427 protein-coding genes, 5 tRNA genes, 2 pseudogenes and 3 riboswitches (1 of these 437 only partly in view) are annotated in these 461373 nt (G+C 66.1%); of the genes and pseudogenes, 167 read left to right on the forward strand and 267 right to left on the reverse strand.

Translation table 11 applies throughout. From position 1 onward, the window contains the following. Positions 1–357 precede the first annotated feature (357 nt). Complete coding sequence (locus WDN01_07955) at positions 358–1320, reverse strand: HNH endonuclease (GenBank protein ID MEJ0025946.1); 963 nt, start codon at positions 1318–1320, stop codon at positions 358–360. A 236-nt stretch (positions 1321–1556) separates the two neighbouring features. Here WDN01_07955 and WDN01_07960 point away from each other — a divergent pair, with 236 nt between their 5' ends. Further along, positions 1557–2897, forward strand: coding sequence for a hypothetical protein (locus tag WDN01_07960; protein ID MEJ0025947.1), 1341 nt, complete (start codon positions 1557–1559; stop codon positions 2895–2897). 109 nt (positions 2898–3006) lie between these two features. Here the strand turns inward: WDN01_07960 and WDN01_07965 are convergent, their stop codons facing one another. Beyond that, positions 3007–3813, reverse strand: coding sequence for an RES family NAD+ phosphorylase (locus WDN01_07965; GenBank protein MEJ0025948.1), 807 nt, complete (start codon positions 3811–3813; stop codon positions 3007–3009). Between the two features lie 208 nt (positions 3814–4021). Between WDN01_07965 and WDN01_07970 the strand changes: the two genes are divergently transcribed. Both WDN01_07970 and WDN01_07975 read left to right on the forward strand, forming a co-directional pair. Then, a complete protein-coding gene (locus tag WDN01_07970; GenBank protein MEJ0025949.1) occupies positions 4022–6589 on the forward strand; it encodes a sensor histidine kinase in 2568 nt (855 codons plus the stop codon). A 6-nt stretch (positions 6590–6595) separates the two neighbouring features. Beyond that, entirely contained in the window at positions 6596–8434 is a 1839-nt protein-coding gene (locus WDN01_07975; GenBank protein MEJ0025950.1) for a hypothetical protein, read from the forward strand. A gap of 36 nt (positions 8435–8470) precedes the next feature. On the opposite strand, the gene WDN01_07980 is transcribed toward WDN01_07975, so the two are convergent. From WDN01_07980 to WDN01_07990, 3 genes are read right to left on the reverse strand one after another with little or no spacing between them, the layout of a single operon-like run. After that, positions 8471–9244: a hypothetical protein gene (locus tag WDN01_07980; protein ID MEJ0025951.1), complete on the reverse strand. Its 774-nt coding sequence runs from the start codon at positions 9242–9244 to the stop codon at positions 8471–8473. Next, complete coding sequence (locus tag WDN01_07985; protein ID MEJ0025952.1) at positions 9222–10505, reverse strand: DNA methyltransferase; 1284 nt, start codon at positions 10503–10505, stop codon at positions 9222–9224. Before WDN01_07985 ends, WDN01_07980 begins: the two co-directional genes overlap by 23 nt. Before the next feature lie 55 nt (positions 10506–10560). Further along, on the reverse strand, positions 10561–10758 hold the full coding sequence (locus tag WDN01_07990; GenBank protein ID MEJ0025953.1) for a hypothetical protein: 198 nt from the start codon (positions 10756–10758) through the stop codon (positions 10561–10563). Between the two features lie 427 nt (positions 10759–11185). On the opposite strand from WDN01_07990, the gene WDN01_07995 reads away from it, so the two are divergent. The 5 genes and pseudogenes from WDN01_07995 (at position 11186) to glp (ending at position 15546) form a co-directional block, all read left to right on the forward strand. Beyond that, the gene (locus WDN01_07995) at positions 11186–11770 is read left to right on the forward strand and encodes an aminodeoxychorismate/anthranilate synthase component II (protein MEJ0025954.1); all 585 of its coding nucleotides are present in this window, start codon (positions 11186–11188) and stop codon (positions 11768–11770) included. Further along, positions 11767–12777, forward strand: a complete 1011-nt coding sequence (trpD, locus tag WDN01_08000) for an anthranilate phosphoribosyltransferase (GenBank protein MEJ0025955.1) — start codon at positions 11767–11769, stop codon at positions 12775–12777. The genes WDN01_07995 and trpD overlap by 4 nt, the downstream gene beginning before the upstream one ends. Then, positions 12774–13574 (forward strand): indole-3-glycerol phosphate synthase TrpC, encoded by an 801-nt coding sequence (gene trpC, locus WDN01_08005; GenBank protein MEJ0025956.1) that lies wholly within the window; start codon positions 12774–12776, stop codon positions 13572–13574. Before trpD ends, trpC begins: the two co-directional genes overlap by 4 nt. Beyond that, a pseudogene (moaC, locus tag WDN01_08010) lies at positions 13571–14047 on the forward strand (cyclic pyranopterin monophosphate synthase MoaC). The gene trpC and the pseudogene moaC overlap by 4 nt, the downstream one beginning before the upstream one ends. Positions 14048–14355: 308 nt before the next feature. Next, entirely contained in the window at positions 14356–15546 is a 1191-nt protein-coding gene (glp, locus tag WDN01_08015) for a gephyrin-like molybdotransferase Glp (protein MEJ0025957.1), read from the forward strand. A gap of 36 nt (positions 15547–15582) precedes the next feature. Here glp and WDN01_08020 read toward each other — a convergent pair whose 3' ends face one another. The 3 genes from WDN01_08020 to WDN01_08030 all read right to left on the reverse strand — a co-directional run bounded on the left by WDN01_08020 (position 15583) and on the right by WDN01_08030 (position 16716). Further along, positions 15583–15912 (reverse strand): hypothetical protein, encoded by a 330-nt coding sequence (locus WDN01_08020; GenBank protein ID MEJ0025958.1) that lies wholly within the window; start codon positions 15910–15912, stop codon positions 15583–15585. A gap of 95 nt (positions 15913–16007) precedes the next feature. Continuing rightward, the gene (locus WDN01_08025) at positions 16008–16310 is read right to left on the reverse strand and encodes a hypothetical protein (GenBank protein ID MEJ0025959.1); all 303 of its coding nucleotides are present in this window, start codon (positions 16308–16310) and stop codon (positions 16008–16010) included. Positions 16311–16443: 133 nt separating this feature from the next. Further along, positions 16444–16716 (reverse strand): hypothetical protein, encoded by a 273-nt coding sequence (locus tag WDN01_08030; protein MEJ0025960.1) that lies wholly within the window; start codon positions 16714–16716, stop codon positions 16444–16446. Between the two features lie 195 nt (positions 16717–16911). Here WDN01_08030 and lexA point away from each other — a divergent pair, with 195 nt between their 5' ends. Then, a complete protein-coding gene (lexA, locus tag WDN01_08035; GenBank protein ID MEJ0025961.1) occupies positions 16912–17652 on the forward strand; it encodes a transcriptional repressor LexA in 741 nt (246 codons plus the stop codon). Here the strand turns inward: lexA and WDN01_08040 are convergent. Further along, positions 17616–19820 carry a ComEC/Rec2 family competence protein gene (locus WDN01_08040; protein MEJ0025962.1) on the reverse strand — a complete coding sequence of 735 codons (2205 nt, stop codon included), beginning with the start codon at positions 19818–19820 and terminating at the stop codon, positions 17616–17618. The two genes, lexA and WDN01_08040, sit on opposite strands and share 37 nt — an antisense overlap. Positions 19821–19881: 61 nt before the next feature. Between WDN01_08040 and gltX the strand changes: the two genes are divergently transcribed. Together gltX and gltA are read left to right on the forward strand one after the other, a co-directional pair. After that, positions 19882–21291, forward strand: a complete 1410-nt coding sequence (gene gltX / locus WDN01_08045) for a glutamate--tRNA ligase (GenBank protein ID MEJ0025963.1) — start codon at positions 19882–19884, stop codon at positions 21289–21291. A 119-nt stretch (positions 21292–21410) separates the two neighbouring features. After that, positions 21411–22718 carry a citrate synthase gene (gltA, locus tag WDN01_08050; protein MEJ0025964.1) on the forward strand — a complete coding sequence of 436 codons (1308 nt, stop codon included), beginning with the start codon at positions 21411–21413 and terminating at the stop codon, positions 22716–22718. Positions 22719–22734: 16 nt separating this feature from the next. Here gltA and lpxB read toward each other — a convergent pair whose 3' ends face one another. From lpxB to WDN01_08140, 18 genes are all read right to left on the reverse strand, one after another. Next, the gene (lpxB, locus tag WDN01_08055; protein MEJ0025965.1) at positions 22735–23937 is read right to left on the reverse strand and encodes a lipid-A-disaccharide synthase; all 1203 of its coding nucleotides are present in this window, start codon (positions 23935–23937) and stop codon (positions 22735–22737) included. Beyond that, entirely contained in the window at positions 23934–24743 is an 810-nt protein-coding gene (gene lpxI, locus WDN01_08060) for a UDP-2,3-diacylglucosamine diphosphatase LpxI (protein MEJ0025966.1), read from the reverse strand. The genes lpxB and lpxI overlap by 4 nt, the downstream gene beginning before the upstream one ends. Before the next feature lie 6 nt (positions 24744–24749). Then, a complete protein-coding gene (gene lpxA, locus WDN01_08065) occupies positions 24750–25553 on the reverse strand; it encodes an acyl-ACP--UDP-N-acetylglucosamine O-acyltransferase (GenBank protein ID MEJ0025967.1) in 804 nt (267 codons plus the stop codon). Positions 25554–25557: 4 nt separating this feature from the next. Next, the gene (fabZ, locus tag WDN01_08070; GenBank protein MEJ0025968.1) at positions 25558–26025 is read right to left on the reverse strand and encodes a 3-hydroxyacyl-ACP dehydratase FabZ; all 468 of its coding nucleotides are present in this window, start codon (positions 26023–26025) and stop codon (positions 25558–25560) included. Further along, positions 26018–27061, reverse strand: coding sequence for a UDP-3-O-(3-hydroxymyristoyl)glucosamine N-acyltransferase (gene lpxD / locus WDN01_08075; GenBank protein MEJ0025969.1), 1044 nt, complete (start codon positions 27059–27061; stop codon positions 26018–26020). The genes fabZ and lpxD overlap by 8 nt, the downstream gene beginning before the upstream one ends. A 15-nt stretch (positions 27062–27076) precedes the next feature. Continuing rightward, positions 27077–27685, reverse strand: a complete 609-nt coding sequence (locus tag WDN01_08080) for an OmpH family outer membrane protein (GenBank protein MEJ0025970.1) — start codon at positions 27683–27685, stop codon at positions 27077–27079. A gap of 4 nt (positions 27686–27689) precedes the next feature. Then, on the reverse strand, positions 27690–30077 hold the full coding sequence (gene bamA / locus WDN01_08085) for an outer membrane protein assembly factor BamA (GenBank protein ID MEJ0025971.1): 2388 nt from the start codon (positions 30075–30077) through the stop codon (positions 27690–27692). Positions 30078–30136: 59 nt separating this feature from the next. Next, positions 30137–31501, reverse strand: coding sequence for an RIP metalloprotease RseP (gene rseP / locus WDN01_08090; GenBank protein MEJ0025972.1), 1365 nt, complete (start codon positions 31499–31501; stop codon positions 30137–30139). 16 nt (positions 31502–31517) lie between these two features. Next, entirely contained in the window at positions 31518–32756 is a 1239-nt protein-coding gene (gene dxr / locus WDN01_08095; GenBank protein MEJ0025973.1) for a 1-deoxy-D-xylulose-5-phosphate reductoisomerase, read from the reverse strand. After that, positions 32753–33622: a phosphatidate cytidylyltransferase gene (locus tag WDN01_08100; protein MEJ0025974.1), complete on the reverse strand. Its 870-nt coding sequence runs from the start codon at positions 33620–33622 to the stop codon at positions 32753–32755. The genes dxr and WDN01_08100 overlap by 4 nt, the downstream gene beginning before the upstream one ends. Next, a complete protein-coding gene (locus WDN01_08105; GenBank protein ID MEJ0025975.1) occupies positions 33619–34356 on the reverse strand; it encodes an isoprenyl transferase in 738 nt (245 codons plus the stop codon). The genes WDN01_08100 and WDN01_08105 overlap by 4 nt, the downstream gene beginning before the upstream one ends. Before the next feature lie 23 nt (positions 34357–34379). Beyond that, on the reverse strand, positions 34380–34901 hold the full coding sequence (gene frr, locus WDN01_08110; protein MEJ0025976.1) for a ribosome recycling factor: 522 nt from the start codon (positions 34899–34901) through the stop codon (positions 34380–34382). A gap of 72 nt (positions 34902–34973) precedes the next feature. Further along, positions 34974–35699, reverse strand: coding sequence for a UMP kinase (pyrH, locus tag WDN01_08115; GenBank protein ID MEJ0025977.1), 726 nt, complete (start codon positions 35697–35699; stop codon positions 34974–34976). 69 nt (positions 35700–35768) lie between these two features. Further along, entirely contained in the window at positions 35769–36716 is a 948-nt protein-coding gene (gene tsf, locus WDN01_08120; protein MEJ0025978.1) for a translation elongation factor Ts, read from the reverse strand. Positions 36717–36763: 47 nt separating this feature from the next. Further along, positions 36764–37549 (reverse strand): 30S ribosomal protein S2, encoded by a 786-nt coding sequence (gene rpsB / locus WDN01_08125; GenBank protein ID MEJ0025979.1) that lies wholly within the window; start codon positions 37547–37549, stop codon positions 36764–36766. Between the two features lie 156 nt (positions 37550–37705). Beyond that, a complete protein-coding gene (locus tag WDN01_08130; GenBank protein MEJ0025980.1) occupies positions 37706–38764 on the reverse strand; it encodes a hypothetical protein in 1059 nt (352 codons plus the stop codon). Between the two features lie 100 nt (positions 38765–38864). After that, on the reverse strand, positions 38865–39125 hold the full coding sequence (locus WDN01_08135) for a GlsB/YeaQ/YmgE family stress response membrane protein (GenBank protein ID MEJ0025981.1): 261 nt from the start codon (positions 39123–39125) through the stop codon (positions 38865–38867). Positions 39126–39187: 62 nt separating this feature from the next. Then, the gene (locus WDN01_08140; GenBank protein MEJ0025982.1) at positions 39188–39667 is read right to left on the reverse strand and encodes a DUF992 domain-containing protein; all 480 of its coding nucleotides are present in this window, start codon (positions 39665–39667) and stop codon (positions 39188–39190) included. A gap of 197 nt (positions 39668–39864) precedes the next feature. Here WDN01_08140 and WDN01_08145 point away from each other — a divergent pair, with 197 nt between their 5' ends. Then, positions 39865–41055 (forward strand): pyridoxal phosphate-dependent aminotransferase, encoded by a 1191-nt coding sequence (locus tag WDN01_08145; GenBank protein ID MEJ0025983.1) that lies wholly within the window; start codon positions 39865–39867, stop codon positions 41053–41055. Positions 41056–41068: 13 nt separating this feature from the next. Here the strand turns inward: WDN01_08145 and dnaE are convergent, their stop codons facing one another. Next, positions 41069–44494: a DNA polymerase III subunit alpha gene (gene dnaE, locus WDN01_08150; GenBank protein MEJ0025984.1), complete on the reverse strand. Its 3426-nt coding sequence runs from the start codon at positions 44492–44494 to the stop codon at positions 41069–41071. 348 nt (positions 44495–44842) lie between these two features. Then, complete coding sequence (locus tag WDN01_08155; protein MEJ0025985.1) at positions 44843–45709, reverse strand: methyltransferase domain-containing protein; 867 nt, start codon at positions 45707–45709, stop codon at positions 44843–44845. Between the two features lie 95 nt (positions 45710–45804). On the opposite strand from WDN01_08155, the gene WDN01_08160 reads away from it, so the two are divergent. Beyond that, positions 45805–46281 (forward strand): type II toxin-antitoxin system HicB family antitoxin, encoded by a 477-nt coding sequence (locus WDN01_08160; protein ID MEJ0025986.1) that lies wholly within the window; start codon positions 45805–45807, stop codon positions 46279–46281. On the opposite strand, the gene WDN01_08165 is transcribed toward WDN01_08160, so the two are convergent. The 5 genes from WDN01_08165 to WDN01_08185 are packed head-to-tail and all read right to left on the reverse strand — an operon-like array spanning position 46278 to position 49892. Further along, positions 46278–47183, reverse strand: a complete 906-nt coding sequence (locus WDN01_08165; protein MEJ0025987.1) for a LysR substrate-binding domain-containing protein — start codon at positions 47181–47183, stop codon at positions 46278–46280. The two genes, WDN01_08160 and WDN01_08165, sit on opposite strands and share 4 nt — an antisense overlap. 49 nt (positions 47184–47232) lie before the next feature. Next, positions 47233–47937 carry an ABC transporter ATP-binding protein gene (locus WDN01_08170; GenBank protein ID MEJ0025988.1) on the reverse strand — a complete coding sequence of 235 codons (705 nt, stop codon included), beginning with the start codon at positions 47935–47937 and terminating at the stop codon, positions 47233–47235. Beyond that, positions 47930–49303, reverse strand: a complete 1374-nt coding sequence (locus WDN01_08175) for a lipoprotein-releasing ABC transporter permease subunit (protein ID MEJ0025989.1) — start codon at positions 49301–49303, stop codon at positions 47930–47932. The genes WDN01_08170 and WDN01_08175 overlap by 8 nt, the downstream gene beginning before the upstream one ends. Then, positions 49303–49596 carry an addiction module antidote protein gene (locus WDN01_08180; protein ID MEJ0025990.1) on the reverse strand — a complete coding sequence of 98 codons (294 nt, stop codon included), beginning with the start codon at positions 49594–49596 and terminating at the stop codon, positions 49303–49305. Before WDN01_08180 ends, WDN01_08175 begins: the two co-directional genes overlap by 1 nt. Beyond that, positions 49584–49892: a type II toxin-antitoxin system RelE/ParE family toxin gene (locus WDN01_08185; GenBank protein ID MEJ0025991.1), complete on the reverse strand. Its 309-nt coding sequence runs from the start codon at positions 49890–49892 to the stop codon at positions 49584–49586. The genes WDN01_08180 and WDN01_08185 overlap by 13 nt, the downstream gene beginning before the upstream one ends. 102 nt (positions 49893–49994) lie before the next feature. Here WDN01_08185 and WDN01_08190 point away from each other — a divergent pair, with 102 nt between their 5' ends. Continuing rightward, positions 49995–51551, forward strand: a complete 1557-nt coding sequence (locus tag WDN01_08190; protein ID MEJ0025992.1) for an aminoacyl--tRNA ligase-related protein — start codon at positions 49995–49997, stop codon at positions 51549–51551. Between the two features lie 162 nt (positions 51552–51713). On the opposite strand, the gene WDN01_08195 is transcribed toward WDN01_08190, so the two are convergent. Beyond that, the gene (locus WDN01_08195) at positions 51714–53348 is read right to left on the reverse strand and encodes a hypothetical protein (GenBank protein ID MEJ0025993.1); all 1635 of its coding nucleotides are present in this window, start codon (positions 53346–53348) and stop codon (positions 51714–51716) included. A gap of 357 nt (positions 53349–53705) precedes the next feature. Here WDN01_08195 and WDN01_08200 point away from each other — a divergent pair, with 357 nt between their 5' ends. Then, positions 53706–54998, forward strand: a complete 1293-nt coding sequence (locus WDN01_08200; GenBank protein MEJ0025994.1) for an NCS2 family permease — start codon at positions 53706–53708, stop codon at positions 54996–54998. On the opposite strand, the gene WDN01_08205 is transcribed toward WDN01_08200, so the two are convergent. Continuing rightward, on the reverse strand, positions 54999–55232 hold the full coding sequence (locus WDN01_08205) for a DUF1467 family protein (GenBank protein MEJ0025995.1): 234 nt from the start codon (positions 55230–55232) through the stop codon (positions 54999–55001). Continuing rightward, complete coding sequence (mce, locus tag WDN01_08210) at positions 55229–55633, reverse strand: methylmalonyl-CoA epimerase (GenBank protein ID MEJ0025996.1); 405 nt, start codon at positions 55631–55633, stop codon at positions 55229–55231. Before mce ends, WDN01_08205 begins: the two co-directional genes overlap by 4 nt. An 87-nt stretch (positions 55634–55720) precedes the next feature. Between mce and WDN01_08215 the strand changes: the two genes are divergently transcribed. After that, complete coding sequence (locus tag WDN01_08215; GenBank protein MEJ0025997.1) at positions 55721–56092, forward strand: hypothetical protein; 372 nt, start codon at positions 55721–55723, stop codon at positions 56090–56092. A 15-nt stretch (positions 56093–56107) separates the two neighbouring features. Here WDN01_08215 and WDN01_08220 read toward each other — a convergent pair whose 3' ends face one another. The 22 genes from WDN01_08220 to WDN01_08325 form a co-directional block, all read right to left on the reverse strand. Next, positions 56108–57769 carry a ribonuclease J gene (locus WDN01_08220; GenBank protein MEJ0025998.1) on the reverse strand — a complete coding sequence of 554 codons (1662 nt, stop codon included), beginning with the start codon at positions 57767–57769 and terminating at the stop codon, positions 56108–56110. Continuing rightward, the gene (locus tag WDN01_08225; GenBank protein MEJ0025999.1) at positions 57766–58563 is read right to left on the reverse strand and encodes a type III pantothenate kinase; all 798 of its coding nucleotides are present in this window, start codon (positions 58561–58563) and stop codon (positions 57766–57768) included. The genes WDN01_08220 and WDN01_08225 overlap by 4 nt, the downstream gene beginning before the upstream one ends. Positions 58564–58572: 9 nt before the next feature. Beyond that, positions 58573–59316, reverse strand: a complete 744-nt coding sequence (locus WDN01_08230; GenBank protein ID MEJ0026000.1) for a biotin--[acetyl-CoA-carboxylase] ligase — start codon at positions 59314–59316, stop codon at positions 58573–58575. Next, on the reverse strand, positions 59313–60749 hold the full coding sequence (nuoN, locus tag WDN01_08235; protein MEJ0026001.1) for an NADH-quinone oxidoreductase subunit NuoN: 1437 nt from the start codon (positions 60747–60749) through the stop codon (positions 59313–59315). The genes WDN01_08230 and nuoN overlap by 4 nt, the downstream gene beginning before the upstream one ends. Next, the gene (locus tag WDN01_08240) at positions 60746–62272 is read right to left on the reverse strand and encodes an NADH-quinone oxidoreductase subunit M (GenBank protein ID MEJ0026002.1); all 1527 of its coding nucleotides are present in this window, start codon (positions 62270–62272) and stop codon (positions 60746–60748) included. Before WDN01_08240 ends, nuoN begins: the two co-directional genes overlap by 4 nt. Further along, positions 62269–64290 (reverse strand): NADH-quinone oxidoreductase subunit L, encoded by a 2022-nt coding sequence (nuoL, locus tag WDN01_08245; protein ID MEJ0026003.1) that lies wholly within the window; start codon positions 64288–64290, stop codon positions 62269–62271. Before nuoL ends, WDN01_08240 begins: the two co-directional genes overlap by 4 nt. Position 64291: 1 nt before the next feature. Further along, positions 64292–64600 (reverse strand): NADH-quinone oxidoreductase subunit NuoK, encoded by a 309-nt coding sequence (nuoK, locus tag WDN01_08250; protein ID MEJ0026004.1) that lies wholly within the window; start codon positions 64598–64600, stop codon positions 64292–64294. Between the two features lie 2 nt (positions 64601–64602). Continuing rightward, a complete protein-coding gene (locus WDN01_08255) occupies positions 64603–65214 on the reverse strand; it encodes an NADH-quinone oxidoreductase subunit J (protein ID MEJ0026005.1) in 612 nt (203 codons plus the stop codon). Positions 65215–65366: 152 nt separating this feature from the next. Beyond that, complete coding sequence (gene nuoI, locus WDN01_08260) at positions 65367–65855, reverse strand: NADH-quinone oxidoreductase subunit NuoI (protein ID MEJ0026006.1); 489 nt, start codon at positions 65853–65855, stop codon at positions 65367–65369. A 7-nt stretch (positions 65856–65862) separates the two neighbouring features. Next, positions 65863–66915 carry an NADH-quinone oxidoreductase subunit NuoH gene (gene nuoH, locus WDN01_08265; GenBank protein ID MEJ0026007.1) on the reverse strand — a complete coding sequence of 351 codons (1053 nt, stop codon included), beginning with the start codon at positions 66913–66915 and terminating at the stop codon, positions 65863–65865. Positions 66916–66919: 4 nt separating this feature from the next. After that, positions 66920–69049 (reverse strand): NADH-quinone oxidoreductase subunit NuoG, encoded by a 2130-nt coding sequence (gene nuoG, locus WDN01_08270; protein MEJ0026008.1) that lies wholly within the window; start codon positions 69047–69049, stop codon positions 66920–66922. 149 nt (positions 69050–69198) lie between these two features. After that, on the reverse strand, positions 69199–70482 hold the full coding sequence (nuoF, locus tag WDN01_08275; GenBank protein MEJ0026009.1) for an NADH-quinone oxidoreductase subunit NuoF: 1284 nt from the start codon (positions 70480–70482) through the stop codon (positions 69199–69201). Next, on the reverse strand, positions 70482–71567 hold the full coding sequence (locus tag WDN01_08280; protein MEJ0026010.1) for an acyltransferase: 1086 nt from the start codon (positions 71565–71567) through the stop codon (positions 70482–70484). The genes nuoF and WDN01_08280 overlap by 1 nt, the downstream gene beginning before the upstream one ends. After that, entirely contained in the window at positions 71564–72301 is a 738-nt protein-coding gene (gene nuoE, locus WDN01_08285) for an NADH-quinone oxidoreductase subunit NuoE (GenBank protein MEJ0026011.1), read from the reverse strand. The genes WDN01_08280 and nuoE overlap by 4 nt, the downstream gene beginning before the upstream one ends. Beyond that, on the reverse strand, positions 72301–72519 hold the full coding sequence (locus WDN01_08290) for a hypothetical protein (protein MEJ0026012.1): 219 nt from the start codon (positions 72517–72519) through the stop codon (positions 72301–72303). Before WDN01_08290 ends, nuoE begins: the two co-directional genes overlap by 1 nt. Next, entirely contained in the window at positions 72516–73721 is a 1206-nt protein-coding gene (locus WDN01_08295; protein ID MEJ0026013.1) for an NADH-quinone oxidoreductase subunit D, read from the reverse strand. Before WDN01_08295 ends, WDN01_08290 begins: the two co-directional genes overlap by 4 nt. Beyond that, complete coding sequence (locus tag WDN01_08300; GenBank protein MEJ0026014.1) at positions 73718–74338, reverse strand: NADH-quinone oxidoreductase subunit C; 621 nt, start codon at positions 74336–74338, stop codon at positions 73718–73720. The genes WDN01_08295 and WDN01_08300 overlap by 4 nt, the downstream gene beginning before the upstream one ends. Then, on the reverse strand, positions 74339–74923 hold the full coding sequence (locus tag WDN01_08305; protein ID MEJ0026015.1) for an NADH-quinone oxidoreductase subunit B family protein: 585 nt from the start codon (positions 74921–74923) through the stop codon (positions 74339–74341). Then, the gene (locus WDN01_08310) at positions 74914–75279 is read right to left on the reverse strand and encodes an NADH-quinone oxidoreductase subunit A (protein MEJ0026016.1); all 366 of its coding nucleotides are present in this window, start codon (positions 75277–75279) and stop codon (positions 74914–74916) included. Before WDN01_08310 ends, WDN01_08305 begins: the two co-directional genes overlap by 10 nt. 236 nt (positions 75280–75515) lie before the next feature. After that, positions 75516–75592: transfer RNA gene (locus WDN01_08315), tRNA-Asp, on the reverse strand. 104 nt (positions 75593–75696) lie between these two features. Beyond that, on the reverse strand, positions 75697–76110 hold the full coding sequence (locus tag WDN01_08320; GenBank protein ID MEJ0026017.1) for a hypothetical protein: 414 nt from the start codon (positions 76108–76110) through the stop codon (positions 75697–75699). Positions 76111–76188: 78 nt separating this feature from the next. After that, positions 76189–76731, reverse strand: coding sequence for a hypothetical protein (locus WDN01_08325; GenBank protein ID MEJ0026018.1), 543 nt, complete (start codon positions 76729–76731; stop codon positions 76189–76191). 177 nt (positions 76732–76908) lie between these two features. Here WDN01_08325 and WDN01_08330 point away from each other — a divergent pair. Both WDN01_08330 and WDN01_08335 read left to right on the forward strand, forming a co-directional pair. After that, positions 76909–76984: transfer RNA gene (locus tag WDN01_08330), tRNA-Val, on the forward strand. A 117-nt stretch (positions 76985–77101) separates the two neighbouring features. After that, positions 77102–77632 (forward strand): hypothetical protein, encoded by a 531-nt coding sequence (locus WDN01_08335; GenBank protein MEJ0026019.1) that lies wholly within the window; start codon positions 77102–77104, stop codon positions 77630–77632. 12 nt (positions 77633–77644) lie between these two features. Here the strand turns inward: WDN01_08335 and WDN01_08340 are convergent, their stop codons facing one another. Further along, positions 77645–78013 (reverse strand): VOC family protein, encoded by a 369-nt coding sequence (locus WDN01_08340; GenBank protein ID MEJ0026020.1) that lies wholly within the window; start codon positions 78011–78013, stop codon positions 77645–77647. Positions 78014–78093: 80 nt separating this feature from the next. Here WDN01_08340 and WDN01_08345 point away from each other — a divergent pair, with 80 nt between their 5' ends. Together WDN01_08345 and WDN01_08350 are read left to right on the forward strand one after the other, a co-directional pair. Then, positions 78094–78390 (forward strand): helix-turn-helix domain-containing protein, encoded by a 297-nt coding sequence (locus tag WDN01_08345; protein ID MEJ0026021.1) that lies wholly within the window; start codon positions 78094–78096, stop codon positions 78388–78390. A 66-nt stretch (positions 78391–78456) separates the two neighbouring features. Next, on the forward strand, positions 78457–79398 hold the full coding sequence (locus WDN01_08350) for a ribose-phosphate pyrophosphokinase (protein MEJ0026022.1): 942 nt from the start codon (positions 78457–78459) through the stop codon (positions 79396–79398). Between the two features lie 17 nt (positions 79399–79415). Here the strand turns inward: WDN01_08350 and WDN01_08355 are convergent, their stop codons facing one another. From WDN01_08355 to WDN01_08430, 16 genes are all read right to left on the reverse strand, one after another. Next, positions 79416–79691 (reverse strand): HU family DNA-binding protein, encoded by a 276-nt coding sequence (locus WDN01_08355; GenBank protein MEJ0026023.1) that lies wholly within the window; start codon positions 79689–79691, stop codon positions 79416–79418. Between the two features lie 157 nt (positions 79692–79848). After that, positions 79849–82278 carry an endopeptidase La gene (gene lon / locus WDN01_08360; GenBank protein MEJ0026024.1) on the reverse strand — a complete coding sequence of 810 codons (2430 nt, stop codon included), beginning with the start codon at positions 82276–82278 and terminating at the stop codon, positions 79849–79851. Positions 82279–82537: 259 nt separating this feature from the next. Further along, positions 82538–83806, reverse strand: a complete 1269-nt coding sequence (gene clpX / locus WDN01_08365; protein ID MEJ0026025.1) for an ATP-dependent Clp protease ATP-binding subunit ClpX — start codon at positions 83804–83806, stop codon at positions 82538–82540. A gap of 182 nt (positions 83807–83988) precedes the next feature. Further along, on the reverse strand, positions 83989–84594 hold the full coding sequence (locus WDN01_08370; GenBank protein ID MEJ0026026.1) for an ATP-dependent Clp protease proteolytic subunit: 606 nt from the start codon (positions 84592–84594) through the stop codon (positions 83989–83991). A 195-nt stretch (positions 84595–84789) separates the two neighbouring features. Then, positions 84790–85176 carry a hypothetical protein gene (locus tag WDN01_08375; GenBank protein MEJ0026027.1) on the reverse strand — a complete coding sequence of 129 codons (387 nt, stop codon included), beginning with the start codon at positions 85174–85176 and terminating at the stop codon, positions 84790–84792. Further along, a complete protein-coding gene (locus WDN01_08380) occupies positions 85082–86083 on the reverse strand; it encodes a hypothetical protein (GenBank protein ID MEJ0026028.1) in 1002 nt (333 codons plus the stop codon). The genes WDN01_08375 and WDN01_08380 overlap by 95 nt, the downstream gene beginning before the upstream one ends. A gap of 34 nt (positions 86084–86117) precedes the next feature. Continuing rightward, the gene (tig, locus tag WDN01_08385) at positions 86118–87479 is read right to left on the reverse strand and encodes a trigger factor (protein ID MEJ0026029.1); all 1362 of its coding nucleotides are present in this window, start codon (positions 87477–87479) and stop codon (positions 86118–86120) included. A 34-nt stretch (positions 87480–87513) separates the two neighbouring features. After that, positions 87514–87598, reverse strand: a tRNA-Leu gene (locus WDN01_08390). Between the two features lie 103 nt (positions 87599–87701). Next, complete coding sequence (locus WDN01_08395; protein ID MEJ0026030.1) at positions 87702–89207, reverse strand: NAD(P)H-hydrate dehydratase; 1506 nt, start codon at positions 89205–89207, stop codon at positions 87702–87704. Then, entirely contained in the window at positions 89204–89965 is a 762-nt protein-coding gene (locus WDN01_08400) for a GNAT family N-acetyltransferase (GenBank protein MEJ0026031.1), read from the reverse strand. Before WDN01_08400 ends, WDN01_08395 begins: the two co-directional genes overlap by 4 nt. Positions 89966–90164: 199 nt before the next feature. Beyond that, complete coding sequence (locus WDN01_08405; protein MEJ0026032.1) at positions 90165–91571, reverse strand: amidase; 1407 nt, start codon at positions 91569–91571, stop codon at positions 90165–90167. Between the two features lie 92 nt (positions 91572–91663). Further along, positions 91664–92218, reverse strand: coding sequence for a histidine phosphatase family protein (locus WDN01_08410; protein MEJ0026033.1), 555 nt, complete (start codon positions 92216–92218; stop codon positions 91664–91666). Between the two features lie 197 nt (positions 92219–92415). Further along, positions 92416–93690, reverse strand: coding sequence for a hypothetical protein (locus WDN01_08415; protein ID MEJ0026034.1), 1275 nt, complete (start codon positions 93688–93690; stop codon positions 92416–92418). A 66-nt stretch (positions 93691–93756) separates the two neighbouring features. Then, positions 93757–94893: a serine hydrolase domain-containing protein gene (locus tag WDN01_08420; GenBank protein ID MEJ0026035.1), complete on the reverse strand. Its 1137-nt coding sequence runs from the start codon at positions 94891–94893 to the stop codon at positions 93757–93759. A gap of 69 nt (positions 94894–94962) precedes the next feature. After that, positions 94963–96519 carry an acetyl-CoA acetyltransferase gene (locus WDN01_08425; protein ID MEJ0026036.1) on the reverse strand — a complete coding sequence of 519 codons (1557 nt, stop codon included), beginning with the start codon at positions 96517–96519 and terminating at the stop codon, positions 94963–94965. Between the two features lie 110 nt (positions 96520–96629). Further along, complete coding sequence (locus tag WDN01_08430; GenBank protein ID MEJ0026037.1) at positions 96630–97820, reverse strand: aminotransferase; 1191 nt, start codon at positions 97818–97820, stop codon at positions 96630–96632. A 101-nt stretch (positions 97821–97921) separates the two neighbouring features. Here WDN01_08430 and WDN01_08435 point away from each other — a divergent pair, with 101 nt between their 5' ends. The 3 genes from WDN01_08435 (at position 97922) to glnA (ending at position 100142) form a co-directional block, all read left to right on the forward strand. After that, a complete protein-coding gene (locus tag WDN01_08435; GenBank protein ID MEJ0026038.1) occupies positions 97922–98164 on the forward strand; it encodes a hypothetical protein in 243 nt (80 codons plus the stop codon). A gap of 166 nt (positions 98165–98330) precedes the next feature. Continuing rightward, positions 98331–98669 carry a P-II family nitrogen regulator gene (locus WDN01_08440; GenBank protein MEJ0026039.1) on the forward strand — a complete coding sequence of 113 codons (339 nt, stop codon included), beginning with the start codon at positions 98331–98333 and terminating at the stop codon, positions 98667–98669. 60 nt (positions 98670–98729) lie between these two features. Next, positions 98730–100142 (forward strand): type I glutamate--ammonia ligase, encoded by a 1413-nt coding sequence (gene glnA, locus WDN01_08445; protein MEJ0026040.1) that lies wholly within the window; start codon positions 98730–98732, stop codon positions 100140–100142. 76 nt (positions 100143–100218) lie between these two features. Here the strand turns inward: glnA and WDN01_08450 are convergent, their stop codons facing one another. Both WDN01_08450 and WDN01_08455 read right to left on the reverse strand, forming a co-directional pair. Beyond that, positions 100219–101661 carry a HAMP domain-containing sensor histidine kinase gene (locus WDN01_08450; GenBank protein MEJ0026041.1) on the reverse strand — a complete coding sequence of 481 codons (1443 nt, stop codon included), beginning with the start codon at positions 101659–101661 and terminating at the stop codon, positions 100219–100221. A gap of 86 nt (positions 101662–101747) precedes the next feature. Then, positions 101748–103154 carry an ATP-binding protein gene (locus tag WDN01_08455; protein MEJ0026042.1) on the reverse strand — a complete coding sequence of 469 codons (1407 nt, stop codon included), beginning with the start codon at positions 103152–103154 and terminating at the stop codon, positions 101748–101750. Positions 103155–103326: 172 nt separating this feature from the next. On the opposite strand from WDN01_08455, the gene parE reads away from it, so the two are divergent. Beyond that, the gene (gene parE / locus WDN01_08460) at positions 103327–105309 is read left to right on the forward strand and encodes a DNA topoisomerase IV subunit B (protein ID MEJ0026043.1); all 1983 of its coding nucleotides are present in this window, start codon (positions 103327–103329) and stop codon (positions 105307–105309) included. 6 nt (positions 105310–105315) lie between these two features. Here the strand turns inward: parE and WDN01_08465 are convergent, their stop codons facing one another. Together WDN01_08465 and WDN01_08470 are read right to left on the reverse strand one after the other, a co-directional pair. Beyond that, positions 105316–107604 carry a M20/M25/M40 family metallo-hydrolase gene (locus WDN01_08465; protein MEJ0026044.1) on the reverse strand — a complete coding sequence of 763 codons (2289 nt, stop codon included), beginning with the start codon at positions 107602–107604 and terminating at the stop codon, positions 105316–105318. Positions 107605–107651: 47 nt separating this feature from the next. Then, positions 107652–108485, reverse strand: a complete 834-nt coding sequence (locus tag WDN01_08470) for a sterol desaturase family protein (protein ID MEJ0026045.1) — start codon at positions 108483–108485, stop codon at positions 107652–107654. 325 nt (positions 108486–108810) lie between these two features. On the opposite strand from WDN01_08470, the gene WDN01_08475 reads away from it, so the two are divergent. The 5 genes from WDN01_08475 to WDN01_08495 all read left to right on the forward strand — a co-directional run bounded on the left by WDN01_08475 (position 108811) and on the right by WDN01_08495 (position 113928). Beyond that, positions 108811–110325: a DEAD/DEAH box helicase gene (locus WDN01_08475; protein MEJ0026046.1), complete on the forward strand. Its 1515-nt coding sequence runs from the start codon at positions 108811–108813 to the stop codon at positions 110323–110325. A 6-nt stretch (positions 110326–110331) separates the two neighbouring features. Next, the gene (locus WDN01_08480) at positions 110332–111171 is read left to right on the forward strand and encodes an aminoglycoside phosphotransferase family protein (protein MEJ0026047.1); all 840 of its coding nucleotides are present in this window, start codon (positions 110332–110334) and stop codon (positions 111169–111171) included. A gap of 84 nt (positions 111172–111255) precedes the next feature. Then, positions 111256–112389, forward strand: a complete 1134-nt coding sequence (locus WDN01_08485; protein ID MEJ0026048.1) for a patatin-like phospholipase family protein — start codon at positions 111256–111258, stop codon at positions 112387–112389. Further along, positions 112386–113132: an acetoacetate decarboxylase gene (locus tag WDN01_08490; GenBank protein ID MEJ0026049.1), complete on the forward strand. Its 747-nt coding sequence runs from the start codon at positions 112386–112388 to the stop codon at positions 113130–113132. Before WDN01_08485 ends, WDN01_08490 begins: the two co-directional genes overlap by 4 nt. A 10-nt stretch (positions 113133–113142) precedes the next feature. Next, a complete protein-coding gene (locus WDN01_08495) occupies positions 113143–113928 on the forward strand; it encodes a 3-hydroxybutyrate dehydrogenase (GenBank protein MEJ0026050.1) in 786 nt (261 codons plus the stop codon). 59 nt (positions 113929–113987) lie between these two features. On the opposite strand, the gene WDN01_08500 is transcribed toward WDN01_08495, so the two are convergent. Beyond that, positions 113988–115433, reverse strand: a complete 1446-nt coding sequence (locus tag WDN01_08500; protein ID MEJ0026051.1) for a coniferyl aldehyde dehydrogenase — start codon at positions 115431–115433, stop codon at positions 113988–113990. A 150-nt stretch (positions 115434–115583) separates the two neighbouring features. Here WDN01_08500 and WDN01_08505 point away from each other — a divergent pair, with 150 nt between their 5' ends. From WDN01_08505 to WDN01_08525, 5 genes are all read left to right on the forward strand, one after another. Beyond that, the gene (locus tag WDN01_08505) at positions 115584–116633 is read left to right on the forward strand and encodes a GGDEF domain-containing protein (GenBank protein MEJ0026052.1); all 1050 of its coding nucleotides are present in this window, start codon (positions 115584–115586) and stop codon (positions 116631–116633) included. 105 nt (positions 116634–116738) lie between these two features. Then, complete coding sequence (locus tag WDN01_08510) at positions 116739–117524, forward strand: enoyl-CoA hydratase/isomerase (protein MEJ0026053.1); 786 nt, start codon at positions 116739–116741, stop codon at positions 117522–117524. A gap of 172 nt (positions 117525–117696) precedes the next feature. Further along, complete coding sequence (locus WDN01_08515; GenBank protein MEJ0026054.1) at positions 117697–119700, forward strand: M13 family metallopeptidase; 2004 nt, start codon at positions 117697–117699, stop codon at positions 119698–119700. Positions 119701–119763: 63 nt separating this feature from the next. Further along, complete coding sequence (locus WDN01_08520; GenBank protein MEJ0026055.1) at positions 119764–121794, forward strand: M13 family metallopeptidase; 2031 nt, start codon at positions 119764–119766, stop codon at positions 121792–121794. A 27-nt stretch (positions 121795–121821) separates the two neighbouring features. After that, positions 121822–123876 carry a M13 family metallopeptidase gene (locus tag WDN01_08525; GenBank protein ID MEJ0026056.1) on the forward strand — a complete coding sequence of 685 codons (2055 nt, stop codon included), beginning with the start codon at positions 121822–121824 and terminating at the stop codon, positions 123874–123876. A gap of 4 nt (positions 123877–123880) precedes the next feature. Here WDN01_08525 and WDN01_08530 read toward each other — a convergent pair whose 3' ends face one another. The 10 genes from WDN01_08530 to WDN01_08575 all read right to left on the reverse strand — a co-directional run bounded on the left by WDN01_08530 (position 123881) and on the right by WDN01_08575 (position 131970). Further along, complete coding sequence (locus tag WDN01_08530; GenBank protein MEJ0026057.1) at positions 123881–124258, reverse strand: TfoX/Sxy family protein; 378 nt, start codon at positions 124256–124258, stop codon at positions 123881–123883. Between the two features lie 146 nt (positions 124259–124404). After that, positions 124405–124806 carry an iron-sulfur cluster assembly accessory protein gene (locus WDN01_08535; GenBank protein MEJ0026058.1) on the reverse strand — a complete coding sequence of 134 codons (402 nt, stop codon included), beginning with the start codon at positions 124804–124806 and terminating at the stop codon, positions 124405–124407. Between the two features lie 2 nt (positions 124807–124808). Then, positions 124809–125171, reverse strand: a complete 363-nt coding sequence (locus WDN01_08540; GenBank protein MEJ0026059.1) for an SUF system Fe-S cluster assembly protein — start codon at positions 125169–125171, stop codon at positions 124809–124811. Beyond that, positions 125168–125623: an SUF system NifU family Fe-S cluster assembly protein gene (locus tag WDN01_08545; GenBank protein ID MEJ0026060.1), complete on the reverse strand. Its 456-nt coding sequence runs from the start codon at positions 125621–125623 to the stop codon at positions 125168–125170. The genes WDN01_08540 and WDN01_08545 overlap by 4 nt, the downstream gene beginning before the upstream one ends. Positions 125624–125626: 3 nt before the next feature. Beyond that, positions 125627–126871, reverse strand: coding sequence for a cysteine desulfurase (locus WDN01_08550; protein MEJ0026061.1), 1245 nt, complete (start codon positions 126869–126871; stop codon positions 125627–125629). After that, positions 126868–127986: a Fe-S cluster assembly protein SufD gene (gene sufD, locus WDN01_08555; protein MEJ0026062.1), complete on the reverse strand. Its 1119-nt coding sequence runs from the start codon at positions 127984–127986 to the stop codon at positions 126868–126870. Before sufD ends, WDN01_08550 begins: the two co-directional genes overlap by 4 nt. Further along, a complete protein-coding gene (gene sufC / locus WDN01_08560; protein ID MEJ0026063.1) occupies positions 127983–128732 on the reverse strand; it encodes a Fe-S cluster assembly ATPase SufC in 750 nt (249 codons plus the stop codon). Before sufC ends, sufD begins: the two co-directional genes overlap by 4 nt. 148 nt (positions 128733–128880) lie before the next feature. Then, positions 128881–130332, reverse strand: coding sequence for a Fe-S cluster assembly protein SufB (gene sufB, locus WDN01_08565; GenBank protein ID MEJ0026064.1), 1452 nt, complete (start codon positions 130330–130332; stop codon positions 128881–128883). Next, complete coding sequence (locus WDN01_08570) at positions 130332–131480, reverse strand: aminotransferase class V-fold PLP-dependent enzyme (GenBank protein ID MEJ0026065.1); 1149 nt, start codon at positions 131478–131480, stop codon at positions 130332–130334. Before WDN01_08570 ends, sufB begins: the two co-directional genes overlap by 1 nt. A gap of 10 nt (positions 131481–131490) precedes the next feature. Beyond that, positions 131491–131970: an Rrf2 family transcriptional regulator gene (locus WDN01_08575; protein MEJ0026066.1), complete on the reverse strand. Its 480-nt coding sequence runs from the start codon at positions 131968–131970 to the stop codon at positions 131491–131493. A gap of 166 nt (positions 131971–132136) precedes the next feature. Here WDN01_08575 and WDN01_08580 point away from each other — a divergent pair, with 166 nt between their 5' ends. After that, positions 132137–132871, forward strand: coding sequence for an alpha/beta hydrolase (locus WDN01_08580; GenBank protein MEJ0026067.1), 735 nt, complete (start codon positions 132137–132139; stop codon positions 132869–132871). 7 nt (positions 132872–132878) lie between these two features. After that, on the forward strand, positions 132879–133091 hold the full coding sequence (locus tag WDN01_08585) for a hypothetical protein (GenBank protein ID MEJ0026068.1): 213 nt from the start codon (positions 132879–132881) through the stop codon (positions 133089–133091). On the opposite strand, the gene WDN01_08590 is transcribed toward WDN01_08585, so the two are convergent. Further along, on the reverse strand, positions 133088–134197 hold the full coding sequence (locus WDN01_08590; protein ID MEJ0026069.1) for an anhydro-N-acetylmuramic acid kinase: 1110 nt from the start codon (positions 134195–134197) through the stop codon (positions 133088–133090). The two genes, WDN01_08585 and WDN01_08590, sit on opposite strands and share 4 nt — an antisense overlap. 150 nt (positions 134198–134347) lie before the next feature. Here WDN01_08590 and tyrS point away from each other — a divergent pair, with 150 nt between their 5' ends. Beyond that, the gene (gene tyrS, locus WDN01_08595) at positions 134348–135595 is read left to right on the forward strand and encodes a tyrosine--tRNA ligase (GenBank protein MEJ0026070.1); all 1248 of its coding nucleotides are present in this window, start codon (positions 134348–134350) and stop codon (positions 135593–135595) included. 94 nt (positions 135596–135689) lie between these two features. Here the strand turns inward: tyrS and WDN01_08600 are convergent, their stop codons facing one another. Then, entirely contained in the window at positions 135690–139154 is a 3465-nt protein-coding gene (locus WDN01_08600; protein ID MEJ0026071.1) for an AsmA-like C-terminal domain-containing protein, read from the reverse strand. A gap of 133 nt (positions 139155–139287) precedes the next feature. Here WDN01_08600 and WDN01_08605 point away from each other — a divergent pair, with 133 nt between their 5' ends. From WDN01_08605 to WDN01_08625, 5 genes are all read left to right on the forward strand, one after another. Further along, positions 139288–139755 carry a peroxiredoxin gene (locus WDN01_08605; GenBank protein MEJ0026072.1) on the forward strand — a complete coding sequence of 156 codons (468 nt, stop codon included), beginning with the start codon at positions 139288–139290 and terminating at the stop codon, positions 139753–139755. Next, positions 139752–141347, forward strand: coding sequence for a peptidoglycan DD-metalloendopeptidase family protein (locus WDN01_08610; GenBank protein MEJ0026073.1), 1596 nt, complete (start codon positions 139752–139754; stop codon positions 141345–141347). The genes WDN01_08605 and WDN01_08610 overlap by 4 nt, the downstream gene beginning before the upstream one ends. Before the next feature lie 34 nt (positions 141348–141381). Further along, on the forward strand, positions 141382–141882 hold the full coding sequence (locus WDN01_08615; protein MEJ0026074.1) for a polymer-forming cytoskeletal protein: 501 nt from the start codon (positions 141382–141384) through the stop codon (positions 141880–141882). Between the two features lie 282 nt (positions 141883–142164). Then, on the forward strand, positions 142165–143286 hold the full coding sequence (locus WDN01_08620) for a hypothetical protein (protein MEJ0026075.1): 1122 nt from the start codon (positions 142165–142167) through the stop codon (positions 143284–143286). Positions 143287–143480: 194 nt separating this feature from the next. After that, positions 143481–146234, forward strand: coding sequence for a winged helix-turn-helix domain-containing protein (locus WDN01_08625; protein ID MEJ0026076.1), 2754 nt, complete (start codon positions 143481–143483; stop codon positions 146232–146234). Positions 146235–146246: 12 nt separating this feature from the next. Here WDN01_08625 and prfB read toward each other — a convergent pair. The 3 genes from prfB to WDN01_08640 all read right to left on the reverse strand — a co-directional run bounded on the left by prfB (position 146247) and on the right by WDN01_08640 (position 151329). After that, positions 146247–147378 (reverse strand): peptide chain release factor 2 gene (gene prfB / locus WDN01_08630; protein ID MEJ0026077.1). Its coding sequence is split into 2 segments (ribosomal slippage): positions 146247–147308 and positions 147310–147378, totalling 1131 coding nucleotides; the frame shifts between segments, so codons are not numbered across the junction. A gap of 37 nt (positions 147379–147415) precedes the next feature. Beyond that, positions 147416–149821, reverse strand: a complete 2406-nt coding sequence (locus WDN01_08635) for a penicillin-binding protein 1A (protein ID MEJ0026078.1) — start codon at positions 149819–149821, stop codon at positions 147416–147418. Between the two features lie 158 nt (positions 149822–149979). Next, complete coding sequence (locus WDN01_08640; protein MEJ0026079.1) at positions 149980–151329, reverse strand: N-acetylmuramoyl-L-alanine amidase; 1350 nt, start codon at positions 151327–151329, stop codon at positions 149980–149982. Between the two features lie 426 nt (positions 151330–151755). Between WDN01_08640 and WDN01_08645 the strand changes: the two genes are divergently transcribed. Then, a complete protein-coding gene (locus tag WDN01_08645; GenBank protein MEJ0026080.1) occupies positions 151756–154650 on the forward strand; it encodes an Rne/Rng family ribonuclease in 2895 nt (964 codons plus the stop codon). A 460-nt stretch (positions 154651–155110) separates the two neighbouring features. Here WDN01_08645 and WDN01_08650 read toward each other — a convergent pair whose 3' ends face one another. After that, entirely contained in the window at positions 155111–156559 is a 1449-nt protein-coding gene (locus WDN01_08650; protein ID MEJ0026081.1) for a gamma-glutamyltransferase, read from the reverse strand. 187 nt (positions 156560–156746) lie between these two features. On the opposite strand from WDN01_08650, the gene WDN01_08655 reads away from it, so the two are divergent. Beyond that, positions 156747–158084, forward strand: coding sequence for a M48 family metalloprotease (locus WDN01_08655; GenBank protein MEJ0026082.1), 1338 nt, complete (start codon positions 156747–156749; stop codon positions 158082–158084). 34 nt (positions 158085–158118) lie between these two features. Beyond that, complete coding sequence (locus WDN01_08660) at positions 158119–158874, forward strand: thioredoxin domain-containing protein (protein MEJ0026083.1); 756 nt, start codon at positions 158119–158121, stop codon at positions 158872–158874. Between the two features lie 4 nt (positions 158875–158878). Here WDN01_08660 and thiS read toward each other — a convergent pair whose 3' ends face one another. Further along, positions 158879–159877: a sulfur carrier protein ThiS gene (gene thiS, locus WDN01_08665; GenBank protein MEJ0026084.1), complete on the reverse strand. Its 999-nt coding sequence runs from the start codon at positions 159875–159877 to the stop codon at positions 158879–158881. After that, positions 159870–159974, reverse strand: a riboswitch (TPP riboswitch). It overlaps the preceding gene by 8 nt. A 129-nt stretch (positions 159975–160103) precedes the next feature. Here thiS and aroQ point away from each other — a divergent pair. The 4 genes from aroQ to WDN01_08685 all read left to right on the forward strand — a co-directional run bounded on the left by aroQ (position 160104) and on the right by WDN01_08685 (position 163479). Next, positions 160104–160544, forward strand: coding sequence for a type II 3-dehydroquinate dehydratase (gene aroQ / locus WDN01_08670; protein ID MEJ0026085.1), 441 nt, complete (start codon positions 160104–160106; stop codon positions 160542–160544). Continuing rightward, positions 160541–161035, forward strand: coding sequence for an acetyl-CoA carboxylase biotin carboxyl carrier protein (gene accB, locus WDN01_08675; protein MEJ0026086.1), 495 nt, complete (start codon positions 160541–160543; stop codon positions 161033–161035). The genes aroQ and accB overlap by 4 nt, the downstream gene beginning before the upstream one ends. Before the next feature lie 144 nt (positions 161036–161179). Next, positions 161180–162526 (forward strand): acetyl-CoA carboxylase biotin carboxylase subunit, encoded by a 1347-nt coding sequence (accC, locus tag WDN01_08680; GenBank protein ID MEJ0026087.1) that lies wholly within the window; start codon positions 161180–161182, stop codon positions 162524–162526. After that, complete coding sequence (locus WDN01_08685) at positions 162499–163479, forward strand: alpha/beta hydrolase (protein ID MEJ0026088.1); 981 nt, start codon at positions 162499–162501, stop codon at positions 163477–163479. Before accC ends, WDN01_08685 begins: the two co-directional genes overlap by 28 nt. Positions 163480–163482: 3 nt before the next feature. On the opposite strand, the gene WDN01_08690 is transcribed toward WDN01_08685, so the two are convergent. Further along, positions 163483–164097 (reverse strand): hypothetical protein, encoded by a 615-nt coding sequence (locus WDN01_08690; GenBank protein ID MEJ0026089.1) that lies wholly within the window; start codon positions 164095–164097, stop codon positions 163483–163485. 46 nt (positions 164098–164143) lie between these two features. On the opposite strand from WDN01_08690, the gene WDN01_08695 reads away from it, so the two are divergent. Genes WDN01_08695 through aat form a run of 4 tightly spaced genes read left to right on the forward strand, consistent with a single transcriptional unit; the run spans position 164144 to position 167468 of the window. After that, on the forward strand, positions 164144–165529 hold the full coding sequence (locus WDN01_08695; GenBank protein MEJ0026090.1) for an ethanolamine ammonia-lyase subunit EutB: 1386 nt from the start codon (positions 164144–164146) through the stop codon (positions 165527–165529). Then, the gene (gene eutC, locus WDN01_08700) at positions 165526–166260 is read left to right on the forward strand and encodes an ethanolamine ammonia-lyase subunit EutC (protein MEJ0026091.1); all 735 of its coding nucleotides are present in this window, start codon (positions 165526–165528) and stop codon (positions 166258–166260) included. Before WDN01_08695 ends, eutC begins: the two co-directional genes overlap by 4 nt. A gap of 36 nt (positions 166261–166296) precedes the next feature. Beyond that, entirely contained in the window at positions 166297–166698 is a 402-nt protein-coding gene (locus tag WDN01_08705; GenBank protein MEJ0026092.1) for a DoxX family protein, read from the forward strand. 44 nt (positions 166699–166742) lie between these two features. Continuing rightward, positions 166743–167468 (forward strand): leucyl/phenylalanyl-tRNA--protein transferase, encoded by a 726-nt coding sequence (gene aat / locus WDN01_08710; GenBank protein MEJ0026093.1) that lies wholly within the window; start codon positions 166743–166745, stop codon positions 167466–167468. A gap of 35 nt (positions 167469–167503) precedes the next feature. Here aat and WDN01_08715 read toward each other — a convergent pair. The 3 genes and pseudogenes from WDN01_08715 to WDN01_08725 all read right to left on the reverse strand — a co-directional run bounded on the left by WDN01_08715 (position 167504) and on the right by WDN01_08725 (position 168746). Next, a pseudogene (locus tag WDN01_08715) lies at positions 167504–167926 on the reverse strand (DUF2155 domain-containing protein). Beyond that, positions 167868–168362: an outer membrane lipid asymmetry maintenance protein MlaD gene (gene mlaD / locus WDN01_08720; protein ID MEJ0026094.1), complete on the reverse strand. Its 495-nt coding sequence runs from the start codon at positions 168360–168362 to the stop codon at positions 167868–167870. The pseudogene WDN01_08715 and the gene mlaD overlap by 59 nt, the downstream one beginning before the upstream one ends. Before the next feature lie 3 nt (positions 168363–168365). Beyond that, positions 168366–168746, reverse strand: a complete 381-nt coding sequence (locus tag WDN01_08725) for an NADH:ubiquinone oxidoreductase subunit NDUFA12 (GenBank protein MEJ0026095.1) — start codon at positions 168744–168746, stop codon at positions 168366–168368. 529 nt (positions 168747–169275) lie between these two features. Between WDN01_08725 and WDN01_08730 the strand changes: the two genes are divergently transcribed. The 3 genes from WDN01_08730 to WDN01_08740 all read left to right on the forward strand — a co-directional run bounded on the left by WDN01_08730 (position 169276) and on the right by WDN01_08740 (position 174452). After that, positions 169276–173067 carry a vitamin B12-dependent ribonucleotide reductase gene (locus WDN01_08730; GenBank protein MEJ0026096.1) on the forward strand — a complete coding sequence of 1264 codons (3792 nt, stop codon included), beginning with the start codon at positions 169276–169278 and terminating at the stop codon, positions 173065–173067. A gap of 114 nt (positions 173068–173181) precedes the next feature. After that, entirely contained in the window at positions 173182–173367 is a 186-nt protein-coding gene (locus WDN01_08735) for a hypothetical protein (protein ID MEJ0026097.1), read from the forward strand. A 626-nt stretch (positions 173368–173993) separates the two neighbouring features. Further along, entirely contained in the window at positions 173994–174452 is a 459-nt protein-coding gene (locus WDN01_08740) for a pentapeptide repeat-containing protein (GenBank protein ID MEJ0026098.1), read from the forward strand. Positions 174453–174532: 80 nt separating this feature from the next. On the opposite strand, the gene gcvPB is transcribed toward WDN01_08740, so the two are convergent. The 6 genes from gcvPB to WDN01_08770 form a co-directional block, all read right to left on the reverse strand. Further along, positions 174533–176119 carry an aminomethyl-transferring glycine dehydrogenase subunit GcvPB gene (gene gcvPB, locus WDN01_08745; protein MEJ0026099.1) on the reverse strand — a complete coding sequence of 529 codons (1587 nt, stop codon included), beginning with the start codon at positions 176117–176119 and terminating at the stop codon, positions 174533–174535. Continuing rightward, complete coding sequence (gcvPA, locus tag WDN01_08750) at positions 176119–177462, reverse strand: aminomethyl-transferring glycine dehydrogenase subunit GcvPA (protein ID MEJ0026100.1); 1344 nt, start codon at positions 177460–177462, stop codon at positions 176119–176121. Before gcvPA ends, gcvPB begins: the two co-directional genes overlap by 1 nt. Positions 177463–177614: 152 nt before the next feature. Further along, a complete protein-coding gene (gene gcvH, locus WDN01_08755) occupies positions 177615–177989 on the reverse strand; it encodes a glycine cleavage system protein GcvH (GenBank protein MEJ0026101.1) in 375 nt (124 codons plus the stop codon). After that, entirely contained in the window at positions 177986–179107 is a 1122-nt protein-coding gene (gene gcvT / locus WDN01_08760; GenBank protein MEJ0026102.1) for a glycine cleavage system aminomethyltransferase GcvT, read from the reverse strand. The genes gcvH and gcvT overlap by 4 nt, the downstream gene beginning before the upstream one ends. Positions 179108–179275: 168 nt before the next feature. Continuing rightward, positions 179276–179395: riboswitch (glycine riboswitch) on the reverse strand. Positions 179396–179511: 116 nt separating this feature from the next. Continuing rightward, positions 179512–181275 carry an arginine--tRNA ligase gene (argS, locus tag WDN01_08765; protein MEJ0026103.1) on the reverse strand — a complete coding sequence of 588 codons (1764 nt, stop codon included), beginning with the start codon at positions 181273–181275 and terminating at the stop codon, positions 179512–179514. Continuing rightward, positions 181272–181805, reverse strand: coding sequence for a hypothetical protein (locus tag WDN01_08770; protein ID MEJ0026104.1), 534 nt, complete (start codon positions 181803–181805; stop codon positions 181272–181274). The genes argS and WDN01_08770 overlap by 4 nt, the downstream gene beginning before the upstream one ends. Positions 181806–182056: 251 nt before the next feature. Between WDN01_08770 and thrB the strand changes: the two genes are divergently transcribed. Next, on the forward strand, positions 182057–183016 hold the full coding sequence (gene thrB / locus WDN01_08775) for a homoserine kinase (protein MEJ0026105.1): 960 nt from the start codon (positions 182057–182059) through the stop codon (positions 183014–183016). Beyond that, complete coding sequence (gene rnhA / locus WDN01_08780) at positions 183013–183444, forward strand: ribonuclease HI (GenBank protein ID MEJ0026106.1); 432 nt, start codon at positions 183013–183015, stop codon at positions 183442–183444. The genes thrB and rnhA overlap by 4 nt, the downstream gene beginning before the upstream one ends. Positions 183445–183582: 138 nt before the next feature. Here rnhA and WDN01_08785 read toward each other — a convergent pair whose 3' ends face one another. Then, on the reverse strand, positions 183583–184065 hold the full coding sequence (locus WDN01_08785) for a peroxiredoxin (GenBank protein MEJ0026107.1): 483 nt from the start codon (positions 184063–184065) through the stop codon (positions 183583–183585). A 96-nt stretch (positions 184066–184161) separates the two neighbouring features. Between WDN01_08785 and WDN01_08790 the strand changes: the two genes are divergently transcribed. Next, positions 184162–184755: a YqgE/AlgH family protein gene (locus WDN01_08790; GenBank protein ID MEJ0026108.1), complete on the forward strand. Its 594-nt coding sequence runs from the start codon at positions 184162–184164 to the stop codon at positions 184753–184755. A gap of 125 nt (positions 184756–184880) precedes the next feature. On the opposite strand, the gene WDN01_08795 is transcribed toward WDN01_08790, so the two are convergent. The 11 genes from WDN01_08795 to coxB form a co-directional block, all read right to left on the reverse strand. After that, positions 184881–187751 carry an EAL domain-containing protein gene (locus WDN01_08795; GenBank protein MEJ0026109.1) on the reverse strand — a complete coding sequence of 957 codons (2871 nt, stop codon included), beginning with the start codon at positions 187749–187751 and terminating at the stop codon, positions 184881–184883. 217 nt (positions 187752–187968) lie between these two features. Continuing rightward, the gene (locus WDN01_08800; GenBank protein MEJ0026110.1) at positions 187969–188562 is read right to left on the reverse strand and encodes a GNAT family protein; all 594 of its coding nucleotides are present in this window, start codon (positions 188560–188562) and stop codon (positions 187969–187971) included. Between the two features lie 11 nt (positions 188563–188573). Then, positions 188574–189854 carry a pitrilysin family protein gene (locus tag WDN01_08805; protein ID MEJ0026111.1) on the reverse strand — a complete coding sequence of 427 codons (1281 nt, stop codon included), beginning with the start codon at positions 189852–189854 and terminating at the stop codon, positions 188574–188576. Continuing rightward, positions 189851–191248 (reverse strand): threonine synthase, encoded by a 1398-nt coding sequence (thrC, locus tag WDN01_08810; protein MEJ0026112.1) that lies wholly within the window; start codon positions 191246–191248, stop codon positions 189851–189853. Before thrC ends, WDN01_08805 begins: the two co-directional genes overlap by 4 nt. Next, positions 191245–191964: an SURF1 family protein gene (locus tag WDN01_08815; protein ID MEJ0026113.1), complete on the reverse strand. Its 720-nt coding sequence runs from the start codon at positions 191962–191964 to the stop codon at positions 191245–191247. Before WDN01_08815 ends, thrC begins: the two co-directional genes overlap by 4 nt. A 47-nt stretch (positions 191965–192011) precedes the next feature. Then, the gene (locus tag WDN01_08820) at positions 192012–192371 is read right to left on the reverse strand and encodes a DUF983 domain-containing protein (GenBank protein ID MEJ0026114.1); all 360 of its coding nucleotides are present in this window, start codon (positions 192369–192371) and stop codon (positions 192012–192014) included. Between the two features lie 4 nt (positions 192372–192375). After that, entirely contained in the window at positions 192376–193347 is a 972-nt protein-coding gene (locus tag WDN01_08825; protein ID MEJ0026115.1) for a cytochrome c oxidase subunit 3, read from the reverse strand. 14 nt (positions 193348–193361) lie between these two features. Then, on the reverse strand, positions 193362–193490 hold the full coding sequence (locus WDN01_08830; protein MEJ0026116.1) for a hypothetical protein: 129 nt from the start codon (positions 193488–193490) through the stop codon (positions 193362–193364). Beyond that, positions 193481–194404 (reverse strand): heme o synthase, encoded by a 924-nt coding sequence (locus WDN01_08835; protein MEJ0026117.1) that lies wholly within the window; start codon positions 194402–194404, stop codon positions 193481–193483. Before WDN01_08835 ends, WDN01_08830 begins: the two co-directional genes overlap by 10 nt. Before the next feature lie 166 nt (positions 194405–194570). Continuing rightward, positions 194571–196175 (reverse strand): cytochrome c oxidase subunit I, encoded by a 1605-nt coding sequence (gene ctaD / locus WDN01_08840; protein ID MEJ0026118.1) that lies wholly within the window; start codon positions 196173–196175, stop codon positions 194571–194573. A gap of 14 nt (positions 196176–196189) precedes the next feature. After that, complete coding sequence (gene coxB, locus WDN01_08845) at positions 196190–197026, reverse strand: cytochrome c oxidase subunit II (protein MEJ0026119.1); 837 nt, start codon at positions 197024–197026, stop codon at positions 196190–196192. A gap of 219 nt (positions 197027–197245) precedes the next feature. Between coxB and tldD the strand changes: the two genes are divergently transcribed. Genes tldD through WDN01_08905 form a run of 12 tightly spaced genes read left to right on the forward strand, consistent with a single transcriptional unit; the run spans position 197246 to position 206113 of the window. Beyond that, positions 197246–198670, forward strand: a complete 1425-nt coding sequence (tldD, locus tag WDN01_08850; GenBank protein MEJ0026120.1) for a metalloprotease TldD — start codon at positions 197246–197248, stop codon at positions 198668–198670. After that, positions 198670–199008 (forward strand): DUF952 domain-containing protein, encoded by a 339-nt coding sequence (locus WDN01_08855; protein ID MEJ0026121.1) that lies wholly within the window; start codon positions 198670–198672, stop codon positions 199006–199008. The genes tldD and WDN01_08855 overlap by 1 nt, the downstream gene beginning before the upstream one ends. Before the next feature lie 31 nt (positions 199009–199039). Then, a complete protein-coding gene (locus WDN01_08860; protein MEJ0026122.1) occupies positions 199040–199369 on the forward strand; it encodes a type II toxin-antitoxin system CcdA family antitoxin in 330 nt (109 codons plus the stop codon). Then, positions 199353–199667, forward strand: a complete 315-nt coding sequence (locus WDN01_08865) for a CcdB family protein (GenBank protein MEJ0026123.1) — start codon at positions 199353–199355, stop codon at positions 199665–199667. The genes WDN01_08860 and WDN01_08865 overlap by 17 nt, the downstream gene beginning before the upstream one ends. 6 nt (positions 199668–199673) lie before the next feature. Beyond that, a complete protein-coding gene (locus WDN01_08870; GenBank protein MEJ0026124.1) occupies positions 199674–200237 on the forward strand; it encodes a nucleotidyltransferase family protein in 564 nt (187 codons plus the stop codon). Between the two features lie 15 nt (positions 200238–200252). Next, positions 200253–201119, forward strand: coding sequence for a pirin family protein (locus WDN01_08875; GenBank protein ID MEJ0026125.1), 867 nt, complete (start codon positions 200253–200255; stop codon positions 201117–201119). 10 nt (positions 201120–201129) lie between these two features. Beyond that, a complete protein-coding gene (locus tag WDN01_08880; protein ID MEJ0026126.1) occupies positions 201130–201489 on the forward strand; it encodes a carboxymuconolactone decarboxylase family protein in 360 nt (119 codons plus the stop codon). Beyond that, positions 201486–202526, forward strand: a complete 1041-nt coding sequence (locus WDN01_08885; GenBank protein MEJ0026127.1) for an aldo/keto reductase — start codon at positions 201486–201488, stop codon at positions 202524–202526. The genes WDN01_08880 and WDN01_08885 overlap by 4 nt, the downstream gene beginning before the upstream one ends. A 28-nt stretch (positions 202527–202554) precedes the next feature. Beyond that, positions 202555–202746 carry a hypothetical protein gene (locus tag WDN01_08890; GenBank protein MEJ0026128.1) on the forward strand — a complete coding sequence of 64 codons (192 nt, stop codon included), beginning with the start codon at positions 202555–202557 and terminating at the stop codon, positions 202744–202746. 44 nt (positions 202747–202790) lie between these two features. Beyond that, the gene (locus WDN01_08895; GenBank protein MEJ0026129.1) at positions 202791–205511 is read left to right on the forward strand and encodes a YdbH domain-containing protein; all 2721 of its coding nucleotides are present in this window, start codon (positions 202791–202793) and stop codon (positions 205509–205511) included. Continuing rightward, positions 205508–205693 carry a YnbE family lipoprotein gene (locus WDN01_08900; GenBank protein MEJ0026130.1) on the forward strand — a complete coding sequence of 62 codons (186 nt, stop codon included), beginning with the start codon at positions 205508–205510 and terminating at the stop codon, positions 205691–205693. The genes WDN01_08895 and WDN01_08900 overlap by 4 nt, the downstream gene beginning before the upstream one ends. An 18-nt stretch (positions 205694–205711) precedes the next feature. Further along, positions 205712–206113, forward strand: coding sequence for a YdbL family protein (locus tag WDN01_08905; GenBank protein MEJ0026131.1), 402 nt, complete (start codon positions 205712–205714; stop codon positions 206111–206113). 4 nt (positions 206114–206117) lie between these two features. Here the strand turns inward: WDN01_08905 and WDN01_08910 are convergent, their stop codons facing one another. Then, positions 206118–207482 (reverse strand): glutamate--cysteine ligase, encoded by a 1365-nt coding sequence (locus WDN01_08910; protein ID MEJ0026132.1) that lies wholly within the window; start codon positions 207480–207482, stop codon positions 206118–206120. Positions 207483–207694: 212 nt separating this feature from the next. On the opposite strand from WDN01_08910, the gene WDN01_08915 reads away from it, so the two are divergent. The 3 genes from WDN01_08915 to WDN01_08925 all read left to right on the forward strand — a co-directional run bounded on the left by WDN01_08915 (position 207695) and on the right by WDN01_08925 (position 209677). Beyond that, a complete protein-coding gene (locus WDN01_08915; GenBank protein MEJ0026133.1) occupies positions 207695–208279 on the forward strand; it encodes a hypothetical protein in 585 nt (194 codons plus the stop codon). 82 nt (positions 208280–208361) lie between these two features. Next, complete coding sequence (locus tag WDN01_08920) at positions 208362–208661, forward strand: metalloregulator ArsR/SmtB family transcription factor (GenBank protein ID MEJ0026134.1); 300 nt, start codon at positions 208362–208364, stop codon at positions 208659–208661. Next, complete coding sequence (locus WDN01_08925; protein ID MEJ0026135.1) at positions 208658–209677, forward strand: SRPBCC family protein; 1020 nt, start codon at positions 208658–208660, stop codon at positions 209675–209677. Before WDN01_08920 ends, WDN01_08925 begins: the two co-directional genes overlap by 4 nt. A 131-nt stretch (positions 209678–209808) precedes the next feature. On the opposite strand, the gene WDN01_08930 is transcribed toward WDN01_08925, so the two are convergent. Next, positions 209809–210561, reverse strand: a complete 753-nt coding sequence (locus WDN01_08930; protein ID MEJ0026136.1) for a 16S rRNA (uracil(1498)-N(3))-methyltransferase — start codon at positions 210559–210561, stop codon at positions 209809–209811. 60 nt (positions 210562–210621) lie between these two features. Here WDN01_08930 and WDN01_08935 point away from each other — a divergent pair, with 60 nt between their 5' ends. From WDN01_08935 to WDN01_08965, 7 genes are all read left to right on the forward strand, one after another. After that, complete coding sequence (locus WDN01_08935; protein MEJ0026137.1) at positions 210622–210855, forward strand: AbrB/MazE/SpoVT family DNA-binding domain-containing protein; 234 nt, start codon at positions 210622–210624, stop codon at positions 210853–210855. Beyond that, positions 210845–211180: a type II toxin-antitoxin system PemK/MazF family toxin gene (locus WDN01_08940; GenBank protein MEJ0026138.1), complete on the forward strand. Its 336-nt coding sequence runs from the start codon at positions 210845–210847 to the stop codon at positions 211178–211180. The genes WDN01_08935 and WDN01_08940 overlap by 11 nt, the downstream gene beginning before the upstream one ends. Beyond that, a complete protein-coding gene (gene ubiA / locus WDN01_08945) occupies positions 211177–212112 on the forward strand; it encodes a 4-hydroxybenzoate octaprenyltransferase (protein ID MEJ0026139.1) in 936 nt (311 codons plus the stop codon). The genes WDN01_08940 and ubiA overlap by 4 nt, the downstream gene beginning before the upstream one ends. 15 nt (positions 212113–212127) lie before the next feature. Continuing rightward, entirely contained in the window at positions 212128–213084 is a 957-nt protein-coding gene (locus WDN01_08950) for a fatty acid desaturase family protein (protein MEJ0026140.1), read from the forward strand. 164 nt (positions 213085–213248) lie between these two features. Beyond that, the gene (locus tag WDN01_08955; GenBank protein MEJ0026141.1) at positions 213249–213704 is read left to right on the forward strand and encodes a 2OG-Fe(II) oxygenase; all 456 of its coding nucleotides are present in this window, start codon (positions 213249–213251) and stop codon (positions 213702–213704) included. A gap of 29 nt (positions 213705–213733) precedes the next feature. Continuing rightward, the gene (locus WDN01_08960) at positions 213734–214378 is read left to right on the forward strand and encodes a methyltransferase (protein MEJ0026142.1); all 645 of its coding nucleotides are present in this window, start codon (positions 213734–213736) and stop codon (positions 214376–214378) included. A gap of 146 nt (positions 214379–214524) precedes the next feature. Next, positions 214525–215001 (forward strand): hypothetical protein, encoded by a 477-nt coding sequence (locus WDN01_08965; protein ID MEJ0026143.1) that lies wholly within the window; start codon positions 214525–214527, stop codon positions 214999–215001. A gap of 1 nt (position 215002) precedes the next feature. Here WDN01_08965 and WDN01_08970 read toward each other — a convergent pair whose 3' ends face one another. Then, positions 215003–216214 (reverse strand): citrate synthase family protein, encoded by a 1212-nt coding sequence (locus WDN01_08970; protein ID MEJ0026144.1) that lies wholly within the window; start codon positions 216212–216214, stop codon positions 215003–215005. Positions 216215–216297: 83 nt separating this feature from the next. Between WDN01_08970 and WDN01_08975 the strand changes: the two genes are divergently transcribed. The 3 genes from WDN01_08975 (at position 216298) to WDN01_08985 (ending at position 219205) form a co-directional block, all read left to right on the forward strand. Beyond that, a complete protein-coding gene (locus tag WDN01_08975; protein ID MEJ0026145.1) occupies positions 216298–217389 on the forward strand; it encodes a citrate synthase/methylcitrate synthase in 1092 nt (363 codons plus the stop codon). Positions 217390–217789: 400 nt separating this feature from the next. Continuing rightward, positions 217790–218020, forward strand: coding sequence for a hypothetical protein (locus tag WDN01_08980; protein ID MEJ0026146.1), 231 nt, complete (start codon positions 217790–217792; stop codon positions 218018–218020). A 63-nt stretch (positions 218021–218083) separates the two neighbouring features. Further along, entirely contained in the window at positions 218084–219205 is a 1122-nt protein-coding gene (locus WDN01_08985) for an FUSC family protein (protein MEJ0026147.1), read from the forward strand. A gap of 258 nt (positions 219206–219463) precedes the next feature. Here the strand turns inward: WDN01_08985 and WDN01_08990 are convergent, their stop codons facing one another. Then, a complete protein-coding gene (locus WDN01_08990) occupies positions 219464–221125 on the reverse strand; it encodes an amino acid permease (protein ID MEJ0026148.1) in 1662 nt (553 codons plus the stop codon). Between the two features lie 300 nt (positions 221126–221425). Here WDN01_08990 and WDN01_08995 point away from each other — a divergent pair, with 300 nt between their 5' ends. The 10 genes from WDN01_08995 to WDN01_09040 all read left to right on the forward strand — a co-directional run bounded on the left by WDN01_08995 (position 221426) and on the right by WDN01_09040 (position 231798). After that, entirely contained in the window at positions 221426–222955 is a 1530-nt protein-coding gene (locus WDN01_08995; protein ID MEJ0026149.1) for a UbiD family decarboxylase, read from the forward strand. A gap of 111 nt (positions 222956–223066) precedes the next feature. Beyond that, the gene (locus WDN01_09000) at positions 223067–223480 is read left to right on the forward strand and encodes an MAPEG family protein (GenBank protein MEJ0026150.1); all 414 of its coding nucleotides are present in this window, start codon (positions 223067–223069) and stop codon (positions 223478–223480) included. Between the two features lie 4 nt (positions 223481–223484). Then, positions 223485–224825, forward strand: coding sequence for a metallopeptidase TldD-related protein (locus tag WDN01_09005; protein ID MEJ0026151.1), 1341 nt, complete (start codon positions 223485–223487; stop codon positions 224823–224825). Beyond that, on the forward strand, positions 224812–225621 hold the full coding sequence (locus WDN01_09010; protein ID MEJ0026152.1) for a 3'(2'),5'-bisphosphate nucleotidase CysQ: 810 nt from the start codon (positions 224812–224814) through the stop codon (positions 225619–225621). The genes WDN01_09005 and WDN01_09010 overlap by 14 nt, the downstream gene beginning before the upstream one ends. 8 nt (positions 225622–225629) lie before the next feature. Next, complete coding sequence (locus tag WDN01_09015; GenBank protein ID MEJ0026153.1) at positions 225630–225863, forward strand: DUF4170 domain-containing protein; 234 nt, start codon at positions 225630–225632, stop codon at positions 225861–225863. A gap of 61 nt (positions 225864–225924) precedes the next feature. After that, positions 225925–226743, forward strand: coding sequence for a methyltransferase domain-containing protein (locus WDN01_09020; protein ID MEJ0026154.1), 819 nt, complete (start codon positions 225925–225927; stop codon positions 226741–226743). A 43-nt stretch (positions 226744–226786) separates the two neighbouring features. Beyond that, on the forward strand, positions 226787–228580 hold the full coding sequence (locus WDN01_09025; protein ID MEJ0026155.1) for an ABC transporter ATP-binding protein: 1794 nt from the start codon (positions 226787–226789) through the stop codon (positions 228578–228580). 2 nt (positions 228581–228582) lie between these two features. Then, positions 228583–229854, forward strand: coding sequence for a 3-deoxy-D-manno-octulosonic acid transferase (locus WDN01_09030; protein MEJ0026156.1), 1272 nt, complete (start codon positions 228583–228585; stop codon positions 229852–229854). Next, positions 229841–230830: a tetraacyldisaccharide 4'-kinase gene (lpxK, locus tag WDN01_09035; GenBank protein MEJ0026157.1), complete on the forward strand. Its 990-nt coding sequence runs from the start codon at positions 229841–229843 to the stop codon at positions 230828–230830. The genes WDN01_09030 and lpxK overlap by 14 nt, the downstream gene beginning before the upstream one ends. Continuing rightward, on the forward strand, positions 230830–231798 hold the full coding sequence (locus tag WDN01_09040) for a lysophospholipid acyltransferase family protein (GenBank protein MEJ0026158.1): 969 nt from the start codon (positions 230830–230832) through the stop codon (positions 231796–231798). Before lpxK ends, WDN01_09040 begins: the two co-directional genes overlap by 1 nt. A 126-nt stretch (positions 231799–231924) precedes the next feature. Here WDN01_09040 and WDN01_09045 read toward each other — a convergent pair whose 3' ends face one another. From WDN01_09045 to WDN01_09065, 5 genes are all read right to left on the reverse strand, one after another. After that, positions 231925–232761 carry a M23 family metallopeptidase gene (locus WDN01_09045; GenBank protein MEJ0026159.1) on the reverse strand — a complete coding sequence of 279 codons (837 nt, stop codon included), beginning with the start codon at positions 232759–232761 and terminating at the stop codon, positions 231925–231927. Further along, on the reverse strand, positions 232758–232997 hold the full coding sequence (locus WDN01_09050) for a DUF2093 domain-containing protein (GenBank protein MEJ0026160.1): 240 nt from the start codon (positions 232995–232997) through the stop codon (positions 232758–232760). The genes WDN01_09045 and WDN01_09050 overlap by 4 nt, the downstream gene beginning before the upstream one ends. A gap of 192 nt (positions 232998–233189) precedes the next feature. Next, positions 233190–234605 carry an exodeoxyribonuclease VII large subunit gene (xseA, locus tag WDN01_09055; protein MEJ0026161.1) on the reverse strand — a complete coding sequence of 472 codons (1416 nt, stop codon included), beginning with the start codon at positions 234603–234605 and terminating at the stop codon, positions 233190–233192. Positions 234606–234634: 29 nt separating this feature from the next. Continuing rightward, positions 234635–235036 carry a PIN domain-containing protein gene (locus tag WDN01_09060; GenBank protein MEJ0026162.1) on the reverse strand — a complete coding sequence of 134 codons (402 nt, stop codon included), beginning with the start codon at positions 235034–235036 and terminating at the stop codon, positions 234635–234637. Next, positions 235033–235233 (reverse strand): type II toxin-antitoxin system VapB family antitoxin, encoded by a 201-nt coding sequence (locus WDN01_09065; protein MEJ0026163.1) that lies wholly within the window; start codon positions 235231–235233, stop codon positions 235033–235035. Before WDN01_09065 ends, WDN01_09060 begins: the two co-directional genes overlap by 4 nt. A gap of 52 nt (positions 235234–235285) precedes the next feature. Between WDN01_09065 and purD the strand changes: the two genes are divergently transcribed. From purD to WDN01_09085, 4 genes are all read left to right on the forward strand, one after another. Then, positions 235286–236569, forward strand: a complete 1284-nt coding sequence (gene purD, locus WDN01_09070; GenBank protein MEJ0026164.1) for a phosphoribosylamine--glycine ligase — start codon at positions 235286–235288, stop codon at positions 236567–236569. Next, entirely contained in the window at positions 236566–237183 is a 618-nt protein-coding gene (locus tag WDN01_09075; GenBank protein MEJ0026165.1) for an HAD family phosphatase, read from the forward strand. The genes purD and WDN01_09075 overlap by 4 nt, the downstream gene beginning before the upstream one ends. A gap of 91 nt (positions 237184–237274) precedes the next feature. Beyond that, entirely contained in the window at positions 237275–238363 is a 1089-nt protein-coding gene (locus tag WDN01_09080; GenBank protein MEJ0026166.1) for a phosphotransferase family protein, read from the forward strand. Positions 238364–238463: 100 nt separating this feature from the next. After that, positions 238464–240377: a PAS domain S-box protein gene (locus tag WDN01_09085; GenBank protein MEJ0026167.1), complete on the forward strand. Its 1914-nt coding sequence runs from the start codon at positions 238464–238466 to the stop codon at positions 240375–240377. Positions 240378–240748: 371 nt separating this feature from the next. Here WDN01_09085 and WDN01_09090 read toward each other — a convergent pair whose 3' ends face one another. Then, entirely contained in the window at positions 240749–241990 is a 1242-nt protein-coding gene (locus WDN01_09090) for an acyl-CoA dehydrogenase family protein (protein MEJ0026168.1), read from the reverse strand. A gap of 117 nt (positions 241991–242107) precedes the next feature. On the opposite strand from WDN01_09090, the gene WDN01_09095 reads away from it, so the two are divergent. From WDN01_09095 to WDN01_09105, 3 genes are read left to right on the forward strand one after another with little or no spacing between them, the layout of a single operon-like run. Next, positions 242108–242728, forward strand: coding sequence for a phosphatase PAP2 family protein (locus tag WDN01_09095; protein ID MEJ0026169.1), 621 nt, complete (start codon positions 242108–242110; stop codon positions 242726–242728). Between the two features lie 9 nt (positions 242729–242737). Then, the gene (locus WDN01_09100) at positions 242738–243469 is read left to right on the forward strand and encodes a TerC family protein (protein MEJ0026170.1); all 732 of its coding nucleotides are present in this window, start codon (positions 242738–242740) and stop codon (positions 243467–243469) included. After that, entirely contained in the window at positions 243469–244353 is an 885-nt protein-coding gene (locus WDN01_09105; GenBank protein MEJ0026171.1) for an FkbM family methyltransferase, read from the forward strand. The genes WDN01_09100 and WDN01_09105 overlap by 1 nt, the downstream gene beginning before the upstream one ends. 10 nt (positions 244354–244363) lie before the next feature. Here the strand turns inward: WDN01_09105 and WDN01_09110 are convergent, their stop codons facing one another. Then, positions 244364–245035: a glutathione S-transferase family protein gene (locus WDN01_09110; protein MEJ0026172.1), complete on the reverse strand. Its 672-nt coding sequence runs from the start codon at positions 245033–245035 to the stop codon at positions 244364–244366. Between the two features lie 55 nt (positions 245036–245090). Then, positions 245091–246674 (reverse strand): sulfatase-like hydrolase/transferase, encoded by a 1584-nt coding sequence (locus WDN01_09115; protein ID MEJ0026173.1) that lies wholly within the window; start codon positions 246672–246674, stop codon positions 245091–245093. Positions 246675–246760: 86 nt separating this feature from the next. Here WDN01_09115 and WDN01_09120 point away from each other — a divergent pair, with 86 nt between their 5' ends. Beyond that, positions 246761–247411: a 2-hydroxychromene-2-carboxylate isomerase gene (locus tag WDN01_09120; protein MEJ0026174.1), complete on the forward strand. Its 651-nt coding sequence runs from the start codon at positions 246761–246763 to the stop codon at positions 247409–247411. After that, on the forward strand, positions 247408–248487 hold the full coding sequence (locus tag WDN01_09125; protein MEJ0026175.1) for an MBL fold metallo-hydrolase: 1080 nt from the start codon (positions 247408–247410) through the stop codon (positions 248485–248487). The genes WDN01_09120 and WDN01_09125 overlap by 4 nt, the downstream gene beginning before the upstream one ends. A 23-nt stretch (positions 248488–248510) precedes the next feature. Here WDN01_09125 and WDN01_09130 read toward each other — a convergent pair whose 3' ends face one another. Continuing rightward, positions 248511–248963: a nucleoside deaminase gene (locus WDN01_09130; GenBank protein MEJ0026176.1), complete on the reverse strand. Its 453-nt coding sequence runs from the start codon at positions 248961–248963 to the stop codon at positions 248511–248513. 13 nt (positions 248964–248976) lie between these two features. Here WDN01_09130 and WDN01_09135 point away from each other — a divergent pair, with 13 nt between their 5' ends. Then, positions 248977–249783 (forward strand): pseudouridine synthase, encoded by an 807-nt coding sequence (locus WDN01_09135; GenBank protein MEJ0026177.1) that lies wholly within the window; start codon positions 248977–248979, stop codon positions 249781–249783. Between the two features lie 91 nt (positions 249784–249874). Next, positions 249875–250402, forward strand: a complete 528-nt coding sequence (locus tag WDN01_09140; GenBank protein ID MEJ0026178.1) for a hemerythrin domain-containing protein — start codon at positions 249875–249877, stop codon at positions 250400–250402. Between the two features lie 53 nt (positions 250403–250455). Here WDN01_09140 and WDN01_09145 read toward each other — a convergent pair whose 3' ends face one another. Next, positions 250456–250932, reverse strand: coding sequence for a hypothetical protein (locus tag WDN01_09145; protein ID MEJ0026179.1), 477 nt, complete (start codon positions 250930–250932; stop codon positions 250456–250458). Between the two features lie 208 nt (positions 250933–251140). Between WDN01_09145 and WDN01_09150 the strand changes: the two genes are divergently transcribed. After that, on the forward strand, positions 251141–252640 hold the full coding sequence (locus WDN01_09150; protein MEJ0026180.1) for an NAD(P)/FAD-dependent oxidoreductase: 1500 nt from the start codon (positions 251141–251143) through the stop codon (positions 252638–252640). Positions 252641–252646: 6 nt separating this feature from the next. Here the strand turns inward: WDN01_09150 and WDN01_09155 are convergent, their stop codons facing one another. Continuing rightward, positions 252647–253480 (reverse strand): polysaccharide deacetylase family protein, encoded by an 834-nt coding sequence (locus WDN01_09155; GenBank protein MEJ0026181.1) that lies wholly within the window; start codon positions 253478–253480, stop codon positions 252647–252649. 65 nt (positions 253481–253545) lie between these two features. Between WDN01_09155 and WDN01_09160 the strand changes: the two genes are divergently transcribed. The 3 genes from WDN01_09160 to WDN01_09170 all read left to right on the forward strand — a co-directional run bounded on the left by WDN01_09160 (position 253546) and on the right by WDN01_09170 (position 255871). Further along, positions 253546–254157 carry a GNAT family N-acetyltransferase gene (locus WDN01_09160; GenBank protein MEJ0026182.1) on the forward strand — a complete coding sequence of 204 codons (612 nt, stop codon included), beginning with the start codon at positions 253546–253548 and terminating at the stop codon, positions 254155–254157. Between the two features lie 35 nt (positions 254158–254192). Next, complete coding sequence (locus WDN01_09165; GenBank protein MEJ0026183.1) at positions 254193–254423, forward strand: hypothetical protein; 231 nt, start codon at positions 254193–254195, stop codon at positions 254421–254423. Between the two features lie 227 nt (positions 254424–254650). Continuing rightward, a complete protein-coding gene (locus WDN01_09170) occupies positions 254651–255871 on the forward strand; it encodes an MFS transporter (protein MEJ0026184.1) in 1221 nt (406 codons plus the stop codon). A 245-nt stretch (positions 255872–256116) separates the two neighbouring features. Here the strand turns inward: WDN01_09170 and WDN01_09175 are convergent, their stop codons facing one another. After that, positions 256117–256998 (reverse strand): SDR family oxidoreductase, encoded by an 882-nt coding sequence (locus tag WDN01_09175; protein ID MEJ0026185.1) that lies wholly within the window; start codon positions 256996–256998, stop codon positions 256117–256119. Between the two features lie 199 nt (positions 256999–257197). On the opposite strand from WDN01_09175, the gene WDN01_09180 reads away from it, so the two are divergent. The 3 genes from WDN01_09180 (at position 257198) to WDN01_09190 (ending at position 259832) form a co-directional block, all read left to right on the forward strand. Further along, positions 257198–258619, forward strand: coding sequence for a cation:proton antiporter (locus WDN01_09180; protein ID MEJ0026186.1), 1422 nt, complete (start codon positions 257198–257200; stop codon positions 258617–258619). A 131-nt stretch (positions 258620–258750) separates the two neighbouring features. Next, positions 258751–259218 carry a DUF2214 family protein gene (locus WDN01_09185; protein MEJ0026187.1) on the forward strand — a complete coding sequence of 156 codons (468 nt, stop codon included), beginning with the start codon at positions 258751–258753 and terminating at the stop codon, positions 259216–259218. Positions 259219–259295: 77 nt separating this feature from the next. Then, a complete protein-coding gene (locus tag WDN01_09190; protein ID MEJ0026188.1) occupies positions 259296–259832 on the forward strand; it encodes a hypothetical protein in 537 nt (178 codons plus the stop codon). Between the two features lie 25 nt (positions 259833–259857). Here WDN01_09190 and WDN01_09195 read toward each other — a convergent pair whose 3' ends face one another. Both WDN01_09195 and pdxH read right to left on the reverse strand, forming a co-directional pair. Beyond that, positions 259858–260757 (reverse strand): cation diffusion facilitator family transporter, encoded by a 900-nt coding sequence (locus WDN01_09195; protein ID MEJ0026189.1) that lies wholly within the window; start codon positions 260755–260757, stop codon positions 259858–259860. 5 nt (positions 260758–260762) lie between these two features. Further along, positions 260763–261386 carry a pyridoxamine 5'-phosphate oxidase gene (pdxH, locus tag WDN01_09200; GenBank protein ID MEJ0026190.1) on the reverse strand — a complete coding sequence of 208 codons (624 nt, stop codon included), beginning with the start codon at positions 261384–261386 and terminating at the stop codon, positions 260763–260765. A 58-nt stretch (positions 261387–261444) separates the two neighbouring features. Between pdxH and WDN01_09205 the strand changes: the two genes are divergently transcribed. Then, positions 261445–262020, forward strand: a complete 576-nt coding sequence (locus tag WDN01_09205) for a tetratricopeptide repeat protein (GenBank protein ID MEJ0026191.1) — start codon at positions 261445–261447, stop codon at positions 262018–262020. Between the two features lie 69 nt (positions 262021–262089). Continuing rightward, the gene (locus tag WDN01_09210; GenBank protein MEJ0026192.1) at positions 262090–263052 is read left to right on the forward strand and encodes a DnaJ C-terminal domain-containing protein; all 963 of its coding nucleotides are present in this window, start codon (positions 262090–262092) and stop codon (positions 263050–263052) included. Positions 263053–263092: 40 nt separating this feature from the next. Here the strand turns inward: WDN01_09210 and WDN01_09215 are convergent, their stop codons facing one another. The 4 genes from WDN01_09215 to WDN01_09230 all read right to left on the reverse strand — a co-directional run bounded on the left by WDN01_09215 (position 263093) and on the right by WDN01_09230 (position 266825). After that, positions 263093–263887, reverse strand: a complete 795-nt coding sequence (locus WDN01_09215; GenBank protein MEJ0026193.1) for an alpha/beta fold hydrolase — start codon at positions 263885–263887, stop codon at positions 263093–263095. Between the two features lie 110 nt (positions 263888–263997). Continuing rightward, positions 263998–264771 carry a GNAT family N-acetyltransferase gene (locus tag WDN01_09220; GenBank protein ID MEJ0026194.1) on the reverse strand — a complete coding sequence of 258 codons (774 nt, stop codon included), beginning with the start codon at positions 264769–264771 and terminating at the stop codon, positions 263998–264000. Between the two features lie 189 nt (positions 264772–264960). Continuing rightward, positions 264961–266415 (reverse strand): ATP-binding protein, encoded by a 1455-nt coding sequence (locus tag WDN01_09225; GenBank protein ID MEJ0026195.1) that lies wholly within the window; start codon positions 266413–266415, stop codon positions 264961–264963. Next, a complete protein-coding gene (locus tag WDN01_09230) occupies positions 266412–266825 on the reverse strand; it encodes a hypothetical protein (protein MEJ0026196.1) in 414 nt (137 codons plus the stop codon). Before WDN01_09230 ends, WDN01_09225 begins: the two co-directional genes overlap by 4 nt. 278 nt (positions 266826–267103) lie before the next feature. Continuing rightward, positions 267104–267185, forward strand: a riboswitch (ZMP/ZTP riboswitch). A 37-nt stretch (positions 267186–267222) separates the two neighbouring features. On the opposite strand from WDN01_09230, the gene glyA reads away from it, so the two are divergent. Continuing rightward, positions 267223–268479 carry a serine hydroxymethyltransferase gene (glyA, locus tag WDN01_09235; protein ID MEJ0026197.1) on the forward strand — a complete coding sequence of 419 codons (1257 nt, stop codon included), beginning with the start codon at positions 267223–267225 and terminating at the stop codon, positions 268477–268479. A 7-nt stretch (positions 268480–268486) separates the two neighbouring features. On the opposite strand, the gene WDN01_09240 is transcribed toward glyA, so the two are convergent. Then, complete coding sequence (locus tag WDN01_09240) at positions 268487–269296, reverse strand: SDR family oxidoreductase (GenBank protein MEJ0026198.1); 810 nt, start codon at positions 269294–269296, stop codon at positions 268487–268489. Between the two features lie 124 nt (positions 269297–269420). Between WDN01_09240 and WDN01_09245 the strand changes: the two genes are divergently transcribed. Continuing rightward, positions 269421–270596: an acetyl-CoA C-acyltransferase gene (locus tag WDN01_09245; protein MEJ0026199.1), complete on the forward strand. Its 1176-nt coding sequence runs from the start codon at positions 269421–269423 to the stop codon at positions 270594–270596. A gap of 69 nt (positions 270597–270665) precedes the next feature. Here the strand turns inward: WDN01_09245 and WDN01_09250 are convergent, their stop codons facing one another. From WDN01_09250 to WDN01_09285, 8 genes are all read right to left on the reverse strand, one after another. Next, positions 270666–271283: a glutathione S-transferase family protein gene (locus tag WDN01_09250; GenBank protein MEJ0026200.1), complete on the reverse strand. Its 618-nt coding sequence runs from the start codon at positions 271281–271283 to the stop codon at positions 270666–270668. Further along, positions 271280–271726, reverse strand: a complete 447-nt coding sequence (locus WDN01_09255; GenBank protein MEJ0026201.1) for an SRPBCC domain-containing protein — start codon at positions 271724–271726, stop codon at positions 271280–271282. Before WDN01_09255 ends, WDN01_09250 begins: the two co-directional genes overlap by 4 nt. Then, positions 271723–272073 carry a metalloregulator ArsR/SmtB family transcription factor gene (locus WDN01_09260; GenBank protein ID MEJ0026202.1) on the reverse strand — a complete coding sequence of 117 codons (351 nt, stop codon included), beginning with the start codon at positions 272071–272073 and terminating at the stop codon, positions 271723–271725. Before WDN01_09260 ends, WDN01_09255 begins: the two co-directional genes overlap by 4 nt. Next, on the reverse strand, positions 272070–272747 hold the full coding sequence (locus tag WDN01_09265) for a hypothetical protein (GenBank protein MEJ0026203.1): 678 nt from the start codon (positions 272745–272747) through the stop codon (positions 272070–272072). Before WDN01_09265 ends, WDN01_09260 begins: the two co-directional genes overlap by 4 nt. Positions 272748–272894: 147 nt before the next feature. Further along, positions 272895–274199 carry a hypothetical protein gene (locus WDN01_09270; GenBank protein ID MEJ0026204.1) on the reverse strand — a complete coding sequence of 435 codons (1305 nt, stop codon included), beginning with the start codon at positions 274197–274199 and terminating at the stop codon, positions 272895–272897. Positions 274200–274209: 10 nt separating this feature from the next. Further along, positions 274210–274446 carry a helix-turn-helix transcriptional regulator gene (locus tag WDN01_09275; protein ID MEJ0026205.1) on the reverse strand — a complete coding sequence of 79 codons (237 nt, stop codon included), beginning with the start codon at positions 274444–274446 and terminating at the stop codon, positions 274210–274212. Then, positions 274446–275051, reverse strand: a complete 606-nt coding sequence (locus tag WDN01_09280) for a DUF2975 domain-containing protein (GenBank protein MEJ0026206.1) — start codon at positions 275049–275051, stop codon at positions 274446–274448. Before WDN01_09280 ends, WDN01_09275 begins: the two co-directional genes overlap by 1 nt. Positions 275052–275133: 82 nt before the next feature. Next, entirely contained in the window at positions 275134–276390 is a 1257-nt protein-coding gene (locus WDN01_09285) for a serine hydrolase domain-containing protein (protein MEJ0026207.1), read from the reverse strand. 267 nt (positions 276391–276657) lie between these two features. On the opposite strand from WDN01_09285, the gene fabI reads away from it, so the two are divergent. Genes fabI through aroC form a run of 4 tightly spaced genes read left to right on the forward strand, consistent with a single transcriptional unit; the run spans position 276658 to position 279794 of the window. Further along, positions 276658–277482: an enoyl-ACP reductase FabI gene (fabI, locus tag WDN01_09290; GenBank protein MEJ0026208.1), complete on the forward strand. Its 825-nt coding sequence runs from the start codon at positions 276658–276660 to the stop codon at positions 277480–277482. Then, positions 277472–278095: a histidine phosphatase family protein gene (locus WDN01_09295; protein ID MEJ0026209.1), complete on the forward strand. Its 624-nt coding sequence runs from the start codon at positions 277472–277474 to the stop codon at positions 278093–278095. Before fabI ends, WDN01_09295 begins: the two co-directional genes overlap by 11 nt. Beyond that, complete coding sequence (locus WDN01_09300; GenBank protein ID MEJ0026210.1) at positions 278092–278691, forward strand: histidine phosphatase family protein; 600 nt, start codon at positions 278092–278094, stop codon at positions 278689–278691. Before WDN01_09295 ends, WDN01_09300 begins: the two co-directional genes overlap by 4 nt. A gap of 2 nt (positions 278692–278693) precedes the next feature. After that, a complete protein-coding gene (aroC, locus tag WDN01_09305) occupies positions 278694–279794 on the forward strand; it encodes a chorismate synthase (protein MEJ0026211.1) in 1101 nt (366 codons plus the stop codon). A 151-nt stretch (positions 279795–279945) separates the two neighbouring features. Here aroC and WDN01_09310 read toward each other — a convergent pair whose 3' ends face one another. From WDN01_09310 to WDN01_09335, 6 genes are all read right to left on the reverse strand, one after another. Further along, the gene (locus WDN01_09310; GenBank protein MEJ0026212.1) at positions 279946–280677 is read right to left on the reverse strand and encodes a C13 family peptidase; all 732 of its coding nucleotides are present in this window, start codon (positions 280675–280677) and stop codon (positions 279946–279948) included. Positions 280678–280691: 14 nt separating this feature from the next. Beyond that, positions 280692–281756 carry a hypothetical protein gene (locus WDN01_09315; GenBank protein MEJ0026213.1) on the reverse strand — a complete coding sequence of 355 codons (1065 nt, stop codon included), beginning with the start codon at positions 281754–281756 and terminating at the stop codon, positions 280692–280694. Next, positions 281753–282502 carry a TlyA family RNA methyltransferase gene (locus WDN01_09320; protein MEJ0026214.1) on the reverse strand — a complete coding sequence of 250 codons (750 nt, stop codon included), beginning with the start codon at positions 282500–282502 and terminating at the stop codon, positions 281753–281755. The genes WDN01_09315 and WDN01_09320 overlap by 4 nt, the downstream gene beginning before the upstream one ends. Before the next feature lie 163 nt (positions 282503–282665). Continuing rightward, positions 282666–284594 carry a 1-deoxy-D-xylulose-5-phosphate synthase gene (gene dxs, locus WDN01_09325; GenBank protein ID MEJ0026215.1) on the reverse strand — a complete coding sequence of 643 codons (1929 nt, stop codon included), beginning with the start codon at positions 284592–284594 and terminating at the stop codon, positions 282666–282668. A 71-nt stretch (positions 284595–284665) separates the two neighbouring features. Beyond that, a complete protein-coding gene (locus tag WDN01_09330; GenBank protein MEJ0026216.1) occupies positions 284666–284935 on the reverse strand; it encodes an exodeoxyribonuclease VII small subunit in 270 nt (89 codons plus the stop codon). Positions 284936–285027: 92 nt separating this feature from the next. Then, entirely contained in the window at positions 285028–285381 is a 354-nt protein-coding gene (locus WDN01_09335) for a hypothetical protein (protein MEJ0026217.1), read from the reverse strand. 108 nt (positions 285382–285489) lie between these two features. Here WDN01_09335 and WDN01_09340 point away from each other — a divergent pair, with 108 nt between their 5' ends. From WDN01_09340 to WDN01_09350, 3 genes are all read left to right on the forward strand, one after another. Then, a complete protein-coding gene (locus WDN01_09340) occupies positions 285490–287148 on the forward strand; it encodes a sulfotransferase (protein ID MEJ0026218.1) in 1659 nt (552 codons plus the stop codon). Positions 287149–287387: 239 nt separating this feature from the next. Next, on the forward strand, positions 287388–288125 hold the full coding sequence (locus WDN01_09345; protein MEJ0026219.1) for an outer membrane beta-barrel protein: 738 nt from the start codon (positions 287388–287390) through the stop codon (positions 288123–288125). 31 nt (positions 288126–288156) lie between these two features. Further along, positions 288157–291126, forward strand: a complete 2970-nt coding sequence (locus WDN01_09350; GenBank protein ID MEJ0026220.1) for a TonB-dependent receptor — start codon at positions 288157–288159, stop codon at positions 291124–291126. A gap of 246 nt (positions 291127–291372) precedes the next feature. Here the strand turns inward: WDN01_09350 and WDN01_09355 are convergent, their stop codons facing one another. From WDN01_09355 to WDN01_09365, 3 genes are all read right to left on the reverse strand, one after another. Next, positions 291373–292227: a Fe2+-dependent dioxygenase gene (locus WDN01_09355; protein ID MEJ0026221.1), complete on the reverse strand. Its 855-nt coding sequence runs from the start codon at positions 292225–292227 to the stop codon at positions 291373–291375. A gap of 90 nt (positions 292228–292317) precedes the next feature. Beyond that, on the reverse strand, positions 292318–294081 hold the full coding sequence (gene sppA, locus WDN01_09360; GenBank protein ID MEJ0026222.1) for a signal peptide peptidase SppA: 1764 nt from the start codon (positions 294079–294081) through the stop codon (positions 292318–292320). A 133-nt stretch (positions 294082–294214) separates the two neighbouring features. Further along, positions 294215–296146, reverse strand: a complete 1932-nt coding sequence (locus WDN01_09365) for a serine hydrolase domain-containing protein (protein MEJ0026223.1) — start codon at positions 296144–296146, stop codon at positions 294215–294217. A 241-nt stretch (positions 296147–296387) separates the two neighbouring features. Here WDN01_09365 and WDN01_09370 point away from each other — a divergent pair, with 241 nt between their 5' ends. After that, complete coding sequence (locus tag WDN01_09370) at positions 296388–298181, forward strand: ABC transporter ATP-binding protein (protein ID MEJ0026224.1); 1794 nt, start codon at positions 296388–296390, stop codon at positions 298179–298181. Then, positions 298178–300055 carry an ABC transporter ATP-binding protein gene (locus WDN01_09375; protein MEJ0026225.1) on the forward strand — a complete coding sequence of 626 codons (1878 nt, stop codon included), beginning with the start codon at positions 298178–298180 and terminating at the stop codon, positions 300053–300055. The genes WDN01_09370 and WDN01_09375 overlap by 4 nt, the downstream gene beginning before the upstream one ends. A gap of 51 nt (positions 300056–300106) precedes the next feature. Here WDN01_09375 and WDN01_09380 read toward each other — a convergent pair whose 3' ends face one another. Continuing rightward, on the reverse strand, positions 300107–300289 hold the full coding sequence (locus WDN01_09380) for a CsbD family protein (protein MEJ0026226.1): 183 nt from the start codon (positions 300287–300289) through the stop codon (positions 300107–300109). Between the two features lie 162 nt (positions 300290–300451). Between WDN01_09380 and msrB the strand changes: the two genes are divergently transcribed. From msrB to WDN01_09395, 3 genes are all read left to right on the forward strand, one after another. Next, positions 300452–300925 (forward strand): peptide-methionine (R)-S-oxide reductase MsrB, encoded by a 474-nt coding sequence (gene msrB / locus WDN01_09385; protein ID MEJ0026227.1) that lies wholly within the window; start codon positions 300452–300454, stop codon positions 300923–300925. A 100-nt stretch (positions 300926–301025) separates the two neighbouring features. Then, entirely contained in the window at positions 301026–301856 is an 831-nt protein-coding gene (locus tag WDN01_09390; protein MEJ0026228.1) for an alpha/beta fold hydrolase, read from the forward strand. Positions 301857–301875: 19 nt separating this feature from the next. Beyond that, the gene (locus WDN01_09395) at positions 301876–302697 is read left to right on the forward strand and encodes a thioesterase family protein (protein MEJ0026229.1); all 822 of its coding nucleotides are present in this window, start codon (positions 301876–301878) and stop codon (positions 302695–302697) included. On the opposite strand, the gene egtD is transcribed toward WDN01_09395, so the two are convergent. The 6 genes from egtD to WDN01_09425 all read right to left on the reverse strand — a co-directional run bounded on the left by egtD (position 302694) and on the right by WDN01_09425 (position 307441). Beyond that, the gene (egtD, locus tag WDN01_09400) at positions 302694–303647 is read right to left on the reverse strand and encodes an L-histidine N(alpha)-methyltransferase (GenBank protein MEJ0026230.1); all 954 of its coding nucleotides are present in this window, start codon (positions 303645–303647) and stop codon (positions 302694–302696) included. The two genes, WDN01_09395 and egtD, sit on opposite strands and share 4 nt — an antisense overlap. Beyond that, positions 303644–304834, reverse strand: a complete 1191-nt coding sequence (gene egtB / locus WDN01_09405; protein MEJ0026231.1) for an ergothioneine biosynthesis protein EgtB — start codon at positions 304832–304834, stop codon at positions 303644–303646. The genes egtD and egtB overlap by 4 nt, the downstream gene beginning before the upstream one ends. Before the next feature lie 71 nt (positions 304835–304905). Next, on the reverse strand, positions 304906–305601 hold the full coding sequence (msrA, locus tag WDN01_09410; protein MEJ0026232.1) for a peptide-methionine (S)-S-oxide reductase MsrA: 696 nt from the start codon (positions 305599–305601) through the stop codon (positions 304906–304908). A 65-nt stretch (positions 305602–305666) separates the two neighbouring features. Next, positions 305667–306311 (reverse strand): DUF1109 domain-containing protein, encoded by a 645-nt coding sequence (locus tag WDN01_09415; GenBank protein ID MEJ0026233.1) that lies wholly within the window; start codon positions 306309–306311, stop codon positions 305667–305669. Beyond that, positions 306308–306853, reverse strand: coding sequence for a sigma-70 family RNA polymerase sigma factor (locus WDN01_09420; protein MEJ0026234.1), 546 nt, complete (start codon positions 306851–306853; stop codon positions 306308–306310). Before WDN01_09420 ends, WDN01_09415 begins: the two co-directional genes overlap by 4 nt. A 303-nt stretch (positions 306854–307156) precedes the next feature. Then, on the reverse strand, positions 307157–307441 hold the full coding sequence (locus tag WDN01_09425) for a hypothetical protein (GenBank protein MEJ0026235.1): 285 nt from the start codon (positions 307439–307441) through the stop codon (positions 307157–307159). 419 nt (positions 307442–307860) lie between these two features. Here WDN01_09425 and WDN01_09430 point away from each other — a divergent pair, with 419 nt between their 5' ends. Further along, positions 307861–309306: a class I SAM-dependent methyltransferase gene (locus tag WDN01_09430; protein MEJ0026236.1), complete on the forward strand. Its 1446-nt coding sequence runs from the start codon at positions 307861–307863 to the stop codon at positions 309304–309306. Positions 309307–309314: 8 nt separating this feature from the next. Here the strand turns inward: WDN01_09430 and WDN01_09435 are convergent, their stop codons facing one another. After that, positions 309315–310748, reverse strand: coding sequence for an ATP-binding protein (locus WDN01_09435; GenBank protein ID MEJ0026237.1), 1434 nt, complete (start codon positions 310746–310748; stop codon positions 309315–309317). 162 nt (positions 310749–310910) lie between these two features. Between WDN01_09435 and WDN01_09440 the strand changes: the two genes are divergently transcribed. Next, a complete protein-coding gene (locus tag WDN01_09440; GenBank protein ID MEJ0026238.1) occupies positions 310911–312245 on the forward strand; it encodes an outer membrane protein transport protein in 1335 nt (444 codons plus the stop codon). Positions 312246–312524: 279 nt separating this feature from the next. Further along, a complete protein-coding gene (locus tag WDN01_09445; protein MEJ0026239.1) occupies positions 312525–312737 on the forward strand; it encodes a hypothetical protein in 213 nt (70 codons plus the stop codon). On the opposite strand, the gene WDN01_09450 is transcribed toward WDN01_09445, so the two are convergent. The 4 genes from WDN01_09450 to WDN01_09465 are packed head-to-tail and all read right to left on the reverse strand — an operon-like array spanning position 312730 to position 314718. Then, the gene (locus WDN01_09450; protein MEJ0026240.1) at positions 312730–313191 is read right to left on the reverse strand and encodes a GNAT family N-acetyltransferase; all 462 of its coding nucleotides are present in this window, start codon (positions 313189–313191) and stop codon (positions 312730–312732) included. The two genes, WDN01_09445 and WDN01_09450, sit on opposite strands and share 8 nt — an antisense overlap. Positions 313192–313240: 49 nt before the next feature. Beyond that, positions 313241–313786, reverse strand: a complete 546-nt coding sequence (locus WDN01_09455; GenBank protein ID MEJ0026241.1) for a tail fiber protein — start codon at positions 313784–313786, stop codon at positions 313241–313243. 44 nt (positions 313787–313830) lie between these two features. Beyond that, positions 313831–314364, reverse strand: a complete 534-nt coding sequence (locus tag WDN01_09460) for a tail fiber protein (GenBank protein ID MEJ0026242.1) — start codon at positions 314362–314364, stop codon at positions 313831–313833. A gap of 30 nt (positions 314365–314394) precedes the next feature. Continuing rightward, positions 314395–314718 (reverse strand): hypothetical protein, encoded by a 324-nt coding sequence (locus WDN01_09465; GenBank protein ID MEJ0026243.1) that lies wholly within the window; start codon positions 314716–314718, stop codon positions 314395–314397. Between the two features lie 709 nt (positions 314719–315427). Between WDN01_09465 and WDN01_09470 the strand changes: the two genes are divergently transcribed. Beyond that, positions 315428–316024, forward strand: coding sequence for a 2OG-Fe(II) oxygenase (locus tag WDN01_09470; GenBank protein ID MEJ0026244.1), 597 nt, complete (start codon positions 315428–315430; stop codon positions 316022–316024). A gap of 21 nt (positions 316025–316045) precedes the next feature. Here the strand turns inward: WDN01_09470 and WDN01_09475 are convergent, their stop codons facing one another. Genes WDN01_09475 through WDN01_09485 form a run of 3 tightly spaced genes read right to left on the reverse strand, consistent with a single transcriptional unit; the run spans position 316046 to position 318223 of the window. Next, complete coding sequence (locus WDN01_09475) at positions 316046–316342, reverse strand: PqqD family protein (protein MEJ0026245.1); 297 nt, start codon at positions 316340–316342, stop codon at positions 316046–316048. Beyond that, positions 316335–317294 carry a sulfotransferase domain-containing protein gene (locus WDN01_09480; GenBank protein ID MEJ0026246.1) on the reverse strand — a complete coding sequence of 320 codons (960 nt, stop codon included), beginning with the start codon at positions 317292–317294 and terminating at the stop codon, positions 316335–316337. Before WDN01_09480 ends, WDN01_09475 begins: the two co-directional genes overlap by 8 nt. Continuing rightward, a complete protein-coding gene (locus tag WDN01_09485) occupies positions 317291–318223 on the reverse strand; it encodes a hypothetical protein (protein MEJ0026247.1) in 933 nt (310 codons plus the stop codon). The genes WDN01_09480 and WDN01_09485 overlap by 4 nt, the downstream gene beginning before the upstream one ends. Positions 318224–318587: 364 nt before the next feature. Between WDN01_09485 and WDN01_09490 the strand changes: the two genes are divergently transcribed. Then, positions 318588–320510 (forward strand): asparagine synthase-related protein, encoded by a 1923-nt coding sequence (locus tag WDN01_09490; GenBank protein ID MEJ0026248.1) that lies wholly within the window; start codon positions 318588–318590, stop codon positions 320508–320510. A gap of 24 nt (positions 320511–320534) precedes the next feature. Here WDN01_09490 and WDN01_09495 read toward each other — a convergent pair whose 3' ends face one another. From WDN01_09495 to WDN01_09520, 6 genes are all read right to left on the reverse strand, one after another. Next, a complete protein-coding gene (locus WDN01_09495) occupies positions 320535–321284 on the reverse strand; it encodes a hypothetical protein (protein MEJ0026249.1) in 750 nt (249 codons plus the stop codon). 33 nt (positions 321285–321317) lie between these two features. Further along, a complete protein-coding gene (locus tag WDN01_09500) occupies positions 321318–322538 on the reverse strand; it encodes a hypothetical protein (protein ID MEJ0026250.1) in 1221 nt (406 codons plus the stop codon). A gap of 31 nt (positions 322539–322569) precedes the next feature. Further along, positions 322570–323223 (reverse strand): aspartyl/asparaginyl beta-hydroxylase domain-containing protein, encoded by a 654-nt coding sequence (locus WDN01_09505; protein MEJ0026251.1) that lies wholly within the window; start codon positions 323221–323223, stop codon positions 322570–322572. Between the two features lie 100 nt (positions 323224–323323). Continuing rightward, on the reverse strand, positions 323324–323800 hold the full coding sequence (locus WDN01_09510) for a lasso peptide biosynthesis B2 protein (protein MEJ0026252.1): 477 nt from the start codon (positions 323798–323800) through the stop codon (positions 323324–323326). Positions 323801–323975: 175 nt separating this feature from the next. Then, the gene (locus WDN01_09515) at positions 323976–325265 is read right to left on the reverse strand and encodes an MFS transporter (GenBank protein ID MEJ0026253.1); all 1290 of its coding nucleotides are present in this window, start codon (positions 325263–325265) and stop codon (positions 323976–323978) included. A gap of 4 nt (positions 325266–325269) precedes the next feature. Next, positions 325270–327666 (reverse strand): glycoside hydrolase family 3 N-terminal domain-containing protein, encoded by a 2397-nt coding sequence (locus tag WDN01_09520; protein ID MEJ0026254.1) that lies wholly within the window; start codon positions 327664–327666, stop codon positions 325270–325272. 314 nt (positions 327667–327980) lie between these two features. On the opposite strand from WDN01_09520, the gene WDN01_09525 reads away from it, so the two are divergent. The 6 genes from WDN01_09525 (at position 327981) to WDN01_09550 (ending at position 336087) form a co-directional block, all read left to right on the forward strand. Beyond that, on the forward strand, positions 327981–330833 hold the full coding sequence (locus WDN01_09525; GenBank protein ID MEJ0026255.1) for a glycosyl hydrolase 115 family protein: 2853 nt from the start codon (positions 327981–327983) through the stop codon (positions 330831–330833). Further along, a complete protein-coding gene (locus WDN01_09530; protein MEJ0026256.1) occupies positions 330830–332008 on the forward strand; it encodes an endo-1,4-beta-xylanase in 1179 nt (392 codons plus the stop codon). Before WDN01_09525 ends, WDN01_09530 begins: the two co-directional genes overlap by 4 nt. Next, a complete protein-coding gene (locus WDN01_09535) occupies positions 332005–332166 on the forward strand; it encodes a hypothetical protein (protein MEJ0026257.1) in 162 nt (53 codons plus the stop codon). The genes WDN01_09530 and WDN01_09535 overlap by 4 nt, the downstream gene beginning before the upstream one ends. Beyond that, positions 332163–333449, forward strand: a complete 1287-nt coding sequence (locus tag WDN01_09540; GenBank protein MEJ0026258.1) for a serine hydrolase domain-containing protein — start codon at positions 332163–332165, stop codon at positions 333447–333449. The genes WDN01_09535 and WDN01_09540 overlap by 4 nt, the downstream gene beginning before the upstream one ends. A gap of 10 nt (positions 333450–333459) precedes the next feature. After that, entirely contained in the window at positions 333460–335610 is a 2151-nt protein-coding gene (locus WDN01_09545; protein MEJ0026259.1) for an alpha-glucuronidase family glycosyl hydrolase, read from the forward strand. A gap of 123 nt (positions 335611–335733) precedes the next feature. After that, entirely contained in the window at positions 335734–336087 is a 354-nt protein-coding gene (locus WDN01_09550; GenBank protein MEJ0026260.1) for a hypothetical protein, read from the forward strand. On the opposite strand, the gene WDN01_09555 is transcribed toward WDN01_09550, so the two are convergent. From WDN01_09555 to WDN01_09610, 12 genes are all read right to left on the reverse strand, one after another. Beyond that, positions 336084–337532, reverse strand: coding sequence for a mannitol dehydrogenase family protein (locus tag WDN01_09555; protein MEJ0026261.1), 1449 nt, complete (start codon positions 337530–337532; stop codon positions 336084–336086). The genes WDN01_09550 and WDN01_09555 overlap by 4 nt on opposite strands. A gap of 237 nt (positions 337533–337769) precedes the next feature. Continuing rightward, positions 337770–341030: a TonB-dependent receptor gene (locus tag WDN01_09560; protein ID MEJ0026262.1), complete on the reverse strand. Its 3261-nt coding sequence runs from the start codon at positions 341028–341030 to the stop codon at positions 337770–337772. Positions 341031–341263: 233 nt separating this feature from the next. Beyond that, complete coding sequence (locus WDN01_09565) at positions 341264–342142, reverse strand: aldose 1-epimerase (protein MEJ0026263.1); 879 nt, start codon at positions 342140–342142, stop codon at positions 341264–341266. Beyond that, positions 342121–343587 carry a sugar porter family MFS transporter gene (locus tag WDN01_09570; protein ID MEJ0026264.1) on the reverse strand — a complete coding sequence of 489 codons (1467 nt, stop codon included), beginning with the start codon at positions 343585–343587 and terminating at the stop codon, positions 342121–342123. The genes WDN01_09565 and WDN01_09570 overlap by 22 nt, the downstream gene beginning before the upstream one ends. 117 nt (positions 343588–343704) lie before the next feature. Next, a complete protein-coding gene (locus WDN01_09575) occupies positions 343705–345483 on the reverse strand; it encodes an IlvD/Edd family dehydratase (protein ID MEJ0026265.1) in 1779 nt (592 codons plus the stop codon). A 12-nt stretch (positions 345484–345495) separates the two neighbouring features. Further along, positions 345496–346326: an SMP-30/gluconolactonase/LRE family protein gene (locus WDN01_09580; protein MEJ0026266.1), complete on the reverse strand. Its 831-nt coding sequence runs from the start codon at positions 346324–346326 to the stop codon at positions 345496–345498. After that, positions 346323–347069, reverse strand: a complete 747-nt coding sequence (locus tag WDN01_09585; protein MEJ0026267.1) for an SDR family oxidoreductase — start codon at positions 347067–347069, stop codon at positions 346323–346325. Before WDN01_09585 ends, WDN01_09580 begins: the two co-directional genes overlap by 4 nt. A gap of 8 nt (positions 347070–347077) precedes the next feature. Then, positions 347078–348514: an aldehyde dehydrogenase family protein gene (locus tag WDN01_09590; protein ID MEJ0026268.1), complete on the reverse strand. Its 1437-nt coding sequence runs from the start codon at positions 348512–348514 to the stop codon at positions 347078–347080. Further along, positions 348511–349638, reverse strand: coding sequence for a fumarylacetoacetate hydrolase family protein (locus tag WDN01_09595; protein ID MEJ0026269.1), 1128 nt, complete (start codon positions 349636–349638; stop codon positions 348511–348513). The genes WDN01_09590 and WDN01_09595 overlap by 4 nt, the downstream gene beginning before the upstream one ends. A gap of 125 nt (positions 349639–349763) precedes the next feature. Continuing rightward, positions 349764–350822 (reverse strand): LacI family DNA-binding transcriptional regulator, encoded by a 1059-nt coding sequence (locus WDN01_09600; GenBank protein ID MEJ0026270.1) that lies wholly within the window; start codon positions 350820–350822, stop codon positions 349764–349766. A 149-nt stretch (positions 350823–350971) separates the two neighbouring features. Then, the gene (locus WDN01_09605) at positions 350972–353572 is read right to left on the reverse strand and encodes a TonB-dependent receptor (protein MEJ0026271.1); all 2601 of its coding nucleotides are present in this window, start codon (positions 353570–353572) and stop codon (positions 350972–350974) included. 584 nt (positions 353573–354156) lie between these two features. After that, a complete protein-coding gene (locus WDN01_09610; GenBank protein MEJ0026272.1) occupies positions 354157–354978 on the reverse strand; it encodes a purine-nucleoside phosphorylase in 822 nt (273 codons plus the stop codon). Between the two features lie 94 nt (positions 354979–355072). On the opposite strand from WDN01_09610, the gene WDN01_09615 reads away from it, so the two are divergent. Continuing rightward, positions 355073–356281, forward strand: coding sequence for a phosphopentomutase (locus WDN01_09615; protein MEJ0026273.1), 1209 nt, complete (start codon positions 355073–355075; stop codon positions 356279–356281). After that, positions 356278–357732: an AMP nucleosidase gene (locus WDN01_09620; GenBank protein MEJ0026274.1), complete on the forward strand. Its 1455-nt coding sequence runs from the start codon at positions 356278–356280 to the stop codon at positions 357730–357732. The genes WDN01_09615 and WDN01_09620 overlap by 4 nt, the downstream gene beginning before the upstream one ends. Positions 357733–358091: 359 nt before the next feature. On the opposite strand, the gene WDN01_09625 is transcribed toward WDN01_09620, so the two are convergent. Continuing rightward, positions 358092–359108, reverse strand: coding sequence for an adenosine deaminase (locus WDN01_09625; GenBank protein ID MEJ0026275.1), 1017 nt, complete (start codon positions 359106–359108; stop codon positions 358092–358094). Positions 359109–359229: 121 nt separating this feature from the next. Between WDN01_09625 and WDN01_09630 the strand changes: the two genes are divergently transcribed. The 7 genes from WDN01_09630 to ureG are packed head-to-tail and all read left to right on the forward strand — an operon-like array spanning position 359230 to position 364238. Further along, entirely contained in the window at positions 359230–360117 is an 888-nt protein-coding gene (locus tag WDN01_09630) for an urease accessory protein UreD (GenBank protein ID MEJ0026276.1), read from the forward strand. Beyond that, the gene (locus WDN01_09635; protein MEJ0026277.1) at positions 360117–360419 is read left to right on the forward strand and encodes an urease subunit gamma; all 303 of its coding nucleotides are present in this window, start codon (positions 360117–360119) and stop codon (positions 360417–360419) included. Before WDN01_09630 ends, WDN01_09635 begins: the two co-directional genes overlap by 1 nt. Before the next feature lie 8 nt (positions 360420–360427). After that, the gene (locus tag WDN01_09640) at positions 360428–360733 is read left to right on the forward strand and encodes an urease subunit beta (protein MEJ0026278.1); all 306 of its coding nucleotides are present in this window, start codon (positions 360428–360430) and stop codon (positions 360731–360733) included. Beyond that, positions 360733–362463, forward strand: coding sequence for an urease subunit alpha (gene ureC, locus WDN01_09645; GenBank protein ID MEJ0026279.1), 1731 nt, complete (start codon positions 360733–360735; stop codon positions 362461–362463). Before WDN01_09640 ends, ureC begins: the two co-directional genes overlap by 1 nt. Positions 362464–362465: 2 nt before the next feature. Beyond that, entirely contained in the window at positions 362466–362942 is a 477-nt protein-coding gene (locus WDN01_09650; protein ID MEJ0026280.1) for an urease accessory protein UreE, read from the forward strand. After that, positions 362932–363624, forward strand: coding sequence for an urease accessory UreF family protein (locus WDN01_09655; GenBank protein MEJ0026281.1), 693 nt, complete (start codon positions 362932–362934; stop codon positions 363622–363624). The genes WDN01_09650 and WDN01_09655 overlap by 11 nt, the downstream gene beginning before the upstream one ends. Beyond that, on the forward strand, positions 363621–364238 hold the full coding sequence (gene ureG, locus WDN01_09660) for an urease accessory protein UreG (protein ID MEJ0026282.1): 618 nt from the start codon (positions 363621–363623) through the stop codon (positions 364236–364238). The genes WDN01_09655 and ureG overlap by 4 nt, the downstream gene beginning before the upstream one ends. Here ureG and guaD read toward each other — a convergent pair. The 7 genes from guaD to uraH are packed head-to-tail and all read right to left on the reverse strand — an operon-like array spanning position 364235 to position 372320. Continuing rightward, positions 364235–365527 (reverse strand): guanine deaminase, encoded by a 1293-nt coding sequence (gene guaD, locus WDN01_09665; protein ID MEJ0026283.1) that lies wholly within the window; start codon positions 365525–365527, stop codon positions 364235–364237. The two genes, ureG and guaD, sit on opposite strands and share 4 nt — an antisense overlap. Next, on the reverse strand, positions 365527–366024 hold the full coding sequence (locus WDN01_09670; GenBank protein MEJ0026284.1) for an ureidoglycolate lyase: 498 nt from the start codon (positions 366022–366024) through the stop codon (positions 365527–365529). Before WDN01_09670 ends, guaD begins: the two co-directional genes overlap by 1 nt. Beyond that, the gene (locus tag WDN01_09675) at positions 366021–367211 is read right to left on the reverse strand and encodes a urate hydroxylase PuuD (GenBank protein ID MEJ0026285.1); all 1191 of its coding nucleotides are present in this window, start codon (positions 367209–367211) and stop codon (positions 366021–366023) included. Before WDN01_09675 ends, WDN01_09670 begins: the two co-directional genes overlap by 4 nt. Beyond that, the gene (gene xdhC / locus WDN01_09680; protein ID MEJ0026286.1) at positions 367201–368226 is read right to left on the reverse strand and encodes a xanthine dehydrogenase accessory protein XdhC; all 1026 of its coding nucleotides are present in this window, start codon (positions 368224–368226) and stop codon (positions 367201–367203) included. Before xdhC ends, WDN01_09675 begins: the two co-directional genes overlap by 11 nt. Beyond that, positions 368223–370520, reverse strand: a complete 2298-nt coding sequence (gene xdhB / locus WDN01_09685) for a xanthine dehydrogenase molybdopterin binding subunit (GenBank protein MEJ0026287.1) — start codon at positions 370518–370520, stop codon at positions 368223–368225. Before xdhB ends, xdhC begins: the two co-directional genes overlap by 4 nt. Then, positions 370513–371946 carry a xanthine dehydrogenase small subunit gene (gene xdhA, locus WDN01_09690; GenBank protein MEJ0026288.1) on the reverse strand — a complete coding sequence of 478 codons (1434 nt, stop codon included), beginning with the start codon at positions 371944–371946 and terminating at the stop codon, positions 370513–370515. Before xdhA ends, xdhB begins: the two co-directional genes overlap by 8 nt. Positions 371947–371948: 2 nt before the next feature. Beyond that, positions 371949–372320, reverse strand: a complete 372-nt coding sequence (gene uraH, locus WDN01_09695; protein ID MEJ0026289.1) for a hydroxyisourate hydrolase — start codon at positions 372318–372320, stop codon at positions 371949–371951. A 71-nt stretch (positions 372321–372391) separates the two neighbouring features. On the opposite strand from uraH, the gene puuE reads away from it, so the two are divergent. The 3 genes from puuE to alc are packed head-to-tail and all read left to right on the forward strand — an operon-like array spanning position 372392 to position 374777. Then, positions 372392–373303, forward strand: coding sequence for an allantoinase PuuE (gene puuE, locus WDN01_09700; protein ID MEJ0026290.1), 912 nt, complete (start codon positions 372392–372394; stop codon positions 373301–373303). Continuing rightward, positions 373293–373802 (forward strand): 2-oxo-4-hydroxy-4-carboxy-5-ureidoimidazoline decarboxylase, encoded by a 510-nt coding sequence (uraD, locus tag WDN01_09705; protein MEJ0026291.1) that lies wholly within the window; start codon positions 373293–373295, stop codon positions 373800–373802. The genes puuE and uraD overlap by 11 nt, the downstream gene beginning before the upstream one ends. Before the next feature lie 9 nt (positions 373803–373811). After that, positions 373812–374777 carry an allantoicase gene (gene alc, locus WDN01_09710; protein ID MEJ0026292.1) on the forward strand — a complete coding sequence of 322 codons (966 nt, stop codon included), beginning with the start codon at positions 373812–373814 and terminating at the stop codon, positions 374775–374777. Between the two features lie 108 nt (positions 374778–374885). On the opposite strand, the gene deoA is transcribed toward alc, so the two are convergent. Genes deoA through upp form a run of 5 tightly spaced genes read right to left on the reverse strand, consistent with a single transcriptional unit; the run spans position 374886 to position 380742 of the window. Then, a complete protein-coding gene (deoA, locus tag WDN01_09715) occupies positions 374886–376202 on the reverse strand; it encodes a thymidine phosphorylase (GenBank protein MEJ0026293.1) in 1317 nt (438 codons plus the stop codon). 7 nt (positions 376203–376209) lie between these two features. Next, positions 376210–376701, reverse strand: a complete 492-nt coding sequence (locus WDN01_09720; protein ID MEJ0026294.1) for a cytidine deaminase — start codon at positions 376699–376701, stop codon at positions 376210–376212. Positions 376702–376712: 11 nt separating this feature from the next. Further along, positions 376713–379064 (reverse strand): aldehyde dehydrogenase family protein, encoded by a 2352-nt coding sequence (locus WDN01_09725; GenBank protein ID MEJ0026295.1) that lies wholly within the window; start codon positions 379062–379064, stop codon positions 376713–376715. Between the two features lie 4 nt (positions 379065–379068). Continuing rightward, on the reverse strand, positions 379069–380070 hold the full coding sequence (gene deoC / locus WDN01_09730; GenBank protein MEJ0026296.1) for a deoxyribose-phosphate aldolase: 1002 nt from the start codon (positions 380068–380070) through the stop codon (positions 379069–379071). A gap of 42 nt (positions 380071–380112) precedes the next feature. Next, complete coding sequence (gene upp, locus WDN01_09735) at positions 380113–380742, reverse strand: uracil phosphoribosyltransferase (GenBank protein ID MEJ0026297.1); 630 nt, start codon at positions 380740–380742, stop codon at positions 380113–380115. A 73-nt stretch (positions 380743–380815) separates the two neighbouring features. Between upp and WDN01_09740 the strand changes: the two genes are divergently transcribed. Continuing rightward, positions 380816–382141 carry an aspartate aminotransferase family protein gene (locus WDN01_09740; GenBank protein MEJ0026298.1) on the forward strand — a complete coding sequence of 442 codons (1326 nt, stop codon included), beginning with the start codon at positions 380816–380818 and terminating at the stop codon, positions 382139–382141. Positions 382142–382484: 343 nt separating this feature from the next. Here the strand turns inward: WDN01_09740 and WDN01_09745 are convergent, their stop codons facing one another. The 16 genes from WDN01_09745 to WDN01_09820 form a co-directional block, all read right to left on the reverse strand. Further along, on the reverse strand, positions 382485–383021 hold the full coding sequence (locus WDN01_09745) for a phosphoribosyltransferase family protein (protein MEJ0026299.1): 537 nt from the start codon (positions 383019–383021) through the stop codon (positions 382485–382487). Positions 383022–383100: 79 nt separating this feature from the next. After that, positions 383101–383793, reverse strand: coding sequence for a 6-phosphogluconolactonase (gene pgl / locus WDN01_09750; GenBank protein ID MEJ0026300.1), 693 nt, complete (start codon positions 383791–383793; stop codon positions 383101–383103). Continuing rightward, positions 383790–385361: a glucose-6-phosphate dehydrogenase gene (gene zwf / locus WDN01_09755; GenBank protein ID MEJ0026301.1), complete on the reverse strand. Its 1572-nt coding sequence runs from the start codon at positions 385359–385361 to the stop codon at positions 383790–383792. The genes pgl and zwf overlap by 4 nt, the downstream gene beginning before the upstream one ends. Before the next feature lie 2 nt (positions 385362–385363). Then, positions 385364–386416, reverse strand: a complete 1053-nt coding sequence (gnd, locus tag WDN01_09760) for a decarboxylating 6-phosphogluconate dehydrogenase (protein MEJ0026302.1) — start codon at positions 386414–386416, stop codon at positions 385364–385366. 104 nt (positions 386417–386520) lie between these two features. Then, a tRNA-Phe gene (locus tag WDN01_09765) sits at positions 386521–386596 on the reverse strand. 67 nt (positions 386597–386663) lie between these two features. After that, the gene (locus tag WDN01_09770; protein MEJ0026303.1) at positions 386664–387995 is read right to left on the reverse strand and encodes an OmpP1/FadL family transporter; all 1332 of its coding nucleotides are present in this window, start codon (positions 387993–387995) and stop codon (positions 386664–386666) included. A gap of 97 nt (positions 387996–388092) precedes the next feature. Next, complete coding sequence (yacG, locus tag WDN01_09775; GenBank protein ID MEJ0026304.1) at positions 388093–388287, reverse strand: DNA gyrase inhibitor YacG; 195 nt, start codon at positions 388285–388287, stop codon at positions 388093–388095. Next, positions 388271–389794, reverse strand: coding sequence for an Rne/Rng family ribonuclease (locus WDN01_09780; GenBank protein MEJ0026305.1), 1524 nt, complete (start codon positions 389792–389794; stop codon positions 388271–388273). Before WDN01_09780 ends, yacG begins: the two co-directional genes overlap by 17 nt. Positions 389795–389824: 30 nt before the next feature. Beyond that, a complete protein-coding gene (locus WDN01_09785) occupies positions 389825–390442 on the reverse strand; it encodes a Maf family nucleotide pyrophosphatase (protein MEJ0026306.1) in 618 nt (205 codons plus the stop codon). Continuing rightward, on the reverse strand, positions 390402–390620 hold the full coding sequence (gene infA, locus WDN01_09790) for a translation initiation factor IF-1 (protein ID MEJ0026307.1): 219 nt from the start codon (positions 390618–390620) through the stop codon (positions 390402–390404). Before infA ends, WDN01_09785 begins: the two co-directional genes overlap by 41 nt. 86 nt (positions 390621–390706) lie before the next feature. Further along, positions 390707–391168: a hypothetical protein gene (locus WDN01_09795; protein MEJ0026308.1), complete on the reverse strand. Its 462-nt coding sequence runs from the start codon at positions 391166–391168 to the stop codon at positions 390707–390709. 4 nt (positions 391169–391172) lie between these two features. Further along, a complete protein-coding gene (locus WDN01_09800; protein MEJ0026309.1) occupies positions 391173–391652 on the reverse strand; it encodes a UPF0262 family protein in 480 nt (159 codons plus the stop codon). A 3-nt stretch (positions 391653–391655) separates the two neighbouring features. Continuing rightward, positions 391656–392954: a histidinol dehydrogenase gene (gene hisD, locus WDN01_09805; GenBank protein MEJ0026310.1), complete on the reverse strand. Its 1299-nt coding sequence runs from the start codon at positions 392952–392954 to the stop codon at positions 391656–391658. A 1-nt stretch (position 392955) separates the two neighbouring features. Then, complete coding sequence (locus WDN01_09810) at positions 392956–393393, reverse strand: DUF2948 family protein (GenBank protein ID MEJ0026311.1); 438 nt, start codon at positions 393391–393393, stop codon at positions 392956–392958. After that, positions 393390–394670, reverse strand: a complete 1281-nt coding sequence (gene murA, locus WDN01_09815; protein ID MEJ0026312.1) for a UDP-N-acetylglucosamine 1-carboxyvinyltransferase — start codon at positions 394668–394670, stop codon at positions 393390–393392. Before murA ends, WDN01_09810 begins: the two co-directional genes overlap by 4 nt. Before the next feature lie 115 nt (positions 394671–394785). After that, positions 394786–395007 carry a hypothetical protein gene (locus tag WDN01_09820; GenBank protein ID MEJ0026313.1) on the reverse strand — a complete coding sequence of 74 codons (222 nt, stop codon included), beginning with the start codon at positions 395005–395007 and terminating at the stop codon, positions 394786–394788. Positions 395008–395084: 77 nt separating this feature from the next. Between WDN01_09820 and WDN01_09825 the strand changes: the two genes are divergently transcribed. Further along, positions 395085–395159, forward strand: a tRNA-Thr gene (locus WDN01_09825). A 207-nt stretch (positions 395160–395366) separates the two neighbouring features. On the opposite strand, the gene WDN01_09830 is transcribed toward WDN01_09825, so the two are convergent. From WDN01_09830 to WDN01_09885, 12 genes are all read right to left on the reverse strand, one after another. Continuing rightward, on the reverse strand, positions 395367–396164 hold the full coding sequence (locus tag WDN01_09830) for an enoyl-CoA hydratase-related protein (protein MEJ0026314.1): 798 nt from the start codon (positions 396162–396164) through the stop codon (positions 395367–395369). 70 nt (positions 396165–396234) lie between these two features. Beyond that, a complete protein-coding gene (locus tag WDN01_09835) occupies positions 396235–396543 on the reverse strand; it encodes a 2Fe-2S iron-sulfur cluster-binding protein (protein ID MEJ0026315.1) in 309 nt (102 codons plus the stop codon). A gap of 223 nt (positions 396544–396766) precedes the next feature. Continuing rightward, the gene (locus WDN01_09840) at positions 396767–397267 is read right to left on the reverse strand and encodes a nuclear transport factor 2 family protein (protein MEJ0026316.1); all 501 of its coding nucleotides are present in this window, start codon (positions 397265–397267) and stop codon (positions 396767–396769) included. Then, on the reverse strand, positions 397264–399159 hold the full coding sequence (locus tag WDN01_09845) for a biotin carboxylase N-terminal domain-containing protein (GenBank protein ID MEJ0026317.1): 1896 nt from the start codon (positions 399157–399159) through the stop codon (positions 397264–397266). The genes WDN01_09840 and WDN01_09845 overlap by 4 nt, the downstream gene beginning before the upstream one ends. 2 nt (positions 399160–399161) lie before the next feature. After that, positions 399162–400691: a carboxyl transferase domain-containing protein gene (locus WDN01_09850; GenBank protein ID MEJ0026318.1), complete on the reverse strand. Its 1530-nt coding sequence runs from the start codon at positions 400689–400691 to the stop codon at positions 399162–399164. Between the two features lie 106 nt (positions 400692–400797). After that, the gene (locus WDN01_09855; protein MEJ0026319.1) at positions 400798–402333 is read right to left on the reverse strand and encodes an acyl-CoA synthetase; all 1536 of its coding nucleotides are present in this window, start codon (positions 402331–402333) and stop codon (positions 400798–400800) included. Between the two features lie 19 nt (positions 402334–402352). After that, positions 402353–404590 carry a TonB-dependent receptor gene (locus WDN01_09860; GenBank protein MEJ0026320.1) on the reverse strand — a complete coding sequence of 746 codons (2238 nt, stop codon included), beginning with the start codon at positions 404588–404590 and terminating at the stop codon, positions 402353–402355. Between the two features lie 315 nt (positions 404591–404905). After that, on the reverse strand, positions 404906–405664 hold the full coding sequence (locus tag WDN01_09865; GenBank protein MEJ0026321.1) for a glucose 1-dehydrogenase: 759 nt from the start codon (positions 405662–405664) through the stop codon (positions 404906–404908). Between the two features lie 96 nt (positions 405665–405760). Further along, complete coding sequence (locus WDN01_09870) at positions 405761–407533, reverse strand: amidohydrolase family protein (protein MEJ0026322.1); 1773 nt, start codon at positions 407531–407533, stop codon at positions 405761–405763. Positions 407534–407876: 343 nt separating this feature from the next. Next, entirely contained in the window at positions 407877–409040 is a 1164-nt protein-coding gene (locus tag WDN01_09875) for an acyl-CoA dehydrogenase family protein (GenBank protein ID MEJ0026323.1), read from the reverse strand. Positions 409041–409080: 40 nt separating this feature from the next. Then, entirely contained in the window at positions 409081–409986 is a 906-nt protein-coding gene (locus tag WDN01_09880) for an SDR family NAD(P)-dependent oxidoreductase (protein ID MEJ0026324.1), read from the reverse strand. 50 nt (positions 409987–410036) lie between these two features. Beyond that, positions 410037–411122: a MaoC family dehydratase N-terminal domain-containing protein gene (locus WDN01_09885; GenBank protein MEJ0026325.1), complete on the reverse strand. Its 1086-nt coding sequence runs from the start codon at positions 411120–411122 to the stop codon at positions 410037–410039. Between the two features lie 195 nt (positions 411123–411317). Here WDN01_09885 and WDN01_09890 point away from each other — a divergent pair, with 195 nt between their 5' ends. Then, positions 411318–412166 (forward strand): MaoC/PaaZ C-terminal domain-containing protein, encoded by an 849-nt coding sequence (locus tag WDN01_09890; protein MEJ0026326.1) that lies wholly within the window; start codon positions 411318–411320, stop codon positions 412164–412166. A gap of 117 nt (positions 412167–412283) precedes the next feature. On the opposite strand, the gene WDN01_09895 is transcribed toward WDN01_09890, so the two are convergent. Both WDN01_09895 and WDN01_09900 read right to left on the reverse strand, forming a co-directional pair. Beyond that, positions 412284–413480: an acetyl-CoA acetyltransferase gene (locus WDN01_09895; protein MEJ0026327.1), complete on the reverse strand. Its 1197-nt coding sequence runs from the start codon at positions 413478–413480 to the stop codon at positions 412284–412286. A 9-nt stretch (positions 413481–413489) separates the two neighbouring features. Further along, on the reverse strand, positions 413490–414830 hold the full coding sequence (locus WDN01_09900) for a 3-oxoacyl-[acyl-carrier-protein] synthase III C-terminal domain-containing protein (protein MEJ0026328.1): 1341 nt from the start codon (positions 414828–414830) through the stop codon (positions 413490–413492). Positions 414831–415029: 199 nt separating this feature from the next. Between WDN01_09900 and WDN01_09905 the strand changes: the two genes are divergently transcribed. Together WDN01_09905 and WDN01_09910 are read left to right on the forward strand one after the other, a co-directional pair. Then, positions 415030–416133: an NAD(P)-dependent alcohol dehydrogenase gene (locus WDN01_09905; protein ID MEJ0026329.1), complete on the forward strand. Its 1104-nt coding sequence runs from the start codon at positions 415030–415032 to the stop codon at positions 416131–416133. 5 nt (positions 416134–416138) lie between these two features. Then, a complete protein-coding gene (locus WDN01_09910; protein MEJ0026330.1) occupies positions 416139–416417 on the forward strand; it encodes a hypothetical protein in 279 nt (92 codons plus the stop codon). Between the two features lie 31 nt (positions 416418–416448). Here WDN01_09910 and WDN01_09915 read toward each other — a convergent pair whose 3' ends face one another. After that, complete coding sequence (locus WDN01_09915; GenBank protein MEJ0026331.1) at positions 416449–417684, reverse strand: acyl-CoA dehydrogenase family protein; 1236 nt, start codon at positions 417682–417684, stop codon at positions 416449–416451. A gap of 70 nt (positions 417685–417754) precedes the next feature. After that, positions 417755–419347, reverse strand: a complete 1593-nt coding sequence (locus WDN01_09920) for an acyl-CoA synthetase (protein MEJ0026332.1) — start codon at positions 419345–419347, stop codon at positions 417755–417757. 137 nt (positions 419348–419484) lie between these two features. Here WDN01_09920 and WDN01_09925 point away from each other — a divergent pair, with 137 nt between their 5' ends. Beyond that, a complete protein-coding gene (locus WDN01_09925; GenBank protein ID MEJ0026333.1) occupies positions 419485–420288 on the forward strand; it encodes an IclR family transcriptional regulator in 804 nt (267 codons plus the stop codon). 79 nt (positions 420289–420367) lie between these two features. Here WDN01_09925 and WDN01_09930 read toward each other — a convergent pair whose 3' ends face one another. After that, positions 420368–421798 carry a coniferyl aldehyde dehydrogenase gene (locus WDN01_09930; GenBank protein MEJ0026334.1) on the reverse strand — a complete coding sequence of 477 codons (1431 nt, stop codon included), beginning with the start codon at positions 421796–421798 and terminating at the stop codon, positions 420368–420370. A gap of 30 nt (positions 421799–421828) precedes the next feature. Between WDN01_09930 and WDN01_09935 the strand changes: the two genes are divergently transcribed. After that, on the forward strand, positions 421829–422776 hold the full coding sequence (locus WDN01_09935; protein ID MEJ0026335.1) for an SDR family oxidoreductase: 948 nt from the start codon (positions 421829–421831) through the stop codon (positions 422774–422776). Here WDN01_09935 and WDN01_09940 read toward each other — a convergent pair. Genes WDN01_09940 through WDN01_09950 form a run of 3 tightly spaced genes read right to left on the reverse strand, consistent with a single transcriptional unit; the run spans position 422751 to position 426587 of the window. Further along, complete coding sequence (locus WDN01_09940) at positions 422751–424964, reverse strand: molybdopterin-dependent oxidoreductase (protein MEJ0026336.1); 2214 nt, start codon at positions 424962–424964, stop codon at positions 422751–422753. The two genes, WDN01_09935 and WDN01_09940, sit on opposite strands and share 26 nt — an antisense overlap. 2 nt (positions 424965–424966) lie before the next feature. Continuing rightward, positions 424967–426337, reverse strand: a complete 1371-nt coding sequence (locus WDN01_09945) for an FAD-dependent oxidoreductase (protein MEJ0026337.1) — start codon at positions 426335–426337, stop codon at positions 424967–424969. A 1-nt stretch (position 426338) separates the two neighbouring features. After that, on the reverse strand, positions 426339–426587 hold the full coding sequence (locus WDN01_09950; protein MEJ0026338.1) for a ferredoxin family protein: 249 nt from the start codon (positions 426585–426587) through the stop codon (positions 426339–426341). A gap of 452 nt (positions 426588–427039) precedes the next feature. Here WDN01_09950 and WDN01_09955 point away from each other — a divergent pair, with 452 nt between their 5' ends. After that, on the forward strand, positions 427040–427462 hold the full coding sequence (locus tag WDN01_09955) for a MucR family transcriptional regulator (protein ID MEJ0026339.1): 423 nt from the start codon (positions 427040–427042) through the stop codon (positions 427460–427462). 149 nt (positions 427463–427611) lie between these two features. On the opposite strand, the gene WDN01_09960 is transcribed toward WDN01_09955, so the two are convergent. From WDN01_09960 to WDN01_10005, 10 genes are all read right to left on the reverse strand, one after another. Continuing rightward, complete coding sequence (locus WDN01_09960) at positions 427612–428439, reverse strand: flagellin (protein ID MEJ0026340.1); 828 nt, start codon at positions 428437–428439, stop codon at positions 427612–427614. A gap of 329 nt (positions 428440–428768) precedes the next feature. Further along, entirely contained in the window at positions 428769–429476 is a 708-nt protein-coding gene (locus WDN01_09965) for a response regulator transcription factor (GenBank protein MEJ0026341.1), read from the reverse strand. Further along, the gene (locus tag WDN01_09970; GenBank protein MEJ0026342.1) at positions 429473–432148 is read right to left on the reverse strand and encodes a sensor histidine kinase KdpD; all 2676 of its coding nucleotides are present in this window, start codon (positions 432146–432148) and stop codon (positions 429473–429475) included. Before WDN01_09970 ends, WDN01_09965 begins: the two co-directional genes overlap by 4 nt. After that, the gene (locus tag WDN01_09975) at positions 432141–432509 is read right to left on the reverse strand and encodes a DUF5615 family PIN-like protein (GenBank protein MEJ0026343.1); all 369 of its coding nucleotides are present in this window, start codon (positions 432507–432509) and stop codon (positions 432141–432143) included. Before WDN01_09975 ends, WDN01_09970 begins: the two co-directional genes overlap by 8 nt. A 2-nt stretch (positions 432510–432511) precedes the next feature. Beyond that, positions 432512–432739, reverse strand: coding sequence for a DUF433 domain-containing protein (locus WDN01_09980; GenBank protein MEJ0026344.1), 228 nt, complete (start codon positions 432737–432739; stop codon positions 432512–432514). A 45-nt stretch (positions 432740–432784) separates the two neighbouring features. Further along, complete coding sequence (gene kdpC, locus WDN01_09985) at positions 432785–433354, reverse strand: potassium-transporting ATPase subunit KdpC (protein ID MEJ0026345.1); 570 nt, start codon at positions 433352–433354, stop codon at positions 432785–432787. A gap of 10 nt (positions 433355–433364) precedes the next feature. After that, positions 433365–435503, reverse strand: coding sequence for a potassium-transporting ATPase subunit KdpB (kdpB, locus tag WDN01_09990; protein ID MEJ0026346.1), 2139 nt, complete (start codon positions 435501–435503; stop codon positions 433365–433367). Positions 435504–435515: 12 nt separating this feature from the next. Next, positions 435516–437243 (reverse strand): potassium-transporting ATPase subunit KdpA, encoded by a 1728-nt coding sequence (gene kdpA, locus WDN01_09995; GenBank protein MEJ0026347.1) that lies wholly within the window; start codon positions 437241–437243, stop codon positions 435516–435518. 10 nt (positions 437244–437253) lie between these two features. Continuing rightward, complete coding sequence (locus WDN01_10000) at positions 437254–437343, reverse strand: K(+)-transporting ATPase subunit F (protein MEJ0026348.1); 90 nt, start codon at positions 437341–437343, stop codon at positions 437254–437256. 359 nt (positions 437344–437702) lie between these two features. Further along, on the reverse strand, positions 437703–437942 hold the full coding sequence (locus tag WDN01_10005; protein MEJ0026349.1) for a hypothetical protein: 240 nt from the start codon (positions 437940–437942) through the stop codon (positions 437703–437705). A 235-nt stretch (positions 437943–438177) separates the two neighbouring features. On the opposite strand from WDN01_10005, the gene hemE reads away from it, so the two are divergent. After that, positions 438178–439200 (forward strand): uroporphyrinogen decarboxylase, encoded by a 1023-nt coding sequence (gene hemE, locus WDN01_10010; GenBank protein MEJ0026350.1) that lies wholly within the window; start codon positions 438178–438180, stop codon positions 439198–439200. Here hemE and WDN01_10015 read toward each other — a convergent pair. The 5 genes from WDN01_10015 to WDN01_10035 all read right to left on the reverse strand — a co-directional run bounded on the left by WDN01_10015 (position 439197) and on the right by WDN01_10035 (position 443913). Beyond that, positions 439197–440111 carry a DUF2189 domain-containing protein gene (locus tag WDN01_10015; GenBank protein MEJ0026351.1) on the reverse strand — a complete coding sequence of 305 codons (915 nt, stop codon included), beginning with the start codon at positions 440109–440111 and terminating at the stop codon, positions 439197–439199. The genes hemE and WDN01_10015 overlap by 4 nt on opposite strands. A gap of 306 nt (positions 440112–440417) precedes the next feature. Next, on the reverse strand, positions 440418–441686 hold the full coding sequence (locus tag WDN01_10020; protein ID MEJ0026352.1) for a cytochrome P450: 1269 nt from the start codon (positions 441684–441686) through the stop codon (positions 440418–440420). A gap of 12 nt (positions 441687–441698) precedes the next feature. Beyond that, positions 441699–442019: a 2Fe-2S iron-sulfur cluster-binding protein gene (locus WDN01_10025; protein MEJ0026353.1), complete on the reverse strand. Its 321-nt coding sequence runs from the start codon at positions 442017–442019 to the stop codon at positions 441699–441701. Positions 442020–442175: 156 nt separating this feature from the next. Further along, complete coding sequence (locus tag WDN01_10030; protein MEJ0026354.1) at positions 442176–443306, reverse strand: ferritin-like domain-containing protein; 1131 nt, start codon at positions 443304–443306, stop codon at positions 442176–442178. A 22-nt stretch (positions 443307–443328) separates the two neighbouring features. Beyond that, a complete protein-coding gene (locus tag WDN01_10035; GenBank protein MEJ0026355.1) occupies positions 443329–443913 on the reverse strand; it encodes a TetR family transcriptional regulator in 585 nt (194 codons plus the stop codon). Positions 443914–444191: 278 nt separating this feature from the next. Between WDN01_10035 and WDN01_10040 the strand changes: the two genes are divergently transcribed. Then, positions 444192–444620, forward strand: a complete 429-nt coding sequence (locus WDN01_10040; GenBank protein MEJ0026356.1) for a nuclear transport factor 2 family protein — start codon at positions 444192–444194, stop codon at positions 444618–444620. Between the two features lie 111 nt (positions 444621–444731). On the opposite strand, the gene WDN01_10045 is transcribed toward WDN01_10040, so the two are convergent. Next, entirely contained in the window at positions 444732–445841 is a 1110-nt protein-coding gene (locus WDN01_10045) for an S-(hydroxymethyl)glutathione dehydrogenase/class III alcohol dehydrogenase (GenBank protein ID MEJ0026357.1), read from the reverse strand. 179 nt (positions 445842–446020) lie between these two features. Between WDN01_10045 and WDN01_10050 the strand changes: the two genes are divergently transcribed. Both WDN01_10050 and WDN01_10055 read left to right on the forward strand, forming a co-directional pair. Continuing rightward, positions 446021–446182 carry a DUF3096 domain-containing protein gene (locus WDN01_10050; protein MEJ0026358.1) on the forward strand — a complete coding sequence of 54 codons (162 nt, stop codon included), beginning with the start codon at positions 446021–446023 and terminating at the stop codon, positions 446180–446182. Positions 446183–446263: 81 nt separating this feature from the next. Further along, positions 446264–446521 (forward strand): hypothetical protein, encoded by a 258-nt coding sequence (locus tag WDN01_10055; protein MEJ0026359.1) that lies wholly within the window; start codon positions 446264–446266, stop codon positions 446519–446521. Between the two features lie 148 nt (positions 446522–446669). Here the strand turns inward: WDN01_10055 and WDN01_10060 are convergent, their stop codons facing one another. Continuing rightward, positions 446670–447734 carry a Glu/Leu/Phe/Val dehydrogenase dimerization domain-containing protein gene (locus WDN01_10060; protein MEJ0026360.1) on the reverse strand — a complete coding sequence of 355 codons (1065 nt, stop codon included), beginning with the start codon at positions 447732–447734 and terminating at the stop codon, positions 446670–446672. Positions 447735–447910: 176 nt separating this feature from the next. Here WDN01_10060 and phhA point away from each other — a divergent pair, with 176 nt between their 5' ends. Beyond that, on the forward strand, positions 447911–448780 hold the full coding sequence (gene phhA, locus WDN01_10065) for a phenylalanine 4-monooxygenase (GenBank protein ID MEJ0026361.1): 870 nt from the start codon (positions 447911–447913) through the stop codon (positions 448778–448780). Between the two features lie 12 nt (positions 448781–448792). On the opposite strand, the gene WDN01_10070 is transcribed toward phhA, so the two are convergent. Genes WDN01_10070 through WDN01_10080 form a run of 3 tightly spaced genes read right to left on the reverse strand, consistent with a single transcriptional unit; the run spans position 448793 to position 452344 of the window. Then, positions 448793–449506: a hypothetical protein gene (locus WDN01_10070; GenBank protein MEJ0026362.1), complete on the reverse strand. Its 714-nt coding sequence runs from the start codon at positions 449504–449506 to the stop codon at positions 448793–448795. A gap of 8 nt (positions 449507–449514) precedes the next feature. After that, a complete protein-coding gene (locus WDN01_10075; protein ID MEJ0026363.1) occupies positions 449515–450276 on the reverse strand; it encodes an N-acyl homoserine lactonase family protein in 762 nt (253 codons plus the stop codon). Between the two features lies 1 nt (position 450277). Continuing rightward, positions 450278–452344, reverse strand: a complete 2067-nt coding sequence (locus tag WDN01_10080; protein MEJ0026364.1) for a protein-disulfide reductase DsbD domain-containing protein — start codon at positions 452342–452344, stop codon at positions 450278–450280. A gap of 153 nt (positions 452345–452497) precedes the next feature. Here WDN01_10080 and WDN01_10085 point away from each other — a divergent pair, with 153 nt between their 5' ends. Then, the gene (locus WDN01_10085; GenBank protein ID MEJ0026365.1) at positions 452498–453499 is read left to right on the forward strand and encodes an NADP-dependent oxidoreductase; all 1002 of its coding nucleotides are present in this window, start codon (positions 452498–452500) and stop codon (positions 453497–453499) included. Further along, on the forward strand, positions 453500–454063 hold the full coding sequence (gene rsmD, locus WDN01_10090; protein MEJ0026366.1) for a 16S rRNA (guanine(966)-N(2))-methyltransferase RsmD: 564 nt from the start codon (positions 453500–453502) through the stop codon (positions 454061–454063). It abuts the gene before it with no gap. Here the strand turns inward: rsmD and WDN01_10095 are convergent. After that, on the reverse strand, positions 454042–455160 hold the full coding sequence (locus WDN01_10095) for an MFS transporter (protein MEJ0026367.1): 1119 nt from the start codon (positions 455158–455160) through the stop codon (positions 454042–454044). The genes rsmD and WDN01_10095 overlap by 22 nt on opposite strands. A gap of 403 nt (positions 455161–455563) precedes the next feature. Between WDN01_10095 and WDN01_10100 the strand changes: the two genes are divergently transcribed. Next, complete coding sequence (locus WDN01_10100; protein MEJ0026368.1) at positions 455564–456202, forward strand: GNAT family N-acetyltransferase; 639 nt, start codon at positions 455564–455566, stop codon at positions 456200–456202. A gap of 1 nt (position 456203) precedes the next feature. Here WDN01_10100 and WDN01_10105 read toward each other — a convergent pair whose 3' ends face one another. The 4 genes from WDN01_10105 to WDN01_10120 all read right to left on the reverse strand — a co-directional run. Beyond that, complete coding sequence (locus WDN01_10105) at positions 456204–457307, reverse strand: pentapeptide repeat-containing protein (GenBank protein MEJ0026369.1); 1104 nt, start codon at positions 457305–457307, stop codon at positions 456204–456206. Between the two features lie 139 nt (positions 457308–457446). Next, positions 457447–458559, reverse strand: a complete 1113-nt coding sequence (locus WDN01_10110; protein MEJ0026370.1) for a pentapeptide repeat-containing protein — start codon at positions 458557–458559, stop codon at positions 457447–457449. Between the two features lie 85 nt (positions 458560–458644). Further along, positions 458645–460423: a DNA mismatch repair endonuclease MutL gene (gene mutL, locus WDN01_10115; GenBank protein ID MEJ0026371.1), complete on the reverse strand. Its 1779-nt coding sequence runs from the start codon at positions 460421–460423 to the stop codon at positions 458645–458647. Between the two features lie 187 nt (positions 460424–460610). Further along, positions 460611–461373, reverse strand: the 3' portion of a protein-coding gene (locus tag WDN01_10120; protein MEJ0026372.1) for a hypothetical protein. 515 nt of this gene lie beyond the right edge of the window; 763 of the gene's 1278 nt are visible here — the last part of the coding sequence; its start codon lies off the right edge, out of view; it ends in the stop codon at positions 460611–460613.

Genomic DNA, 461373 nt, shown 5'->3' on the forward strand with positions numbered 1-461373 from the left:
GCTTTCTCAAATCTTGTTGGCCTTTTGCCTGACCGCTCCGCTCAGAGGATTAATGCCAGGCTCTAGACTGTTTTGCGATTGGTTCAAACGTCGAACCTGATCCTGTCAAATGAGGGCTGCAAAAGTTGCGACGCCGAAAGTGATACGTCGCGCCTTCGGAGTTGGTTCGGTTCAGAATAGTGCGGCACTGAAACATCGCGTAACAATCGATGGGCATACTCGAATCGAGACGACCGCAACTCATGCTGATGCGATTGGGAAAAAAAGAGCGCGCGCTCACCGTGCGTTCGTGGCGATCGCTTGAACTATGATTGACAGAGGCATCGTTTATCAATCAAAACCTAGCGTGGGCTGGGACTACCGCCATAGAGCGGGATCACATTTTATGCGCTGCCAGTGTTGAGCGATTGCCGATCCTGCTGGCACTATGCTGCTCAATTTAATTTTCTGTCCGTGCCCTCCTGCCAATAGAACGCTCAAATTGGACGAGCTATTTCGCACGTCTGGCTTTACCAACACCCGAAAATCGTTATCAAGGGTGAATATTCCAACTTCAAAAGCTTTGTCATGCATTAGACACAAACATAAGCCATTGCCGAGTTCGCCACGGATCATTTTGTTGTCTGTCCATCGTGCGATATGCGATGCGACAAGAAAACGGCCATCCGTGATCTGGCAGGATGGAAAGCAGCACGCATTTCCATAGAGCTCACGAACTTCCTTCGAAAAGGCGGCTTGACCCAAGCGCCGATGCACCAGAGCAAGCTGCTGCCCTGTCTTGACGGAGACAACGGGCAAAGCCGAATTGCTTGGCGAAGGAGCAAAATCAAACAGCGCCGAAAATAGCTCTTCATCAATTTCCGAGAGATATGCACCGTTCAAACACTGGAGTTGGCCACTTTGTCGCACGAAGAAAATATTGCGTCGTTTTGTTTTCTGCTTGTTTCCGTCGAAATAGGCATCCAGCGCAGCGCGCCGGCCGGCAAACACCTCGGTAAGCAAAATCGGGCGGTCGAATGGACTAAAGTCCGTCACGTCCGCGCGATAGAAACGCTTTGAGAAATCCCATTGGCCCGGCTGCGGAGGACGCGAAGCGGTTTCATATCCATCTTCAGCCGTGATCGAATAGCCTTCGAACGCCGCTTGCTTTCCAACACCGCGCAGATGGACGACGGTATCGCCTGTTCTTAGGTCGAGAATCTTTGACCAAAATGGCCACTTACCGCCGGTAGCCTTTTCGACCGGCGCCCAGACGCAAGTCCGGTATCCCCAGCCCTCGTCGCCGTGGACTTCGTCGCGTGACATTTCGAGGTAGATCATATCAATCGACTATGTAAGGCGGCCTCAATTTATCACGTCCGCGCGGTCCACCGTTGCAACGCTAGCAAACTTATCCCAACCGGAACATATTGTGAACACCCGCATGCACGCTATAATCTGGATTGTTGAATCAGGTGAGTCGATTTCTGATTCCACGACCGTGCAGGGAAATTTTTTGAAACCACCACCTTCTTAGTCCTTGTTGGTGTTACGAGCCGGGGCCGCCGTGTGACGGAATGCCGATTTTTTCCAATCGACAACTTCAAACTATGCTGGACCAGCTCGACCCGTGGCTCTCGAGTTCAAAGGCAAAAGATCTGCTACGCCGGCTCAGAAGCGAGAATCCCGATCAGAGCATACCAAGCGAATACGAGCTCGCCTTGACATGGGGCGTCTCAAGAGTCGCCGCGCTTGAAATCGAAAAGCCTGCTGGTGCCAAATTTCCTGACCTGTTTTCTGCCGATCTTTTCGGCAGCGGGCCCACCTTCGTCGAAGTAACTGCTCTTTCCGACGCGCCTCTTTCAGACGAAGTGGCGATGAAACGTGCTGCCAACATCATATCGAACTATTGCAATTCGATTCGCGGAGGATCCGGCCGGCATTTGGTCTTTCAGTTTCTAGAAAAGAGTGGCAACGAGACTGTCATACGGAAGGGTCGATCTTACTCGACCTTCGTCCGCCGGCGTCTCATCACCCGCAGTTTTGATCTCGATGATACGTTGCGCGAGCTGCTACGTCGTTGGCTTACCCAATCCGCGACACTGCCCGCGCTCACTCTCCGCAGCAAACATATCGGCGTTGTGATCACCTGGCAGGATCGGCCGCATGAACGTGTGAGGGCATTCTCGTTAATGCCTAGCGAAGCATACGATCTCCGCGACAATCCTCTTTATCGCGCGCTGAAGGACAAGGAGAGGTCGCAACTACGGAATGTGCCGCCCGGCGTGAGGCGAGGTATCTTCTTGGGAGACGCTGGATGTGCCCTGCTGCGCAACCTCAGACCAGGACGCAGCTGGTATGCGGTGCGCGGTGAGGACATCATTCGAACTTTTATGGCCGAGTCAGCTATCGACGTGGTCTGTGTGTTTTCACCAAAACGCCTAAACGAGAATTCACTGGACGCGCTTTCTGATCCACGCGTTTGGCACCTGCATGTCTTTGATCGTCGGTCCGCCGTCCCCTCTGGCGAGTACGATCGTGTTCTCAAACTTCAGGAGCAGCTGCCGCCACCTCGATTGCATGGCTATCAAGCCCGCTCTTGGGTGCAAAATCGTCTATTCGATAGCGCCTACCTTCCAACAAATCTTACTTCCAACCACAAGGGGTTAACTGTGAGAATATCAGCTAGAGGATTGCGGGATTTGCTTGCAGGTCACATTACGCATGACAAAATCATCGAGCGCCTCGTCGGAAACGGAGAGTTCTTCAACGAGGCCGTTCGGTCTAGAGAGGTCATCTCGGACGTTCGTCTTGAACGCGGTGCGGACGGTTCCGACGACGACTACATTGTCATCCAATTTTCTCCCGACGTGAGTGTTGGCGGCTTGCGAATGCCTGCAAAGACAACGCCACGCTAGTGGCGATGTTCGCCATGGTGGTGCGGTACATGGCTAGCCAAAAAGAAAGCGCCAACTTGAGCAGACCGGCCGTCCAGGCCATTTTTGGCAGGGCTCAAGCGCTGACACGCTACTTCGTAGATGCGAACCAGTCATTTCCGGATTGCTCAAATTCGACGGACAACTTGTTGATCGTGTAGGGCGCACAGCTACATATCTCGGCGTCGTGGACGTCGAATAGCACGATATTGTAGCCGGGATCTCCAAAGCTGCTCCGATAGACAATGCCTTCATAGCCCGTCTCTCGAAAGGCCTCAGCTAGAATTTGTGTCGGAACATAGTCATAGGTCTCTTCCGACCGAGATACAGGGCGCGAGAACGCGCTGTCGATGTCGGTCCACACTGCCCGCCGTTTGGTGTCGCGATCCACGGACGCCTCGCCCATGAGTTGCTCCATCGTAAGCAGCCCAAAGCCAAATTGCTCGTGCCCTTTGGTGAGGTCCAACGCTCTAACGTCTCGTCTCACTTCGAATTGCGCTACAGAAACGCCAGCTCCCAGCCACGGTCGCACTTCCGAGACAGCGGTTAACTTCTGTGACGCCAGATAAAGATAGGCGATCCCACTTGGATTCGCCCTGCCCGCTTGAACTTTCTCACTGTTGGGCATCATCCGGTCGAGGGCATGTCCAACAATCTCGATACGCTCAGCGCCGTCGTCATCCTGAAATACGCGCTCTTCGACGTCCAGTTGTGCCCGATAGAGAATCAAACCCTTGTTAATGGTGAGGTCGCGGACGGGCGCGGTCGCCAACACCGTCTGAATAAACGCCCTCGATGCCGGGTCGGTGGCGTAACGACGCTCCCGGCGCACGCGCCGCGCAAATTCCTGGTAGCTCTTCCAGGACGCAAATTCCGGCGTAGCGGGTTCATCCATCATGGTTCACATCCTCCTTGGTCGGGCCTGACGGCCAGATAACGGCAGGGCTGTGGCCACAGCAACCCAAGACCGGGCGCCCCGACTGCCCTCTTGGGAGCGGCCTTGGCAGGGAGGCGTTTCGCGACCGGTTCCGTGTATTATCCCCGGCAAATCAGTGGACCCTCCCAGGCCTAGCGATGGCCGAACACGAGCAAACGGATTTCTGGCAGTGACCACAGGCGAACAACATCTGCGAGTCGGCGCCCACGTGCTCGTGCAGCTCGGCAGCGAACTGGTGACCGATGCCGAGCAGGCAATTCTGGAGTGTGTTAAGAACTCATATGATGCCGACGCGCCGTGGTGTCGGATCGAGATTGATACCAGGGAATGCGGAAAAACCACCGAGACTGGGCCCGCCAGCCTACGTCAGTTCGCAGCGCCGTTTGAGACCGTAACAGTCGAATTCGTGAACGGCACGCCAGAGAGCACCGCCGGCGGCAAGACGGATGCGCAGGCTGTGACACGCCAGCTACACTATAAAGGGCGCGTTACCATCGAAGACAGCGGAGACGGATTGTCCGTCGACAGTATTCGCAACTCGTGGCTCGTCATCAGCCATTCAGACAAGCGCGCCGGCCGTGATGCACGAAAGCAGAAGACGAAACTCGGTCGCACACCTCTTGGTGATAAGGGCTTGGGTCGACTCGGCTCGATGAAACTGGGCGACATACTGCGGATTGAAACCAGCACCGGAGAAGACCAGCCCCTGGCGATCGCGCAGTTCAGATGGACCGACTGCGAGTCAGCGTCCATTGTCGAAGACATCCCTGTGTATACCGAAGTCCGCGAGAACACAGACAGATTCAAGGGTACGCGCGTTTCCGTTCTTGGCTTACGCGATCTGGACGACTGGCGCCGAAAGGATCGCATTCACGAAGTTACGCGAAGTTTGGCACGACTGATTTCGCCGTTCGAGGTGACATCGACGTTTCCCGTCGGCATTTCTCTGGACGGGGTCGACTATTCGCTTGTTACGATCACGGAGGAACTCCTCAACCGTGCGATGGCCGAATTTACGTTTGCTTGGACGCGCGATGCCACGTCCGGAGAGCCCCTGTTGGTCGCAGAGGCACGCATTCAGAAACAATTGCTTATGTCGCGACGCTCAAAGAATTTGAAGGCACGCACGGAAATCGTCTTCGACGTCGACGGCGGAGCCGGCTTCGCCGAATACCTTCCGACCTACAATCGCCTCAAGCCGTTCCAAATGGATCCCATTAGCCTTGAAGGCCGCTGGTTCGCCACGCTTAAGCGGACGTACCGCCTGTCGGAGATCACATCGGGACAGGGAGCGGCAATACAGGATCCTGGTCCGTTCTCCGGAGCCTTTTATTTCTTTCACCTCGATGCGTCGGATGAACCCGACGAGGGAGCGCCCGCGGGGATCCCCATCGACAAGACTCTAATAAAGAGTATGTCTGGCATCTCGATACTGCGAGATGGCTTTCGCGTTCGATCCCATGGCGACTGGCTCGAACTCTCTTCAGGCATGACGTCCGGTAGTACCTACAGCATGCGTCCAGAGAATACGGTTGGATATTTCGCGCTCACGGGCGAAAACAATTATCTTCTGACCGAAAAATCCGACCGCGAAGGCTTCGTGGAAGACGCGGCCTATCGCGGGTTCTATGTAGTGGCCACGACGTGTCGAGACTTCGCAAATGATGCGCTGGAGCAAGTGCGCCGTGCTCTCGATGACTACGCTCGGGCGAAAGTGGTGCCGAAGGGTGCGCCTATGGCAGCTACGCCCGAGGCGTCGTTTCAGGTGGTAGAGGAAAACCTTCGGTCAGCGCGCGAGGCTCGGACAGAAGCTGACGCCGTCGCTGCAACACTTCAGACAGAAATCGAGAAACTTGAGAAAGATGCTACGACGGATCGTTCCGGGGCCACGGCACGAGCGCTGAAGATGGCATCAAACGCCGCTCGCGCAATCGAAGTTGTGCGAACCAAGCTCACATCCGGGTCACTACCGCCCTACGACCTCTTGCGTTTGAAGCAGGAATTCGACATCCGAAGTGAACAAACACTTTCCCTGCTCGAGAGCGCAGCTGTGGGGCTTAGCGCGCGAGGACTCTCGCACGAACTTCGGACCCATTTGACCGAAATTCGGCAAAGCGTCTCGTCCATCGAGAAGACTGCAAAGAAGGGCAGCGCGCCCGCCAACGCAATCCTGCCATACCTGCGATCGATCCGCGCGTCTTGCGGCGCCATTTCAAACGCAGCCGCGCTCATCGACCCCATGCTACCGCGGACAAGGACGGCAAAGCAGATCATCGAACTCAAGCCGTTGGTCGAAGAGTATATAAAGACCCGAATTGGCACGCTGGATGGCGCCGGAATTAGGACCGTCATTGCCGGCGCGGGAAGAACCGTGCGCGCGAACCGCTCGCGCCTCATCCAGGTCATCGACAACCTCGTTCGTAACAGTGTCTATTGGCTTCGTCGCGCGGACGCCGCGGGCGAGCAGAGCCGGCCAAAGATCATCGGTTTCGATCTCACACGTGTCGGGTTCACGATCTGGGATAGTGGGCCCGGTGTGGACCCGCGGTACGAAGACTCGCTCTTCGAGATGTTTGTAACGGCGAAGCCGAAGCAAGATGGCCAGGGACTGGGTCTCTTCATCATTCGGCAGCTCCTCGTGAACGACGGTTGTGATGTCGTCTTGGCGAAGGATCGCAATGCTGACGGGCGCCGCTACAAATTCGCGGTGAACCTGTCACCTTACCTAAAAGAGTAGCGTGCCATGGATGTTGGCGATGCGCTCAAGATCCTTGGCTCCAAGACTGTCGTCTGGATCGACGACAAGTTCAACGACACATCCGACCAACTCGCAGGCTTGCTATTGCGCAATCGCGAGATTGCGTCCGGATTGGGCTTCCAAGAACTCGCGGAGACCTTCGCCCTGGCGCAGGTCGATGAGGATCGCGCCAATATTCAGATGGCCGATATCTTAGGAAGTCTCGATCTGGCGCGCCTAAAGGCGATTCGCAAGGCGTTCTTCGAGCAGGAAAACATCGCGGAGCAGTTTCCTACAAATGAACTCTCCGACGAGGCCGTAAGCCAGGTCTGTAAGGTTCTTCAGGTCCCGCCGGAAAATCGGTGGACATTTGACCGCGCCGCCGAAGAAATCCAGAAAGTGCAGGACGGTGACGACGACGGTACGACGTATATTGTCGATCTGAACGAAGCGGGCGGCTCCAGCACGCGTGGCTTGGAGATTCTTCAGCAGCTATGGACCCGAAAATCAAAGGGCAATCCCTTTATCCTGACCCATGAGGCCACGGTCGCTACAGAAGGACAACGAGAGGCTGAGCTCAGAGCAACATTAGCGCGAGATGGGGGTGATGCACTCGGACTCCCAATATGCGTGATCGCTAAGGAGCGGCTTTTCGATTTCGAGAATGCAGAGGCGCTCAACACGGCGCTCGTCACTGCGATCAAGCGCGCGGGCCTTCGCCGCTCGCTTTTCGAAGTCATCGACCGCGCACGCGGCAAGATTGATCAGTCGTTCCGTGACGCCGCTGACAAGTTGTTGAGCGTACCGCCGGAGCAACTGGAAGCATTCGTCTTCGAGCGCGGCTACAAGGAAGGTGTTTCAGAACTGCACGTCGTCGAGCGGATCATCACCGCGCAACTTGGCCAAGACATGCGGATGTTCTTCGGAACAGATGAAGCGGCTCTTCGAAGCGTCTATCGCCTACGTGACCTGCGCGAGATCCCTCTGCCCATAGAGAACGTCGTCCCGGATGAAAATCTAGCGCGATTTCGAAAGGCGGAGATCTGGGAAGACGAGGAGTTGATAAACCGCAGCTACTCACCTATTGCATGCGGGGATGTCTTTGAATATGACCGCGGAGAAAAGGAGACTGCGGCCAATCCACGGCGCTTCGTGGTCCTTGCTCAGCCTTGCGATATCGCGCTGAGGCCCAATGGGAAGAGGGCCCACGATTTAGCGTTCCTCGCGCAATTGAAGAAAGGTGACGCCGCACAAGCGACAGGGAAAGTGTATCCGCTCCCGTTCAAATTGGACGGCGAGCAATGGCTCTGCAGCTTTCATGATGTCACGGTCGTGAGACTATCTGTCCTCGACCTCGCGTCATTTCGCCATGACGGAAGAGTCCGCGTCGATGATGGTCACGGCGCGCCGCATGGTCTCCTCGCATCCCAACACAAGATCTATGGTCGCCGCACTGCACCAGCGACAAAAGTCCTTGCGGCCGCGACAGCAGTAAAGGGCGGTGGATTGCTTACCGATGGCCTCCAGCTATGCGTCTCCCAAGACAGTCCTTTCAAAAAGGTCTTCTGTCCGACATTCGAGCCCGTTCGCGATCCCAAGCCCGAGGACGATCCGTCGGACAATCTGAAACGCGTGACGTGGCGCCTGCGTCGCCGTGGCCGAATCCGTCACCCCTATGTCGCTGCGTTGCTGGATCAGTACTTAGAAGTCATTGGCCGGCATGCCTTTGATCTCGACTTCATGGATGTCGACATCGTTAATCCTGCAGAAAGCGAAGCGTCGGCAGTGGTTGAATCCTCGGCTGCGCCGATCGCCGCAGTGTCAGGCGGCGACCAAGCCCAATAGCGCCAGCCCAATACAACACGGCCAACGCCAGTCGACTCAGTGCTCCCGTTTTCGGAAACGCTGTTGTGATCTCGCGGACATTCTCGTCAGCGATGGGCCGATGGTGGAATCGCGAGCGGGATTCTGAGGGAAGTCTTCGAAGATCGTAACCAATTTCATGTCGTTGACGGCCAGCGTCTTCATCGCCGGGATCGGACCGCGGTTGTCCAGCTTCAAGTCGAATATCAGCCCGCAGACGATGAACCGCCAAAAGCGCAGTCGCTCTTCACGATAAGCAAAAGGCAGCGTCCCCATGTTGAGAAGAGCCCCGCTGCGATCCTGATACCCATGCCGTGAGATGAGCAACAAGGGGTCAAAGGCGCCACCTCGAAACAGCATCTCCTCCAATTTGGCGGCGTAAGGCCCAAGCAATTTGCCTGGATTACCTTGCGTACGGGACGCCGCAAAACGCCATACACAGGCGCTCGCAAACCCGACCAGTCGTTCCGGCTGGGGATTTTCGATCACCGCCCGAACTTTCCCCGCGCGCAGTTGGGTGAGAAACGCTTTGCAAAATACTGCGCCATATTCGTCATAGATCCCGAAGTCGGCCTCGTGCTCCGCGCACAATATTGACTTGTCCCAATGTCCCGACTGGAGGATTTGGTAACCGATGCCTGACGGCGCGTTGGCGATGATCGGCTTGTTGGGTCGCTTAGCAGCGTGGAAAAGACTGCGCGGAATGATGTGAGATTTTACGGTATTGCTGGCGCCGCAAATAACACAAATCATTGGGATTGACGGCTGCTCAATTGGCCCTTTGCTCAACAAGCGGTTCACTCTGTTGCATGCGGTCGTAAGTCATCGGACGTGCTTGTCCCTGCCGCCGCCTGTGGAACAGCACAACTTCTTGAGAGCCTGGCGTTACACCACGCTGGTCGCTGTACCACCGGCGACCAGGTACTTGACGCCAAAGCCGGCCATCATCACAACACGACAAGCTCTTCAAGAAGACCTCGGTTAACCCAGCTTCTTCCATTGTGGCGAGATAGCGATCCAACTGCCACTCCGGCTGAGAAAATGCCAACATCTGAACGATGACGGTATCCTCACCTGCCAACGCGGCGGTCGATGCAAATGTGGATCGCACGTTGTCAAAGTACGTCTTGAGTTCAGGATATTTTCGATCGCCCATTGTATAGAAACTGCTGCCGGCGCCATCCAGCTTGTTTGCGATCATGAAGGGCAGCGGTGCTTCTTTGCGTCCATCAACCTGCCAGCGATGGTACAGGACATGGACCCCCGGGTAGGGGGGCGAGGTCAGCACGAGTTTTGGCTGCGACCAGCCTTTCAGCCGATCATCATCTTCCATCCCAGCCGCCGACCGGTTGAGGACAGTTATCTTTGGCTGAGCCACGCCAGACACTGTCACCGCGACGATCAGAGCCTCGGCGCCGATGATCATCTCTGTCGCAGTCGCGGAGAGTACCGTCCGAAACTCCTCGATGGTGGGCAAGTGTTTCCGTCCATCCAACGCCCATTGCGCTGTCCGAAGGACAGCGCAGCGCGCGAAGGCAACGAGTGAGGCGGCACTCAGGCGATCTGCGCTGGCCAACGCTTGGTCGATCGCCTTGCTCAGCCGCCATCGGCTCGGGTGATCGAGATGCTTATAATACCCGAGCTCTTCGTAGGCGGCAGAGCGCGAGGACGATTTCCTGATATCGACCGCCGCTTTGACACGCGCGGTCCAAGCTTTCAGCCTCAAGATTTCAAGCGGACTGAACACCGTCGTCTTAGTGCTCGTGACAAACTCCGCAAGCGTGCTGATATCCACGCCAATTGCATTTCGGCCCAGCGCGAGCGCTTCGACGAGCGTCGTGCCACCGCCGACATGGGGATCGAGGCAAACATCTCCAACGTCCGTGAAGGCCTCGATCGCAGCCCGCACGAATTCGGGGCTGAACCGCGCGGGATATTTGTAGTAGCCATGCGTGAGGCCTTTGACGGGTGCCGCCGATCGCGCACCGGAGATAAGTGCGATTTCGGCATCGACCGACAAGTCGAGGTACATCCGCTTCGGTAGCCGCTTCATGCTTTTCCCCTGTCGTGAAGGCTAGCACACAAGACCTGTCGACCGGTTACCGCCATCACTTCGCCCTCCTCTGGCGGTTTCGCCCATTCAGGTAGTCGCGTACAGCCTGTTCGGTGATCAGATACGCAGGCCGCTCCTCATCCAAAGCCGCGATCTTCAGTCTTCGAATGACGTCTTGTGGCAGATAAACCAGAAACGACTTGCGCCCATCCGGTCGCGACCGCGTCACAGCATGGGCGGAGGCTTTCGTCATATCCCTATTTAGCTATCTAGCCTTCTAAGTGTCTAGATAGCTAGATGTCTTGTCAATCGCCGCTTCTAGACTGCGGTTGGCCAATAGGGATCTGTCCGCGATTGCCGGCTGCGGTTGACGTGGCCGCGCTAGCAAAGGGCGTGGACGGCGCTAGGCAGCATTGCCCGATGGGATGGTTGACCATTCTGGGTCCGGTGGAGAAAGAGGCTTCGCAAGCTGTCGCTTTCGGCAGGCACGCCGCCGCGGCCTTTCCTTCCGACGCGCATTTCGCGAAAATGCCTACGTTCCCGCCGTTGCGATTTGGCACCTGCGATGTAGTACGCCCGGTCGTGGGCATAGGTACCAGACGAAAAACCGGGTATCTGACCGGGTATCAGACGAAGAGGTCGGAAACTTATTGTAGTAATATCAATGAGATAGGTGCGACGTGCTTCTCCTGATCGATAATTATGACAGCTTCACCTACAACCTGTTCCACTATTTGGGGCAGCTGGGGGCGGAGGTCGTCGTCAAGCGGAACGACGAACTCACGGCGGCGCAGGCGCTGGCGCTGAAGCCGGAAGCCATCGTGCTGTCGCCGGGGCCGTGCACGCCGAACGAGGCGGGCATCTGTCTCGATCTCATCAAGCTTGCCAATGGGCGGTATCCGATCCTCGGCGTGTGCCTCGGCCACCAGGCGATCGGGCAGGTCTATGGCGGCACCATCGTGCGCGCGCCCGAGCCGATGCACGGCAAGCTGTCGACCATCCATCACACCGGCAAGAGCGTCTTCCGCGGCCTCAACAACGACTTCCAGGCGACGCGCTATCACTCGCTGACCATCGCGCCCGAAAGCATGCCCGCGAGCCTCGAGATCACCGCGACCAGCGAGGACGGCGTGATCCAGGGCGTGATGCACAAGACCCATCCGGTGCATGGGGTGCAGTTCCATCCCGAGAGCATCGCCTCCGAGAACGGCCACGCGCTGCTGAACAATTTCCTCAAATTGGCGAAAGAGACCGTGCCGGCATGAGCGGGTTCCTCACCCTGCTCAAATACGTGGCCGCCGGCGGAACGCTCACTGCCGACGAGGCCGCGCTCGCGTTCGGCGCCATCATGGCCGGCGAGGTCAGCGAGACGCGGATCGCGGCGCTGGCGACGGCGCTGGCGGTGCGCCGGCCGACCGTCGACGAGATCGTGGGCGCGGTGCGCGCGATGCGGGCCAAGATGACGTCGATCGAGGCCAATCCCTACGCCATCGATCTGTGCGGCACGGGCGGCGACGGGATCGGAACGCTCAACATCTCCACGGCCTGCGCTTTCGTGGTCGCGGCATGCGGCGTGCCGGTCGCCAAGCACGGCAATCGCAGCATGTCGTCAAAGAGCGGCACGGCGGACTGCCTGGAGGCGCTGGGCGTGAATATCGCGCTGTCGCCGGCCGCCGCGTCGCGCTGCCTGCGCGAGGCGGGGCTCTGCTTCCTGTTCGCGCAGGCCTATCACCCGGCGATGAAATACGCCGCGCCGGTGCGCAAGGAACTGGGCTTCCGCACCATCTTCAATCTCATCGGGCCGCTGTCCAATCCGGCGCGGGTGCGGCGGCAATTGGTCGGCGTCTACGACAAGGAATGGTGCGTGCCGCTCGCCGAAGTGCTGGGCAAGCTCGGCGCCGAGCGTGCCTGGGTGGTCAATGGCGACGGGCTGGACGAGCTGGCGATCTCGGGGCCGAGCCATGTCGCGATCCTGGAAGACGGCAAGGTGACGACGCGCGAGATCGGACCGGAGGACGCGGGGCTGTCCTGGGCGCCGCTCAAGGCCATCGCGGGCGGGACCGCCGCCGAGAACGCGGCGGCGCTCCGGCGGCTGTTCGACGGCGAGCCGAGCGCCTATCGCGACATCGTGCTGATCAACGCGGCGGCGGCGCTGATCGTGGCGGACAAGGCGAAGGATCTGCGGGAAGGCGCGAAGCTCGCCGCCCGGGCGCTCGACAGCGGCGCGGCGAAGGCCAAGCTCGAACAGCTCATCGCGGTATCGGCCGCATGACCATCCTGGACGACATCGCCGTCTATAAGCGCGAGGAGGTCGCGGCCGCGAAGGCGCGTGTATCGACCGCGGAGATCGAGACGGCGGCGCGCGCGGCGCCGCCGGTGCGCGGCTTCCGCGCGGCGCTCGAGCGAGCGCGAGCGGACGGACGTTATGGGCTGATCGCCGAGATCAAGAAGGCGAGCCCGTCGAAGGGGCTCATCCGCGCCGATTTCGATCCCCCTGCCCTGGCGCGGGCCTATGAACGCGGCGGCGCGGCGTGCCTGTCGGTCCTGACCGACAGGCCGTCTTTCCAGGGCGCGCCGGAATTCCTGATGCAGGCGCGGGCGGCGACGCACCTGCCGGTGCTGCGCAAGGATTTCATGCTCGATTCCTACCAGGTGGCGGAGGCGCGGGCCTGGGGCGCGGACTGCATCCTCGTCATCATGGCGATGGTGAACGACCTCACGGCGAAGACGCTGCTGATGGACGCGGTGCATTGGGGCATGGACGCGCTGGTCGAGGTGCATGACGAGGCGGAACTCGCCCGCGCCCTGGCGCTTGGCGCCAACCTCATCGGCATCAACAACCGCGACCTGCGCAGCTTCGTCACCGATCTCGGCGTGACGCTGCGGCTCCTGCCGCGCATCGCGAAGGACCGGCTGGTCGTCGCGGAAAGCGGACTGGGCACGCCGGACGACCTCAAGCGGCTTTCGGAGGCCGGGGTCACGACCTATCTGGTCGGCGAGAGCCTGATGCGGCAGAGCGACGTCGCGGCGGCGACAGCAAGACTGATCGGCGCTAAGCTGACGGCATGAACAAGCTTACCCATCTGGACGAGACCGGCGCGGCACGGATGGTCGACGTCTCGGCCAAGGACGCGACGGTGCGCGAGGCGACCGCCGAGGCGACGATCGTGCTGTCGGCGGAGGCCTTCGAGGCCGTGGTGAACGGCACCGCGAAGAAGGGCGATGTGCTGGCGACGGCGCGGATCGCCGGCATCATGGCGGCCAAGAAGACCAGCGAGCTGATCCCGCTCTGCCATCCCATCGCGCTGGCCAAGGCGAGCGTGGATTTCGAGCCGGACGCGGCGCGCCATGCGATCCGCATCCGGGCGAGCGCCAAGACGACCGGGCCGACCGGGGTCGAGATGGAGGCGCTGACGGCGGCCAGCATCGCGGCGCTCACGATCTACGACATGGTCAAGGCGGTGGACAAAGGCGCCGTCATCGAGGGCGTGAAGCTGCTCGCCAAGTCGGGCGGCAAGAGCGGCGATTTCGTCGCCGAGGCGCCGAGGCCGGCGAAACCGGCCTACCGCTCGGCAGGGATGATCGGGCGGGCGAAGCCCTCGGCCATCATGGGCGAAGTGGCGGCGCCCAGGCCCAACGCCGATAAGCAGCGCGAGACCGGTCAGCAGCGGGAGTCGTTCCGTGCCTTCATGACCTCCAATCGCCTGCGCGCGACGCAATGGGCGAAGGACGCGGATGTGCCGGTGTCGGAGATCTATGCCTTTCTGACGGGCAAGACGCGGGCGATGCCGAAGGACGTGGCCGAGAAGCTGGCGCGGGCCGCGCGGACGCGCACGGAAGACATGTTCCGATGATTTCGGTCGAGGACGCGGTCCAGCGGATCGTCGCGGCGTTCGCGCCGGTGGAGGCGGAAACGGTCGGCATCGACGCGGCGGCGGGACGTGTCCTGGCCGAGGACGCTATCGCGCGGATGAACCAGCCGCCCGATCCGGTGTCGTCGATGGACGGCTACGCGGTGCGCAGCGCGGACGCGACGGCGGCGGGCGTGATGCTGCGCGTGGTGGGCAGCGCGCCGGCGGGTCATCCTTTCGGCGGGACGCTGCGCGCCGGCGAGGCCGTCCGCATCTTCACCGGCGGCGTCGTGCCGGACGGCGCCGACAGCATCGTCATCCAGGAAGACGCGCAAGCAGACGACGGACGCGTGACGCTGGGCGTTCCCGCTATCCCGATGCGGCACATCCGCGTCGCGGGATTGGACTTCAAGACGGGAGACCCCATCGTCGAGGCGGGACGGCGGCTGACGGCGCGCGACGTCTCGCTGATCGCGGCAGGCGACATTCCGACGGTGCGGGTGCGCCGGCGCCCGCGCGTGGCGCTCGCGGCGACCGGCGACGAGCTTTCGCTGCCGGGCGCGCCGAAGAAGCCGGGCGGCATCGTCGCCTCGTCCGGCTATGCGCTGTCCGCGCTGATCGCGCGCTGGGGCGGCGAGACCATCGACCTGGGCATCATCCCCGACAAGGCGGAGGCGGTCGCGGCCATCGCCGACCGCGCGGCGGGCGCCGACCTGATCGTCACGCTGGGCGGCGCCTCGGTCGGCGACCACGACCTGGTGCAGAAGGCGCTGGGACCGCGCGGCTTCGAACTCGATTTCTGGAAGATCGCGATGCGGCCGGGAAAGCCGCTGATCTTTGGCCGGCTCGGCGGGACGCCGCTGCTGGGATTGCCGGGCAATCCGGTGTCGACGCTGGTCTGCGCGACGCTGTTCCTGAAACCCGCTATCGCCGCGATGCTGGGAGATGCCGCGAAGGCGGAAGCGCCGACGGCGCGGCTGGCGAGCGACATGAAGGCGAATGACGTGCGCCAGGACTATGTGCGGGCGCGGCTGGAAACGCGCGACGGCGAGCGCTTCGTCGCGCCGTTCGGCCTCCAGGATTCGTCAATGCTAAGCGTTTTGGCGCGGGCCGATGCCCTGATCGTGCGGCCGCCCCGCGCGCCGGCCGGCAAGGCCGGCGACATCGTGCCGATCGTGATGCTGGAATGAGAAAAGAGCGGGCACGAGGCCCGCTCTTCGCATCTGTCAGTGGTGGTGGCCGCCGCCATGGCCGCCACCGCCGTGTCCGCCGCCATGGCCGCCACCACCGTGGCCTCTGCCACCATGTCCGCCGCGATGACCGCCGCCATGACCGCCGCCGCCCCAATGACCGCCGCCATGCCTGTGGCCGCCGCCGCCGAAACCAAAGCCGAACGCTATGCCCGGCCCATAATAATGATGCCGATGGACGTGCCAGCAGTGATACCTGTTGCACACGACCCGCGCGCCGGCCGGGGCGGCGGTCGCCGCGAGCACCGCGCCGGCGACGCTGGCCGCGAGCGCGGCACGCACGACGATATTGCGAAAATTGGACATTGCGAACTCCTTGGTGCAGGCCCCCTGGTGGGAACTCCCGCGCACGCAATGTGTTGCGCAAAAAAGAGCGGGCCCGAGGCCCGCTCTTCCGTTTGTCAGTGGTGATGTCCGCCGCCGTGGAAGCCGCCGCCATGGAAGCCGCCGCCATGGAAGCCACCGCCGTGGCCGCCATGATAGTGACCGCCGCCGAAATTGAACCCGAAGGTCACGCCGGGGCCGTAGTAGCTGGGATAGTAGTATGGGTCGTAGTACGGATCGTAGTAGCCGTGCACATGCCAGCAGTGGTAGCGGTTGCACACGACACGCGCCGACGCCGGTGTCGCCGTGAGCGCCGCCGTACCGCCGAGTATCGCCGCGGCCAATGCCGTCCGTGTGAGGACCTGTCCGAGTTTCGTCATCGCAGCCTCCTTGGCTTTGCTCCTCCTGCCGACAAAACGTGCGGCGAAACCCGGCGTTCCGGTCATGACAAAATGCGACAAAAAAAGAGAGCGGGCCTTGCGGCCCGCTCTCTCCAGAAGCCGGTCAGAGCTTTCAGAACGTCACCCAGAGGCCGTTGCGCCAATAGCCGCGGCCTTCGTGATAGCCGCGCCAGCGATAACCGTGGCGATGGCGCAAGCGCCAATTGTCGCCGTAGAAGCGGACGCCGAGCGTCGCGGGATAGTTGTAGCGGTCCCTCACCTGCCAGCAATCGCCGAAGCGGTTGCAGGCGGTGCGCGCCTCGGCCGTCGTGGCGGTCGCGGCAAGCGCGCCGACGCCGAGCACTGCGGCCACGGCGCCTGTGGTCATGAGTTTGCGGATGGTCATGGGGTTCTGCTCCATGGTGGATGCGCCCTCTCCGGTCTTTTGAACGGGTCGGCCGGAGTCCCGTTCCGGGAACCGCTGGAGTTTCATAGATGTTGTACGTTGACGCTTGGAAAGAACTAAAGTAGAACGATTCTCCATGTTTCGGCTTTGTTCGCCCCTGCTTCGGGCGGCACCACACAAAGGGACGTGGAACCCATGCTTACCCGCAAGCAGTACGAACTCCTGATGTTCATCCATGAACGCATCCGGGAGTCCGGCGTGCCGCCGTCCTTCGACGAGATGAAGGATGCGCTCGACCTGAAGTCCAAATCGGGCATCCACCGGCTGATCACCGCCCTGGAAGAGCGCGGGTTCTTACGGCGCATGGAAAAGCGGGCGCGCGCGCTCGAGATCATGAAGCTGCCGGAAAACGTGTCGGATACGCTCCGGCCCGCGACGACGCGCAGCCAGTCGATGCGCGCGGCCAGCCCACGCCACGGCCGCAGCGAAAACCGGATATCGAACGATGCCCGCATGGCGGGCGGACCGCGCCGGTCGGTGGGCGACGGCGAGGCCGCCGTCAACGTGCCGCTGGTCGGGCGCATCGCGGCCGGCACGCCGATCGAGGCGCTGCAGAACAAGGTCGGCGACGTGCCGGTGCCGGGCGGCATGATCGGACGCGGCGACCACTACGCGCTCGAAGTGACGGGCGATTCGATGATCAATGCCGGCATCCTCGACGGCGATACGGTGATCATCCAGGAAGCCGACGCGGCGAACACCGGCGAGATCGTGGTGGCGCTGGTCGACAACCAGGAAGCCACGCTGAAGCGGCTGCGCCGGCGCGGCGATTCGATCGCGCTGGAGGCGGCGAACCCGGCCTATGAGACGCGGCTCTACGGCGCCGACCGGGTGCGGATTCAGGGCAAGCTGGTGGGCCTGATCCGGCGGTATTGAGGGCGGGGCTGGGCGCTCCAGGGGCGCACGCCCCTGTCCTGCTCCACGGTTTCCACGCGCAGCGGCGGACCGAGCCACACCGCATAGCCGTTGTTGCGTGCGATATCGAAGCGGTCGATCACGAGTTTGGGGCCGGTGCATCTGCGTCGCGTCGGCACGGCGCTGACGACGATGGCGGCCACGGCGCAATCCTCCGCCAGGGCATCGATGCGCGAGACGTCGGCGATCAAAAGACCGCTCGCGGTCCGCGCGATGCAGCCCAGCGCGTCGCAATGCACGCCGTCCGCGGGCGTGGCGATCGCGTCGCCGCTGTCGCGCTCGTCGCCGTCGCGCTTGAGCCATTCGGCGGCGGAGTAATTGTCCTTGGCCTTGCGGAAGAGCTTCAATGCTCCGTCGGGGCCGCGGACCGCGACGGTCAGGCCGTCGCGCGCGACCAGCAGGTCGGGCGGCGTCGCCGCATAGGCGAGACCGATGCCGAGGAGCAGCGGCGCGAAGCCGAACCAGCGCCACGATGTGCGCCATAGCCCGAGCCACAGGCCGCCCAGCGAAACGAGGACCAGCGCGCTCACCGGCCAGGCCGGCATGACCGAGACGGCGCCCGGCAGGCCAGAGACCCAGCGGCCCATCGCCAGCATGATCTCGATCCCGAAGCCGAGCACGCGCAGCGGCCAGGCATCGAGGCCGAGCGGCATCAAGAACACCGACAGCGCGGCCGCCGGCATGGCGATGAAGCCCATGATCGGCATGGCCAGGAGATTGCCCAGCACGGCGTAATGCGTGGCGCGGTCGAAATGATAGATGGCGTAAGGCACGGTCGCGATGCTGCCGACCAGGCTGGTCGTCGCGATGCCGCGCATGTAGCGGCGCACCGCCTTGAAACGCTTCGGCCCGAAGCTTTCGCTGCGCCGCCGCGCCTGCTCCCACTCCGCCACCGCGATGAGCCCCACGACGGCGGCGAAGGACATCTGGAAGCCCGGCTCGATCAGGCTTTCGGGACCGAGCCAGAGGATGATCGCGGCGGCGAGCGCCAGCGTGCGCATCGAGAGCGCGGGGCGGTCGACGAGGACGGCCGTCAGCATGCTCGCCAGCATGACGAAGGCGCGGGTCGAGGCCGAAGAGGCGCCGGAGATCATAAGATAGAACGTCGCCGCTCCGAGCGCCGCGACCGCGGCCCATTTCTTGATCGGATAGCGCAAGGCTATCGGGGGAAACGCCGCGAGCAGCGCGCGCAGGACCCAGAACAATCCGCCGCCGACCAGCGCCATGTGCAGGCCGGCGATGGCGAGGACATGGGCGAGGCCCGCATCGCGCAGGGCCTGCTCGTCGGCGTCGGAGATCGCGGCGCGGTCGCCGGTGATCAGCGCCGAGGCGATGCCGCCGGTGCTGCCGGGCAGTATCTCGTGGATGCGGGCCGTCATCCGTGTACGGAGCGTCTCGACGAAGAGATGCCAGCGGTCGCTCGAGGAAGGCTCGCCCAAGGGCGCGATGGGCTTGGGCCTGCCATAGGCATAGCCGACGCCGCCGAGCCGCAGGTAATAGGCGGCACGGCCGAAATCATAGGCGCCGGGCGCGGCCGGCGCCGGGGGCGGCATCAGAACGGCGGTGACATGCACCCAGGAGCCGGGCGGCGGCAGCGGCGTGTCGGCGCGCACCGATATCCGCACGCGGGCGGGCGTGCTGCCGGGCGCAAAGCGCTTGCCGCGGATGTCGCCGAGGACGAAGCGGATGCCCTTGCCGTGCAGCTCGGCGGACTCGACGCGGCCGTCCAAGCCCAGGGGACCGACCCGCTGCGCGAGAACCGGCGCGGCGACCATCTCGGTACGCAGCTTGGCCAACGCGAAACCGAAGGCGATCGCGGCCAGCGCGGCGAGGAGGACGCGTAGTGCAACGTTCTGCGTGCCCGATGCGCCGAAGATCGCCGCAACCGTGGCGAGCGCGGCGAGGCCGGCCCAGGCCAGGGACGGTTCGAACGGCAGCGCGAAATAGACGCCGATGCCGGTACCGAGACCGGCGGGCAGCCAGAGCGGCCAGCGGTCCCGCTCGGCCAGCGCCGCGCGGCCGAGCGCGGCCAAGGCGAGGCCCGGAAGCGCGGTCCAGCGCACCGGCGCGGGCCAGGCGCCGGAGGGCACGAAGCGGCGGAACGGGAGGAACCGACCTGCTGTTCCCACAAAGGGTACCGTTTGCTAGAAGCTCGCCGCAAACGCCGGCCACACCTCCAAGCGAAGCATAATGACCGAGAACAAGAAACCCGTCCTGCGCTTCGCGCCCTCGCCCACCGGCTACCTGCATATCGGCGGGGCCCGGACGGCGCTGTTCAACTGGCTCTATGCCAAGCACACCGGCGGGACCTTCGCGTTGCGCATCGAGGATACCGACCGCGAGCGCTCCACGCCGCAGGCGGTGGACGCGATCCTGAAGGGCATGGCGTGGCTGGGGCTCGATTGGGACGGCCAGACCGTCTACCAGTTCGCGCGCGCCGACCGGCACCGCGCTGTGGCCGAGCAATTGCTGGCCGAGGGCAAGGCCTATCGCTGTTTCGCGACGGCCGACGAGCTGACGGAGATGCGCGAGGCGCAAAAAGCGGCTGGCAAGCCGATGCGCTATGACGGGCGCTGGCGCGATCGCGACCCGGCCGAGGGCGGCGGCAAGCCGTTCGTGATCCGGCTGAAGGCACGGCAGACCGGCGAGACCGTGGTGCACGACAAGGTGCTGGGCGACGTCACCTTCCAGAACGACCAGCTAGACGACATGGTGCTGCTGCGCAGCGACGGCACGCCGACCTATATGCTGGCGGTGGTGGTCGACGACCGCGACATGGGCGTGACGCATGTGATCCGCGGCGCCGATCATCTGAACAACGCGGCGCGGCAGCTCCAGATCATCGAGCAAATGGGCTGGCCGGTGCCGGTCTATGCTCATGTGCCGCTGATCCACGGGCCGGACGGCGCCAAGCTGTCGAAGCGCCACGGCGCGCTGGCGGTCGATGCCTATCGCGACATGGGCTATCTGCCCGAGACGATGCGCAACTACCTGCTGCGGCTGGGCTGGAGCCATGGCGACGACGAGACGATCTCGACCGAGCAGGCGATCGAGTGGTTCAACCTGGAGAGCATCGGCAAGAGCCCGGCGCGGATGGACTTCAAGAAGCTCGACAATCTCAACGGCCATTACATCCGCCAGTCGAGCGACGCGGCGCTGACGGCGGAGGTCGTGGCGCTCCTGGACAACAAGGTGCCGCCGCAGCCGCTCAGCATGGAGGCCCGCGCGCGGCTGACCAAAGCGATGCCGGGGCTGAAGGAGCGGGCCAAGACCATCGTCGAGCTCGCGGCCGCCGCCGATTTTCTGTACACGGACGGTCCACGCGTGCTCGACGCCGCGGCCGAGAAATTGCTGACGCCGGAGGCGCGTGCCACGGTGGCCGGGATGCTGCCGGCCTTGGAGGCCGCCGACTGGTCGGGGCCGGCGCTGGAGGCGGCCGCGCGGATGTTTGCAGAGAGTGCAGGCCTCAAGCTCGGACAGGTGGCGCAGCCGCTGCGCGCGGCGATCACCGGCAAGGCATCGTCGCCGCCCCTGTTCGATACCATGGCCCTCTTGGGGCGGGAGGAATCCCTCACAAGGCTAAGGGCTTATGCCGGCTGATGCGCCGGTAGGCAGCGACAAAATCCGGGCAGGCAGGTGACGCGGTTAACCTGTCCGCCTATACTTGCTGCACTGCGATATAGCCCCCCGGCTCCGCGCCGGACCTCAAGGAGCCATCGATGAGAGAGAGCAAGATCAAGCCCGCCGGCTCGGCCACGCTGACCTACAGGAACAAGGACTATAAGCTGCCGACCTTCGCCGGCACCGAAGGCCCCGAGGTCATCGATATCCGCAAGCTCTACGGCGACGCGGACGTCTTCACCTACGACCCCGGCTTCACCTCCACGGCGAGCTGCGAGAGCGACATCACCTTCATCGACGGCGACAAGGGCATCCTGCTCTATCGCGGCTATTCCATCGACCAGCTCGCGGAGCATTCCGACTTCCTCGAGGTCTGCTATCTGCTGCTGCATGGGGAGTTGCCGGACAAGGCGGAGAAGACCAAGTTCGACCGCTCGATCACCATGCACACCATGGTCCACGAGCAGCTGGCGCAGTTCTTCCGCGGCTTCCGCCGCGACGCGCATCCGATGGCGGTGATGTGCGGCGTGGTCGGGGCGCTCAGCGCCTTCTATCACGACTCGACCGACATCAACGATCCCAAGCAGCGCGAGATCGCGAGCCACCGGCTGATCGCCAAGATGCCGACGCTGGCGGCAATGGCGTACAAGTACACGATGGGCCAGCCCTTCGTGTATCCGCGCAACGACCTGGGCTACACTGAGAACTTCCTGCGCATGACGTTCTCGGTGCCGGCCGAGGAGTACAAGGTGAACCCGGTGCTGGCCAAGGCGCTGGACACCATCTTCATCCTGCATGCCGACCACGAGCAGAACGCCTCGACCTCGACCGTCCGGCTCGCGGGCTCGTCCGGCGCCAATCCCTTCGCCTGCATCGCGGCGGGCATCGCCTGCCTGTGGGGCCCGGCGCATGGCGGCGCCAACGAGGCGGCGCTCAAGATGCTGGAGGAGATCGGCACGGTCGACCGCATTCCGGAGTTCATCCGGAAGGCGAAGGACCCGAACGACAATTTCCGCCTGTCGGGCTTCGGCCACCGCGTCTACAAGAACTACGATCCGCGCGCCAAGGCGATGCAGATCCAGTGCCACAAGGTGCTGGACGAGGTCGGCCATGGCGACGATCCGACGCTCAAGGTCGCGATGGAACTGGAACGCATCGCGCTGCAGGACGAGTACTTCGTCAGCCGCAAGCTCTATCCCAATATCGACTTCTATTCCGGCATCACGCTCAGGGCGCTGGGCTTTCCGACCAGCATGTTCACGGCGCTCTTTGCGCTCGCGAGAACCGTCGGCTGGATCGCGCAGTGGAAGGAGATGCTGGAGGACCCGCACCAGAAGATCGGCCGGCCGCGGCAGATCTACACCGGCAAGGGATTGCGGGACTACGTGCCGCTGACGAAGCGGTAAATAAAACGTCCCTCCCTCAAGGGGAGGGTAGGACGAGGCCAAGCTTCTTCGCCCTGACGAAATCCACGATGGCGTGCGCCGCGCGCAGGGACGGCGCTTCGCTGCCTTCGCCCAAGAGCCTGGCGACTTCGTCCAGGTCGGCGACCTGGCGGGCGGCGGCGGCTTTGTCGGTCAGGAGCGGCGTTACGGCGTCGGCTAGCGCCTGCGGCGTCGCCTTGTGCTGCAGCAGTTCCGGCACTGCCATGCGGTCGAGTAACAGATTCACCAGCGCGAAATACTTAAAGCGGAACAGCACCCGCGCCAGCGTGTAGGTCAGGCCGCCGACGCGATAGGCCACCACCATCGGCGTGCGGGCGAGCGCAAGCTCGGTGGTGACCGTGCCCGAGGCCGCGAGCGCGGCGTTCGCGGCCTTGAACGCCGCGTATTTGTCGGCGTCGCCCTCGATGATGTGCAGCGGCGCCGGCCAGTTCTCCGTGGCGGCTCGGACGCTCGCGGCGACATGCGGCACCGTCGGAAGCAGCGTGATCAGGCCTTGGACGCGCCTTGCGATCTCCGCCACTGCGCCGCGGAAGATCGGCAGGATGAAGCGGATCTCGCTGGTGCGGCTGCCGGGCAGGACGCAGAGCACCGGCGCGTCAGGGGCGATGCCGAGCCGCGCGCGCAGCTCGGGACCGCCTGTCATCAGCCGGGCGCGCTCGATCACGGGATGGCCGACGAAGACGGTGCGAAGACCGTATTTCTCGAAGAAGGGCGGCTCGAAAGGGAGCAGCGCCAGCAGCAGGTCGAAGTCGCGCGCCATGGCGCGGGCGCGGTACTGGCGCGAAGCCCAGACCTGCGGCGCGACATAGTTGATCGTGGGTATCTCCGGCGCGAGGCGCTTCAAGCGGCGCGCGATGCGGTGGTTGAAGTCGGGGCTGTCGATCAGGACGACCGCGTCCGGCTTGCGCGTCATCGCGACGCCGACGATGTCGCTAACGCGGCGCAGGATGACGGGGATTTTCGGCACCACCTCGCGCAGGCCCATCACGGCGGTATCCTTGAGCGGGAAGAGCGAGGTCAGGCCCTGGGCGGTCATGGCCGGCCCGCCCATGCCGTAGATCGTCACGCTGTCGCCGGCGACGGCCTTCAGCGCGGCCATCAACTGGCCGCCCAGCAGGTCGCCGGACGGCTCGCCCGCGACCAGCATCAGGGACAGCGGCTTGGCGGGGAGCGTGCTCATGATCCCGCCGGCACGCCGACGACGAAGAGGCCGAGCGCATCGGCGGCCTCGGTCACCGCGGCGCGGCCGAGCACCAGCGCGGTGTGCGCCTCGACGGCGATGCCGGCGAGGCCGCAGGCGGCGGCGTTCCGGACCGTCGCGACGCCGATGGTGGGAAGATCGGTCTTGCGGTCCTGGATGGGCTTCAGCGCCTTGGCGAGGACGCCGCGGCCGGGCGGCAGCGTGCCGAGGCGGGTCAGCATCGCGTCGGTGCCGTCCCTGCCTTCGATCGCGAGAATCCGGCCATCGCGCACGACGACCGCCTGGCCCACATCGCGCGTGCCCTGTGCGCGCGCCTTGGCCATGGCAAGGGCGATGTCCGTCTCGTCTTCCGGCTTCGGCGCGACGCGGCCGAGGGGGCCTTCGCCGATCTGGAGCCAGGGCGCGACGCTGTCGATGCTCTTGATCGAAAGCCCTTCGCGCTCGAACAGGCCGACCATGGCGTCGAGCAGTGTGTTGTCGCCCTTGCGCATCGCCCACAGCACGGGCGGAAACCAGGATAGGCCTTTCAGGTCGTAGCGGAGCTTGAAGAAGTTCGGGCGCGAGACATAGCCGGCGAAGACCACATCCTTGCAATCATGGGCGTGCAGCAGCCGCAGGGTCTTTCCGACGAGGCCCATCGAGCTGCGGTCGTGCGGAAAGCGGTTCACCCAGTCTCCGGCCCGTTCCAGCGCCACGACGAAGACGCCCCGCCCCGCCTCGCGCGCGCTCTCGGCGATGGCGCGCGGCAGCTCGCCGCCGCCCGCGATGATGCCGAGCGCGCTCACGGCCGCTCAGTCATCGGCGCCGCCGCGCCGGCGATAGAGCGCGAGCGGCTGCTTGGCGTCGGCGAGGATGAAATCGGCGATCTCGGCGACTTCGCGCACCTCCGGCCATTTCGCCTTCGCGTCGCGGGCGCGCTTTTCCACATCGCCGTCCGCGCCCTTGAAGATCAGCCGGAAGGCGGCGCGCAGGACGTTGATCGTCTCGCGCGAGAGGCCGCGGCGCTTCAGGCCGATCAGGTTGAGGCCCGCGAGCTCGATATGATCGCCGAAGGCCATGGCATAGGGAATGACGTCGCGGTTGACGCCGCTGATTCCGCCGACCATCGCGCCTTTGCCGACGCGGCAGAATTGCTGCACGGCGGAGAGCCCGCCCAGGATGACGCCCTGCCCGATCTCGGAATGACCGCCGAGAACAGCGCCGTTGGTGAAGGTCACGTCGTCGCCGACATGGCAGTCATGGCCGACATGGCTCATCGCCATGAAGTAGCCGTTGTTGCCGACCGTCGTGACGCCGCCGCCGCGGCGCCCGCCGCCGCTCATGGTGACGCCTTCGCGGATCACGCAATCCTGGCCGACGACCAGCCTGCCGTCGAAATCATTGCCGCGAATCTGGCCCTCGCCGCCGAGAACGGCCTGGGGATGGATCACGGTGCGCGCGCCGATCTCGGTCCTGCCCTTGACGATCGCGTGGGAAAGAAGCCGCACCCCGTCGCCCAGCACGGCGCCCTGGCCGACGAGGCAGAAGGGGCCGATCTCCACGCCCGCGCCGAGTTTCGCGCCGTCTTCGACGATCGCGGTCGGATGAACCGCCATGGGTTCAGCCCGAGACGTCGATGCGGATCATCGCGCTGAATTCGCCCTCGGCGCACAGCGCCTCGCCGACATAGGCTTTGCCCTCGAACTTCCAGACCGGGCCGCGATGCTGGAGCGCCTTGACGTGGAGGCGCAGCATGTCGCCGGGGACGACGGGCTTACGGAAGCGCGCCTTGTCGATGCCCATGAAGAACACGTTGGGGGTCTTTTCCAGACCCATCGAATGGGTCACGAGGGCGCCGGCGGTCTGGGCCAGGGCCTCGACGATGAGGACGCCCGGCATCACCGCGAATTGCGGAAAGTGTCCGGCGAAATGCGGTTCGTTGAAGCCGACCGCCTTGTAGCCGTTGGCGCTTTCGAAGGGCACGATGTCCGTCAGCCGCTCCACGAAGAGGAACGGCGCGCGGTGCGGAATGAGCTTTTTCAGCGCTTCCACATCCAGGACCAGACCCGACTGACCTTGCTCACCCATGGCTGTCAGATTTCGGCTTCTTTGCGAGTTTCGTCAATGCGTGCATTTCGCGAATCCATTCGCGGACGGGCCGGAGCGGCGCCCCGCCGTAATCCTGGCCCCCGGCATACTCGATTCCCGGCTGAGAGGCGGAGCGGGCCGCCACCCGCGCGCCGGAGCCGATCTTGACATGGTCCGCGATGCCGACCTGCGGCCCGATGATGACGAAATCGCCGAATTCGCAACTTCCGGCAATGCCGGACTGCGCGACGAGAATATTATGACGCCCGATATGGGTGTTGTGGCCGATCTGGATGAGGTTGTCGAGCTTGGTGCCCTCGCCGATCACGGTGTCGCCCAAGGCGCCGCGGTCGATGGCGGTACAGGCGCCGATCTCGACCCGGTCCTGCACGATGACGCGGCCGATCTGCGGAATCTTAATGTGACCGGACGCCCCGGAAGCAAAGCCGAAGCCCGGCTGGCCGATCTGGGCGCCGGGGAGGATGAGCACCTCGTCGCCGATATGGGCGTTGGAAATCGTGCAGTTGCTGCCGATCTCGCAGGACCGGCCGATCGTCACGCCGCGGCCGATGACGGCGTTCGGACCGATCCGCGTGCCGTCGCCGATCTCCGCCCCCGGGCCGATCACGACGCCGGGACCGAGCACGACGCGCTCGCCGATGGCGGCCGAGGGATCGACCGGGGTCTGCTGCGACCAGGCGACCAGGCTCGAATCCGGATAGAACATCCGCGCGGCGGCGGCGAAGGCGTGCTGCACCGAGGCGCAGGGAATGGCGATCGTCCCGGGGCGAACCGCGAGCGGCTTGGCGGTCTTCTCCGGCACGAAGCAGAAGCCGGCGGCGGTCTGGGCCAGATCGGCGCCGCGGCCGCCGCCCGCGAAAAAGCTCAGATGATCGGGACCGGCGCCGGCGAGGCTGGCGAGATCGCCGATCCGGGCACGGGCGTCCGCCGCCGCGGGCAGAGCCGCGCCGACGGCCTCGCACACTTCGCCGAGCGCGAACGGTCCGCGATTGTCGTAGAAGCGTGGATCGGCCATTCCGTCTTTCAGCCCCTATTGCTGCGGCGGTCCGGCGTTCTCCGGCATGGGCGTCGGAACGACCTTCACCGTCGACAGCACCTGGTTGAGGCGCTGGATCGCAAGACCCGTGATGTCGAAGGCCGGGAGCCATTCCAGCACGGCGTTGCGGTCGAACAGGAGATTGCCCCCGCGCTCGATCATGATCTTCTGCAGAATCGGCCGGAGCGCGTTCAGCGCCTGGCTGCGCGCGGCGAGCAGGCCGCCCTGGATCAGGCTCTGCTGCTTCTGCAGGTCCATCTGGAGCGCGGTGCGCTTGTCGTTGAAGGCCTTGATCTTGGCGTTCTTCACAGCCGGCGACAGGATGGCGATCTGCTGCTGCAGCGCCTGGCCTTCCTTCTGGAGCGCGATGTCGCGCGCCTTCAGGCTGTTCTGCGCCGAGGCGATCATGCCCTTGACCTGGTTCATGATGCTGATGCCGGCGGCGGACCGGCTCAGGACCTCCGCGCGGTCGACCAGGAGGATGCGCGGCATCGGCGCGCCTTGCGGCGGCGTGCCGGGAGGCGCCGCCAGGGCGGCCTGCGAAAGGCTTGCGAGGACGATGACCGCCGCGCCCAGGCGGACGATGTGCGATGTGAGTTTCATGGTTCTACAACCCCGTTCCTGCACTGAAGTAGATGATCTGCGCTCTGTCGTAACTTGTCTTGATGAAGGGCACGCCCAGATCGATCGTGATCGGGCCGAAGGGCGATTTCCACGCCACCGCGAGGCCGGCCGAGGCGCGCATCGCCAGATTGTCCCGGACGCAGGACGTCGTCGTGCACGGCCCGAGCGGCACGTCGAGATGGCCGAGCGTTCCGAAGTCGCTGAACAGCGCGGTCTGCACGCCGTAGCTGTCGGGCAGGAAGGACGGAAGCTTCAGCTGCGCCGTTCCGATGGCGTAGAAATTGCCGCCCACCGCGCTCGAATTGCTCGGCACGGCGATGTCGCGCGGACCGATACCGGCCTGCGCGAAGCCGCGGAAAGTATCGCCGCCCTTGAAGAAGCGTTCCTGGATCGGAATGTTCTGGCCGTCGAAGCCGGTGATGTAGCCGGTCTGCAGATTGAGCGATCCCACCAGCGCTTCGCTGAAGATCGGGCGGTAGAAGGCGAGCGACCCCTGGCTGCGCAGGTATTTGAGCGTGCCGCCGAGGCCGGCGAAATCCTGCGAGATCGAGAATACCATGCCGCGCGTCGGCTTAATGGGATCGTCCAGCGTGTTGTAGATGAAGTTGTAGGAGATTTCGGAGGTCTTGGTCTCGCCGGCCGCCGCGATCACCTGCTGCGGCGCGTTGCCGAACGGCGTGATGCGGTTGATCGCATAGGTGTAGCGCAGGCCGACGCTGCCATATTCCGAGGTCGGGAAGCCGAAGCGGAAGCCGGCCGCCGTGGTGTCGCCCTCATAGCCCGCCTGGGTGTAGTCGGTGACGATCTTGTAGAGATCGATGCCGGCGTTCAGCGGCTTGTCGAGGAAATGCGGCTCGGTGAAGCTGAGCTGGTACTGCTTGGAGATGGTCGAAAGCTGGATGCTGGCGCGCAGATACTGGCCGCGGCCGAACAGGTTGCGCTCGGTATAGCTGAACTCGCCGACGAAGGAGCTGGTCGAGGAATAGCCGGCGCCGAGCGACAGCTCGCCGGTCGACTGCTCGGTGACCGTGACCGTGAGGTTGGTGCGGTCGGGCTGGCTGCCGGGCGCGTTCTTGACCGAGACGTCCTTGAAGAAGCCCAGGCCGCGGATGCGGGTGCGCGAGCGGTCGACCAGGACGCGGTTGAAGGCATCGCCTTCCACCAGGCGGAATTCGCGGCGGATGACTTTGTCGAGCGTGCGGTTGTTGCCGACGATGTTGATCTTCTCGATATAGACGCGCGGGCCCTGGTCGATCTTCAGGATGACGTTGATGGTGTTGTGGTCGCGGTCGCGGGCGATGCGCGGATGGACCTCGGCGAAGGCATAGCCCTTGGTGCCGGCGGCGTTGGTGAGCGCGTCGATACCCTTCTGGATCAGATCGGCGTTGTAGATGTCGCCGGACTTGATCTTGATCAGCGGCCGCAAATCCCTGGCCGTCAACTCGCGGATGCTGGAATCGATGTCGACCTTGCCGAAGGTGTACTTGGCGCCCTCGTCGACCGTGAAGGTGATGTAGAACGATTTGCGGTCCGAGGTGAGCTCGGCGACCGCCGAGACGACGCGGAAATCGGCGTAGCCGTGGCTGACATACCAGCGCCGCAGCATTTCGCGGTCGAAGGTGAGCCGGTCGGGATCGTAATTGTCGTTGCTCGAGAGAAACTTGTACCAGTCGCTCTCTTCGGTCGCGACCTGGGACTTCAGCGTGGCGTCGTCGAAGACGTGGTTGCCGATGAAATTGATGCGCGCGACGCCGGTCGACGGACCTTCGCTGATCGAGAAGATCAGGTCGACGCGGTTCTGCGGGCGCTGGATGATCTGCGGATCGACCGACGCCGCGAACTTGCCGTTGCGGCGGTAGAGCTCGATGATGCGCTGGACGTCGGCCTGGACCTTGGAGCGCGTGAAGACGGTGCGCGGCTTGAGCTGGACCTCCTTCTCGAGGTCCTTCTGGCTGACCTTGCTCTGACCCTCGAAGTCGATCTGGTTGATGATCGGGTTCTCGACCACGTTGATCGTGAGGGTCGAGCCGTCGAAGCGGAGCTTCACGTCGGCGAACAGGCCGGTCTGATAGAGCGTCTTGAGCGCGAGGTCGACGGTCTGCTCGTTGAAGATGTCGCCTTCGCGGAGCGTGATGTAGGAGATCACCGTCGACGGCTCGATACGCTGCGTGCCGTTGACGACGATGTGCTGGATCAGGTGCGGCGCCTGGGCGGGCGCGGCCGGCGCGGATGCGGGCGGTGCGGTCGGCGCCGGAGAGGAAGCGGGACTGGCAGGCGTCTGGGCGAGCGCCGATGGCCCGACCACGGCAAGCCCCAGGGCCAGCGCCGGAGCCGCACGCACAAATCGGGCGAACAGGGTGATGTGGCTCATCCAGTCGTCTCTGGCACTCGCTAAAGGCCCGGCCGCTTCGTCGGCAGCCCGCCGAAGTTTCAGAAAAGATTCAGGAGGTCATTCCAGGTCGCCAGGAGGAATATTCCCGCCACGACAGCCAGCCCGAGCCTAAATCCAACGTCCTGGGCCCGCTCACCGAGCGGCCGCCCCAAAACACCTTCGCATGCATAGTACAGAAGATGGCCCCCGTCGAGCAGCGGAATCGGAAAAAGGTTTACCAAGCCGATGCTTACAGAAAGTAGAGCTATGAGATGAACCAGCGCAATGAAGCTCACGGCGGCGACTTGACCCGATAGTTTCAGAATGCCAACCGGCCCGGCGAGCTGGCTCGTGTTGCCCCTGAAGAGCTGGGTGCGGGCGCGGAACGTCACCGAGATGATGTCGCCGATTTCGCCGAAGGCGGCGCCGACCGAGGCGATGGGGCCGAGATGCGTCACGGTTCGGGGAACCGCGAAGGCAAGACCCAGAAGGCCCTTGCCGTCCTTGTTGCGGTAGGGGCTGCAGTCGATCGACACCAAGGCATCGCCGCGCTGGACCACGATGCGGAGATTCTTGCCGGGATTCGTGGAGACGAGGCGCTGGACCGCTTCCATGTTCGCGGTGGCATGGCCGTCGATGGACACGATGCGGTCCTGCGGACGGATGCCGGCGCGCTGCGCCGGTTTGCCCGGCAGCACGCTGTCGACGACGGGCGGCGCCAGCGGGGCGATGCCCAGATCGCCGATCCGCTGCCGATTGCCGAAATCGTCGGTGATCGCGGTGTCCTGGGGCGTGGCCAAGACCGTCAGCCGCCGGCCATCGCGATCGATGACGATCGGAAGGGTCTGGCCGGCGCTGAGCGCGACGATCTGAGCGAAATCGGAAAAGCTCTGAACATCCGCGCCGTCGATCGCGACGATGCGGTCGCCGCTTACGATGCCCGCGCGCGCGCCGGCGCCGTGCGGTGCGACGTCGCCCGCCACCGGCGGAATGACGACCTTGCCGTGGAACAGGAAGAGGCCGGTCAGGATCACGACCGCCAGGACGAAATTCGCCAGCGGGCCGGCGACGACGATCAGGGCGCGCTGCCAGAGCGGCTTGAAGGGGAAGGCCACGGCGCGGTCTTCCGGGCTCATGCGCGCCGCCGCTTCGCGGTCGGGCGTGCTGGCGCCGTCGGCGTCGCCGAAGAACTTCACGAAGCCGCCGAGCGGCAGCCAGGAGATCTTCCACTGCGTTCCTTTGCGGTCCTTCCAGGAGACGATCGGGCGGCCGAAACCGATGGAGAAAGTCTCGATCCGGACGTTGAACAGGCGCGCCACCGAGAAATGGCCGAGCTCGTGGAAGAATACCACGACGGTGATGAGGAAGAGGAAGGCCGGAATCCCGTAGACCGACCAGCTCAGAAGGGCTTGAAGCTCGCTCAACATCGCATGGATCCCGTCAGTTCACGACACGGCGGCAGATTTGACCGGCAAGCTCTCTCGCGCGCGCGTCGGCGGACAGGACGGCGTCCAGCGTGTCGCATGGCGCGTTCGCCTCCGGCGATTGCGCGAGCGTCGATTCGACGACCCGCGGAATGTCGAGGAAGCCGATGCGGCGGTTCAGGAAGGCTTCGACCGCGATCTCGTTCGCCGCGTTCAGGATGGTCGGCGCCAGCGCGCCGGCCCGCATCGCGTCCAGGGCGAGGCCGAGGCAACGGAAGCGGTCGTGATCGGGCTTGCGGAAATCGAGCCGGCCCACGGCCGCAAGATCGAGGCGGCGCGACGGCGAGGCGATGCGCCGCGGCCAGGCGAGCGCGTGCGCGATGGGCGTGCGCATGTCGGGAGCCGACAGATGCGCCAGCGTCGAGCCGTCCTCGTACGAAACCAGACAGTGGACGATCGATTGCGGGTGCACCAGAACGTCCAGCTTTTCGGGGGCAAGCGCGAAAAGGAAATGCGCCTCGATCAGCTCCAGGCCCTTGTTCATCAGCGTGGCGCTGTCGACCGATATCTTGGCGCCCATCGACCAGTTGGGATGGGCGACCGCCTGCTCCACGGTGCAGACCGCCATCTGCTCCAGCGTCCAGTCGCGGAACGGACCGCCCGAAGCGGTGAGCGTGACCTTTTCGACCTCGCGGGCGCCCTCCCCGTTCAGGACCTGGAAGACGGCATTGTGCTCGGAATCGACCGGGATCACGCAGGCCGTCGAATTGGCGAGGGCGCGGTGGAACACGCCGCCGGCGGCCACGATGCATTCCTTGTTGGCGAGCGCCACGGTCGCGCTCCGCGCGACGGCGGCGAGGGCGGGCTCGAGCGCGGCAGCGCCCATGATCGCGACCATCACCGTGTTCGACGGACGCGCCGCGGCTTCGATCACCGCGCCGCGGCCGGCCGCGGCCTCGATGCCGGTGCCGGCGAGGCCGTCCTTGAGCGCGCCGTAGAGCGTCTCGTCGCCGATCACCGCAATCCTGGGGTTCATCGCGCGCGCCTGCTTGATGAGATCGTCCACCCTGCCCTGCGCCGTGATCGCTTCGACCGGCATGACGTCGGCGCCGTAGACGGCACGGGCATGGGCGACGACGTCCAGCGTCGAGACGCCGATCGATCCGGTCGAGCCCAGGACGGTCACGCTGCGCGCGAGCACGGGCTCCAGCGCCTCGATCTCGAAGGAAGGGCGGGTTGCTGCCAGCGCGTTCACGGTTGGGCTCCAAACATCGGATTGAGTCCTGCGAGCAGGACGAAGGCGGCGACGACCGGCGCCGCCAGCAGCGTCGAATCGATGCGGTCGAGCATACCGCCATGACCGGGGATGATGCCGCCGGAATCCTTGCGCTGGAACACGCGTTTGACCCAGGACTCGAAGAGATCGCCGCAATGCGAGAGGACGCCGATGGCGGCGCCGTAGAGCCCGCCTTCGACGGCATGGCCGCCGAGAACGGCGACATAGATCGCCTCGACCACGGCCGCGACGGCAACAGCGCCCAAGGTGCCGGACCACGTCTTGTTCGGCGACAGCGACGGCCAGAGCCGTGGGCCGCCCACGAGATTGCCGACGATCAGCGCGCTGGTATCGGTGGCCCAGATGGCGAGGAATACGCCCACGACGATCCAGGCGCCGTGCGGCGCATCGCGCAGCATCATCAAGGCGAGCAGCGCGGTGCCGATATAGAGCGGGCCGAAGCCGTGCCAGGCGGGACGCAGCCCGGCGATGGCGGCGTAGAGCGCCGCCGCTATCGCACCGCTTGCCAATATCGCCCAGCCGGTTTCGCCATGCGGCCAGATCGCCTGGGCCGCCAAGGCCGCGACGATGAAAGCCGCCGCGACGAAGAAGGCGACGCCGAAGACGCGTTCGCCGACCATGCGATGCCATTCGCGCGCGGCGGCGATTCCCGCGATGGCGGCCAGGGAGGCGATATAGGGCGCGCCGCCGAAGATCGCGGCGGTGACGGCGGCGGCGAGCGCGATGCCGAACAGGGGTCGGGTGATCCAGTCGAGATTGAAGCGAACCGCGCGGTAACCGGGGGCCGGGCTCGCCGGCGCGGAGATGTGACCCGAGCGCGTCACGCGACCGCTTCCGAAATGCCGCCGAACTGGCGCTCGCGCTGGGCGAACTGCTCGAGCGCCTTCAGAAGCTCGTCGCGCCCGAAATCCGGCCACAGGGTGTCGACGAAGAGCAGCTCGGCATAGGAGGACTGCCAGAGCAGGAAATTGCTCAGGCGGTGCTCGCCGCCGGTGCGGATCAGAAGGTCCGGCTCGGGCAGGCCGCCGGTGAAGAGGCGGGTGGCGAAAAGCTCCGGTGTGATGGTCTCCGGATCGAGGCGGCCTTCCTTGGCGGCGCGCGCCAGCTCACGGGCGGCGTTGGCGATCTCCTCCTGTCCGCCATAGTCGAAGGCGAAGGTCAGGTTCAGGCCGGTATTGCCGACCGTGCGATGCTCGGCCTCCTCGATCATCTTGTTGATGTCGCCGGCGACGCGCTCGCGGCTGCCGATGATGCGGACGCGGACGCCCCGTGCATGCAGCTCGTCGAGATCGCTGCGGAAATAGCCGCGGAACAGACCCATCAGCGCGTTCACTTCGGGCCGCGGGCGCTTCCAGTTTTCGGAGGAGAAGGCGAAGAGCGTCAGATATTCGAGCTTGATGTCGGTGGCGGCGCGGACGACGGCCCGCACGGCGCTGACGCCCGCGACATGGCCGGCCTCGCGCGGCAGCATCCGCTTGCGCGCCCACCGCCCGTTGCGGTCCATGATGATCGCGACGTGGCGGGGAAGAACTGTCGGCGTCTTTGGCGCAAGCGCCATATATTACCTCACGGGCAGGCTCTTCAGACCTGCATTATTTCCTGCTCCTTGCCGTGCAGCGCGGAGTCGATTTCCTTTATGTGCGCGTCGGTGACCTTCTGCAATTCATCGCCATGCTTATGGTGTTCGTCCTGGCCGATCTTGTGGTCTTTTTCGAGGCGCTTGAGCAAATCCATCCCGTCGCGGCGCACGTTCCGGACCGCGACCCGGGCGGCTTCGGCGTATTTCGAGGCCAGTTTTGCCAGTTCCTTGCGCCTCTCCTGATTAAGTTCGGGTAATGGAATGCGCAGCAACTGGCCGTCCATCTGCGGGTTGAGGCCCAGATTGGCGTCCCGGATGGCCTTGTCCACCGCCTTGGCGAGGCCCTTGTCCCACACCTGAACCGTCAGCATGCGCGGCTCCGGCGTCGAGATGTTGCCGACCTGGTTAACGGGCACCAGGTTGCCATAGGCCTCGACCCGGACGGGATCGAGCAGCGCCGGGCTGGCGCGGCCGGTCCGCAGGCCGGAGAACTCCTTTTTCAGGGTCTCGATGGCGCCGTGCATGCGCCTTGTCAGTTCGTCCTTGCTGTAGCTCTCAGCCATGGGGTCCAGTCCTTGCGGGGTGCCCGACGGTCGTCAGGTCCTGTCTTCGATAATTGTCGACCGACCCTTGCCCTTCAGGACCTGGGCCAGCGATCCGCGATCATGGATCGAGAATACGATGATCGGAATCTTATTTTCGCGCGACAGCGAGATGGCCGATGCATCCATCACCTGAAGATCGCGCGATAACACCTCGTGGTAGCTCAGATAATCGTAGCGCTCGGCGTCCGGGACCTTCTTGGGGTCGGCGCTGTAGACACCGTCTACTTGCGTCGCCTTCATCATCGCGTTGCAGTTCATCTCGGCCGCCCGAAGGGCGGCGGCGGTGTCGGTGGTGAAGAAGGGATTGCCGGTGCCGGCGGCGAAGATCACGACCCGGCCCTTCTCCAGATGGCGGATGGCGCGGCGGCGGATATAGGGCTCGCAGACCGTGCTCATCGGAATGGCCGACTGGACCCTGGTGGGGATGTCGATCCGCTCCAGCGCGGCCTGCATGGCCAGCGCGTTCATGACGGTCGCCAGCATGCCCATATAGTCGGCGGTCGCGCGGTCGATGCCCTTGGCGGCGCCGGAAAGGCCGCGGAAGATGTTGCCGCCGCCGATCACCATGCAGACCTGGGTGCCGCCGCGGATCGCCTCTTCTACGTCGGACGCGATGCGGTCGACGGTCGCGACGTCGATGCCGAATTGCTGGTCGCCCATCAACGCCTCGCCGGAGATTTTCAGGAGCACCCGGCGGTATTTCGGCGTGATGGCCATGGACGATTCCGTTGTTTGAGACCCGCCATCCTACCCTCCCCTTGAGGGAGGGCCGATACGATCCCGAGCCTAGACGTCGACCTTGTCGCTGTCTTTTTTCGTGCCGCTCATCTTCGCCACTTCGTCGGCGAAGTCGGATTCGGTCTTCTCGATGCCCTCGCCCACCTGGAAGCGGACGAAGCCCTCGATGGTCACAGGAGCGCCCAGATCCTTGGAGGCCTTCTCCAGCACCTTCTCGATGCGGGTCTCGCCGTCGATGACGAACGTCTGCTGGAGCAGGACCGTCTCCTCGTAATATTTGCGCATGCGGCCTTCGAGCATCTTCTCGATGACGTTCTCGGGCTTGCCGGACTGGCGGGCCAGTTCGGCCTGGATGTCGCGTTCCTTGGCCACCAGGGCGGGGTCGAGATGGCCCGGCGTCAGCGCCAGCGGTGCGGCGGCGGCGATGTGCATCGCGATCTGCTTGCCGAGCGCGTTCAGCTTGTCCTTGTCGGCGGTCGACTTCAGCGCGACCAGAACGCCGATCCTGCCGAGCTCCGGCGAAGAAGCGTTGTGGACATAGGCCGAGACCACGCCGGGATCGACCGCGAGCATGATCGTGCGGCGCACGCTCATGTTCTCGCCGATCTTGGCGACGAGCTCGGTCAGGGTGTGCTGCACGCTGGCCTGGCCGATCTGGCGGGCGAGCAGCTTTTCCAGATCGCCCTCCTCTTCCAGAGCGATCCGGGCGGCGGTCTTCACGAAGTCCTTGAACTCGTCGTTGCGCGCGACGAAGTCGGTCTCGGCATTGACCTCGACCAGGGCACCGACATGGCCGCCCGTGGCGACCCCGACGAGACCCTCGGCGGCGGCGCGGCCGGCCTTCTTGGCAGCCTTGGTGATGCCCTTCTTGCGCAGCCAATCCATGGCGGCTTCCACCTCGCCATTGTTCTCTGCGAGCGCGGTCTTGCAGTCCATTATGCCCGCACCGGTCTTGTCGCGCAGGTCCTTCACCATCGATGGGGTGATGTTCACCATGGTCGGCTCCGTTCTATCGTGCTTTAAGCGGTCGCTTCCGCGTGTTTTTAAGCTGTCGCTTCCGCGACGGGGGGCGCCTCGGCGATGGGCGTGACGTCGGGCAGCACTTCGGCTTCGCCCGTGTCGACGCCAGACGCCGCCTGGCCCTGGCTGAGCCCGTCGATGATGGCGCGGGCGGCGAGATCGCAATAGAGCGCCAGCGCGCGGGCCGCGTCGTCATTGCCCGGGATCGGATAGGCGATGCCGTCCGGATCGCTGTTCGAATCCAGGATGGCGGTAACCGGGATGCCGAGCTTGCGGGCCTCGGAGATCGCGATCGCTTCCTTGTTGGTGTCGATCACGAACAGCATGTTGGGCAGGCCGCCCATCTCCTTGATGCCGCCGAGCGAGCGGTCGAGCTTGTCGCGCTCGCGCAGCATGCCGAGCAGCTCCTTCTTCTTGAGGCCCGAGGACTGGGCCGAGGTCAGCGTCTCCTCGATCTGGCGCATGCGCTTGATGGAGTTCGACACGGTCTGCCAGTTGGTCAGCGTGCCGCCGAGCCAGCGGTGATTCACGTAATACTGGGCGCAGCGCTTGGCGGCCGCGGCGAGCGGCTCCGAAGCCTGGCGCTTGGTGCCGACGAATAGGATGCGGCCGCCGCCGGCCGCGACGTCGCGCAGCGCGACGAGCGCGGTGTGCAGCAGGGGCACGGTCTGCGTCAGGTCGAGGATGTGGATGTCGTTGCGCGAGCCGTAGATGTAGGGCGCCATCTTCGGGTTCCAGCGCTGCTGGCGATGGCCGAAATGCGCGCCGGCTTCGAGCAGCTGACGCATGGAAAAATCTGGCAGAGCCATGGATTCGTCTCCTTTACCGGTTGGCCAGACGCGTGAGTTACCCCCGTTTGGGAGCACCGGACGGCGACGCAGGAACACCCTGCGAAAGCCACTCAGCGTGCGAGATGGCGCGGCTTATAGGGGCAGGACCGCCCGCAGGCAAGCCCTACCCGCCGTTCAGGGCTGAACGCCGCCCGGAAGCACTTGGGCGCTCAGGAGCCTGCCCCGCGAGGCCGAAAGGCCGGCGCTTCCCACTTTTTGAACCTGGGTCCCGATCAGAGCATAGAGGTCGACCTGGACGTCGGCGCCCTCGCGCCAGCCCACGCCCTGGCGGGCGGCGACGGCGAAATAGACCTTTCCGCCCAGGACCAGAGGACCATAGGACGGCTCGTGAAAGTCGAGGTCGACGGCGGTCCTGGCATCCGCCAATAGCCGATTCCAGCTCTCGCGCTGCGCCGCCGGAACCGGACTGAAGGCCACGTATTGTCCGGTTCCGAACTGGCCGGCGCGCGCCAGGGCGAGCGCGGCCGCTTCCAGCGCGCCCGAGGCGCTGCCCGGCGGCGCCGAGACGTCGCCAGCGGCATAAAGCGTTTGAAACTTCGCATCGACGCGGCAGCCTTCGCCCCAGCGGTCGCCCTCCAGCGGCACGACGCCGAGCTGGTATTCGAAATCGGTGATCCCGAAATACCGGTAGAGGAAGGCGGCATGGCCGTTCACGCGCGCAAGGCCGCCGGCTTCCTGCCAGCAGAAGGCGCCGTTGTTCTCGCCCCGCGCCAGTTCGGGAAGCATCCGGCTGGACGTTCCGGCCGTGAAGAAGATGAAGGTCTGACAGTGCATCGTGCCGCCGGTCGCGATCAGCGCATGCACCGGGCTTCCCGGCAGGGAGGCGAGTTGGGGATCCTCGGGGACGTAGTCGGCGAAGGCCCTTGCGAGTTTAGCATCAGGGTGGAAGCGGGAGGCGAGCGTGGCGCGATAGGCCGCCCAGTCGTCGGCGGAATCGCCAGCGGTCTCGGCCACCGGTTCGGGAGCCTCGATCCAGGGATGCGAGCCGGCGGTCGCGAAGGCGAAGGGATCGTCCGTCTTCCCGTCCGCGTGCGGCTGGCCGCGGATACGGGCGGCGACGCGGTCGCAAAGCGCCCTGTCGCCGGCGTCATCCGCGGTCGATGCGAATTCGGCGGCGCACGGCAAAACACCGGATAACAACAGCGTGGCGAGAAACGCGGCGGCGCGGCTCATGCATCCCCCGATGACCGACAACGGAGTCATCGCAGAGCTTTATGTCCAAATCAAAGCGGCACCTCCGCATTTGCAAGGTGCCGCACGCGCGCCGCGGCGTCTAGATGCGGCGGATCAGCCGGATGATCAGGAGCAGCACGACGGCGCCGATGGTGGCGCTGATAATGATGGCAACGATTCCGACGCCCAGATGCAGGCCCAGCCGGGGCAGGAGCCAGCCGCCGACGACGGCACCGACGATGCCGACGACGATGTCGCCGACCAGGCCGAACCCGCCGCCCTTGACGATCACGCCGGCGAGCCAGCCGGCAACGGCGCCGACGATGAGCCAGATCAGAATGACTTCAAGCGGAATGTTCACGGAAATTCTCCCCCTTATTTGGAAAACGGCTGCGCGGACCTCGCGGTCCGCGCAGTAGATGGTTATTCGGAATGACGAAGCGTGATCGAGCCGATGCCGGCCGCGACGTTCAGGCCCTTATTGCCGGAGACGCTGAGCGGCTGCAACGCGAAGGACTTGTCGAAACCGCCGACAAGCACGTTCGCGCCGACGCCGACGCCGACCGTTGCGCTGGCGCTGGCGCCGACATAGTCGCCGTCGAGCGCGCCCGAACGGACGTCCGAGCTGGGAGCCACGACGCCCCAGACCAGAACGCCGCCCTCGGTGTAGCCGATGTCGACGCCGAACTTCGAGATCGAGCCGGTGTAGTGGTCGGCGTGCCGGTTGTTCTGGCGGAAGGTGCAATGCAGGTCCTTGGAGGATCCGAAGACGAAGCCCCAGCCGCTCGCGACATTGCAGGTCAGCGTGCCGACATTGACGCCATGGGGGGCGGCCTGTGCGGGCGCGGCGACGGCGACGGCGGCGAGCGCGACGGCGCCGAGCAATCCGGTGGAAATCTTCATTGTGGCTTTCTTTCTGTTGGAAAAGCGCGCGGGTAAAACAGCGCCGGTCAGGGGGAGCGTCCAGGCGCTCGACCCATAGGGAACTCGCTCGTGCCACATTCGATCCCTTGCCGGCCCAAATGCTTTAGCGACGGTGCGCGGCAGGCATGCTCCAAACGGCTTGGTAGACCGGAAAAATTTCCGCTAAGACGGGGTCCATGACATCTCCCATCCGTCCCGCCATCGAGGCGCTCGAACCCAACGGCATCGGCCTGGTCGCCATGATGGGGCTGGGCGAACCCGACCTCATCCCGTTATGGTTCGGCGAAAGCGATCTCGTCACCCCCTCCTTCATCCGCGAGGCGGCGAAGGCCGCGCTGGACGACGGCAAGACCTTCTACACCCAGTCGCGGGGCATACCCGTGCTGCGCGAGGCGATCCGCGACTTCCACAGGCGCACGACCGGCGCCGACGTGGCGCTGGAGCGCATTTCGATGCCCGGCGCGGCGACGCTGGCGGTGGTCACCGCGCTCCAGATCCTGTGCGAGACCGGCGACAATGTCGTGATCGTCTCGCCGATCTGGCCGTCGATCTTCCAGGCGGCGCAGATGGTGGGCGCCGAGACGCGCTTCGCGCGGCTGGACGACGATTGGCGCGCCTCTCCTGCCCGCTGGCACCTGGATCTGGAGAAGATCTTCTCGCAATGCGACGCGCGGACCAAGGCGATCTTCATCGCCTCGCCCGGCAATCCGACGGGCTGGGTGATGCGCCGCGACGAGCAGCGCGCCGTGCTGGATTTCGCGCGACGGCGCGGCATCGCGATCATCAGCGACGAGGTCTACGGCACGCTGACCTTCGACGGTTCGGCGCATGCGCCGTCTTTTCTGGAGATCGCCGAGCCCGAGGACAATCTCTTCGTCATCAACAGCTTCTCCAAGGCTTGGGCGATGACGGGCTGGCGCATCGGCTGGCTGGTGCATCCCGAGCATCTGGGCAAGCAACTCGGCGTCATCACCATCGCCAACAACACCGGGCCCACGACCTTCGCGCAGTACGGCGCGCTGGCGGCGCTGTCGCCCCAAGGCGACGCCTTCCGCGAGGAAATGCGCGAACGCTGCCAGACCGGCCGCGAGGTCGTGCAGACATTCATCGACGCGCAGAACCGCATCCGCTGGATCAGGCCCGAGGGCGCGTTCTATGGCTTCCTGCACATGGACGGGCTGACGAATTCGCTTGCCTTCGCACGCGACCTCGTCAGGAAGGCGCGGGTCGGCGTGGCTCCGGGCTCGGCCTTCGGGCCGGCCGGCGACGGCCAGGCCGATTCGTTCGTCCGTATCTGTTTCGCGCAGGACAAGGCGCTGCTCGGCGAGGGCCTCGCCCGCATCGAAAAAGCGCTCGCCGGTTTGTGACCGCCCGGTCGCGCTATACCGACTCCACCTGCGCCACGCCGGGGAGCGACTTGATCGCGTTCTTCAGAGCCACTGTTACCTGATAGGGCTTGGGGAGCTTGATCTCGACCTCTTCGCCCGGGCCGCCGGGGACGACGAAGGTGACGATGCCCTTGCCGGCCTGCTTGAGCTGGGCGGCGATGGCGCCGAGCGGACTGGCATCCTGGAGATAGACCTTGAGCCCCTCCCCGGCATTGGCGGCGGCGGCGTCGAGGTCGGCGATAGCGGCGGCGCGCAATTTGAGCTCGTCCCCGTCCCACTCCGCGCTCGCGGTGATCAGGACCGACTTGCCGGCCTCCAGCAGCGGGCGCGAGGCAGCCAGCACTTCGGGGAACAGCATCACCTCGAACATGCCGGTGGGATCTGAGAAGGAGACGAAGGCATAGCTTTCATTGTTGCGGCTGCGCCGCTCATATTTGCGGATCATGGTGCCGGCAAGGATGGCCTTGAAGCCAGAGCGGCGGCGATCCTCGGTCAACGCGGCCAGGGTCGTGGCGCCAAGGCGCTTCAAGGGCGCCGCATAGGCGTCGAGCGGATGGCCCGACAGATAGAAACCCATAGCGGCGAATTCCTCGCTCAGCCGCTCATGCGAGGGCCAGTCGGAGACGGACGCGAGACGGATGTCGTCCTGCGCCGGGCCGCCGAACAGCGCGATCTGGCCGGATTCGCGCTCGCGGGCATTGCGCTGGGCGCTGCCCAGCAGGATGTCGGCGGATTCCACCACCTGGCGGCGGTTGCGGTTCAAGGCGTCGAAGGCACCGGCGCGGGCGAGGCTCTCGAAGGCGCGCTTGTTGACGAGCTTGGGATCGATGCGGCGGGCGAAATCGCCGAGGCCGCGGAAGGGGCCGTTGGCGCGGCGCTCCTCCACCACGTGATCCATCGCCTGGCGGCCGACGCCCTTCACGGCGGCGAGCGCGTAGAAGATCAGGTTCTTTTCGGCATCGCAGGTGAAGACGGATTCGGAGCGGTTGACGTCCGGCGCCAGGACCTTGATCTCCAGCCGCTGGGCTTCCTGCTTGAAGACGTTCAGCCGGTCGGTGTTGCCGATATCGAGCGTCATCGAGGCGGCGAGGAATTCGACGGGATAATTCGCCTTGAGATACGCCGTCTGGTAGGCGACCTGGGCATACGCCGCGGCATGGCCCTTGTTGAAGCCGTAGCCGGCGAATTTCGCGGCCTGCTCGAAGATCTGCGCCGCGACGCCCTTGGAAATCCCCTTCTCGACGGCGCCCTTGATGAAGCGTTCTTCGTGCACCGCCATTTCGGAAGCGATCTTCTTTCCCATGGCGCGGCGCAAGAGGTCGGCCTGACCGAGCGAATAGCCGGCGAGCTCGCGGGCGATGTTCATGACGTCTTCCTGATACGTCATGACGCCGAAGGTCTCTTTCAGGATCGGCTCGAGCAGCGGATGCAGATATTCCGGCGGCTCCTTGCCGTTCTTGACGGCGATGTATTTGGGGATGGAGTCCATCGGGCCGGGGCGATAGAGCGCCACGAGCGCGATGAGGTCGTGGACGCGGTCCGGCTTCATCTTGCGCAAGAGGTCGCGCATGCCCGCGCCTTCGAGCTGGAAGACGCCGACGCTGTCGCCCTTCGACAGCATCTCGTAGGTGCCCGCATCGTCGAAATCGATGTTCTGGGTGTCGAGGTCGATGCCGCGCTTCTTGAGCAGCTCCTCCGCCTTGGCGATGACGGTGAGCGTCTTGAGGCCGAGGAAGTCGAATTTCACCAGGCCTGCCTTCTCGGCGTCCTCATAGTCGAACTGCGTCACCGGCATTTCGGAGCGCGGATCGCGGTAGAGCGGCACGATCTCGTCCAGCGGCCTATCGCCGATCACCACGCCGGCGGGATGGGTGGAGGCGTGGCGATAAAGACCCTCGATCTTCTCGACGATGGAGAAGAGTTTCTGCGCCGTCGGTTCCTGCTCGGCGATCTGCTGCAGCCGCGGCTCAGAGGCGAAGGCGTCTTCCATCGAGACCGGCTTGCCGGGCGGGTTGGGCACCAGCTTGGCGATGCGGTCGACCAGGCCGAGCGGCATCTGCAGCACGCGGCCGGCGTCGCGCACCGCGGCGCGCGCCTGGAGCGATCCCAGCGCCATGATATGGGCGACGCGGTCGCGGCCGTATTTCTCGCGGACATAGCGCACGACTTCGTCGCGCCGCTCCTGGCAGAAATCGATATCGAAATCCGGCATCGAGACGCGCTCGGGATTGAGGAAGCGCTCGAACAGGAGGCCGAAACGGATCGGATCCAGATTGGTGATGTCGAGCGCCCAGGCGACCAGCGAGGTCGCGCCCGAGCCGCGCACGCCGACGGGGATGCCCTGCCCGCGCGTCCATTTCATGAAATCGGAGACGATCAGGAAATAGCCCGCGAAATTCATGCGCAGGATGACGTCGAGCTCGAACTCCAACCGGTCGAGATAGACCTGCAGATCGGCATGCAGGCCGTGCTGGGCGAGCTTGGCCTTGAGCCCGGCCGCCGCCTGCTCGCGCATCTCGTCTTCCGGCGAGCGGCCGGATTCGGGGACGAATTGCGGCAGGATCGGATCGCGCTTCTTGGGCCTAAAGGCGCAGCGGCGCGCGATCTCGATCGTATTCTCGATCGCCTCGGGCAGGTCGGCGAACTGCGCCGCCATCTCGGCGGACGACTTGAAGCGGTGCTCCCGCGTCAGGCGGCGGCGGTCTTCCTGGCTGACGAAGGCGGCATCGGCGATGCACAGGAGCGCATCGTGCGCCTCGTACATGTCGGCCTTGCCGAAATGCACGTCGTTGGTGGCGACCAGCGGAATGCGCCGCGCATAGGCAATGTCGATCAGCTTGTCCTCGGCGGCGCGCTCTTCCGCGAGGTTGTGACGCTGAAGCTCGATATAGAGCCGGTCGCCGAAGATCGCGTGCAGCCGGCCCACCAGGGCGTCGGCGGCCTGGAGCTGGTTTTCGAGGATCAGCTTGTTGACCGGCCCGCCGGGGCCGCCGGTAAGCGCGATCAGGCCCTCGGCATGATCGGCAAGCTGGGCCGCGGTGACATGCGGAAAGTCGCCCGGCTCGGCGCCGAGGAACGCGGTGCTCAGGAGCTTAGAGAGATTGCGGTAGCCGGTGTCGTTCTGGACCAGGAGCGCCATCGCCGGCGGCTTCTTGCGGGTGCCGAGGACCTGGATCGCCGGCGCCTCTTCCAGCTCGACCGAGACCAGGCAGCCGACGATCGGCTGCACGCCGGCCTTGGCCAGCGTGTCGGAAAGCTCATAGGTCCCGAAGAGGTTGTTGACGTCGGTGACCGCGACGGCGGGCATCGCGTTCTCGCGTGCCAGCGCGGCAAGCTCGCCAGGCCTGACCGCGCCTTCGAGGAGCGAGTAGGCGCTTTTCACCCTCAAATGGACGAATGCCGCCGGTTTGCGCTCCATGGCCGTCCCGATTCGCTTTGCTGTTCACAGGATCAGTATCGGATGCGGCGAGCGGCGGCACAGCAATCGCGCCGCCATCCACAGCTCCGAGCCTTGGCGGCGTCAAAAGGCCGAGAGCAGCGCCTGCGCCACCGGAACCAGCAGGTAGGACGACGCCACGAAGACCACCAAACTCACGCCCGCTGCCGCATCCTTGATCCACATGACCGTCCTCGCTCGTTTGAGGTGCCAATGTTCTCTTTGCGTTCCCGCCTGTCAAGAACAAAAGGTGATCGTTTGTGAGTCGGGAATGACGAAAACCGGTCCATAGGCCTCGCGTTTCACGAGTTCCATCAATGTTTTGTGCCGCTAACCCGCAAGGCACCAGACGTCGCCGTGGAGCCAGCAGGTCTCGGCGCGCGGATGCGGATCGCGGCGCAGACGGGAGACGTTCAAGAACGCGCCCTTCTCGAAGGCGCCGGCCAGAGCCCGCTCGGCCGCCGCGTGGCGGTTGCCCTCGCAGGGGAAGATCGCGACGGGCGAAATCCATTTCGCGTCATAGGCGTCGCCGTGGCGGGTCACCAGGAACACACCGCCATGGAACGCCATCTTGCGCGGGTCGACCTCGCCGAAGCCCTTGGTGGTGGTGAGCGGCAGAATCAGGCGGCCACTCTCCTTGAGCCGGTCGAGCCAGGCCGGCGCGGGCTGGGTCGCGCCGGCGTTGACGTAGACGACGTCGGCCGGATCGAACGGAACGGTCGCGCCGTCGCCGGCGAGGATTTCGACGTTCGGCCAGAGGGCGAAGTTCGCCTTCGCGCGCGCCGCCAGATCGGGATCGAACTCGATGCCGGTGACGCGGCCGCCGGGCCCGACCAGCTTCGCCATGATCGCGGTGTAGTAGCCGACCCCGGCGCCGACATGGACGACGTGCTCGCCGGGCCTCGGTGCCGCCTTGTGCAGCAGCCAGGCATGCAGCGAGGGCTGGCCGTTGTTCAGCCTGCGCTCCGCCACGATGCCGAACAGGCCGTCGGTGTAGAGGTAGACCGGATCGTCGGACGGCGTGTCGCAATAGCCGCGCGCGGCGCGCAGGGCGGCCCAGGGACCGGGCCCGAGAAAATTCTCGCGCCGGACGGCGGCGAAGGCGGCCTCCAGCGCCGCGTCGCGCACCTCGACCTCGGCCAGTATCTGCTTCGCATAGGCCGCCCGCACCACGGCGAGTTCCTGCTCGCGGTCCATTCCCACCTCCCGGCCGCCATGCGGCTCTGCTAGTGTGTGTCGATTAACACACGCATCGTTAGTGTGTGATATCACACACCGAACAGGAGCACCAGATGGCGTCCAGGCTCTACCCAGCGATCCTCGAAAAGGCGGAAAAGAAGACCTTCGCGGTCTGGCTGCCGGATTTTCCGGACTGTGTCGCGGTCGGCCGCACGCAGGACGAGGCGGTGGAAAAGGTGCATGGCATCGTCGCCACCTTCGCCGAGACGCTGGCGGAACAGGACCGCGAGCTGCCGCCGCCCACTCCGATCGCGGACATCGCGCGGCCCAGGAACTTCCTCGCCTTCGTGATGGTGAACGTGGCGCCGCCGGACCCGTCCGAACGCGTCAACGTCTATCTGCCCAGGCGCCTGATCGCCCGGGCCGACGCGCGGGCCGCCGAGCTGGGCATGAGCCGGTCGAGCTTTTTCGGCTTCGCGCTCAGCGTCGTGCTCGGCGTCGCGCTGGGGCCGGGCATGCTGCACGCCGACGCGGCGCTTGCGCGCGCGCTGAAGAACGCCCTGGTGCCGGCGGCGAAGCCGAAGCGCTAAGCCGCCGCGGCCTTACGGATTTCGCCCAAGAACCAGTCGACGCCGCTGTCAGAGCCTTCGCGACGCACGGCGTAGACCGGGATGCGGTCCTGGAGGAAAGGCGTGGTGATCACCTGAAGGCCGAGACGTTTCGCCTGGCTCTTCGCCAGACGGAGCGGGCAGGTCGCGATCGCGTCGCTGGCCGATACGACGATCAGCGCGGTCAGCCAGCGCTGCACCGAGGCGGTAGACGCGATGTTATCGACCGGCGGCGCCCGGTTCTCGACGCCCTCCTCCAGTTGCGTGTCGGCGAAGACGTGGCCGGTCTTGAGCCAGGCCGGGTAGGAGATGCGGCCCTTGATCGCCGGATGGCCGCGGCGCGCGACGACGCAATAGCGGTCCTCGAACAGAAGCTCGGTGGCGAGGCCGTAGGCGACGGAGGGATAGCGGCCGATGGCGATATCCAGTTCGCCCCGGCGCACCGCATCGAGCGGCGAGCGGCGGCCATGGAACTGGACGGCGAACGAGGCCTTGGGCGCCCGCCGGCGGAACGCCGTCACGAGCTTTGCGCCCATCAGCGCCGTGACGAATTCCGGCGCCGCGACGGCAAAGCGGCGCGCGCTGTGCGCGGGATCGAAGCCGGCCTCGCGTCCCAGCGTCTCGCCGGCCAGATCGATCAGCGCGTCGATGCGCGGCGAAAGCTCGAGCGCGCGGCGCGTGGGCTCCAGCCCATGCGGGCGGCGGATGAAGAGCGGGTCGTCGAACAGGTCGCGCAGCCGGGAGAGCGCATGGCTGACCGCCGATTGGCTGAGGCCGAGCTCGCGGCCGACGGCGGTGGTGCGGCGCTGGCGCAGGAGGCCGCGGAAGACGAGCAGCAGGCCGCCGTCGATCCGCCGGATATTGTTGATGTCGATATCGGCCATGGGTGAATTCAACCGCGCAAGCGGACCGAAGTCGACGGAATTCCGCGGCTCAGGCGGGCTGGCGCGCGCCGAGCTTGCCGCCATCGAGCAGCTTGCCCTCGTGCAGGATCAGGGCGCGGTCCATCCGGCCGGCGAGTTCGAGATTGTGCGTCGCGACCAGGGCGGCGAGGCCCTCGGAGCGCACCAGATCGACCAGCGCCTGGAAGACGCCGACGGCGGTGCGGGTGTCGAGATTGCCGGTCGGCTCGTCGGCCAGGAGGATCTTCGGCCGGTTGGCGAGGGCGCGGGCGATGGCGACGCGCTGCTGCTCGCCGCCGGACAGCTGCGAGGGGCGGTGCGTCAGCCGCTCGCCGAGGCCGAGATAGGTGAGGATGTGCTCGGCGTCGCGCTCGGCCTGCGCGCGCGGCCGTCCCGCGATGCGCTGGGGCATGACGACGTTCTCCAGCGCGCTGAATTCCGGGAGCAGATGATGCGCCTGATAGACGAAGCCGATCGTGTCGCGGCGGATGCGAGTGCGCTCGGCGTCGGGCAATGTCGAGGCCGCGACGCCGCCGATATAGACCTCGCCGCTGCTGGGCGCCTCGAGCAGGCCGGCCATGTGCAGCAGGGACGATTTGCCGGCGCCGGAGGGCCCGACCAGCGCGACCAGCTCGCCCTGGCGGAGCGTGCAATTCACGTCGCGGAACACTTCGAGCGTGGCGGGACCCTGGGTGTAGGTCCGCGTGACGTTTTCCAGGCGCAGCGCCTCACTCATAGCGCAGCACCTCCACCGGATCGAGGCGCGCGGCGCGCCACGCGGGATAGAGCGTGGCGAGGAACGACAGCCCCAGCGCCAGCACCACGGCGGCCGCGACATCGCCGATTTCGATCCGGGCCGGCATCCGTTCGAGGAAATAGATCGTCGGATCGAACAGCGTCGTGCCGGTGATGTGCGACAGGAGCTGGCGGATGCTCTCGATGTTGGCACAGAACAGCGTGCCGACAGCAAGTCCGGTCGCGGTTCCTGCGATGCCGATGCTGGCGCCGGCGATGAAGAAGATGCGCGTGACCGCGCCACGCGTCGCCCCCATGGTGCGCAAGATGGCGATGTCGCCGGACTTGTCCTTCACCAGCATGATGAGGGTGGAGACGATGTTGAAGGCCGCGACCAGGGTGATGATCGCCAGGATCAGGAACATGACATTGGCCTCGACCTCCAGCGCCTGGAACAGGCTGGAGCTGATCGCCTGCCAGCTCAGCACGCGCGCGCTGGGACCCACGACGTCGCTCAAGGGCTTGAGCATGCGGTTCACGTCGTCGGGATTGGACACCATGACTTCCAGGCCGGTCACGCTGTCGCCCAGGTTGAAATAGAGCTGCGCCTCGTCCAGCGGCATGAAGACGAAGGTGGAATCGTATTCGCTCATGCCGATGTTGAAGGTGCCGGCCACCGTATAGGTCTTGATGCGCGGGGTGACGCCGAAGGGCGTGACGTTGCCGCGCGGCGCGATCAGGGTGATCGACCCACCCGGCCCGGTGCCGAGCTTGGCCGCGAGCCGCGCGCCGATGATCACGCTGTCGCCGCCCTTGAACAGGGCGAGCGCATCGGGCGACAGCGAATTGGAGACCGCCGTCAGGCTCCTGAGGTCGCCGGCGCGGATGCCGCGCACGACGACGCCGGGCGAGGTGCCGGCGCCGGAGGCCAGCGCCTGGCCGTCGACGATCGGCGCGACGTCGACCACGCCCGGAACGGCGCGCACCCGGGCGGCGATGGCGTCGAAATTCGCAAGGTTGCCGCCATAGCCCTGGACGATGGCATGGCCCTGCAGGCCCAGGATGCGCGCGAGCAGGTCGTGCCGAAAGCCGTTCATCACCGACATCACGATGATGAGCGCGGCGACCGCCAGCGCGATCCCGGCGAGGGACAGGATCGAAATGAACGAGATGAACCCGTCCTTGCGCCGCGGGCGCAGGTAGCGGAACGCCACCATCCATTCGAAAGCCGCGAAGGGGTGGCCGGCCGCGGGACGCACCGCCGCTGCGCTTGGTGCCACGGCAAACGGTGGCAATTCGGTCGCCGCAAGTGCGGTGCCGGCGGCACGCGCCGCGCGCGGATCGAGCTCTGCGGGATGATCGACCATCAGGCGGCAAGCTTCAGCTTGTAGCCGAGCGCGTTGACCACTTTGAGCACCGTCAGGAAACCCGGATTGCCGTCTTTGGACAACGCCTTGTAAAGACTTTCGCGGCCCAAGCCGGTCTTCCTGGCGATCTTCGCCATGCCTTTCGAGCGTGCCACGACACCCAGTCCGTGGGCGATCAGCGCGGGATCGCCGTCTTCGAAAATGGCATCGAGATAGTTCGCAACGTCCTCTTCGGTCTTGAGGTAGGCGGCGGAGTCATAGGGGCTGAGCTTCACTCTTGTCACTTTGGCCATGTCGCCTTCACCGCTTCCATGAGTTCAAACGCCGTCACGATGTCCCGTTCCTGCGTTTTCTTGTCACCGCCGGCCAGAAGCACGACGACTTCCTGCGCATGGCGAAAATAATAGGCACGATAGCCCGGACCGTGGTCGATCCGCATTTCGAACAGACCCTTGCCGAGCGCCTTCACGTCTCCCGGATTTCCCAAGGCCAACCGGTCGAGCCGCTTGTTGATCCTGGTTCGCGCGACACTGTCGCGCAAACCGCCCAGCCACCTGGAAAACGTGTCTGTTTGAAGCAGACGGAGCATTTGTATTCCGTAGGATACAACCGGTCAAGCCCGGCTTCGGTTGCAAATCGCCCCGATCCTTCTTACGAAACCCCGGTTAACAGAGCAATTCGCGAGAAATTCATGGCACAGCGCGCCCTCAGCGTGTCCCGGACGACCGGCAACCGGTCGACCTTCGCCCAATGGTACCAGGCCGTGGTGCGCGAGGCCGACATGGCGGAGCCGTCGCCGGTGCGCGGCGCCATGGTCATCAAGCCCTGGGGCTTCGGCACCTGGGAGGAGATGCAGCGCGATCTCGACCGCCGGATCAAGGAAACCGGACACGAGAACGCCTATTTCCCGCTGTTCATCCCGCTCTCCTTCATCGCCAAGGAGGCCGAGCATGTCGAAGGCTTCGCCAAGGAGATGGCGGTCGTCACCCATCACCGGCTCAAGAATATCGACGGCAAGCTGGTTCCCGATCCGGAGGCGAAGCTCGAAGAGCCCTATATCGTGCGGCCGACCTCGGAGACCATCATCGGCGATGCCTTCTCACGCTGGGTCAAGAGCCATCGCGACCTGCCCCTGCTGATCAATCAGTGGGCCAATGTGGTGCGCTGGGAGCTGCGCCCGCGCCTGTTCCTGCGCACGACCGAATTCCTCTGGCAGGAGGGCCATACCGCGCACGCCAACCAGGCGGAGGCGGTCGAGGAGACCATGCGGATGCTCGAAGTCTATCGCGCCTTCTCCGAGGAGACGCTGGCGGTGCCGGTGATCTCGGGCGAGAAGCCGGAGAACGAGCGCTTCCCGGGCGCGGTCGCGACCTATTCCATCGAGGCGATGATGCAGGACGGCAAAGCCCTGCAGGCCGGCACCTCGCACTATCTCGGCACGCATTTCGCCGAGGCGCAGAATATCCGCTTCCAGAACGACGCGGGCGAGCTTTCCTTCTGCCACACGACGAGCTGGGGGCTTTCGACCCGCATGGTCGGCGGGGTGATCATGACCCATGGCGACGACGACGGATTGCGCCTGCCGCCGGCGATCGCGCCGCGCCAGGTCGTGATCGTGCCGATGCTGCGCGACAAGCCGGAAGACGCCCAGGTGCTGGAATTCGCCGAAGGCCTGGCGACCGCGCTGAAGGCCGAGCGCGCCTTCGACGAGCGGCTGCGCGTTCTCGTGGACAAGCGGGCGACCAAGTCGGCCGACAAACGCTGGAACTGGGTGCGCCGCGGGGCGCCGGTCATCGTGGAGATCGGCGCGCGCGACGCGGCGAGCGGAACGGTGACGTTCATGCGCCGGGACGCCTTGCGGGACGGTGACAAGGTCAAAAGCCACGCCCTGCCGCGCGACGAATTCGTGGCGATGGTTCCGGTCCTGCTGGCCGAGATCCAGGCGACGCTCTTCAAGGAAGCCAAGGCGCGGCTGGACGCGAACATCAAGACCGACATCGGGACCTGGGACGAGCTTGCGGCCTATTTCGGCGCGGCCGGCGAGGACGACAATGACGAGTTCAAGGGCTGGGTACGGGCGCCGTGGTGCAAGGCGAGCGGCGCGGAGCTGGAGGCGATCGACGCCAAGCTGAAGACGCTGAAGCTCACCCTGCGCAACGCGCCGATGGATCAGCCGGCGACGTTCGGGCCGTGCATCTTCACGGGCAGGCCGGGCGTGGAAGAGGTGTTGATCGCGCGGGCGTACTAAACCCGATTGTCACGGCCCGCGAATGCGGGCCATCCAGTTGGGTTCGCGAGCAGGTTCGCGAGATCGCATCGCGCGCAAGTCCGAAGAGCGTACCGCTATCACCCGGGTGGCCCGCATTCGCGGGCCATGACAATGTTTTTTTGTTATTTGCCCACTGTTTCGCTACCGCCCCACCGGAACCATCGCAGCCATGGGCGTGCGGTCGGGCATGGCGTCGATCAGCGCTTCGATGTCCACCGGCGGCGCATGGTCGATGCCGCTGCCTCTCGCATGCGCGTTCAGCTCGGCGATGCTGAAGCCCATCTGCAGATCGTAGGTCCGGTCGGACTGGTTGCGCAGGCGCTGCTCGGCCTCGTACCAGCGCTGCTTCGCCTTGCCGTCGGTGCAGCTCTGGCGCTCGTCGCCGTCGGCGCCCCAGCGCAGCTCGACGCAGTGATAGGGATCGAAGGAGAGCGCGAAGAGGCGCTTGGCCATGTCGTCGAAGGTCATCGCCACCGGCCGTTTCGACGAGTTGAGATAGGTGATGGTGCAGGCCTGGCTCTGCTGCGCATAGGCGCGCCGCAGGTCGTCTTTGAGGAAATTGCCGTCATAGACGATGCGCGGGTCGCGCTTGACCCACAGGTCGATCATCTGGGCCATGTCCTTGTAGAACTGGACGAAGGCGGCCTTGATGCGCGCGTCGCGCGAGGGCGTGGAATAGGTCTCCCATTCCAGGTTCTCCGAGCCGTAGATGTTGTCCGGCAGGCGTTCGGGATGCGGCTTGACCGCGATGCCGTCCTTGAGGTCGAGGTCCACATACTGCGCGCGGTCGTTCAGGTCGTTGCACAAGGTCTTCATCGTCGCCTTGAGCTCATAGACCGGATTGAAATCCATGCGCCCGCCCGAAACCGCGACGCGGACATATTCATAAAATCCCAGTTCCTCGCCATTGTAGAGGAACCGCGCTTTCTTCACGTCCATCTTCGGGTTGGGCTCGGTGCCGGTATACTGGACGAGCGAGAAGTCGCCGATCTGGTCGTTCTCGGCATAGGCGAGACGGCCGCCGATCAGATGGCCGGCGGGATCGCGATGGGCGCCGACCAGCATGAACGGCCGCCAGTTCTTCAGCCCGCCGCCGAGCCGCACCGGGCTCTGGCCGAACTGCGCGCCATAGACGCTGCGGGTGATGGTGAAATCGGGGTGCGCGTCCATGTAGTAGATGCGGCCGTCGTCGTCGACCTTCCAGACGATGCCGACATGGCCGTTCACGTCGTAGACCACGGAACCGGGGTGGATCGAGCCGGGCTGCAAGGCCGGCGAATAGAAGTCCGACAGCACGCCGCGGCGCTCGGCGGCATCGGTCCGGTAGGTGCCGGAGAACACTGTGTCGATCATCTGGCGCAGGGCGGCGGGGCCGTCGATGCCCTGCCCGCGGTCGACGATGTCGTGACGTCCCGTGGCCCGGTTGGCGGCCTTGGTGTAGCGCAGGTCCCCGCCCTCCCCGCTGACGCCGTCGACATAGCCGAAGGGCAGGCCGTTCTTCCAGGCGTAGTAGCCGCGCAGGAGATAGGGAAGCTTGGCGCAGTCGACGTCGATGTCGATGAAGCGCTGGTCGGTCTTGCGGTAGGGATTGGCCTCGTCGCGCAGGCAGCTCTCCGAGGAGCTGCAATTGCTGGCGCCCAGGGCCGCCACGAACCTGCCGAATCCCGCCTCGTCCTCCGCCGTCCAATGGTCGCGGACGATGCGCCATTGGCCGGCCGCCTCGGCACCGCCGGCACCCAGCCACAGCACAATCATCGCAAGCAAAACCGCGCGCATAGCCCCTCGACCCTTATCCGCCACCACGCTCCCGGCGCAGCCCAGCCCTGTCAAGGCAACGCCGCAAACGGGGGCGAAGGTCCGCCCGCGGCGCGCTCAACCTCGGCATTCGCGGAAGTTGGTGTGGCTGACATTTTCTTGCGCAGATTTCTTGTCAGTTTGCGAGATATTTCGTGACAGGCAGCGCGAATTCCAGTATGAACCTGCACCACGACGAACAAAAAAGCGCTTTTTAGAGCGGCCAAGTTCGGGGAGCATAACCGCGAAGGCGGATGAAAGGCCGGGCGACCGGCCTTTCGCATTTTCAGAACATCCGGCAACGATGGACCCAGCGACTCTCTCGCTGGGGGCTTTGGGATGTTCGAACGGGTGTTCGCGCTGCATGCGCATGGCACGACGGCGCGCCGCGAACTTGTCGCTGGGGCAACGACCTTCCTGACCATGGCCTATATCATGTTCGTGAACCCGCAGATCCTGGCGCGGGCGGGCATGGATCCGGGCGCGGTGTTCATGGCGACCTGCGTCGCCTCCGCCGCCACGACGCTTCTGATGGGCCTCTACGCGAACCTGCCGGTGGCGCTGGCGCCGGGGATGGGGCTGAACGCCTATTTCGCCTTCACCGTCGTACCGGCGCTGGGCGGCGACTGGCGCCTGGCGCTTGGCTGCGTGTTCCTGTCGGGCATCCTGTTCGTGATCGTCTCGATCACGCCCGCGCGCGAATGGCTGATCAATGCGATCCCGCAAAACCTCAAGCTCGCCATCGCGGCGGGAATCGGATTCTTCCTGGCGCTCATCGGATTCGAGAACGCCGGAATCGCGGTGGCGAGCCCCGCGACGCTGCTCCAGCAGGGCGTGCTGACCGATCCCAAGGTGCTGATCGCGGCCGCCGCCTTCGTGCTGATGTTCGCGCTGGCGGCGGGACGGATCGTGGGCGCGGTGCTGATCGCCATCGTGGCGGCGACGCTGGCGGCGGTGCTGCTGCATCTGGAGCCGGTGCCGTCGATCCTGGCCCTGCCGCCGTCGCCGGCGCCGACCCTGTTTCAGATGACGTTCAGCGGCGTGTCGGGCGGCGCGATCGCGACCGCGGTGTTCGCCTTCCTGCTGATCGACATGCTGGACACGTCGGGCACGCTGGCGGCGGTGGCGCAGCAGGCGAGGCTGCTGGAGCCGGACGGGCGGCTGAAGAATGCGCGGCGGGCGCTGACCGCGGACGCCGTCGGCACCATGATCGGCGCCGCCCTCGGCACCTCGCCGGTCACGGCCTATATCGAGAGCGCGGCGGGGGTGCAGGCGGGCGGGCGCACCGGCCTGACCGCCGCGGTGGTGGCGGTGCTGTTCCTGCTGAGCCTGTTCTTCGCGCCGCTGGCGGGCGCGGTGCCCGCCTATGCGACGGCGCCGGCGCTGGTCTTCGTGGCCGCGCTGATGGCCAGGGGCCTGAAGGAGATCGACTGGGACGACATGACGGAAGCGGCCCCTGCCCTCGTCACCGCGCTCGCCATTCCCTTCACCTATTCGATCGCCGGCGGTATGGGAATCGGCTTCATCGCCTATGCGGCGATCAAGATCGTGTCGGGGCGCTGGCGCGACGTGAACGCGGCGGTGGCGATCATCGCCGTCGCGTTCGCGGCGAAAATCGCGCTGGCCGGCTGACTACAGGTCGAGCACCTTGAACGCGATCAGCAGGTAGAACACGACCCAGAGCACCGCCGCGATGCCGGTGGCCAGCAGAGCCTTGCGGCCGAGCATGGGGGTCAGCGGGGCGCCGGATTCGGGGTCGGTCTCGGCGCCGAGGCCGACCGGCAGGAGGCAGAACAGCGACAGGAACCAGAGGATCGCATACGTGGCGAACAGCACCACACCATGGATGAACGAGACGATGGTCACGCCTGTTCAAGCTCGACCAGCGTGCCGACGAAATCCTTCGGATGCAGGAAGAGGACCGGCTTGCCATGGGCGCCGATGCGCGGCTCGCCCGTGCCGGTGATGGTGGCACCTTCCGCCTTCATCTTGTCGCGCGCGGCGTAGATGTCCTCGACCTCGTAGCAGACATGGTGCATGCCGCCGTTCGGGTTCTTCTTGAGGAAGTTCGCGATCGGCGAGTTCTCGCCCAGGGGCTCGAGCAGCTCGATCTTGGTGTTGCCGAGATCGACGAAGACCGTGGTCACGCCGTGGTCGGGCTGCGCCACTTCCTCCGAGACCTTGCCGCCGAGGACGTCCCGGTAGATGGCGGCGGCTTTCTTGATGTCGCCGGTGGCGATGGCGACGTGGTTGAGGCGTCCGATCATGAGGCTTTCCAAGCTGATGACTTCGAAGCGCCAAACTATCATGCTAACGACGGCCGCAACAAATGCGACCGATTTACGGAGGGGCAAGTGGGCAAGCGCGTGACCGTGGCGGGACTGGAACCACCGCTCGTCGACTTCGCCAGGACCAGTCCGTCGCTCAATCCGCAGACGCTGGTCGCGGCGCTGAACGAACAGGTGATGGCACTGGCGGCCGCGGGCTATGAGGCGAGCGTCCTCTATCTCGACACCGGCGCAACGGCCGAGACAGTGCTGGCCGATGCGCTCGAAAAGCAGAAGCCGGATTGCGTCTGTATCGGCGCCGGCGTGCGCAACAACCCGGCCTTTCTGCTTCTGTTCGAGAAGCTGGTGAACGTGATCCACGCCAACGCACCGGGGGCGAAGCTGTGCTTCAACACCGGGCCGCACGACACGATGGACGCGATCCGGCGCTGGATCTGACGGCGGGCCGCTTGCCTATATCTGGACCACTTCCACCCGCGTCACCGGCTTCTTGCCCCAGGCGTTCTCGGCGGCCCGGCGGGCGGCGCGCCGGACGCTCTCTTTCAGGCTGTGGCCGTCGAGGTCGCGCTTGGGATTGTGGCGCTTGAGCGGCTCTTCCAGCGCGGCGCGGATCGCCTCGTGCACCGGCTCCGGGATGCCCTCAATGATGACGGCGGGATCGGCGGCGGGGCGGCCCTTGCCGTCCAGCACCAGGGTGATCGCGATCATGCCGGCGAAGGCGAGTGCCCGGCGGTGGCGGGAAAGACCCGCGCCCTCCCCGATCAGCACGCGCCCGTCCATGTAGACGCGGCCGGACGGCACTTCGTCGATCACCCCGGCGCGACCGGGGGCGAGGCGGATAAGCTGGCCGTTCTCCGGCACGATGGCCTGCGGCACCTGGAGCGAGAGCGCGAGGCGCGCATGCTCGGCCTGGTGGCGCGGCTCGCCATGGACCGGGATGGCGATCTGCGGCCGGGTCCAGCGGTACATCTCGGCCAGCTCGTCGCGGCAGGGATGGCCGGAGACGTGGACGAAATGGTCGTCGGCGGACAGGACCTCGACGCCCAGGAGCGAGAGCTTGTTGTGCAGCTCGTGTATGGCGATGTCGTTTCCGGGGATGACGCGGGACGAGAAGATCACGGCGTCGCCCTTGCCGAGGCTGACATTGGGATGGTTGCCCTCGGCGATGCGGGCCAGCGCGGCACGCGGCTCGCCCTGGCTGCCGGTGCAGAGATAGAGCACGCGGTTGGGGGGAAGCTGGGCGGCCTCGGCCTCGTCGATGATCGCGGGAAAGCCTTTCAGATAGCCGGTCTCGCGCGCGGCATCGGTGATCTTGTGCATGGCGCGGCCGACGAGGGCGACCTGGCGGCCATGGGCCTTGGCGGCGCGGGCGATGGTGTCGAGCCGGGCGACGTTCGAGGCGAAGGAGGTGACCGCGACACGGCCCTTCAGCGTGCCGATCAGGGTGGTCAGCGCCTCGCGCACCCGGGCCTCGGAGCCGGACTCGCCGGCGACCAGCGCGTTGGTGGAGTCGCAAACGGTGGCGAGCACGCCCTCGTCGCCCAGCGCCTTCAGCGCGGCGATGTCGGTGACTTCGCCGACCTGCGGCTCGGGATCGATCTTCCAGTCGCCGGTGTGGACGATGAGGCCGAGCGGCGTGCGGATGGCGAGCGCGTTGGGCTCAGGAATGGAATGGGTGATGGAGATGAACTCGATCGCGAAGGGGCCGAGCTCTATCTTGCCGGAGAGCGGCACGCGCCTGGGATGCACCTTTGCCGAAAGACCGGCCTCCTCCAGCTTGCCCTCGATCAGCACCGCGGTGAATGGCGTGGCGTAGATCGGACAGCGCAGCGTCGGCCACAGATGCGGGATGGCGCCGATGTGATCCTCATGCGCATGGGTGGCGACGATGGCGAGCACGTTCTCGCGCTGCTCGGCGAGGAAGCGGATGTCCGGCATGATGAGGTCGACGCCGGGCGTGGTGGTCTCGCGCCCGAACAAGACGCCGCAATCGACCACGATCCATTTGCGGTCGTCGGGCGGGCCATAACCATAGGCGTTGAAGTTCATGCCGATCTCGCCCGAGCCCCCCAGGGCCAAGAAGACGAGTTCGTCGTCGCGTTCGGGATGGTTCATGCGGGCGCGGGCTTCGCCTTGGCGCGTTCGGCGTTGCGCGCGTGAATCTGGATGAGGCCGCGGATGGTGAGGTCGGGATCGAGATGCTCGATCGCCGCGGTCTGGCGGTGGAACAGGTTGGCGAGGCCGCCCGTGCCGATGACGGTCATCGGCTTGCCGTACTCCTCCTTGATGCGCGCCACAATGCCTTCGATCAGGCTGACATAGCCCCAATAGAGCCCGGACTGCATGGCGGGCACGGTGTCCTTGCCGATCACGCTCTGGGTGCGCACCACCGCGACGCGCGGCAGCATGGCGGCCGCCCCATGCAGCGCCTCGGCCGACAGGTTGGCGCCCGGCGCGATGACGCCGCCTTCGTAGTCGCCGGCCTCCGACACCACGTCGAAGGTCGTGGCAGTGCCGAAATCGACCACGATCAGGGCGCCCTTGTAGCGCTCATGCGCCGCCACGGTGTTGACCAGGCGGTCGGCGCCGACGGCCTCGGGGTGGTCGACGTTTATCTTGATGCCGAGGTCGAGATCGGCGTCGCCGATCACCAGCGGCTCGCATTTGAGGTAGCGGCGGCAGAGCTGGCGCAGGTCGAACAGCGCCGAGGGCACCACGGTCGCGATGATCGCCGCGTCGATGTCGGCGAAGCTGATGCCCTGGAGCTGGAGCAGCGGCTGGAGCAGGACGGCATATTCGTCGGCGGTGCGGCGGGTTTCGGTCACGGCGCGCCATTCGGCGCGGATCTCCCCACCTTCGCTGACCGCGAAGACGATGTTGGTGTTGCCGGCGTCGATGGCGAGAAGCATGGGACGACCTTACGCGAAAAACACTTCGCCCGCAGCGATGTGGCGGACGGTTCCGGCGCTCTCCCGCAGGATCAGGGCGCCGGTGTTGTCGATGCCCTCGAATACCCCTGCGGTCTCGCCGATCGCCAGCCGGGCGCGGATGCGGGTGCCGAGGCCGGCGGCGCGGGCGAGCCAGGCATCGCGGATGGGCGCGAAACCCTCGGCCTGCCAGCGCCCGTACCATCGGGCGAAATGGGCGGCGAGGTGCAGCAGGGCGTCATCGGCCGTCGGGACAGCGGCGCCCTCCGCCTTGAGCGAGGTGGCGGGGAATTCCGTGCCGCCCGGATGCGACGCGAGGTTGATGCCGATGCCGATGGCGAGCCAGGCGGGAACCTCGCCCGCCGGACCGGAGGATTCGAGCAGGATGCCGGCGATCTTGGCGCCGCCCGCCAGAACGTCGTTCGGCCATTTGACGCGGACGTCCGAAACCTGCGCGAAGTCACGCAGTGCATCGCAGGCCGCTATCGCCGCGGCAAAGGAAAGCTGGGCGCAATCCTGGGCGGGCTTGCCGGGACGCAGCATCAGGGTGGCGGCGAGATTGCCGGTGGGGGATTCCCAGACGCGGCCGCGCCGTCCCCTGCCCGCGGTCTGGCGCGCCGCCGAAATCCAGATCGGGCCGGCCTCGCCGCGGCCGGCGAGGCGCTTGGCTTCCTCGTTCGTCGAGTCGATGACGTCGAACGTCTTCAATGCGTAGCCTTGCGGCCAGGACGTCACGGGAAAAGCGCGTGCGCCGCGCTGCCGGCAATGGCGATCGTGGGCGCCGGGACGACGACGAAGAACAGCGAGACGGCGCTGGTGCCCCACATGATCGCCTGCGTGCCGCCGCCGACGCCGCGGTCGAAGCCGCGCACCGGCTCGTCGAAATACATGATCTGGAGGATGCGCAGATAGTAGAACGCGCCCGCCACGCTGGCGACGATGTTGATGATGGCCGGCACGTAGAGATGGGCCTGGATCGCGGCGCCGAAGACGTAGAGCTTGGCGAAGATGCCGGCGAGCGGCGGCAGGCCGGCAAGGCTCAGCGTCAGCGCCGCCATGGCGAAGGCGAACCAGGGCTGGGTGCGCGACAGGCCGGCAAGCTGGCGGATGTCCTCCACCGGCTCGCCGTCGCGGCGCATGGCGGAGACGCAGGCGAACATGCCCAGATTGGTGAGCAGGTAATAGGCCAGATAGACCAGCATGCCCTGGATGCCGAGCTGCGTGCCGGCGGCGAGGCCGAGCAGTGCGTAACCGACATGGCCGATGGAGCTGTAGGCGAGCAGGCGCTTGATGTTGGTCTGGCCGATGGCGGCGACCGAGCCGAGCACGACGGACAGCACCGAGACCACCACGACGATCTGCTGCCACTGGTGGATCAGGCCCGGGAACGGCGCGACCACGGCGCGGATGAAGAGCGCGAAGGCGGCGACCTTGGCGGCGGTGACGAAGAAGGCGGTAACGGGAGTCGGCGAGCCCTCGTACACGTCCGGCGTCCACATATGGAACGGCACAGCGCCGACCTTGAAGGCGAGGCCCGCGACCAGGAAGACGAGACCGAAGATCAGGCCGAGATTGGCGCCGCCACCGGCGGTGGCCTTGGCGATGATCGCGAACTCGGTCGAGCCGGTGAAGCCGTAGATCAGCGAGATGCCGTAGAGCAGCATGCCGGACGACAGCGCACCAAGGACGAAATATTTAAGACCTGCTTCGGTCGAGCGCAGCGAATCCCGGTTGAAGGCGGCCAGCACGTAGAGCGCGAGGCTCTGCAGCTCCAGGCCCATATAGAGCGCGATGAAGCTGGAGGCCGAGACCATCAGCATCATGCCGAGCGTCGCCAGGAGCATCAGCACCGGCAATTCGAAGCGCCTTGTCTTTTCCAGGCCGAAGAATTCGTCCGCCATCAGGATGGAGAGCGCCGAGCCGGCGAGGATGAGGATCTTGCTGAACCGCGCGAAGCCGTCGACCACGAAGGCGCCGCCAAAGGCCGAGGCCGGCCGGGCGTGCGAAAACACCAGCCAGCCGGCGACGGCCAGGAGCGCGATCGCGAGCCAGGACACGATGCCGGCGGCGCGATCGCCCGCGGTGACGCCGCCGATCAGGAGCGCCATCGCGCCGATCGCGAGCAGAAGCTCCGGCAGGAGGACGAGAAGGTCGGCTTGCAGGGTCATGGGCGAAGTCCCCGCGCCGCGAGCTTGGGCGCATGGTCGATGGCGAGCGCGGTCTGGTGCTCGGCGATCAGGTTGGCGACGGACGCCGAGGTCACGTCGAACACGGGCTTGGGGTAGATGCCCATCGCGATGGTGAGGACGACCAGCGGCGCCAGGATGGCGATCTCGCGCAGCGAAAGATCCTGGATGGTCTTCAGCGCCGGCTTGACCAGCTCGCCGAACACGACGCGGCGGTAGAGATAGAGCGCATAGGCGGCCGAGAGGATCACGCCGGTGGCGGCGAAGATCGCGACCCAGGTGTTGGCCATGAAGGCGCCCAGCATGGTCATGAACTCGCCCACGAAGCCGCCGGTGCCCGGCAGGCCGATATTGGCGAGCGTGAACACCATGAAACAGGCCGCATAGATCGGCATGCGATTGACGAGACCGCCATAGGCCGCGATCTCGCGCGTGTGCATGCGGTCGTATATCACCCCGACGCAGAGGAAGAGCGCGCCCGAGACCACGCCGTGGCTCAGCATCTGGAAGATGCCGCCGTCCAGGCCCTGCTGGGTGAGCGTGAAAAGGCCCATGGTGACGAAACCCATATGGGCGATGGAGGAATAGGCGATGAGCTTTTTCATGTCCTCCTGCGCCAGCGCCACCAGCGAGGTGTAGATGATGGCGATGACGGAGAGCGCGAAGACCAGCGGCGTGAAGGTGACCGAGGCGCTGGCGAACATCGGCAGCGAGAAGCGCAGGAAGCCGTAGCCGCCCATCTTCAGGAGGATGCCGGCCAGGATGACGGAGCCGGCCGTCGGCGCCTCGACATGCGCGTCGGGCAGCCAGGTATGGACCGGCCACATCGGCATCTTGACCGCGAAGCTCGCGAAGAAGGCGAGCCAGAGGAAGGTCTGGAGCCTGGGATCGAAATGGTAATGCAGCAGCGTCGCGATGTCGGTGGTGCCGGCGGTATAGTACATCGCCAGGATCGCGAGCAGCATCAGGAGCGAGCCGAGCAGCGTGTAGAGGAAGAACTTGAAGCTGGCATAGACGCGGCGCTTGCCGCCCCACACGCCGATGATGATGAACATCGGGATCAGGCCGGCCTCGAAGAAGACGTAGAACAGCACCAGATCGAGCGAGGTGAAGACGCCGATCATCATGGTTTCGAGCGCGAGGAACGCGATCATGTATTCGGCGACGCGGTCCTCGATCGATTCCCAGCTCGCCAGGATGCAGAACGGCATCAGGCCGGCGGTCAGCACGACGAACAGCATCGAAATGCCGTCGACGCCCAGATGATAGCCGATGCCGGGCGCGAGCCAGGCCGCGGTCTCCTCGAACTGGAAGGCGGCAGTGTGGCCGTCGAACTTCGCCCAGATGACGAGCGAGACCGCGAACTCGACGATGGTCGTGATCAGGGCGATCCAGCGGGCGTTGCTGGCAATGGTCGCCGCCGAACCGCGCGCGAGCAGGATGATGGCGGCCGCGCCGATTAGGGGCAGGAAGGTGACGATGCTGAGAATGGGCCAGCCGCTCATGGGTGCGCTCCCGCGAGCATGAACCAGGTGGCAAGGGCGACCACGCCGATCAGCATCGCGAAGGCGTAGTGGTAAACATAGCCGGACTGGAGCCGCACCGCGCCGCGCGTCGCGTCGAGCACGCGGGCCGCAACGCCGTCGGGGCCGAGCCCGTCGATCACCGTGCCGTCGCCGCGCTTCCACAGGAAGCGGCCGAGCTTCAAGGCCGGCTGGACGAACAGGAAATCGTATAGCTCGTCGAAATACCACTTGTTGTAGAGGAAGAGGTAGAGAAGCCCGCGCTTCGCCGCCATCCGGCGCGGCAGGTCCGGGTGCAGGATGTAATAGTAGTAGGCGACGCCGAAGCCCAGCACCGTCAGCACGAAGGGCGCCAGCTCGACCCATTCGGGGAATTCCTCGACCTGCGGCTTCAGGCCGTCGCCGGCGATCGCGGCGAGCGTGCCGTGCCAGAAGCCGGCCGAGTCGTGGCCGATGAAGAAATGGTCGAAGGCGATGCCGGCGAACACCGCGCCCAGCGCGAGCACGCCGAGCGGGATCAGCATCACATAGGGCGACTCATGGACCTCGGACAGCGCCGGCGCGTGATGGTGATCGTCATCCGCGTCATCGGTATGGCTGTGGTCGTCGGAATGCGAGAGTTGGACGTGGTCCTGCCCGCGATAGCGGCCGTGGAAGGTCATCAGGAACTGGCGCCAGGAATAGAACGAGGTCATGCCGGCGGCGACCAGGGTGAGGATGAAGGCATAGGCCGCCATGCCGTGCTGCGAGAGATAGGCCGCGTCGATAATCGAGTCCTTGGAGTAGAAGCCGGCGAATCCGACATGGACGTTCGGGATGCCGACGCCGGTCAGCGCCAGATTGCCGATCAGCATCATCGCCCAGGTGAAGGGGATCGCCTTGGCGAGGCCGCCCATCTTCCGCATGTCCTGCTCGTGATGCATCGCGTGGATCACCGAACCGGCGGAAAGGAACAGCAGCGCCTTGAAGAAAGCGTGCGTGAAGAGATGGAACATCGCCGCGCCATAGGCGCTGACGCCGGCGGCGACGAACATATAGCCGAGCTGCGAGCAGGTCGAATAGGCGATGACGCGCTTGATGTCGTTCTGGAAGAGGCCGACCGAGGCGGCGAAGAACGCCGTGGTGGCGCCGATGAAGGTGACGAATTCAAGCGCCCGGGGGCTGAGCTCGAACAGGGGCGAGCAGCGGCAGACCAGGAACACGCCGGCCGTCACCATGGTGGCGGCATGGATCAGGGCGGAGACCGGCGTGGGGCCTTCCATCGCGTCCGGCAGCCAGGTGTGCAGGCCGAGCTGGGCGGACTTGCCCATCGCGCCGACGAACAGCAGCAGGCAGAGCGTGGTCAGGACGTCGACGTCCCAGCTTCCGAAATGGAAGGTGTGGCCGACCTGGGCCGGCGCGGCGGCGAACACCGCGTCGAAATCCAGCGTCTTGAAGATGTAGAAGATGCCGAAGATGCCGAGCGCGAAGCCGAAATCGCCGACACGGTTGACGACGAAGGCCTTGATCGCCGCGGCATTGGCCTCCGGCTTCTTGTACCAGAAGCCGATCAAGAGATAGGAGGCGACGCCGACGCCCTCCCAGCCGAAGAACATCTGGACGAAATTGTTCGCTGTCACCAGCATCAGCATGGCGAAGGTGAAGAACGACAGATAGGCGAAGAAGCGCGGGCGGCTATCGTCGTCGGCCATGTAGCCGATGGAATAAAGATGGACGAGCGAGGAGACGCCGGTGACGACCACGAGCATCACGCCGGTCAGCGCGTCGACCCGGATCGCCCAGTCGACCTTGAGGTCGCCGGAATAGATCCAGGGCACGATCTGGATGATGTGCGAATGGCCGAGCATCGTGGTGTCGTAGAAGGCGACGATCGACAGCGCGGCGGAGATGAAGAGCGCGCCGGTGGTCACGATCTCCGAGGCGCGCGCGCCGATCACGCGGCCGAACAGGCCCGCTATGGCGGAGGCGATGATGGGAAGGAAGACGATCGCGGCGTACATCTCAGCCCTTCATCAGGTTGACGTCTTCCACGGCGATCGTGCCGCGGTTGCGGAAATAGACGACGAGGATGGCGAGCCCGATGGCGGATTCCGCGGCCGCCACCGTCAGGATGAAGAGCGCGAAGACCTGCCCCACCAGATCGTGCAGGAAGGACGAGAACGCCACGAAGTTGATGTTGACGCTGAGCAGGATCAGCTCGATCGACATCAGGATGACGATGACGTTCTTGCGGTTCAGGAAGATGCCGAACACGCCGATGGTGAAGAGCACCGCCGCGACGAAGAGATATTGTCCAAGACCGATGGCCATGTTCAGGCTCCCTGCCCCGGCTTGACGTCGACGACCGTCATCGCCTCGCCCACCACGCGCGCGTTCTGCTTGCCGATGTTCTGGCGGCGCACACCGGGCCGGTGGCGCAGCGTCAGCACGATGGCGCCGATCATGGCGACCAGCAGCACGAGCCCGGCGATCTGGAAGTAGTAGACATAGTCCGTATAGAGGATGCGCCCGATCGCTTCGGTGTTGGTGAGCGTCGTGGGCGTCGGATGCGCCAGCGCCGATGGCGACGCGGCCCCGAGATTCCACTTCGTCGCCACGAAGAAGACGAGCTCAAACAGGAGCAGCAGGCCGACGCCCGCGCCGACCAGGATGTATTGCTGCACGCCGCTTTTCAGCTCCGCGAAATCGACGTCGAGCATCATCACCACGAACAGGAAAAGCACGGCGACCGCGCCGACATAGACGATGATGAGTATCATCGCCAGGAACTCGGCGCCGAGCAGCACGAAGAGGCCCGCGGCGTTGAAGAAGGCGAGGATCAGGAAGAACACCGAATGCACGGGATTGCGCGCCACGATCACCATGAACGCGGCCGCGAGCATGATCGCGGAGAAGACGTAGAAGGCGATGGCCTGCAGCAGCATCTATGCCTCCCTCCGGCCGGCGCGCCAAGGCGTGCCGGAGACGGTTTCACGCGGAGACGCGGAGGCGCGGAGGATCGAGTTCCACTCCGCGACTCCGCGGCTCCGCGTGAAACCGTTTGCGCGCTCACGCGCGCGAGGGATGAGGTTCTCGGTCATCTGTACGGCGCGTCGAGTTCGAGGTTGCGCGCGATCTCGCGCTCCCAGCGGTCGCCGTTCGCGAGCAGCCGCTCCTTGTTGTAGTAGAGCTCCTCGCGCGTTTCGGTCGCGAACTCGAAGTTCGGGCCTTCCACGATGGCGTCCACCGGGCAGGCTTCCTGGCAGAGGCCGCAATAGATGCACTTCACCATGTCGATGTCGTAGCGCGTGGTGCGGCGGGAACCGTCGTCGCGCGGCTCTGCCTCGATGGTGATGGCCTGGGCCGGGCAGATCGCCTCGCACAGCTTGCACGCGATACAGCGTTCCTCGCCGTTGGGATAGCGGCGCAGTGCGTGCTCGCCGCGGAAGCGGGGACTGAGCGGGCCCTTCTCGAAGGGATAGTTGATCGTCGTCTTGGACGCGAAGAAGTATCGCATCGCGAGGAAGAAGCTCGTGATGAACTCCCAGAAGAAGAGCTGGCGGGCGGTGCGGTCGAGTGTAGCCATGGCGGCCTCACGCATGGTGGTGGAAGACGAGCACATAGCCCGCCGTGACCACCACCCAGATCAGCGACGTCGGCAGGAAGACCTTCCAGCCGAGCCGCATCAGTTGATCGTAGCGATAGCGCGGCACTATGGCCTTCACCATCGAGAAGAGGAAGAAGAAGAACAGCATCTTCAGCGCGAGCCAGATCACGCCCGGCACGAACGTGAACGGCACGACGTTCAGCGGCGGCAGCCAGCCGCCGAAGAACAAGACCGAGCACAGCGCACACATCAGAAGGACGCTGATGTACTCGCCGAGGAAGAACAGCAGGAACGGCGTCGCCGAATATTCGACGAAGAAGCCGGCGACCAGTTCGGACTCGGCCTCCACCAGGTCGAAGGGCGGGCGATTGGTCTCGGCCAGCGCCGAGACGAAGAAGATCGGCAGCATGGGGAAAAGGATCGAGAACACATTCCAGCCGGCGAAGGCGAAGACGCTGGAGGTCTCCTGGGCGCGCACGATGGCGGAGAGGTTCAGCGAGCCGGCGAACAAGAGCACGGTGATGATCACAAAGCCGATCGAGACCTCGTAGGACACCATCTGGGCCGCGGCGCGCAGCGCGGAGAGGAAGGGGTATTTCGAGTTCGAGGCCCAGCCCGCCATGATGATGCCGTAGACGCCGAGCGAGGACATGGCGAAGAGATAGAGGACGCCGACATTGATGTCGGCGGCGACCCAGCCGTCGTCCAGCGGCACCACGGCCCAGCCGGCGAAGGCGAGCGTCGCCGTGACGAGCGGCGCCAGGATGAAGATCACCTTGTTGGCGCCGGCGGGAATGATGACTTCCTTGAGCAGGAATTTGAAGGCGTCGGCGAAGGTCTGCAGCACGCCGAAGGGGCCGACCACGTTCGGGCCGCGGCGGAGCTGCACCGCCGCCCAGATCTTGCGATCGAGCAGGATGACGACGGCGACCATCAGTAGCATGAGGAATTCGAGCACGCCGAGAACCAGGACCTGGCTCAAGGTCCAGGCCCAGCCGTAAGGAAGCCCCAGCGCGTTGAAGTAGTGCGTCAGCAGCATCGCCCTACTCCGCCGCCATCTGGGTGGCACCGGTGACGAATTCGCGGCTGCACTCGGCCATGGTGGCGCTGGCGCGCGCGATCGGGTTCGTCAGATAGTAATCCGCCATCGTGCTGCCGAGCGGCAGCGACGGGTCGAGCGGCAGGTCGGCGCCAACCGTCGTCCAGTCGGTCGCGCCGGCGCCGCCATGCGGCACCAACTCGTGATGATCGGCGAAATGTGGCGCGTCGGCGACCATCGCGGCGCGCAGCGCCTCAAGCGTGTCGTAGGGCAGCTTCTTGGCCAGCACGTCGGACAGCGCGCGGACGATCGCCCAATCTTCCTTCGCCTCGCCGGGCGGGAAGACGGCGCGGTGGCCGGGCTGCACCCGGCCCTCGAAATTGAGGTACAGGCCTTCCTTCTCGGTATAGGCGGCGCCGGGCAGGATGACGTCGGCATTGTGGGCGCCGGCATCGCCATGGCTGCCCTGATAGACGACGAAGGCGCGGCCGAGATGGGCGACGTCGCACTCGTCGGCGCCCAGCAGATATATGAAGTCGATCTCGCCCTTCTGCGCGCCGTCGACGATGCCGGCGACGTCACGCCCGCCCTCGCCGGGCACGAAGCCGAGATCGAGCGCGGCGACGCGGCTGGCGGCGGTGTGCAGCACGTTGAAGCCGTTCCAGCCGCTTTCGGCCACGCCGCCGGCGGGGCCGATCATGCCGGTGTCGGCGGCGATCTTCGCGGCAAGCTTCAGGATCGCCGCGCCGTCGGCGCGCGCCACGGCACTTGCGCCGAGGATGAGCATGGGCCGCTTGGCGTCGCGCAGGACCTGCGCAAAGGCGTGGCCGCCATTGGCGATCTGTTCGAGCACGTCGACGCCGGCGCCGAGATCGGCGACCGGATAGGTCTGGTTCATCGTCACGCCGATGCCCGCGATCTTGACGTTGCCGTTCGACCAGGCTTTGCGGATACGCGCGTTCAGCACCGGGGCTTCCCAGCGCGGATTGGCGCCGACCAGGAGGATCGCATCGGCCGCTTCGACGCCGGCGATGGTCGTGTTGAAGAGATAGGACTGGCGGGCACCGCCGAGCTTGGCGCCGTCCTGGCGGCAGTCGATGTTCTTGACGCCGAGCACGGACATGAGGTCCTTCAGCGCCTTGATCTCCTCCGCCGCGGCGAGATCGCCAACGATGGCGGCCATCTTCTCGGGCGTGGTCCGCGCCACGCGCGCGGCGATGGCAGCGAAGGCCTCGCCCCAGGTGGCGGGCTGGAGCTTGCCGGACTTGCGGACATAAGGCCGATCGAGGCGCTGGCGCACCAGGCCGTCGCAGGCGTGGCGCGCCTTGTCGGATATCCACTCCTCGTTCACGTCCTCGTTCAGGCGCGGCAGCACGCGCATGACCTGCGGCCCGCGCGCGTCGACGACAATGTTGCAGCCCTGCGCGTCCATCACGTCGACGGAGTCGGTGTGGCGCAGCTCCCAGGGGCGCGCGGTGAACGTGTAAGGCTTGGAGGTCAGCGCGCCGACCGGGCAGAGATCGACGACATTGCCGGAGAGCTCCGACGCAAAGGCCTTTTCGAGATAGGTCGTGATCTCCATGTCCTCTCCGCGGCCGGTGGCGCCGAGGTCGGGAACGCCGGCGACTTCGGTGGCGAAGCGGACGCAGCGGGTGCACTGGATGCAGCGTGTCATCACCGTCTTGACCAGCGGGCCCATATATTTGTCTTCGACGGCGCGCTTGTTCTCGTGGAAGCGGTTGAAGGCGGCGCGGCCATAGCCCATCGCCTGATCCTGCAGGTCGCATTCGCCGCCCTGGTCGCAGATCGGGCAATCGAGCGGATGGTTGATCAAGAGAAATTCCATCACGCCTTCGCGGGCGCGGCGCGCGATGTCGGAATTGGTGTTGATTTTGGCCGGCGTGCCGTCGCGGTTCGGCATGATGTCCTTGATCTGGAGCGCGCAGGAAGCCTGCGGCTTGGGCGCGCCGACCCATTCGACCAGGCACATGCGGCAATTGCCGGCGACGGAGAGCCGCTCGTGATAGCAGAAGCGCGGAATCTCGGCGCCGGTCTGCTCGCAGACCTGCAGCAGCGTGGCGTTGTCGTCAGCCTCGATTTCCTTGCCGTCGATGATCAATTTACGCGACGCCATCACACCGTCCCCGTGTCATGGCCCGCCACAGCGGGCCATCCAGGTGAAGTCCCGCCCAGTCCTGCGACGACGCGCAAGATGTCAACTGGATGGCCCGCATTCGCGGGCCATGACCGAGAGGGTCGATGATGGGCTTGTGAGGGCATCGGCTACTCCGCCGCCATCGGTTGCTCGGCGCGCGCGGCGATGCGCCGTTCGAGCTCGGGACGGAAATGGCGGATCAGGCCCTGGATCGGCCAGGGCGCAGCGTCGCCGAGGCCGCAGATCGTGTGGCCCTCGCACTGCTTGCCGACTTCCCAGAGTTGGTCGATCTCCTCGACCCGGGCGTCTCCGGTTTCCAGCCGCTTCATCACCCGCCACATCCAGCCGGTGCCCTCGCGGCAGGGCGTGCACTGGCCGCAGCTCTCGTGCTTATAGAAATAGGCATAGCGCGCGATGGTCTTCACCAGGTCCGTCGACTTGTCCATCACGATCACCGCGGCGGTGCCGAGCGAGGAGCTCGCCGCCTTCAGCGCGTCGAAATCCATCAACACGTCGTCGCACACCGATTTCGGGATCATCGGGCAGGAGGCGCCGCCCGGGATCACCGCGAGGAGATTATCCCAGCCGCCGCGGACGCCGCCGGCATATTTCTCGATCAATTCGCGCATCGGGATGCCGAGGCTCTCCTCGACCACGCAGGGCGTGTTCACATGGCCGCTGATCTGGAACAGCTTGGTGCCGGTGTTGTTGGGTCGGCCGAAGCTCGCGAACCATTCGGGGCCGCGGCGCATGATGGTCGGCACCACCGCGATGCTCTCGACATTGTTCACCGTCGTCGGGCAGCCATAGATGCCCATATTCGCCGGGAAGGGGGGCTTCATGCGCGGCAAACCCTTCTTGCCCTCGAAGCTTTCGAGCAGCGCGGTCTCCTCGCCGCAGATATAGGCGCCGGCGCCGTGATGGACGTAGCAGTCGAAGTCCCAGCCATGGACATTGTCCTTGCCGATCAGCCGGGCGGCATAGCACGCGTCGATCGCGGCCTGGAGCGCCTCGCGCTCGCGCACGAACTCGCCGCGCACATAGATGTAGGCGACATGCGAGCGCATGGCACGGCAGGCGATCAGGCAGCCTTCGATGAGGTGATGCGGATCGTTGCGCATGATCTCCCGGTCCTTGCAGGTGCCGGGCTCGGATTCGTCCGCGTTGACGACGAGATAGTGCGGACGGTCCTTCACCTCCTTGGGCATGAAGGTCCATTTGAGACCGGTGGCGAAGCCGGCGCCGCCGCGGCCGCGCAGGCCGGATTTCTTGACGACGTCGCAGATGCCTTCCGATCCGAGCTCGAGGATTTTCTTGGTGCCGTCCCACAATCCGCGCGACTGCACGCCCTTCAGGCCCTTGTCCTGAAGGCCGTAAATGTTGGTGAAGATGCGGTCCTTGTCGGCGAGCATCAGGCGACCCTCGGGATCAAGTTGTTGCCGCCGTGCTTGAAAGCCAGCGCCGGCTTTTCGATGAAATGCCAGGACAGCATCGCCAGCGCCAGCACCGCCGGCAGCGAAACGAACGTCACGGTCCAGAAGCCGGCGGACGGTCCGAGCCACAGATAGGCGAGCTGCTGAATGGGAAAGGCGAAGAGATAGAAGCCGTAGGAGAAGTCGCCGGCCAGGATTCCGCGGCGGATGGCGGGAAAGGCGAGCAGCCTGCTGTTCCCCAGGACGACGACCAGATAGGCGCCGACGAAGGGAAAGAGAACGAAAAAGGCCGGGCTCGCAAGCGCGGCGGCGAGGCCCGCCAGCGCTGCGACGATCCATGCCGTTCCGACCGGAATTTTGGCGGCAAAGAGCGACAGGCTGGCGCCGCCGAAGAAATAACCCGTGACCGTCAGGCCATGATAGGCCTGCACCATGACGAAGCCCGTGCCGGGGTTGTGGCCGGCCACGAGCAACGTTTCCATGGCGAGGCCGCAACCGAGCGCGATTGCGATCGCGATCCAGGGCCGCGCGAGAAACAGCGAGCCGAACAGCGCCACGGCCAGGTAGCAGACGATCTCGAAGCGGATCGTCCAGAGGCTGCCGTTGATGATGTCTTGCGGGTTCGTCTCGAACACGCCCGGCAGCGCGTTGTTGAACGGGATTACCGCGTTCAGCAGATACAGGCCGGTCGCCTTGCCGGAGAAGTAGGCGGAGAGCGGCAGCGTCGTGACCAGCGGCCCCAGCACGAAGACGGTGAGCAGCACCAGAACGATCAGCGCCGGATAGATGCGCAACGCCCGCTTGCGCAGAAAGGCGGCGGGCCGGCCGTCGCGCTTGACGCTTTCCGTGATCACAAAACCGCTCAGCACGAAGAAGACGGCGACGGCGACCGCGCCCAGCGAAACGACGCTGTGCGTGAAATTCGGAATGAGGCGGCCGGTGATGACCGCGCTGTGCGAGACCAGCACCAGGACGGCGGCGAACAGCCGGATTATGTCGAAGCTCGGGCCGAACCGGCCATTGGCTTCGAACAGCGTCGCGATGGTCTTGCCGCCGGCCGTCATGTCGCGGCTCCCGGCGGCTTTTGAACCGGCGCTTCGCGATCGGACGCGGCCTCGGTCGGCATCTTGGCTTCGGCGTCGGGCGAATCCGTGCCGCCCTCCGTCGCGGACGGCTTGGCGTGACCGTCATAGAGCGCCGGATCGATGAGGGTGGCGGGGCCGCCGGCAGGCTCGGAGCCCGTGCGGCCGGCCTGTGGGCCGGCCGCCGGATTCTCGCCGCGCCGGAATGCCTCGATCAGCTTCGCCGTCGTTTCGGCGGTGAGGTCTTCGTAGAAATCCTTGTAGACCTGGAACACCGGCGCGTTGGTGCAGGCGCCGAGGCATTCGACCTCGGTCCAGGAGAGCATGCCGTCCGCCGTCGGCGTCATCTGCGCCGGGCCGATCAGCTTCTTGCAGACGGCCATCACGTCGTCGGAACCGCGCAGCGTGCAGGGCGGCGTGGTGCAGACCTGCAGATGGAATTTGCCGACCGGCGCGAGGTTGAACATCGTGTAGAAGGTCGCGACCTCCAGCACGCGGATGAACGGCATGTCGAGGCGCCGGCCGATGGTTTCGATCATCGGATGGGTGACCCAGCCTTCCTGCTCCTGGCCGATCCAGAGCGCCGAAATCACCGCCGAGGCCTGGCGGCCCGGCGGATATTTCGCGATCTCCTTTTCGACGCGCGCCAGGTTCTCGAGGTTGAACGCGAAGGAGGCAGGCTGAAGCTCGGGCGGGGCGAGACGGCGGAGAGACACTACGCGGCCTCCGTCAGGATGTTGATGGAGGTGACCGCGATGCTGTCGCCGGAATGGGCGGCCCAACACACGGCGAGGTCGCTGTCCTTCTGCAACAGCAGATAAAATCCGTCGGTCTCAGGACCGTCGGTCTCGGCGCTCATCGCGGTGGTCTGCTGGAAGCCGGCGACCTTCCAGCCCTGCGCCAGCATGTCCTTGAGCTGCGATGCGGCGCTCATCGGTCGACCTCGCCGAACACGATATCGAGCGAGCCGAGCACGGCGGAGACGTCGGCGAGCATGTGGCCCTTGTTCATGTAGTCCATCGCCTGCAGATGCACATAGGAGGGCGCGCGGATCTTGCAGCGATAGGGCTTGTTCGAGCCGTCCGACACCAGATAGACGCCGAACTCGCCCTTGGGCGCCTCGACCGCGGCATAGGCCTCGCCTTCCGGCACATGGAAGCCCTCGGTGTAGAGCTTGAAGTGATGGATCAGCGCTTCCATCGACGATTTCATCTCGGCGCGCTTGGGCGGCACGACCTTGTGGTCGGTCGAGGAAACGGGACCATCGGGCATCTTCTCGATGCATTGCTTTATAATCTTCACCGACTGGCGCATCTCTTCCATGCGCATGACGTAGCGGTCGTAGCAGTCGCCGTTGCGGCCGATGGGAATCTGGAAGTCGAGTTCGTTGTAGCACTCGTAAGGCTGGGCGCGGCGCAGGTCCCAGGCGACGCCGGCGGAGCGCAGCATCACGCCGGAGAAACCCCACATCTCGGCTTCGGCGCGATTGATGACGCCGATGTCGACATTGCGCTGCTTGAAGATGCGGTTCTCGATCAGGAGGCTGTCGATGTCGTCCAGCACCTTCAGATAGCCGTCGCAGAATTTGTAGATGTCGTCGGCCAAACCGGGCGGCAGATCCTGGTGCACGCCGCCGGGGCGGAAATATTTCGCATGCATGCGGCTGCCCGAGACGCGCTCGTAGAACGACAGCATCGTCTCGCGGCTTTCCATGCCCCAGAGCGGCGGGGTCAGCGCGCCGACGTCTAGCGCCTGGAAGGTGACGTTGAGGATGTGGTTCATCAGCCGGCCGATTTCGGAGAACAGCACGCGCACATACTGGCCGCGCTTGGGCACTTCGAGGCCAATCAGCTTCTCGATGGCGAGCACGAAGGCGTGTTCCTGGTTCATCGGCGCGACATAGTCCAGCCGGTCGAAATAGCCGATGTTCTGCAGATAGGTTTTGTGCTCGATCAGCTTCTCGGTGCCGCGATGCAAGAGGCCGATATGCGGATCGACGCGGGTTACGATCTCGCCGTCGAGGTCGAGGACGAGGCGCAGCACGCCGTGCGCGGCCGGGTGCTGTGGGCCGAAGTTCAGCGTGATCTGCGCTTCCTCGTTGCCGGTATCTTTCTTGACGTCGGGGAACGCGCTCATGCCTTCTTCCCCGGATTGCCGGACGCGGCCTTGTCGCCGGATGGCAGGATGTGCGGCGCGCCTTCCCACGGGCTCATGAAATCGAAGTCGCGAAATTCCTGCACCAGCTGCACCGGCTGGTAGACGACACGCTTGAGCTCGTCGTCATAGCGCACCTCGACATAACCGGTGAGCGGGAAGTCCTTGCGCAGCGGATGGCCGGAGAAGCCGTAGTCGGTGAGGATGCGGCGCAAATCCGGATGATCGGCGAAGGCGATGCCGTACATGTCGAAGGTCTCGCGCTCGAACCAGTTGGCGGCGGGATAGACGGCGACGACCGAGGGAACCGCCTCGTCTTCCGCGACATGCACATGCACGCGCAGGCGCAAATTCTTGGTCAGCGACAGGAGGTGATAGACGACATCGAAGCGCTTGGCGCGCTCGGGCCAGTCGACGCCACAGATGTCGACCAGGATCTTGAACTCGCAGGCCGGATCGTCGCGCAGGAAGCCCATGACGCGCACGATCTCGCCGACGGCGACGTCGATCGAGAGTTCGCCGACGTTCAGCCGGTGGGCGGAGACCGCCCCGGGAAGCGCTTCGCTCAAATGTGCGGCGAGAGTGGAAAGATCGGCCATCTAGCGCTCAATGGTTCCGGTACGGCGGATCTTCCGCTGCAAAAGCATGATTCCGTAGATGAGCGCTTCCGCGGTCGGCGGACAACCGGGCACGTAGATGTCGACCGGCACGATGCGGTCGCAGCCGCGCACCACGGCGTAGGAATAGTGATAGTAGCCGCCGCCATTGGCGCAGGAGCCCATGGAGATCACATAGCGCGGCTCCGGCATCTGGTCGTAGACCTTGCGCAGGGCCGGCGCCATCTTGTTGGTCAGCGTGCCGGCGACGATCATCACGTCGGACTGGCGCGGGCTGCCGCGCGGCGCGGCGCCGAAGCGCTCCAGGTCGTAGCGCGGCATGTTCGCCTGCATCATCTCGACGGCGCAGCAGGCAAGCCCGAAGGTCATCCACATCAGGGAACCGGTGCGGGCCCAGTTCACCAGCGCCTCGGCGGAGGTCACGAGAAAGCCCTTGTCGGCCATCTCCTGCTGCATCGCCTTGAAATAAGGTTCGTCGTCGCGCGCGGCGCGGCCGCCCTCGACGCCGCCGCGGGCGGCGGTTCCATAGGGCAAGGGCGATGTCGGGCCGGCCGGGATCACTCCCATTCGAGCGCTCCCTTCTTCCATTCGTAGATGAAGCCGACGGTCAGGACACCGAGGAACGTCACCATCGACCAGAAGGCGAAGACGCCAGTGGCGCCCAGCGTGATCGCCCAGGGAAACAGGAACGCCACTTCCAGATCGAAGATGATGAAGAGGATGGAGACGAGATAGAAGCGCACGTCGAATTTCATGCGCGCGTCGCCGAAGGCGTTGAAGCCGCATTCATAGGCCGAGAGTTTCTCGGGATCGGGCTTGGACGGCGCGAGGATGACGGGAGCAAGGACCAGGGCGGTGGCGATGACGCCCGCAATGCCGATGAAGAGCAGGATGGGGAGATATTCCAGGAGCTGCTTTTCCATTCCCGAGCCTTTTCATCCGGCCCTGGCGCGGGCGCGCTCAAGGAACAGGCCGGACTCTGGTATTTCGCGGGTGCAGTATAAGAGCCGGCCACCCGCGAGCAACGCGGGTGTAGACCAAGATTCGACCGGAAAAAACAGGATTTTTGCGGGTAGTTGCGAACGATTCCCAACAGGGAAATTGACCTGTGAATCAGGCCCTTTCGGGGAGCCATTTCGCACCGCGTTCGGGATGGAAATGGCGGGAGCGACGGGGCTCGAACCCGCGACCTTCGGCGTGACAGGCCGACACTCTAACCAACTGAGCTACGCCCCCGCATCGGGGCCCGATGGCCCGTTCCGCGAAAGGGGGCCGGTGTAGGGCGCCCGCTCCGTCGCTGTCAAGCTGAGCCGGCGATTTCCGCAGGAAAATGCGCGCCGTCAGGGCGGAGCGCGGCGAAACTCGTCGATCGTCACCTTGCCGTCGCCGTCGAGGTCCAGCAGCTCGAACTGGGATCGCACGCCGCCGGCGAATTCGCGGAAGTCCACAGTGCCGTCATGGTTCCAGTCGATCAGCGGAATGGCGGCCGTCCCGTCCTTCTGGATGCGGCGCTGATTGGCCGCGGCCACTTCGTCGGGATCGAGCGTTCCGTCGCGGTTGGTGTCGGCCTGCATGAAATATTGCCGCAAGCCCGATTCCAGCTCTTCGCGCGTGACCGTGCCGTCATTGTCCGTGTCGTAATTGGCGATCATCATCCGGCCGGAATGCCATTCCTCGGAACGCGGCGTCACGAAGGGCGACCAGCGCGGCTTGTGCGACGTCGAGCACGCCGCGGCCAAAAGCGATGCCGCCAATAGTATGAGTCGACGCCCCCGCATCGGCGGAGTTCGGCATTGTCGGCGACATGCCGTCAAGCGGCAGATGGGCGTGGGTTACTGGCCGGGCGGCATTCCGCCGCCTCCTCCGCCATGACGACGGCCATGGCCGCCGCGGCCGCCCTGGCCGGTGCCGCCCTGCCCCGCGCCCGCTGGGCGCGCCGCGCCGCCCAGTTCCTGCGCCGTGAGCTGGCCGTCGCTGTTGACGTCCAGCGTGTCGAACAGCGACAGCGCGGCGCCGGAGAATTCGCTGAAGTCGATGCAATTGTCCTGGTTCCAGTCGACCAGCGGCGAGGCCTGCGAACCGTCCTGCTGCACGCGGAGCTGGTTGATGGCGCGGACCTGCTCCTGGCCGAGGCAGTTCTTGTGCTCGACGTCGTAGGTGTTGAACTCGGCATGGAGGCCCGCGACCAGCTCAGCGCGGGTCAGAACGCCGTCATGGTTCGCGTCGTAGCGCAGCAGCGCGGCGGCCGGCGAATGCCAGTTCTCGTCGCGCGGCACGGCATTCGGATTCCAGCGGCCTGGACGTGGCGGTGTCGAGCTGCAGGCGGCCACCAGCACCAGGACGAGCGGGATGACGGCGAGCGCGGTTTTGTTCATGCCGTCACCCTAGACCGCCGCGGGAGCAACCGCGAACTGCGTTGTGTCGCAAAGCGTCGCTGGATTGCGGTTCCGCAATCGTCGATAGAGACCGGACTTGGCCCTTCAAGGCATCGACCGCGGCACGACCAGGGAAGGCTGCCAAGGGCCGAAGATGCTGCTATAAGCCCGCCGAATGGGCGGTTAGCTCAGCTGGTAGAGCATATCGTTTACACCGATAGGGTCGGCGGTTCGAGCCCGTCACCGCCCACCATCCTGCGCGGCAGCAGTGGATGGTGTGTCCTTCCGAAGCTCCGGCCGAGAAGGACCGCCTGACGCCGCGCGGCTTCGGATGGCAGGCCGGGTTTCGGTTCGCTGCATGGGGGATCGCATGTCTGCTTTGAGCGAATGGGACAGCTTCTACATCATCGTCGGATCGGCCGCGGGTGCGCTGATCGGTCTGCAATTCGTGGTCATGACCCTGATCGCGGAGCGCCCGCAGCCGGGCCTGTCGGAAGCCGGACGCGCCTTCGCCACGCCGACCGTGGTGCATTTCGCCGCCTGCCTGCTGTTGTCCGCGCTGGTGCGGGTGCCGTGGCCCGCGGCGGTCCATGCCGCCTGGGCCGGCGGCGCAATGGGCGTTTGCGGCCTGCTCTATATGGCGCTGCCCGTGCAGCGCATGCGGCACCAGCGCGCCTATCAAATGGATATGGAGGACCGGGTTTTCCACGTCCTGCTGCCTTTCGCGGCATACGGCCTGCTGGTGCTGTCCGGCCTTCTGGCGCTGGCGCATCTGGAGCCGGCACTGTTCGGCATCGGCGCCGCGGCGCTGCTCCTGCTGTTCGTCGGCATCCACAATGCCTGGGACGCCGTCGCCTACCAGGTCTATGTCCTGCGCAACCAGCCGGAGGAGAAATCCTGACGGTCGCGATGCTCAGTCCGAGCCCAGCACGAAGCGATTGCCCTCCGAGTCCTTCATGATCACGAAGCTGCCCCAGGCCTGCTTCCTGGGCGGCCCCTCGAATTCGACGCCGCGTTCGCCGAGCTGCCGGTAGGTCGTCTCGACGTCGTCGCAGGAGAGCGAGCAGTTCATCCGCGTGCCGACCCGGCCCTCCTCGCCCTCCATGGTGAAGAGCACGAAGCGGGTTTCGGCCTTGCCGATGCGCAGCTCGATCCAGCGCTGACCGCCCGGGCCCATCTCCTGGTCGGTGGCGATCCGGAAACCGAGCTTCTCGGTGTAGAATTTCAGGGCGCGCTGCTGGTCCTTGACCGGGATCGAGATGAACTTGACCTGCGTGATCATGGGGTGACGTCCGACGGTGGCGCGCAAAAGCTAGAATCGGGCGGCTTGCCCGGACAAGCGCCCCGGCGAATACTATAGCAATGGTTCGTAGAGTGCCGCCGGACGACTACGTCGTCGAAACCCTGATGCCCGACCTCGTGGCGCACGACCGGTCGCCGTCGGCTTTCATCGTATATGCCAAGCTTTGGCACGCCTGCGGCGGACCCGGCCGCGGCGTCCAGATCAGCCTGTCCACGCTGGCGGTCGAGACCGGGCTTTCCAAATCCTCGGTCCAGGCGGCGCTGCGGCATTTGAGGAAGCGCGGCTTTCTGGCCACACGGCGCGCCGCGCCGACGGCAGTCCCCACGCATGCGGTGCTGGCGCCGTGGCGGCGCTGAGCCGCATGGGCGAGGGCCCCCAAACCATGGATAAGGCGCGCGCGATCGGGCGCGGAGGCGACTGCCTTGAAAGAGATCACCGTCTTCAGCGGGAGCGCCCATCCCGAACTCGCGGCCGAGATCTGCCAGCATCTCGGCGTGCCGCTGCACCCCTCCAAGCTCGTGCGTTTCGCCAATGACTGCCTGGAGGTCCAGCTCCAGTCCAATTGCCGCGAGCGCGACGTGTTCATCATCCAGCCGCTGGTGGCGCCGGTGCAGGAGCACCTGGTCGAAGCGCTTCTGATGCTGGATGCGGCGCGCGGCGCCTCGGCGTCGCGCATCACGCTGGTGATGCCGTTCTATGCCTATTCCCGCTCCGACAAGAAGGACGCGCCGCGCATCTCGATCGGCGGACGGCTGGTCGCCGACCTCATGGTGACGGCGGGGGCCAACCGCGTGCTCGCGATGCAGATGCACTCGCCGCAGGTGCACGGCTTCTTCTCGATCCCGGTCGACCACCTGCACGCGCTGCACGAGATCGCGGACCATTTCCGGCAATACGACCTGTCGAACGCGGTCGCGGTGTCGCCGGACCTGGGCAACGCCAAGGATACCGCAGTCTTCGCGCGACTCCTGAAGATTCCGATGGCGGTCGCCACCAAGCAGCGCATCTCCGATCACGAGGTCCGCATCGGACCGATCATCGGCGACGTCGAAGGCAAGGACGTGATCGTGCTCGACGACGAGATCGCGCGCGGCACGACGACGATGGAGCTGCTGCAGCGGCTGCGCGAGGACAAGGCGGCGTCGATCCGGATCGCCTGCACCCACGGCCTGTTCGCGGCGGGCGCCGCTCAGCGGCTGAGCGACCAGCTGGATGTGGTCGAGATCGTCTGCACGAACACCGTGCCGATTCCGCCGGAAACGCGGGGGACGAAACTGACGGTGCTCTCAATCGCCCGGCCCTTCGCCGAGGCGATCCGGCGCATCCATGACGGCCAATCCGTCAGTGCGCTGTTCCACGCCTGACGGATCGGCCGGCGCCGCTAGGTGTTCAGCGAATCCTTGAGCTGCTTGCCGGGGCGGAACCGGGGCTGTTTGGACGGCTTGATGACGATCTCTTCGCCGGTCTGCGGGTTGCGGCCCTTGCCGCCGGCGCGGGTCGCGACGACGAAGACGCCGAAGCCGGTCAGGCGGACTTCTTCTCCCGCCTTGAGCGTGGCCGCGATCAAATCGAACACACCATCCACGGCCTTGGCCGAGGTATTCTTGTCCAGTCCGGTCTGCTCGGACAGTTTCTGGATGAGATCGTTCTTGTTCACGGCGACGGCTCCTTTGCGCGATTCGCTCCGACACGCCGACTTTATGGCCAGTTGGCGCGCGGTCAAACCGAAAAACCCAAGATTTCAGCGGAAAAAGGTAGGAAAAAGGCCCCGGCCGGTTAACCCGCCGGGGCCTTCTTTTTAGGCTAACGCCTTGTCAATGCGTGACGATGGCGTCGTTTTCGGGTGCGACCGGGGGTGGCGTGACCACATCCGTCTCGCTCCAGTCGATCGGCTCGGGCTGGCGCACGAGCGCGACCTTCAGGACCTCGCCGACATTGGCGACCGGGACAATGGTCATGCCGGACTTCACATTGTCCGGGACTTCGGCCAGGTCCTTCTCGTTCTCCTGCGGGATGATCACCGTCTTGATGCCGGCGCGCAGGGCCGCGAGCAGCTTCTCCTTCAGGCCGCCGATCGGCAGCGCCCTGCCCCGCAAGGTGACCTCGCCGGTCATCGCCACGTCGCGGCGCACCGGGATGCCGGTGATCACCGAGATGATGGAGGTGGCCATAGCGAGACCCGCCGACGGACCGTCCTTGGGCGTCGCGCCTTCCGGCACGTGCACATGGATGTCGATCTTGTCGAACAGCGGCGGCTTGATGCCGAAGCTGGTCGCCTTGGAGCGGACATAGGACCGCGCCGCGTCGATGGACTCCTTCATCACATCGCCGAGCTTGCCGGTGGTCTGCATGCGGCCCTTGCCGGGCAGCATGACGGACTCGATCTGCAGCGTGTCGCCGCCGACCTCGGTCCAGGCCAGACCGGTGACGACACCGACCTGATCCTCGCCCTCGACCTCGCCGTAGCGGAACTTCCGCACGCCGGCATAGGTGTCGACATTGGACTCGTCGACCACGACACTGGTCGCCTTGTGGCTGACGATCTCCTTCACCGCCTTGCGGGCGAGATTGGCGATCTCGCGCTCCAGGCTGCGCACGCCCGCTTCACGGGTGTGATAGCGGATCAGGTCGCGCAGGCCCGCATCGGTGATCTTCCACTCGTCGTCCTTCAGGCCGTGCGCCTTCATCTCCTTGGCGATGAGGTGGCGCTTGGCGATCTCGACCTTCTCGTCCTCGGTGTAGCCGGGGATGCGGATGATCTCCATGCGGTCCATCAGCGGGCCCGGCATGCGCAGGGAGTTCGCCGTGGTGATGAACATCACGTCCGAGAGGTCGAAATCGACCTCCAGATAGTGGTCGTTGAAGGTGTGGTTCTGCTCCGGGTCCAGCACTTCGAGCAGCGCGGACGACGGGTCGCCGCGCCAGTCGGCGCCGAGCTTGTCGATCTCGTCCAGCAGGAAGAGCGGATTGGCCGTCTTCGCCTTCTTCATCGACTGGATGACCTTGCCGGGCATCGAGCCGATATAGGTGCGGCGGTGACCGCGGATCTCCGCTTCGTCCCGGACGCCGCCGAGCGACATGCGGACATACTCACGGCCGGTCGCCTTGGCGATCGACTTGGCGAGCGAGGTCTTGCCGACACCGGGCGGGCCGACGAGGCACAGGATCGGGCCCTTCATCTTGCCCGAACGCTGCTGCACCGCGAGATATTCGAGGATGCGTTCCTTGACCTTTTCCAGACCGAAATGGTCCTCGTTCAACACGCGCTCGGCCTCGACGATGTCGCGCTTGACCTTGGAGCGCTTGCCCCAGGGCAGCGAGAGGATCCAGTCCAGATAGTTGCGCACCACCGTGGCCTCGGCCGACATCGGTGACATCGATCGGAGCTTCTTCACCTCGGCCTGCACCTTGTCGCGGGCCTCCTTGGAGAGCTTGGTCTTGCGGATGCGCTCTTCCAGCTCGTTCATCTCGTCGCGGCCGTCGTCGCCTTCGCCGAGCTCCTTCTGGATCGCCTTGAGCTGTTCGTTGAGGTAGTACTCGCGCTGGGTCTTCTCCATCTGGCGCTTCACTCTGGAGCGGATCTTCCGCTCGACCTGAAGCACGCCGATCTCGGATTCGATCAGCGAGAGGACCTTCTCCAGCCGCTGGACGGTGCCCAGCGTCTCGAGCAAGGCCTGGCGGTCGGCGATCTTCACCGACAGATGCGAGGCGACGGTGTCGGCGAGCTTCGCCGGCTCGTCGATCTGCGCGACCATGGCGAGCTGCTCGGCCGGGACCTTCTTGTTCAGCTTGATGTACTGCTCGAAGTTGGTCTTCACGGTGCGGACCAGCGCCTCGACTTCCTTGGCGTCGCTGACGCCGTCCGGAATGCGCTCGATGGTCGCCTGGAAGAAGTCGGTACGGGCCACGAAGCCGGTGACGCGGGCGCGGCTCTTGCCTTCGACGAGGACGCGCACGGTCTGGTCGGGCAGCTTCAGGAGCTGAAGCACCGTCGCCAGCGTGCCGATCTGGTGCAGGCCGTCGGCGCCCGGATCGTCATCGTCCTTGTTCTTCTGGGTGAGCAGCAGAATCTGCTTTTCGTCGTTCATCACCTCTTCGAGGGCGCGCACGGACTTCTCGCGGCCGACGAAGAGCGGAACGATCATGTGGGGAAACACGACAATGTCGCGGAGCGGAAGAACCGGCGCCAGAAGGCCGCCATTCTCGCTTTTTGGGGTACTGGGAATGCCTTCGAAATCGGACATTTTGTTCTCCTCGCCGCCCCACTATCCGTGGAACGGGTGCTGATCGGTGCCAGCCCCTTGCGATGGGCACCGGTACCGGGGTGATGGAGCCTCCCGATGGACGACTCCTTGGAAAGGTAAAGTGGCCCCCCGGTGGGGCGGTTTCAAGATATTGATGCTAGCCGCATTTTTCCGAGCCCGAACCCTAGAGGATCAAGGTTTCCGCACTATTGCTTAGCGACATGTTGTCCGCCGATGACTCGGCGTCACGCAAAAAGGCTCAACTCGCCTTGTTTTCGCGGGCCTCGGCCTTGTCCGAGTAGGTGTACAGCGGACGCGCCTTGCCTTCGACGACGTCCGACGTGATCACCACTTCCTGCACGCCGTTGAGCGTCGGCAGTTCGAACATGGTCTCCAGCAGGAAGCCTTCCATGATCGAACGCAGGCCACGGGCGCCGGTACGGCGCGCGATCGCCTTGCGCGCGATCGAATGCATCGCCTCTTCCTGGAAGCGCAGCTTGACGCCTTCCATCTCGAACATGCGCTGATACTGCTTGGCCAGCGCGTTCTTCGGACGCGTCAGAATCTCGATCAGCGCCGGTTCCGACAGATCGCCCAGCGTCGCCAAAATGGGTAGGCGGCCGATGAATTCCGGGATCAGGCCGAACTTCAGCAAATCTTCGGGTTCCACCTCGCGCAGAACCTCGCCGGTACCGCGCTCGTCGGGGGCGCGGACATTGGCGCCGAAGCCCATCGAGGAACCGTGGGTGCGCGACGAGATGATCTTGTCGAGACCGGCGAACGCGCCGCCGACGATGAAGAGGATGTTCGTCGTGTCGACCTGCAGGAACTCCTGCTGCGGATGCTTGCGGCCGCCCTGCGGCGGAACCGACGCGACCGTGCCTTCCATGATCTTGAGCAGGGCCTGCTGCACGCCCTCGCCCGAGACGTCGCGGGTGATCGAGGGGTTGTCCGACTTGCGGCTGATCTTGTCGACTTCGTCGATATAGACGATGCCGCGCTGCGCCCGCTCGACATTGTAGTCGGCGTTCTGGAGCAGCTTGAGGATGATGTTCTCGACGTCCTCGCCGACGTAACCGGCTTCGGTCAGCGTCGTGGCGTCGGCCATGGTGAAGGGAACGTCGAGGATGCGGGCGAGCGTCTGCGCGAGCAGAGTCTTGCCGCAGCCGGTCGGGCCGATCAGCATGATGTTGGACTTCGCCAACTCGACGTCGCCGTTCTTGCCGGACGAATTGATGCGCTTGTAGTGGTTGTGGACCGCGACGCTCAGGACCTTCTTGGCGTGCTGCTGGCCGACCACATAGTCGTCGAGGACCTTGTAGATCTCCTGGGGCGTGGGGACGCCCTCCTTCGACTTCATGAAGGAGGTCTTGTTCTCCTCGCGGATGATCTCCATGCACAATTCGACGCATTCATCGCAGATGAAGACGGTCGGTCCGGCAATGAGCTTGCGGACCTCGTGCTGGCTCTTGCCGCAAAAGGAACAGTACAGCGTATTCTTGGATTCGCCGCCGCTCGCTTTACTCATTGTTTCTCCAAGGCTTTTTGCCCCGTTCGATTCCGATGTGACCCTTGCGGGCCGACACATTCCACGTTTCGCGCCATTCGAAGCGGCACCGACATCCGTTCATTCGACCACGTTAGCGCCGGGCGGATCAAGAATTGTTTAATCGGGGTCAATTCCTTGAGAATCCGGCGCTTTTTGGAACTTCAGCCGCCGTCCGGGCCTTCCGGGCGCCGCGCCATGATATGATCGATCAGGCCGAAGGCCTTCGCCTCCTCTGCCGTCATATATGTATCGCGATCGAGCGCTCTTTCAATCTCCGCCACCGTGCGGCCTGTGTGCCGGGCGTAAATCTCGTTGAGACGGTGCTTCAGCTTGACCACTTCCTCGGCATGGCGGGCGATGTCCGCCGCCTGGCCATAATAAGAGGCGCTCGGCTGGTGCACCAGGACGCGGCTGTTGGGCAGCGCGAAACGCTCGCCCTTCTTGCCCGCCATGAGCAGCAGCGAGGCGGCGCTCGCCGCCTGCCCAACGCAGAAGGTCTGGATCGGCGGACGGATGAGCTGCATCGTGTCGTAGATCGCAAGTCCCGCCGTCACCACCCCGCCCGGCGAGTTGATGTACATGTGGACTTCCTTCTTCGGGTTCTCGGCTTCGAGAAACAGAAGCTGCGCGGTGATGAGGCTGGCGCCGTAATCCTCGATCGGGCCGGTGATGAAGATCACGCGCTCCTTCAGGAGGCGCGAATAGATGTCGTAGGCGCGCTCGCCGCGGGCGGTCTGCTCGACCACCATCGGTACCAGCGTATTCATATGGACGTCGCGCGGGTCTGCCATCGCTTCCAGCCTTTCGAATCAGCGTTCCGAGAGTCTTACGCACCCGGTGACGCGTCAATGACACATATATAGCGCCGCAGAGGCAGATGCGACCCCGCGGTTCAAATGGTTATTGCCGCACGAATTGGGGCATTTCGCCGGCCCTTCCCGAGGCGAAGGCCGCTCGATCCGTCAGCAATGCGCAACTTTCGCGGCATCGCGCGCCAGCATGTTCGCAGCTGCGCGGTTCAAATGCGTACCATCGGACGTCACCCGGTTTTCGCGTGGCAGTTCGATCCAGCGGAATCGCGGCGCGGGAAATTCCGCCTGCAGCAGGTTCCGCGTCATGCGTGCGCGAACGGACCCGTCCAGCACAGGCTCGCGCGGGATGTCCATCAACGGGACGCAGCTGCCGTTTCGCACCAATGTCGCGAGATCGGCCCTGACGTCCGCCGCCGCCGTCTTCAAGGCGCGCACCTCGTCGTCAGACAACGGCTTCGCCTCCACGGCCGCGATGGCGCGAATTTGCCGATCGCGCAGCGACGCGACGATGAACTCGACGCGGACGTGATGCGTCACGGCCTCGGCGACCCGGATCGCGACGTCGATCGGTTTGTACTCCGTCTTGAACATCGGCAGCGCCCGACGCAGTCCCCTGCTCCAGGGATTGAATACCGAACCGAGGAGATCGGCGTCTTTCTCGCGCGCTATCACTCCGTTTATCTCGACCACGACCACGCGGCTGGGCCGATGGGAAGCCTGGATCGCCGCCAGGCCCGTCCTGACGCTGCCGCCCGACATGCCGAGGTTCTGAGCGCCCGGCACGGCCGTCTCCCAGGGAATATTTGCGGTGAGCGAGCTGCCGACGGCGACCAAAGGTACCGGGGCCGCATCGTCGGCCGATCTGGGGAAAGAAGGACTGCGCCTTCAGGACCGGGCCCGCGATCAGGTGCGGAAAGAACGCGATGAACAGCGCGGTGTCGCGTAGATGATCGAGAAATCGCCCCTCCCGCACGACATAGGAGGTGACGGGTTTTGCGTTGTCGGGATCGCGGCCTCGGAAAACGTCGACCACGAGACTGATGCCCTCGAACGTATAGAACGAGATGCCGATCGGCAGCGGTAGAGCCGCCAGCGCAGCGACGCCGCTCGATGCGTTCCCCGCCCCGATCAGCCTTCGCGCCAGGTCCATGATGAGCACGTCGTATTTGAACAGGCCGAGCAGGAGGAGGTTGAACACGACGCCCCCGACCGCCCAGGCCCGCATCGCACCGGCGTCGCGGGATTTGGCGACGCGAAAACTGACGACAGCGTTGGTCAGGATCGAAAGCAGGAGCAGCGCCAGGAGCGCGGGCACGTTCCAGGCGTAGAATACGAAGCTTGCGCCGATCAGCAGCAGGACCTGCGCCCCTCCGCTCGGCAGAGCGTGGAACCCGACAAAGGTCGCCAGGTAGAGGACGACAAATTCGACGCTGGTGAAAAGCATCGGCGCCCCCCGTGCTTTCGCCGAATGCGGCCGGTCAGCCGGCCTTCAGCTTCTCGACCGCCTCGTCGGGGTCCATGAATAGCGTGTCGCGGTCGACCTTGCGGTCGGTCACGTCCGCGAGCTCAGCGATGAAATCGACGACCTTGTCCTCGAAGATCGGGGCGCGCAGTTCGGCGGCGGCTTGCGCGTTCTGGGCGTAGAATTGCAGCACCTGCTGCTCCTGCCCGGGAAACTGGCGCGCCCGCGCCGCGGCGGCGCGCTGGACCTCTTCGGGGGCGACGGTGATGCCGTTCTGCTCGCCCAGACGCGCCAGCACCAGGCCGAGGCGCACGCGGCGCTCGGCGATTTCGCGGTATTCCTTCTTCAGCTCGTCCTCGGACTTGCCTTCGTCCTCGGCGGTCTTGCCCTCGCGCTTGAGTTCGGCCTCGACCTGTTTCCAGATGCCGTCGAACTCGCTGTTCACCATGCCCTGCGGCAGGGCGAAGGAATGGGTCTCGTCGAGCGCATCGAGGATACGGCGCTTCATGTGCAGACGGCTGGCGCGGGCGAAATCGGACTTGATCTGGTCGCGCACGCGATCCTTGAGCGTGGCGAGGTCTTCCATGCCGAGCTTCTTCGCAAGCTCGCCGTCGATGGCGACGGGGTCGGGCTTCTTGACCTCCTTCACCGTGACCTCGAACACCGCGTCCTTGCCCGCCAGCGTGGCTTCCGGATAGTCGGCGGGGAACGTCACCTTCACCTCGCGCGTCTCTTCCGGCTTGGCGCCGACGATCTGGTCCTCGAAGCCGGGGATGAGCTGGCCGGTGCCCAGGCCGAGATTGAAGTTCTCCGCCTTGCCGCCCGGGAATTCGACGCCGTCGATCTTGCCGACGAAATCGATCACCACCGTGTCGCCGCTCTCAGCCGGTTCGCCCGGCTCGCGCGGCGAGAAGGTCTTGGCCTGCTCGGCCAGGCGCCCCAGCGCCTCGTCGACATCCGCATCGCCGACGTCGCCGACCAGACGCTCTATCTTGAGCTTGGACACGTCGGTCAGCTCGAAATCCGGCATCAGGTCGACCTGGACGGTGAATTCCAGATCGCTCTTGCCGTCGACCACCTGCTCGAACTGGCTGACGAGATCGACCTTGGGCGGCGCGGCCGGCTTCAGCGCGTTGTCGCTGACGGCCTTCTGGCTCGACTCGTTGACGGCGGCCTCGACGATCTCGCCCATCAGCGACTTGCCGAAGCTCTTCTTGAGGAACGAGACCGGCGCCTTGCCCGGGCGGAAGCCCTTGAGGTTCACGCGCGGCTTCATCTCTTCAAGACGGCCGGTGAGGCGCGAATCGAGATCGCTCTGCGCGATGACGACCTTGTATTCCCGGCGCAGGCCTTCGGAGACGGTCTCGGTGATTTGCATCGTTCTGCTTCCCTGAAAATACGCGTTCCCGAAGTGGTGCGGGCGGAGGGACTTGAACCCCCATGACTTTCGCCGCTGGTACCTAAAACCAGTGCGTCTACCAGTTCCGCCACGCCCGCGCCGGGGCCTTGCCGAAAGCCCGGGTTTTCAAGCCCGACCCGTCGGAAGGCGGGCCGTATAGCAGGGGTTTGGGGGGGTGGCTAGGGCCTTGCCGGAACGCCGTCAGGCGGGCGCCGCGCGCCCGCCAACGGCCGAATTTCCGGCCGATCCCTCCAAAGCCTTCAGCACCGCCGGAAGATGTTCGGGCAGGTCTTCCGCGATCAGTCCCACGCCGTGGAGGCTCGCCGCTTCGCCGTGCAACCAGACGGCGCAGGCCGCCGCGTCGAAGGACGACAACCCCTGCGCCATCAGGCCGCCGATAAAGCCGGCGAGGACATCGCCGGAGCCGGCGGTCGCCAAGCTCGGCGGCGCGTTGGCGTTGACGACGGCGCGTCCGTCCGGCGCGGCCACGACGGTGTCCGCGCCCTTGAGCAGCACGGTGCATTTCGCGCGCGCGGCGGCGGTGCGTGCGGCTTCGATCCGGCTCTTCGACGACGCGAGAAGGCCGGGGAACAGGCGCTCGAATTCGCCTTCGTGCGGCGTCAGGACGGCCGGCTCGCGCAGCATGGCGAAGAGAACCTTCGGCTCCGCGCGAAAGGAGGTGAGCGCGTCGGCGTCGAGCACCGTCGCCGCGTTGCTGCGGAGCACGGCCACCACGAGTTGCTGCGTCTCAGGCCCGACGCCGCAGCCGGGACCGATCACCACCGCGTTGAAGCGGGCGTCCTTCAGAAGGCCGGCAAGCCCGGACGCGCCGTCGAACGGCTTGACCATGATGGCGGTGAGCGCCGCAGCGTTGACCGCGACGGCGGACGACGGGCTGGCAACGCTGAGCAGGCCGGCACCGATGCGCAGCGCGCCCCGCGCCGCCAGCCGCGCCGCGCCGGTGGCGTGCGCGGGGCCGCTGACCACGATGCAATGGCCGCGGGCGTATTTGTGGCCCTGGGCCTTGGGCCAGGGATAGGTCCAGAGCGCCGGACCGTTCTCGAACAGCTTGGGCGCGATCGCGTCGATGGCGGCTTCCGGGATGCCGATATCGGCGACGACGACCTCGCCGCAGCGTTCGCGGCCCGTCAGCAGAAGATGCGCCGGCTTCTTGCGGAAGAACGTAACGGTCAGGCCGGCGTCGAAGGCGATATCGCCCAGCGGCTTGCCGGTGTCGCCATGGACGCCGCTCGGAACGTCGATGGCGATGACGCGGTCCTTGTATTGCGGCGAGGCCAGCGCGAGGCGCTTCGCCTCGCCCTCCAGCGGCCGCGACAGGCCGGCGCCGAACAACGCATCGACGAACAGGTCGGCCATGCGGTTGCTCTCGGCGATGGCGATGGTCTCGCCGGTCCAGCGCCGGGCCATCTCGGCGGCATCGCCCTTGAGGGTCCTTGGATCGACAAGGCTCTCCACCCAGACGTCCCAGCCGCGTTCGTTCAGATGGCGCGCCGCGACGAAGCCGTCGCCGCCATTGTTGCCGGGGCCGCAGAACACGACGATGGGGCGCGGCGTCCAGCGCTTGGCGATCGCATCGGCGACGGCGCGGCCGGCTTGTTCCATGAGTTCCAGCGTCGCCACGCCATGCGCCGCCGCGTAGCGATCGGCGGCGTAGCATTCCTCGACGGTCAGGACTTCAGAGGTCATCGTACCCGATAGTGATAGCGGTAGAGCTCGTGGTTGAAGCCTAAACGCTCATAGAGGCGAATGGCAGCGTAATTGTTCGCCACCACCTGCAGGCAGGCGCCGGTGGCGCCGGCTTCCAGGCCGCGACGGAGCAGCGCGGAAAGCGCGGCGCGCGACAGGCCCTTGCGGCGCTGCGCCGGGTCGGTGACGACCCATTGCAGGCAGACCAGCTTGTCGTGGATCGCGCCGAACCCCACGGAGGCGATCTCGCCATCGTCGTCGCGGGCCTCGGCGAAGAAGGCCGGCACCGAAAGCTTGTCGAGCACATCGCGCCGGCCTTGCGCCTCGGCGTCCGTGCAGCGGGAATGCCGCTGATAAGCGGCGAGCCATTGGCGGGTGGGACGGCCTTCGAGGATGTCGACGGCGGCACCTTTGTTCGGCACCGGCGGACGGTGCTTGCGGAAATTCATGTAGAGCGTCCTGGTTTCGTCCTCCTTGGCATAGCCGCGCGCCGCCAGCGCCGCGTCGAGATCGGGCGGCGCGGTCGACAGGATGCGGAAATAGGTCGCCTGCGCATGGGCGCGGTAGACGCTTTCGCAATAAGCGATCTTGTCGCCGAGCGGCCGGCGGCCCGGCCCGATGACATTGACGGAGTTGGTGCGGCGCGTGGCGCCGTTGGCGAGACGGATCAGCCAGCCGTCGTAAAAGACCTCTTTCAAGGCCGGCCAGGCGTTCATGCAGGTCTCTTCGACCTGTGCGTGAAGGTTGGGCATGTCCATGGCGTTCTCCGGTCGAGGCCGGGACGCGAAGGGTGAGAAAACGAAAAAGCCCCGCGCGTTTCCGGCGGGGCTGTTTGAGATAACTCGCGGCTCAGGCGCGCGTGCTCATCCACCCCATCGGAGGGAGATACGGCGTCGCGAACGGGCAAGCATCGAGTTCATGGGCGGGCACGATACGGAAAATGCTCGCCGGCGCAAGTCAAAATCCCTTCGGCGTCTTGTCGAAATGCGGGTCGGTCATTTCGTAAGCATAAGACGCGGCGAGCACGCCGGCGTCGTCGAACATGCGGCCGACGACCTGCAAGCCGACCGGCAAGCCGTCGCGCGTGAAGCCGCAGGGCACCGACGCGGCGGGCTGCTGGGTCAGGTTGAACGGTACGGTGAAGGGCGTCCACGCCATCCAGGCATTGCCGTCATCGTCCAGCGGCGAGAGCTTGCCGACGTCGAAAGCGGCCGTCGCAAGCTGCGGCGTCAGGAGGAAATCGTAGGTCTCCATGAACCGGCGCATCGCGCTGCCATAGGCGCCGCGTGCCAGCGCGGCGTTCATGTAGTCCTTCTTGGAGATCGCCATCCCCTCCTCCGCCATGCGGCGCAGGCCGGGATCGAGCTTGGCCATCTGTTCCGGCGTGTAGTCGCCGAGCAGGCTGCCGGCGCCGGACCACCATAGGGTGCGGAAGGTCGGGCCCGGATCGCCGCCGGGCGGATCCACCTGCTCGACATGCGCGCCAAGCTGTTCGAAACGCTTCGCGGCGGCCGCCACCAGCGTCTCGATCTCCGGCAGGATGCGGGTGGCGAAGCCCATGCGCGGGCTGAAGGCGATGCGCTTGCCGGCGAGCGGGGATTCGATCTCGGCGGCGTAGTCGGTCGGGAAATACGGCAGAGAATACCAGTCGCGCGCATCGGGCCGCGCGATCACGTTCATCAGCATGGCGCTGTCGAGCACGGTGCGGCTCATCGGGCCGACATGGGCGAGCGTGCCGAACGGCGAGAGCGGATAGGCGGGGACGCGGCCGAAACTGGGTTTGAGGCCGTAGGTGTTGGTGAAGCTCGCCGGGATGCGGATCGAGCCGCCGCCATCGGTGCCGAGCGCGAGCGGACAGAACCGCGCGGCCAGCGCGGCGGACGAGCCGCCGGAAGAGCCCCCGGGCGTCTTGGCCTTGTTCCACGGATTGCGCGTGATGCCGGTGAGCGGGCTGTCGGTCGAACCCTTCCAGCCGAATTCCGGCGTGGTGGTCTTGCCGATCAGCACGGCGCCGGCTTCGCGCAGGCGTGCGACGGTCGGGGCATCGGTGTCGATATAGGCGGATGGCTCGACGGTGTAGGAACCGCGCCGGGTCGGCCAGCCCTTGGTGACCAGCAAGTCCTTCACGGCCACCGGAACACCGTCCAGCGGCGACAGCGGCTCGCCGGCCAGCCAGCGCGCTTCCGACGCTTCGGCCATGGTCTGGCTGGCATGCGGATCGGAAAAGCAGAAAGCGTTGATCTCGGCATCGAGCGCCTCGATGCGGGTGAGGCAGGCTTCCGTCACCTCGACCGGCGATAGTTCGCGCGACGCGAACAGCGCGGACATTTCCGAGGCGGTGAGTTCATGGGGTTCTTTGGACATGGTAACTCTCGGCGAGTAGCGAGTAGCGAGTAGCGAGTAGCGAGTAGCGAGTAGTTTAGCCCCCCATTCGCTATTCGCTACTCCCCATTCGCTCAATTCACCTTCGTCAACGCCGCCTCGCTCCCCTTCTCCAACAATCGCAGCTTCGAGCCCGCGTTGTCGAACACCGTGACGGAGCAGTTCTCCGGCGAGAAGACGACGACGCGGTCGTCCGCGACCGCTGAGCCCATCAGCACGTTGATCGCGACATAGTGCGAGAACACCACCGCGTCCTGCTTCAGTGCGGCGACCGCCGCCACGCAGGCCTCGCGCCATCGCGCCAGGTCCGGCGGCACGTCGCGCCAAGACCCGGCCATCAGCGCGCGCAGCCAGACGACGCGCTCTTCCAGGCTCATGCCTTTCGGCGAGGGAATCTCCGCGACGGCGGATTCGATGACGGGCGTCGCGTTCCAGACCTTCGCGAGCGGCGCTGCGGTCTCCCGGGTGCGTCGGAGGGGACTGGACAGTATGAGACACGGGCCGATGTCCTTCAGCCGGTCGGCGACGGCCTCGGCCTGACCGCGACCCAGATCGTCGAGGCCGGGGTCCATGTCCTCGCCGAAGCCGGCGGCGGCGCGGCCGTGGCGGACCATATAGATGCGTGGCATGGGCTGGATCCGTGATGTATGGCGGCCTTTCGTTTGTCATCCGGCGCCGGCGGCCGCCACCTCATTTTCTTGATTTCTCGACTTCGATTTCCTGGAATCTTCCTAAGCTATTGGGAATAAAAGAGAATATTGAAAAACCGGGAGGCCAGCCCGGTGGTTCGGCACCGCGGCTGTCGGTTCGAAGGGCCGGAAGGAGGTCAGGCCCCCGCCGGCTTGACGAGCTTGGGAAGGTCGTCGTCCTGCTTTTCGGTGGTCTCGAAGAAGGCCGAGGCCTTCTCGTTCAGCCATTGCAGAGCCCTTTCGGCCGCCACGCCCGCGAACACCCCCAGCGATGCCAGAGCCGGCGCGGAGAGGCTGTTCACCGCGTCGGTGGCGGAAGCGGCGCCTGGCTGAACCAGGAAGGCGGCCCCCGCCGAAACCACGAAGAACACCATGAACCCCGCCATCGCGCCCAGAACCGGGCGCACGCCATAGGATATCCAGGCGCCGACGACGTCGATGCTGATGGTCTTGTTGATCGCCTGCTGGAGCAGGGAAAACACGCAGGCACCGATGGAGCCCATCAACGCGGTGAAGAATGCGACGACGACGCCGGGCGGCAGGCGAAACAGGAACTCGAAGAACCACATCGACTGCATGTTGTTGTAGGACGTGGCTACCGAGCCGATGCTGTCGGTCGGCGTCGGGGCCTCGGACGCCTTGGCCGCCGTGGCCGGCGCCTGTGCGGCGGATTGGGAGCCTGGTGCCGTCGGTGCGGCGGAAACGTCGGACCGGTCGTCCAGGATGGTCGGATTGACGGCGATCACGACGGTGGTTCCGGTCACGCCGACCAGCGCGCGGTAGGCCGACGCGGCCGCCGCATAGTCCTGCTTGGCGGAGCGCGCGGCCGCGCCGGCGACGTAGAGCTCGCCCGCATATTGCTCGAACAGGGACATGTCCTTGAGCAGGGGCGCGAGCAGATTGTTGACGAGCGCGCCATGCGCCGTCTCTTCCTTGCTGGCATCCAAGGCCACGCCCTTCTGCGTGATGGGCGCCGCCAGGCTGAGAAGCCTGCGGCCGCAATTGAGGACCGCATCGCGGTCGTAGCTCCCGTCGCCGGTCTGGCAGGTCTTGCTGTTGAACGTGGTGTCGGGAATGGCGGCGGCCAGGAACGTCTCGTCGTCGACGAATTTCTCCTGCAGCGCCGTCCATTTGGCGAAGAGCAGATCGTAGCTGTTCTGCGCCGCGCGGGCCGTCTTCGCGAAGCCCTCCAGCGTCGTGCCCATAGGGGCGATCTGCTTCGCCCGCGTGATGACGATGTAGGTCGCCAGCTTCGTGTTGCTGCCCGTCGCGGCCCTGGCCGCAGATTGCAGTTCGAGCACCGAATAGAGCAGCATGAAGAAATAAGGTACGACCACGAGCCAGAGCAAAAACAGCGGAAGATATTCGCCGATCACTTTTGCGCGCGAATAGAGCGATTTCAGGAAATCCATGCCGCACCCCCGAGCTCGACATGCGAATACTATCTCCTCGGGGCAGGCTGTACAATAAATGTTCTTTCAGTCCTTTATGGCCCGCCACATCGCGAAAGCGAGGCCAATGCCTCGCAAATCGCCGGTCGTGGTGCCCAGCATGCGGTTCATCGCGTAGCCGATGCTCATCTTGGCATCCATGTCGATGATGGCGAGCGAGCCGCCATAGCCGCCCCAGAACATCGCGTTGGGGTTGGGCAGCGGCATCAACCCGCCGGGCAGCCCGAAGCCGAGGCCGAACTTCGCCGGCACGTTCATGATCAGGTCGGTGCCTTCGATCTGCGGCTCGAGCGCCTTGCGGGTGCCTTCCTGCGAGAGGAACCGTTTGCCCTGGGCGACGCCGTCATTGGCGAGGATGGCGTGGATCCGCGCGATGGAACGGGCGTTGCCGGTGCCGCCGGCGGCCGGGATTTCGGCACCGCGCCAGGCGCGCGTCCTGGTCTCCGCCACGTCGATGCCGGGATTGGTCGCCATGTTCGCCATGAGCTCGCTCATCGCCGGGCCGTCCGCCACGGCCTCGCCTTGCGGCGGCGCGAGCAGTTCGGCGACCCGATCGTCTTCCGAGGCCGGAAGGCCGATCCAGAAATCGGCGTCCAGCGGCTGGGCGATCTCCTCGCGGAAGACGGTGCCGACCGTCTTGCCGGTGATGCGGCGGATGACTTCGCCGACGAGATAGCCTTGCGTCAGCGCGTGATAGCCGGGCGCGGTGCCGGGCTCCCAGAAGGGCGCCTGGGCGGCAAGCAGCGCGGTCGCCTTCTCCCAATCGTAGATATCGGATTTGGAGACTTTCTCCTTCCAGCCCGAGAGGCCCGCGGAATGGCTCATCAGATGGCTGACCTTGATGTCGGCTTTGCCGTTGGCAGCGAATTCCGGCCAATAGCGCGCGACCGGCGCGTCGAAATCGAGGAGGCCGCGATCCGCCAGCAGCAGCGCGGTCAATGCCGTCATCGTCTTGGTCGTGGAATAGACGTTGACGATGGTGTCCTTCTCCCACGGCCGCGTCTTCGCCGGATCGGCATAGCCGCCCCAGAGATCGACCACGGTCTCGCCGTTCACGGTGGCCGAGAACGACGCGCCGATATCGGCGCCGCTGGCGATGTTCTCTTCGAACATCTTCTTGACCTCGGCGAACTTGTCGTGCGCGAAACCGTGGACTTCGGACATGGTGTTTCCTCGCTCTTCCCTGTCATCCGCCGCATGCGCGGCGGGATGGCTTTTCTTGTCGATGGCACGTCATGTGAATCTGAAAAGATTCGTCGGATTGCCCGCCGTCACCGTGCCGGGCTTGCCCAAGACTTCCTCGCGCATCATCCAGTCGAGCGTCGCGTCGTTGTCCGGCGTGTGGGCGAGGAAACGGCCGCCATCGGCGAGGCGGCCGACGACGATCCCGAAACGCTTGCCGCGGCGATCGAGGACGACCGTGTAAGTCTCGACGGTGGCCGGGCCCTCCGGCTTCTCGACGACGGCGGGATGCGCCATGGCATCGATGTCTTTCTGATAGGACTTCGGATCCTCGCGCCGCCATTTTCCGCGGGTCGGCTTCGTCGAATAGATGCCGGCGGAGTGCTTGGTCACGTACCAGCCATTGCCGGTAACGAGACCGAACTTGCCGGCGCTGCCCCGCAGCTTGTCGGCCATCTGCGCGATGGAATGCATGACGTAGTTATTGCCCGGACCGCCGAAATACGGAAGCCCGCCGGTGATGGTGAGGCCGCGCGGATCGTCCGTCGCGATGCCGAGCTCGAGGCAGCCGATCTCCACCGCGCTCGGGAAGCAGGAATACAGATCGATGAACGAGACGCCGCCGACGTCGAGGTCGGCCATGGCGAAAGCTTTCTTGCCGATGGTCCGGATCGCCGGCGAGGAATGGAAATTCACGCGCTCGGAGACGTTCCAGATGTCGGCGGCGTCGCCGCAGCCATGGAGGAAGACCCATTTGGATTCGGGGATGCCGAGTTCGCGCGCCTTGGCGACGGAGGTCATCACCACGGCGGCCGCCATGTCGACCTCGATCACGGCGTTGAGATACTTCGTGTAAGGAAAGCCCACGAAGCGGTTCTTTTCGGTCGGCGTCGAGATTTCCGCCGGCGAGCGGTAGGTGGGAAACCAGGAATGGGGATTCTCCGCCGCGACCTTGGTGAGGGGCGAGAAGAATTCGCCGAGCCATTTCAGATGCTCCGCCGGCGCGCGGCGCTTCATGCCGCGCAGGCCGTTCTCGAACAGGGGATAGACGTTGACCGGAAAGGCGAGGCCGTGGCGGCGCTCATAGTCCGTCGTGCCAGAGCGCATGTCGCCGATCTCTTCGGGGTCGGCGCCCGGATCGGCATCGGGGCCGTTCGCCCAGCCGAGATCGACGCCCTGCTTCATCGCGCCGAGCAGCGAGGCGATGTATTCCGCACCGGCCAGCAGCGCGACGTCGCATTCGCCGCCGGCTATCTCTTCCGCCGTGCGGTTGACCAGCCATTGCGGCGTGTTGCCTCCCGTCGCGGTGTAGAAGGCGCGGCGCGGCTTCGCGCCGATGCGGTTCGCAAGACTCAGCGGCGGATTGCGGAACATGCGCTTGGGCAGACGGCCCTGGTCGCCGGGCGAGTCGGCGGTGAAGCGGACGACGGAAACGGTGTCGACCGCGGAAGCGAGGTCGCGCGCGCCGGTATCGGCGAGCGCCTCCGCCGAGACCTTCGCGAGCATCTCGATCGGGCTGAGACTGGCGCGGATGTCGCCCTTGGCCGTGCGCTGGGTGAGCTGCGCGCCGCCGACGAGGATGGGCGTGCGCGGATCGATGTCTGTCATGCTTCGTGCCCGGTGTTGTCGAGCGCGATGACAGCACGGCAACGCATCAATTTCAAAGCAATGACCTTCCGTTGCGGAAGAAGACTCGCGCGGAGTCGCGGAGAGGCCGGTTACACTCTGCGGCTCCGCGGCTCCGCGTGAAAATACTTCGCCAGCCGCGCCAGCGCGTCGTCGATCACCGCGTGCTTCTTGCAGAAGGCGAAGCGCACCATGTGGTCGGGCTTGCCGTCGTCGAAGAAGACGCTGAGCGGGATCAGCGCCACGCCGGCTTCTTTCGCCAGCCGCTCGCAGAAGGCACGGTCGGGCTCGTTGGTGAGGTCGCGAATACCGGCTGTGAGGAAATAGGTGCCTTCGCAGGGCAGCACGTCGAAGCCCAATGTCGCGATGCCGGCGGCGAGCTTGTCGCGTTTGCCCTGAAGGTCCTTCGTCAGGTTCAAGGTGAAATCGATCTCGTTCTCGATGCCATGAGCGACGCCGAGCTGAAGCGCGGTCGGCGTGGTAAAGGTGATGAACTGGTGCGCCTTGGTCACGACCTCGACCAGCGGGCGGGGACCGGCGACCCAGCCGACCTTCCAGCCCGTCAGCGAGAACATCTTGCCGGCCGAACCGATGCGCACGCAGCGCTCGCCCATGCCGGGGAGCGCGATCAGCGGCGGAACGGTCTTGCCGTCGAAGACGAGATGCTCATAAACCTCGTCGCAGATCGCCACGGCTTCGGTGTCCTTCACCACGCGCGCCAGCGTTTCGAGTTCCTCGCGGTCGAAGACGCGGCCGACCGGGTTGAGCGGGGTGTTGATCAGGATGGCGCGGGTCCTGGGCCCGACGACGGCGCGCAGGTCCTGTTCGGTGAGGCGGAAGCGCGGCGGCGACAGCTTCACGCTTTTCACCGTGGCACCGACGGCCAGCGCGATGGGGCGATAGGAATCGTAGGACGGCTCGATCAGCACGATCTCGTCGCCCTGCCCCACCAGGCCCATGATCGAGGCGGTCAGCGCCTCGGTGGCGCCGGAGGTGATCAGCACCTGCGTCTCGGGATCGAAGTCCAGGCCGTGGAAGCGTTTGGCGTGGGCGGCGACGGCGCGGCGCAGCTCCACTCTGCCCTTCATCGGCGGATACTGGTTGGGGCCCTCGATCAGCGCGCGCGCCGCGGCCTCGCGGACGGCGAGCGGGCCGTCCTCGTCCGGGAAGCCCTGGCCGAGATTGATCGCGCCATGCTCGACCGCCAGCGCCGACATGTGGGTGAAGATGGTGGTGGGGAGGGACGAGAAGACCGGGTTGAAGCGCATGTCGGCAGGATGCACCAAAACGCGGCCTCCGTAGAACCCCTGATATGGGATTGGATTCAGGGTCCGTTGGCCGGCGCCCGACTAGTGACGCCTGAATTCTACATGGAAAATTTGAAATGTATTTGAGCGAGGAAGAGGCCAAGGAGCGCTGGTGCCCGTTCGCACGGGTGGAAGGCAGCAATCGGATGTTCAACACCCTCAGCGACGGCTTCAAAGACTCGCCCGCGCCCTATCACTGCATCGCCGGCGAGTGCTTGGCGTGGCGCGAAGTTCATGTGACCTATTTGAAGGTCGGCACCGGTAAGGCGATGGCCAATCACGGCTATTACGGCTTGGCCGAGCGCCCCGAATTCGGTTGATTTGGTCTGGCTGTTTTTCAGGCCAATTGCCTAATTTTCGGTCTTTCTTATTTGCGCCCATCGCCGGCGCGCCGCTAAGCCATTGATTTTACAGATGGGACGGCTTGGCACAGACCCTGCTTCTTCGTTAACGACGCGGTGTATCCAAGCCGCACGGGAGAGATAAATGAAGAAGATCGAAGCGATCATAAAGCCGTTCAAACTCGATGAAGTGAAGGAGGCGCTGCAGGAAGTCGGCGTCCAGGGCATCACGGTGACGGAAGCCAAGGGCTTCGGCCGCCAGAAGGGCCATACCGAACTGTACCGCGGCGCCGAATACGTCGTGGATTTCCTGCCCAAGGTGAAGATCGAAATCGTGGTCGACGAGGGCCGGGTCGAGGCCTCGGTCGAGGCGATCCAGAAGGCTGCGCGCACGGGCCGCATCGGCGACGGCAAGATATTCGTCCTCAATGTCGAGGAAGCCATCCGCATCCGCACCGGCGAGACCGGCGCGGACGCCATCTGAAGAGTCTCAAGAGTCTCGCGTTGGGTAAATTCAACTTCTTGAAGGGGAAGACGTACGACCATGGCAAATAGTCCGGCAAGCATTCTGGCGATGATCAAGGCCAAGGAGGTCAAGTTCGTCGACGTGCGGTTCACCGATCCGCGCGGCAAGTGGCAACACGTGACCTTCGACCTTTCCATGGTCGACGAGGACTTCCTGACGAACGGAACGATGTTCGACGGGTCGTCCATCGCCGGATGGAAGGCGATCAACGAGTCGGACATGACGCTGGTGCCCGACCTCGACACGGCGGTGATCGATCCGTTCTTCGCGCAGACCACGCTCGTCATCATCTGCGACGTGGTCGAGCCGACCACGGGCCAGCGCTATGGCCGCTGCCCGCGCTCGATCGCCAAGGCGGCGGAGAAATACGTCAACGCGTCGGGCGTCGGCGACACCACCTATTTCGGCCCGGAAGCGGAGTTCTTCATCTTCGACGACGTGCGTTTCGAAGTGGGCATGAACAAGGGCTATTATTATCTCGACGCCATGGAAGGCGCCTACAACACCGGCACGGAATACGAGCAGGGCAATCTCGGCCACCGTCCCGGCGTCAAGGGCGGCTATTTTCCGGTCCCGCCGGTGGATTCGGCCCAGGACATGCGCGGCGAGATGCTCGCCATCATGGGCGATATGGGCATCCAGCCGGAAAAGCACCATCACGAAGTCGCGACCGCGCAGCATGAGCTTGGCTTCAAGTTCAACACGCTGACCAAGTGCGGCGACTACATGCAGATCTATAAGTACGTGATCCACCAGGTCGCCGCCGCCTATGGCAAGTCGGCGACCTTCATGCCCAAGCCGATCTACGGCGACAACGGTTCGGGCATGCACGTGCACCAGTCGATCTGGAAGGGCGGCAAGCCGCTCTTCGCCGGCTCGGGCTATGCCGATCTGTCGGACACCTGCCTCTACTATATCGGCGGCATCATCAAGCATGCGAAAGCGATCAACGCCTTCACCAACCCGCTGACCAACTCCTACAAGCGCCTGATCCCGGGCTTCGAGGCGCCGGTGCTGCTCGCCTATTCGTCGCGCAACCGCTCGGCGTCGTGCCGCATCCCGTTCAGCGCCTCGCCGAACGGCAAGCGCGTCGAAGTTCGCTTCCCCGATCCGGGCGCCAATCCCTATCTCGCCTATGCATCGATGCTGATGGCGGGCCTGGACGGCATCGAAAACAAGATCCACCCGGGCGACCCGATGGACAAGGATCTCTACGCCCTGCCGCCCGAGGAACTGAAGCTGGTGCCGACGGTTTGCGGCAGCCTGCGCGAAGCGCTGGAGAATCTCGACAAGGACCGCGGCTTCCTCAAGAAGGGCGGCGTGTTCAGCGACGACTTCATCGACGCCTATATCGAGCTGAAGATGGGCGACGTCTACGCCTTCGAGCACACGCCGCATCCGGTCGAGTTCAAGATGTACTACTCGGTCTGAACGGACCGAAACCCGGAATGGAAAAAGGGCGCGCCGGTGGCGCGCCCTTTGTCTTTTCGACACGTTGCGGGTCTCGCTACGCGGCGACGACTTCGCCGTCCTGCTTGGCGTCGGGCTGGACCGCGGGGAGCACGACATAGGCGCAGCAGCCCTTGCCCGGCTCGCTCTCGAGCCAGGCGCGGCCGCCATGCAGCTCGGCGAGGCCGCGCACCAGCGCAAGACCGAGGCCCGTGCCGCCGGCCTGGCGGTCGTAGCGGTTGTCGACCTGGCTGAACGGCGTGAAGATCTTGTCGAGCTTCTCGCGCGGGATGCCGGGGCCGTTGTCCTGCACGGAGATCTGGAAGCCGCCGCAGCGCGCGAGCTCGGCGCGCACCGTGATGCGACCGCCTTCGGGCGTGAACTTGACCGCGTTGGAGCAGAGGTTGATCAGGATCTGCTTGAGGGCGCGCTCGTCGGCGTAGAGCGGCGGGGCTGCGGGATCGACCTCGATGGCGAGCGTCTGCTGGCGCTCGCGCGCCTTGGCGCCGATCAGCTTGAGTGCGATGTCGAAGGTGCGGCGCGCGTCCAAGGGATGCGGCGCGATCTCCATCTTGCCGGCCTCGATCTTGGCGACGTCGAGCAGGTCGTTGATCAGGCTGAGCAGATGCGCGCCGGACGAATGGATGTCGCCGGCATATTCCTTGTAGCGCTGCGAGCCGACGGGCCCGAAGCATTCCTGCGCGATGATCTCCGAAAAGCCGAGGATGGCGTTCAGCGGCGTGCGCAGTTCATGGCTCATATTGGCGAGGAAAGCGGTCTTGGAGGCATTCGCGGTCTCGGCCTCGAAGCGCTTGCGCAGGGCCTCGTCGCGGGTCTCCTCCAGCTCGCGCGCCAGATCCTCGACCTGGAAGCGCAGGCGGGCGTCCTCGTCGACGCGGCGCGCGAGGCGACGGCCGTCGAAGAAGAGCTGCGCCGCGAAGGCCGGGATGACCAGCGCGGTGCCGTAGTCGAGCATCGAATCGCCGAACGCGAAGCGCAGCGCCGCCACCGCCGAGATCGGCGCGAGGCAGGCGAGGAACATGTCCATGTGCGTGGCGCGGCTGACGATCAGCGTGGAGAGCATCGCGAGCGTGGCGCCGGCGAGGAAGATGTGGTTGAGCTGGCTCGCCGGGTCCCACAGGAGCCAGGGCACCAGGCCCCAAATCGTGCTGATGACGACCTGAAGCACGGTCATGCGCGCGAACCACGGGCGCACCGCCTCGTAGTCGGTCTGGCCGGCCGTCGTCATCTGGTAGAACGAGACGATGTTGGAGGCGAGGAACATCGTGATCGACACGATGATGGGCAGGAGGATCGCCTGTTCGAACGGGCGGCTGCCGAGATAGCCGAAGCCGTCGGAGCCGAGCCAGGCCAGCGCCAGCGCCCAGAGCGGCGAGGTGAAGCGCGTCGTGCGCATTGCGCCGGCGACAAGATCGAGCTGCGCGTTCAGGACGCGCACATCGGCGCTGCGTCTGACCCTCAGCTGCTGTCCGAAACCCACTGGGCCACCCCTGCCTTATGCCCCGACATGCGAGGCAGCGAAGATCGTACGCATGGGTTCTTAAAATTCTCTGAGACGCATAAAGGTTAGCCGCTCGCGACGGCGCGACCGCGCTCGTCTTCGATCGCTAACGGAAAGTAAACGAAAACCATCGTGCCGCGGCCGAGCGCGCTCTCGATCCAGCAGCGCCCGCCATGCAGGGCCGCGAGCCCTTTCACCAGGGCGAGGCCGAGGCCTGTGCCGCCGGCCTGCCGCCCATAGCGATTGTCGATCTGGTTGAACGGCTTGAAGAGGCTTTCGAGCTTCTCCGGCGGAATGCCCGGGCCGCTATCTTCCACCTTGAGCAGTGTTCCGCCCTCCGCCGCGCGGCGGAACGCGACCGTGATACGGCCGCGCTCGGGCGTGAACTTGACGGCATTGGAGAGCAGATTGAGCACGATCTGCTTGAAGGCGCGCTCGTCGGCGAGGACGTGCGGCAGCCCGCTATCGACGTCGTAGCCGATCGTCTGGCCGCGCGCGGCAGCACGCGGCGCCATCAGGCGCTTGATCTCCGAGAAGACCCGCGCGGCTTCGAGCGGCTGCGGATCGATCTCCATCTTGCCCGCCTCGATCTTGGCGACGTCGAGCAGGTCGTTGATCAGACAGAGCAGATGCGTGCCGGACGCGTTGATATCGGCGGCGTAGTCGGAATAGCGCGCCATCTCTCCCGGTCCGAGCGCCTGGCGCGCGATGATGTCGGAGAAGCCGAGGATGGCGTTCAGCGGCGTGCGCAGTTCGTGGCTCATATTGGCGAGAAAGACGGTCTTTGCCGCGTTCGCGGTCTCCGCCTCGAAACGCTTGCGTTCGGCCTCGTTGTTGCTCTCGCGCAGGGCCAGAGTGAGGTCTTCCTTCGCGAAGCTCGTCCGGAAGGCCGCGTCGACGCGGACGCGCCCGCTGATGCCCAGCATCACGATATAGGTCGCCCAGATCGGCAGGAGCTGGGCCAGCACATAGGAGACGGAATCCGCCGCGGTCAGGGCGCGGACCCAGAACGCTACGACCATCGGCAAGACACCTGCGAGGAAGATCGGCGTGTGCGACATGCGCGTGAAGAGGACGTTCCACACCACCGTCACCATGATGAGCGCGACATAGAGGTGATTGACCGGCGAGACGGGGTCCCAGAACAGCCAGATCGTCGCGCCCCAGGCGGAGCTGACGGCGAATTGCAGCACGATAAGCTGCTGTTCGAGACGGCTTGAATCGGCGATCGCGCCGCGATTGCGACTATACAGACCGAACGCCCACAATGCCCCGACGATCTGAAGAGCCAAGGCAAAGACCAGATGGCTCCAGGGCAGACGGCCGAAGAGCGCCTGGGATTCGAGAAAGGGAATAAAGGCAACCGCCGTGCCGATCGGATTGAGACCGGTCGACAGCGGCAGCGCGGCCAGTATCGTGCGCAGGCGCGCCTGCGTAAAGCGCGCTCCCTTCAGACCGAATGCGGAGTCCATGTGCATATCATCGTGCCCGCGCGGCGATGATCTTCCGCGCGGCTTGCATTCACTGTAGGGAATGCAGCGTTAAAAAATGCTCAGCGGATACAGTACTTTCCTGGGAACTTAAGCTGGTATCATAAGCTCCCTCGCGAATCGCGAAGTTCCACAACCCCTCGTCAGCGCAGTCATGGCCAAACCACCCGATCTTTTCGACTCCGACGCCCCCCAGGGCAGAAGCTATACCGCCAAGGACATCGAGGTCCTGGAGGGCCTGGAACCCGTGCGCCGGCGGCCCGGCATGTATATCGGCGGCACCGACGAGCGGGCGCTGCACCATCTGGCGGCCGAAATCCTGGACAATGCGATGGACGAGGCGGTGGCCGGTTTCGCCAACCGGATCGAGGTGGAGCTCGAGGCCGGCGACGTCCTGACGATCCGCGACAACGGCCGCGGCATCCCGACCGATCCCCATCCCAAGTTCAAAGCCAAGTCGGCGCTCGAAGTGATCATGACGACTCTGCACGCGGGCGGAAAGTTCGGCGGCAAGGTCTACGACACCTCGGGCGGATTGCACGGCGTCGGGGCTTCGGTCGTGAACGCGCTGTCGGAGTGGATGGAAGTCGACGTCGCCCGCGACAAGCACAGCCGCAAGATGCGGTTCGAGCGCGGCCACGCGGTCGGCAAGCTCAAAGACATGGGGCCGGTCAACCGTCGCGGCACGATCGTCTCCTTCCATCCCGATCCGCAGATATTCGGCAAGGACTGTCACTTCTCGCCGGCGACCCTCTACCGGATGGTGAAGTCGAAGGCCTATCTGTTCCGCGGCGTCGAGATCCGCTGGAAATGCGATCCCGCGCTGATCAAGGGCGACACGCCGGCCGAGGACACGCTGAAATTCCCCGGCGGCCTGCTCGATTTCCTCAAGAGCGAGGTTGGCTCCAGCAATACGGTCACCCAGCGCGAATTCTTCGGCCGCACCGAGAACAAGGACGGTGGTCAAAAGGGAATTGGGGGTGCCGTGGAATGGGCGGCGGTGTGGACGCCGCAGATCGATCCCTTCGTGCACTCCTATTGCAACACGATCCCGACCAGCCAAGGCGGCACGCACGAACAGGGCCTGCGCAACGCGCTCACGCGGGCGCTGCGCAGCCATGGCGAGCGGGTCAACCACCGCAAGACGGCGCTGGTGACGGCCGACGACGTGATGAGCGCGTGTTGCGCCGTGCTTTCGGTCTTCATCCGCGAGCCGGAATTCCAGGGCCAGACCAAGGACAAGCTGTCCTCACCCGACGCGCAGCGCCTGGTCGAGACGGTGATGCGCGATCACTTCGACCATTGGCTGGCGGAGAGCCCGGCGGAAGCCGACAAGCTGCTCGATTTCGTCATCGAGCAGGCGGAAGACCGGCTGAAGAAGCGCCAGGAAAAGGAGACGCAGCGCAAATCGGCGACGCGCAAGCTCCGGCTGCCCGGCAAACTCGCCGACTGCACCCGCGACGGTCGCGGCGGCACGGAGATCTTCCTGGTCGAGGGCGACAGCGCCGGCGGCTCGGCCAAACAGGCGCGCGACCGCGCCACCCAGGCGGTGCTGCCGCTGCGCGGCAAGATCCTCAACGTGGCGAGCGCCGCGGCCGGCAAGCTGGCGCAGAACCAGGAGCTGAGCGATCTGGTGCAGGCGCTGGGCTGCGGCACGGGCGCGAAATACCGCGAGGGCGATCTGCGCTACGACCGCGTGATCGTGATGACCGACGCCGACGTCGACGGCGCCCATATCGCCTCGCTGCTGTTGACCTTCTTCTATCGGGAAATCCCGCAGCTCGTGCGCGAGGGTCATCTCTATCTCGCCATGCCGCCGCTCTACCGCCTGACGCAAGGCGCCAAGACGGAATATGCGCGCGACGAGAAGCATCGCGACCAATTGCTCAAGACGGTGTTCAAAGCCAATGCCAAGGTCGAGGTCGGCCGCTTCAAGGGCCTGGGCGAGATGATGCCGGCGCAGCTCAAGGAAACCACCATGAAGCCGGGCGCGCGCTCGCTGTTGCAGGTCGAGATCGCCGAGGACAATCGCAAGGACACGGAGAGCATCGTCGAGCGGCTGATGGGCAAGAAGCCCGAGCTGCGCTTCCAATACATCCAGGAGAACGCCCAGTTCGCGACCGGCGTGGATGTTTGACGATCGCTAACGCATCAGCAGCCTGGTGAACACGATGGTCGTGTCGCCGCTCTGCGAGGCGACCGCCTCGGGCGGGCGGGCCGCCTGGAATTTTGCGCCGTCCGCCGGCAGGCCGAAATGCTGTTCGCCCAGGACGAGGTGCTTGGGGCCAGGGCGCCAGAAGACGAGCTTGACCGACTTGTCGCGGCAGTCCGCCGTCACACAGGCGATGATCGTGCCGACGGGGTTGAGGCTGCGCGCCGCCGGCAGGAAGACGTGGCCGTCGATCTCGGCGCGCAGGAGGCCTTCCTCCTTTGGCACCACCAGCACCATGCGATCTGCCAGCGGCGAGCCGTGGAACGTCAGCGTCATGGAGCGGCCGCCGGCGACGGGCTCCGCCGTCACGGCGACGCTCGGCTCGGGATAGCGCAGAGCCCCGGCGGGCGCGACATAGGATTTCTGAAAGGCTATCGGCGTCGCCGTGACCGCCTTGGTGCCGAAGGGCGCGACGGCCCGCAGCGCCTTGGGCAAGGGCGCGCCGGCATCGGCGGCCCAGAGCGCCCTGCCCGTTTCGTGATCGTCGACGAAATCGATGTTCAGCCGCTGCGGTGCGTAGGCGCTGTAGGCAGGAACCAGGCCGGCGACGATCGCGAAGGCCAATGCGCCGCCGGCGAGCGCCGCCACGACGGCGTTTCTATCGAGCCGCCGAAGCGGACGCGCGGCCAGCAGCGGGAGCAGCGGCAGGACGCCAAACGCCACGGAGACCGTGAACAGCGGATGCAGCGCGAGGCCTTGCACGGTCTCTGCCGTGCTCGCTAGCGAAAGCCAGACCACCATCATCGGGAGCGCGGCAATAAAGAGGGCGATCTCGCCGGCCGGCCCGGACCAGGCGCCGGTCAGGCGCGTCCGGGCGAGCAGGATGACCGCGCCGATCACGCCGGGAAAAAGGAAATACGGACTGATGCCGGGCAGCAGAATGGCCGTGAGAAGGCCCAGCCCGCCGATCCAGGTCCAGATGGACAGCGCCGTCATGCGCACGCTTGCCCAGCGCGAGAGCGGAAGCGTCACCGCGGCGATGCCCAGCGCGAGCGCGATGCGCAGCCAGATCGGATAGGCGTAGGACGGATCGGGCCCGCCCGAGACCGTCGCCGCGACGACATGCAGGAGCCAGCCGAGGACGGCACTGCCTACGATGGCTACCAGCGGGATGGAAAACGCCGCGAACCGCCGGCCGAGACCCAGCACCTCGCCGCGCGACGCCCAGGCCGCAGCAAAAAGAATCGCCAGCACCAGGATCGCGAGCGGCACCGCCCAGGACGCCGGAAGGCGGGGCAGAAGATGGCCGAACACGGTGAGATAGATATCGTCGCCGCCCTTGAGCGCGGCGAAATCGGTCTGCATCAGACCGCTGGCGACGCCGAGCACGTTGTCGCCATGGCTCTGCAGCGTCGCCCGGCCGAGATTGGCGCGCCGGTCCTGCGCGGTGTGATAGTCGGCGACGTGGCCGAGGAAAGAAAAATTGTAGCCCGGCAAACCGTGGTCGAGGAACACCGTCAGATCGGTGTCGTTGGGCAGCATCTTGTAGACCACCGGGAACAGCGAACCGGTCGCATAGGCCGGAACGTGCTTCGCGTAGAGATCGATCAGCCGTCCGTCGCCCGGACTGGTCTGGAAAAGAAGGCTCGGCCCCCGATTGCCCCGCCCCTCGACATTGATCGCGATGCCGACGCGGGCGCGGAAAGCGGGATTATCGAGGAACGCATGCGCGCCGAGCAGTCCGGCCTCTTCGCCATCGGTGATCAACGCGACGACCGGGTGTTTCGTCTTCATCCCGCGCGCCTTCAGGGCGCGGACGGTCTCCAGGATCGTCGCGACGCCGGCTTGGTCGTCGCCGGCGCCGGGGCCTGCCGGAACGGAGTCGTAGTGCGCCACCAGGACGATGGCCTTGCCCTCGCCCGGCGCCACCTCGGCGATGATGTCCTCGGCCGTGCCGCAGGCGAAGAAGCCGTAATCCGCCCGGCTGGCGCAGCCCAAGGCGCGATAGAGGCTGGTCTTGACGCCGAGCGCGGCGAACTCGGCACGGATGCGGCCCTGCACCGCCTTGTTGGCGGGCGAGGAGACGGGATGCGGCACTTCGGGGCCGAGCAGCCGGCCGAGGGTCGCGTCGGCGCGCGCGGCGGAGAATTCCGCCACCGGGGCATCGGGGCCGAGCGGGCGCGGCAGCCCGTCGAAGGTGGCGCCGCAGAACCAGATCGCGACCGCGACCAGCGCGAGCACAACGAGGCGCAGGCCTGCGCCGGACGATCTCGATTCCATGGAACACCCTCCCGCTGCCGCGACTGTATCGCGGAAACGCGGGCACGTCAGGCCGCGGGCTCGGCGCCGAGCGCCGCAGCGGCGCGCCGACGGAAGGGCTGGAGCATCTGGCCGAAGAAACCCCCGGGCATCGGATCGGCGATGCCGAACGCAGTCGGCTGGCGGCGCGGCATGTAATAGGTGCCGAAGAGAATGTCCCAGACGGGAAAGGCCCCGGCGAAGTTCTTGTCCAGTCCCTCATCGGCCTTGGTGTGGTGCCAGCGATGGAAGGCAGGGCTGACGAAGACGGCGCGGAACGGGCCGAGGTCCCAGTTCAGATTGGCGTGGACCATGATGGCATAGAAGGTGGCGACCGGTGCGTAGAGCGCGACCGTCGTCAGGTTGAAGCCGAGCGCGACCAGCGGCACCGCCTGGATCAGCTTGGCACCGATATCGTTGACCGGATGCAGGCGGACGGAGGACAGCCAATCCAACTCGGTGGAGGAATGGTGGACGGCATGAAACGGCCATAGCCGCGCCTGATGGAACAGCCGGTGCTGCCAATAGCCGAAGAAATCGCCGATCAGGAAAATCTCGCCGGCCTGGAGCCAGAGCGGCTGGCGGCTGACCACGCCATGGCCCTGCGCCAGCGTCTGATAGTGAAGCCCGAAGAGCAGGACGAGCGGAAATACGACGATGCCGATGGCGAGCGGCGTGACGGCCTTGGTGATGATCGGCGTCCACAGCCAGTAGACGCAGTCGGTCCAAAAGCCTTTGCGGAAGACCTTTTGCCCCGGCACCGACGGCCACAGCCTTGCCAAGCCCCAGTAGAGGACCGTTAGCACACCGAAGGCGATGATGAGGCCGACGATTTGGCGAAGCAGTTCCTTGTCATGGCCCACGCCGGAGGTTCCCGTTCTCGACGACGGTCAAACGCACCCGCCGGCGGCGGTCCGTCGACGGAACTCCCCGCGAAATCGACACGAGTTGAAAAGTAAGAAAATTACGCTTATATCCAATCCCACACACGAGTCGGGCCGATACGGGCCGGCGACTTCGGGCGCTCGAAATGCGCCCCATCAGGAGCGTAAGACGAGCATCGAGACGACCGCCGGCGCGGAAGCCGGCATTGCAGAAGTACTTGAATCCCCTGTTTCTTCTGTCGAGCCTAGCCCCCCTGCCCCCGCCGAAGCGAACGGCTTCGAGAGCCTTGGCCTGTCGGCCGACGTGCTGAAGGCGGTCGCGGCGAGCGGCTATACCGTTCCCACCCCGATCCAGGCGCAGGGCATCCCCCATGTGCTGCAGCGGCGCGACATCATCGGCATCGCCCAGACCGGCACCGGCAAGACGGCGTCGTTCACCCTGCCGATGATCGAGATGCTGGCGCGCGGCCGCGCCAAGGCGCGCATGCCGCGCTCGCTGATCCTGGAGCCGACCCGCGAGCTCGCGGCGCAGGTCGCCGAGAGCTTCGAGAAATACGGCAAGTACAACAAGCTTTCGATGGCGCTTCTGATCGGCGGCACCTCGTTCGACGACCAGGAGAAGAAGCTGGATCGCGGCGTTGACGTCCTGATCGCCACGCCCGGCCGCCTGCTCGATCATTTCGAGCGCGGCAAGCTGATGCTGAGCCAGGTGCAGATCCTCGTCATCGACGAGGCGGACCGCATGCTCGACATGGGCTTCATCCCGGACGTCGAGCGCATCTGCAAGCTCATCCCCTTCACGCGCCAGACCCTGTTCTATTCGGCGACCATGCCGCCGGAGATCCAGCGGCTGACCGACCAGTTCCTGCACAATCCGGTGCGCGTCGAAGTCGCCCGCCCGGCGACCGCGGCGTCGAACATCACGCAGGAAATCGTCAACATCCCGGCGAACGACTGGGCCAAGCGCGAGGCGCTGCGCCGCCTGATCCGCGAGGCGGAGCCGACGCTCAACAACGCCATCGTGTTCTGCAACAGGAAGCGCGACGTCGATGTGGTGTCCAAGTCGCTGGTCAAACACGGCTTCGACGCGGCGCCCCTGCACGGCGATCTCGACCAGTCGCTGCGCACCAAGACGCTGGATCGCTTCCGTGCCGGGGATCTCAAGATCCTCGTTGCCAGCGACGTCGCGGCACGCGGCCTCGACATCCCGGCCGTCAGCCACGTATTCAATTTCGACGTGCCGTTCCATCCCGACGACTATGTCCATCGCATCGGCCGCACCGGCCGCGCCGGGCGTAGCGGAGCGGCCTATATGCTCGCGACGCCGCGCGACGAACGCCAGGTCGAGGCCATCGAGAAGCTCACCAAGACCACGATCCCGCGCAAGACGATGGAGAACATCGAAGTGCGCGAGGACCGCAAGCCGCGCCGCGACGAAGAGCGCCGCGGCGGGCAAAAAGGCGGCGGACGGGGACGCGGCGATCGCCGCGACCGGTTCCGTCCCGATAAATTCCACGACCATGTGGCGCCGATGGAGCCGGCGCCCGCGGTCGAGGCCCAGCCCGTTCCGGCGCCGGTCGAGCAGCCCGCGGCGCGGGCGCCCGAACCGCCGCGTGCGCCGCGGCCCGAGAAGAAGCATGAGCCGCGCCGCGAGCATCGCGAACCGCAGGCGCAAGCACCCGCGCAGCCCAAGCGCGAGCGGCCGCACAAGGCGCATCAGGACCGCAAGAACGACGCGGCGCCGGTGAAGCCGGAGAAGCACGAATTGCCGGCCTTCCTGCTGCGGCCCGTGAACCTGCCGAAAAAGGCCGACGCGTAGGGTTTCGTGGCGCCGTTGCCCGACCCTCCTCTGCGCGAGCACATTGAGCGATGGGGCCTGGCGCCGGACGGCGCGCCGTTCGAGACGCATTCGTCGTGGCTCGTTTTCGTAACGCGTGGGCGCGAACGCGCGGTTCTCAAAGTATTCAAGCCGGACAGCGATGAGGCGCCGAGCGCGCGCTATCTCGCGCTGCATAACGGGCATGGCACGGCGCGGGTGCTCGAAAGCGGCGACCGCGCCATCCTGGTTGAACGCATCGTGCCGGGCATGATGCTCAAGACCTGTCCGCTGGCGGGCCGCGACGACGAGGCAACGCACATCGTCTGCGACACGATCGAAAAGCTGCAAAGCGCCAAGGCCGATCCGGCAGCCTGGCCCGGGCATGACGAGCAGAAAGCCGAATACGCCCGCCACGTCGAACATCCGCCGCTGACCAGGAGTATCGTCGATCGCGCCCGGGCGCTGTTCTTCGAGCTTGATGCCTCGCAGCAGGCGCCCGTGCTGCTCCATGGCGATCTGCATCACGAGAACATCCTGTTCGACGAAGCGCGCGGCTGGCTGGCGATCGATCCGAAAGGCACTCGCGGCGAACTGGCCTTCGAGCTCGCCGCGCCGCTGCGCAATCCGCTGGAGCGGCCCGACATCTTCGCGTCGAAAACGCAGATGGACCGCCGGGTGCGGATCTATTGCGAGCGGCTGGGGCTGGACCGCCAGCGGGTGCTGGGCTGGTGCTTTGCGCGCAATTGCATCGCCGCGCTGTGGAACGCCCGGCACCGGCCGCAATCCGCCGGCGGCGCGGCCTGGGCGGCCGCGACGCTGACCGCGCTGGAACTTCTCGGCGGCTGAAACCGAACAAAAGTTTCACCTTGGACTGGTGTACTTCCGGGGCGGCAGCCTATATTTGCTGCGGTGCAATATAAGGCGCGCGGGATGGATTCGGTCACGACCCAGGCTCCCCGAACCGGCGACGGGGCGCGGCGCGTCCTGGTGCTCCAGGGCGGCGGGGCGCTGGGCTCCTACCAGGCCGGCGTCTATGAGGGTCTCGCGGAGGCCGATTTCCGGCCCGAATGGATCGCGGGCATCTCCATCGGCGCGATCAATGCGGCGCTCATCGCCGGCAACAAGCGCGAGGACCGCCTGCCCCGCCTGCGTGCGTTCTGGGAGACATCGAGCGTCGGCGTGCCGTTTGCCGCCGACGTTTCCAACGCCACGGCCCGTTCGTTCCTGAATGAGGCCGCGGCCGCCTGGACGGCAGCGGCGGGCGTCGCGGGCTTCTTCCGTCCGCGCATGCCGCCCGCCATGTTCTATCCGCCCGGCGCGCCAGAGGCGCTCAGCTATTACGATACCGGGCCGCTGCGCGAGACGCTGAGCCGGCTCGTCGATTTCGACCGCATCAACGCCAAGGAGATGCGCCTCAGCCTTGGCGCGGTGAACGTGCGCACCGGGCAGCTCGTCTATTTCGACAACACCGAGCGCAAGATCGGGCCGGAGCACGTGATGGCGTCGGGTGCGCTGCCGCCGGGCTTTCCACCGATCGAGATCGACGGCGAGCATTATTGGGACGGCGGCGTCGTCTCCAACACGCCGCTGCAATACGTCATGCAGACTGTGACGAAGGACGATCTGATCATCCTCCAGGTCGATCTGTTCAACGCCTTCGGCCGGCTGCCGCGGACCCTGCTGGAGGTCGCCGAGCGGGAGAAGGACATCCGCTATGCGAGCCGCACGGCGCACAACCTCGAACTCGGGCTGAAGGTCCACGAGGCCAAGGTCGCGCTGCGGGCGCTGCTGGATTCGCTGCCGCCCGAGCTGCGCAGCACGCCGAACGCCGAGATGCTCGGCGATCTGACCTACGAGAACGCGGTGACCGTGGTGAAGCTGATCTACCGCCGCAAGCCCTATGAGGGCCCGTCCAAGGACTTCGAATTCTCGCGCCAGACCATGCTGGAGCATTGGGCGGCCGGCCTCGCGGACCTGCGCAAGGCGATGGAGAAGCGCGGCGAGATGGTGTGCGAGCGCCGCAAGGCCACGACGAGGCTGATCGAAATGGAGCCCATCAAGTGACCCGCGACGACATCCTGGCGGCCTCCTCGATGCCGCTGTTCAGCCCCAGCTATCCTCCGGGTCCGTTCCGCTTCGTGCGGCGGGAATATCTGATCATCACCTACCGGACCGACCCGGCCGCGATCCGCGCCGCCCTGCCCGAGCCGCTGGCGCCTGCCGGCGGCGATCTCGTCTATTACGAGTGGATGAAGATGCCAGACGCCTCGGGCTTCGGCGACTACGAAGAGAGCGGCACCGGCATCTTCGCCACCTATAACGGCGAGCCGTGCAATTTCTCGGTGCAGATGTATCTGGACGACGAGCCGCCGATCACCGGCGGGCGCGAGATCTGGGGCTTTCCCAAGAAATACGGCGTGCCGCGGCTGAAGGTCATCAAGGACACGCTGACCGGCACGCTGCACTACGACGAGGAGCGCGTGGCGTTCGGCACGATGAGCTACAAGCCCGTCAGCCTCGCCGGCAAGCTCGACCAGGTGAAGGCCGGCATCGCCAAGCTGAACGTCAACCTCAAATGGATTCCCGACGTCGACGGCAAGCCGAAGATCGCCCAGCTCGTCGGCTACAATCTCGAAGACATCGTGGTGCATGAGGCGTGGGATGGGCCGGCGCGGCTGCACCTGATTCCGCATGTCAATTGCCGCGTCGCCGACTTGCCGGTGCTGGAGATCGTCGGCGGTCGGCACCAGATCGTGGACTTCGTGTTGCCTTACGGTCGTGTGCTGCACGACTACCTCGCCCCATAAGGAGATCGCCATGTCGCTCAAGGGAAAATCCGCCGTCGTCACCGGTTCCACCAGCGGCATCGGCCTCGCCTATGCCCGCGCCTTCGCCAAGGAAGGCGCCAATATCACGCTGAACGGCTTCGGCGCCGCCGCCGACATCGAGAGGGAGCGCGCGAGCATCGAAGCCGATTTCGGCGTCAAGGCGATCTACTCGCCGGCCGACATGACCAAGCCCGACGAGGTCTCGGCCATGGTCGCGCTGGCGGAGACGACCTTCGGCGCCTGCGACGTGCTGGTGTGCAATGCCGGCATCCAGTTCGTGGCGCCGGTCGAGGAGTTTCCGGTCGACAAATGGCAGCAGATCATCGCCATCAATCTGGTCTCGGCGTTCCTGTGCATGCGCGCGGCGGTGCCGGGCATGAAGAAGCGCGGCTGGGGACGCATCATCTCGACCGCGTCGGCGCATTCGCTGGTCGCCTCGCCGTTCAAGTCTGCCTATGTCGCGGCCAAGCACGGCATCGCCGGCCTGACCAAGACCATAGCGCTGGAGACCGCGACCCACGGCATCACGGTCAACTGCATCAGCCCCGGCTATGTGTGGACGCCGCTGGTGGAAAAGCAGATCCCCGACACGATGAAGGCACGCAACATGACCAAGGAGCAGGTCATCAACGATGTCTTGCTGGACGCCCAGCCGACCAAAGAGTTCGTGACGGTCGAGGAAGTCGCGGGGATCGCGGTGTTCCTGTGCTCCGACGCGGCAAAGAACATCACCGGGGCGAATATCTCGGTCGATGGTGGGTGGACGGCGGAGTAAATCCACGCGTCGTCATCGCCCGGCTTGTCCAGGCGATGACGTTTTTTTGGGGACGTGGCTTACGCCTTGATGCTTCCCGCCAGCATCTTGCGGATGCCGGGGCCATAGGGCGGGCGGAGCATCGCTGTCAGGTCGCGGCCGGTCTGCTGGAACACGGCCTTGGCGTGGCTGAAGGTCCGGAACCCGTCGATGCCGTGATAGGCGCCCATGCCCGACGGGCCGATACCGCCGAACGGCAGGTCCTCCATCGCGACATGCATCACCACGTCGTTGACCGACACGCCGCCGGAGGTCGTGCGCGCCAGCACCTTCTCCTGCTCGGCATTGTCGCTGCCGAAATAGTAGAGACCGAGCGGGCGGCTGTGCGCGTTGACGTAACCGATGGCCTCGTCGACCGCGCCATAGGTTTTCACCGGAAGCAGCGGGCCGAAGATCTCGTCCTGCATGATCTTCATGTCGTCGGTCGGGTTCAGCACCAGCGTCGGCGGAATCTTGTGATAGGGCTGCTGCCGGAAATCCTCCTTCGCCGGGTTGAGCTCGACGATCTCGGCGCCCTTGGCGCGGGCATCGTCCAGATAGCCCTGCAGCCGGTCATAGTGCCGCTGGTTGATCACCGAGGTGTAGTCGGAATTGTCCTTCAGGGTCGGGAACATGGCGCTGACGGCGTCGGCGGCCTGCTTCACGAACTCGCCCGACTTCGCCTTCGGCACCATCACATAGTCGGGCGCGAGACAGATCTGGCCGGCGTTCATCGTCTTGCCGAACATCACGCGCCTGGCGGCGAGCGTCATGTCGGCGCTGTCGCCAACGATCACCGGAGACTTGCCGCCGAGCTCCAGCGTGGTCGGCACGAGGTTTTCGGCCGCCGCCTTCATCACGTGATAGGCGATCGAGGTCGCGCCGGTGAACAGGAGGTGATCGAAGGCGAGCCGCGAGAAGGCCGCGCCGACATCCGCGCCGCCGGTGAAGACGGCGACCTCGCTCTCGTCGAAGGCGGAACGGAACATGCGCGCCATGAGCTCCGACGAACGCGGCGTGAACTCGGACGGCTTGATCATGGTGCGGTTGCCGGCGGCGAAGACGCCGGCCAGCGGCGTGAAGGTGAGGTTGAACGGGAAATTCCACGGGCTGATCACGCCCACCACGCCCTTGGGCTGATAGTCGATATGGGCCCTGGCGCCGAACAGGCCGAGGATCGAAGGCGTCACCTTGCGCTTCTCGCGCCTCATCCAGGTCTTCAGATGCGCTTTGGCGTGCTTCAGCGGGCCGATGGAGCCGGAGACGTCGGTGAAGAGCGAGGATTCGACCGAACGGTGGCCGAAATCCTCCCGGAGCGCGTCGGCGATGGCGTCCTTGTGGCCGACCAGGAGCGCGATGGCGCGGTCGATCCATTCGATGCGTTTTTCGGCGCTGGGGGCGCCGTCCTTGAGATGGGCCTTCTTTTGCAGCTCCAGGACGCGGCGCATCTCGGCGGCCGGATCGGGTCTCGCTTCAGCAGCGCTCATATCGTGTCTCTTTCCCTGGATTTTTCTGATATTTTGTCAATCTAGTCGCTGCGCCGCACCGCCTCAATGGCGCCCTTAAGAGTTTTTTACGAACCCTCGGCCACACTCGCCGGACGCTCGAATGGCGGGCCTCGGCGGTGGAGTGGGGAGTTGCGTAGCGAACGCGAACTGGCGCTGGCCAAGACGACGCTCGCCCTGATGGGCGAGTGCGATGTCTCGCCGACGCCCGACAATTACGAATTGTTCTACACCTATGCCGCCGGCGAATCGCCGGCGGTCGGCCGCATCATCGGCGACATGATCGCGGCGCGGCATGCCTTCACGCCGTCGCTGCTCAAGGAACTGCGCGAGCGTTGTTTCGCGCGCGACCGCGCCGAACGCGCGGTCGAGGCGATCGGCGAAACCGTGACCGTCTCGCTGGACGACGCCATCGCGAAAATGGAATCGGCGGCGAATTTCGCGGGCGAATACGGCAACGCGCTGTCGGCGGCGAGCGGCGAGCTCGGCGACGACCAGTCGCCGGAAGCCGTCCGCAAGCTGGTCGGGAGCCTGGTCGCCGCGACCAAGTCGATGGAGACGCGCACCCGCTCGCTCGAGCAGGAATTGCAGAAATCCTCCCATCAGGTCGGCGATCTGCGCGCGCAGCTCGAAAATGTGCGTCGCGAGAGCCTGACCGATCCCTTGACCGGCATCGCCAACCGCAAGGCCTTCGACAACGAGCTCGCCACCGCCATCGCGGAGGCGCGGCAGAGCGGCGAGCCGTTGGCGCTCTTCATGTGCGACATCGACCGGTTCAAGCTGTTCAACGACACCTGGGGCCACCAGACGGGCGATCACGTGCTCAAGCTCGTCGCGGCCTGCATCTCGGAGAACGTCAAGGGCCGCGACACCGCGGCGCGCTTCGGCGGCGAGGAGTTCGCGGTCATCGTGCGGAAGGCCGACCTCGCCTCGGCCAGGAAGCTTGCCGAGCAGATCCGCTCCAGCGTGCAGAACAAGAAGCTGGTCAAAAAGTCGACCGGCGACATCCTGGGCTCGATCACCGTTTCCATCGGCGTGGCCGAGCTTTCGAGCGGCGAGGACGGCACGATGCTGATCCAGCGTGCCGACATGTGCCTCTATCGCGCCAAGCACGCCGGCCGCAATCGTGTGATCGCCCAGGAAATTCCGCGGACCGCCGATCTCGAAATCGACGCTGCTTAGCCGAAATTGACGCGGCGTAGCCTTACGCACCGACACCCCCTTCAAGGGGAGTGATATTTCGCGCCGACACCGCTTATGCTTCGCGCGGCAAACAGGGAGAGCCGCATGCGGACGGAATTCGATCGGGCTTATGTGACGGCGCACGGCAAGGTCGCGGTGCTGACGCTGAACCACCCCGAGGCGATGAACGCCGCCGGCGTCAAGCTGGTGCGCGGCGCGGCGGCTGCGCTCAGCTTCGTCGAGAGCAAGGAGAACGGTTTCCGCGCCATGATCCTTACCGGCGAAGGCCGTGGCTTCTGCTCGGGCGCCAACCTCTCGGAGCGCGGCGGCGAGGATACCGGCGTGGGTCATGCGCTGGAGACCGTCTATCATCCCTTCCTGCGCCGGCTGCGCGACCTTTCCATTCCCTTCGTCACCGCGGTGAACGGCGCGGCGGCCGGTGTCGGGATGAGCCTCGCGCTGATGGGCGATCTCGTCGTTGCGGCGCGCTCGGCCTATTTCCTCCAGGCGTTCACGCGCATCGGCCTGGTGCCGGACGGCGGCTCGACCTGGCTGCTGCCGCGGCTCATCGGGCTGGCCCGCGCCAAGGAGCTATCGCTGCTGGCGGAGCGCCTGCCGGCGGAGAAGGCGCTGGAGTGGGGTCTGATCAATCGTGTTGTCGATGACAACGCGCTGATGGAAGAGGCGCTGCGGCTGGCGGGCCAGCTCGCGGACGGGCCGTCTTCGCTCGCCATCACGCGCAGCCTGTACTGGCAGAGCCCGCTCAACACTTACGAGGAGCAGCTCGACCTCGAACGCATAAGCCAGGAACGAGCCGGAAAGACACAAGATTTCGTCGAAGGCGTCTCGGCCTTTCTGCAAAAGCGCCCGGCGAAGTTCCAAGGGAAATAACCTGCCGCGTCGATTCCGGCGGTCAACTCGCGCGTCCGTGACTTGCGCGCGGCCGGTCAGTTCTGACCTATTGGTGACGGATTCCTGACAGGCCGGCGCTCCGCCGCGCCTCCTTCCCTTGGAGACATCGGCGATGCGACGCAGCCTTATCCTATTGGCCGGAGCCTTGAGCGTGAGCTGCGCACTCGCCGCCGACACCGCCGGAAAGCCCGAACTCGGGGCATGGGGCGTCGACCTCACGGCGATGGATACGACCGTCAAGCCCGGCGACGATTTCTTCGCCTATGCCAACGGTGCCTGGATCAAGAAGACCGAGATCCCGCCGGAGCGCAGCGGCATCGGCGCGTTCCAGAACCTGCGCATCCTGAGCGAAACGCGAATGAGGGACATCGTCGCCGAACTGCAGACCAAGCCCGCGCTGACGACGGAAGAGAAGAAGCTCGTCGATCTCTATGACGCCTTCGTCGACCAGAAGGCCATCGACGCCCAGGGGCTGGCGCCGGCCAAGGCCGACCTCGACCGCATCGCGGGCGCCAAGACGCTGGACGACGTAGCGCGACTGATGTCGTCGCCCAGGCTGGCCGCTTCCAGCGTGTTCAACATGTATATCGGCGTCGACGAGAAGGACCCCAAGGCCTATTCGATCGTGCTGAGCCAAGGCGGGCTGGGCATGCCGGACCGCGAATATTATCTGGGCACCGAAGCCGGCGAAGTCGCGGCACGCGAAGCCTACAAGAAATACCTCACCTCCATCCTGACGCTGGCCGGCTTCACCGACGCCGACAAGCGCGCCCAGGCAATCTACGATGTCGAGGCGAAGATCGCCCAGCTCCACTGGTCGCGCGCCGACAACCGCAACGAGGACAAGACCTACAATCCGATGCCGGTGTCCGAGCTTAAGAGCTTCGCGCCGGATTTCCGCTGGGACGCGTTCTTCGCCGAGCCCGGGGTGCCGATGACCGGACCCAAGGGCGAGCGCGTTGTCGTGGTGACGCAGAAGTCGGCCTTCCCGGGCCTGGCCAAGGTGTTCGCCGAGACCCCGGTTTCGGTGTGGCGCGACTATCTGACGGTGCATTACCTGCACGCCTTCTCGGCCTATCTGCCCAAGGCGTTCGACGACGTGGATTTCGCCTTCTACGGCACGGTGCTCGGCGGACAGCCGCAGCAGCTCGACCGCGCGACGCGCGGCGTGCACCTGCTCGACAACATCCTGGGCGACGCGCTGGGCAAGATCTATGTCGCGAAATATTTCCCGCCCATCGCCAAGGAGAAGGCAAAGGAACTCGTCGACAACCTGATGAAGACCTATGAGGCCGACATCCGCACTCTCACCTGGATGTCGGACGCGACCAAGCAGAAGGCGCTCGACAAGCTGCACAAGTTCACGCCCTATGTCGGCTACACCGACAAATGGCTCGATTATTCGACGTACAACATCGTTCCGGGCGCGCTTCTGGCGGACGTGCAGGCGGGCGCCGTCTTCGAATGGAATCGAGAGCTCAAGCGCCTCGACGATCCGGTCGACAAGGCCGAATGGGGCATGACCCCGCAAACGGTGAACGCCTATTACGATCCCTCGGCGAACAAGATCGTGTTCCCGGCGGCGATCCTGCAGCCGCCCTTCTTCGACCCTTACGCCGACGACGCGGTGAATTATGGCGGCATCGGTGCGGTGATCGGCCACGAGATGAGCCACGGCTATGACGACCAGGGCGCGAAATACGACGGCGACGGCGCCCTGCGCGACTGGTGGACGGCGGAGGACTTCAAGGACTTCAAGGCGCGTACCCAAGCGCTGTCCGACCAGTTCGACGCCTATGAAGCGCTGCCGGGCCTGCACGTGATCGGCCCCAACACGCTGGGCGAGGACATCGCCGATCTCGCCGGTATCACCATCGCGCTCAAGGCCTATCATCTGTCGCTCGACGGCAAGCCGGCGCCGTTGATCGGCGGCTATACCGGCGATCAGCGCTTCTTCCTGTCCTTCGCTCAGATCTGGCGTTCGAAGACGCGGGACGCGGCGCTGCGCACGCAGGTGCTGTCGAACGAGCATGCGCCGGCCAAGTTCCGCGCCATCAGCGCGACGCGCAACACCGACGCCTGGTACGACGCGTTCGGCGCCAAGCCGGGCGATAAGTACTACCTGCCGCCGGACCAGCGGGTTCATCTTTGGTAGCCGATATCGTGCCGCCGGGCCTCAGCCCGGCGGCATTTTTCTTGATTGGATGAGGACGGTCTCATGAAACGCAGTCTCGTTGTTCTGTGCGCGCTCGCCTTCGCCGGCACGGCCTTTGCCGCCGAGCCGCAGGTCAAGCCCTGGGGCGTCGATCTTTCCTATATCGACAAGACCGTGAAGCCGGGCGACGACTTTTTCGCCTATGCCAACGGCAACTGGATCAAACACGACACGATCCCGGCCGACCGCACCTATTCGGGCGTCAACCTGGAACTCGATCTCAACAATGAGGCGCGGCTGAAGGGCCTCGTCGCCGATCTTTCCAAGACGCCGGACGACAAGCTGACGCCCGAAGGGCGCAAGCTGCGCGACCTTTACAACGCCTATATGGACACAAAGCAGATCGAGGCCAACGGCCTTGCGCCCGCGAAGGCCGATCTCGCGGCGATCGCGCACTACACGTCACTCAAGGAGGTCGCCGGCGCCATCGGCGATCCGCGACTGGGCGTGGACGGACCCTTCGGGTTCTATATCGGCGTCGACGACAAGAATTCCGACGTCTATTCGATCAACCTCTACCAGTCCGGCCTCGGCATGCCGGACCGCGACTACTACCTGAAGACCGACAAGGAAATCCTCGACACACAGGCGGCGTACAAGAAATACCTCGCCGACATGCTGACCATCGCGGGCGCGACGGACGCGGCGGCGCGAGCGCAGAAGGTCTACGAGCTCGAAGCAGCCCTCGCGCAGGTGAGCTGGCCGGCCGCCGACCGCCGCGACGCGGACAAGATCTACAATCCGATGACGATCGCCGAGCTGAAGGCTCTGGCGCCGGGCTTCGACTGGGACGCGCTGTTCACGGCGGGCGGCATTCCGGAGAACGGCGGCGCGCGCAAGGTGATCGTGTCGGAGAAATCCGCCTTTCCGAAACTCGCCGAGGTGTTCGCCGCAACGCCGGTCGCGGTGTGGCGCGACTATCTGACGACGCGCTATCTGCACCGCTGGGCTGCCTATCTGCCGAAGACGGTCGACGATACCGATTTCGCGTTCTACGGCACGGCGCTGGCGGGCAAGAGCGCACAGCTCGAGCGGCCGACGCGCGGCATCCGCCTGCTCGACAACGCGATGGGCGAGGCGCTGGGCAAGCTCTATGTCGAGCGTTATTTCGGCGGCGACGCCAAGTCCAAGGCGCTCGACCTCGTGCACAACCTCATCAAGGCCTATGAGGCGGACATCCAGACACTGGCCTGGATGACGCCGGCGACTCGCGCCAAGGCGCTCGAGAAGCTGCACGCCACGGCGCTGAAGATCGGCTACCCCGACAAGTTCCGCGACTATACCGCGCTCGCGATCGACCGCGGCACGCTGCTCGCCGACGTACAGGCGGCCGGGGTGTTCGAGTGGAACCGCGAGCTCAAGCGGATCGACGATCCGGTCGACCGCACCGAATGGGGCATGACGCCGCCGACCAACAACGCCTACAACAATCCGAATCTCAACGAGGTGGTGTTCCCGGCCGGCATCCTGCAGCCGCCCTATTTCGATCCCAATGCCGACGACGCGGTGAACTATGGCGAGATCGGCGCCACGATCGGCCACGAGATCAGCCATTCCTTCGACGACCAGGGCGCCAAGTACGATGCGCGCGGCGTGCTGGAGAATTGGTTCACGCCCGACGATCTGAAGGCATTCCAGGCGCGGGGCGACGCCATCGCGGCGCAATACGACCTGTATGAGCCCCTGCCCGGCCTGCACATCAATGGCCGGCTAACGCTGGGCGAGAACATCGCCGACATCGCGGGACTGGCGATCGCGTTCAAGGCCTATCATATCTCGCTCGGCGGCAAGCCGGCGCCGGTGCTCGACGGGCTGACGGGCGACCAGCGCTTCTACATCGCCTATGCGCAGAGCTGGCGCGAGCGGCACCGCGACGCGGCGATCCGCAGCCAGGTGCTGTCCAACCCGCACAGCCCGTCGGAATTCCGCGTCAACGGCGTGGTGCGCAACATGGACGGCTGGTACGCCGCGTTCGACGTTCAGCCGGGCGACAAGCTCTATCTGCCGCCGGACAAGCGCGTGCCGGTATGGTGAGTTCGAATTGGTAACAAGGACATCGTCATGAAGAAGTTGGCTTTCGCTCTTGCCGGCCTGGCCGGCGTCGCCTGCATCGCTGTCGCCGCGACGCCACCGGCGCAGAAGCCGGAGTTCGGCGCCTGGGGCGTCGACCTCACCGGCATGGACAAGACCGTGAAGCCGGGCGACGATTTCTTCGACTACGCCAACGGCGCCTGGTTCAAGCGTACCGAAATCCCCGCCGACCGCACCAGCACCGGCTCGTTCCAGAACCTGCAGATTCTGAGCGAGAACCGCATGAAGGAGCTGATCGCGGGGCTGGAGGCGCGGGACTACGCCACGCTGTCGCCGGAAGAGAAACAGATCCGCGATCTCTACGACGCCTTCACCGACACGGCGGATATCGAAAAGCGGGGCCTGGATCCGGTGAAGCCCGATCTGGCGCGCATCGCGGCGCTTCAAACGCCGGAAGACATCGCCAAGCTGATGGGCGAGCGGGCGTTCCCTTCCTCGTCCGACGGCTACAGCATCGTCGCCGACGGCATCGCGCCGGATGCGAAGAATTCCAACGTCTATGTCGTGACCGTCGGACAGTCCGGCCTCGGCATGCCGAACCGGGACTATTATCTGAAGGACGACCCGGCGCTGGCCCAGACGCGCGACGCCTACAAGAAATATCTCGCGACGATGCTGACGCTGGCTGGCGAGACCAAGGACGTCGAGGCGCGCGCCGCCGCCGTCTATGCGCTGGAAAACGGCATCGCCACCGCGCAGTGGCCGGCGGCCGACCGGCGCAACGCCGAGAAGGTCTACAACCCGATGACGGTCGCGGACCTGGCGACCTTCGCGCCGGGCTTCGACTGGACGGATTTCTTCCAGGTCCAGGGCATCGCGCCGACGCGCAAGGTGATCGTGCGCGAGAACACGGCGTTCCCGGTGCTGGCGCAGACCTTTGCCAAGACGCCGGTCTCGGTGTGGCGCGACTATCTGACGGTCCACTACCTGCACGCGATGGCGCCATTCCTGCCCAAGGTGATCGACGATGCGGATTTCGACTTCAACGGCAAGGTGCTGGGCGGACAGACCCAGCAATTGCCGCGCGAAACGCGCGCTGTGCGCCTGATCGACCAGACGCTGCCGCATCCCTTCGGCAAGCTCTATGTCGCCAAATATTTCCCGCCGGCGACCAAGGCGAAGGCCGAGACGCTGGTCGCCAACCTGCTCAAGGCCTATGACGCCGACATCCGCAAGATCACGTGGATGACCGACGTGACCAGGCAGAAGGCGCTGGAGAAGCTGCACGCCTTCACGCCGCATATCGGCTATCCCGACAAGTGGCGCGATTTCTCGGGCCTCATCGTCAAGCGCGACGACCTGACTGGCGATGTCGCGCGCGCCAACGCGTTCGAGTGGCAGTATCGCCTCGCCCGCATCGACCAGCCGGTCGACCGCAACGAATGGAACATGACGCCGCCGACGATCAACGCCTACTACACGCAGCTCTTCAACTCGATCTTCTTCCCGGCGGCGATCCTGCAGCCGCCCTTCTTCGATCCGAACGCCGACGACGCGGTGAACTATGGCGGCATCGGGGCGGTGATCGGGCACGAGATCAGCCACGGCTTCGACGACCAGGGCAGCAAATACACCGGCGGCGGCATCCTGGAGAGCTGGTGGACCGACGACGACCGCAAGGCGTTCGAGGCCCGCGTCTCCATGCTCGGCTCGCAGTTCGATTCCTATGAGGGTCTGCCGGGCCTGCACGTCAACGGCAAGCTGACGATGGGCGAGAATATCGGCGACCTGTCGGGCATCACCATCGCGCTGCAGGCCTATCACGCTTCGCTCGGGGCCAAGAAGGCGCCGGTGCTCGGCGGCTATACCGGCGATCAGCGCTTCTTCCTCGCCTTCGCGCAGGTCTGGCGCGCCAAGTACCGCGACGGACAGATGCGCCAGCAGATCCTGTCCAACCCGCACAGCCCACCGCGTTTCCGCGTGATCGGGCCGCTGCGCAATGTGGATGGGTGGTACGCGGCGTTCGGCGTGAAGCCGGGCGACAAAATGTATCTGGCGCCCGATCAGCGCGTGAAGCTCTGGTAGTCTTTCAGCGCGTCTTGCGCGGGCGCGCGGGCCTGACGGCCTTGCGCGCCCTTTTCTTTGCCGTCGGCGAAACTTCGGCAACAGCGAGAGCTGCGCGGGCCCATCGTGCGAGTTCGTCCGGATCATCGTAGAGCCGGTCGGGAATGGCGAGCCAGGTCGTGGTCACCAGTTCCTTGCCCTTCATAAAGGTAAAGGGCTTGCACCCTTCCGCATCGAACGGCTTGCGGCTTTCCGCATCAGTCTTGAAATAGAGCGTGTCCCGGAAGATCGAGCCGATCATCGTCGCGCCGGCATAGATACCCTCGCCGCCGAAGAACCGGCGCAGCACGATGGGGCCGAATTCGGCGAAGAGATCGTCGTAGCGGTGCGGGTCGGTCGCCATAGCTAAGGCAAGAGGGTTGGTGGAGGTCTCAATTCCAGATTGTCATTCCCGCGTAGGCGCGAATCCAGTCTTGGCAATCCGCCCAGTCGCCGGATGCCCGCCTTCGCGGGCATGACATGACTGTTTTTCTCGATGACGATCATGCACTAATTGGCGGCATCCGCCGCGGGCGTGATCGAGACGCTTTCGCCGCAGCCGCAGGCCGCCGTCTGGTTCGGATTGTTGAACACGAAACGGGCGCCGAGCTTCTCGGTCACGAAATCCATTTCGGTTCCGATAAGAAACAGGATCGCCTTGGGCTCGATGAATATCTTGACGCCCTTGTCTTCGACCACCTCGTCGAGCGGCCTCACCTCTTCGGCATAGTCCATGGTGTAGCTCATGCCGGCGCAGCCGCCATTGGTCACGCCGACGCGCACGCCCTGATACTTGCCTTCGGCATCCGCCATGATGTCGCGAATGCGCGCGGCGGCGGAATCCGTCAGGCGGACAGCTTTGGGGCGTTCGCGACGCGGCTTCGAGGGTATCGACGTCTGGGGCGTGGTCATGGTCAGTACATGTTCAGTTCGAGTTTGGCTTCTTCGCTCATCCGCTCCGGCGTCCAGGGCGGATCGAAGGTCATGTTCACGGTGACTTCGCCGATGCCTTCGACGCCTTCCAGCGCCGACTTCACCATGCCCGGCATCTCGCCGGCGACGGGGCAGCCCGGCGCGGTCAGCGTCATGTCCACCGTCGTGTCCTTGTTGTCCGCGACATCAACCTTATAGATAAGCCCGAGTTCGTAGATGTCCACCGGGATCTCCGGATCGTAGACGGTCTTGAGCGCCGTCACGAGCTTCTCGGTGAAATCGGCCAGTTCCGTCTCGCTGAGCGCGGAAGAGGCGATATCGGCCTGGTTGGGTTGCGCGTTCATTCCGATTTGGCGGCCCCGCCGCCCTCCAGAGCTGATTTCATGGTGTGCCAGGCCAGGGTCGCGCATTTGACCCGCATGGGGAAGGCCGACACGCCGGCCATGACGTCGAGCCGCTCGCGATCGTCCTCGTCCAGACCCTCGACCTCTTCGCCCTTCACGAGGTTGAGGAAGCCGCCCATCAACTTTTCCGCTTCCGCGACGGTGCGTCCGACGATCATGTCCGTCATCAGCGAGGCGCTGGCCTGGGAGATCGCGCAGCCCTTGCCCTCGAACATGACGTCGGCGATGCGGTCGCTCGCATCGACCAGCAACTGCACCGTGACGCGGTCGCCGCAGAGCGGATTGTGGCCCTGAGCCGTGTTGGTCGCGCCTTCCAACTTGCCGAAATGGCGCGGATGCTTGGAGTGATCGAGGATCACGTCCTGGTAGAGCTCGCGGAGGGAATCGTCCATGGCCTAACTCAATATCTTCCGCGCCTTGGCGAGCGCTTCGATGAGCACGTCGACCTCGGAACGGGTGTTGTAGAGCGCAAAACTCGCGCGGGTGGTGGAGGCGACGCCGAAGCGCTCCATCAGCGGCTGGGCGCAGTGATGGCCGGCGCGCACCGCGACGCCTTCGCGGTCGAGGATGGTGGCGAGGTCGTGGGCATGCATGCCGTCGGCCTCGAAAGAGAGGATCGATGCCTTGCCCGGCGCGTCGCCGATCACGCGCAGCCAGTTGAACTGGCGCACGCCGTCGCGGGCATAGGTGAGCAGGTCGTGCTCATGCGCCTTCACCGCGACGCGATCGAAGGAATTCATGTAGTCGAGCGCGGCGGCGAGACCGACGCTTTCGATGATCGGGGGCGTGCCGGCTTCGAACCGCGCCGGCGGATCGGCATAGGTGACGATGTCGCGGGTGACCTCGCGGATCATCTCGCCGCCGCCGTTGAACGGGCGCATCTGCTTGAGCAGCGCCCGCTTGCCGTAAAGCGCGCCGATGCCGGTGGGGCCGTAGAGCTTGTGGCCGGTCAGCACGTAGAAATCGATATCGAGGTCGCGGACATCGACGATCTCGTGCACCGCACCCTGGCAGCCATCGGCCAGCACCGGCGCGCCCTTGGCGTGGGCGCGGGCGGCGATCTCCTTCAGCGGCGTCGTGGTGCCCAGCACGTTGGAGATGTGCGTCACGGCGACGAGCTTGGTCTTCGGACCGATGGCGGCGTCGAGCGCCTCGACATCGAGGCTGCCGTCGTCGCGCACGTCCACCCATTTGAGCACGGCGCCCTGGCGCTCGCGCAGGAAATGCCAGGGGACGATGTTGGAGTGATGCTCCATCACCGTCAGCACGATCTCGTCGCCCAGCTGGATGCGGGGCGCAAGATAGGAATAGGCGACAAGGTTGATCGCCTCGGTGCCGCCCTTGGTGAAGACGATCTCGTCTTCGTGGGCCGCGTTCAGGAATTTCTGCACCGTGCGGCGCGCGGCCTCGTAGGCATCGGTCGCCTTGGCGGAAAGATAGTGCACGCCGCGATGGACGTTGGCGTAGTCGCGGCTCGCGAAATCGCGCATGGCGTCAAGCACTTGGCGCGGCTTCTGGGCGCTGGCACCGTTGTCGAGATAGACCAGCGGCTTGCCGTAGATGGTTTTCGACAGGATCTCGAAATCGGCGCGGGCAGCGACCGGATCGAAGGCGGTGTCGATCTTGCCTTGCGCGGTCATGGCTGCATCGCTCCCGGGAGCGCGTCTTCCACCGCCTGCCAGACCGTCGCGCGGATGGCTTCGTCGGCGACCTCGTCGACGGCTTCCTCCAGGAAGGCGCGGACCAGCATGTTGCGGGCTTCGGCCTCGGGGATGCCGCGGGCGCGCAGGTAGAACAGCGAATTGGCGTCGAGATCGCCGACCGCGGCGCCATGGGCGCATTTCACATCGTCGGCGAAGATCTCGAGCTCGGGTTTGAGGTCGGCCTCGGCGCGTTCGCCCATGAGCAGCGCCTTGGCTGTCTGGCGGGAGTCCGACTTGTCGGCGCCCTGCTCCACCGTGATGCGGCCCTGATAGACCGCGCGGCTCTTGCCGCCGGCGATGTGCTTGAAGAGCTGGGTGCTCGTCGTCTGGCCGACGGCGTGCGTGATGTGGGTCGTGATGTCGGCATGGGCCGCGCCGCCCAGGACCGAGACGCCGGAAAGATGGGCGGCGGAGTTTGCGCCCGCGAGCGCGATCTGGAATTCGGCTCTGGCGAGCTTCGCGCCGCCGTTGAACAGATGCGCCCGGTAAACGCCGTCGCGGGCCACACGAACGGCGTATTCCTCAACCTGCACCGCATCGACCGCCTGCGGCGCCATGCGGATGTGGGTGAGCTGGGCATTGGCGCCGACGACGAATTCGAGGCCGAGATTGGAATAGCCGTCGGTATTCTGCGTCTCGCACAGGGTCAGCGCGGCGCCGTCTTCCAGCACGATCAGCGCGCGGACACTGCCGGCCTGCGCGAAGGCGACGTGCAGCGGCCCGGCCGCCTTGTTGCGCGGGACGCGAACCGCGAAGCCGGTGCGGGCATGAGCGAAGGAGGACGATGCCATGGCGTTCTGCGGCAGTGTGCCGAGATGGGTCTTGACCCAGTCGGGCGCGGCATCGGCGTTCGCGAGATCGAAGAGTTCGACGCCTTCGGGCAAAGCACCGACTGTCCATGCCGCAGCGGTATCGTCATTCGCGCCGTCGATCGCGGATTTCAGGTCGGAGTACTTCCAATCCTCGATCCGGCGATGCGGCACACCAAGCGCGGCGAAGCGGTTCGCGGCTTCGGCGCGGCGTTCGTCCAGCCAATGCGCGGTCACGTTCATGCCGCCTTGCCTATGATGTGCTCATAGCCCTTGGCTTCGAGCTCGTGCGCCAGCTCCTTGCCGCCCTCGGCGACGATGCGGCCGCCAGCCAGCACATGGATGCGGTCGGGCACGATGTAGTCCAGCAGGCGCTGGTAATGCGTGATGACCAGCATGGCGCGCTCAGGCGCGCGCAGCGCGTTGACGCCTTCTGCGACGAGCTTTAGCGCATCGATGTCGAGGCCGGAATCGGTCTCGTCGAGGATCGCCAGCTTGGGCTCGAACAGGGCCATCTGAAGAATTTCGAGGCGCTTTTTCTCCCCGCCGGAAAACCCGACATTGAGGGCGCGCTTGAGCATCTCTTCACTGACCTTCAGCGCCGCGGCGCGCTTGCGCACGGTCTTGAGCACCGTCATGGCGTCGACTTCCTTTTCGCCCCGGGCGCGGCGCTGCGCGTTCAGCGCGGTCTTGAGGAAGGTGAGTGTGGTGACGCCGGGAATCTCGACCGGATATTGCATGGCGAGGAACACACCCTTGGCGGCGCGCGCTTCAGGCGCAAGCGCATTGAGGTCTTCGTCGTTGTAGAGGATCGAGCCGGAGGTGATCTCGTAGCCGGCGCGGCCCGCCAGCACATAGGACAGCGTCGACTTGCCCGAGCCGTTCGGACCCATGATGGCATGCACCTGCCCCGCCGCGATGGAGAGCGTCAGCCCCTTGAGGATTTCTTTGCCGTCGACGGCAACGTGAAGGTCTTTGATCTCGAGCATGACTAACCGACGCTGCCTTCCAAACCCCAATTGTCATGGCCCGCGACTGCGGGCCATCCAGTTGGAGAGCCAAAACTGCAAATGACGACGCGGGGCGTCACCTGGGTGGCCCGCAGTCGCGGGCCATGACACGCGGGGAGTTGGCGGATCATCCCACACTCCCTTCCAGCGATATGCCGACGAGCTTCTGCGCTTCGACCGCGAACTCCATCGGGAGCTGCTGCAGGACTTCCTTGCAGAAGCCGTTGACGATCAGCGCCACCGCCTCTTCCTGCGGGATGCCGCGCTGCAGGCAGTAGAAAAGCTGGTCCTCGGCGATCTTCGACGTCGTCGCTTCGTGCTCGATGCGCGCGGTGGGGTTGCGGCTTTCGATATAGGGCACGGTGTGGGCGCCGCACTTGCCGCCGATCAGAAGCGAATCGCACTGCGTGTAGTTGCGCGCGTTCGACGCCTTGGGATGCACGCTGACGAGGCCGCGATAGGTATTCTGCGCCTTGCCCGCCGAAATGCCCTTGGAGATGATCCGCGAGCGTGTGTTCTTGCCCAGATGGATCATCTTGGTGCCGGTATCGGCCTGCTGGAAATTGTTGGCGATGGCGATGGAGTAGAATTCGCCCACCGTGTCGTCGCCGCGCAGGATGCAGCTTGGATATTTCCAGGTAATCGCCGAGCCGGTCTCGACCTGAGTCCAGGAGATCTTCGAGCGGTCGCCGCGGCAATCGCCGCGCTTGGTGACGAAGTTGAAGATGCCGCCCAGCCCGTTCTCGTCGCCGGGGTACCAGTTCTGCACCGTGGAGTATTTGATCTCGGCGCCTTCCAGCGCCACGAGCTCGACCACGGCGGCGTGAAGCTGGTTCTCGTCGCGCTTGGGCGCGGTGCAGCCTTCGAGATAGGAGACGTAGGAGCCTTCGTCGGCGACGATCAAGGTGCGCTCGAACTGGCCGGTCTCCGACGCATTGATGCGGAAATAGGTCGAGAGCTCCATCGGGCAGCGCACGCCCTTGGGCACATAGACGAAGGTGCCGTCGGAGAACACCGCCGAATTCAGCGTCGCGAAGAAATTGTCGGTCACCGGCACGACGGTGCCGAGGTACTTGCGCACCAGATCGGGATAATCGCGGATCGCTTCGGAGATCGGGCAGAAGATCACGCCCGCCTCGTTGAGCTTGGCCTTGAAGGTCGTGGCGACCGAGACGCTGTCGAACACCGCATCGACCGCAACGCCGGCCAGCGCCATCTGCTCGTGCAGCGGGATGCCGAGCTTCTTGTAGGTCTCCAGGAGCTTGGGATCGACCTCATCCAGGCTCTGCTTCAGCGGCGTGCTCTTGGGCGCCGCGTAGTAATAGGCGTTCTGGTAGTCGATCTTGAGATAGTGAACGCGCGCCCAGTTCGGCTCGCGCATTTCCTTCCAGCGCGCGAAGGCGGCCTGGCGCCATTCGAGCATCCATGCCGGCTCGGACTTCTTGGCCGAGATATAGCGCACCGTGTCTTCCGACAGGCCCTTGGGCGCGCGCTCCATCTCGATGTCGGTGACGAAGCCGTATTTGTACTTCTCGCCGATTTCGGCGACCTGTTTCCTGGTATCGGGCGCGGCGGACATCAGGCGACTCCTCCGGCCAGAGCCAGTTTGCGGCCGAGCAAGCCCTTCAACGCGGCTAGGAATTCGCTCGTCTCCTTGAGGCCCGTGTCGGGACCGAAGCTGACGCGCAGGGCGCAGCGCGCGAGGCTGTCCGGAACGCCCATCGCGGCCAGGACATGGGGGGACGCCACCGAGGCGATGCAGAAGCCGTCGCGGTCGAGCGCGGTCAGTGCGTTTTCCGCCTGCAATTGCGGGATGGCGAAAGAGGAAACGTTCTTCTGACGCAGCTCCTCGGAGGCGAAGATCACCGCATTGGGCGCCAGATGGCGCAGCGCGCGCTCGAAATTCTCGCGGATGGAGGCAACCGCCTCGCATTCGGAATCGAAATTGGCCTGGAGCGCGCGGGCGGCGGCGCCGAAACCGGCGATGCCGGGAATGTTCTGCGTGCCGCCGCGGCGCCCGCCTTCCTCGGCACCGTCGAACAGCGGCGCCAGCGGCACGCTCTCGCGCAGGATGAGCGCGCCGGCGCCCTGCGGACCGCCGATCTTGTGGGAGGCGAGCGACAGATAGTCCGCGCCCCAGGCGGAAAAGCGGATCGGGCTGTAGCCGCTAGACACCGCATCGATGTGCAGCAGCGAATCCGTTCCGCCCTCGGTGCGCAGGATCGCGGCGAGCGGCGCGATATCCTCGATCGTGCCGATTTCGTTGTTCGCGAACAGCAGCGAGACCAATGCCCGGCCCTTGCCGTTCATCAGAAGGGAGCGGAACTGTTCCGGTTCGATGCGGCCGTTCTCGTTGACGGGGATCTCGGTCAGCTTCAGGCCCGGCGTCGTCTCGGCGAGCGCGGCGGCTGTGGCGCGGACGCTGTCATGCGCGGTCGCCACGACGAAGAGCCGGATGATGCGCTCGCCCGACGCCAGAGCGCCGGCCGCCGCGCCGCGCAGCGCGAGCGCGTTGGCTTCGGTGCCGCCGCTGGTGAACACGACTTCGCTTGCCTTGGCGCCGGCGAAGGCCGCCACCTGCTCGCGCGCTTCCGTGACGAGGGCCGCCACGGCACGGCCGGCGGCATGGCCCGAGGAGGGGCTACCGCAAAGGTCGAGCGCCTTCAGCACCGAAGCCTTCGCTTCCGGACGCAGCGGCGACGTCGCGTTGTGATCCCAATAGAGCATGATGAAACGATCAGGCCGCTTCTTCGTGCGGCGGTTCGCTGTTCGCGGCCACGGTGCAAGGCTGGGTGCGCCCGAGCACGCGCTTCTCCACCACATCGGCGAGCGACACGGAGGAGAGGAAGACATGGATCTGGCGGCCAAGCTCTTCCCAGAGGTCGTGGGTCACGCAGCGGGCGCCCTGGCCGGTGCAGCCCTTGGCGCTGCCCGGCTTGCAGCGGGTGGCGGCGATCGGCTCGTCCACCGCGACGATGACGTCGGCGATGCGCAGCTCGCTGGCCGGCCGGGAGAGGCGGTAACCGCCGCCGGGGCCGCGCACGCTCTTCACCAGGCCGCCGCGGCGGAGCTTGGCGAACAATTGTTCCAGATAGGAGAGCGAAATCTCCTGCCGCTGGGCGATATCGGCCAGCGAAACCGGCTTGTTGGCCGCCTCGTGCTGGGCCAGATCGGCCATCGCCATCACGGCGTAACGTCCTTTGGTGCTGAGCCGCATGACGGTTCTCCTTTGTCGTCCAGCGCGATTTGCCTTGCTTTCGAGGGGCCTCACCGGTGTAAGAACAGGCCCGCCGCGCTGGAATCTTCCAGCCGGATATAGATATCCCCACTAGGACGGTCAAGTATTAGCGTGATCCTCTCGCCGCATAGCTGCATTTCGTTGGATTTCTGGCTGTTTCCCAGGCTTTCGCGGCGCGGCAAAGCCGAGTTATCCGCTACCAAATCGTCGCACGGAAAGCCCCATGCCTGATATCATCCTGCCCGGCCCCGCCGGCCGCATCGAAGCCCGGTACCAGCGCCAGAAGGCCCCCGGCGCCCCCATGGCCCTGGTCCTGCACTCCCATCCGCAGTTCGGCGGGACGATGAACAATCCGCTGGTCTATGACCTGTTCCACATGTTCCACAAGCTGGGCTGCACGGCGGTCCGGTTCAATTTCCGCGGCGTGGGGCGGAGCCAGGGGACCTTCGATTCCGGCGCGGGCGAGCTGTCGGATGCGGCCGCGGTGCTCGACTGGATGAACACGCTTTATCCGAACCCGACGAATGTGTGGGTGTGCGGCATCTCCTTCGGCGCCTGGATCGGCATGCAGCTTCTGATGCGCCGGCCGGAGATCACCGGCTTTGTCTCCATCGCCCCGCCGGCCTCGATGTACGACTTCGCGTTCCTGGCGCCCTGCCCGGCCTCGGGCCTGATCGTGCACGGCACCAAGGACCAGGTCGTACCGGAGCCCGATGTGCAGAAGCTGGTCGACCGGCTGACGGCGCAGAAGGGCATCAAGATTACCTACGATAAGATCGAAGGCGCCAACCACTTCTTCGACAAGAAGGAAGCCGAGGTCGTGGAAGCCGTCGAAACCTATGTCAAAGAGATGATGAGCAAGCCGCGCGAGGGGCGCTGAGACGGACATGTGGACTATCGCAATCGTGTTGGTCGGCATGCTGACGGGACCGCAGGTCTTCGTCGTGCCCGAGGCCGGAACGTTCAAGGACAAGGCGGCATGCCAGGCCGGCATCGCGGCCTCGGTCCCCGCCAAGCTGGAGCCCGGCGCCAAGAAGGAGTGGCAGGACGGCTATCGCCAATATGTCTGCGTGCGCGTCCACGGAGTCCCCGCCCACTAAGGGGCGCCGTGCAGCTTTCCACCCGTCATCGGCGCCTTCACGCCGGTCGTCGTGGGCAGGCTGAGCGGCAGTCCCTTCACGGAGCGCGCGGCGAGATAGGCGAAGGCTTCGGCCTCTATGAAATCGCCGTTCCAGCCGGCGTCTTCGGCGGCCAGCACCGGCGCGTTCACGCGGGCGCGCAGACTATCCATCAGCGTTCGGTTGTGACGGCCGCCGCCCATCACGATCCAGGCATTCGGCGTGTCGGCGAAATGTTCGCGCGCCTTGGCGATGGAGGCGGCGGTGAAGGCGGTGAGCGTCGCCGCGCCATCCTGGGGCGACAGGCCCTCGACGGCACCGGTCCCGAAATCGAGGCGGTCGAGCGATTTGGGGGGCACGGCGTCGAAGAACGTGTTCGCGAGCATCTTGTTCAGCGCGGCGGCGTCGACCTTGCCGGTGCGGGCGAAGTCGCCGTTCTCGTCGACCGGGCGGCCGGAGTGACGGTGCATCCAGTCGTCGATAGGCGCGTTGCCGGGGCCGGTGTCGAAGGCGAGCACGCCGTCCCTGCCGATATAGGTGACGTTGGCGACGCCGCCGATATTCACCAGGACGACGGGAAGGTCGTAGTGGCCGGCCTTGCGCACCAGGGCCGCATGGTACAGCGGCACCAGCGGTGCCCCCTGCCCGCCCGCCTTGACGTCGGCGGAGCGGAAATCGTTGACCACGTCGATGCCGGTCAGCCGCGCCAACAGCGCGCCGTCGCCGATCTGCCAAGTCCAGCGCTGCGCCGGGCGGTGCAGGATGGTCTGACCGTGGAAACCGATGAGCGCCACCTGGCGGGCGTGCAGGCCCGCCTTCGCGAGCAGCGCCTTGACCGCATCTGCATGAGCCTCGGTCAGGCGGCGCTCGGCGTCGCGAATGGAATACGGTACCGGCGCGCCGGCAGCGACGGTCTGCGCGTCGTCCAGCGCCTGGCGCAGCAGGGCGCGCATTTCGGGATCGTAGGGCAGGCCGAGCGCCGGGCCGGGGACGGCGATGTCCTCGCCGTCGGTCTCCACCAGCGCCGCATCGACGCCGTCGAGCGACGTTCCGCTCATGAGACCTATGATTTTCTGAACATCGGCCATTGTGCTACACACCCTGCCCTTCCAAGCCCGTCATCGCCCGGCTTGTCCGGGCGACCCATTTTTCCGGTAAGAAAATTGGGTCGCCCGCATAAAGCGGGCGATGACGAGATGGAGGAATAACACGACAACCCCCTGCATCGAGTAATTTCCATGCCGCCCGCGCCCGCGTTCCGCTCCGACTTCCTCCGCACCTTCGTGGAGCGCGGCGCCTATTACGACTGCTCGGCGCCGGAGGACCTCGACGCCCTGTTCCTGAAGGAGCGGGTCACCGCCTATATCGGCTTCGACTGCACCGCCAAGTCGATGCATATCGGCAACCTCGTGCAGCTCATGACCCTGCGGCGGCTGCAGCAGGCGGGGCACCGGCCGATCCTGTTGATGGGCGGCGGCACGACCAAGGCCGGCGATCCCTCCGGCAAGGACGAGACCCGGCTGATCCTGACGCCGGAGCAGATCGAGGAGAACAAGCAGAGCATGCTGTCGGGCGTGCGGCACCTGCTCAAATTCGGCGACGGCCCGAGCGACGCGATCATGGTCGACAATGCCGAATGGCTCGACAAGCTCGAATACATCCCGTTCCTGCGCGAGGTCGGCAGGCATTTCTCGGTCAACCGGATGCTGACCATGGACAGCGTGAAGCTGCGCCTCGACCGCGAGCAGCCGATGAGCTTCCTGGAATTCAACTACTCGATCATGCAGGCCTACGACTATGTCGAGCTCTACAAGCGCTTCGGCTGCCGGCTGCAGTCGAGCGGCTCGGACCAGTGGGGCAATGTCGTGTCGGGCATCGATCTCGGGCGGCGGATGGAGAACGTCCAGCTCTTCGGGCTGACGACGCCGCTGATCACCACCTCGTCGGGCGCAAAGATGGGCAAATCGGTGTCGGGCGCGGTGTGGCTGAACAAGGAGATGCTGAGCGTCTACGACTACTGGCAGTTCTGGCGCAACACCGAGGACGGCGATGTCGGCCGCTTCCTGCGCATCTTCACCGATATGCCGCTCGCCGAGATCGCGCGGCTGGAGGCGCTTCAGGGCGCGGAGCTGAACAACGCCAAGAAGATCCTGGCGACGGAAGCGACGGCGGTGCTGCACGGCCGCGCCGCCGCCGACGCGGCGGCGGCGACGGCGCGGCGGACTTTCGAGGAAGGCGCGCTGGCGGAGGGCTTGCCGACGGTCACGGCGAAACTGCCGGAGGGCATCTTGAACCTCGCGGTGGCGACGGGGCTGGCAGCGTCGAATTCCGAGGCGCGCAAGCTGATCGCGAACAACGGCCTTAAGCTGAACGACGTTGCGGTGAGCGATCCCAGGCTGATCGTCGAGCCGTCGGCGCTGACCGCGGACGGCGTGCTGAAGCTGTCGAGCGGCAAGAAGAAGCATGTGCTGGTGAGGCCGATCTAAATCGTCACCGCCGCCCTCGTGCCGGCGACCCATACGCACGATCGGCGGGCGTGTTAATGGGTGGCCGCCACAAGGGCGCCCATGACGATAGAAGTTAGTGCGGCGGCTTTTCCTGCGGCGGTGCCGGCGCCGCGTTCGACGGGGCGTTCGCGGCGCTGGGCATGTCGCCTTCGAAGATGCGACGGAAGAAGCCGGGCGTCACCATCGACAGGGGATTGATGCTGACCTGCGGCTCGTCGGCATTGCCCTCGACGCTGTAGACCATGCCGATGATGCCCTCGCCCGGCTTGGAGACCAGCAGATCGCCGAGCAGCGGGATGACGCCGAGTGCGCTGTTGATGCCGAACAGCGGCACCAGCGTACCCTTGAGCGCGATCTCGTTCTTGGGCCGGTCGATATAGCCTTCGGCGCTGACGCCGATCGCCGGGCCGGTGGCGCGCGCGTTGAGGATGCCCCAGACGCCGTTCCTGGCGGTGAACGGAACCTTCAGGTCGTCGACCTCGATGCCGCCGCCCTGCATCAAGTTGCCGAATCCGACGAGCGAGCCGGCGCTGAACAGCCGCGCCAGGAAGGGCTGGTTGAGCAGGCGGAAATCCTTGAGGCGCACCGTGCCCTCATAGTCGTTCGCAGGGTCGGTCGCCGTCGCCGGCGACGCCGCGGCGGGACCGTGCAACGTAGCCTGAAGGTCGAGCTTGCCGCCCTTGATGCTCGCGAAGCCGAACAGGCCGTGGGCCAGCGTGCCGAAATCGTTGGTCTGCAGCGTCAGCCGGCGGTCATTGCCGGACGGCGCGATGCTGCCGTTGAGCGTTCCGGTCTTTCCGATCCGGCCCGACAGCGTCATCGCCGCGGGACGCTCCGCCGTACCGCTGACGTCGAGCGCGAAAGGCGCGATGGCGACGCCGCTGCGCAGCGCGAGGCGGTCGAGCTTCGCATTGATGTGAAAAGGCTCGTCGAAGGTGGTCTTGGCGGCCGGCGATGCCGGATCCTTGGCGGCACCGCTGCCGCGGCGCGCGATCTGCGTGCCGTCCAGGGAGCGGCCATGGACAGCGATGTCGAGCCCGGCCAGGCCGCGGGCCAGGCCGAAGGCAAAGTCGTTGGCGGCACCCGATTTTATCGACGGCGCGTTTAGCGAGACCAGCCTTCCGTTGTCGTCGAAGGCGGCGGTCATCGCGGCCTGGAGGCTGGGGCCGGCGATGGTGACGTTCGCGCTGCGCAGCATGCTGCCCGCCCCGAAGGCCAGCAGCGCGTGCGCCGAAGCCGGAAAGCCCATGGGCTTGCTGATGCCCAGGAGATCGAGCGAGAGCGTCGAAGGCGTGAGATCGAGCGCGAGATCGCCGGCGACGAGCTGCCCGCGCTTGCCGGTCAGCGTGCCGGCGACGCCCACAGGGCCTTTCAGATAGTCGACAGCGTGGAAGCCCAGCGCGTCGCGGCCGGCCTGGTCGAGCAGGCCTTTGATGCCGACCACGGTGGTGACGGCACCGGCGGACTTGAAGTCTTCCACCCAGTCGATGGCGAGGCGCGACGTCGCGAGGCCGGCGCTGCCATAGGCGTGCAGGTGCGTGTTGTCGATATCGAAGGTCACCGCGCCGTCGCTCAGCCGCGTGTTCTTGCCGAGCGAAATGCCGAAGCCGGTCGAGACGGCTTTGATCCCGATTGCGATGTCGTCGATGCTCAGGTCCTTGCGCATCGGCAGATGGACCGTGAGGTCGATCGCGGCCTTGCCCTCCGTCGCGTCGGGGTCGATGCCGAAGCGCGTGGCGTAGTTCAGCGGCTTCAGGTCGGTCAGCTTGAGGATGTCGGTCATCGAGCCGTCGATATGGGCCGAGATGTCGCCGGGCGAGCCGGGGGCGCTGAGATCGGGAATGGCGGCGCGGCCTTTGGACAGCAGAAGCGGGCCGATGCGCGCGCGCAGGATGTCCGCGCCGAAGGAGTTTCCCGTCAGCTTCGCATTGGCGTTGACGCCCGTCATATGCGTCAGGCCCTGGACGTAGTTCAGCTCGGCATTGGTGATCGGAAAGGTCATCAGCAGCGCGCCGTCGGGAAGCACCGGAAGATCGAGCGCGCCGGCCGGCAGATGGGTCTCGAACACGACGGGACCGAGCGTTCCGGCGAAGATATTGCCCGCGATCCAGTCGCGGGCGCCGCCGCCGATGTCGAGGGGCCAGTAGTGCAGCATGTCGCGAATGGCGAGCGGTTCGATGCGGCCCTTCAGGTCCATCACAGGCGATTGCTTGTCCACCAGCGTGATCCGGCCCGACGCGGCGAGCACCAGCGCGCCGCCCGTCGTGCTCAACCGATCGATCAGGACATCGTGCGTCGCCGGGACATAGCTGCCCTTGATCTGCGCCAACGGCACGAAGACGGGCTGCGCGAAGGTCCCGGGTATCTGAAGCGCGGTCTTGTCGGCGGTGAGATCGACGCCGAGGCGCGAGATCGCGCCGCTCGAATCATAGATAAGGTCCATGCCGCCCACGAGATGGGCGCGCAGCCGGTCCGAGACGAGCGAGGCGTCGGCGAGCGAGAGACGCGCCGTGGAGCGGTCGTAGCGTCCGGACAGATGGAGCGAGGTCACGCGGACCGGTCCGCGCACACCGACCATCGAGGCGGTGCCCGAACCGTCGAGCGAGAAATCGGCGTTCAGCAGATGCGAGCCCGAAACGGCGAAGTCGGACGAGAAGTCGGCCGTCATCGCGACGCTGGAAAGGAAGGCGAACATCTTGGCGTTGCGCCCCAGCGCCGCGACGTCGAGATGATGCACTTCGATTCGGCCCCTGACCGGCCCGGTGCTCGGCGGCAGGCGCAGCTCGCCCGCGATATGCGCGGCGCGGCCCGAGACCTCGATATCGGCCTCGATCGAGGCGACCAGATCGGGCCCGGAATTCGCGATGCGGACGTCGGCCTTGGGCGCCACGAGGAAAAGCCCGGTGGTCTCGTCGAGGAAGGCAACGCGCGCGTCGCGCACCGCGAAGGATTCGAGCGAGGAGGCGCTGGAGCTGTTCTTGTTGATGGCGTCGGTGATGCGGCTGATGATGTCCTTCTGGCTGTCGTCATGGTCGACGCCGAGGCGCAGCGTGCCGTCGGCGTTGCGCACCATCGTGAGCTGCACGCCGACCAGCGTAATGCGTGTGACGACGACGTCGCCCTTCAGGAAGGGCTGGGCCGCGAGATCGATGTCAGCCTGCGGCGCCTGGGCGATGATGCGGCCCTTGGAGTCGAAGACCCGTGCACCCAGGACGACGAGATTGACCCGGCCCTGGTCGCGCGACCATTCGACGGCCGCCTGGTCGTATTTGACCGTGATGCCCGGCAGCGCGTGGGCCAGGGCGTCGGAAATCTGTCCCGAGAGCGGGCCGAGCGAGATCGGGCCGACCAGAAGGCGCAGCGCCGCACCCACCGCGAAGAACAGGACGGCAACACCCAGCGCCGACACGATCAGGGCCGTGCGGCTGATATGGTGCGACTTCACGTAGCGGCCGACAAAAGAGGCGTTCCAGGCCTCCGCCAGGGTCGCCCGGACGGCAGCACCACGATCAGCGCCAACGGGGTGGTCTTGGGTCAACGGACCTTCCTCTAACCCCCGGAAAATTGCGGATAAAGCAGGCCCTCGCTTGGCCCGCGATCTCAATTCAGGTATCAGCTTATGGCCCATAGTTAAGGGCCGGGTAAACGCCTCATCTCACCGACGAGACACCATGGACCTCAAACCCGGCGACAAGGCCCCGAAGTTCCGCCTTGCGGCCGACGCCGGCGGGGAAATATCGACCGCCAGTCTGAAAGGAAAGCCCTTCGTCCTTTACTTCTATCCCAAGGACGACACGGCGGGCTGCACCAAGGAGGCGATCGGGTTTTCCGAGAGTCTCAAGACGTTCGAAAAGCTGGGCGTTTCGGTGATCGGCGTGTCGAAGGACACGGTGGCCAGCCACGACCGGTTCAAGGCCAAATACAAGCTGAAAACCGCCCTGGCGTCCGATCCGGAGACCCAGACGGCCGCCGATTACGGGGTCTGGGTGGAGAAGAGCATGTACGGCCGTAAATACATGGGCATGGAACGGGCGACCTTCCTGGTCGACGCCAAGGGCGTCATCCGCCATATCTGGCGCAAGGTGAAGGTCGCGGGCCATGTCGCGGACGTGCTGGCGGAGGCGAAAAAGCTCGCATGAAACCGCACGAGCCGCGCCGGGGGATCGGCCCAAGGTTAACCTCAAGGTCGTTTTTCTGGGGTAAGAGCTTGATTCGACGCCGACACTTAAGTGAAATGCGCCCGGTCGGGTTTGGCGCAAAAGACGCAAGCAAGGGAAATGAAGGCATGGCGGGGACGCTCGTCGAGCGCGTCTGGGCTTGGCTCCATGAGACGTTTCCGGAGCGGCAGGTCTACATCCGCAGCGATGGGCGGGTGCAATTCTTCACCTTCGGGCCGACGCTTCAGGCCACGCTTGCCGGCCTCTCCCTGATCTTCCTTGGCTGGGTCGCATTCGCCACCGTCAACGTCATCTTCAAGGACCGGATCATCGCGGCGAAGGATCGTCGCGCCCAGCAGATGCAGCTGGCCTATGAGAATCGGCTGTCCGACCTCCAGCTTTCCTACGACGAGCTGAACGGCGCCGTGGTCGGCGCGGAGGATCGCTTCACCGCGGTCGCCAGCGAGCTGCAGACCAAGCAGAACACCATCATGAAGTTCCTCGACCGCCGCCGGCAGGTCGACGCCACGATCGCCAGCCTGAACGGCAACGGCGTGCGCATCGGGGCCGCCACGGCACCCCCCGCCGACGCCGGCGACAACGGCGCACCCAGCGACAGCATCGAAGGGATGCCGCCGCCGCCCGGCGCAGCGCCGATCGACGCCAGCGGCTCGTCCGAACTTTCCGTCATGCCGCAGCCGCCGGCGCCGCAGCCGCGCACCGCCAAGCCGACCAAGGCGAGCTTCCTGGATTTCGGCGGCGCCGTGGATCACATCAAGGGCCTTCTGTTCGGTTCCAGACCGTCATCACCGACGGCGCCTTCGTCGGCGACCTTCGCCCAGCACCCGGCCTTGCGCGTGCTCGCCGAGCAGACGACCCGCGTGGCGCAGATCGGCCTGGTCGAGACTCAGTTGATGGCGCGGACGCAGAACGAGGTCGCCGAGGGCGTCGCGCGCATTCAGAACGTCATCCGCCACACCGGCATCAATCCCGACGACTACACCCGCCGCCTGGCGGCCGTCGAAGGCGTCGGCGGACCGGAAATGCCGCTCTCCGACGTGCGCGTCGACGGAATTGCCGATCAGGCCTTCACCAATGCCTATCTGCGCGCCTCCGCCGTGCTCGACCAGATGAATTCGCTGCTGGGCGCGATGCGCCACATCCCCCTGACCACGCCGGTCGCCGGCCCGCAATTCGAGCGCACCAGCGGATTCGGCGCCCGCATCGATCCGTTTACCGGGCGTTATTCCTTCCATCCCGGCGTCGATTTCGCTGGCCCGTGGGGCTCGATCATCGAATCGACGGCGCCGGGCACCGTGGTGTTCGCGGGCGACCGCGGCGGATATGGAAACATGGTTGAAATTGACCATGGTTTCGGAATCCATACACGCTACGGCCATATGTCATCGATTCTTGTGCACGTAGGGTCTAAGGTCGCCAAAGGATCGCCCATCGGCAGACTCGGATCGACGGGGCGCAGTACCGGACCGCATGTTCACTACGAGGTCTGGTACGACAACGTGATGAGAAACCCGAGCACCTTTATCGAGGCAGGTCGCCATGTTTTCGAGTAAGAAGGACAAAGACGCCGCTCCCCCGCCCGTACCGATGAACGTTCCGCCCGCCAAGCGCGCGGCCCGTTCCTCGGCGCCGTCGATCATCAGCGCCGACCTGGTCGTGAACGGCACGCTGATCTCGACCGGCGACATCCAGATCGACGGCCGCGTCGAGGGCGATGTGCGCTCCGCCGGTCTCGTGATCGGCGACAAGGCCTTCATCCATGGCGAGATCCTCGCCGAGGAATTGACCGTCCGCGGCCGCGTGCAGGGCTCCATCCGCGCGCGCAAGGTCTTGCTCTGCGCCACCAGCCATGTCGAAGGCAACATCCTGCACGAGGCCTTCGCGGTCGAGACCGGCGCCTTTTTCGAGGGCAATTGCCGTCACGCCGACAATCCGCTGGCCGACGATGCCGTCAACAAGAAACCGACCGAATTCCGTTCCACGCCGGCCGCCGCGCCCGCGAGCGCGCCGTCCGCCGTCTCCTCGATGGTTTCGCGTCCGATGACCAACGCGCCGGCCGCCGCCGGATTGGCGACCGCGAAGCCGTAGTCGCCCGACATCACGGATTGGTTTTCAACCCCGCTTCGAGCGATCGCGGCGGGGTTTTCATTTGCGGACCGTCACGCGTGGCCGGTGATCAGCCACAAGATGATGATGATCGGAATCGGAATGCCGATCAGCCACAGCAGCAAGGAGCGCATGTAAATCCCCTGATAAACTCGGCGAGGTAATCCCCAACGTCCCCATGAGTTCCGCCTGCTCATTCGTGCGGCAGCGGCGGAACGGGTTCCTCGGCCGGACGTTGACGCGCTGCCACCAGCGGGGATCAGTATGTCCACCACCACCGTCGTCGACGAAGGCCCCGACCACACCACCATCGTCAGCGAGACCGCAGAGCCGCTTCGCTTTTCCTGGAGCGCGGCTTTCGCCGGCGCGTTCGTCGCCGCGGGCGTCACCTTTCTTCTCGTGACGCTCGGCTCCGGTGTCGGGCTCTCGCTCGTGACGGTGCGCCATGCGACGGCGGGCGGCACGACCACCTTTCTGACGCTGGGCGCTGTATATTTCCTTGCTGCGCAGGCCTTCGGTTTCGCCGCGGGTGGACACATCGTCGGCCGCCTGATCGGTCCGGCCGTCGAGACAAGCCGCGAAGAGGACTTCCGCGCCGGCACGCACGGCCTCGTCGCCTGGGCTATTGCCGTGGTCGCGACGGCAGCGGTCGTCGGACTGTCAGCACTGGTCGCCGGCACGGCGACCACGACCAGCGCCGTAAACGGCGCCCTGGCGACGGCCACGGCGAACGGCACGCGCGGCGACGCGGGCCAGCCCGCGGCCACGTCCTATTGGGTCGACAGGCTGTTCCGTCCCGCGACCGCGCAATCGGCGTCCTTGGCCGGACGGCAATATGCCCAGGCGGACACCGGCACGACGACGGATATGCCTCCCGCGGGCGAGCCGGTGCCGCTTTCGCCCAGCGACACGCAAATGACGCCCGACGCGACGCCGGTCCGCAACAACGGCAATCCCGTGTTTCTCGGCGACGGACCTTCAACCGCGCCAGTGACGCCGGTGACGACGGTATCGTTGCCGGCGTCACGGCCGCTCGGCGCCGACAAGGCGGAGGCGGGTCGCATCCTCACGGTCGGCATGGCCGATGGCGAACAATTGTCCGGCGAGGACCGGATGCGCCTTGCGATGCTGGTCGCCAGCGATACCGGCCTGACGGCCGGAGCGGCGGAGCGGCGCGTAGACGACGTGACGCGACGCATCCATGACGGCGAGGTGGCCGCCGCCGAGGCGGCACGCAAGACGGCGGCGATGGCGAGCCTGTGGACGGCGTTCGCGCTTCTGTTCGGCGCGGTGGTGGCAGTGTTTGCCGCCCTGTCGGCCCGCTGGGAAGACGACCGCGAAGCCGGTCTGCTTCCGGGAACCCGGGTGAGCGAGACGCGCTTTTGATTGTCTGGCGCCTCGTCTGAAAAAAAAACTGCCTATAAAATAGGCGGCTGACGCCGGCGAGATCGTGCTTTTCGCCTACAGGATTGGGAACAGTTGGTATAGTTCACTCCCGCCGCACTCCTGGAGCGTTGAGGCGAGAGTTGGCCGAGACTGCGTTAACCTTTGGACCGTTCCGGCTATTGCCGCAGAGCCGGTTGCTGCTGCAATCCGGCAAGTCGCTCCGGATCAGCAGCCGCGCGCTCGACATCCTGATCCTCCTGACCAGACGCGCCGGCGAAGTCGTTCCCAAGGACGAGATCATCGCCCACACCTGGCCGAGCGTATTCGTCGAGGAGTCCAACCTTCGCGTGCACATGGTCACGCTGCGCAAGGTCCTGAACGAGGGCAAGGACGCCATACGCTACATCGCCAACGTGCCCGGCCGAGGCTACAGCTTCGTGGCGCCGCTGGCGCATATCGAGGTGGAAGACGAACCGGTCGAGCACGCCGAGGGTCCGCCCGCTGCGTCCGACAACATTGTCGGTCGCGCGGAATTCATCGAGTCCGTCGTGCGCCAGTTGCCGAAGCGCCGGCTGGTGACCATCGTCGGACCGGGCGGAATCGGAAAGACCACCGTTGCCCGCGCCCTGGCCGGCCGGCTCGGCGGCGCTTACGGCGACGGCGCCGGCTTCGTCGATCTCTCCTCGCTCGATAAACCGGAATTCGTCGCGAACGCCGTCGCGTCGACCCTATCCTATCCCGTTGCGGACTACTCGACCGCGAGCCTCGTGCGCGTCCTGAAGGACCGCCACCTTCTGCTGGTGCTCGACAATTGCGAGCATCTCATCGATGCGGCCGCCCAGATCGTGGTCGCCATCATGAGAGGCGCACCGCGCGTGCATATCCTGGCGACCAGCCGCGAGCCGCTTCGGGTCGACGGCGAATGGCTCCGCCGCCTGCCGGGCCTGGAGACGGCGCCGCTCTCGGAGACGATGACGGCGTCCCAGGCCCTCGCCTATCCGGCCGTTCAGCTCTTCGTCGAGCGCGCGACCCAGACGATGGATTCCTTCGAATTCACCGATGCGGACGCGCCCTCCGTCGCGACCATATGCAAACGGCTGGACGGCATACCCCTTGCCATCGAGCTTGCGGCCGCGACGATCGAATCGCTCGGCGTGCGCGGTCTCGCCGCCCAGCTCGACAATCTTTTCGACGTGCTGACGCGGGGCCATCGCGGGGCTTTTCCCCGCCACCGCACCCTGCGAGCGGCGATCGACTGGAGCTACGGGCTTCTCACACCGCGCGAGGCCACGATCCTCAACCGCCTGTCCGTCTTCCGCTGGCGTTTCACGCTCGAGGCCGCGCAGTCCGTCGTCGCCGACGACGAGATCCGGCGCGCCAATGTCGTCGCCGGCCTGGCGGAGCTGACCTCCAAATCGCTGGTTGCGGCGGATATCAGCCAGAGCGTCGTGCAATACCGTCTGCTCGAGGTCACGCGTGCCTACGCGGCGGAAAAGCTGAAGGAGACGGACAGCGCCGCCGACGTGCAAAGGCGCCATGCGCAGTCCCTGCGCAAGCTCCTGGAAGCGGCCGAACGGGCGTGGACGGGCGAGAACGGGATCGTCTGGATCGCGGAATACGGCAAATGGGCCGACGACGTGAGTGCCGCCCTCGAATGGTGCTACGCGCCGTCGGGCGATGGCAATCTGGGCGCGGACCTCACCATCGCCTCCGTGCCGCTGTGGCTTCGCCTTTCGCGGATGCGCGAATGCCGCGAGCTTCTCGAGCGGGCGCTTGCGCGCGCGACGGAGGCCGGGCCGGTCGATCCGCGCCGGGAGATGGGCCTGCGTGCCGGCCTCGGCGCCGCGCTCATGTATACTGGCAGCGACAGCGCAAGGCCTTCCTTTGTCCGGACGCTGGAATTGGCACAGTCGCTGGACGACAGGGACTATCGCCTCCTCGGCCACTGGGGAATCACGATCAACAGCTATTATGGCGACGACCAACGCGCGGCGCATGAGCACGCCGAGGCCTTTTCGGATCTCGCGCTGCAGGGCCCAAACTCCGCCGAACACAGAGCGGCGCACCGGCTGATGTCGGCGGCGCATTTCATGGCCGGAGATCTGGCGCTGGCACGCTTTCACTCCGACGAGTCATTGAAGCGGCGCCCGGTCTCCACCGAGGGCGTCGGCGCGACGCGATTCCAGCTCGACCAGACCATGTCGGCGTATTTTGCCCGCGCGCGCCTGCTCTGGGTGCAAGGCTATCCCGAGCAGGCCATCGAGGCCGCACTGCGCAGCGTGAAATCGGCGGAACGGTCCGGACACGCGCTGACGCTTTGCTTTGCCCTCGCCGACGGGCTCGCGCAATTGGCCCTGCTGACGCGAAACGCCTCGCTCTTCGAACAGACGCTCGACCGCTTCTATACCGAGCTGGCCCCTTACGTCGCCCACTATCCGCGCCATCTGCGCGAGGGCCTGGAATCGGCGCTGGCCTTCGACCGCAACGACCGGGAGAGTGCGCCGGGCTTCGTGCTGACCGCCACGCCCGACGCGATCGGCGGAACCCTGCGGCGCTTCCCGGGGGTCGTGGGGCGCGTCGCGGAAACGATGGCGCGCGCCGGCCGCATCGCCGACGGGCTCAAGATCATCGACGACGGACTCCTCAAAGGCGAGGCATCGTGGTGCATTCCGGAATTGCTTCGCGCGAAAGGCGCTCTTGTCCTGTTACGCGAGCCCGATGCGGCCTCGGTCGCGGAAGACATTTGGCGCGACTCGCTGGCGCAGGCGCGCCACAGGGGAGCCGCCTCGTGGGAGTTGCGCACCGCGACGAGCGTTGCCCAGTTCTGGAGCGCCCGCAAACGCAAGGCGGAAGCGCAGGATCTCCTTGCGCCGGTCTATGCGAAATTCACCGAAGGCTTCGATACGGGCGACCTCAGGGCCGCGAAAGCCGTGCTCGACACGCTGTAAGGGCGTCGAATTCTATTCCAGGTCCTCGATCTTCTCTTTCGGCTTGCCGCCGACGGCCTGCGCCAGGGCGGCGGCCATGAAGGGATCGATGTCGCCATCGAGGACGTCGGAGGGCGTGCGGCTCTCGACGCCGGTGCGCAGGTCCTTCACGAGCTGATAGGGCTGCAGAACGTAAGAACGGATCTGGTGGCCCCAGCCGATATCGGATTTCTCGCCGATGAAGGCGCCGGTCTCGTCCTGCTTCTTCTTCAGCTCGATCTCGTAGAGCCGGGCGCGCAGCATGTCCCAGCAATTGGCGCGGTTCTGGTGTTGCGACCGCTCGGTCTGGCAGGCCACCGCGATACCGGTCGGGATATGCGTGATGCGCACCGCGCTTTCGGTCTTGTTGACGTGCTGGCCGCCGGCGCCGCTCGCGCGGTAGACGTCGATGCGCACGTCCTTCTCCGGGATGTCGATCTCGATCGACTGGTCGATCACCGGATAGACGGTGACCGAGGAAAAGCTGGTGTGGCGGCGCGCGTTGGAATCGAAGGGCGAGATGCGCACCAGCCGGTGCACGCCGGCCTCGCTCTTCAGCCAGCCATAGGCGTTCTCGCCCTTGATCATCAGCGTCGCCGATTTGATGCCGGCGCCCTCGCCTTCGCTCTCTTCCAAATATTCGACCTTGTAGCCGTGCTTCTCCGCCCAGCGCGTGTACATGCGCTCGAGCATCGAGGCCCAGTCCTGGCTTTCCGTTCCGCCGGCGCCGGCATGGATTTCAAGATAGGTGTCGTTGCCGTCCGCCTCGCCGGAGAGCATCGATTGCAGCCGCTGCTGCTCGGCGCGGGCGGCCAGGACCTGGATGGTCTTCTCGGCATCGGCGACCATGGCGGCGTCGTTTTCGCCTTCCGCCATCTCCATGAGGCCGAGCGCGTCGGCCAGCTCGTTGTCGAGCGCCCGCACCGCGCCGATCGACGCGTCCAGCTTCTGACGCTCGCGCATCATCTTCTGGGCGGCCTGGGGATTGTTCCAGATGGCGGAATCTTCGGCCTTGGCGTTCAGTTCGTCGAGGCGACGCAGCGCGTTATCCCAGTCAAAGATGCCTCCTCAGCAGGGCGATGGCCTGCTGGATGTCTTCGACGGTGCGTTCGATCTCGGGGCGCATGGGAATCTCCGGCGCGGGATATAGGGCGCGGGCCGCATCAGTACAACCCGCCGTTCCCCGGATCGACGGTCGGGGCGCCGGTTTCGCCGGGGGTGGTCGGCGGCGGAGAGGTGCCGGCGAAGGGCGAACTGCCGATCACGGCACCGGGGGCGTCTGGCTCGCCGGGGGCGGTATTGGGCTTGAAGACCTCCGGAATGCCCGAGGGCGACGGGACGCCGCTGTGGTAATCGACCTTGACGATCTCGACGCCCGGCGCGACGCGGAACGGGATGCCCGGCGTGTTCGACAGCGCGCCCTTCATGAAATCGCGGAAAATCGGCGCCGAGACGGTGGCGCCCTGTTCGTAACCGCCCAGCGTCCTGGGATTGTCGAAGCCGGCATAGACGCCGCAGACCAGATCGGGCGAGAAGCCGACGAACCAGACGTCCTTGGATTCGTTGGACGTGCCGGTCTTGCCGCCCAGAGGCTTGCCGACCGCGAGGACCGAACGGCCGGTGCCGCGCAGCACGACGCCCTCGAGCAGCGAGACGATCTGGTAGGCGGTCTGCGGATCGAGCACCTGTTCGCGCGTGTCGGGCAGGAGCGGCTCCTGCTGGCCGCGATAGTCGGCAAGGTTGCAGCCGTCGCAGGCGCGGCCGTCATGGCGCCAGATGGTCTTGCCGTTGCGGTCCTGGATGCGGTCGATCAGCGACGGCACGATCTTCTTGCCGCCATTCACGAACACCGCATAGCCGGTGACCTGCTTCAGAAGCGTGGTCTCGCCCGAGCCGATCGAGTTGGAGAGCAACGGCGCCAGACGGTCATAGGCGCCGAAGCGGATCGGGTACTGCACCACCTTGTCCATGCCCACGGCCTGGGCGAGGCGGATGGTCATCAGGTTGCGCGACAGCTCGATGCCGCGGCGCAGCGTGGTCATGCCGAGGTAGTGCTTCTCGAAATTCTTCGGCCGCCAAATCTTGCCCGAGCCGTCGTTCATCTCGAACGGCGCGTCGAGGATCTTGCTCACCGGCGTATAGCCGTTGTCGAGCGCGGCGGCGTAGACGTATGGCTTGAAGGACGAACCGGTCTGACGCATCGCCTGGAAGGCGCGGTCGAACTGGCTCGACGCATAGGAGAAACCGCCGGAGAGCGCGAGCACGCGCCCGGTATGGGGGTCCATCGCAACGATGCCGCCATTGATCTCCGGCACCTGGCGCAGACCGAACAGGCCCGGCTTGCCCTCCAGCGGTTCGGCATAGATGACGTCGCCGATCTTGAACACGTCGGACGGCCTCGTCGGCGCGGGACCGGCATAGGGCGAATTCTTCGGCTCGCGGCGCGCCCAGGTGAGCTCGCTCCAGGGAATCGTGCCCGTGGTGCCGTCGCCCAGGCCGATCTTCGCGTCCTTGCCGTCGAAATCGAGGACGACGGCGATGCGCCAGGTCTCGATGCCCGACTGGTTGGCCACCGCCTTCAGCGTGTCCCGCCAATTGCCCGAGACCGCGATGTTGCTGGCGGTGCCGCGCCAGCCGTGGCGGCGGTCGTAGCGCACCAGGCCCGCGCGCAACGCGTTCACCGCATAGTTCTGCAGCGCCGTGTCGAGGGTCGAACGGACCTGAAGGCCGCCGTCGTAGAGCGCCTGCTCGCCGTAGCGGGCATAGAGCTCGCGGCGGACTTCCTCGACGAAATAGTCGGCGTCCTCGGTCTGCGAGCCGGCGGCGCGGGGCTGGGTGACCAGCGGCTCGGCCTTGGCGGCACCCGCCTGCTCGGCGGTGATGTAGCCGTTTTCCTCCATCTGGCCGATGACCCAGTTGCGGCGGTCGAAAGCGGCCTTGTGGTTGCGCACCGGATCGAATTCCGACGGCGCCTTGGGCAGCGAGGCGAGGAAGGCGACCTCGGCGATGTCGAGCTGGTCGAGCGACTTGTCGAAATAGTTCAGCGCCGCGGCGGCGACGCCGTAGGAGTTCGCGCCGAGATAGATCTCGTTCAGATAAAGTTCGAGGATCTTGTCCTTGGAATAGGTCGCGTCGATCCGGATGGCGAGGATCGCCTCGCGGATCTTGCGGGAGAATTTCACGTCCGAATTGAGCAGGAAATTCTTGGCGACCTGCTGGGTGATGGTCGAGGCGCCTTCGAGGCGCTTGTGCTGGAAGACGTTGAACACGTCCTTCACCGCGGCGCGCGCGATGCCGGACGGATCGATGCCCGGATGGTTGTAGAAATTCTTGTCTTCGGCCGAGGTGAACGCCTCGGTGATCAGCTTGGGCACGAAGGCGATCGGCACGAAGATGCGGCGCTCGCGGGCATATTCGCGGATCAGCGTGCCGTCGCCGGCATAGACGCGGGTGGTGACCGGCGGCTGGTAGTCGCGCAAGGTCTCCACGCTCGGCATGTCGCGGGTGACGAGATAGACGGCGACGACGGCGGCGAGCACGCCGGCCGCAGCCAGGACCCCCAAGCCCAAGCCTGTGTATGCAAGTATCCGCCGGAACATGGCGCTGTTATAGCCCTCTTTACGGCCGCTTTCTTATCGGCGGATTGTGGCGGTGGGAAGGATTAACAAAGCTTCGCCAACGGCTATTTCTCCCCCTGCTGCGCCTCGTACGCGGTAGGCGCGGACCTTCAAGGAGCGGGCGATGCGGTTATCGCGGGTGCGAAGTACCCGTCCACCGCCTGGGCGATGGCCTTGGCGACGCCGTTGCGCCAGCGCACCGTGTTCATCTGCCCGGCATCGCCTTCGTTCGATAGATAACCGAGTTCGATCAGGACGGCGGGAACATCGGGCGCCTTGAGCACCACGAAACCCGCCGAGCGGTGCGGCTGACGCGGCAATATGTCCGTCGCGGCGGCCAGCGTGGCGACGGCGCCGGTCGCGAAGCGTGACGAACGGTTCATGGTGTCGCGCTGGGCGAGGTCGATCAGGATCGGAGCCACGGTGGAGTTGCCGCCGCCGAGATCGACGCCGGCGATGACGTCGGACTGATTCTCCTTGCGCGCCAGGGCGGCCGCTTCCTTGTCGGACCCCGATTCGGAGAGGGTGTAGATCGACAGGCCGTTGACGCCGGGATCGGGGTTCGAATCGGCATGCAGCGAAATGAACAGGTCCGCGTGCCAGGACCGCGCGATGGTCACGCGCTCCTTGAGCGGGATGAAAACATCGGTGTCGCGGGTCAGGTGGACGGTGTAGTTGGCGCGGCGGACCAGCTCGCGGCCGAGCCGGAGCGCCTCATCCAGCACGAGATCTTTCTCCTGCAAGCCATTGACGCCGCTGGTGCCGGAGTCGATCCCGCCATGGCCGGCGTCGATGACGACGATGCGCTTCTCGGGCGTCGGCGCGACCGCCTGCGCCGGGATCGAGGCGAGCTGCTCGGCCGCCGCCTCGCGGGCCTTCAGGTCGGCCGGCCAGCCGGAATTGTGCACGAACTGATCGGGCGAAACGGGGAACAGATCGATCACCACGCGGTAGCCATAGCCGCCGCTGGGCGGCAGGACGAGCGGATCGCTGACCTTCACCGGCCTGTTCAGGTCGATCACGAAGCGCGAATTGCCGGAGCGGAACAGGCCGTAGCGGTAGCTGCGGACGGCGCCGTTGCCGGTGGGGCGCGGCGGCCCGTCGAGGTGCCATTGTACCGCCGGCATATCGATCACCACCCGGTCGGGATTGGAGAGGGTGAAGACCCGCATTTTGACCGGATCGGACATCTCGACGACGAAACGGGTGCGGTCCTCGTGTTCCCCGATGCGGGCGCTCATCACGATGGGTTCCGGACCGGGCTTCGCGGCCGGCGCCGGGGGCGCCCCGGGTAGGGGTGTACCGGGCTGGGCCGGCGCCGGTTTCGGGGCGGGGGCGTCCTTCAGGATATGGGCGATCAGGTCGTCGGCGTCCCGGGACGGGTCGGACGCCGCCCAGGCGGCGCCGGCGAGCACGACGGCGGCCCCAAAGCCCAAGATCATGGCCAGACGGCGATTCATCCGCAGCGCCCCGAAGGTAGTGGAAACTGGCCGTAAACCATTGACGAATCCTTAGCACTTGCGGCCTTTACAATGAATTCGAGGGTTTCTCTTGCCGTTCCGCCAAGGGACCCCTACAACATGTACATGCTGCGCCGGCCGGTCACAGGGGTGACCGGATGAGACGGTGCGGTGGTCCGGAGATCGCGCCGGCTGGCTCTTCGAGCGCCCAGCGCAGGAATCCCTCCATTGCAGCAGCATCCCGCCGCCGGCCCGGCCGGCTGAAGATCAATTTTGCAATGACCGACATCGCGCGAGCCCTTTTCCCCGATCCTGCAGCGGCGCTGCGGGCGGCGGCGGCCCGGCGCCTGTCCCCAACAACGCGGCCCCTCCCCCTTCTCGCGCCAAGGCGCGCGGGTGCGCGAGCGCGGCCGCTCGGAGACTTAAATGCCCAAACGCATGCTCATCGACGCCAGCCACCCGGAGGAGACCCGGGTCGTCGTTCTCGACGGTAACAAGGTCGAGGAATTCGATTTCGAGGCCGCAACCAAGCGGCCTCTCAAGGGAAACATCTATCTCGCCAAGGTGACGCGCGTGGAGCCTTCGCTCCAGGCGGCGTTCGTAGAATATGGCGGCAACCGCCAGGGCTTCCTCGCCTTCTCGGAAATCCATCCCGACTATTACCAGATCCCGATCGCCGACCGGCAGGCGCTGATCGCCGAGCAGGAGGCCGAAGCCCGCCGCCGCTCCGAGGACGACATCGAGTCGTTCGAAATCTCCTCCGGTCCCAAGCCGTCCGTCGAGGAGGACGAGGAGGAGGAGGAAACCGCCGAAGCCTTCCCCGCGGCGCCAGCGACCGACACGGTCGATGTCGCGCCCGACGCGCTGCCGACCGAGGACGGCCCGGAACCGGAACGTCCGATCGAGACGGCCGCCGCGGACGATCACGACGACGTCTTCGAGCATCCCGGCGTCGCCAGCGCCGAGGACATCGACGAAGACGACGATGATGAAGAGGACGAAGACGAGCCGGTCGCCGCCGCGCCGCCCGACCATGTCCATCACAATCACGAAGACGACGAGATCGATGCCGTCGCCGAGGCCGAGCAGCGCGCCGGCGTGGTCGACGAACAGACCGTCGCGGCATCGGCCGCGCATGTGCCGGCCGAAGAGGGCTTCCACATCGACACGCCGGTGCCCGAAGTCACCGAGAACGTGCCCGACATCCAGACCGCGTCGGAGCAGCCCATCGAGGCGGCGCAGCCGCTCCAGGCGCAGAAGCCGTCGCAGCGCTGGGTCCGCCGGCGCCACTACAAGATCCAGGAAGTGATCAAGCGGCGCCAGATCATCCTGGTGCAGGTCGTCAAGGAAGAGCGCGGCAACAAGGGCGCGGCGCTCACCACCTATCTGTCGCTCGCCGGCCGTTACTGCGTCTTGATGCCGAACACGCCGCGCGGCGGCGGCATCAGCCGCAAGATCACCAACCTGGCCGACCGCAAGCGGCTCAAGAGCGCCGCCCAGGCGCTGGAACTGCCCGAGGGCATGGGCCTGATCATCCGCACCGCGGGCGAGAACCGCACCAAGGTCGAAATCCGGCGCGATTACGAATATCTCCTGCGCATGTGGGACACGATCCGCGAGACGACGCTGAACTCGATCGCGCCGGCCTGCGTCTATGAGGAAGGCGACATCATCAAGCGCGCCATCCGCGACCTCTACAACAAGGACGTCATCGAGATCACGGTCGAGGGCGAGGCGGGCTACCGCAACGCCAAGGACTTCATGCGGATGCTGATGCCGACGCATGCCAAGAACGTGAAGCCCTATGCCGAGCCGGTGCCGCTGTTCCAGCGCTATCACATCGAGGCGCAGCTCGACGCCATGTTCCAGCCGACGGTGACGCTCAAATCCGGCGGCTATATCGTCATCAACCAGACCGAGGCGCTGGTCTCCATCGACGTCAATTCGGGCCGCGCGACGCGCGAGCACTCCATCGAGGAGACGGCGCGCAAGACCAATCTCGAAGCGGCCGAGGAGATCGGCCGCCAGCTTCGCCTGCGCGACCTGGCGGGCCTCATCGTCATCGACTTCATCGACATGGAGGACGGCCGCAACGACCGCGACGTCGAAAAGCGCATCCGCGACGCGGTGAAGAACGACCGCGCCCGCATCCAGATCGGCAAGATCAGCCAGTTCGGCCTTCTTGAGATGTCGCGCCAGCGCCTGCGCGCCGGCGTCATCGCGGGCTCGACCGTGCCCTGCCCCCATTGCGGCGGCCAGGGCATCGTGCGCTCGGTCGAATCGACCTCGCTACGCGTGCTGCGCGGCCTCGAGGAAGAGGCGCAGAAGCAGCGGGCCGAGGGGCTGACCGTCAAGGTCGCGGCCGACGTCGCGATGTACACGCTGAACCAGAAGCGCCGCGAGCTGTCGCGGCTGGAAAGCGAATATTCCATCGTCATCAATTTCGAGCCCAAGCCCGAGCTGATGGCGGGCGCGTTCGAGATCGACCGCGTCGGCCATCGCAATCCGGAAGACTTCGTGCGCCCCGTGCATGCCGCGCCGGCGCCGATCGCCGAGGACGACGAGGACCTCGACGTCGTCGAGGAAGAGGAACTCGAAGCGGAAGACGAGGCGATCGAAGCGGTCGAGACGCCGGCCGAGCCGGAAGAGGAACAGCGCCCGCGCGAGGAGCAGGCCGAGAACGGCGACGGCCGCCGACGCCGGCGCCGCCGAGGCGGACGCAATCGCAGCGGACGCGGCCGCGACCAGCGCGACGGCGGCGCACCGCGCGAGACGCCGGCGCCGGTTGCGCCGGACGCCGCGCCCGAAACTCTGCTGGCCGGCGACGGCGAATTCGCCGCTGGGCCGGACGACATGGTCGAGGGCGGCGAGGCGTTCGCCAGCGAACATCAACCCCAGGCGAACGGTGCCGCCGGTCAGGATGCCGAAGGCCAGCGCCGCAAACGCCGCCGCCGCCGGGGCCGGCGGGGCGGCAACCGCGAGCGCTTCGCGCCGAATGGCGAGCGTATCGAACAGCCCGCGGAAGCGGCGGGCGAACAGGCCCTCGCGCCCCCGCCTCCTTCCGCGCCGGAGCTTCCGCCCGTGTCGCAGACCCCGGCGTCGTTCGGGGTGGGCCGCTTCGGCGAACCCGACGAGATCGACACCACGCCGCGCGACGACGCTCCGCGCGTGAGCCCGAACACGGCGTCGACGCCCTCCTGGTCGCTGAGCGACCCGGCGGAGATCGACACCACGCCGAAGGACGAGACCAAGCCGGCCGAGCCGGCCGAGCCGGCCGCACCGCCCAAGAAGGGCTGGTGGCAGCGGGCGTTCAAGACATAGGCATTCGCAACGCCGTCGTTCCCCTCGCCTTGCTTCGCAATGCGAGGGGATGACGGATGCTTGTGTGACCAAGACGGATTCGCGGCGCGAGCGATTGCGCGTGTTGCGAGGAGCGGTCCGTCGAGCGATGCATTTCCTTTCGATGCGACCACGCGCCCGCGCCGGAAAACCGGTGCGCCGTTTACGTCGATGCAGTTGCGGGGATGTGATGGATTTGGTGCGTAGACCGACTCGGTTCAAGGGGCGCGCGAAAATTTTCCGGCGACGCCATTGCCCGGCGGTTATCCGACAGGAGCTTCACGCGGAGCCGCGAAGAACGCGGAGGGTTTCGGTTTGCCGCGGGGATAAGTTTTTGTGCTGCGCTGCGGCGAACGATATTTTCTTGCCGGAAAAATAATTTTCCCGACGTCGCTACGCGCCGCTTCGAACTTTTTCGACCCGCCCTCACGGGAAGGCCGATTCAGCGCATGTCTCCGCTCGCGCCCAAGCCGTTCGAGGCGGGGTCGGGAAGCGCGACGCAGGTGCCGCTCTGGCAGACGATGGCGTTGATCGTGTCGTAAGGCGCCACGCCGGTGGAGCGCAGATCGGCGCGCCGGCTGACGGATTCGCCGCGCGACAGGCGCGCCAGCGCATAGCCCAGGGCGGCGGTGCCGTTGGGCCCGCCGGCGCTCGCGCCGGCCAGCGTGAGCGCACCGCCGCTGTCGGTCGCGATCAGCGGCGTCATGAAGGCGGCCGCTACGCCGGACGCGCCGCTCGACGGCGCGCGCGCCAGCGTCACGCCGGTGCCCAGCGCGTTGCGGCCCGAACCGAACGGGCCGTTCATCGTCACGGCGCAGGCGACCGCCTGTCCGCTCGCGTCGGTCGCGGCGAAGCCGGTCGCGCCGAGATCCTGCGGCAGGTCGGTGACGCGAAAGCGCGCAAGCGCCTGCTTCACCGCGACGACGACCGCGGCCTGCAGGTCGCCGGCGCCGGTGCTCGTATCCATCGCGCGCTGCAGGGTCTCGAACAGGGCGCCGGAGAAGGCGCCGGCACCGGTGCGCTGCGACGGCAGCAGGACATATTGATTGCCGAGCTGGATCGCCTGCGGCGCGGTGCGCGTCGCGCGGTAGCGCGCGAATTCCTGCACCGCGATGGCGCCGCCCTGCTGGCCGGAATAGGCCAGGATGCGCGCCCCGAGATTGCCGGTATAGAACGCATTCGGTCCGCCGGTGCGGATGACGGCCAGCGTCGTGGCGAGATCGGGATTGGAGACGATGGTGCCGGCCGGCTTGGCCTCGCCGGACTCGTCGAGGAATTCGGCGGCGAGCGCGGCATCGAGACGGATCACATCCTTCAAGGTCGCGATGCGGGCGGACAGCGCATGGCTGATCGGAAAGCCGGCCGAGGCATAGCCTTCGCCGGGCGCGACATCGCGCTGCCAGGGCAGCGCGCCGTAGATGCCCTGCATCAACGAAAAGCCCCGGACGTTGCCCGGCACCGCATAGGCGCCGCCGCCGCTGGAATCGCGCGCGAGGAAATCGAACTCCTCCGTGCGGCTGGTCACCGGATCGCGCACGATGCAGATGCCGCCGCCGCCCAGGCCCGCGGCGACGGGATAGGTCACCGCGAGCGCGAAATACATCGCGGTCGCGGCGTCGGCGGCCGAACCGCCCTGCTGGAGGATCGAGGCGCCGACCCTGACCGCATAGGGCTCGTCGCCGACCGCCAGCGCCCTGGCGCCGGCGCCGCTGCCGCCCAGGCCGATGAGGCTTGCGATGCCGCCGGAGCTGCTGCTCGGAGTGCTGGGCGTGCTGGTGGGAACGGCGCCGCCCGAGTCATCGCTGCCGCCCAGCGAGCCGAGACCGACGGAACAGCCGGACAGAAGCAGCAGGCTTGAAGCGCAAGCCAAAATCCGCGAACGAAGCCTCAATGTTACAAATCCTTGATGGTTAAGGACGCAGATATGGCGTCCGTTGACGCGGGTTCCTGGCCCACCTACGGTCCCGACCGGACGGGGGGCGCTTCGAACCGTTAGGAGAGTTCAAGCCTTGGCGTTTTGCAACCCTTCGACCCGTCTGACGCGCGTGAAAGCGGTCTTGTCGCGCCGCGCGAGAGCCTTGGCGTTCCTGGTCGGGTTTTTGGGAAGCCTCGGCGTGCTGGCAGGCCCCGCCGCGGCCCAGGGCATCCTCCTGCTGCGCGACACCGAGACCGAGCGCGCGCTGCGCTCCTACGAGGATCCGCTGCTGAAGGCCGGCGGCCTCGATCCGGCAGGCGTGCGTATCTACCTCGTCAACGATCCCACGGTGAATTCCTTCGTCGCCGAGGGCCAGAACATGTTCATTCAATCGGGAATGATCATGTTCGCCCACAATTCGCTCGAGCTCAAAGGCGTGATGGCGCACGAGACCGGGCACATCGTGGCCGGCCATCTGTCGCGCAGCTCCGCGGCGATCCAGAAGGCGACGATCCCGATGCTGCTCTCCATGGTCGTGGGCATCGCGGCGATCGCGGCCGGCGCCGGCCAGGCGGGCATGCTGATCCTGATGGGCGGCCAGGGCATCGCGCAGGACCAGTTCAACGCCTTCAGCCGCGTGCAGGAATCCACCGCCGACCAGATCGGCCTCAAGCTGCTCAACAAGACGCACCAGTCGCCGCGCGGCCTGCTGGCGACCTTCACCCGTCTCGCCGACGAAGAGGCCCGCGCCTATGACCGCATGGACCCTTACGCTTCGGATCATCCGATGGGGCGCGACCGCGTCGCCAATCTCGAGGCCGAGGTCGAGGCCTCGCCCTACAAGGACGTGCCGGAGGATCCGGCGGTCGAGCACGAATACGAGATGATCCAGGCCAAGCTCGCGGGCTATATCGAGCCGCTGCAGGTGGTGTTCAACCGCTATCCGCTGACCGACAAGAGCGAGACGGCGCGCTATGCCCGCGCCATGGCCTATTCGCGCAAGCCCGATCTGCCCAAGGCGCTGGAGGAGATCAACAGCCTGATCAAGGACGAGCCGAGCAATCCCTATTTCTACGAGGTGCTCGGCCAGATCTATGTGAGCATGGCCAAGCCCGAGCTCGGCGTCGTGGCCTATCAGAAGTCGGTCGACCTGATGCCGAGCGCGCCGCAGCTCCGCGTCGCGCTGGCCGCGGCGCAGCTCGCGACCGAACGGCCGGCGCTCGCCAAGCCGGCGCTCGAGAACCTCAAGGTCGCGCTGCAGCAGGAAGACGACGATCCCTTCGCCTGGTACGAGGCGGCGCAGGCCTACAGCCAGATGGGCAATGAGCCGATGGCCGATTTGGCGACGGCGGAGCGCTACTACTCGATCGGCGCCTATGCCCCGGCGGCGATGTTCGCCAACAAGGCGCGCCACGGCCTGGACCAGGGCTCGCCCGATTGGCAGCGCGCCAACGACATCGTCGCAATCTCCATGCCCGCTGCGCGCGCGCAGCAGCGCTAGGCGGCCGGACGAAAAGGCCTTCGGAAGGTACGCCATGACGACACAATGGAAGATCGCCGCGCTGAGCGCGCTGGGCGGAGCGGTGGTCGCGGTGGGCGTGGTGTTCGGCGCCGCGGCATTCGGCTATTTCCCGACCGCGCGCGTCGATACGCGGCAGGTCCATGCCTATCTGCTGAAAAATCCGCAGATCCTGGCCGAGATGCAGGAGCGCTATGCGGCGCTGCAGGAAAAGCGCGAGGACGTCGCCGAGCGGGCGCGGCAGATGGCGGTCGATACGGCGGGGCCCAAGGCGTTCTTCGATCCGGCCGTCGCCTATGTGACGGGGCCGGCGAACGCCAAGGTCTCGCTGGTCGAGTTCTTCGACTACAATTGCGTGCACTGCCGCAACACCTTTCCGACCGTCAAGGCGTTCTACGAGGCGCACAAGGACACGGCGCGCTTCGCCTTCGTCGATTTCCCGATCTTCGGGCAAATGTCGACGGCCGCGGCGCGGGCCGCGGTCGCGGCGCGGCGCCAGCCGGACAAGTACATCCCCTTCACCTTCGCACTGATGAGCGAGCCCGGCGCGATCGACCTCGACGTGCTGATGCGGGTGGCGCAGACCACCGGCCTCGACATCGCCAGGCTGACGGCGGACATGAAGGATCCGGCCACCGACAAGACCCTGGCGAAGGCGCGGGCGCTGGCGAAGCGGGTGAACGTCGACGGCACGCCGACCTTCATCGTCAACGGCAAGGTCCATTCCGGCGAGATCGACGAGGACACGCTGAAACAGATGACGGGGACGTGAGCGGCTAGATCAGCCCCGTCATCGGGCTCGACGGATCGCCGTAGTTCTTCTTCGGCATGCGCCCGGCGAGCCAGGCGAGGCGGCCGGCTTCGACCGCGAGCTTCATCGCCGCCGCCATCTTCACCGGATCCTTCGCGTGCGCGATGCCGGTGTTCGAGATCACCGCGTCGCAGCCGAGCTCCATCGCCACCGCCGCGTCCGAGGCCGTGCCGATGCCGGCGTCCACGATCACGGGGACTTTCGCGTCCTCGATGATGAGGCGGATGTTCACCGTGGACTGAATGCCCATGCCCGAGCCGATCGGCGAGGCGAGCGGCATGATCGCCACCGCGCCCAGGTCTTCCAGCCGCTTGGCCATCAGAGGATCGTCGCTGCAATAGACCATCACCTTGAAGCCGTCCTTGGTCAGCATCTCGGTGGCGCGCAGCGTTTCGAGCATGTCGGGATAGAGCAGCTTCTTCTCGCCCAGGACTTCGAGCTTCACGAGGTCCCAGCCGCCGGCCTCGCGCGCCAGGCGCAGGGTGCGCACCGCGTCCTCGCCGGTGAAGCAGCCGGCGGTGTTGGGCAGATAGGTGACTTTCTTCGGGTCGATGAAGTCGACCAGCTTGGGCTGGCTGGGATCGGTGAGGTTCACGCGGCGCACCGCGACGGTCACGATCTCGGCGCCGCTGGCTTCCAGCGCGCGGGCATTGTCGGCGTAAGTCCTGTACTTGCCGGTGCCGACGATGAGGCGGGACTTGTAAGTCTTGCCGGCGAGGACGAAGGGCTTGTCCTCCACCGGCGGGGTGACCGGCGCGTTGCCGCCGCCGATGAAATGCACGATCTCGTATTTGTCGCCGTCCTCGACCAGCACCGCGTCATAGGTCGAGCGCGGCACGATCTCCAGATTGCGTTCGACCGCGATCTTCCTGGGGTCCAGCCCGAGAACGGCCAGCAGGCCGTGCACGCTGAGGCTCGGCGGGACACGGCAAGGTTCGCCGTTGACGATGACGTTCAGGCTCATGGTTCTCCTCTCCCTACGCCGGTACGAGCCGGATCAGGTTCAAAGGGACTGGGCGGGATGCCCATCTCAGCCGCGAACGGCGCCCCTGGGACTGTCGCTCAACCATAGCCCCGGCCGCGGCGGCGATAAACCCCGTGTTTGCGGGACGCGCGCATGCGACTATAAGGGGCGAATCCGCCTCCTTTCCGGAGTTCCCTTGGCCAAATCCGGCAACCGAAACAAAGCCTTGCCGATCTACGTGCTGAACGGTCCGACGCTCAATCTGCTGGGCACGCGCGAGCCGGAGATCTATGGCACGACCACGCTGGCGCAGATCGCAAAGCTTTGCGCCGCACGGGTGAAGAGCCATGGGCTGAGCGTCGTGTTCCGCCAGTCGAACCACGAGGGCGAACTGATCGACTGGATCCAGGAGGCGCGGGAGAAGGGTTCGGGCGTGATCCTGAACGGCGCGGCTTACACCCACACCTCCATCGCGATCCACGACGCGCTGAAGGCGCTGGGCAAGCCGATCATCGAAGTGCATCTCTCCAATCCGCATGCGCGGGAACCATTCCGCCATCGCTCCTTTGTCAGCAAGGTGGCGACCGGCGTGATCTGCGGATTGAAGGAACAGGGTTATCTGGCCGCCATCGACGCGATGGCGGTCCTCATCGAAGGCACGTCATGAACATGAAGGATATGAAATCGATCGGCGCCAGGCTGTCCGCCGGCGGCAAGGCGAAGAACGGGCTGGTCGATGCCGGCGCGATCCGCGAACTGGCGGAGCTCCTCAAGGAGACGGGGCTGACCGAGATCGAGATCGAAGCGAACGGCGCGAGACTGCGCGTGTCCAAGCAGACGGGCGGCACCGTGATGGCGGCCGCGCCGGCCGCAGCCCCCGCGGCGGGCACCGCTGCGGCGCCCGCGAAGCCGGCAGGACCGCATCCCGGCGCGGTGCCTTCGCCGATGGTGGGCACGGTCTATCTGTCGCCCGAGCCCGGCGCCAAGGCGTTCGTCAGCGTCGGCCAGACCGTGAAGGAAGGCGACACGCTTTTCATCGTGGAAGCGATGAAGACGATGAACCCGATCACCGCGCCGCGTGGCGGCACGGTCAGCGAAGTCTGCGTCAACGACGCCCAGCCGGTCGAGTTCGGGCAGACGCTTTGCATCCTCAACTAGGCATGCTGGGTTCGATGGTCATGTGCCCGGGCAAGGCAAGGATTCACGCGGAGCCGCGGAGAGCGCGGAGCCTTGTCGAAATCTCCGCGTCTCCGCGGCTCCGCGTGAATCTTGCGCGCATGCGCGCGCGGGGGGCGGTCGCCCATGTTTGAAAAAGTCCTCATCGCCAATCGCGGCGAGATCGCGCTTCGCATCAACCGGGCGTGCAAGGAGATGGGCATCGCCACCGTGGCGGTGCATTCCACGGCCGACGCCGACGCGATGCATGTGCGGCTCGCCGACGAGAGCGTGTGCATCGGCCCGCCGCCCTCGGCGCAGAGCTACCGCAACATCCCCGCCATCATCGCCGCCTGCGAGATCACCGGCGCGGAGGCGATCCATCCCGGCTACGGATTCCTCTCGGAGAATGCGCGCTTCGCGGAGATCGTGCGCGAGCACGGCATCACCTTCATCGGGCCGACGCCGGAGCACATCCGCATGATGGGCGACAAGATCACCGCCATCCAAGCGGTGAAGGCGGTCGGCATTCCGACCGTGCCCGGCTCGGGCGGCGCGGTCGAGGACGCCGATGCGGCGCGCATCGCCGGCGAGATCGGCTATCCGGTCCTGATCAAGGCGACGGCGGGCGGCGGCGGCAAGGGCATGCGGGTGGCGCGGAGCGAGACGGAGCTTGCGATGGCGCTCTCGACCGCGCGCGCCGAGGCCAAGGGCGCGTTCGGCAACGACCAGGTCTATATGGAGAAATATCTCGAGAAGCCCCGGCACATCGAGATCCAGGTGCTGGCGGATGGCGTCGGCAACGTCATCCATCTGGGCGAGCGCGACTGCTCGCTGCAGCGGCGGCTGCAGAAGGTGTGGGAGGAAGCCGGTTCGCCTGCGCTCAACGCGACACAGCGCGACGAGATCGGCGCCGTCGTGACCAAGGCGCTCAAGCAGCTCGGCTATCTCGGCGCCGGCACCATCGAATTCCTGTTCGAGGACGGGCAGTTCTACTTCATCGAGATGAACACGCGGCTGCAGGTCGAGCATCCGGTGAGCGAGGCGCTGACCGGCATCGACATCGTGCGCGAGCAGATTCGTATCGCGGCCGGCGGCACCTTGGAGATGCGCCAGGAGGACGTGACGTTCAACGGCCACGCCATCGAATGCCGCATCAACGCGGAGAACCCTTTCACCTTCCAGGCCTCGCCCGGAAAGATCACCCAATTCCACACGCCGGGCGGTCTGGGCGTGCGCTTCGACAGCGCGATCTATTCCGGCTACAGCGTCCCGCCCTATTACGACAGTCTGGTCGGCAAGCTGATCGTGCATGCCAAGAACCGCAACGAGTGCCTCTTGCGGCTGCGCCGCGCGCTCGATGAATTGGTGGTGGGCGGCATCGACACGACGATCCCGCTGTTCCAGCTCCTGGTCCGCGACAAGGACATCATCGACGGCGAGTACAACATACACTGGCTGGAACAATGGCTGGCGAAGAACAAGCCGAAATAGCCGGGCTGGCGCCGCCGGTCGCGGCGATGCTGGAGCGGATGCACGCCAACATCGGCGCATCGATCGACGCGGCGCGGATCGCGGCCTTCCGGCCGATCTATTCGGCGAGCCAGAAGGATCGCACCGTCGCGCCAGGCGTCGGCGTGCGCGATATCGACATCGACGGTGTCATGGTGCGGCTCTACCGGCCCGAGAGCGACGCACCGCTACCGCTGCATCTCTACTGCCATGGTGGCGGCTTCGTGATCGGCTCGGCGCTGTCGGGCGAATTGGATGGGCCGCTGTCGCGGCGTGCCGCGGCGGCGGAGTGCGCGGTTGCGTCGGTCGAGTACGCGCTGGCGCCGGAACATCCTTTTCCGGCCGGGATCGAGGATTGCTATCGCGCCATGACCGGCCTCGCGGCACGGGCGGAGGAGCTCGGCCTTGCGGCGCAGGCGATCAGTGTCGGCGGCGCGTCGTCGGGCGGCAATTTCGCCGCGGTGCTGGCGCTGCTGGCGAAGGACCGCGGCGGGCCGAAGCTCATCCTGCAATTGCTGGAGATCGCGGGCGTCGACCTGACCAAGACCTCGCATGCCTGGCGCTACCCGCTGCCGGAGCACGACACGACGCGCGAGCGCGATCTCGCCATGCTCGATCTCTATATCGCGAAGAAGGACCGGGCAGCGCGCTACGGCTCGCCGCTCTTCGTGCCCGATCTCGAAGGGCTGCCGCCGGCTTACGTCATGAACGCGGAGTTCGACCCGCGCCGCGACGAATGCGAGGCCTATGTCGCGCGGCTGACCGATGCCGGGGTGGACGCGGTGGCGCGCAAGATGGAAGGCCATATCCACGGCTCCCTCATGCTGGCGGGCTGGGAGCCGGCGGAGCGCTGGCAGGCGGAAGCCAACGCCGTGCTGCGCGAGGCCAATCGCGCCGCGTTGGCGGGCGAGACGGTCGTTCTGCGCAGGCCTTGAAGGTCACTCGTAATAGGCGACTTTCGGCGCGACGCAGCGGTCGACCGGCGCGGGATGCAGCCCCTCATAGGCGCCCTGCCAGCATTCGTTGAACACCGAGCAATAGCAGGCGCGGGCGCGAAGGCGTCCGCCCGCCGCCGCGTCGCGCAGCGCCAGCCACGCCTTTCCGTTCGCCGCCGTCCGCGGCCAGTTGAAGAACACGCGATCCTCGCCGGCGCGCAGGATGGTGCCGCCGACATTGCCTTCGATCCAGGTTCCGATCTGCGGCGCGTGCTCGACGATGGGACGCGCCGTCCCCGGATCGAAGCCGCAGCATCTCGCGAGCATCTCGTTCGACGACGCCAGCGGCTTGCCGTCGAACGTGACTTCGAAATACTCGACCAGCGCCGGCCCGACCCCGGCATTGACGACGTCGAATTTCAGGATGTCGCGCCCTGCCCCGTCGCTGTCGCTGGTCGCGACCTGGAGAAACGGCCAGGACGCCGCCGCCACCATCTTGGTGTTGGCATCCTCGGTGCGGATCGCCACCCAGAGCGAAATCGCCGAGATCAGAAGGGCCGCGGCCGTGGCGACATACTCGATCCAGTGCCGCCGGGCACGGATGGGAAGCTCGCTCATGACGGATCCGTTTGTGCTTTGACCGCGTATCGCATTAGCTAAAGCCATGGCCTATGCGCAAGCCATCGGTTCGACCCGCTACGTCTTCGACGATCTGAAGATGCTCTTGGCGCGCGCCTCGCCGGCCCGGTCGGGGGACCGGCTGGCGGGCTTGGCGGCGCAGACGGCCGAGGAGCGGGTGGCGGCGCGGATGGCGCTGGCCGACCTGCCGCTGGGCGAATTCCTGAAGAGCGAGCTCGTGCCTTACGACAGCGACGAGGTCACGCGGCTGATCGCCGACAGCCACGACGCGGAGGCTTTCGCGCCCGTGAAGGCGATGACGGTCGGGGAATTCCGCGATCTCCTGCTGGCGCATGAGACGACGGCGGCGCGGCTGGCGGTGCTGGCGCCGGGGCTGACGCCGGAGATGGCGGCGGCGGTGTCCAAGCTGATGCGCAACCAGGACCTGATCGCGGCGGCGCGCAAGGTGTCGGTGGTCACGCGGTTCAACAATACGATCGGCTTGCCGGGGCGGCTGTCGGTGCGGCTGCAGCCCAACCATCCGACCGACGACGCCAGGGGCATCGCGGCCTCCATCGTCGACGGGCTGCTCTACGGCAGCGGCGACGCGGTGATCGGGATCAATCCGGCGAGCGACAATGTCGCCACCGTGACCGACCTGCTGCGCATGATCGACGGGATGCGGCGGCGCTGGGACGTCCCGACCCAGTCCTGCGTGCTCGCCCATGTTACGACGACGCTGGCGGCGATGGCGCAGGGCGCGCCGGTCGATCTGGTGTTCCAGTCGATCGCGGGCAGCGAGGCGGCGAACCGCAGCTTCGGCGTGGACCTCGCCCTGCTGCGCGAGGCGCGCGAGGCGGCGCTTTCGCTCAAGCGGGGCGCCGTCGGCGACAATGTGATGTATTTCGAGACCGGCCAGGGCGCGGCCTTGTCGGCGGGGGCGCATCACGGTGTCGACCAGCAGACCATGGAGACGCGCGCCTATGCGGTCGCCCGGCACTTCCAGCCGCTGTTGGTCAACAGCGTGGTCGGCTTCATCGGACCGGAATACCTGTTCGACGGGAAGGAAATCGTCCGCGCGGGGCTGGAGGATCATTTCTGCGGCAAGCTGCTCGGCCTGCCGATGGGCGTCGACGTCTGCTACACCAACCATGCCGACGCCGACCAGGACGACATGGACAATCTGCTGACGCTGCTCTGCGTCGCGGGCTGCACCTATGTGATGGGCGTGCCGGGCGCGGACGACGTGATGCTGTCCTATCAGAGCACCTCGTTCCACGACGCGCTCTATGCGCGCGAGGCGTTGAGCCTCAGGCCGGCGCCCGAGTTCGAGACCTGGCTGCTCAAGATGGGGATTCTGGACACGGACGGACGGATAAGGCCGAGGCTTGCCGGGAGCGCGGCGGCGCGGCTGCTCGACTTCGTGCCGTGAGCGACGCGGACGAGTGGCACGCCCTGGCCGCCTTCACGCCGGCGCGGGTGGCGCTGGGGCGGGCGGGCGCCGCGCTGCCGACGCGGCGGGTGCTGGAATTCCAGCTCGCCCATGCACGGGCGCGCGACGCGGTGAACGCGCCGTTCGATGCGGCGGCGCTGGCCGCAGCGCTGGACGCGATATGCCTGACGACGCCGGCGGCGGACCGCGCGAGCTATCTCGCCAATCCCGATCTCGGACGCGCGCTGAGCGAGGCGTCGCGCGCCCGGCTCGAACGCGGTGCCTATGACGCGGCGCTGGTGATCGCCGACGGGCTGTCGGCGACGGCGATCCGGATGCATGGCGCGGGCCTGGCGCGGGCGATCCGCGACAGCCTGCCGGAGCTTGCCTGGGCGCCGACCACGGTGGTGACGAACGGGCGGGTCGCCGTCGGGGACGAGATCGCGCAGGCGCTGGGCGCGACGCTGGCGGTGGTGGCGATCGGCGAGCGGCCCGGGCTGTCGGCGGCCGATTCGGTCGGGCTCTACCTGACCTGGCGGCCGCGGCCCGGCGTCACCCGGGACGCGGAGCGCAACTGCATCTCCAATGTGCGGCCGGACGGGCTCGCGCCGGACGAGGCGGCGCACCGGCTGGCTTGGCTGGCCCGGCAGGCATTGAAGCTGCGCGCGACCGGTGTCAGCCTGAAGGAGGACGCGCCCGAGCGGCTGACTGACGCCGGCGCACCGGACTGATAGACTTCCAAAGTCCATTTCCAAAGGTGAATTTCAATGGCGTGGCTGTCCAAATTTCAACTGCAATTGCTCAGCGTCCTGCGCATCGTGACGGGGCTCCTCTTCCTCGAACACGGCCTGCAGAAGACCTTCAACTTCCCGCCCATGGCGGCGGCGATGGCGGCGGGTCACGCCAAGGCCATGCCGATCATCGTGGTGGCGGGGCTCATCGAGCTGATCGGCGGAGCGCTGGTCACGATCGGGCTGTTCACGCGGCTCGCGGCCTTCATCTGCGCCGGCGAGATGGCGGTCGCCTATTGGATGGTGCATTTCGCGCGCGGCGGCTTCTTCCCGGCGAACAATGGCGGCGACGGGGCGATCCTGTTCTGCTTCGCGTTCCTCTATATCGCGGCGGCGGGACCGGGGCCCTGGGCGGTGAGCCGGTCCGAGAAGATCTGACGGCGCCGCTGTCGCAGCCCTCGGCGGGAGGGTAGAGTTCTTCGATGCACGGCACGCCGCAGCTGACGCCGGAACTGCTTCTTCGCGCCTATGCCGAAGGGCTGTTTCCCATGGCCGAGCGGCGCGACGACCCGGACCTCTACTGGGTGTCGCCGGAGAAGCGCGGCATCCTTCCGCTCGACCGCTTCCATGTCCCGCACCGGCTGGCGCGGACGGTGCGCGCCGACAAATACGAGATCGCCTTCGACCGGGCCTTCGTCGACGTCATGAGGGCCTGCGCCGCGACGCGCGACGAGACCTGGATCAATGCGGAGATCCTGCGGCTCTACACGGCGCTGCATGCGACCGGCTATGCCCATTCGGTGGAGTGCCGGCTGGACGGCGCGCTGGTGGGCGGACTCTACGGCGTCAGCCTGGGCGGCGCGTTCTTCGGCGAGAGCATGTTCTCCACGGCGCGCGACGCCAGCAAGGTCGCGCTGGTGCATCTGGCGGCGCAGCTCATCCGCGGCGGCTATGTGCTGCTGGACACGCAATTCCTCACCGCGCATCTGTCGCAGTTCGGCGCCGTCGAGATCGCGCGCGAGGCCTATCTCGCGCGGCTGAACGATGCCCTCAACCGGAGGGGCTATTGGCTGGCGTCCTCGGGCAGCGCGACGGCCTTTTCGGTGTCGGGCGCGTCGGGCGAGACGGGCTTGACCGGCTTCTCCGGGCCGACGACGACGGTCTCTCCGGGCGCGATGGCTTTGCAGGTCATCACCCAGGCGTCGTAGAGCGGATGCTCCACGCCGTTGAGGCCGGGGCTCGACGCATACATCCAGCCGGAGAAGATGCGCCGGGCGGGCTGGTCGGGACGGTGGTCGTCGACCTGGACGAAGGCGGCGGTCTCGGGCGTTTCGGTCGAGGGCGTCGAATAGCAGTAGCGCGCGGTGATGGTCAGCGTCGCGAAGTGGACCGATTTGCCGATCGGGATCAGCAGCGTCGTGGCGCGGCCGGTGATCTTGTCGAGCCCGCGCATCACCAGGGTGAGCGGACCTTGGGGCTTGGGCACCACCGGAGGGGCGGAAGGCGTCGTCGCCGGCTTCGCGGCCGGTTTCGCAGCGACGGGCGCCGGCTGCGCGAGCGCAGGCGCCGCGACGGCGATCAGCACCGCGCCGGCGATGACGAACGCCCTATGGATGCTCATTCGGGATGCCTGGCTGGGTCGCGGGCTTGGATTGGCCGCCGCCATTGCTGCCGCCGATGAAGCGGCCGAGCAGGCCCATCAAATCGATGGCGCCCTGCACGTTGGTGATCTGGCCGCCCGGCGCAAGCATCTTGTCGCTGCCACCCGGCGTGATCGAAAGATAGGAGCCGCCGAGCAGGCCCGACGAGGTGACCATCAGCGAGGAATCGTCGGGGATCGGGACATCCTTGCGGATGTCCATGTGCAGGGTGACGAGATAGGTTTTGGGATCGAGCGTCAGGGCGCTGATGGCGCCGACCTTGATGCCGGAGAGCCGTACATCGGTGCCGGTGGCGAGCCCGTCGACCCGCGGCATGCGGGCGGTGATCTCGTAGCCGCCGAGGCTGCCCGAATTCGTCGCCGTATAGGTGTACCAGAGGAAGACCGCGGCGATCGCGACCACGATCGCGCCGATGATCGTCTCGACAGTGTTGTTGCCCATCCCCTACTCCGGCTTCCAGGCCTGGTAGTCGCCCGTCGCGCGCGGGCGCACGCCCGAGGCGAGCAGGCTGCCGTCCGGGCGATAGGCGCCGGCGGTGCCGGTGAGATTGGGGATGTGATCCTTCTCCCACGGCTTGGTCTTGAAGGGGTCCGAGGTCGGCGGCTCGGCGAAGGTATGGTGCAGCCAGCCATGCCAGTCGGCCGGCACGCGGCTCGCCTCCACGAGGCCGGAATAGATCACCCAGCGGCGGTTGCCCTTCCTGGAACGGTAATAGCGATTGCCGTGGGAATCGGTGCCGACCAGCACGCCGGAGAACCAGGTCGTGGTCAGGGTTCCCAGCGTGGCGTTGTGCCACCAGCTATAGAGCATGCGGATGAAGGACATGAACCGGCCGAACCCCTGACGGAATCGTGCGGGACTATAGAAGGCGGCCGCCGGCGATGCCATTGCGACGATGGCGACATGGTGACGTTTTGATGCGGGCGGCGCAAAGCGGCCGCCACGCCAACCTGTTTGCCGGCCCGCTTTTGCCGTCGCGCGATTTTCGACAATCCACAATCGATCCAAAACGGTGGACGAAGTTCCGACTGTCATAAACGAGAAAAAAATTTCGGCACGTTTCTCGTTAACGGCTTGACACGCGACTTTCCCCAACAAAAACGCGCTGTCATCGACCTACCACATATGGTGGGTAAGATTTCGTTTACTACTTTTCGCTTGCGAGCGTTTTCGAACAGTGCCCATACTTAGGGCCTGTCGCTGCTCGCGACACCAAATCTGGCGGACGGAATTCAACTCCCCGCCGAGGGTCCTGCCACACAGGCGGCGATCCCGGCGCCGGAGAACCGTCCCTGAAATGGTGCCGAAACCGGCGATCACAACGGGCCTAACAGATATCTCGGGGATCATGTCCATGCGCATTCGCCGTCAGTTCACGGTTGAGGGTCGTTCGCCTTACGAAGGCATCGCGTTCCGGTCCGCCACCAGCGAGATCAAGAACCCCGACGGCTCGGTCGTCTTTTCCCAGTCCGACATCGACGTGCCGGAAAGCTGGAGCCAGGTCGCGTGCGACGTGCTCGCCCAGAAGTACTTCCGCAAGGCGGGCGTGCCGACGGCGCTGAAGCCCGTGCCGGAAGACGGCGTGCCGGAATTCCTGTGGCGCAAGACCGCCGACAGCGACAAGACCCGCGGCGAGAACTCGGCCAAGGAAGTGTTCGACCGCCTCGCCGGCACGTGGGCCTATTGGGGCTGGAAGGGCGGCTATTTCGACTCGGAAGCCGACGCGTCGGCCTTCAAGGACGAACTCTCCTACATGCTGGCGACGCAGATGGCGGCGCCGAACTCGCCGCAATGGTTCAACACCGGCCTGCACTGGGCTTATGGCATCGACGGCCCCAGCCAGGGCCACTACTACGTCGACCACAAGACCGGGCGGCTGACCAAGTCGGCATCGTCCTACGAGCATCCCCAGCCGCATGCCTGCTTCATCCAGTCGGTCGCCGACGACCTCGTCAACGAGGGCGGCATCATGGATCTTTGGACGCGCGAGGCGCGCCTCTTCAAATACGGCTCGGGCACCGGCACGAATTTCTCCTCGCTGCGCGGCGAGAACGAGCGGCTGTCGGGCGGCGGCAAGTCGAGCGGCCTGATGAGCTTCCTGAAGATCGGCGACCGCGCGGCGGGCGCGATCAAGTCGGGCGGCACGACGCGCCGCGCGGCGAAGATGGTGATCGTCGACGTCGATCATCCCGATATCGAGGCCTTCATCGACTGGAAGGTGATCGAGGAGCAGAAGGTCGCCGCCATGGTGGCGGGCTCCAAGCTCGCGGAGAAGCACCTGAAGCTCGTCATGAAGGCCTGCATCAACTGCCAGGGCTCGGGCGATGACTGCTTCGATCCGAAGAAGAACCCGGCGCTGCGCCGCGAGGTCAAGGCCGCGCGCAAGGCGATGATCCCGGACAATTATATCGAGCGCGTGATCTCCTTCGCCCGGCAGGGCTACAAGGAGATGGAATTCAAGTCCTACGACACCGACTGGGATTCGGAAGCCTATCTCACCGTGTCGGGCCAGAACTCGAACAATTCGGTGCGCGTGACGGACGAATTCCTCAACGCGGTGCTCGAAGACAAGCCGTGGAACCTGACCTATCGCGGCTCGAACAAGATCGCCAAGACGGTGCAGGCGCGCGAATTGTGGGAGAAGATCTCCTACTCCGCCTGGGCCTGCGCCGATCCGGGCATCCAGTTCCATTCGACCATCAACGACTGGCACACCTGCCCGGCCGGCGGCGCCATCCGCGCCTCCAATCCGTGCTCGGAATACATGTTCCTGGACGACACGGCGTGCAATCTGGCCTCGCTGAACCTGATGGCGTTCCGCAAGGAGGCCGGCGGCGGCGCCTCGGCCTCAAGAAGCGAAGCGGTAGGCCAAGGTAAAGTGTTCGACGTGGCGGCGTTCGAGCATGGCTGCCGGCTGTGGACCGTCGTGCTCGAAATCTCGGTGCTGATGGCGCAGTTCCCGTCCAAGGAGATCGCGCAGCTTTCCTACGACTACCGTACGCTGGGCCTCGGCTTCGCCAATATCGGCGGCCTCCTGATGGCGGCGGGCATCTCCTACGACAGCCGCGAGGGCCGCGCGATCGCCGGCGCGATCTCGGCGGTGATGACGGGCGTCTCCTACGCGACCTCGGCCGAGATGGCGGGCGAGCTCGGCCCGTTCCCGGAATACGCCAAGAACAAGGACGCGATGCTGCGCGTGATGCGCAACCACCGCCGCGCCGCGCATGGCGACAAGGACGGCTATGAGGGGCTTTCCACCCTGCCCGTGCCGCTCGACCTCGCGGCCGTGCTGAACAAGGACCTGGCCTATGCGGCGCAGCGGGCCTGGGACGATGCGGTCTCGCTCGGCGAGGGCTTCGGCTATCGCAATGCGCAGTCCACCGTGATCGCGCCGACGGGGACGATCGGCCTCGTCATGGACTGCGACACGACGGGCGTCGAGCCGGACTTCGCGCTGGTGAAGTTCAAGAAGCTGGCCGGCGGCGGCTATTTCAAGATCATCAACCGCTGCGTGCCCGAGGCGCTGGCGACCCTGCAATACACCCAGAGCCAGATCGACGACATCGTCGCCTATGCGGTCGGCCATGGCACGCTGGAGGGCTTCTCCGGCGCGCTGAACCACGACGCGCTGCGCGCCAAGGGCTTCGGCGAGGACCAGATCAACGCGGTGGAAGGCGCGCTGGAATCGGCGTTCGACATCCGCTTCGTGTTCAACAAGTGGACGCTGGGCGCGGCGTTCTGCACCGAAGTGCTCGGCGTCGACGCCGCTTCGCTGGAAGCGCCGGACTTCGACATGATGAAGCATCTGGGCTTCTCCCGAGCCGATGTCGACCTGGCGAACCTGCATGTCTGCGGGGCGATGACGCTGGAAGGCGCGCCGCATCTGCGGACGCAGCATCTGGCCGTGTTCGACTGCGCCAATCCTTGCGGCCGCATCGGCAAGCGCGCGCTGAGCGTGGAGAGCCACATCCTGATGATGGCGGCGGTGCAGCCCTTCATCTCGGGCGCGATCTCCAAGACCATCAACATGCCGAACAGCGCCACCGTCGAGGAATGCGGCAAGAGCTACATCCAGTCGTGGCGGCTCGGCCTCAAGGCCAACGCACTCTATCGCGACGGCTCCAAGCTCAGCCAGCCGCTGTCCAGCCAGGTTCTGCAGATCGACGACGAGGAGGAAGGCGAAGAGGTCAGCGCCGTGGCGCGCACCACCATCGTCACCGAGCGGATCGTGGAGCGCGTGATCGAGCGGGTGCGCGAGCGCGACCGCGAGAAACTGCCGCAGCGCCGCAAGGGCTATACCCAGAAGGCGATCGTCGGCGGGCACAAGGTTTACTTGCGCACCGGCGAGTACGAGGACGGCCGCATCGGCGAGATCTTCATCGACATGCACAAGGACGGGGCTGCGTTCCGCAGCCTGATGGACGCCTTCGCCATCGCGATCTCGATGGGCCTGCAATACGGCGTGCCGCTGGACGAGTTCGTCGACGCATTCACCTTCACGCGCTTCGAGCCGGCCGGCATGGTGATCGGCAACGATTCGATCAAGAACGCCACCTCGATCCTGGACTACATCTTCCGCGAGCTGGCGGTCTCCTATCTCGGCCGCAACGACCTCGCCCATGTCCAGCCGGAGGGCGACGAGGATGTCGGCGTCGGCACGGACGAAGGCAGCGACGGCGCGACGGAAGTTCGCCGCGTGGTCTCGCCGGGCTTCGTGCGCGGCCGCATCCCGCGCACCATCGCGGTCGTCCGCGGCGGCGCGGCCCGCAAGCTCGATCCCAATGCCGAGCACGCGCATCTGCATTCGCATCACACCCATCAGGTGGAAGAGGTCGAGGAATTCCTCACCGCCGACGATGTCGAAGTCAGCGATGCCCTGTCGGAGATCCGCGCCAGCGTGCTGGCGGAGGCTTCCAACCCGGTCGGCGATCTGGTCGATGCGCTGGGCACCAAGCTGCGCGAACGTGCCGACAGCGCGGCGGGCAAGGCCGGCAAGGCGCGCGAGCTCCAGGCCAAGCGCGCGGCGGAAGCGCGGATGAAGGGCTATGAGGGCGACGCCTGCGGCGGCTGCGGGAATTTTACTTTGGTAAGAAACGGCACCTGCATGAAGTGCAACACCTGCGGCTCGACGAGCGGCTGCAGCTGAAGAGACACCTCGCGATGGGTGGGAAGGGGTGGGTGGCTCGCGCTCCCGCCCCTTCCGCTTTTGGGGGGGAACGCGACTCAGGACGACAACGTTGAAGCGCGACGGAGAATTGAAATGGCGAAGCAGCTTGTCGAAGTGATCGATCGCAAGGGGCATGTCCTCGACCGCTATATGGTCGAGCTCGACGATGCGGATTGTCACGATGCGGAGTACGAGGAATTCGCGCTGATCCTTGCCGAGAAATCGGGCCGCATCGAAGCGGCGGAGCATGTCCGTCTGCGGGCGCGCTGCGTGAAATAAAGCTGCGTGCTTTCGCGCGCGCAGCAAGAACGCGCGGATGATTCGTTTCTGTGGACAAGTGATTCGCGGCGCTCGACTCAAAAACAAATCCGTCGCAATCTTTCCTCGCGCCTGGGGCACCCGCGCACACGGGAAAAGCCCAAGGCACCTGCAAAGGTGACCGGCGCACACCTTGCACCGGCCGAAGAGGGCGCCAGCCCGCGACGGACCGGAGTGCGGCAAGGGCCACCGAAAGCGTTCTAGAGCGCTGACGTGGACCGGGAATCCAGGGAACGGCGGGGAAACCGTTCGAACTGGGCGCGACGCGCGGAACCTAAGGCCGTGCAAGCGTGACGTGGAAGGCCCAACGAAAGGCGGGACGGAAGCGTCGAAAAAGATCGCACAGGATCTGTGACGAACCGCACTGCGAAGCGCGGGAAACGAGCAGGCAAACCAGTGTGCTGACCGTGGACGGGGGCCATCGCGAGGGGCCTCCGTTTGCGTTTGTGGGGTTTCAGTCGCGTCGCGGTGTCCGTGCCTCCCCATCGTCCCGCCAGATTCGCAGCCGGGCGCCCCATGGTGGACATGGGATCCCGGCACGGTGCTTGCGACGCAAGGGGCAGCCGTTTCACTTTGGGACAAGCCCCGTGTCCAGACTGACCGCTTTCGCCTTTGCCCTCCTGATGACCCTGGGATCGCCCGCTTTCGCAGGCCCGGCCTATGATGCCGCCGCCGTCGCGCGCATCCATGCCGCCATCGTCGACTGTCCCGGCTGCAATCTTGCCGGCGCCGACCTCACCAATACCTGCGTCAAGGCGCACGACCTGACCGGCGCGAATTTCGACGGCGCCACCGCCGTCCTGATGTGCATGTCGTATGCGAATTTCTCGAACGCCACCTTCCGCGGCACCGACCTGTCGGGCGCGAACCTGGCGCATGCCAGGCTCGACGGCGCCGACCTGAGCGGCGCGGTCCTGGACATCACCTCGATCAAGGGCACGGACCTGACGCGCACGCGCGGCCTGACCCAGAAGCAGCTCGACCAGGCCTGCGGCGACGCCGATACGCGCGTGCCGGCGGGCCTGAAGGTGCATCTCTGCACCTGACCGCTTTCGTCTCCTCCTTGGGACACCTCGACCCCGTCCGCGGATGTACCGGACGGGGTTCTTTTTTGCGCGGCGCGCGACTACTCCGCCGCCTGCGGCAGCTCCCGCTTCTTCCAGCGCAGCACCGGCTTGCGGGCGGCGGCGGTTTCGTCGAGGCGCCGGCGGGGAGCCAGGCGCGGGGCGCCGGCGAAGCGCTCGGTCTTCTTCGCCTTGGCCTCCAGCGCGAGTTCGCGCAGAACGTGGACGAAGCGGTCGAGGGATTCCTTGGACTCCGATTCCGTCGGCTCGATCAGCATCGCGCCGTGGACGACCAGCGGGAAATACATCGTCATCGGGTGGTAGCCCTCGTCGATCATCGCCTTGGCGAAATCGAGCGTGGTGACGCCGGTGCCGGCGAGGAAGCTGTCGTCGAACAGCGCCTCGTGCATGCAGGGGCCGTCGCCGAAGGGCGCGCTCATCACGTCCTTCAGGGAGGCGAGGATGTAGTTGGCGGAGAGCACGGCGTCTTCCGACGCCTGGCGCACACCGTCGCGGCCGTGGCTGAGCATGTAAGCGAGCGCGCGGACGAACATGCCCATCTGGCCGTGGAAGGCGCTCATGCGGCCGAAGGGCCGGGCGCCTTCGGGAAGGTCGTCGCGATCCTCGATCAGGCGGAAGCCCCTTTCGTCGTGGACGAGCAGCGGCAGCGGCGCGAAGGGCGCCAGCGCGGCGGAGAGCACCACCGGCCCTGCCCCCGGACCGCCGCCGCCATGCGGCGTCGAGAAGGTCTTGTGCAGGTTGATGTGCATGGCGTCGACGCCGAGATCGCCGGGCCTGACGCGGCCGGCGATGGCGTTGAAATTCGCGCCGTCGCAATAGAAATAGGCGCCGGCCTTGTGGGTGGCGTCGGCCATGTGGCGGATGTCGCGCTCGAACAGCCCGCAGGTGTTGGGATTGGTGAGCATGATGGCGGCGACGTCGGGGCCGAGCTTGCCTTCGAGCTCGACCATGTCGACGCGGCCGTCCGCGGTGCCCTTGACCTCGTCGATGGCGAAGCCGGCGAAGGCGGCGGTGGCGGGATTGGTGCCGTGGGCGGATTCAGGGACCAGGATGCGCCGCCGCGTCTCGCCGCGCGCGGCGATGGCGGCGCGGATCGCGAGCAGGCCGCAGAGCTCTCCATGGGCACCGGCCTTCGGGCTCATTGCCACCGCCGGCATGCCGGTCAGCGTGGTGAGCCAAGTCATCAATTCGGAGATCAGCGCCAGCGCGCCCTGCGTCGCCGATTGCGGGCTCAAGGGATGCAGGTCGCCGAAGCCGGGCAGGCGCGCCATCTTCTCGTTGAGACGCGGATTGTGCTTCATCGTGCAGGAGCCGAGCGGATAGAGGCCGGCATCGATGGCGTAGTTCTGGCGGCTGAGCCGCACATAGTGGCGGACGACTTCCGGCTCCGAGAGGCCGGGAAGGCCGATGGGGCCGCGGCGGCGCTGGCCGCCGAGACGGGCGTCGGAGAGCTGGACATCGGGGAGATCGACGCCAGTCATGCCGTCGCGGCCGATCTCGAAGATCAGCGGCTCTTCATGATCGAGTCCGCGGTCGCCGGAGATGGTCGGCAATTCGTTGGCCTCGATGGTGCCTGGCGCGACCATCTTATCAATCGAAGACGGGCGGCCCTGGTTGTTCATGGTCATCAGAGCACCTCGCTCAAGCCGGCGACGAGCGCGTCGGCATCTTCGTCGGTGGTGGTTTCGGTGACGGCGACGATCAGCAGATCGCGCAGCGCGGGATCGTGCGGCAACAGGCGCGACGCGGGCACGCCCGCGAGGATGCCCTTCGCGGCCAGCGCATCGACGATGGCGGCGGCCGGCTTCGGCAGCTTGATCGTGAACTCGTTGAAGAAGGTGGGTGTGACAAGGCTGACGCCGTTCACCCGCGCCAGCTTGTCGGCCAGCGCGCTCGCCTTGGCGTGGTTCAGGCGCGCGAGGCGGGTGAGCCCCTCTTCGCACAGGAGCGAGAGATGGATGGTGAAGGCGAGGCAGCACAGGCCGGAATTGGTGCAGATATTGCTCGTCGCCTTTTCGCGGCGGATATGCTGTTCGCGGGTGGAGAGCGTGAGGACATAGCCGCGCTTGCCGCTGGCATCGGCGGTCTCGCCGGTGAGGCGGCCGGGCATCTGGCGGAGGAATTTTTCGCGCGTGGCGAAGAGCCCGACATAGGGGCCGCCGAAATTGAGGCCGTTGCCGATCGACTGACCCTCGCAGGCGACGATGTCGGCGTCCTGGAAGCCGGGGCCTTCGAGCAGGCCGAGGGAAATCACCTCCGTCACCACCGCGATCAGCAGCGCGCCCTTGGCGTGGGCGGCGGCGGCGATGGGCTTGAGGTCGCGGATCAGGCCGAACACGTCGGGGCTCTGCACCACGACGCAGGCGGTGTCGGCGTCGATCAGCGCGGCGATGTCTTCCGCCTTGCCGGGCGTCGCGGGCGCGCGGGCGACAGTGCCCGACAGCGCGGCGACGGTTTCGACCGTCTCGGCATAATGCGGATGCAAGCCGCCGGAGAGGATCGCCTTGGAGCGGCGCGTCACGCGCATCGCCATCAGCACCGCTTCGGCGGTGGCGGTCGAGCCGTCGTAGAGCGAGGCGTTGGCGACTTCCATGCCGGTGAGCAGCGCCACCTGGGTCTGGAATTCGAACATGTATTGCAGCGTGCCCTGCGCGATCTCGGGCTGATAGGGCGTGTAGGAGGTGAGGAATTCGGAGCGCTGGATCAGGTGATCGACCGCGGCGGGGACATGATGCTTGTACGCGCCGGCGCCCAGGAAAGACGGGCCCGCGCCCGCGGCGGTGTTCTTCGCGGCCATGCGCGAGAGCTTGCGCTCGACCTCGATCTCGCCCTGCCCGTCCGGCAGGCCGAACGTGGACAGCGGCACGACAGCCGATTGCGGTACGTCCTTGAACAGCGTGTCGACCGAGGGGACGCCGATCTTCGCCAGCATAGCGGAACGGTCGGCGGCGGTTAGGGGATGGTATCTCACGCTCTCACTCCCAAACTTGTCATGGTCCGCGAATGCGGACCACCCAGGTGACACATGTGCCGACGTCGGCAGGTCTTCTTCACAACACCTCCCAGCAGCGTGCCTGTATCAGCTGAGTGGCCCGCATTCGCGGGCCATGACACCGTTCTGGGCTACTGCCCCTTCACGAACTCTTCGTACTGCGCCGCCGTCATCAGCTTCGCCACTTCCGACGGATCGGCGAGCTTCAGCTTGAAGAACCAGGAGGCGCCTTCCGGATCCTCATTGACCTTGGCGGGGTCTTCGACGAGCGCGACGTTGTTCGCGGTCACCTCGCCGCTGACGGGCGAATAGACGTCGCTCGCGGCCTTCACGCTTTCGACCACCGCGATCTCGCCGCCGGCGCCGACCTTGCGGCCGGCCTCGGGCAGTTCGACGAAGACCACGTCGCCGAGCTTCTCGGCGGCGAATTTGGTGATGCCGATGGTCGCCTCGTCGCCGTCGACGCGGACCCATTCGTGCTGATCGGTGAAACGGACTTCGCTCATAGGGCTCTCCGGTAGCGATGGGGGACGAAAGGCAGCGGCACGACACGCGCGGCCAAGGGCTTGCCGCGGACGATGAGGTCGAGTTCGGTGCCGTCGCCGGCAAAGGCGGTCTCGACATAGCCCATGGCGATGGGCGCGTTCAGCGAGGGGCCAAAGCCGCCGCTGGTGATCTTGCCGATGACGCGGCCGGATTTGTCGGCGATCTCGGCACCTTCGCGGGCGGGCGCCCGGCCGTCGGGACGGATCCCGACGCGCTTGCGCGGTGCGCCGTGGAACAGACGATCCATGATCGCCTCGGCGGCGGGAAAATCCTTCGCGATCTTGCGGCGCTTGGCGATGGACCAGACCAGATTGGCTTCGACCGGATCGGTGGTCTCGTCGATGTCGTGGCCGTAGAGGCAGAGGCCCGCTTCGAGGCGCAGGCTGTCGCGGGCGCCGAGACCGATGGGAAGCACTTCGGGTTCGCCGAGCAGCGCGTTGGCGACACGCTCGGCATGGATCGCGTCGATGGAGATCTCGAACCCGTCTTCGCCGGTGTAACCGGAACGGCTGACGATGGCCGGTGCGCCGGCCACCGTCGCACGCACGACCTTCATGAAGCTGAGCCGGTCGATGCCGGGCGCATGCCGCGCCAGCACCGCGGCGGCGGCGGGGCCTTGCAGCGCCAGCAGCGCACGGTCGGGGCGCGGTTCGAGCGTCGCGATGCCGTCCAACTGCTCCGCGATATAGGCGAAGTCGCCGTCCTTGGTGCCGGCGTTGACGACGAGATAGAGCGCGCTCTCGCCCAGAAGGCGCGAAAACATGAAATCGTCCCTGATCGTGCCGCGCTCGTTGAGCAGCAGGCCGTAGCGCTGGCGGCCCTCGTTCAGGCCGGCGACGTCGGCGGGCGTGAGGCGCTCGAGGGCACGGGCCGGATCGTCGCCCGAAAGGAACGCCTGGCCCATATGCGAGACGTCGAACAGGCCGGCCTTCTCGCGGGTGTGGAGGTGTTCCTTGAGCACGCCGGCGGGGTACTGCACCGGCATGTCGTAGCCGGCGAAGGGCACCATGCGGGCGCCGAGCGCGACATGCAGCGCATGCAGCGGCGTCTGCTTCAGGGTCTGATCTTGTTCGGCCACGGACAGTCCGTATACAGAGGTTTATCCGGCGCGCCCGCGTCGCCGCGGAGCTCGCGCCCCTCTGTCATTGGGACCTGAGAGATTTCCCCGCAGGTCTTCCGTGAAGACCGGCGGATTACCCCTTCGGTGAGGACGCCGAGATGCGGCGCCCTGCTTTCCAGAAGTTCATCACCTGTCGCGGTCCTTTTGCCTGAGAGTTTCCGGGGCGGTTGCTCCTTCGGCCTTCGCCTTCGGCTACGGCCGACAGGTCGGCTTTGCACGAAGTCAAACGTCTCCCGCGAGGGATCGATTGTATGGCCGAAACGGCGCGCCATCCGGCGGGCTGTCTCGTTGCAGAGCATCATAGGGGACACGCGCGCCAAGTCAACGAAAGGCGCACCGATACGCGTCAAAAAGCGAAACGCTCACATTCTTTGCGGGACTTCGATGCCCAGGAGCGACAGGACGCGGATCAACACGTCCAGCGTCAGCCGGCACAGGCCGAGGCGGGCGGCACGCAGCGCGGCGTCCGGCTCGGAGAGAATGTGATGCTCGCCGTAGAAGCGGCTGTAGAGCTGGGCCAGCGTGAAGACATAGTCGCACAGGATGTTGGGCGCGCGCGCCTTCTCGGCCGCCGCCATCGTATCGGACAGCGCGAGAAGCTGGAGGAACAGGGCGCGCTCCTCCGGCGAGCGGATCGCCGGATCGGCGGGGGCGAAGCCCTGATCCGCCGCGCGGCGCAGGATCGACTGGATGCGGACCGCCGCGTATTGCAGATAAGGACCGGTCTTGCCTTCGAACTTGGAAAAGCGCTCGAGATCGAAGACGTAGTCCGTCAGCCGCCAGTTCGACAGGTCGGCGAATTTGAGCGTGGCGATGCCGACCTTCCTGGCGATGTCGGCGCGCTCCTCGGCGGAATAGTCCGCGCCGATGCCCTGCTCGGCCAGACGCTTCTCGGCCTCGGCCGTCACCATCGCGATCAGGTCGAACAGCTTCATCACGCCGCCGGCCCGGGTCTTGAAGGGCTTGCCGTCGACGCCGTTCATCGTGCCGAAACCGGCATGTTCCAGCGTGGCTTTCCCCGCGATGCCGGCCTTTTCGGCGGCGCGGAACACTTGCTCGAAATGCAGGCTCTGGCGCTGATCGACGACGTAGACGATGAGATCCGGATTCTGCTCGGCGACGCGGTCGATGACGGTGGCGAGGTCGGTGGTGCCGTAGAGCACCGCGCCGTCCGACTTCACCAGGATCAGCGGCGGCATCTCCTTCTTGTCGGTGCCGCGCGCGACGGGCACGACCAGCGCGCCGTCGCTCTCCACTGCGATGCCGCGAGCCTTGAGGTCGGCGACCATCGGGGCGACGAGCGGATCGACGCTGGCCTCGCCCTTCCAAAGATCGAAATGGACGTCGAGGCTGCCATATTCGCGGTCGAGGCCGACCTTGGAGACGTCGAAGAAATGCTTCCAGAGCGCGCGGTAGCCGGGACGGCCGGCCTGCAGATCAGCAGTCGCCTGACGTGCCTCGGCGAGCCTTGCCTCGTCCGCTTTGCAGGCGGCGGCGGCGGCGGGATAGAGCTCTTCGAGGTCGTCCATCGTCACCGGCGACAGGGCGGGATAGGGACCTGTGAAACTTGCGTCGAAATAGACCGGCGCGATGCCGCGATGGCCGATCTCGGAAATGAGCTGGCCCATCTGAAGGCCCCAATCGCCCAGATGGATGTCGCTGGTCGCGGTCCAGCCATTGGCGCGGAACAGCCGCTGCAGGCAGTCGCCGATGATCGCCGAGCGCAGATGGCCGACATGCATCGGCTTGGCGATGTTGGCGCCGCCGAAATCGAGCACGACGGACTTGCCGGCGCCGGTGGCGGGCGCGCCGAGCGTCGCGTCCTTCGAAAGCGCCACGCCGCGCGCGGCGAGCGCCGCGTCGGTGACATCGAGATTGATGAAGCCGGGGCCGGCGATCTCGACCTTGGCGAACAAGGGATCGGCCTTCAGACGCGCCGCGACCTTTTCCGCGATGGCGCGCGGGTTCGTCTTGGCGGCTTTCGCAGCGGCGAGCGCGCCGTTGCACTGGAATTGCGCGAGATCGGGCCGGTCGGAGCGGCTCACCTGGCCGAAGGATTCGGACAGCCCCTCGGCCGCGAACGCGGCGCCCGCGATCGCGCCCAGGTCCGAAAGCAGCGACGTCATGGGCCGAGCGGTCCGTGCGTCTTGGCGAAGTCGAGCTGTTCGCGCGTCAACTGAAGGCCGGCGAGCAGGCCGTATTCGTAAGGCTTCTTGCCGTTGGCGAAATGGATGACGGTCGACGGCACTTCCGCGGTGAAGGTGGTCGTCGCCTCGCCGGGCTGGAAGGTGAAGACCGTCGCGTAGATGTGCTTGTCGATGATCGCGGCGCCGTTCAGCATGGTGGCCAGATAATAGGGCACGGTGTAGTTCGCCGCCTCGCCGCTGGGCGCGCGCCGCGCGCGGAAGCTGAGCACGACGTCGGAATCGGTCGTGCCCTCGTCCTTGTCGAAGCTGCAATGCAGGCTCACGCCGGTCAGCTCGACGGTGTAGATCTCGCCGGACGGATCGCCCTCCATGCCCTTCTTGAAGGCGGTGAGCGAGGCGGTGTTGGCGAGCACGTTCGAGGCGGGGCACATCGCCCTTTCCTTCGCCGACTGGCAGGCGGCAAGAAGCAGAATCGAAAGCACGGCGACGCTGCGAAGAATCGGGGTCATGGAGCCACTCTAAAGTGTGTTGTGCGCGCCGTCGCACCGGGGCGCGGCGAGGCCGCGGACGAACCGGACCGTCCCCTCGGCCGAAAACGGAGATTTCTGCGCCACAAACGGCTCAGACATGACGACGCCCTTCGCTTGACTTTTGCCGGGGCCCGGCCGACTTCTCGGCGCACGGGCCTTCGAAAACGCGGCCGGACAATAGCCAAGCGGACGCTTCAGGGGAAGCACGCCGGCGGGTGGATGAACGGGCCATGGCGGTCTACACCGACGTCTCCTTCGAGGAGCTGGAATCGCTGCTGCGCGACTACGATGTCGGCCAGCCGCTGAGCTTCAAGGGCATCGCGGAAGGCGTGGAGAATACCAATTTCTACCTCCAGACCGATCGCGGCGCCTATTTCCTGACGCTTTATGAAAAGCGCGTCAGCGAGGCCGATCTGCCGTTCTTCCTGGGGCTGATGGAGCATCTGGCAGCGCGCGGCATCGCCTGCCCGCAGCCGATCCGGCGGCGCGACGGGACGCAGTGGAGCACGCTCAACGGCCGGCCGGCGGCGCTGGTGACGTTCCTGAACGGATTGTCATTGAAGCGGCCGGATGTCGCGCATTGCGCCGCGGCCGGCGCGGCGCTCGCCAAGATGCATGCGGCGGGCGCCGGCTTTGCGATCGTGCGGCCGAACGCGCTGGGGCCGGAAGGCTGGGGCGAACTGGTCGAGAAGACGGCCGAGGGCGCCGACGGGATCGAGGCGGGGCTGCGGGCGCTGATCGCGGACAGCCATCGCGACATCCTCGCGCGCTGGCCGACGGGACTGCCGGGCGGCGTGATCCATGCCGACCTGTTCCCCGACAATGTGCTGTTCATGGCCGCCGAGGTTTCGGGGCTGATCGATTTCTATTTCGCCTGCAACGATGCCTATGCCTACGATCTGGCGGTGATGCTGAACGCGTGGTGCTTCGAGACAGATGGCGGGTTCAACGTCACCAAAAGCGCGAGCCTGATCGGCGCCTATGCCCGCGAGCGCGCCTTGTCGGATGCGGAGATCGCCGCCCTGCCCGTGCTCAGCGCGGGCGCGGCGCTGCGCTTTCTCCTGACGCGGCTCTACGACCGGCTGAACCACGATCCCAATGCGCTGGTGCGGCCGAAGGATCCGCGCGATTTCTCGCGCCGCCTGCGCTTCCATATCAAGGTCAGACACGCGACGGAGTACGGATTGTGAGCAAGCCTGAGGTCGAGATGTTCACCGACGGCGCGTGCTCGGGAAATCCGGGGCCGGGCGGATGGGGCGTCATCCTGCGCGCCAAGGGCGTGGAGAAGGAATTGTCCGGCGGCGACCGCGCCACGACCAACAACCGCATGGAGATGATGGCGGCGATCCAGGGCCTGGCGGCGCTGAAGACGCCGTCGGCGATCACGCTCTATACGGATTCGCGCTATGTGCTGGACGGCGCGACGAAGTGGCTGGCGAACTGGAAGAAGAACGGCTGGAAGACCGCCGACAAGAAGCCGGTGAAGAACGACGATCTGTGGCGGCTGCTCGAGGTCGAGATGGCGCGGCACGACATCCGCTGGCAATGGGTGCGCGGGCATGACGGGCATCCGGAGAACGAGCGCGCGGATGCGCTGGCCAGAGGGGCGATACCTTAGCGCCTTTCCTCCCCCGCTGTTGCGGGGGAGGTGCCGAGCGAAGCGAGGCGGAGGGGGCCTGCGGACAGACTTCGCCCAGTCGGGCCCCCTCCACCGCTTCGCGGTCCCCCTCCCCCGCAACAGCGGGGGAGGAAATTCTTACAGCTGCCCCAGAACGTGCTCCGCGCTCGAAACCGAGAACGCGCCCGGCTCCTCGACGTTGAGTTCCTTCACCACGCCGTTGTCGACGATCATCGCATAGCGCTGGCTGCGCTTGCCCATGCCGAACTTGCTGCCGTCCATCTCCAGGCCCATCGCCTTGGTGAAGTCGCCATTGCCGTCCGCCAGCATGTGGACCTTGCCGCCGGCGTTCTGGTCCTTGCCCCAGGCGCCCATCACGAAGGCGTCGTTGACGGAAACGCAGGCGATCTCGTCGACGCCCTTGGCCTTCAGCGCGTCGAAATTCTGCACATAGCCCGGGACGTGCTTGGCCGAGCAGGTCGGGGTGAAGGCGCCCGGCAGCGCGAACACGACCACCTTCTTGCCGGCGAAGAAATCGTCGGTCTTCACGGGCTTGGGGCCGCCGTCCTGCATCTCCATCAGGGTTGCGGAAGGAACCTTGTCGCCGACATGGATGGTCATGGGTGTCTCCTGGAGGGATTGGAAAGGCAGGATGCGGGTTTTAGCCCAGCGCGAAGCGGGTCGCAAAGCCTTCCCCAAGAATGGTAGCGTTGTCCCATGGCATCGGCGCTGCACGAGCAACCCCAGGAGAAACAAGGCTTTCTGCACGGAAAGCTGCTGATCGCCATGCCCGGCATGTCCGATCCGCGCTTCGAGCAGAGCGTGATCCTGATGATCTCCCACTCCGACAGCGGGGCGATGGGGCTGATCGTCAACAAGCCGATCCCGGCGCTGGGCTTCCGCGACCTGATGCAGAAGATGGACATCGCGGTGACCGATGCGACGTCGTCCAAGCCGGTCCTGTTCGGCGGGCCGTGCGAGACCGATCACGGCTATGTGCTGCACGGTCCGGAGCGCAGCAGCCGGCAATCGACCCTGCCGGTGTCGACGGACATCCTGCTGACGCCGACCGTGGACATGCTGCGCGCCATCGCCGACGGGCGCGGGCCGGAGCGCTGGCTGATGGCGCTCGGCTATGCCGGCTGGGGACCGGGGCAGGTCGAGAGCGAGATCGTCGCGAACGGATGGATCCATTGCGACCCCGATGCCGGCCTGGTGTTCGACGCCGAGGCCGACGACAAATGGCGGCTCGCCTTCGGCAAGCTGGGCGCGGGATTGTCGGGACTGTCGTCGGAAGCGGGACGGGCGTAGAGACCCGATCGCCGTCAATTGAAAAATTCCAGATTGTCATTCCCGCGAAGGCGGGAATCCAGTCTTGGCGGATCGCCGGTCCCCTGGATGCCCGCCTTCGCGGGCATGACATTTTTTGGGAATGCTTACGACGCCGCGTCGCGCGGCTGGCCGCCGAAATGGAGCGCGATGTATTGGAGGGCCTGGGGCGAGGGCAGCGGCTGCGAATAGTAGAACCCCTGGCCGAATTCGCAGCCCAGCGCCTCCAGCCATTGCGCGTCGCGCCCCGTCTCCACGCCCTCGACGACCACGGTGCGCTTGAGGCTTTGGGCCAGCGCGATGATCGATTTCAGGATGGTCTCGCCGTCGGCCGCCGCGTCGGCGCTGGCGTGGCGGGCGAGGAAGCTCTGGTCGATCTTGATGGTGTCGAAGGGCAGCGTCTTGAGCTGGCCGAGGCTCGACACGCCGGTGCCGAAATCGTCGATCGAGATGCCGGCGCCCAGCGCGCGGCAGCGCTCCAGCGCGGCGCGCACGTCCTGGTTGGCGGCGACCGTGCTCTCGGTCACTTCGAGCTTGAGCGTGCCGGGCGCGATGGTGCCGTTGTGCAAAAGGGCGCCCAGGAAGACGGCGAAATCCTCGTCGCGCAACTGACGGCGCGAGACATTGACGCTGACGAAGAGCGGCGGATCCAGCGGGAAGAAGCGCTGCCAATGCGCCATCTCATGCGCCGCGCGCTCCAGCGCGAAGCGTCCGAGCGCAACGATGGTGCCGGTCTCCTCCGAATGGGCGATGAAATCGGCCGGCGAGACCAGGCCGCGGGTCGGATGGTTCCAGCGCAGCAAAGCCTCGAAGCCGGCGACGGTGTTGTCGGACAGCCGGACGATGGGCTGATAGTAGAGGTCGAGCTGGTCGTCCTCGATGGCGCGGCGCAGATCGGTCTCCAGCGCCACGGCGTCGCCCGGTGCCAGTTCCTCCAGCTCGCGGGAATAGACCCGCATGCAGGTGCCGCCGGCGCGCTTGGCCTGCAGCAGCGCCAGTTCGGCATTCTTGAGCAGGTCGAGCGGATCGCGCGCGCCCTGCGCGACGCCGATGCTGGCCGGCGCGAAGACGTTGCGGCCGTCGCGGGCATAGGGCGCGGCGCAGACTTCGAGCAATTCGTTGCCGATCGAGGCCGGCTCGCCGGCCGCCTCGGCGAACAGGACCGCAAAGGCATCGCCGCCGACACGGAAAACCTCGGCCACGCCGTCGAAGCGCTTGGCGACGCGGTCGGCGACCTGGGTCAGGAGTTCGTCGCCGCCGGCATCGCCCAGGCTGGCGTGGATCTGCTTGAAGCGGTCGATGTCGAGCAGCGCGAAGGTGACGCCGGAGAGACGCGGGCCGAGCCGCTCCAGCTCCTCCATCAGCGCGACGCGGTTGCCGAGCCCGGTGAGCGGATCGCGCAGCGTGCGCTGCAGGAGATCGGCCTCGGTCTCCTTGCGGGTGGTGACGTCGGCCATGAGGCCGAGGCAGCGCTCCGACGGGCCCCGCTCGCCCTGCATCGTGGCGCGCAGTTCGAGCCAGGCGTAACGGCCGCTCTCGCTCTTGACGCGGAATTCTACGCGGAAGGCGATGCCGGGATGGCTGCGGTAATCGTCGAGCGCCTGGGCATAGGTCTCGCGATCGTCGGGATGGATGCGCTCCATCCAGTCGCCATGGGCGACGCGGGCGCTGGCCTGCGGCAGGCCGATCAGGATGGCGGCCTCGCGGCTGAGCTTCACGACCTCGCTGTCGAAATCGAGGTCGAACACGCCCTGATGCGAGGCGCCGATGGCCTGGAGCGCGGTGCTGGTGAAGCCGCCGCCGACGGGGGCCTCGCGCGGCGGGACTTCGGGATCGGCGTCGGGATGGGCGGCGACGGACTGGAAGGGCAATACGGCGATGCCCTCCCCCGCCGCGACGGCCAGCGCGAGCAGGAGCGCGCCGGCGGCGGCGAAACCGCCGGCGGCGGAGGTCGCCCAGGAATCGCCGGCATTGTTCATCGTGGCGACGGCGGAGGCGAACACGACGAGCGAGAAGACCAGCGCGCTGGGGGCCGCGACGCGCGCCGCCTGGGCGCCCAGTCTTCCGCGATAGACGAGATAGGCGGCGATGGCCGGCGTGCCGAGGACGACGAGCGTGTCGGCGAGCACCGCCGCGCCGGGAATGCCGAACCAGGCGAGGATGCCGATCAGGCAGACCGCGGCCAGGGTCAGGCGGAACCGGCGCACTTGGCGCGGCCACAGATCGTGCAGCGGCACGATGGCGTCGGCGAGCATGGCGCCGGCGGCGAGGGAGAATCCCGCCATCATCGCCATCAGGCCATAGGGCCCGCCGACCGCGGTGGCGAGGCTGGCGTCGAACAGACCGGTCTCGGAGAGGCGCTCGAGCAGGATCATGATGAGCGCGATGGCGGCCCAGCGCGCCGGGGCGTGGCCGAGGGTCACCGCGAGGCCGGCGACCAGCAACGCCGCGGCCGCGATCACCGCCCACACGGCGGTGGTGAAGATCGCAAGCTGGCGGTTGTGGCCGGCGAGCGCCGGCTCGGTCCAGGCGAGCAGCGCCGGCGGCTCGGCGGCGTTGGCGATCTCCACCGCGATGGCGACCGAAGTCGCGGGCGGGACGATGACGCGGAAGGCGCGGCGGCCATAGGCGCTCAGATGGCCGATATCGACCAGCGAATCCGAACTGGCGACGCCCAGGATGGCGGGGCGCGTCGGACGCGGCAGCAGGCGGAAGCTGACGCTCTGCGGCTGCGCGGCCTGGAGCACGCGCGCCGAGGGACGGATCGAGGAATTCGTGGCGGTGAAGATGTACCAGGCCGTTCCGCTCGGCTCGGCCTTGCCCGAGGGTGCGTGATAGGGGGCGAGCGCGTCGGAGACCTCGACCACGCCCTCGGGCCCGGCGAAATCGATCGACGGCCGCGCCGGCGCCGGCGGCGCGGCGGCGAGCGCCGCCGCGAGCACGGCCCACAGGGCGGCGATGAAGGCGAATCGTTTCATCGCCACGTTATTGTCATGGCCCACGAATACGGGCCACCCAGGTGACGCGAATTTCGATTCGCGCAGGACGAAATATCGAGCGTCTGAAAACAATTCCAGGCAGTCATTCTCGCGAAGGCAGGAATCCAGGTTTGGCGACCCGCCCAGTCACTGGATGCCCGTCCATACGCTGTCGCTATGGACCGCGGGCATGACAGAACGGATTGATCCAGATCCTTCACGCCGGCTTCATTTCGTCGGCGAGGAGGGCGAAGAGGACGTGGTCGCGCCATTCGCCGTTGATCTGCAGATAGCGCAGCGCCAGCCCCTCCTGCCGGAACCCGGCCTTGCTGAGGAGGTTGCGCGAGGGCTGGTTCGAAGGAAGACACGCCGCCTCGATCCGGTGCAGGCCGAGCGTGCCGAAGACGAAAGGCAGAAGGGCGCGCACCGCGTCGTACATGTAGCCCTGGCGCGCGAAGCGCTCGCCGACCCAGTAGCCCAGCGCGCAGCATTGCGTGACGCCGCGGCGGACATTCGACAGCGTGCAGCCGCCCATCAGCGCGTCGTCCTCGTGGCGGAAGACGAAGAAGGCGTAGGCGCCGTCCAGCCGCGCCTCCTTCTGGTAGCGCTTGATGCGGCGGCGGAAGGCGCCCTTGGTGAGCTCGTCGCTCGCCCAGACCGGCTCCCAGGGTTCGAGGAAGGCGCGGCTCTCGCCGCGCAGCCGCGCCCAGGCCGGAAAGTCGGCCATGCGCGGATAGCGCAGATAGACCGCGCCCGCCTTGATCACCGGCTGCTGGCCGCCCGGGAAGGTCAGGCCCCGCATGAACGCCATGGGGCCGGTATTCATTCCGCGGCACGAAGCGCGGTTCCGAAGCGTCGCGCGAAAGTGTCGTGGGATTCGAGCTTGCCGATCGGGCCGATGGCCGCGATCGCCGGATCGGCGGCCGCCATCACGCGCGCGCCGAAGCGGCGCACCGCGGCGGCGTCGACGGCGTCGAGCCTGGCAGTCAGTTCCTCGATCGAGAGCACGCGGCCATGGGAGAACATGTGGCCGGCGATCTGCTCGGCGCGCTGGCCGGGACGTTCGAGACCCATGAGCAGGCTCGATTTCATCTGCGCCTTGGCGCGGGAGACTTCGGCCTCGCTCGCGGTGGCGGCGAGGTTCTCCATCTCGCCGGCGATGACGGCGGAGATCTCGCCCGCCTCGGCCTCGCCGGTGCCGGTGTAGATGCCGATGGTGCCGGAATCCTTCGAAGCCTGGGCGAAGGCGGAGATCGCGTAGCACAGGCCGCGCTTCTCGCGCGCCTCCTGGAACAGGCGCGAGGACATGCCGCCGCCGAGCGCGGTGACATAGACCTGGGCGACGTAGAAATCCTCGTCCGTCACCGACACGCCGGGCAGCGCATAGGCGATGTGGGCCTGTTCGAGATCCTCTTCGACGCGGATATCGCCGCCGGCATAGCGCGCGGGCAGCGGCGGCGGCGTGGGGCCGGAGCGCAGCCCGGCGAATTTCTCCGCGACCAGCTTCACCATCTCATCGTGGTTGACGGCGCCCGAGGCGACGAAGGTCATCCCGCCGGCGCAATAGTTCGCGTTCGAATAGGTGCGCAGATGATCCTGCGTGAAGGCGCTGACGCTTTCGACCGAGCCCAGGATCGGCCAGCCGATCGGCTGGTCGGGATAAGTCACCGATTGCAGATGGTCGAAGATGATGTCGTCGGGCGTGTCGGCGGCCTGGCCGATCTCCTGCAGCACGACATGGCGCTCGCGCTCCAACTCGCCCGGCTCGAAGGTCGGGTTGATCAGGATGTCGGCGAGGAGGTCGATGCCGAGCGGCACGTCGGGCTTTAGCACGCGGGCGTGGAACGCGGTCTGCTCGCGGCTGGTATAGGCGTTGAGATAGCCGCCGACGGCTTCGATCTCTTCGGCGAGGTCGCGGGCGCTGCGCGTGGTCGTGCCCTTGAACGCCATATGCTCGAGCATATGGCTGACGCCCATGAGCGGGCGGGTCTCGTTGCGGCTTCCCGCATCGACCCAAACCCCCAGCATCGCGCTCTGAAGCTGCGGCATGGGGTCAGTCACAACGGTCAAGCCGTTGGAAAGTCTTGTGATTTCAGGTTTCATAGACCCAGCTTAGACTCGATATGAGCCCTAACCAAGGCCTTGACGTTGGGCAATATTTCGAAGCTTTCGGGGCGGTCGAGCAGGCCTTTGAGGCGCGCCGGGACCGGCGGCCGGGCGCCGGTGGCTTTGGCGACGGCGTCGGGGAATTTCGCGGGGTGGGCGGTCGAGAGGACGACGACGTCATGCTGTTTCGCCTCCCACCAGGGCAGCGCTGCGGCCAGGGCGACGGCGGTGTGGGGATCGAGGATCTCGCCGAAGTCGCGCCTGGCGCGCGCCATGGTCTCAAGCGTCAGCGCGTCGTCGCAGGCAAAGGCAGTATAGCGGGTGCGGAGCGCTGCGAGGACGTCCGGCCGAATGGCAAGTTGGCCGTCGCGCGCGAAAGCGGCCATCGCTTCGCGCAGCCATGCGGAGTCGCGGTTCGAGGCCTCGAACAGGGCGCGCTCGAAATTGCTGGCGACCTGGATGTCCATCGACGGGCTGAGCGAGGCGTGCACCGCGCCGCGGGCATAGACGCCGTCGTTCAGGGCGCGCGCGAGGATGTCGTTGGCGTTGGTGGCGATGACGAGCTTCTCGATGGGAAGGCCCATGCGCATCGCGGCCTCGCCGGCGAAGACGTCGCCGAAATTGCCGGTCGGCACGACGAAGACGCTAGCCCCGCCGATCCGCGAGGCGGTGAAGTAGTAGACCGCCTGCGCCGCGATGCGGGCGAAATTGATCGAATTGACGGCGGTGAGCGAGATCGCGTTCGCGAAATCGGTATCGGCGAACAGCGCCTTCACCAGGCTCTGCGCGTCGTCGAAAGTGCCTTCGAGCGCGATGTTGTGGATGTTGGCGTGGGACGCCGTGGTCATCTGGCGGCGCTGGACCTCGCTGACGCGGCCCAAAGGATGCAGGACGAAGACGTCGATGTTGGGAAGCCCGCCGAGCGCGGCGATGGCCGCCGAGCCGGTGTCGCCCGAGGTCGCGACGACGACGGTCGCCCTGCCCCCGCGCCGCTGCAGCGCCCGCGCGAAGAGCCGGCCGAGGACCTGGAGCGCCAGGTCCTTGAAGGCGAGCGTGGGGCCGTGGAACAGCTCGAGCAGGTGCAGGCCCGGCGCCAGCGTCTTGAGCGGCACAATGGCGGGATCGTCGAACTCCGCATAGGCGGCCGTCACGTCGGCGTGGATCTCGTCGCGGCGGAAGGAGCCGCCGGCGAAACGGAAGAGGATTTCGGTGGCGACCGCGATGTAGTCGGTGTTGCCGCGCAGGTCGGCGGTCTCGGCGGCGGATAGGCGTGGCCATGCTTCCGGCAGATAGAGCCCGCCATCCGGCGCCAGGCCGGCGAGCAGCACGTCGGCGAAGCTCGCGCCCGGGGCCTCTCCCCGCGTGCTGATGTAGTCGGGCGCGTCGCTCACGGCTTCTTTCCGAATGTCAGCCTTCCGGCCGAGACATGATAGGCGATGTAGACCGCCAGGAGTCCCGCCGCCATCAGGAACCAGGTGATGGCGTATTGCAGATGCTCGTTGCGGAAGGTCACGACGGTCTGGCCGCCCCGCGGCCAGCCGCCGGGATTGGGCGTCGCATCGGCCTCGATCAGCGCGGGGGCGGACAGCCTGACGCCGAGATTCCTGGCGATGGCGGCGGTGTCGCGGTCGAACCAGATGCGGGATTTGAGGTCGGGCTGGGGCGTGAAGGCGCCGCCGGTGTCGGGGGCGCGCCAGACGCCGACGAGCTTCGTCTCGCCCGCGACGACGCCGCGCGGGCGGGTCGCGGGATCGCGCAGGTCGCGCGGGACGATGCCGCGATCCACCAGGAGCTCGCGGCCGTCATCGGTCTGGAACGGCACGACGACGTGGAAGACCGGCGCGCCCTCGACGCCGATACCGAAGATGTAGGCCTCCTTCGCATTGTCGAAGCGCCCCGCGAGGGCGACGCGGCGGTATTCCGCCTTCGGGCCCAGAGCGAGGATGCGGTCCAGCGGCAGCGGCGGCGCGGTGAGGTTGCGATTCACCTGCTCGATCAGGGCGAGCTTCCATTGCAGCCGCTGAAGCTGCCAGACGCCCAGCCCGATCAGCAGCGCCAGCAGGATCGCGGCGGCGACGGTGATGCCGGGAAGCGGACGGAAACGCATTTTTCGACCTCTCCCGCAAGCGGGAGAGGTTGTCGGAGCGCGCCCGCTCACCCTTCCAGCCGCCCCTCGCCGGCCTTGTGGCGGTACTGCAGGACGAGGAGCGCGGATTTGGTGAGGCGCAGGAAGACGACCGTCAGGAGCGCGATCAAGGGCGCCCAGAGCACGGCATGGACCCAGAGCGGCGGCTGGAAGGTGAACTCGGTCCATAGCGCGAGGCCGCAGACGATGGCGCCGACCACCAGGATGACCAAGGCCGCCGCGCCGTCGCCGACGTCGAATTCCTTGAAATCCTGGCCGCAAACCGTGCAGGCCGGCGCGATGTTGAGATAGCCGTCGAACAGCTTGCCCTGGCCGCAGCGCGGACACCGGCCCAGCAGGCTCGCCCGCAGCGTGCTGGGTGCGGTCATGCCATCAGCCGGCAATGACCGGCCCGGCGCCCCAGACATAGATGCAGGCGAACAGGAACAGCCACACCACGTCGACGAAGTGCCAGTACCAGGCGGCCGCCTCGAACCCGAAATGCCGGGTCGTGGTGAACTGGCCCGCGATGGCGCGGAACAGGCACACGGCCAGGAAGATCGTGCCGATGATGACATGCAGGCCGTGGAAGCCCGTCGCCATGAAGAAGGTCGAGCCGTAGATCGCGCCGAGGTCGCCGCCGCCGGCGATCAGCGCCTTGGACGCCGGGGTGATCAGGTTGATCACCGGATTGAGGTTCGACGCCGCGAGGTTGATATGCGCCTGATCGGTGAAGGCCGTCAGCGCCGCGCCGTTGAAGCCGAAAGTGAAGGGCGCATGGGCGTATTCATAGGCCTGCACGCAGGTGAAGGAGGCGCCGAGCAGGACGGTGATGACGAGGCCCTGGATCGAACCCTTGCGGTCGCCGTGCTGGATGGCGTGATGCGCCCAGGTCACCGTGGTGCCCGAGGTCAGGAGGATCAGCGTGTTGAGCAGCGGAAAGTGCCAGGGATCGAGCGTCACGATGCCCGAAGGCGGCCAGGAACCGATCGAGACGTCGTTGAAGAAGATCGCCGAATTGAAATAGGCCCAGAACCAGGCGACGAAGAACATCACCTCGGAGGCGATGAACAGCAGCATGCCGTAGCGCAGGTTCAGCTTCACGATGGGCGTGTGCTGGTGGCGATAGACCGACTCCGCCACCACGTCGCGCCACCATCCCGCCATGGTGAAGAGCACCAGGAACAGGCCGATGGCGAAGATCCAGGGCGTGCCGTTCACCGGCAGGCCGAAGAAGCCGGTGTAGTCCGCGTTCATCCAGAACACGGCGCCGATCAGCATCGTGAAGGCGGCGATCGAGCCGACGATCGGCCAGGGACTCGGATCGACGAGATGGTAGTCGTGCTTGACCTCTGAATCGGCCATCTTGAAACCCTCTCCTACGGGTGAACCCGCACCAGCGTCATGACGTAGAACAAAACAACCAGCGCGCCCAGCGTCAGGGCCAGCGCGATGTTGCGCCGGCGCCTGGCCTTGTCGCCCTTCTCGTCCACCGCGGTCACAGCCATGACGCGAAGGCCGCGATATGCGCCAGGCGCTCGACGATCAGCGAGGCGAATAGCGCGAACATATAGATCAGCGAAACGCGGAACAGCCGGTGCGCGGCGGGTTCCTTGACCGCGTCGCGCTCGAAGAACACGGCGACGGCCTCGACCGCGAACCAGGCGCCGATGCCGGCGGCGGCGGCGAGATAGACCGGGCCGGCCGTGCCGATGGCGGCGGGCAGGAGGCCGAGCGGGACCAGGACGGCGGTGTAGGCGAGGATCTGGCGGCGGGTCGAGGTCTTGCCGCGCACCACGGGCATCATCGGCACGCCGGCGCGGGCGTAATCCTCGGAACGCCACAGCGACAGCGCCCAGAAATGCGGCGGCGTCCACAGGAAGATGATCGCGACGAGAAGGACCGGTGCCAGCGACAGATCGCCGGTCACCGCGGCCCAGCCGATGGCGGGCGGCAGCGCGCCGGCGAGGCCGCCGATCACGATGTTCTGCGGCGTGCGGCGCTTCAGCCAGAGCGTATAGATGCCGACATAGACGAAGATCGTGAAGGCCAGCAGGGCGCAGGCCGTGAAATTCACGAACAGGCCCATGAGCGTCACGGCGGCGACGCTGAGCGTCCAGCCGAAGCCGAGCGCCTCGCCCGGCGCGATGCGGCCCATCGGGATCGGCCGCGTCGCGGTGCGCGCCATCACGCGGTCGATATCGGCGTCATAGGCCATGTTCAGCGCGCCCGAGGCGCCCGCCGCGACCGCGATGCAGAGCAGCGCGACGAAGCCGGTCATCAGGTCGATATGCCCCGGCGCCGCGACCAGGCCGGCCAACCCTGTGAAGATCACGAGCGACATCACCCGCGGCTTCAGCAGCGCGAAATAGTCGCCGACGGTGGCGACGCGCATGGTGTCGTAGGTGGAGACGAGAGCCATCAGTGTCCCTTTCCTCCCCCGCTGTTGCGGGGGAGGTGCCGAGCGAGCACTTCGCGAGCGAAGCGGAGGGGGCCCGCCCAGTCGGACCCCCTCCACCGCTTCGCGGTCCCCCTCCCCCGCAACAGCGGGGGAGGAAATGAATCGTGCAGGCTCGACACAGAATTTCTCACGTGATCTTCGGCAGCTCGTTGAACTGGTGGAAGGGCGGCGGCGAGGGCAGCGTCCATTCCAGCGTGGTCGCGTAGGGACCCCACGGATTGTCGCCGGCGACACGCTTCTTGATGAAGGCCTCGGCCAGCATGGTCAGGAACACCAGCACGCCCAGGCCGGCGATGAAGGCGCCGATCGAGGAGACGTAGTTCCAGCCCGCGAAGGCCTCCGGATAGTCCGCATAGCGGCGCGGCATGCCGGCGAGGCCCAGGAAGTGCTGCGGGAAGAAGGCGATGTTCACGCCGACGAAGGTGATCCAGAAGTGCAGCTTGCCGAGCGTCTCGTTGTACATGTAGCCGCTCATCTTCGGGAACCAGAAGTAGAAGCCGGCGAAGATCGTGAACACGGCGCCGAGACTGAGCACGTAGTGGAAATGCGCCACGACGTAATAGGTGTCCTGCAGCACGACGTCGACGCCGGCATTGGCCAGCACCACGCCGGTCACGCCACCGACGGTGAAGAGGAACACGAAGCCCACCGCCCACAGCATCGGCGTCTTGAATTCGAGGCTGCCGCCCCACATCGTCGCGATCCAGGAGAATATCTTGATGCCGGTCGGCACCGCGATGACCATGGTCGCGAAGACGAAATAGGCCTTGGTGTCGACGGAGAGGCCCACCGTGTACATGTGGTGCGCCCAGACCAGGAAGCCGATGAAGCCGATCGCCACCATCGCATAAGCCATGCCGAGATAGCCGAACACCGGCTTCTTGGCGAAGGTCGAGATGATGTGGCTGATCATGCCGAAGCCGGGAAGGATCAGGATGTACACTTCCGGGTGGCCGAAGAACCAGAACAGATGCTGATAGAGGATCGGATCGCCGCCGCCGGCCGGATTGAAGAACGACGTGCCGAAATGGCGGTCGGTGAGCAGCATGGTGATCGCGCCGGCGAGGACGGGCAGCGACAGCAGCAGCAGGAACACCGTCACCAGGATCGACCACACGAACAGCGGCATCTTGTGCAGGGTCATGCCCGGCGCGCGCATGTTGAAGATGGTGGTGATGAAGTTGATGGCGCCGAGGATCGAGGAGGCGCCCGCGATGTGCAGCGAGAAGATCGCCAGATCCATCGCCGGCCCAGGCGAGCCATAGGTCGAGAGCGGGGCGTAGAGCGTCCAGCCGCCGCCGACGCCGGTGCCACCCGAGTCGCCTTCGACGAACATCGAGAGCACCAGGAGCGCGAAGGAGAACGGCAGCAGCCAGAACGAGATGTTGTTCATGCGCGGGAACGCCATGTCGGGCGCGCCGATCATGAGCGGCACCAGCCAGTTGCCGAAGCCGCCGATCATCGCCGGCATGATCATGAAGAACACCATGATCAGGCCGTGGCCGGTCACGAAGACATTGAAGGTGTGCGGGTCCTTGAAGATCTGAAGGCCCGGCTCCATCAGCTCGGCCCGCATGAACATCGACAGCGTGCCGCCGATGATCCCCGCGCAGATCGCGAAGATCAGGTACATCGTGCCGATGTCCTTGTGGTTCGTCGAATAGACGAAGCGGCGCCAGCCGGTCGGATGACCGTGGGCATGGTCGTCGGCAGCGTGGGCGAGATCAGCCATGGACTCTGTCCTTGTTACTTCGCCGCCAGACGCGCGGGTTCACCCGCGTCGGCGATCGGAGAATAGACCTTGGTGTTCTTCTTGGCGGCGGCGAGCCAGGCGGCGAAATCGGCGTCCGACACGACCTTGACCTCGATCGGCATGAAGTCGTGGTTGGGGCCGCAGAGCTCGGAGCACTCGCCGTAGAAGGTACCGGTCCGCGTCGCCAGGAACCAGGTGTGGTTCAGCCGGCCGGGGATGGCGTCCATCTTCACGCCGAACTGCGGCACCGCCCAGGAATGGATGACGTCGGCGCCCGTGGTCTCGACCTCGACGACCTTGTTGACCGGGACGACCAGGACGTTGTCGACGCCGAGCAGGCGCGGCTCGCCGGCCTTCTTGGCGGCGTCGTCGTTCAGGGGATTGGAGTCGTAGGTCAGGTTGCTGGCCGGGTACTGATAGGTCCAATACCACTGCTTGCCGATGGCGCGGATCTTGAGATCGGGCTTGGGAATGTCCGCCTCGAAATAGAGCAGCTTGAAGGACGGCACCGCGATGATCACCAGGATGATCACCGGCGCGATCGTCCAGACCACTTCGAGCAGCGAGTTGTGGTGCGTCTTGCTGGGGACCGGATTGGCCTTGGCGTTGTAGCGCAGGACGATCCAGACCAGGAGCGCCAGCACGAAAATGCAGATCGCCACGATGATGTAGACCAGCAGGGTGTGGAAGCTCTCGATCCGCTCCATCACCGGCGAGGCGGCCGGCTGCATGCCGAGCTGGTAGTTGTAGGGCAAAGCCAAGGCGGAACTGGCCCAGGCCAACGCCCCCGCGACGACGCCAGCGCCGATGCCGGTTTTTCTCAAGGACATGAGGCCTTCCTCACAAAATAAGCCGGCGGGGCGTCTGAAACCCCCGCTTTCAGATTCTTGGCGGCGATTTAGAGGCGCTAAGCCCCTAAAGTCATTGCGACCTTCTGGCACGGGGTGGGTCCGGAGGGGCCTGCGGCGGGGCGTCCCGATCCATGGGCAAGGCCCGGCAAAAGCACCTATATGTATAAGCCAGCGAAAACACGCGTTTTGGAGCCCGACATGACAGACGACCTCTTCTTCTCCCGCACCGGCATGGACCGCGACCGGGTGCTCGGCACCGTGGGCGAGGCGCTGAAGGGAGCCGATGACGGCGAGTTGTTCCTGGAATTCCGCCAAAGCGAATCGTTCTCCTTCGACGACGGGCGGCTGAAGGCGGCCTCGTTCGACACCACCCAGGGCTTCGGCCTGCGCGCCGTGGCCGGCGAGGCCACCGGCTATGCCCACGCCACCGACCTCTCCGAGGAGGCGATCAAGCGCGCCGCCGACACCGTCCGGGCGGTCGCCCGCGGCCATGGCGGCACGGTGGCGCTGGCCCCGGCACGCACCAATCGCAAGCTTTATACGGATATCGACCCGCTCGGCAGCGCCGGTTTCGAGACCAAGGTCAAGCTGCTGGAGGACATGAATGCCTACGCCCGCGACAAGGACAGCCGGGTGCGGCAGGTGTCCTGCCACCTCTCGGGTGAGTGGCAGCAGGTGGAGATCGTGCGGGCCGACGGCTCGATCTATCGCGACATCCGACCCCTGGTGCGGATCGACGTGTCGGTCGTGGCGGAACAGGACGGAAGGCAGGAGTCGGGGCATTTCGGCGGCGGCGGGCGCGGCGACTACGCGACCTATCTGACGGCGGACTACTGGCACGCGGCGGTGGACGAGGCGCTGCGCCAGGCGCTGGTCAACCTGGAATCGATCCCGGCGCCGGCCGGCGAGATGACCGTGGTGCTCGGCCCGGGCTGGCCCGGCATCCTGCTGCATGAGGCGATCGGCCACGGACTGGAAGGCGACTTCAACCGCAAGGGCACGAGCGCCTTCGCCGGCCTGCTCGGCGAACGCGTCGCGGCGCCGGGCGTGACGGTGGTGGACGACGGCACGATCGAGGGCCGGCGCGGCTCGCTGTCGATCGACGACGAGGGCACGCCGACCTCGCGCACCGTGCTGATCGAGGACGGCATCCTGAAAGGCTATATGCAGGACCGGCAGAACGCCCGGCTGATGGGCGTGGCGCCCACCGGCAACGGGCGGCGGCAATCCTATGCCAGCCAGGTCATGCCGCGCATGACCAACACCTACATGCTGGGCGGCAAGACCGATCCGGGCGAGATCCTGGCCAGCGTCAAGAAGGGCATCTATGCGCGCAATTTCGGCGGCGGGCAGGTCGACATCACCAACGGCAAATTCGTGTTCTCCTGCACCGAGGCCTATCTGGTCGAGGACGGCAAGCTCGGCGCGCCGATCAAGGGCGCGACGCTTATCGGCAGCGGGCCGGAGGCGCTGACGCGGGTGAAGATGGTCGGCAACGACATGAAACTCGACTCGGGCGTGGGCACTTGCGGCAAGAACGGCCAGAGCGTGCCGGTCGGCGTCGGCCAGCCGACCCTTAGGCTCGACGGGCTGACGGTCGGTGGGACGGCGCAGGCCGCGTGATGATCTTCAAGATCGCGACGGCGGCGGATTGGGCCGCCGCGGAGCGCGCCAGCCGGTTCGACGGTTCGGCGCACGACAAGGCGGACGGGTTCATCCATTTCTCGACCGCGTCGCAGCTCGCCGAGACGCTGCGGCTCTACTATGCGGGCGTGAATGACATCCTGCTCATCGCGGTGGACGAGGCGGCGCTGGGGCCGGCGCTGAAATGGGAGCACGCGCCGTCGCGCGGCGAGGACTTTCCGCATCTCTTCGGGCCGCTGCCGCTGACGGCGGTGCACTGGGCCCGACCGATCGGGCGGGACGCGCAGGGGACGGCGGTCATTCCCAGCCTTGCTTGAATGCGCAAGGGCCTGCGCATAGGCTGTGCGCATGGCTCGCAAGCAACTTCAGGATCCGCCGAAACGCTTTCGCCGCGAAACGGAAACGTCGCCTGCCCGCCAGCCCTTCGGTCGCAAGCCGGGACCGAAGAAACCGGTGAACGTGTCGGTCGACGCGGAGTTGCTGAAGGTCGCGAAGGAGATGGGGATCAACGTTTCCAATGCGACCGAGGACGCGCTGCGCCGCCTGACCGAGCCCGAACGCATCCGGCGCTTCCAGGAAGAGAACAAGGCATTCTTCGAATCCTACAATGCCTATATCGAGCGCAACGGTGTGTTCGGCGAAGAACTTCTCGATTTCGAAGATGACCCGCCAGTTTGACGTCTTCCGCAATCCGTTGCGCGCGGGTCGAGAGCAGCGGCCGTTTGTGATTGCAATGCAGCACGCATTCTTCGATCGCCTGCCGACACGCGTTGTCATGCCGCTCGTCGTCAAGACGGCGCTGGACTTTCAGCCGCGCCTCAATCCCGTTTTCAATATTCAAGGTCGGCAACTGCATCTGTCCCCGACCGAGCCATTTGCCCTGTCGATACGCTTCTTGCGCGATCCGATCGACAGCCTCGCGAGCGAACGCGACCGCATCGTTGCGGCGCTCGATCTCGTCTTCACCGGCATTTGACCGGCCATGGACAGGGACACCTTCACCGCAGCCGTCCTCGCCAATCCGTTCAATCGGGAAATCCTCGCGCGGCTGGCGGCCCTCGACGCGCCGGATTGCTGGCTGGTGTCGGGGGCGCTGTTCCAGACCGTGTGGAATGTCCGCACCGGAAGGCCGCCGACCCATGGCATCCTGGACTACGACGTCTTCTATTTCGATCCCGATCCGTCCTGGGAGGCGGAGGATGCGGTCATAAAGAAGGCAGGTGCCCTGTTCGCCGACCTCACCGTCGACGTCCAGGTACGCAATCAGGGCCGGGTCCACATCTGGTACCAGGAGAAGTTCGGGTCGCCCTACCCGCCGCTGGCGCGCACGACGGACGGGATCGACCGTTTCCTGTGCGATTGCGCCATGGTCGGCATGCGACCGGCGGGCGCGGGTTTCGAGATCTATGCCCCCAGGGGCTTCGCGGACATCGCGAGTACGACAATTCGCCCCAACCGCGCGCCGAATTTTCATCCCGACCGTTATGCGGAGAAGGCGGCGCGCTGGCGCGATGTGTGGCCGGAGATTACTATCCTGCCGGCCTGACTGCAGGACACACCCATGCGCGATCTCAAAGGCAAGGCACGCGAACTCGGCGACGGCTTCCGCGTGGCGCGGGTGCTGCCGCAAATCGGACAGCACACCGTCGGCCCCTTCGTGTTCTTCGACTATTTCGGACCGGTCGAATTCCCGCCCGGCAAAGGCCTCGACGTGCGGCCGCATCCCCATATCGGTCTCGCCACCATCACCTATCTGTTCGACGGATCGCAGGTGCATCGCGACACGCTGGGCAGCCATCAGGAGATCCTTCCCGGCGATGTGAACTGGATGACGGCGGGGCGCGGCATCGCGCATTCCGAGCGTACCGGCCCCGATGTGCGCGCCGCCGGACATCGGATGCACGGCATCCAGAGCTGGGTCGGCTTGCCGACGGCGAACGAGGAAGACCCGCCGAGCTTCCAGCATATCGCCAAGGCCGACCTGCCGGTGCGGGAGCGCGAAGGCGCGGTGCTGCGCGTCGTGACCGGCAAGGCCTACGGCCTGACCGCGCCGGTGCGGGTGCCGATGGAGATTTTCTACGTCGATGCCCAGATCAAGGCCGGCGCGACCGTCACCCTGCCCGACGAATACGAGGAACGCGGCGCCATGGTGGTGGGCGGGACGATCGAGGCCGGCGGCGGCGCCCATGGCGACGGCGACATGATCATCTTCGACAAGAACGAGCGCGCCGCGATCAAGGCGGCGAGCGATGCGCGCGTCATGCTGCTGGGCGGCGCGCCCTTGGACGGCCAGCGCCATGTCTGGTGGAATTTCGTCTCCAGCTCGAAAGAGCGGATCGGGCGCGCCAAGCAGGACTGGACGTCCGGCGTCTTCGGCAAAATCCCCGGCGACGACGTCGAATTCATCCCCCTGCCCGAGCAGCACTAGGACGAACGCCATGATCCGCGACTGGAAAGACTATCGGGGCCAGATCGGCGCCGCGGTGAAGGAAATGGGCGCGGCCAATCCCGACCTGGTGAAGGCCTATGCCGCGTTCCACCATGCCAATGCCGCCTCGAAACATCTGGACGCCAAGACACGCGAGCTGATCGCGCTCGGCGTCGCGGTGACGCTGCGCTGCGACGGCTGCATCAACGCGCATACCGAGGCGGCGGTCCGCGCCGGCGCCAGCAAGGAGGAGATCACCGACGCGCTGGGCGTGGCCATCATGGTCAATGCCGGCGCGACGATGGTCTATTCGGCGCATGTCATCGACGCCTTCCATACCTATGCACAACAGAACGAGGTCAAACCATGAAGTACAACCAGCTCGGCCATAGCGGCCTGTTCGTCTCCGAAATCTGCCTCGGCACCATGACCTTCGCGGGCGACGTCAAGAATGCCGGCATCTGGGCCGCGATCGGCGATGTCGGCCAGAAGGAGGCGACCGCGCTCGTCGCCAGGAGCCTCGAAGCCGGCGTGAACTTCCTCGACACCGCCGACGTCTATTCGCTGGGCAATTCGGAGAAGCTGACCGGACAGGCGCTCAAGGATATCGGCGTGAAGCGTTCCGACGTCGTGGTGGCGACCAAGTGCTACGGCCGCGTCGGGCCAGGACCGAACGACATCGGCGCCTCGCGCGGCCATATCATGGATTCCGTGGCGCGCAGCCTGGAACGGCTGCAGACCGATCACATCGACCTCTATCAGATCCACGCGACCGACGCGGTCACGCCGGTCGAGGAGACGATGCGGGCGCTCGACGATCTCGTGCGCCAGGGCATGGTGCGTTACGTCGGCTGCTCCAACTGGCAGGCCTGGCGGGTGATGAAGGCCAACGGCATCGCCGAGCATCGCGGCTTCGCGAAGCTGCAGACCATCCAGGCCTATTACTCGATCGCCGGGCGCGACCTGGAACGCGAGATCGTGCCGATGATGCAGGACCAGAAGGTCGGGCTGATGGTGTGGTCGCCGCTGGCCGGCGGCCTGCTCTCGGGCAAGTTCGGGCCGGGCAGCAACGGGCCGGAGGGCGCGCGCCGCGTCGCGTTCGACTTCCCGCCGGTGGACAAGGACAGGGCCTGGAAATGCGTCGACGCGATGCGCGAGATCGGCCAGGCGCACGGCGTGTCGGTGGCGCGCGTGGCGCTCGCCTATGTGCTGGCGAAGTCCTTCGTGACGAGCGTGATCATCGGCGCCAAGACGATGGAGCAGCTCGACGACAATCTCGAAGCGGCCAAGCTGACGCTCGGCGCGGACGATCTGAAGAAGCTCGACGAGGTCAGCGCCCTGCCGCAGGAATATCCGGGCTGGATGGTGTGGCGCCAGGGCGCCGAGCGCGTGCCGCAGCCGAAATAGCGGCACGTTTTTGGGGAGTGGGGACGCGATGCGCGGATTTTTTCGGACGCTTTTGTTCGTCGTCGGCATACTCGCCGCGCTCCTCGGCGTGTGGTGGGTATGCCAGGGAACCGGCCTGGTTCCCATCGGTTTCATGGCGAACCACATGCAATGGGCGTATCGCGGCGCGGTGCTCGCCGCGTTCGGACTGGTGCTGATCTTCGCATCGCGGCGGATCTGACGCGCGTGCTGGCCGGGCGCACCGGCGCAGGCTAGAACGGGGCCATGACATGGCTTCGCCGCGCCGCAATCGCCGTCGGCGGTTTCGTCGCGCTGATCATCGCCGTCTGGGTCGCGCGCGTGCCGCTGCTGCAGATGGCTGCCCGGCTGTACTTGGAGGCGCAAGGCGTCGTCTCCGACGTCGAGGTGCGGAACTTCGATTTCGGCGGCGCGACGCTGCGCCTGCGTCTGGGCGGCGCCGACGCGCCGGCGATCACGGCGGACGCGATCCGGGTGGTGCTGGAGGGCGGGCCGATGCCGCGGGTGAGCGCCGTCGTGGTGACGCGGCCGGTCATCCGCGCGCGCCTGGGCGCCGACGGAACCATCACCCTGCCCCAGCTCCAGGACTGGATCGAGCGGCTGAGGAACAGCGCCGGCGGACATTCGCGGTTCGTGAGCGACGATCTTGTCGTGACGCTGGAGGCGGCGCGCGTGCTGCTGGAGACGCCCTATGGCGCGGCGGAAATCGACGGCGATGCGCGGCTGGAGCACGGGCGGCCGGTGACGCTGGCAGGACGTCTCCTGCCCACGACGCTGCGGCTGAACGGACGGACAATACGGCTCGGCGGAGCGGTGTCGGCGCAGGCGCGCGCCGGCGGCTATGACGCGCGCGGCGAGTTCGCGGTGGACGACGACGCGGTCTCGCTGCGCGGCGGCGCGACCCTCGTCGGCCTGCATTGGACGAGCGGCAACGGCGTGACGGTGGCAGCGACGTCGGCGGAGATCGCCGTCTCGCAGGCCGCCATCCGGACGGCCGAGCTTGCGGCCACGGACGGAATGCTGCGGCTGTCGCTCAAGGCGCCGACGGCAGCGGCCGGCGCGGACGGCAAGCTCTCCGGGCAGACGGATGTCGTGATGCAGGCATCGGCGCAGGTGCCGGCGGACCGGACGCGCGCACTGCTGGCGCGCCTGCCCGGCGTGGACAAGGCGCTGCTCAACGCATTGATCGGCGCCGCGTCCGGGACGGTGTCGCTGACGATGGAGGCGCATGTCGCGGCGCGCGACGGGCTGTTCGGCGTGGCGCTGCAGCGGCCGGCGCGCGTCACGGGCGGCAACGGCGCGGTGCTGGACGTCGCGGCACTCGACGTCTCGGGCCTTCCGCAAGCCGCGACCGGATCGGTCGCGCTGACGCTGGCCGGGCCGGGACTGCCACGCGTCGCGGCGCAGTCCTCCCGCTTCCAATGGACGCCGGAGCGGTCGCAGGCCGATCTGGAACTGTCGCTGCAGGGCTCCTATGGGCCGTTGCGCGCGGCGGCGGTCGAGGCGGCGGCGCACGTCGCGGTGGCGGGCGAGACCATGCGGGTGTCGCTCACGCGGTGCGCGTCGCTGCGGGTCGCGCAGGTGACGGGCGGCGGGCGCGCCGCGGCGGCGAATGTGCGGGCGCGGCTGTGTCCCTCGGGCGCGCAGCCTTTGATCTTGCGCGATGGCGCGGGCTGGTCGGCCGCGGCGCGCGTGCAGGAGGCCGCGGCCGAGATCGCGTCGGCCAATGCGACGCTCGGCGGGGCATCCGGCATCGTCGCGCTGCGCGGCGGATCGCAGGCGCAAAGCGGCACGATCTCGTTCGCCGTGGCGCGCGTGACGGACCGCACCGGCAAGCGGTTCGCGGCGCTGAGCGCGACCGGAACGGCGGTCCTGACGCATGGCGTGGTGCGCGGACGGGCCATGGTGCGCGAGGCGCGCGGCGGCATCGCGATCGGCACGGCGGATTTCTCCCATTCGCTGGCAAGCGGCGCGGGCGCGGCGCAGCTCCATGTGGCGAAGCTCGCCTTCGCGGACGGCAAGCTCCAGCCCAAGGACCTGTCGCCGCTGCTTGCGCCGGTGCAGCGCGCGGACGGCGCGGTGGCGTTCGAAGGGACGGTCGCCTGGTCGCGCAAGGGGCTGAGCAGCCAGGGACGGCTGACGCTCCAGGACGTCGCGTTCCGCACGCCGCTGGGCATGGCGCATGGGGTGAACGGAACCATCGCGCTGAGCTCGCTGCTGCCGCCGCGCAGCCTGCCCGGCCAGACGCTCACGGCGGCGAAGGTCGACTGGACGCTGCCGCTGACCGCGTTGTCGGCGCGCTTCGCGGTCGGGCCGGACGCGGTGACGATCGAGGCGGCGCGGACCGCGATCGCGGGCGGCACGCTGGCGCTCGACGCCTTCACGCTGCCGCTCAGCGGATCGGCGGCGATCGGGACGACGGCGCGGCTCGACGGCATCGACCTGGCGGAACTCGTCACCGCCACCAATGTCGGCGAGAAGGTGAAGCTCACCGGGCGCGTCTCGGGCACCGTGCCGTTCGCCCTCGCGGACGGGAACTTCCGCATCGCCAAGGGGCATCTGCAGTCCGACGGCGCGGGCCGGCTGGAGGTGAACCGCACGGTGTGGACCAAGGGCACGGTCGCGAGCGGCGGTTCGATACAGGACTTCGCCTATCAGGCCCTGGAGCATCTGGCGTTCGATTCGCTGACGGCGGAACTCAACAGCGTCGCCAATGGCCGGCTGTCGGTGCTGTTCCACATCAAGGGCAAGAGCGACCCGCCGACCCATCAGGAGGCGCATATCGGCCTTTTCGACCTGATCAACGGCAATGCCTTCGCCAAGCCCATCGACCTGCCGAGCGGAACGGCGGTCGACCTGACGCTCGATACCTCCCTTAATTTTGACGAACTCCTCCGATCCTATAGGACTGCTTGGCCGGGCGGCGGAACGCCGTCCGCACCGGCGCAGCCAGGAGGCCTTAAATGACCGATCCGATCCGCGCCGTCCTGCTGGGCGTGCCGCTCGCGGCAGTCCTTTGCGCGTGCACCCCGACCATCAAGGTCGAAGTCGCGCCGATCAACATCTACGCCAAGCTGGACGCCGATGTGCGCGTGCGGCTGGACAAGGAAGTCCAGACCGCCATCCAGCAAAACCCCGACCTCTTCTGATCCGAAGGACCCTCTCCCATGAACGCGATGTTCGATACGCTGAAGAGCAAGAGCCGCGCGGCGGCGCTGGGTTTCGTGCTGGCGCTGGCGGCGGTGCCGGCGGCTTCCGTCCTGGGAGCGGTTCCCGCGCTGGCCGATCTCGCGAGCGACAAGGCGACCGTCGATGCCGCCAAGGCGGCCGGCACGGTGGGCGAGCAGGCCGACGGCTATCTCGGCTTCGTCAACGGCAGCGCCGACGCGGCGACCACCGCGGCGGTGTCGGAGATCAACGCGGCGCGCCGCGCCGTCTATGCCAATACCGCGGCCAAGTCGGGCGTGACGCCGGAGGCGGCGGCGCAGGCGACCGGCGCGCAGCTTCTGGGCAAAGTGCCGGCGGGGCAGTACTTCAAGCCGCTCGACGGCTCCTGGTCCAAGAAGTAGCCGCTCAGAGGAAATTGTATTCTTTGAACAGCGGGGTCAGGTCGCGGCCCCAGGCGCCGTAGTAGTTCTTCAGCAATTCCTCGGCGCGGGTGTGGCCGCGCGAGACGAGCTCGCGCAGCGGGTTGAGGAACCCGTCCTCGCTCATGCCGCCGCTGTCGAGTTCGGCACGGCGGCGCAGGCCCGCCGACGAAATCTCCAGCATGCGGTGCGCGATGGCGTGCACGGTGGTGTTGCGGAACGGCGTCTTGAAGGCCTGTTTGGGGACGGCATCGCGCATCGCCTGGCGCTCTTCGGCCGTCCAGTCCTTGACGAGATCCCAGGCGGCGTCGAGCGCGACCTGATCGTAGTAGATCCCGACCCACAGCGCCGGCATGCCGCAGATGCGCCGCCACTGGCCGCCGTCGGCGCCGCGCATCTCGAGGAATTTCTTGAGGCGGACTTCGGGGAAGATCGTCGTCAGGTGATCGGCCCAGTCCGACATCATCGGCTGGATGTCCTTCACCTCGGGAATCGTGTGGCTAAGGAAGTCGCGGAAGCTCTTGCCGGCGACGTCGATATATTTGCCGTCGCGGTAGACGAAGTACATCGGGACGTCGAGCGCGTAGTCGACATAGCGCTCGAACGACATGCCGCTCTCGAATACCCAGGGCAGCATGCCGGCGCGGGCGTTGTCGACGTCGGTCCAGACCTGGCTGCGATACGACAGAAACCCGTTGGGCTTGCCTTCGCGGAACGGCGAGTTCGCCAGGAGCGCGCTCGCGACGGGCTGGAGCGCGAGGCCGACGCGGAATTTCTTGACCATGTCGGCTTCGGAGGAGAAGTCGAGATTCACCTGCACGGTACAGGTGCGGAACATCATCTCGAGGCCGTAGCCGCCGACCTTCGGCATGTAGCGCCGCATGATCTGATAGCGGCCCTTGGGCATCATGTGGGTCTCGTCCATCGACCAGGTCGGCGCGAAGCCGAGGCCGATGACGCCAGCGCCGATCTCGCCCGCGACTTCGCGCGTCTGTTCGAGATGCAGGTTGGTCTCGGCGCAGGTCTCGTGCACGGTCCGGAGCGGCGCGCCGGAAAGCTCGAACTGGCCGCCAGGCTCCAGGCTGAGCGAAGCCTGGTTCTGCGTCAGCCCGATGATGTTGCCCTCTTCCAGGACCGGCTCCCAGCCGAAACGCTTCATGCCATCGAGGAGCTGGCGGATGCCGGGCGAGGTGTCGTAGGCGAGCGGCTTGTGGGTCTTCAGGTCGTAGACGAATTTCTCGTGCTCGGTGCCGATGCGCCATTCCGAACGCGGCTTGCAGCCGTCGGACAGATGGCGGACGAGATCGTCGCGCGACTCGATCGGGCCGCCGGCTGACTGTGGAATGGACATGCGCCTCGTTCCCCTGCGCGGGGATGCAAAGTCCCCACATCGTCACGTGAATATTGAATTGGCCGTTCAGCGATTCGCTATCTAGATAGCCCTTTACACAAGTGCAAGCGAATGCCTTGAGGGCCGCTTCAGCGTCACCGGAAATTCGCATGGCCGTCTTGCGCCGTTCCTTCTTTTGCGGCGTTTTTCGTAGCGGCGCGAGGGAGGGAAACGTGCGCTTTCGACGACTGCTGCTGGCTGCTCTGGCCCTTGGATTGACCGTCGCGCCGGCGGATGCCGCTGTCACCATCTCCTTCTATGCGCATCAGCTCGGCGGCAAAGGCCTCTGGGTCGAGTTTCCGCATGCCTATGTCACGCTGGTCGGCACGCCCGACGCGGGCGGCGCGGCGGTTAAGGCGAATTTCGGCTTCACGCCGCCGGTGGTGGGGCCGTCCATCCTGTTCGGCCGGGTCGACGGCGCGGTCGTGGCCGTCGACGACGACTATATCGCCAAGGACCGGCCCTACTTCTCGTTTCCGTTGACCGACGCGCAGTATGCGGCGGTGCTGGCGGTGGTCGAACGCTGGCGCAACGACAAGCAGCCTTCCTACGATCTCGACACCCATAACTGCGTGATCTTCGTGAAAGAGGTCGCGGCCGCGGTCGGCCTGACCACCAGTGCCGACGACCCGTTCGTGCGCGATCCGGCCAAGTTCATGGCCGATCTCAAGAGCCGCAACCAGACCTTCCTCGCCGGCATCGCCAGGCGGCTAGCCCACACGGCGCCAGCAGCCAAGACCAGCGTCGCCGCCCAATAGGTCCCGCCCAAATCGGCCGGGCATGTCATGCGGTACTTATTTTCGTATTGACTTAATTAAGTATATACTACATCTTTTGAACATGGAATCTCTCGCCGCCCTCGCCGATCCGACGCGTCAGCGTATTTTGGAAATGCTGGCGGGAGGCGCCCTGTCGTCCGGGGACATCGCCCGGCGGTTCGAGGTCAGCGCGCCGGCGATTTCGCAGCATCTGAAGACGCTGCGGGACGCCAAACTGGTGCGCGTGCGCCCCGAAAAACAAAAACGTTTTTACGAACTCGATCCGGAAGGGATCGGCGAGGTCGCGAACTGGATCGCCGGCCTTCGGAAATTCTGGACCGACAAGCTCGATGCACTCGAAGCGGAGCTGCGAAAGACATGAAGCTCGACGGGATACTGACACGGCGGAGCGACGGGAGTCACGCCCTGACATTCGAGCGGCGGATCGACCGGCCGGTGGCGAAAGTCTGGGCGGCGCTGACCGACGCGGCCGTCCTGAAGAAATGGCTGGGCGAGGTGGAGGTCGAGCTTCGCGTCGGCGGAAAATATCTCATCTATTTCCGCGGGCCCGCAGTGGTGGTGACGGGCGCGATCACCGCGCTGGAGCCGCTGCGGCTGCTCGAATATTCCTGGCTCGAGGATTACGGCATGCCGCAATCCTCGGCGCGCTGGGAACTGTCGCCGGACGGCGACGGCTGCCGGCTGCGGCTGACGCACAGCTTCCCGCCCGGATGCCGGATGCGCGAGATGGTGCCGTTCATGGGCGGCTGGGAGGCGTTCCTCGACATCTTCCCGCGCGGCGTGGACGAAGAATTCGTCCCCTATGCCGATCAGAACGAGGCCGAGATCGCCGCCGCCTATCGCGCCCGCCATGCGACGGAGCTTGGCGAGGAAGAGAAGGCCCGTGCGGCGCGCGTTGCCGCCGTGCGGTTCGAGCGTTTCCTGCCGGGGCCGATCGAGAAGGTGTGGGCTTTCCTGACCGACACCAAGCACCTGCCGCAATGGTTCGACGCGGACAGCACGATCGAACCGCGGGTCGGCGGCGCGGTGCGGCTGATGGGCGGACATATCCGCGGGACGGTGACGCAATGGGCGCCGCCGCGCCGGCTCAGCTACACCTGGAACGTGTTCGGGGCGGAGGACGGACCGGATGCGGTGTCGGCCTACCCGGAATCGTATCTGTCGTTCGCGCTGGAGACGCGCGGAAAGGAGGTTCTGCTGACGCTGGACCATTTGCCGATCCTGGACCGCTTCGAGACACAGAACGCGATGGGCTGGCACAGCTTCCTCGACATGCTGGGCGCGGGGTTGCGCGGCGAGGCGGTCGAGGAGCGAGACGTTTACATGAAGAAGAACGCGGCGGTGTATGGGGCGGATCTGGAGAAGCTGGAGCGGTAGAGGACTTCGCAGTTCCTGAACAAATTCCAGATGTCATTCCCGCGCAGGCGGGACTCCGGTCTTGGCGGACCGCCCAGTCACTGGATGCCCGCCGGCGCGGGCATGACAGTTTCGATTGCGGCGCAAGACGATCAGGCTTCGTGCCAATCGCCTTTCACCGCCTGCCATATCGACAGCGCCGCCAGCGCCGCCGTGTCGGCGCGCAGGATGCGGGGGCCCAGCGAGACCGGCGTCACGAAGGACAGCGCGCGCAAGGCTTCGCGCTCGGCGGGATCGAAGCCGCCTTCGGGGCCGGTGAAGATCGCGGCCGGGCCGTCCGCCAGAGCGCGCAAGGCATCGGCCATCGACGGCGCACCGCCCTCATCGCAGAAGATCAGGCGACGGTCCTTCGGCCACGCCGCCAGCAGCTTGTCGAAAGCGAGCGGCTCGCGCGTCTCGGGCACGCTGAGCCGGCCGGACTGCTCGGCGGCCTCGACGGCGTTGGCGCGCATGCGGTCGAGATTGACCCGGGTGACGATGGTGCGGCGGGTATAGACCGGCTGGAGGACGCGGACGCCCAATTCGGTCGCCTTCTGGACCACATAATCGGCCGGCGTCTTCTTGATCGGCGCGAAGCAAAGCCAGAGGTCGGGGACTTCCGTTTGCGGTTCGACGCGGCGTTCGCATTCCAGCACGCAGGACCGTTTGGAGACCTCCGCGATGCGCGCCAGCCATTCGCCGCCGGCGCCGTTGAACAGCAGGGCGCGATCGCCGGCCTTCGCCCGCATGACGTGCAGCAGGTAATGCACCTGCGCATCGTCGGGAACGACCCGCGCGCCCTGCCCCAGCGGCGCCTCGACAAAGAGACGCAGCTTGCCGCCGGGATAGGTGAGTTCTGGTGCCAAGAAGCCTCGACCGCACGCTGCGCAACTGGTATTACGTAATACGTATTACACGGATGGACCATGAACAAGCCGCTGATGACGCGTCTGACGTCCAAGGGACAGGCTACGATTCCGGTCGAGGTGCGCAAAGTCCTGCGGTTGAAGGAAGGCGATCGGGTTCTTTTCGAAGTGGAAAAGGGAAGGGTCACGCTGAGGCGGGTCGACGCGGTCGACCATGCGTTTCTGAAACTCTCCGAAGATGCATTCCAAGAATGGAACAGCGCCGAAGACGAAGCCGCGTTCCGTGACCTATAAGCGCTGGGACGTCGTCGCGGTGGCCTTTCCTTTCATCGAGGGCACGGATTCGAAACGCAGGCCGGCCCTGATCGTCTCTTCCGACAGACTTCGTGCCGAGCAAGGCGTCTACTGGATCGCGATGATAACAACCGCCAAGTCCGGAGTCAGGCGTGACGACGTGCAGATCTCCGATCGTGAAAACGTCGGCCTTCCCGAAGATTGCGTCATTCGTCTCGCGCGCCTGGCAACCGTGAGCGACTCGCTGATTGCAAGACGGATCGGCGAGCTGACGCCAAAGGATCGAAATGCCGTGGCGGCTCTGTGGAAACGATACGCACCATGACGGTCGATGCCGCCAAACCCGCCGACGCGATCCCCTCAAGCTGGGTCGATGGCATGCCGCCGGGCCTGCGGCCCTATCTGCGGCTGATGCGGCTGGACCGGCCGATCGGGACCTGGCTGCTCTATTGGCCCTGCGTGTTCGGGCTGGCGCTGGGCGCCATCGCGAGCGAGCGGCCCTTCGCGGCATGGCACGACGTCTACCTGCTCGTGCTGTTCGGCATCGGCGCGCTGGTGATGCGCGGGGCGGGCTGCACCTATAACGACATCGTCGACCGCGATATCGACGCGAAGGTGGCGCGGACGCGGGCGCGGCCCATCCCCTCCGGCGCGGTGACGGTGCGCCAGGCCTGGCTGTTCCTGGCGGCGCAATTGGCCGTGGGACTCGCCGTGCTCGTCCAGCTCAATCTCTCCGCCATCGAGATCGGCGCGGCATCGCTGCTGCTGGTCGCCGCCTATCCGTTCATGAAAAGGATCACCTGGTGGCCGCAGGCCTGGCTGGGGCTGACCTTCAACTGGGGGGCGCTCGTCGGCTTCGCGGCGCAGACCGGGACCGTCGATGCGGCCGATGCGATGCTCTATGCGGGGCTGTTCTTCTGGACGCTGGGCTACGACACGATCTACGCGCTCCAGGACAAGGAGGACGACGCGCTGATCGGCGTGAAATCGACCGCGATCCTGTTCGGCGCCCGGGCGCGCGACTGGGTGCTGGGATTCTACGCGGCGTCCTTCGCGCTGATCCTGGCGGCGGGGTTCGCGGAACATGCCGGCTGGCCCTTCGCCATCGTCATGTTCGCCGCCGGCGGGCATTTCCTCTGGCAGGTCCACACGCTGAAGATCGAGGATCCGGCGCGCTGCCTGACCTTGTTCCGCGCCAATCGTGACGCAGGGGCACTCATCGCGGCGGCCTTTGTGCTTTCGAGCTGGATTTGGTGAGCGTATAATTCCCTCATGAACGTGCAGCGCTTCGATCCGACCACCGTGTTCACGCCCGCGGAAATGGAGAGCGTCCGCGCGCGCTCCGACCTCACCGGCATGCTGTGCGTGATCCATGCCTGGGCGGTGATCGGCGCGGCGATGGCGGTCTATGCCCTGTGGCCCAATCCGCTGACCTTCCTCGCCGCGGTGATCGTGATCGGCAGCCGCCAGCTCGGTCTCGCCATCCTGATGCACGACGCGGCGCATGGCGTGCTGATGAAGACGCGCCGGCTGAACGAATGGGCCGGGCAGTGGCTGTGCGCCTATCCGACCATGGCCGACATGATCGGCTATCGGCACTATCACCTCGTGCACCACCGCCGCACGCAGCAGGCGGACGATCCCGATCTCGGCCTGTCGGCGAAATTCCCGATCACCCGCGACAGCTTTCGCCGCAAGATGATCCGCGACCTCACCGGGCAGACCGGCTACAAGCAGCGCAAGTCGCAGTTCCTGCGCTCGCTGGGCGCGCCGGGGCAGCCCTTCGCGGTGCGCGCGAAATTCTTCTGGGACCGGATCGGGCGGCAATATCTCGTGCAGCTCGTCCTCCTGGCGCTGATGACGGCGTTCGGCAAGCCGCATTATTTCCTGATGTTCTGGGTGCTGCCCAATCTCACCTGGCAGATGGCGATCACCCGGGTGCGCAATATCGCCGAGCACGCGGTGGTGCCCGACAACAACGACGCGTTCCGCAATGCGCGCACCACCTATGCCAACTGGTTCGTGCGGGCGCTGGTGGCACCCTATTGGGTGAACTACCACGTCGACCATCACCTCCTGTTCTACGTGCCCTGCTACAACCTGCCCAGGCTGCATGCGCTGCTGCTGGCCAAGGGCCTGGGGCCGAAGATGGAAATCCAGCCGGGTTATCTCGCGGTGCTGAAGATGGCGACCAGCAAGCCGGACGCGCCCGCCGTGCTGGCGGCCTGACGTGCATCTTCCCATGACGGGACACGGGACCGGCGTCGGAGGCGACGCCGCGGCCGATGCGCGGACCGCCGCGCACTTCGCCGAGCATCGCGTGCTCGAACTGCCGGACCTGTTCGCGCCCGATGTCCGGGCGGTGCTCACGCAGGCATTGGCCGGCAGCGTTCGTGCCCGACGACATCCATGTTCCCGGAAACCGGCTGCGCGAAGACCCGCCGCGCACCGGCCCGCTGCTGTGCTGGCTGCTGGGACGGCCGGCGTTGCGGCGCTGGGTCGAGACCGTCACCGCGACGGCGCCGCTGGCCGCGGTGGGCGGCGCGACCGCGCGTTTCGAGGCCGGCGGCGGCCAGCATCTTGATTGGCACAACGACCTGGTGCCGGGACACGCGCGGATGCTGGCGGTGACGGTCAATCTCGGAACCGAGCCTTACGAAGGCGGGCGCTTCGAGATGAAGCGGCGCGGCGCCGAAGCCGCGTTCTTCGCGCACGCGCATGTGCAGCCCTTCGGCGCGCTCATCTTCGCCATCGACAAGACGCTGATGCATCGCGTCACGCCGGTGACGGCGGGCGGGCCGCGCACCGTGTTCGGCGGCTGGTTCCTGTCCGAACCGCCGGCGATTTGATCCTTGGCCCAAACGCGATAAGAACGGGCGTGACCGATCCCAAAGACTTCATCCGCGCCAACACCGCCTTGGCCGCGCCGCCGCTGGTGCCCGAGATCGTGCTGCACCTGGCGACCGAGGTCGTGCCGCTGTGGCGGCTGACCGAGGAGGAGCTTCAGGCGCAGGGCGTGCCGCCGCCCTATTGGGCGTTCGCCTGGGCGGGCGGCCAGGCGCTGGCGCGCTATGTGCTCGATCATCCGGCCGAGGTGCGCGGCAAGGACATATTGGATTTCGGGTCGGGGTCGGGGCTCGTCGCCATCGCCGCGGCGATGGCGGGCGCGGAGCGCATCATGGCCGCGGACGTCGATCCCTTCGCCTATGCCGCGATCAAGCTCAACGCCATCGCCAACAGCGCGATCCTGGGCGCGACGACCAGCGACCTGATCGGATCGGACGGCAATTGGCGCGTCATCCTGGTCGGCGACATGTGCTATGAGCGGCCGCTGGCGGAACAGCTGTTGGCGTGGCTGACCGACCGCGCGGTACATGGCGCCAGCGTGCTGCTGGGCGATCCGGGGCGCAGCTATTTCCCGAAGGGCGGCGTCGAGAAGCTCGCGACCTATCGCGTGCAGACGACGCGCGACCTGGAAGACCGCGAGATCCGCGAGACCGGCGTCTACCGGCTGATCGCCTGAGCGTCACGACTTCGTAGCAAGTTCGTCACGCCAATTTCGCAAGAGCGCCTCGGAACGATATTGCGGCGCAGCAATTATTCCAATGCGTGTCGAAGCGGCTTTCGCGCACCCTGTGCGGCACGCCCACCAAGCGAAGGAGATCCGCAATGGACGCCAGAAACACCGTTCGTGACATGGAACGCAACACGATGGCCATGTTCGCGCCCTGGAACGAAGCCATGAACCAGTCCCGCGTGTATTTCGAGAAGAGCATGAGCGCGATGCGCGGCGAGACCATGGACATGCTCAACCGCCTGCACAGCCTCAACGGCGAAGTGCTGGCGCATTGCGCCAACCGCACCGATCTCGCCAGCCTGGCGGCGGCGCAGGAGAAGTGGTTCACCGAAGTCAGCCGCGACATGTACAGCCGGTCGCTGCGCCTGCACGAGACGGCGCGGCACTTCCTTGCCGACGGCATCGAGAGCGTCGGCCAGAGCATGCGCAACGGCGCCCAGGCCGCGACAGAAGCGGGCGAACACGCCGCCGACACGGCGCAGGCCGCCGCCAAGGACGCGCAAGACGAGGCCGAGCACGCCTGGCACGGCAACGGCTCCGAGCCGGCGCATCCCGAGCACAACGCTTAAGTCAGCGCTTGCGCAACGGCGTCGGCGCGGGACCGGTGTAGCGGGCGCGCGGGCGGATGAGCTTGCGGGTTTCGAGCTGTTCGCTCGCATGCGCGACCCAGCCGGCGAGGCGGGCCATCGCGAACAGCGTGGTCTCGCTGCCGGCGGGCATGTCGAGGGCGCGGCGCATCACGGCGAGGGCGTAGTCGCAATTGGCGAAGGCGCCGGTCGCTTCCTTGATGCGCTCGGGGATCTCGACCGCGAGGCGCTTGTCGATGCCGGTCTTAATCAGCGCGCCGAGCAGCGACACGGCGCGCGGATCGCCGCCCTGATAGACCATGTGGCCGAACCCGGGGAAGCGCTCGCCCAGCGCGACGCGCTCGCGCACGACGGCGGCGATGTCGCCCTCCAGGAGTGTATCGAGCAGCTTGGCCGCGAGCGGCCCGACGCCGCCATGGCGCGGACCCTTCAGCGCGACGAGGCCGGCGATGATCGCATCGTAAAGGCTGACGCCGGTCGAGGCGGCGCAGCGCACGGTGAAGGTCGAGGCGTTGAGCTCGTGGTCGGCCAGCAGGACCAGAGCGCGGCGGATCAAATCCTCCGCATGTTTGTGCTTGGGCGCCCAGGCGCGGGCGATCTGCTTGTGCAGCGGCTCGGCGGAGGGCTCGGCCTCGATCATCGCGGCGACGGCGAGGCGCAGGATACGGGCGCCGGTGGCGGCGCGGCCCTCGGCGACCGAATTGTAGGCGCGCGGATCGGCTTCGGCGGCCTGGGACAGCACCGCGACGGCGCGGTCGATCGGCGGCGCGCCGCGCGTCGCCGCCAGGATGGCGCGCATCGCGGGCGAGACCACCGGCAGGTTCGCTTTCGCGAAGGGGTCGGCGGATTTGGAATCCCACAGCAGCGTGGCGCATTGCTCGAAGGTCGCGCTCTCCGCCAGCGCGGTGGCGCGCACGCCGCGATAGATCGGGCCCTCCGCCGTGATGGTCGAGACGGCGCTGTCCATCACCGGCAGGTCGGCGGATTTGAGGCCCTGGGTCTCGACCAGGGGCGCACGGCGGTTCTTGAGGCCGCGGACGTCCTCGGCCCGGTAGCGGCGGCTGCGCGGGGTCTCGCCGGGCTCGGAGCGGATCAGGCCGCGGGAGACATAGGCGTAGAGCGTGGCCGGCGAGACGGCGAGCTCGGTGGCGGCGTCGCGGGCAGAGAGGTAGAGGGCGTCCTCGGAATTATTCATGTTGATCATGCTAATCAAGATTGATCAATACGTCCAGGCGGCCGATCTTTTGTGCAACGCAACAGAACACGGGACCGACGGCCATGACCCTGCAAAGCAGCAAATCTCCCATCGGGCTGGACGGCGTGGCGGCGGCGGAGACCGCGCTCAGCCATGTCGACGGACAGAAGGGCGAGCTGATCATCGCCGGCGAGCGGGTCGCGGACCTCGCGGCCAAATCGAGCTTCGAGGGCGTCACGGCGCGGCTGTGGACCGCGGCGACGGCCACGCCGATCAGCGAGGCGGAGGTCCGCGCGGCCCTGGGCGAGGCGCGGGTGCGGGCGTTCGGCCATGTCGGGCAGTTTCTCGCCGCGAGCGAAGGGCTTTCCATCGTCGACGGCATGCGGGCCGCGATCGCGACGCTGCGGGCCGAGCACGGGCTGACGCCGGACGCGACCATCGTCGGCGCCCTGCCCGTCATCATCGGCGCGCTGGTGCAGCGAAGCAAAGGCAAGCAGCCTTTCATCCCCAACGCCACGCTGAGCCATGCGGCGGACACGCTGTCGATGCTGCACGGCCGCGCGCCCAGCGCGGCGGAGGCGGCGGCGCTCGACGCCTATTTCGTCACCGTCAGCGATCACGGCATGAACGCCTCGACCTTCACCGCGCGGGTGATCGCCTCGACGCGGGCCGATCTCTTCTGCGCGGTCACCGGCGGCTATTGCGCGCTGACCGGCCCGTTGCACGGCGGCGCGCCGGAGCCGGTGCTGGAGATGCTCGATGCCATCGGCACGCGCGAGCGGATCAAGCCGTGGATCGACGGCGCGCTGGCGCATGGCGAGCGGCTGATGGGTTTCGGCCATCGCGTCTACAAGGTGCGCGACCCGCGCGCCGATGTGCTGAAGACGGCGATGGCGAAGCTGGCGAACAATGCCGTCGACCTGCCCTTCGCGGCCGAAGTGGAGGCCTATGCGCGCGAGGCGCTCCGGCGGAAGAAGCCGGATCATCCGCTCGACACCAATGTCGAGTTCTTCACCGCGATCCTGCTCGATGCCTTGCAGATTCCGCGGCAGGCGTTCACGCCGATCTTCGCGGCGGCGCGGGCGGCCGGCTGGACGGCGCATGCCCGCGAGCAGCAGCGGCGCGGGCGGCTGCTCCGGCCGAGCTCGGCCTATATCGGAGAGATGCCGGCGTAGCGCGATTGTCGCTGGCGCTCCAAAGGGTTGGCGCACTTTCGGCAATATAATTGTTTTCGAGGTTTTGCGCAGCTCACCCGCCGCCAACCTTTCCAAATCATGGCGGCGGGAGGGACTTATCCACGCAGCGGGGCGTGCGGATGCGCGAGCACGGCCGCTTGCGCTCGCACACGCGACCAAGCTTCGTGCCCGGATTTGCGGGCATTGATGAGTACGGCTCGATTTCATGCGACCATCCTACGGCCGGTGCGCGGGGTGTTGGATAAGCTGTTTTCCTCCCCCGCTGTTGCGGGGGAGGTGCCGAGCGAAGCGAGGCGGAGGGGGCCGCCCCGTCGTGCCCCCTCCACCGCTTCGCGGTCCCCCTCCCCCGCAACAGCGGGGGAGGAGAGGAGAGGCACCGATGTTCGTCGTCTCGCTTTGCAGCGCCTTCACTTTGGCCGCGCTGGTCATCGTATTGGCCCGCCATCGCGTCAGCCCGCGCGGTCGCATCGCCGCCGGAATATTTCTCTTGTTCATGATCGGCGTCGACGCCTGGGTCGTGCACGTCCTGCGGACGGATCCCGACGCCTGGATCCGCGAGACCTGCGGCTGGGTGGAAGGCAAGCGCGGCTGGCGCCAGGTTTGTCTCTGACGTCGAACGAAATGCCTTGCCATCGCGTATGGACGAAACGGGAACGGCGCGCGATACTGCGGCATGAAAACCCGCTTCCTCGCCGTCGCCCATTGGGCGCGCGCGCTGTTCCAGCAGCACCAGGACGGCCTGCTCATCGGAGGTCGGGTCGGGATATCGGCGGTGCTCGCCTATCTCATCGCCACGCTGCAGCACGTGCCGGAGACCTATTGGCCAGTGATGTCCGCCGTCATCGTCGCGCGCGGCGGCGCCCGGGGCGCGGGCGGGTCGGCGACGGATCGGCTGATCGGCACCCTGGCCGGCGCCGCCGTCGGGCTTGGCGCGTCGTTCCTGCACGGCTTCGGCTTGCCGCAATGGGCGCTGCTGTTCATCGCCATGGCGCCGATGGCGTTCCTGTCGGCGGACAATCCGGCGTTCCGCGCCGCGCCGATGGCGGCGATGATCGTGCTGTCGGCGACCGCAAGCGGCAAGACGGGCGTCTTCGGGCTCGGTGTCGCGGGCTTGCGCGTGCTGGATGTCGGCATGGGGACGCTGGTGGCGCTGTTCGTATCCTATGTCGTGCTGCCGTCGAACGCGATGAAGAACCTGCGCCGGAATGCGGCGGCGCTGATGATGCCGCTGGCCAATCTGCTGGCGCTCGGCATGCGGCCGGAGGATGCGGAGGCTTTGGACAAGTTCAAGCGGCTGAACGCCCGGACGCGGCGCGACATGCGCGAGCTGGTCATCGCGGCGCGGCAGATCAAGGCGAAGCGCGGTGGTCAAGATTCTGGGCGCGACCTGGCCGAGACGCAGCCCAACCAGTTCACCGGGGCGCTGTCACGCACCCATGGGACCATCGTATTCATCGCCCGCGCGCTCAGCGGCGCGCCCTTGCCGGATGGCGTTATGGACGCGCTCAGGCCGTTCCTGCGCGATGCGCGGGCGCGGCTGGGGGCGATTCATCATCTGCTGGCCGAGGGCACGCCGGCGGGTTCGGGCGCCGAACTGGCGGCCAGCGTCGATGCGGCGGCGGCGCGGATCGAGCGCGCGGCGATCGATCCGGCGGCGCATCTGGAGGCGTTGCCCTTCCTGATGCAGACGCTGCGGGACGATCTGAACGACCTGGCGGCGACGGCGGGCGCGATCGGCGGGCCGCCGAAAGCACGCGGCGCGGAAGCGGCGGCGGCGGTCGTCGCGGAAGGATAGAGAGATTTCGTGCACGCGGAGCCGCGGAGGCGTATCGCTTCTCCGCGTGAATTTCACCACGCTTCGCGCGAAATCAAAAAAATGTCATCCGCCGCGAATGCGGCGGACCCAGGTGATCCCGGATCAAGTCGCACAAATCGTGCGAGGCAACCGCCCGACACTCGCAACACCGCACAGAACCCAACTGGGTGGCCCGCATTCGCGGGCCATGACAACGTTTTGTTGCTGCGCGCGGCTCGCCGGGGATGACAGGGGTTGCTACTTCACCACCCGCGAATCCAGCGGGGGTTCGAGGGGCGGCGGCTCATGGCCGGTGGCGCCGCCGCCGTGGCGCAACAAGGAATGCCGATAGCCGTAGAAAATGTAGAGCAGCGCCCCGATGACGGCGTAGCCGACCAGGATATAGAGCGCGATCGGATCGTGCGGCGCATCGTAGCTCGGCTGCGGCGCTCCCGGCGGCAAGGGGCTCAGCAGGCCGAACAACCCGCCGATCAGGTCCTTGCCCATCGCCGCGCCGGTGATGTCGAGCAGGATCGGGCCCATCATGAACACGATGCAGAAGAAAACGCCCAGGATCGGCGTCCAGGGATAGAACGGCACCTTGAAGGGGCGCGGGATGTCGGGCTCGGCCCGGCGCAGATAGATCACCGTGGCGCAGACGATGGCGAAGGCGAGCGCGGTGCCGAGGCTGACCAGATTGCCCATCACGTCCAGCGGCAGCACGGCGGCCGCCACCGCGATCACGCCGCCGAGCAGGACGGTGCCGGCCGCCGGCGTCTTGAAGCGGGGATTGACGTGGCCGAACAGCCGCATCAGGAGGCCGTCCTTCGCCATCTGGTAGAAGACGCGGGTCTGCGCGTAGCACAGCACCAGCATCACCGAGCTGAGGCCGGTGAAGGCGCCGACCTTGATGATGAAGGAGAAGAGGTTGAGCTGGTGGTTCTCCGTCAGCGGCCAGGAAACGATCGCCCAGGACGGGTTCATCTTGTCCACCGCCACCGCGATGGGATCGGGGACATTGAGGGTGCGAAACGGCACCACGCCGGTCAGCACGGCGGCGACCGCCATGTAGATGATGGTGCAGATCACCAGCGAGCCCAGGATGCCCACGGGCAGGTCGCGCTGCGGGTTCTTCGCCTCGCCGGCCGCGGTCGAGACCGCCTCGAAGCCGACATAGGCGAAGAAGACATAGGACGCGGCGCGCAGGATGCCGGCCCAGCCGTAGTGGAAGCTGCCCTCGTTCTTCGGGATGAAGGGATGCCAGTTGGCGGGATCGAAATACTGGATGCCGATCAGGATGAAGGCGAGCAGCACCGTCACCTTGATCACCACGATGACATTGTTGATGCGCGCGGATTCGCGGATGCCGATGACGAGCAGCGCGGTCACGGCCAGGATGCCGATGGCGCCGACGATGTTGACCGCGCCGGTGACCTGCAGCGCGCCATGCGCCGCCGGGTTGTTCGCGTTGGGCACGATGTACTGCATGGTCGAATGCGAGACGGCATCGCCGATATGGATGCCGAAATCCTTGGCCAGGCTTACGACGTATCCCGTCCAGCCGGCGGCGACGGTCGAGGCCGAGATGCCGTATTCCAGCAGCAGGAGCCAGCCCATGGTCCAGGCGAAAACCTCGCCCAGCGTGACGTAGGAATAGGTGTAGGCGGAGCCGGAGACCGGCATGGTCGAGGCCAGCTCGGCATAGCAGAGGCCGGCGAAGGCGCAGGCGAGGCCGGAGATCACGAAGGCGTAGATGACGCTCGGGCCCGCCATGGTGGCCGCGGCGTGGCCGGTGAGCACGAAGATGCCGGCGCCGATGATGCAGCCGATGCCGAGGGTGACGAGGTTGAAGGGGCCGAGGGTGCGGCGGAGCTCGCCGGAGGAAAACTCGCTCACGACATGCGAAACAGGCTTTCGCATGAAAATGCCCGCCATTGCGCTGGTCCCCCTCAAGCACCGGATTCGCATTCGAGCCTAGTGGGGCTCCTTCCGCGCGGCAAGCGGCGCAGATGGCGAAAATGATGGCGGAACGGGCATTTGCGGTGCAAAAGGTGGCGCGTGCGCGCGAGATCTTCGTCCGATGGGATTCACGTTTCGATTGTCATTCCCGCGAAAGCGGGAATCCAGCCTTGGCAGAACGCCCCGTCGCTGGATGCCCGCCTTCGCGGGCATGACAGCCCTCCGTCCGCACGCTGAAGATCGCACGAGCGGGAAGCGGCCATGACCTATCGTTCCTTGCGCGACTTCATCGCCAAGCTCGAAGCCGAGGGCGAATTGGTGCGGGTGCGCGAGACGGTCTCGACCGTGCTCGAGATGACCGAGATCCAGACGCGGCTGATCGCCCAAGGCGGGCCGGCGGTGATCTTCGAAAAGCCGGTGAAGGCGGACGGCACGCCTTCGGACATGCCGGTGCTGGTCAACCTGTTCGGCACGGTGAAGCGCGTCGCGATGGGCGTGACGATGGGGGCCAAGGAGCGGCGCGATGCGCTGGCGCTGCGCGAGGTCGGCGAGGTGCTCGCCACGCTGCGCCAGCCGCAGCCGCCGCGGTCGTTCGGCGAAGCATTCGAGCTGTTGCCTCTGGCCAGGACCATTCTGGCGATGAAGCCCAAGAGCGTGTCGCGCGCGCCGGTGCAGGAGGTGGTGCTGCGCGGCGATGAGATCGATCTCGGGCGGCTGCCGGTGCAGACCTGCTGGCCGGGCGAGCCGGCGCCACTGATCACCTGGCCGCTGGTGGTGACCAAGGGACCGGGCGAGGCGCGCGAGGACAATTACAATCTCGGCATCTATCGCATGCAGGTTCTGAACAAGACCCAGACGATCATGCGCTGGCTGAAGCATCGCGGCGGGGCGCAGCATCATCAGCGCTGGGCGAAGGAGAAGGCCAAGCCCCTGCCCGCGGCCGTGGTGCTGGGCGCCGATCCGGGGACGATCCTGGCGGCGGTGACGCCGATCCCGGAGACGCTGTCGGAATATCAGTTCGCGGGGCTGCTGCGCGGCAGCCGCGTCGATCTCGTGGACTGCGTATCGCAGCCGCTGAAAGTGCCGGCGGAGGCGGAGATCGTGCTCGAAGGCGAGGTGTCGCTGACCGACTATCGCGACGAAGGGCCTTATGGCGATCACACCGGCTATTACAATTCGGTGGAGCAGTTCCCGGTCTTCACCGTCACCGCGATCACGATGCGGCGGCAGCCGATTTATCTCTCGACCTATACGGGCCGGCCGCCGGACGAGCCGAGCGTGCTGGGCGAGGCGCTGAACGAGGTCTTCGTGCCGCTGCTGAAACAGCAATTCCCCGAGATCGTCGATTTCTGGCTGCCGCCCGAAGGATGCTCCTATCGCATCGCCGTGGTGGCGATGAAAAAGGCTTATCCGGGACACGCCAAGCGCGTGATGATGGCGGTGTGGTCCTATCTGCGCCAGTTCATGTACACCAAATGGGTGATCGTGGTGGACGACGACATCGACGCGCGCGACTGGAAGGACGTGATGTGGGCGCTCTCGACCCGCATGGATCCGGCGCGCGACATCACGCTGGTCGAGCATACGCCGATCGACTATCTCGACTTCGCGTCGCCGCAGAGCGGGCTGGGCTCCAAGATCGGGCTCGACGCGACCAACAAGCTGCCGCCGGAAACCGCGCGGGAATGGGGGCGCAAGATCGCGATGGATGCGGACGTGATCGAAACCGTGTCGAAGAAATGGAAATCCCTGGGGCTGCCGGGCGACGGCAAGCCCATCTGGAAGGCGTAAGCCGAAACCGAACCTCGAAAATCGGACTTCCAGCGGTTCCCGCGTCCTCCGCTTGACCGCGTCTCCGAAGGCTCTACTTATGGCGCCGACACCCAGGACATCCCGCCCCCCATGGACGATCCCTTTTCCTCGCCCGTCGCGATGGTCGCGTTCTACGCCGCGATCAACGCGCTCATCATGCTGGTGCTGGGCATGCTGGTGACGCGGGCGCGGATGAAGACCCGCACCGAGATCGGCGACAGCGACGATCCGGCGCTCCTGGGGCCGCTTCGGGCACACGCCAACAACACCGAGACCGTGCCGATGGCGATCATCCTGCTGATCCTGCTGCTGGGGCTTCAGGCGAACATCTTCGTGATCCATGCGGTCGGGAGCACGCTGACGCTGGGGCGGCTGCTGCACGGCTACGGCCTGTCGCGGAATATCGGCGCCTCGACGCCGCGCCTCGCCGGCATGATCCTGACCTGGATATCCACCATCATCGCCATCGCCGTCACGCTGTGGCTCGCGCTGGCCGGGAGCTGACGCCATGGCGAAGATCGATCCGAAGGACATTCTGAGCGACCTGATCCGCGGCGCGAGGGCCGCCGGCGCCGACGCCGCCGACGCGATGATCGTGGAGAATGTCGCGGCGAGCGTGTCCTACCGGCTGGGCAAGCTGGAGGACGTGGAGCGCGCCGAAAGCCAGGACATGGGCCTGCGCGTCTTCGTCGGCCAGAAGGTCGCGTTCGTGTCGTCGACCGACTTCTCGAAGGATTCGCTGGCGCAGCTTCCCGGCCGCGCCGTTGCGATGGCCAGGCTCGCGCCGGAGGACAAATATGCAGGCCTGGCGCCCAAGGATCGGCTGGCCAAGGAATTCCCCGATCTCGACCTCGAGGACAAGACGGAGCCGCCGGCCGACACGCTGGTGGAATGGGCGCGCTCGGCCGAAGGCGCCGCGATGGCGGTGACGGGCGTCACCAACTCCGAAGGCGGCGGCGCCAGCTTCAGCCGCACCGGCATCGCGCTCGCCACCAGCGACGGGTTCTTCGGAAGCTATGCCGGCACCTCGTCCGGCGTCGGGGTCTCGGTCGTGGCCGGCGAAGGCACCAATATGGAGCGCGACTACGACCAGGCGAGCGCGCGCCATGCCGCCGACCTGACGGCGGCGGAAGAGATCGGCCGCAGCGCCGGCGAGCGAGCCGTCAAGCGCCTGGCGCCCCGCAAGGTGAAGTCGCAGGCGGTGCCGATCGTTTACGATCCCCGCGTGTCCGGCGGCCTGGTCGGCCATTTCGTGGGCGCGATCTCCGGCAGCTCGATCGCGCGCGGCGTGAGCTTCCTCAAGGAGATGATGGACAAACAGGTCTTCGCGCCGTCGATCAGCATCATCGACGATCCGCACCGCTTGCGCGGGCTGCGCTCCAAGCCGTTCGACGGCGAGGGCGTGGCGAACCGGCGCTGGGCGCTGGTCGAGAACGGCATCCTGAAAACCTGGCTGCTGGAGAGCGCGAGCGCGCGGCAGCTCGGCCTCCAGACGACCGGGCACGCGGCGCGCGGCACGGGTGGGCCGCCCGCGCCGTCGCCGACCAATCTCTACATGGAGGCCGGCACGCTGACGCCCGAGGCGCTGATGAGCGACATCAAAGAGGGCTTCTACGTCACCGAGCTGATCGGCATGGGCGTGAACGGCGTCACCGGCGACTACAGTCGCGGCGCGGCGGGTTTCTGGATCGAGAACGGCCGACTCGCGTTTCCGGTCTCGGAGATCACCATCGCCGGGAACCTGAAGGACATGTTCCGCGAACTGACGCCGGCCAACGACCTGGCGTTCAAGCACGGCACCAACGCGCCCACGGTGCGCATCGAAGGCATGACACTTGCGGGAGCCTGACGACCTTCTGAATCTCCTGGAGGCGAGCGTGCGCGACGCCGGCACGATCGCGCGGCGGTTCTTCGGCGGCGCGTTCAAGCGCTGGGACAAGAGCAAGGGCAATCCCGTCACCGAGGCCGATATCGAGATCGATACCTTCCTCAAACGGACGCTGCGCGCCGCACGGCCCGATTTCGGCTGGCTGTCGGAGGAGACCGAGGACGATAAGGCGCGGCTGGCCACGCGGTCGCAATTCGTGGTCGACCCGATCGACGGCACCATCGCCTTCATGAAGGGGCGGCCCTATTTCACGATCTGCGCCGGGATCGTGACGGACGGCGCCCCGGTCGCCGGCGCGGTCTACAATCCGATCTCCGAGGAATGTTTCACGGCGCGCAAGGGCGCCGGCGCCTTCCTGAACGGCGCGGCGATCCATGTCAGCGACCGCGCCGAGCTCGAGGGCTGCCGCATGCTGACCGACAAGGCGATGCTCGCCCATCCGGCTTGGGACAAGCCGCCCAACCGGCCCTGGCCGCCGATGCATGTCGAGACCCGCAATTCCATCGCCTATCGCATGGTGCTGGTCGCCGCCGGCCAGTTCGACGCCGCCCTGGCGCTGTCCAGCAAGCGCGACTGGGACCTGGCGGCGGCGCAGATCGTGGTTACCGAGGCCGGCGGCGTCGTGACCACACACACCGGCGCAAAGCTGGACTATAATCGCCAGAGCACGATTCACCCCTCGCTGGTGGTGGCGGGGCGGAAACTGCATGCGGAGCTGCTGGCGCGGGTGGCGCATCTGGAGCTGCCGCGCGGATAGGAGGACGAGTGACCGATCATGCGCCGACGCAATTGCTGCACCTGGTGTTCGGCGGCGAGCTGACCGCGCCGCACAGCATGGAGTTCAAGGACCTCTCCAAGCTCGACCTCGTCGGCATGTATCCGAACTATGCCGAGGCCTACAAAGCCTGGCGCGGCAAGGCGCAGGCCACGGTGGACAACGCCCAGATGCGATATTTCGTCGTGCACATCCACCGCCTGATGGAACCGGACGCGCCTTAACGCCGGATTTGTCGCTCCCGGTTCAGGATGGTAGACACCGCCATCCCGGTCAGAGAGACGCATGCAGAATACGAGCGCGGAGCGCATCCACAGGAACTGCCCGCTGTGCGGGACGCCGCCGCCCGGCGGCGCGCCCGTCCGCTATTCGCATCCCGACTGGCCGCTGAAGCAATGCCCCAGTTGCGAGCTCGTCTATCTCGAATACGCCCCGGCCTATGTGCGGCTGGAGGAGGAGCTGGGCTTCACCCAGCAATACGACAAGCAATGGGAGCGCCGGCTGAAGGAACAGCCCATCCTGGCGCGGCTCGACAAATGGACGATGTGGCGGCTGGGCATGTTCGGCGACCCGACGCCGGCCAGCGGCATGCGGAGCTGGGCCAAGCCCGGTCCCGTGCTCGACGTCGGTTGCGGCACGGGCGACGAATTCGCCAAGCTGCCGGACGGCTATATCCCCTACGGCATCGAGATCGAGAAGAGCGCGGCGGCTGAGGCGCGCGCGATCTTCGAGCCGCGCGGCGGCCAAGTCCTGAATGCGGACGGTGTCAGCGGGCTGGCGCAGCTGCCGGCCGACTATTTCACCGGTGCGGCGATGTGGGGCTATCTCGAACACGAATCGCAGCCGAAGGAAGCGCTGTCGGCCCTGCGCCGCGTGCTGAAGAAAGACGCCGTCGTCGTGGTCAAGGTGCCGAACTACGATTGCTGGAACCGCAGCATCCTGGGCGACAAATGGACCGGCTTCTGGCACCCCGACCACACGCAGTATTTCACGCCCGCAACCATGGCGCGCCTTGCGAAGGATTGCGGTTTCGCCGCCAAATTCCGGCTCTATGGCCGCATTCCGCTCAATGACTACATGTATGCCATTTTGACGCCGGCCTGAGCCGCCTCGCCCGGGTCGCGGCAGCCATGCTAGAGCTTGCCCCATGACAGTTCCCACAATGTCCAGTGCGCCGGCACCGGCGACGGACAGCATCACGATCATGACGCGGCTGGCGCGCGATTACATGCGGCGCCAATGGCGGACGCTGATCCTCGCCGTGCTCTGCATGATCGCGACGGCGGCGGCGACGGCGGGCCTCGCCTATCTGACCGATCCGGCGATCAAGTACCTGTTCATCGACAAGCGCAGCGACCTTCTGGTGCTGCTGCCGCTCTCGATCATGGGGGTGGTGACGCTGCGCGCGGTCACCCAATATGTGCAGCAATCGATGATGGACAGCGTCGGCGAGCGCGCCGTCGCCGCCACCCAGCGCGACATGCTGTGGAGCATCGTGCACCAGGACATCGGCTCGCTCGCCACCGTGCATTCGGCGCAGTTCGTGTCGAACTTCATCTATGACGCGACGCTGATGCGCGACGCGATCGTGCGCGGCGTCGCGGGGATCGGGCTCGAATTCATCTCGCTGATCGCGCTCGCGGCGGTGATGATCTACCAGGACTGGCGGCTGGCGGCGATCGCGGTGGTGGTGATGCCCTTCGTCGCCTGGGTGACGCAGATCATCGGCGCGTCGCTGCGCCGCTCCGCCTCGCGCGGCATGGAGAAGACGGCGGAGCTGTCCATCGCGCTGTCCGAGGCGCTGGACGGGCGGCGCATCATCAAGGCCTATGGGCTGGAGGGCCATATCTCCGGCAAGGCGAATGAGCGGCTGGCGCAGCGCCTGCGCTTCCTGCTGCGCGTGGTGCGCACCCGCGCCGCCGCGGTGCCGTCGACCGATCTCTTCGGCGGCGCGGTGATCGCGGCGACCATCGGCTATGCCGGCTACCAGGCGATCCACGGCCAGCTCGGCATCAACCATTTCGCGTCCTTCCTGACCGCGCTGCTCTTGGCGCTGCAGCCGGTGCGCAACCTGACGCAATTGTGGGCGACGGCCTCGTCGGGGATCTCGGCGGCGGACCGGATCTTCGCGGTGATAGACAAGAAGCCCAAGATCACCGACCGCGCCGACGCGAAGACCCTGTCGATCGAGCCGGCGCCGCATGGCGGGGCGATCGCCTTCGAGGACGTGCATTTCTCCTACGACTCGCGCACGCCGTCGATCCGCGGCGTGTCCTTCGCGGTGGCGCCGGGCGAGAAGGTCGCGCTGGTCGGGCCGTCCGGCGCGGGCAAGAGCACGGTGTTCAACCTGCTGCTGCGCTTCTACGACATCGAATCCGGGCGCATCGCGATCGACGGGCAGGACATCGGCGACGTGACCCTGGCCTCGCTGCGCGGCGCCATCGCGCTGGTGACGCAGGAATCCATCCTGTTCGACGAGACGGTGGCGGAGAATATCAGCCTCGGGCGGCTGGGCGCGTCGCGGGCCGATATCGAACGCGCGGCGCGCGACGCGGCGGCGCACGAATTCATCACGGCGTTGCCGGAGGGCTACGACACGCGGGTCGGCGAAGGCGGCCTCAAGCTTTCCGGCGGGCAGCGCCAGCGCATCGCCATCGCGCGCGCCATGCTGCGCGACGCGCCGATCCTCCTGCTCGACGAGGCGACGAGCGCGCTCGACACCGAGAGCGAGCGGCAGGTGCAGGAGGCGCTCACCCGCCTGATGAAGGACCGCACCACCATCGTCATCGCGCACCGGCTTTCCACGGTGCTCGACGCCGACTGCATCTATGTGCTGGACAAGGGCCGCGTGGTGGAGGCCGGCCGGCATGGCGAGCTGATCGCGCAGGGCGGGCTCTATGCGCGGCTCTACCAGCACGATTTCGTCGAAGACGCGGCGTGACCATGGCGCCGATCGGGATCGTCCTCTACCGGGCAGCGACGCTTCTGTTGGCGCCGGCGGCGCCGATGCTGCTGCGCCGGCGCGGGCGGCGCGGCAAGGAGCATCGCGACCGCGCGGCGGAGCGGCTGGGCCGGACCGACGCGGCGCGGCCGGCGGGAAAGCTCGTCTGGGTGCACGGCGCGAGCAACGGCGAGTGCCTGGCGGCCCTGCCGCTGATCGAGGCGCTGGCGGCCAAGGGCGTCGCCGTGGTGATGACCAGCGGCACCGTCACCTCCGCCGAGCTGATGCAGGCGCGTCTGCCGCCGGGCGCGATCCATCAATTCGTGCCGATCGACACGCCGGGCGCGACGCGGCGCTTCCTCGACCACTGGCGGCCGGACGCGGGACTGTTCGTCGATTCCGACCTGTGGCCGAACCTGATCCTGGGCGCCCATGCGCGCGGCGTGAAGCTGGCGCTGGTCAATGCGCGGATGTCGCGGCGCTCCTTCGAGGGCTGGCGCTGGGCCAGGAAGACCGTGGCCGCGATCCTGTCGGCGTTCGACGTCTGCCTGGCGCAGGACGAGGAGATCGCCGAGCGCTTCCGCAAGCTCGGCGCGCCGGACGTGCGCGTGGCGGGAAGCCTGAAGGAGGACGCGCCGCCCCTGCCCTTCGACGCGGCGAAGCTGGAAGACCTGACGACCGCGATCGGGACGCGGCCCATCCTGCTGGCGGCGCAGACCCATCCGGGCGAGGACGAGACGATCCTGCCGGCGCATGACGCGCTCCGGCGCACCCATGCCGATCTTCTGACCGTCATCGTGCCGCGCCATCCCCCGCGCGGCGCCGACATCGCGATGCTGTGCGATACGCGCAAATCGGCGCGGCGGGCGCTGGGCGAGCCGATCGAAGCCGACACCGAAGTCTATATCGCCGACACGCTGGGCGAGCTCGGGCTGTTCTACCGGCTGACGCCGTTCTGCTTCGTCGGCGGGACCCTGATACCGGCCGGCGGGCACAATCCGCTCGAGCCCGCGCGGCTGCATTGCGCCGTGATGGCGGGACCCCATACGGACAATTCGGCCTCCGCCTATGCCGCGATCTTCGCGAGCCAGGGACTGGGCCTGGTGCGCACCAGCGCCGAGATCGCGGCGCTGGCGGGACGGCTGCTGGATCGTCCGGAAGAGGCGAAGGCGCTGGGCGACGCGGCGGCGCGCGGCGCGGCCTCGCTCGGCGGCGCCGTGGCCAAGACCATCGCCGTCGTCGATTCTCTGCTGGGCGGCCATGCGACCGCCTGATTTCTGGACCCGCAAGGATTTGGTCTCGCAGCTCGCGGTGCGGCTGCTGACGCCGCTGGGCTGGCTCTATGGCTTCAGCGTGCGCTATCGCGCCCGTCATGCCACGCCCTACCAGTCCGCGGCGCGGGTGGTGTGCGTCGGCAATCTCACCGCGGGCGGCACGGGCAAGACGCCGATCGCGCTCGCCATCGCGCGCGAACTCATCGCGCGGGGCGCCCATCCGGTGTTCCTGACGCGCGGTTATGGCGGCAAGGTGAAGGGGCCGGCCTTCGTGGCCGCCGACGACCGCGCCACCCATGTCGGCGACGAGCCGCTGCTGCTGGCCTCGGTCGCGCCGGTGATCGTCTCGGCGGATCGCGCCGCCGGGGCGAAGCTGGCGGAGGACCACGGCTTCGACGTCATCATCATGGACGACGGCCACCAGAATTTTTCGCTGGCGAAGGACCTGTCGCTGATCGTCGTCGATGCGGAGGCCGGGTTCGGGAACAATCGCGTTCTGCCGGCCGGCCCCTTGCGCGAACCGGTGGCGCAGGGCCTGGCGCGCGCCGACGCGGTGATCGTGAGCGGCGCCGGCCAGCCGCCGCCGCTCGGCGATTTCGCGGGGCCCGTGGTCCGCGCGATGCTGGTGCAGGACAGGAGCGTTGTGGGGGCGGGAACGCGCGTCGTGGCGTTCGCCGGCATCGGCCGGCCGGCGAAATTCTTCGCCGCTCTGGAGGCGCTGGGCGTCGAGATCGTGGAGCAGCGGCCTTATGGCGACCACCATGTCTACACGCAATCGGAGATCGCGCGGATGCGGGCCCGGGCCCGCGCCGAGAACGCTTTGCTGGTTACAACCGAAAAGGACTATGTGCGGCTGACGCCGCCGGAGCGCGAGGGAATCGTCGCGGTTCCGGTACATTCGCAGTTCGACGACCCCGCCGCGCTGGGCGCCTTGCTTGACAGGCTCGCCGGGCGTGCGCTACCGCCCAAGGCCTGATGACCGACAGGCCAACCCTGCCGCTCGCGATGAGGCTGCGCTACGGCGCGGAAGCGGCGGCGTTCTTTGCGTATATCGGATTCTGCCGGATGCTCGGCCTTCGCGCCGCATCCGCGCTGGGCGGATTCATCGGCCGCAACGTCTTCTACCGTGTGCGCGGCATCATGAACCGGGCGCGCGAGAATTTGCGCGCGGCGTTTCCGGAGAAGAGCGACGCCGAGATTGAAACGATCGTGCTGGAGATGTGCGACAATCTGGGGCGCACGGTCGCCGAGTATGCGCATCTCGACAAGTTTTCCATGCACGGGCCGAACCCGAGGCTCGAGGTCGTCAACCGCGAGGCGGGCGCCGAGGCGATGGCGAGCGGCAAGGGCGTGATGTTCTTCTCCGGCCATTTCGCCAATTGGGAGATGATGCCGTTCGTCGCCCGCCAGCTCGGCTTCGAGGGCGGCGAGGTCTACCGGCCGCCGAACAATCCGATCATCGACCGCTGGCTGGTGGCGCAGCGCATCAGACACGGCCCCGCCGCGCAGATCGCCAAGGGCCCGGCCGGCACGCGCAAGATCTTCACGCTGCTCCGGCGCGGCAAGGCGATCTTCCTTCTGACCGACCAGAAGACCAATGAGGGCATCGCGGCGCCGTTCTTCGGGCGCGAGGCGATGACGACGCCGGCGCCGGCGATGCTGGCGCTGAAGCTGGGCTCGATCCTGCTGCCGGCCTCGAACGAGCGGCTGCCGGGCGCGCGCTTCCGCATGACGATCCATCCGCCGATCCGGTTCACCCCGACGGGCGACCAGGACCGCGACGTCCACACGCTGACCTGCCTGATCAACGACGCGGTGGAGGAGATGATCCGCTACCGGCCGTCGCAATGGCTGTGGATCCACCGCCGCTGGCCGACCGCGCGGGCGCAGGACCAGATCGGCGGGAAGCGGTCGGTCCAGGTGCTGAGGGACGAACCGGTCTAGGTTGCGGGTTGCAACAACTACGTTTGTCATTCGCCGCGAATGCGGCGAACCCAGGTGACACCTTGCGGTGAAGACGTCACCTGGGTCCGCCGCATTCGCGGCGGATGACATCGTTGTATATGCGGCTCACGCCTTCGGCGGCGCCGGCGTGCGCGTCGAGAGCGACGGGTCGAGCTTGACCTGGAACCAGTTCATGCCCCAATGCAGATGCGGCCCCGTGGCGCGGCCGGTCTTGCCGATGTGACCGATGATGTCGCCGCGCTTCACCATGTCGCCGACATTCGCCAGGCGCTTGCTCTGATGCATGTAGTGGGTGAACACGCCGTGGCCATGGTCGAGCAGCGTGAAGCCGCCTTCGAGATAGAAATCGTCGGTGAGCAGAACCACCGCGTCGGTGGGACTGCGGATCGGCGTGCCCTCGACATTGGCCATGTCGACGCCGAAATGCGGCGACATCGGCGTGCCGTTGTCGATCCGCTGGCTGCCGAACACGCCGCTCATGATGCCGGGCGCCGGCCAGTCGAACGGATCGGCGAACCAGACATGCTCGCTGTCGGTCTTGCGCGCCTCGGCGAGGCGGGCGTGCTCGGCCTTGATGCGCTCGACGACCTCGGCCGGCGGCGTGACGGTGTTCTGCGGCAGGCCGTTGACGTGCTGGACGTTGTATTGGCGCACGAGGGGCGTGACGTCGCGCGCCTCGGTCGCGCCGTCGTCGAATTGCGCCGAGAGATGCGCCGGGGCGGTCCGGTTCCAGTCGAGCCCGAAGGCGAAGATGCCGTCCGGCGAAACGTGAAGCGGCTGGCCGTCCAGCGCGGCGCGGCAGCCGGGCAGCGAGCGGCCGACGACGAGACCGCCCTGCTCCATCGAACCGGTCAGCGACAGGCGCTGCGGCGCGGCGCGGACGAGGGACGGCGCGAAGGCCGCGGCAAGGCCGGTCGCGAGCGCCAGACGGCGGGTGATCACTTATCGGTACCTTGGGGAGTCTTCCCGGCTTCCTGCATGCGCTTCAGGGCGACGACGGGATTGGCGTAGGGCTCCTGGAGATCGACGCTCCAATAGCGCAGCGCCTCGACCGGGATGTGCACGCCGGTGACGGCGCAGGGCACGAAGGAGCCGGCCTTCACGACGCGGAATTCGCCGTCGAGATATTCGAGAACGGCCTGGCCTTCGGGGCGGAGATCGCGGTCCATCTTGTTCATGGGGACACATTAGAGCCGTTTCCCGGTGGACGAAATCATAAATTGGGTGTCATGGCCCGCGAATTCGGGCCACCCAGGTCACGCCTTGAGAGGACTCGCAAGTTTTTGTGACCCGAAATCGTCGCGCACTGTGCCGAACCCAACTTGGTGGCCCGCATTCGCGGGCCATGACAGCTTGGAGGTGGGACGCGACTAGAACAAACTTCCCTGCCCGCCGGGCTTGGGTTTCGCTTTCGGTTTCGGCGGCGTGGTGCCGTCGGCGGTGGCGCTTTGCTCGCCGTCGGCGAAGGTCAGCGTCAGGCGCTCGCCCGGCGCGATGGATGCGGCGCGGCGGCGGACAGCACCGTCCTCGCCCCGGACCAGCGCGAAGCCGCGCTCCAGCGCCGAGCGGTAGGACGAGCTCTCCAGGACGCGACCGAGGGATTCCAGATGTTTGCGCCGTTCCGCAAGATGCGTGCGCTGGACCCGCGCCAGGCGCTGGCCCAGCGCGGCCGCGCGCTCGCCGCCGAGGCCGATCTGGCGGGCGATCCGGTTGGGACGCAGCACGGCGGCGGCCTCGGCGAGGGCGCGGCGGTGCTCCTGGAGATTGGTGCGCAGGGCCTTGCCGAGATTCTCGCCGGCATAGTCGAGGCGCTGGCGCGGCTGGGCAAAGAGCGTCTCGGCGCGCGGCAGCACACGGGCGAGCTGCGCCAGATGGCGGCGGCGGTCGTCCATGCCCTTGGTGAAGCAGCGCAAGAGGCGGCGGGTGAAATCCAGCGTCTGGCCGAGCAATTCGGTGCGCACCGGCACGGCGAGCTCGGCGGCGGCAGTCGGCGTGGGGGCGCGGACATCCGCGACGAAATCGATCAGCGTTGTATCGGTCTCGTGGCCGACGGCGGAGATCAGTGGGATCGTGCTCTCGAACACGGCGCGGACCACGGCTTCTTCGTTGAAGGCCATCAGGTCTTCGATCGAGCCGCCGCCGCGCGCGACGATCAGAAGATCGGGCCTCGGCAAGGCGCCGCCGGCCGCCAGTGCGTTGAAGCCGCGGATGGCGGCGGCGACCTCGGCGGCGGCGCGCTCGCCCTGCACCGCCACGGACCAGAGCAGGACGCGGCGCGGGAAACGCGCCTCCAGCCGGTGCATGATGTCGCGGATCACGGCCCCGGTCGGCGAAGTGATCACGCCGATCACCTCGGGGAGGAAGGGCAGCTTCTTCTTGTGCGCGGGGTCGAACAGGCCCTCGGCGGTGAGCTTCTTCTTGCGCTCCTCCAGCAGCGCCATGAGGGCGCCCAGCCCGGCGAGCTCGACCTGCTCGACCACGATCTGGTAGCGCGAGGAGCCGGCATAGGTGGTGAGGCGGCCGGTGCAGACGACCTCCAGGCCGGCCTGGGGCTTCACCTTCAGCCGCTGCGCCGTGCCGCGCCAGATCACGGCGTTGAGGACGGCCTTATCGTCCTTGAGGTCGAAATAGACATGGCCGGAGGAATGGAATTTCAGGCCCGAAATCTCGCCGCGCACCCGCACGAAGGCGAAGGCATCCTCCACCGTGCGCTTGAGCGCCGAGGATATCTCGCTGACGGAATATTCCGGCAGGTTGGCAAGGGGCTTGGCGGCGGGTTCGGACATGATTCACAGCATACAGGAAGGACGGGCACTCAGGGCTTCCAGATTTTCAAGGCGCAGTAGCGCGCCATGTGATGGAAGTCGCGATCCGCCGTCAGCATTGTCAGATCGTAGTGAAGGCAAAGCTGCGCGAAGAGCGTATCGACGGACTCGATTTGAATCCCCGCCCGGCGGCAGCGATTGAACAAATCGGCGGCCTTCAGATGGTCATTCCATTCGGGCTGCAGGAGAAACAGGGACGCGAATCGCGCGAGGATTTGATCGCGTTGGCGCGGGCCTGAAACGCCCTGCAGGATTTCCTGCAGCACGAGACCCGTGGTGACGATCTGGTCGCCGGCGTTGATGGCCCGGTTCAATTCCGCGACGAACGGACCGCCGGGCGCGTCGCGGCGAAGGGCCAAAGACCAGACGCTCGTATCGACGAAAAGGCTCAACGGCGTCTACGCGCCGCCTTGTAGTCGTAGGTCGGATCCCAGTCGATCTTTCCGAAAAGCTCAAGGATGCGCTTCTGCTCCCGGCGACTGACGAATTCCTCCAGCGCCTTCGTGACCGCGGCCTTCTTGGTCTTTTCGCCGCTGACTTTCAGCGCCCGATCGAGAAGATCGGGATCAATGGATAGATTCGTCGCCATGTGTAACTCCTCACACATAGCTTTACACACACACTTGTGATTTACAAATGCCATGAAAGTCCTTCTCGTCGGTTCCGGGGGCCGGGAGCATGCGCTGGCCTGGGCGATTTCGGCCAGTCCGCTGCTTACCAAGCTCTATTGCGCGCCGGGCAATGCCGGGATCGCGCAGGTCGCGGACTGCGTGCCGATCGCGGCGATGGATTTTCCGCGGCTGGTGGCCTTCGCCAGAGAGAACGCGATCGATTTCGCGGTGATCGGCGCCGACCCGCCGCTGGTCGGCGGGCTGTGGGACGCGTTCGAGGCGGCGGGCATCCGCGCCACCGGTCCGAGCAAGGCGGCGGCGGTGCTGGAAGGCTCCAAGGGCTTCGTGAAGGACCTCTGCGCGGAGCACGGCATTCCGACGGCAGCCTATCGGCGCTTCACCGAGGCCGCGGCGGCGAAGGCGTTCGCCGAGACGCTCGGCCTGCCGGTGGTGATCAAGGCGGACGGGCTGGCGGCGGGCAAGGGCGTGATCGTGGCGGAGACGCGGGCCGACGCGCACAAGGCCGTCGACGTCATGTTCGAGGGCGGTTTCGGCGACAGCGGCCACGCGATGGTGGTCGAGGAATTCATGGCGGGCGAGGAAGCGAGCTTCTTCGCGCTCAGCGACGGCGAGACCGTCATCCCGCTGGCGGGCGCGCAGGACCATAAGCGCGTGTTCGACGGCGACAAGGGACCGAACACCGGCGGCATGGGCGCCTATTCGCCCGCGCCGGTGCTCACCCCCCAGATGGAGGCGCTGGCGATGGAGCGCTTCATCAAGCCGACGGTGGCGGCGATGCGGGCCAAGGGCATCCCGTATGTCGGCGTGATGTATCTCGGGCTGATGTTCACGGCCGAGGGGCCGAAGCTGGTCGAATACAATTGCCGCTTCGGCGATCCGGAAACCCAGGTGCTGATGCCGCGTCTGAAGAGCGACCTTCTGACCGCGCTGATCGCGATGCGGGACGGCATGCTGAAGGACATCGACCTGCGCTGGAGCGACGAGGCGGCGCTGACCGTGGCGATGGCGTCGAAGGGCTATCCCGGAGCCTATGAGAAGGGCCAGGTCATCACGGGCCTTGAGGAGGCGGCAGGGCTGCCCGGCGTGCAGATCTTCCATGCCGGAACGGAGCGGCGCGACGGCCGCATCGTGGCGGCGGGCGGGCGCGTGCTGAGCGTCACCGCGACCGGCAAGACGGTGGCGGAGGCGCAGGCCCGCGCTTATGCGGCGGTCGACATGATCCACTGGGACGGCTGTTTCGCGCGGCGCGATATCGGCTGGCGGGCGATCGCGCGTGAGAAGGCTAGCCAATGAGCGAACCGGTCGAGGCGCTGCTGTTCGACCTGGGCGGCGTGGTCTTCGACGTCGATTTCGCGCGGGTGACGGCCCGCTGGGCCGAGCATGCCGGCTGCGATCCGGCGCTGGTCGCGGCGCGCTACAGCCACGACGAAGCCTATGAGAAGCACGAGCGCGGCGAGATCGACGCCGCGGCCTATTTCGCGGCACTGCGCAAATCGCTGGGCATCGACATTTCCGACGCGCAGTTTCTCGACGGCTGGAATGCGATCTTCGGCGGTCCGATTCCCGGCACCGAGACGTGGATCGGGGCCGCCTGCGCGCGCCTGCCTTGCTACGCGTTTTCGAACACCAACCGCGCCCATGCGGACCACTGGCAGCCGCTCTATGCGCAGACCATGAAGCCGTTCCGGCGCGTGTTCCTGTCGTCGGAGATCGGCCTGCGCAAGCCCGACCGCGCCGCGTTCGAGCATGTCGCGCGGGAGATCGACGTGCCGACGCCGCGCATCCTGTTTTTCGACGATGCGCTCGCCAATGTGGAAGGCGCACGCGCCGCGGGTCTGCAGGCCGTCCATGTGCGGTCCAATGCGGACGTAGCGGCAGCGCTGGCGCCGATTTTCGGCGGCGCATAACGCAGCGAAAGCCAATGGCTTTGCGCCTTGTGCGCTCGGCGCATCCGGTCAAAAATGCCGGCAACAAGAAATCCGCACGGGGAGTATGGCGATGAGCGAGCCCAGCCGGCAGGAGACCTTTTCCGGCACCAAGGACGTTGCCGACGCCCATGCCTTCGACGTCAAAAAGCTCGAAGCCTATCTCGCCGACCGCATCGAGGGCTTCCGGACGCCGCTCGAAGTGCGCCAGTTCAAGGGCGGGCAGTCCAACCCGACCTATCAGCTCGTCACGCCGAACCGCAAATACGTCATGCGGAGGAAGCCGCCGGGCAAGCTGCTTCCCAGCGCGCATGCGGTGGACCGCGAGTTCAAGGTGATCTCGGCGCTGCATCCGACCGGCTTTCCGGTCGCCAGGCCCTATCTGCTGTGCGAGGACGAAAGCATCGCGGGGACGATGTTCTACGTCATGGAATGCGTCGAGGGGCGCGTGTTGTGGGAGGCGCTGCTGCCCGGCATGGAGAAGAAGGAGCGCTGGGCGATCTACGACGCGATGAACGAGACGCTCGCGCGGCTGCACAATCTCGACTATCTCAAGATCGGGCTGGAGGACTTCGGCAAGCCCACCGCCTATGTGGCGCGCCAGATCGCGCGCTGGACCAAGCAATACCAGCTCTCCGCGACCGAGACGATCGAGGAGATGGACAAGCTGATCGACTGGCTGCCCAAGCACCTGCCGGCCGAGGGCCGCCCGTCGGTGGTGCATGGCGACTACCGCCTCGACAACATGATCCTGCATCCGACCGAACCCAGGGTGCTGGCGGTGATCGACTGGGAGCTCGCGACGATCGGCGATCCGCTGGCCGATTTCACCTATCACCTGATGCAGTGGCAGATGCAGCCGGGCGGAACCTCGGCCGGGACGCAGTCGCTCCTCTCGGCCGACCTGGATGCGCTGGGCATCCCGACCATGGACCAGTATGTGAAGATGTATTGCGAGCGCACCGGGCGCCGCGAGACGCCGAACATGGACTACTACGCGGCGTATAATTTCTTCCGCCTGACGGGCATCCTGCAGGGCATCGTCGGCCGGGTGCGCGACGGCACGGCGGCGAACGCCAACGCGGCGCAGAACGCCGCGGCGGTCCGGCCGCTGGCGATACGCGGCTGGCACTTCGCCCAGCGCGCGGGCGCCCAGGGTTAAGGCTTTCCTAAAGCGCAACCTGTGGACGCGCGGCAAGCGTTGCTTAACCCTGTCCGGCCTAGATTGCCCGTCCGCGGCAAGGGCCGCTCCCGGGGAAGACATGAGCGAAGAGGAAAAACGGCTGCATGCGATGCGCCTCAAGCGCATCCGCACGCATCTCGACCTCGCCGAGCGCGCGGCGCAGATCGGCCATTGGCGATTCGACCTGGCCGACAGCGCCTATTCCTGGTCTCCGGGCATGTACCGGCTCTTGGGGGAGAACCCCGACACGCGAAAGCCCGACGCCGAATGGCTGTTCGAGCAGATCACGCCGCAATCGCGCGTCGTGATCGAGGCGGCGCTGACCGAGGCGATCCGCACACGCTCGCCCTTCACCTACCGCACCTATGCGCGCGATCCCAAACGCGCGGTGCAGATCGTCGACACCCATGGCGAGGTGGAGATCGGCGAGGACGGCCGCGTCACCGCCGTGCTCGGCGTCAGCCATGACGTCACCGCCCAGGTCCGCGCCGAGGAAGAGCGCGAGAAGGCGCAGGCGATGTACCGCCTGATGACAGAGGAATCCGGCGACATCGTCATCCTGTATGCCAGGGACGGCAAGCTGGTCTTCGTGTCGAGCGCGCTCGAACGCATCACGGGACACACCGCGGACGAGATCCGCGACGGCGGTTACAAGCGCTTCATCCATCCCGACGACCAGGACGAAGCCGCCAAGATGATCACGCGGCCGGTGGACGCCGACACGACGGTCGCGACCTGGCGCATCCGGCACCGCGACGGCCATTACGTCTGGCTCGAAACGACGATCCGCACCGTGTTCGATCCGGCGACGGGCGAGCCGAAGAACGTGATCAGCGTGTCGCGCGACGTCAGCGCGCGGGTCGAGGCCGAGGAGGCGCGGCGCAAGGCCGACGAGATGTACCGCGTGATGACGACGGAGGCCTCCGACGTCATCCTGCTGTTCGCCCCGGACCGCAGCATCCTGTTCGCGTCCGAAGCGCTCGACCGCCTGATGGGCCGCACGGCGGCGGAGATCGAGAACGGCGGCTGGATGCGGTTCGTCCATCCCGACGACCTGGCGCAGCTGCGCAAGCTGGAGCTGCCGCCCAAGCGGACGGAGGAGTTCACCGTCGCCTATCGCCTGATGCGCCGCGACGGGACCTATGTCTGGCTGGAGGTGAAGACGCGGGCGCGCTGTGCGCCGGACGGCACCTATCTCGGCTATATCAGCGTGGCGCGCGACGTCACCGAGCGCAAGCAACGCGAGATCGAGGCCAAGGCGGCGCAGCAGCGCGCCGAGACCGCGAACAAGGCGAAATCGCAGTTCCTCGCCAATATGAGCCACGAGCTGCGCACGCCCCTGAACGCGATCATCGGCTTCGCCGATCTGATGAAGGCGCAGGCCTTCGGGCAGCTCGGCAATGCGCGCTATGAGAGCTATGCGACGCTGATCTACGATTCGGGCCAGCTCCTGCTCGACCTGATCACCGACATGCTGGACATGGCGAAGATCGAGGCCGGCAAGATGGAGCTCAATTTCGAGCAGGTCGATCTCGGCGAGACCATCGCCGACGTCGCGCGCCTGCTCGACGACCGGGCGCACACCGCCGGCGTGGCGCTGGATGTCGCGGTGGGCACGAAGCTGTCCCTGGTCGCCGACCGCCGCGCGGTGAAGCAGGTGGTGATCAACCTGCTCAGCAACGCGCTCAAATTCACGCCCAGGGGCGGCACGGTGGCGGTGCGCGCCGCGCAGGACGGCGATCTCATGCGGGTGAGCGTCCGCGACACCGGAATCGGGATCCCCGAGAGCGAGCTGGGGCGGCTCGGACGGCCGTTCGAGCAGGTCTGTGCCGATCCCAACCTCGCCAAGTCCGGCACCGGGCTGGGACTGGCGCTGGTGCGGTCCCTGACCGAGCGGCACGGCGGCGGGATGTGCATCGAGAGCGCCGAGGGCATCGGCACCGAGGTGACGGTGACCTTCGCGCTGAAGCCGGCGCAGCGGGCGGCGGCGTAGTTTTCATCAGAAGAAAAATCGTCATCGCCGGTCCCGTGCCGGCGACCCATAAACACGGACGGCGCACTGGAATATGGGTGGCCGGGACAAGCCCGGCCATGACGGTTGTTGGTTAGGAAACGGAACTGGCTTGAGCGGCCGTCCATCGTGCGAAGCGCATTTCAAAGGATTCACGCGGAGCCGCGGAGTCGCGGAGGCCAACGAAGAACTTCGCGGCTCCGCGTGAAAATTTGGGCGCGGACGCGCGCACCTGTTCCGAACGTGCAGACGTCAACTGGGTGGCCCGCATTCGCGGGCCATGACGCCGTTCTTGTTGCGGCAGACAAAAAGGGCGGCATCGCTGCCGCCCTTTCCTTCAATCTGAGCGAGCCCTATTCCGCCGCCTGACGCTTGGGCATTTCGGCGTGCTTGCCGAATTCCAGGCGCGCGATGGTGCGGCAGTGGACCTCGTCCGGGCCGTCGGCGAGGCGCAGCGTGCGCTGGCCGGCATACATCTTCGCCAGCCCCGGATCGGTCGTGACGCCGCCGCCGCCCCAGGCCTGGATCGCGTCGTCGATGATCTTCAGCGCCATGCGCGGCGCCGCCACCTTGATCTCCGCGATCTCGGTGCGCGCGACCTTGTTGCCGACCTTGTCCATCATGTCGGCCGCCTTCAGCGTCAGGAGACGGCACATGTCGATGTTGATGCGGGCCTCCGCGACGCGCTGCTCCCACACCGAATGCTCGGCGATCTTCTTGCCGAAGGCCTCGCGCGTCAGCAGGCGCTTGCACATGATCTCCAGCGCGCGCTCGGCGACGCCGATGGTGCGCATGCAGTGATGGATGCGGCCCGGCCCGAGACGGCCCTGCGCGATCTCGAAGCCGCGGCCCTCGCCGAGGATCATGTTCTCCACCGGCACCTTGACGTCCTTGAGCACGACCTCGCCATGGCCGTGCGGCGCGTCGTCATAGCCGAACACCGGCAGCATGCGCTTGACGGTGACGCCGGGCGTGTCGCGCTCGACGAAGATCTGCGACTGGGCGCTGTGGCGGCCGCCGTCCGGATTGGTCTTGCCCATCACGATCATGATCTTGCAGCGCGGATCGCCGACGCCCGAGGACCACCATTTGGTGCCGTTGATGACGTAGTGATCGCCGCGGCGCTCGATATGGGTCGCGATGTTGGTCGCGTCCGACGAGGCCACCGCCGGCTCGGTCATCAGGAAGGCGGAGCGGATCTCGCCCGCGAGCAGCGGCTTCAGCCATTTGTCCTGCTGGTACGGGCTGCCGTAGCGCTCCAACACCTCCATGTTGCCGGTATCGGGGGCGGAGCAGTTGAACACCTCCGAGGCGAAGCCGACGCGGCCCATGATCTCGGCCAGCGGGGCGTATTCCAGATTGCTGAGACCGGCGCCGTGCTCGCTCTCGTTCAAGAAGAAATTCCACAGGCCCTGCGCCCTGGCCTTCTTCTTGAGGTCTTCCACCACCGGCACGACGATCCAGGGATTGCCCTTGGCGCGGGCTTCCTCCATCTGCGCGGCATAGACCGGCTCGGCCGGGTAGACATGGGCGTGCATGAAATCGCCCACCTTGTTCATCCACTCGCGCTGGCGCGGCGAATAGTCGAAATCCATAGTTTCCTCCGTGAGATCGATATCGAGTGGGCGGGACTTTAGCCCGCTCGTCCCGGCCCGGCCAGACGACAAAGGAGCGGATTTGACAGGCGCCTCCCGCCACGGCAAGCAGCGTCCATGCTGCTTTGGGCGGGCGTTTTCCTCATTGTCCTGGGTTTCGGCTGCCTGCCCTTCGACCGGCGGGCGGCGCATATCCTCTACGACCAGGAGAGCGCCCGGTTCGAGCGGTTCCTGGAGGCCACCACCCATTGGGCCAAGGCGGCGCACTGGCTGGTCGCGGCGCTGGTCGCGCTGGCGGCGGCGCAGGCGGGGCTGGCGCTCTGGGGCGAGAACGAAAGCCTGCGCGAGGCGTCGAACGACGCCTGGGCGTTCATCGTCTGTCTCGGCGCGGGCAGCGCGATCCTGCACAGCATGAAGCTGGTGGTGGGACGGCGGCGGCCGCGCGACGACATGGAGATGGGCAAATACGAATTCGTCTGGTTCGAGTTCCGGCTGGACTACAACTCCTTTCCGTCGGGCCATGCGCTGACGATCACGACGGTCGCCACCATCGCGAGCTGCGCCTTCCCGCATCTGGCGGTCCTGTGGTTCGCGATCGCGCTGTGGCTGGGCGTGACGCGGGCGCTCTTGACCGCGCATTTCTTCAGCGACGTGTTCATCGGCGCCGGGATCGGGCTTCTCGCGAGCCGCGAGACCTTGCTATACGTCTTCCCCCAACTTCCGCCGCCCTGGTTCTGAGACGCTCCCATGTTCGCGCCCTTCTTCACGCTCGACGGATGGATATCGCTTCTGACGCTCGCCGTGCTCGAGATCGTGCTCGGCATCGACAATGTGATCTTCCTGGCGCTGGTGGCGAACCGCGTGGCGCCGGAACGGCGCAAGCTGGCGCGGCAGATCGGGCTCGGCCTGGCGCTGATCCTGCGCGTCGCGTTCCTCTCGAGCATCGCATGGATCATCCATCTGTCCCAGCCGGTCCTGTGGATCTGGGGCGAGGGATTTTCGTGGCGCGACCTGGTGTTCATCGCCGGCGGGCTGTTCCTGCTGACCAAGAGCACGCGGGAAATCCACGAGATGACCGAGGACTATGAGACGCACGCCCACAAGCCGGCCAGTTCGCTCGCCACGGCCGTCGTCCAGATCGCGCTGTTCGACATCGTGTTCTCGATCGATTCGGTCGTGACGGCGGTCGGGATGGCGGATCACCTGTCGGTGATGATCGCCGCCGTCGTGTTCGCGATGTTCGTGATGCTGGTGGCGGCGGGCGCGGTCGGCGAATTCGTCGAGCGGCATCCGACGGTCAAGATGCTGGCGCTGAGCTTCCTGCTCCTGATCGGCACGGCGCTGATCGCCGACGCGCTGCATTTCCACATTCCGCGCGGCTATCTCTACTTCGCGGTTGCGTTCTCCGGCCTGGTCGAGGCGCTCAACCAGTTCGTGGCGCACCGGCGGGGACGGCGGAAGAAGGAAAAGACGCGCTGATGGACCGACGCTGGGCGCGGAGCACCGTGAACGGCGGCCGGCGCTTCGGCGAGGGACACGACACCGTCTATCCGCTGCTCGCGCGGCTCGAGCCCGGTTTGATGATCGACGCGGGCGCCGCGATCGGCTTGAAGACCGCCAAAATGCTCAAGCACAGCCCCGGCTCGCATGTGATCGCCTATGAGCCCTTTCCGGGCAACCTGCCCTATCTCAACCGCTATGCCGAGCGGGAGCCGCGCGTCACGGTGCGGCCCGCGGCGCTCGCCGATCGCAAGGGACGCGAGACGCTGAACGTGGCCAGCGTCGTCTCGCCCGACGAGGCGAGGGCCGCAAAGCGTCTGCCGGGCTTCTCGGCGCTCGGGCATCTGGGCCGGTGGCGCCGCAAGCTGAGGGTCGAGGTCGACGTGGTCACGATCGACGACGAGGTCGCCGAACATGTCCGCTTCGTCAAGATCGACGTGCAGGGCGGCGAATTGCGGGTTCTGAAGGGCGCGGCGCGGACGATGGAGCGTTTCGGAATCGACCTCATCTTCGTCGAATTCACGGGCTCGCTTCGGGTGCTGCGCTTTCTCGAAGCCCGGGGCTACGTCATCTTCGACAATCTGAACCTGGCCTGGCCGACGCGGCGCTATTACCGCAACTGGTTCCGCTCCGCGCCGACCGAGATGCCGCGCTGGGACGGCCTCCGGCCGATCCGCAACACGATGGGAGGACGGTCCGCCGTCGTCTGGCTATCCCCGCCGTTCCGCGGCTTTCGCGCCTATTGCGCGTGGTTCTTGCTCACCTATGTCTTCCTCAGCGGAGTGCAGACGGACCTGCTCTGCGTGCATCGCAGCTATCTGGACCGCTTCTTCGACTCGATCGCCGACCCGCCGCCGGCCTAGTCCGGCGCCATCAGGCGGCGGCGCGGAAGCGCATGACGAGCGGCGTTTCTTCGTCGATCAGCGTCCGGAAGGACGGCCGCGCATGGAGCCGCGCGACATAGGCGGCGAGGCCGGGCCAGCGCGCCGGATCGACGCTCTCGCCGCTGTGGACGAAGTTGACGAACTGCGTGCCGACCGAGATGTCGGCGATCGAGAACGTCTCGCCGACGAGATAGTCCTTGTCCGCAACCTCGACCTCCAGGTGATCGAACAGCGGCGGCAGCTTCTCGGTCAGGGATTTCTGGCAGGCCGCCTCGTCGGTCTGGCCGCGCATCATGCGCTTGACGATGCGCTCGAAGAACAGGCCCGGCCCGACGGCGGCCGCCATCGCGGAATCGGCATATTCTTCGTACCACAGTGCCCTTGCGCGCTCGAACGGATCGGCGGGATAGAGCGCGGGCGCGGGATATTTGTGCTCGAGATAGTCGCAGATGATCGAGGAATCGGGGAGCGTGTTGGGCTCGGGACGGTCGGTATCGCGCAGCACGGGGATGCGCTTCAAGGGCGAGATGGCGAGGAAATGCGGCGGCGGATTGAACGGGCTGATCTGCTCGAGCTGGTAGTCGACGCCCTTCTCCGCGAGCACGACGCGCACCTTGCGCACGAAGGGCGATACCGCGCCGCCATAGACGATGAGGGCCATGCTTTCCTCCCGAATGTTTTTCCAACCTCTCCCGTAAACGGGAGAGGTTATCCAATCACGCCGGCGCCATCACTTCCAGCCTCGGCGAATGCTCTTCCGGCAGGTTGTCGAGGAGATCGGCGATCAGGTCGCTCTTCACGCCCTTCCAGGCCGGGTCGTTCCATAGATTCACGAATTGATGCGGATCGTTCTTGAGGTCGTAGAGCTCGCCTTCCGTACCGTCATATTCGATGTGAGTCTTGAAGCCGTTATAGGCGGGGAAATGCGTCTCCAGCCCGTTCGGCCGCCCGACCGTCGATTTCTCGTAGCGCGTCAGCATCACGCCGTCGCGGTAGATCGAGCGGAAATGCATGCCGTAGCCGGGAAACTGGCTGTCCCATTCGCAGAAGGCGCGCCGGCGCGTGCCGTCGTCGGTCGCGGGCAGCGCCGTGCCCTGCATCCAGTCCGGCCGTTCGATGCCGGCGATGGCGCAGGCGGTGGCGGCGATGTCGACCTGCTCGACCGGCTGGGTGACGGTCGCGGGCGCGATCTTCGCCGAGGGCGCCGGGCGCCAGATGAACGGCAGCCGCATCAGCGCGTCGACATGGAACGGGCCCTTGTACATCAGGCCGAAATCGCCCTGCATCTCGCCGTGGTCGGTGGTGAAGATCACGTCGGTGTCCTGGTCCCAGCCCCTGGCCGCGATCTTCGCCATGACCTGGCCGACCGCTTCGTCGATCAGCTCGTTCATCACATGGACCTTGGCGTTGATCTCGCGGATGTTGTCCGGCGTGAGCTGCTGGGGGCGGAAATTCTGCGGCCCGCCCTCGGCGTTGACGAAGCTGCCGTCGTAATAGGCCAGCCAATGCGCCGGCTTCATCGCCAGCACTTTGCGGATCTCCTCCGGCGAGCCGGGATAGCCGTCGGGCAGCGGCAGATCGCGCCAGTCGCAGCGGCGGTTCTCGTCGGCCGGCGGGCCCCAGGGGTGATGCGGATCGGGGAAGCTCAGCCACAGCATCCAGTCGTCGTCGGCGTCCAGCGTATCGAGCCAGCCGAGCGCGAGGTCGCGCAGCCAGTCGGTGTGATAGAGGCCGCGCGGGATGTGATGGTTGGTGGTCTCGGGCGCGCCGGTGTCGCCGCCCGGCGTGGCGTTGAGCAAAGGCGGCCAATTGTCGAACGCCGCCTTGTCCTTCTCGCGCAGCCAGCGGCCGTAATGGCCGACGGGACGGCCGGCGAAGCTCGCGATGTGCATGGCGTGGACGGCGTAGTCGAAGCCGCGCCAGGGACCGAGATTGCCCTCGCGCTGGCGGATGTTCTCGCGGAATTTGAACTGCGGGTCGAAGCCGGGCTCGAAATGCGCCTTGCCGATCAGTGCCGTCTTGTAGCCGGCCTTGTCCTTCAGATATTGCGCGAAGCTCGGCGCGTCTTCGGGCAGCGGCACGCCGTTGGAGAACACGCCATGGGTGCGGACATACTGCCCGGTCAGCATCGAGGAGCGCGCCGGCATGCAGACGGTGTTCTGGTTGTAGGCGCGCGCATAGTTGATGCCGCTCGCGGCCAGCGCGTCGATGTTCGGCGTGCGGCAGAATCTGTTGCCGTTGCAGCCGAGCGAATCCCAGCGCTGCTGATCGGTGGTGATGAAGAGAAGCTTGCGGCCCATATGTGTCAGCCTTTAGCATGGAATGCGAACTTGTATTCCGGTTTCAACTTAGGCAGTGTCGCCGCCGCCGTCAATGAGGGGTTCGCGTGACGCTGTCCATCGACGTCTTCTGGTCGTTCCGCAGTCCCTATTCCTATCTGGCGACGCCGCGCCTGTGCGAGATGGCAGCGGAATACGACCTGACCGTCAACGTCCGGCCGGTCTATCCGCTGGCGGTGCGCTCGGGCGAATTCTTCTCGCAGGTCAATCCGCTATGGGTGCCGTATCTGATGCGCGACACGATGCGGATCGCGCAAATGCTCGGCCTGCCCTATCAGTGGCCGAGGCCCGATCCGGTCGTGGTCGATTTCCAGACGCGCGCCGCGACGCCGGACCAGCCTTATATCCATCGCCTGACGCGGCTGGGATGCGCCGCCGCCGAGATCGGGCGCGGCCTGCCCTTCCTGAAAGAGGTCAGCCACACGATCTGGTCCGGGCAGCACAACGGCTGGAACGAAGGCACACATCTCGCCGAGGCGGCGGCGCGGGCGGGCTGCGATCTCGCGACGCTCGATGCGAAGATCGAAGCCGATCCGGACAAGTACGAGGCCGTCATCGTCGCCAACCAGGATGCGCACAAGGCGGCCGGCCATTGGGGCGTGCCGACCATGGCGTTCGAGGGCGAGCCCTTCTTCGGGCAGGACCGGCTCGACGTCCTGCTGTGGCGGCTGAAACAGAAGGGACTCCGGAAACGATGAGACGCATCCTGATCGGTGTCGTCGCCGCGATCGTGGTGATCGCCGCAGGCGGCGCGCTGGCCCTGCGCTCGACGGCCGTCGATGTGTGGCTGTTCCGGCATTTCGTGCGCGCGGCGGTCAGCGGCGGCGATGCGAAGCTGGCGCAGGACGGCGCGCTATCGGTGCTGCTGGTCGGGACCGGCACGCCGCTGCCCGACGTCAGCCGCGCCGGGCCGAGCACGATGATCGCGGCGGGATCGCATCTCTATCTGGTCGATGCCGGAGTCGATGCGGCGCGCAACCTGCAGCTCTGGAAAGTGCCGCTCGACCGGATCGACGGCGTGCTGATCACCCATCTGCATTCCGACCATATCGGCGGGCTGGCCGAGATAAGGCTGCAAACCTGGGTCGCGGGGCGCAAGGGACCGCTGAAGGTCTATGGCCCGCCGGGGATCGAGCGCGTGGTGGCGGGCTTCAACGAGGCCTATGCGCTCGACGACGGCTACCGCACCAAGCATCACGGCGCGGCGATGCTGCCGCCCGAGGCGGCTTTGCTGGTCGCCGTGCCGGTGATCATTCCGCCGGACGCCAAGACCGCGCCGGTGTTCGACGCGCTGGGGCTTAAGGTGACGGCGATCCGCGTGAAGCACGAGCCGGCCAATCCGGCCTATGGCTACCGCTTCGATTTCGGCGGGCGCAGCGTGACGGTGAGCGGCGACACGATCTATGACGAGGACCTGGCGCGCGCGGCGCACGACACCGACGTGCTGGTGCATGAGGGGCTGGCGCCGGAGCTGGTCGGGATCATGGAGAGCGAGATGCTGGCCGCGGGGCGGCCGCGCCCGGCGAAGATCATGCACGACATCCCAGGCTATCATACCGCGCCGGTCGACGCGGCGAGGATCGCCAACCTGGCGCATGCCAAGCTGCTGCTGTTCACCCATCTTCTGCCGATCCTGCCCAACGCGATCGCGGTGCGGGCGTTTTTGAAGGGCGTTAGCGACGTGCGGCCGGACGGCGTGACGGTGGGGCATGACGGGTTGATCGTGCGGCTGCCCGGACATTCGACGGATATCGATGTGGGGGATATGAATTAACCTCTCCCGCAAAGCGGGAGAGGTTATTTTCTCCGTGTACGGAAGAAATCCTTCAACACCGCCCCCGCTGCCTCGGCGTCGCCGGCTCTCGCCACAAGCGGGCGGTGGTGGCAGGTGGGTTGCTCGAAGAAGCGCGGCCCGTGCAGGACCGCCCCGCCCTTGGGGTCCTCCGCCGCGAAGACCAGCCGCGCCACGCGGGCGAGGCTGATCGCGCCGGCGCACATCGCGCAGGGCTCCAGCGACACGTAAAGCGCGGTGCCCAGCAGCCGCTCATTGCCCAGCGCCGCGGCGCCGGCGCGCAGGGCCAGGATCTCGGCATGGGCGGTCGGATCGCGGTTCTCCACGATGCGGTTGCCGTCTTTTGCCAGCAGTCTGCCCTCCGCCGACAGCAGGACGGCGCCGACCGGCACCTCGCCGCGGGCGGCGGCGGCTTGGGCTTCCGCTATCGCGAGTGCTATGGCTTCGTCATCAGTCACGGCGGATGTTAAATTGGCAAAACCGAGCAAAGGCAAGTGGACGCCCTCGACCGATGCCGAGCCGGTCGAGCGGTTCGCGGAGGAGACGGGCAAGACCGGAGAGCGCATCGCCAAGGCGATCGCGCGGGCCGGCATCTGCTCGCGCCGCGACGCCGAGAAGATGATCGCGGAAGGCCGCGTGGCGGTGGACGGCGAGACGCTGACCTCTCCGGCGCTGAACGTGACCGAGCTCAACGTCATCACGGTGGACGGCAAGCCGATCGCGGCCAAGGAGCAGACGCGGCTGTGGCGCTATCACAAGCCGTCGGGCCTCGTCACCACGCACAAGGACCCGCATGGGCGGCCGACCGTGTTCATGAGCCTGCCCAAGCAATTGCCGCGCGTCGTCTCGGTCGGGCGGCTCGATTTCAACTCCGAGGGGCTCCTGCTGCTGACCAATGACGGCGACATGGCGCGGCGGCTGGAACTGCCGGCGAGCGGCTGGACGCGGACCTATCGCGCGCGGCTGTTCGGCAAGGTGACCCAGGCCGATCTCGAAAAGCTCGCGACCGGCATCACGATCGACGGCGTGAAATACGGGCCGGTGGTCGCCGATCTCGAACGCTCCAAGGGGATGTATTCCTGGGCGAGCGTGCAGCTCAAAGAAGGCAAGAACCGCGAAGTGAAGCGGCTGATGGAACGGCTGGGCCTCAAAGTGGCGCGGCTGATCCGGGTGCAGTACGGCCCGTTCCATCTCGGCCATCTCGCCGAGGGCGCGGTCGAGGAAGTGCCGGCGAAGCTGTGGCGCGAGCATCTCGGCATCGGCCGCAAGAAGCGCTGAGCCGCGTCCGATAGCGTACGGCGAAACGCCGCGCGGAACCGAAGCGCGCCGCCTCGCGTTGGCCTGTGGCAACCCCACGAGGAATTCGATCATGGCCATTCTGGACGTCTTTTCGTCTTCCGACGCCAAACGCGCGAAGCGCGCCAACGGCGCGCGCGCCGAAGCCGACGAGGCGGACATCCTCGATACGCTCAAGCAGGAGCATGACGAGGTCAAGGAACTGCTCGGCAAGCTGGTCGACACCGAGAAGGCGGCGGAGCGCACCTCGCTGGTCAAGCAGATCAAGGCGGCGCTGATCCCGCATGTCCGTGCCGAGGAGAAGGTCGTCTATGACGCGATCATCGCGCAGCGCGACAAGGACGCGAAGGTCGACGGCAACGAAGGCTATATCGAGCACAAGCACGCAGACATCGCGCTCAAGCGGCTGGACACGATCCGGCCGGCCTCGTCGCCGGAATTCACCGCCGCGGCGAAGGTGCTCAAGGAACTGGTCGAGCATCACATCAAGGACGAGGAGAGCAATGTCTGGCGCGACGTGCGCAAGACATTCGACGGCGACCAGCGCATCGAGATGAACCGCAAATACGAGGCGACCAAGCAGAAGGTGAAGGTCGCCTGAAACAGCCGCCGCCCGCGCCGGACGGCGCGGGCGGCGTTTCGTCCCGCGCCGCGTCAGCTCGACGGCTTGGCCGGAGCGGCGGCGCCGGCCGGGCTGGCGACCGTGGTGGGCGGCGGCGCGTCGGCCGCGGGCGCCGCGACCACCGCGTCGGCCGGATCCAGCGTGACATCGACCTTTTCGGGATAATTGTAGTTCGCACCGGTCGCGGCATCGACGCCGATACCGATGATGCCGCCGGCTAGGACATTGCCGACCGTCGCGCCGTTGAAATGCGACGCCACGACGGTGTGAGCATCCTTGAAGCCGTCGAGCTTGCAGGTGACGTCCAGGTCGTTCTTCGTCTTGTGGACGATGGCGTTGCCCGGCGTGGTGACGTAGTAGGTGCCTTCCGAACTCGTCAGGACGCATTTGGCACCGTCCTTCGGTATCGTCGCGACCGCGACCGATTGCGTCGTGCCCTCGACGATCGAGGCGCAGCCGGACACGGCAACGCCCAACGCGGCGAATGCCGCGACAGTTGTCAATTTCATGAATTTCCCCTTCGCCTAGTAACGGGAAATCTAACACGCGCCCGTCATCTTGTCTTCGCCCTCCGCGATTTGGTAAATACAGGCTTCGCTGCACTGCACACGCGGCCGCCGCGCGTTGATCCCGATCAATCTCTCCCACTGCTATTTTGACTGACAATATGTCAGTGAAATGCGCTAGGGTTCTGGCGACAAACAGGGAGACGGGATCGTGACCGCAACGGACGTGCTTCAGCGGCCCAAGGCCGAACAGACGGCCGAGCATTTCGACGTGCTGATCGTGGGCGCGGGAATCTCCGGCGTCGGCGGGGCCTATCATCTCGCCAAGCAATGCCCGGATCGCAGCTTCGTGGTGCTGGAGTCGCTCGAGAGCTTCGGCGGCACCTGGCTGACGCACAAATATCCGGGCATCCGCTCGGACAGCGACCTCTACACGTTCGGCTATCGCTTCAAGCCGTGGGTCGGCGCGCCGATCGCGAGCGCGGCCGAAATCCTGAAATATATGGGCGAGGTGATCGACGAGAACGATCTCGCGCGGCATATCCGCTATCGCCACAAGATCCTGTCGGCGGCGTGGTCGGACGACGACAATCGCTGGACCGTCGAAGCGGAACTCGGCGACGGGTCGCGCAAGACCTTCACCGCGAATTTCCTCTGGATGGCGCAGGGCTATTACCGGCACGCGGAAGGCTACACGCCGCGCTGGAAGGGGATGGAGCGCTTCCAGGGCCGCATCGTGCATCCGCAGACCTGGCCCGAGGATCTCGACTACAAGGGCAAGCGCGTGGTGGTGATCGGCTCGGGCGCGACGGCGGCGACGCTGGTGCCGGCGATCGCCGGCGACTGCGAGCACGTCACCGTACTGCAGCGCTCGCCGACCTATTTCATCCCGGGGCGCAACGCCAACGACCTCGCCGACACGCTGCGCCAGCTTCAGATCGACGAAAGCTGGATCCACGAGATCGTGCGGCGCAAGATCAACTACGACATGGCGGCATTCACGAAGATGGCGTTCGACTATCCGGATGCGGTGAAGACCGAGCTGCTCAACGGCGTGCGCGCCCATCTCGGCGACGACTACGACATGACGCATTTCACGCCCAACTACCTGCCATGGCGCCAGCGCATCGCTTTCGTGCCGGAGGGCGATCTCTTCAAGGGGATCAAGGCCGGCAAGGCCTCGATGGTCACCGACGAGATCGAGACCTTCACCGAGGACGGAATCCTGACGCGCACCGGCACCGAGATCAAAGCCGACATCGTGATCACCGCGACGGGGTTCAATCTGAACGTGCTGGGCGACATCGCTTTTTCGATCGACGGGGCGCCGCTCGATTTCTCCAAGACGGTGACCTATCGCGGCATGATGTTCACCGGCGTGCCCAACCTCGTGTGGGTGTTCGGCTATTTCCGCGCGAGCTGGACGCTGCGCGCCGACCTGATCGGCGACTTCGTGTGCCGGCTGCTGAACCACATGAAGGAAAAGGGCGTGGCGCGGGTCGTGCCGGCGCTGCGCCCGGAGGACCAGGACATGACCCTGGGCCCGTGGATCGATCCGGAGAATTTCAATCCCGGCTATCTGATGCGCGGGATGCATCTGCTGCCGCAGCGCGGCGACAAACCGGAATGGCAGCACAGCCAGGATTATTGGACGGAGAAGGACGTATTTCCGACGATCGATCTGGACGACAAGGCGTTTGTGTACGGGTAGCCGTGGCTAACGGGACCGCATCGCATCGCGCAGTCCGCGGAAGCTGACGCGGCGGATGCCGGCGGCGTCGAGCTTGGCTTTCAGCGCCCGGTCCACGCCCGCCGCCGCGTCGTGTTCGCGGATCGCCTTTTCGGTCTTGTCGTAGGCATCGAGTTCTTCGCCCGGTTCGACGGGATGCAGAATCATCTCCGTCACGCCGGGGCGCGGGGCGGCGATGTAGGCGGCGAGTTGATCCGCCGTCGGCGTGCCCCATTGGAAGCGGAAATGATCCGGGTACGGAATGCCGGCCGCGTCGCACTGGGCGCGTCCGCCGAAGCCCAGCCGCGCATCGGCGGCCGCGCCCGCCATGCGCAGCGGCAGCTTGTATTCCCGCGCCAGCTTCACATAGATCGGGAACAGGTCCCGGCTCGCCTGCAGCGTGCCCATGTGGTTGTCGAGATGGGTGACGTCGACACCCCAGGCCAGCGCCTGGTCGATCTGGGCGCGGCACTCGTCCTCCACCTCGCCGGCGTCGGCCTGGGCCCATAGTTCGGCGGCGGTGCGCGGCAGATAGCCTTGGGCGTCGCGCAGGCTCGGCGCGCCGGTCAGGGCGCGCCAGCGATAAGTCGGGTATTCGCTCGTCAGCGTCAGGTGAATGCCGATATCGAGGCCGGCGAAACGCTCCACCGCCTCGCGCGCCCAGGGGCACGGCACCATCAGCGTCGCGGAAGTCGCGAGGCCTTCGCGCATCGCCCGCTCGCTCGCGACATTCGCGGCGTGAGAGGAGCCGATGTCGTCGCAATTGACGATCAGGAGGCGCGCGTCGGCGCCATAACCGAGGCGTTCGGCGAGGCTGGGCATGGGCGGGGTCCTGTTTTGACGAAGAATATAGAACGACTTTACCCTCCCTTGAGGGAGGGAACATCATGGCCGATATCGACATCCGCCCCTATCGCGCCACCGACCTCGACGCGCTCTACGACATCTGCCTGAAGACCGGCGATGCGGGCGCCGACGCCAGCGGGATGTATCGCGATCCGAAGATCCTCGGCCATGTCTATGCCGGGCCTTATGGCGTGCTCGAGCCGCAGAGCTGTTTCGTCGCCGAGGATGCGGAGGGCGTCGGCGCTTACATCATCGGAACCGCCGACACGTACCGCTTCGAGACCCGGCTGGAGGCCGAGTGGTGGCCGGCGCTGCGCGCGGCGATCGCCGACACGGGCGGGGACGATCCCGATGCGCGGATCGCGCGGCTGATCCACCGCCCACCGAAAACGCCACGGCGGATCAACGAGCCCTACCCCGCGCATCTGCATATCGACTGCCTGCCGCGCTTCCAGGGCATCGGGCTCGGCAAGCGGCTGATCGACACATGGCGCGGGGCGATGGCGGCGCGCGGCGTTGCGGCGGCGCATCTGGGCGTGGGACCGCGCAATGCGCGGGCGGTCCGGTTCTACCGCGCCTATGGCTTCCACCTGATCGAGCAATTGCCGGAACCCTGGAACACGATGTGGTTTGGCATTTCCTTGACGGGCTGATAGAAGCCGCGCGCGCTATTCCCGAAAGTACCCACATGAAAAAGAAGAAATACGAGACGCCGAAGCCCTATGCCGCCGAAACCAAGGATGCGCGCTTCGCCGGCACCTTCGAGGTGCTGATCCCGGTCGAGGGCCGCAACAAGCCGCTGCGCGCGCCGCGCCAGTTCGACACGCTGCAGGCGGCGGAAGCCTGGCTGCACAGCCCGGACGGCAAGGATTCGATCGCCGAGCTGATGGAAGAAGAAGCCAAGGTCCGGGCGAAGTAGGAAGAGCATTCGACCTCGCCCTTTGCGGGGAGGTCGAAAAATCGCGAAGCGCAGCGCAGCGATTTTTCGGGTGGGGGGCGGTGCCCGACGCCCCGCGCCGCCCCCCACCCGAAAAACATCTTCGCTTCGCTCGATGTTTTTCGACCTCCCCACAAGGGGGAGGTGATGAGAGCCATGCAGAAAAGCCTGTTGCCGATGCGCGGTCGCGCGGGCACGGTCCGCCGCCCATGACCGATACCGCCGCCGCGCACAGGCCCGCGCCCATCCAGGTCCATTCCACCGTGTTCGCGATCCTGTTCGCGGTCGGGTTCTGCCATGCGCTGAACGACATGATGCAGTCGCTGCTGCAGGCGATCTACCCGAACCTGCAGGCGACCTTCGATCTCGACTTCGCCCATATCGGCCTGGTGACCTTCGTGTTCCAGGTGACGGCGTCGCTGCTGCAGCCGCTGGTCGGGCTCTATACCGACCGCCGCGCCGTGCCCTGGGCGCTTCCCGGCGGCATGGTGTTCACCCTGATCGGCCTGGTCGGGCTGGCGCTGGCGCCGACCTATCCCCTGTTGCTCGCCGCCGCGGCGCTGGTGGGGATCGGCTCTTCGACCTTCCATCCGGAAAGCTCGCGCGTCGCCTATCTGGCGGCGGGGCCGAGGCGCGGGCTGGCGCAATCGATGTTCCAGGTCGGCGGATCGATCGGCGGCGCGCTCGGCCCGCTGCTCGCCGCGCTCGCCATCCGGCCCGGCCAGCGCGAGGGCGTGGCGTTCTTCTCGTTCGCGGCGCTGCTCGCGATCGTCATCCTGTGGCGGGTGGGCCGGTGGTATGCCCGCAACCGCACGACGCGCGCGGCGGCGCACGGCCATCTGCACCTGACCGAAGCGCTCTCGCCCCGCCGGGTGAAGGCGGCGCTCGCGATCCTGGTCGTGCTGATCTTTTCGAAATTCGTCTACATGGCGAGCATCGGCAGCTATTTCACCTTCTACCTGATCCACCGCTTTCATCTGAGCGTGCCGGCGGCGCAGCTTCACCTCTTCCTGTTCCAGGCGGCGGTGGCGGTCGGGACGATCTCCGGCGGGCCGCTGGGCGACCGCTTCGGGCGCAAATACCTGATCTGGTTCTCCATCCTGGGCGCCCTGCCCTTCGCGCTGGCGATGCCCTTCGCCAACCTGTTCTGGACCGGCGTGTTCAGCGTCGGCGCGGGGCTGGTGCTGTCGAGCGCCTTTCCGGCCATCGTGGTCTACGGCCAGGAGCTTCTGCCCGGGCGCGTCGGCATGGTGAGCGGCCTCTTCTTCGGCCTGTCCTTCGGCATGGGCGGATTGGGCGCGGCGGCGCTCGGCGTGCTGGCCGACGCGAAGGGCATCGAGTTCGTCTACCGCGTCTGCGCCTTCCTGCCGCTGATCGGATTGCTGGCCGCGTTCCTGCCCGACCTCAAGCCGCGCCCCGCCGCGTCATAGGATGCGGAAGCGGCGCAGCAGGACATAGGCCGCTGCGACCACGGCGCCGCACAGCCCGATGACCCACCAGAAGCCGTTGGGATCGGCCGCCCGGGGAATGCCGAGCAGGAGCGTTCATGGGCGCAAAGTGGCAGGCGGGGTGGCGGGGTCAAGATGGGGACGCGGTGGACCGTCCTATTTTGCAGATGACAACAAAATGACGATCAGGTCGTCCCCGTCACCCGCGTCGCTGTGACGAGGACCACTCACACATGCTGCCCGCCATTGATGTGCAGCTCCGCTCCCGTCACGTAGCTGGATTGCTCCGTGCACAGATAGTAGATCGCCTTGGCGACTTCCTCGGGCAGGCCCAGTCTCCGCAACGGGATCGTTTCGACCAGCTTGTCGGTGCCGGGGCTTAAGATCGCGGTGTCGATCTCGCCGGGAGCTATGGCGTTGACGCGCACGCCCAAGGGGCCGAAATCCGCCGCCATCTCGCGCGTCATCGCCGCCAGGGCCGCCTTCGAGACCGAATAGGCCGAACCGGCGAAGGGATGCACGCGGCTGCCCGCGATCGAGGTCACGTTGACGATGGCGCCATGCGCGGCCGCGAGCTCGTCGATCAGGCCGCGCGCCAGCCACAGCGTCGCGAACAGGTTCACCTCGAACACCTGGCGCCACACCGCGCGCGGGGTGTTGAGGGTGCTCAGGCGGACGGCGGAGGGGGATGCGGCGGCGGCCAGGCCCTCACCCGGAAAATCGCCGCGCGATTTTCCGGCCTCCTGCTCCGCTTCGCTCCGCGTCCGCGACGCTGTCGCCGCGGACCCCGCTTCGCGGGAGAGGTTGGCGCGGCCCTTCGGGCTGATGCCGGCGTTGTTCACCAGGGCGTGGAGCTTGCCGTCGGTCAGGCGCTCGCGCATCTCGGCGATGGCGCGGTCGGTGTCCTCGGGATCGGAGAGGTCGACCTGGATGTGGTCCTCCGGACCCGCCGCCCAGGGGCAGCTCTCCGGGAAGGCATGGCGCGAACAGGTGATCACGCGCCAGCCGGCGCTCGAAAAGCGCTTGACGGTGGCGTGGCCGATGCCGCGCGAGGCGCCGGTCAGGATCAGCGTGCGGGTCTCTTCGTTGGATGGCTTGGGAGCGGTCATGGGGGGGAGATTAGCAGGTCCGAAGAGGGTTTGGATCGGTCGAATTGACGGTGTCGCGGCCGCCGTGCCGGCGAAATTCGCACGCGGAGCCCCACGCCTTGCGGGCCTTGCGCAGGCGTCAACTGGGTGGCCCGCATTCGCGGGCCATGACACACTTGGCGAAATGACGTGCTTGGCCTGAAGCGGCCCGGAAAGGACCATGGACGATCTGACAGCCCTGGCTCTGGTGCTGGCGGCCGCGGTGGTGGCGGGGCTCGCGATGAACCGCGTGCGCCTGCCCGCCGCCTCCGGCTTCATCCTGGTCGGGCTGGTGCTGGGGCCGACCGGGTTCGGCATGATCGCGCACTCCGCCTCGGTCCAGACCCTCGCCGATCTCGGCGTGCTCATGCTGCTCTTCATCATCGGCATGGAGCTGCGGCTCGCGTCGTTCCGCAAGCTGCTGCCGCTCGCCATCGCCATCGCGGTCGCCGAGATCGTGCTGTTCACCGCCTTCGCCGCGGCGCTCGCCCAGCTCGCGACGGGCGAGACCGCGAGCGCGGTGGTGATCGGCTTCATGCTCGCGATCTCCTCCACCGCGCTCGCCTTCAAGATGATGGACGATGCGGACGAGGCGGCGACGCCGGCCGGACGGCTGACGGCCGCGATCCTGGTGGCGCAGGACCTGGCGGTGGTGCCGCTCCTGCTGCTCACCGGCGCGCTGGCGCCGCACGCTCCGGCCAACGCGCTGGCCTTCGCGGGCGTGAAGCTGGCGCTGGCGGTGGCGCTGCTCGCCGGCTTCATCCTGTTCCTGACGCGGATCAAGTCGTTCCGCTTTCCCGCCTCGTCCTTCCTGATGAAGGACGTCGATGTCGGTACGCTGGGCGTGCTCGCCGTGTGCTTCGTGGCGGCGGCGGCGTCCGGCCTGCTCGGCCTGTCGCCGGCGCTGGGCGCGTTCCTCGCCGGCCTCGCGGTCGGCCATTCGACGCTCCGGCGCACCGCGCGCGAGCTGGCGCAGCCGGTGCAGAGCATCCTGCTCTTCATCTTCTTCCTGTCGATCGGGCTTTTGATCGACCTCGACTATGTGGTGCATCACCTGTGGCTGATCGTGATCGTGCTGGCGGTGGTGACGGTGGGCAAGACGGCGCTGAACCTCGGCCTTCTCACCGTCGTCGGCCAGCCGGGCGAGGTGGCGTTTCCCGCCGCCCTGTTCCTGTCGCCGGTCGGCGAGTTCTCCTTCGTGCTGGCGAGCGCGGGCGTGAGCGCCGGCGCCCTGACGCCGGAGGGCCACAAGCTCGCCATCGCGGTGATCGCGCTGTCGCTGCTGGTCAGTCCGCTGTGGTTCGTGGGCGCCAGGCGGGCGCATGCGCTGGCGCTGCGCGGGATCACGGAGGCGGATTCGCTGTTCCAGGAATCCTATGCGCGCGAGCTGTTCTTCCTCAAGCATTGGGGCGAACGGGCGGCGAAGGCGGGCGCCCGCGCCGCGGCGGCGGCGGTGGCGGCGGGCAGCGAGGTGGTGCGGCAAAGCTCGCCCGAAACGCGGCGGATCGAGCCGAGCGTGCCGGACGCGGACGCCTATCACGAGCCGTTCGGCGACATTGCGGGCCCCGGGATACTGCCGACGAATCGGGACGAGAATCGGTAGGATCCGGTATTTTTCCCGGGCTGTTTTCTTATTGTCGTGGCGTGGCGGCCGGGCATTCCATCGCAGCGGATCGCCCCGTCGCCGGATGCCCGCCTGCGCCGGCACGACAATGTTGTTTTGGAGACCGCGCCATGGATTTCGCAAGCACCGACCTGGCCCTGGCCATCGGACACCATCTGCCGGTCTTCGCGCTGGCGGCGGTGCTCGCCTTCGAGGTCGGCGCGATCAAGAAGGGCATGTCGGGCGCGGACGCGGTGCGCGTGCAGCGCGTCGACCTGTGGTACGGCATCGTCGCGGCGCTCATCGTCATCGTCGGGCTCACGCGCGCGATCTATGCGGCGAAGGGCTGGGCGTATTATTCGCACAACTATTTCTTCTGGGCGAAGATCGCCGCCTTCGCGGTCGTCGGGCTCCTGTCGATCCCGCCGACCGTCCTGCTGGTGCGCTGGCGCGACGCCCATGCCAAGGATCCGTCCTTCGGACCCGGCGACGGCGCGGTCGCCGCCGCGCGGCGCTTCCTGTGGCTGGAGGTGTTCGTCTTCGCGTTCATCCCGGTCTTCGCCGCCGCCATGGCGCGGGGCTATGGCGCCGTCACCTGAGGCTGGGCCGTCCAGCCCGCTGACCGGCGCGCGCAATCCCGTCTAGGCTGGGCGCCTCGAGTCGGGGGGATTTTGGGATGACGCTCACGGATCTCGCATCCATCGGCAGCTTCGTCAGCGGCGTGGCCGTGATCGTGTCGCTGGTCTATCTCAGCCTGCAGATACGGCAGAACACCAAGCACTCGCAGGCCCTGATCCAGCAGGGCCGCGCCGCGCGCATCTCCGAAACCGCGCTGGCCCTCACCGAGCTCGCGGCCTCCGAAGGGATGGAGCGCTGCTTCGAAGGCTCGGCGGAGGTTTCCAGCAACGACGTGCGCCGCTTCCTGTTCCTGTGCCGCGCCATCTTCATCAGCGCCGAGGATTCGTTCTTCCAGAACCAGCAAGGCCTGCTCGACGGCGCGATGTTCGAGAGCTTCGAGAGCAGCATGCGCTCCGGGATGGGTTCGCCCGGCATCGCGGCGGCGTGGCGGATGACCCGCGACATGTACGAACCGCAATTCCGCGACTATGTCGACCGCACGATGGGCGATCTGACCGGACAGGCGGATGACGCGCGCAGTCTCGCCCGCTGGAAGTCCGTGATCGCCGCGCGGAAGACGCCGGCGGCGTCCTGACGGCGACGCCAAGCATGCGCGGCGTTCAGGTCGCCGCAAGCTCCGGCGGCATTTCCACGCCGGCGGGGTCCTGGTGGATGATCACTTCGGCGTTGGGGAAGGCCCGGCAGACGTCGCGCTCGACCTCGTCGCTGATCTCGTGGGCGCGGACGAGCGCGATCGCGGGATCGAGCTCGATGTGGAACTGGATGAACTGCCGCACCCCGGCGGCGCGGGTGCGCAGGTCGTGCAGGCTCCGCACGTCGGCATGGCCCCGCACGATGGCCTTGATCTTCTCGCGGTCGTCGTCCGGCAGCTCGCGGTCCATGAGCTGGTCGTAGCTCTGGCGGAAGACGTGCCAGGCGCTCCAGCCCAGGATCGCGGCCACCGCGATGCCGATGATCGGGTCGGCGATCAGGATGCCGAAGCGGGTGGCGGCGACGATGCCGACGATCACGCCGAGATTGGTCGCGATGTCGCCCAGATAGTGCATGCGGTCGGCGCCGACCGCGAGGGAGCCGGTCTTCGCCACCACGATGCGCTGGGCGACGACGAGGACGATGGTCGTGCCGATGGAGACCCCCATCACGACGAGGCCGATCAAGGGATGCTCGATCGGATGCGGCGCGACCAGGCGGCTGACGGATTCGATCACCAGGAAGGCGGCCGAGCCGGCGATGAAGGCGCCCTGCCCCAGCCCCGCCAGCGGCTCCGCCTTGCCGTGGCCGAAGCGGTGCTCGCGGTCGGCGGGCTGCAGCGCATGACGGATCGCGAGCAGGTTGACGGCGGAGGTCGCGACGTCGAGCGCGCTGTCGGCCAGCGAGGCCATCATCGCGATGGAATCCGTCACGATATAGGCGACGGCCTTCATCAAGACGAGAAGCGTCGCGACGCCGACCGCGGCGAAGGCGACGCGCATCATCATCCGGCCCTGCGTCGCCGGCATATCGCTCACGGGAACAGGCGCTCGGTACGCCAGGGCTCGCGGCCTTCGCGGCGATAGACCAGGCGGTCGTGCAGGCGGAAGGGACGGTCGCGCCAGAACTCGATCTCGAAGGGCGTGACGCGGAAGCCGCCCCAATGCGGCGGGCGCGGCACTTTGGCGAGCGCGTATTGCGCGGCGACCTTGGCGATCTCCTTCTCGAAGGCCCAGCGGCCCTGCATCGGGCGCGACTGCGCCGAGGCCCAGGCGCCGATCTGGCTGTCCTTCGGGCGGCTGGCGAAATAGGCGTCCGATTCGGCGGCGCTGGTCTTCTTCACGCTGCCGCGGATGCGCACCTGCTTGCCCAGGCTCTTCCAGTGGAAGCAGAGCGCGGCGAAGGGCTGGCCCACCAGCTCGACGCCCTTGGCGCTCTCGTAATTGGTATAGAAGACGAAGGTGCCGTTCTTCGCCTCCTTCAGCAGCACCATGCGGACATTGGGGCGGCCCTGGCCGTCCACCGAGGCGATCGACATCGCGTCGGGATTGTTCGGTTCCTTGTCCTTGGCTTCCGCCAGCCAGGCGTCGAACAGGGCGAAGGGATCGTCCTTCTGCGCCAGGCCGCCGTCGTCGATGGGTCCGCCGATGTCGCTCATGAGGGGGAGATAGCATCCGCGCCGCGACCACGGTAGCCTGAACGCCCCGGGAGGTGCCATGCGTTCACGGTTGCCGGCGGTTTTCGCCGCCTGTCTTTGCGTCGCGTTTGCAGGCGGCTGCGCCATGGTGCATGACGGCGACGAGCTGAAGACGATCTTCGACAAGGGCGTGGCCGCCTACGATGCCGGCCGCTATGAGGAGGCGTTCCAGCTTTTCCAGTCCATCGATTCCGAAGATGTGGCCGCGATGCGCAACGAAGGGCTGATGCTGCGCAAGGGCCTGGGCACGGCGAAGGACCCCAAGGCCGCCGAGGACATGCTGGGCCGCGCGGCAGAATCGGGCCTGCCGACGGCGCAGTACGACCTGGCGGAGATGCTGCTCAACGGCGAGGCCGGGCCGCCCGACCCGAAGGCGGCGCTGCCGCTCCTGACCCAGGCGGCGGCGGCGCATCACCCGATCGCCGAGTACCGGCTGGGCGTGTTCTACGAGGAGGGCACGCTGGTGGAGAAGAATCTCGGCTTCGCCCGCACCCTCTATACCGACGCGGCGGCGCGCGGTGTGCCGGAGGCCAAGGAAAGGCTGGCAAAACTGGGCGGACCGGCGCCGGCGACGCCGCCGGCCGGCAACCCTTAAACTTCGCCCGTCACGCTCTATATTGGGAGCGGCCCGCCGGCCGATTCCGTGCGGCGGGTGGGAGACGTCATGCGCGATCCGTACGAAGTCCTGGGCGTATCCAAGGGCGCCAGCGAGGCCGAGATCAAGAAGGCCTTCCGCTCGCTCGCCAAGAAGCATCACCCCGACAAGCATGCCGGGGACAAGGACGCGCAGAAGAAATTCCAGGAGATTTCCGGCGCCTACGACATCGTGGGCGACAAGGAGAAGCGCGCCAAATTCGATGCCGGCGAGATCGACGCGGCCGGCAATCCGCGCGGCTTCGATCCGCGCCAGGGCGGCGGGTTCCAGGGCGGCCCGTTCGGCGGCGGCGCCCGGCAGGGGCCCGGCGATTTCCACTTCACCTGGGACAATGCCGGGGCCGAGACCCAGGAAGGCTTTCGCGCCGAGGACCTGTTCTCCGACCTGTTCGGGGGGCTCGGCGGGCGCGGACGGCGCGCCGGCGGCGGCGCGCGGCAGCCGGCCAAGGGCGAGGACTTCTCCGTCGCGACCACGATCGCATTCGACGAGGCGATCAAGGGCGGCACGCGGCGCGTGATGATGCCGAACGGCGAGCAGATCGACGTCAAGATCCCGATCGGCGTTAAGGACGGCCAGCAGGTGCGCGTGAAGGGCCGTGGCGGCGCGGGCCGCAATGGTGGACCGCCGGGCGACATCCTGATCGACATCAAGGTGGCGCCGCATCCCGGGATGACGCGCGAAGGCAACGACATCCGCATGGACCTGCCCGTGACGCTGAAGGAGGCGGTGCTGGGCGCCAAGGTGCCGGTCGCGACGCCGAGCGGGACGGTGGCGATCACCGTGCCGCCGAATTCCAATTCGGGCACGGTGCTGAGGCTCAAGGGCAAGGGCGTGGCGCCGGCGGGCGCCGCCGCGGCGGGCGATTTCTACGTGAAGCTGGTGGTGACCCTGCCGGACCGCCCGGATGCGGAGCTGCAGAAATTCGTGGAAGGCTGGAAGACCGACTACGATCCCAGGGCGAAGGGGAAGTAGCCGACGTAATTTTCCTCCCCCGCTGTTGCGCGGGAAGAAATCATCCCGCCGCGAATTTCGCCGCGGCGCGGCCGACTTCGAGTTGGAAGAGAATCGCGTCGTGGCCGGCGCCGGGGCGCAGGAGCTCTTCGCTCGGCGGATGCGCGGCCAGTTCGGCCTTGAGATCGGACAGCGTCGCGATCGCGTCGGCGGGATCGTGGATGAGCAGCAGACGCCTGGGCAGATGCGCGGCAACGGCGCGGATCGACAGCGCGGCAAGCTTCGCATCCGTCGCGGCCTCGACGCCGGCGACGATATCCGCGATGTCGGCGTCGCTCGACGCGGCGGCGGCGGCGTAGGAATCGACGACCGTCGGCATGCCCGCGGCGCCGGCGATCATGACCAGCGATCCGGCCGTCAGCGGCGCGCCGCCGGCCCAGGGTCGCGGCCCCATGGCGAAGGACGCCGCCAACCCGCCGAAGGAATGCGCGATCACCGAGCGCCATTGCGGCACGCCCAGCGCGGCGGTCGCGGCGATCAGCGTCTCCACCCATTCGACCAGGGTCGAGGTCGGCTTGTGCGGATTGGCGTCGCGCGTCCGGCCGTGCGCCGGCATGTCGAAGGCGTACACCCGCAGGCCCTGACGGGCACAGGCGGACAGGAGCGGCAGGAAGAACTCGGCTTGCGCGTTCCAGCCATGCACGGCGAGGACCGGCGGGCCGTCCGCCGGGCCGGCGGCAAGGCCCATGAAACGGCCGAAGGAAAGCTCGAGCGCGATGCGCTCGAACTTCGCCGACGGCGCCTTGCGCCGCTCAAGCTGGACGGGCGTGCAGAAACGGTCGAATGCGGCACCCAAGCAAAAGCCCTCTTCGCTAATTGCGCGACGATAGCAGCTTCGCGAGGCCCCCTGCCGGGTTCGCTGTCGCTACGAAGCCCCCGCGACAGCGGGGGAGGAAAGAACCGCCGTCACCTCGAGATGTGCAGCGCCTCCGACACGGCCGCAAAGCCGGCGCGCGCATAGATGCGTTCGGCCTCGGCGCCGCCCGGTGTCAGCCAGAGCAGATCGAAGCCGCGCGCAAAGGCTTCGCGGGCGAGAAGCGCGGTGAGGGCGCCGGCGGCGCCGCGGCGGCGGAAACCGCTGTGGACGCCGATGCCCGCGATCTCGCCGATGCCGGCATGCGGGGGCATGGCGACGCCGCCGCCGATAACGGCGCCGGTCGCCATATCTCGCGCCCCGGCGACGAGGCCGCCGGCGCGCAGGGCGCGCTTGTGCCCGCCGGGCCCGCGCGGCGGCGCGCCATAGGCCTCGGCCTGCGCTTCGTCGACGGCGATCAGATCCGGCATCTCGGTTGCGAGGAAGACCGCGATGTCCTGCGTCGCCGGCGCATGGACCGCCATGTCCGGCGTGCAGTGCATCACCGGAACGCGCGCCTCCGCGATAAAGCCCGCGCCGAGCAGCGCCGCTTCGACCTTCGGCGCGGCGGCGGGGATGTATTCGAGGCGCGGCTTGCGGCCATAGGCCTCGAACAAGGCGATCAGGGCCGCCACGTCGTCCGGCGACGGATCGGCATCGTCGTCGGGCATCGCATAGTTCAGATAGATGTTGGGATCGGTGGCGAAGGTGGCGAGAAACGGGCCGGCGCGCCGCTTGAGCGGCCGCCGCTCCGCCGCGGCGCGCAGATAGGCCAGCAGCTTGCGGTTCAGGGCATGCAGGTCGTGTTCGTTCAGCGAAATGGTCATGGATTCTCCATCGCGCCCGCGCGAGGCGCGGGCGGCTTCCGTCGGTCGGGATCAGCGATGGGAGATCAGCCGGCGGCGCGCACGCCCGCCCATCGCGCAGATGCGCGACCCGCAGCGGTGAACATGGCGCCTCCATCGAACGGAACTGGAGAAGGTTAGCGCGGCGCGGCCGCCGCTTCCAGCGCCGTTTTACGCCGCTTCCCGCTCCTCCACCGTCGGCAGGGTGAAGCGGAAGAGCGTGCCGCCGCCGGGCGCGGGCTCGGCCCAGATCGCGCCGCCATGGTCGGTGACGATGCCGTGGCAGATCGAGAGGCCGACGCCCATGCCCTCCTTCTTGCTGGTGACGAAGGGCTGGAACAGGCGCTGCGCGATCTCCTTGGGCAGGCCGGGGCCGGTGTCCTGCAGGCTGATCTCGACCATGCGATCCGGCTTTCCGAGCACGCGCAGCACGAGCTCGCGCCGCGGGCTGCCCCGCATCGCCTCGATCGCGTTGCGCATCAGGTTGACCAGCACCTGCTGCAACTGGATGCGGTCGATGAGGACGGGGGGCACGGACGGCTCGACCAGGGTCTTGAGTTCGACCCCTTCCTCCAGCGTGCCCAGCAGCATCACCGCGTCGTCGATCAGGATGGCGGGACTTTCGACCGAGCGCTCGGTGTCGCGCTTGTCGATGAAGCTGCGCAGACGCTTGACGATGCCGCCGGCGCGCTGGATCTGCAGATGCGCCTTCTGGGCCGCGTCCTCCATGCGGGGCGCCATGGGCGCGGCCGAATTCATCGCGAGGCGGCGCAGCGCCGCCAGATAGTTGGACGCGGCGGCGAGCGGCTGGTTCAGCTCATGCGCCAGCATCGAGGCGGTCTGGCCCATCAGCGCGAGGCGCTGGGTGTGCATCAGCTCGGTGCGCATCTCGCGGATGCGGTGCTCGCCGCGCGCGCGCAGCAGCAGGTGAAAGCCCCAGATGCCGCAGCCGAGCGCGAACACGCCGGCCAGGATCGCGAAGAAGATCGAGCCCGTGGCGCGGCGGTCGGCCTCCTTCTGCCGGGCCGCGAGCAGCGCGAGCTCGGCGTTGCGCATGGCGTCGAAGCGGCCGCGGATCGTCGCCATGAGCTGTTCGTTCTCGCGCACGCGACCGGCGATGCGGGCAGCTTCCGCCGGATCGCGCGTCTGGATCGGCCTGGTCACGGGCGCCCGGGCGAGACGATCGAGGCGCGTCGCGACCAGCGGATGCAGCACCGCGAGGCGGTCGACCTGCGCCGGATTGTCGGCGACGAGCCGGGCGAGCGCCTGCATCCGGCTTGCGGCCTCGCCGCGCGCGTCCTGCATCGTGGCGAGCGCCGCCGGACCGCCGCCGAGGACATAGGCGCGGCCGGAGGCCTCGGCCTGGAGCAGCGCCTCGCGGACATGCTCGACCTGGAGCAGGACTTCCTCTGTGTGGCCGACCCAGCCGAAGCTCTTGCGCAATTGGGTGATGTTGACGCTGACGAACAGCGCGGCGAGGCAGACCAGGACGACGCCGGCGATCAGGATCGCGGTGCCGGCCGCCCAGCTCGACCATGGGCGCGCGGTGGCCGCGCCCAGCCGGTCGAGAGACTTGCGCGCCGCGCTCCAATGCCCGGCGGAACCGCTGGAAGTATTCCCGGTCATGGCGGTGCTTTGAGCGCGTCCCCCACATGCTGGAGCACGGCGAGGATCGTCCGCCGGTTCACGCGCAACACGACGACCGTCGCGACGGAGACCGCCGCCATCGGGAGATAGATGAGCAACACCGCCCACCACGGCCCCGTCTGCATGATGAAGAGCATGGCGAAATGCGAAGCGCCGCAAAGCGTGATGAAGCCGATGAACAGCAAGACGATCGTCGAGCTCGCCGCGAAGGGCAGTGTCTTGCGCCAGCCGCGCAATTCGTTCGGTATCGCGAAATAGGCGATGGCGGTCAGGAAGTTCGCGACGCACCAGAGTGTTGCGCGCACCCAATCGAGCGGTGTTTCGATCCGGTACCAGCTGTGACCGTTCAAGAGGACCTGCACGCTCTCATGCGCAGACGCCATTTCCATCGCGTCCCTCCGCTCGTGCCCGTGGAAGCAACGCAGGCTGTCTTCACAAATACGTAATTCATCCCCCGATGAAAGACAACCGAAATGGGTAGGGACGCGCGACGTGCTGCGATGCATCCGCGGTCATCGTAAACTCTCGCGTCGGTTGCAGCAGCGAGAGTTCCGGGTCGATGCGTGTACGGATGAATTTCGCGCCACGGCGCGCGATCGGGCACCCGTTCGCGCATGCGACGCCGCGAGCGCAGCGGTGGACGCGGCCCGCCGCGCCTGATATTTTCTGGCTGCCGCGCGACTGGCGAGAAAGATGGGTCACCATCGGGGAGCGCGGCCCTGGTCAAGCCGTTCGCCTGGGCAACCGACGGGATCGTCGGTTCATCCTTTCGACAAGGAGAAGCCCATGGACGCGCATCGCCGGCAACTGCATTCGTTCGATCCCGACATCGACGCCGCCATCGCGGGCGAGGAACGCCGCCAGGCCGACGGCGTGGAGATGATACCGTCGGAGAACTATACCTATCCCGAAGTGCTGGCGGCGCTGGGTTCGGTGCTGACCAACAAATATTCGGAAGGCTATCCGGGGCGGCGCTATTACGGCGGGCAGGAATTCACCGACCGGATCGAGAGCCTCGCGCGCGACCGGGCCTGCGCCCTCTTCCGCGCCGAGCACGCCAATGTGCAGCCGCTGTCCGGCTCGCCGATGAACCAGGCGGCGTATTTCGCCTTCCTCGAACCGGGCGACACGGTGCTGGCGATGGACCTCAGCCATGGCGGGCATCTCACCCATGGCGCGCCGGTCAGCCATATGGGCAAGGTGTTCAAATTCGAGCGCTACAAGACCGGCCCCGGCGGCGCCATCGATTTCGACGCGCTGATGCGCCGCGCGAAGGAGACGCGGCCCAAGCTGGTGCTGTGCGGCTATTCCTCCTATCCGCGCGACTACGATTATGCGCTGTTCAAGCGTGTGGCGGACGAAGTCGGCGCGCTGACCATGGCGGACATCTCCCATATCGGCGGGCTGGTCGCGGCGGATGCGATGCGCAATCCGTTCGACGCGGGCTTCGACGTGGTGACGACGACGACCCACAAATCGCTGCGCGGGCCGCGCGGCGGACTGATCCTGTGCAAGGCCGAGCACGCGAAGAAGATCGACGCGGCGGTGTTCCCGGGACTCCAGGGCGGGCCGCATATGAACAACGTCGCGGGCGCCGCGATCACCTTCAAGAAGGCGGCGGAGCCGGGGTTCAAGGACTATGCGCGGCAGATCCTCGCCAACGCCAAGGCGCTCGCGGACGCGCTGATCGCGGAAGGCGCGGTGCTGGTGACGGGCGGCACCGACAACCACCTCCTCGTCATCGATACCGTCGCGAGCTTCGGGATCGACGGGCGCGCGGCGGAGGAAGCGCTCGACCGCATCGGCATCACGACCAACAAGCAGGTGATCCCGGACGATCCGCGCCCGCCGCTGCGCCCCAGCGGCATCCGCCTGGGCACGCCGGCCTGCACCACGCGCGGCATGGACGCGGACGACATGCGCCGGATCGCCGGATGGATGGTGTCGGCGCTGCGCAGCCCCGACGATGCGGCCGCAACCGAGGGGACGCACGCCGCGGTGCGCGATTTCTGCCGGGGGTTTCCGGTGCCGGGAATCGCGTAGCGACGGCTCACGACCCCAGCGGCTTGCCTTCGCGCTGGGCCTTGGCCATCTGGCTGCGGACGATGGCGGGGAAGAAGCGCGTGATGAACGCCATCTGGCGGCCCCGCGCGCCGACGATGTGCTTGAGCTCCTTGGAGCCGACCGAATTCCAGATCACGGCGGCGCATTCCTCCACCGTGTAGACCGGCACGTTCGCCTCCTTGAGCGGGTCCGACATCTTCTCGTTGGAGTTCTTGGTGCCGGCGTCCAGGATCGGCGTGTCGACGAACCAGGGCATGATGCATTTCACGCCGACGCCGAAGCGGGCGAACTCGATGTCGAGCGCTTCCGACAGGCCGCGCACCGCGAATTTGGTCGCGGCATAGACCGAGAGCTTCGGCGCGCCGTAGAGCGAGGCGCAGGACGAGACGTTGATGAGCTGCGCGCCCGGCGTCTTCTTCAGATAAGGAAGCGCGGCGCGGGCGCCGGCGATCACGCCCCTGATATTCACGTCGAGCTGGCGCGCGATCTCCTCGTCGCTCTGCTCCTCGATATAGCCGTAGGAGGCGACGCCGGCATTGTTGAGAAGCACGTCGAGCCGTCCGCCGCTGGCGGCCGCGAAGACCGAGAGCGCGTCGGTCCAGGCGGCGGTGTCGCGCACGTCCATCAGATAGGTCGCGCCGTTCTCGCGCCCGATGGCGTCGAGCGCCGCCCTGAGGCCGGCGGCGTTGATGTCGGCAAGGCCGACGAACCAGCCTTCCCGCGCAAAGCGCAGGGCGGTTCCCAGGCCGATTCCCGAAGCGGCGCCCGTGATGAAAACTGCCTTGCGATCGGTCATGCGCCGTCCCTGCCCTTGCGTCAATCTGTACGTCGGGAACGCGGGATTGGACCACCCCTGGACCATGCGTACCGTGCCTTCTAATGTCCGCCGCCACAATTATCCACCGGGAAGGAAGTCCCTCATGAGCCGAGAAGCCGTCATCGTTTCCTATGCCCGCACGGGCCTCGCCAAGTCGGGCCGCGGCGGGTTCAACATCACGCCGACCATGTCGATGGCGGCGCACGCCGTGAAGCACGCCGTCGAGCGCGCCGGCGTGGACAAGGATTTCGTCGAGGACTGCTACATGGGCAATGTCGCCCATGGCGGCGGCAATGTCGGGCGCCTGGCGGCGCTGCTCGCCGGCCTGCCGCTGACGACGGCGGGCGCCACCATCAACCGCTTCTGCTCCTCGGGCCTGAATTCCATCGCGCTGGCAGCGAACTCGATCAAGGGCGACAACGCGCAGTGCATGGTCGCGGGCGGCGTGGAGTCGATCTCGATCCCCAATCCCGGCATGGGCGCGGGCAATATCGATCCCCAGATCACGCAGGACTATCCGGCGATCTTCATGCCGATGATCGACACCGCCGACATCGTGGCCAAGCGCTACAATATCAGCCGCGAATACCAGGACGAGTACTCGCTGGAGAGCCAGCGCCGCATGGCCGCGGCGCAGCAGTCCGGAAAGTTCAAGGACGAGATCGTCCCGATGAAGACCAAGATGAAGTCCGTCGACAAGGCGACGAAGGAAGAGAAGATCGTCGACTATGTCGTGGAGAAGGACGAGTGCAACCGTCCCGACACGACGCTCGAAGGTCTCGCCAAGCTCGAGCCGGTGCGGGGCGCGGGCAATTTCATCACCGCGGGCAACGCCAGCCAGCTCTCCGACGGCGCCGCCGCGGTGGTGCTGATGGAAGCCAAGGAGGCCGAGAAGCGCGGACTCCAAGCGATGGGCCGCTTCATGGGCTGGGCCGCCGCCGGCTGCGAGCCGGACGAGATGGGCATCGGCCCGGTCTTCGCGGTGCCGCGCCTTTTGCAGCGCTTCGGATTGAAGGTCGACGATATCGACCTGTGGGAGCTGAACGAGGCGTTCGCGTCGCAGTGCCTCTATTCGCGCGACACGCTGAAGATCGATCCGGCGAAGTACAATGTGAACGGCGGCTCGATCGCCATCGGCCATCCCTTCGGCATGACGGGCGCGCGGCTGACCGGCCATGTGCTGATGGAAGGCAAGCGGCGCGGCGCGAAATACGCGGTCGTGACGATGTGCATCGGCGGCGGCCAGGGCGGCGCGGGACTGTTCGAGGTGTATAACTGAGGACGGGGTCTGGCCGACTGAAATGCGAAAGGCCGGGGGCGAAGGCTTCCGGCCTTTCTGTTTGCGCGCCTACCGCGCCGGCCAGGGATCGCGCCAGGCTTCGAGTTCGCTCAGCCGGTCGTGCCAGCGGCAGACGGCGGGGAATTCGTTGAGCGGCATCTGCGCCTCCTCCGCATAGGGCAGCGTCACGGCGACGGAGAAATCGGCCACGGATAGCCGCTCGCCCAGCAGCCACTTGCGATCCCTGAGATGATCGTCCAGCACGGCGGCGAAACGGCGGAATTCGGCCTGCGCTTCGGCAACCACCGCCGGATCGGCGGGGCCGATGGCGAAGCGCGGCTTGATGATGTGCTCGAAATAGAGCGCGCCGCCGGCGCGGCCGAAATGATGCGCCGCCCAGCTGAACCAAGTGACGATGTCGACCTGCGCCGCGCGGTCCGCAGGCCACAGATCCGCGCCCGTGCGGTCGGAGAGATGGCAGAGGATCGCATCGGCCTCGCACACCACGCGGTCGCCGTCCGCGAGCGTCGGCACCTTTCCGCTGGGATTGAGCGCCAGCATGGCGGGCGTGCGGTGCTCGGCCCTGGGGAGATCAAGATAGACGTATTCGACCGGCGCGCCGAGATATTTCGCCACCGCGCAGGCCTTGCGCGGCGACAGGACGTCGGACCAGTACAGCCGCATCATGACATCGCCTCCGCTCCGTCTTCGAAAATCGCTTCGAGCTTGTCGAGCGCGCCGCTCCAGCCTTCGCCGTGGCTGCGCGCGCTTTCGTCGTCGGCGAGCCGCGCATGGGTGAAGGTGAGCTCGGTGCCGCCGGCAATCGGCCGCAGCACCATCTCGACGACGGATTCGCCGGGATCCGCCCCGCCGGCCGTCCAGCGCCAGGTCATCCTCACGCGCTCGGGGCGCACGACCTCCAGATATTCGCCGGTGCTTTCATGCTCGCTGCCGTCCAGCATGCGGAAGCGGACGCGGAACCGGCCGCCGACCCGCGCGTCCGCCTCGGCGACCAGGACCGGGCCGGCGTCGGGCCCCCACCATTGCGCGATGCCTTGCGCGGTGACGAGCGCGTCGAACACGATGGAGGGGCGCGCCTTGATGCGGCGGATCAATGTGAGGCTTGTCATTTCTTCTCCTTTCGCGCCTGCGCTTCCTGGGCTTCGGCATAGGCCGCAAGGCGATCCAGGCGCGGCGACCAGAAGCGCTCATAGCGGCGCAGCCAGTCCATCGCCTCGCGCATCGGCCTGGGCTGGAGGCGCACGGTCACCGTGCGGCCCGTCTTGGCGCGCGTGATCAGGCCGGCATCGGCGAGCACGTCGAGATGCTTCATGACGGCCGGCAGCTTGATCGCATAGGGCCGCGCCAGTTCGCTGACGCTCAAGGCCTCCTCGCGCTCGAGCCGCGAGAGCATGGCGCGGCGCGTGGAGTCCGACAGAACCGCAAAGGTGCGGTCGAGACGCTCGGCCCGGTTCATGGCTCGGCCATCTCCATCGCCGGGCTGCCGTCGGACCATTTCGGCACCAGGACCATGTAGGTGACGACGGGCTCGGGATCGCCCGCGCCGCCGATCACCGGCGAGCCGGGCTGGTTGGCGCCCCACGAGGCCGCGCCGGCGCCGGAGAGATAGAACATCAGATGCGGATGCCAGTGGCCGCCCGTGCTCGAGAGGTAGCCGTCCTTCGACATCATGAAGCACATCGCGCCCGGCGCGGGCGCGGCATGGGCGAGCGCGGAGGCACTGGCCCGTTCGCGCATCTGCGCCATGCCGAGGCCCGCCAGCACCCAATCGGTGCGCTCCTTGTGGGCCGGCCATACGGTCCTGGCCGCCTCGGCATTGAAGCAGAGCGGGCCGCGGAGCCGCGCGTTCCAGAAATCCGGATCGCCGAAGCCGGCTTCCCAGCCGCGCTCCACCAGGCAGGTGAAGCCGTTCGTGCCGCTCGCGGCGGTCTCATAGCCGTGCGGGCCCAGCACGAGGACGGTGGCATTCGCGGAAATCGAGGGCGGCGCCGCGCTGCGGGCCAGCGAAATCTCGGCGTCGCGCGGCATGAGATAATCGGCGAGCGGCGCCATCGCGGGCGGCAACGCGGCGGCGGCCGGTCCGGCGCACAGAAGCAGTCCGCATAGTCCCAGGGCGTTTCGTCCGATCATGCCGCCTCCAATACTTCACCACATGGCGAAGTATTTGCCGATGCGGTTTGTGTTGTCAATCGTGCGCGTTGGACCTCACGGATCGTTGAGCTTGGCGGTAAGGTCGAAGTGTGGGGAGACCTACCCTCCCTCAAGGGGAGGGTAGGTTCAGAATCCCGTCACGGGCGCGTCGACGGTGAATGGCCTGCCGTCGCGTTCCAGCGTCAGGTGCTTTGCCTCTCCCGGCGTGCCGTGCAGCGCGGCGAGGAGTTCGCCGCGAGTCATCGGACCGGTGTCGCGGCCGTCGATCTTCACAAGTCTGTCGCCGGGCGCCACGCCCGAGACGGTATCGGCGCCGTTCCTGCCCGCGATGCCGGCGACCGTCGTCATGCCCCTCGAGCGTGCGAGCGTCAGGCCGACCTGGTCGAGGTCATGCGTGTCGAGCGGCGCTTCCTGCCGCCAGTAGCTCATGCGGCCCGGATAATCGATCGTCAGGCGGAAGCTCTTGAGCACATTGCCGCCGAGCATGCCGTCGACGTCCTCGCCCGCCTTGGCGGAATAGATGTCGTCCCAGAACAGGTGCGCGGCAAGCGCGTTCAAAGGGCCGCCGCCGCCCATCTGGATGACACCGAGTTCGTCCAGCGTCAGCGGACCGAACGCGACGTTGCGCGCCTTCACCACCGGAACGCCGACCTCCGCGCCTTGCATGGTGAGATTGGCTTCGCCGACGCCGCCCATGGCGCGCAACCATTGGGGATGCGCCGCGATCAGCGGCGCGGCATCGCGCAGCCCACCATAGCTGCCGCCATTGTCGAGGACGAAGACATGGGCGGTGCCGTCGATGGTCGCGTCCATCATCGCGAAGCCGGTCTTCGGGTTGACGCGGATCGGAACGGCAATGCCGTCGGGCATCAGCGTGCCGGGCGCGGCGAGCGTCATCGTCCGGGCGCCGTAATCGAACACTACCTGGAAATGCTGCAGCAGGCCGGGCGGGATCACCGCCTCGACCGGCAAGGGCGCCGCGAAATCCGCCATCTCGCCGCCCCGGCCGTGCGCCGCCTCGGCCGGCGTCGGGCCATGGCCGAACGGGTCGAGGCCGATCGTCATATTGTTGGAAAGCGACTCCGGCAGGACCGCGGCGCCGTCAACGGCGATGTCCATCGTTCCGAACTTCATGTGCAGCGGCCGTCCGGGGCGCGGATCCAGTTCGCGGAACAGCGCGTTGGACAGCGTCAACCCGCCCTGTCCCGGGTTCACAAAGGCAAGCACCTTGCGCGCGCCGCCGTCCGGCCGGACGAACGACACTTCGACGAAGACGCGGTTGTCGTCGAGCGTGAACGGCACGGTCGCCGCGCGCGGCGAGGCCGCGTCGAGCGACACGCCCGCCGACATGTCCGCCACGGGCGGCAGATGGATGCATCCCGCCAGGGCGCAGACCAGCATCGCGCAAAGCGCGTCTTTCAGGCGTCGCATGAGGATCCTTTCAGCCGGCTTTCTTCAGCCGCGGTTGTCGCTCGTCCGGCACGTATTCGAGGAGGTCGCCCGGCTGGCACTCGAGATGGCGGCAGATCGCTTCCAGCGTCGAGAAGCGGAAGCCCCGCACCTTTCCCGACTTCAGCAGCGACAGGTTGGATTCGGTGATGCCGACGGCGCGGGCGAGCTCGTTGGAGCGCACCTGGCGCCGGGCGAGCATGACGTCGAGGCGGACGAGGATGGGCATCAGATGAACGAGTCCTTTTCTTCCTCGATCTCGCGGCCGAACTCCATCACCTGCGCGATGGCGAAGACGATGAGGCCGAGGACCAAGGAATCGAGGAAGATCGTCTGCGCCCAGGCCTTGTCGGCGCCGCCCGCAAGTTGAAACAGCATGTTGGCGACGAGCTTCGCGACCGGCCAGGTCACGAGCCAGACGCCGATATGTTTGAGGTGGCGCGCGTTCTCGCGCGCGAACACGACGCCCCGCGCATAGAGCCCGAACAGACCGCGCAGATTCCAGCAGACGAGGATCACGGGGATCATCCCGATCACGACGTCGATCAGGCCGGCGACGCGCGTGACGAAAGGCTGTGTCGAGAAGCGCACCATGCCCGGCATGTCCGCCGGCGGATGGGGAAACGCCACATTGCCGCCGCTCGCGCCCAAAAGGACGTGATCGGCGAAGAAGAAAATGACGACGAAGGCGGCCGCCAGCCAGAGCAGCGAGGCGCCCACGAAGACCGTGAACAGGATCGAGAGACCGCGGCTCAGCGGCTTCAGGCTGCGATAGGTGAGGAGGCTGGCACGCGTATCCGGCGCCACGACGGGGAGCTCGACGACGTTGGACATGGCCGCAGCCTCAGCGAGACGCGGATTCAGTATTACGGCAATAAGTTTCTGTCAAACAGAAATTCTTCTGCGGATTGAAGCGTTACGTCGACAGCGAATCATAGGTCAGGCGCTGGAACATCGGCAGGGCGAGGCGGCCGCCCATGCGCTGGCCGGCGGCGAGGTTGGCCATCGCGCCGGGCTCCAGCGGCATCGCATTCTGGATCAGATAGATCATGATCAGGTCGTTCGCGGGATCGGCCTGCCACCAGGTGCCGAAGGCGCCCGGCCAGCCGAAGGAACCCACGCCGCCCATGCCGAGGAAGCCGAGCTTCTCCGGCGCGTCGATCACGCTGACGCCGAGGCCGAAACCCATGCCCTCCCACATCGGGATCATGCCGAGGAAGGGAATGGCGCGCTGCGCCGATGTCAGCCGGTTGGTGCACATCAGCTCGACGGTCGCGGTTGAGACGAGGCGCGTGCCGTTCAGCTCGCCCTTGTTCAGCATCATCTTGGCGAATTGCAGATAGTCGTCCGCCGTGGAGATCAGCCCGCCGCCGCCGCCGCAGAAGGCGGGCGGGGCATCGAATTGCTTGAACGGCAGCGGCTCGAGCACGTTCTTCTGCGCGTTCAGGCGATAGACCACCGCGGCGCGCTCGCGCTTTTCCGGCGGCACGTAAAAATCCGTGTCGGTCATGCCGAGCGGCCCTAAGATGCGCCGCATCAGGAAATCGCGGAACGGCATGCCGGCGATGCGGCCGACCAGGAAGCCGAGCACGTCGGTCGAATGGCTGTAGTGGAAGCGCTCGCCCGGCTGGTAGAGCAGCGGCAGGGTCGACAGCGCCTTCATCCATTCATCCGGATCGCCCGCGTGGTTGAGCACGTCGCCCAGCACGCGCTGATATTCGTGCGCGATAGGGCCGAGCGAGGAGAAGCCATAGGCGAGACCCGAACGATGGGTGAAGAGATCGTCGAAGGTGATCTCGCGGGCCGCCGGCACGGTCTTGTCGAGCGGGCCCTGCGGGTCTTCCAGAACGCGCACGGTCTTGAACTCGGGCGCGTATTCGGTGATCGGGTCGGAAAGCGCGAACCGGCCCTCCTCCATCAGCATCAGCGCCGCGATGGAGGTGACCGGCTTGGTCATCGAGGCGATGCGGAACAGCGTGTCGCGCGCCATCGGCAGCTTCTTCTCGATGTCGCGGTGGCCGATGGTATTGAGCTGCGCGATCTCGCCATGGCGCCAGAGCAGCGTGACGATGCCCGACAGATCGCCCGCCTCGACGATCGGCGCCAGCGTCGGCACGATCTCGCCGAGGCCTTCGGCCGAGAAACCCTTCGGGTTGGTCACGATCTTGTCCATGGCATTGGCTCCCTCCAATGGCGCGACTCGAGAGGCCGCTCTCTTGATCCGGTATGCTGTCAAAAAATGCCGCAGGAGTCATCCAACCGACGCCCGCCCGAAAATTTCCGCCAGCCGCGGCCCGGCTTCGCACATGATGCGGGCGGCGGCGGGCAGCCCTCGGGAACAGGGGGATCGGCCCACGCCGGGCCAGCAATTGTCCTTGAAATCTCTGGCATTTCCCGCCACAGAGGGACGGCGCGAGCGCGCCCGAGGAGCGACAGGCACATGGCTTTCGAAGGACTCATGAAAGGCAAGCGCGGCCTCATCATGGGCGTTGCCAATAGCCATTCCATCGCCTGGGGCATCGCCCAGGCGCTGCACGACGCGGGCGCCGAACTGGCGTTCTCCTACCAGGGCGATCTGTTCCGCAAGCGGGTGGTCCCGCTGGTCGAACCCCTGAAGCCGGCGGCGCTGATCGACTGCGATGTGAGCAACCAGGGCTCGATCGATGCCGCCTTCGACGCGCTGCGGACGAGATGGGACAGCCTCGATTTCGTGGTGCACGCCATCGCCTTCTCCGACAAGGAGCAGCTCAAGGGCCGCTATGTCGACACGACGCCCGAGAATTTCCGCATGACGATGGACATATCCTGCTACTCGTTCACCGCCGTGGCGCAGCGCGCCGAGAAGATGATGACCAAGGGCGGCGCGATGGTGACGCTGACCTATTACGGCGCCGAGAAGGTCATGCCGCACTACAACGTCATGGGCGTCGCCAAGGCCGCCCTCGAGGCGAGCGTGCGCTACATGGCCGAGGACCTCGGCAAGAGGAACATCCGCGTCAACGCGATCTCGGCCGGGCCGATCAAGACGCTCGCCTTCGCGGGCATCGCGGATTCGCGCTACATCCTCAAATGGAACGAGCTGAACTCGCCGCTCCGCCGCACCGTGACGATCGACGAGGTCGGCAATACGGCGCTGTTCCTTCTGTCGGATCTCGGACGGGCGGTCACCGGCGAATGCCTGCATGTCGATGCCGGCTATCACGTCGTCGGCATGAAGGCGGAAGACGCTCCCGACATCGCCGTCGCGAAGTCCGATGGCGCTTGAGGTTCGCCCGGGCATCACGCTCTATTTCTGCCGCCACGGCGAGACCGAGGCGAATGTCGCCAAGCGCTTCCAGGGCCATACGGTCGACACGCCGCTGACGAAAAAGGGCCTGCAGCAGGCCTGCGACATCGCCGAGATCGTGCGCGCCGACGTGACGGATTTCGCGGCGCTCGACTATGTGTGCAGCCCGCTCAAGCGGGCGCAGACCACGATCGGGCTCATCCGCCGCGAACTGGGTCTGCCGCCCGACGGCTTCCGCACCGACGCGCGGCTGGTGGAGATCGATCTCGGCGCCTGGGACGGTCTGACCGACGCGGAAGCCGCGCACCGCTTCCCGAAGGAATATGCGGCACGCGCCGCCGACAAGTGGAATGTGTTCGTGCCGGGCGGCGGGGAGAATTACGCGGCGGTGGCCAAACGCGTGTCGGACTTCGTGACCGGATTGGAGCGCGACACCTTCGCGGTCAGCCATGGGGCGGCGACGCGCATCCTGCGCGGCCTGTTCGCCGGCCTGGACTGGCGGCGGATGTCGGCGCTGGACGAGCCGCAGGGCTGTCTCTTCCGCGTACGCGGCAGCGAGGTCGTGCGGCTGGATCTGCCGTCCGCACGATGACGGATTTCCGCGACCTCACGCTCTATGTGATCCGCCACGGCGAGTGCGAGCACAATGTCGCCGGTCGCGCCGCGTCGTGGGACGACTCGCCGCTCACGGTCCGGGGGCGCGGGCATGCGCGCGGCAATGGCGCCACGCTCAAGGAGGTCGCGGGCGATCTTTCCGGTTTCGACTTCTTCGCAAGTCCGCTGCACCGGACCTGCACCACGATGGAGCTGGTGCGCGAAGCGGCCGGCCTGCCGCCCACGGGATATCGCGCCGACCACCGCCTCATGGAGATCCATTTCGGCGACCACACCTGGATGACGCGCGAGGAGATCGCGGCGGTCGATCCCGAACTTCCCGGCCTCGACGACAAGGACGACTGGGATTATGTGCGCCCGCGCGGCGAAAGCTGGGCCGGGCTGCACGAACGGGTCGCCCGCTTCCTGCCCACGCTCGCGCGCGATGCCGTCATCGTCACCCATTACGGCCCGGCGCGGGCCATCCGCGCGCACTATCTCGGCCTTACGCCGGAGCAGACGAAACGCTACAAGCCACCGCATGCCGGAATCATGCGATTGTCGCAGGGTACGGAAGCCTTCTTCGGCGATTAGGGATGTCGTTCAACACCTTCGGTCACCTGTTCCGCGTCACGACCTTCGGCGAGAGCCACGGGCCGGCGATCGGCTGCGTGGTCGACGGCTGTCCGCCGGGCATCGCGCTCACGGAAGCCGACATCCAGGCCGATCTCGACCGGCGCCGGCCGGGGCAGAGCAAATTCGTCACCCAGCGCCAGGAACCGGACACGGTGAAAATCCTGTCGGGGGTGTTCCAGGACGAGCGCATGGCGGCGCAGGTGACGACGGGAACGCCCATCGCGCTCCTGATCGAGAATGTCGACCAGCGCTCGAAGGATTACAGGGACATCCGCGACAAGTTCAGGCCCGGCCATGCCGACTACACCTATTTCGCCAAATACGGCGTGCGCGACTATCGCGGCGGCGGGCGGCAGAGCGCGCGCGAGACCGCGACGCGCGTGGCGGCCGGCGCGGTGGCGCGCAAGGTGCTGGCCTCGCTCCATCCCGGCGCGAGCGTGCGCGGGGCACTGGTGCGGATGGGCACCAATACCATCGACCGGTCGCGCTGGGATTGGGCGGAGGTCGCCAACAATCCGTTCTTCTGCCCCGATCCGGGCGCGGTCGATCCGTGGACAGAATATCTCGAAGGCGTGCGCAAGGCCGGCTCCTCGGTCGGCGCTGTCATCGAGGTGGTGGCGGAGGGCGTTCCGGCGGGGCTGGGCGCGCCGATCTACGCCAAGCTCGATGGCGACCTCGCGGCGGCGATGATGAGCATCAACGCGGTCAAGGGCGTGGAGATCGGCGACGGCTTCGGCGCCGCGGCGCTGACCGGCGAGGAGAATGCCGACGAGATGCGCGCGGGAAACGACGGGCGCCCGCGCTTCCTCGCCAACCACGCCGGCGGCATCCTCGGCGGCATCTCGACCGGCCAGCCGATCGTCTGCCGCTTCGCGGTCAAGCCGACCTCGTCGATCCTCTCGCCGCGCCTGACGGTGGACGTGAACAATGCCGAGACCGAGATCGTCACCAAGGGCCGCCACGACCCCTGCGTCGGCATCCGCGCCGTGCCGGTCGGCGAGGCGATGATGGCTATCGTGCTCGCCGACCATGCGCTGCGCCAGCGGGCGCAGGTCGGCTAGCGGCCCGAGCCAGAAATTCGTTGCATTCAACAACGGGTGTCATACTCCGCGAATGCGGGGTACCCAGTTGACGCTTGCTCCGTCGATGCGGATTTCACCTGGGTCCGCCGCATTCGCGGCGGATGACACTGGATGATGTGAGCCCAGGACTCTACCGCCACCTCGGCATCGCGGCGGCGATCTGGGCGCCGATGGAGAGCTGCGGCTCGGACGGGAAGGCCTTGATCTCGGCTTCCTTGCGGCTGACGCAGGCGCGGATCGCATCGGCCAGGCCGCCGAAATCGCCGACGGTGCCGACCGTGTCGAGCCAGCAATTGTCGAAAAAGGTGTAGCGGTCGTTGTCGCCGCAGCCGAAGGACGGACGGTCGGGCCGCGCCGCCGTCATCACGAAGCGGTTGGGCCCCGCGAGCGCCGGCACGAACACCCCGGAAAAACAGGCCGCGATGAACACGACGGTCGGCCGGCTGCCGCAGGCATTGTCGATCATCGTCGCCATCGGCTGCGGCGCGAAGGTCGAATCGCCCAGCACGATGCCGTCGGGCGAGCCGTGACTCGTGAAATAGAGGAAGCAGCCGCCGGTGGTGCGGTTTGACAAATCCCAAAGCTGGTTGGCGACGTCCTGCTTGTCGGACGGCTCGGTGCCCGGATGGGTGTCGGTGCGGACGGAGAACTGGATCGTGTTGCCCGGCGCAAAGCCGAGTCGCGCGAGATCGGCGGCGACGTCGCGCCGGCCGTTGTCGAACACCTCGGACGGCGCGCCGGAATGCGAGTGCCAGTCGCCCGCGACGACGATCGCGGCCCAGTCCGCGAAGCCGGCGGCCGAAGCGGCGGAGACCGCCAAGACGGCGCCCAGGACGCCGAAGACAAACGCAAATGCTCTCATCGGCGTCCCCACGCTCACCGCTTCGCGCGCGCGAAAGCGGCCACCAGCTCAATATGCGACGACCACAGGAATTGGTCCACGGGGGTGACGGCACCGAGCCGGTAGCCGCCGTCAACCAGGATACGCGCATCGCGGGCGAAGCTCGCGGCATCGCAGGAGACATAGGCGATGCGCGGCACCTTGGAGCCGGCAAGCTGGCGCGCCTGGGCCTCGGCGCCGGCGCGGGGCGGATCGAGCACGACGGCGTCGTAGGGGCCGAGCTCGGCACCGCCCAGCGGAATCTTGAAGAGGTCGCGGCGCGCGGTCGTGACCGGCTTCAGACCGGGTGTCGCGCGGGCGGCGGCCGCGAGCGCGTCCAGCATCCCCTGCTCCCGCTCGACGGCATGGATGCGCGCGTCTTCGGCCAGCGGCAGCGAGAAGGTGCCGCAACCGGAAAAGAGATCGGCAATCGCCCTGGCGCCCTTCACGGCCGCGCGCACGCGCGCGACGAGCGCCGCTTCGCCTTCGCGGGTCGGCTGGAGGAAGGTGTCGGGCGGCAGCTTCACAGCAGCCTTGCCGAGCGTCACGGCGGGGGCGGCGCTCTCGAAGGCCAGCACGCCGTTCCAGGTGATGCGGATGGCTTTCAGCCCCGGCGCCGCCTTGGCCAGGGCCGCGATGCGGCCGGGCGTCAGCTTCGGCTGGGCGCGGAAGGCGATGTCGAGGCCGTTATCGGCCTGCGTGACGCGCGCCTCGGCGTCCTGGCCCTCGGCCAGCAGCGCCGGCATCGCGGCGCGCAACGCGCCCGCGACGGCGAACAGCGCCGGCGTCAGCACCAGGCATTCGTGCATGTCGACGATGTCGTGGGAGCGCAGCGGATGAAAGCCGACCTCGACCCGGCCGCCCCGCCGCGCGACGTTTAGCACGGCGCGGCGGCGGCTTTTCGGCGGACCCTCGACGATATCGCCGACCTCGGCATCGACGCCCTGTTTCGTCAGTTCACGGACGACCTCGTCGCGCTTGCGCGCGCGATACTCCGCCTGCGGCACGTCCTGGAGCGTGCAGCCGCCGCAGATCCCGAAATGGCGGCAGCGTTCGCTCACACTTTCTTCGCGGCGATCAGATATTCGCGGTTGCCGTCGCCGCCTTCGATCGGGCTTTCCATGCGGCCCGAGACCGTCCAGCCGGCCTGGTCGGCGATCCAGTCGGCGACGTCCTTCACCGCGGCGTCGCGCGCCTCGGCGTCCTTGACGATGCCGCCCTTGCCGATGGCGAAGCGGCCGACCTCGAATTGCGGCTTGACCAGCGCCACCAGCCAGGCGCCGGAGCCCGCGAGCGACAGCGCCGGCGGCAAAGCGAGCTTGAGGCCGATGAAGCTCACATCGATCGCGACCGCCATCGGCGTCTCCGTCACATGATCGCGGGTGAGCGCGCGCGCGTTGACGCCGTCGCAGGCGACCACGCGCTCGTCGCGGCGCACCTTGGGATGCATCTGGGCGTGGCCGACATCGACGGCGTAGACTTTCCTCGCGCCGCGCTCGAGCAGCACCTCGGTGAAGCCGCCGGTCGAGGCGCCGACGTCGAGGCAGACGAGGTCCTTGGGCGACAATTCGAACTGATCGAGCGCCGCGACGAGCTTGAGCGCGCCGCGCGAGACGTAAGGATGCGGCTTGACGTATTCGATCTGCGCGTCGGGATCGAGGGTGCGCGAGGGCTTGCTCACGATCTCGCCGTTGACCTTCAGGCGGCCGGAGCGGATCGCGGATTGCGCTTCGGTGCGGCTCTTGGCGTAGCCGTTCTTCACCAGGAACATGTCGGCGCGGAGATCGTCTGTGGATGGCGTGCTCATGGGCTCACTCGTTTAAACGGGCAAGGCCGCCATCCCTACGGCCGCGTCCGTCTCTGTTGTCGATTTGCGCCGGCGCTGAGGCCACGTCGCGCGAAAGGGAGAATGCATTATCGGCGGTGGGCGCGTCCATAAGATTTACCCTCCCTCAAAGGGAGGGTAGATTCTACGCGATCTTCCCCGCGCCTTCGGCTTCGCGTTCGCGGCCGAGCGCGTTCAGCGCCGTCGCGACGATGGCTTTCGCATCGAGACCCGCGGCTTCGTACATCCGGTCGGGCGTATCGTGGTCCTGGAAGCGGTCGGGCAGCACCATCGGACGCACCTTCAGCCCGCGGTCGAGCAGGCCTTCCCAGGCGAGGAACTGCATGACATGGGAACCGAAACCGCCGACCGCGCCCTCCTCGATCGTGATCAGCACCTCGTGCTCGCGCGCCAGGCGGCGGATCAGGCCGGTGTCGAGCGGTTTGGCGAAGCGGGCATCCGCCACCGTCGCCGATAGTCCGTAGCCGGACAGTTTCTCGGCCGCCAGCAGCGCCTCGTGCAGGCGCGTGCCGTAGGAGAGGATGGCGATGGAAGTGCCTTCCTTCCAGATCTTGCCCTTGCCGATTTCGAGCGGCACGCCTTCGAGCGGACGCTCGATGGTGCCCCAGCCTTCGCCGCGCGGATAGCGCAGCGCCGAGGGGCGGTCGTCGATCCGGGTCGTGGTCGCGACCATATGGACGAGCTCCGCCTCGTTGGCGGCGGCCATCAGCACGAAGTTGGGCAGCGTCCCGAGATAGGCGATGTCGAAGGAGCCGGCATGGGTCGCGCCGTCGGCGCCGACGAGGCCGGCGCGGTCCATCGCGAAGCGCACGGGCAGCGACTGGATCGCCACGTCGTGCACCACCTGGTCGTAGGCGCGCTGCAGGAAGGTCGAATAGATCGCGCAATAGGGCTTCATGCCGTCCGCCGCGAGGCCGGCGGCGAAGGTCACGGCATGCTGCTCGGCAATGCCGACATCGAAGCTGCGCGTGGGAAAGACCTGCTGGAAGAGATCGACGCCCGTGCCCGACGGCATCGCGGCGGTGATGGCGACGATGCGGCTGTCCTTCTTGGCCTCCATGATGAGGCTTTCGCCGAACACCTTCTGATAGGAGGGCGCCTTGGAGTTGGACTTCTTCTGCTCGCCGGTGATGACGTCGAATTTGGTGACGCCGTGATACTTGTCCGCGCTGGCCTCGGCGGGCGCGTAGCCCTTGCCCTTCTTGGTCACGACATGGACGAGCACCGGCCCGTTCTTCATGTCGCGGACGTTCTCCAGGACCGGGATCAGGTGATCCAGATTGTGCCCGTCGATCGGGCCGACATAGTAGAATCCCAGCTCCTCGAACAGCGTGCCGCCCGTGACCATGCCGCGGGCATATTCCTCGGCCCGCCCGGCGGCGACCTTCATCGGCCGCGGCAGCACGGAGGCGATCTTCTTGCCGAGATTGCGCAAGCCGCGATAGGGCCGGCTCGACACCAGGCGCGCGAGATAGGCGCTCATCGCGCCGACCGGCGGGGCGATCGACATGTCGTTGTCGTTGAGGATCACGATCAGCCGCGCGTCCATCCCGCCGGCATTGTTCATCGCCTCATAGGCCATGCCGGCGCTCATCGCGCCGTCGCCGATCACGGCGACGACGTTGTTGCCGGCGCCCTGGAGGTCGCGCGCCACCGCGAAGCCGAGACCGGCGGAGATCGAGGTCGAGGAATGCGCCGCGCCGAACGGATCGTATTCGCTCTCGCTGCGCTTGGTGAATCCCGACAGGCCGCCGCCCTGGCGCAGCGTGCGCATGCGGTCGCGCCGGCCAGTGACGATCTTGTGCGGATAGGCCTGGTGGCCGACGTCCCAGATGATCTTGTCCCTGGGGGTGTCGAACACGTAGTGCAGCGCCGTCGTCAGCTCGACCACGCCGAGGCCGGCGCCGAGATGGCCGCCGGTCACCGAGACGACGTCGATGGTCTCCTTGCGCAGCTCGTCGGCGAACTGGCGCAGGTCCTTCTTGTCGAGGGCGCGCAGCGCGGCCGGGTCGGCGACGCGGTCAAGGAGCGGTGTCTTGGTCGGCAGGGCCATGGAACGTCATTTCTCCGCGCGCAAGCGCGCTGATTGCATTGCAAAAAAGGTCGGCTTTTTTGGAACCCAAATCAAGACGATCCGAGATCCAATGGCTCCGAACCCGTTGCCGTTCCGCCACCATGGACGATCTTCTCCAGACGCGTCTCGGCGGATTTTAGCTTTTTTTCGCAGTGCGCCTTCAGCGCCTGGCCGCGTTCGTAGAGGGCGATGGAATCCTCCAGATCGACCTCGCCCTGCTCCAGGCGGGAGACGATCTGCTCGAGCTCCTTCAACGCCGCCTCGAAGGAAAGGGCGGCGACGTCGGCATCGGCGGCGCCACGGGGCTTATCTTTGGACATGCGGCCTCCATCGGCCCGGAATCTCGGGGGTCCGGCGGCGAGGCCATAGCCCAGTTCGGAAGATCAAGACAAGCAGCCGTCCGGCCGGCGGTTCACCCGCCCTGCCCGCCCGATCCTGCGTGGCCGGCGGATACGCCGGGCCCGACCAGCTTCACGACGCAGGGACCTTCGGAATTGGTCGAAAGCGCGCTGCCCGCGTCGACGCAGAGCGGCATGTAGTCCGGGTCGAGGACGAAATGCACGTTGACGTGCCGCGCGCCGCAAGCGTTAACGAATTGCAGGCGATATTGCAGACCGTTCTGATCCTTGACGACAGCCGACTTGTCGCCCGTCATCGTGATGGTCGAGATGCGATCCGACCGCAGGCAGGTCGGCGCCGCCGTCGCCGCGCTGCAACCGATCGCGCCGGCAACCAGGGCTGCCGCGGTCCTAACCATGAGCTTCATGTGCCGTACTCCATGCGTCTTGCCATCGCGCCTCCTCCTCGCGCATTTTACAGCCAGATTGCGGCCGATGCCATGTGCATGCCCGCGCCAGCGCCCTAGGAACCCAGCATGACCGAATCAAGCCACAGCCTCGAATCTCTTGCGCCGATCGCGCGCGGCGAGGGTTTTCCGGCGTTCAATCCGCTGGGGGCCTCGCCCGGCCAGTTGCAAAGCCTTCTGGAGCAAGGCATCGCGGCGCATCGCGCCGGCGACCGGGAACAGGCGGAGAAGTTCTATCGCCGGGTGCTCGACGCGGCGCCCAACCAGCCCGACGCGCTCAATCTTCTGGGCGTTCTGGCGGCGGATGCCGGCCTGTGGGAACTGGCCGTCGATCTCATGGGGCGGGCGCTGCTCACCCGCCCGAAAGACCCGAACATCCTCAACAATCGCGGCCACGCCCTGGCGGAAATGCGCCGGTGGGACGAGTCGCGCGACCTCTTGGAACGCGCGGTCGCCATCAAGCCCGATTTCGACGAGGCCAAGTACAATCTGGGCCGCGTCCTTCGCCAGCTCGGCCACACCGAAAAAGCGCTGGAGCTGTGGCGGGAAGTGTGGACCGCAGACGACCGCGTCTACGCCGCCCTCGTCGGCATCACGGGCGTCCTGTCGGACCAGGGAAAGTTCGATGAAGCGGAAAAGACGGCGCGCGAAGTCATCTCGCGGCTGCCGCACCGGCCGGCGGGCTATATCAGTCTTGCCCATACGGTGAAGTTCAAGACCGACGACGGCACCCTGGCGGAGATCGAAGCCCAGATCGAGGACGCGACCATCCCGGAGCAGGACAAGATCGCCCTGCACTACGCGGCCGGAAAGATCTGCGACGACCTGAAGTTCTTCGAGCGGGCCTTCCGGCACTTCGATACCGCCAATCGCATGACCTTCCAGGACTACGATCACAAGGAGACCGAAAACTATCGGCGGCAAAAAAAGACCATATTTTCCAAGCGTTTCTTTCGCGACCGCGCCGGCTTCGGCATCGATTCGGAATTGCCGGTCTTCATCGTCGGCATGCCGCGCTCGGGCACGACGCTCACCGAACAGATCCTGTCGGCGCATCCGGACGTCTATGGCGCCGGCGAAATCGAGAGCTTCGAAGCCATGGCGCGCCTGTCCCAGGAAATCTCGCCCGGACGCGACGAATTCCCGCTGAACATGCTCAAGCTTTCGAAGTTCGGCGCGCAGCTGATCGGGGAACGCTATATCGAAGATCTGCGGAGGCGTGCCGACCGACCGACACCGCGGATCACCAACAAGATGCCGCACAATTTCGAGCTGTTGGGGCTGATCGCGCTGATCTTTCCCAAGGCCAAGGTCATCCATTGCCGCCGCAGCCCGCTCGACACCTGCCTGTCGTGCTGGACGAAGAACTTCAACGACGCCCATGGCTATAATCGCTCGCTCACGGATATCGGGCGGTACTATCGCGGCTACCACGACCTCATGCAGCATTGGCGGGAGACGCTGCCCCTCACCATCCTGGACGTGGATTACGAGGACTACACGACCGATCTCGAGGGCACGGCGCGCAAGCTCGTCGACTTCGTGGGACTTCCCTGGGATCCGCGCGCGCTCGAGTTCTACAGCGTGGAGCGTTCCGTGCGGACCGCAAGCCAGTGGCAAGTCCGCCAGCCGATCTACAAAACTTCGGTCGCAAAGTGGCGCAATTATATGCCCTGGTTGCAGCCTCTGGTCGACGCTCTGGGCCCGCTCGCAGATGCAGCATCATAAAATTGCTATGTACTGCCGTAAACCTTTTTGAAAACGACCGGCACCGCGTGCTTTTTAGCAAAAGAGCTTATAGATCAAGTACTTTCGTGTCAGAATTATCACACCTTCTGTTCTAAATTCCGTCAATTATGTTTCGCGGTTGCCATGCAACACGGGCTGCGCCTATCTTTTTGTTAAGTTGGTATTGGACCAACACGCAATCTCGAATGCGGGGGACCATGAAAATCCGTAAACTTTTGATGATTTCGACGACCGTTGCTGCCCTAACGGCAGTTTCGACGGTGTCCGCCGATGCCGCGAGCTCCTATGCGAGCATCTTCGGTGGGGCGAGCTTCCTGCAGCAGCCCGGCTTGAGCGGCTCCTCGCATACGCACACCACCAGCTACAACTTCATCTCGCGCCAGTCGGTCGACACGTCGTTCAAGACCGGCTTCGTGGTGGGCGGCAATTACGGCATCGACTGGGGCACGTTCAGAACGGAACTCGAGCTGGCCTATCGCCAGAGCCATTCCGGCAAGACCGGCAGGGTCCACACCGCCTATTCGTACCAGTACATCGGCGGCGGCGCGCCGTTCCCGGCGCCGGTTCCCTACTCCAATAGCACCGCGGTCGTGCCGACATCGCTTCGGCTGTCCGCTTTCTCGCTGATGGCGAACGCCTGGTACGATTTCCACGGCCTCGAATCGACGCTGGGCATCACGCCCTATATCGGCGGCGGCGCCGGGCTCGCGCAGGTGAAGATCAACGGTGCCATCAACGGCTCGAAGATCAACGAGAAGAACGATCAGGTATTCGCCTGGCAGGTGGGCGCCGGCGCATCGCTGCCGCTGTCCGAGAGCACCAGCCTCTTCGTGGACTACCGCTACTTCGCGGCGGACTCCGCGGACCTGATCCTGGAGCCTGGCTTCCATGGCGGCGACGTGAAAGCGGACTTCGATGCGCACACGGTGCTGATCGGCTTCCGCTTCAATCTGTAATCGAATTCGCGAACTCTTAGGGGGTTTTCCAGTGTTCCACACGAAAATTACTTCAAAGGTGCTGCGCTCGTCGCTGCTCGCCGGTGCCGCGCTTGCCGCGCTCACGGCCACGGCAGCCGCGCAGTCCGAGCCGACCGTCGAAACCGTCATCGTCACCGGTTCGCGCCTGACGCAGACCGGCGCGGCCGCGACGACACCGACCGTCGCGATCGATGCGTCCGACATCGCCAAGACCGGCGAGACGAATATCGGCGCGGTCCTCGCGCAGATACCGCAGATCCAGATGACCGGATCCGACCTGACGCCGACCAACTCCAACTTCCTGACCTCGGGCTTCGGCGTCTGGAACGTCGACCTTCGCGGCCTCGGCCCGGGCCGCACCCTGGTGCTGGTGAACGGCCGCCGGCAGGTCACCGGTTCTCCGACCGGCCAGGCCGTCGACTTGAACACCATCCCGACCGAACTGATCGAGCGGGTGGAAGTGATCACCGGCGGCGCCTCGGCGGTTTACGGCTCGGATGCCGTGGCCGGCGTGGTCAACATCATCCTCAAGAGCGACTTCGAGGGTCTGACCGCCAACGCCCAGACCGGCCTCACCTCGCGCGGCGACGGCGCCGATACGAGCCTCTCCGCTACGGTCGGTTCCAACATCGCGGACGGCCGCGGCAATGTCACGCTCTCGGTCCTCTACGACCATTCCGGCGCGATCAGCTCCGGCAATCGCGACATCACCAGCACCGACGTGACCCAGTTTCCGGGCACCTTCCCGCTGATCGGCACGCACAGCACCCTCATCCTCGGACCGGCTGCGTTCAGCTCCTTCGGTCTCGCGGGCCGCTACCAGGTCGTCCCCGTGGGCGGCACGCTGGCGACCGGCACCAGCTTCAACCCGAACGGGACAGTCTTCAACACGGCCCTGAACGGTTTCGACCGCAACCCGAACCGTTACATCCAGGTTCCCGTGACGCGTAAGCTGATCAGCGCGACCAGCCATTACGACATCACCGACGACATCCGCTTCTTCCTGGAGGCGACCTACGCGCTGACGAGTTCGGCGCAGCAGCTGGAACCCTATCCGGGCGCCTCGACCGACGGTCTGTCGAAGCCGACCTCGACCACTGGCGGCATCGGCATCCTGATCCCGGCGAACAATCCGTTCATCCCCGCCGGCCTGCAGGCCCGCATTCCCGTCGGCAGCCCCGGCCTGTTCTTCTCCCGCCGCTTCGCCGATCTGGGCGACCGCACCGGCTCGGTGGACCGCGACATGGCGAAGATCACCTTCGGCTTCGAGGGCAATCTTCCGGTCAACGACTGGAAGTGGAACACGTATTACGAGTGGGGCCGCACGGCGGAGAGCCAGTTCAACGGCGGCTATTACGACAAGATCCGCCTGCAGGACGCGCTGAACGCCCATATCCCGACGCCGGCGGAAATCGCGGGCGGCATCACGCCGCCGCCCGGCGGCGGGGGTGCGGTCTGTAACGATCCGATCGCCCGCGCGGCCGGTTGCGTTCCGGTCAACCTCTTCGGCGCCGGCGCGATCACGCCGCAGGCTTCGCACTATGTGGGCTCGCTGATCACCCTGCAGGACCAGGCGGTCGAGCAGGTGGCGCAGGCGACCGTGCATGGCACGGTGTTCGATCTGCCGGCCGGCCCGTTGCAGTTGTCCCTGGGCGGCGAGTATCGCCGCGAATCCGCGGACTTCATCCCCGACCAGGGCAGCCAGGGCGGCACCGTTGCCGGCAACCAGCAGTCGGCCGTGCACGGCGCCTTCCAGGTGACGGAAGGCTTTGTCGAAGGTCTGGCTCCGATCCTGGCCGACCTGCCCTTCGCCAAGTACCTGGAGCTCAACGGCGCCTATCGCTACGCCCATTACAGCACGGCGGGCGGTGTCGACAGCTGGCGCTATGGCGGCAAGTACCAGCCGTTCGAGGAGCTCACCTTCCGCGCCACGGAGTCCTACGCGACGCGCGCGCCGAACATCGCCGAGCTGTTCACGCCGAGCGCTCAGACCTTCCCGAGTGTCCCGCTTGATCCTTGCGCGCATCCGGATCCGACGAAGCCCAATGTCGTGGCCAACTGCGCAACCCAGATCGCAGCCCTTGGTCCGTTGCAGCCTGGCGAACCGGCGGCGCCGAACTATAGCCTGCCGGGCGGCCAGGCCGCGCTGCAGGGCATCGGCGGCATCCAGTCGGGCAATCCGAACCTGAAACCGGAAACGGCGCACACCTTCACCGGTGGCTTCGCTTACCAGCCCGACTGGCTGCCCGGGTTCGTGGCGACGATCGACTACTACGACATCCGCCTGAACGGGGCGATCGGCAGCCTGTCGCCGAGCGACACCCTCAACGCCTGCTATCAGGCGAGCCCGGCGCTGTTCGCGACCAACATCTTCTGCCAGCAGATCACCCGGCAGCACGATGCGACGTTGGGCCCGATCCTCAAGCAGATCGACTTCCCGACCTTCAACCTCGGTTCGGAGAAGACCTCGGGTGTCGACGGCAGCTTCAAATACGCCTTCGACTTGGGCGATCTGGATCCCGGCCTGGCCAATTCCGGAAGCCTCTCGCTCGGTCTCGACCTGAACTATCTCAGCACCTTCTCGGTCGATCCGGGCGTGGCGGGAACGGACAAGATCATCGCCGCCGGCACCATCGAGGCGGAGCACTGGAAGGGCGTTCTGCGCACCACCTACGACAACGGTCCGCTGTCCATCACGACCACCATCCGCTATGTCGGTCCGGCCCTGGTCGACAAGACGGGCACGGTTCCGCTGGACGATCCGGACAACAAGGTGCACGCGTTCTGGTACCTCGACCTCCAGACCTCGTACGACCTGACCAAGGTGTTCCAGGTCTATGCCGGTGCCCACAACCTGTTCGACACCCGTCCGCCGGAGATTTTCCCGGGCGCGCTCGACACGACCGGCACGGGCACGGACGCCAATGTCTACGATCCGATCGGCCTGTATCTGTATGGCGGCGTGAACATAAAGCTCTGATCCGATATCGGATCGGTTTGAATGCGACAACGGCGGCCGAGAGGCCGCCGTTGTTGTTTCTGGGGTGCCCTTCCCTGGCGGGTTTCCTGCCGGCGGCGTCCGGGAACCGGCAATGCCTCTCCGCCATCGGCAAAGATCTGCGGACGATCGATTTTCCTTCGCGGCGAAATCGGATGGCCCCGCGGTCGGGCCGCCGGCGCGGGGCGGTGACCGTCTTTCGACGATTCGGTCCAGACCGATTCGGCCTTAAGAGCGCGACCAGCGGCGCAGGAGATTGTTCCGCACGACGTCGAGCCGCACCCGGCTGCGCCAGTCCATCTTGAGCCCTTCGAGCGCCGCGACCTCGCTCAGCTCGTAGAGATCGTTGCGCTGCTGCTCGTCCGGGATGAGGCTTTCGATGAAGGTGATCGCGACCAGCCGCGTGCCGGCGCGCACCGGACGCACCTCATGCAGCATGGTCGAGGGATAGACGATCACATCGCCCGGCGCGCCCTTGGCCACCACCGGATGGGTGCCGACATGCATGACGAGCTCGCCGCCCTGATAGGTCGCGGGATCGGCGATGAACACCGTGGCCGAGATGTCGGAACGCAGCGGCGCGTCCTCCACCATCAGATAGGCGGAATCGGCGTGGGCGCCGTATTTCATCCCGGCCTCGTAGCGGGCCAGCAGCGGCGGCGCGACGCGCTTGGGAAAGGCGAAATCGCGGAAGGGCTGCGAGCGGGCGAAGGCGTCGGCGACGATGCGGGTCGATTCGGCGGTGCGCGGATCGGACGCGTCGGCCTGCAGATTGTCCTTGGTCAGGTTGTTGGGATTGGAGATGCGGCCGTTGACGAAATGCAGCTCCTGCCCGAGCTGGGTGAGCCGGGCGATTTCGGGCGGCGTCAAAAAGCCCTTCAATTCCAAAATCATAGCGCTGCTGCCACCGACGAAGACGGGCGCGACGCTAGCAAAAGGGCCTGTGCGAAACAAACGGCGCGGGCGACGGCGCGGGCAGCCATGCCGACGTCTTTGGCGGATGCGGACCGGGCGGTCGAGCGGACATTCCGCGGCTGGAGATCCGCCCGGCGCCGCCGTTGCGCCGCAGCCACTGTCGGCCATCGCCGGCGTATGAATGGGACTCCCTTTGTGATCCGCACAGGCGGCTCTGGATGCCCACCTGCGGGCATGACAGGAGCACGCCTGCCGGTCCTATCGCGGCAGGTTGGTCGCGCGCAGCTCCACGCCGCCGCGCGGCAGCTCGTTGACCGTGCCGACCACCGCGCGCACCGGCGCCGCGTCCATCAGCGAGACGAAGCTCTCCACCGCCCGGACCGCCGTGGGCGTTCCGCCCAGGAGCGCGTCGAGCGCCTCGAACAAGCCCTTCTTGCGCGGATAGAGGCGGAACGGGACCGTCTCGTTCGGCGCGATGCCGGCGAGCTTCCGCGCGCTGTCGGCCGCGGTCCAGAAGCCGCCGAGCTCGTCGACCAGGCCGTTGCCCCGCGCGTCCGCGCCCGACCAGACGCGGCCCTTGGCGATGTCCTGCACCTTGGCGAGCGGCAGCTTGCGCCCGGTCGCGACCTTTTGCGTGAAGTCGGCATAGATCGTGTCGGCCTCGCGGTTGAGCGCGGCGAGCTGCTCGTCGGTATAGGGCTGGAACATCGAATTGTAGAGCGCGTTGTGGCCGATGCCGATGGTCTCGGTGCCGACGCCGGCGAGCGCGAGGCTGCGCTGGAACGAGATCTTGCCCGTCAGCACGCCGATCGAGCCGGTGATGGTTCCCGGCTCCGCCACGATGCGGTCGGCCGAGGCCGCGATGTAGTAGCCGCCCGAGGCCGCGACGCCGCCCATGCTGACGACGACCGGCTTGCCCGCCTTCTGCGCCTTCTTGACCGCATCGAGGATCTGGTCCGACGCCGTGACCGAGCCGCCGGGGGAGTCGACGCGCAGGATGATGGCGCGCACGTCCTTGTCCTGCGCCGCGGCGCGGATCGCTTTGGAAAGATCGTCGCCCGCGATGACGCCGCTATTGCCGCCGGCGCCGCCGTCGAAAATCTCGCCCGAGGCCTCGATCAGCGCGATGCGCGGCCCCGAACCGAGGCCGGCATTGTCGCGCTGGGCGCGGACGAAGGAGGCCAGCGGCACCAGCTTGGCGTCGCCGCCGGCGCGCGCCAGCGCGGCGTTCTGCGCGTCGTCGTCGAAGCCTATTCTGTCGATCAGGCCGCGAGCCTGCGCGTCCTCGGTGAATTGCGGGCTGGCCTCGAGCGCGGCCACGATCCGGTCATGCGTCAGATGGCGCGCCTGCGCGGCGCCGGTCGTCGCCGTGTCGTACCAGGACTGCAGCAGCCGCGTGGTCTGCTCGCGGTCGGCCGGCGTCATGGTCTTTTCCATGAACTGGTCGGCGGCGCTCTTGTAGTCGGAGCGCTTGACGATCTGCGGATCGGCGTTGAGCTTGTCGAGCAGGCCGCGCAGGAAAATCTGCGTGCCGCCCTCGCCCGCCGCGGTGAAGGGGGCGCGCGGCTGCATCCATATCTGGTCGGCATTGGCGGCGGTCAGATAGTCGCCGAGGCCGGCGGCATCGAAGCCCTGGGCATGGGCGATCACGAACTTGCCGCTGGCGCGGAATTTCTTGAGCGCCGTGCCGATCTCCTCGGCCTGCGCGATCGGAAGATTGGCGGTGCCGATGCGCATCACGATGCCCTTCACGCGCGGATCGCGCTCGGCGGCGTCCAGCGCCAGTATCGTATCCATCACCGTGACGGGATGGGTCTCGAAATCGAACGTGGTGTTCACCGAATCCGCCAGCGGCGCGCGCAGGTCGAGCGCCAGCACCATGTTTCCCGGCAAGCCGTCACCGCGGAAAAGCCCGACGACGATCAGCACGACGAAAAGCAGCACGATGAAGACGGCGACCTTGGCGATGCCGTTCAGGACGCCCAGCCCGATGGACCGGATCCAGCGCAAGAATGCGACCATGAGGAAACCTTCCCGTAGCGTGCCCGAGGGCCACTATATATGGGCGCGGAATTAAGGAACGCCAATGACAGTGCGGAAAATGCGACCGCGATGCGGTTAATCGACTGGAATCCCTGCCCGAACAGTCTTCCGCCTAATATCGCAAGCCGACGGTCAGCAGGTTCTGGCTGAAGGCGAACCAGACGGTGGCGAGCGCCGCCAGCGCGATCAGCAGGTCGGTCGCCTTGGTCCACCAGGGCCGCGCCGGGTCCCGGATGGCGACCCAGAACTCGGCCAGCGGAACTACGGTGCCCACGACGGCGAAGAGGCCCAGGACCTGGAGCCCGCGGAACAGCCAGTCGATACTGGGCGGCAGCGCCGCCAACTGCTCGGAGAAAGCCACGACGGCAAGCGGAAAGCCCGCGAGGAAGACCAGGTCGATCAGCGCCACGACACGGGTCAGCCGGTAGAGCAGCCGGGCCCGGCCCGACAGCGCCAGCGGGCGGTCGTAGCGCCAGCGCAGCACCGCCTTGACCGGCCAGAACAGGACGGTCAGCGACAACATGCCGAGCGTGAAGGCGAACAGATAGAACTCCCATGCCGCCGCGACGAGCCCGGCGGGCTGGAGCACCAGGATCGGTCCGACGTCGCCCATGCCGATCTGGTCGACGGCGCCGTCCTTCAGCTTGGCCTGGATCAGGCTCCTGCCGTTCACCTGCTGCCAGACGAAGGGCCGCACCTCGCGCCAGCGCTTGGGCGTGCCCGCGGCGTCGATCAGCGTGGAAACGACGAGCGTGTTGTCGGCGTTGCGCGAGATCGCGACCGGCTGGAACATGTTGAGGATGCGCGCGAAGGTCGCATCGCCCCGCCGGCTGGCGACATAGGCGCCGGCGAGTTTCTCACCATCGGCCCTGGCGGAGGCAAGGGTGGGAAGAGGCGCCGCGCTGGGCGCGGGGAAATAGCGGTTCATGAATTCGCGCATGAAACCGCCGCGGAGGATCGACACGGCGCGGCCCTGCCCCGCGCTGTTCAGCGACAGGAAGACGCCGGTGTCGGCGTCCAGGATAAGCTCCAGGTCGGAATGGAACACGCCGGTGTCGCCGCCATGCGCGACGATGGGATGGCCGTTCCGGTCGGCGTGATAGAAGCCATAGGCCATCGGCGGCAGGGCGGAGAACGGACGCGCGGCGACGCCGTGCATCCGGACCGCCGTCTCCGGCGACAGGATGCGGCCCGCGCCATAGGCGCCGCCCTGCAGATGCGCGATCATGAACCGCGCGAGGTCGCCGCCGCTGGCGGAGAGGCCGCCGGCCGGCGCCATGGAAATCATCTCGAACGGCGTCGCGGGGCCCGAGGCGCGCTGATAGCCCTTCGACATGTCGGCCTTGAGCGCGGCGGGCAGCGGCTGTTCGAAGGTCGCGTGCGTCATCCCGAGCGGCGCGAAGATGTGGCGTTGGATATAGTCTTCGAACGTCGCGCCCGAGACGCGCTGCACGATATAGCCCGCGAGCGTGGCGCCGTAGTTGGAATAAGCCGGGACCTCCCCGGGCGGGAAGATGCGCAGCGGCAGCGCCTCCCGGACCACGCGGTCGAGCGGCTCGACGGACTTGGGATCGCCGACCAGGAGCGGTCGGAAGCTGTCCTCGAAGCCCGGCGTATGCGTCATCAGGTTGCGCATCGTGATGGGCTTGCCGAAGGCCGGCGGAATCTTGAAATCGAGATAGGTGTTGACGTCCGCGTCGAGGTCGATCTTGCCGGCATCGGCGAGCTGCATCACCGCCGTCCAGACGAAAAGCTTGGAGACCGAGCCGGGGCGGAACAGCGTGCGCTCCGGATCGACCCGGGCCCGCGTCGCGGTGTCGGAGACGCCATAGCCCTTCTCGAACAGGACCTGGCCGTCCTTCACCACCACGACCACCGCGCCCGCGATGTCGCCCTGGGCGATGCCGAGCGGAACAAGGCCGTCCGAGAAGGCTTCGACATCGCTCCGGGTGAGCACCGCGCCGCCCGGGCCCGCCCCGTCCTGGGCGAAAGCCGGCGCCAGGGCGAGGCCGAGCGCCAGCGCCATCCACTGCATCGATCTCATCGTCAGTCCCCGCCGCCCGGCACCGTTGTCGCAACACCCTAGACGGGCTTTCGGCCCGGCGAAACCACTGGCAAGGGCTGGGCAAGGTCCGTAAAATCGAACGACTCAGACGAAAAACGAGCCGCCCCGCGCGGCCCCAGGGAAACGGCGCCGCCAGGCGCCGGATGTGCATTTGACCGCCGCCGATACACAGACACAGCCGCGAACGGCGCGGGGACCGCTCTGGCGACTGATCCCGCTCGTGAACAAACATGGCTGGGCTTTCTGGGGCGGGATGTTCTTCATCTGCCTCGGCCGCGTGTTCGAGGCGGGGATGCCCCTGTTCGTCCGCCTGGGCGTCAATCGCGTGACGGTCGGCGACGCGCGGCTGCTTTGGCCGGTCCTGGGCATTCTCGGGCTCGCGGTGGCGCGTTATGTGACGGTCGCCTATGGGCGGCAGCTCGTGCGGCTGGTCGGCGTGACCGTGACCTACGACATGCGCGAGCGGCTCTACTGGCATTTCGAATTGCAGGGGCCGCGCTTCTTCGCGCGCTTCCCCACCGGCGACCTGATGGCGCGCGCGATCAACGACCTCAATCTCGTGCGGCAATTGATCGGGGTCGGCAGCCGCACGCTGATCGTGCTCGGCTTTTCGGGCCTGGTCGCCTTCGCCTTCATGACGGTGCTGTCGCTGAAGCTGACGCTGTGGCTGCTGCCGATCATGCCGTTCATCGCCTTCATGGGCTATTTCCTGTCGCGGCGGATTTACCAGCAGTCGACGCTGGTGCAGGAGGGCTTCTCCTCGCTGTCGGAGTCGGTGCAGGAGAATTTGAACGGCATCCGCACCATCCAGACCCATGCGCAGGAGGATCGCGAGGTCGCGCGCTTCAAGGCGGTGTCGGGCGCCTATGCCGACAACTACTTCCGGCTGATGGTGCTGAACGCGGCGCTGAACGCCTGGATGGTGGTGTTCACGGGCCTCGCCGTGATGATCATCATGGGCTTCGGCGGCTGGCAGGTATTGCGCGGCGAGATGAGCGTCGGCACCTTCACCGCCTTCACGCTCTATCTCGCCATGGCGGTGGCGCCGATCCAGCAATCGGGCCAGATCGTCTCGATGTTCCAGCGCGGCTCGTCCGGCGCCGCGCGGCTGTTCGAGATCCTGGACTACGAGCCGGAGATCCGCGACGCGCCGGACGCCGAGCCGCTCGACAAGATCGGCGGCGACATCCGCTTGCAGCATCTGTCCTACACCTATCCGCGGCGCGCCTCGGCCAAGGATGCACGGGCGACGGACGCGAAGGCGGCGGCGACCGGCACGGCCGCGCTGAACGACATATCGCTGCATGTGAAGGCGGGCGAGACCATCGCGATCCTCGGCCGCGTCGGATCGGGCAAGTCGACCCTGCTGCGCTCCATCGTGCGGCTGCTCGATCCGCCGCCGGGCACGATCTATCTCGACGGGCGCGACATCCGCCTCCTGCCGATCGCGCAGGTGCGCGGGCAGATCGCGCTGGTGCCGCAGGACCCGTTCCTGTTCGCCGACGAACTCGGCCGCAACATTGCCTATGACAATCCGAACCGGCCGGCGGACGAGATCTGGGGCGCGGCCGAAGCGGCCGACCTGGAAGACACGATCGAGCGCTTTCCCGATCACCTGAAGACGCTGGTCGGCGAGCGCGGCGTGACGCTGTCGGGCGGGCAGAAGCAGCGCACCAGCCTGGCGCGCGGCCTGATCCGCGATACGCCGGTGCTGCTGCTCGACGACTGTTTCTCGAGCGTCGATACCGAGACCGAGGAACACATCCTGTCGCGGCTGAAGACGCTGCGCGCCGGGCGCACGACGCTGCTGGTGTCGCACCGCGTCTCCACCGCGCGGCACGCCGACCGCATCTTCGTGCTGGACGCGGGCCGCATCGCGGAAGCCGGAACGCATGCCGAGCTGATGGCGCTGGGCGGCATCTATGCCCGTTTCGCGGAAGCACAGGGGCGGCGCGAGGAACTGGTGCACGAACTCGAGCGCGAGACCGGCCATCCGATCGAGGCGGCGAAATGACCGACGCAACGGTGACGACCGCGCCGCGCCGGCCGAAGGGCGCCTTCGACGACGACGTCTACGGCAAGAGCCTCGACGTCGGGCAGGTGCGCCGGTTGCTGCACTGGATGAAGCCCTATCGGGCGCAGGCGATCGGATCGCTGGTGCTGGCGCTGCTCGCGGCCATCGCCGCGATCATGGCGCCGACGGTGATGAGCCGCGTCTTGGTCGACGGCATCGTGCTGAAGCATCAGGGACCGGAGCTCGCCGATCTCGGGCAGGAGGCGTTCAACCGCTGGATCGCGGCAAGCCTCGGCACGACGCCGCTGATCGCGGCCTGCATCCAGTACATGCTGTGGATCCTGCTCGCCGCCGGCCTGGGCCGCGGCTTCGGCATCCTGTTCGGACGGGCGACGCTGAACACGCTGCGCGATCTGCGCTGCGATCTGTTCGAGCATCTGGAGCATCTGCCGTCCAGTTTCTACGACCGCGTCGCGGTGGGCCGGGTGATGACGCGCGTCGCCAACGACGTCGAGACGCTGTTCGAGCTGTTCGCCGGCTTCGGCCAGCTCGCCGGGCAGTTCGTGCCGTTCTTCGTCGCCATCACCATCATGGTGACGCTGTCGCCGACGCTGACGCTCGAATTGCTGCCGGTCCTGCCGGTCGCCGGGTTCTTCACCTGGATGTTCCGGCGCATGTCGCGCCCGCTCTACCGGATCATCCGCATGACGGTATCGCGGCTGAACGAGAATTTGCAGGAGAACCTCTCCGGCATCGAGGTCGTGCAGCTTTATGGGCGCGAGAAGATCAACTTCCAGCGCTATTCGGCGATCAACAACGAGAACCGCGCCAGCGAGGGCAAGGCGCTGACAATCGAGAGCTTCTACGGCCCGTTCATCGACGGCATGAACTATATCGGCATCGCGGTCATCGTGTGGTTCGGCGGCCGTCTCGTGCTGCACCAGCAGATGACGGTCGGCACGCTGCTGCTGTTCACCCAGTTCCTCGACATGCTGTTCCGGCCCATCGTGGCGATGGGCGAGCAGTGGAACATCGTGTTCCGCGCCATGGCGAGCGGCGAGCGCATCTTCCAGGCGCTCGACTGGAACGAGGCGCTGAAGCAGCCGGAGCATCCCACGCCCCTGCCCCCCGACCTGCACGGCAAGGTCGAATTCCGCCACCTGACCTTCGGCTATGTGCCGGAGCATCCGATCCTGAAGGATGTCAGCTTCGACATAAGGCCCGGCGAGCGCATCGCCATCGTGGGGCCGACGGGCTCGGGCAAGACGTCGCTGATCCGCCTGCTCTGCCGGTTCTACGACGTGCCGGACGGCAGCATCTTCCTCGACGACATCGACATCATGCAGATCAAGCCGTCGGACATCCGCACGCGGATCGGCGTGGTGCTGCAGGATTTCCACATCTTCTCCGGCACGGTCTACGACAATATCGCGCTCAACGATCCCGCCATCACCCGCGACGTGGCGGAACGGGCGGCGAAGCTGGTCCATGCCGACCCTTTCATCCGCGCCCTGCCGCAGGGCTACGACACGCCGCTCAACGAGCGCGGACGCAACCTCTCCCACGGCCAGCGGCAATTGCTCGCCTTCGCACGCGTGCTGGCGATGAACCCGGAAGTGCTGGTGCTGGATGAAGCCACCGCCAGCATCGACACCGAGACGGAACTGGTGATCCAGGACGCGCTTCTGAAGCTGACCGAGGGTCGCACCTCGGTGATCATCGCGCACCGGCTGCAGACCATCAAGGACGCGCATCGCATAGTCGTGCTGACCGAAGGGCGAGTGCGCGAAATCGGCACGCACGCGGAGCTGATCGCCAGAGGCGGACTTTATCGAACGCTCTACGAGCTGCAGTTCCAGGAAGCGGCGCTATAAAAAAAGCCCGGCTTTCGCCGGGCTTTCCGATTTGCGCGAACGCAAGAACCGTTAGCTGTCGCGGAGATCGCGAACCGCGTCCTTCGCGCCGCCGACGGCGTTCTGGACCTTGCCCTTGAGCTTGTCGGTTGCGCCTTCGGCCTGGAGCTTGGAGTCGCCGGTGATCTTGCCGGCGGCTTCTTTTACGGCGCCCTTGGCCTGGTTGGCGGAACCCTCGATGCGATCCTTGTCCATTGTCGTTCTCCGTTTTTGGGAAATGCAGAGAGGAAACGTCCCCCCGGACGGCGGCGTTCCGGGAACCGTCTGCTTATATATTTTGCACTTACGGGAACGGAGCCGCGTAACCGAAATCCAGTCCGGCCGAATTGTCGTATACCGGACCAAACGGAGGCCGCCATGACATCGAGACGCAACATCCTGCAAGCCCTGCTGCTGGGCGGCGCCGGCGTCTCGCTGGGCGCGTGGCCGGCCCTGGCCAAGACCTATGCGGTGCAGCACACCGACGCCGAGTGGCGCAAGCTGCTGTCGCCCGAGGCTTACCATGTGCTGCGCGAGCAGGGCACGGAAGCGCCCTACACCAGCCCGCTCCTGAACGAGCACCGCAAAGGTACCTTCACCTGCGCCGGCTGCGCGATGCCCCTGTTCGCCTCGTCGACCAAGTTCGACAGCGGCACGGGCTGGCCGAGCTTCTGGGCGCCGCTGCCGCGTGCCGTCGAGACCACGTCGGACGACAGCTGGATCGAGAGCCGCACCGAGGTGCATTGCAGCCGCTGCGGCGGTCATCTGGGCCATGTGTTCGACGACGGCCCCAAGCCGACGGGCTTGCGCTATTGCATGGACGGCGTCGCGCTGGGCTTCAAGCCGGCTTGATGACAAGAAATCGTCATCGCCCGCTTCATGCGGGCGACGCAATTTGGCCGCGAGAAAAACGGGTTGCCCGGACAGGCCTAGCGACAGCGTGGGCCGGGCAATGACGCTTTGGGAGATTTACGACGATCCCGTTGCGCAATTCGAAGCTGTTGTCGACAATACCGTCATGGTGGCTTTCAAATCCCAGGGGCTGACGCTCGCTTATGACGACATCGGCGGCCCCGGCGAGGGCCGGCCGATGATCCTGGTCCACGGCTTCGCCTCCAATCGCGCGGAGAACTGGCGGCGGCTCGGCTGGTACGGCGCCTTCGAACGGCGGCGCATGCGCGTCGTGGCGCTCGACTGCCGAGGCCATGGCGAGAGCGCCAAGCCGCACGATCCGGCGCTCTACGGCCGCGAGAACATGGCCGGCGACATCCTGGCGCTGATGGACCATCTCGCCATCCCGCGCGCGCATGTTCTGGGATTCTCCATGGGTTCGCGGCTGGCGCTGGCGGCGGCGCTGAGAGCGCCGGAGCGCTTCGCGACGCTGACGCTGGGCGGCACGGGCGAAAAACTGTTCGAGCGCCGCGAATTGACCGGCAATCCGATGGCCGAGGCGATGGAGGCCGACGATGTCGAGAGCATCGCGGAGCCGCTGCTGAAAAGCTTCCGCCAGTTCGCCGACGACCAGAAGGAAGACCGCTTCGCGCTAGCGGCGCTGACGCGCGCCAAGGACGCGCCGTTCACGCGCGAAGAGGTCGCGGGGCTGTCCGTGCCGGTCCTGGCGGTGGCGGGGGCGCGCGACGAGCTCGCCGGCGATCCGGCGCCGCTCGCCAAGGCGTTTGCCGATGGCCGCGCCGTCGTCATTCCCGGCATGGACCATTTCTCGATCGTCGGCCACGCGCTGTTCAAGGCGACGGTGTTCGAGTTCCTGGACGGCGGGATCTAGTTTCGAAACGGGCGGGGGCATGGGCAAGCTTCAGGACAATACCGCATTGGTCGAACGCGACGGCAAGCTCTTCGCCACGCTGTCGCGCGACTGGGAGATCTGGGGACCGAACGGCGGCTATGTCGCCGCGATCGCTTTGCGCGCGGCGGGGGCGCGGGCGCCGGCGGGACACCGTCCGGCGACGATTTCGGTGCAGTATCTCTCGGCCGGAAAATTCGCGGAGGCGGAGGCGGTCGTCGAGCCGGCGCGGCAGGGCCGCTCGGCCTGGTGCTTCAACGTCGCACTGGTCCAGGACGGCAGGCGCTTCCTCCAGGCGCAGGTGTGGACCACCGACCGCAGCGTGGGGCCGAACACCAACGATCTCGCGATGCCGGACGTGCCCGGACCCGACGCGCTCAAATCCTATGGCGAGCTCGTGCCGCGCCGGAGCGACAAGTGGGAGTTCTTCGACAATTTCGAAGTACGGCCGCTGAAGCTGTTCACCCGCGAAGACCCGCATCCCGGCGGCGCGGTGGTCCAGGAGTGGTTCCGCTTTTCCGGCTTCGACAGCGGCGGAGGCGCATTCGTCGATTGCGCGCGGCCGCTGCTGCTGATCGACACGCTGCTATGGCCGGCGCATCATCGCGGCATCCGCAGCGGCTATCCCAATTACATCGCACCCAGCCTCGACGTGTCGGCGTGGTTTCACGACGATCCCCGCGGCGGCGAGTGGCTGCTGGTCGACGTGCATTCGCCGACCGCCGGCAATGGGCTGATCCACGGCACGGCGCGGGTGTGGTCGCAGGATGGGCGCCTGCTCGCCACCGGCTCCAGCCATATGCTGGTGACGCCGCGGGGTTAGGCCGCTTCCAGCCACTGCACGCTGAAGAGGCGCGCGGGATCGGTCCATACGCGGCGCTGGATGTAGCCGGCTTCGGCGGCGAGCGCGCGGAAGCCGTCCAGCGTGTATTTCTGCGAATCCTCGGTGTGGATCGCCTCGCCTTCGGCGAAGCTCGCGATCTCGCCGGCGACGCGCACGCGCTGTTCCGCCAGGCTGACCAGATACATCTCGACGCGCTGCTCGCGCGGATTGTAGCAGGCGTAGTGGGCGAAGCGGCCGGGATCGAATGCGGAATCGGCCTCGCGGTTGGCGCGGAAGAGAAGGTTCTTGTTGAAGGCTTCCGTCACGCCCTCGGCGTCGTTGTAGGCGGCGTGCAGGATCGCCGGGTCCTTCACCAGGTCGACGCCGATCAGGAGGCCGCCGCCGTTCAAGGTCTGGCGCGCCTGGCGCAGGAAGGCGACGGCCTCGGCGCGGCCGAGATTGCCGATCGTCGAGCCCGGGAAGAAGCCGGCGCGATGGCGCGCGCCGCCCGTCAGCGGCCCCAGCGCGACGGCGCGGGTGAAGTCGGCGATCACGGGCCGCACGCGCAGCCCCGGATAATCGTCCCGCAGCGTGGCCGCGACGTCCATCAGATAGTCGCCGGAGATATCGATCGGCAGATAGGCGCGCGGGCTCTTCAAGGCGTCAAGCAGGATGCGCACCTTGCGCAGCGAACCGGCGCCGAACTCGACCAGCTCGGCATCGGGGCCGATCAATGCCGCGATCTCGCGCACATTGCCGGTCAGGATCGCAAGCTCTGTGCGCGTCGGATAATATTCTTTGAGCGTGGTGATGCGTTCGAACAGGGCCGAGCCGACTTCGTCGTAGAAGAATTTCGCCGGAATGCTCTTGGGCGTGCCGAACAGGCCTTCGAGCAGCGCGTCGCGGAACGCGCAGTCGCGGGTCTTCGGATTGATCGCGGCGGCACTCATGCGTCACCTGCCAGGCGTATGCCGCTGAACTGCCAGCGCGCGGACGGTGGAAAGAAATTCCGGTAGGTCGGACGGATATGGCCGCGCGGCGTCGCGACCGATCCGCCGCGCAGGACCATCTGCCCGCTCATGAATTTGCCGTTGTACTCGGCGACCTCGCCTTCGAAGGGGCGATAGCCCGGATAGGGATCGTAGGAGGACCGCGTCCATTCCCACACCGCGCCCTGCCCCGGCGGCAAGGCCGCCTCCCATTCGAATTCGGTCGGCAAGCGCGCTCCCGCCCATGCGGCATAGGCCGCTGCTTCGTAGAAGCTGACATGGGCGACCGGAGCATGCTCTTCAAGCGCATGGGGGCCATGCAGCGAGAAGGCCCGCCAGCCGCCCGGCTCGCCCAGCCAATAAAGCGGCGCGTTGAGCGCCTCGCGCTGCACGAAGGCCCAGCCGTCGCTCAGCCAGAATTCGGGTCGGCGATAGCCGCCATCCGCGATGAAGGCGAGGAATTCGCCGTTGGTGACGGGGCGCGCGGCGATGCGGAAGGGACGCAGGAGCACGCGATGACGCGGCGTTTCGTTGTCGAAGGCGAACCCCGCGCCGGCATGGCCGACCTCGACGATGCCGCCGGGGTGGCCGATCCAGGACGGCGGCGCCGCCGGGCGCACGGCCTCGGCAAGCTGCGGCGCATAGGCCGGGAGCAGCGGATTGCAGGAGAAGGCGTGCAGGATGTCGGTGAGGATGAGCTCCTGATGCTGCTGTTCGTGATGCAGTCCGAGCGTGAGGAGCTCCGATACGTCCGTCGCGTGCTCCTCGATCAGCCGGGCGATCGCTTCGTCGACGTGGAGGCGGTATTCGAGAATCTCGTCGAGCGCGGGCCGGCTCAGCAGGCCGCGCTGCGGACGCGGATGGCGCGCCCCCAGCCCCTCATAATAGGAGTTGAAGAGATAGGCATAGGCAGGGTCGAACGGCCGATGGTCCGGCTGGAATTTGCCCAGGACGACCGCCTCGAAGAACCATGTCGTATGCGCCAGATGCCATTTGGTCGGACTGGCGTCCGGCATCGACTGGACGTTCTGGTCTTCGGCCGACAACGGCGCGGCAAGGGCTTCGGTGTGGCGGCGCACGGCCGCGTAGTCCGCGAGCAGAGACGATGCCGAATCGGTCTCGGCGGGAATTGTCGCCTCTCTCGCCATGACGGATAGCCCTCGCTGCGTCTGGTCAACGGGGACAATAGCAGGAAAGTTCCCCCTTTTATGTCAGCAGCTCACTTCTGCGCCAGCATGACCGGCTTCTCGCTGTAGAGCGCCGGCCAGACCCGCTTCAATGCCTCGATCTTGGGCATATCGTTGACGACGATGTAGGGATAAGTCGGGTTGCGGATCAGGAAGTCCTGATGATAGCCCTCGGCGGCGTAAAACCCCTTGAGCGGTTCGATCTTCGTCACGATCGGCGCGCCGAAGACCTGCGCGGCGCCAAGCTGCGCGACATAGGCGCGGGCGATCTTTTCCTGGAGCGGCGAGGCGAAGAATATCTCCGAGCGGTAGCTGGGGCCGCTGTCGGGACCCTGGAAGTTGAGCTCGGTCGGATCGTGCGCCACGGAGAAATAGACGCGCAGCAGATCGCCATAGGACACGAGGCGCGGATCGAAGGTGATCTCGACCGATTCGGCATGGCCGGTCGTCTCGGTGCCGACCAGTTCGTAGGCCGCCGTCTCCCTGGCGCCGCCGGAATAGCCGGCCACGACCTTGGTCACGCCCTTCACATGCTCGAACACGCCCTGCAGGCCCCAGAAACAGCCGCCGGCGAGAACCGCGGTCTCGCTCGCGGGCGCGCCGGTCTTGGCCTCGTCGACCTTCGCGGCGGGGATGGGCTTGTCGAGATCTCCGGCGCAGGCCGAAGACAGGCCGCAGACCGCAGCGATCCCGGCGGCCAGAACCGTGTTGCGAAGGGTGCGAAGCATAGGTCTCTCCCGTGTTCGAGCCTTAGTTCGTCAGGGCACCATTACGGTTACACGCGGCGCGCGGATCACTGCCAGCGCAGCAGGACGCGGCCGAAGATGGCGCCCAGAAGTCCGACCGCCGCGATGCCGAGCGTGTACCAGATCGCCACGAAGGGCGCCGCGCTCTCATCGCAGTGGAACGCGTAGATCAGGGTTCCGGCGGCGCCGGCGAGCGTGCCGGCCACCGCGCCGGCCAGCGTCAGCCGCGTCGGCGCGAGCGCTTTCAGGCTCCAGAACAGGCCGGCGGCGATGGGAATGGACAGCACCACGATGTTGACGGCGCAGACCTGGGACGATGCGCCCATGACGAGGGGCATGCGCCGATCGCCGGGCACCTGGGCCAGTTGATAGACCGCCAGCGCGACCATCACGCCGAGCGGCGCCAGGATGAGCGGCCCGAACACGCCGCCCTCGCCGTTCGGCCGCGCCAGCCGGTCGATCAGCCCGAAGCCCAGCGCCGCGACGCTGAGCGCATAGGCGAATTTCATCCAGAACGGGCCGGTCATCATCGCGGGCATGAGATCGGCGCGCACGCCCAGCCACAAAACCATCAGCGCCGCCGAAACCACGACGCCGAGCCCAAGGCCCAGCGTCAGGCGGCGCCCGACCGCGCGCGGCGGCGCCGGTTCGAGATCCGTGGACAGCGCGTCGATGAGATCGTCGGTCTTCATGGCTTGTCCCCGAGACCCAGCGATTTCAGCCCGCGATGCACGCCGACCTTCACGGCCGATTCCGACATGCCGTGGCGCGCCGCGGCCTCGGCGGTCGACAGGCCTTCGATCTTCACGTCGCGGATCAGCCGGCGCGTCTTCTCGGGCAGCCGGCCGAGCAGCCTTTCGACGTCGAGATGGGCCTCCGCAGCCTGCGCATCGGCCGACGAGAACAGCGTATCGGTATCGTCCAGCGGATCCTCGGCGCGGCGCTTGGTGCGGCGGAAATAGTCGATCAGCTTGTAGCGCGCGATGGCGTACACCCAGGCCGTGAACGGCCGGGAGGGATCGTAGGTCTGGCGGCGGGTGTGCATGGCAATCAGCGTTTCCTGGAGCAGATCCTCCGCCTCGGCCGCGCGTCCGACGCGGCGCGCATAATAGGCGCGCAGAAAGCCCTGCAGCTTGCGCAGCAGCTCGCGATAGGCCGCACCGTCGCCCGCAAGGGACCGGACCATCAGCGCCTTCAGCTCCGCTTCCGCTTCGACCAGCGCCTTACCTTTCACATTCGCGAGCGTGCGGGAAAGGTTACATCGCCGCCGATGCCCGCGCAAAATTCGCCGGAGCTGTAACCGCGGGGCGGTCCGGTTCGAATTGCGGTCGTAACGGCCATCGTCTTGGGCGGCTCGCACGAAGTCCCCCCCGCGATAACCGCCCCGGAAGTGGGCGGGGCGCCCTGCCCCTCCGGCGTCCCGCCCATCTTTCCTTCGGATACCGCGCGATTGGCCTACGGCTTCGCGGCGTCCGATCGGACCGCGCCCTGCCTATTCCACGGCGGGCAAAACGCCCTGCCGCATGGGGCGATGCATTCAGATGTGGATGAGTTCCGAACTCACGCGCGGCTTGGTGCGGCTCGGCCACATGTCGAGCATCGCGTTCAGTTGCGCCACCAGCTTTTTCAACTGCGCGCCGCCGATGAAATCGTCGAGCGCCAGATAGATGTCGAGCTTCGCGTCGCCGTCTTCGCCGACGACGCTCATCTCGCGGATCGGACATTGCGCGCGCAGGACCGGCTCGCTGCGCGCGAGATCGTTCTTCAGCGACAGCAGACGCGAGGCATCGAGTTCTTCGACCTTCACGCGATAGAGGAACATGCCCTCACCCTCCGTTCGACGCGGGCGAAGTCTGCGCGGGAACCCGCTAACGCCGGGCTAGACGGTTCCTACGCATTTTAACGAATAGGCACCGCGAAGACGCCATGGTTAACGTCCCGGTAACAACTTCAACCGGTGTGCGGATTGCATCGTTAACCGATTCAAATTGCAGAAGGATTTGAATCACTTGGCGCGTCGTTTACCAAGGTTAACGGTTAACCAAACCCATCCCCTCAAATGAGGGGACGGCATCCGATTGATTCGGCTCACTCTTTCGGCTATTAAGACATTGTTAACGATCTTTCTGCCGACCGGGCGACTCAACGACCGGCGCCGGGTTCTGGGAATAGCGTCCGCGAAGACGGGCGCGATGGGGTGCCTTCAGGAGGGAACCAGGTTGTTCTCACAGGGGTACCACGATGCTTGCGTATGAAGAGCTTAAAGGGTCTTCGGGCCGCCAAGTCCGCTTCCGTCCGCCGCGCTATGACGCCCGCCGGATGTTTCCTTCGCTGGCGCCGCGCGTGCGCGTGCGCGCCTCCGCCTACCGCCTCCACGACATCAGCCTGGGCGGGCTCTCCGCGCTGTCGAAGCAGAGCCATGACGACCTGCCGGAAGTCGGCGAGACGGTCGCGCTGAGCATCCAGCAATCGGGCCTGCCGATCTTCGAAAGCTCGGCCCGGGTCTGCCGCTCGGAAAGCACGGTGTTCGGCTCCAAGCTCGCCTTCACCTTCGTCGACCGCTATGTCGAGTTCGACAAGCTCCTGACGCGCAACACCCAGGCGCAGATCGCGGCGCGCTCCCCGGCCTTCGGCACGGACACGGTCAATCTGGTGCCGCACGAATACCGCGCCTTCTGCGCCGACGTGCTGCGCCTGCTGCGGTCCTACCGTTCGCTGCTCGAATCCAATTCGGCGGCGGCGAGCGAGTTCCGCCACGGCCTCGACCAGGTGGAAGCCTTCGAGACCTGCGAGCCCAGGCTGATCCAGCAATGGCGCGCGCTGTGGCGGGCCGGGAACGACCTGACCCACGGCATGATCGCCGACCGCGACATGCGCGAGGCGGCGAAGGAATACACCGAGCTGGTGCTGACGCCCGAATTGCGCAAAGGCGCGATCTGGGACCGTTCCTACGCCAAGCCGCTCGGCTATCCCGGCGATTTCGAGATCATGAACCAGGTCTATGACTGGGAACGCAAAGGCGCCGACGCCTATGAGATGCTGATGCACCGCATCGGCCTGGAGGTCGCCGAGTGCATTCGCACCCGCATGGAAGTCGTGCGCACGCATATCGCCGACGTCGTGCGCGAGCGCGGTGAGGGCCGGCCGGCGCGCATCACCAGCCTGGGCAGCGGGCCGGCCCGCGAAGTCGGCTCGTTCCTGTCCAGCCACGCGGCCGGCGGCAACCGGGTCGAATTCTCGCTGATCGACCAGGAAGAGGTCGCCCTGCTCTACGCGCACGAGTCGACCTATCCCTACGTGCTGAACTCCGAGGGCCGCATCAAGGTGCAGGGGCTGAACCTCTCCTTCACCGACATCCTGCGCGGCACCGACGGGCTCGCCGGCCTGCCGCCCCAGGATCTGGTCTATTCGGTCGGGCTCCTGGATTACCTGACGCACAATCGCGCCAAGGCGCTGGTCAAGCAGCTCTTCGACCTGCTGCAGCCCGGCGGCCTGCTCATCATCGGCAACATGAACGAATGCCCGCTGAGCAATTACTGGCCGATGGAGTACATCACCGACTGGACGCTGCACTACCGCAACGATGCCGACATGATCGACTGGGCGGCGGGGCTCAACGCGGCGCGCGCCTGGACGGAGACCGAGCGGACCGGGCGCGTGCGGATGCTGTTCATACGCAAGGGCTGAAAGCCTTGTCAGACGGCCTTCAGAAGCCGCTTGACGGGGGCGGCGCGCAGGCGCTCGGCCGGCAGCGAGATGATCACGGTGGTGCCGCGCCCCACCTGGCTCTCGATGTCGAGCCGGCCGCCATGCAACTCGGTCAGCTTGGCGGTGAGCGGCAGGCCGAGGCCGGTGCCGCCATGGCTGCGGGAGAGGACGTTCTCCACCTGCTCGAACGGGCGGATGACGCGCCCGATGTCGCCCGGCGAGATGCCGATGCCGGTGTCGGTCACGCGGATGACGATGCCGCGGTCCGGCTCGACGGCGACGGCAAGGCCGACATGCCCGCCCTCGCGGGTGAACTTGATCGCGTTGGTGAGCAGGTTGAGGACGATCTGGCGCAGGACGCGCTCGTCGACGCAGGCATAGATCTCCTTGTTCGCGTCCGCGAAGGTCATCTCGACGCCGCCGGCCGCGGCGCGGCCGCGGCACATGCGCACCGCGTCGTCGAGGCAGCGCACGATGTCGATGTCGTCTTCCTGCAGCGTCAGCTTGCCGGCCTCGGCCTTGGCGAGGTCCAGGATGTCGTTGATGATGGCGAGCAGGTGCAGGCCGCTGTCGTTGATGTCGCCGACATATTCGGCGTAGCGCTCGTTGCCGATCGAGCCGAACAGCTCCTTCTTCAGGATGTCGGAGAAGCCGATGATCGCGTTCAGCGGCGTACGCAGCTCGTGGCTCATATTGGCGAGGAATTCGCTCTTGGCGCGGTTGGCCTTGTCGGCCTCGAGCAGAAGCACGTTGGCGGCGGCGTTCTTGGCCTCGATCACCTTCTGCGCGCGGTAGCTGCGCCGGATATAGAGCTCCTGGATGTAGCCGGAGAACAGGCCGACGGCGGTCGCCATCACCAGGAAGAAATTGTTGTTGAGCCACAGCTTGAACGGGATCGGATTGATCTGCGTCGAGACGACCTGGTAGAGCGCCACCAGCGTCAGCGAGATCAGGAGCGAATTGACGAAGCGCAGACGCACCAGCGAGCTGCCGTAGATCACCACCATGATGAGACCGGCATAGTAGAAGCTGTTGAACGGCGCCGGCATGATCGCGGTCATCGCCACGATGCCCAGACCCGGCGTGATCATCGCGATCGAGACGACCGTCTGCGCGAACCGGGCGAAAGCCGGGACATAGGTCAGCAGCGCCGCGCCCACCAGGACCGGACAGACCACGCCATAGCGGATGAACCACAGGGCGCCCACCATCGGTCCGCCCACCTGGGCATCGAGCGCGCCGAAGGTCAGATAGAGCAGCGCGGCCGCGATCAGATAGGTGCGGATCAGCGAGCGGGATTCGTTGATGCTTTCGATGCGGTAGCGCGCCTCGACCGCGGAATCGCGGAAGCGAAGTCGCAGCTTATCGACTTCGTAACCGTGTTCGGCCGTTCCCGTACCGTCTTGGAGTGGCGCCTGCATCCTGTAACCAGAGGCCTTGATACGATATCCCACCCCATGATCCGCACCGCGAGTAAAGATTTGCATAGCGCTCTGGGTTAACGGGCCACATTCATCGTTCATTCAATTGAAAGGATTGGAACCGTCACCGCCATGTCCCATCGCAGCCAGGAGCCCGCTTGCATGCGCCGTGTTGCCCGTTTCGCCGCCCTCTGGCTCGCGCTGGGCGCGGCCCCCGCCGCGGCGGCCGGCTATGGCCTCAAGGAACACAGCGCCGATGCCATGGCGGCCGCCTATGCCGGCGCGGCCGCGAGCGACCGGGACGCCAGTACGATGGTGTACAATCCGGCGGCGGCAGCCGGCGTGGCCGATACGGACGTGTCGGTCAGCCTGGTCGCGATCCTGCCCGGATCGAGCGCCACCTATCCGACGGCCGCGACGTCGGCCGGCAATCCGACCGGCGGCGGCACGCACCCCAGCGGCTTCATCAGCGACGCGCTGGTGCCGGCGCTCGGCCTGCGCCACAGGCTGAGCGACCGGCTGACCGTGGGGCTTTCGATCTCCGCGCCCTGGGGACTTCGCACCGACTATCCGGCGGGCTGGACGGGACGTTACTACGCCGGAAAGTCCGAGCTTCTGACGGTCAATGCGACGCCGGTGATCGCCTATCGGCTCATGCCCGAAGTGACGCTCGGCGCCGGGCTGCAGATCGAATACGCCAAGGGCACGCTGACCAGCACCATCGATACCGGAACGCTGGGCGCGCTGAACGGCATTCCGGGCGCCGTGCCCGGCGGACAGGACAGCTTCGCACGGGTCAGCGGCACCAACTGGACCTTCGGCTACACGCTGGGCGCGATGCTGCGTCCTGCGCCCGGATTGACGCTCGGCATCGCCTACCGGTCGTCCTTGCAGCAGGATCTCAAGGGACCTTTGACGTTCACGCTGGACGGTGCCGGCGTCGGCGCGACGATCCGGGGCCTGACCGGGCTGTTCGCGGATACGCGGCAGACGACGCCGATCACCATGCCCGACATGATCACCTCGGGCGCGCGCATGGACTTCTCGGATCGCTGGTCGGGGATGGCGGAGCTCGATTGGACGCATTGGAGCCGCGCCCGCCAGCTCGTGGTCATCGCGGCCAATCCCGCGCAGCCGAAAGACGTCACCGATCTGAAATGGAAGGACACGCTGTTCGGATCGCTCGGCGTCGAATATCGCGCGAGCCCCGGCTGGGCGCTGCGCGCCGGCGTCGCCTATGACGAGAGCCCGGCGACCGACGCGACGCGCGAGCCGCGCATTCCCGATGCCGACCGCATCTGGCTGTCGGCGGGCGCGCGGGTGAAGCTGAACGACGACATGGACCTCAACGTCACGGCGTCGCGGCTGTTCAACCTGTCGACGCCGGTGGCGCTGAACCCGGTGGCGCCGGGGGCCGCCCTGCGCGGAACGCTTGCCGGCACGACGGAGTCCTACGTCGACGTGGCGGGGCTGGAGCTGAGCTGGCGGCCCAATTAGATAATCCATCAAGATGCAAGGCGTCGCGCTCGCGCATTCTTCAGCGCTTCTGCATTGCGGCAACCGTTATCTTTCGGCTCGGGCGATAAGTCCGGCCGGGCAGCGCCGGAACGACTGCGGAATTGCCGCTCGAACTTTACAAACTGCACCGCATAAGACAAAAATCCGCCGCGGCAGCGGGCGGTTCCTGAAACAATGATCGAAGCCTATCCTTACGAGCTATTTGCCGGACACTTGCACGAGATATTCTCGCTTTCCCTCGGCGAGTCCTCCCTGGATATGACATTGGTCGAGGCCCGGCGCCGGCCGCCGCGCGTCGTTGCCGGCCTGAGAGCGGAGCCCTTCACCCTCTACTTCAAGTGCCAGAACCCGGTCGTCCTGCCGCAGAAGACCTATCCCTTCAAGAATGCGGGGACCGGGACGGTCAACATCTTCATCGTGCCGATCGGTCGCGAGCGCGACGGCATAGTCTATGAGGCGGTGTTCAACTGACCGCAGGCCAGGCCATGGCAAGGTGCGTGCCGCCGTCTTCCCCTTCGACAAAGCCCAGCCGCGCGTAGAGCGCCCGGGCGGGATTGGCGTTCTCCACGCTCAGGCTGACGGTTTTTGCGCCGGCCGAGACCGCCTCCCGTTGCACGGCGCGCAACAGCGCCGTCCCCAGGCCTCGACCGCGCGACTGCGGCAGCAAGGAGATGTCCACGATACGCCAGTCGTCGGGGCGCCGGTCCAGGATCAGGCGGCCGACGGGCTTGCCCTCCCGCTCGACGATAAGAAAGTCGGCATGCTCGTATACCCGGCGATAATGCATGCTCTGAAAACGGAACTGGTCGTCCAGAAAAAGCTCGCGCTGCTGCGCCGGCCACGATGCCAGCACCTGCGCATCGGGGCGCGCCGAACCGAAAAGCGCGCGCAGGAACGGAACGTCGCCCGCCTCCGCGTCGCGCAAAACCGTTCCCTCGGGCGCCGCCGTCGGCACGGCGCCCGCGTTCGCCGGCCTAGTTGCGGGACGGAAATATTCCATAGAGCGCGATGCAGTAGTTCATCCCGAGATAGGGCTGTTCGTTGTTGTGCGGCAGCGAACCGCCGGTGACCGAAATCACCGACGGCGCGAAGGTCTGACCGGCGGCCGGATTCGGCGTGAACTGAAAGTCCGTCTTCGCCCCGCCTTCGCGCGAACCGACCCAATAACTCGTTTGCGGAACGAGCTCGAAAGCCGTCGGCTGAGCCGCGTTTTGCCCGTTGACCGCGTGGGAATGCAACGGAATCTGGTTTTGCGTCAGCGTCACCTCGGCGGAGCCCGAATGTTGACCGAGGACATAGTTCGAGAGGCCCGGGCCCTGCCCGATGTTCATCACCGTGCTGTCCTGGATGTTCGGCAGGCCGAACGTGTTGCGCCCGTCGCCGCCATAGGTCGTGCCGAGGATGGTGAACAGCGCCTCGTTCTGCGCGATCGGCACGAGCGCCCCGTTGCAGAACGACCAGTTCCGCGGCGCGAAATTGAAGGCGAAAATCGCAATCTGACCGACATAGGGTTCCGACATGTGGCGTGCTCCCGAAAGTGGTTCCCGTGGATCTCTGGAATGGATCAATTGCGGCTGGGGAAAACTCCCTGCAGCGCGATGATGAAGGAGATCGCAAGCGCCGGCATGCGGTTCTCGTGAGGCTGGTTTCCGCCGATCGGGAGAAGGCTGTTCGCATTCATCGGATCGTTTCCGGTGCCGTTCGCCGGCGAGACCCAGAGCCCGGTATAGGGCGCCTGAACGGCCGCGGGCTGGTTCCCCACCGGCGTGGCCGCGTTGGCGTTCGAGCCGGACACGATCATCATATGCGTATGCATCGGCGTCGTGTTGGTCGTGATGGTCACGCTCTCGGTACCGGTCTGCTCGCCGATCGTGTAGTTGCTCAGTCCGGGGCCCTGCCCCATGCTGACCGGTATGCGGCCGCGCAGGTCGGGCAAGGCGAAGGTCGTCTGCCCGTTGCCGCCGTAATAGGTCCCGAGCAAAGAGAACAATGCGGTGTTCTGCTGGATGCCCAATATCTGGCCGGAACAATAGGCATTGTTCCGTGGTGCGAAATTGCCGGCAAACATGCGGATTTCGCCGAGGTAAGGTTCGCTCATGGTTCGTGTCCTTAAATCGTTGCCGTTCGCCTAGTTCCGTGCGGGGTAATAGCCCGTCGTCGCGATGCAGAAGTTCACCGCGAGACAGGGCTGAATATTGCTGTGCGCCTGGTTGCCTCCGTACATCCCGATCGTGCCGGCGTTCAGCACGACCTGTCCGCCCGGCGCGATATAGGCCGGCAAGGGATTTGTCCCGTCGGTACCGGCCGCGAATACGCTATTGGCCGTGAGTTTCGCCGTCGCCGGGGCGTTGTTGACCGCCATGGCATGCGTGTGCGCTGGCATTTCCGTCGTCAACAGCGTCACGTTTTCGACGCCCGCCATTTCGCCCATGGACGTCTGCTGGCCGAACATGATCGGTGTCCGCGAACGAAGGTCGGGAAGGCCGAAGGTCGTTTGCCCATTGCCGCCATATGTCGTTCCGACCAGCGAATACAGCGCCGTATTCTGCGCGATGGGAAGAATCGATCCGGTGCACAAGGACCAACCCCGCGGCGCGAAATTGAACCCGTAAATACCGATCTGACCCAGATAAAAATCCATGGCAGCTCCTTAAGACCGAAGAGGTTTTCTTGGATGAAAACTTGGGACTTGGCGGAATCGCCGACAAAAGGAAGTTATCATCGAGTCTAGCACGCGTACAATAAGGCGTAAAACTGTTTTTTCCTGTCCATGACGCTGCGAAATCATTTTTCGATGACATTACAATAACATTACGTCGAATGAGGACTGTAACATAAATGAACGGCATGTTGCCATCCGAATACATCCGGACGATGTCTTGCTGTCTTCTTGACACCCTTGGGAAAGGCCTTTCCAATCGGGTCGTATAACATCGACACCGGCAGGGGCGACCGGTGCGCGGAACGCGTCGGATCGGATCGATTCGCAGCGCGCGCGATCCACAAACAATTTGATCTGCCGTTCGGGCCCTGACACAATTGCCGGTGTGACGAAGCCATCCCGTCGCCAGTCCTCCGGGCCGCGCAAAGAAGGCATGATGTCGCTAGAAAACGTCTTGCCCCCCTATCTGACCGTGCAAGGATTTCTGCGGGATCCGGCCGTGACCGAACTGCTTGAATATGCGTCGTCGATCGAACGCCGGTTCAAGCCCGCGATGGTCGGCGATCACAGGATCGATCCCAGGCGGCGCACCTGCCGGCGCGCCAAGATGACGGGTCCGCTGGGCTCCGAACTCGCGGAACGCATTCTCGCATCCGTGCCGTCGTTCCTGGACGCGCTGAGAGTAACGTCGTTTTCGATCGGCGAGGTCGAGCTGGAAGTCGTCGCCTATGAAGACGGCGCCCATCACGGAACGCATCTCGATACGGCTTACGGAAACGGCAATTCGCGCGAAGGCGACCGGCGGCTGACCGCGGTATATTATTTTTTCCGGCAGCCGAAGAAATTCGACGGCGGCAATCTGCGGCTTCATGCATTCGGCCGAGGGGCGGGACCCCGGGCCTCCGCGGACATCGAACCGATCTGCAATCAGCTCGTCGTATTTCCGTCCTGGGCGCCGCATGAGGTGCTTCCCGTCAGCGTGGCGTCCGGACAATTCGAGGATTCGAGATTCGCCATAAACTGCTGGGTCAGCGAGCGGACGGTGTCCGCCCGGACCGACGAAGCTCGCGCCGCTCCGACGCAATCCGGCCGCTGAGGCACGGAGGCGGCGCGTCCGTCACGGTCTCTCGACCGGCAGCATCGCGCCGCCTTCGATCATGACGGCCAGGAAGTCGCTTATCTCGCGGTATGCCGATGCACGGTCGATGTCGTATTCCTCGCATAGCCGATCGCAGAACTCCTCGATCGTCGTCGGATTCTCGGCCATCTCCCAGATGCGCCTGCCGGTCTCGTTGAGGTCGACATAGGTCCCGTTCGTCGCGTTCATCACGACCATCTGGTCTCCGATCCGCGCGCTGGGCCAGTTTCCCTTGCGCCGAAAGGCTTGCTGGCGCTCGTATTCCATTTCAGGCATGGCGATCTCCTTGCCGCAGGGGATGAGAAAAATATCGGTCGGCATTGCCGGGGCCGCCATCGGGCCGGTTCTGCGCAAAGTCGCCATAGCCCAGTCTCTGCATCGTCGGTCCGTGGGCGCGTTCGATCTTAGCGATCTGCTCCGCCGACAATTCGTCCCGCCAGCCTGCCGCGTCACCCCGCCGGAAAAACGGCGCCGTGGCGCGCCGCAGGCGCTCCCTGAAACCGGCCGCCCGCTCCTGCGCCTGGAGCAGGTTGAAGTCGGCGAACCCGGCCGCGCGCCTGGCGGCGTCCTCGTCGACGGCAATCCCCAGGAAGCTCATCGCGTCCCGCAGCGCCCTCGCCGCGTCCGCCCGCATATCTTCGTAGCGCAGCAGAAACACCGGCACGTCGGCCTGGTCGAGCCAGCTTTGCACATGACGGCTCCAGCTCAGCACCTGTTGCCGCAGTTGCGGCCCCGTCCGCTCCGCTCCCATGACGAAATCGTCCGAGGCGAGATGTTGCACGGCCGCATCCTTCGAATAGCCGAAATGACCGGCGAAAGACGGCACGATCGCGCGCGGGTCCCGCACGATGACGATCGCGGCTCCCCCCGCGCCGAACAGAGGCGTGCCGTCGGCGGAACGCGCATATGCGTCGTGCACTTTCATGAAGACGAGCGGCCGGCCGGAGCCGATCGGCGCCGGCCGGAAGATGTCGTCGAACCGCCCCTGCGCGACAAGGCGGTAGACGCCGCCGCGCAGGAATTCGACTTCGCCCGGCTGCAACAGATCGGTGTCCACCCCGGTGATGCTGTCGAACGCATCGCGGGCGCTCGACGCATGGGAAACGAGAGCGCTGAGCCGGTTGATATCCGCGGGTTTCTCGCTCTTCGAGACAAGGTTCTCGATCAGCAGGCGGAGCCAGGTGCTGCCGGACTTCGGGTAGGACGCCAGCCAAACGATATCGCTCACGCCGGGACCCGCAGCGACAATTCGCGCCAATGGTCTTCGAGATCGGAAATGGCGTCGTCCATCGTATCGAACGTCATCGGCCGGGTCAGATAATAGACCGCCGAGTGCTGCAACGCGGCGGCGGTTGCCGCGAAGAAGTTCTCGGACAGTCCCATAGCGCGCATGATATGCGCCCGAAAGGCATTTCGCCCCAGCTCGGCCACGGCGTCGGCGAGGCGAACCGGCCTGATGCCGGCGACGTCCGGCGGGGCGGGCTCCTGCAGCACATAGACCGGACCCAGCGGCAGCGAGCGCAGGGCCGGATCCGCGTCGAGCTCGACATAGTGCTTGTCGATTCCCGCGCGAACCGAAGGTCCCCTTCGCGAGGTGAGCTGAAGATAATTCGTCGCGTCGTTCCAGAGCTTCGACATTCTCCCGTCCGGGAGGATGAACGGCGGGTCGGAGGCGTCGGGGTCCAGGCAGCACATGTCGTCCGCGATCAGGGCATAGCCGCGGGCATTCAGCGCGGCGGCGGTCGTCGATTTTCCCGAACCCGACGGCCCGCAGAACAGAACGGCCTTCCCGCCGACGCACACCGCGCTGGCATGGAGGACGATCCGCCTGCGCTGGTAGAGCAGGATGCCGAGCGCGCTGCCGAGCAGGAAAATCGCGGCGTCGCCGGCATCGCCCTCCGGCTCCGTCTGCACCACGATCTCCTCGCCGTCCTTCATGAGGAAGCGGGCCACGCGGGGCACGCAAAGCAGAAACGTGCCGCCTCTTATCGACCAGTTGGGCCCTTCCGTTGTGGCGCCTTCAAGGGCTTCGGGCACGGCGCCGCGGCGGACGATCACATCGAAATCGCCGGCGTCCTCCATGCTCTGCATTGCGCCGGGCAGGGCGATTTCAGAAGACACGACAAGTCCGTAGATCCGATACTGTGCCAAGCGCATGTTCCGCCCTCACACGCCCCTTTTTTTAAAGCCGTGCCGTCGCGAAGCCAGTAATCGGCGGGAAATCATTGTGGATACCTTGCGGTTGTTTGGCGGCGATGATAATAGAAAACTCATATTCTAGCGAGCGCAGCGGGGGGTCTTTGGGATGTCTAAGACTGGAGAAAGGAACTCGGATAGGGCGTTGGATCGCGGGGAAGCCGGCCCTCGAAAACCTTGGGTGCGGCCGCAAGCCGAGTTCTCCGAGATCAGAGCCACAAACGTCTCAAGCCAGATAGGAACGGACAGCTCCTCGTTTCCCACGCACTCGTAAGATGGCTTTGATGCTTGCTTCATCCGCGTCTGCGTGAGTGGATTTTCCGGGTTGCTCTACACGGACGGCAGGGCCGTCCAGAATTTTCAACTGGACAGATGTGCACGCGCGCTGCCGGATTTCGGCGGCCAGCGTGCCGATATCTATCGTTCCGGTTCGTATGGCGCGGCCGTGCGGTTGTATCGCATCACGCCGGAAGACAGGTTCGAGCGCCAACCGCTCGTATCGCGAAACGGAAGATGGTGCATCGTCTTCGCCGGCCGCCTCGACAATCGCGAGGAATTGGCGCGCGCGCTCGCGATTCCAAGCTCCGTTCTCCGCCAAACGCCCGACAGCGCTTTGTGCCTTTCGGCGTTCGATGCCTGGGGCGAAACGGCTCCCGAACGTCTAGCCGGCGGCTTTTCGCTGGCGCTTTGGGACGAGCCGCAACGCCGGCTGTTCCTATGCCGCGACCGGATGGGAGAGCGTCCCCTCTTCTATCATCAGGCGTCCGGCTTCATCGCCTTCTCCACCTCGTTCAATGGCATCCTCGCCTTTCCGGAAGTGCCACGAGCGCTGGACGAGACAATTGTCGGCGACATGCTGGCACAGAACTTTTTCGAGCAGGACCGAACGCTCTACCGCGGCATTCACCGCGTGCGGAGCGCCTCCCTGGCCGTTTTCGCCGCCGGCAAGATCGCGGAGCGATCCTATTGGCGCCCGGCGCGACGGCCTCTCGGATTGGCCTCGCACGCGGATTACGTCGAAGCGGCCCGGCACGAACTCGAACGGGCCGTCGCCGTGCGATTGCGGAGCGCGCATCCGCCCGCGGCGCAGGCAAGCGGGGGGCTGGACTCCAGCGGCGTCGCGGCGACGGCCGCGTTGCTGCTCAAGCCCGCGGAGCTCGAAGTCTACACCCGGGTGCCGCCCCTGGGATTTGCGGGCACGGAAACGCCCAGACGATATTTCGACGAACGGTCCCGCGTTCGGGCGCTCGCCCGTCTCCACCCGAACATGCGCTTGAACCTCGTCGAAACGGCCGGGCTGCACCGGTTCGACCTCGACGCCGGGCGGCTGTTCGCGACGGCGGGCGTCTTCGTCCTCAACCCCGACAATCTGGGCTGGTTCGCGTCCCTTTACGACGCCGTCTCGGCCGGCGGGCACCGCGTGCTGCTGTCCGGAGACCTCGGAAATTTTTCACTGGGATGGCGCGGACGCAATTCGCTCGCCCTTCTCCTGAAGGCGGGCCGTTTCGCGCGCCTGGCGAAGGATGCGCGGACGCTGAGCCGCCTGACGTCCAGAAGCCTTCTGGGCATCTTGCGCGGCGATGTCCTGTCGGCATTCGAACCCGAGGCGTTGCGGCGCCTGCGGCGAAGGGCTTCGGGGAAAGGCGAAGGCCTTGAAGCGGGGGCGTTCGTCGATCCGGTCTTCATGCGCGACTACCGTTTGCGCGAACGCGTCCGCGATCTCGGCGGCTGGAACTCGAAATATCGCAAGGGCGATTCGTTCGAGCGGCGGACTCGCTGGCTTGTGGACGGGAACGAGATTTCACGGGACTTCATGGGGCAATTCGTGGGGTTGTTCGGATTCGAGAGCCGCGCACCCCTCGCCGATCCCCGCTTGATCGAGTTCTGCCTCAATATTCCCGAGGAGCACTTTCTCCATAGAGGGCGCCCGCGATCGTTGCAGCGCGATGTGATCGCGGATCGGGTTCCGCCGGACATTCACGAGAACTACAGGCTCGGCGACCAGAATCCCGAATGGTTCTCCCGGCTCGCGGCGCGGCATGCCGGCATCTTGCAGGACGTCGAACGAATTTCGCGTTCACCGCTCGCCTCGGCGATGATCGACATGAAGCGTTTGAAGCGGGCTTTCGAGAACTGGCCGTCGGATGCACAGGACCCCGAAGGCCACAGAACCGAATTGCTGTACGGCGCGATGCGAGCGGTCAACATAGGCCGTTTCATTCGCTGGTTCGAAGGCGGCAATGCGTGACCCGCGGCAGCGGGATTTGCACGGCTAGGGATCGTAGGTCACCTGCCTGGGGCGCAACCTTTCGCCGCCCGTGTAGTCCAGATAGGTGTCGTCACCTATGCGGAAGGCGACATCTATCCAATCCGCCAGGGGGATCGAGACGTCCCGTCTTGCGCTCCGGCTTCGGTATAGGGTGCGCAGATGGTCCTCCAACGCAGCCATTTCCGGCGCGAATTGATAGCGATCGGAAGGACCGAGCACCGCTTCGTATTCCGAGCAGCCGCGCTTGATCGTCATGACGATATCGGGCCCTAAGAAGGGGCGTGCGTCGATGATCTGGCGCACGGCCCTGTATGTCGCCCGCGCGGCATCCAGGCCATTCGTGTAGAAATAGCCCGCATAGACGTTTTGCGAAAAGCGGTTGTCGAGGTCCACGCCCCATTTGGACCGGCAGGGCAGTCCCTTGGCGACATCCAACGCGGCGATCAGCTCGCGCAAACTGCGCGGAACGACTTTCACCTTGTAGCAATTGCGGCAGCCATGCGGGACGGCGGACTGGGCATAGGCGCCGTAAAACAGGAAATCCATCAGGAAGTCGCATCCCAAAGGCGGCCCGTAGTCCACGACGACCCAATGCCTGTCGGGTAAGGGGGAGCCGGCGATCCGCAGCGTCCCGTCGCCTTGCCCGGTCAGATAGCCGGAGTTGAGAGAGCGCCGCAGATTCTCGCCAACGGTCGAACCGCCGACCCGAAACGCCAGCGGATCCTCCGGGGCCTCATCCGTCCGATCGCTCATCGCTTTCCCCGAGCCGGGCCGCCGATCAGCATGTTAGCCGATGCCCGCATAGACCGCCCCCGTTCGCAGCATTTCCAGCCGGCGATAGACATCTCCGAGGACATGGGCGGCCGTCGCCTGCACCTCCGGCGTCAAGGCCTGCCGCTTGGTCGGCGCGGGACCGGCATAGGGCATGTTGGGGGCCTTGGCGTCGAACGCGGCAGCTTCGGCCAGCCTGGCGCGATCTTCAGTGTCGACGTCGACCCCGAAATGCGGAAGCATCCGGGTCCACACCGCTTCGGGCAATTCGTCGTAGTTGACCAGCAATCCGCCGCCCCGCGCATAGGGGTCGATCGCGGCCTCGCAGGTCCGCCGCAGGACCCGCGCGCAATAGTCCGCGGGGTCCCGGTCGTCGGCGGCGGTCAGGCCGAACAGCTCGGGCGGCAGGATACCCGGCACCGTCTGGATGCCGCGCTCCGACATTTGCGACGCGAGCACGTCGGCGGGCCGGCGATACAGGAAAACCCAGGGCACGTCCGGAAAGACGAGGCGGAAGAGCGGCAACGCCAAGGTGTGCCAGCTGTCCAGCTTGATGAAATACCGCTCTTGCACCGCGCTGCGCCGCCGGCCGAGGGCGCGAACCATGGCGGACAGCAGCGGCGCGCGGGGCAAGCGGCCGAAATCGAGGCGCACGACGGCGTCGAGCGGGGCAGCCTCGGAGATCACGACGTTCCTCCGGTCCGAAGCCAGCATCTGCGCCGCCAGCGTCGAACCGCAACGGGACATGTGGAATATGAAACCGCTCGGCGGCAACGCGTCCTGGCGCTCGACGAGGCCCGCCAGCTCGGCAAGGGGCGTGCGATAGCGCGCAAGCCGGTTGATGGGGCGGCGCAAGGCGCGGCGCGCCGAATCCTCGAAGAACGGTTCGGCGAGCGGTCCTTCGCCGAAATAAGCCCAGTCGACGCAGATCTGGTTGTTCGCCGCCACGATGTTGACCGGAAGCCAGCCGGCCAGCGGGACGTCGCCGGTCGGCGGCGCATTGGACCAGCGCCTCAGACCCAGCGGATCGTCATGCAGCGCCGCCCGAAGCTCCGCTTCGGCGAGGCGAAACCCGCCCGCATCGGCGCGCTCGAGGGCCCTGGTGACGAACGGCTCCAGATCGTCGATGTCCTTCAGCGCATCCTGCAAGGCAGGATCGGCCAGCACGGATGCACGGAAGCGGCCGAGTTCGGCTGAAAAGCCCGCTCCGTCGATCATCGTGCCGGCCCGTTCCATCGCAAGCGTGCCCTTTTCTCCCGCGGCCGCGCTACGCCGATCCGCCGGCGAGTGCGTCCCCCAGCCACCGATCTGCGACCGCATCGATCACCAGATGAACGCGGTCGGTGGTGCCCGCATTCGCCACGCTATGAGGATCGGACAGCCGCAGATACCAGGCGCTGCCGGGCGCCAGCGTCACCGGCGTTTCGTTGAGCAGGAATTGGACGTCCGGGTTGGTCGTGATCGGAACATGGATGCGCGCGAACCCGGATTCGAAATCCAGGTCGCTATCGCGGTGCCGCTTGATCCGCGATCCGGCTTTGAGCCGCATCAGCCGAACGCATTGCAGGGGGCATTCGAAGCGCGCCAGCACCTGACGGAAATAATGGGTTTGCGCGAGCAGCGCGCCGTCTTCGAACGCCGTCGCCGCCGGATCCGGATAGATCATCATGACCGGGTGGCGGGCACCGGCAGGGCCGCGCAGCGGCAACACTTGCCAGTCTCCCTCGTAGTTCTGCTTGACGAAGTGCTCGATCCATTTGTCGCCCTCCACGCGGCGGAGATCGTTCAGCAACCGCTCGGGATCGAAGGAAAAAGGAAGCCGCACGCGGTCCGAAACCGTCCAATTCGGGGAACCCGTCACAACGCTCTGGATTGGGGCGTTTGCACTCATGCGCAGCTTCGATCCTTCGTCGAACCTCACCGGCGGCCCGGAAGCCGGGCCGGCCGCTCTCGCACGCAACGCACACGCAAAATATACCCATATTCGCGCCGCCGGCACGCGGAAAACGACCCCGCCGTCCTCACACGAAGCAGGCGATCTCGACGATATTCGGCGCGACGGGGTAACCCGTCACCTCGACATTGGCCGCGTCCAGCCAGGCATGGGCCTCGAGCGGACTATCGACTTTCTTGCCGGCGCCGAAGCGCATCACGCTGGTCACGCCGCGCCGCCGGAGCATGAACTGTGCGGCCATGGCTTGCGGCAGGCACACCGCGCGGAACGGCACATGCCGTGCGGCGCGGGTGACGGCCCAGCCCGTTTCCCGGGCGATCAGCGCGTCTCGCGGGAGAGCCTGCGCCGCCCCGTGCGACGCGCGCGGATCGGTCGGCGACACGAACGTGCCAAGCCGCCGCGCCAATCGCGGGAAGGGAACGAAGACCAGCGCCAACCGCGCCGCGAGCAGACACGTCGCGGCCTCCACGACGAGAAGGCGCCGGCGGCCATCGACTTGCACAAACCTGCGCAGCGGATGAGGGATCGAGGACAATCGCGCCATGCTCCACCAATTCGTCGCGCCCCGCGTGCACCTGGAACAGCGTATGGTCTGAGCGCCGCACACCCTGTCGCGACAGCGGCATGCGAACAGGCCTCGCCGTCGGGCCACAAATGCTGCCAGAGCGATCCCGCTTTGGCAACAAACAAGCCCCGCCGGCGCGGTGCGTTGCGGAGGCTCAGACCTCGGCGCCTCCGGTCCTTTCATAGCGCGGCACCAGCAGGTGCACCACGCCGAGCGCCACGAGATAGGCGCAGGCCGCCATGATGAAGATCGGCGTGTAATTCTTGTCCGTCGCCTGGAGGATATAGCCGTTGAACTTGGCGATCAGCATGCCGCCGGTGGCGCCCGCCGCGCCGCCGAGGCCGACCACCGAGCCCGCCGCCCAGCGCGGGAACAGGTCGGAGGGCAGCGCGTAGAGATTGGCCGAGAAGCCCTGATGGCCGGCACAGGCAAGGCCGAGCAGCCCGACCGCCAGCCAGATATTGCCGACATTCGCCGCGAAGGCGACGGGAACGACGACGAGGGCGCAGAGAAGCATCGCGGTCTTGCGCGACAGGTTCAGGTTCCAGCCGCGGCCGAGAAGCGTCGAGGAGCCCCAGCCGCCGGCGATGGAGCCGAGATCGGCCAGCACATAGATCGCCACCAAAGGCGGTCCATAGGATTTGAGGTTGAGGTGGTAACGGGAGTCGAAGAAATCGGGCAGCCAGAACAGGAAGGTCCACCAGATCGGATCGATCAGGAAGCGGCCGGCCATATAGGCCCAGGTCTGGCGCCGCCGCAGGAGCTGGATCCACGGCGTCGGCGCGTGGCTGTCCGGAGTGCGGTCGGATTCGATATGCGCCAGTTCCTGGGGCGAGACGCCGCGATGCTCGCGCGGGCGGCGATAGAACCTCAGCCAGACGACCAGCCAGACCACAGTCAGCAATCCCGTCAGGATGAACGCCATCTGCCAGCCGAAGGCGAGCGTGACGATGGGCACGATCAGGGGCGCCAGGATCGCGCCGATATTCGTGCCCGCGTTGAACAGGCCGATGGCGAGCGTGCGCTCCTTGGTCGGGAACCACTCCGCGATGGCCGCGAGCGACGCGGGAAACGCGCCCGCCTCGCCCAGGCCCAGCGGAATCCGCACGATGGAAAATCCGACGGACGACGTGACGAAGGCGTGCGCCATATGGCCGATCGTCCACAGCGACACCGCGATGGCATAGCCGGCGCGCGCGCCGATCTTGTCCACGATGCGGCCGAAGGCGAGATAGCCGACGGCATAGGCAAGCTGGAAATAGAAGACGACATTGCCGTAGCCGACAGGGGTCCAGTTATATTTCCGGGCCAGCGTGGGCTCGAGCACGCTCAAGACCTGCCGGTCGATATAGCTGAGCGCGAGCGCCGCGAAGAGCAGCGCGCAGACGATCCAGCGGGTGCCGCCGACGGGGGGTGCCGCCTGCTTTGCCGGCGCGGCGCTCATCGCCTCAGCCCGCGACCGTCAGGACGGCCGTCTTCAGATCCTGCGAATTGCCGCCGACCATCACGTCGAAGGCGCCGGGCTCGACCACCCGCTGCATGGCCTGGTTGTACATGCGCAGTTCGTGCGGGCCGAGGGTGAAGGTCAGGGTCTTGCTCTCGCCGGGCGCCAGCGTGACGCGCGCAAAGCGCTTGAGCTCCTTCACCGGCCGCGTGACGGAAGCGACCTGCTGATGAAGATAAAGCTGCACCACCGCGTCGCCGGCGACGGCGCCGGTGTTCTTCACGTCGACCGAGACGGTCGCGGACCCGTCGGGCTTGATCGTGGCCGCCGAGAGGCGCGGCGCGGAGATGTCGAAGGTCGTGTAGCTCAGCCCCCAGCCGAACGGGAACAACGGCGCGACGCTGTCGAACAGATAGCCGCGATGCGCCGAGGGCTTGTAGTCGTAGAACATCGGAAGCTGGCCGACCGAGCGCGGGATCGTCACCGGCAGGTGGCCGCCGGGATTGGCGTCGCCGAACAGGATATCGGCCATCGCGATGCCGGTGTTCTGGCCGAGATACCAGCCTTCGACCAGCGCGTTCGCCTTGGCGTTCGCGTTGACGACGGAGAGCGGTCGTCCGTTGATCAGCACGATCACCAGCGGTTTGCCCAGCGCGGCCATCGCGTCGATCAGCGCGTCCTGCTGGCCGACGAGGTCGAGGCTGTCGCGGTCGCCCAGATGGTTGTCGGCCCAGGCCTCGCGGCTGGTCTGCTCGGTGTCGCCGATCACCAGCACGATGGTGTCGGCCTTCCTCGCGACGTCCGCGGCGTCGGCGATGCGCTTGCGGTTCTCGGCCGGGTCCGCTAGCTTGACGTCGTCGGCGTTCCAGTCGCTGGACTCGGTGATGCGCACGCCTTCGGAATAAAGAACGTTCACCGCCGGACCGAGCTTCGCCTTGATGCCGTCGAGCACATCGACCGTGTGGCGCGGCACGCCGGCATAGCCGCCGAGATGGATCCCGGCGGCGTTGGGCCCGATCACCGCCAGCGTCTTGATGGACTTGCTCAGCGGCAGGGTGCCGTCGTTCTTGAGCAGCACGACCGCGCGGCGCGCCGCCTCGGTCGCCAGGGCGTCCGCATCGGCATTGCCGACCAGCGCATCGGCGGCGGCGACGTCGCGATAGGGATGCTCGAACAGCCCGGCCTCGAATTTCAAGGTGAGAAAGCGGCGGACGGCGGCGTCGATCTCTTTCTCGGCGATCTTGCCGGCCTTCACCGAGGCGACGAGCGTGCCGAACGAGGCGCCGTTGGGATTGTCGACGTCGACGCCCGCGCGCAGCGCGCGCACCGCGCCCGCCGCGTGGTCGGGCACGACGTGGTGGATGTCGGTCAGCTGCTCGATGGCGAAATAGTCGCTCACCACCGCGCCCTTGTAGCCCCATTCGCCGCGCAGCACGTCGCGCAGCAGCCAGGTGTTCACATGGCTCGGCACGCCGTCGATCTCGTTGTAGGACGCCATGACCGCGCCGATCTTGGTGCGGTGCACCGCTTCCTCGAAGGGCGGGAAGAAGAATTCGCGCAGCGTCCGCTCGCCGTAAGGCGCCGGGCCGACATTGGTGCCGCTTTCGGGCTGGCCGTGGCCGGTCATGTGCTTGAGGGTCGCGAACACCTTGTCGGAGCCGAGCGGCAGCGCATCGCCCTGCAGGCCCTCGATGGCGGCGACGCCCATCTCGCCGACCAGATAGGGATCCTCGCCGAAGGTTTCCTCGATGCGGCCCCAGCGCGGATCGCGCGCCACGTCGACCACCGGCGACAGCACTTCGCTGATGCCGCGCGCGGCGAGTTCGCGCCCCGTCACCGCGTTGGCGCGGCGCACGAGATCGGGGTCCCAGGTCGAGGCGAGCGCGATGGCCTGCGGGAAGCTCGTGCCGTCCACCACAACGGCGCCGTGCAGGCCCTCCTCGTGGAAGAAGACGGGGATGCCGAGCCGCGTCTGTTCGACCGCCCAGTGCTGGATGTCGTTGACCAGCGCGGTCGCCTCGCGCGTGTTGCGCGCCGCGCCGGTGCGCGTGGTGCCCTGGAGGTCGCCCGGCCGCGCGATCTGGCCGATGCCGTAGGGAAGCTGGGCGCTCGCCTTGGCGGGATCGAAGGTCCCGTCGGGCTTCAGGATGGTGTCCTTGTTGTTCCAGATCGTGCCGATCTGCGCGACCTTCTCTTCCAGCGTCATGCGCTTGAGCAGGTCTTCGACGCGCGCGGGGATCGGCGCGGCGGCATTCTTATAAAGCGGCGCCGTGCTGGCCGGCGGGGCGGCGGGCTTGTGCGGCTTGCCGTGATGCGCCGGCGCGGCGCCCGAAAGAGCGATCGCGGCCATGGCGGCGGCGACCACCGCGAGCGTGCCGGAAACCGCCCGTTGGAGCGTCATCGTCGTCCCCTCTCCTCGCGCCCGCCGGTCACGCGCCGCAGGCTGTTCTGGTAACGCTATCAGCGTAGGTATTGCTGGCGTTTTTGTAAAGCTCAGCCCGGGGAGTTTTGCCGTCTCAGCGCGCATCGCCGCCATCGACGCCCGGTCGCCGCGCTGGAATGTGAGCGAGAATGGGCGTCACGCGAAAGCTCTTTCGAAAGGGGTCGTGTGGTTGAGCGGCGCCGTGCATAGTGGTAACGCTACCTCCGACGGCGGCAAAGCGAAATATGCCAACGATTTCGCTGCGTTAGCGAACAAAATTGGTGCGGTGCAATATGAGGCTGGGGAGGCTCGTTTTTGCCGCGGCGGCGGTCGCTCTGGCGATCGCCCCCACGCGGGCCGCGACCTTCCATCTGTTCGACGGCAAGACGGTGGCCGGCATCGCCTATGACGGCGGCGAGCCCATACATAAAGTCGCCGCGATGCTCGCGAGCGATCTCGGCCATCTGACCGGCAAGACGGCCGCTGTCGCGCCGGCCGGCGCGGCGGCGGAGGGGCCGCTCGTCATCGTCGGCCCGATGGATTCGCCCGCCATCGCGGCGCTGCTCCAGGCGAACCGGATCGACACCGCGCCGCTCGCCGGCAAATGGGAAAGCTATGGCCGCGCCGTCGTCGCGATGCCGGACGAGCGGAAGGCACTCTTGATCTTCGGGTCGGATGTGCGCGGCACGATATATGGCGTGGTCGATCTCACCCGGGAGATGGGCGTGTCCCCATGGGAATGGTGGGCGGACGTGGCGCCGCGCCGCGTGTCCGTCCTCGCGGTCGATGCCGGCCTGCATTATTCTAAGGAGCCCAGCGTCAAATACCGCGCCATCTTCCTGAACGACGAGGATTTCGGGCTGAAGCCCTGGGCGGCGAAGACTTTCGAGCCGGAAGCCGGCACGATCGGGCCGAAGACCTATGCGCGCATCTTCGAGCTGATGTGGCGGCTGAAAGCCGACACGCTGTGGCCGGCGATGCACAAGGGCACGGTCGCGTTCGACGAGGAGCCGGGCAATGCCGAGATGGCGGATTCCTATGCCGTCATCCACGCGACCAGCCATGCCGAGCCGATGCTGCGCAACAACGACCGCGAATGGGATTCCGCGAAACGCGGGCCGTTCAACTGGCGGACCAACCGGGCGCAGCTTCTCGACTATTGGGACGGCGCGGTCGACAGCCACAAGCAGTTCGAGAACATCTACACACTCGGCCTGCGCGGCGTCGGCGACGTGCAGATGCAGGGCGCCGACGGCCCGGCGCAGATGCGCGATATCCTGACCGACGTCTTCGCGCAGCAGCGCGCGATCCTGGAACATCGCCTCGGCAAGCCGGCGAACCGGATACCGCAGGTCTTCACGCCCTATAAAGAAGTGCTGCCCGCCTACGACACCGGCCTGAACGTCCCCGACGACGTGACGCTGACCTGGCCGGACGACAATTTCGGCTATATCCGCAGGCTGTCCAACGCGGCGGAGCGGGCGCGCTCCGGCGGATCGGGCGTCTACTACCACATCTCCTATTGGGGCGGGCCGATGAGCTATCTGTGGCTCGCGAGCCAGCACCCGGCGCTGATATGGGAGGAGATGAACAAGGCCTATCGCTTCGGGGCGCGGCGCATCTGGGTGCTGAATGTCGGCGACATCAAGCCGGGCGAGTATCTGACGCAGCTCTTCCTCGACATGGCGTGGGACAATGGCGCCTTCCCCGACATCGCGCATGTCCGCGCCCATCTGCGCGACTTCGCGGCCAGGACGTTCGGCGCCGAGCACGCCGATGAAATCGCCGACCTGCAATGGCGCCATTACGACCTCGCCTTTTCGCGCAAGCCCGAATTCATGGGCTTCAACGCGCAATATCCGGTGACGACGGCGCCGCGCCGGACCGACTACAACATGGACGATTTCGGCGACGAGAATGCACGGCGGGCCGATGCCTATGGCGAGATCGCGGCGCGGGCGGAGCATCTGCGCCAGGCGCTGCCGCCCGACCGCCGGGACGCGTTCTTCGAGCTTGTCGCCTATCCGGTTCTCTCCGCCGCCGCCATCAACGAGCGCGCGCTGGATATCGACACGGCGATCGCCTTCGGCCTGCAGCGGCGCGCCAGCGCGACCGCCTATGCCGCCGAGGCGCTCGACGCGCATCGCCGGATCGTTGCGGCGGCGGACTATTACAACGGCGCGCTCGCGGGCGGAAAATGGCGCGGGATGATGGACATCGCGCCGGCGCGGCTGCCGCAATTCTCCGAGCCCGCCTATCCGGCCTGGGCCGGCGTCGAGGACGAGACCTGCGCCCTGCAAGCCGAGGGCGGCGCCTACGACGACATCGGTGGCGCGACGCCGGCGCTGCCCGTCTTCCAGCGCGAGGTGCCGCGCGAGCGCTACATCGATCTCTTCCTCAAATCGCCGGCCCAGGTCGCGTGGACGGCGACGCCGGACGCGCCCTGGATTCATCTGGACCGCGTGAAAGGCACCTTCGGCGGAAACGCGACGGAGCAGCGCCTGCACGTCTCCGTCGATTGGAAGACCGCGCCGGATGGCGGCCAAGGCTCCGTCGCGCTCGGATGCGAGGGCACGGCGACGAAATTCCAGGTCACTGTCCGCGTCGCGCCGCGCAATGCCGTGACGGACGTCTCGTTCCTAGAGAGCGAACGGATTGTTTCCATCTATGCAACCCATGCCGACGCGACGAGCGGCGCCTGGGAGACGCTCGATGGATTGGGCCATACCGGCGCAAGCCTGCGCAGCCGGCTGGAGAACAAGTCGGTGGACGATCCCGCCGCCGCGCCGAGCGCGACCTATCGCTTCGCCACGACGACGGGCGACGACAAGGCGAGCCTGCGCGTCGTCGCGCTGCCGACCTTGCCGATCACGTCGGAGAACGGGTTGCGCGTCGCCGCGTCCATCGACGGCGCGGCGCCGGCGATCCTCGACCTGAAGGCGCCGGAGTTCAGCGCCGCCTGGCGGCAGAACGTGCTGACCAACACCGCCGTCGGCGTCGTGAACAACCTCGTGCTCAAGCCGGGCGCGCATGTGCTGAAGGTCTGGGCGCTCGACCCGGGCGTGATCCTCGACCGCTACGAGATCGCTTTCGACGGCGCGCCCCGCGCCTATGACCCCGTTCCCGAAACACGGATCGTGAAATGAGCGAACTCTCCCGCCGCCACCTGCTCGCCCTGTCCGCCGCCGCTGCGGCACTTGCCCCCCTGCCCGCCTTCGCAGGCGACGCACCGGATTCGCTGAACGGGCTGGCCGGCGCCAAGGGCCTGCGCTTCGGAAGCTGCCTCGGCACCGGACCGAGCGGCGCGCCGCATGGCGCCAATTTCGATCCGCGCCGTTCGGCGTCCTATGACGATCCGCGGATGCGCGAGCTCTTCGTGCGCGAATGCGGCATCCTGGTGCCGGAGAACGAGCTCAAATGGTACGCGATCCGCCCGACGCCGGAGGTGTTCGATTTCTCGCGTGCCGACACGCTGATGGATTTCGCCGCCGCGAACGGGCTGTTGGTCCGTGGGCATACCCTTTTGTGGAACAGCCCGAAATGGTTTCCGAAGTGGTTCGAGACCTATGATTTCGGCAGCCGACCGGCGACCGAGGCCGAGCGGTTGCTGACCGAGCACATCAAGACGGTCTGCGCCCATTGCGGCAATCGGATCTTCGCCTGGGACGTCGTCAACGAGACGATCGACCACGACACCGGCCTGATGCGCGACACGCCGTTCACGAAATATCTCGGCCTTGAAACCATCGACATCGCCTTCCGCGCGGCGCGCGCGGCGGCGCCGAAAGCGCAGCTCGTCTATAATGATTACATGGCCTGGGGCGCGCACAACGCGGCGCATCGCGGCGGCGTGCTGAAACTGCTGGAGCGCCTGCGCAGGAACGGCGTCCCCATCGACGCCCTCGGCGTGCAGGCCCATATCGGCCCCGGCGCGCCGGAAGGCGATGCCGTCTTCACCGCCGACGACCAGAAAAGCTGGCGCGGCTTCATCGCGGACGCGACGGCGATGAACCTGGACGTCGTGATCACCGAACTGGACGTGAACGACCGCTATCTGCCGGCCGATATCGCTGCGCGCGATGCCGCGATCGCGGCGCTGGCGAAGGATTATCTCTCGCTCATGCTGGACGAAAAACGGCTGCGCTATGTGATGGCCTGGGGCCTGGTCGACAAATATTCCTGGCTGCAGGACAACACGCCACGCGCCGACGGACTGCCCAAGCGGCCGAGCCCCTATGACAACGACTACCAGCCGAAACCGCTGCGCGAAGCCATCGCCGCCGCGTTCCGCGCGGCGCCGCAAAGGAGCTGGCTCCTATGACTCCGAACCGGCGCGACGTGATGGGCGGCCTGGCCGCGATGGGAAGCGCGCTCGCCGGCCCGGCAGGCGCCGCCGCCAAGCCCTGGCGTGTCGGCGACGCGGGGGCGCAGAGCATGCCCGCCCGGCCCTATCGCGCGCCCTGGACGCATCCGGCATGAAACGACCGCTCCTCATCCTCGCCGCCGCCTTGGCGCTGTCCGCGTGCAGCACTTTCGCGACCGCGCCGCCGCCCGCGACCGCACCGGCCGCGCCGCCGGGCGCCGGCATTGTCGACGACATCGATCCGGCGAAGATCGACACGGTGCTGAAAGGCTTCGTCGACAGCCATGCGCTGGTCGGCGTCTCCGCCCTCGTCTTCCAGGACGACCGCGAGGTCTATTTCGGCGCCTTCGGCCAGGCGGACCGCGAGGCCAAGGTGCCGATGGCCCGCGACACGCTGGTGCAGATCTACTCCATGACCAAGCCGGTGTCCGGCGTCGCGCTGCTGCAGCTCTATGAGCGCGGGCTGTTCAGGCTGGACGACCCGGTGGCGAAATACATTCCCGAACTCGCCGACGTCAAAGTCCTCGCCGGGCTCGACAAGGACGGCAAGCCGATCCTGGAGACGCCGCACCGGCCGATGACGGTGCTGGACCTGATGCGCCATACCTCCGGCCTGGCGTCGAGCTATTCGACGGTCGACTACATCAAGAGCGAGGTCGCGCGGCTCGAACCGGGGGACAAGACGCACACGCTGGCCGAGGAGGCGCGCATCCTCGGGACCATCCCGCTCGCCTTCCATCCCGGCGAGCGCTGGCTTTACGGTCCGTCGGTCGACATGCAGGCGCTGCTGGTGGAGCGGCTGTCGGGCGAGCCGTTCGACAGATATCTGCAGGCGCACATCTTCGGCCCGCTGAAGATGGCGGACACCGGCTATTATGTCGGGCCGGAGCGGCGCGCGCGGCTGACGGCGCTCTACGATTGGCAGCCGGACGGATCGATGATGCGCGCGCCGGACGACCGCGCCTTCGCGTTCAACACCGCCCATTGGCCGCTGACGCCGGGCACCTTCGGCCTCGTCTCGACCCTAGACGACTACATGCGTTTCGCCCGGATGCTGGAGCATGAGGGCGAGCTCGACGGCGTGCGCATCCTGCGGCGCGAGACGGTGCGGCTGATGTCGACCAACCAGCTTCCGAACGCGATCACCGACCGCTCCTGGCTGCCGATCAAGGGCCGCGTCGGCTTCGGCCTCGACGTCGCGGTCCGGCTTGCGCAGCCGCAAGGCGACGAAGCCGCCGGCACGATCGGCGAGTTCTTCTGGGACGGCGCCGCCGACACGCTGTTCTGGGTCGATCCGGTCAACCGCATCGCGGCGGTGCTGTTCACGCAATACATGACGTTCGGCAAGGTGCCGCTGCATCCGGCGTTCCGCGGCGCGGTCTATGCCCATTCGCATTGAGGATTCCACCATGAAATCGCTGTCGCGTTGCCTGCTGTTGGCGCTCGCGCTGTTGCTTCCGCAAATCGCGCATGCAGAGGACGGCTACGATTTGTGGCTGCGCTATCGGCCGGTGGAACGGCAATGGCTGACGCCCTATCGCGCGAACGTCGCGGCGCTGATGCCGCGCGGCACCTCGCCGACCATCCAGGCCGCGACGGACGAGCTTTCGCGCGGGCTGTCCGGCCTGCTCGACAGGCCCGTCCCGGTCGTCGCCGATCTCGCGGCCGACGGCACCATCGTTTACGGCACGCCGGGGAATTCGTCCCTGATAAAGGCGCTGGCGCCGTCGCTCGCGAAGCTCGGCGACGAGGGTTATCTGATCCGGAGCCTCGACCGCGGCGGCCATAAGGTCACGGTCATCGCGGCCAACAGCGACGCGGGCGTGCTCTACGGCGCATTCGCCTATCTGCGGCTGCTGCAGACGCGCCAGACCGTCGACCAGCTCGACATTGTGTCCGCACCCCGGCTGAAGGTCCGCATCCTCGATCATTGGGACAATCTCGACCGCACCCAGGAGCGCGGCTATGCCGGCTTCTCGATCTGGGACTGGCACAAGATGCCGGACTATATGAGCCCGCGCTACACCGACTATGCCCGCGCCGACGCCTCGGTCGGCATCAACGGCGCGGTGCTCAACAACGTGGCGGCGAACGCGAATGTCCTCACGCCGCTCTATCTCGCCAAGGTCGCGGCGCTGGCCAATGTGCTGCGGCCCTATCACATCCGGGTCTATCTCGCCGCACGCTGGAGCGCGCCGATCGAGCTCGACCACCTGACGACCGCCGATCCGCTCGACCCCGAGGTCCAGGCGTGGTGGAAGGCCAAGGTCGACGAGATCTACAAATACGTGCCCGATTTCGGCGGCTTCCTGGTGAAGGCCAATTCGGAAGGCCAGCCCGGGCCCGGCGACTATCACCGCACCCATGCCGACGGCGCCAATGTGCTGGCCGACGCGCTGAAGCCCCATGGCGGCATCGTGATGTGGCGCGCCTTCGTCTATGCGGCGGAGAACCCGGAGGACCGCGCCAGGCAGGCCTATAACGAATTCGTGCCGCTGGACGGCAAGTTCCGGGACAATGTCGCGGTGCAGGCCAAGAACGGCGCGATCGACTTCCAGCCGCGCGAGCCGTTCCATCCGCTGTTCGGCGCCCTGCCGCACGGCAACCTGTTCCTGGAAGTGCAGCTCACCAAGGAATATCTCGGGCTCGCCACCAGCCTCACCTATCTGGCGCCGCTCTACGAGGAAGCGCTGAACAGCGACACCTATGCGAAGGGGCCGGGTTCGACGGTGGCGAAGGTCGTCGACGGCTCGCTGTTCGGCAATACGCTGACCGGCATGGCCGGCGTCTCCAATGTCGGCGACGACCGAAACTGGACCGGCTCCGAATTCAACCAGGCGAACTGGTATGCCTTCGGGCGCCTGGCGTGGGACCCGTCGCTCGCCGCGCGCGCCATCGCCGAGGAATGGACGAAGATGACCTTCACCGACGATCCGCGTTTCGTCGCGCCGGTGGTCGACATGATGATGGCCTCGCGCGAGGCGGTGGTCGACTACATGACGCCGCTGGGCCTGCATCACCTGATGGCGACCGGCCATCACTACGGCCCCGGCCCCTGGGTGGACGACCTGAAGCGTCCGGACTGGAATCCGGTCTACTATCACAAGGCCGACGCGGCGGGCCTCGGTTTCGACCGTACCTCGACCGGCAGCAACGCCGTGGCGCAATACGCGCCGCCCGTCGCCAAGGAATTCGAGAACATCGACACGACGCCGGAGAAATTCCTGCTCTGGTTTCACCATGTGCCGTGGGACCGCAAATTGGCTTCGGGGCGGACGCTGTGGGACGAGTTGGTCGTGCGCTACGACGAAGGCGTCGCGGCGACCGCGCGGGCCGGGGCGACCTGGGCGAAGATGAAGCCCTTCGTCGATGCCGAACGCTATGACGAGGAAGCCGCCTATCTCGCGATCGAGCACAAGGAGGCGCAGTGGTGGCGCGATGCCTGCCTCGCCTATTTCGAGACCTTCTCGAAGAGGCCGTTCCCGGCGGGCCATGCGGCGCCGCCGCACGACGTCGCCTATTACAAGGCGATCGACTTTCCGTTCGTGCCGGGGCATTGAGGAGCATTCATCGCGTGTTCAGCTTGCCCGCACCTATATTGAAGTATGAGCGCCACGCGTGAACGCCCGGCGCGCCGGCGCGTTCTTGCTGGCATTGCAGGTTCCCAGATGGAGGCCTCACCCATGAAATCCGCTTACGCCGTATTCGCGTGCCTGCTCGCCGTCGCGCCGGCGATCGCCGCGCCGCCGCCCAAGGGACCGATCTGCATCGATCCGAAGTGGGACTATCAGGCGCGCTGGCTCTCGGGCAACGTCATCGTGGCCAAGCAGACGCTCGGACACGATCATCGCGAGCTCAAGCTCTCGACCACCTGCATCGCCCTTCGGGAATACGACTATTTCCGGCTGGCGTCGGATTTCCACTGCGTCGGCATGGGCGACCATATCGTCGCGGACAAGGTCGGCGGCCGCAGCCAGAGCTGCCGGATCAGCCATGTCGAGCCTTACGTGCCGGCGCCCGCGGCGACGCGGAATTAGGCCGCCAGCGCCGCGTCGAGATCGCCATAGGCCGATATCAGCGCATCGTTGAACGCGGCATTCGCGGCCAAACCGCGCGGGAAGACCTCGCCGAGCGCCAGGAAGCGCGGCACGTCGTTGGCCGCCGAGCCGTTGCAGCCGGCAGCGGTCCGCATCAACAGGGGCGCGAGCGGATCGCCGAGCGGATCGCCGCGCCGGACGGCGTCGGCGACGAATCGCATCCATCCCGCCACGGCGGCGGCGGGCCGCGCCGCCGAACGGCCCTTTGCCAGGATGTCCGCGATCGGCTCCAGCAGGCGATAGGGCAGCTTCAACGAGCCGTCGGACGCGATCTGGATCAGGCGATGGGCGATCGCCGGATTGCGCAGCCGCTTCAGCAGCGCGCCGATATAGGGCTGTATCTCGAGGCCCTTCGCGGGCGCCAGCGTGGCGGCCATGTCCTCGCGCATCATCCGCTCGACGAAGGCGGCGAGCGGCGCATCCGCCATGGCCTCGCCCACCGTCGCGCGGCCGCGCAAGAGGCCGAGATAGGCGAGCGCCGAATGCGCGCCGTTCAACAGGCGCAGCTTCGCCTGCTCATAGGCGTGCACGTCGCGGGTCAATTGCGCGCCGGCGGCGGCGAGATCTGGCATGCCGGGCCCCAGGCAATCCTCGATCACCCATTGCACGAAGCTCTCGCGCTGCACCGGCGCGGCGTCGTCGAGCCCCGTCGTCCGCGCCACCAGCGCCAGCAACGCGTCGTCGCTGGCCGGCGTGATGCTGTCCACCATGGTGGCGGGAAAGCGGACGTCGCCGCCGATCCAGCGCGCCAGGTCGGACTTGCCGGCCGCCTCGGCGAACGCGATCGCGGCCCGGCGCAGCTTGGGGCCGTTCGACGCGACATTGTCGCAGCTCATCACGGTCGGCGCCGGCAGGGACTTGCCGCGCCGCCGCTCCAGCGCGGACACGATCCATCCGATGAGGCTCGCCGGCGCCGCGGCGCCCGCCACGTCATGCGCGATATCGGGATGGGCGAGATCGAGCTCCCCCTGCGCGTCGAGGCAATAGCCCTTCTCCGTCACCGTTATCGTGATCAGCCGGACGTCCGGATGTTCGAGATGCGCGAAGACCCGCGCCGGATCGGCCGGTGCGGCGCAGTAATCCTGGAGCGCGCCGACGATGCGGTAGCGCGGCGCCGCGTCAAGCTCGGCAAGCGTGTAGAGATGATCCTGCGCCGCCAGCGCGGCGGCGAGCGCACCGTGGCGCAGCGCGATTCCGACGATGCCCCAGCGGGGATCGGTCTTGAGCACCGTCTCGACATAGGACGCCTGATGCGCGCGATGGAAGGCGCCGGGCCCGAAATGGACGATGCCGGGACGCACGCGCGACCGATCGTAAGCGGGAACCGCGACGCCGGCGCGGCGGCGGGCGAGAGTCTCTTGCGACAGGCGGGGAAAGGAGGACATGGGCGGATGCTCATACGGCTTGGCCGCCGCCATCAACCGAAAAATGAGCGACCGTGCCCTTGCGAGGACGGCCGCCCAAGTGTTACCGGGGAATCCAACTCAAAACCGCCGCCGCATGAAGAAAAACGGCGGCGGCACTCACATCGCGGACCGCTCAGCCCGCGAATTCATCATCCGCCGACCCGTACCGTCCGCGATCCCCTGCGCCGGCGGCGAAGGGGATCGCGGAGATGACAATCAGAACGAACCGCGGAAGCCGATCAGGAACAGCGTGCCCGGGTTGTAGGAGTAGTTCAGCAGGTTGGGGAACTGCTTGTACGAGCGCCCGATCTTCGCGCGGGTGAGGTTCTGGATGTCGAAGGTGAACTCCGGATCGCTGGGCAGATCGCCGAAGACGTTCGCCAAGCGGAAGCTGGAGGAGAAGTCCAGCTGGCCGTAAGGCAGCGAATGCTCCTCCGTGAACGCGGAAAGGCTGCTGATCAGGCCGTACACGCTGGAGTTCGTGAGCGCCCCGCTCTGGTAGTTGTACGAGCCTCTCAACATCAGGCCGTCATGTTCGTAATAGGCCGTGACGTTGTAAGTCGTCGGCGAAACGCCGAGCACGACCGCCGGCGCCGCGCCGGACGACCTGGTCCGGACGAAAGTGCCGTTCGCCTGGAAGCCGAAGCCCGGAAAGCCGACCGGCTCGAGCAGGAAGTCGAGCGGCTGCACCCAGGTGAGTTCGACGCCGTTGATGGTCTCCAGACCCGTCGCGTTCCGCGCCTGAACGATATTGACGGTGGCGACGTTGGGACCGCCGGCCGCCGTGATCGCCTGCTGCTGCGTGGTCGACAACGTGTCGTAGGTGATGCCGAACTGGGCGAGATAGCTGAACGGCTGCTGCGTCGTGAAGTTGTTCTGGAAGCCGCTCATCATCTTGCGGAACACGCCGACGCCGATATAGCCCTCGCCGCCGGTATAGAGTTCGGCGCCGAAATCGATGTTGGTCGAGTAGTAGGGCCTTAGGTTCGGGTTGCCCAGGTTCCAAGTCGCCGCGTCCGAACCGCCGCCGGAGAGCTGCGGCAGCATGCTGGCCGGATTGGCCCTGGTCAGGGTACGCGATGCCGCCGCCCTTACCTGGAAATCCTCGGCGATTTCCCAGACGATGTTCGCGGACGGCAGGAAGGCCGAATACGAACCCTTGAGAGTCGCCGCCGTGATGGTGTTGGGATACCGCGCACCGTCGGGAGCGGCGATGCCCGAACGCGTCGTGCCGGTCGCGCAGCCCGCCGGCGTGAGCGCGATGTAAGGCGCCACGCCGCAGGTGATCGTCCACAGGTTGCGCGGATCCGCGACCGAGGTATAGCCGGTAAGCGTTTGATCGGTCGTGATGTAGCGGCCGCCGAAATTGTATCGGATATTCTGGCTGCCGCGGTGCAGGGTTCCGGAGAACTCGATATAGGTGCCGACCGTCGACTCGTCGATGACGCCCGAGCTGATGTTGGTGTTGGTGCCGATGCTGAAATTGGTGCGGCCGGGATCCTGCAGATTCGTCGCCGCGCCCGGAGACGGCATGGTGGCGAACGCGTTGTAGTTCGTCACCTTCTTCAGCAAGGCGTAGTTGGCCGCGACGAACCCGTTGGGACCGGCCATCAGATATTGCGGAATGGCCGAATTCGGGATCGTGGGCGCGCCCAGGGTCGGGAACGGCAGGCCCTGGGTATATCCAAAGCCGTTCAGATCCGTCATGCCCCAGCCGGGAAAGGCCGGAAGCGTCGGCGCCGAGACGCTGCAGCCCGGCGATGTGTTGGGCGTGGGCACATAGGTGCTCTCATTCGGGCCGCAATTGACTTCCTTGAAGTAGTTGCCGTTGTCGTAGCCGCGGATCAGGCGATAGGCATCGTCATAGGCCGCGCCGACGGCGACCTTGAACGCGTCGCCGCCATACTCGACGTCGGCGTGCGCGCCCTGGGTGTGCTGGTAGCGCCGCTCCTGCTGCAAGCGCAGATCGCCCTGGTTCCAGGTGAAGTTCGCCGGGTTCTGGAGGCCGCCGGAATTCGGCAGGCCGTCCATCGAGAACGTCGGCGACGAGCCGGTGTTGTCGTAATTGACGATGCCGTTCGGCGTACCGAACAGGAAGGAGGGAGAGTCGCGGAAAAAGTGCGCGCGGCTGTAGTTCAGCTGCGCCTTGACCCTCAGCAGATCCGAAACCTGCCATTCCATCCCGGGATTGACGCTGAAATAGTCGGATTTTTCCTTGTACGGACGCGCTTCCAGCGCCATGGCCGCGTTCGCGAAATTGCCTTTCACGACCACGTTGTTCGTATCGACCTGCTCGTTCATGGGAATGCTGTTGCCGTTGCGCGCAACCCAGAACATATCTTCGCGATCGAGGTTGTTGTCGATCACGCCCAGGATGCCGTCGAAGTAGAAGTGCAGGTCGTCCGTGGGACGGTATTCCAAGGAGAGGATGCCGTTGTACCGGCTGCGGTCGCCGCGTTCGAACATCGGCCGGCCGGTGCGGGGGACCAAGCCGTTGCTGATCTGGTTCATCGTCAGGCCCGGGTTCAGCGCCAGCAGGCGGTCGCCGGTGATCGTCTGTCCGACATAGGCCGCGGGCACGCCGGTGTTCGGGAATGTGGCCGGCAGGCTCCAATCCGTGGCGCCGCCCAAGGTGTTGCAGCTGTTTCCATTGTTGACGCCGGGAATCGCGGCGCAGGTCGGGGCGGGAACCGCCGCCAGCTGCGCGGCGGTGAAGTACTGCGTGGCGTTCAGGTTCGGCGTCGTCAGATTGTTGAAGGCGCCTTCATAGCCCGTCGTCATGGGATGGTTGACCTGGCCGGACAGGCCGAGCAGCACGCCGAACGCTCCGTCGGTGTAGCTGCCGATCACCGTTCCGCGATAGCCGGGATCGCCGCTCTTCGAGTAATCGGTTCCCTGGACGTTGTAGGAAAGATGCGTACCGGGATTGTCGAACGGGCGCAGGCTTCGCATCTCGATCGTGCCGGAAGCGCCGCCTTCGAGCATGCTCGCGGTCGAGGTCTTGGAGACCGTCAATTGCGAGAACAATTCGATCGGAAAGATGTTGAGATCGACTTCGCGGTTGGCGCCGCTCTGGTCCGTGCCGCCGGTCGAAGCCGTCGAGACGACGGCTCCGTTCAGCGTGATCTTGACGAAGTTCGTGTCGAGGCCGCGCAGCGCGATGCGCAGGCCCTCGCCGTCGTTCTCGCGCTGGATGGTGACGCCCGGGATGCGATTGAACGCCTCGGCGATGTTGGTGTCCGGGAACTTTCCGATGTCCTCGGCGAACAGCGTGTCCGTGAAATTGGTCGAAGCGCGCTTGGCGTCGGTCGATGCCGCCAAGCTCGCGCGGTAGCCCGTCACGACGACGGTTTCGACGGCGTCGTCGGCATGGGCCGGCGCTGTCGCGACGAACGCCGCGCCGATGCCGGCCAGCAATGTCGTGCCCCTCAGCACGGTCCTCGCACGATTGTTCAAGATGCGAAAATGCGCACGCATGCAAACCTCCCCTAGGCGTGTTCGTCTTCCCGCGGGATCGCTCCGCTTGCTCGGCGGCGCGTCCGTTTGTTAGCGGTAGCGAACTTGCGTTTCCTGTTAATCCCCTCGTTATGGTAGCGGTCCCATAACACTGCCTGTTTATTCCTCTGTCATGACGCCGTCAAGCGAAATGCACCTCGCTGCACTGCACGCGCTGAAATGTTATTCCAAAATGCAACACATCGACCGCACGGTCATCCGTATACGGCCAGTTCCATCCACACCGACATCGACCGGCCCGGCGCGATGACGCGAATGTCGCCGGCCGCGGTCGTGCGGTTGAAGGCATCGGGCATCGCGCTCACCGGCTCGGCGCAGAAGACCGCTTCGTCGCGCGGATTGAAGACGTGAAGATGGTGCAGTGCGGGGCTCGCGGTCATCTCGATGAACCCGCCGCCCGGCCGGGAAACGGTCGCCCGGCCCGACCATCCGAAGTGGCAGTGATCGACGAAGGGTGCATCCGCGAGCACGGCGCCCCGCGCCAGATCCACGAAATGGTCGGCGCCGGCCGCGACCGTGGGGATGCAGGTTTCATCGCTCAGCCAGACGCCGGCGACATTCGTGCGGAGCGTCGTGCCGGGGCCACGAAGGAAATAGGGATGAAAGCCGACGCTGGCCGGCATGTCCCTCGCGCCGCAGTTGGAGAGAATCAGTTCGAGCCGCAGGGCGCGCGGCGACAGAACGATCCTCTGCTCCGCCCGGTAGTGCCAGGGCCACGACTCAGGCTTGTGTTCGTAAGCGAGGACCGCGCGGTCTCCCGCGAGCGTCACCACGGTCCAAGGATTCTGCCAACCCTGGCCGTGCAGCGCATGCGGGTGGTCGCCGAAATTGCGCGGCAGCCGCACCCGCCGATTCTCGAAAAGAAATTCGCCGTTCGAAATACGATTGGCAAACGGCACCAGCGGGAAGCACGCCGTCTCGAGCGGTTCGCGCGTGCCCGGCACCGCCGGACGCAGCACGTCGATGCCGTCGACCGTGAAACGGCCGACGGCGCCGCCGACCTGCGGCAACAGATCGAGAACGGCGCCGCCGCTGGCCAGGCCCGGCATCGTCAGGCCGGCTTCTTGCCCCACATGCCTTCGATCGCCTCGAGGCTGCGCTGCTTGGTCTCCGGCACGAAGCGCAGCACGAACAGCCCCGCGAGGATGGCGCCGATGCCGTAGAGCCAATAGGCGAAGCCGTGATTGAACGCGGCGTTCAGCGCGGAGCTGCCGTCCAGCATCGGGAAGGTCTGCGAGACGACGAAATTCGCGATCCACTGCGCCGCGACCGCGATCGACATCGCCGTGCCCTTGATGGAATTGGGGAAGATTTCGGACAGCATGACCCAAGTCACCGGGCCCCAGGAGAAAGAGAAACCGATGATGTAGACCACGACCGCCGCGATCGCGACATAGGACGATCCCGTCGACGCCGCGGCGCCCTCGCCGGCCGTGGCGCTCACGGCGTGGATGTTGAACAGCGTGCCCAGCGTCAGCATCGCCGCCGCCATGATGAAGGCGCCCCACACCAGCAGCGGCTTGCGGCCGAGGCGGTCGACGGTGACCGTCGCCACCAGGGTGAACAGCGTCATCGTCACGCCGACGAACCAGGCCGATTCGAGATAAGCGTCGTTCTGCGAGGCGCCCATGTTCTGGAACATGTGCGGCGCGAAATAGAGCACCGCGTTGATGCCGACCACCTGCTGGAACACCGACAGCATGATGCCGACGATCAAGACCAGCCAGCCGAAGCTGAGCAGCGGCCTTGTGTGCTGCACCAGCGTCGCCTCGATCTCCTTGAGCGTGGTGTCGGGATCGCCGCCGCCCAGCCGCTTGAGCAGCGCCAGCGCCTCCGCGGCGCGGTCCTTGAGCACGAGATAGCGCGGCGTCTCGGGCACGATCAGCATGAAGACGATCAGCAGCGTCGCAGGGATCGCCGCCGAGGCCAGCATGTAGCGCCAGCCCAGATCGAGCAGGAAATTCCGGTCGCCCATCGACTGGACGAAATAGTTGACGAAATAGACGAGGTTGATGCCGACGACGATGGCGATCTGCTGGAACGTGACGAGAAGCCCGCGATGCGAGGGCGGCGCGATCTCCGCGATGTACATCGGCGCCAGCATCGAGGCCATGCCGATCGCGGTGCCGCCCATCAGGCGGTAGAAGATGAAGACCGGCAGCGCGTCCGGCCCGGTCAGGCCGAGCAGGCTGAAGCCGAATTCGGGAAAGCCCGCGCCGATCGACGACACGAAGAACAGCAGGCCCGCGATCAGCAGCCCGGTGCGGCGACCCCAGCGGGTGGAGATCGGACCGGCGATGGCCGCGCCGAGCACGCATCCGAGCAGCGCGCAGCCGATGGCGAAGCCCGAGAGGAAATTCGCCGTCGCTTCCGGCAGGTGGCGGGGCGTGACGAAATTGTAGGTGATGGCGTCGGTCGCGCCGGAGATCACCGCCGTGTCGTAGCCGAACAGAAGACCGCCGAGCGTCGCGGCGATCGTCAGCATGACGACAAGCGCATAGTTGGGCTTCGTGATCATGAATTCCCCTTCCCTGGCCTCGTCGGCCGCGTTTCCAGATCGCGCGCCGCTCTGATGGCGACGACGCGACCGTACCGTAATGATAGCGATACCAGTCCGCAAGCGTTGCGGAATATTCTAGTGATTGTGCCTCGGCGTCTTCCTGGCGATCCGACGGTACTTCAGCGCCGGCTCCATGACCGCACCCGAATCCATTTGCGTGACGGTCGCGCGGAAGATTTCCTGCCACACCGTCGCCGTCTCCGGCACCGGCGGCAGGCCGTCTTTCTTGCGGCGCGCGATCTCGTCGTCGGACACCAGCATGTCGCAGGTGCACGCATTGAGGTCGACGCGGATGCGGTCGCCGGTGCGCAGCCAGGCGAGTCCGCCGCCCGCCGCGCTCTCCGGCGCGGCGTTCAGGATCGAGGGGCTGTCGGAGGTGCCGGACTGCCGCCCGTCGCCCAGCGTCGGCAGGCTCCCGATACCCTGCTTCAGGAGCGCGTCCGGCGGCTGCATGTTCACGACCTCGGCCGAGCCGGGCCAGCCGAGCGGGCCGGCGCCGCGGATGACGAGGATCGTGTTCGCGTCGATGCCGAGCGACGGATCGTTGATCCGGTCGTGATAGTCGTCCGAGCCGTCGAACACCACCGCCCTACCCTCGAATATGTTTTCCTGTCCCGGGCGCGAGAGATAGCGCTTGCGGAAATCCTCCGAGATCACGCTGGTCTTCATGATGGCGAAGTCGAACAGATTGCCCTTCAGGACCAGGAAGCCGGCGCGCTCCATCAGCGGCGCGTCATAGGGATGGATCATCTCGCGGTCCTGCGTCTCGCGGCCCTCGATGTTCTTCGTCAGCGTCGCGCCGGTGCAGGTCGGCGCGCCGCCGTCGATGCGGCCGGCCTTCAGGAGTTCGCACAGGATCGCCGGCACGCCGCCGGCCCGGTGGAAGCGCTCGCCGAGATATTTTCCCGACGGCTGCATGTTGAGCAGCAGCGGGATGTCATGCGCATGGCTCCAATCCGCCGCATCCAGCTCCACGCCGGCATGGCGCGCCATCGCCACGATATGCGGCTGCGCATTGGTCGAGCCGCCGATGGCGGCGACCGTCGCGATGGCGTTCAGGAAAGAGGCGCGCGTCAGGATGTCGGATGGCTTGAGGTCCTCATAAGCCATGCCGACGATGCGCTTGCCGGTCTCATAGGCCATCTGGCCGCGCTCCCGGTACGGCGCGGGAATCGCCGAGCAGCCCGGCAGGGAGAGGCCGAGCGCCTCCGCCACCGCATTCATCGTCGAGGCCGTGCCCATCGTGTTGCAATGGCCGGCCGACGGCGCGCTGTCGCACGCCGCCTGCATGAACTCCTCTTCGGTGATCTCGCCCGCCGCAAGCTTGCGGCGGCTGCGCCAGATGACGGTCCCGGAGCCTACCAGCTCGCCGTCGTGCCAGCCGTCGAGCATCGGCCCGCCCGAGAGCACGATGGCCGGGATGTCGACCGCCGAGGCGGCCATGATCGCCGATGGCGTGGTCTTGTCGCAACCGGTGGTCAGCACCACCGCGTCGATGGGATAGCCGTAGAGCAGCTCGACCAGCGTCATATAGGCGAGGTTGCGGTCGATGGCCGCGGTCGGGCGGCGGCAATTCTCGAAGATCGGATGGGTGGGGAATTCGATGGGGATGCCGCCGGCGTCGCGGATGCCCGCGCGCACGCGCTTGGCGAGTTCGAGATGATGCCGGTTGCAGGGATTGAGATCGCTGCCCGATTGCGCGATGCCGACGATCGGCCGGCCGGAGAGCAATTCCTGCGGCGTCATGCCGTAATTCATGAACCGCTCGATATAGAGCGCCGCCATGTCCTCGCGGCCGGGCGCCGCGAACCAGTCCCGGGAGCGAAACCGCTTCGCGGGTTTGCGCTCTGTCATGGCGTGCACTCCTTATCCGGCGGCATCGCTCTCGAAGCGGAACAGCCCGCCGGCGAGCGGCTGTCCGGCGCGCGCCGCCGCGTCCAGCCCCTTCCACGCCGTTGTGGCGTAGACGGTGGTGGGGCCGGCGAAGGCGAGCTTGGTGATATTGGCACAGGCAAAGCGCACGGTGGAGATCAGCTTTCCGTCCGGAGAATAGCGGCGCGCCGCCCAGCCGCCGAACAGCCCGACCCAGAGGCAGCCTTCGGCATCTATGATCGAGCCGTCGGGATGGCCGGCGCCATCCTCGATCGTCGCGAAGACCCGCTTGTTCGACAGCGCGCCGTCGGCGCCGAGGTCGTAGGCGTAGATCGTCTTCTTCAGCGTATCGGTGTGATAGAACACCTTGCCGTCGGGGCTCGAGCACGGACCGTTGGTGATGCAGATGCCGGTCTCGACCGCCCTGGGCCCGTCGGCATCCAGGCGATAGAGCCCGCCGGTTTCGGCTTCCTCGGCATTATCCATGGTGCCGAACCACAGCCTTCCGGCCGCGTCGCGCGCGCCGTCGTTGATCCGGTTGCCGGGCTTGTCGACGTCGACGCGGTGCAGCAGCGCAAAGCTCCCGTCGCGCGGATCGAAGCGGTAGAGCCCGTCCCGGAGACCGACGATGAACCCGTCGCCCTCCGGCGCCAGGAAGCCGGGGCTCGACGGCGCGTCATAGGTCCGCCGCGCGCCGGTCGCCGGCGTGTAGCGGTGGATGTGGTTTTTCTTGATGTCGACGAACCACAGCGCCTGCTCGGCAGCGGACCATAGCGGTCCTTCGCCCAGCATCGCCGCGACGGGCCAAACGCATTCAGGAGTCATCGCCAGCCGGCATCGATCCAGTATTCGTGTCCCGTGCACATCTTGCCGTCGTCGGACGCCAGGAACAATACCAGCGAGGCGACATGCCCGGGCTCGACGCGCGCCTTCAGCGACTGCTGGTCGACGATCTCCTGCTCGCCTTCCGGCGTGTACCATTTCATCTGGCGCGGCGTCTTGACGTTGCCGGGCACCACCGCGGTGACGCGGATATTGTCGGGCCCAAGCTCGCGGGCGAGCGCCCGCGTCATGCCCTCGATGCCGGCCTTGGCGGTCTCGTAGATCACCAGATCGGGAAGGCCGAGGTGCCAGGAGATCGAGCCGAAATTGATGATCGCCCCGCCGCCGCGCTTCTTCATGCCGGGCGCCGCCTCCTTGGCGCAGAACAGCATATGGCGCAGATTGACCGCGATGCGCTCGTCCCAATAGTCGGGCGTGACGTCGGCGAGCTTGTGGCGGTCGTCGTTGCCGGCATTGTTCACCAGCACGTCGATCGGGCCGACGTCCTTGAAGAACGTGCCGACGGCCGCAAGGTCCTTCAGGTCGCAGCGCCGGAACACCGGGGCATGCTCGCAATCGGAGAGCGACTTGATGAGGGCCGCGCTTTCGTTCTCGAGGATGTCGATGAAGATGACCTTGGAGCCCTGCCGCGCGAACGCCGCGACAATGCCGGCCCCGATGCCGGATCCGCCCCCGGTCACGACGACGCGCTTGCCCTTGAGGCTCGGATAGACGGCTGACGACATGGCTCCCCTCAGGCCCAGGAATAGGCCGTTTTGGTCTGTGTGTAGAATTCGACCGCCGCGAAGCCCTGCTCGCGCGCGCCGTAGCTCGACTTGCGGCTGCCGCCGAAGGGCACGTGATAGTCGACGCCGGCGGTCGGCAGGTTCACCATCACCATGCCGGCGCGCACCGCGCGCTGGAAATGACGGGCATATTTGAGCGACGAGGTGCAGATGCCGGCCGACAGGCCGAACTCGCCGGCATTGGCGACGGCGAGCGCTTCGTCATAGTCCTTCACGCGCAGGATCGACGCGACGGGGCCGAACACCTCCTCGCCGTTGATGCGCATGCCTTGGCTGGTATCGGCGATCACCGCCGGGCTCATGTAATAGCCGGGCTTGGCGAGGCTGAGGCGCTGGCCGCCGCCGGTCAGCCGGCCGCCTTCCTTCACCGCGATATCGACATAAGAGAGGTTCTGCTCGAGCTGCTGCTGGCTGACCGCCGGACCCATCTTCGATGCCGGATCGAGCGCGTCGCCGACCGTGAGCGCCAGCGTCTTCTCGGTCAGGGCCTCGACGAATTTCTGGTAGATGCCGTCGGTCACGATGATGCGGCTGGACGCGGTGCAGCGCTGGCCGGTGGCGAAGAAGGCGCCATCCAGGGCGCACATCACGGCGCGGTCGAAATCGGCATCGTCGAGCACGACGAGCGGATTCTTGCCGCCCATTTCGAGCTGCACGCGGGCCTGATGCGACAGCGCCGATTGCGCCACCTGGGTGCCGACCGCCTGCGAGCCTGTGAACGACACGCCGTCGACGTCCGGATGCTTGGCGAGGGCGTCGCCGACGACGCCGCGGCCGATCACCATGTTGAACACGCCGGCCGGGGCGCCGGCCTCGAAGATGATGTCGGCCAATGCCGCCGCGGTCGCCGGCGTCGGGCCGGCGGGCTTGATCACCACCGTGTTGCCGAAAGCCAGCGCCGGCGCCGTCTTCCAGGCCGGGATCGCGATCGGAAAATTCCAGGGCGTGATCAGGCCGAATACACCTACGGCTTCACGGAACGTGTTGATCTCCACGCCGGGACGCACCGAGTCGAGATTCTGGCCGTGGCGGCGCACCGCCTCGCCGGCGAAATATTTGAAGATGCGGCCGGCGCGCGTCACCTCGCCGATGCCTTCGGGCAGCGTCTTGCCCTCTTCGCGCGACAGCAGCTTGCCGAGATCGGCGCGGCGCTGAAGGATCATCTCGCCGACCTTGTCGAGCACGTCGGCGCGCACTTCCGGCGAGGCGCCGGACCAGCCGGGGAACGCCTTGCGCGCGGCGCCGACCGCGGCGTCGACCTCGGCCTTGCCGCCGTCGGGAAAGCGCGCCACGACCTCGCGCGTGTCGGAGGGATTGAGACTCTCATGCGGCGTGTCGGCCTTGACGCGCTCGCCGGCGATGTAGTGGGTCAGGGTCAGGCTCATAGAAGTCCTCGCCGCGCCAGGTTGCGCATCAGATCCCCCACGCCGAAATTCCACGGCGGCGCTTCTTTGGAGGTCGTCACCTTGTTCTCGAGCACGCCGAGCCTGGGCGTGGAAACCCGCACGACGTCGCCGACCTTGTGCGTGAAGCCGCGACCGGGCGTATCGCGGTCCTGGGTCGGCGCGAACAGCGTGCCAAGAAATAGCGCGAAGCCGTCGGGATATTGATGCTCGCTCATCGCCTGGCGGCAGAGATCGAGCGGATCGCGGCTGATCTCGGCCATCGTGCTCCTGCCTTCCAGCCGGTAATTGTCTTCGCCCTGGATTTCGAGCTCCAGGACGGCATTGCGCACATCGTCCATCGTGAAGCGGTCGTCGAACAGGCGCAGGAACGGCCCGATGGCGCAGGAGGCATTGTTGTCCTTGGCCTTGCCGAGGAGGAGCGCGCTGCGCCCTTCGAAATCGCGCAGATTGACGTCGTTGCCGAGGCTGGCGCCGACCGCCTTGCCATTCCTGTCGCAGACGATGACGATTTCCGGCTCGGGATTGTTCCAGTCGGAGTCGGAGCGGATGCCGATATAATCGCCCCAGCCGACCGAGGCGAGCAGCGGGCCCTTGGTGAAGATCTCGGCGTCCGGACCGATCGCGACTTCGAGATATTGCGACCACAGTCCGTCGGCGATGAGCGCCGATTTGAGCTTGACCGCTTGCGGCGAGCCCGGCTTCACCGCGCGCAAATCCGAGCCGACGCGCTCCTTCAGGGCCTCGCGGATGGCGAGCGCCTTGCCGGCATCGCCGCGGGCGCGTTCCTCGATCACCCGCTCGACGGCGGAAACCGCGAAGGTCACGCCGGCCGCCTTGACGCATTGCAGGTCGATAGGGGCGAGAAGCTTGGCTTTGCTCTGGCCCTTCCAGGCCTCGGTCAGTCCGAGATCGGCGAATTCGCCCAGATCGCGGCCGCCGGCCGCGCCGGTCCAGCCGTCCAGCAGGGCCGCCATGGTCGGCGCCGCGCGGGAGACGTCCAGGACATGTCCATCGCGGACGAGCACCGGAGTCGGGCCCTCGCCGAAATCCAGGCGGCCGGCCAGCGTCGCTTCCCGCCAGTCGCGCGGCAGAAAATCAGTCATTTCCCGGACCTTGAACCATCCCGATCATCACAGCGTCCCAAGCGGCGCCCGGCCGGCGCTCTCGAAATTGGTTGCGCTACCAATAAGGGGCCGCAACGGCCTGTCAAGGGCGCTCACGCCCACGCTCAGGTCGACGAGGCGTCGGCCCGGCCGGTGGATTCGCGTGGGATGAGGGTGAATTCCAGCAGTTTCTGGACCGGTTCGGGCTCGGCCCCGGCGCGCTTGCGGCGAATCTGCTCCAGCAGGAGTTTGACCGCTTCGCGCGCCATGTCGGCGATCGGCTGGCGGACGGTGGTGAGCGCCGGCCACACCGTGGTGGCGAGCGGGGTGTCGTCGAACCCGGCGATGGTCACGTCGCGCGGCACGTCCAGTCCCATCCGGTGGGCAACCGCCACCGTGGCCGCCGCCATGTCGTCATTGCTCGCGAAGATCGCGGTCGGCCGCTTGGGCGCCCGCAGCAGCTTTTCCGCCGCTTCGAGCCCCGAGCGGTAGGTGAAATAGCCCTGCGTCACCAGGCGCGGGTCGGGTTTGAGGCCGGCCTCCTCCATGCCCGCGACGAAGCCCCTGTAGCGCTGCTCGCTGGCCGTCTGGTTGGGGTGGCCCATGATGAAGCCGATGCGGCTATGGCCGAGGCCGATCAGCCGCCGCGTCATCGAATGGGCCGCCTCGAAATCGTCGATGCTGACGGCCGAGAGGCCGGGCGCCGGACGACCGGTGGCGACCACCACGGCGGGAATTTCGACGTCGGCGACGGCGCGCAGCGCTTCCTCCGAATCGCAGAGCGGCGGCGGCAGGATCACGCCGTCGGCGCCGGTGCGCACCAGTTTCTCGATCGCCGCCCGCTCGGTGTTCGGGCCGTCGCATTTCTCGATCACGAGCTGGCAGCCGGAGAGGCTGGACTGCTCCAGGCTGCCGACCAGGAATTCGCTCAGATAGGCCGAGGATGGGTTCGAATAGAGCAGCCCGATCCGTACCGCATTGGCGCTGGCCAGGCTCCGCGCCGCCAGATTGGGCGAATAGTGCAGCGTCTTGATCGAGGCGGCGACCTTGGCGCGCGTCGATTCGCGCACATTGCTCTCGCCGTTGACCACCCGGCTCACCGTCATCGGCGACACGCCGGCATGGCGCGCCACTTCATGAATCGTCACGACATTGTTGCCGCGCCGGCCGCTCTTCTGGGCCAACTCGTCTCTCCGGTTGAGGCGGACCGTCCCCTACCAGACTATTGCGGTCAGGCAAAGCTCTCGGCGGCGCGCCACGGAGGCCGGGCCCAAAGAAAAGGCCGGCCGGGCTTTCGCCCGGCCGGCCCGATTTCGGCCAAGGATCGCAGCGGCTAGTAACGCGCCGTCAGCGAGACCTGGTAGATGCGCGGCGAACCCAGATAGGCGTAAGGGAAGCTGGTGCAGCCGCTGGTCGTCGGCGCGACCGGCGTCCAGCAGGTCTGGGTCCCGAGGCTGGTGAAGTAGTGCTTGTCGAGCACGTTGTCGACGTTGAAGCGGATGGAGGAATTGTCCATTCCGAGCGCGTCGAGATCGTAGGAAATGTCGGCGTTGATCGTGAAGTAGTCCGGAACGAAGGCGTTGTTGTCTTCGGTCTGGTTGCGGCTGCTGACATATTTGCCTTCGACGCCCAGCCGCAGGTCCGGCAACACCGCATACTGCGTGCGGCCCGAGAAGGTCCATTTCGGGGTCTCGGACAGCTGCTTGTTGAGCGTGTTCGCGAAGCCGCCGCCGACCGGGATGTTGGAGGTGATGCGGGCGCGGTCGAAGCCAGCATTGGCATAGAGGCTGAGCTGCTCGGTCGGGAACCAGTTGGCTTCCGCGTCGAAGCCCCAGAAGTTCACGCCCGGCACGTTGTGGTCGAAATAGGTGTTGGTGTTCAGGTCGAACGAACTGACGATGCGGTTCTTGACCTGCGAGTTCCAGTAGACCAGCGAGCCCTGCAGATCGCTCGTGAGATAGCGATAGCCGACCTGATAGGTCGTCGAGGTCTCCGGCTTGGTGCGCGCGAAGGTCATCCAGGCGGAGGCCGGATTGCTCGGGTCCGACAGGGCGCTGGTGTAGAGATTGTCGGTGCGCGGCGCCGCGATTTCCTGGGTGTAGGAGCCGAAGAACTGGTGCGTATCGCCGAACGGCAGATAGCTCAGTCCCAGATGCGGCAGGAAGCGGCTGTAGCGCTTCACCGTGCTTCCGCCCGGCACGTAATGCGTCGAGCTGCCCGCGAAGGTCACCGTGTTGTTGGCGAAGGTCGCGTTCGGCACCTGCGAGGTGCAGTAGGCGTTGCTGCTGCCGAGCGCCTCGTAGCAGTACTGGTTGAGGTCGCGCTCGAAGAACGGCATGCGGAAGCCGAGCGAGACGCGCACCGCGTTGTCGAAATACTTGCCTTCATAGTCGAACGAGGCCTGGTTCATGATCGCCTTGGACTTGCGATCGCGATAGCGCAGCGGCACGCCGTTGGCGTCGAGCACTTCGTGCGCCTTGTCCTTCAACCCGGCGAACGGATCGGCCGGGCCGTCGACCGGGTCGAAGAAGGTCGTCGTGCCCGTCTGACGGTGCAGGCCGTAATCCAGCGTGTAGGCGGCCTGGATCGTGTTGTCCTCGTCGAACTGGTAGATCACCGAGGTGTTGAAGCCCCAGCGGCGCGTGTTGGTCGTGCTGGGCTGGTAGAGGTCGACGGTGTCCATCACGTCGCCGTCGCCGTTCAGGTCGCAGCCCTGGCCGGGAATGCAATGATACGGCGTGGTGGACGTGCCGACGCCCGTGGTGCTGCCGATCAGCTGGGCGCTGTTCTCCTTGAACGAGAAGGCGCCGCCGCCATTGGCCAGAACATATTGAAGATTGGTATCGGCCGTGACCGTCAACGCGTCGGTCAGGTGCCACAGCGACTGCAGGCGGATATTGCCGGTGTCGGACGGGTTGATCTTCACCTTGTAGAAATTGCCGCAGGTCGTCATCGTGTTGTCGGCATGGCCGGCGACCGGCGTGGTGTAGGCGCAGGTGGTCTGGTAGTCGCGGTCCCAGCCCGTGCCGCTGAAATTGGCGCCGGTGGTGTTCGCGGGGTTGGCGATATAGCCGTCTGGCCCCTTGATCAGGTCGATGGTGCCGGCCAGCGTTCCGGAGAAGTTGGTCGTGTTCGGCGCATAGTCTTCGGCGTAGTAGGAATTGTTGCGGTTGCTGTTCCAATGGCCGGCGAGCGTGATCCAGCCCAGGTCGCCGAATTCCTGCAGGAACTTGACGTTGGCCTGCCACTTCTTCAGGTCGCCCGGACCCTTGAACTTGTCGTAGTCCTGCCAGGAGAGCGAGGCGAACGCCTTGGTGTCCCACGGCCCGAACGAACCGGAATCGACGCGGCCGAAATAGCGCTGGTCGCTGTACGAGCCGCCGGTGAGGACGGCCTCGGCGCCGAAATCGTCGTGCGGACGGTCGGAGATGATGGCGATGACGCCGCCGGTCGCCGCCGCGGTCGGGCTGTCGACGTCGGTCGAGCCCTGGTTGGCGCTGACGCGGTCGACCACTTCGGGGTCGAGCTGCTGGTTGGTGTAGATCGCGTAGTTGCCCGTGTCGTTGAGCGGCATGCCGTCGAGCGTCAGGGAGATATGGTTGCCGTCCTGTCCGTGCATGCGGATGTTGCCGCCGCTCGAGCCGTAAGGATCGTTGTTCGTGAAGTTCACGCCCGGCATGTAGTTGAGCGCCTGGAACACCGTCTGGCCGGCGGTCTGGGTCTGCAGGAATTCGCTGGTGATCGTCGAGCGCTCCTTGGAGATCGGCGCGGCGTTCATCAGTCCGTCGCTCTGGGTCCGCTCGGCGGTGACGACGACGGTTTCGACCTCTTGCGTGCCCGTCGATTGCGCGTGGGCGGCAACGGTCAGCAGCGGCGTCGCCAGCGTCAGCGCGGTCGCGCCCAGCATCAGCGATTTTAGATTACGCATGTTCATTTGGCATTCCCCTGATTTTTCATTCGACAAAACGGCTTCGACTGCGCGGCGCATTCGCGCCGACAGGTTTCGACCGCCAATTTTTCGATTCCCAACGTCGCGACGCGCCGTTTCACGGCGCACGCGCTCTCGCGCGTCCGAGCCGGGCAATCTACGCAGCGCCGTGATTTAGATTTGCGCGGAACGTTTCGCGGAGTTGCGATCCGGCGCGCGGAGGCGCGCAGTCCCGCCCGAAGGCGGCGACCTCACGTCAGACTTCTTCATGACTTCCCCTCATAAAACGGAATCTCGGAACGGTGCGCGTCACCATTGATGCGCCGCCGCCGGCACTCTTCGATCCCGGGCGTCCTGCCCTCGAATGCGCTTGCGCCGGTCTGACCCAACCGAGCGCCCGCATTTCTTATTCGCAATGTAAGTGTCGTCGTTTGCAGATTTGCGACTGCGTGCGTGTGCATTTTGCCACGTCGCGCTCGATCGCGAAGATCGGCGACATTTCATTCGCATGTCGCGCAAGTGAATTGCACGCACGCGTCGGATCGCGAAACTTTTCGCAATGCGTATTGCGACGAAAATAAAAAGTTTTTCTATTCCGACAGTGCGCCGAAAAAAGACAGCAGCAACTTCTCGACGCGGTCATAAGCCTTCGCGGCTTCCGCCAGCGTTTCCTGATGCGTCAGCGGAACCGTGCTGAAGCCGGCGGCGAGATTCGTGATTACCGACAGCGCCGCGACGCGAATGCCGCAATGAACCGCCGCGATGCATTCGGGAACTGTCGACATTCCCACCGCATCGGCGCCGAGGCTGGCGAACATCCGGATTTCCGCCGGCGTCTCGAAGCTCGGTCCAAGGACGTAGACATAGACGCCGCTTTCGAGCGTCACGCCGGACCGGCGCGCCGCCGCTTCGAACTGCGCGCGCAGGCCGGGATCGTAGGCATGCGACAGGTCCGGGAAGCGCGGGCCGAAGCTCTCGTCGTTCGGCCCCACCAGCGGATTCTGGCCCGAGAAATTGATGTGGTCTTCCACCAGCATCAGCGTGCCCGCGGGCAGATGCGGTTTCAGGCCGCCCGAGGCATTGGTGAGGATCAGCCGCTCCACGCCCAGGCGCCTCAGGATGCGGATCGGCACGGCGATGGCCTGGGCCGGATGGCCCTCATAGGCGTGCAGCCTGCCCTGCATGCAGGCGATCCCGTGGCCCGCCAGCGTGCCGATGCGCAGCCGGCCCTGGTGGCCGGCGACGGTCGGGACCGGAAAGCCCGGAATATCGCCATAGGGAATGTCGGTCGCGTCCGCGATCCTGTCCGCGAGCGGGCCGAGGCCGCTGCCGAGGATCAGCGCGGTTTTCGGGAACGCGCCGGCCATCGCAGCCTGGATGGCGGCGGCGCCGCGCTCGATCTGCTTTGCCATGCCCGTCTCCATCGGCTATGCCGCCCAAAGCAACTATATATTTCCGTGTCCGGCGACAATCTGTACGCTGGCCCAAAGAGACGGACCATTCGATTTGCGAGCCATTGTCGGCGTTCTGGATTCCTTCGGCCTGGGTGCCGCGCCCGACGCGGCGCGCTTCGGCGACACGGGCGCCAACACGTTCGGTCATATTGCGAAAGCCTGTGCCCAGGGCCTGAAGCGGCCTTCGGGCAAGAGCGGCCCGCTCGACATTCCGAACTTCCTCGCGCTCGGGCTCGGCGAAGCCGCGAAGGGCGCCGATCCCGAGGTTGCGATCCCGGCGCCGAAGCGGATCGTCGGCCGCTACGGCTATGCCGCGGAACTCGGCCGCGGCAAGGATACGCCGAGCGGCCATTGGGAGATGATGGGCCTGCCGGTCGACCACGACTGGGGCTATTTCCCCAGGACCGTGCCGACCTTTCCGGCGGCGCTGACGAAAGACTTCATCGCGAAGACCGGCGTCCCCGGCATCCTGGGGGACTGCCACGCCTCGGGCACCGTGATCATCGACAGGCTCGGCGCGGAGCACATCCGCACCGGCAAGCCGATCGTCTATACCAGCGCGGATTCGGTCTACCAGATCGCGGCGCATGAGACGCATTTCGGGCTCGAGCGGCTCTACGAGTGCTGCCATGTCGCGCGCAAGCTGGTCGATGCCTACAATATCGGCCGCGTCATCGCGCGGCCCTTCGTCGGCGAGGCGCCCGGCGCCTTCAAGCGCACCGGCAACCGCCACGACTACGCCATGCCGCCCACCGCGCCGACGCTGCTCGACCGCTACGCCGCCACCGGCCGGCAGGTCGTCGGCATCGGCAAGATCTCCGACATCTTCGCCGCCAAGGGGATCACGAAATACGTCAAGGCCTTCGGCAATGACGAGGTGTTCGACCGGATGCTGGACGAGGTGAAGGACGGTCCCGAAGACGCGATCATCTTCGCGAACTTCGTCGATTTCGATACGCTCTTCGGCCATCGCCGCGACGTCGCGGGCTATGCCGGCGCGCTCGAGGCGTTCGACGCGCGCATCCCGGAGCTGCGCGCGGCGCTGCGCAAGGACGATCTGGTGGTCTTCTCCGCCGATCACGGCTGCGATCCGACCTGGCCGGGCACCGACCACACCCGCGAATTCGTGCCCGTCATCGCCTTCGGGCCCGGCGTGACGCCGGGGCCGATCGGCCGGCGCGGCACCTTCGCCGATATCGGCCAGTCCTGCGCCCGCCATCTCGGCATCGCGCCGCTCTCCGTCGGGACGTCTTTCCTGTGACCCCGGGACCGAAATTCGGCAATTTCCCCGGCACCGAGCCCAGGCGCTGCGGCAGCGTCGATGCGGTCGTGGAGCGCCTGATCGAGCTCTATGACGACGCCATCGCGCAGATCGAGAAGAATTTCGAGGCCTTCGCCAAGGGCGACCGCAAGCCGATCAGGCATCCCGTCTATCCCTATCTCGGCATCGAGGTGGAGCAGGTGCCGCGTTCCACGCCGCTCGCCTTCGGCAAGGTGCCCAAGCCTGGCTTCTACGGCACCACGATCACCGCGCCGCGCCTGTTCAAGGGCTATCTCATCGAGCAGATCACGCTGCTGACGCAGAACTGCAAGGCGGAGATGTTCGTCGGCAAGAGCCGCACCCGGATCCCGCTGACCTTCGCGGTGGAGCGCGCCGCCGCCGCGATGTCGGCGGAGCAGCGCGCCGAGCTGGCGCAGCACTTCCCCCTGCCCCGCCTCGACGCGGCGCACGACACCATCGTCGACGGCGGCCGCTGGGACGGGGTCGAGGACGGGCCGCTGTCGCTGTTTCCGGCGGAGCGCGTCGACTATTCGCTGCACCGGCTCAGGCACTACACCGGGACCGCGCCCGAGACCTTCCAGAGCTTCGTCCTGTTCACGAACTACCAGCGCTATATCGACGAATTCGTCGGCTATGGCCTGGCCGAGATCGATGCGGGCCGCGCCCTGCGTTTCATCGAGCCGGGCATGCGCATCACCGAGAAGGGCAAGGAGCCGACGGCGCCGCCGCTCGCCAAGATGCCGCAAATGCCGGCCTATCACCTGGTGCAGCCGAACGGCGAAGGCATCACGCTGATCAATATCGGCGTCGGGCCCTCGAACGCCAAGACGGTGACGGATCACCTGGCCGTGCTGCGCCCGCATGTGTGGCTGATGGTCGGCCATTGCGGCGGCCTGCGCGCCAGCCAGCGGCTGGGCGATTACGTGCTCGCCAATGCCTATCTGCGCGACGATCATGTGCTGGACAGCGCGCTGCCGCTCGCCATTCCGGTGCCGACCATCGCGGAGGTGCAGCTTGCGCTCGCCCGCGCGGTGACGGCGGTGACCGGGCTGGCCGGCACGGTGCTGAAGGAGCGGCTGCGCACCGGCACGGTGGTGACGACCGACGACCGCAATTGGGAGCTTCGCTTCGCCGAGCTCGCCATGCGCTTCAACCAGTCGCGCGCCATCGCCATCGACATGGAATCGGCGACCATCGCCGCCAACGGCTACCGCTTCCGCGTGCCCTACGGCACGCTGCTCTGCGTCTCGGACCGGCCGCTGCACGGCGAGATCAAGCTGCCCGGCATGGCGGACGCCTTCTATGAGGAGCGCGTCGGCCAGCACCTGCAGATCGGCATCAAGGCGCTGGAATATATGCGCGAGGAAGCCCGCGCCGGCACGCTGCATTCGCGCAAGCTGCGCAGCTTCACCGAGCCGGCGTTCCGGTAACGACCGTCGCCCCGGCTGCGCATTGCGCGGCCATGCAAGCGATCGGGCCGGCATGAAATATTTCCGCGCAATAAAATATCGTTTGCCGCGACGCGCCCGAAAACTTGTCCCCGCCGCAATCGCGGAATCTCCGCGCCTCCCGCGGCTCCGCGCGAGGCCGGTGTCGGATAAGTCCGTCTACGGATTTATTTCGGCGCACGCCTTGAACCGAGTCGGTCCAAACGCCATCTGTCCCAAATCACGACCATTGCATCCAGGCCGCAGATGCGGCGGCATAGCGCGGCCGCCTATCCATGCACAAAGCCGAGGCGCGTCAACCGATTAGCTGACGTCCGCCGGATTCGAACCGCCTTTTCGGATCAAATGCCCTGCGCCGCATAGGCATCGACGGCCGCGACATGCCTCGCCTTGTCGGCGTCGTCCAGGAACGAGCCCAGGAAGCTGTTCTTCGCCAGCGTGACGATGTCGTCGCGCGTCAGCGCCAGCGCATCGGCGACCGCGTTGTAATTGTCGTTCAGATAGCCGCCGAAATAGGCCGGATCGTCGGAATTCACCGTCGCGCGCAGGCCGGCGTTCAACATTCGCTTCAGAGGATGCCGCTTCATGTCGTTCACGACGCAAAGCTTGAGATTCGACAGCGGACACACCGTCAGCGTCATCCGCTCGCGGACAAGGCGCGCCACCAGCGCGGGATCTTCGAGCGACCGATTGCCGTGGTCGAGCCGGTCGACATGCAGGAGATCGAGCGCCTCATGGACATATTCCGGCGGCCCCTCCTCGCCGGCATGGGCGACGCGCTTCAGGCCGCGCTCGCCCGCCGCCTGGAACACACGCGCGAATTTCGACGGCGGATGGCCGAGCTCGGAGGAATCGAGACCCACCGCGGCGATGCGGTCGAGAAAAGGCCCGGCCGATTTGAGCGTCGCCAGCGCGTCATCCTCGTCTAGATGGCGCAGGAAACAGAGGATGAGCTTGGACGTGATGCCGCGTTCGGCCTCCGCCGCGCGCAGCGCCCGCGACATGCCGCCGGCGACGACACCGAACGGGATGCCCCGCGCGGTATGGGTCTGCGGATCGAAGAACACTTCGACATGCCGCGCCCCGTCGGCCGCGACGCGCGCGAGATAGGCGGCGGCGAGGTCGAAGAAATCCTCCTCGGTGCGCAGCACGCCGGCGCCTTGGTAGTAGATGTCGAGGAAGTCCTGGAGGTTGGAGAAGGAATAAGCGGCCCGCACCTCTTCCACGCTCCGGAACGGGATCTCCACGCGATTGCGCCGCGCCAGCGCGAACATCAGCTCGGGCTCCAGGCTGCCTTCGAGGTGGAGATGGAGTTCGGCCTTCGGCAGGCCGGCGATGAATCGGCTCAGGTCTGTCATCGGGGTCTGTTAAGGCGCGGAAAGCCGCTTGTCGAGAGTGCGCAAAGTTCGGCCAGTCTGGACGATTCTTCGGCAAGGCCCGGCGTTGTAAGGCTGGGCGCCCTCCACTACCGTTGAGGAGATGCGCGCAAGCGAAAAACCGGCCAGCAACGTCGCCTACGGTCCGTGGACGAAGGCGGCGGCGCCGCGACGCGGCGGAGAAATCCGCCTCGAACTGAAGCGGGCAGCGGACGGCGCCACGGCGCTCGCCGATCTCTACCAGGCGCAGCCGCTGCGGGCCCTGTTCCCGCTGCCGGAACGCGGCGACGTCTTCCAGGCGGCCATCACCTGCGTCTCCGGCGGCCTCGTCGGCGGCGACCGGCTGGACATGGCGGTGCGGCTCGGCGACGGCGCACGCGCCCTGGTGATCGGCCAGGCGGCGGAGAAGGTCTATCGCTCGCTCGGACCCGATTGCGTCGTCGAGAGCGAGCTTCGCGCCGGGCGGGAAAGCTGGCTCGAATACCTGCCGCAGGAAACGATCCTGTTCGACGGGTCGAGGCTGCGCCGGCGCACGCAGATTCAACTCGACGATGGCGCGCGCTGCCTGACCGGCGGCATCCTCGTCTTCGGCCGCGCCGCGCGCGGCGAGACGCTGCGGCACGGCCTGGTGCATGACGTATGGGAGTTCCGCGATGCCGACGGGCGCCTGACGTGGAAAGACGCGCTGCATCTCGACGGCGACATCGAAACCCTGCTCGGCCGCGCCGCGACCTTCGGCGGCGCCGTGGCCTATGGTTCGCTGATCTATGCCGGCGACGATGCCGCGAAGCATCTGCAGACGGTGCGCGACATCGCGGTGGGCGGCGACGGCCTGCGCCTCGGCGCGACGTCATTCCGCGACCTGCTGATCGTGCGGCTTCTGAGTGCCAATGCGCTTGCACTGCGTGACGCCTTCGGAAAAATCTGGAAAACGTTGCGCGCGGAAGCCGGTGGATTGCCGCCCAGCCTACCGCGCCTCTGGGGCATCTGATGCATCTGACGCCGCGCGAGAAGGACAAGCTGCTGATCGCCATGGCCGCGATGGTCGCGCGCCGCCGCCGCGAGCGGAACGTCAAGCTCAACTATCCGGAGGCCATCGCGCTGATCGCCGATCACGTCGTGGAGGGCGCGCGCGACGGCAAGTCCGTGGCGGCGCTGATGCAGGAGGGCGCGACCGTCCTCACGAAGGCCGAGGTGATGGACGGCGTCGCCGAGATGATCGACGAGGTCCAGGTCGAGGCGACCTTTCCCGACGGGACCAAGCTGGTCACCGTCCACAACCCGATCCGATAGAGGCGCGCATGATCCCCGGCGAAATCCTGCCCGCACACGGCAGCATCGTTCTGAACGAGGGCCAGGCGACCTTGACGATCCGCGTCGCCAACAGCGGGGACCGCCCGATCCAGATCGGGTCCCACTACCATTTCTACGAGGTCAACGACGCGCTGGTGTTCGAGCGCGAGCGGACCAGGGGCTGGCGGCTCGACATCCCCGCCGGCACCGCGGTGCGCTTCGAACCGGGACTGGAGCGCGATGTGACCCTTGTGCCCTATCGCGGCGGACGCCTGGTCTACGGTTTCCGCAACAAGGTGAATGGACCCGTCTGATGCCTGTCACGATCGATCGCGCGGCCTATGCCCGCATGTACGGACCGACCAAGGGCGACCGGGTGCGCCTGGCGGACACCGATCTCGTCATCGAGGTCGAGGACGACAAGGCGGTCTATGGCGAGGAGGTTACGTTCGGCGGCGGCAAGGTGATCCGCGACGGCATGGGGCAGAGCCGTTACGGCGCCTCGGCCTGCGGGGCGGACACGGTCATCACCAACGCCCTGATCGTCGACCATATGGGCATCGTGAAAGCCGACGTCGCGATCCATGACGGGCGCATCGTGGGAATCGGCAAGGCGGGCAATCCCGATATTCAACCGGGCGTCACCATCCGGATCGGAGCCGGCACGGAGATCATCGCCGGAGAGCGCCGCATCCTGACCGCCGGCGGCATCGACAGCCATGTCCACTGGATCAGCCCGCAGCAGGCCGAGGATGCCATCGCCTCCGGCGTCACGACGATGCTGGGCGGCGGCACCGGCCCGGCCGAGGGCACGAACGCGACGACCTGCACGCCGGGCCCGTGGCACATCCGCCGGATGCTGCAGGCGGGCGAGCGGCTTCCCGTCAATGTGGGATTCTTCGGCAAGGGAAACGCGCAGCGCAGCGGCGGAATCCTCATCGAACAGATCCTGGCCGGCGCCTGCGGCCTCAAGCTGCACGAGGATTGGGGCTCCACCCCCTCGGCCATCGACCACTGCCTGACGGCGGCGGACGACTGCGACGTCGCCGTCGCGATCCATACCGATACGCTGAACGAATCCGGTTATATCGCGGACACCATCGCGGCGATCGCCGGGCGCACCATCCACGCCTTCCATACCGAGGGCGCGGGCGGCGGGCATGCGCCGGATGTGATCAAGCTCGTCGGCGAACTCAACGTCCTGCCGTCGAGCACCAACCCGACGCGGCCCTACACGGTGAACACCATCGACGAGCATCTCGACATGCTGATGGTCTGCCACCATCTCGACCGGCGGATCGCCGAGGACGTCGCCTTCGCCGAAAGCCGCATCCGCAGGGAAACCATCGCCGCCGAGGACATCCTGCACGACATCGGCGCGATCTCGATGATGTCCTCGGACAGCCAGGCGATGGGGCGGGTCGGCGAGGTCCTCATCCGCACCTGGCAGACCGCCGACAAGATGAAGAAGCAGCGCGGGCGCCTTCCGGAGGAGACCGGCGACAACGACAATCTGCGCGTCCGCCGCTACATCGCCAAATACACGATCAACCCGGCGATCACGCACGGCATCGCCGAGCATGTCGGTGCGGTCGCGGTGGGCAAGATCGCAGACCTCGTGCTGTGGCAGCCGAAATTCTTCGGCGTGAAGCCGGACCTCGTGCTCAAGGCGGGAAACATCGCCTATGCCGCCATGGGCGATCCCAATGCCTCGATCCCGACACCGCAGCCGGTGCACTATCGGCCGATGTTCGCGGCCTATGGCGGGCCCATCCCGAAAAACAGCTGGATGCCGTCGAGCAGCGTGACCTTCGTCTCCAAACTGGCGCTGGAGAGAGGAAGCCTCGACAAGCTGAACCTGCAGCACACGCTTCTCGCGGTGTCGGGCACGCGCGGGGTGAAAAAAACCGACATGGTGCTCAACGGCGCGACGCCGAAGATCGAGGTCGATCCCGAAACCTATGAGGTGCGCGCCGACGGCGTGCTCCTCACCTGCGAGCCGGCGAGCGTGTTGCCGATGGCGCAGCGCTATTTCCTGTTCTGACCATGCGGCGCGCGACAAAAATCCTTCCCGCCGGTTCCTGGCAAAAGAGCGTGGGCGTGGTGAAACTCGCCTTCGACGACCGCTATCGCCGCCGCATCACCCTGACCGACACGGCGGGCGAGGCCTTCCTGCTCGATCTCGACAAGCCGCGCACGCTCCAGCATGGCGAAGGCCTGGCGCTGGAAGGCGGCGGCGTGATCCAGGTCGTGGCGGCGGACGAGCCCGTCGCGGACATCCACACCCATTCGGTCGCCGAGGCCGCGCGCATCGCTTGGCATATCGGCAACCGCCATATCCCGGTGCAGGTGCTGAAAGACGGCTCCTTGCGCATCCGCGACGATCACGTGCTGGTCGAGATGATCGAGGGGCTGGGCGCCCATGTCCATCGCCACAGCGCGCCCTTCGCACCGGAGAGCGGCGCCTATAGCGTGGAGAGCACTGCGCATCACCATCATGACGGCCACGGCCATGACCACTGACGCCGACGCGCTCTACCGGCTGATGAGTTGGCTGTCGCCGGGCTTTCCGGTCGGCGCCTTCAGCTATTCGCACGGCATCGAATATGCCGTGGAGGCAGGATTGGTCCGCGACGAGGAAGGCTTGCGCGACTGGATCGACGCCGGCCTCGCGCACGAATTCGGCCCGGTCAATGGCTGGATGCTGCGCACGGCCTATGACGCCGTGCGGCGGTTCGACCGCGTGGGATTGGCGGCAGCCTTGGAAGAAGCGCGCGCCTTCGTGCCGACGCTGGAGTTCGAACTGGAACACCGCGCCCAGGGCCAAGCCTTCGTCACCGCGTTCCGCGCGGCCTGGCACAATGCCGAGGCGAGCGGCCATCTGGGGCGTATCCTGGATGCCGGTTGGGTACCCTATCCGTCCGCCATCGGCATCGCCGCGGCGTATGGCGCGATTCCACTCGAACAGGCCATGGTCGCATTCTTTCATTCGGTCGCGAGCAATATGGTATCCGCCGGTATCAGGCTCGTGCCCCTCGGCCAGACGAGCGGCCAGCGCATCATCGCGAGCCTTCAGCCCGCGGCGATCGCCACGGCGCGCGCCGCGCTGCGCCGTGATCCCGCCGACATCGGCACCGCCGCGCCTGTCGTCGAATGGGCCTCCATCGCCCACGAAACCCAGTACACGAGGCTGTTCCGCTCATGACCACCGCATTGCGCATCGGGGTAGGCGGGCCGGTCGGCTCGGGAAAGACGGCACTGATGGACAGGCTCTGCAAGGCGATGCGGGAGCGCTACAACATCGCCGCGATCACCAACGACATCTATACCCGCGAGGACGCCGAGTTCCTGACCCGGTCCGGCGCGCTGGCGCCCGAGCGCATCCTCGGCGTGGAGACCGGTGGCTGTCCGCACACCGCGATCCGCGAGGACGCCTCGATCAACCTCGCGGCGGTCGCCGACATGAGCGTGCGGTTTCCCGGCCTGGATGCGATCTTCATCGAGAGCGGCGGCGACAACCTCGCCGCCACCTTCTCCCCCGAACTGGCCGATATAACTCTCTATGTCATCGACGTCGCCGCCGGCGACAAGATTCCGCGCAAAGGCGGTCCAGGCATCACGCGGTCGGACCTCCTGATCATCAACAAGATCGACCTGGCGCCCTATGTGGGCGCGGACCTCTCGGTGATGGACCGTGACGCGAAGAGGATGCGCGGCGAGCGGCCTTTCGTGTTCACGAACCTGAAGACCGGCCAGGGGCTCGATACGGTGGTGAGCTTCATCCGCGAGCGCGGCGGGCTGGATGTGAAACGCGATTAGCGGCGATAGGCCCGCCTGCCCATCACATAGGTCTCGCGCACCGCACGGTCGTCACCCAACATCGCGAGGACGAACAGCGCCTCCGCCGGCGATCTCGCATGGCCAATCCGCCGCTCCAGCAGCGGCGCGGCGGCGGTGTCGAGCACCACGAAATCCGCTTCCTTGCCGGGCACGAAATTTCCGATCCTGTCGTCCATGCGCAGGGCCTTCGCGCCGCCCAGCGTGGCCAGATAGAAGAGCTGGAACGCGTCGAGCGATTGCCGCTGCATCTGGCCGACCTTGTAAGCCTCGTTCATGGTCTGGAGCTGCGACAGCGAAGTACCGGCGCCGATATCGGTGCCCAGGCCGACGGAGACACCCGCGCGCGCCGCTGCGGCAAGATCGAACAAGCCGCTGCCGAGGAACAGGTTCGATGTCGGACAGAACGCCGCAGCCGAGCCGTGCACCCCCATCCGCCGCCATTCGTCCGGCGAGAGATGGATGCAATGGGCGAAAACCGAGCGTTCCGTCGCCAGGCCGAACTCCTCGTAGACGTCCAGATAGTCGGTGCATCCGGGATAGGTGCGCAGGACAAGCGCGACCTCGTCGGTGTTCTCGGACAGATGCGTCTGCAACAGGACGCCCGGATTTTCGGCAACCAGCCGGGCCGACAGTTCGAGTTGTCGCTCGGTCGACGAGGCCGCGAAGCGGGGTGTCACCGCATAGGTCAGCCGGCCCTTGCCGTGATAGGCATGGATCAGCGCCGCGCTTTCCGCGTAGCCCGTTTCCGCCGTGTCGCACAGATCAGCCGGCACGTCGCGGTCCATCAAGACCTTGCCGGCGGCGAGGCGCATGTTGCGCGCGAGCGCCGCTTCGAACAGCGCTTCGACGGACCCTTTGTGCACTGTCGCGAAAACGAGCGCCGTCGTCGTACCGTTGCGTAAAAGCTGGTCGAGGAAGAACGACGCGGTATCGGCGGCGACCGCCTTGTCGGCAAACCGCTTTTCCGACGGGAATGTGTAGGCCTCAAGCCAGTCGAGGAGTCGGCCGCCGGGCGACGCGATCATGTCGATCTGCGGGTAGTGTACATGCGCATCGACGAACCCCGGCACGATCAGCGCGTTCTCGAAGCGCGTCACGGCGACACCGGCGTCCAGCGTCGGGCCGATATCGTTCCAGGCGCCGGCCTGGACGACACGACCGTCCTCGATGACCAGCGCGCCATCGGAAAAATAGGTCGCGAGCGGGTCGGTCGCCGACGGATCCCCGAGCAGGTGGAAGACGCACGCGCGATAGGCCTGCCGCGCCATCACGGCAGCTCCGGCGCGGCGAGCAGGATCGAGCCGTCGAGCGCGACCTCTTCGCAATTCTCGCCTAGGCCCTCGCGGTCGACGACGAGGAAATCGCTGACGCCGACGAGCGCGAGATTGAAATGGTGCCACACGCCGGGCGCAAGATTCACGCCCTGCCCCGGACCGGCGACGAAGGCGCGTATCGCCTCCGGATCGAACGGCCCCGGCGGCGCGACGACCACTAGATAGGGCCGGCCGGACAGCGGCATGAACAGCTGGCTGCCGAGCGGATGGTTCTCCATCACCCGCAGTGAGAAGGGAAAGACGGGCGTCGTCGAGCGATAGAGATGCACTGCGGCGCGGCCGCTATCACGCAGATCGATGTGTGCGAGATCGGCGAATTTCTGCGTCGCGCCATAGTTGATGGACTGTGGGGCACCCTCGGTCGAGACGATATCGCCGAAGGGCACGAAGGCTTCGGCCGTCAGCGGAACTGGATGTAGCGTGCGAGTCATCTTATATGTGCCCCTTGACGGATCCAGGCGCCGAGCGTGGCGCGCTCCGCATCCGTCATGCCGGTCTCGTTGCCGAGCGGCATGGCCTTGGTGGTGACAGCCTGCATGAGCACGCGCGCTGCGTTGTCGTGCAGGACAGCGTCGCGGGTGAAATCGAGACCGGCCGGGGCCGTGGAAATTCCGGCATGCGTCGGATGCGCGGCGTGGCACATGATGCAATTCCGATCGACGACGGCGCGGACCATGGCGAAGGGCATAGCGGCGGTCAGCGCCTGTCCGGCGCGGTGCTGCACGGCGATGGCTATCCCCGCGGCGAAAACGAACACAGCGGCGCTGGCGGCGGCGAGGCCGTAGCTGATCTGGCCCTTGTGCCGCAGGTTGAAGAAATGACGGATCATAATGCCGCAGACGCTGAGCGCGGCGAGCAGCAGCCAGTTGATCGGGCTGCCCGTCAGCATCGGAAAATGGACGCTGATCATCGCCAGCAGAACCGGCAGGGTCATGTAGTTGTTGTGCAGCGAGCGCTGCTTGGCCTGAAGACCCAGCCGCGCATCGGGCGTCTCGCCCGCCAGCATGGAGTCGACGACCTTCTTCTGGTTCGGGATGATCACAAAGAACACGTTGGCGACCATCGCGGTACCGACAACGGCGCCGATATGCAGGAAGGCGGCACGATCGCTGAAGATGCGGGTCAGCGCGCAGCCGGCTGCGGTCAGGATCAGAAACCAGACCGCGCCGAACAGCAAGCCGTTCCTGCCCAACGGCGAGCGGCACAATCCGTCATAGACGATCCAGCCGCCGGCCATGAAGGCGAGGGAAATGGCGATGGCCTCGGGCGCGGTGAGCGCCAGCTTGGCGCGGTCGATCAGGTAGATGTCGGCGCCGATATAGTAGATCACCGCCAGCAGCAGGAAGCCACTGATCCAGGTGAAATAGGCCTCGTATTTGAACCAGTGCAGATGCGGCGGAAGATGTTCGGGCGCCACGAGATATTTCTGATTGTGATAGAAGCCGCCGCCGTGAACGGCCCAAAGCTCACCGGCGACCAGCGGATTGCCGCCCTCCACCTTGCGGATGTTGCCGTCGAGCCAGACGAAATAGAACGAGGCGCCTATCCAGGCGATGCCCGTGACGATGTGCAGCCAGCGGATCGCCAGTTCGATCCAGGGAACGATATCAGCGAACATGGACGGCCTTGAGTGAACGCGCGACGGCCCGGGCTTCTATCGTGAACATGAGTTCGGCAGCAACCGCCACGGCGAGCACGGCGGGATCCTTCGAGGCAAGCCCGATATTGCCGATCGGACAAATCAGACGCGGCAGCATTGCGTGCGCGATGCCGTCGGCGAGCAGACGCTTCTCGAACCGCGCCCGCTTGGTTGCCGAGCCGATCAGGCCGCAATAGAGAAAATCGCCCCGCGCCAGGACGGCCCGGGTCAGATCGTAGTCGAGCGCGTGGCTCTGGGTGAAGACCAGGTACAGGGCGCCGGCCGGTGCGGCCGTCGCCTGCGCCACGAGATCGTCGGCGATGACGGGCTGGAGCGCGCCCTCGACGGCGCCGAATTCCAGCCGCGTGTCGTACCAGCGCGTGCGCAACGGCAGGCTGGCGGCGATGGGCGCCAGGCCGCGTCCGACATGGCCGGCGCCGAACATCAGGAGCAGTGGGCGCGGATCAATACGCTCGACGATGGAAAGGCCGTCAGTGGCGATTTTCGCGGCGGCGGGATCGACGCGCGCACCGTCGCGGGCGGTGAGCACGACGGCGTCCGCCGGCAACGCTCTCACATCGTTGCGGCCGAGGACTCGCTTCGCGACGCGGCCGGGTTCAAGCACCGAATGGACCGCATAGGCTTCGCCGCTGTCTTCGGCAGCGCCGATCTGTGCCAGCCAAGAGGTGGTGCCAGCGTCGATCCGCTCAAGCAGCATGCCGACGCGCCCGCCGCAGCATTGGCCGAGCAGCGGGCCGAGCGGATAGCTTTGGAAGCGATGCGCGGCCTCGCCCGCCAGCATCTTGCGCGCCTGGTCCAGGACGACATATTCGAGATTGCCGCCGCCGATCGTGCCGTGCTGGCCATCTCGCCAGACCAGCATCTTGGTTCCGGCTTCGCGCGGCGCCGAGCCCGCGACGGAACAGACGGTGACCAGCACGCTCGCCTCGCCGCGTGTGGCGTGCTCGCCTGCGATGATCCACCAACCGGTCATGCGCGCAGCTTCTCTATCGCCAGCAGGATGCGCTCCGGCGTCGCCGGTGCGTCCAGCTCGGGCAGGACGCGGTAATCGGCGACGCTCGCCACCGCGTCGGTCAGCGCCGAGAACACCGAGATCGCCAGCATCAGCGGCGGCTCACCCACCGCCTTGGAGCGATGCACCGTCTCCTCGCGGTTGTCGTGCGGCCACAATTCCATGTTGAACGCCGATGGCCGGTCGCTGCAGGCCGGTATCTTGTAGGTCGAGGGCGCGTGCGTGCGCAGGTGTCCCTCGGCATCGAACACCAGTTCCTCGGTCGTCAGCCAGCCCATGCCCTGCACGAATCCACCCTCGATCTGACCAAGATCGATCGCGGGATTGAGCGAGCGGCCGACATCGTGGATCAGATCGACGCGCAGGACGCGGTTCTCGCCCGTCAGCGTGTCGATTGCGACCTCCGACACGGCGGCGCCATAGGCGAAATAGAAGAACGGATGACCCTGATGGCGCGATCGGTCGTAGTGGATCTTCGGCGTCTTGTAGAAGCCCGTCGAAGACAACGACACGCGCCCGATCTGCGCCGCGCGCGTCAGCTCGGAGAAGCGCATGTGGAGCGTGCCGGCGGTGACATGGTTGTCGCGGAACACGACCTCCTCCGGTTTGCAGCCGAATTCGCCGGCGGCGAAGGCAACCAGCCGGTCCTTGATCGTGCGTGCCGCGGCCTGCGCCGCCATGCCGTTGAGGTCGGCCCCGGCCGAGGCCGCGGTGGCGGAGGTGTTGGGCACCTTGCCGGTCGTGGTCGCGGTGATCTTCACTTGCTCGACATCTATCTGGAATTCCTCGGCGACGATCTGGGCCACTTTGGTCATGAGGCCCTGGCCCATCTCGGTGCCGCCGTGGTTCATATGCACGCTGCCGTCGGCATAGACATGCACCAGCGCGCCCGCCTGGTTCAGATGGGTCGTGGTGAAGGAGATGCCGAACTTTACGGGTGTCAGCGCGAGTCCGCGCTTGAGCAGCTTGTTCGCTGCGTTGAACGCCTCGACCGCCTTGCGACGGGCGCGGTAGTTCGCCTTATTTTCCAATGCGTCCACGATCTCGGGGGCGACATTGTCCGACAGCGTCTGGTGATAAGGCGTGACGTTGCGCGGCGCGGCGCCGTAAAGATTGGCCTTGCGGACGTCGAGCGGGTCCTTGCCGAGGTTCCAGGCAATCGCGTCCATCGCGCGCTCGATCCCCATCATGCCCTGCGGACCCCCGAAACCGCGGAAGGCGGTGTTGGAGACGGTGTTGGTCCTGTAGCGGTGGGATTCGATGGTGACGTTGCTGAGGAAATAGGCGTTGTCGGCGTGGAACATGGCGCGGTCGCCGATGGCGAGCGAGAGGTCCGTGGAATAGCCGCAACGCGATTCCTGCACGAACGCAATGCCCTGGATGCGGCCTTCGTCGTCGAAGCCGACGTCATAGGCGATCTGGAAGTCGTGGCGCTTGCCGGTCAGCGTCATGTCGTCGTCGCGGTCGAGGCACAGCTTGGCCGGGCGGCGCAGCGTCGCCGCCGCGAGCGCAGCGACGGCGGCGGGCAGCGCGGCCTGCGTTTCCTTGCCGCCGAAGGCGCCGCCCATGCGCCGAACCTCGACCGTCACGGCGTTGCTCGGCACGTCCAGCATGCTCGCGATCAGGTGCTGAACCTCCGACGGATGCTGCGTCGAGGAATAGACAAGAACGTCGCGGTCCTCCTGCGGCACCGCGAGCGCGATCTGGCCTTCGAGGTAGAAGTGATCCTGCCCACCGATGACGATGCGGCCCGAGAGGCGGTTGCGCGCCTTGGCCAGACCCGCCGCGCCGTCGCCGAGCGCCATGCGCTGGGGCCGCTCGAGTTCGCTGCCGGCCGCGCGGGCCGCGTCGATGTCGAGGATCGCCGGCAGGTCTTCGTATTCGATCCTCGCAAGCCGCGCCGCGCGGCGCGCGAGCTCGACCGTTTCGGCGGCCACGGCGAACAGCGACTGGCCGGCATATTCGACCAGGCCGTCGGCAAAGATCGGATCGTCGTGCACCACGGGACCGACATCGTTCTTGCCCGGAATGTCCCGCGCCGTGAACACAGCGATCACGCCGGGCGCCGCGCGCACCGGGGAAAGATCGAGCGCCAGGATTTTAGCATGCGCCCGCGTGCTTTGGCCGATGGCGAGATGGACCAGGCCCCGCGGCTCCGGCATGTCGTCGATATAAATGGCGCTGCCGGCGACGTGTTTCTCGGCGCTGTCATGATGGCGGGCGGCCCCGGCCCGAATGCCGCCGCGTTCACCCACGGAGCGCTTCCAGCTCGAGGATGCGAGTCGCAGGGGCGCCCTCGATTTCGTGGAATGCCCGCAGAAGAAGATTCCGCGCGGCCGTCAGGCGATAAACCGCCGAGGCGCGCATATCGCCGATCGGCTGGAAGTCGTCGGCGAGGACGGCCATCGCATCGCGGATGGCGGCTTCGTTCCAGGGGCGGCCGACGAGTTCGGCCTCCGCGACGCGGGCACGCTTGGGCGTCGCCGCCATTCCACCGAAGGCGATGCGCACCGCGCGGATCGTGTCGCCGTCGCGGCGGAACAGGAATGCGCCGCAGACCGCCGAGATATCCTGGTCGAAACGCTTGGAGAGCTTGTAGACGCGGAACGTGTCCGACGCGGCAGGTTTGGGAACGATGACCCTCTCGACAAACTCGCCCGGCTCGCGATCTTGTTTGCCATAGGCGAGGAAGTAGTCTTCGAGCGGCAGGCGGCGCCGCTCATCGCCCTTGCGCAGAACAAGCGTCGCGCCCAGCGCGATCAACGGCGGCATGGAATCGCCGATGGGCGAGCCGTTGGCGATGTTGCCGCCGATGGTCCCCGCATTGCGCACCTGGACCGAGCCCAGCCGGCGCAGCAACTCGCCGAAATCCGGATGCAGGCGGGCCAGTGCGTCATAGGCTCCCGTATAGGTGACGCTGGCGCCGATCTCGATTGCGGTTTCGCTCTCGACCACTTGTGTCAAATCCGCGACCGAGGCGGTGGAAATGATCGTCGGCAAGCTCCGGTTCTGCTTGGTCACCCAGAGGCCGACATCAGTGGCGCCGGCGAGCAAGGTGGCATCGGGATGTTCGAGAAGCAGACTCGCGAGTTCGTCGACGCCGCGCGGCGCGAAGAACCGCCTGCGCGCGCCGACGCCGACATGGTCGATAGCGAGGCTTTCATCGGTTCGGGGCGGTGCCGCGTCCGTCGGCTCGACGCGCGGATACTCGCTCATCCGCTTCGCCGCCTCGACGATCGGGCCGTAGCCGGTGCAGCGGCAGAGATTGCCGGCGAGCACGTTGCGGATCGTGGGGGCATCGCAGGCACCGCGGTTGAGATAATGCGCGTAGAGCGACATCACGAAGCCGGGCGTGCAGAAGCCGCATTGCGAGGCGTTGGTGTCGACCATCGCCTGCTGTACGGGATGCGGCGCGCCGCCCGGCGGGCTGAGGCTCTCAACCGTGAACAGCGTTTTGCCGTCGAGCATGGGCAGGAAAAGGATGCAGGCGTTGACGGCCCGCCAGGCCTCGCCATCGCCGACGACCACGGTGCAGGCGCCGCAATCGCCCTCGCCGCAGCCTTCCTTGGTGCCGGTGCGCGCCGCGCGCGTGCGCAGCCAGCGCAGCACCGTCTCGGTCGGGTCGGGATTGCGGATCTCGTGCACCGTGCCGTCGAGCCGGAAGCGGACCGTGTCGCGCATCGCTAGCCGCCGCGATAGGTGGAGTAGCCGTAGGGCGAAATCAACAGCGGCACGTGATAATGCGCCGACGCGTCGGCGATGCCGAAGGCGACGCGCACGACATCCAGGAAGGCGGGCTCGGCCAGCACCGCGCCTTTACGGCGAAAATAATCGCCGGCCTCGAACGCCAGGACATAGCGTCCCGGCTTCATCGTGGGGCCTTCCAGGAGCGGCGCGTCGCAGCGGCCTTCGGCATTCGTCGTCGCCTCGGCTATGGGACCGAAGCCATCGTCCGTGTACAGACGCACGGCGATCCCCGCGCCGGGGCAGCCATGCGCCGTATCCAAGACATGCGTCGTCAACCGTCCCACGAAGCAACCTTTCGTCTCGTGCATGATGGTGCCGTGCTGCTTGGGCTGTAAAGCGCCTTGTGTATAGTGGGATTGCCAAGACGAGAGTGCCGCACGTGTCTGCCCAATATCCGCGCGATCTGATCGGTTACGGCGCAACTCCGCCCCATCCGCGCTGGCCGGGCGGCGCGCGGATCGCGGTGCAGGTGGTGCTGAACTACGAAGAGGGCGGCGAGAACTCGGTGCTGCATGGCGACGAGGGCGCCGAGACGTTCCTGTCCGAGATCATCAACGCCGCGCCTGTGCCGGGCGCGCGGCATATGAGCATGGAGTCGATCTACGAATATGGCTCCCGCGCGGGGGTATGGCGGCTGCTGCGGCTGTTCCGCAGATACGATCTGCCGGTCACGATCTTCGCCGTCGCCGCCGCGCTGGAGCGCTATCCGGCGATGGCGGAGGCATTCCTGAAGGACGGCCATGAGATTTGTTCGCATGGTTATCGCTGGATCAACTATCAATATGTCGACGAAGCGACCGAGCGGGCACATGTCGCCAAGGCGGTGCAGGTTCTGCGCGGTCTGACGGGCGAAGCGCCGCTCGGCTGGTACACGGGACGCACCAGCCCGAATACGCGCCGGCTGGTGGTCGAGCATGGCGGCTTCCTCTACGACGCCGACGACTACAACGACGACCTGCCCTTCTGGGTGAACGAAGGCGGCAAGCCGCATCTCGTCGTGCCTTATACGCTGGACGCCAACGACATGCGCTTCGCTGCTGCGCAGGGGTTCAATTCGGGCGATCAGTTCTTCGCCTATCTGAAGGACACGTTCGATGTGCTCTATGCCGAGGGCGAAACGGCGCCCAAGATGATGTCGGTCGGGCTGCACTGCCGGATCGCGGGGCGGCCGGGGCGGCTCGCCGCGCTGGAGCGCTTCCTGCGCTATGCGAAGGAACACAAGGACGTCTGGTTCTGTCGCCGCATCGACGTCGCACGGCACTGGCGCGAGCATCATCCCCATGCCGGCTGACCGTTTCCGCAGCCCCCCGAGCACGCTGAGCGAACACGAATTCGTGCGGATATATGGCGGCGTCTACGAGCATTCGCCCTGGTTCGCGGCGGAGGCGTGGCGGACCGAGCCTCACGACGCGCTCGACACGCTGGACGGCCTCGCGGCCGCGCTGCGACGCGCGGTGGAGAGCGCCGACGACAAGGCCAAGCTGGCGCTGATCGGCGTGCATCCCAGCCTGGCCGGGCGGGTGAAGATGTCGGCGGAATCGACTTCGGAGCAGGCCAGCGCCGGGCTCGACAATTGCTCGCGCGAGGAACTCGCGGAATTCCGCCGGCTCAATGAGGACTATGCGGCGCGGTTCGACTTTCCCTTCATCAAGGCGGTGCGCGGCTTCACGCGGCAGGAAATCCTCACCGAATTCCGCGCAAGGCTGAACAACGATCCGAAGACCGAGTTTCGCACCGCGCTCGACGAGATCCACAAGATCGCGCGGCTGCGCCTTGGCGACCTGACCTAGAGAGACGGCATGGAAGACTTCGCAAAGACCTGGGTGGATCTGGCGCAGCCGCGGCTGGGCGCCGAGGTCGTGTTCGCGACCGACGAATTCTTCGCCGCCAAGGAGCGGCTGATCGATCCCGCCGAGCCGGTGTTCATCCCGGGCAAGTACGATGCGAACGGCAAGTGGATGGACGGCTGGGAAAGCCGCCGCCGCCGCGATACCGGCCACGATGCCTGTATCGTACGGCTGGGCAGGCCCGGCGTCGTGCGCGGCATCGAGATCGACACGCGGAATTTCACCGGCAATTACCCGCCGGTGGCGTCCATCGAGTGGTGTCGCTCGGCCGAACGCATCCCATCGGGCGCGTGGGCAAACCTGGTGGCGGCGGTGCCGCTTAAGGGCAATGACCGCCTCTTCCTTCCCACTGCCGGTGCCGAGGTCGCGACCCATGTGCGGCTGAACATCTTTCCCGATGGCGGCGTGGCGCGGCTGCGCGTCTATGGCCAGGTCGTGCGCGACTGGACGGCGGGCGAGCGAGCCGATCTTGCGGCGATGGAGAACGGCGCGCTGCCGGTGGCGGCGAATGACGAGCATTTCGGCAAAGTCTCCAACCTGCTGGCGCCGGGCAAGGCGCGCGACATGGGCGACGGCTGGGAGACGCGGCGGCGGCGCGAGCCGGGGCATGACTGGTCCATCGTGAAGCTGGCGCGACCGGGTCGGATCGAGGAGATCGTCGTCGACACCGCGCATTTCAAGGGAAACTTTCCCGACCGCTGTTTCATCCAGGCCATCGGACCGAGTTCGCTTCCGAAAGAGTCGCTGATCGCGCAGTCGATATATTGGCCGATCCTGCTGCCCGAGCAGAAGCTGTCCGCCGACCGCGAGCATAGATTTTCGGCCGAGATCGCGAGCCATGAGCCGGTGCAGTTCGTACGCCTCAACATTGTCCCGGATGGTGGGGTGGCGCGGCTCCGCATGTGGGGAACGGTCTAACGGGCCGCAAAAGAAATATGCACGCGGAGCCGCGGAGATTCGATTTACCTCCGCGGCTCCGCGTGAAATTTGTCTTGCGCTTCGCGCGACGGTCGGAGCCCGCTCCCTTTATATCCGCGCCACCACGACAGGTCTTGCCGCGGGTTCGGGGTCGTCGATGTGGACGATGCGGCCGAGGACCGCAACCGCCGAATTCGCGGAGGCTTCGTCGGCGGCATGGACCAGCGCCAGGGTATCGCCCTTGGAGACTTTCGCACCAGCCTGAACGAATTGGGAGAAGCCGACGGCGAGGTCGATCTTATCGGACGTTCTGCGGCGGCCGCCGCCGAGGTCGATGAGTTCGATGCCGATCTGGCGCGTGTTCATGGGCTGGACGTAGCCCGTCCGCCTCGCGACCACGGACTTTACGACCGGAGCTTTCGGCAAATAAATGTCGGACCTCTCGACGAAATCGGCGGGACCGCCGAGAGCCGCAACCATGCGGGCGAACACCTCGACGGCGCGGCCAGAGTCGAGCGCCTGCTGCGCCTCGTCCCGGCCTTCTTCGAGATTGGGCACGAGCCTGCCGAGCAGCAGCATCTCCGCCGCCAGCACGATGGTGACTTCGTGCAGCCGCGCGTCGCGCGTGCCCTTGCCGGTGAGATAGTCGATGGCCTCGATCATCTCCAGCGCGTGGCCGGCGGTTGTTCCGAGGACAGAGTCCATGTCGGTGATGAGCGCGGCGATCGGAAGGCCGGCGCCCTGCCCGATCGAGACGAGCGCCTCGGCGAGCGCCCGGGCCTGTGCCGGTTCGGCCATGAATGCCCCGGAGCCCGTCTTGACATCCATCGCGAGGCCTTCGAGCCCGGCGGCCAGTTTCTTGGACAGGATCGAGGCGGAGATCAGCGGGATGGATTCGACTGTCGCGGTCACGTCGCGCACCGCGTAGAGCCGACGGTCGGCGGGGGCGAGATCGGCGGTCTGGCCGATGATCGCGCAGCCGATCTCGCGCGTCACGCGCTGAAAGGTCTCGATGTCGGGATCGCAAGCGTAGCCGGGGATGGCCCCCATCTTGTCGAGCGTGCCGCCGGTGTGGCCGAGGCCGCGGCCGGAGATCATCGGCACCACGCCGCCGCACGCCGCGACGATGGGCGCCAGCATGATCGAAACCTTGTCGCCGACGCCGCCGGTGGAATGCTTGTCGAGCACCGGGCCGCCCAGCGCGTGATCGTCCCAGGAAAGGACGCGACCCGAATGCGTCATCGCGCGGGTGAAGGCGACGCGCTCCGCCCCGGTCATGCCCTGGAAATAGACCGCCATGGCGAAGGCGGAGACTTGGGCCTCCGAGAATCCGCCATCGGCGATGCCTTTCACCGCGAAGGCGATCTCGTCGTCGTTCAGCGCGAGCCCGTCGCGCTTCTTGCGGATGATCTCCTGCGGCAGCACGGCGCCGCTATACCTTGCTGGGGTCGAAGTCGAAGGCGTCCGGCAGCAGGTCGGCGACGGTCTTCACCATCGCGTCGCCTGAGAGGTTCGTGCAGATCACCTGCGTCCCGCCGCCGAACTCGCCCAGCACCTGGCGGCACATGCCGCAAGGTGTGATCGGCTTGGGGAGGTCGGCGATGACGGCGATCGCCTTGAATTTCGTGTGGCCGGCCGCGACCGCCTGGAGCACCGCATTGCGCTCGGCGCAGATGGTTGCGCCGTAGGAGAGGTTCTCGACATTGCAGCCCTTGAAGACCGTTCCGTCTTCGGTCTCGAGCGCCGCGCCGACGTGGAATTTGGAATAAGGCGCATAGGCCTTGTCGCGCACCTGCCGCGCCGCGGCGACAAGCGCCTGCTGTGCCTGCGTGAGCGACATCGATCCTCCCCTGGCAGAATCCGCCGAAGCCGTGCCCGCGACGAGTGCGCCGCCTGCCAGCAAGACCGTGGTTCTGCGTGTCATATCCATCGCCATCATGCCCCGTAGGGAATCCAAATGTTCTTGACCTGGGTGGCGTGCGCCAAGAAGTGCCGGCCTTCGCCTTCGCGGCTGTCGAACCAGGGAATTGCGCCTTCGCACCAGGTGCGCTTGAGGTCGCCGGCCGAGGCGGCTTCGATCCTCGGCACAGCGCTGCCGCCGAAATACCACACCGCGTCGACATTGCCGTGCTCGGCGAGCACCAGGGCGAGGCTGTCGCGCGCGCCGGTGACGATGTTCACCACGCCGTCCGGCACGTCTGAGGTCTCTAGCACCTGGTAGAAATCCGTCGCGGCGAGCGGGTGACGCTCAGACGGAATCATCACCACGCGGTTGCCCATGGCGACGGCCGGCGCCATCAGCGAGACAAGGCCAAGCAGCGGCGCCTCATCCGGACAGGCGATCCCGATCACGCCGAGCGGCTCGTTCATCGCCAGCACCACGCCGCGCAAGGGCGGATCGTGGATCGCGCCGTCGAACTTGTCGGCCCAGGCGGCATAGGTGAAAAGGCGACGGATCGAGGCTTCCACCTCGCGCGCCGCGGCGGCGCTGGACACGGCGGTCATCTGGCGCAGGCGCGCGGCGAATTCGCCGGCACGGGCCGACAGGTTTTCGGCGCAGTAGTAGAGAATCTGCGCGCGAACGTGGCCGCTGGCGGAGGCCCAGCCTTCGGCCTTGGCCGCCGCCTCGACGGCGTTGCGGATGTCCTTGCGGTTGCCGTCGCCGACAAGCCCGATCTGCGCGCCCGAGGGCGAGCGCACGGCGCGGCTGTAGCCGCTGTCGGGGCGCGCCTGCCTGCCGCCGATCAAGAGCTTGGCGGTGCGGTCGATGGTGTCGACGGCCGGCGGAACGTCCGTATGCGGAGCGGCCGCCAAGGATTTCTCGGGTTTCCCGACGTGCTTGCGCTTGAGGTACTCGTACATACCCTCACGGCCGCCTTCGCGGCCGAAGCCGGATTCGCGGTAGCCGCCGAAACCCGACGAGGCGTCGAACTGGTTGGTGCAGTTCACCCACACCACGCCGGCCTTGACCTTCGGCGCAAGGTCGAGCGCGACGTTGATGTTCTCGCTCCAGATGCTGGCGGCGAGGCCGTAGCGCGTGTTGTTGGCAAGCTGGACGGCTTCCGCCGGGGTGCGGAACGTCATCGCGACGAGGACGGGTCCGAAGATCTCGACCTGCGTCACCATCGAGGACGATTCGACGCCGGTGAGAAGCGTCGGCGGATAGAAGCAGCCTTCGGGGCAGCCCTTGGTCTGGAAGAGCGTCGCGCCATCGGCGACGCCCTGCTTGACGAGACTATCGATCTGGGCCCGCTGCTTCGGCGAGACGATGGCGCCGATGTCGGTGTTCTTGTCGAGCGGATCGCCGACGCGCAGCGTTTCCATCCGAGCGCGGAGCTTGGCGTAGAGCGTCTCGGCAACGCTTTCCTGCACCAGGAGACGCGAGCCGGCGCAGCAGACCTGGCCCTGGTTGAACCAGATCGCGTCCACCGCACCTTCGACCGCGGCGTCGAGATCGGCATCCTCGAACACCACGAAAGGCGATTTGCCGCCGAGCTCCAGGGTGAGCTTCTTGCCTGTGCCGGCGGTGGCAATGCGGATGAGGCGGCCGACCTCGGTCGAACCGGTGAAGGCGATCTTATCGATGCCGGGATGCTCGACCACCGCTTTGCCGGTCTCGCCGGCGCCGGTGACGATGTTGACCACGCCTTTGGGCAGGCCGGCTTCTTCGCAAATCTCGGCGAACAGCAGCGCGGTGAGCGAGGTGTCCTCGGCGGGCTTCAGCACGACGGTGTTTCCGGCCGCCAGCGCGGGCGCGATCTTCCACGCCAGCATCAGCAGCGGGAAATTCCACGGGATCACCTGGCCGACGACGCCGAGCGGCTCGTGGTCGGCGAACTCGCTCTCGATAAGCTGGGCCCAGCCGGCGTGATGGTAGAAGTGCCGCGCCACCAGCGGGATATCGACGTCGCGGCTTTCGCGGATCGGCTTGCCGTTGTCCATCGTCTCGAGCACGGCGAAGAGACGCGCATGCTTCTGCACCAGCCGCGCCAGCGCATAGAGAAAGCGCGCGCGGCCATGGCCGCCGAGCTTCGCCCAGGCCGGTTGCGCGGCGCGCGCGGCCCGGACGGCGGCATCGACGTCCGCCGGCGCGCCGTCACCGATGGCGGCGAGCCTTTTGCCGGTCGCCGGGTTGACGCTGTCGAAATGCGACGCGGCCGGGACCCACTGGCCGTCGATGAAGAAACCGAACGTGCCGCCATGGCGCTTGAGCCAGGCCTCCGCCGGGCCGGCGCCTTCCGGGGCGACGCCGTAATCCATCGTCTGGAAGGCAGTCTGGACGTTCATGGGATCAACCCATCGGATGGCGGTGCGCGGCCGAATAGCGGCCGGTGACGAAATGCTCGAGCTGGCGCTCGATGTCGGTGAGCAGGCTGGAGGCGCCGATGCGGAAGAGGTCCGGCTGAAGCCAGGGCAGACCGAGTTCCTCCCTCATGACGATCTGGTAGTCCAGCACGTCCTTCGCCGTGGAGATGCCGCCGGCCGGCTTGAAGCCGATCCGCTGGCCGGTCATCTCATGATAGGCGCGGATCATGCGGGCCATGATAAGCGCGAAGGGCAGTGTGGCGTTGACCGGCTCCTTGCCCGTCGATGTCTTGATGAAATCCGCCCCCGCCATCATGCAGGCCATGGACGCGCGCGCGACATTGGTCAGCGTGCCCAGATCGCCGGCGCCGACGATCGCCTTCACATGCGCAGGGCCGCAGGCCTCGCGGAACAGCTTCATCTCGTCATAGACCGCCCGAGTGTTGCCGGTCAGGACATGGCCGCGGTCGATCACGATGTCGATCTCGCGCGCGCCGGCGGCGACGGAAGCCTCGATCTCCTTGATGCGCAGCGGCAGCGGCGAGAGGCCGGCCGGAAAGCCGGTGGAGACCGCGGCGACCGGGATGGCGGTGCCTTCGAGCGCCTTCACCGCGGTTTCGACCATATTGTGATAGACGCAGACCGCGCCGGTTGTGATGTTCGCCTCGCCCATGCCCATGGCATCGAGCAGGTCCTGGCGCACCGGGCGGCGCGCCTTGGCACAGAACCGCCGCACGCGGCCGGGCGTGTCGTCGCCGGAAAGCGTGGTCAGATCGATGCAGGTCACGGCCTTGAGCAGCCAGGCGGCCTGCCATTCCCTCTTCACGCTGCGGCGGCCGGGGAGCGACGCGACCCGCCGCTCCGCCGCGCTGCGGTTCACGCGGATGGAATCGATGACGTCGGCGGCGTAGGCGATGCCGGGATTGCGGGCGTGCGTCGCGGGTTCCATCTCGCGGGCGCGGGCAATGATAGGTTGGACATTGGACATGGTTCGAAGGTACCCCGCCGGAGCCTCTACCCGCAACGCCGGCTACTTCGTCCCGAACATACGGTCGCCGGCGTCGCCGAGGCCGGGGATGATGTAGCCGTGATCGTTCAGGTGGCTGTCGATCGCGGCCGTCCAGATGTGTACGTCGGGATGGGCTTTCACGAAGGTCTCGATGCCTTCGGGCGCCGAGAGCAAGGTCATCAGGCGGATGTTCCTGGCGCCATGCGCCTTCAGCCGCGTCACCGCGGCCGTGACCGAGTTCCCGGTCGCCAGCATCGGGTCCATCACGATCACCAGGCGCTCGGCGATGTCGTGCGGCGCCTTGAAATAATACTCGACCGATTGCAGCGTCTTAGGGTCCCGGTAGAGACCGATGTGGGCGACGCGGGCCGAGGGCACGAGATTCAGCATGCCTTCCAGAAAGCCGGTGCCCGCCCGAAGGATGGGCGCAAAGACCAGTTTCTTGCCGGCGATTGCCGGGGCTTTCATCGGCGCGACGGGCGTTTCGATGTCGATGAGCTCGAGCGGCAGGTCGCGCGTGACCTCGTAGCAGATCAGCATGCCGATCTCGTTGAGCAGCTCGCGGAAGTTCTTGGTGCTGCGGTTCTTGTCGCGCATCAGCGTCAGCTTGTGCTGGATCAGCGGATGATCGACCACGGTCACGCCCTGCATGCGCGTTTCTCCCCTGCGGCGACCACAAACCGGTGGCCAAGCTAGCCCGAGGCGCTTTATTGTGGCAACGGCGATGGACAAGCAACCCGACAAAAAGAACGACCTCGAAGCCTACTGGATGCCGTTCACGGCGCAGCGCCAGTTCAAGGCCAATCCGCGCCTGTTCGCCTCCGCCGACGGGATGTATTTCAAGACGACCGACGGCCGCGACGTGCTGGACGGCGTCTCGTCCATGTGGTGCTGCAACGCCGGGCACAACCGGCCGCGCATCGTGGAGGCGATCCGCGCCCAGGCGGGCGAACTCGACTATTCGCCGGCGTTCCAGATCGGCCATCACAAGGCGTTCGAGCTGGCGAACCGGCTGGTGGCGCTGATGCCGGGCACGCTGAACCATGTGTTCTTCACCAATTCCGGCTCGGAGTCGGTGGAGACGGCGCTCAAGATGGCGATCGCCTATCATCGGGTGCGCGGCGAGGGCAGCCGGGTGCGGCTGATCGGGCGCGAGAAGGGCTATCACGGCGTCAATTTCGGCGGCATGAGCGTCGGCGGCATGGTCGCCAACCGCAAGATGTTCGGCACGCTGGTCGCCGGCGTCGATCACCTGCGCCACACCCATGGCGATCCGCGCAATGCCTTCGCCAGGGGCGAGCCGGAATACGGCGTCGAACTGGCCGACGATCTGGAGCGGCTGGTGCAGCTGCACGATGCGTCCACCATCGCGGCGGTGATCGTGGAGCCGGTGCAGGGCTCGGCCGGCGTGATCGTGCCGCCCAGGGGTTATCTGAAGCGGCTGCGCGAAATCTGCGACAGGCATGGCATCCTCCTGATCTTCGACGAGGTCATCACCGGCTATGGCCGCCTCGGCACGCCGTTCGCGGTCGATTTCTTCGGCGTCGAGCCCGATCTCGTCACGACGGCCAAGGGCCTGACCAACGGCGTGATCCCGATGGGCGCGGTGTTCGCGCAGGCGAAGATCTATGAGGCCTTCCTGCAAGGGCCGCCGAACGCCATCGAGTTCTTCCACGGCTACACCTATTCGGGAAATCCGATAGCCTGCGCCGCGGCGCTCGGCACGCTCGATACGTATGGCGAAGAGGGCCTGCTGACGCGGGCCGCGACGCTGGCGCCCTATTGGGAGACCGCGCTGCATTCGCTCAAGGGCGCGCGCAATGTGATCGACATCCGCAATCTGGGATTCATGGGCGCCGTCGAGATGGCTCCGGCGCAGGGCGAGGCAGGCCGGCGCGGCTTCGCGGCCTTCCTCAAACTCTACGAAGCGGGCCTGCTCTGCCGCAGCACGGGCGACACCGTCGCCTTCGCGCCGCCGCTGATCGCCGAGCACAAGCATATCGACTTCCTGGTGGACACGCTCGGCAAGGTCATCGCGTCCATCGACTGACTTCCGGCCAGGCAAGCGCAGACGGCGGCGGAAACGCGGGGCTCGCCACGCGGTGAATTCCTTTCGGATGCAATTGTCGGGATATGAGGGATTTGGTGCGTAGACCGACTCGGTTCAAGAGGCGGGCGGAAATTTTTTACGCGGCGGTGTGGCAGGCGGTTATCCGACAGAGGATTCACGCGGGGCCGCGGATGACGCGGAGATTTTCAATTTGCTGCGAGGATAAGTTTTTTCGTTGCGATGCGGCGGACGATATTTTGTTGCCGGGAAATTTTCGAGAGGCCGCGAGCAGGCCCTCAACGTCGCTTTGCACCGTTCGACCTCTCACGCCGCGCGGGAGAGGTTATTCCTTCTCCGCGCCGCTGATCGGATCGACGATTTCGGGGTCGCCGTCGCGGGCGTCCCAGGGGAAGACGATCCAGGAATTCTGCGGCGCCTGGAGGAAGCGCATGTCGACCACGTCCTCGCCCTCGGGCTTGGAATAGATCGTCGTATAGAGCGCATTCGGCCAGATCTTGCGCAGCTCCCGGAAGGTACCGCCGGTGTCGACCAGATCGTCGAGGATGATCATGTTCTCGCCGCCGTTGCGGATCTTGGCCTTCACGTCGGGGTGGATGTCCTTGATGATCTTGGCGCCGGTCACCTGCCGCTCGCCGCGATAGGAGGAAACGCCGATGGTCTCGATGTTCTCGCGGATGTTGAGCTCGCGGGCGAGCACCGCGGCGAAAGGCAGGCCACCGCGCGACACGCCGACCACGATGTCGATCTTGCGGCCGTCGAGGATGAGGTCATGGACCCAGCCCGCCATCTCGCGCATCTGGCGGTGAATCTCGTTCCAGCTCACGCGCACATACAGGCGCCGCTTGTTTTCCAGCCGCATGACGTCCTCCGTTGGATCGACTATCGCCGCGATCGGCTGAGAATAAAACCGCGGGCGGCGCTTTGCCCACAGCGCAGGTTCACGGATTGGCCGCGCGGTCGACGAACCAGCGCAGCTCGCCCCGCGGCTTGAGCCGGGCGGCGGGCAGCGCGGCATCGCCTCCGAGCACGCGGGCCAGGATGTCGCGCTTGGCGGCGCCGTCGACCAGGAAGGCGACGTGGCGGCTGTTCTCCAGCGCGGGATAGGTGAGCGTGATGCGGGGCTCGGCGCCGGCGCCGGGCGCGACCCAGCGCTCGCGTTCTTCGAGCACCGCGCTGCCGGGAAAGAGCGATGCGGTATGGCCGTCGGGTCCCAGGCCCAAAAGCGTCACGTCGAACAGGGGCGAATCCGGATCGGCACGGTGGAAGCCGCGCAGGACGCGCTCATAGCGCTGCGCGGCATCGTCGGGCGACAGGCCTTGGGTCGGGATGGGCCGCACATTCGCGGCCGGAATGTCCACGCGCGACAGCAGGGCCTCGCGCACCATGCGGTAATTGCTGCGCGGATCGTCCGGCGGCACGAAGCGCTCGTCGCCCCAGAAGAGATGCGTGCGGGACCAGGGAAAGCTGTCGCGGAAGGGCGGCTCGCCCAGGAGCTCATAGAGGCGGCGCGGCGTCGCGCCGCCGGAGAGGCAGAGCGCGAAAGCGCCGTCCTTGGCGCGCACCAGATCGAACAGCCAGTCGGCGACATGGCGCGCGAGCGCCGCGGGATCCGGCAGCGTCTCGACGGTCACCGCGTCTTGCCCGCGGGCGACGAGACCGGCCGCCAGACGCGGTGCGGACCGGAGCCGATCAGATCGCCGGCCGCCTTGGGGCCGTCGCCGCCGGATTCATAGAGCGCCGGGGCGTTCGCCGAGGCGGCGTCGAGGACGGGCTGCACGACACGCCAGGCCTGCTCGACCATGTCGGCGCGCATGAAAAGCGTCGGATCGCCCAGGATGACGTCATGGATCAGCGTCTCGTATCCCACATTCGGCTCCTTCGCGAACCAGTCGTCGTAGCGGAAATCCATCTTCACCGGGGCAAGGTCGACCGCGGGACCGCGGCGCTTGACCTCGAATTGCAGCGAGATGCCTTCGTTGGGCTGGATGCGCAGCACCAGCCAGTTGGGGCGCAGGCTCTCGACCGGCGTGTGCTGGAAGGCGGTGTAGGGGGCAGGCTTGAAGCAGATCGCGATCTCGGTGTTGCGCGCCGACAGGTGCTTGCCGGTGCGTACGTAGAACGGCACGCCGGCCCAGCGCCAATTGTCGATCTCCAGCTTCATCGCGACATAGGTCTCCACCGTCGAGTCGGGCGAGACGTTGGGCTCGTCGCGATAGGCCTTCACCGGCTTGCCCGAGACGGCGCCGGCGCCGTACTGGCCGCGCACGACGTTCTTCGGATCGACCGGCGGCATGGCGGCGAAGACGTCGGCCTTCTTGGAACGGATCGAAGCCTCGTCGAAGCCGACCGGCGGCTCCATCGCCACCATCGAGACCAGCGCCAGGACGTGGTTGGGCACCATGTCGCGCAAAGCGCCGGTCTGTTCGTAGAACTCGCCGCGCGTCTCGACGCCGACGGTCTCGGCGACGGTGATCTGCACATGATCGATTCGGTCGCGGTTCCAGATCGGCTCGAACAGCCCGTTGGCGAAGCGGAACGCGGTGATGCTCTGCACCGAATCCTTGCCGAGGAAATGGTCGATGCGGAAGACCTGGTTCTCGCGCAGCGTGCGCAGGATGCGCTTGTCCAGCTCGCGCGCCGACTCGTAGCTGTGGCCGAACGGCTTCTCGACGACGACGCGGCGCCAATAATGCTTGCCGTCGACGCCCTCCTCCGTCAGCTTGGCGCGGCCGAGGCGGTCGACGATCGGTCCGAAGAACTTGTCGGCGACGGCGAGATAGAAGATCGCGTTGCCGGCGGTGCCGCGGTCGCGGGCCGCTTCATCGAGGACGTCGCGCAACCTGTCATAGAGCGCCGGATCGTTGGCGTCGCCGCGCACAAAGCACATCGCCTGGGCCAGCCTGGACCACACGGCCTCGTCGACCTGGCCGATCGACTGTCCGAGGAAGTCGTGCAGGTCGCGCCGCCAGGCTTCGGTCGTCAGATCGCCGCGCGCCACGCCGATCAGGACGAATTTCTCCGGCAGGCAGTTGGTGCGGCAGAGATTGTAGAGCGCCGGCACGAGGAGGCGCTTGGTCAGGTCGCCGCTCGCGCCGAAGATCACCATGGCGCAGGGCTCCACCGGATCGGGGCAGTGCGGCGCGGCCGCCATGTCGGTCTCGGCAGCGCTGGATATCCGGATGGGTTCTTCCTGGGGCATGGCTATTTCGACTTTCCGCCTTCGAGCGCGCCTTCGATATGGCCGCCGAAGCCGAAGCGCATGGCAGACAGCATCTTGTCGGCGAAGCTGTGCTCCTGACGCGAGCGGAATCGGGCATAGAGAGAAGAGGAGAGGACGGCGGCGGGCACCGCTTCCTCGATCGCCGCTTCCACGGTCCAGCGGCCTTCCCCGGAATCGTCGACGAAGCCCGAATAGCCGTCGAGGCCGGCATCCCTTGCCAGGGCGGCGGCGCTCAGGTCGAGCAGCCAGGACGAGATCACGCTGCCGCGGCGCCAGACCTCGGCAATGTCGGGAAGGTTCAGCTCGAAGCGCTCGTCCTGCGGCAGCGCCGCGTCGGCGCGGTGGCGCAGGATGTCGAAGCCTTCGGCATAGGCCTGCATCAGGCCGTATTCGATACCGTTGTGCACCATCTTGACGAAGCGGCCGGCGCCGGACGGACCGGCATAGATGTAGCCGCGCTCGGCGCGGCTGTCCGCGCCCTGCCGGCCGGGGGTGCGGGGGATATCACCGATGCCGGGGGACAAGGTCGCAAAGATCGGATCGAGATGATCGACCGCGTCCTTCGGCCCACCGATCATCATGCAATAGCCGCGCTCGAGGCCCCACACCCCGCCGGAGGTGCCGCAATCGATATAGCGGATGCCTTTCGTGGCCAGCGCCTTGGCGCGGCGGATATCGTCTTTGTAATACGCGTTGCCGCCGTCGATCAGGATGTCGTCCTTGCCGAGCAGGCCGGCCGTCTGGCTGACGGCGTCTTCGGTGATCTTTCCGGCCGGCAGCATCAGCCACACCGCGCGGGGCGCGCCGCCGAGCTTGCCGACCATCTCGGCGAGGGACTGCGCAGCGACGGCCCCGTCTTCCGCAAGCGCCTCGCCGGCCTTGGGGTTGACGTCGAACACCACGCAGGAATGACCGGCCTTCATCAGGCGCCGCGCGATGTTGCCACCCATGCGACCCAGTCCGACCACGCCGATCTGCATTCGCTGGGACTCCTCGCCTTGAAGCCGAATGTCCTTCTCGGCGTCGTTTGTCAAACGTGAAGGCTATCGAACCGTTCCTGCGGCGGGCTGACAGGAGGGCAAGCGGCAGGCCGCCGGCATTCGCGCGGTCGTCGGTCGCGACGACGCCGAGGGATTGATGGTGCCCGGGGACAGAATCGAACTGCCGACACGTGGATTTTCAATCCACTGCTCTACCGACTGAGCTACCCGGGCGACCGGCCGTGCCGGAAAAGGCCCGGCTTTCTAGAAGAGACCGGCCGCCCTGTCCAGCGGGCGATTTCTACCGCAGGACGAGCTGCAGACCGACCAGAGTCGCCTGGGAATCGGTCGTTCCGTCCAGGCTGCCGCGTGCGACATTGGCCGGATCGACCAGCGTCTGGTCGACATGGCTGTGGGGCGACAGCAGGTGCGAGACCGAGACGTTGACGTCAGTGTTGTCGTTCCAGCGATAGCCGACGCCGGCCGACACCCAGTAGCGGTCGGCGTCGGGGATGCGCGGCTCCAGCGTCGAGGGGGGCGCCGCCGCTTCGTCATAGGCGATGCCGCCGCGCAGCGTCCAGGTCTCGTCCGGGCGATATTCCGCGCCGAGCGACCCGAACCAGGTGTCCTTCCAGTTGAGGTGCGTCAGGCTCGGGCTGTTGAGCGGATTGTCCGACATCACCAGCAGCTGCTTGAGCGAACTCCAATTGGTGTATTCGACGGTGCCGAGCGCGGTCCACTGGTCCGAGACCGCCCAGCGCGCGCCGACATTGACGACGGCGGGCGTCGGCAGGTCCACCTTGCCGCCGGAATTGGTAAATGCGCCGCTGACCGCGTGCAGCGTGGCGCCGATGCCGGCGCTGTCGAAGGTGAACTGCTCCTGCCCGCTGAGCGCATGGGGAATCTCGGAGCGGTAGGACACGCCGATGTTGAGATCGGGAAGCGCCTGCCAGGCGAGGCCCGCGACATAGCCGACGCCCCAATCGTGACCGTGCAGACGGGCGCGGCCGTCGTCGGCGCCGGGCACCGCGCCCGGAATGCCGAATCCGGCACCGATGGTGCCGAAATCGATCGCCTGGGTGAGGTTGCCGCGCGTGTACTGGACCTGCGGGCCGGCGGCGAGCGTGAGCTCGGGCGTGATCTGATAGGACACCGTCGCGGTCGCGTTATAGGCCGTCAGGCCCGTCGTCTGCGCGTAGTAGCGCCCGGTCCAGTTTGCCGGATAATGCGTGGTTTCGCCCCAGGGCACGGTGAGGGAGAGGCCGACCGCCCATTGATCGTTCAGCCGATAGCGCAAGGCGCCCGAGGGCACGGCGGCGGAGCCGATGAAGGAACTGACCCGGCCCGCCCCACCCGTCGGCGTTCCCGCCGCGGTGCGGCCTTCGAAGGTTCCGCCCGATCCCGGCAGGATGCCGATCACATCGAGCGACAGATCATGGTCCACCACGCCGGCCGTAGCGGCAGGGTTGTAGAACATGTAGCTCGGGTCGCTGTTGGTCGCGGCGGCGCCGGCATAGGCGGTGCCCATGGCACCCGTGCTCGCTTCGCGGAGTGCGAAGCCCGACGCCTGCGCGGCGGTGTTGAAGATGACGAAAGGCGCAGTGACTGCAAGTGCAGCAAATTTAAAACGCATATCGGGCCTCTGGAAAACGGTGGCCCCCCCGACGCGCACATCCCGTGCGTGCGCCGGATATAAGTCGTTGCGCGGGCGATGCAAGGGCGGACGCCAACTAACCGGCGTCATCATCCTCATACGGATCGTTAATGTTTTCGTCGCTGGCCGGCGCGCCCGGTATCGTGTACTCGCCCTTAAGCCAGTGCATCAGATCGATATCGGCGCAACGTTTGGAACAAAACGGGCGGAATTGGACATCGCGCGGCCTGCCGCAGATCGGGCATTGTCCGCCGTCAAGCGGTCGAGACATCGAATCCCTCGCGGGCAAAGGCGTCGTTGGCCTCGAAGGCGACGCGCGCGGCGCCGCGGCGCGCGAGCGCGGCGCGCACTTCCTCGCCGTGATCGTCGAGCCATTTCACCACTTCGGCGGCGGCGCGCACGACGATCGGCTTGCCGGGCGCCAAGGCGGCGGTGCGCTCCACGCTGCGCAGCACTTCGAGCGCCACGCTGTCGCGCGTGCGCTTGCGGCCATGGCCGGAGCAGGAGCGGCAGCACTCGCTCATCAGCTTGACGAGCGGATCGCGGATGCGCTTGCGGGTGATCTCGACGAGGCCGAACTCGGACATCGGGGAAATCTGCGTCGGGGTATGATCCTTCGACAGGCTTTCCGCCAGCGTGTCGAGAACCTTCTCGATGTTCTTCGCGTCGCCCAGATGGATGAAGTCGACGACGATCAGACCGCCGATGCCGCGCAGGCGGACCTGGCGGCCGATCTCGTCGGCGGCTTCGAGATTGACGTGGTAGCTCGTCTCTTCGAGCCCGGTGGAGGCGGTAAAGCTTCCGGAATTGACATCGACCGCGGTCAGCGCCTCGGTGCCTTCGATGGTGATCCAGCCGCCGGAGGGCAGCGGGACTTTGGGCACGGTCAGCCGCGCGATCTCGTCCTCGATGTCGTAGGCGTCGAACAGCGCGCCCGGGCCTTTGAACAGCTCGACCTTGGATTCGGCTTCCGGCATGGCGCGGCGGCAATAGGCGCGCGCCGCTTCCGCCGCGGCGGCATCGTCGATCACGACCTTGGTCGTATAGCTGCGGACGGTGTCGCGCATGGTGCGCTCCACCGGATCGAGATCGTGATAGAGCGTCGCCGGCGCCCGGGCCAATTGGCGCTTGGCGAGAACCGGCCGCCACGCCTCTGCGAGGCGCTCGGCATCTTCCTTCAGGTCGGCGAGACTCGCTTCGCCGGCGGCGGTGCGCAGGATGTAGCCCGCGCCCGGAACGAGACGGTCGCCGCCTTCGGCGATCATCGCCTCGCCCAGCGCCAAGAGGCGCGCGCGTTCGCCCTCCTCCTCGATGCGGCGCGACAGCGCCACGCCGGGCGTGTTGGGCACCAGCACTGCGAGGCGGCCGGGAATGGTGATATTGGCGGAAAGCCGCGCGCCCTTCTCGCCGATCGGGTCCTTCACGACCTGGACCAGGATCTCCTGCCCTTCGTGGACGCATTCGCCGATCTTCGGCATGCGTTCTTCATCGAAGCCCGGCAAGTCCGCCAAGCAGCGCGCCTCGCGCGCGCCGAGAAAACCGGCGCGCTCCAGCCCGACATCGACGAAGGCCGCCTGCATGCCGGGCAGCACGCGCTGCACCCGGCCGAGGATGATATTGCCGATGAGGCTGTGGCCGGTGCGGCCGTCGCTCTTCCTGCGCGGGCCGTCCTCCAGGCCGAGCGTGCGCTCCAGCATGAGATCCTGCAGGCGCCCATCCTCGACGACGGCGACGCGAATCTCCCCGGCTCCTGCGTTGATCAGGACGTCCTTTTGCATGCTGTGCTCAGACAATAGCGACGCCGAACGCTAACACGGATAGTCGCAGCTTCGAAGCAGGGAGATTGTCTCGCGCAAGGGAAGCCCCACGACATTGGAATAGGAGCCGCCCAGGCGGCGGACGAAGGCCTCCGCGCGGCCCTGCACCGCGTAGCCGCCGGCCTTGCCGAGCCCTTCGCCGCAGCGCACATAGGATTCGACCGCCGGGCCGTCGAGCCGGTCGAAGATCAGCCGCGTCTCGACCGTCCGTGTGCGGATTTTCCCCATGATGGGCAGCACGGCGATGGCGGTCGTCACGCGGTGGGCGCGGCCGGAGAGCAGCGCGAGGCAGGCCCGCACCTCGTCGTCGGTTTCGGCCTTGGGCAGGATGCGGCGGCCGACCGAAACGGCGGTGTCGGCGGCGAGGAAAACGGCCGGCGCGCCGTCCCAGGCGTCCGCGACGGCGCGGGCTTTCGCCTCGGCCAGCCGGCGCGCATAGGGCGCGGGGAGTTCCTGCCTGTGGATGGATTCGTCGATGGCGGCAGCCCGGACGGCGTCGGGCACAAGTCCCGCCTGGGCGAGCAGCGCCAGGCGGCGCGGACTTTCGCTGGCGAGGACGAGGAGCGGCTTACTTGAAGCGATAGGTGATGCGCCCCTTGGTGAGATCATAAGGCGTCATCTCCACCATGACTTTATCCCCGGTCAGCACGCTGATCCGGTTCTTGCGCATCTTGCCCGCGGTGTGGGCGATGATCTCGTGGCCGTTCTGCAGCATGACGCGGAACGTCGCGTTGGGCAGGCGTTCCGACACGGTACCTTCGAATTCGAGCAGTTCTTCTTTCGCCATTCGTCCTCTGGGTGGCTGGCTGGGAGCGGGAAATGCCACTGAAACCGGCCAAAAGCAAGGTATTCCACCCCCGCCGCGGGGACGAGTCAGGTATCGGATGCCTGTTTTTCCGAGAAACGGTCCTTGATCCGCTTGAGGATGCCGTCGCGGACGGCGCGATAGGCCTCCAGGCGCTGGTCGCGGGTGCCCTCCACCATGGTCGGATCGAAGGTCGGCCAGTATTCGATCTCGATGGCGCTGGTATGCGCCAGATCGACGGCGCGGTGCTGCGCCTCGGGCGAGAGCGTGACGCAGAGGTCGAACATGGAACTGTCCTCCATGTCCTCGAAGGTCTTGGGATGGTATTTGCCGATTCCGATGCCGATCTCCTCCATCACCTCGATGGTCATGGGATCGAGTTCGCCGGCCTTCACCCCGGCGGCGTCGACATAGACGAACTTTCCGAACAGATGCTTCATGATGGCGTAGGCCATCACGCTGCGCACCGAATTCATCGTGCAGGCGAAGAGGATGGCGCCCGGCAGCTCCTCGCCATGCGGCCCCCGCATCGCTTCAGCCCTTCAGATGCAGGACGCAGATCAGGGTGAAGATGCGGCGCGCCGTGTCGTGGTCGATGTCGATCTTGCCCTTCAGCCGGTCCTGCAGGAGCGCCGAGCCTTCGTCGTGCAGACTGCGCCGGCCCATGTCGAGCGCCTCGATCTGCGACGGCGGCGCGGTACGGATCGCCTTGAAATAGCTGTCGCAGATCAGGAAATAGTCCTTGATCACGCGGCGGAACGGCGTCAGCGACAGCATGATCTTGCCGTGCGGCACCCCGTCCTCCAGGCTGATGTCGAAGGTGAGCCGGTTCTCCTCGACGCCGAGGACGAGATTGTAGGGCCCGCCATGCGAGCCCTCCGGGCGGAAGCTGTTGGCTTCCAGGAGGTCGTAGATCGCGATGTCGCGTTCCTGCTCGATCTCGCGGGTGCGGCGCACGATGCTGCGCTCGTCCAGCGTGATGGCGGCGAGGCGGTAGACCGACGCGTCCGCCATGCCTCAGCGGGCCTTGTTCAGGCGCGCCGCTATGGAGCGGGCATGGGCGTCGAGGCCTTCCGCCTCGGCGAGAACGATGGCGGCCGGACCGATCTCGGCAATCGTGCCGGGCTCGCAGGCGAGCAGCGTGGTACGCTTGAGGAAATCGAGCACCGAGAGGCCGGAGGAGAACCGCGCGGTGCGCGAGGTCGGCAGGACGTGGTTGGGGCCTGCGATGTAATCGCCCATCGCTTCGGGCGTGTAACGGCCGAGGAAGATCGCGCCGGCGTGGCGGACCTGCTTGAGGATGCGATCGGGATCGGCGGTGGCGATCTCCAGATGCTCGGGCGCGAGGCGATCGACCAGGGCGGCGGCATCGTCCAGCTTCGCGACGACGATCACCGCGCCGTAGTCGTTCCAGCTCGCGCGGGCGATCTTCTCGCGCGGCAGAAGCGCCAGGGCACGCTCGACCGCTGCTTCGACCTGCGTCGCAAAACCAGCGTCGTCGGTGATGAGGATGCTTTGGGAGGAGGCGTCGTGCTCGGCCTGGCTGAGCAGGTCGGCGGCGATCCAGTCCGGGTTGTTCGCGCCGTCGGCGACGACCAGGATTTCGGAGGGGCCGGCGACGGAATCGATGCCGATCTTGCCGAACACGTCGCGCTTGGCGGCAGCGACATAGGCGTTGCCGGGACCGACGATCTTGTCGACGGCTAAGATGGTGGCCGTGCCGAAGGCCAGCGCGGCGACGGCCTGGGCGCCACCGACGCGGTAGATCTCGCTCACCCCGGCGCGCTTGGCCGCGGCCAGCACCAGCGGATTGATCGCGCCGCCGCTGGCCGGCGTGACCATGACGACGCGGCCGACGCCCGCGACGCGCGCCGGCACCGCATTCATCAGGACGGAGCTGGGATAGGCGGCGGTGCCGCCGGGCACGTAGAGGCCGACGCTGTCGAGCGCCGTCCAGCGCCAGCCGAGCTTCGCGCCCGTCGCATCCTCGAACCATGCGTCCGTGGGGATCTGGCGGCAGTGATAATCCTCGATGCGCTTCGCCGCAACGCCGAGGGCATCCAGCGCCGGCCTGGCGCATTTGGCCTCCGCGGCGTCGATCTCGTCCTGTGTCAGGCGCAGGGTCGCGGCCGTCACGCCGGCATGATCGAATTTGTTCGTCAGTTCGATGAGCGCCGCGTCGCCACGCTTGCGGACATCGGCGATGATGCCGCGCACGGCGGCCGCCACGTCTTCCTCTTCTTCCCGCTTGGCGTTCAGCAGCGCGTCGAAGGCGCCGGCGAAATCGGGCGCGCTCGCGTCGAGACGGCGGGCCATGTCAGGTCTCTTCGTGCTCGGGCCGGCCGCGCGCCGCCCACACGCCGCTGACGTCGGAGAGACCAGCGTCGATGCATTCCACTTCGAGCTTCAGCGCGCCGCCACCCGCGAAGACGAGCTCCACCGTGCCGCCCGGATCCTCGCCGCCCTTGGGCGTGTAGGCGATGGCAAGCAGCGAGACGACCGCCTCGGGCGCGCCGCGCTTGAGCTTCTGCGACTTGACCGACAGCACGCCGTCGAAATGCAGGCCGGAGCGGACGCGCAGATCGCCCTTCTTCCGGTCCGCCTCCCACTGGAAGCGGTTGAACAGCGCCGCGAAGCGCCGCTTTTTCGGCAGATAGACGAGATCCTTCATCTGCGCCACCGCATCCTGCAGCCGCGCCGAGATCACTTCCAGATCGGCGGCATCTTCCGCCGCCAGTGTCGGTCCTGCCGTCATGCCGAAAGCCGCTCGATATCCGCGCCGACGCCCTGGAGCTTTTCCTCCAGCCGTTCGAACCCACGGTCGAGATGATAGACCCGGTTGACGACCGTGTCGCCCTCCGCGACCAGGCCCGCCAGCACCAGGCTGACCGAGGCGCGCAGGTCGGTCGCCATGACAGGCGCGCCCTTGAGGCGGTCGACACCTGTGACGGTGGCGGTATCGCCCTCGACCTTGATGTCGGCGCCCATGCGCGCGAGTTCCGGCACGTGCATGAAGCGGTTCTCAAACACCGTCTCGCGGATATGGCTGACGCCGCCCGAGACCGCCATCAGGGCCATGAACTGCGCCTGCAGATCGGTGGGGAAGGCCGGATAGACGTCGGTCGTCATGTCGACGGCGATGGGACGCACGCCGTTACGATGCACCGCGACGCCGCGATTGGTCTGCGTCACCTCCGTGCCGATGCCGCGCAGAAGATCGTAAAGCGCGATGTTCGAATCGGCGCGTGCCCCGACGAGTTCGACCTCGCCGCCCGCCATCGCGGTGGCGATGGCGTAGGTGCCGGTCTCAATGCGGTCGGGCATCACGGCATAGTCCACGCCGGATAATTTCTCGACGCCCTCGATCACGATTTCGCTCGTGCCCAGCCCGCCGATCTGCGCGCCCATCGCGATGAGGCAGCGGCCGAGATCCTGCGTCTCCGGCTCGCGCGCGGTGTTGCGCAGGACGGTGCGGCCCCTGGCCAGCGTCGCCGCCGTCATCAGCGTCTCGGTCGCGCCGACCGAGGCGCGCGGCACGGTGAAATCGGCGCCCTTGAGGCCGCCCTTGGCGCTGGCGACGACATAGCCGTCTTCCAGATCGATCCGGGCGCCCATCGCTTTCAGGCCCTGGATGTGGAAATCGACCGGCCGCGCGCCGATGGCGCAGCCGCCGGGCAGCGAGACCTTGGCCTCGCCATGGCGGGCGAGCAGCGGGCCCAGCACCTGGAAGCTCGCGCGGAACTTGCGCACGATGTCGTAGGGGGCCAGCGCCGACTCGATGGCGGGCGCGTGGAGCCTGAGCGTGTCGCCCTGCCCCAGCGCGGCGCCGCGCCGGATGTTGAGCGTGACGCCGAACTGCATCACGAGGTCGGCCATCGCGTCGACATCGGCCAGGCGCGGCACGTTGCGCAGCGTGACCGGCCGGTCGGTCAGGAGCGAGGCGGCCATGAGCTTCAGCGCCGAATTCTTGGCGCCGCCGATCGGAATTTCACCCTTGAGGCGGTTGCCGCCCCGTACGCGGATTCTGTCCATTGTCCCTCTTGCGCGGCGTGGGCCGCCTGCGGCGATCCTTGTAGCGTGGCCCCGTGCCGTCGAACAGGCGCACCGACAGCCGAAGTTAACCGGCCTTCATGTCCGCATTCGGGCGTCATTTTTGATGGCGGGCGGGCAAAGCAGCCGCCACGCCCACCCTGCTTTGCCCGCCCGCGCAGTTCTCCGTTCCGTCCTGCATGGCGTGCCGTGCCGGATCGCCGGCCGCCGGCTCCCCGGCCTTGGGCGGCGGCGCGGGCCGGGCGGCCTTGCGCCGTTTCAGGTTCTCGCGGAGGGCGGCGGCGAGGCGTTCTTCGCGGGTCTGGGGCTTCTTGGCCATGGCGGCGGCACGGGTCTTTCCCTTTGTCCCGGGGTTGGCTATAGCAGCCGTCCTTTCGCCCGTTTCGGGCCATGGATGCCGGAGTAGCGTAGTGGTAGCGCAACCCCTTGGTAAGGGGTAGGTCGAGAGTTCAATTCTCTCCTCCGGCACCAGTTTCATTAATGATATCAATGGCCTGTCTCGAACGGACCGAGGACCATCCGCGCGGAAAATCCATCGGGACGGAGCCAGGCGGCGCGCAAATTCATGCACCTCTTAGGTGGCGATCGCGCGCGAATGCAAGCGGACATCACGATCGGCGGCTTCGCGGCGCTAGCGAGCACCCATGGCGACGGCGCAATGTGCTTCGACGTCTCGCGTTATTTATTGTGATAGACGGGCTGCCGCTTTTCCATGAAGGCACGCAATCCCTCCTGAAAGTCCTCGGTCGCAGCACAGAGCAACTGGTTGCGATTCTCGATCGCCATCGCGGCTTCAAGGCAGGGCGCATCGACGGCGATGTTCAGCCCTTCCTTTGTAAGGCGCAGTCCCATCGGGGACGTCGCGAGCATCTCGGCGATATAGGGGCGCGCCGCGCTCTCCAGGGCCGCATCCGGCACGACTTCGGAAAACAGGCCGACCGCCAATGCGCGCGCCGCATGGATGAACCGTCCCGTCAGCATCAGCTCGGACGCGATGGAAAGACCGACCAGGCGCGGCAGGAAATAGCTCACGCCCATATCGCACGCGGACAGGCCCAGCCGGATGAAGGCCGCGTTCATCCGCGCGCTTTCCCCGCCAATCCGGATATCGGCCGCCAGCGCGAACGCGAAGCCACCGCCGCACGCCGCGCCTTGGACAAGCGCGATAATGGGCTGCGGACAGCGGCGCATCTTTTGGTACACGTCGGCGAGATAGCCCTGAAAACCGAAACCTCCGCCAAATGGCTTTGCCGCCGCTCCCTCTCGCGCCTTGATATCGAGACCCGCGCAGAAAGCGCGGCCCGCGCCGCGCATCACGACGATGCGGCAAGAGCGATCGTGATAGAGGCGCCCGAAATAGTCCGCCAGCTCGCCCGCCATGCGCGTGGTGATCGCATTGAGGGCCTCCGGCCGATTGAGCGTGAGCCAATGAACGTCGCCCTCGGCAGCGACCACTATGTCTTGATAGTCGTACATCTCTTCTCTCCTCCACCGATGCTTTTTGCAGCTCGCGCCGCGCTCTCGGACGGACCATCGGGGCGAGGGTCTAGGCCGGTGCGATCGTGAGCCTGATGCCGTCCAATTCGTCGACCCAGCCGATCTGGCAGGAAAGACGCGAGATCGACGCAACCGCCGGCGAGACGTCGAGCAAGCTGGCCTCCGCGTCGGACGGCGCGGCGAGCTTCTCGTACCAGCCGTCGGTCACATAAACATGGCAGGTGGCGCAGGAACAGCCGCCGCCGCATTCCGCCGCGATGGGAAGGCCCGCGTCGCGCAGGATTTCCATCATGGTCCGGCCAGCACGGCCTTCGATCTCGCGCGTTTCGCCGTTGCGGTCGGTGACTACGATCTTCATGCGCTCACACCCGATGGTTCAAGTTTGGAAGACATCGGCGCTTCGACGACGCCATCTCATCCATATTATAGCCAAATATTCTGCCAGAAGAATATATATTCTCTATATGAAACAGCAAAAAGTGGCCGCGCTCCAGACGGCAATCCGGCGAAGCACCTGCCAGTTGGAGGCACACCGTTAGCCGATGAACGCGTTTATCGACGCGCGTTGTTTGGGACGGCACTCATAGCGAGGAATTCGCGCGCGCCTGACGGAAACGCGCGAAGGCCGCGCCGGGCACTTCGCCGCCAAGCTGGTCGAGGACCGCGAGGCTGTCCATCGCCTCGAACACCTCCGTGATTCCGTGCGCGCCGGACCGCGCGAAGAGCGTATATTCATTTTCATAAGGGCCGCCGGTTTCCCGGAAGCGCGCGCGGTATATGAACCGGACCGCGCTCAGACCCTGATCTCCGACTTCGTCGAGGATGCGCATCGAGCAATCGGCGAAATAACTGACGCTCCATACCGCTCTGTTGAACGACACCACCGCATCCTTTCCGGCGATCGGACGGGGATAGGGCAGCGACGCAGGCAGAAACCACGCTATTTGCGGCGCATAGAGCGATTGCATTTTCTCGACGTCGCCAAAGGCGACGACGAGGCGACCGGCCGGCGTGCGAGGCTGCATGCAATTTGCTCCATTATTTCGTCGAATCGGGATGTGTGCTCCGGCGTTCAGCGTCATGCCGCCGCCTCGAACCTCACCACCACGGCGCCATCGCCCACTTGATCGCCCTGCGCGACCTCCACGCTCTTCACTTTCGCGTCGGCCGGAGCCGAAAGCGTATGCTCCATCTTCATCGCCTCCAGCACCGCCAGCGGCTGTCCCCGCTTCACGCTCTCGCCGGGCGTCACCAGAAGCTGGATGATCTTGCCCGGCATCGGCGTGACGATGCGATCCGTCGCCGCGCCGGCCGCATCCGCCGCGGCGAAAGGATCGAACGGGTGAAGCACAAAGGTCTCGCCGTTCTCCATGACCGCGACATCGCCGTTCGCCAGACGACGGATTTCCGCGTGTCCTGGAGAAATCCCGGGCAGATTCACCGTGATGCGTTCGCCGTCTTCCACGAATTCCGCGACTTGCGCCGCGCGACCGGCGAGCCGGAAACCGTCGCGACGGCTCCACGGATCGCTGTCGTCCGGGCCGCGCAGGAGATCGCCCGCCACCATCTCATAGATGCGGGCGGGCACCGTCGAAGACGGTATCAGGTCCGCCTCGCGACGCGCGATGAATCCCGTGTCGACTTCGCCGGCGATGAAATCGCCGTTCCGCAAGGCGCGGACCAGGAAGGCGTTGTTCGTGCGCAGGCCCGCGATGCACGTCCGAGACAGTGCCGAGGCCAGCGCGAGCGCCGCGGCTTGGCGCGTCTCGCCATGCGCGATCACCTTCGCGAGCATGGGATCGTAGAACGGCGTCACCCTGTCGCCTTCGCGCACGCCAGTATCGACGCGCACGCCATGCTGCGGCAGGGAGAAACACTCCAGTGTTCCGATGGACGGCAGGAAACCCTTTTGCGGGTCTTCCGCGTAGAGCCGTGCCTCGATCGCATGCCCGGTGGCGCGGATGTCCGCCTGCGCCGCGGGAAGAGCTTCGCCCGACGCCACGCGCAACTGCCATTCGACGAGATCGTAGCCCGTGATGGCCTCCGTCACCGGATGCTCGACCTGCAGGCGGGTGTTCATCTCCATGAACCAGATGCGATCGGGCCTCAGTCCATCGGACGAATCCGCGATGAACTCGATCGTGCCGGCACCGACATAGCCGACGGACTTTGCCGCCTTTACGGCAATCGCACCGATATGGGCGCGCATTTGCGCGCTCATGCCCGGCGCCGGCGCCTCCTCGATGACCTTTTGATGGCGGCGCTGCAGCGAGCAATCGCGCTCGAAAAGGTGGACGGCGCGGCCATGCCCGTCGGCGAAAACCTGTACCTCGATGTGGCGCGGCCGGGCGACATATTTCTCGATCAGGACCTTGTCGTCGCCGAAGGCGGACGCGGCCTCGCGCTTCGCGCCCGCCAACGCCGCCGGAAAATCCGCCGCCTCGTCGACGCGGCGCATGCCCTTGCCGCCGCCGCCCGCCACCGCCTTGATCAGCACGGGATAGCCGATCTTGCCGGCCTCTGTCGCCAGATGATCCGCCTCCTGATTGTCGCCAAGATAGCCCGGCACAACCGGAACGCCCGCCTGCTGCATCAGCGCCTTGGCGCGGTCCTTGAGACCCATGGCACGGATCGCGCCGGCGGGAGGGCCTACGAAGAGAACGCTCGCGGCCGCGCATGCCTCCGCGAATTCGGCGTTCTCGGACAGAAAGCCGTAGCCCGGATGGATCGCCTCGGCGCCCGTCCGCTGGGCGGCGGCTAGGATCGCATCGCCGCGCAGATAGCTGTCGCGGACGGGCGCCGGCCCGATCCGCACCGCTTCGTCCGCGGCCGCGACGTGGAGCGCGTTCGTGTCCGCGTCCGAGTAGACGGCCACTGTGCGGATGCCGAGCCGGCGGGCCGTTCGCATCACACGGACCGCGATCTCGCCGCGATTGGCGATCAGGAGGGTCTTGATCAGGGACGCGCGCCGCATGATCACATCCTGAACACGCCGAACGTCGTGTCCGGAATCGGTGCATTGAGGCATGCCGAGAGCGCCAGGCCGAGCACGCGGCGCGTATCGGACGGCGCGATGATGCCGTCGTCCCACAGCCGCGCCGTCGCGTAGTAGGGATTGCCCTCGTCCTCGTATTTCCGGCGGATCGGCGCCTTGAAGGCCTCCGCCTGTTCGGGAGACCATTTGTCGGCGTCGCGATGGACGGTGGCCAGAACGCTCGCCGCCTGCTCGCCGCCCATCACGGATATCCGGCTGTTCGGCCACGAGAACAGGAAGCGCGGCGAGAAGGCGCGGCCGCACATGCCGTAATTGCCCGCGCCGTAGGAGCCGCCGACGATCAGCGTGATCTTCGGCACATTCGCCGAAGCGACCGCGGCGACCATCTTGGCGCCGTCCTTGGCGATGCCCCCCGCCTCATACTTCCGCCCGACCATGAAGCCCGCAATGTTCTGCAGGAACAGGAGCGGGATTTTGCGCTGGCAGCACAGCTCGATGAAATGCGCCGCCTTCAGCGCGCTCTCGGAGAACAGGATGCCGTTGTTGGCGACGATGCCGACCGGCATACCCTCGATATGGGCGAAGCCGGTGACGATGGTCGTGCCGTAAAGCTTCTTGAACTCGTCGAACTGCGAGCCGTCGACCAGGCGTGCGACGATCTCGCGCGCGTCGTACTGCACCGCCAGCGAGAGCGGAACGATGCCGTCGAGTTCGGCGGTGTCGAAGGCCGGCGGGCGCGGATCGCGCATCGCCACGCCGGGCGTCTTTTCGCGGTTCAGGCCCGCAACGATGCGCCGCACGATCGCGAGCGCATGCGTGTCGTCGTTCGCCAGATGGTCGGCCACGCCGGACCGGCGGGCATGCACCTCGGCGCCGCCGAGGTCTTCCGCCGTGACGATCTCGCCGGTGGCGGCCTTCACGAGCGGCGGCCCGGCCAGGAAGATCGTGCCCTGCCCTTTGACGATTATCGTCTCGTCGCTCATCGCCGGCACATAGGCGCCGCCGGCGGTGCAGGAACCCATGACGCTCGCGATCTGCGGAATTCCGGCCGCGCTCATCGTCGCCTGATTGAAGAAGATGCGGCCGAAATGCTCGCGGTCCGGGAAGATCTCCGCCTGGTTCGGCAGGTTCGCGCCGCCGCTGTCGACCAGATAGATGCAAGGCAGCCGGTTCTCGCGCGCGATCTCCTGCGCCCGAAGATGCTTCTTGACGGTGACCGGATAGTAGGTGCCACCCTTGATGGTCGCGTCGTTGCAGACGACCACGCACTCCCGGCCCGAGACCCGGCCGATGCCGGTGATGATGCCGGCGCCATGGATGTCGCCTTCATACATGCCGAACGCCGCGAGCGGCGACAGCTCAAGGAACGGCGATCCGGGGTCGAGCAGACGCTCGACCCGGTCGCGGGGCAGGAGCTTGCCGCGTTCGGTGTGCCGCGTCCGCGCCCGCTCATCGCCGCCGAGCGCGGCGGCGCCGATGCGCGACTTCAGATCGGCGACGAGCTTCGCCATCGCCTCCGCATTGGATTTGCAGGCGTCAGTCGAGAGTGCGGGCGTCGACGAGCCGGTCGGTGCGGAAAGCCTCATCTATCCGGCGACAATCGCTGACGGACAACGCTCAACCGGCCCTTGCGTTCGACCAATACGCGTCCCGGATAAGCCGCTTGTACAGTTTGCCGTTCTCATGCCGTGGCAGCTCTTTTTGGAAGTCGACCTGGCGCGGAGCCTTGACGTGACTGAGATGGCCCCGGGCGTATTTCATAATTTCGGCGGCAAGCGCCTCGCCGCGATCTTCCCAGCGCATCGGCTGGACCACGGCGACGACCCGTTCGCCCATCTCCTCGTCGGGCGCACCGATGACCGCGACGTCCGCAATCTGAGGATGGGAAATGAGGCAGTTCTCGATCTCTTGCGGATAGATGTTCACGCCGCCGGAGATGATCATAAAGCTCTTCCGGTCGGTCAGGAAAAGATAGCCGTCCGCATCGAGATAGCCGACATCGCCGAGCGTCGCCCAGCCGGCCTTGTTGTACGAGCCGGCGGTTTTTTCCGGATCGTTGAGATACTCGAATGTCGCGCCCCCCGAAAAATAGACCATCCCCTCCATGCCATGAGGCAGCGGCTCGCCCGCGTCGTCGCAGACATGGACCTCGCCGAGGACGGGCCTTCCGACCGATCCCTTTTTCCGCAGCCATTCATCCGGCGCGATCGCGGTCATCCCCACGCCTTCGGTACCGGCATAGTACTCATGCAGGACCGGTCCCCACCAGGCCAACATCCCGTCCTTCACGGCGACCGGACAGGGCGCCGCGGCGTGGATCGCCATTTTGAGCGAGGACAGATCGAAGCCTTCGCGCTGCGCCTGCTCCAGCTTCAGGAGCCGCACGAAGTGCGTCGGAACCCACTGCGCGGCGCTGATCCGATAGCGCTCTATGGCTCGGAGCGCGGCCATCGCGTCGAATTTTTCCATCATGACCACCGTGCCGCCGAGACGGTGCACCGCCATGCACCATCTGAGCGGGGCGGCGTGATAGAGCGGCGCGGGCGACAGATAGATCGTATCGCTGTCGAAGCCAAATCTGAGCCGCGCCATGTCGGCGACTCGATTTGGCGCCCCTATCGGTTCGCCAGAGGGCACTTTCGCCTTGACGCCCTTCGGACGGCCCGTGGTGCCCGATGAGTAAAGCAGATCGATGCCGGCGCTCTCGTCGGGTATCGGCGTCGAAGGACGCTCGGCACGCAGCCTTTCGAAGTCCCGCCGCGCCGCGCCGACCTCGCCAGCGACCAAGACCTCGACGCCCGAACACTCGTTCGCGGCCGATCGGGCGACCTCCTCGAGAGCGGCCGAGCAGATCAGCAGCTTGGCGCCGCTATCCCGCAATATATAGGCGACATCCGCGGCGGTCGACCTGGTGGATATGCAGGTGAACACCAGACCGCTTCTCTGGGCGGCCCATGCCGCCTCGAGAAAGCGCGGGCCGTTGTTCATGAGCAGCGCGATGACGTCGCCGGTTCGCAATCCCACCGCGCGAAAAAGCTGAGCCCCTTGGTTGGAGAGCGCATCGAACTCCCCATATGTCAGGGCCTCGCCGGTTTCCGCCATGATGATGGCCGGCTTATCGGGCGTCGTCTTCGCGTGCTCGCTCGGGTGCATGAGGCTCCTCGCAACGTCTTCAGAAACTTACCCGAGCTTCGATTCCGAACGTTCTCGGCTCGCCCCGCGCCATGTAGTCCAGTCCGAACGTCTCGAGACCGCCCGAGCCATAGGGGAGGTAGAACGCGTCCGTGAGGTTCTTTCCCCACAGGGCGATCGAGTATCGATTGATCGTGTAGGTCAACCGCGCATCCAGCAGCCAATAGGGCTGCGATCCACCCGTGATGTTCGCTCCCTTGAATTCCGTCCCGTCGGTCGGATCGTAGAAATAGTGGCCCATATAGTTGCCGCTCGCGTTCAATGTGAGCGACTGATCGCCGTCGGACCATGCCTTCCAGTCGAACTGCGCCAACGCCGTGACATCCGGGGCCAGCGGGAATTTGAGGCCGCCGACGGGGACGTTATCGACGAATTGTCCGTTGTCGTATCGTGAGCGAATGACGCCGACATTTCCGGTCAGGGTCAGATTTTCGAAAGCCTGCCAGACGCCTTCCAGCTCGAATCCGTAGCTGTGGCCGTTGAGGCCCTCGAGCTGCGTCGTGACAACACCCGGGATGAGAGGTTGGGTGAGGACCTGCTGGCCGGTGAGATCGTTGTAGTAGAGCGCGGCGTTCAAGATGAAATTGTCAGCGATTTCGCCCTTGAGCCCGAGCTCATAGGTCCACACCTTTTCGGGGGGAACAAAGCTGATGTCGTCCGTCGAGAAGAATTGCGTGCCGTTGAACTGGCCGGCGCGGTAGCCATGGCTGACGCTCGCATAGGCCATGATGTTCGGATCGAACTGGTATTTCGCGATGGCGCGTCCGGTCAGACCGGAGGTCTGCCGATTCTGGGTCGGGTAGAAATTGGTGGGATCGAAAGGCCCAGGCCCCGGTATGATGTTGGCGATGCCGGGCCCCGCGAAGCTGCTGTCCAACGACGTCAGCAATTGATAGAGGCTGATATTGTCGATGGTGTACCGCAGACCGCCCGCCAAGCTGAATTCATCGGAGAACTTATAGGTGACCTCGCCGAAGATCGGAGCGAATGAGCGCCGCGCCTGGTTGTAGTTGTTCGAAATGAACGTCGTGGTGAAAGCCACCGACGAGACATAGTTCATATCGTCCCAGCCGAAATTCGTGCCGACCACGACATCGAGGTCGTCGGTCGAGTAGTTCAGGCGAAACTCCTGGTTCACCTGCCGTCCCCGGAGGTTGTATCGCGAATTCACCAGCGTGTTGGGGGTGCCGTCCACGTCGAATTGGAGAAATTGCTGTCCGTAGTCGAATGCCGTTATCGAGGTGAGCTGCACGGCTCCCAAATCCCACGTGACGTGAAGATCGGCGCCGGCGGTTTTCAGCTTTATGGGCGCGGGGAAATTGGTGCGGACCTGATCGTTTTGGAGCCCGGCCCGCGAATAGCCCAGGATGTCCACATTCCCCGGAAGCATCGGGAAGGTCATCGTGGGCACGATCCCCGAAGACTGCCCGCCGTAAAGCTTCAATTCGACGTCCAGCTTGTCCGTCGGAACGTAGTGAAACTGAACGCGCCCCTCGTCGGAATGATTGGAGCCCTCGTTCGGAGCCGTGCCCAGGTTCTTGATGTATCCGTCGTTCTGCACATGCTGATACGAGACGCGCATCGCCAGCTCGTCCGGTATCAGCGCTACCGTCCCGGCGCCCTCGGCTTTGACGGCGTTGTAATTGCCGTAGGAAAGATCGACGTATCCGTTCGTGGCGCCGTCCAACAAAGGCGACGCGCTGATGAAGTCGATGGCGCCGCCCGTCGTGTTGCGGCCGAACAGCGTTCCTTGCGGGCCGCGCAAAACCTCCACCCGGTCCAAATCGAATTGCTGGACTCCGGGGGCGGCGCGAAACGCCTGATAGATGTCGTCCATATAGACGCCCACCGGCGAGGCCGCGTTGGCGTTGAACTGATTCGCGAGGCCGATGCCGCGCAAGGTGACGGTTACCTGATTCGAACCGGCCTGCGACGAGACCTGGGCGGAGGGCACGACCTGAACGAGATCGCTTATGGTGTTGAGCCCGCGTTCCGAGAGTTCTTTTCCCGAAACCGCCGTGATCGCAAGCGGGACCGTCTCGACGTTTTCACTGCGACGCATGGCGGTCACGGTGATCGTTTCGATCATGGTGGCGCCATTGCCGCCAGGCGCTGCGCCGTCCGTCTGCGCCACGGCGCCGGTGAACAGACTTTGCGCGATGCCGATGCCGGACGCGAGCAACGCAAGCGAACGGATCCTGTTCAATTGAGTTTTCATGAGCCTTCCCCGGAACGTTGTTTTATTGTCCCTATAGGAAGCCCGTTTCTTATGTCGAATGTCAAGGTTCTTGGAACGACGCGGGCTCGCCTCGACCGTCTATTCAGAACGGCGTTGCAGCCGGGTAACGGCGAGAGGCGCGCGCATGCGTCGACGCGCGCAAGTCCCGCAACCGGCAGAAGACGAAAAGGCTCACGACAATCGCGCGATGGCATGTCAGTGCCGCTTGCTCGACGATTTGGTCGCGCCGACTGCGACGGCCGACTCGGACGCGACCGCCAACGCGCAATGCAGGATGGGCAGGCCGCTAGATCCCTAGTGCTGCGTCCATCCTCCGTCGACGGCAATCGTGATTCCGGTCGTAAAGGACGCCTGCTCCGAGCACAGCCAAAGAACCGCCGACGCCAACTCTTCGGGCCGGCCGATGCGTCCCATTTGCGTAAGGCTCGCGGCGAGATTCGAATTCTCGGGATTGTCGACGAAGCCTTTTTCCAACATGGGCGTCATGAAAATTCCGGGACAGACGGTGTTCACCCGTATCCCCTGCTTCGCATATTCCATGGACGCCGAACGCGTGAGGCCGAGCACGCCGTGCTTCGACGCGACATAGGGCGCGTGCAAAGGAAATCCGCGCACGCCCGCAATCGAGGAGACATTCACGATCGAGCCGGCGCCCTGCTTGAGCATCTGCTTGATCGAGTATTTCATGCAGAGCCAGACGCCCTTCAGATTGATGTCGATCGTTTCGTCCCATTCCTCTTCCGTCCAGTCGATGAACGGCCGCTGGGCTTCGATGGCGGCGTTATTGACGGTGCAATCGAGCCGTCCGTAACGATCCAGCGTGCTCGCGACGAGCCGCTCGACATCGGTCGCCTTTGCGACGTCCGCCTGGACGTAAACGCAATCACCGCCCGCCTTCTTGAGCGACTCGACCGCGACGCGGCCCTTTTCCGGGCTGCGCGAGACGAGAACGACTTTCGCGCCTTCCGCGACAAACCCCGCCGCGATCGCCAGCCCCAGGCCCTGGGTTGCGCCCGTGACCAGGGCAACCTTGTCTTTCAATCCGAGATCCATTCGGTACTCCCCGACTTCGCGCCATCCGCGGCGGCTTGAATTGTCCCGCCGGCGTCGCCCCGTCCATAAATTGAGCGTGCGCCGGCGACCGCCCGACTACTCGGCCGCCATTTCGGTAAATGGCCGGGCCGCCGGCAACGAACCGCCCACGCCGCGGAGCACCTTGCCCGGATGCGCGCCGGTCGTGACCGAATCTTCGTGCGTGATCTCGCCGTTGACGATCGTGAAGCGGATACCGCGAGGGATCACGGCTCGCGCCCAGTCGCCGCCGGGAAGGTCGACCAAACGACCATACTTTTCGTGATCGAAGCTCAGCTTCTCAAAGTCGTAGATGACGATGTCGGCGGCCTTGCCCTCCTGCAGAAGGCCGCGATCGCTGAGGCCGAACAGCCGCGCCGGCTTGGCCGCCAGCATGTGATGCGCTTCTTCGATCGTGAACCGCTTCTCGTCGCGCACCAGCCACGTCAGGAAGTCGGTCGGGAAATAGCCGCCGCAGAAGAATTTGGTATGGGCGCCGCCGTCCGATGCGCCGATGACCATGCGCGGATGACGGAAGATCTCTTCATAGTAGTCCGGGTTGGGATCGTTCGACTTGGGGCGAAACTCCGCCTCCAGGTTCGTCGCCGCCACGATGTCGAAAAACGTGTCGATGACGGTCTGGCCCGATTCGGCGGCGATCGCCCGCACCGTCTTTCCGACGTTGCGCTCGAGCTGCGGCGCCCCGGGCACCGCGATGAGACGCATGTCCTCCAGAGACCCCGCGGCCCAGCCCATCTCTTCTTCGTTGTAGACTTCCTTCATGCGGCGACGAAAGTCGGGATCCTTCGCAAGCCGGAGCTTGCCGTCCAAACCGGCCGATGAATACTCGCGGAAGATCGGCACGCTGTCCCAGGCGTTGTATTCGGCGACGCGCATCTGTATCCACGTCCGGATCGAAAACGCCTGCGAATAGACCTGCAGCCCCTTGGCCGCGCAGTCGTCGAGCCAGCGCATCACGCTGCGATGGAAAACCGGCCCCGCCGGATCGACGCTCGTCATATTGTGGATGATCGGCCGTTCCGCGCGGCGCGCGAGCTCCTCGAGGAATTCCCGTTCCTTGACCGATTTGGAAAGATCCATGCCTTGGATTTCGATCAGGGCTTGGACGCTTCCCTCGCCGCGCTCCCGCAAAACGTCCGCGAGGTTGTAGGCTTCCTCGAAGGCCATCACGTCCGCGGGCATCGCCGTGAAGTCGTAGTCGACATGCGAGTTGCCTTCCGCGCCGAGGTGCGAGAAGGAAAAGCCGCTGGCGCCCGCATCCATCGCTTCGTGAAGAATGTCGCGCATCTGCTTGCGCTCGGCGGCTGTCGCGGGGCGTCGCTTCGCCTCGTCCGCGCCCACCACGTAGGAGAGCAGCGGATTCATCGGCAGATAGGTGGCGATGTTGATGCCTTTGGGCAGGGACCGGAGATAATCCAGCCACTCGGGGAACGTCTCCCAGCTCCACGGCAGGGCTTTCTTCATCACCGCGTACGGCACCTGCTCGGTATTTTCCATCATCCGCATATAGCGCTCATGCGCCTCGTCGGTGCGCTTGCAGGGAGCAAAGCCGAAGCCGCAGATTCCGACGACGGACGAGGTCACGCCGTGCCAGCCGGAGCTGCGGCAGTAGGGATCCCACGCCAGTTGGGCGTCGTAATGCGAATGGATGTCGATCGATCCCGGCGCCACGATGAGCCCGGCGGCATCGATCCTTTTCGCAGCCGCCGCGCGCGAGAGATTTCCGATCTTGCCGATCCGGCCGTTCGCGATTCCGATATCGGCCGTGAACCTCGGCGCGCCGCTGCCGTCGACAACCGTGCCACCCTGGATGATGAGATCGAATTCCATGACTATCGCCTCCCAAAGGCTTTTTATCGGTGATTATATGAAATATACATTCTTCTGATAGAACGGTCAACCATCGCCGCACCATGCGATCGGCATCGTTCGCGACCTGACGACCGCTGCGGAGCCCGCCTTTCCGAGCTGCGAACAATCGGCGTGAACAGTGACATCGCCGACGCGGATTCGCGGCGTCCAACAAAAGGAAAGGCCGCCCAAGGGCGGCCCAAGTTAGGGAGCGTCTCGAAGCGCCTCGGCGATCGAAAATCCGCGAAGGCGGGCACAGGAGTGCGCAACTCCAAGACATGATGATTTCTACAAGGAGAATATATGTTTTACAAGTCGAATATCAGCCGACGTGCGACGAGAAGATCTCGCGGCTGATGATCTGTTTCATCACCTCGATCGCGCCGCCCGCGATTTTCGCAACTCGCGCGTCGACAAAAGCCCGCGCGATCGGCAGTTCGAAAACGTATCCGAACCCGCCAAAGAACTGCAGGCATTCGTCGGCGACGCGACATTGCAGATTGGCCGCCACCATCTTGACCTGCGCGGCATCGACCGCCGAAAGTTCGCCTGCCATGAATACGGCGACACAGCGATCGACGAAGGCCCGCGTGCACGACGTATCGGCGGTCAGCTCGGCCAGTTTGAACTGCGTGTTTTGAAAGTCCGCCAGCGTATGCCCGAACGCCTTGCGCTGCTTGGTGTAGTCGATCGTCCAATCGATGATCGCCTCGGCCGCGCGCACGCTCCGAATTGCCTGCACGAGACGCTCCTGAACGAGCTTGGACATCAGCATTCCAAAGCCCGCGCCTTCCCGGCCCAGCAAGTTGCGCGCCGGTGCTCTCACCGCGTCGAAAAACAGCTCGGACGTGTCCTGCGCGTGCAAGCCCAACTTTTCGAGCTTGCGCCCCCTTTTGAATCCCGGCTGATCGGTCTCCACCACGATCAGAGATACGCCCTTCGCGCCCTTGTCAGGATCCGTCTTGCACGCAACCACCACCAAATCGGCGTTGTGGCCGTTCGAGATATAGAGCTTTTGCCCGCTGATCTCGTACTCGTCATTCTTCTCAAGCCGGGCGCGCGTCTTGATCGACTTCAGATCGCTGCCGGCATCCGGTTCGGTGAGTGCGATCGCCCCGATCATCTCGCCGCTCACCATCCGGGGAAGATACAAGCGCTTCGCCGTCTCGGAGCCGAAATTCATCAGATAGGCCGCGGCCATCTCGGAGTGCACCATGAATCCGGAGCCCGGGCCCGACACGCCGGCCCTTGCCAGCTCCTCGATCACGACGACGTTGTGAAGCCAATCGGCGCCGGCGCCCCCATATTCTTCCGGGACGTTGCAGCAAAGCAGGCCATGCCCGCCGGCTTCGCGCCAGACGCTCCTTGGCACGATCCCGTCTCGCTCCCACTGGCGGTGATGCGGCACCAGGGACGTTTCGACGAAGCGACGCACGCTGGCGCGGAATATCTCATGGCTTTCGGAGAACAGCGTTCTGGGAATCAATTTCGGATCTCCAACAACCAGGACGGCGCCTTCGCCGCGCCTAGAACGGGTCCCAGGCAAAGACGTCGGAAGAACGGTCCAATTTGTACATCGACGGGCGCAGAGCCGGTAACGCCGTTTCGATGCAGGTCTCCGGGGTCCATCCGTCACTGGTCTGGGTTGTCCGGAGCGGACGCGGCTGCGTGAAGAGCACGATCTCGTTCTTTCGCACGCCAAAAATCTGGCCCGTCACGTCTTTCGCCGCGTCGGCCATCAGGCTGACGGCGAATGGCGCGATCTTTTCGGCCGACATCTGCTGAAGCACATTCAGACGCCGCCGGTTTTCCTCCGTGTCGGCCGGAATCGTGCCGGTCATCCGCGTGAAGGCGAAGGGCGCGATACAGTTCGACCGAACGTTGAAGCGGGACATGTCGAGCGCGATGCACTTGGAAAGGCCGGCGACGCCCATCTTTGCCGCGCCGTAATTGACCTGCCCGAAATTTCCGATCAGCCCGGATGTCGAGGTCATATGCACAAAGCAGCCGCTCGCCTGTTCCTTGAAGACGTTCGCGGCGGCCCGCGAAACGTAGAAATAGCCGGCCAGGTTGACGTCCACGACGGTCTGCCAATCGGACTCTTCCATCTTGTGAAACATTTTATCGCGCAGCACGCCGGCGTTGTTGACGACGACGTCGATTCGACCGAACGCCTTAATCGCATCGGCAACGATGCGCTGAGCCGTATCCCAGGAGGCGATGCTATAAAAACTCGCCACCGCCTCGCCGCCGTCCGCACGTATCTCGGCGACGACTTTTTCCGCCGGCGTGGTATCGGAGCCTTCGCCGAACGGCGATGCGCCCAGGTCGTTTACGACCACCTTCGCGCCTCTGCTCGCGGCCAACTTTGCGATGCCCGCGCCGATGCCCTGACCCGCTCCCGTCACCAGAACCACCTTGCCGGTCAGCAAATTGCCAGTCATGAACCCCTCGCCAATTAAAGCCGATGCCAATTCGACGTTCAGGCCGACCGCCGCGGCAGGCGCACTCTGCCGGCGCCCACCACCGACAACTCGCCGTCCTGATTGCGGGCCTCCTGCGACACCTCGACGATGGACTCTCCGCCGACGATGTTCTTTTTGGTGACGCGGCCGCTTATGAGAAGGGTGTCGCCCTCCGGATTGTGGCGACGGATCTGCGTCTTCGACGCGCGAACGAACCCGTCATCGCCGCACCAGTTGGTCAGATGATGCAGCATCCACGACGTTCTCTCGGGACCATAATCGTAGGCGCCCGGCGCACCGACTTCGAGCGCGAAATCGTTTTCCCAATGCACGCGCTCGGGGCAGTCGGGCACGCCGAATTTGTTCTTGATGCCGATTCCCGGATGCTTGTCGATGAGGCGCCAAGCCAGCTTGTTCGCCCGTATGTAGAGGCCGCCCCAGCCCTGCGCATAGGCGATGAACCCCGTGACGGTCATTGGACCTTTGACGACGGTCGGGAGTTCGTCTCCCACATTCACGTCTTCGAACCAACGCGGCCGTGGGCCCTGGACGTGCTCATTCTCGTACTTGCCGTAGATCTCCGCCAATTCGGCGTCCGAATAGACCTTGTGGCCCCTGCTCTTCACTTCCGAGTATTTTGTACCGCTTTCGCGCGCGGCATCGCGCTCGGTGCGGAAGACCCAACTGTCCGCCGCCGCCAGCTTCTCGCCGTTCTGGTTGGAGAATTCCACGTGATAGATCTGCTGGACCGCGCGGCCGGCAAATCGAGTCTGGTGCTCGATGAGATCCTTCAGATACGCCTCGGAATGGATGACATCGTTTCGGCGGATCGGACGAAACCACTCCCATTCCGCGCCCGCCCACATGGCGTGGACGCCGGGCAAGCCGCCGCAATAGCCGCTTACGATGCGATTGCATGCGAAGAGAAACGACGGCGGCGCGATGATGCCGCTGTGCTGCGTCTGCTCCGCGTATTCAGGATCGCACCAAAGCGGGTTGTCGTCGCCGATGCCGTGCGCGTAGTGGCGGATGTTGTCCCTCGTCGCCTCGTAGCACCAAGGCTCCACGGTGTCGGTGATCTTGGCGCCGATCCGGCGACGCAAATCGGCCAACCCTTCGTCGGTAATCTTCGGAAAAGTCCGTTGCTCCGCGGTCTGTGTCGCAATCGCCATTGAAAGTCCCGTCACAAGCTTGAATGCCTCGGCTACTAGCTGCTAAGGGTCCGTATCGGCGTTGTCAATATCGTATGAGCGTTCTATATAGGCAATATCGCGGCCGCCGGACGGGAAATCGGGAAGATGCATTTGGAACGCTTGACTCAAAAGGTCTTCCCCGACGTGCTTCAAGCCTATACCGCCAAGGACGTCATGCTGTACGCGGTAGGCGTGGGCGCCGGCGCCGATCCGACGGACCGAGGCGAGCTCAAATACGTCTACGAGCGCGACCTGGCGCCAATCCCCACGATCGCCTCCGTGCTCGCCTATCCGGGTTTTTGGCTTCAAGACCCGGCGCTGGAGATCGATTGGCTGAGGCTCCTTCACGGCGAGCAAAGCATCGAGGTTCATCGCCCCTTGAAGGCGGAGGGGAGCGTAAAGGGGCAATTTCGGGTCATCGGCGTCGAGGACAAGGGCAAGGATCGCGGCGCGACGATTTTCTTCGAGAAGCGGATCGTCGACGCCCAGACCGAACTGCCGATTTGCACCGTCCGGTCGACCTATTTCCTAAGATCGGATGGCGGCTGCGGCAGTTTTGGCGAGCGCCTGACGCCGCCCAGCGCACTCGGCGACGCGCTCGACAAAACGGTCGTTCTGCCGACGCTTCCGCGCCAGGCCATCCTATATCGTCTCAACGGCGACTATAATCCGATCCATATCGATCCGGCGGCGGCGGCGAAAGCCGGCTTCGATCGGCCCATTCTTCATGGGCTCTGCACCATGGGATTCGCCTGCCGGGGACTTATCAATGCCGTCTGCGATGGCGAGCCGTCGAGGGTCAGGTCGATGTTTGTCCGCTTCAGCCAGCCGGTCTTGCCGGGGGAAACGATCCAGCTCGAGTTCAGCGAGGCGCCCGGCGGGGTTCGTTTTCGTGCGCGAGTCCTGGAGCGGAATATCGTGTGCCTCGACCGTGGCGAATTTTCGTTCGCCTAAAGAGGTCGGTGCGGCTTAAGGCTTGCCGTTCGTCGACGGCCATCGCAAACCGCGAACCGTTTCTCCCCTATCCCACGGGTCGAAGCCGCGTGCGACCGAGTATGCGCTCTCTTATCGCTAGTGGAGGCCAAGCACCGACACGGCTGCTACGCCCAAATAAGGAACGCCTCCGAGATTGTGGGTGAGACCGAGGCTGACGTTTTTGAGTTGGCGCTCCCCGGCCCGGCCGAGCAATTGGTTGTAGACCTCGTACATCATCCGGATGCCGGAGGCGCCGATGGGATGTCCGAAGCATTTCAGACCGCCGTCGATCTGACATGGCAGGCTGCCGTCCCGGTCGAACTTTCCATCCAGTACATCCGCCACAGCGCGTCCCTCCTCGGAAAGGAAGAGATCTTCCATCGTGACCAGTTCGGTGATCGAGAAACAGTCGTGCACTTCGACCAGGCCAAGCTGCGCTTTGGGGTCGCGGATGCCCGCCTCTGCATAAGCCCGCCTCGCGGCATTCCTCGTGTTGCGCACATGGCTGCCGTCCCAGTCATTGGCGCTCGATTCCCTGCCGCTCGAAACCGACAGCTGCACTGCTTTCAGGGTAACCAGCTCCTTCTTGCCGAGACTGCGCGCGATCTCGGGAGTCGTGACGATGGCGGCGGCCGCGCCGTCCGAAACGCCGCAACAGTCGAACAAGCCCAGGGGCTCGGCGATCATCGGCGCATTCAAAATTGTGTCCATAGGGACCGCTTTTCGAAGATGGGCTTTCGGCGAGTGGACGCCGTTTTGGTGGCTCTTCCAGGAGACGTGCGCGAGTGCGCGTTTGAGGTCGTCCCTGGGGAAGCCGTATCTGGCCCGATACCCGCTTGCCAGTTGCGCGAACCCGGCCGGCGCCGAAGCCATCGGCAGCCACATATCGTTGAACGTCCCTTTTGTCTGGACGGGCAAACCGCCATAGCCGGTGTCCTTGAGCTTTTCGACGCCTACCGCGAGCGCGATATCCACCGCCCCCGAAGCGACCGCATAGGCGGCGCTCCGCACCGCTTCCGTTCCCGTCGCGCACATATTCTCCAGCCGGCTGACGGGAATGCCGTCGAGCCGAAGCGCGGTTGCCGCGGGGATCGCCGAGTTCCCCACATTTATCCGATCGAAACAGCAGCCATACCAGGCCGCCTCGATCTGGGCCCGTTCGACGCCGGCGTCTTGGAGCGCTTCGTCGAAGGCTTCCGCCATCAGGAGATCGCTGCCCGTATCCCAACGCTCGCCGAACACCGAGCATCCCATGCCCAGAATAGCGACCTTGTCCTTGATCCCCGTGGCCATCTTCATCTCCTAGGCGGTCGGCGCGGCTTTCCAGAAATACCGGATGTAGCCGCGCTGCTTGTCCCGCTCCTTTATTCGAAAGCGAAACGTCAGCGGCATCCCTACGGCCAACGTTTCCGGATTGACGTCGACGAACTCCATCAGCACGCGGGCGCCGTTGTCGAACTGGGCGAAGCCGACATAGAGCGGCGGCGACGGATGATAAGTGAGACTATCCGCGGTGTAGGTGAGGATTTTGGCCGCCTCATCCGCGAGCGGCACGGGCCGAAAGTCCTTCGAGGACGCGGCGCAATTCACGCAAAAAGCGAGTTGCGGGAATTGAACGGCCCCGCAGGAGCCACATTTGCCCGCCTCAAATCCATATATCTGTTCGGCGGAGCGATACTGCTCCGTGAGCGCCGTCTTGGTGTCGCGTTCGGCGCGCATGCCCCAGTCCGGATCGATCTCTTCATATGAGGACGCCATGCGAAGATAGGAACTGTCGACAACGCCGGCCTTCAGAGTGTCGGCGAGCGAACGCGGCGGACGCCCTTCGCCCAATCGTTCGGTCGCGCGCAGGATAACCACCTCCCCGCCTTCGGAAAAGCTTGCGACGACGAGAACGTCCCCGGGCGCCGCCTTGTCCAGGGCATCGGTCAGCATCAATAGCGGATGGGCAGCGCCCGTGAAGCCACAATTGTCGAACAACGGATCCGCTATCGCCTCCGGCGGAATCCCCAACGCCCGCGCCACCGGTGCGGCGGCCCCCGCGGACACAGTGGAAAAGACGAATTTCGCGACCTGAGAAGGCTTTACGTGCGCCTTGGCCAATGCCTCCCGTATGACGGCGACGCCAAGCTTCAGATAACCCTCATCGCGAACCCAACGCTCCTCCCAACCATAGTCATGATTGTTTTCGGTGGCGCGGAAGCGCTCAATGAAGAGCGCCGACCGGGATGCATAGCCGATGAATTCGGCGGCAATGTTCTTGTCCGAGACCAGGAAGGCGGCCGCGCCAGCGCCGTATTGCATTTCCTGTGCGCTGGCGGGCCTCGCGCGAAGTCTCTCGCTGGCAATGACGAGATTCTGTCGACCGGGAGAGCCGAAGGCATTGGCAAGACCCGCGAGCCCCGCCCGGTGGGAGCCGCCCAAATCCAACACCTCGAGCTCGGGTGCCAATCCCAACGCGATTGCCGACGTGATGGCGGCAGATACATCGGCAAACGACGATGTCGTGGTGCAGAAGGCGAGCCGCTCTGTTGACGCGCGCGTCCGGCTTCCCAGACAGAGACGCGCGGCTTCGACACCCATTGTCGTGGCATCTTCGTCCCAGTTGCAATAAGCGCGCTGGCCTTTCGCCAGCGATGCCAAGGACGACCCCATCCAAGCATGCGCATCTCTGATCGAGGTTCTTGCTAGTCTGCGGCGAGGTACATAGGCGCCCCACGCTGAAATGCCGACCGACATAGATGGCCCTTCGTTGCTGTCAGTCCCACTAGACGTCCGCCGCCGTTATTGTCAATATGAAAAAATTGATCTACTAAAGAAATGACACCATGACGTTGCCAGGATGATCGTTTCCGCCGCCGTAGCGCGCACACCAGACGGCGATTTTTCCATCGAACGCCTGGAGATCGATGCGCCCAGAGACGACGAGATCCTCGTTCGCGTGGCCGCGGTCGGTATTTGCCACACCGATATCGTCTTTAAAACACGCGAAGCGATCGCTTTGCCCGCGGTCTTCGGCCACGAAGCAGCGGGGACCATCATGGCGACCGGCTCGGCGGTCTCGGCCGCGTTCTCGGTTGGCGATCACGTCGCTCTCACATTTCGCTCGTGCGGCACGTGCGATCGATGCGTCGCTGGGAGCCCTGCTTATTGCCGTTCCATGCCGCAGCTGAACTACGCCGGCCGAAGGCCGGACGGCTCCATGGCCCTCCACGCCGCACAATCCGACGTGGCCAGCAATTTCTTCGGCCAATCGTCTTTCGCCACGCATTGCCTGGCCTATGAGAGAAATGTCGTAAAGATTCCGGCCGACTTGCCGTTGGAGCTCATGGGTCCGCTGGGATGCGGGGTTCAGACAGGCTTCGGCGCCGTACGGCGCTCTCTGGCGTGCCCCGCGGGTTCGTCGATCCTGATCCTAGGCTGCGGACCGGTCGGACTTAGCGCGGTGATGGCCGCAGCGATCCAAGGTTGCAGCCCCATCATCGTGCTGGAACCCTTTCGGCAAAGGCGCGAACTGGCCCTCGAACTGGGAGCGACCCATGCGCTGGGCCCGGCATATACGGACGATCTGGGGCGCGCGATCAAGGCGATCCACGGCACCGGCGTCGACTTCGTCCTGGACACGACAGGTTCGCCGTCGCTTATCGAGCGAGCCTTGCAGACACTTGGATCCCAAGCCACGCTCGGCCTGGTCGGCATCTTTCCGCGCGGAGCGACTCTGCCCGGCGAACTCAACAACCTCATAACCTTCGGACATAGCATCAAGGGAATCATTGAGGGCGACAGCGACCCGAGCATCTCCATCCCCGAAATGATCTCCTTCTATCGCGAGGGCAGACTGCCGATCGACAGGCTCGTCCGGACCTATCCGTTCAACGACATCAACCGTGCCGTTGCCGATCAGGCGCGCGGCGACTGCATCAAAGCAGTGCTATTGATGGACTAGCTAAAATGTCGGCCGACACCACCGAATTCCAAGCGCTCGCGGCATTCTGCAAATCCATCAGCCCGAAAGGCCGGGCAATGACCGCCCAGGACGTCACCGACGCCGCCGGCGCGCTCGTGATGCGATACGAGCAGCACGCCTATTGGATAGCGGTCAGCTGGGGAATGAGCCTGCTGCACGCCGACGACACGGATGGCTTTCACGACTGGCAGAAGGTCGCCCTGAACGTGGCAACGATGCAAATGCAATATTCTCAGGGGTGCGGCGACCTTAAATCGGGTTGACGCGAACCTGCCTTAAGGCGCCGGCCGCGCGTCAGAGGTCCAGCGCCGACTTCGCCAATATGTTCCGCTGTATTTCGGAAGAGCCGGCGTAGATCGTACCGGCCCGCTCGTTGAAATATCGGACGCCGGCTGTCCATGAATGTTCCGGGCCGACTGGAGCATTCGCGGCCAGCCCGGTGAGATATGGAAGAACCGGTCCACCCGGTCGCGTCGCGCAAGGCTGATGCGTAGCCGAATAGTATGCCATGACCGAAACCGTCAGCTCCGTCAGCACCTGCGCCAATTCGGTTCCCAGGAGCTTTTGCAGCGAAGACCCGTGTCCCGGCGACTGCCCCCGACTCAGCGCCGACATCACTCTCAGCTCGGTGAGTTCCAAAGCTTCGACCTCAACTTCCAATGCGGCAAGCCTTTGCGCAAACCAGGGTTCGTCCGAAAGCCTATGACCCGAGCCATCCGGCTCGGAGCCCGCAATGGCCTTGAGGGTCTTTAGCCGCGCCCGCAAACTTGGCCCAAACGTCGAGCCGCCTCGTTCGAACTCCAGGAGATATTTGGCCACCGTCCAACCGCCGTCGATCTCGCCAACCACGTTCGCTTTCGGCACGCGGACATTTGCGAAATGGACCCTATTTTGAATGTGTTCACCGGTCAGCGACCATATCGGTTCTACCGCGATCCCATCGGTATCCATGTCCACGAGAAGAAACGTGATTCCGTTCTGGACTTTCGGTCCGCGCGAGGTGCGCACCAGGCAAAACATCTTGTTTGCGTATTGCGCATGCGTCGTCCAAATTTTCTCGCCGGTGCAGATCAGCGAGTCGCCGTCCGGCTCCGCCTTCATCTGCAAACTCGCCAAGTCGGATCCGGCTCCGGGTTCGGAATACCCCTGACACCAAAAATCCTGCCCGGAAATAATCCGCGGAAGATTTGCGCTCTTCTGCTCGGCTGTGCCGAATCGAATGATCGCGGGCCCGCACATTTTGACTCCCATGGCGGAGATGGGAGGCGCGCCGGCCTGCGCCAGCTCAGCCGCAAAGATGTAGCGACGAACAACGGACCAGCCGCAGCCGCCATATTCCCGAGGCCAGGCCGGCGCCACCCATCCCCTTTCGTAGAGCCTTGCGTGCCAACTGCGCATGAGCTCGACGTCCGCATAGACGCTCGTCATCCGCGCCGTCTTGTCTCGAATTTCCCGGCTGAGATTTTGTTCCAGGAATTGACGCACCTCGTCCCGAAAGGCCTCATCCTCCTTCGAAAGCGCGAGATCCATCAAATTCCCCGGAGTTGTTGCGCGTTCGCGCGTGCCGTGGCCGGGCTGTGGCCGGCACGGCCTCGACCGCCTATGCCCCGATGGCGGCTCTTGCCAATTCGGAGGGGGGCGCAGCCGGCGAAGCCTTTTCCCGGTCGCGCAAGATCTTTCGATTGATCTTTCCTGCCGGCGTCTTCGGCAATTCGTCGGTTATCACGATCTGCCGAGGATATTCATGCTGGCTGAGATGCTTGCGGGTAAAATCCTGAAGCTCCTTTATGAATTCCGCGCTTGTGGCTCGCTTTGCCACGACGAACGCCTTCACGATCTGGCCTCTCGTGCTGTCCGGCACGCCGATGACGGCAGCTTCGCGCACATCGTCATGCTTCATCAGGACATTTTCGATTTCGGCGGCACTCATCGTCCAGCCGGCGGAGATTATGACGTCGTCCGCCCGGCCCGCGTGAAAGAAATATCCGTCGCTATCGACGGTCGAGAGATCCTTGGTCGAAAGCCACGTTCCGCGGCGCTCGAGGAAGAGTTCGCCGACCTCGTTGCAAGGCGACGGCGTACCCTGCGCCGTGCGGACCTCGAGCCGGATGCCCGGTACCGGCTTGCCCAACGATCCCCGTTTCACTTCGAAATCGTCGGCTCCGGGATAGTTCACCAGCACCACGCCGATTTCCGTCGTGCCATACATGCTGCACGCCAGGATGCCGAACGTGTTCTCCACGAAGTCCAATGTGGAGCTGTCTATGGGTTCGCCGGTATAGGAAATCTTTTCGAGGACGAATTCCGACGGATCGAGCGATCCGGCGAGCTTCATCATACGATAGTGTGTCGCGGCGGCCGAAAGATTGGTGACCCGAAATTCCTTCAGCGCGGACACCAGGTTGCTCGCGTCGAACTTTCCCGAAAGCGTGCCCGTTGTCACGCCCAAGGCGAGCGGCGCCAGCGTTCCATGCCAAAGGCCATGCCCCCACGCGGGCGATGACGGGCAGAAGAAGGCGTCGCCCGGCCGAATCCCGCTCCCGTACAGCGCCGCCGCCATCAGCACCACCAAGGAGCCGTGCGAATGCGCGACCGCCGCCGGCAATTCGCGCGTGGTGCCCGACGTGTATTGAAGAATGGCCGTATCTGCCGCCCTGGTGCCGCTATCGTAACTGGCAGGAAAACGGTCAAGCGAACGCAGAAACTCCGTATCGGCCTCCACGACTTCGACGTCGGTCGCTTCCCGCGCCATTTGGGCCTTCTCCGGCGCGACGATCAAAAGCCTCGGGCGGCAGTCGTCGACACGAAGCCGAAGCCCATCGGGACCGAAGAGCGTGAAGAGCGGAACGCCGATCGCACCTGCCCGCATCGTGCCAAAAAGGCTTATATAAAAGGCCTCGGACGGATCCAGCATGAAGGCCACCCGATCGCCCGCACGGATGCCTTTGTCCGCAAGCCAATGCGAAAATTGCGCGGACCGCGTCATCAACCGCGAATACGTCAAGTGGTCGCGCCTGCCGTCGCTGTACGCAATTCTCACGGCCACGCGCGAGTCATCGTTCGCGTGGCGGTCGATACATTCCTTTGTAATATTGAATGTTTCCTTGGTACCATCGAACAGTTTCCAGACGGCAGCCTTCGAGTAATACTTCTGGGCATCTGCGTAGCTTGTGAAATCGGTAAGCCGGGGCATTCGCTTCGTTCTCCAAACCAATGATACAGCCTAACATATGCGTTGCATAAGAGGAATAGTCATTTCATAAATAGAATTTGTCTTTCGATAGATAAAATGGCAAACCTTCGTGATCGGATCTGGACCAGGAGCTATGAATGGCCGGCACGGCTAAAGCCGATGTTGCTAACGCGCACGACGACGATCAGGCCGAAGGCAGCAACCGCGCCCCGGCCGTCTCTCGCGCGGCAAGCGTGTTGCGGTTGCTCGCAAGCCAGCGGACGGGCTTGGGCGTGAGCGAAATCGCGCGTCGCGTCGGCCTGGTGCCCAGCACATGTTTTCACGTCCTGCGGGCACTTGTCGACGAAGGGTTTATCTCCTTCGATTCTGAAAAGAAGACCTACCGGACCGGCGTGGGTCTTCTGACGCTGGTGCGCGACGCGATGGCCAGCAGCCAATATCCCCGGGTTGTTCAGCCGGCATTGGAGGAATTGTCCGCGAAGCACCGGGTCACGGCTGTTGCCGTCGAGCTGGATAGCCGCGAACGTATGGTCGTGGTTGGGATCGCCCGTTCGGACACATTCGTAAGCCTGCATGTGAATGTCGGAAGCCGCTTTCCTGCATTCATCAGCGCGACCGGACGCTGCGTGGCGGCTGCGTCCGGACTGTCGCGGGCAGAACTGAAAAAGCGATTTGACAGGCTGCACTGGGAACGCGCACCGAACTTCGAAGACTGGTACTCCGAGGTGGAGCGCGCCCGTCGCGAGGGCGTGGCCACCGATCGAAGCAACTACATTCGCGGCATCGTCATCATGTCGACATTGCTTCCGCAGGGTCCGGACAAAGCCGTGCGAGGAATTGCCATCATCGGCTTCGAGCACAATATGTCGGAAAAAATGCTGGCGCCCCTCCGAAAGGACCTTCTCGAAGCGGCACGGTCGACGGCCGCTCTCTTGCACTAGGACCTGCCCGGTTCGCATCCAACGCGCAACGGCGGCGAGTAGATCGCCGTCCACGGGCCGCCGCTGTTGCCGCCGTCCCTTATCGAACTATGTTCGCGGCCAACGTCCTATCGAGCACTTCTCCATAAGGCGGTCGCGTGCCGGCCATCCCCGCCAGGTCCTGCAATGTCTGCCGATACACGGTGCGTGCGTGGCTGAAGGTTCGAAAGCCGTCTTCGCCGTGGTAAACGCCCATGCCGGAAGGCCCGATCCCTCCAAAAGGCAGCTCTTCGTGTGCGACGTGCTGCAGGACGTCATTTATCGTGACGCCGCCCGACGTCGTATTTTGGAGCACCAATTCTTCTTCAGCCGCGTCGCCGCCAAAATAATATAGGCCGAGCGGCCGGGGCCTCTCATTGACATAGCTGATGGCCTCTTCGACGTTCCTATATGTGAGGATCGGCAGGATCGGTCCGAAAATCTCCTCCCGCATCACTCTCATCTCGTCGTTCACGTTGCAGAGCAACGTCAACGGTCGCTTGATGCCGGCAGTACGGTCCTGATTTCCGCCATTCACATCGATGACCTCGGCGCCTTTTGCGCGCGCGTCGGCAACCAGCCCGTCCAATCTCGCCCGATGGCGGTCATTGATGATCGCCGCGTAGTCCTTGTTGGCTTCGGCGGAAGGATACGTATTGGCGACGGAGACCTTTATCGCATCGACGATATCGTCCCGCGCCTCCTCCGAAACCAGCACATAGTCCGGCGCCAGACAGATCTGGCCGGCGTTGAGCATCTTGCCGAGGACGATCCGATCCGCCGCCTGGTGCAGATCCGCCGACCGGCCGATGATGACCGGAGACTTGCCTCCCAGCTCGAGCGTCACGGGAACCAGATTTTCGGCGGCGGCGCGCAGGACGTGCCGTCCTATTTCGGTCGCACCCGTGAAGAGCAGATGGTCGAACGGCAGTCCGGCGAACGCCCGGCCAACCTCGGGGCCGCCGGGAAATACCGCAAGTTCGTCCTTGTCGAACGCCGACGCCACAAGCTCGCGCAGCAGCTCCGACGTCGCGGGCGTGAACTCCGAGGGCTTTATCATCGCGCGATTGCCGGCGGCGAATATCCCGGCCAAGGGCGCGAGCGCCAGGCTGACGGGAAAATTCCACGGACTGATATTTCCCACGACACCTTTCGGCTGATGGCGGACATAACCCTTCGCGCCCAGGGCGGGGTACGGCGCGGAGAGATCCCTGACATCGTCGCGCATCCAGCGATCCAGATTTTCCCGCGCATGCTTAAGGGCCTTGAGCGCGGAGGCGATGTCGGCGAAGCGCGACATCGTTACAGGCCGGTATCCGAAATCGTCCGACATCGCATCGCAGAGGCGACGCTCGTGCGATACGAGCATGTCGATGACGCGCCGAATTCGATCCTTGCGCGTTGCGGCCGCGACCGGCCCTTCGGCCATAAAAGCCCGTCGCTGCGCGACAAGCACGTCTCGCATCTGTTCCACGGTTGCCTCTGCGATCACTTATGCCGCCCCGATATGTGTGTTGTTGCCATGCGCCGTAGCGCGCACGCTTCCAGCAGACCCCGTGTGCCGCCTCGAAAATTCGCGGCGCGTCGCCCGCCGTTATTGCAGTTATCGTATATCCATTCTACAGAACGAATGTCAATCGCCACGGCGCGAATCCGATTTCGCAGCTCCGCCGTGCCGGTTTGCAGTCACAAGGGAGGCAACGAAATGGACATCAATCTTCGCGACCGCGTCGCACTGGTCACCGGCGGCGGCCGCGGCATCGGGCGCGCTATCGCCTTGTCGTTGGCGAAAGCCGGTGCATCCGTGGCGGTCAACTATCGCCGCGACAAGGACTCGGCGGCGGAGGTCATTGCCGCGATCGCCAAGCTCGACCGGAAAGCGAAAAGCTACTGCGCTTCCGTCGAAGACCTCGCGGATGACGCCCGGATGGTCGCCGATGTCGTACGGGATTTTGGCCATATCGACATCCTTGTCAACAATGCCGGCATCGCCAGCCGCGGCCATACCGTCGCCGACACCGATCCGGAAGAAATGGAACGCGTGATCCGCGTTCATGCCATCGCGCCGTACTATTTGAGCAAGCTGGCACTGCCGCATATGCGCAAGCGGGCGCGCGGCGACATCGTCATGATCTCCAGCATCGCGACCTTGAAGAATTCGGCCAACGGCGCGCCCTATAACATGGCGAAGGCCGCCATGGAGGCGCTCGCACTGACGCTCGCCAAGGAGGAGCGCGGGCACAATATTCGCACCAATATCGTCGCGCCGAGCCTGACCGTGACGGAAATGGGTTCTCGCCTCGCAAAGGCGACAAGCGGGATATCCGACATCGCACAATTGAACGCCAAGTCCCCGTTCGGACGCGTAAGCGTCCCCGACGACGTCGCGTCGGTCGTTACCTTCCTGGTTTCCGAAGCGAGCGCGTATGTGAACGGGCAGAAGATCAATATCGACGGCGGCGGGACGTAGGCTCGGCCGGCTCTTCGTCCGCATCCTTTTGAGCGGACACGGGTGGGAGTTTTTCGACCTTGACGGGCACGCCGTTCAGCCAGGACATATAGCTGAGCGGCTCGAACGACCCCGCCCCGACCGGCACCAACGCGTTGTAGTTCGCGCCCGGATTTTCGAGCGCGACTTGCAATCCATACGACCTTTTGTTGCCGAATCCATGGCTCATGGCCACCACGCCCGGCCGCAAATCATCGTTGATGAAGATCTGCGTTTCGATTGAGCCGAATTCCGTGAAGACCCGAACGGGATCGCCATTGTGCAGCGCTCTCGCCGAAGCGTCGGACTCGCACATGTTCAAGGGGTTTTGCGCGTGCTTGCCGCGGCGAAACTTTTCGGAATTGGCGAACCACGAATTGTGCATATAGGGCGTCCGCAAGGACACCAGCTTGAGCGTGTCGGCCGGCTCCTGTTCCAATTCCGAAAAGATGGCATGGCATCGCTCGAAAAGCCCGACCGCTTCGAACGACGGGGGACAGCAATCGATTTTCCCGTCGGAATGCTGGAGACACCATTCGTAAACGATATCCCGACGTTCCTTGGGAAAGACGACCGTGTGCCGGTCCTGTTTGCGGAGTTTCTCGATCGACAATTCTCTTGCCGCCAGCAGGCTGTCGAGCAGTTTCGAGCTGTCGGGCTGGTCGTCGAGCGGCGATGGCACTCCGATGACCTGCGCGAGCCGTGCCAATATCCACCATTCGTTCCGGCGTCCCGCCGCCGGCGGCGTCATGGCATCGGTATATTGCACAAAGGGAATCGGCTGCATGCCGCTTCCCAGAAGATTGATGTCCGCGCGTTCGAGCCAATCCGTGGCCGGCAGAACGAAATCGGAAATTTCGGCCGTTGCGCTCCGGTAAATGTCCACGGTTATCATGGTGTCCAGAGTCTCGCAGGCGCGGCGCATGCGGTCTTCGCCGCCGACGGAGAGGAGCGGATTGCCGCCGACGGTTATGAGGGCGCGGATGTCCCCGTTCTCGATCAAATCCGCGAGCAGGACGGCCGGAAGAAGCGAGTAGCCCACGGGATCGGGCAGAAACAGAGGACCGAGCGAGGTCTCGATCGTTTGGAGCGCCGACGCCGGCGGAAAGTGATTGATCAGACCGGTCGGTTTATATGCGCCGCCGTCCCGACCCAGGTTCCCTGTCGTGAAATTCATCATTTCGGCGAGCCAATAGCTGAGCGTGCCTTGGCGGCTCTGGCTGACGCCCGTCGAGACGAAGGCCACCGCCGATTTCGCGGCCACGAACTCCGCGGCCACTTCCCGTATCTGCTCCGCCGCCAGTCCCGTGACCCGCGCCGCCTTCTCCGGCGGATATTTGGCGATGAAGCGTTTGAGCGCGTCGAGGTTTTTTCCGTATTTCGACAACACCCCGTCGTCGAACCCGTTCATCGCCTCGATCTCGTTCAAGACGGCCGCCAGGAAATAGACGTCCGTTCCGGGCTTGATGAGCAGCGTGGGACCGGTTTCGCAGGTCGATGACTCGACCTTCCGGGGATTGACGAACCTGACCTTGCCGCCGCGCGCGTGAATTTCCTTCACCACATCGTAGTTGTTCGGAGCGGACATGGTGGTCCAGCGAGAGACCTTGGGATTGGAGCCAAGGCACAGCAGATAATGCGTGTTGTAGAAATCCGGCGTCATCAGGCAGCTGGACGAGCCATATATCTCTTGAGTCGCGCTTACCTTGGACGCCGCGTCCTGCGTGTTGGCGCCAAAGCGCATCTTCGTATCGATTCGATCCTGGAATTCGCCGATCTGCGCCAGCCCCGCCGCGTTGAACGCCGCGGCGTTGCCGAAGTAGAACGCCACGCTGTTCGGCCCATATGTCTTCCTCAGCGCCTTCAACCGACGTCCGATTTCCGACAGAGCGCTGTCCCAGTCGGTTTCGACGAATTCACCTCTTGCCTCACGTCGCGGGTTCGTCCGTTTTTGCGGCCAATTGAGCCGATCCGGATCGTTGTGAATCTCGAGAAAGGACAGCCCCTTATGGCAAGCGACGCCGCCGCAAGGATGCCCAAGATCGGGGCTCAGATGAACCAGCGTCTCGTTATCGTCGAATTCGGCGACCAGCGGACAGGCGGGTTCGCAAATGCGGCAGAATGTGTATTTCTGATGAGCCACGGGAACTACCCTCTCTTCCGCACGCAAAGTCACGGTTCGGAAAATGCGCAGGCCAGTTGCATGTCGCGATCCGTTATCTTGCGGCGGGGGCGGCCCTGGGCTCGGCCGCTCTCCCGCTCCGCATGGTCGACGGCCAGCCAGCCGCCCAGATCGACCACCGATGCGCCTCGCGCCTCGATGCGCGAAAGGACGGCGTCCTTGGTCAGGCCTTTTTGGGTCAGGCGCCCGGCGTCCCAATCTTCGAAAAGATGCCCGATTGTCTCGGAGGCGCACTTCTTGTTGCTTCCGATGATTCCCCGGCAGCCCCGCTTTATCCAGCCTGTCACATAGACCCCGGCGCGCACGCCGCCGTCGTCCATGACGCGGCCCTCGCAATTGCGGATCACCCCGCGTCTGTCGTCGAACGGCAGTCCCGGAAAGGGCAGACCCCGATAACCGATCGCACGAAATATCAGGCCGGTATCCAGAAATTCCTCCCGCCCCGCCGCTTGGGCGTGAAGCCCGTCTCGCCCGCGTACCAGCGCATTGCGCATCGTCAGAAGCCGCTGGACCTTTTCCGTGCCCAGAATCTCCAACGGAGAGGTCAGAAAGCGAAGCACGATGCGTTTCGGGCGGTTGCCGGGAGGTCGCGAGCGGATCCGGTTCAATGTCTCTATTTTGCGCTGCGTCTGCCAGTCGAGATCGCGCAGAACGACTTCGGAACGATCGGGAGGTTCGCCACTCTCCACGACGATGTCGACCTCGTGAAGATGCTCGAGTTCCTCGAGTTCGGGATTGTTGAACGCCGCCTGGAATTGCCCCCGCCGGCCCAGCACCACGACCTCCTTGACGGCGCTGGCGCGCAAGGCATCCAGCGCATGGTCGGCGATATCGGTTTTTTCCAGGGTTCGGACCGGCGCGGTGAGAATGCGCGCGACGTCGAGCGCGACGTTTCCGTTGCCGACAACGACCGCGCGGTCGCACGACAGATCGAATTTGAGATGGGCGTAGTCGGGATGGCCATTGTAGAAGCCCACGAATTCGCGCGCCGACCAGCAGCCCGGCAGCTCCTCGCCCGGGATGCCCATGCGATTATCGCCGGTCGCGCCTACGGCATAGACGACGGCGCCGTACCATTCGACGATTTCGGCATGGGAGATCGCATGTCCGATCTCCACATTGCCGATGAACCGGACGCGGGCGTTTCTCAAATAGAAATCGAACTGGCGGTCTATGACGAGCTTCTTTTCCGGATGGTCCGGTGCCACGCCGGCTCTCACCAATCCCCACGGCGTGGCCAGCCGCTCGAAGAGATCAATCTCGATATTGAGGTCCCGGCGCTCCAGCAATTGCGCGGCGGCGTAGAGACCGGCCGGTCCGGCACCGACGATCGCAACCCGAAATGCCGGAGCGGTGCTCATCTCAACGCGCCTCGAAATATCGTCGATTGATTTTGGCGTAGTGCCTCCACTTTGCAGGCAGGCAGCCCTCCTCAAAAATCGCGAGCACGGGGCAGACGTCGACGCACGCGCCGCAATTTACGCAAACGTCAGGGTTGATGAACATCTGCTCGGCATCGTCGAAGCCTTCGTCGGTCGGCCCGGGGTGAATGCAATCCACGGGGCAGACCTCGACGCAGGAATAGTCCGCTATGCAAGGTGCCGCGATCACATACGCCAATTTACGCCTCTCAATTGCCTAGAGAGCCAGGGAGCTTACGTTGCGTTCTTGCCTTGGTCCGACCGGTCGCCTTCGGCGTCTCGCTCCATAGGCGCGCGTTTCCTGCGGCCGGAGGGGCTTCTTGTTTTTATAAAATAGATATTTCTCAGGCGCAATGGCGCCGCGGATCCCAATCCGAGCGCTCGTTTCGCCCCGTTCGGGTCCGGACAAGGCGGTCTATCCGTCCAACACGGTGGGAGATGTTTGCGCCGGTATCCGAACCCCTCTCGCGGACAATCGTCGGCAAGGACGAACCGAGGAAAGCCGCGGCCAACTTCAAGTTGAATCCGTCATTTACTTCGGATTTTCAAGTCGCCGAATTCTTTCGAGCGGGCTTCATTTCGAACTGTTTTGGAACAGCTTGTCTGCGATTGTCGAGGCGGCAGCCCGATCTGGAAGTCTCGGTGTCGCATTCCGATAGATCGCTCCGACTCGTCGCAAGGATCGTCGCGGCCTATGTCCGCAGCAATGCCCTTACGGCCGAGGACCTGGAGCCGCTGATAAAAAGCGTCCATGCCTCGCTGAGAGCGCTTGGCGCCCCGCCGAAATCCGATGCGACGGCCGACCAGGCGCGCGCGATCCTCATCCGGAAATCCGTCACCAAGGATTTCATCATCTGCCTGGAGGACGGCAAGAAGCTGCGAAGGCTCAAACGCTATCTGCGATCGCGGTATCAGCTCACGCCCGAGGCGTATCGCGCGAAATGGGGGCTGCCGCCGGACTATCCGATGGTCGCGCAGAGCTATGCCGCGCTTCGCTCGCAATACGCCAAGAAGGCCGGATTGGGACGCGTCGCCGAGCCGGCGCGGCGAAGGCGAAAGGCCTGACGGCGGACGCGGGACAACCGCCTGCGGCCGGCGGCGGCGTCTCGGCAGCCCGGCCGTATCTCAAAAAGAAGGATGCCGGCGAAAGTCGCAACGTCCGCCGGCATCCCAATAGTTCACCCACCAGAACCTTGTTCTATGTCCGATGGCGGTTAGCGGAACAGCGACAGGATCGTCTGCGGCGCCTGGTTGGCGATCGACAGAGCCTGGACGCCGAGCTGCTGCTTGACCTGCAAGGACTGCAGCAGGGCGCTTTCCTGCGCCATGTTCGCGTCGACGAGGTTGCCGATGCCGGTCGTCAGCGTGTCGGACAGCTTCTGCGCGAAGGTCGCCTGGATCGAGAACTTCTTCGCGCCGGCGGAGAGCTTGGCGAGAGCGGAGTTCACGTTGGTGAGCGACGCCTGGATGGTGGCGACCAGCGTCGAGGCCTTGGTCTGGGTCGAGATCGTGTTGGTCGACCGGAGCGTGACGATCGTGCCCGACAGCGCCATCTTCTGCGCCGAGGTCGTGATGCGGCGCGAACCGTCGGCCGAGGACAGTGCCGTGATCTGGGTCGTCGAGCCGTCGACCAGGTTGGTGCCGTTGAACGAGGCGTTCTTCACGATCGTGGTGATCTGATCGCGGAGCGCGACGAAGTCCTGGTTCAGGGCCTGGCGGCTGGCGGTATCCAGCGAGGAGTCCGCGGCGCTGAGCGCCTTGGCCTTGAGCTGGATCAGGAGGTCGGAGATCGACTGACCGGCGGACAGGGCGACATCGACCGCCGAGGTGGCGCGGTTGAGGCTGTCGGTCACCGCGGCGTAGCCGGCGACGGCGCCACGCTGGTTCTGCGCGATGGCGTAGGTCGAACCGTCGTCGCGGGCGGAGGCCACTTTGAGGCCGCTGTTGATGGCGCCTTGGGCGGTGTTCAACTGCGACTGCGTGGCGTTGAGGTATTGCAGGGCAACAAGGGCGCCTGTGTTCGTATTGACGCTGAAAGACATGACTTCCCCCTTTCTGGTTGGGACACGAGCGGATCGCTCGGGGCGTTTCGCCCGGATGAGCAATTGGCAAGCGTCGTGCCGCGGCGGAATTCAGAAATTCTTAGGATCATTTTACGAGGCGTTTTGTCGGCAATTCCGACGCCTAAAATTTTAGATATTTTTCATTCAATAGGCAGTTTCTGCCGCTTGCCCGGCAGGAATTGCCCAGCACCGGGAAAATTCTGCCGGGGGCCGGAGCAAATCTTGCCGCGTGCCGCGTCCAAGCAAGGCGGGATGACCGTTGCAGCAGCGCGCCCAGTCGCTGGATGCCCGCCTGCGCGGGCATGACATCAGGGATTTAACGCCGCCGGCAGGAGCTGGAGGCGGTAGCCGACGCCGGGCTCGGTGAGGAGAAGGTTCGGCAGGCTGTCGGGCTCCAGCTTCTGACGAAGCTGGCGCATCAGCACGCGCAGATATTGCACGTCCTCGACATGGGCGGGTCCCCAGACCTCGGTCAGGAGCTGGTGATGGGTCACCACCTTGCCGGCATGGGCGACGAGGAAGCGCAGCAGGCTGTATTCCTTGGGCGAGAGATGGATTTCGTCTTCGCCCAGCCAGACATGGCGCTTGACCAGATCGACCCTGAGCCGGCCGCTGTGGAACAGCGGCGCCTCGCCGGTCGTCTGCAAGCCGTGGCGCAGCGCCGCCCTCAGCCGCGCGAGCAGTTCGGCCATGTCGAACGGCTTGGTGACGAAATCGTCGGCGCCCATTTCCAGCGCCTTGACCTTGCCCTCCACGTCGCTGCGCGCCGACAGGACCACGATGGGGGTCAGCGCGGTGGCGCGGATCTTCTGGATGACGGCGAAACCGTCCTGGTCGGGGAGGCCGAGATCGAGGATGACGGCGTCGGGCTTCTCACCGGCGAAGCGCTTGACCGCCTCGGCGGCGGTCGCCGCCTCGATGCACTCGTAGCCGTGCGGCGGCAGGCCGGCGCGCAGGAAGCGCTGGATCTGCGGCTCGTCGTCGACGATGAGAATGCGGGGCAGTCTGTGAGTCATTGGGTTTCCGCTTTGGGCAGCGACAAGGTGAGCACCGCGCCGTGTCCATCGCCGCGATTGGCGGCCTCGAGCGCGCCGCCGAACGCCTCCACGAAGCCCCGCGCGACCGCGAGGCCGAGGCCGGTGCCGGCGACCCGGCGGTCGGCGGCCTTGGCGCGGTAGAACTTGTCGAAGATATGCGGCAGCGCCTCGGGCGGGATGCCGGGCCCCTCGTCTTCGACCGTGACGCGCACGCGGTCGCCGGCCGCCGCGGCGGCGACCCGGATGGCGGAGCCTTCGGAGGAATATTTCGCGGCATTGTCGAGCAGGTTCACCAGCGCCTGCTCCACCAGCAGGGGATCGACCAGGACCGCGGGCAGATCGCCCGGGATGTCGAGGACGAGGCGGTGCGCGCCGAGGCGCCGGGCGAGGCGTTTGCGCGCGACATCCACCAGCTCCTTCACGTCGGCGGTCTCGGGCTTGACGCCGAGGGCGCCGGCCTCGAGCCGCGACATGTCGAGGAGGTTGCCGACGAAGCGGTCCAGCCGCTCCGCCTCGTCGCGGATGGTGGAGAGAAGCTCGTGGGTCTGCGCCGCGTCGTACAGCTCGCGGTCGGTCAGCAGCGTGGTGGCCGCGCCCAGGATCGAGGCCAGCGGCGTGCGCAGATCGTGCGACAGCGAGGTCAGCATGGCGACACGCAGCTTGTCGGCCTCCAGATGCACCTGCGCCTCGTCGACCCGCTCGACCAATTCGGAGCGCTCGATGGCGAGCGCCGTCTGGTCGATCAGCGAGTCCAGGAGGCGGCGCTCCTCCGGCGCGAGCAGCGCCGCTTCGTCCGCCCGCTGCAGGCCGATGACGCCGACCAGCCCCTCCCCGGTGCGCATCGGCAGGAAGAGGCGCCTGGTGCCCGGCAGCGTCTCCGAATCGCGGCCGGCGGGCTTGCCGTGCTCCCACGACCAGGTCGCAGCCGCGAGGTCCTGGGCGTCGAGCTCGTCCTCCGGCGGATAGCCGACGCGGATCTCGAGACGCCGGGTTTTGCGGTGCGGCAGGAGGATCACGACGTTGGCTTTCAGCATGGACGAAATCTGATAGGCGCCGGCCCACAGGATGTCGTCCAGCCGCGCGATGGCCGCGAGCTTGCCGGTGAAGCGGTAAAGCTCGCTGGCGATGGCGGCGCGGGCCGAGGCGAGGTCGGCCTGGTCGCGCACCCGCGCGCCGAGATTGCCGGCGGTGACCGCCACCAGCAGGAGCACGGCGAAGGACAGGAAATTGTTGGGGTCGGCGATCGTGAACGTATAGAGCGGCGCGAGGAAGAAGAAATTGTAGGCGAGGCCGGAAACGAAGGCCGTGAAGAGCGCGGGGCGCAGGCCGAACGAGACGGCGCTCAACAGGACCGGGACGAGGAACAGAAGATCGATGCTGCCGAGCGCCTGCGGCAGGACCGCGATCAACCCCCAGGCGAAACCGGCGGTGATGCCGACGCCCAGGCTGCTCAGGCCGTAATCGCGCCAGGCGACGGGATCGGCGCGCGGCACCGTCCTGACGGATTTCGGCGCGACGAGGGCGCCGTCGGCGAGCACCGCGGTGATGCTGATCGCGCCGCTGTCGCGCATCAGGTCGCGCACCACCGAGCCGTGCAGCAGCTCGAACCAGCGCGAGCGTTCGGACTTGCCGATCAATATCTGGGTGACGTTGTTCTTGCGGGCGTAGTCGAGGACCGCCTGCGCGATGTCGCGGCCGGGCAGCGTCACAGCCGCGCCGCCGAGGCGCTGGACGAGGCGCAGCGTGTCGGCGATGCGGTCCTTCTCGACGTCCGTCAGGCCGAGATGGCGGGAGCTTTCGACATAGAGCGCTGTCCACGACGCCTTGAGATTGTCGGCGAGGCGGCGCGCCCGGCGCATCAATTCGGCGGCGGAAGGATGCTCGTTGACGCAGACCAGGATGTGCTCGCTGGCCGACCACGGCCCGGCGATGGCGTGGGCCTGCATGTAGTCGGTCATGTCGCGATCGACGCGCTGCGCGGTCTTGCGCAGGGCGAGCTCGCGCAGCGCCGTCAGATTGCCGGGCGAGAAGAAATGGCGCAGCGCCCGCTCGGCCTGCGCCTTGACGTAGACCTTGCCCTCCTTCAGGCGCTGGAGCAGGTCGTCGGCGGTGGTATCGACCAGCTCGATCTCGTCGGCCTCGTCGAGGACTTCGTCGGGCACCGTCTCGCGCACCCGGATGCGGGTGATCTGGGCGATGACGTCGTTCAGGCTCTCGATGTGCTGGATGTTGAACGTGGTGTAGACGTCGATGCCGGCGGCCAGCAATTCCTCGACGTCGAGATAGCGCTTGGGATGGCGGCTGCCTTCGGCATTCGTGTGCGCCAGCTCGTCCACCAGGACGAGTTTCGGCCGGCGTTGCAGGACGGCGTCGAGGTCCATCTCGAAGAGCACGCGGCCCTTGTAGAGCGAGCGTTTCTTGGGGACGGTCTCGAAGCCCTTGGTCAGCGCGTCGGTGTCGACGCGGCCATGGGTCTCGACCACGCCGATGACGACGTCGACGCCGTCGAGCCGGCGCCGGCGCGCCTGGGTGAGCATCTCGAAGGTCTTGCCGACGCCCGGCGCGGCGCCCAGGAAGATCTTGAGCTTGCCGCGGCCTTCCTTCTTCGCCTGCGTAAGGAGGAGGTCGGCAGAGGGGCGCGCGTCACTCACCGGCAATGGACCGCAGGCGCAAGGCATGCTCGCTCAGTACGACGAAGTTGCCGGACAGGCGATGCGCCTCTTGTTGCAGAAGCCAGCGAAAGCGTTGCGCGCGGGCAAGCCGTTTCCAGGGAGGAATCCGGATCAGGACAACACCCGGCACCCGCAACGAGTCCGCGAAAACGAGACGCCCGAAATCGGTGTCTTCGGTCACGACGATCTGATGGTCCTGGGCAGCCCGGGCCAGCGCACCGGCATCGGAAATCCCCTGCTCCAGATCGACGATAAACGCCGCATCGAAGCCTTCTTCCCGGGCCACGGCGCCCAGAGCGCGCGGGATGTTCTCATCGAATAGAAAGTGGAGCGCCGGCACGTCTAGTCGACGAAGATGTCTTCGTTCTTCACGACTTTCAGCGCATAGAGCTGCGCCGCCTTGATGTCATCGGCGGCGAGATGGGGAAAATCCTCGCGGATTTCGGCCTCGGTCATGCCGCCATACAGGCGTTCCAGGATCGCTTCCACGGTGATCCGCGTGCCGCGGATGACGGGCTTGCCGGTCATGACGCGCGGGTCGATGGCGATACGCGCAAGAAGATCGTTCATTCGGTGTTCCTCTCGGCGCAATATACCCCAAAGCGCAGGGAATGGCTATTTGCCGGCCAGCACATCAAGCGCCAGGTTGAGCTTCAGCACGTTGACATGCGGCTCGCCGATCAGGCCCAGCACGCGGCCCTCGATATGGTCGGCGACCAGCTTGCGCACGGCATCCTCGGAAAGGTGGCGCGCCCTGGCGATGCGCGGGACCTGGAAATAGGCGCCGGCGGGCGTGATGTCGGGATCGAGGCCGCTGGCCGAGGAGGTCACCAGATCGACCGGCACGGGGACGCCGGGATTCTCCTTCTGCAAGGTCGCGGCGTCGCCCGCCACGCGCTTGATCAGCGTCTTCGACGTGGGGCCGAGATTGGAGCCCGAGGAATTGGCGGCGTCATAGCCATTGCCGGCGACGGAGAGGCGGCCGTGGAAATATTTCGGCCCGGCGAAGGTCTGGCCGAGAAGCTCGGAGCCGACGACCTTGCCGCCCGCCACGACGAGGCTGCCATTCGCCTGGTGGGGAAAGAGGGCCTGGGCGAGGCCGGTCATGCCCAGGGGATAGGCGAGGCCGGTCAGGATCGTCATCAGGACGATCATCAGAATGGCGGGACGGATCTGGCGGACCATGGGGCGCTCCTTAGGCGAGGCCGGTGGAGGTGACGAGGATGTCGATCAGCTTGATGCCGGCGAAGGGCACGACGATGCCGCCGATGCCGTAGATCAGGAGGTTGCGGCGCAGGAGCGCCGCCGCGCCCACCGCGCGATAGGCGACGCCGCGCAGGGCGAGCGGGATCAGCGCGATGATGATCAGCGCGTTGAAGATGATCGCCGAGAGGATGGCGCTTTGCGGCGAATGCAGGCCCATGATGTTGAGCGCCTGGAGCTGCGGATAGAAGGCGACGAACATCGCCGGGATGATGGCGAAATATTTCGCCACGTCGTTGGCGATGGAAAAGGTCGTCAGCGCGCCGCGGGTGATCAGGAGCTGCTTGCCGATCTCCACGATCTCGATGAGCTTGGTCGGATCGCTGTCGAGGTCGACCATGTTGCCGGCCTCGCGCGCCGCCATGGTGCCGGTGTTCATCGCCGCACCGACATCGGCCTGGGCCAGCGCCGGCGCGTCATTGGTGCCGTCGCCGCACATCGCGACCAGCTTGCCCTGGGCCTGCTCGTCGCGGATGAGCTTGAGCTTGGTCTCCGGCGTCGCCTGGGCCATGAAATCGTCGACGCCCGACTCCGCCGCGATGGCGGCGGCGGTCAGGGGATTGTCGCCGGTGATCATCACCGTGCGGATGCCCATCTTGCGCAGCGCGGCGAAGCGCTCGCGGATGCCGCCTTTCACGATGTCCTTGAGGTGGATGACGCCGAGCAGCCGGCCGTCCCTGGCGACCGCCAAGGGCGTGCCGCCGGACTTGGCGATGCCTTCGGCGATGGTCATGAGCTGCTGCGCGGTCTCGGGGCCGATGGCCTGGAGCGCCGCGGCGGCGGCGCGCTCGGAGCCGGCGCCGGCCGGGATGCCCTTCCGGGCGCGGACATAATCGAGCACCGCGTCGACCGCGCCCTTGCGGATGGAGGAGCCTTCGACGTCGATGCCGCTGATGCGGGTCTGGGCGGTGAAGGGGATGAAGTGGGCGGCGAGGCCCGACATCTCGCGGCCGCGGATGCCGTATTTCTCCTTCGCCAGCACGACGATGGAGCGGCCCTCGGGCGTTTCATCCGACAGCGACGACAGCTGCGCCGCGTCGGCGAGGTCGCGCGCGTCGACGCCGGGGATCGGCAGGAACTCCGTCGCCTGGCGGTTGCCGAGCGTGATCGTGCCGGTCTTGTCGAGCAGCAGCGTGTCGACGTCGCCGGCGGCCTCGACGGCGCGGCCGGACATCGCGAGCACGTTGAAGCGCACGAGGCGGTCCATGCCGGCGATGCCGATGGCGCTTAGCAGCGCGCCGATGGTGGTGGGGATCAGGGTGACGAACAGCGCGACCAGCACCAGGACCGAGATCGAGCCGCCGGCATAGGCCGCGAAGCTCGGGATCGAAGCCACGGCGAAGACGAAGATGATCGTCAGGCCCGCGAGCAGGATGTTGAGCGCGATCTCGTTGGGCGTCTTCTGGCGCTCGGCGCCTTCGACCAGGGCGATCATGCGGTCGAGAAAGGTGTGGCCCTGGGCGGCGGTGATCCTGACCTTGATCCAGTCGGAGATGACCTGGGTGCCGCCGGTGACGGCCGAGCGGTCGCCGCCGCTCTCGCGGATGACGGGCGCGGATTCGCCGGTGATGGCGGCCTCGTTGACGGAGGCCACGCCCTCGACGACATCGCCGTCGCTGGGGATCAGGTCGCCGGCTTCCACCAGGACGATATCGCCCGGCTTGAGCTGGGTCGCGGGGACCATGCTCCACTTGGCGGAATCCCGGGCGAGGAGCTTGGCGGCGGCGTCCGTCTTGGTCTGGCGCAGCGCGGCGGCCTGGGCCTTGCCGCGGCCCTCGGCGACCGCCTCGGCGAAGTTTGCGAAGACGACGGTGAACCAGAGCCACAGATTGATCTGCAGCGCGAAGCCCAGATGCGGCGCGCCGATCGCGAGGTCGCGTATGAACAGGACGGTGGTCAGCGTGGCGACGATCTCGACCACGAACATGACGGGGTTCTTCGCCATGTGGCGCGGGTCGAGCTTCCGGAAGGAGGCCCAGATCGCCGGGATCACAATCTTCGGATCGGCGATGGTGGCGGCGGGCATGCGCCGGTTCAGCTTCTCGGTCGGCCTGTCGGATGTCATGCTCATGTGCGGTGGTCCTCAGTACGTATTGCCGGCGAGCATCGCGAAATGCTCGACAATCGGCCCCAGCGCGACGGCCGGGAAATAGATGAGGCCGCCGACGATCAGGATCACGCCGATCAAAAGGCCGACGAACAGGCCCTGGTCGGTCGGGAAGGTGCCGGCCGAGGGCGGCACGATCTTCTTGGCGGCGAGCGAGCCGGCGACGGCGAGCATCGGCACGATCATCAGGAAGCGGCCGATGAACATCGCGAGGCCCAGCGTCGTGTTGTAGAACAGCGTGTTGGCGGTGAGGCCGGCGAAGGCGCTGCCGTTGTTGCCGGTGGCGGAGGTGAAGGCATAGAGGATCTCGCTGAAGCCGTGCGGGCCGGCATTGAGCGGTCCGGCGAGGCCCACCGGCAGGACGGCGGCCAGCGCGGTGAAGCCCAGGATCGACATCGGCAGGACGAGGATGGCGAGCATCGCCATTTTCACGTCCTTGGATTCGATCTTCTTGCCGAGATATTCCGGCGTGCGCCCGACCATCAGCCCGGCGATGAACACCGCGAGCACGGCGAAGAGCAGCATGCCGTAGAGGCCCGAGCCGACGCCGCCGAAGATGATCTCGCCCAGCATGATGTTGAACATCGGCACCAGGCCGCCGAGCGGCAACAGGCTGTCATGCATGGTGTTGACCGCGCCGCAGGACGCGTCCGTCGTGACCGTGACGAAGAGCGCGGAATTGGCGATGCCGAAGCGGACGTCCTTGCCTTCCATATTGCCGCCGGCCTGCAGCGCGCTCGGTGCCTGGTCGACATGGAGCGCGGCGAAGGCGGGATTGCCCGGCGCCTCGGCGGCATAGACGATGGCGACGCCGGCAAGGAACAGGATGCCCATGACGGCGAAGATCGCCCAGCCCTGGCGCTCAGCTCCGACCATGCGGCCGAACAGGTTGGTGAGCGCCGCGCCGAGCGAGAAGATCAGCACGAGCTGGACGAGATTGGTGATCGCGTTCGGGTTCTCGAACGGATGCGCCGAGTTCGTGTTGAAGAAGCCGCCGCCATTCGTGCCGAGCATCTTGATGACTTCCTGCGAAGCCACCGGGCCTTGGGCGATGGTCTGCGCGGCGCCTTCCAGCGTGTGCGCGGCCGTGTAGGGCAGCAGATTCTGCGGCATGCCCTGCCAGACGAAGAACAGGCCGACGACGATGGAGATCGGCAGCAGGATGTAGAGCGTGCAGCGGGTCATATCGACCCAGAAATTGCCCACGCCTTGGGCCGAGCGGCGGGCGAAGCCGCGCACCAGGGCGACGGCGAGCGCGATGCCCGTGGCAGCCGAGACGAAGTTGTGGACGGTGAGACCCGCCATCTCGACGAGATAGCTCATCGTCGTTTCGGGGACGTAGGACTGCCAGTTGGTGTTGGTGACGAAACTGACGGACGTATTGAAGGCCAGATGCTCGCCCACCGCCGGAAGGTGCTGCGGATTGAACGGCAGTACGGCCTGGAGGCGCTGGAGCGCGTAGAGCACGACGAAGCCCGCCATGCTGAAGGCCAGCATGGCGATGGCGTAGACGGTCCAGTGCTGGTCTTCCTTCTCGTCGACGCCGGAGATCGCGTAGAAGACGCGCTCGATCGGGCGGAAGAGGACGGAGAGGAACGTCCGCTCGCCGTTGAACACGCGCGTGATGTAGCCGCCGAACGGGCGGGTGATCGCGATGACGATCGCGCAATAGAGGGCGATCTGGATCCAGCCGTTGACAGTCATGGGACGTTCCTCAGAACCGCTCGGGGCGGATCAGCGCGTAGACGAGATAGACGAGAATGCCGAGCGTGACGGCCGCTCCGAGCCAGTAGTCGAGCATCATGGGATCACCTCACAAGCGGTCGCAGGCGCGCACGTACAGCATCGCGCCGCCCAGGAAGGCGAGCCCGATGACGATGAAAAGGATATCGAGCATGGGAGCCTCTTCAGTTCTGGAAGACGGGCTGAGAACGAGGCGCGGCTGTCAGTCCCCACCGACGAGCGAACCGAGCTTCTGGTATCTGCTTGGGTCTTGTCATGATCTCAATCTATGCCGCGCTTGCGAGCGTCTAAGTAGGCTCGGCGAAATAAAGGTTCGAGAGTGAAGTTCCGGCGCCGATATAAGAATTCCATAAGTGTCGGCCGGTCCGGCGCGGCGATATTGGAGAAAGCCGCTTTGCTTCGTCGTTTATCGGACGACGATCAAAACGCCGGACCGGGAACGAGCCAGATCACCGCCCCGACGAGGAGGGCGGCGGCCGCCAGCACGGCAAACGCCTCGAACAGCACGCGGCCGGGCGAATTGGCGGGATCGGCGACGATCGGCGCGTCCGACGGATGGACGTCGAGCCAGAACTGGCCGATATCGTCGCCGCGCAGGACGGGACGCGGCCGCGGCTTGCGCGGAACCGCAACGTCATGGAAGCCGAGAACGCCGGACATGATGAGCACTCGCCGATCGAGGCGCAGGCCGCGACATCGCGGGAAGCGTGTGCGGCAGAGATAGGAAATCCGGCCGTTAAAAATCCATGCGGAAAGACCGGTGCCGCGATAAGGAAACGTCGCGGCGAGTACGCCCATGCGGCTCTTGTCACGCCCGTGCCTTTTCGGGACCTCTTGCCAAGAGCCGGGCCGGGCGTTCATGTCTCTCCGCGATCTATCGTCCAGGCAGACATCCTTGAAACCGCTTCTCCAAGTCCTCGCCGGCAGGCCCACGCCAAGGCCGCCCATCTGGCTGATGCGGCAGGCCGGGCGCTATCTGCCCGAATATCGCGCGCTGCGCGCCAACGCGAAGAACTTCATCGAATTCTGCCTGAACCCGGAACTCGCGGTCGAAGTGACGCTGCAGCCGGTGCGCCGCTTCGGCATGGATGCGGCCATCCTGTTCGCCGACATCCTGCTGGTGCCGCACGCGCTCGGCCAGACGGTCGGCTTTTTCGAGGGCGAAGGACCGCGGCTGGAGCCGATCCGCGATGCGGCGGGGCTGGCGCAGCTCTCGGATGCCCGGATCGCCGAGACGCTGGCGCCGGTGATGACGACGATCCGGAGCGTGCGCGCCGCCCTGCCCGCCGACGTGGCGCTGATCGGCTTCGCCGGCGCGCCCTGGACGGTCGCGACCTACATGATCGAGGGCCGCGGCAAGACGGATTACGAGAATTGCCGCCGCATGATGTGGAGCGAGCCGAAGCTGTTCGCGGCGCTGCTCGACAGGCTGGTGGATGCCACCGCGTCCTACCTGATCGCCCAGGCCGATGCCGGCGCCGAGGCGCTCAAGCTGTTCGACAGCTGGGCCGGTGCCGTGCCGGCGCCCTTGTTCGACATGGCGGTCATCGCGCCGACCGCGCGCATCGTGAAAGCCGTCAAGGCGCGGCATCCGAACGTCCCGATCATCGGCCTGCCCCGCGGCGCCGGATCGCATGTCGCGCGCTATGCGGCGCAGACCGGCGTCGACGCCGTGGGGATCGATCACATGACCGATATCGCGGCGGCGGCCGCGACGTTGCCGGCTCGCGTCGCCTCACAGGGCAATCTCGATCCCATGCTGCTCATGGTCGGCGGCGAGCCGATGGAGATCGAGGCGCGCCGCATCGTGGGCGCGATGGCCGGCCGGCCGCACATCTTCAACCTCGGCCATGGCGTCTTGCAGCACACGCCGCCGGAGCATGTGGCGCGCCTCGTGGATATCGTCAAAGGCGGCTAGTGGACGTCGTCGGGCGGATAGTGCCGCAAGGCGATCCGTGCCTCGCCGTCGCGCGGCACGAGCTTGCGATAGAGGTGCCAGGTGGCGTGGCCGAGCACCGGGATCGCCACGATCAGCCCGACGAACAGCGGCAGCGAACCGAGCACCAATCCGGCGGTCACAATAAGCCCCCAGGCCGCGATCGGCACCGGATTGGCGAGCACGGCGCGGACCGAGGTGCGGATCGCCGCGTCGAACCCGACATCGCGGTCGAGCAGGAGCGGAAACGACACCAGGCTGATCGCCATCGCGAAGAGCGCGAAGAGGAAGCCGATGCCGAAGCCGAGGATGATCATGTCGCGGCCGGCCGGCGTGTGGAAGATGTCGTGCTCGAACTGCGCCAGCGAGACGATGGGCGCCGGCCCGAACGTCGCTTCGTAGATCTGCCAGGCGACCGTCAGCCACAGAAGGAAGGTCACGATCAGGATCGCGCCCAGCAGGGCGATGCCGCCGATGGCCGGCGCCTTGAACACGTCGAAGGCGTTGGTCCAGCGCGCCTCATGGCCCAGCTCGCGCAGCCGGCTCATCTCGTAGAGGCCGATGGCGGCGAGCGGTCCGACGATGGCGAAGCCCGAGGCCAGCGGGAACAGCAGCGGGACCAGGTTCATGTTGAAGGCGACGCGCGCCAGCACGAGCCCGACCGCGGCATAGACGATGCCGACGAAGAGGACGTCGCTGCGATAGGCCTGGAAATCGGCAAAGCCCTTGGCGAGCGCCTCGCGCAGATCGGCGAGGCCGATCTTGCGCACGACGGGGACCGGCGAATGGACGGTGTCCTGCAGGTGCTGGAACGAGTGACCGGCGGAGCGCAGTGCATGCGCCGCCTCGACGAACTGCGCGCCGGTCCATTCGATGGGGTTCTTGATGGTCATGGCTGTCCTCCCGAACGTTTGTCGTTCGAGGGCTCGGAGCAGCGCGTGGCCAGGCGGCCGACCCATGCCGTCGGTCACGGGCGGTCCCGCAACCTTCGATGGGGGACTATACGCCGGTTCGCGGCGGAACCCTACTCGGATAACCTCTCCCGCTCGCGGGAGAGGTCGAAATTCGCGTCAGCGAATTTCGGGTGAGGGCCCCGCGCCAAGCTTCGCCCCCTCACCAGCGAAAACTAAGCATTTAGCTCCGCAAGAGCTCCGCTAAGTGCAAGTTTTCGCGTCCTCTCCCGTAAACGGGAGAGGAATTTAGAGCCGCTTGGGGATCACCACGTCCAGGCGCTCATAGCCCTTCACGAAGGTCGAGTAGACGCGCTGGGGCTCGCCGACCTGCTCGATCACCGGGAAGCGCTTGAAAATCTCCTCCCAGATGATCTGGAGCTGGAGCTCCGCCAGCCGGTTGCCGACGCAGCGGTGGATGCCGAAGCCGAAGGAGATATGCCGGCGCGGATTCTCGCGGTCGACGATGTAGTCGTTGGGCCGTTCGATCACGGTCTCGTCGCGGTTGCCCGAGACGTACCACATAACGACCTTGTCGCCCTTCCTGATCGTCTTGCCCTGGAATTCGATGTCCTCGGTCGCCGTGCGGCGCATATGGGCGAGCGGGGTCTGCCAGCGGATGGTCTCCGACACCATCGAGGCGATGAGATCGGGATTCTCGCGCAGCTTCTTGTACTGGTCCGGGTTCTGGTTCAGCGCCAGCACGCTGCCGGTGATCGTGTTGCGCGTCGTGTCGTTGCCGCCGACGGTGAGCAGCACGACATTGCCGAAATATTCGCGCGGCTCCATGTTCCGCGTCGCCGGATTGTGCGCCAGCATCGAGATCAGGTCGCCCTTGACCTCGGTCGCGTTGACACGCTCGTTCCACAGCCCGGTGAAATAGGCGTGATACTCGTGCAGCACCGCCATCTTCTGTTCGAGCGTGTCGATGAGGCCATGGCCCGGCACGGCCGTCACCACGTCGGACCAATAGGTCAGCTTGCGCCGCTCCTCGAACGGGAAATCGAACAGGGTGGCGAGCGTCATCGTCGTCAGCTCGATCGAGACCTTGTCGACCCAGTCGAAGGTCTCGCCGATGGGCAGCGAATCGAGAATCTTGCCGGCGCGCTCGCGGATGATCGGGCCCAGATATTGCAGGTTCGCCGGCGACACCACGGGCGTCACCACCTTGCGCTGGATGTCGTGGCGCGGCGGGTCCATCGCGATGAACATCGGCAGCGGCTCCTGGTTCGCGGCCCCGCCGCCGATGGTGATGCCGCCGAGCGAGAAGTCGGAGGAGAACACCTGGTGGTTCGTGTCCACCGCCATGATGTCGTTGTATTTGGTGATCGACCAGTACGGCCCGAACTCGCTGTCGGCGCAGTAATGCACCGGATCCTCGCGGCGCAGGCGCTCGAAATAGGGCCACATCGTATCGGTCTGGAACAGGATGCCCTGCGCGACATTGATCTTGTCGAGCGGCAGCGCATAGGCGGCGTCGCGGGCGTCTTTCTCGAGCGCTTTGACGGCGATGTTCATGGCTTGACCTCGCTAGTGCTGGCTGTGGGGCATGCGGACGATGAGGCCGTCCAGTTCCTTGGTGACCTTGATCTGGCAGGAGAGCCGGCTGTTGGGCTGAATCTCCGGCGCGAAATCGAGCATGGTCTCTTCCATGTCGGTCTTGGGCGGGATCTTCGCCGCGAACGCGGCGTCGACGAAGACGTGGCAGGTGGCGCAGGCGCAGGCGCCGCCGCAATCGGCATCGATGCCGGGGATGAGGTTCTTCACCGCGCCTTCCATGACGCTGTAGCCCTCGGGAACCTCGACCTCGTGTTCCTTGCCGTTGTGCTCGATATATTTGATCTTGGGCATGTAATCCGTCTTGTTCCCGTAAACGCGTTTGCACGCTGTCGCTACAAACCCTTCGAGGCTCGCCTTCGGCTCGCACCTCAGGGTGACGCTACTGCAAAACCGTCACCCTGAGGTGCTCCGCGCGTCTTCCGCGCGGAGCCTCGAAGTGTGCTTGCACTATTCCGCGGCGATCCGGATCGCGGCGGCGTTGCTGCGGTCCTTGAAGTTGATCTCCTGGAGATACCGGATGCCCTCCTCGGCGATGTCGTCGCCGACCATGCGGTCGCCCTCGCTCTTCAGCTCGTCCATGTCGACATACATCCCGTAGAACGCCTTGGTGCGGTCGGTGATCAGGCCCGCCTTGAGCAGCGTCTTGATCAGCACACGGAAGATGTTGGTGGATTCCTTCAGGCGCTCGCGCTGGCGGCCGTTCGAGCGCAGCTCGATCAGGCCGGCGATCACCTTCTCGGGGTCGAGGCCGAAATCCTGGTACATCTGCGCCTGCTGCTGGGGCGAGCCCATGTTCATGATCAGCGACTGGAAGCAGTGCGCCGCCCAATCCTCCACGACCTCGCGCTCGGTCTGGGACATGCGCGGGATGGTGCGGTCGGCCCAGATCTTCCCGAATTTGTGGTGGAACGCCTCGTCGGTCATCACGAGCTGGAACAGCTTCCGCGCAAGCGGGTCCTGGTTGTATTTGTAGCCGGTGGCGAAGGCGCCCATGGCGAGGCCCTCGACCAGCATCTGCATGCCGATGATCTTCTTGTAGACCTCGGGCGCGGCGATGATGTCGACCAGGAGCGCCTTCAGCACCGTGCCGCAGGGCCGCGGGCGGCCCCAGCGCGCCTTGACGTATTTCGCGAAGGCGGTGACGTGGCGGGCCTCCTCGCGGGTCTGGTTGGCGGCGTATTCCTGCGCCCCCTGGTCCTTCAGCACATGGCAGAGCGAGGCGGAGAGATTCAGCGCCCCCTGCTCGCCGTGCAGGATGGAGGAGAAGCCCCAGAGCTGCATCTCGTTGGCGAATTTGATCTTCTGGCCGGTCTTCTCCAGGTGCTCGCGGACATAGGGAATCTGGAGCTGGAAGACCTGGTCGTCCGGCATCATCTGCACGTTCTCGATGTCGAAGGGTTCGTCGAAATCGATGTATTTCTTGTCCAGCGGATCCCAGAAATGGTCGTGGGTCGCGCTGATGATCTTGTCGAAGGCGGTCGAGCGGTTCTCGTAGCGGTCGAGCTCGATCATCGATTCGAAATCGTCCGGCGCCACCGCTTCGTAGATGATGTCCTTGGTGATGTTCCCGTCGGCCATGGTCCTCTCCCGTGTCGTTGCTTTAGTGGTCCACCAGCGACTGCAACAAGGCCGCGGTGCGTTCGATGAAGACTTCGCGCTCGCGCCCTTCCAGCGGCTCGTCGCGGATCAGCCGCTCGACGAGCAGGCCGATGAAGACGGAGGCGAAGAGGCGGGCGCGCGCCTCGACGTCGGGGCCGCCGATCCATTCGCGGATCGGCCCCATGAAGCGCTCCTGCACCGCTTGGTTCAGCAGCGGCGCGGTGGTCGGGTTGGTCGCGGCCTGGAGCAGGAATTCGAAGGCGTGGGTGCGCTCGACATGCTGATGGGCGTGGCCGGCCATCATCCTGGCGACCTCTGCCGCGAAGGCGCTCCGGTCCCAGTGCGAGATCGCGTCGGGCGCGATGGAGTCCTTGAGGGCCGCCGCGAAGAGCCCGTCCTTGCCGCCGAAATAGCGGTTGATCAGCGCCGCGTCGGCGCCGGCCTCGGCCGCGATGTCGCGCAGGAAGGCGCCGTCATAGCCGGATTTGGCGAAATGCTTCTTGGCGGCGGCGAGGATGGCGGCGCGAGTCGCCTCGGCATCGCGCTTGCGCGCGCGTTCCGGAGCGAGGGCGGCGGCGTTTGTCATTCTGGGATGACACGGTGGCGAGGCCGACGACCGATGTCAACGGGGAATGACATCCTTCTGCCGAGTCAGGCAGGCACGCAGCATACTAAATGTTGTAGGTCACCACGGCGGCACCACATCGTACTGTTTTCGAGGTCGCGACGAGGGCCCCGGGGGCCACGGAAGGACCGCCGCCTTTTGAAATGGTGTCCAGCGCCCGCCGCATCAAGAGGCTCGCCACGACGCGCCGGCCCGCGAATCTGGAATAATGTCGGGCTTGGAAAACAAAGGCCCGAAGCATGGACGATCTCGAGCAGCGGCGCCTGCAGGTGGTGCGCGACCACATGCATCTGGAAACCGTGCATGACTGGGACGGCGTGCTCGCGACGTTCGAGCATCCGCATTACGACATCAATGACGGCGGGGCCGTGTTCATCGGCGAGGCTGCCGTGCGGCGCTATTTCCAGAATTCGCGGACGCCGTTTCCCGACCAGGGCAACGAGATCATCGCCATCGCGGCGGCGGGCGACACCGTGCTGGTCGAGTTCTGGCTGACGGGCACGCATCTGGGGCCCTTGCGCCGCGGCGACCGCACCATCGCGCCGACCGGCCGCGCCTTCCGCGTCCGCATGGCCGCGACGTTCGCGTTCAAGCCGGGCTCGGACAAGATCGTCTGCGAGCGGCCCTATATCGACCCGGGCGCGGTCGACCGGGCGTTGGGGATTTAAGCTTCTCTGTCATGCCCGCGTAGGCGGGCATCCAGATGACGCGTCCCCGGTACTTGCAGCAGTTTCCGCGGTTCAACTGGATGGTCCGCATTCGCGGGCCATGACAGAGCGCTAATACACCACCACGCTGCGGATCGACTTGCCTTCTTCCATCAGGTGGAACGCGTCGTTGATCTTTTCCAGCGGCAGGACATGCGTGATCATCGGGTCGATCTGGATCAGGCCCTTCATGTACCAGTCGACGATCCTGGGCGTGTCGGTGCGGCCGCGCGCGCCGCCGAAGGCCGAGCCGCGCCACACCCGGCCCGTCACGAGCTGGAACGGCCGCGTCGAAATCTCGGCGCCCGCCGGCGCCACGCCGATGACGATGCTCTCGCCCCAGCCGCGATGGCAGGCCTCCAGCGCCTGGCGCATCACGTTCACATTGCCGGTGCAGTCGAAGGTGTAGTCCGCGCCGCCCTCGGTCAGCGCCACGAGATGGGCGACGAGATCGCCCTCGACCTTCTTCGGATTCACAAAATGCGTCATGCCGAAGCGCTCGCCCCACGCCTTCTTGTCGTCGTTGAGATCGACGCCGACGATCATCTGGGCGCCGACGAATTTCAGCCCCTGGATCACGTTGAGGCCGATGCCGCCCAGGCCGAACACGATGGCGTTCGAGCCGGGCTTGACCTTCGCCGTGTTGATCACCGCGCCGACGCCGGTGGTGACGCCGCAGCCGCAATAGCAGGCCTTGTCGAACGGCGCGTCGTCGCGGATCTTCGCCACCGCGATCTCCGGCAGCACGGTGTAGTTCGAGAAGGTCGAGCAGCCCATGTAGTGGTGGATCAGTTGGCCCTTGTAGGAGAAGCGCGAGGTGCCGTCGGGCATCAGGCCCTTGCCCTGGGTGGCGCGGATCGCGGTGCACAGATTGGTCTTGCCCGAGAGGCACGACTTACATTGCCGGCATTCCGGCGTGTAGAGCGGGATGACGTGGTCGCCCGGCTTGACGGAGGTCACGCCGGCGCCGACCTCGCGCACGACGCCGGCCCCCTCATGGCCGAGGATCGAGGGGAACAGGCCTTCGGAATCGAGGCCCGACAGCGTGTACTGGTCGGTGTGGCAGATGCCGGTCGCCTTGATCTCGACCAGCACTTCGCCCGCTTTGGGGCCTTCGAGGTCGAGCTCCACGATCTCCAGCGGCTTCTTCGCCTCGAAGGCGACGGCGGCACGTGTTTTCAAGCTTGGGGTCTCCCGTCGACGATGGATATGCGCTGCCATGCGGCATCAGGGCGCCGGCATGCGCCTCGGTTTCGCGCGGAAATTTGCATGCTTTGGGAAAAGCGCCAAGTTCACCCCCCGGACGACGTTACGAAAGCCGGTTCCGAGCGTTAACGAACGCCAACCAGGGAACCCGCCCCATGCATGTCGATATCGTGACGCTCCAGCCGCTGATCGCACTGATCTTCGGCATCCTGATCCTGATCGTGCCGCGGATCCTCAATTATCTGATCGCCATCTATCTGATTCTGATCGGTATATTGGGCCTCTTCCCGCACCTGCTCGGCCATGTGACCGGCTGACAGCAACCTTCCGCGAAACGGTCCGTTTCCTCTCCGCGAGGCCGAGGCGCACGCGCGCGCCGGCCGCGAACGGAGGACGCCATGACGACCGCGAAACAGACGGGGACTGCGGCCAGGAAGCAGACGCCCGAAGAGCACAAGACGCAGGAAGACAAGATCGACCGGCAGATGAAGGACTCCTTCCCGGCGTCCGATCCGCCGTCCTTCTCAGGCGGCAAGCACATCATCGGCGCCCCTACTGAGCGCGAAAGCGATTCGCCGACGCCGGACACCCATGCGGTGAAGGAAGCCGAGAAGAAGGTGAAGACCGGCGACGCGAAGGTGCCGCACACCTATTAATCAATAACAGCCGTCATCGCCCGTCCCGACGCTGTCGCTAGGACTTTGCGGGCGACCCGATTTGGCCGAGAGAGAAATGGGCTGCCCGGACAAGCCGGGCAATGACGACTTTTACGTGGGTGATCTCAAGCCGAAACAATTTTAGCAGTTATTCCGCCGCCTTCGCCGTTTTGCGGCCGAGCGCGATGCGTTCTTCCGCCATGCGGTCGGCGATGACGTTGGTCGGCTCGCCGTCCTTCGCGGCGCGGGTGAAGATGGCGCCCAGCGTGTCGGCGATGGCGAGGACGCGGCGGTTCACTTCGTCGTCGCTCCAATTCTCGATCTGCGCCGCCACGCGGATGATGCCGCCGCCATTGATCACATAGTCCGGCGCATAGAGGACATCGCGGTCGCGCAGCATCGCGCCGTGATGGTCGCGGGCGAGCTGGTTGTTGGCGCCGCCGGCGACGACGCGGGCGTGCAGCCGCGGGATCGACTGGTCGTTCAGGATCGCGCCCAGCGCGTTGGGCGAAAGCACGTCGCACTCGCAGGTCACGATCTGGTCCGGCGTCGCGGCGACGGCGTGCAGCGTCTCGACCGCCTCGGCCACCGCTTTCAGGTTCGTGTCGGCGACGATCAGCCGGGCGCCTTCCGCATGCAGCCGCTTCGCCACGCCCATGCCGACCTTGCCCAGGCCCTGGATCGCGACGGTGAGGCCCTTGGCGGTATCGGCGCCGAGGCGGTGCTTCACGGCCGCCTTGAGGCCGGCGAAGACGCCGAGCGCGGTGGCGGGGCCCGAATCGCCGCCGGCCTTGCCGGGCTGGTCGTAGCCCGCGATGTACGGCGTGCCGCGCGCGATCGCCGGCATGTCGGCCGGCAGGATGCCGACATCCATCGCGGTGATGTAGCGCCCGCCGAGCGTGTTGACCGCCGCCGCGAAGGCGGCGAATTTCGCGTCCGACTTGTCGGTCGCGGGATTGCCGAGGATCACCGCCTTGCCGCCGCCGAGCGGCAGATCGGCGATGGCGTTCTTGTAGGACATCCCCTTGGAGAGGCGCAGCGCGTCGGTCAGCGCCGCGTCGGGCGTGGCATAGGGATACATCCGCGTGCCGCCGCAGGCGGCGCCGAGCGCGGTCGAGTGGATCGCGATGATCGCCTTCAGGCCCGTCTTCCTGTCGTCGAAAAAGGCGACCGCCTCGTGGTGATCGAAGTCGGGGGAATCGAACACGTTCATGCGGGTGACCTTTGTTCCGGCGCGCTGCTGCGACCATAGCGCGTCGGCACCGCAATTGGCTTGCGACTTTGAAGGCGCGGGCCGCAACACTGGTGCCGGTTGGGCGCGGGTTGCGCAACAAAAAACGGGCACGCGACGCGCTTTACAGCAGGGGTTCGGCGTCCTCTTATCCGGTCATGGACAGTCTCGACACCCTGCGAATCAAGCACCCGGACATCCGGCCCGATTTCACGATCCGGCAGCATTGGGAGCGCTATGGCGCCGCCGAACACGGCACCTGGAAGACGCTGTACGAGCGCCAGGCCAGCGTGCTGCCCGGGCGCGCCTGCGACGAATTCCTCGCCGGGCTGAAGAAACTCGACCTGGTGTCCGACGCGATTCCCGATTTCGAGCGGCTGTCGGACGGGCTGGAGAAGCTGACCGGCTGGCGTGTCGTCGCCGTGCCGTCGCTGGTGCCGGATGAGATCTTCTTCGACCACCTCGCCAACCGGCGCTTTCCCGCCGGCCAATTCATCCGCCGCGCCGATCAACTCGACTATATCGAGGAGCCGGACGTCTTCCACGACGTGTTCGGCCATGTGCCGATGCTCGCCCATCCGGTCTTCGCCGATTACATGCAGGCTTACGGCAAGGGCGGGATGCGGGCGCTGAACGAGTTTCACGCGCTGAAGAATCTGGCGCGGCTCTATTGGTATACGGTCGAGTTCGGGCTGATCGCGGGCAAGGAGGGCTTGCGCATCTACGGTTCGGGCATCGTGTCGAGCCGGGCGGAATCGATCTACGCGGTCGAGAGCCCCTCGCCCAACCGCATCGGCTTCGACCTGGAGCGCGTGATGCGCACCGAATATCGCATCGACGATTTCCAGGAGAGCTATTTCGTCATCGAATCGTTCGACCGGCTGTTCGCCGAGACCTACAAGGACTTCGCGGCGCTCTACGCCAAGCTCGAGGGCGGCGCGACCTACAAGCCGGGCGACATCCTGGCGTCGGACCGCGTGTACCATCCCGGCACCCACAGCTATGTCGGCGGCAGCCACGCGGCATAGCCGGCCGGCCATTTACAGGAGTTCTGCCACCAGCGGGCGGTAGTCGGTCATGGCGCGCAGATAGGCGGCGATCCCGGCGGCGGGCACGAAGACCGGTTCGGCCATCTCGTCGTCCTCGCGGTGCGCGAACGCCGCGCGCACCCCGTCGCAGGTCAGCGCCGTGTCGAGCGCGGCGATGACGAGCACGTTGGAGGTCGTCGACAGCACGACGCCGAGGCCCGTCATCGGCCCGAGCCGGCCCGGTTCGATGCCGAGCTCTTCGCGGATTTCCTTGCGGAAATTGTGGGCGAGGTCCGGCGGGGCGTCGTCCGGCTGGAAGCCGCCGCCGATGAAATCGATGGCACCGTTGATCGCGCGCTTGCCGAAGACGTAATGCCCATCGGCGGTCCCGAGCAGCGCGGCGGTCGAGATGTGATGGAAGGGCGCGAGGCCGCGGGCGGCGTGCTCCGCGTGCAGCGGGCGGAACGTCGCGATGTGGCGGAAGGCGGCGGTGCCGAGGCGCAGGATACCGCGTCCCTCGGTGAGATCCTCGATATGGGTGAGCCGGTAATGCGTGCCGTCCCACAAAATGTGATTGCGCTCGGCGGCCGCAGCGACCCGTTTCGTCCAGGCCTCGGCGACCAGCGCCTCATAGGCGTCGTCGCAGCGCCAGGGCGCCTCGGCCACGGACAAGGCGAAGGCATCCAGCGCGAACGGACCTTTGAGCAGGATGCGCGGCTCGTACATGGGCGTCCTCAATCCACCGGGCGCGGGGCTTGCGGCACCGTTTGCCAAAACTCCGGATCGTGACCGTAGAAGATGCGGGCACCGTCCGACTGCATCTGCCGCAAAAGCGCGAGGGTCTCCAGCATCTGCGCGCGATTGTAGAGGCTGGCCGGCAGGTGCAGCGCCTCCAGCGTGCGCTTGAGGTAGCAGCAATCGGCGGCCAGCACGATCGTGCCGCTCGCGGTCCGCACCCGCAGCGATTGATGGCCGGGCGTGTGGCCCGGGGTCGGGAACACGACCACGCTGCCGTCGCCGAACAGGTCGAGCTCGCCGTCGAGCTCGCGGACGCTCGCCATGTGTTCGAAGTCGAGCGGGTTGTAGAGGCCGGCCGCCTGGGTGTTGGGGCGATGCGCCGAGCGCCATTCCTTCGCATGCACGATCAGCGTCGCGTTCGGGAAGAAACCGTTGCCGCCGCAATGGTCGTAATGCAGGTGCGAGTTGACGACATAGCGGATGTCGGCGGGCGCGAGGCCGAGGCGGGCGAGCCGGCTCGCGATGTCGGCGCCTTGCGGGAAATCGATCTCCCAATCCTTGGCGGTGGGGCCGAGCAGCTCGGCCTGGCGCTGGCGCAGTTCGACGTTCAGGCCGGTGTCGAACAGGACCCTGCCCTGTTCGTGGACGATCAGATAGGCCGGCACGGGGACGGTGAGCTTACCGCTCTCCCCTTCGAGGAAGCCGTTCCGGTCGCCGGTGACGTGGCCGCAGGTAAAGGCGAAGAGCGCGACCGTCATGTCAGGACCCGTTCAATGCGGAGAGGACTTCGCCCTCGGTCAGGATTTGCGGCAGCACCTTGGGCGCGGCGGCGCCGGGCGCGTAATAGAGATAGAGCGGCACGCCGGATCGTCCGTGAGCGGAGAGAAGCGCGGTGATCGCCGGATCGCGGCGCGTCCAGTCGGCGACGAGATAGGCGACGTGGCGGTCGGAAAAGGCCTGGCGGACGCGCTCGCGCGACAGCGCCGTCTCGTCGTTGACGAGGCAGGTGATGCACCAGGCGGCGGTGGCGTTGACGAACACGGCGCGGCCCCCGGCGCGCAGGCTTGCAAGGCTCGCGGCCGAATAGGGCTGCGACGGGATGCCGGTGACGTTGATGTTGCCCGCGGGCGCAGGTGCCGACCGCAGGAAGGACAGGCAGGAGAGCGCCGCGAGGATGGCGATCAGCGTGACCAGCGCGCCGATGCCGCGCCCGCGCGGGGTGAAGGCGCGGCTGACGCCCCAGATCCAGGCGCCGAAACCGGCCGCGACCATCGCGGCCAGGATCGCCGCCACGGCGTTGGCGCCGGCCTGCCGCGCCAGCACCCAGACCAGCCACGCCGCCGTGCCGTACATCGCGAAAGCGAGCGCCTGCTTGAAGCGGATCATCCAGGGGCCGGGGCGCGGCAGGGCGCGCATCAGCATCGGCGAGATGCCGACCGCCACGAAGGGCGCCGCGAAGCCGAGGCCGAGCGCCAGGAAGATGCCGAGGGCGGGCGCGGCCGGCTGCGTCAGCGCATAGCCGAGCGCGGCGGCCATGAACGGCGCGGTGCAGGGCGCGGCGACCGCGACGGCGAGGACGCCGGTGAAGAACGAGCCGGCAGTACCGCCGGCGCGGGTCAGGCCGTCGCCGCCGCCGAAGCCCGCGACCTCGAACACGCCCGACAGGTTGAGACCGACGCCGAACATCAGGAGCGCGAAGCCGGCCACCACCAGCGGCTCCTGGAGCTGGAAACCCCAGCCGATCGCGGCGCCGCCGCCGCGCAAGGCGAGCAGCAAGCCGCCGAGCGCGAGGACGCTGAGCACGGCACCGGCGCCATAGGCGAAGCTCTCGCGCACCGCTTCGCTGCGGTCGCGGCCCGAGAGCGAGGACAGCGCGAAGGCCTTCATCGCCAGGATGGGCAGCACGCACGGCATCAGGTTCAGGATCAGCCCGCCCAGGAAGGCGAGAAGCAGAGCGGCGCCAAGTCCGATCCCGCTTTCGCCGTTGCCGGAGTCGAAGGAGGCTTCGGGCACCGGCCCCGGAAGCGCCTTGACCCGCAGGGGCTGCACCGACCCGTCCGACGATGTGAGAACCAGCACGCCTTCCAGCGCACCGCCCGTCTTCGCGAGCTTCTTGCCCGGCGACAGGCGCAGCACGAGGCCATCGGCGGCGAAGCCCATGCCCTGCGCCGAGGGTCCGTTCACCATGCCGTCGCTGGACGGAAAAAACTCCGCGTGCAGCGGATGCGCCGCGGCGAGCGGCTTGGCGGCGACGAAAAGATCGAGCGTGTCGCCCAGGCGGTAGCGCGTCGCCCAGGGCGAGGGCGCGGGCAGCTTCGCGCGCGCCGCGGCGAACAGGGCGGCCTCTGGCGATGCGGTCGGCGCGCCGATGGTGACGCGCAGCGACAGCGCCGCGTCTTCGGGGATGCAGACTTCCTTGCAGACCAGCCACGCCGCCGCCGCCTTCAGCGTGACGACGTCGCCGGGCTTCGCATCCTTCGGCGCGGTGACGGTGGCGAGAATCCAGACCTTGCCCTCATAACCGAAATCCATGAACGGGCCGACCGGCAGGCGCTTGGGATACGGCCATTGCAGCGGACCGGACGTCCATCCCGCGGGCAGTTTCCAGTCGAGCGTCGTCGGCTGGCCGACATCGCCGGGATTGCGCCAGTAGGTGTGCCAGCCGGGGCGGATGTCCTGCTCGAAGGCGACGGTCTCGGTGCCGCCGGGCGCGAGGGCGTCGTGTTCGGCGATCAGCCGCGCATGGACCTTGGGCAGGTCGTCGATCTGCGCCGGCGCCGGAGTGGCGAAAAACAACGCCAGCAGGAGGGGCAAAAGCCGCTTCATCCTTGCGTCATAGCCGCGTCCGCGAGGCATAGCCAGCGCCCTCGCGGGGGTGTGACTTGGAGGCATCCAACCCCGCCGTCAGACGACAGCGAAAATTATTCCGCACATCCATCGAGATGCTAGGTTCGCGCAAACACCATCGAGGAAACGATCATGCGGAACAGCAACCGGCAATGGATCCTGCGCAGGCGGCCGGAAGGCGAGATCAAGCCGGGCGATCTCGAACTGGTCGAGCAGCCCATGCCCGTGCCCGGGCCGGGGCAGTTCCTGGTGCGCAACCTCTATCTCTCGCTCGATCCCACCAACCGCATCTGGATGAGCGACATGGAGCAGTACATGCCGCCGGTGCAGCTCGGCGACGTCATGCGTGGCGGCACGATCGGCGTGGTCGAGCAGTCGGACAACCCCGACTACGCGCCGGGCGACATCGTCAACACCTTTTCCGGCTGGCAGGAATATGTCGCGACGGGCGCGGCGCAGAAGCTCGCCAAGGGCGTTCCCCTGCCCGCTTATATGAGCGTGCTCGGCGGCACGGGCGCGACGGCCTATTTCGGTCTGCTCGATTTGGGCAAGCCGCAGTCGGGCGAGACGGTCGTCGTGTCGGCGGCCTGCGGCGCCGTCGGCTCGATCGTCGGGCAGATCGCAAAGCTGAAGGGCTGCCGCGTCGTCGGCATCGCGGGCTCGGACGAGAAGTGCCGCCATGCGGTGGAGAAACTCGGTTTCGATGCGTGCATCAACTACAAGACCGAGGATGTGCGCGCCGCGCTGAAGCGCGAATGCCCGAACGGGGTCGACATCGATTTCGAAAACGCCGGCGGCGACATCCTGGACGCGGTGATGGACAATCTGGCGATGAAGGCGCGCATCGTGCTGTGCGGGATGATCTCGCAATACAATGCCGACACGCCGCCGCCGGGGCCGAGCCTGACCAATGTCCTGATGAAGCGGGCGCGGATCGAGGGCTTCATCATCCTCGACTATTTCTCGCGGTTCGGCGAGTTCGCGGCGGAGATGGGGCCGTGGCTGGCGCAGGGCAAGATCAAATACGACACCACCATCGTGCCCGGAATCGAGAACGCGGTCGGCGCGCTCGACATGCTGTTCACCGGCAAGAACACCGGCAAGCTTTTGATCCAGGTGTCGGAGGAGCCCTAGGTGCGCATCACCGGCGGGGAATATCGCGGCCGTCCGCTGGCCGAGCCGCCCGACAATCGCGTGCGGCCGACCTCCGACAAGGTGCGCCAGGCGATCTTCAATATCCTCGCGCATAACGGCTTCGGCTTCACGCTGGAGGGCGCCAAGGTCGTCGACCTGTTCGCCGGCACCGGCGCGCTCGGGCTGGAGGCGCTCAGCCGCGGCGCGGCCTTCGCGCTGTTCGTGGACGACAGCGCCGAGAGCCGGGCGCTGATCCGCACCAATGTCGAGGCGCTGAACCTGACCGGGGCGACCAAGATCTGGCGGCGCGACGCGACCGAACTCGGCCCGCTGGGCGCGGGCGCGGGCGGGCCGTTCGGCCTCGCCTTTCTGGACGCGCCTTATCGCAAGGGGCTGAGCGAGGCGGCGATGGCAAGCCTCGCCGAAGGCGGCTGGCTCGCGCCCGGCGCCGTCGTCGTCGCCGAGACGGCGGCGGACGAGGCGCTGGCCGCGCCCGCCGGATTTCGCGCGCTCGACACGCGCAGCTATGGCGAGACCGCGCTTCATATCTTCGGCACCGGCTGAGTCTGGAATTCCGACGGCTCGTGCACGTCGACGGTCTCGAAGGGATGTGCCGCGTAGTAGCGCCGAAGCAGCACGAAGATGAAGGCGGCGCCGACGAAGGAGAGGGCGATGCCCCAGGCTATCGAATATCCGAGCCAGGTTATGGCCGCCGCGGCGGTCAATCCCGTCGTGACGCCGACATCCCAGCCGCCCTCCGCCGCGATGTGGAAGCGCAGCACGCAGGGACTGCGCTTGGCCTGGTTGTAGACCGCGGTCATCATCGTCGGGACGTAGAGACAGGCGACCAGCGCGCCGAGCGCGTTCGCGATCACCGCCAGCGCCGGGCTGTGCAGCGTGCCGGCGCGCAGCGCGATCACCAGGACGAGCAGGCCGATGGCGTACCAGACCGCGCGACTGCCCTTGCCGGCGTCGATCAGCCGTCCCAGCGCCAGCCCGCCGACCGCGCCGACCAGCGCCGCCACCGCCAGCGCGCCGCCATAGGCGAGATAGTTCTCGCCGAGCGCGACGAACAGCGCGATCTGCCAAGTGAGCAGATAGGCCGCCGCGATCCAGCCATCGCCCACGAACAGCAGGGCGCCGGAGAGCGCGGCGCGGAAGGCGCCGGGCGCGGTCCTGGCGACTTTCACATCCGGCATGAACAGGACCGGGATCGCAGACAGCGCCTGCACCGCACCCGTCGCCCAGAACGCGACGCGCGGACCGAAGGCGACGAGCAGCCAGCCGAAGAACAGCGGCGTGACGACGCCGAGCGCGGCGGTGACGGCCTCGCGCAGGCCGAGCTGCTGGCCCCGGTGATCCTCGTCGCCCAGCGCCGCGAAATAGGCATGATAGCTCGGCCAGTAGACGGTGTCGGCGAGCGCCGAGGCGAGGATGAGCAGAACCAGCCCCGTGCCGAGGCCGTGGACGCCGGCCAGGAAGGGATAGGACGCGCCCATCAGCAGGGACCCGAGGATGACCAGCCGGCGCAGGCCGAAGCGGATGCCGAGCGGCAGAAGGAAGCTGCGCAGGATGAGGCGCGTCGCGAAGGTGAGCGCCAGCACGAGCAGCGCGGCGGGAACGCTCAATCCGGCTTTCAGCAGATAGACGGAATAGAACACCCGCCCCCGCCCAGGGCGGCAGCGGCGATGACGTAGTGCAGGTTGAGAAGATTGACGGTGCGGTTGTGGAAGAAGGCCATGGCGGTCCCGGATTGCGAGTGTCGGTGCGAAACAGGCGCGAATCATCGTCCGGGCGGGCCAGGTGGGCCGCGGCTCCGAACGGACAGCTACCTCTTTCGAGGCGCCGACACTTTGGGGGGACGAGCCTCTATGCGATCCGTTGACGCTAGGCCTATTCCGCGCGCAGTTCAACGCGCCCTGCTTACCCTTCCCTTGAGAGAGGGTCGAAAAATCGTAGCGTAGCGAAGATTTTTCGGGGAGGGGTCTTGCACCGGCGCCGGACCCCTCCCCGAAATCTGCTTCGCAATTTCGACCCTCCCTCAAGGGAGGGTAGGATGACGACATGATCGCGACCTTCCGCCCGGCCACGCCCGACGATTCCCGCTTTCTCGGCTGGGCCATGTTCATGGCGGCGCGCGGACATATGCCGCGCGGCTGGTTCGACATCGTGCTGCAGCGCCCGATCGAGTTCGGCGTCGCGTTCTGCGCCCGCCTCGCCAACGCGCAGGCGCGGTCGTGGTGGCATCACTCCTTCTTCGCGGTCGCCGAGGTCGACGGCGCGCCCGCCGCGGCGGCCTGCGCCTTTCCGGACGACGCGCCCTACATGGTCTCGGGCGAGGCGATGGCGGAAGCCTCCGACAGGATGGGGATCGGCAAGGCCGAGCAGGCGGAGTTGTGGCCGCGCGGCAGCTTCATCCTGAAGGCGACGACCGGCGAGGACGATTGCTGGACCGTCGAGAACGTCGCGACCTGGCCGGACTATCGCGGCCGCGGCGTGGCGCGGGCGCTGATCGCGCATATGCTGGACGACATGCGCGGAGCCGGGCCGAAGCGGGCGCAGATCAGCTTCCTGATCGGAAACGCGCCGGCGGAGCACAGCTATCGCGCTTGCGGCTTCACGTTTGCGGAAGACAAGACCGACAAGGACTTCGCGGCGGCGATGGGCGTGCCCGGCATCCGGCGCCTGGCGCGCGATCTCTGACCTATGCCGCGACCGCCGCCGGGGCGCCGAGGCCGAGCGCGGCGATGTTGGTCTCCAGCACGGCGTGGAAGAACTGCGCCTTGGAGGCGTCGGCGCCGGTGAAATCGGGCTCCAGCGTCTTGCCGCCGGCCAGTTTGAGGCTGCCGAGATTGGCCTTCGCGAACTCGGCATGGGCGAGCTTGCAGTTGCGGAACGAGGCGCCGCGCAGATCGGCGCCGGTGAAGTCGCATTCGCGCAAATCCGTGCCTTCGAACCGCGCGCCCTGAAGCTGGCTGTTGGAGAAATCGATGCCGATCGCCATGGCGCCGCGGATCGAAATGCCGGTCAGCGGCCGGGCGGCGAAACGCCCGCGCACCACGCGCAGGTCCTCGCCGTCGAGCACGGCCTGCGCGCCCCGGGCGGCGCCGCTGGAAATGCACAGCGCGTGCGCCTCGAGCATGGCCGCCAGGGCGTCGGTCCTGGCGGCGGCCGCGTCGGTGACGTCCATCACGCAGCCCTCGAACGCCTCCGGCGGCAGGTCAAGGTCGGCGAGGTTCACGCCGGTGAGCACGGCGTTCTTGAAGCTGACATTGGAAAGCTGCGCGTTCTTGAAATTCGCCCCTTCCAGGATCGCGCCGGAGAAGTTCACGCCGTCCAGCCGCGCATGGCCGAACGAGGCGCCCTTGAGCGAGGCGTTGGAGAAATCGACGCGCACCGTCTCTTCGGCGCCGGCGCCGGGACCCTTATAGGCGACGGTCGCGGCGCGCAGATCGGCGCCGTCGAGCTTGGCGAAGGCCAGCTTGGCGCCGCAGATCGACGCGCCGCGCATATCGGTCTTGATCATGCGCGCCGAGGTGAAATCGCAGTCGCGCAGATCGGCGCAGTGCAGGCTGGCGCGCTCCAGATTGGTGCCGAAAGCGGTCGCGCCGACCAGCGAGGCGAAGGAGAAATCGGCCTCGGCCAGGTTGCGGTTGGCGAGGTTGAGGCGGTCGAGCTTGGTGCGCGCGAGTTCGGCCTTGGCGGCGCCCTTCTGATAGGCGAGCAGCCGCTCATGCGCCAGCAGGACGGCGTTCAACTCCTGCTGGGTGAGAGCCTTGCGCGGCTCCGAATAGTAGTTCTTGAGCATGAAGACGCTACGCCCCGCGTGCCGCCTTAACAGCCCTGTTAAGACTTGCTGAAGCGTCTCAGACAAGGGTTAAGGAAAGGCTTGGGAAGATCGTTAACGGGCGGTGACGCCGGCCGGCGCGGTGATTGGACCGCCGGCGCTAGGATTCGCAGCGAAGGCCGAGCGCGGACACCCGATCCTCGAGAATGCTGTTGTAGAACTGGGACTCGCTCGCGGCGGCGCCCGTCAGATCCGGCGGGATCGCCGTTCCGCCGCGCAGGACGAGACGCGCGAGATTGGCCTTGTCGAACCGGGCATGCGCCAGATTCGCCGACCGCAGCGAGGCGCCGCGCAGGTCGGCGCCGGTGAAATTCACGTCGCGGAGATCCGCGCCGTCGAGCTTGGCGGCCTGGAGATGGGAATCGGACAGATCGACCCCGATCGCGATCGCGCCGCGCGCCGACAGGCCCGCCAGGCTGCGCCCCGCCAGCAGGCCGCCCAAGGGCCGGATATCCTCGCCGTCGAACACCGCCGGCGCGCCTTCGGCGCCGTGGGTCGTTATCCAGCGGCGATGCGCTTCGAGGCGGCCCTTCAGCGCGTCGAGCTTCTCGGCGGAGACCGGCGCGGCGTCGGTCACGCACCCCTCCAGGGCCGCCGCGGGCACCTTCAAGTCGTGCAGCGCGACGCCGGTCAGCACTGCGTCCTTGAACGTCACATTGGTGAGCCTGGCGCCCTTGAAATTGGCGCCGTGCAGGAGCGCGCCGGTGAAGATCGCGCCGTCCAGCTTCGCGTTGCCGAAGGAGGCGCCCTTCATCGAGCAGTTCGAGAAGTCGACGCTCGGGGCGCCCTTGCTGCGGTCCCGGCTGATGACCGTGATGCCGCCGGCCGCGGCATACATCATGGTCGCGGCCCGCAGATCGGCCGCGTCGAGCACCGCGAAGGAGAGCTTGGCGCCGTTGAACGACGCACCGCGCAAATCGGCGCGCGGCAGGCGCGAGGACTGCAGATTGCAGCCGCGCAGATCGGCGCAGTAGAAGGTCGCGCGCTCCAGATTGGAGCCGCTGACATTGGCGCCCACCAGCGAGGCGCCGCTGAAATCCGCGTCGGTCAGGTTGCGGTTCGCGAGATTGAGCCCATCCAGCTTGGCGTGCGCCAGATGCGCGCGCAGTCCGCCGCCGATGCGGGCCAGATAGCGCTCATGGGACTGGAGCACCGTGTTCAACTCTTGCTGCGTCAACGCGGTGCGCGCTTCCTCGTAGAGATTTCTCAACATGGCAACTCCGCCATACCCATTCTGGGTTTAAGGTCATTACCAAGGTAGCGCGTCGATTGTAAATTTTGATGTAACGGGTGTCCGCTTATCGCCGGCCGAACAGACGCTCGATATCGGCGAGCTTGAGCTCGACATAGGTGGGGCGGCCGTGATTGCACTGGCCCGAATGCGGCGTCGCCTCCATCTCGCGCAGGAGCGCGTTCATCTCCTCGCCCGAGAGGCGGCGGCCCGCGCGCACGCTCATATGGCAGGCGAGCGTGCCGGAGACCTCCTCGAGACGTTCCTTCAGGGACTGGGCATTGCCGGTCTCGGCGATGTCGTCGGCGAGATCGCGGATCAGCGCCTTGATGTCGGTCTGGCCGAGCATCGCCGGCATCTCGCGCACCATCACCGCGTCGGGCCCGAAAGGCTCGACCACGAGGCCGAGCTCGGCGAGCTCGCCGGTGCGCGACGCAAGGCGCGCGACTTCGGCGGGGTCGAGCTCGACGACTTCGGGAATGAGCAGCGGCTGGCGCGCGATGCCGCCATTGGCCAGCGCCTTCTTCATCCGCTCGTAGACGAGGCGCTCATGCGCGGCGTGCTGGTCGACGATCACGATGCCGTCGGCGGTCTGGGCGACGACATAGGTCTCGTGCAGTTGCGCGCGGGCGAAGCCGAGCGGCAAATCGGGCTGCGGCGCTTCCGGCTCGGCCTCGATGCGCGCGGCGGGCGCGGTGTCGGCGAGCAGCGGAGCGTAGAAATTGCGGCCCGGATCGCTCAGCGACGGGCGCGGCGTGTAATCCTGCTGGTAGAAGGGCGCGTTCGCTTGCGGGCGCAGCGCCGCCAGCGCCGCACCGGCGACGGTGGTCGAGGCGCGGTGGCCGGCTCCCGCCAGGGCGTTCTTCAGCGACGAGACGATCAGTCCACGGACCAATCCGGCGTCGCGGAAGCGCACCTCGGTCTTGGCGGGATGGACGTTGACATCGACGAAGGCGGGATCGCATTCCAGGAACAGCGCCAGCGCGGGATGGCGGTCGCGGGCGAGGAAATCGGCATAGGCGCCGCGCACCGCGCCGATCAGGAGCTTGTCACGCACCGGCCGGCCGTTGACGAACAGGAACTGCATCTGGGCGTTGGCGCGGTTGTAGGTCGGAAGCCCGGCGAAGCCCGCAATGGTCACGCCCTCGCGGCTGACATTCACCGGCGCGGCGTTGTCGCCGAATTCACGGCCCATGATCTTGGCCAGGCGTTTGAGTTGGGGACCGATCAGATCGGTCTCGGCCGGCAGGTCGAGGGCGCGGCGGCCGTCGAGCGTCAGCGTGAAGCCGACATCGGGCCGCGCCATGGCGAGGCGCTTGACGATGTCGAGCGTCGCCAGATCCTCCGAACGCGTCGATTTGAGGAATTTGAGGCGGGCGGGCGTGGCGAAAAACAATTCTCGCACCTCGACGCGGGTGCCGTGCTGACCCTGGGCGCGGAAGCCGGTGGGCTGCGGCGCCGCGACACTGCCGCCGTCGATGCGGATCTCGTGCGCGTCGCCCGTCGCGGTGCGGCTGGCGATCGCAAGGCGCGCCACGGCGCCGATCGAAGGCAGCGCCTCGCCGCGGAACCCCATGGTGACGATGTGGAAGAGATCGTCGCCCGGCAGCTTCGAGGTGGCGTGGCGCTCGATAGCCAGCGCGAGGTCGGCGGCTTCCATGCCGTCGCCGTCGTCCTCGACCAGGATGAGATCGGCGCCGCCGTTCGAGACCGCGATGTCGACGCGGCGGGCGCCGGCGTCGAGCGCGTTCTCGACCAGTTCCTTGACCGCGCTGGCCGGCCGCTCCACCACCTCCCCGGCGGCGATGCGGTTCACGGTTCCTTCGGAGAGGCGGCGAATCTTCATCGGGCGACTATACACGCGGCGCCACGACGGCGCGCAAAACCCCTGTGGATGAAGGGTTTCATGTATTTTCCTCCCCCGCTGTTGCGGGGGAGGTGGCACGCCGGAGCGCAGCGCAGGCGTGACGGAGGGGGCCCCCTCCGCCTCGCTGCGCTCGGCACCTCCCCCGCAACAGCGGGGGAGGAAAGTTCTATTTCCCTGCCAGATATTCCCGCGCCAGGACCTTGCCTTCTTCCACGCCGGGCTGGTCGAAGGGATCGACCTGCATCAGGCGGCCCATCAGGATCGTCTCGATCATGAAATGCATCATCAGGGCGCCGACGCTGGTCTCGTCGATCTTCGGCACCCGGATCTGGCGGACCGGGCGTTTGTTGCGCGAGAGCGTCGCGGCCGTGGCGCGCGCCTCGGCAGCGACGAGGTCGCCCATGTGCTTTCCGGCGAGATAGTCGAGGCCGAGCGCGTGCGCCCGCTCCGGCGGCGCGACGAGGCCCACGCCCTGCGTGTCGGGGGCGACGATGGTGTAGAGCGCGTCGTTGGGACCGTCGCGGAAGAGCTGAAGCTGGCTGTGCTGGTCGACCGGGCCGACCGCGCCGACCGGCGTCGAGCCCTTGCCGTCCTTGCCGAGACTCTCGGCCCAGAGCTGGCGCCACCAGCCGGAGAAGGTGGCCAGGCGGTCGGCGTAGTTCCACAGCACGGTGTGGGTGAGCTTGCCGGATTGCGCCAGCGCGTGATGCAGCGCGGCGCCGGCGAGCGGGCCGTTCGCCTCCCCGTCGCCGGCAAGCGCCGCGTCCACCGCCGCCTTGGCGCCGGCGCGCAGGGCGGCGACGTCGAGACCCATCAGCAATCCGGGCAGGACGCCGACCATGCTCAGCACCGAATAGCGGCCGCCAATGCCGAGCGGATGATCGAGCACCGGAGCGCCGATGCTTTGCGCGAAATCGGTCAGCACGCTT

The sequence above is a fragment of the Rhizomicrobium sp. genome, from assembly GCA_037200985.1.
GTDB lineage: Bacteria > Pseudomonadota > Alphaproteobacteria > Micropepsales > Micropepsaceae > Rhizomicrobium.

Excerpts from the sequence above, each read along its gene's own strand:
- WDN01_07955 (MEJ0025946.1), bottom strand. The coding sequence starts at position 1,320 with ATGATCTACCTCGAAATGTCACGCGACGAAGTCCACGGCGACGAGGGC.
- WDN01_07960 (MEJ0025947.1), top strand. The coding sequence starts at position 1,557 with ATGCCGATTTTTTCCAATCGACAACTTCAAACTATGCTGGACCAGCTC.
- WDN01_07965 (MEJ0025948.1), bottom strand. The coding sequence starts at position 3,813 with ATGATGGATGAACCCGCTACGCCGGAATTTGCGTCCTGGAAGAGCTAC.
- WDN01_07975 (MEJ0025950.1), top strand. The coding sequence starts at position 6,596 with ATGGATGTTGGCGATGCGCTCAAGATCCTTGGCTCCAAGACTGTCGTC.
- WDN01_07985 (MEJ0025952.1), bottom strand. The coding sequence starts at position 10,505 with ATGAAGCGGCTACCGAAGCGGATGTACCTCGACTTGTCGGTCGATGCC.
- WDN01_07990 (MEJ0025953.1), bottom strand. The coding sequence starts at position 10,758 with ATGACGAAAGCCTCCGCCCATGCTGTGACGCGGTCGCGACCGGATGGG.
- trpD (MEJ0025955.1), top strand. The coding sequence starts at position 11,767 with ATGAGCGGGTTCCTCACCCTGCTCAAATACGTGGCCGCCGGCGGAACG.
- trpC (MEJ0025956.1), top strand. The coding sequence starts at position 12,774 with ATGACCATCCTGGACGACATCGCCGTCTATAAGCGCGAGGAGGTCGCG.
- glp (MEJ0025957.1), top strand. The coding sequence starts at position 14,356 with ATGATTTCGGTCGAGGACGCGGTCCAGCGGATCGTCGCGGCGTTCGCG.
- WDN01_08020 (MEJ0025958.1), bottom strand. The coding sequence starts at position 15,912 with ATGTCCAATTTTCGCAATATCGTCGTGCGTGCCGCGCTCGCGGCCAGC.
- WDN01_08025 (MEJ0025959.1), bottom strand. The coding sequence starts at position 16,310 with ATGACGAAACTCGGACAGGTCCTCACACGGACGGCATTGGCCGCGGCG.
- WDN01_08030 (MEJ0025960.1), bottom strand. The coding sequence starts at position 16,716 with ATGACCATCCGCAAACTCATGACCACAGGCGCCGTGGCCGCAGTGCTC.
- lexA (MEJ0025961.1), top strand. The coding sequence starts at position 16,912 with ATGCTTACCCGCAAGCAGTACGAACTCCTGATGTTCATCCATGAACGC.
- gltX (MEJ0025963.1), top strand. The coding sequence starts at position 19,882 with ATGACCGAGAACAAGAAACCCGTCCTGCGCTTCGCGCCCTCGCCCACC.
- gltA (MEJ0025964.1), top strand. The coding sequence starts at position 21,411 with ATGAGAGAGAGCAAGATCAAGCCCGCCGGCTCGGCCACGCTGACCTAC.
- lpxB (MEJ0025965.1), bottom strand. The coding sequence starts at position 23,937 with ATGAGCACGCTCCCCGCCAAGCCGCTGTCCCTGATGCTGGTCGCGGGC.
- lpxA (MEJ0025967.1), bottom strand. The coding sequence starts at position 25,553 with ATGGCGGTTCATCCGACCGCGATCGTCGAAGACGGCGCGAAACTCGGC.
- fabZ (MEJ0025968.1), bottom strand. The coding sequence starts at position 26,025 with ATGGGTGAGCAAGGTCAGTCGGGTCTGGTCCTGGATGTGGAAGCGCTG.
- lpxD (MEJ0025969.1), bottom strand. The coding sequence starts at position 27,061 with ATGGCCGATCCACGCTTCTACGACAATCGCGGACCGTTCGCGCTCGGC.
- WDN01_08080 (MEJ0025970.1), bottom strand. The coding sequence starts at position 27,685 with ATGAAACTCACATCGCACATCGTCCGCCTGGGCGCGGCGGTCATCGTC.
- bamA (MEJ0025971.1), bottom strand. The coding sequence starts at position 30,077 with ATGAGCCACATCACCCTGTTCGCCCGATTTGTGCGTGCGGCTCCGGCG.
- WDN01_08105 (MEJ0025975.1), bottom strand. The coding sequence starts at position 34,356 with ATGGCGCTTGCGCCAAAGACGCCGACAGTTCTTCCCCGCCACGTCGCG.
- frr (MEJ0025976.1), bottom strand. The coding sequence starts at position 34,901 with ATGCACGGCGCCATCGAGACCCTGAAAAAGGAGTTCTCCGGCCTGCGG.
- pyrH (MEJ0025977.1), bottom strand. The coding sequence starts at position 35,699 with ATGGCCATCACGCCGAAATACCGCCGGGTGCTCCTGAAAATCTCCGGC.
- tsf (MEJ0025978.1), bottom strand. The coding sequence starts at position 36,716 with ATGGTGAACATCACCCCATCGATGGTGAAGGACCTGCGCGACAAGACC.
- rpsB (MEJ0025979.1), bottom strand. The coding sequence starts at position 37,549 with ATGGCTCTGCCAGATTTTTCCATGCGTCAGCTGCTCGAAGCCGGCGCG.
- WDN01_08130 (MEJ0025980.1), bottom strand. The coding sequence starts at position 38,764 with ATGAGCCGCGCCGCCGCGTTTCTCGCCACGCTGTTGTTATCCGGTGTT.
- WDN01_08140 (MEJ0025982.1), bottom strand. The coding sequence starts at position 39,667 with ATGAAGATTTCCACCGGATTGCTCGGCGCCGTCGCGCTCGCCGCCGTC.
- WDN01_08145 (MEJ0025983.1), top strand. The coding sequence starts at position 39,865 with ATGACATCTCCCATCCGTCCCGCCATCGAGGCGCTCGAACCCAACGGC.
- dnaE (MEJ0025984.1), bottom strand. The coding sequence starts at position 44,494 with ATGGAGCGCAAACCGGCGGCATTCGTCCATTTGAGGGTGAAAAGCGCC.
- WDN01_08155 (MEJ0025985.1), bottom strand. The coding sequence starts at position 45,709 with ATGGACCGCGAGCAGGAACTCGCCGTGGTGCGGGCGGCCTATGCGAAG.
- WDN01_08160 (MEJ0025986.1), top strand. The coding sequence starts at position 45,805 with ATGGCGTCCAGGCTCTACCCAGCGATCCTCGAAAAGGCGGAAAAGAAG.
- WDN01_08165 (MEJ0025987.1), bottom strand. The coding sequence starts at position 47,183 with ATGGCCGATATCGACATCAACAATATCCGGCGGATCGACGGCGGCCTG.
- WDN01_08170 (MEJ0025988.1), bottom strand. The coding sequence starts at position 47,937 with ATGAGTGAGGCGCTGCGCCTGGAAAACGTCACGCGGACCTACACCCAG.
- WDN01_08175 (MEJ0025989.1), bottom strand. The coding sequence starts at position 49,303 with ATGGTCGATCATCCCGCAGAGCTCGATCCGCGCGCGGCGCGTGCCGCC.
- WDN01_08180 (MEJ0025990.1), bottom strand. The coding sequence starts at position 49,596 with ATGGCCAAAGTGACAAGAGTGAAGCTCAGCCCCTATGACTCCGCCGCC.
- WDN01_08185 (MEJ0025991.1), bottom strand. The coding sequence starts at position 49,892 with ATGCTCCGTCTGCTTCAAACAGACACGTTTTCCAGGTGGCTGGGCGGT.
- WDN01_08190 (MEJ0025992.1), top strand. The coding sequence starts at position 49,995 with ATGGCACAGCGCGCCCTCAGCGTGTCCCGGACGACCGGCAACCGGTCG.
- WDN01_08195 (MEJ0025993.1), bottom strand. The coding sequence starts at position 53,348 with ATGCGCGCGGTTTTGCTTGCGATGATTGTGCTGTGGCTGGGTGCCGGC.
- WDN01_08200 (MEJ0025994.1), top strand. The coding sequence starts at position 53,706 with ATGTTCGAACGGGTGTTCGCGCTGCATGCGCATGGCACGACGGCGCGC.
- mce (MEJ0025996.1), bottom strand. The coding sequence starts at position 55,633 with ATGATCGGACGCCTCAACCACGTCGCCATCGCCACCGGCGACATCAAG.
- WDN01_08220 (MEJ0025998.1), bottom strand. The coding sequence starts at position 57,769 with ATGAACCATCCCGAACGCGACGACGAACTCGTCTTCTTGGCCCTGGGG.
- WDN01_08225 (MEJ0025999.1), bottom strand. The coding sequence starts at position 58,563 with ATGCTTCTCGCCATCGACGCCGGCAACACCAACATCGTCTTCGCGGTC.
- nuoN (MEJ0026001.1), bottom strand. The coding sequence starts at position 60,749 with ATGACCCTGCAAGCCGACCTTCTCGTCCTCCTGCCGGAGCTTCTGCTC.
- WDN01_08240 (MEJ0026002.1), bottom strand. The coding sequence starts at position 62,272 with ATGAGCGGCTGGCCCATTCTCAGCATCGTCACCTTCCTGCCCCTAATC.
- nuoL (MEJ0026003.1), bottom strand. The coding sequence starts at position 64,290 with ATGTACGCCGCGATCGTCTTCCTTCCCATCATCGCCTCCGCCATAGCG.
- nuoK (MEJ0026004.1), bottom strand. The coding sequence starts at position 64,600 with ATGGCCATCGGTCTTGGACAATATCTCTTCGTCGCGGCGGTGCTCTTC.
- WDN01_08255 (MEJ0026005.1), bottom strand. The coding sequence starts at position 65,214 with ATGCTGCTGCAGGCCATCGCCTTCTACGTCTTCTCCGCGATCATGCTC.
- nuoI (MEJ0026006.1), bottom strand. The coding sequence starts at position 65,855 with ATGGCTACACTCGACCGCACCGCCCGCCAGCTCTTCTTCTGGGAGTTC.
- nuoH (MEJ0026007.1), bottom strand. The coding sequence starts at position 66,915 with ATGCTGCTGACGCACTACTTCAACGCGCTGGGGCTTCCTTACGGCTGG.
- nuoG (MEJ0026008.1), bottom strand. The coding sequence starts at position 69,049 with ATGGCGTCGCGTAAATTGATCATCGACGGCAAGGAAATCGAGGCTGAC.
- nuoF (MEJ0026009.1), bottom strand. The coding sequence starts at position 70,482 with ATGCTCGCCGACAAGGACCGCATCTTCACCAACATTTACGGCCTTCAG.
- WDN01_08280 (MEJ0026010.1), bottom strand. The coding sequence starts at position 71,567 with ATGACGGCCGGCGGCAAGACCATCGCGACGCTGTTCGAAGCCAATGGC.
- WDN01_08290 (MEJ0026012.1), bottom strand. The coding sequence starts at position 72,519 with ATGAGCGCCGCATCGCAGCTCAAGGACATGCTGGCGCAGGGCTGGAAG.
- WDN01_08295 (MEJ0026013.1), bottom strand. The coding sequence starts at position 73,721 with ATGAGCGCGTTCCCCGACGTCAAGAAAGATACCGGCAACGAGGAAGCG.
- WDN01_08300 (MEJ0026014.1), bottom strand. The coding sequence starts at position 74,338 with ATGGCCGATCTTTCCACTCTCGCCGCACATTTGAGCGAAGCGCTTCCC.
- WDN01_08305 (MEJ0026015.1), bottom strand. The coding sequence starts at position 74,923 with ATGGGAGTGATCCCGGCCGGCCCGACATCGCCCTTGCCCTATGGAACC.
- WDN01_08310 (MEJ0026016.1), bottom strand. The coding sequence starts at position 75,279 with ATGGAAAAGCAGCTCCTGGAATATCTCCCCATCCTGCTCTTCATCGGC.
- WDN01_08325 (MEJ0026018.1), bottom strand. The coding sequence starts at position 76,731 with ATGAACAAAACCGCGCTCGCCGTCATCCCGCTCGTCCTGGTGCTGGTG.
- WDN01_08335 (MEJ0026019.1), top strand. The coding sequence starts at position 77,102 with ATGTCTGCTTTGAGCGAATGGGACAGCTTCTACATCATCGTCGGATCG.
- WDN01_08340 (MEJ0026020.1), bottom strand. The coding sequence starts at position 78,013 with ATGATCACGCAGGTCAAGTTCATCTCGATCCCGGTCAAGGACCAGCAG.
- WDN01_08345 (MEJ0026021.1), top strand. The coding sequence starts at position 78,094 with ATGGTTCGTAGAGTGCCGCCGGACGACTACGTCGTCGAAACCCTGATG.
- lon (MEJ0026024.1), bottom strand. The coding sequence starts at position 82,278 with ATGTCCGATTTCGAAGGCATTCCCAGTACCCCAAAAAGCGAGAATGGC.
- clpX (MEJ0026025.1), bottom strand. The coding sequence starts at position 83,806 with ATGAGTAAAGCGAGCGGCGGCGAATCCAAGAATACGCTGTACTGTTCC.
- WDN01_08370 (MEJ0026026.1), bottom strand. The coding sequence starts at position 84,594 with ATGAATACGCTGGTACCGATGGTGGTCGAGCAGACCGCCCGCGGCGAG.
- WDN01_08380 (MEJ0026028.1), bottom strand. The coding sequence starts at position 86,083 with ATGCTTTTCACCAGCGTCGAATTTGTCGTCCTCTACCTGGCGACCTTT.
- tig (MEJ0026029.1), bottom strand. The coding sequence starts at position 87,479 with ATGCAAATCACCGAGACCGTCTCCGAAGGCCTGCGCCGGGAATACAAG.
- WDN01_08395 (MEJ0026030.1), bottom strand. The coding sequence starts at position 89,207 with ATGACCTCTGAAGTCCTGACCGTCGAGGAATGCTACGCCGCCGATCGC.
- WDN01_08400 (MEJ0026031.1), bottom strand. The coding sequence starts at position 89,965 with ATGGACATGCCCAACCTTCACGCACAGGTCGAAGAGACCTGCATGAAC.
- WDN01_08405 (MEJ0026032.1), bottom strand. The coding sequence starts at position 91,571 with ATGTCCAAAGAACCCCATGAACTCACCGCCTCGGAAATGTCCGCGCTG.
- WDN01_08410 (MEJ0026033.1), bottom strand. The coding sequence starts at position 92,218 with ATGCCACGCATCTATATGGTCCGCCACGGCCGCGCCGCCGCCGGCTTC.
- WDN01_08415 (MEJ0026034.1), bottom strand. The coding sequence starts at position 93,690 with ATGGATTTCCTGAAATCGCTCTATTCGCGCGCAAAAGTGATCGGCGAA.
- WDN01_08420 (MEJ0026035.1), bottom strand. The coding sequence starts at position 94,893 with ATGTCCGAAGTCCACGGTTTCGCGCACGACAAGTTCGCCGAGGTCAAG.
- WDN01_08425 (MEJ0026036.1), bottom strand. The coding sequence starts at position 96,519 with ATGACAGACATCGATCCGCGCACGCCCATCCTCGTCGGCGGCGCGCAG.
- WDN01_08435 (MEJ0026038.1), top strand. The coding sequence starts at position 97,922 with ATGTATTTGAGCGAGGAAGAGGCCAAGGAGCGCTGGTGCCCGTTCGCA.
- WDN01_08440 (MEJ0026039.1), top strand. The coding sequence starts at position 98,331 with ATGAAGAAGATCGAAGCGATCATAAAGCCGTTCAAACTCGATGAAGTG.
- glnA (MEJ0026040.1), top strand. The coding sequence starts at position 98,730 with ATGGCAAATAGTCCGGCAAGCATTCTGGCGATGATCAAGGCCAAGGAG.
- WDN01_08455 (MEJ0026042.1), bottom strand. The coding sequence starts at position 103,154 with ATGGACTCCGCATTCGGTCTGAAGGGAGCGCGCTTTACGCAGGCGCGC.
- parE (MEJ0026043.1), top strand. The coding sequence starts at position 103,327 with ATGGCCAAACCACCCGATCTTTTCGACTCCGACGCCCCCCAGGGCAGA.
- WDN01_08465 (MEJ0026044.1), bottom strand. The coding sequence starts at position 107,604 with ATGGAATCGAGATCGTCCGGCGCAGGCCTGCGCCTCGTTGTGCTCGCG.
- WDN01_08485 (MEJ0026048.1), top strand. The coding sequence starts at position 111,256 with ATGGATTCGGTCACGACCCAGGCTCCCCGAACCGGCGACGGGGCGCGG.
- WDN01_08495 (MEJ0026050.1), top strand. The coding sequence starts at position 113,143 with ATGTCGCTCAAGGGAAAATCCGCCGTCGTCACCGGTTCCACCAGCGGC.
- WDN01_08500 (MEJ0026051.1), bottom strand. The coding sequence starts at position 115,433 with ATGAGCGCTGCTGAAGCGAGACCCGATCCGGCCGCCGAGATGCGCCGC.
- WDN01_08510 (MEJ0026053.1), top strand. The coding sequence starts at position 116,739 with ATGCGGACGGAATTCGATCGGGCTTATGTGACGGCGCACGGCAAGGTC.
- WDN01_08520 (MEJ0026055.1), top strand. The coding sequence starts at position 119,764 with ATGAAACGCAGTCTCGTTGTTCTGTGCGCGCTCGCCTTCGCCGGCACG.
- WDN01_08525 (MEJ0026056.1), top strand. The coding sequence starts at position 121,822 with ATGAAGAAGTTGGCTTTCGCTCTTGCCGGCCTGGCCGGCGTCGCCTGC.
- WDN01_08530 (MEJ0026057.1), bottom strand. The coding sequence starts at position 124,258 with ATGGCGACCGACCCGCACCGCTACGACGATCTCTTCGCCGAATTCGGC.
- WDN01_08535 (MEJ0026058.1), bottom strand. The coding sequence starts at position 124,806 with ATGACCACGCCCCAGACGTCGATACCCTCGAAGCCGCGTCGCGAACGC.
- WDN01_08540 (MEJ0026059.1), bottom strand. The coding sequence starts at position 125,171 with ATGAACGCGCAACCCAACCAGGCCGATATCGCCTCTTCCGCGCTCAGC.
- WDN01_08545 (MEJ0026060.1), bottom strand. The coding sequence starts at position 125,623 with ATGGACGATTCCCTCCGCGAGCTCTACCAGGACGTGATCCTCGATCAC.
- WDN01_08550 (MEJ0026061.1), bottom strand. The coding sequence starts at position 126,871 with ATGACCGCGCAAGGCAAGATCGACACCGCCTTCGATCCGGTCGCTGCC.
- sufD (MEJ0026062.1), bottom strand. The coding sequence starts at position 127,986 with ATGAACGTGACCGCGCATTGGCTGGACGAACGCCGCGCCGAAGCCGCG.
- sufC (MEJ0026063.1), bottom strand. The coding sequence starts at position 128,732 with ATGCTCGAGATCAAAGACCTTCACGTTGCCGTCGACGGCAAAGAAATC.
- sufB (MEJ0026064.1), bottom strand. The coding sequence starts at position 130,332 with ATGTCCGCCGCGCCCGATACCAGGAAACAGGTCGCCGAAATCGGCGAG.
- WDN01_08570 (MEJ0026065.1), bottom strand. The coding sequence starts at position 131,480 with ATGCTCTATTGGGATCACAACGCGACGTCGCCGCTGCGTCCGGAAGCG.
- WDN01_08575 (MEJ0026066.1), bottom strand. The coding sequence starts at position 131,970 with ATGCGGCTCAGCACCAAAGGACGTTACGCCGTGATGGCGATGGCCGAT.
- WDN01_08585 (MEJ0026068.1), top strand. The coding sequence starts at position 132,879 with ATGTGGACTATCGCAATCGTGTTGGTCGGCATGCTGACGGGACCGCAG.
- WDN01_08590 (MEJ0026069.1), bottom strand. The coding sequence starts at position 134,197 with ATGGCCGATGTTCAGAAAATCATAGGTCTCATGAGCGGAACGTCGCTC.
- tyrS (MEJ0026070.1), top strand. The coding sequence starts at position 134,348 with ATGCCGCCCGCGCCCGCGTTCCGCTCCGACTTCCTCCGCACCTTCGTG.
- WDN01_08605 (MEJ0026072.1), top strand. The coding sequence starts at position 139,288 with ATGGACCTCAAACCCGGCGACAAGGCCCCGAAGTTCCGCCTTGCGGCC.
- WDN01_08610 (MEJ0026073.1), top strand. The coding sequence starts at position 139,752 with ATGAAACCGCACGAGCCGCGCCGGGGGATCGGCCCAAGGTTAACCTCA.
- WDN01_08615 (MEJ0026074.1), top strand. The coding sequence starts at position 141,382 with ATGAACGTTCCGCCCGCCAAGCGCGCGGCCCGTTCCTCGGCGCCGTCG.
- WDN01_08620 (MEJ0026075.1), top strand. The coding sequence starts at position 142,165 with ATGTCCACCACCACCGTCGTCGACGAAGGCCCCGACCACACCACCATC.
- WDN01_08640 (MEJ0026079.1), bottom strand. The coding sequence starts at position 151,329 with ATGAATCGCCGTCTGGCCATGATCTTGGGCTTTGGGGCCGCCGTCGTG.
- WDN01_08645 (MEJ0026080.1), top strand. The coding sequence starts at position 151,756 with ATGCCCAAACGCATGCTCATCGACGCCAGCCACCCGGAGGAGACCCGG.
- WDN01_08660 (MEJ0026083.1), top strand. The coding sequence starts at position 158,119 with ATGACGACACAATGGAAGATCGCCGCGCTGAGCGCGCTGGGCGGAGCG.
- thiS (MEJ0026084.1), bottom strand. The coding sequence starts at position 159,877 with ATGAGCCTGAACGTCATCGTCAACGGCGAACCTTGCCGTGTCCCGCCG.
- accB (MEJ0026086.1), top strand. The coding sequence starts at position 160,541 with ATGAACATGAAGGATATGAAATCGATCGGCGCCAGGCTGTCCGCCGGC.
- accC (MEJ0026087.1), top strand. The coding sequence starts at position 161,180 with ATGTTTGAAAAAGTCCTCATCGCCAATCGCGGCGAGATCGCGCTTCGC.
- WDN01_08685 (MEJ0026088.1), top strand. The coding sequence starts at position 162,499 with ATGGCTGGCGAAGAACAAGCCGAAATAGCCGGGCTGGCGCCGCCGGTC.
- WDN01_08690 (MEJ0026089.1), bottom strand. The coding sequence starts at position 164,097 with ATGAGCGAGCTTCCCATCCGTGCCCGGCGGCACTGGATCGAGTATGTC.
- WDN01_08695 (MEJ0026090.1), top strand. The coding sequence starts at position 164,144 with ATGGCCTATGCGCAAGCCATCGGTTCGACCCGCTACGTCTTCGACGAT.
- WDN01_08705 (MEJ0026092.1), top strand. The coding sequence starts at position 166,297 with ATGGCGTGGCTGTCCAAATTTCAACTGCAATTGCTCAGCGTCCTGCGC.
- aat (MEJ0026093.1), top strand. The coding sequence starts at position 166,743 with ATGCACGGCACGCCGCAGCTGACGCCGGAACTGCTTCTTCGCGCCTAT.
- mlaD (MEJ0026094.1), bottom strand. The coding sequence starts at position 168,362 with ATGGGCAACAACACTGTCGAGACGATCATCGGCGCGATCGTGGTCGCG.
- WDN01_08725 (MEJ0026095.1), bottom strand. The coding sequence starts at position 168,746 with ATGTCCTTCATCCGCATGCTCTATAGCTGGTGGCACAACGCCACGCTG.
- WDN01_08730 (MEJ0026096.1), top strand. The coding sequence starts at position 169,276 with ATGCGCATTCGCCGTCAGTTCACGGTTGAGGGTCGTTCGCCTTACGAA.
- WDN01_08735 (MEJ0026097.1), top strand. The coding sequence starts at position 173,182 with ATGGCGAAGCAGCTTGTCGAAGTGATCGATCGCAAGGGGCATGTCCTC.
- gcvPB (MEJ0026099.1), bottom strand. The coding sequence starts at position 176,119 with ATGACCATGAACAACCAGGGCCGCCCGTCTTCGATTGATAAGATGGTC.
- gcvH (MEJ0026101.1), bottom strand. The coding sequence starts at position 177,989 with ATGAGCGAAGTCCGTTTCACCGATCAGCACGAATGGGTCCGCGTCGAC.
- argS (MEJ0026103.1), bottom strand. The coding sequence starts at position 181,275 with ATGACGTCGCTGCTTTCGGACCTGGGCGCGATCGCGGGCGCCGCGTTC.
- WDN01_08770 (MEJ0026104.1), bottom strand. The coding sequence starts at position 181,805 with ATGACCCCGATTCTTCGCAGCGTCGCCGTGCTTTCGATTCTGCTTCTT.
- thrB (MEJ0026105.1), top strand. The coding sequence starts at position 182,057 with ATGGCGGTCTACACCGACGTCTCCTTCGAGGAGCTGGAATCGCTGCTG.
- WDN01_08785 (MEJ0026107.1), bottom strand. The coding sequence starts at position 184,065 with ATGACCATCCATGTCGGCGACAAGGTTCCTTCCGCAACCCTGATGGAG.
- WDN01_08790 (MEJ0026108.1), top strand. The coding sequence starts at position 184,162 with ATGGCATCGGCGCTGCACGAGCAACCCCAGGAGAAACAAGGCTTTCTG.
- WDN01_08795 (MEJ0026109.1), bottom strand. The coding sequence starts at position 187,751 with ATGAAACGATTCGCCTTCATCGCCGCCCTGTGGGCCGTGCTCGCGGCG.
- WDN01_08800 (MEJ0026110.1), bottom strand. The coding sequence starts at position 188,562 with ATGGCGTTCATGCGGGGCCTGACCTTCCCGGGCGGCCAGCAGCCGGTG.
- WDN01_08805 (MEJ0026111.1), bottom strand. The coding sequence starts at position 189,854 with ATGAAACCTGAAATCACAAGACTTTCCAACGGCTTGACCGTTGTGACT.
- WDN01_08815 (MEJ0026113.1), bottom strand. The coding sequence starts at position 191,964 with ATGCGTTTCCGTCCGCTTCCCGGCATCACCGTCGCCGCCGCGATCCTG.
- WDN01_08820 (MEJ0026114.1), bottom strand. The coding sequence starts at position 192,371 with ATGACCGCACCCAGCACGCTGCGGGCGAGCCTGCTGGGCCGGTGTCCG.
- WDN01_08825 (MEJ0026115.1), bottom strand. The coding sequence starts at position 193,347 with ATGGCCGATTCAGAGGTCAAGCACGACTACCATCTCGTCGATCCGAGT.
- WDN01_08830 (MEJ0026116.1), bottom strand. The coding sequence starts at position 193,490 with ATGGCTGTGACCGCGGTGGACGAGAAGGGCGACAAGGCCAGGCGCCGG.
- WDN01_08835 (MEJ0026117.1), bottom strand. The coding sequence starts at position 194,404 with ATGGCTCTCGTCTCCACCTACGACACCATGCGCGTCGCCACCGTCGGC.
- ctaD (MEJ0026118.1), bottom strand. The coding sequence starts at position 196,175 with ATGGCTGATCTCGCCCACGCTGCCGACGACCATGCCCACGGTCATCCG.
- coxB (MEJ0026119.1), bottom strand. The coding sequence starts at position 197,026 with ATGTCCTTGAGAAAAACCGGCATCGGCGCTGGCGTCGTCGCGGGGGCG.
- tldD (MEJ0026120.1), top strand. The coding sequence starts at position 197,246 with ATGACAGACGACCTCTTCTTCTCCCGCACCGGCATGGACCGCGACCGG.
- WDN01_08855 (MEJ0026121.1), top strand. The coding sequence starts at position 198,670 with ATGATCTTCAAGATCGCGACGGCGGCGGATTGGGCCGCCGCGGAGCGC.
- WDN01_08860 (MEJ0026122.1), top strand. The coding sequence starts at position 199,040 with ATGGCTCGCAAGCAACTTCAGGATCCGCCGAAACGCTTTCGCCGCGAA.
- WDN01_08865 (MEJ0026123.1), top strand. The coding sequence starts at position 199,353 with ATGACCCGCCAGTTTGACGTCTTCCGCAATCCGTTGCGCGCGGGTCGA.
- WDN01_08870 (MEJ0026124.1), top strand. The coding sequence starts at position 199,674 with ATGGACAGGGACACCTTCACCGCAGCCGTCCTCGCCAATCCGTTCAAT.
- WDN01_08875 (MEJ0026125.1), top strand. The coding sequence starts at position 200,253 with ATGCGCGATCTCAAAGGCAAGGCACGCGAACTCGGCGACGGCTTCCGC.
- WDN01_08880 (MEJ0026126.1), top strand. The coding sequence starts at position 201,130 with ATGATCCGCGACTGGAAAGACTATCGGGGCCAGATCGGCGCCGCGGTG.
- WDN01_08885 (MEJ0026127.1), top strand. The coding sequence starts at position 201,486 with ATGAAGTACAACCAGCTCGGCCATAGCGGCCTGTTCGTCTCCGAAATC.
- WDN01_08890 (MEJ0026128.1), top strand. The coding sequence starts at position 202,555 with ATGCGCGGATTTTTTCGGACGCTTTTGTTCGTCGTCGGCATACTCGCC.
- WDN01_08895 (MEJ0026129.1), top strand. The coding sequence starts at position 202,791 with ATGACATGGCTTCGCCGCGCCGCAATCGCCGTCGGCGGTTTCGTCGCG.
- WDN01_08900 (MEJ0026130.1), top strand. The coding sequence starts at position 205,508 with ATGACCGATCCGATCCGCGCCGTCCTGCTGGGCGTGCCGCTCGCGGCA.
- WDN01_08905 (MEJ0026131.1), top strand. The coding sequence starts at position 205,712 with ATGAACGCGATGTTCGATACGCTGAAGAGCAAGAGCCGCGCGGCGGCG.
- WDN01_08910 (MEJ0026132.1), bottom strand. The coding sequence starts at position 207,482 with ATGTCCATTCCACAGTCAGCCGGCGGCCCGATCGAGTCGCGCGACGAT.
- WDN01_08920 (MEJ0026134.1), top strand. The coding sequence starts at position 208,362 with ATGGAATCTCTCGCCGCCCTCGCCGATCCGACGCGTCAGCGTATTTTG.
- WDN01_08925 (MEJ0026135.1), top strand. The coding sequence starts at position 208,658 with ATGAAGCTCGACGGGATACTGACACGGCGGAGCGACGGGAGTCACGCC.
- WDN01_08935 (MEJ0026137.1), top strand. The coding sequence starts at position 210,622 with ATGAACAAGCCGCTGATGACGCGTCTGACGTCCAAGGGACAGGCTACG.
- ubiA (MEJ0026139.1), top strand. The coding sequence starts at position 211,177 with ATGACGGTCGATGCCGCCAAACCCGCCGACGCGATCCCCTCAAGCTGG.
- WDN01_08950 (MEJ0026140.1), top strand. The coding sequence starts at position 212,128 with ATGAACGTGCAGCGCTTCGATCCGACCACCGTGTTCACGCCCGCGGAA.
- WDN01_08965 (MEJ0026143.1), top strand. The coding sequence starts at position 214,525 with ATGGACGCCAGAAACACCGTTCGTGACATGGAACGCAACACGATGGCC.
- WDN01_08970 (MEJ0026144.1), bottom strand. The coding sequence starts at position 216,214 with ATGAATAATTCCGAGGACGCCCTCTACCTCTCTGCCCGCGACGCCGCC.
- WDN01_08975 (MEJ0026145.1), top strand. The coding sequence starts at position 216,298 with ATGACCCTGCAAAGCAGCAAATCTCCCATCGGGCTGGACGGCGTGGCG.
- WDN01_08980 (MEJ0026146.1), top strand. The coding sequence starts at position 217,790 with ATGTTCGTCGTCTCGCTTTGCAGCGCCTTCACTTTGGCCGCGCTGGTC.
- WDN01_08985 (MEJ0026147.1), top strand. The coding sequence starts at position 218,084 with ATGAAAACCCGCTTCCTCGCCGTCGCCCATTGGGCGCGCGCGCTGTTC.
- WDN01_08990 (MEJ0026148.1), bottom strand. The coding sequence starts at position 221,125 with ATGCGAAAGCCTGTTTCGCATGTCGTGAGCGAGTTTTCCTCCGGCGAG.
- WDN01_08995 (MEJ0026149.1), top strand. The coding sequence starts at position 221,426 with ATGACCTATCGTTCCTTGCGCGACTTCATCGCCAAGCTCGAAGCCGAG.
- WDN01_09000 (MEJ0026150.1), top strand. The coding sequence starts at position 223,067 with ATGGACGATCCCTTTTCCTCGCCCGTCGCGATGGTCGCGTTCTACGCC.
- WDN01_09005 (MEJ0026151.1), top strand. The coding sequence starts at position 223,485 with ATGGCGAAGATCGATCCGAAGGACATTCTGAGCGACCTGATCCGCGGC.
- WDN01_09020 (MEJ0026154.1), top strand. The coding sequence starts at position 225,925 with ATGCAGAATACGAGCGCGGAGCGCATCCACAGGAACTGCCCGCTGTGC.
- WDN01_09025 (MEJ0026155.1), top strand. The coding sequence starts at position 226,787 with ATGACAGTTCCCACAATGTCCAGTGCGCCGGCACCGGCGACGGACAGC.
- WDN01_09030 (MEJ0026156.1), top strand. The coding sequence starts at position 228,583 with ATGGCGCCGATCGGGATCGTCCTCTACCGGGCAGCGACGCTTCTGTTG.
- lpxK (MEJ0026157.1), top strand. The coding sequence starts at position 229,841 with ATGCGACCGCCTGATTTCTGGACCCGCAAGGATTTGGTCTCGCAGCTC.
- WDN01_09040 (MEJ0026158.1), top strand. The coding sequence starts at position 230,830 with ATGACCGACAGGCCAACCCTGCCGCTCGCGATGAGGCTGCGCTACGGC.
- WDN01_09050 (MEJ0026160.1), bottom strand. The coding sequence starts at position 232,997 with ATGAACAAGATGGACCGCGATCTCCGCCCCGAAGGCCAGGCCGTTCTC.
- xseA (MEJ0026161.1), bottom strand. The coding sequence starts at position 234,605 with ATGTCCGAACCCGCCGCCAAGCCCCTTGCCAACCTGCCGGAATATTCC.
- WDN01_09065 (MEJ0026163.1), bottom strand. The coding sequence starts at position 235,233 with ATGGCGACGAATCTATCCATTGATCCCGATCTTCTCGATCGGGCGCTG.
- purD (MEJ0026164.1), top strand. The coding sequence starts at position 235,286 with ATGAAAGTCCTTCTCGTCGGTTCCGGGGGCCGGGAGCATGCGCTGGCC.
- WDN01_09075 (MEJ0026165.1), top strand. The coding sequence starts at position 236,566 with ATGAGCGAACCGGTCGAGGCGCTGCTGTTCGACCTGGGCGGCGTGGTC.
- WDN01_09080 (MEJ0026166.1), top strand. The coding sequence starts at position 237,275 with ATGAGCGAGCCCAGCCGGCAGGAGACCTTTTCCGGCACCAAGGACGTT.
- WDN01_09085 (MEJ0026167.1), top strand. The coding sequence starts at position 238,464 with ATGAGCGAAGAGGAAAAACGGCTGCATGCGATGCGCCTCAAGCGCATC.
- WDN01_09090 (MEJ0026168.1), bottom strand. The coding sequence starts at position 241,990 with ATGGATTTCGACTATTCGCCGCGCCAGCGCGAGTGGATGAACAAGGTG.
- WDN01_09095 (MEJ0026169.1), top strand. The coding sequence starts at position 242,108 with ATGCTGCTTTGGGCGGGCGTTTTCCTCATTGTCCTGGGTTTCGGCTGC.
- WDN01_09100 (MEJ0026170.1), top strand. The coding sequence starts at position 242,738 with ATGTTCGCGCCCTTCTTCACGCTCGACGGATGGATATCGCTTCTGACG.
- WDN01_09105 (MEJ0026171.1), top strand. The coding sequence starts at position 243,469 with ATGGACCGACGCTGGGCGCGGAGCACCGTGAACGGCGGCCGGCGCTTC.
- WDN01_09110 (MEJ0026172.1), bottom strand. The coding sequence starts at position 245,035 with ATGGCCCTCATCGTCTATGGCGGCGCGGTATCGCCCTTCGTGCGCAAG.
- WDN01_09115 (MEJ0026173.1), bottom strand. The coding sequence starts at position 246,674 with ATGGGCCGCAAGCTTCTCTTCATCACCACCGATCAGCAGCGCTGGGAT.
- WDN01_09125 (MEJ0026175.1), top strand. The coding sequence starts at position 247,408 with ATGAGACGCATCCTGATCGGTGTCGTCGCCGCGATCGTGGTGATCGCC.
- WDN01_09140 (MEJ0026178.1), top strand. The coding sequence starts at position 249,875 with ATGGCCATTCTGGACGTCTTTTCGTCTTCCGACGCCAAACGCGCGAAG.
- WDN01_09145 (MEJ0026179.1), bottom strand. The coding sequence starts at position 250,932 with ATGAAATTGACAACTGTCGCGGCATTCGCCGCGTTGGGCGTTGCCGTG.
- WDN01_09155 (MEJ0026181.1), bottom strand. The coding sequence starts at position 253,480 with ATGCCCAGCCTCGCCGAACGCCTCGGTTATGGCGCCGACGCGCGCCTC.
- WDN01_09160 (MEJ0026182.1), top strand. The coding sequence starts at position 253,546 with ATGGCCGATATCGACATCCGCCCCTATCGCGCCACCGACCTCGACGCG.
- WDN01_09165 (MEJ0026183.1), top strand. The coding sequence starts at position 254,193 with ATGAAAAAGAAGAAATACGAGACGCCGAAGCCCTATGCCGCCGAAACC.
- WDN01_09170 (MEJ0026184.1), top strand. The coding sequence starts at position 254,651 with ATGACCGATACCGCCGCCGCGCACAGGCCCGCGCCCATCCAGGTCCAT.
- WDN01_09175 (MEJ0026185.1), bottom strand. The coding sequence starts at position 256,998 with ATGACCGCTCCCAAGCCATCCAACGAAGAGACCCGCACGCTGATCCTG.
- WDN01_09180 (MEJ0026186.1), top strand. The coding sequence starts at position 257,198 with ATGGACGATCTGACAGCCCTGGCTCTGGTGCTGGCGGCCGCGGTGGTG.
- WDN01_09185 (MEJ0026187.1), top strand. The coding sequence starts at position 258,751 with ATGGATTTCGCAAGCACCGACCTGGCCCTGGCCATCGGACACCATCTG.
- WDN01_09190 (MEJ0026188.1), top strand. The coding sequence starts at position 259,296 with ATGACGCTCACGGATCTCGCATCCATCGGCAGCTTCGTCAGCGGCGTG.
- WDN01_09195 (MEJ0026189.1), bottom strand. The coding sequence starts at position 260,757 with ATGCCGGCGACGCAGGGCCGGATGATGATGCGCGTCGCCTTCGCCGCG.
- pdxH (MEJ0026190.1), bottom strand. The coding sequence starts at position 261,386 with ATGAGCGACATCGGCGGACCCATCGACGACGGCGGCCTGGCGCAGAAG.
- WDN01_09205 (MEJ0026191.1), top strand. The coding sequence starts at position 261,445 with ATGCGTTCACGGTTGCCGGCGGTTTTCGCCGCCTGTCTTTGCGTCGCG.
- WDN01_09210 (MEJ0026192.1), top strand. The coding sequence starts at position 262,090 with ATGCGCGATCCGTACGAAGTCCTGGGCGTATCCAAGGGCGCCAGCGAG.
- WDN01_09220 (MEJ0026194.1), bottom strand. The coding sequence starts at position 264,771 with ATGACCATTTCGCTGAACGAACACGACCTGCATGCCCTGAACCGCAAG.
- WDN01_09225 (MEJ0026195.1), bottom strand. The coding sequence starts at position 266,415 with ATGACCGGGAATACTTCCAGCGGTTCCGCCGGGCATTGGAGCGCGGCG.
- WDN01_09230 (MEJ0026196.1), bottom strand. The coding sequence starts at position 266,825 with ATGGAAATGGCGTCTGCGCATGAGAGCGTGCAGGTCCTCTTGAACGGT.
- glyA (MEJ0026197.1), top strand. The coding sequence starts at position 267,223 with ATGGACGCGCATCGCCGGCAACTGCATTCGTTCGATCCCGACATCGAC.
- WDN01_09240 (MEJ0026198.1), bottom strand. The coding sequence starts at position 269,296 with ATGACCGATCGCAAGGCAGTTTTCATCACGGGCGCCGCTTCGGGAATC.
- WDN01_09245 (MEJ0026199.1), top strand. The coding sequence starts at position 269,421 with ATGAGCCGAGAAGCCGTCATCGTTTCCTATGCCCGCACGGGCCTCGCC.
- WDN01_09250 (MEJ0026200.1), bottom strand. The coding sequence starts at position 271,283 with ATGATGCGGCTGTACTGGTCCGACGTCCTGTCGCCGCGCAAGGCCTGC.
- WDN01_09255 (MEJ0026201.1), bottom strand. The coding sequence starts at position 271,726 with ATGACAAGCCTCACATTGATCCGCCGCATCAAGGCGCGCCCCTCCATC.
- WDN01_09260 (MEJ0026202.1), bottom strand. The coding sequence starts at position 272,073 with ATGAACCGGGCCGAGCGTCTCGACCGCACCTTTGCGGTTCTGTCGGAC.
- WDN01_09265 (MEJ0026203.1), bottom strand. The coding sequence starts at position 272,747 with ATGATCGGACGAAACGCCCTGGGACTATGCGGACTGCTTCTGTGCGCC.
- WDN01_09270 (MEJ0026204.1), bottom strand. The coding sequence starts at position 274,199 with ATGCGACGCCTGAAAGACGCGCTTTGCGCGATGCTGGTCTGCGCCCTG.
- WDN01_09275 (MEJ0026205.1), bottom strand. The coding sequence starts at position 274,446 with ATGCCCATCCTCGTCCGCCTCGACGTCATGCTCGCCCGGCGCCAGGTG.
- WDN01_09280 (MEJ0026206.1), bottom strand. The coding sequence starts at position 275,051 with ATGTCCAACGTCGTCGAGCTCCCCGTCGTGGCGCCGGATACGCGTGCC.
- WDN01_09285 (MEJ0026207.1), bottom strand. The coding sequence starts at position 276,390 with ATGGACAAGATCGTGACCAACCCGAAGGGTTTCTCGGCCGAAGGCCTC.
- fabI (MEJ0026208.1), top strand. The coding sequence starts at position 276,658 with ATGGCTTTCGAAGGACTCATGAAAGGCAAGCGCGGCCTCATCATGGGC.
- WDN01_09295 (MEJ0026209.1), top strand. The coding sequence starts at position 277,472 with ATGGCGCTTGAGGTTCGCCCGGGCATCACGCTCTATTTCTGCCGCCAC.
- WDN01_09300 (MEJ0026210.1), top strand. The coding sequence starts at position 278,092 with ATGACGGATTTCCGCGACCTCACGCTCTATGTGATCCGCCACGGCGAG.
- aroC (MEJ0026211.1), top strand. The coding sequence starts at position 278,694 with ATGTCGTTCAACACCTTCGGTCACCTGTTCCGCGTCACGACCTTCGGC.
- WDN01_09310 (MEJ0026212.1), bottom strand. The coding sequence starts at position 280,677 with ATGAGAGCATTTGCGTTTGTCTTCGGCGTCCTGGGCGCCGTCTTGGCG.
- WDN01_09320 (MEJ0026214.1), bottom strand. The coding sequence starts at position 282,502 with ATGAGCACGCCATCCACAGACGATCTCCGCGCCGACATGTTCCTGGTG.
- dxs (MEJ0026215.1), bottom strand. The coding sequence starts at position 284,594 with ATGGCCCTGCCGACCAAGACACCGCTCCTTGACCGCGTCGCCGACCCG.
- WDN01_09330 (MEJ0026216.1), bottom strand. The coding sequence starts at position 284,935 with ATGTCCAAAGATAAGCCCCGTGGCGCCGCCGATGCCGACGTCGCCGCC.
- WDN01_09335 (MEJ0026217.1), bottom strand. The coding sequence starts at position 285,381 with ATGAAGCTCATGGTTAGGACCGCGGCAGCCCTGGTTGCCGGCGCGATC.
- WDN01_09340 (MEJ0026218.1), top strand. The coding sequence starts at position 285,490 with ATGACCGAATCAAGCCACAGCCTCGAATCTCTTGCGCCGATCGCGCGC.
- WDN01_09345 (MEJ0026219.1), top strand. The coding sequence starts at position 287,388 with ATGATTTCGACGACCGTTGCTGCCCTAACGGCAGTTTCGACGGTGTCC.
- WDN01_09355 (MEJ0026221.1), bottom strand. The coding sequence starts at position 292,227 with ATGGCCGACAGTGGCTGCGGCGCAACGGCGGCGCCGGGCGGATCTCCA.
- sppA (MEJ0026222.1), bottom strand. The coding sequence starts at position 294,081 with ATGGTCGCATTCTTGCGCTGGATCCGGTCCATCGGGCTGGGCGTCCTG.
- WDN01_09365 (MEJ0026223.1), bottom strand. The coding sequence starts at position 296,146 with ATGAGATCGATGCAGTGGATGGCGCTGGCGCTCGGCCTCGCCCTGGCG.
- WDN01_09375 (MEJ0026225.1), top strand. The coding sequence starts at position 298,178 with ATGACCGACGCAACGGTGACGACCGCGCCGCGCCGGCCGAAGGGCGCC.
- WDN01_09380 (MEJ0026226.1), bottom strand. The coding sequence starts at position 300,289 with ATGGACAAGGATCGCATCGAGGGTTCCGCCAACCAGGCCAAGGGCGCC.
- msrB (MEJ0026227.1), top strand. The coding sequence starts at position 300,452 with ATGACATCGAGACGCAACATCCTGCAAGCCCTGCTGCTGGGCGGCGCC.
- WDN01_09390 (MEJ0026228.1), top strand. The coding sequence starts at position 301,026 with ATGACGCTTTGGGAGATTTACGACGATCCCGTTGCGCAATTCGAAGCT.
- WDN01_09395 (MEJ0026229.1), top strand. The coding sequence starts at position 301,876 with ATGGGCAAGCTTCAGGACAATACCGCATTGGTCGAACGCGACGGCAAG.
- egtD (MEJ0026230.1), bottom strand. The coding sequence starts at position 303,647 with ATGAGTGCCGCCGCGATCAATCCGAAGACCCGCGACTGCGCGTTCCGC.
- egtB (MEJ0026231.1), bottom strand. The coding sequence starts at position 304,834 with ATGGCGAGAGAGGCGACAATTCCCGCCGAGACCGATTCGGCATCGTCT.
- msrA (MEJ0026232.1), bottom strand. The coding sequence starts at position 305,601 with ATGCTTCGCACCCTTCGCAACACGGTTCTGGCCGCCGGGATCGCTGCG.
- WDN01_09415 (MEJ0026233.1), bottom strand. The coding sequence starts at position 306,311 with ATGAAGACCGACGATCTCATCGACGCGCTGTCCACGGATCTCGAACCG.
- WDN01_09425 (MEJ0026235.1), bottom strand. The coding sequence starts at position 307,441 with ATGTTCCTCTATCGCGTGAAGGTCGAAGAACTCGATGCCTCGCGTCTG.
- WDN01_09430 (MEJ0026236.1), top strand. The coding sequence starts at position 307,861 with ATGCTTGCGTATGAAGAGCTTAAAGGGTCTTCGGGCCGCCAAGTCCGC.
- WDN01_09435 (MEJ0026237.1), bottom strand. The coding sequence starts at position 310,748 with ATGCAGGCGCCACTCCAAGACGGTACGGGAACGGCCGAACACGGTTAC.
- WDN01_09440 (MEJ0026238.1), top strand. The coding sequence starts at position 310,911 with ATGCGCCGTGTTGCCCGTTTCGCCGCCCTCTGGCTCGCGCTGGGCGCG.
- WDN01_09445 (MEJ0026239.1), top strand. The coding sequence starts at position 312,525 with ATGACATTGGTCGAGGCCCGGCGCCGGCCGCCGCGCGTCGTTGCCGGC.
- WDN01_09455 (MEJ0026241.1), bottom strand. The coding sequence starts at position 313,786 with ATGTCGGAACCCTATGTCGGTCAGATTGCGATTTTCGCCTTCAATTTC.
- WDN01_09460 (MEJ0026242.1), bottom strand. The coding sequence starts at position 314,364 with ATGAGCGAACCTTACCTCGGCGAAATCCGCATGTTTGCCGGCAATTTC.
- WDN01_09465 (MEJ0026243.1), bottom strand. The coding sequence starts at position 314,718 with ATGTTCGGCCAGCAGACGTCCATGGGCGAAATGGCGGGCGTCGAAAAC.
- WDN01_09475 (MEJ0026245.1), bottom strand. The coding sequence starts at position 316,342 with ATGCCTGAAATGGAATACGAGCGCCAGCAAGCCTTTCGGCGCAAGGGA.
- WDN01_09485 (MEJ0026247.1), bottom strand. The coding sequence starts at position 318,223 with ATGCGCTTGGCACAGTATCGGATCTACGGACTTGTCGTGTCTTCTGAA.
- WDN01_09495 (MEJ0026249.1), bottom strand. The coding sequence starts at position 321,284 with ATGAGCGATCGGACGGATGAGGCCCCGGAGGATCCGCTGGCGTTTCGG.
- WDN01_09500 (MEJ0026250.1), bottom strand. The coding sequence starts at position 322,538 with ATGGAACGGGCCGGCACGATGATCGACGGAGCGGGCTTTTCAGCCGAA.
- WDN01_09510 (MEJ0026252.1), bottom strand. The coding sequence starts at position 323,800 with ATGGCGCGATTGTCCTCGATCCCTCATCCGCTGCGCAGGTTTGTGCAA.
- WDN01_09515 (MEJ0026253.1), bottom strand. The coding sequence starts at position 325,265 with ATGAGCGCCGCGCCGGCAAAGCAGGCGGCACCCCCCGTCGGCGGCACC.
- WDN01_09520 (MEJ0026254.1), bottom strand. The coding sequence starts at position 327,666 with ATGACGCTCCAACGGGCGGTTTCCGGCACGCTCGCGGTGGTCGCCGCC.
- WDN01_09525 (MEJ0026255.1), top strand. The coding sequence starts at position 327,981 with ATGAGGCTGGGGAGGCTCGTTTTTGCCGCGGCGGCGGTCGCTCTGGCG.
- WDN01_09530 (MEJ0026256.1), top strand. The coding sequence starts at position 330,830 with ATGAGCGAACTCTCCCGCCGCCACCTGCTCGCCCTGTCCGCCGCCGCT.
- WDN01_09535 (MEJ0026257.1), top strand. The coding sequence starts at position 332,005 with ATGACTCCGAACCGGCGCGACGTGATGGGCGGCCTGGCCGCGATGGGA.
- WDN01_09540 (MEJ0026258.1), top strand. The coding sequence starts at position 332,163 with ATGAAACGACCGCTCCTCATCCTCGCCGCCGCCTTGGCGCTGTCCGCG.
- WDN01_09545 (MEJ0026259.1), top strand. The coding sequence starts at position 333,460 with ATGAAATCGCTGTCGCGTTGCCTGCTGTTGGCGCTCGCGCTGTTGCTT.
- WDN01_09550 (MEJ0026260.1), top strand. The coding sequence starts at position 335,734 with ATGAAATCCGCTTACGCCGTATTCGCGTGCCTGCTCGCCGTCGCGCCG.
- WDN01_09555 (MEJ0026261.1), bottom strand. The coding sequence starts at position 337,532 with ATGTCCTCCTTTCCCCGCCTGTCGCAAGAGACTCTCGCCCGCCGCCGC.
- WDN01_09560 (MEJ0026262.1), bottom strand. The coding sequence starts at position 341,030 with ATGCGTGCGCATTTTCGCATCTTGAACAATCGTGCGAGGACCGTGCTG.
- WDN01_09570 (MEJ0026264.1), bottom strand. The coding sequence starts at position 343,587 with ATGATCACGAAGCCCAACTATGCGCTTGTCGTCATGCTGACGATCGCC.
- WDN01_09575 (MEJ0026265.1), bottom strand. The coding sequence starts at position 345,483 with ATGACAGAGCGCAAACCCGCGAAGCGGTTTCGCTCCCGGGACTGGTTC.
- WDN01_09580 (MEJ0026266.1), bottom strand. The coding sequence starts at position 346,326 with ATGACTCCTGAATGCGTTTGGCCCGTCGCGGCGATGCTGGGCGAAGGA.
- WDN01_09585 (MEJ0026267.1), bottom strand. The coding sequence starts at position 347,069 with ATGTCGTCAGCCGTCTATCCGAGCCTCAAGGGCAAGCGCGTCGTCGTG.
- WDN01_09590 (MEJ0026268.1), bottom strand. The coding sequence starts at position 348,514 with ATGAGCCTGACCCTGACCCACTACATCGCCGGCGAGCGCGTCAAGGCC.
- WDN01_09595 (MEJ0026269.1), bottom strand. The coding sequence starts at position 349,638 with ATGACTGATTTTCTGCCGCGCGACTGGCGGGAAGCGACGCTGGCCGGC.
- WDN01_09605 (MEJ0026271.1), bottom strand. The coding sequence starts at position 353,572 with ATGAACATGCGTAATCTAAAATCGCTGATGCTGGGCGCGACCGCGCTG.
- WDN01_09610 (MEJ0026272.1), bottom strand. The coding sequence starts at position 354,978 with ATGGCAAAGCAGATCGAGCGCGGCGCCGCCGCCATCCAGGCTGCGATG.
- WDN01_09625 (MEJ0026275.1), bottom strand. The coding sequence starts at position 359,108 with ATGACAGACCTGAGCCGATTCATCGCCGGCCTGCCGAAGGCCGAACTC.
- WDN01_09630 (MEJ0026276.1), top strand. The coding sequence starts at position 359,230 with ATGCGCGCAAGCGAAAAACCGGCCAGCAACGTCGCCTACGGTCCGTGG.
- WDN01_09635 (MEJ0026277.1), top strand. The coding sequence starts at position 360,117 with ATGCATCTGACGCCGCGCGAGAAGGACAAGCTGCTGATCGCCATGGCC.
- WDN01_09640 (MEJ0026278.1), top strand. The coding sequence starts at position 360,428 with ATGATCCCCGGCGAAATCCTGCCCGCACACGGCAGCATCGTTCTGAAC.
- ureC (MEJ0026279.1), top strand. The coding sequence starts at position 360,733 with ATGCCTGTCACGATCGATCGCGCGGCCTATGCCCGCATGTACGGACCG.
- WDN01_09650 (MEJ0026280.1), top strand. The coding sequence starts at position 362,466 with ATGCGGCGCGCGACAAAAATCCTTCCCGCCGGTTCCTGGCAAAAGAGC.
- WDN01_09655 (MEJ0026281.1), top strand. The coding sequence starts at position 362,932 with ATGACCACTGACGCCGACGCGCTCTACCGGCTGATGAGTTGGCTGTCG.
- ureG (MEJ0026282.1), top strand. The coding sequence starts at position 363,621 with ATGACCACCGCATTGCGCATCGGGGTAGGCGGGCCGGTCGGCTCGGGA.
- guaD (MEJ0026283.1), bottom strand. The coding sequence starts at position 365,527 with ATGGCGCGGCAGGCCTATCGCGCGTGCGTCTTCCACCTGCTCGGGGAT.
- WDN01_09670 (MEJ0026284.1), bottom strand. The coding sequence starts at position 366,024 with ATGACTCGCACGCTACATCCAGTTCCGCTGACGGCCGAAGCCTTCGTG.
- WDN01_09675 (MEJ0026285.1), bottom strand. The coding sequence starts at position 367,211 with ATGTTCGCTGATATCGTTCCCTGGATCGAACTGGCGATCCGCTGGCTG.
- xdhC (MEJ0026286.1), bottom strand. The coding sequence starts at position 368,226 with ATGACCGGTTGGTGGATCATCGCAGGCGAGCACGCCACACGCGGCGAG.
- xdhA (MEJ0026288.1), bottom strand. The coding sequence starts at position 371,946 with ATGCGCGACACGGTCCGCTTCCGGCTCGACGGCACGGTGCACGAGATC.
- uraH (MEJ0026289.1), bottom strand. The coding sequence starts at position 372,320 with ATGCACGAGACGAAAGGTTGCTTCGTGGGACGGTTGACGACGCATGTC.
- uraD (MEJ0026291.1), top strand. The coding sequence starts at position 373,293 with ATGCCGGCTGACCGTTTCCGCAGCCCCCCGAGCACGCTGAGCGAACAC.
- alc (MEJ0026292.1), top strand. The coding sequence starts at position 373,812 with ATGGAAGACTTCGCAAAGACCTGGGTGGATCTGGCGCAGCCGCGGCTG.
- WDN01_09720 (MEJ0026294.1), bottom strand. The coding sequence starts at position 376,701 with ATGACACGCAGAACCACGGTCTTGCTGGCAGGCGGCGCACTCGTCGCG.
- WDN01_09725 (MEJ0026295.1), bottom strand. The coding sequence starts at position 379,064 with ATGAACGTCCAGACTGCCTTCCAGACGATGGATTACGGCGTCGCCCCG.
- deoC (MEJ0026296.1), bottom strand. The coding sequence starts at position 380,070 with ATGTCCAATGTCCAACCTATCATTGCCCGCGCCCGCGAGATGGAACCC.
- upp (MEJ0026297.1), bottom strand. The coding sequence starts at position 380,742 with ATGCAGGGCGTGACCGTGGTCGATCATCCGCTGATCCAGCACAAGCTG.
- WDN01_09740 (MEJ0026298.1), top strand. The coding sequence starts at position 380,816 with ATGGACAAGCAACCCGACAAAAAGAACGACCTCGAAGCCTACTGGATG.
- WDN01_09745 (MEJ0026299.1), bottom strand. The coding sequence starts at position 383,021 with ATGCGGCTGGAAAACAAGCGGCGCCTGTATGTGCGCGTGAGCTGGAAC.
- zwf (MEJ0026301.1), bottom strand. The coding sequence starts at position 385,361 with ATGCCCCAGGAAGAACCCATCCGGATATCCAGCGCTGCCGAGACCGAC.
- WDN01_09770 (MEJ0026303.1), bottom strand. The coding sequence starts at position 387,995 with ATGCGTTTTAAATTTGCTGCACTTGCAGTCACTGCGCCTTTCGTCATC.
- yacG (MEJ0026304.1), bottom strand. The coding sequence starts at position 388,287 with ATGTCTCGACCGCTTGACGGCGGACAATGCCCGATCTGCGGCAGGCCG.
- WDN01_09780 (MEJ0026305.1), bottom strand. The coding sequence starts at position 389,794 with ATGCAAAAGGACGTCCTGATCAACGCAGGAGCCGGGGAGATTCGCGTC.
- WDN01_09785 (MEJ0026306.1), bottom strand. The coding sequence starts at position 390,442 with ATGATCTCACCAAGGGGCGCATCACCTATCGCTTCAAGTAAGCCGCTC.
- infA (MEJ0026307.1), bottom strand. The coding sequence starts at position 390,620 with ATGGCGAAAGAAGAACTGCTCGAATTCGAAGGTACCGTGTCGGAACGC.
- WDN01_09795 (MEJ0026308.1), bottom strand. The coding sequence starts at position 391,168 with ATGCGGGGGCCGCATGGCGAGGAGCTGCCGGGCGCCATCCTCTTCGCC.
- WDN01_09800 (MEJ0026309.1), bottom strand. The coding sequence starts at position 391,652 with ATGGCGGACGCGTCGGTCTACCGCCTCGCCGCCATCACGCTGGACGAG.
- hisD (MEJ0026310.1), bottom strand. The coding sequence starts at position 392,954 with ATGGCCCGCCGTCTCGACGCGAGCGCGCCCGATTTCGCCGGCGCCTTC.
- WDN01_09810 (MEJ0026311.1), bottom strand. The coding sequence starts at position 393,393 with ATGACGGCAGGACCGACACTGGCGGCGGAAGATGCCGCCGATCTGGAA.
- murA (MEJ0026312.1), bottom strand. The coding sequence starts at position 394,670 with ATGGACAGAATCCGCGTACGGGGCGGCAACCGCCTCAAGGGTGAAATT.
- WDN01_09820 (MEJ0026313.1), bottom strand. The coding sequence starts at position 395,007 with ATGGCCAAGAAGCCCCAGACCCGCGAAGAACGCCTCGCCGCCGCCCTC.
- WDN01_09830 (MEJ0026314.1), bottom strand. The coding sequence starts at position 396,164 with ATGTACGACTATCAAGACATAGTGGTCGCTGCCGAGGGCGACGTTCAT.
- WDN01_09835 (MEJ0026315.1), bottom strand. The coding sequence starts at position 396,543 with ATGAAGATCGTAGTCACCGACCGCAACGGCGAAACGCGCGAGATCGAA.
- WDN01_09840 (MEJ0026316.1), bottom strand. The coding sequence starts at position 397,267 with ATGACGCTGAACGCCGGAGCACACATCCCGATTCGACGAAATAATGGA.
- WDN01_09845 (MEJ0026317.1), bottom strand. The coding sequence starts at position 399,159 with ATGCGGCGCGCGTCCCTGATCAAGACCCTCCTGATCGCCAATCGCGGC.
- WDN01_09850 (MEJ0026318.1), bottom strand. The coding sequence starts at position 400,691 with ATGGCGAAGCTCGTCGCCGATCTGAAGTCGCGCATCGGCGCCGCCGCG.
- WDN01_09855 (MEJ0026319.1), bottom strand. The coding sequence starts at position 402,333 with ATGCACCCGAGCGAGCACGCGAAGACGACGCCCGATAAGCCGGCCATC.
- WDN01_09860 (MEJ0026320.1), bottom strand. The coding sequence starts at position 404,590 with ATGAAAACTCAATTGAACAGGATCCGTTCGCTTGCGTTGCTCGCGTCC.
- WDN01_09865 (MEJ0026321.1), bottom strand. The coding sequence starts at position 405,664 with ATGGATCTCGGATTGAAAGACAAGGTTGCCCTGGTCACGGGCGCAACC.
- WDN01_09870 (MEJ0026322.1), bottom strand. The coding sequence starts at position 407,533 with ATGGAATTCGATCTCATCATCCAGGGTGGCACGGTTGTCGACGGCAGC.
- WDN01_09890 (MEJ0026326.1), top strand. The coding sequence starts at position 411,318 with ATGCATTTGGAACGCTTGACTCAAAAGGTCTTCCCCGACGTGCTTCAA.
- WDN01_09895 (MEJ0026327.1), bottom strand. The coding sequence starts at position 413,480 with ATGGCCACGGGGATCAAGGACAAGGTCGCTATTCTGGGCATGGGATGC.
- WDN01_09905 (MEJ0026329.1), top strand. The coding sequence starts at position 415,030 with ATGATCGTTTCCGCCGCCGTAGCGCGCACACCAGACGGCGATTTTTCC.
- WDN01_09910 (MEJ0026330.1), top strand. The coding sequence starts at position 416,139 with ATGTCGGCCGACACCACCGAATTCCAAGCGCTCGCGGCATTCTGCAAA.
- WDN01_09915 (MEJ0026331.1), bottom strand. The coding sequence starts at position 417,684 with ATGGATCTCGCGCTTTCGAAGGAGGATGAGGCCTTTCGGGACGAGGTG.
- WDN01_09920 (MEJ0026332.1), bottom strand. The coding sequence starts at position 419,347 with ATGCCCCGGCTTACCGATTTCACAAGCTACGCAGATGCCCAGAAGTAT.
- WDN01_09925 (MEJ0026333.1), top strand. The coding sequence starts at position 419,485 with ATGGCCGGCACGGCTAAAGCCGATGTTGCTAACGCGCACGACGACGAT.
- WDN01_09935 (MEJ0026335.1), top strand. The coding sequence starts at position 421,829 with ATGCGCCGTAGCGCGCACGCTTCCAGCAGACCCCGTGTGCCGCCTCGA.
- WDN01_09945 (MEJ0026337.1), bottom strand. The coding sequence starts at position 426,337 with ATGAGCACCGCTCCGGCATTTCGGGTTGCGATCGTCGGTGCCGGACCG.
- WDN01_09960 (MEJ0026340.1), bottom strand. The coding sequence starts at position 428,439 with ATGTCTTTCAGCGTCAATACGAACACAGGCGCCCTTGTTGCCCTGCAA.
- WDN01_09965 (MEJ0026341.1), bottom strand. The coding sequence starts at position 429,476 with ATGACTCACAGACTGCCCCGCATTCTCATCGTCGACGACGAGCCGCAG.
- WDN01_09980 (MEJ0026344.1), bottom strand. The coding sequence starts at position 432,739 with ATGAACGATCTTCTTGCGCGTATCGCCATCGACCCGCGCGTCATGACC.
- kdpC (MEJ0026345.1), bottom strand. The coding sequence starts at position 433,354 with ATGGTCCGCCAGATCCGTCCCGCCATTCTGATGATCGTCCTGATGACG.
- kdpB (MEJ0026346.1), bottom strand. The coding sequence starts at position 435,503 with ATGAGCATGACATCCGACAGGCCGACCGAGAAGCTGAACCGGCGCATG.
- kdpA (MEJ0026347.1), bottom strand. The coding sequence starts at position 437,243 with ATGACTGTCAACGGCTGGATCCAGATCGCCCTCTATTGCGCGATCGTC.
- WDN01_10000 (MEJ0026348.1), bottom strand. The coding sequence starts at position 437,343 with ATGATGCTCGACTACTGGCTCGGAGCGGCCGTCACGCTCGGCATTCTC.
- WDN01_10005 (MEJ0026349.1), bottom strand. The coding sequence starts at position 437,942 with ATGTCCGGCGTTCTCGGCTTCCATGACGTTGCGGTTCCGCGCAAGCCG.
- WDN01_10015 (MEJ0026351.1), bottom strand. The coding sequence starts at position 440,111 with ATGACCATCAAGAACCCCATCGAATGGACCGGCGCGCAGTTCGTCGAG.
- WDN01_10020 (MEJ0026352.1), bottom strand. The coding sequence starts at position 441,686 with ATGAACATCGCCGTCAAAGCGCTCGAGAAAGACGCCCGCGACGCCGCC.
- WDN01_10025 (MEJ0026353.1), bottom strand. The coding sequence starts at position 442,019 with ATGCCCAAGATCAAATATATCGAGCACAACGGCAAGGAACACGAGGTC.
- WDN01_10030 (MEJ0026354.1), bottom strand. The coding sequence starts at position 443,306 with ATGGCCGACGGGAACATCACCAAGGACATCATCTACGAAGCGGTGGCG.
- WDN01_10035 (MEJ0026355.1), bottom strand. The coding sequence starts at position 443,913 with ATGACAAACGCCGCCGCCCTCGCTCCGGAACGCGCGCGCAAGCGCGAT.
- WDN01_10040 (MEJ0026356.1), top strand. The coding sequence starts at position 444,192 with ATGGACGATCTCGAGCAGCGGCGCCTGCAGGTGGTGCGCGACCACATG.
- WDN01_10050 (MEJ0026358.1), top strand. The coding sequence starts at position 446,021 with ATGCATGTCGATATCGTGACGCTCCAGCCGCTGATCGCACTGATCTTC.
- WDN01_10055 (MEJ0026359.1), top strand. The coding sequence starts at position 446,264 with ATGACGACCGCGAAACAGACGGGGACTGCGGCCAGGAAGCAGACGCCC.
- WDN01_10060 (MEJ0026360.1), bottom strand. The coding sequence starts at position 447,734 with ATGAACGTGTTCGATTCCCCCGACTTCGATCACCACGAGGCGGTCGCC.
- phhA (MEJ0026361.1), top strand. The coding sequence starts at position 447,911 with ATGGACAGTCTCGACACCCTGCGAATCAAGCACCCGGACATCCGGCCC.
- WDN01_10070 (MEJ0026362.1), bottom strand. The coding sequence starts at position 449,506 with ATGTACGAGCCGCGCATCCTGCTCAAAGGTCCGTTCGCGCTGGATGCC.
- WDN01_10075 (MEJ0026363.1), bottom strand. The coding sequence starts at position 450,276 with ATGACGGTCGCGCTCTTCGCCTTTACCTGCGGCCACGTCACCGGCGAC.
- WDN01_10080 (MEJ0026364.1), bottom strand. The coding sequence starts at position 452,344 with ATGAAGCGGCTTTTGCCCCTCCTGCTGGCGTTGTTTTTCGCCACTCCG.
- WDN01_10085 (MEJ0026365.1), top strand. The coding sequence starts at position 452,498 with ATGCGGAACAGCAACCGGCAATGGATCCTGCGCAGGCGGCCGGAAGGC.
- WDN01_10100 (MEJ0026368.1), top strand. The coding sequence starts at position 455,564 with ATGATCGCGACCTTCCGCCCGGCCACGCCCGACGATTCCCGCTTTCTC.
- WDN01_10105 (MEJ0026369.1), bottom strand. The coding sequence starts at position 457,307 with ATGCTCAAGAACTACTATTCGGAGCCGCGCAAGGCTCTCACCCAGCAG.
- WDN01_10110 (MEJ0026370.1), bottom strand. The coding sequence starts at position 458,559 with ATGTTGAGAAATCTCTACGAGGAAGCGCGCACCGCGTTGACGCAGCAA.
- mutL (MEJ0026371.1), bottom strand. The coding sequence starts at position 460,423 with ATGAAGATTCGCCGCCTCTCCGAAGGAACCGTGAACCGCATCGCCGCC.